Raw genomic sequence first — 461373 nt, 5'->3', positions numbered from 1 at the left:
ATGTATCGACTGATACGACGCCTTCGCGAGCAGGCTCGCTCCCACAAGGGTTGTGTGGTGAATGGTCGGGTTGGGCTTGCCCGATCCGGCGATTTGTTTGAAACTCCGCACCTCGTCCAACGCGGCGACCCTGGATCAGCAGACAGGGCAACACTGAGCTGGCAACCCTGAACCCAACTTTCAGAGGAGCCGGCCACAATGCCTGCGACCCGTACCTGGTTAAAAAATCCCCTCGCCATTTTCACGGCCAACGCGCTTGATGCCCGTGGCGGTCTGGTGCTGCAAGACGGCGTGATCGTCGAAGTGCTGGCGGCCGGTCAGCAACCGTCCGCACCGTGCAACGAAGTGTTCGATGCCCGCGAGCATGTGATCCTGCCGGGCCTGATCAACACCCATCACCACTTCTATCAAACCCTGACTCGCGCCTGGGCGCCGGTGGTCAATCAGCCGCTGTTCCCGTGGCTGAAAACCCTGTACCCGGTGTGGGCACGGCTGACCCCGGAAAAACTCGCCCTCGCGACAAAAGTGGCTTTGGCTGAACTGCTGCTGTCGGGGTGCACCACCGCCGCCGACCACCACTACCTGTTCCCGGACGGTCTGGAAAACGCCATCGACGTGCAGGTCGACACCGTGCGTGAACTGGGCATGCGCGCCATGCTCACACGCGGTTCGATGAGCCTCGGCGAGAAGGACGGCGGCCTGCCGCCGCAGCAGACTGTGCAGGAAGGTCAGGTGATTCTCGACGACAGTCAGCGCCTGATTCACGAGTACCACGAGCGCGGCGACGGTGCGCAAATTCAGATCGCTCTGGCACCGTGCTCGCCGTTCTCGGTGACCCCGGAAATCATGTCGGCCAGCGCCGAACTGGCGAACAAACTCGATGTGCGCCTGCACACGCACTTGGCGGAAACCCTCGACGAAGAGGATTTCTGCCTGCAGCGTTTCGGCCTGCGCACCGTGGATTATCTGGACAGCGTCGGCTGGCTCGGCCCGCGCACCTGGCTGGCCCATGGCATCCACTTCAACCCGGATGAAATCGCTCGCCTCGGCCAGGCCGGCACCGGTATCTGCCATTGCCCGAGTTCGAACATGCGTCTGGCCTCCGGCATCTGCCCGAGCATCGATCTGACCGATGCCGGTGCGTTGTTCGGTCTGGGCGTGGATGGTTCGGCCTCGAACGACGCGTCGAACATGATCCTCGAAGCGCGGCAGGCGTTGTACATCCAGCGTCTGCGTTATGGTGCGGAAAAAATCACCCCGGAACGCGTGCTCGGCTGGGCAACCAAAGGCTCGGCGAGCCTGTTGGGGCGTACCGACATTGGCGAGCTGGCGGTGGGCAAGCAGGCGGATCTGGCGTTGTTCAAGCTCGATGAGCTGCGTTTCTCGGGCAGCCATGATCCGATTTCGGCGCTGCTGTTGTGCGGTGCCGATCGTGCGGATCGGGTGATGATTGGCGGCAAGTGGCGCGTGGTGGACGGTCAGGTTGAGGGGCTTGATCTCAAAGGCCTGATCGCCGATCACAGCCAGGCGGCTCGGCAGTTGATCGCCGGCACCTGATCCACGGCCGTTCAAAACTGTGGGAGCGAGCCAGCTCGCGAAGAGGGAGTGTCAGACAACATGTTTGTTGAATGACACACCGCTTTCGCGAGCAGGCTCGCTCCCACATTGGTCTCTGTCAGCCTCAAAGGCCGAGCAGGGACAGCATGATAAACGTCGCAAACAGCACAAAGTGAGTCATGCCTTCGATGGCATTGGTCTCGCCGTCATTCAGGTTGATCGCACTGACAATCAGCGTGATGAAGATCATCACCGTCTGCACCGGGGTCATCGCCATCTGAAACGGCTGACCGGTGTACAGCGCCATCGCTTCCATCACCGGCACGGTGAGGATCACCGTCGACAGTGACGCGCCCATCGCAATGTTCACCACCGATTGCATGCGGTTGGCCAACGCGGCACGCAACGCCGTCAGAATCTCCGGCGCTGCGGAAATCGCCGCCACCAGAATCGCCGTGATCACCGGCGGTGCGCCCGTACCTTCCAGGCCCAGATCGAGGGTCTTGGACATCACTTCGGCCAGAGCGCCGATCACCACCACGCCGAACACCAGAATGCCGATCGACCAGGTCAGGCTCAGCGGTTTCGGTTCATCTTCCACCGGTTCTTTCTTGCGGCGTTTATCCGGGTAGCTGTAGCTGAAAAAATAACTGTGCGGCCCAACCTGCATGCGCAGGAACAACGCATAAAGCACCACCATCGCACCGATGGTGAACGCTGAATAAATCTTCCAGTTGGCCGCCGGAATAAACTCCGGCACCACCATCGATACGCCCATGGCGGTGAGGATCATCACGCTGTAGCTGCGTGCCGAATCATCGTTGTACGACTGCTCGCCGTGCTTGAGCCCGCCCATCAACGCGGCGAGGCCGAGGATGCCGTTGATGTCGAGCATCACCGCCGAATAGATCGTGTCCCGCACCAGCGTGGCGGACGCCTCGTTGCTCATCATGATCGCCAGGATCACCACTTCCACCAGCACCGCAGCGAGGGTCAGGATCATCGTGCCGTAGGGGTCGCCAACTTTTTCTGCGAGCAGTTCGGCATGATGGGCGACGCGCATCGAGGCGGCGACGATGAAGGCGATCAGCACCAGACCGCAGATCAGCGCGACGATCTGGCCGCTGTGGAGCATCCAGTGTTCCAGCGGATAAGCGATGCACGCGGCAATCACCGCCAGCAGCAGAAAGCTTTCTTGCTTGAGGATCGTGAGCATGGCGGGCCTTTTTGCCGAGAGATTCGAATGAGCTACTGACTGCGGCGTGGCGCTAACGTTTCGTTACACCTTAGCGCACCAGTGGATGGCAGCTGGTTCAGGCATGCACTTTTATCGGCCTTGCCGGCCTCTTCGCGAGCAGGCTCACTCCCACATTTGATCGCGTTGCCCTGTGGGAGCGAGCCTGCTCGCGAAGGCCGCACCTCGGTTTTGGATTGTTTGTTGTCCTGTTGGTCAGCAATTTGCATTGCCCCTGACCACACACAACAAAATGGAGCTCCAATTCATGCAAATACGTCCGCTGCACAAACTGCTGTGCGCCGCCATCGGTCTGGGGATCAGTCTGAGCGCCAGCGCTGCCGATCCGCTGAAGGTCGGTTTTGTCTACATCGGCCCGATTGGCGACCACGGCTGGACGTATCAGCATGAACAGGGGCGCAAGGCACTGGCGGAGAAATTCGGCGCGCAGATCAGCACCAATTACGTCGAGAACGTGGCCGAGGGCGCCGACGCCGAGCGGGTGATCCGCAACATGGCCAAGGACAATTACGACCTGATTTTCACCACCTCCTTCGGCTACATGAACCCGACGCTGAAAGTCGCCAAACAGTTTCCCAAGGTCACCTTCGAACACGCCACCGGCTACAAGCAGGACAAGAACCTCGGCACCTATCTCGCGCGCACCTACGAGGGTCGTTATGTCGGCGGTTTCCTTGCAGCGAAGATGACCAAGACCAAGAAGGTCGGTTACGTCGCCTCGTTCCCGATTCCGGAAGTGATCCGCGATATCAACGCCATCCAGCTGGCGCTGAACAAGTACAACCCCGGCACCGAGATCAAAGTGGTGTGGGTCAACTCGTGGTTTGACCCGGGCAAGGAAGCCGACGCCGCCAACGCCCTGATCGATCAGGGTGTGGACGTAGTGTTCCAGCACACCGACAGCCCGGCGCCGATTCAGGCCGCCGAACGGCGTGGCGTGTACGCCGTGGGTTACGCCTCGGACATGGCGCACTTCGGCCCGAAAGCGGTGCTGACTTCGATCGTCAACGACTGGGCGCCACACTACATTCAGGCGACCCAGAGCGTGATCGACCACAACTGGAAGTCCCAGGATTACTGGGGCGGGCTGAAGGAAGGCACGGTTGAACTGCCGATCAGCGATCTGGTTCCGGCACCAGTGAAAGCCGAGGCTGAGCAGATCATTGCCGACATCAAGAGCGGTAAGTTGCAACCGTTCACCGGGCCGATCAAGGATCAGGCCGGCGTGGAGAAAATCCCTGCTGGGGTGAGCGCAACCAATGCCGAATTGGCGTCGATGAACTATTACGTGGAAGGGATGAAGGCCGAGATGCCGAAGTAATCCTCCGATTCACCACACAAAACCCTGTGGGAGCGAGCCTGCTCGCGAAAGCGGTGTGTCATTAAACAAAAATGTTGTCTGACACTCCCTCTTCGCGAGCAGGCTCGCTCCCACATTGGAACCCAGCGTATTCAAGGATTGTGTATGAACAGTCTTCCGATCATCGACATCTCACCGCTCTACACCAACGACCAAAACGCCTGGCCCGCCGTCGCCGCACAGATCGACCAGGCCTGCCGCGAATGGGGCTTTTTCTACATCAAGGGCCACCCGATTTCCGCACAGCGCATCGACTCGCTGCTCGACCACGCCCAGCGTTTTTTTGCGCAACCGACCGAAGAAAAACTCAGGATCGACATCACCCAGACCCGCCACCATCGCGGCTACGGCGCCATCGCCACCGAACAGCTCGACCCGGACAAACCCAGCGACCTCAAGGAAACCTTCGACATGGGCCTGCACTTGCCGGCGGATCATCCCGAGGTGCTCGCGGAAAAACCGCTGCGCGGGCCGAATCGTCATCCGGCACAAGCAGGTTGGGAAGCGCTGATGGAGCAGCACTACCTCGACATGCAGGCCCTCGCGCAAACCCTGCTGCGGGCGATGACGATTGCGCTGGGGATCGAACGCGACTTCTTCGATTCGCGCTTCGTTGAGCCGGTCAGCGTACTGCGGATGATCCACTACCCACCACGTCACACCGCCAGCAGCGCCGAACAGCAAGGCGCCGGAGCGCACACCGATTACGGCTGCATCACCCTGCTCTACCAGGACAGCGCCGGCGGCCTGCAAGTGAAGAACATCAACGGTGAATGGATCGACGCGCCACCGATTGACGGCACCTTCGTGGTCAACCTCGGCGACATGATGGCGCGCTGGAGCAACGACCGCTATCGCTCGACCCCGCACCGGGTGATCAGCCCGCTGGGGGTGGATCGCTATTCGATGCCGTTCTTCGCCGAGCCGCACCCGGACACCCGCATCGAATGCCTTCCCGGTTGCCAGGACGCACAGCATCCGGCGAAATATCCGACCACTACCTGCGCCGAATTCCTGCTGTCGCGCTTCGCCGATACCTACGCCTATCGGCGCGAGCCGCAAGCGGTGTGATGGATCGCTTGGTCAGGTTTTGCCAATTGTTTCGGCGCGCATCTGTAGAATGGCCGCCATCTGCACCTGATGAGAAAAGAATATGTACGATTGGCTCAACGCCCTGCCCAAGGCCGAACTGCACCTGCATCTGGAAGGCTCGCTGGAGCCTGAGTTGCTGTTCGCCCTGGCCGAACGCAACAAGATCGCCCTGCCGTGGAGCGATGTCGAAACCCTGCGCAAGGCCTACGCCTTCAACAACCTGCAGGAATTCCTCGACCTGTATTATCAGGGCGCCGACGTGCTGCGCACCTCCCAGGATTTCTACGACCTGACCTGGGCCTACCTGCTGCGCTGCAAAGCGCAGAACGTGATTCACACCGAACCGTTCTTCGATCCGCAGACCCACACCGACCGTGGCATCCCGTTCGAAGTGGTACTCAACGGCATCGCCGCGGCACTCAAGGATGGCGAACAGCAACTGGGCATCACCAGCGGTTTGATCCTGAGCTTCCTGCGTCATCTGAGCGAAGACGAAGCACAGAAAACCCTCGATCAGGCGCTGCCGTTCCGTGATGCGTTTGTCGCCGTCGGCCTCGACAGCTCGGAGATGGGTCACCCGCCAAGCAAGTTCCAGCGTGTGTTCGACCGCGCCCGCCACGAGGGTTTCCTGACCGTCGCCCACGCCGGTGAAGAAGGCCCGCCGGAGTACATCTGGGAAGCCATCGACCTGCTGAAGATCCAGCGTATCGACCATGGCGTACGCGCCATCGAAGACGAGCGCCTGATGCAGCGGATCATCGACGAGCAGATCCCGTTGACTGTGTGCCCGCTGTCGAACACCAAGCTCTGCGTGTTCGATCACATGTCGCAGCACAACATCCTCGACATGCTCGAGCGTGGGGTGAAGGTCACCGTCAACTCCGATGACCCGGCGTACTTCGGCGGCTACGTCACCGAGAACTTCCATGCGCTGCATGAACACCTGGGCATGACCCAGGATCAGGCCAAGCGCCTGGCGCAGAACAGCCTGGATGCGCGTCTGGTAAAACCATAAGTACAAAGCAAATCCTCTGTGGGAGCGGGCTTGCTCGCGAAAGCGGTGTGTCAGTCGACATATTGGTTGAATGACACACCGCTTTCGCGAGCAAGCCCGCTCCCACAGGGTGCTGTGTTCAGCCAGCGATCTCTGCTTCAGTCAGCTCCTCCAGGGTTTTACCGCGCGTCTCCATCCCGAACAGCCACACCACCCCCGCCGCAATCGCAAAGCACAGCGCGCCCAGCGCAAACACTCCGCCTTGCCCGGTAATCGGGAACACCAGCCCGGTCACCAGCGGTCCGAGCAACGAGCCGACACGGCCAATCGCCGAGGCAAAGCCCGAGCCTGTGGCGCGCGCCGAAGTCGGGTACAACTCAGGCGTGTAGGTGTAGAGCACCGCCCACATGCCGAACAGGAAAAACTGCATCAGCAGCCCCGAGCTGATCAGCAACGCGACGTTGCCGCCGAACACCGCACTCTGCCCGTAGAGAAACGCCATCACTCCGCCGCCGAGCAACGTCACGATGCACACCGGTTTGCGCCCCCAGCGTTCCACCAGCCACGCGGCCATCAGGAACCCGGGAATCCCGCCCAGAGAAATCAGTACGGTGTAATACACCGACTGGGTCACGGCGAAACCCGACTGTTGCAACAACGCACTGAGCCACGATGTCAGCCCGTAGAAACCGAGCAAGGCGAAAAACCACAGGCTCCAGATCATCGTGGTGCGCTGGCGATATTGCGGCGACCAGATCTGCTTGAGCGCCGAGAAGAAGTTGCCCGGCGGCGTCACTGTTCTTGGCAGGCGCACCGGCTCAGGCAGCGTTTCGACACCGAGCGAGGTGCGCACGCGCGCCTCGATGGCGCCCAGGACCTTGTCCGCGGCTTCGTGGCGTCCGGCCTGCTCCAGCCAGCGCGGTGATTCGGGGATAAAGAAACGGATCGCCAGCACAAACACCGCCGGCACCGCCAACACCAGGAAGATATCGCGCCAGCCAATCAGCGGCAGCAGAAAGTACGACAGCACCCCGGCGGCGACGAAACCCAGCGGCCAGAAACCGTCCATCAATGCAATGTAGCGCCCGCGCCGCTGCGCCGGGATCAACTCCGAAAGCATCGACTGTGCAATCGGAAACTCCATGCCCATGCCGATCCCCAGCAGGATCCGGAACAGCGTCAGGCTCTCGACCGTTTGCGCGGTCGAACACAGATAACTGGCCACGCCCCACAACACGATGCTCCACTGAAACACCGGTTTACGCCCGAAACGATCGGCGAGCATCCCCGATAACGACGCCCCCAGCACCATGCCGAAAAAACTCGAACTGGCGAGCAGGCCAGCCTGTGCACTGCTCAAGCCGAACTCGGTTTTGATCGAGCCGAGCAGGAACGTCATCATGGCCAGGTCCATGGAGTCGAAAAAGAACGCCAGGGCAATGATGATGAAAATAACCCGGTGATAACCGCTGAGTGGCAGCCGTTCCAGGCGTTCTGCCGCGCTGAAGTTTCGCGTATCCATGCCCATCCCCTCCGCAATGTGTGCGGATCGAGTGTGCGCGATAACGCCTCAGCGCTTTTTCTGGATACGACCTGTTCGCAGTCACAGGCGACGCCAGCGTCGAAGTGTCGGCCGGCGAACGCTCTATCACGCCAATTCCAGCTCGGTTTCCTTGGCGAACCGCTGGATTTCCCGCTGCCCGGCCGGGGTCACTTGCAAGGCTCGGGAGTCCTTGGGCAGCACCAGCCAGCCGGACTGCATGAACAGTTGCAGCACCGCCGCGCCGAGTGAACCGCCCAGGTGCGGGCGACGTTCACTCCAGTCCGGACAGGCGCACGCCACCTGAGCCTTGCGATGAGCGAGGGCCTGGATGAACACACCGCGGTTGGCCAGTTGCGTCGAGCCTTTGAGGGTCACCACGACCCGCTGCTCGATCTGTTCGAGCCAGCCGGCATCGAGCAGACGCTGATACAGATCGGCGGCCAGCGTGCCACCCAAATGATCATCGCAAAAGCGCGCACGCAGCAGTGAAGACGGCGCAGTCCGGGGATTGGCGCTCGGTGCCGAGCGTTTGAATACGTGAGGAATTTCCCGCGGTGCGCTGGCGATCGTGGCACTGGCCAGCGCTTCGATGGCCGCCGCGATCTCCGGGGCTGCCAGACGGAAAAAGCGCTTGCGCCCACGGACCTCGACTTTCAACAGGCCCCCGGCGGACAAACGCCCCAGATGCGCACTGGCCGAAGATGGCGACAACCCTGCCAGCAGCGCCAGCTCTTCGGTCTGGCGTGCCGAGCCATCCATCAACGCCCACATCATCGCACTGCGCTTGGGGTCGGCCAGCAGCGTGGCGATCTGGCTGATGCAAGGTGCATGTTCCATGTATTCACTCCCTGTTGAATCGTATCGTCTACTGCTCGAAGACATCTTGACCAGTAATGGGTCATCGGCCAAGACGGGTAAAACGCCATGAACCGGAGCAAGCCAGGCCGGTGCTGCGGCACCCGTCAATGGAGTGTCCGCGGCGTTTGTGCAGCGCTCGCCCGGCTCTGAAAAACCGGCCGGATTCAGTCCTGACCGGTTATCGGTGCAGGTTTGAGGCGGTCGCTAGTATAAGCGGGATGCACGCTGCTTCCTGCGCCGTGGCTGACACGAATGGTGATAGTTCCTGAGTGAAATTTCGCTAATTGCCTGCGACTAATGATCAACTTTCGGGAAATGGGGAAATTGACTACTCAATTCGGCGCATCGGCTGGCGAGCATTTCCCTCAAAAGGTTCACCGGCTTACTCAATTGTGCGCGATGGGCGCACAACAAATTCAGCGGAGCACGCTCACAGAGCAGCTCCGGCAGCAACACTTTGAGGCGCCCGGCGAGCACATCCGCGCCGACATCGAGCCACGATTTGTAGGCGATGCCCGCCCCCGCCACCGCCCACAACCGGACGACGTCGGCGTCATCACTGAAGCGATCGCCACTGACCGTCAGGCCGACTTCACGTTTGCCGTCATGAAAACTCCAATGGTCGTGCACGCGACTGCCGAGCATGTACAGCAGGCAATTGTGCTGCGCCAGTTGTTCGAGCTGACGCGGTTCGCCGTGGCGCGCCAGGTACGCCGGCGATGCGCAGAGCACGCGGCGATTGTCCGGAGCGATGGGCAGAGCCACCAGGCTCGAATCCTCGGGTTCGCCATAACGCAGGGCGATGTCCACCGGCTGGCGGAACAGGTCGGCGATGCGATCACCGAGCAACAGGCGCACGGTCAGTTTCGGATGCTCGCGCTGAAACTCGTCGAGCCACGGCAACAGCAAGTTGCGCCCGAAATCCGAAGGCGCCGACAACTGCAGGATGCCGCTGACCTGATCCTGCGCGCTGGAGAGAAATCGCCGGCCTTCGTCCAGCGAACTCAACGCGGCCCGCGCGTATTCGAGGAAGCCTTCGCCCTCGGCGGTCAGACGCAGGCTGCGGGTCGAGCGCGCCAGCAAACGCACGCCCAGTTGCTGTTCGATGCGTTTGAGCGCGGCGCTGGCCACTGCCGCGGACATGTCCATCACCCGCGCCGCTGCCGACAGGCTGCCCAGATCCGCCGCGCGAACGAACAACTGTAAATCGTCGAAACGCAGCATTCTCAGCCTCGATTATCAAAAAAATATTGAAAGAGACTGCTCTTTTAGCCGGTTTTATCGCGCCGAGAAATAGCCAATGATGGGTTCAAGCAAATTTATCCCGCGACTGGAGCCGCACATGTCCCAAGCATTCACCGCCATCGCCACCCTGATCGCCAAACCCGGCCAGCAGGACACCCTCGAAAACGCCCTGCGCGCACTGGTTGAGCCGAGTCGCGCCGAGGAAGGCTGCAGCCAGTACGACCTGCACCGCGACCTCGCCGACCCGCTGACCTTCTATGTGATCGAACACTGGGCCAGCGAGGAAATCCTTTCGGCGCACAACGCCAGCGCGCATTTTCAGAACTTCCAGGCCGCCGCCGGCCACTGCATCGAACACTTCCAATTGAAACGTCTGGGCGCCATCGCCTGAGCCCTTCTTCTATTACCGTTACGGAGCAAGTCATGAAAGCCTTCGCCTATTACGCCTCCCTGCCGATCAGCGACGAAAAATCCCTGCAAGACATCGAACTGCCGGAGCCGGTCGCCGGCCCGCGCGACCTGCTGGTGGAAGTCAAAGCCATCTCGGTCAACCCGGTCGACACCAAGGTGCGGCAGAACGTGGCGCCGGAAAACGGCGCAGCAAAAGTACTGGGCTGGGACGTCGCCGGTGTGGTCAAAGCCGTCGGCAGTGAAGTGACGCTGTTCAAGGCCGGCGACAAAGTGTTTTACGCCGGCTCCATCGCCCGTGCCGGTGGCAACAGCGAGCTGCACGTGGTCGATGAGCGCATTGTTGGCCACATGCCCAAATCCCTCGGTTTTGCCGAAGCCGCCGCGCTGCCGCTGACCGCGATCACCGCGTGGGAACTGCTGTTCGAACGCCTGCAGATCCGTGAGGGCAAGACCGATGAAGGTCAAAGCCTGCTGATCGTCGGCGCCGCTGGCGGCGTCGGTTCGATCCTCACCCAACTGGCCAGCCAGTTGACCGGCCTGAAGGTCATCGGCACCGCGTCCCGTGCACAGACTCGCGACTGGGTGAACGAGCTGGGTGCCGACCTGGTGATCGACCACAGCCAGCCGTTGAGCGAGGAACTGAAACGCGCCTGCATCGATCACGTGACCCACGTCGCCAGCCTGACCCAGACCGATCTGCACCTGGAGCAACTGGTCGAGGCGTTGGCCCCGCAAGGCAAACTCGCGCTGATCGACGATCCGAAGTCGCTGGACGTGAGCCAGCTCAAGCGCAAGAGCCTGTCGCTGCACTGGGAGTTCATGTACACCCGCTCGCTGTTCGAAACACCGGACATGATCGAGCAGCACAAGCTGCTCAACCGAGTGGCCGAGCTGATTGATGCGGGGACGTTGAAGACCACCGTCGGCGAGCATTTCGGCACGATCAACGCGGCGAACCTGCGCCGGGCGCATGAGCTGCTGGAAAGCGGCAAGGCCAAGGGCAAAATTGTTTTAGAAAGTTTCTGAAAACCCGGACGTCATAATCAGCGCCAGTCCTTTCAAGGGCTGGCGCTGTTTTTTGCCGTCAGTCAGATGCTTGATCGTTGTCACAAATCCGATCGTATTCAGGTCTACACTCGAAGCCTCTGCGATGCATCTTTTACACAAGGGAGGTCAGTAATGAAGATCCTGATAAAAGAAGTGGCAAAGTCCCAATGGCAGGTTCGTCTGGACCAGCACGCCGTGACCTTCCGCAGTGAAGCCGAGGCGCTCGCCTTCACCCGCACCCTCGAAGCGCGCCTGCACGCGCCCCATCGGATTCCCGACCCCGGACAGCAACGCGCCGTCGGCTGAGGCAGTCAGGCTTCGGCCTGTGCTTGCGCCAACGCCCGGGCATTCTGCAAATGCCGGGTGTACATCGCGACGCTCACCACCAGCAACCCGCACAGGCTGATGACCATGGCCATCGGCATGGCGCTGCCATCGTGCAGAACGCCCACCAGCGAAGCCGCGCCGGAAGCCACGCTGAACTGCAGGCAGCCCATCAGTGCCGACGCACTACCGGCACGCGCACCCTGGCCGTTCATTGCACACGCCGCTGCGTTGGGCAGGATGCAGCCGAGGCTGGCGATACACACGAACAACGGGATCAACAGCGGCCACAACGCTTCGGTGTGCAGCGAGCTGACCGCGAGCAAAGAAACCCCGGCCAACAGATACACCCACACCGCCCGTGCCAGCAGGAATGCCGGACCGCGCTTGGCCAACAGCCGCGCATTGACCTGGGCCACCAGAATGAACCCCGCCGCATTGGTGCCGAACAGCCAGCCGAAATGCTCGGCGGGTACGCCGTACAGTTTGATGAAGACGAACGGCGAACCGGCGATATAGGAAAACATCCCGGCGACCGCGATACCGCCGGTCAGGGCGTGGCCGAGAAACACCCGGTCGCCAAACAACCGGCCGTATTGGCGCAACGCACCGGACAACGGCTGGCGCGGCACGTAATCCGGCAGACTTTCCGGCAGACCCAGCGCCACAGCGAGGGCGGCCAGTGCGCTGAAGCCGGTCAGTGCGAGGAAGATCGACTGCCAGCCCGTGGTATTGACCAGCAGACCGCCGAGCAACGGCGCGAGAATCGGCGCCAACCCCATCACCAGCATCAGTTGTGAAAAGACTTTCGCCGAACCGACCGCATCGCACTTGTCGCTGACCACCGCCCGGGAAATCACCATCCCCGCGCAGCCGCCCAGCGCCTGAACGAAACGCGCGCCGATCAGCCATTCCAGATTCGGTGCATAAGCACAGGCCAGCGAGGCCAGGGTGAACAGGCCGACACCGACCAACAGCGGCAGGCGCCGACCAAACCGGTCGGCCACCGGCCCATACAGCAACTGCCCGATCGACAGACCGGCGAAATAGGCTGCCAGGGTCAGCTGGACGTGCTTTTCATCAGTGCCAAAGGCCAGCGCCATCGACGGGAACGCCGGCAAATAGAAGTCGATCGCCAGCGGACCGAAGGCGCTCAGGGCACCGAGAATCAGAATGGTACGGAAGTTCATCAGGCATCCAGGTGGGATAGAAGTCGGCAGCCCGACAGTCTAGCCGCGCTGAGACACCTTGAACATTCCGATAGCTCGCTAACTATTAGAAATCAGATGACCTACACCTGAAACCTGTGGCGAGGGCGCTTGCTCCCGCTGGACTGCGCAGCACGCCGAGTGTTTTTCAATTGAAAAAAAGGCCGCTTCGCGACCCGGCGGGAGCAAGCTCCCTCGCCACAGGGATTTATCGTTATCCGGCGAGTTTTACCGGGTAGCCCTCTTCGCTGATCACCTCGATCACCTGCTCGGCACTCAGCGAACTCTCGACGCCGACTTCTTTGGCCGCCAGATCGACCCGCACGCTGGCCGCCGGATCCTTCGCCTGCACGGCGTTGGTGATGGCTTTGACACAGTGGCCGCAGGACATGCCTTGAACGTTGAACACTTGCATGGATGGACTCCTTTGAGTGAGGTTGCCGGCAGTGTCGAGCTTGCCACCATGGCAAGGTCAAGTTCTGCAGAAAACTGCCGGGCTGGCAATCGGCGTCGCGCTCAGCCAAGCTGCGTGCATCAATGACTCAAATTCAGGAGATTCAGCCATGCGCTGGTCAGCTTTCAGCCTGTTTGGCTTGCTCAGCCTCTTTGCCGCCCTGCCCCAGGCCAACGCGACCGCTGAGGACTACGCCGTTCTGATCATCTCGCGCGAGCGTCTGGAAGTGCCGACTCCCTGCGAGATTGGCGTGTACGTCAATGATGAACTGGCAGCGCGCCTGCTTCAGGAACAGACCACTTCGTTCAACCTGCCCCACGGGACGATTTCCATCCGTCTGAAACAATTGCCTGGCCAAGTGCCGGGTTGCCAGGCAGGCATGCTCGCGCCGCCGGCGCAGGAGATCTCGCTCAAGGCCGGCGATGTGCTCAAGTACCGGATCGCGGCAAATGCCAAAGGCTTGTACCTGCGACCTGCCGCCCTCGAATACTAAGCAAAACTCCAAATGTGGGAGCGGGCTTGCTCGCGAATGCGCTGTGTCATTCAGCGATGATGTTGACTGACACACCGCATTCGCGAGCAAGCCCGCTCCCACACTGTTTTTGTAGTGAGTCAAATATTGGCGCTTGACCTTGCCCGCGTGGCAAGGTTGATCCTTGTAGGCATCTTCTACAGGGAGTAAGACCGATGTCCGATTCCATCACTTTCGATCTGCCGATTGCCGGCATGACCTGCGCCAGTTGCGCCGGGCGTGTCGAGCGGGCGTTGCGCAAAGTCAGCGGCGCCAGTGCCGTCAGCGTCAATCTCGCCACCGAACAGGCCCGCGTCCAGGCGCCTGGTGACAGCTTGCCGGCGTTGATGGAGGCGGTTGAACGCGCCGGCTACAGCGTGCCGCAGCAGACGGTGGAATTGAACATCGACGGCATGACCTGCGCCTCGTGCGTCGGTCGCGTCGAGCGCGCCCTGAACAAAGTCCCCGGGGTGAAGAGCGTCAGCGTCAACCTCGCCAACGAACGCGCACACCTCGAATGGCTCGGTCAGGTCGACATTCAGTCGCTGCTCGATGCTGTAAGCAAGGCCGGTTACTCGGCCAGCGTCTGGCAAGCCGAACATCCCACTACCGATAATCAGCAACAGCGCCTGCAACATGAGCGCTGGGCGCTGATCTGCGTGATCGTCCTGGCGTTGCCGCTGGTGTTGCCGATGCTGCTGCAACCGTTCGGCATTCACTGGATGCTTCCGGCCTGGGCGCAATTCGCCCTCGCCACCCCGGTGCAATTCATTTTCGGTGCACGTTTCTACGTGGCCGCGTGGAAAGCCGTGCGCGCCGGGGCCGGTAACATGGACTTGCTGGTGGCCCTCGGCACCAGCGCCGGTTATGGCTTGAGCCTGTACGAGTGGGCCACCGCCGCCGGGCGCATGCCGCATCTGTATTTCGAAGCCTCGGCGGTGGTGATCGCCCTGGTGCTCCTCGGCAAATACCTGGAAAGCCGCGCCAAACGCCAGACCGCCAGCGCCATCCGCGCTCTGGAAGCCTTGCGTCCGGAACGCGCGATTCAGGTCATCGACGGTCGCGAGCAGGACGTCGCGATCAGCGCCCTGCGTCTGAACGATCAGGTCTTGGTCAAACCCGGTGAACGTTTCCCGGTAGACGGCGAAGTACTTGAAGGCCAAAGCCACGCCAACGAAGCGCTGATCAGCGGCGAAAGCCTGCCAGTGCCAAAACAGTCGGGCGACAAAGTCACCGGCGGCGCGATCAACGGTGAAGGTCGCTTGCTGGTGCGCACCACCGCCCTCGGCGCGGAAAGCGTGCTGGCGCGGATCATCCGTCTGGTAGAAGACGCTCAGGCGGCGAAAGCGCCGATCCAGAAACTGGTGGATAAAGTCAGCCAGGTGTTCGTGCCCAGCGTGTTGCTGATCGCCCTCGCCACCCTGATCGGCTGGTGGCTATACGGCGCGCCCATGGAAACCGCGTTGATCAACGCTGTTGCCGTGCTGGTGATTGCCTGTCCGTGTGCCCTCGGCCTCGCCACGCCGACGGCGATCATGGCCGGCACGGGTGTGGCTGCGCGCCATGGGATTCTGATCAAAGATGCCGAAGCGCTGGAACGTGCCCATGCAGTCGACAACGTGGTCTTCGACAAGACCGGCACGCTGACTTCCGGCACCCCGCGTATCGCCCATTTCAGTGCGCTGGATGGCGATGAAAATACTCTGCTGACACTGGCCGGCGCCCTGCAACGCGGCAGCGAACATCCGCTGGCCAAAGCCGTGCTGGACGCGGCCGCCGAACGTGGCCTGAACGTGCCGGATGTCAGCGACAGCCAGTCCCTGACCGGGCGTGGCATCGCCGGCAATCTTGGCGGTCGGCGTCTGGCGCTGGGCAATCGGCGTTTGCTGGAAGAAAGCGGCCTGGGCGCCGGCAATCTCGCCGAATCCGCCGAGGCCTGGGAAAGCGAAGGCCGGACCTTGTCGTGGCTGATCGAGCAAAGTCCTGAACCGCGCGTAATCGGCCTGTTCGCCTTCGGTGACACGCTCAAGCCCGGCGCATTACAAGCAGTGCAACAACTGACCGCCCGCGATATCCACAGCCATCTGCTGACGGGCGACAACCGTGGCAGTGCGAAAGTGGTTGCCGAGGCTTTGGGCATCGAGAACGTGCTCGCCGAAGTGCTGCCCGCCGACAAAGCCGCCACCGTCGCCGAACTGAAGAAAACCGGCGTGGTGGCGATGGTCGGCGATGGCATCAACGATGCCCCGGCACTGGCCGCAGCGGACATCGGTATCGCCATGGGTGGCGGCACCGACGTGGCGATGCACGCCGCCGGTATCACCCTGATGCGCGGCGATCCACGGCTGGTACCGGCGGCACTGGAGATCAGCCGCAAGACCTACGCGAAGATCCGCCAGAACCTGTTCTGGGCCTTCGTCTACAACCTGATCGGCATTCCGCTGGCGGCGCTCGGCTTCCTCAACCCGGTGCTGGCCGGCGCGGCGATGGCGCTGTCGAGCGTCAGCGTGGTGAGCAATGCGCTACTGTTGAAAACCTGGAAACCGAAGGATCTGGAGGAACACCGATGAACATCGGCCAAGCGGCCCGGCACAGTGGCCTGAGCGCAAAGATGATCCGCTATTACGAGTCGATCGGCCTGCTCAAGGCGGCCCATCGCACCGACAGCGGCTACCGGGTCTACAGCGATGATGACCTGCACACCCTGGCGTTCATCAAGCGTTCGCGGGACTTGGGGTTTTCTCTGGAGGAGGTCGGCAAGCTGCTGACCCTGTGGCAGGATCGCCAACGTGCCAGTGCCGATGTGAAAGCGCTAGCGCGTCAGCACATCGACGAACTGAATCAGAAGATCCGCGAACTCGGCGAGTTGCGCGACACCCTGCAGGATCTGGTCGAGCACTGTAATGGCGACCATCGTCCCGACTGTCCGATCCTCAAGGAGCTGGCGTCGGGCTGCTGCGCGCAACCCGCCCGCGCCTGAGCGCCAGCAGCTTCACGGTCAACAGCGTACCGAGCGGGATGCCGTGGAACAGCATGACCACGGCACCCGGCGTCCACCAGCCGTAAAACGGCGCGGCAATCAGCATGCCGACGCCGAACCCGGTCATTTGCAGCAAGGTCAGGAAACTGAAAATCGGCAGACGCAAATGCTCCGGTTCACGTTGCAGGCGCGACATCAGGCTGACTTCGGAAACGCCATCACCCAGCCCCGCCGGCAGGGAAAACAGCAGCAGACCAAGAAGGCTGTGCTGCTGGAACATCAGGATAAAACCGCAAGACATCAACGCCACGCCGAAGAAATACCGTCGCTCCAGATCACGGTTATCCGTGCCTTTGAGGCGACTGGCAATCCGTGCGCCGAGCAGTTTGCCGCTGGCCCACACCGCCAGCATCAGGCCCAGCGTGGTGCTGGCCGAATCAGGTGTGAGCAATTTGGAGATGATCGGGAAGCCGACGTTGTGCGCGGCACTGCCCAAGGTGTCGGCCATGGTCACGGCGAGCATCGCCGCAATCACCGGAGCGCTGCGCAGGCCTTGTTTCAGGGCTGACCATTCGCCGCGTTCGCTGATCGATTGTTCGCTGACTTCTGCAGCGGCGAAGCGCAACGGAGCAATCAACAACGCCGCCAGCACATAGGTCAGCGCGTTGAGCGCGAAGACCGTTTCGAAACCAAAGGCCGCCACCAGCAAGCCGGACACCAGGCTGCCGCCGACCATCGCTGCGGATGACGCCGAGGTGATCCAGGCATTGGTTTTCAGTAGCTGCGCCGGGTCGATCAGCCTCGGCAACTGGCTGTTGAGGCCGATGGCGAACATCGAATTGCCAAAACCCAGGCCGAAAGCGATCACCGGCAACAGCAACGCCTGCTGGCTCAGCGGCAGGATCAACAGCAGGCCAAGCAACGCCGCGCGCAGCAGATCGAAAGCGATCAGCGGCACCCGGCCATTCCAGCGCCGGTAGAAGCGTGTACCCATCAGGCTGGCAAAAATCCCCCCGCCAACCCGACTGGCGAGGAACACCCCGACGCTCATGGCGCTGTTGCTCAGCAGGTAAACGTAAGTCGCCAGCGCGACCATGTTGAGGAAGGCGCCGAAGTCGGAGATCAGCCGGGCGGTGATGATGAGGCGGGCGTTCACATTCAATCCTTGAGTGTGCGAGGGCGGACAAGATTCCCACACACATTCCAGGAACACCACAAATCCCTTGTAGGAGTGAGCCTGCTCGCGATGGCTGTGTATCAGGCAACACTTTTGCTGAATGACACACCGCCATCGCGAGCAGGCTCACTCCTACAAGGGATCTTCGGTGTTTTGGGCAGGCACAAAAAACCCGGCCGAAGCCGGGTTTCTGTTCAAGCGCTTACTGCATCCAAGGTGGCGGAGGCGGTTCGTCGGACTTGCCTTTGGGCTCGTCATCCGCCGCACGGATCGCCTGCTTGCGCTCTTCGTCGAGCCGCGCCGCTTCGATCTCGCGCAACACTCCGCCAACGTCGGCCAGGTCTTCAGGATCGTCGAACTCGCCGGTGAGCACGCTGTTGGGGTGCAAGGTGCCGGCTTCGTACAGCGCCCACATTTCTTTCGCGTAGCGGGTCTGCTTCAGCTCCGGGGCAAAGCGCCCGAAGTACGAAGCCATGTTGCCCACATCGCGCTCGAGCATGCTGAACGCGTGGTTGTTGCCAGCGGCATCCACCGCCTGCGGCAGGTCGATGATCACCGGGCCGGTCGGGGTCAGGAGCACGTTGAACTCCGAGAGGTCACCGTGCACCAGACCGGTACACAACATCAGCACGATCTGCGAGATCAGGAACGCGTGATACTCGCGGGCCTGATCCGGCTCCAGCACCACGTCGTTCAGACGCGGCGCGGCATCGCCGTACTCATCGGCCACCAGTTCCATCAGCAGCACGCCATCCAGAAAGTCGTATGGCTTGGGCACTCGCACGCCGGCACCGGCCAGACGGAACAGCGCCGCGACTTCGGCGTTCTGCCAGGCGTCTTCGGTCTCTTTGCGACCGAATTTCGAACCCTTGGCCATCGCTCGGGCCTGCCGGCTGTTACGCACCTTGCGACCTTCCTGATACTCGGCTGCCTGGCGGAAACTGCGTTTGTTCGCCTCCTTGTAAACCTTCGCGCAACGTAACTGGTTACCGCAGCGCACCACATAAACAGCTGCTTCTTTACCACTCATGAGTGGGCGCAGCACTTCGTCGACCAGACCGTCTTCGATCAGGGGTTCAATGCGTTTTGGAGTCTTCATCAGCTTTTATTGTGGGTCCTTTATTACCAAACACGCGAATGTCACTCGTTATACGGCAATCCTCGCGCTACGGGGAGGGGTTGCCGACCTGTGAACCCTGTGGATGCACACACTGTGCCGAAATAATCGAGCTTTGCCGATCATAGCTGAGCCGGTTTGAAATGTTGGCAATCAGCGTCGAGGGCATTTGCGACAGAATCTGACATTGGCATTCATTTCCCCTGTGGGAGCGGGCTTGCTCGCGAAAGCGGTCTGTCAGACACAATGACGGCGCCTGACACGGCCCCTTCGCGAGCAAGCCCGCTCCCACAGGGGATTGCGCTCATCGTTCGATAATCGCGGTGACACCCTGGCCGCCCGCCGCGCAGATCGAGATCAGCCCCCTGCCCTTGCCGGCCGCATCCAGCAGTTTTGCCAGGTTGGCGACAATCCGCCCGCCGGTCGCGGCAAACGGATGCCCCGCCGCCAACGAGCTGCCTTTCACATTCAGCCGGCTGCGGTCGATCGAACCCAGCGGTGCCTCCAGCCCCAAACGCGTCTTGCAGTATTCGGGGTCTTCCCAGGCCTTGAGCGTGCACAGCACCTGCGCGGCAAACGCTTCGTGAATTTCGTAGTAATCGAAGTCTTGCAGGGTCAACCCATTACGCGCCAGCAAGCGCGGCACGGCATACACCGGCGCCATCAACAGGCCTTCGGCGCCGTTGACGAAATCCACCGCCGCCGCTTCGCCATCGCGCAGGTAGGCGAGGATCGGCAAACCACGCTCCTTCGCCCATTCCTCGCTGCCCAGCAGCACCACCGAGGCGCCGTCGGTGAGTGGCGTGGAGTTGCCCGCCGTCAGCGTGCCTTTGGCGCTTTTTTCGAAAGCGGGTTTGAGCGTGGCGAGTTTTTCCAGGGTCAGGTCCGGGCGCAGGTTGTTGTCGCGGGTCAGGCCGAGGAACGGCGTCATCAGGTCGTTGTGCCAGCCTTCACTGTAGGACGCGGCGAGTTTGTGATGGCTTTCGAGGGCCAGTTGATCCTGCTCCTCACGGGGGATGTTCCAGGTCTGCGCCATCAGTTCGCAGTGCTGGCCCATCGACAGACCGGTACGCGGTTCGCCGTTACGCGGGAATTCCGGGATCAGGTGCCGCGGACGCAGTTGCAGAAAGGTTTTCAGCTTGTCGCCGGTGGTCTTGGCGCGGTTGGCCTGCAGAAGGATTTTGCGCAAGCCTTCGCTGACGCTGATCGGCGCGTCCGAGGTGGTGTCGACGCCACCGGCAATGCCGCAGTCAATCTGGCCGAGGGCGATTTTGTTGGCCACCAGCAGCGCCGCCTCCAGCCCGGTGCCGCAGGCTTGCTGGATGTCATAGGCCGGGGTGGCCGGCGACAGCCGCGAGCCGAGCACGCACTCGCGGGTCAGGTTCAGATCCCGTGACAATTTAAGCACCGCACCCGCCACCACTTCGCCGATGCGCAGGCCGTGCAGGTTGTAGCGTTCGATCAGGCCTTCCAGGGCAGCAGTGAGCATCACCTGATTGCTGGCAGTGGCGTACGGCCCGTTGGAACGGGCGAAAGGAATACGGTTACCACCGATGATGGCGACGCGGCGCAGCTGACTCATGAAAAGCTCCTTGTTGATCCGAATTCATGGAAATCCCTGTGGGAGCTGGCTTGCCAGCGATAGGGCCGGCACCTCCAGCATTTCCAGTGGCTGACACTCCGCCATCGCTGGCAAGCCAGCTCCCACAGGGACGGTGGTCTACTCTGCTGTTCTAGCGTAGGCCTTATTGCGTGGATCGAACGATTGATTGCCGTTGGTAGTCCACACTTTGAACCCCAACTTTTGGAGAGCGTTCCATGTCTGACCGCTATATCGACTTCGCCAACTCATCCATCGGCCACCGTCTGGTCGGGGCTTTGGGCCTGCCGTCGCCGGTGCGGCTGGAACGCTGGCAGGCCGGACGCCTGCGGCCGGTGGACGGTGCGCTGCTGATCGGCGGCGGGCCGCTGGCCGAGCGGGTCAATGCGTTCGCCAACCGCCTGACCGATGCGATCTACAGCTACGGCACTGAACCGTCGCTGGCCACCGCGTGGATTCCCGGGCACGGGCCGAAACTCAAGGCCGTGGTGTTCGATGCCAGCGACCTGCAACACACCGACCAGCTCAAACAGCTGCGCGAATTCTTCCAGCCGTTGATGAAAAACCTCGACAGCAGCGCGCACCTGGTGATTCTCGGCCGCGCCCCGGAAACCCTGCGCGAGCCCTTTGCATCCAGTGCGCAACGGGCGCTCGAAGGCTTTTCACGTTCGCTGGCCAAGGAGCTGCGCAGCGGCGGCACGCTGCAACTGATCTATGTCGGTGACGGCGCTGAAGATCAGCTTGAGGGGCCGTTGCGGTTTTTCCTGTCACCGAAAAGTGCCTTTGTTTCCGGGCAGGTGATTCGCCTGAGCCCGTGCGCCACGCCGGTCACCGATTGGACCCGGCCATTGGCCGGACGCAAGGCGCTGGTCACCGGCGCGGCACGCGGGATCGGCGCCTCGATTGCCGAGACCCTCGCCCGCGATGGCGCCGAGGTGATTCTGCTCGACGTCCCCCCGGCCAAGACTGATCTGGAAGCCCTCGCCGCACGTCTTGGCGGCCGGGCGATCCCCCTTGATATCTGCGCCGAAGATGCCGCCGCGCACCTGATCGAACAACTGCCGGACGGCCTCGACATTCTGGTGCACAACGCCGGGATCACCCGCGACAAGACCCTGGCCAACATGACCCCGGAATTCTGGGACGCGGTGCTGGCGGTCAACCTCAATGCCCCGCAAGTGCTGACCAAGGCGCTGCTCGACAGCGGCACCCTGCACGACAATGCGCGGGTGATTCTGCTGGCCTCGATCAGCGGCATCGCCGGCAATCGTGGACAGACCAACTACGCCGCGAGCAAGGCCGGGCTGATCGGCCTGGCTCAGGCCTGGGCGCCAACGCTGCACGAACGCGGCATCAGCATCAACGCTGTGGCCCCGGGCTTCATCGAAACCCAGATGACCGCGCACATCCCGTTCGGCCTGCGTGAGGCCGGACGGCGCATGAGTTCGCTGGGCCAGGGCGGCTTGCCGCAAGACGTCGCCGAAGCCGTCGCGTGGCTGGCGCAACCGGGCACCGGCGCATTTACCGGCCAGGCGCTGCGGGTCTGTGGACAAAGTGTTCTGGGGGCATAGGCATGAGCATTGAATGGCACACCCTCGACCGTGAACCGAGCCTGCCCGGCCTGTACGCGCGGGCCGCGACACGGCGCAAGATCACCGGCTCCCGACTGCCCGACAGCGGTTTGCGCTGCTGGGTCGATGTCGACCCGCAAAAACTGGCGGCCTATCGCAAGGTCTGCGGCTTTGCCGATGACGGCCTGCTGCCGCCAACTTATCCACATATCCTCGCGTTCGCCCTGCAGATGCAATTGCTCACGGCGAAGGATTTTCCGTTCCCGCTGCTGGGGCTGATTCACCTGAGCAACCGCATTCGCGTGTTGCGGCCGATGGGCGGGATCAGTCGCGCGCAAGTCAGCGTCCGCGTGCATAACCTGCAGCCGCATCCCAAAGGTGCGACCTTCGAGGTGTTGACCAGCCTCGATGATCAACTCGGGCCGCTGTGGGAAGCCGAAAGCCAGATGCTCTGTCGCGGCGTGAAACTCGACGGCGAACCCGTCGAGCAACACTGGGAACCGTCCCAGGTGTTGACGCAAGTCGCGCAATGGAAAGCCCCGGCCGATATCGGTCGGCAATACGCCAAAGTCTCGGGGGACTACAACCCGATTCACCTGAGCGCGGCCAGTGCCAAGCTGTTCGGTTTTCCCACGGCGATTGCTCACGGTCTGTGGAACAAGGCACGAACCCTCGCCGCGCTGGCTGATCATCTACCCAAGGCCAACCTTGAAATCGCCGTGCACTTTCGCAAACCGGTGCGCTTGCCCAGCGAGGTCTCATTGCTGGCGAGCGCGCCGGGATCCAGCGGCGAGTTGCGCCTGATCGGCAACGGCGATCTGGAACATATGGTCGGTCAGTGGCAACCGGTTGCCTGAGTATCCGCCCGGGCAAGCCTGTAAATTGTGTATATATCACTTAAGTTTTTCCGCGTTTGGCAGCGCACTCTGAAAAACTCCAGGCCTTGATTTTCAAGGCCTTTTTTTGTGCGTCTATATCCTGGGTATTAGTCCTTAGGCACGGCGCGGCGCCTTATATATAAAGGCGTTAATACCAACTTGAGAATGGTGGAAAAGCACCGCGCGATCGAGATTGGCACCACGGACGAGGCATCACCGGCGACAGATCGGTGAGCCATCGAAAACGACGAATGTTGTTACAGGTGCAAGGAATCTCAATCATGAAAACTCAAGTGTGGTGCAAATCGGCAACAGCTCTGGCATTGATCCTCTCCCTTGGCCTCGCTGGCTGCAGCAGCGGCGGTGGCGGCCATCACAGCAGCTCCGGCAGCTCTTCGCCAGACAGCGCGACGTCGGGCACTGGCGGCACTGGTGGCACAGGCGGTAGCAGTGGCACTGGCGGTACTGGCGGCACCGATACCGCTGGCACAGGTGGTACCGGTGGCACTGGCGGTACCGGCACGACGAACCCGACCAATCCGACGAACCCGACCAATCCTACCAATCCGACAGACCCTACGGATCCAACCAATCCGACCAACCCGACCACGACACCACTGGTGACCACCACCCTGGTGCAGGATGTCGGCAACACCGTCGCGGGCGTCGGCAGTGGTGTCGGTCAGGTCGGCGACTCCTTGAGCACCGTTCCAGTAGTGGGCGGCGTGGTGCAAAGCGCAGTAAAAACCACAGGCAATGTGGTCACTACCCTGGGTGATGGCGTGGCCAACGGCATCGGCAAACTGGGCACGGTCGACAATGGCCTGGGCGTCACGGCGTCCTCGGTCGGCGGCGTGGTTTCAGATGTCGGTACCGGCGTCTCGGACCTGAGCGGCAAACTGGCGACCGCCACCGGCAGCGTCCCGGTTGTCGGCGGCGTGGTCACTAAAGTGGCACCGGTGCTCGATGGCGTCGGTGAAAAAGTCACCATGCTCGGCGACACCCTGAGCCTGGCTACCACCACCGGCCCACTCGGTTCAGTGACCAAGAGTGTCGGCAACGGTCTGGTGCCAGTGATTGCGATGGTGGAAAGCACCACCGACAAAGTAGGCGATGCGACCGGCCTCGGCGCTCCGCTCAATGGCGTGATCGGCCAGGTCGGCGGTGCCGTCAAAGGCCTGGGTGGTCAAGTGACCGGTGCCGGTAGTGGCAACGCCTTGACCAACACCGTCGGCGGCGCCTTGACCAATGTCGGCACTGCCGTCGGCAAAGCCGGCGGGCTGGTGGATAACGGCACCAGCAGCGGTGGCGGATTGGGCGGTGGTCTCGGCGGCGGTCTGGGCGGTACCGGCTTGCTGCAAACGGTTGGCGGCGCCGTGGTCAACATCGGTGCCGGTCTGAACGCCGGCAGCACCAACGGCGTGGTCAGCGCCGGCGGCGTCACGGCTGGCGGACTGGGCAACACCATCGCTTCGCTCAACACAGTACTCGGCGGCTCGGGCACGCCGATCACCGCCACCACCTCGCCACTGGCCACCGTCGGCGCTACCGTCGGCGCAGGGCTGAACCCAGTCACCAGCGCCGTCACCGGTCTCACTCAACAGGTCGGTGCCACTACAGGTCTCGGTGCACCGGTCGCCGGTCTCACCGGCCAGGTCGGCGGAGCGGTCAGCACGATTGGCAACACCATTGCCGCCACCAACAACCCGGTCACCACCGCCGTGGGTGGTGTGGTCAGCAACGTCGGCGCCACCGTCGGTGCGGTCGGCGGACTGGTCAGCGGCGGCACCGCCACTGGAGGCACCGCAACCGGAGGCCTGGGCGGTGTACTCGGTGGTCTGACCGGCGCTCTTGGAGGCAACAAACGCTAAATTGCACCTGGCCGATTCGACGGCCTCACCTACAGCGCCTACGCTTGGTTGAGGGCGGAAGATTCCCACGAGTCTTCCGCTTTTTTCTTAGGAAAAATTCAGCCCAGCGCTGTGATCTGACCATGGAGTGTCCTATGCGCGTAATGGCATCCCTGCTGTTCCTCAGTCTCAGTTCCGCCGCCCTCGCCGACACCCTGCCCAGCTTTCTCAACAGCAACGAAACCACCCGCAACCTGCCCGTGCCGAACCTGCCGGCAGATGCTTATCGCCCCGCCGCCACGCCCCTGCAAGTACCCGACCCCGGCGCGGCCACGGCGCAGCCGCTGTTGATGGAGACCAAAATCAACCTGAAAACCGTGCAGATCGAAGGCGGCACGATCTACCCGCTCAATGAGCTGGCCGAAGTCTACAAACCGCTGATCGGCCATCAGACCAGTCTCGCCGACCTGATCGAAGCCACACGCGACATCACCCGGCGCTACCAGAAGGACGGCTATCTGCTGTCCTATGCCTTCCTGCCGCAACAGCGTTTCGACGACGGCGTAGCCCGAGTGGTGCTGGTCGAAGGTTATGTGCGCGATGTGCAGGTGCAGGGCGATGTCGGCCGGGTCAAAGGCCTGCTCGACGAACTGGCAGCCAAAATCCAGGCCGAACGCCCGCTGACCCGCAAGACCTTCGAACGCTACACCACCCTGATGACCCGCATCCCCGGCGTGACCATCCAGGCGCAAGTGCCGCCGCCCGGCACCACCGACGGCGCAACAACACTGGTGGCCCAGGCCAGCCGCAAACCGTTCACCAGCACCATGAGCACCACCGAAGATAACCGCAACGGCACGCAGGCATTGCTGGGGGTCAGCAGTAACTCGCAGACCGCCATGGGCGAGCAATTGACCCTCAGCGGGCTGTTTCCGCCGGGCGACGATCACGAACATTACTACCGCCTGGACTACAACCAGTTCCTCAATAGCGAAGGTACGCAACTGAGCCTGTTTGCCTCGCGCTACCGGGCCGATCCGGGCACCAATGTGCTCACCAGCGATGGCTTCGAACTCAAACCGCACAAGGAAGACAATCGTTACTCCATCGGTGTCAGCCACCCGTTCATTGCCGCCTCCAACGAACTGCTTAACGCGGGAGCGCGGCTCTATGCAGTGGATGACAAAAACCGCTACGACGTGGTCGGCTATCCGCTCAGCATCGAAGAGCGCACCAACGTGCGTGCCCTCGCATTCGAAGGCGACTGGCGCAAGAGCGATGCCCGGCAACTGCGGATTCTCAGTGGTGGCGTGTATCAGGGTCTGGACAGCATGGGCGCGCATTCCAACAACCCGGCGCTGGACCTGAACTTCCTGCGCCTGCGCCTCTCCGGGGTGCAAAGCGACAAGTTCTTCGACAACTGGCAAGGCGTGCTGTCGGCCGCGCTGTACTGGAGTGATGACACCCTGCCTGACAGCGAACGCGCGGTGTTCGGCGGGCAGAATTTCGGCCGTGGCTACCCGGACGATCAGGCATCGGGCGACAAGGGCTGGGGTGCGGCTTACGAGGTCAACTACAGTTTCAATCGCGACGGCAACTGGGTGCGCATCCTGCAGCCGTACGTGGTGCTGGACCGTTCGAAAACCTGGTTCAACAAGCTGGCGGTGCAGAGCAATGACCTGTCATCGGCAGCAGTAGGTCTGCGTTTTGGCGATGCCAAGTACTACAACATTGCGTTGGAGGCCGCCAAGCCGATGTCCGATGAAGCGCTGGATACGTTCAATCGTCGGGCGCGTTACAGCATCAGTTTCAGCTATCAACTGTAGGGTGTCAGATCAATCAACTGAGCAGGCAGACCGCTTGCTCTCACATTGCAGCGCACATCACTGTGGGAGCGGGCTTGCTCGCGAAAGCGGTGGATCAGCCAGCATTTTTGCCGACTGACACTACGCCTTCGCGAGCAGGCTCGCTCCCACAGGTTTTACCCGATGTGGATCAGAACGCGTAACGCACCTTCGCGGTGAAACTGTCGGAGTCGAAACCGCTGGAGGTCAGATAGTTGTAAGAGCCGCCGACGCTCCACGCGCCCATGCGGTAGTTGGCGCCCAGGCCCAGTTCATAGCTGTCACGCACCGGAGTGGTACCGCGGCTGACGGACGACTCGCCCCCCAGCACGAAGGCCGATGTGGTGCTGACCTTGTCACCGATGAAATCATGCCAGGCCATCAGCTTCGCTTCCGGTTCCAGGCTGCCGCTGCCGACATCGAATGCCGCCGCCAGACGTGCACCGACGCCCATCTCACCGACTTCATAACGCTGACTGCCGACATTCAGCGACGCCGAACTGCCCTTCTCGCGATACGCATCCATGCCGACATTGGCATAGCGCGCGCCGACCTGAGGCTCCAGCACCACATCAGGCATCAGCCGCAGGCTGTACCCGGCCAGTGCGCTCACGCCGAATACATCACTGTCGTAATCAGCCTTGGCCTGAGTGCCAGCGATATAGCGTTTGGATTCGTTATCGTTCCAGCCGTACATCAGCGACGAGTCGACGAACCAGTTGTCATGCACCCAGTTGCTGTACAGCGTCAGCGCATGCCCAGTGACCTTGGTCTTGTTGCCGAGGTCGGATTTCACATCGGTATCGAGGTAGCTGTAGGCCAGACCCAATGTGGTATCGGCATTCAACTGACCATCGGCACCGACCGCGATCCCGTGGCTGTCGGCGTCATAACCGGCGACACCGCGACGCTCGTCCTGATTGGCATCGCTGCTCAAGGCTTGCAGCCATACGCCTTTTTCCGGGGCGCCGGTGGCTGAGCGTGCGCGACTGGAGCGATCATTGATCACGCCCGAGACCAGCGTCTGACTGTTGGTCGCCGCGTGCAGTACACCACGGCTGACATCCGGGCTGAGGGTTTCACTCAGGCGCGCCAGTTCGGCATCGGTGCCAGCGTTGGCGAATGCCTGGAACACCGGATCCTGTTCATCGAGGCGTGCCAGCAGTCCTGGCACATGCCCGACCGCCGTCGCCGCGTTATCACTACCGCCGACTGCCAGGGTGTTCTCGGCCAGCACCTCGCTCGACTTGGTCGTCACCACGCTGGTGATGTCGTTACCGACCACACCGAAACTCTTCACATCCAGCAGCGCGGAGGTCGAGGTCACGGTCAGGTTGTTGCCACCGACCAGATTCCCCGAGCTGATCAGGGTGTAACGCGTTCCACCGGGGCTCACGCGAAAATCACTGGAGCGCGCCAGCAGACGCAGTTGCGCGCCCGGAGCGATATCGGTGGTGCCGGTGACTTTCAGCACAGGCAGCGCCGGGTTGGTGTCATTGCCCAGGTACATCTCCAGCACCGAGTTCGACTCTTCCATATCGAAGTCGCCGATGAAGGTGGTGTGCGGCTTCATCAGGGTCAGCGTGCCCTCTTCGATAGTGACGTAGCCGGAGCGGATGGTCGAACCGTCGAAAGTCGCATCACCGTCGACCAGTACTCCAGACAGGCCGAGCAAGTCACCCTTCACCGCGCCGCCATAGAAATAAAAGTAGCTCGTGCCGTCATCGACCTGGATCGCCGCCTTGCCGCCCTCGATCAACCCGTTCATTTGATAGATGCCGAAAGGCAGGGCGCCACTGGCCTGGCCGCTGACATGCACACCGATGTCCTCGCCGGAGATGGTTCCGCCGTTCCACAGCCTGGTGGAGCCGGAACCCGCTGCGCCGCTGAACTTGACGCCCTCGAACACTACCGCCTCGGCATTGGCACCGGTCGCACGGATAGTCCCGGTGTTGTTGACCGACTGGCTCAGCGTCGCGCCATCGAGCAATACGCCCAATGCGTCGGTGCCGCTTGCGGTGATGGTGCCTCGGTTGCTGAGCCCGGTCATGCTGGTATGCACCAGCAGCAGGCCACTGGCGGTCTGGCCGCTGACGTCGATGCTGCCACTGTTGACCAACGAATCGCCCAGCGTGCTGCCGAGATCGGAAATACCGCTGGAGGTGCCAGCGTCGGCCAGACCGTGAACTGAAATAGAGCCTTCGTTGAGCAGCGCGCCGGCGATTTTGGTCGGCACCACTCCAGCGGTCCCCAGACTGATCCCGGTGCCGAACCTGGCGCCGTCAATCCGGATATTGCCGGTGTTGCGCAGTTGATCCGCCGTGACTCCCGAGAGCTGTGCGCCGTAGGTCGTACTCACCTGGGAAACAGGAGCGATATTGCCGTTACCGCTCAGAGTGATCAGCCCCCAGTTCTGCAGGTTACTGGTCAGCGGGCCGCCACTCAGATCGTGGTTCAGGCTCGCGCCGGCGGCGATAGCCATAGAGGTGTGCAAAGCGGCGGCGGAGATGGAGAGCGCCAAGGCAGAGCGGCGCAGGCAAACGATAGTCACGCGAGATTCCCTTCCAAAACATGAGAAACAGTTTCAGCAGGGTTCATTACATGATTCAGGCATCCCTACCGTCCCACCAAGTCGTCCTGGTTCGGGCGCGGGGAATGTACACGAGCCATCATTTTGATACCACACAAAAGTCAAAGTGATGGCGTCAATTTTTCTGTTGATCGCGTCACGATCGAGACTCCGCCGGCCGGAATCGATGCTGCAGATTCCGCGCGGCCGACGATAAACGACGATGCAGGTTGATCTTAAGGCGTTCCCCCCCCCGATCCACTGTCGACCTTGCCGCCCTGGTCCTGGTCGAAAAACACTGGAATATCGTGCTGGTAACTTTTCAACCAGCGTTGCATGGCCAGCTCACGCTCGGCTGGGGTGACGGTTTGCAGTGTCGGCGAGGGCACCTTGTTCCGGGCCTGCAACTGCAACCAGCCTTCGGTTTCCTGTTGCTGGGCCGAGGCCGGCCCCGCGTCGATGGCGTGACTGGCCAGTGGCAAGGCCAACAGGCTGAAGCAGACAATCGCGGCTTTCATCGCAGCTCTCCTTACTTGAGCATTGCCGTGACGGCGGCCGAAGCCGGGGCCTTCGCCGGCACCCTGAGTTTTTCCGCGCGGCTCTGGGCTTCGCTGAATTGCGCAGGACTGAGGCCCAGACGACTGACCAGTTCACCGGCACGGGTCCAGTCATCCTGGTACAGCAACAGCGTCACCAGATTCAGCGCGGCCAGTTGATCGCTTTGCTTGAGTTCCATAGCCGTCAGGAATTCGAAGCGCGCGTCTTCGATACGTAGTTGATTGAGGTAGACCACGCCCAGGTCATTGCGGATTTTTTCGTCGGTTGGCGCCAACCGTGCGGCACGTTGCAGATGAGCCTGGGCCTGGCCGTAATCGGCCTTGGCCGCGGCCAGTTGCCCCAGACCGTGCTCGGCCTCGGCCGCCAGACAGGTGCCGAGCAAACCACGATAAAGCGGCTCGGCCTCGCTGCGCCCAAGCAAACGGTAAACCCGGGCTTTGCGCAAGCGCACATCGGCGAGGTTGTCCGGCAGGCTCTGCAGGTTGGCAAGGCTGGCGTGCAGCTTGCCGTCATTGGCCATGTCGTCGGCGAGGTTCAGGGACAATTGCTGCTCCGAATTCAATTTGCCGCAACTGGCGTTGCTGCTCAGCGCCTCCCAAGGGGTCTGTCCGGTATTGGCACAGCCACCGAGTAACACAAGGCATGCACCTGCAATCATTGCTTTCATCACGATCCCTCTAAGCACCCAAGGCCTTGGCCAGGGCGGTGAAGCCCGGGCCAGCCAGGACAATCAACAACGCCGGGAAGAGAAACAGCATCATCACGACGGACATTTTGGCGGACATTTTCGATATGTATTCCTGCAGCCGGGTGAGGCGCCGGTCGTCAAGCAATTGCTTGAGCGACAGCAACGATTTCATCGCGCCGCCGCCCTGATAGAGCAATTGCTGAAGGATCACGCAAGTGTCGGTGAACTCGTCCACCGCCAGCAGCTGGGTGGCCTTGTTCAGTTCTTCACCCAGTTCGAGACCCGAGTCGACCCGCACCAGGACCAGACGCAGCTCTTGCGTCAGCACGGGCAACAGCGCCTGGGCCTCGTGGCTCAACACCCGTAACGCCTGCTCCACCGCCATGCCCGACTCAAAGAGAATGCGCAGCAGCGGCAGGAACGTGATGATCTCGCTCGCCAGTCGTTTCTGCCGACGTGCCACCGCCATCACCAGCAGGCGTTTGGGCAGCAGGTAGCCGACGCCGAGGGCAAACAATGGCGCAATCCACTGTTTTTCCACGTGGGGGAAGAACACCCCTTGCAGCAACAGCACCAAGGCGAGCATTAACAGCGGAGAGCCGATCTGGCAGGCGGCGAACAGCGAACGTTGCTGCGCACTGCGCCAGCCGAGGCGGTTGAGCAGCGTCTGGGTTTCATTGTCAATCTTTACGCTGTGCTGGCCGACCTTGCTTTCGCCGAGCACTTGCAGGAGGTTGCCAAAACGATTCTCGCGAATCATCTCGCCATCGAGCCGACGACTGATCTGCCGGCTGCGCCGACGCTGCTCCAACAGATTGGCGATCAGCAGCACCGCGGCACCGAGCAAGAATAAAGCGCTGATCATCAGAGGCGTGGTCATAGGCTGCGCAACATCCGCCAAAGCAACAGGCTGCCGAGCACCTGCATGCCGAACGCCGCAGCGAGCATGTGCTGCCCGGACGGGTCGTGCCACATGGCGACCAGATACACTGGATTGGACAGCAGGAAATAACCCGCCATGGTGATCGGCAACAGTCCCAGTACCCACGCGGTTAGCCGGGTTTCGCCGGTCATGGCACGCAACTGGCGTGAGGCCTGGTCACGTTCGCGGATCATCTTGATCAGGTTTTCCAGCAGCTCGCTGGCGTTGCCGCCGTAGCGATGATTAACCTTGAGGCCAAGGGCGAACAGGCGAAACTCGTCCCGCTCGTAAAGCTCGGCCAGATCCGCCACCGCGTCAGGCAAACTGACCCCCAACTGCACGTTGCGCTGCACCCGACCCATGGCGTCTTTCAGAGGCGCTTCACTGGCCTCGATGCCACCGAGTACGGCATCTGCCAGGGTGCGTCCAGACTTGAGGCTGCGCACCGTGTGGTCGAGCAGTTGCGGCAATTGTTCGATCATGCGCCGCAATCGCCGTTGGTAACGCCAACTGACATACAGCCGCATGACTACCGGCGGCAACGCCATCAGTACCAGCAAACCCACCCACCCGGCGACGGCGAAGCCGATCAATGTTGCAAACGCCCACAACAGCAGCCACACGCCGAGTCGATCAGTCGGGCGCCCCAGACCGGCGCGCAAGAACGCACGCTCCAGACCCGCCCAACGCGGTTCTTCGCCTGCCAGTTGCGGCTGCCCCTGACTCAGCCGCTCGAGCACGCGCTCCGAGCCACTCTGCCGCCAGCCGTTGTAAAACAGGCGCAACGACAGGCCGAGCAAAGCCAGGCAAATCACGATCAGCAATAGCGGCTTGAGCATGCCGTGCCCCTCAATGCGGATGCGCCGGGTCGCGGCGCAATTTGTCACCGGCCGGGTTCACCGCTTCACGCAGAAAACCGAATCCGGTGCGACGGTCGAGGCGAAACAGCGTGTTGGTGACATAGACGTCGTCGCGCACACCGACCACTTCCACTACTTCGCTGACGCAGCGGCGGCCGTCGGGCATGCGAGTCAGCTGAATAATCACGTCGAGGGCGGCGCAGATCATCTGGCGCAGGGTACGCTCGGCGATCGTGCGGCCGGTAAGGCCCACCAGTGTCTCCAGGCGCAGCAGCGCATCCTGCGCATTGTTGGCGTGCACGGTGCTCATCGAGCCGTCGTGACCGGTGTTCATCGCGGTCAGCACATCGACCACTTCCACCCCACGAATCTCGCCAAGGATGATCCGGTCGGGACGCATGCGCAGGGCGTTGCGGATCAGGTCGCTGGCCTTGACTTCGCCGTGGCCCTCGGCATTCGGCGGGCGGGTTTCCAGCCGTACGACATGCGGGTGGCCAAGTTGCAACTCAGCGACATCTTCGATGGTCACCAGACGTTCGTGGGGATTGATCAACTGACTGAGAATGTTCAGCAAGGTGGTTTTACCGGTGCCGGTACCGCCGCTGATGAGGATGTTGCAGCGCTTGCCTACCGCCTCTTCGATAAAGTCGAAAATCGCCTGGTCGATGGTTTGCATCGCCATCAGGTCGCTGCTCTTGAGCATGTCCTTGCGAAACTTTCGAATCGACAGGCACGGGCCGTCGAGGGCAATCGGTGGAATGATCGCGTTGACGCGGCTGCCATCGGGCAGCCGCGCATCGACCATCGGCGAGGACTCGTCGAGACGTCGCCCGAGCGGGGCGAGGATGCGTTGCATGACGCGCTCGACGTGATGTGCATCGATAAAACGCAGATCACTCATGTGCAACACACCGTCGCGCTCGATGAACACCCGGTACGGGCCGTTGACCAGAATTTCGGTCACCGCACTGTCGCGCAGCAGTACTTCGAGCGGGCCGAAACCGGTCAGCTCGTCGACGATTTCTTCAGCCAGCCGCTCCATTTCATATCGCGAAATCGCCAGGTGCAGGCGTGCGATATATTCGGCCACCTTGTCGATGACAAACTGCGAAAGCACCTGCCGCGAACCTTCCAGCAGGTTTTTTCCGGACTCCTCGATGGCGTCGATGATGTAGCGGTGCAGCACCAGTTTGAGACCGTCGTGATCGGTATTACCGGTAGAGTGGCGTTGCTGCCCGCCAAACAGTTGCTCCCCGTTCATGAGGTGCCCCGCAGGCGGTTGAACCAGTTGATTTTGGGTTTCGCCAAGCCTTCGGAGCGTTTGGCCAGACGCTCGCCGAGAGTGCGCAGGCTTTGACTGAGGGCTTCGCGCGGGGCGAGTTCAAACAGCGTGACGCCCTGGTTTTTCGCGTTCAGGCGCAGCTCCGGATTACACGCCAGCACGGCGATCACCTCCAGGCCAAACGTCTTGCCGAGCGTGTCGGAGTCTGGCGCGACGTTGCGCAGATAACGGTCGACCAACAAGCGCCCGTGGTCGAGTTTCATGCCTTTTTCCCGCCACAGATTGAGCACCGTAAGGTTGCGCCGGCAATCGAGGACGTTCTGGTCGGTGTACCACAACAGCTTGTCGCAATGGCTGACGAAGGTGCGCAAGGCTTCGCTGTCCGGCTGACCGGTGAGGTTGACCACAATGTGCTGGAAGTGTTGACGCAACGCACTGAGCAGCATGTACAACTCAGCGGCACTGGTGCGCTCGAGCGGCTCGTCGCCACTGGCATACGCCAGAATGCGCAGGCCCGCCTCGGCGCTGGTGAATGCGCTGTCGATCAGGGTCGCGTCAAGGCGCCGCAAGTGACGCAAGGCATCGCCGAAATGGAACGAACTCTCCAGCCCCAGCAACGCCAGACTATCACCGCGCGGCAAGCCAAGATCGAGCAACAGGGTTTGCTGACCGCTCTTCTGCACGACCAGCGCCATGTGGTTGGCGAGCAACGCACCGTCGGCGTTGCTTTGCACGCCGTAAAGCACGGTCAGGCCACCAAGCTGGGCATTCGGCGTCACCGCCGGCAGGCGTTTGCTCAGGCGTCGAACCAGCCCCGCAACCTCGCTGGAACGTGAACCATAGGCAACGAAATCCCGCGCACCGGCGCGCATCGCATTGAGCACCAGTTGATTATCCATGCCATCGCCCAGGGCCACGATGGCGAGCATCGGCTTGGCTTCCAGTACGCCTTCGATCAAGGCACTTTGCGCCACCAGATGATCGCGATCGAGACCGACGAACACCAGGCTGGCGAAGGTCACATCGACCAACGCGAGCAATTCGTCAAGACTGCCGCCGCCGGCGCTGACCACTTGGCCCAGCGGCGCCAGTGCGCCCTGCAACCATTCAAGATCGGTGTCGTTGCGGGTGATGGCCAGGAAGGTCTGGCTGAGGCTCTGACTCATTGCGATAGCCCACTGCGTTTATCGAAGTTGCCATTTTCCAGGAAGTACAGGCGGTACCAGTTCGGGTCGTAATTACGCAGTTTTTCCCCCGGCAGCGACGGCAACGGTGCATTCGCGGCCAGCGGCTGTACCAGGTGCGGGGTGACGATCATCAGCAGCTCGCGCTCCTGGCGGTTGACCGAGGAGTTGCGGAAAAACGCACCGAGCACCGGGATATCGCCCAACCCGGGAAACTTGTTCACTTCGGAGGCGTTGTTGGTGCTGATCAGGCCGCTGATGACAAAACTCTCGCCATCGGCCAGTGAAATGCTGGTATCGGTGCGGCGAATGGTGAACGCCGGCACCCTGGTGCCACCGATGGTAACGCCGTTGTTGTAGTCCAGCTCACTGACCTCCGGTGCGACCTTGAGGGCTATGCGATCGCGGCCAACGACGGTCGGGGTCAGTGTCAGGCGAATGCCGAATTCCTTGTATTCGATGGAATAGCTGTTGCTGTTGGCGCTGGGGACCGGGATCGGGATTTCACCGCCGGCCAGAAAGCTGGCGCTCTGTCCGCTCAGCGCCACCAGGCTCGGGCGGGCCAGAGTGTAGGCAAAACCGCTGCCCTCAAGCGCATTGACGATGCCGAGGAATTTACTGCTGCCGCCGCCCCAGACAATGTTGAACATGTCGTTGGCCAGCGGGATGCTCGGCACCGCGATGCGCGGGTCTAGATTACGCAACGGCACCACGCCTGGCGTGACGCCGGTGTTAGGCACCGTGCCCGGTGCGCCGAACAGGAAATTGTTCGAGCCCTTGCCGAAAATCTGCGTACCAGCCTCTTTCAATTTGGTACGGCTGACCTCGACGAAGCGGATGTCGGTCTGCACTTGTGACGGCAGTGTCGGATCTTCGCTGGCCGGCAATGCCACGGCTGTCATCGCCGCACTGGCCTTGCCCTGGACGAACACCATGCTTTGACGCGGTGCACTGGCGCAGGCACTCCAGATCATCAGGGTGGTTGCGCCGGGAGCGACACCGGTCACCAACACCCCTTGATCGCCGGTCACGCGCACGTCGGCGATTTTCGGGTCGCCCACCGCGACTCGGGTGATCGCCACCGGCGATTGCAGCGCCTGCTGCAAGCCCTCGCCGACTTCCAGCGTGGCCGGCAACTGGCCGAGTGCTGCGCAATTGCCAGTCGCGGCGACGGCACTGCCGCTGGCGGCAATACCCAGCAGCGGGGCCAGAAGCAAGCCGTTGAACAGGGGCGTAAAGCGTCTGCGCATGTAAAGGCGTCCTTGCTCTATTCAGGGAGTGGGTGGGGTGGTTTCGGCGCCGCGGATCACTTCGACGGTCGCTTTGCGCGGGGCCGGTGCACCGGCTACGGCCATGGGTCTGGGTGGCGTCGCCAGTGACAGCTGACTGAACTCCAGGAGTTCGCGACGCGGTGTATCAAGGCGCGTCGCAACATCGTTTTGGCCTGCCCAATACTTCGCCAATTGCTGCTCATCGGCACTGCGCACGGCCAGGCGCAACACACCAGCACCGGACGCCAGCATCAAGCGGCTGAGCATTGGCTCCGGCACCGCCAGCACCACACTGCGTGCGGCCATGCGTTGCTGTTCCTGCTTGAGGCGTTCGTCGTCGCTGCGGGCCGCGCCAGTTGGCTGGCCGTCGTTGGTCAGTCCTGTCTGGCTGCCGACCACCAGCACCCGGACCGCCGGGATTACCAGTTGCGCAGAAGGTTGTGGATTCACTTCGTCCTTGCGCAGAAACAGCAGCACGTCGACGTAATCGCCCGGCGCCAGTTGCCCGCCGACATTGATCACTTCATCAACGGCCACAGCCAGTGCACGCTCGCCGGGACGAATCATCCTCGACAGTTGACTGCCAGGTTCGAAGCTCTCGTCACTGAGCCAGGTGCCGGCACTCAACGGCCGCCACGGCGTGCGTCCGATGACCTGATCGACATTGCCGAGGCTACCGGCCGGTGCTGTTCGTACTTTCTCCACGGCGACATCGGCGGCGGTGATTTTCACGAAAGGGGCGATATCGCGTAGCAGCACGACGACTGGCTGGCGGCTCGGATCCTCCACCGCGGCGGGAGCGGCTGGCGCTGGTTCCACAGGAACGGCTACGGGGGTCGCGACCGGTTCAGCGGCGACAGGTTGCCGACCCAAAGTGAGTCCCCAATACCCGGCGATGATGGCCCCCACCAGAAACAATCCGGCCAGGCCCAAAGTGACGCGACTGTTCATGACGGCTCTCCCTTTCCCGCTGCGTGCTCTTCTTATGCAATGACCCGTACTTCCAACGAGATAACTTCGCAATCAGGCAGCTATGAACAAGTAACTATTTCGCTATTTGACGGTAGCGCAGGAAGAACAAAACGCCATTACGAATGGTTGAAATATCCAGCGAAAGTAGAAGGCTGATGCGCCAAAAGCGGTTTTGAATCGCGAAACAGTGCCTCACTACTTTGGTATTAATTCGTTCTTACAGTTGTTGGTCCTGAAAATGCCGACAATGCTGATGCTGGCACAGGGAAATCATGTTGCGAACGCGCAACACCTGGTGTGCTCAAGGAGAACTCTCATGTCGTATTCCCGGGTAGCCCGCAAAATCAAAGCTCAAGTTGCGTTCGTCAAAGGCCTGGCCAAAGACACCGAAGGAGCATCAGCCATCGAATACGCGCTGGTCGTGGGTCTGGTGGCGCTGGTGATAGCCGCCTTCGGTAACGGCATTGGTACCCGGGTTACCGCAATCCTGACGTCGATCCAGACTGCGTTGGGCGGATAACTTGTCAATGTGCCCATTGGGTTCTACCGTCAGAACTCAGTCCATTGCAGGTGTTGCCCATGAACTCTTCCGTACCTCCTCGCCAGCAGTTGCTTCTCGTCGACGATGAAGAGGATGCACTGCTGGAGTTGGCGGAGTTGCTGGAAGGCGAGGGCTTCACTTGCCACACCGCGACATCGGTAAAGCTTGCGCTGCACCATCTGACCCGCCATCCCGATATCGCCCTGGTGATCACCGATCTGCGCATGCCGGAAGAAAGCGGCATGTCGCTGATCAAGCGCCTGCGTGAACACACTTCGCGCCAGCACCTGCCGGTGATCGTCACCTCCGGGCATGCGGACATGGAGGACGTCAGCGATATGCTGCGCCTGCAGGTTCTCGATCTGTTTCGCAAGCCGATCTATCACGTGCGCCTGCTGGAAACCCTGGACAACCTGTTTCCCAAGGCCAAGACCAATATTGGTTGAAATCGAAAGGTTTGACCCGGGCGGATGTCCGGGACAAACAGAGGTCAGTGCGCGGTCACTCGCTGGCGTAATCCTGAAGTGCCTGGTGACAATGCGAGGGCCAACTGAGTGCGGTTATGCATGTGTGTCAAACGCAACACCTGCGAGACATACAGCTTGACCGTGTTCTCGGTGATTCCCAGTTCACAGGCGATCTGGTAGTTGGTCTGGCCTTTGCCGACCAGCCGCGCGACATCGAGCTGACGCGGTGACAGCTGATTGAAGATCGCCGGGATTTCCAGCCCGTCGCCTTCAGCCGATAGCTCATCGCTTCTCGGTGCCGGCGCGCGCCGCACCTTGTCGAGATCTTGGTACAGGTCGTCGATCGACTCGGAGAGATACTGGAGCTTCTCGTTCAAGTGTCCCAGTTGCAGGGTTTTCTGCCGTTCTTGCAAGGCAGCTTCCTGACGTTGCAAACCCTCCAGCAGCTCGTCCATGTTGATCGGCTTCTGGTAGTAATCGGCGATTCCGGCACGCAATGCCTTGATCACATCCTGCTTGTCGGCGCGACCGGTGAGCATGATGGCCTCGAACACCCGGTGCTTGCCCGAAAGACGCTGCAGTTCCTGTACCAACTGGATACCGTCCATGTCCGGCATGTGCAGATCGCACAGCACCAGGCCGATGGCGGGGTTTTCGACAAATTGCTCGATGGCCTGCTTGCTGGATTCGCAAGGCACGCAACGGTAGCCGCTGCTTTCGAGAAATTCGCACAGTTCCTCGACAATCAGTGGCTGATCGTCGACCACGAGAACCTTCATAACGGACGTAAGCTTGTTCACTTGCAACTCCATGCTCAGGCCAAAAGGCTGACCGTTCCTGTACTCAGCGCAGGTGGCTGTATAACCGCTGATTTGAAAGTAGACCCACTTTCCTACTATGTACATAGCAGTAGTGGCAGCTGGCGACTAATGGATCCAAAGCAAAGCCAGCAGCGTTCCACTCAACACGAACGGTGCAAATGGCAGCTTTTTTGACTTTGATGGCTCCAGATATCGTAGACGTTGCCTAACCCCTTGACTCATATGCAGCCAGAGTTTTGGCGCAAGCAATAACCACATCAAACTGGCGAGTGCGGCGCCGATAAACGTGTAAAGCAACAGCTGACCGTCCGTCGCAAGACCAAAGGCTGTCATTAGTTTCACATCGCCGGCGCCCAATCGGCGCCATCGATAACCGGGCAATGTCAGCACCAGAGCGAGTAATGCGGCCCAACCGCCCTGAACCGCTTCAGCTCCAAGCCAGGTGTTGCCGGTGCCCAACAGATAGACCATTGCCAAGGCGCCGCCCCCCAGCGTGAGCACATTGGAGATATGCCGCTGTCGGGCATCCTGCGCCGCGCAAAGCGTCAGCCAGATCAGTAGGACAATGCTGTGCATGCGCTAAAAAACGTCCGTTTTGGCCGATTGATTCTATGCTGACATTACGTAGTGATTGTCAGGGTAGACGCACTCATGAAAACCAACCTCCCCCGCAAGCAAAAAGGCGCCGTGGCCATTGAGTTCGCCCTGGTGTTCGTGGTGTTTTTCGCGGTGTTTTACGGCTTGGTGAGCTACAGCCTGCCGCTGTTGTTGATGCAGTCATTCAACGAGTCCACCGCCGAGGCAGTGCGCCGCAGCGTGGCGCTGGATCCGGCCACCGCCAACTACTCGACTGCACTGACCAACCTCGCCCGCACCGAACTGACCCGGCAACTGGGATGGCTGCCTGGGGCACTGAACTTCAACGCCGCCACCGACAGCAGCATCACCTATGTCGGAGGGTTGCTGACGGTGAGCATCAATTACCCCACGTCCAAACTGAATCAGGCACTGCCGTTTCTGGTGCTGCCGGGAATCGGTCCGGTGCCGCGTCTGCCGGCGACATTGCGCGCCTCCTCGAGCCTGCAGTTTTGAGTGCGGGCCACACCTTGCTCGGCCGCCTGCTCAATCGACCGCCGGGCTTGCCTGACGCCCCGGGTTCTCCTCTGGTGCAGAGCGTCGGCCTGCAGGTGTATCTGGACAATGACGGTCACGTCGAGCACCTGAGCGGCCCGGTACGCCATGCGCTGGTGCAGTTGACGGCCCGTCCGCTCACACACCTGACCGACTACCTTTTGCCTCAGAGCAGCCTTGTGGTTGAAGGTCGGCCGCAGGACTGGCAGGGGCAAATACTCGATCTGGACTTCTTCAGCCAGGCCGGCCCCCCGCTGCATTTACGCGGTTGGATCGAGCCCCGGAGTGAAGGCTGGCTGATGCACTTGCTCGACATCGGTGACCTGTTGAGCGAGCGGCGTCAGGCACACAGTCGTGAGCAGTGCCAATGGCTCGCGGGACAGATCCGCGATCAGTTGTGTCAGTGCAGCCTCGTGCGCCTGGCCGATGTGCTCGGCGAACAATTGCAACGCGTCAGCCAGCACTTGCATATCCCGTGTCTGGCGGTGGCGTTGCTCGACGATCAGGAACAGGGCTGGCAGATCCATCAACACTACACCGCGCTCGACGCGCCGCAGTTGTGGCACCCGGGACAACGTCTGGGTACTGCGCTGGATAGCCTGAACAGCGCGGCGCCCCAACAACTGAATGCCAGCGAGCAGCCACGACTGAGCAGCGTATCTGGCCCCCATCCGGGTTTTGCCGTGCCCTACTGCGACGCTCGGGGTGTGGCGGCGTGGTTGCTCTGTGCCTGTTATGACGCCCGGCAACAGGCGCCAGACCTCAGCGATCGTGACTGGCAGTCATTGGCCACCGCCATCGCCGCACCACTGCTGGAGCGCTTGCGTGAGCACCATCATCAGCAACAACTGGAACGCCTGGAGATCCTCCAGGCGCTGCTGGGCACCGGGTGGTGGGAAGTGTTTGACAGCGCCGAGGTGCAACTGGCCAAGGCACTGGCCGACAACCTCGGCCTGCCGGCAACACGCCTGTCGCTTCAGGACTGGTTTGCCCGTGTACACCCCGCCGACCGGGATGAACTGCGCAGCAACCTGCAATCCTTGCAAGATGAAGGCTCGCCGCTGGAGCTTTGCGTGCGCCTGCAACGCACCGAAGAGGCACCACTGATGTGGTATCGCGTACAGGGCCAGGCGCTGGGCATCGGTGCCGAACGCCGACTCGTGGGATTCATGCTGGACATCAGCGACATCAAGAATCAGCAGCAACAGGCCGCCGCCGCACACGCGCGGCTGGATAACCTGATCGCCAGTTCACCGGCGGTGATCTATGTGCAGCGCTACGTCGAAGGTGCGCTGCAACCGACCTTTTTCAGCGCCAGCCTGCAACCGCTGCTGGGCTGGAGTCTGGCCGACTGCGCCGACGGCGCACTGGTAGAGCATGTGCACCCCGACGACCGCTCCGTCTATTTCCAGCGCACCCGCCAATTGCTGCGCGAGGGCACGGTGAGCACGCGCTACCGGATTCTCGACCAGCAAGGCCAGGCACATTGGTTGCTCGATGAAGCCAAACTGCTGCGCGACGATCTCGGTTTGCCGGTGGAAGCGGTGGGCCTGTGGCTGGATGTCACCGAGGCGACGCTCGCCGCTGAACAGGTCCGGGCCAGCGAAGAACGCTACCGGATTCTGGTGGAAGATTCGCCGGCGATGATCTGCCGCTATCGCCCGGACCTGACGCTGATCTTCGGCAACCGGCCCCTGGCGAAGTATCTGGAATGTGCACCGGAGGAGCTGACCGGGGTTAACCTCGGCAGCTGGATGTCCGACGAACAACGCGAAGCGTTCAACCAGCGCTTGGCGCAACTGACCCCGCAACTACCGGTGAGTACTGCCGAAATCAATCTGCGCCTGCCCGGCCGCGAACATGCGTGGTGGGTCTGGTCGGATCGCGGAGTGTTCGACGAGCATGGGCGACTGCTCGAAGTACAAGCAGTGGGACGCGACAACACGGAGGTGCGCCGCTCGCAGCAGCAGCTCACACAGAGCGCGAAAATGGCCACCCTCGGCGAAATGGCTACCGGTCTTGCGCACGAAATCAATCAACCTCTGAATGTGATGCGCATGGCCATCGTCAACGTGCTCAAGCGCCTGAGCAACGGCGATGTGCAGGTCGATTACCTGACCGACAAGCTCAATCGAATCGACGCTCAGGTCCAGCGCGCCGCACGGGTGGTTGATCACATGCGAGTGTTCGGACGCCGCTCGGAAATCGAACAGCAACCGTTCAATCCCCTCGATGCCATCGAAGGCACATTGTCGTTGCTTTCGGAGGGTCTGCGCGGCAAAGGCGTGGAGTTGCGGGTCAAGGAGTCAGGCTTGCAGGTGCAGGTGCGCGGTTATGTCGACCAACTGGAGCAGGTACTGATCAATCTGATGGTCAACGCCCGCGATGCGCTGCTGAGCAAGCGCGAAGCCAATCGTGATTTCCAGCCATGGATCGCCGTGTCTGCCGAGAGCGACGAGCACGTGGTGCGGTTGTGGGTAGAGGACAACGGCGGCGGTATCGATCAACGCCTGCTGGAGCGGATTTTCGAGCCGTTTTTCACCACCAAACCGGTGGGTGTCGGCACCGGTCTGGGCCTGTCGGTGAGCTATGGCATCGTCGAAAACATGGGCGGACGCCTGAGTGCGCGCAACGGCGATGAAGGCGCACGATTCTGCATTGAGCTGCCGGTTGCAGTGATCGACTAGATCGCCAGCATCGGCTGTCCGGGCGGCTTGCAACTGAGGTTGGCGCCAACATCAACCTTGTTCAGAGTGATGCCAAGGTTGGCGAGCAAACCATCAAGGATCGGATCGAGCACCGGACTGAGCAGATTATCGATCACGACGCCCAGCGTGCTGTTCACCCCTGCCAGCACATCCGCGGTGGTGGTCAGCAAACCACCCAAAAGGCTGGAGCCCGTCGGCTTGTATGCCTGCACCTGAACGCCGGCCAATGTTCCCTTGAGGCTGTCGACCAGCCCTTGAGTGCCGAAGCTGTAGTACTGCGGCGGTGTCCTGACTTCCGGCGGCTGATTGTAGATGTGCGTGTTTTGTGTGGCGGCCACCGAGGTATCGACCTTGATCCCCAGGCCACCGCCGTAGAACGGTATGCGGCTGTTCGGATCACAGGTCGCCGAGCCAAGTCCCAACAGCGGAATGGTGCAGGTGATGACCCCGACATCGATCAGCGCCAGCGGCTGCACAGTAATGTCCGCCGAGGACGAAAAGGCATTGGCAGCATCGATCCTGCCGACTTTGAGCTTGACCAGCGATGAGTTGGTCTGGGTGGTCAAGGTCTTGGTCGCATCGCTGACGCAACTGTAATCAGTGACATGACTATCGGCGGCGGCCACATCCAGGGCGATGTCGATGGTCGAGGTTGGCAGTATTTTCAGGTCGGTGCGCTGGCAGGTTCCGCCCAATGTGCAGAACAACGAGTTCAAGGTACCGGCAATGTTCAAGTGCAACAGGTTGTTCAGGGTGTCGGTCAACCCGCCCACCAATGGCGTGCTGACAATCGCGTTGGCCAGGCCGGCGACACCGCTGAGCAACGGCAGATTCAGCGAGATCACCGTGCGCACTTGGGCGGTTCGCACATAGATCCGGTTGGCGCCCATGGGGTCGGCCTTTGCCAGTGCCGGGTTACCGAACGCCGACAATTGCGGCGGCTCGATGACCTTGACCTTGACCGAGCCATTGACCAGCCCCGGAATGTTCAGCGGCACGCTCGCCACCAACGCATTCTGACTGTTGGCCAGTTGCACGAAGGCTTCCACCAACTGGAAAACTTGAAGATTGGCGTTGAGCGCCGAAGACGCAGCGCCGGTTTGCAGTTGCAGCAATTGCCCGAGCACCACCGAAGTACTGCCCACCACCGCCCGCAGCCCGACAAGGCCGTCGACCGCCACACTGGCGGTCTTGCCGCCCTGGGTCAGCACATTGATGGCGGTGTCGATCAGTTGTGTCAGCCGTATGTTCTGGCTGAGCAGTTGGGTGTAATTCCCGGCTTGAACGTTGACATCCAGCGCCAGCTGATTGAGGTAGCTCAGCACATTGATATTGGTGTTCACCAACCCCTGCCAGCCCGCCACACTGAGGTTGAGATTGCCGCCAAGCATCTGGCCTATCAACGCATTGAGGGCAGCCGACTTGCTGGCGTCGATGGTCAGCACGGTGGTGCCAATGGTCAGTTGGGCGATCGGCGGCAGTACCGCGTAAGTCCCGACTGCCGTGGCCGTAAGACGAGTGGTCGTGGACACGGCGCCCGGAGTGAACAGGCCGTAGAGGGCGGCGGCGACGCTGGTCGGTACCACGCGAGTGGCAACGACACTGATGGCTTGCTTTTGCGCAGCGTTCGCGCTGAACGAACGCAAATTGTTCGCCCCGGTCTGCACGGTGCCGCAGGTCACGTTCAACGTTGTACCCTGCCCCACCGTGAAGCCGTTGCGTGCAGCGCTCGCTGTAGCATAAGTGGCAGCCGTTGTGCCCGTGAGGCAATCGCCCTGGCGCGACACCGCTTCCAGTGCCGCCACATCCACCACCCGCTGCAGGCGGCGCTGCTCCATGTACAAACGGCCGCTATCGACCACCAGCACCATGCACACCAGAGCCAGGCCCAGTGTCAGCGCCGCCATCAACCCGATCGCCCCGCGTTGCCGGGCCGGGCCGTTGAACTGCGTACGAGGCGACATGGCGCACTCCTTTGCCGGCGCGTTGCCGAGCGCTACCTCCGATGGTGGATTTGAGTGTAGACGGCGCTAATGGCAACGCGCCATTTGGTGCTGCACAAAACCCTGCAGACCTCGTCTTCTCGCGAATGCGCTGTGTCATTCAACATGGATGTGGCTGACACGCCGTCTTCGCGAGCAAGCCCGCTCCCACAGGGAGATTTGTGGTGGGGCAAAAAATGGGAGCCTCTTGGGCTCCCTTTTTTTTACAGCGAACTAGCGCGGTGGATAGTTGGCCAATATCCGGCTGACGGTTTCGCGCACTGCGTTGCTGCGATCCTGCGGGTTCGGCGTGCTGCTGAGCATCTGCTCATCGCTGCCACGCCACACCAGTTTGCCGTCCTTGCCATCGAGCAGATCGATCTGGATCGTTGCCACCTTGTAGGTGATGTTGCGGGTTTCGTTGTACATCGGCGCGCCCCAGTAACCGTTCCACGGGCCACCCCAACCGCCGCCGTAGTTGGTGGTCACTTGCTGCTGGCGATCCTCGACAATCAGGTAGGTCTGCACGCTCAGGTCGCCCTTGGCTCCCGCAGCGGCGGGGCGCAAACCGCGCTGATCAAGCTGATCGCTGACGGCCTGGCGGATGCGTTGCTCGGTCAGGTCGCTCTTGATCCGTGGATCATCCGGGCGATATTGCAGCGCCGGTTCTTTCCAGCTCCAGCTGCGATAAGCGGCGAAGTCGCGGCTGGCGTCAAAGTCGTGATTGACCTGGTTGGCAGCGCAGGCACTGAGCAGCGCGGCCATGGCCAGTAAAGCGAGACGACGGAACATGGTTGTTCTCCGGTTGAAGGCCTGAACCTGCGAAGCGTTCTCACATGAAGTCTAGCTCGGCGGATAGGCCGACAGGGCTTTTTCCAGAGCCTCGCGAATGGCGTCGGTGCGCACCAGTTGGCTACCCTGGTTGGCGGTCTCGGCGCTGGCGCTCCACACCGGTTGACCGGTGCCGGCATCGAACAGATTGACCTGCACCACCACGACCTGCTCCTGATAGGTGCGAACAATCGGCACAGTGTTGTACATGCCGTAACCGCGCCCGTAGCGATCATAGCCACTGTATCCGCCGTAACCGTAATCGTCCTGCACCTGACGCAAGCGGGTTTCCAGACGCAGATTAGCGCTGACCAGCAAATCGGCCGGACGATTGTCGTGCAACGGCCGCAGACCACGCTGATCCAGCGCATTGCTCACCGCTTCGGCCACTTGCGCCGAGTCGGCCCAGGCCGTGCCCGGCGGTAACTGCCCGTTGAGCCAGGCCCAACTGCGATAGCGCCCGTAATCGCGTGTCGGCGCCGGGTAGGCGCTGCGATCAAAGGTGTTGGCCGCTTGCGGCGGCGCTGGCGGCAACGGCCGCGACTGCGCGACGTACGGGTTGCTGCCTTGGCAGGCGGCCAACCCCAGACAGATCAGCAATAAACCGGATTGAGCTTTCATGTGGTGCTCCGATCAGATCGGCCGGCAGATCCAGTGCAAGTAACGCCCAAGCCCGGCGAAGCTTGGGTGACGACGGTGTGCGAGTTCCATCTCCAGCAAGTCCGCCAGTTCGGCGCGGGCCTGAAATTCCACCGGCATGTAGTCGTGGAAAACTCGGATCCCGCTCTGGGTTTCGACCTGCCACAAGTCTTCGAGTTGCGTTGCCAGTTCCCGCGGATCGAGCGGTTGCTGCGGGGTCAGGCTCTGCTTTTCACCGGCCATAGTGTTCTTGCGCATCTTCTTGAAATGGCCTTTGAGCAGGTTGCGATAAATCAGCGCATCACGGTTGTAGAACGCCAGCGACAGCCAGCCACCGGGTTGGGTCAGTTGATGCAGCACCGGCAGGATCGCATGGGGTTCGGCCAGCCATTCGAGCACCGCGTGGCAGATCACCAGATCGTAGGGCTCGGTGAGCTGACCGAGCAGCTCCTGCCACGGTGCCTGAATGAACGTTGCACTCTGCCCGGCTTCGGCGAAGCGCTGGCGAGCACCTTCGAGCATCGGTTCGGCCGGCTCGGTGAAGGTCACCTGATGGCCGCGCTCGGCCAGCCACAGCGACATGTGGCCCAGACCGCCGCCGATGTCCAGCACGCGCAACGGCCGGTCCGGCAACGCTTCGGCCAGGTCGGCCTGCAACACCGCGAGGCGAATCGCGCCTTTGGCGCCGCCGTAGATTTTTTCGGCGAAACGGGTCGCCAACTGATCGAAATGTCGGTCGCTCATCAGCTGAACCGCCGTTCGCTGTCGGCGAGCTTGCTGCGCACCACTTCATTCATGTCCAGCCCCAACTCGCTGCACAGCAGCAACAGATACAGGACGATATCGCCGACTTCCTGCCCGGCATGCGCCAGTTTGTCTGCCGGCAACTGGCGCGACTGGTCTTCCGTCAGCCACTGGAAGATCTCCACCAGCTCGGACATTTCCACGCTGGCAGCCATGGCGAGGTTTTTCGGGCTGTGAAATTGCCGCCAGTCATTGCGGTCACGAATGGCGTGCAGGCGTTCGGTCAGTTCAACAAGGTTCATCGGGCTCTCCTGAAGGCGTATAGCTTCGGGGGGTTGTCGGCTGAACGCAAGCGGCCATGGCTCGCTCCCACACAGGATTGAGGCAAACCCTCTATAGTTGCAGGGAACTCGGCCACCCGCGTTGTGGCCCAAGGCTCAGCTCTTTCATCAGGATGCACACATGCAGGTAGAAAGCTTTTTCGAATGGCTCGGCCAGGCACTCGGTTCGATCATCCGTTTCATCGTCGACGGCCTCAGCGGCCTGTTCAACATTCTGAGCAACGCCGGCGGCAATTTTGTCGATGGCCTGGCGAAGACGCTGGGCATGGACACTTCGATCATCAGCATTCTCGCGCTGATCGTCGGCCTGATGCTGCTGTGGTCGGCGATTCGCGCGTTCATGAATGCGTCGATCATTGCCGGGATCATCTGGCTGCTGTTGGGGTTGTGGTTGTTGAGCTGGATTATTCATTAGCCCTTGTGGGAGCGAGCCTGCTCGCGAAGGCGTCAGATCAGTCAAAACTGTTCTGAATGACACACAGCTTTCGCGAGCAGGCTCGCTCCCACATTGGTTGCATCGCAGGCCGTACGAATCGCTACAATCCCCGCTCCCCCAAGGAGCCCGCATGTCCAACCTGATTGCCGACTGGCGCGACCGCCCGACTCACCGCAAGGTCTGGGCGCTCGCCGCGCCGATGATTCTTTCCAATATTTCCGTGCCGCTGGTGGCGCTGGTTGACAGCACCGTCATCGGCCACCTGCCCCACGCCCATCAGTTGGGCGCAGTGGCGGTCGGCGCCAGCCTCTACACGTTTCTCGCCTGGGCCATGGGCTTTCTGCGCATGGGCACTACGGGGTTTGCCGCTCAGGCCGCCGGGCGCAGCGACGGCGCGGCGTTACGGCAGATTCTGTTGCAGGGTTTGCTGCTGGCGCTGGGACTGGCGATCGTGCTCGGCACTCTCGGCGTGCCGTTGAGCGGCGTGGCCCTGCACTTCATGCAGCCGTCGGCCGAACTCGATCAACTGACCCGCGAGTTCTTCCACACCCGGTTATTCGGGCTGCCGGCAGCGCTGGCCAGTTACGCCCTGGTCGGCTGGTTCCTCGGTACCCAGAACGCCCGGGCGCCGCTGGCGATTCTGCTGAGCACCAACCTGATCAACATCGCTCTCAACCTGTGGTTCGTGATTGGTCTGGAATGGGGTGTGGTCGGCTCGGCCCGGGCCTCGGTGATTGCCGAGTGGAGCGGCGCCCTGCTCGGCCTGTGGCTGACCCGCGGCGCATTGCGCGCCTATCCCGGGCACATCGTCTGGGCAGCGTTGAAGGTGTGGCAGAGCTGGCGCCCTTTGCTGGCGGTCAACCGCGACATTTTCATCCGCAGCCTGGCGCTGCAATCGGTATTTTTCCTGATCACCGTGCAAGGCGCGCGGCTCGGCGATGCCACGGTGGCGGCCAATGCTCTGCTGCTCAACGGTTTGCTGCTGACCGCGCATGCGCTGGACGGTCTGGCGCATGCGGTCGAAGCGTTGTGCGGACACGCCATCGGCGCCCGCGACCGGCTCGCCCTGCGCCGTTCGCTGGTGGTGGCCGGCGGCTGGTCATTGCTGGCCAGCCTCGGTTTTGCCGCGCTGTTTCTGTTGGGCGGACACTTGTTCATCGAGATGCAGACCGACATCCAGAGCGTCCGCGACACCGCGTTCATCTACCTGCCGTATCTGGCGGTACTGCCGCTGATTGCGGTCTGGAGCTACTTGCTCGACGGCCTGTTCATCGGCGCCACTCGAGCCCGGGAGATGCGCAACGGCATGCTGCTGACCGTCGCCCTGCTGCTGCCGTTCGCCTGGGCATTACAGGGACTGGGCAATCACGGGCTGTGGATAACGTTCCTGCTGTTTATGGTCTTGCGCAGCCTGACCCTCGGCGCACTGGCCCTGTGGCTGCGGCGCAACGACGGCTGGTTCTGCGGTGCCGCTCACTGAGCCGGTGTGTGTTTGACGAACGCGACGACCTGATCGAGTACCGGCGCCAAGCGCCGCAGCGGACGCGACAGGGTCGCCACCAGCGTCACATGACTGGGGCGCGAGTAGTACAGATCCTGCACCGGTACACCCGCCTCGCGCAGTTTGCGCGCCAGGCCTGCGGTGTTGCGCGTCGGGTTGACCAGATTGTCCTTGGTCGCGGCGATCAGCAGTGCCGGAGGCTCGCCCGCCCTGACGTGGTTGATCGGCTGCGATTGCGGCGGTGAGTCCGGCCAGAAGAATACTGGACGCACCTGCGGATTCTTGATGGGCAGAAAATCATATGGCCCGGCCAAGCCGATCCAGCCGCTGAGGTCTTTGGGCGTCATGCCCACCGCACCGAGCAGACCAGAATCCAGCGCCAGCATCGCCGCGTTATAAGCGCCGGAACTGTGGCCCATCAGGTACAGGCGTTGCGGGTTGCCGGAGAACTCGCGGATATGCGCCCGGGTCCAGGCCACCGCCCGCGCCGAGTCTTCAAGAAACAACGGATAGCGCACCTGCGGGTAGAGCCGATAATCCGCCAGCACCGCGACAATCCCCCGCGACGCCAGCGCCTCGCCGACAAACGCGTAATCGCCACGATCACCGCTATTCCAGCTGCCGCCGTAGAAGAACACCACCACCGGCGCGCCCTCCAGCGGCTGGCGCGGCACGTAGACGTCGAGCTTCTGTCGAGGATCATCGCCATAGGCAATCCCGGCGGTTCTGTGAAACGTGTCGGCGGGGGTCAGCGCATTGAGCACCTTGACCGGGGAACATCCCGTCAGCACCAGCAGCAGAAACCCGCCGAGGACTGCGCCGAACCGCTGCCACAGAGGATTTGTCATGGATGTCGCACCTCAAGATTGATCGTTCTGCCACTGTCGCCGCACATGCTCGAGCCGTTCCTGCTGGCTCAGCCCGTCCGGCACGCCCGGCAGTTGCGCCCGCGGATGCTGCAAGCGTAGCCACAACCAGCCATCCATCACCGTACGGTCGCTGAAACCCAGGCTCAGCCCCTCCTGCACATGGGAGGCCATGCGCGCATAGTCGGTTCCCATTGATTGGCACCAGCGCCAGATGTGTTGTTCCAGCAAGCAGCTTTGCAAACGTTCGCGCTGACGATGGGTGAGGCTTTCGTCGATCCCCAGCGGCTCGACCACCCACTGCGGGTTGCGCAGTTGCTGCCAGCCTTGACTGCCGATGGCGAGGTCGGCCCAAGTGCCACCGAACCAGCGCACCAGGCGGATCGGCCCGAGCCAGCGGCTCAAGTCGGCGGCATCACAGGCGTCGAAAAAATAACTCGCTGTCTGTCGATTGTAGTAACCGAGCAAGGCGCGGTGATTGAGCCCGAACGAGACCGTCAGCATCCGTCGCAGGTGGCTCAGCATTACTGCCTGCGAGGCATCACTGGCGAACAACAACCCGCGCCAGGTCTGCGGATCATGCTGACACAGCGCCGCCAGTGCCGGGCAGTCATGCAGGTCGACCAGCAGCGGACCGTGCTCGCTTACCGCTTGAAACTCGGTGCCCTCGAACAGCCGCGTGCAACGTACGCTGGCGAACCCCAGGCGCAATGTCGCCATCGCCTGCTGCGCATCGGCACCATCGAGCAACAGCCACTGTACCTGCGGGGCAAAGCCGACGCCGCTCAAGCGGCGCCGTCCTGATCCAGCGACGCCACCAATCGGCAACTGCAGATCGACGCCGTGCAGTGGTTGTAACTGCCGCCGCCGGGCATCAGGCACATCAGCAACAGCGGTTCGGCAGACTTGAGCCATTGCGCCAGGCCCGCGCTCGGCAGCACGTCCGGCAGCGCCAATGGCGCTTCGCAGTCTTCGATCACCGCCGGCTCCTGCAGCACACCACTGATCACCGGCTGATCCGGATCGCCTTCATGAAAACTCACCACCACTTCAACGCCTTCGCGCAACGATGTCAGTGAGGCGTCGCTCAACGCTGCTGCGAGCGGCAGCCAACAGTGGCTGGCGGCAGCGCCTTCACCCTGATAAAGCCAGTCGAACTGCACCGCCACCGGCCGTTGATCGTCGGGCTGCGGTTCATCGACCGTCACTACCCATGCACGTTGCAGACTGTGCATGCGCGGCCTGGCACAAGTGCTCGTCAATGTCGGCAGTTGCGCCTGGGCGGCGGCGACGATCCGGTTGCTGTAAGCCGGCTCGCTGGCGGGATCAGCACGATGCTCGATCCGGCTCAGCAACCAGCGGCGGTTGCATTCGGCAAACGGATGCGCGGTCAACGCCAGCCACTGCGCGGCGCGCAAGGTCGGCAGATCGCTGTGGCCATAAGCTTTGCCGGCCTGCGCCGAACCCGCGTCCACATCGCTGGCGTCCACTTGCATCTGCCAGCGTCTTACCGCCGGGGTGCTCGCGCCATCGTCCACAGACGCCGCGCCGGCCACGGGAAAACGCCCTGGATCATCGACAAAGACCAGACAGTGTCCGTCCGGCCGGTGCTCGAAGTAGTAGTGGATCCGCGCCTGCGCGCACAGCCGCTGCACGAACTGCAGGTCCGACTCCCGGTACTGGGTGCAGAAAGTGTGCACCGGGTATTCGCACTGCAAATCAAAACGCCGTTGCGCACCAACGATCCCATGCTCCTTGAGCACCTGCGCGAGGATCTTCGGCACGCACTGGCTGCTGAAGATCCGCTGACTGAAACGCAGCGCCAGACAACTCAGCTTCGGTCCCAGTGTCACTCGACACAATCGGGCGCCCTGATCGTGCTCATGCTGAACGACAGTCTGCAATTGCCCGCTCAGGCCATTGTGTCCGGGACCGAACTGCAGGAACGCCGAGCGGAAAAGCAGGCCGGCAAGGTCCAGTTGCGGATCATTGATCAACAGATCGATATCAAAGGCGAAGGGTTCGCTGATGCCCTCACTTCCGGTAAAGGCCAGCACCTCGAAGGGCTCGGGCAGCCCCGTTACATCGAGACGAAACGACGGCTCGTTGACTGATTCGAACATGGGCGGATCTCTACAGGAGGGGCGGCCGGGGATTCTCGCCGAGAGCCATGGCCGAGTAGAGAGCTGAAGTACAACTTAGGAAATGACCTACGCGAAAAGCAGACCGGATCACTTCTCCGGCTGTGGCAGGCAATTATTTCGCAGGGGATTTGGGAAATGTCCCACCGGGTCATCCGAATTTTCCACAGCTTGAGGGAAAATTTCAGACAACCCGGTGCAACAGACCTGACTCAGGAAGACAGGTAGGAGGAACGGGTCAGGCCCAGACGCAAGGCATCGAGGAACTGCGTACGCTCGCTGGCACTGATGCGGGCACTGGCGCACTTGTCGCGGTAGTGGGTCATCAGTTCTTCCGGCGACAAGTGCACGTAACGCAGCATGTCTTCGATGGTGTCGTGGGTCTCGATACCGGCGTGGTACACGCTGCCATCGGCGTTCTGGTAGATGTTCACCGAGTCGGTGTCACCGAACAGGTTGTGCATGTCGCCGAGGATTTCCTGATAGGCGCCGACCAGGAACACGCCCAGCAGATAGTCCTCACCTTCGTTCAGACCGTGCACCGGCAGGCTGGTCTCGATGCTCTGCTCGTCGACGTACTGGTTGATCTTGCCGTCGGAGTCGCAGGTCAGGTCTTGCAGCACCGCGCGACGCAGCGGCTCTTCGTCCAGACGATGCAGCGGGATGATCGGCAGCACCTGATCGATCGCCCAGGTGTCCGGCAGGCTCTGGAACACCGAGAAGTTGCAGATGTACTTGTCGGCCAGCTTGTCGTTGAGTTCGTCGAGCACCTGGCGGTGCGAACGCTGACGTGCCTTCAGCGAGTTGTGCAGGCGACGGCACACGGCAAAGTAGCACTGCTCGGCCAGGGCCTTTTCCGCCAGGGTCAGTTTGCCGTCGGCGTACTGCGAAGCCACGTCGCTCATGTAGTGCGTGGCGCGCCAGTAAGTCTCGGTGACCATCTCGATATCGGTCGGGCCGAGCAGGTCCACCAGCCACTGCACGGTTTCCGGCAGGTTTTCCTTGTTTTCGATCAGCGGAATTTCGTCGTTGTGTTTCTCGACGTCGGTCACCTGCACCACCAGCATCGCGTGGTGCGCGGTCAGCGAGCGGCCGCTTTCGGAGAAGATGTGCGGATGCGGCAGGCTCTGCGCGTCGCAGAACTCCTTGAGCATGCCGACCACGACACCGGCGTAGTCGTCCATGTCGTAGTTGATCGAACTGGCATTGCGCGAGTGGGTACCGTCGTAGTCGACACCCAGACCGCCGCCGACGTCGATGTGATCGACCGGCAGGCCAAGGTTGCGCAGCTCGCCGTAGTAACGGATCGCTTCCTTGAAACCATGCTGGTAGTCAGCCAGGTTGGCGATCTGCGAACCCATGTGGAAGTGCAGCAGGCGAATGCCCTGATCGAGGCCGGCCGCGCGGAAGCGCTCGACCACCGACAGCAGTTGCGCCGCCGAAAGACCGAACTTGGATTTCTCGCCACCAGTGTCCGCCCACTTCGACGACGCCAGCGACGACAGGCGCACGCGCAGGCCGACCTGTGGCTTGACCTTGAGCGAGGCGGCTTCTTCGATCACCAGGCCGACTTCGGATTCTTTCTCGATGACGATGAACACATTGTGGCCGAGTTTCTGCCCCATCAGCGCCAGACGGATGAACTCGCGGTCCTTGTAACCGTTGCAGACGATGGTGCCGCCCTTCGGCGCCAGTGCCAGCACTGCCAGCAACTCAGGCTTGGAGCCGGCTTCCAGACCGATGGAAACGTTCTGGGTGGCGATGATGTTCTCGATCACCGCTTCTTGCTGGTTGACCTTGATCGGGTACAGCGCGGTGTACTTGCTCTGGTATTCCAGGCGCTCGATGTTCGAGTCGAAAGCACCGGTCAGTTGACGGACACGGTCTTGCAGGATGTCGGGGAAACGTACCAGCAACGGCAGGGACAAGCCGCTCTTGCGCAGTTGGTCGACTTGTTCGAACAGGTCGATAGGCGAGCTGCTCGGGCCGTTCGGACGAACTTCGACGCGACCGGCGTCATTGATCGCGAAATACCCGGCCCCCCAATGGCGAATCCCGTAAACACTGCGGCTGTCCGCAACTGTCCATTGGCTGCCATCGTCTTTACGTGTGCGTCGTACGGACATCGAAGTCCCCTATAAAGAAGTCATAGTGCGTCGCCTGATCGCAGGCCGGCGCAGTCTAAAGAATGAAAATGACGGTTCGTCAGTGCGGCGGTAGACCGCACTGACTGCGTGTAGTTTAGAAACCGGTCATGAACAGGCTCTGTGAAAACCATGGAGACGACGCCGGATCTGAACTGCTTCAGTGCCGGATCAAGCCGCAGATGGATTTCACAGAGGCTGCTAGCCGCCGGACTTCTTCGCTTTGAAACCGTGTTTGATCAGCTCTGCCAAGAGTAGCTCGACATGATCGCCCTGGATTTCGATGATCCCGTCCTTCAACGCCCCACCGGTGCCGCAACGTTTCTTCAACGTTGTCGCCAGCTCCTTGAGGGCGTCTTCGGCCAGTGGCACGCCGGTGATGGTGGTCACCGTTTTGCCGCCACGGCCCTTGCTCTCGCGACGCACGCGGGCAATGCCGTCCCCGGCCGGGATCACGGTTTGTTTGCAGATACAGGCGTCCACCGGTTTACTGCATTCCGGGCAATGACGACCTGCGTCGGTGGAAAATACCAGGCCACCAAGGGCGGCGAAGGATGCGGCTTTTTTGGCCACCGGCAATCCTCTTGGGAGGACAAAGACTGATCGCGACCTTGGGCAAGGTCATCGACCGCGAAGCCCCACTCAGGCAGGGGCAGCGCTACTGCACCGTGCGCTTGAACAAAAGCAGGTCGGTGCAGCTTGAAAAGGTCGCGCAGTGTAACGGCAAAAAGCGCAATTGCTAAGAGCCAATCGGCGCCAATTTATGTGTTCTTTGCGACGCCGCTTTGTTGAGCCTTCAGATAGCGCTTCAACGCGGCCAGAGAGTCCGGGCAGTAAGGCTTTTGCTGGATTTCCAGCATTACCTGATCGACCGGAATAAAGCGTGCTTCCAGCACTTCTTCCGGCTGCAGTTTCAGCGGGCCGTCCCACACCGCGGAAAATGCCGAGCACCACAGGCGGTTGCCGGTGTCTTCGAAGAAGAAATGATCGTGGGCGGTCAGCTTCACCCCGCTCACGCCCAATTCCTCTTCCAGTTCGCGGGCCGCCGATTCGGCGTAGGTCTCATCGGCCTGCACCATCCCGCCGGCCGCCACATCCCAGTAACCGGGATAGATCGCCTTGCTCAAGGTGCGTCGATGCACGCAGAGCTCACCAGCGGAATTGAACAACATGATGTAGGTGCCGCGCCCGATCAGCCCGCGCTCACGCAGATCGGCCCGCACCAGGGCGCCGAGCAAGTTGTCCTGCTCGTCGACCCAGGCGATCTGTTCGGCATCGGAGGCGGCGCGGTGCGCCGCCTCTTTGGCGCTATCGACCATGACTCAGCCCTGATTGAGCAGTTGACGCAGATCGATCACTGCGGCGTTGGCCCGGGAAATGTAGTTGGCCATGACCAGCGAGTGGTTGGCCAGCACGCCGAAGCCGCTGCCATTGAGGATCATCGGGCTCCAGACCGGCTCCTGCGATGCTTCCAGTTCACGGATGATCTGACGCACGCTGACCGTGGCGTTCTTTTTCGCCAGCACATCGGCAAAGTCCACTTCGATGGCGCGCAACAGGTGCGACAGCGCCCAGGCCTGACCGCGTGCTTCGTAGAACACGTTGTCGATCTGCATCCACGGAGTCTCTACGACTTCCTCGTCAACTTGCGGGACTTCGCCAACCGCCGGCACTTCGGTTTTCAGCGCGGTGTTGAGTTTCACCCGGCCGACACTGGCGGACAGGCGTTGCGACAGCGAACCCAGACGGGTGCCGACATCGCCCAGCCAGTTGTTGAGGTTATCGGCGCGGGCGTAGAACAAGGCGTTTTTCTGCGTTGGATCAGACAGACGCGCCTGGTAACGGCTCAGGGAGTTGATGCCTTCCTGATATTCCGATTCGCTCGACGGCAGGATCCAGCTCTTGTTGTCAAAGTTGAAACGCGGTTCGGCCTTGGCCAGGTCGGCATCTTCGGCCGACTGCGACTGCGAACGGGCGAAGTCTTTACGCAGGGCACGAGTCAGGTCACGCACCTGCACCAGCACGCCGTATTCCCAGCTCGGGGTGTTGTCCATCCACAGGCCAGGCGGAAAACGGTCGTTGGAAATGTAGCCGCCCGGTTTGTTCAGCAACGTACCGGCAACGGTCTTGAGGGTTTCGACCGTGGTGTAGCCGACGACCATCTGCTTGCCTTCTTTCTCGGCAGCCGCCTGGGCGTTTTGTGCCACCGGAAACAGCGCCGGCTCCTGGCTCCAGTACCAGCCCAGGCCGATGGTCACCAGCAGATAAATGCCGATCAGCGTGGCCAGCGCGCGGCTGAACAACAGCCCGCCCACATAGCTGCGGGTGGCCGACTTCGGCTCAGCGGCACGTTCAGGCGCGCTGCCCGCGCGGTTCTTCCAGTCCAGCATGGCGATATCCTTTCAATCACTTGGGTTCAACGGTTCGACCACAACCATACAACAACGTGCCAAGGCCGGCACCCGCCATTGAAGAGAAGCAGAAAATCCACGGAACGCGCGACATCGCCCCGCGAACTCTCTAGGGGTTTCCCTGATGCACTATCACCAAAGACGCCCCGGAACAGGCAATTGCAGATCAGCGCCTGTCTACAGCGCAGCGTTGTGCACACAGGCGCTTTGACCCGTCGATCAGCGCCATACTCCCGGTTTTCGGGAGGTTCATCGACGAACAGGTCTCATCCAAAACCACCCGGTCAGAAACTGAATTGTGCAGCACCGCAGATTATTGATGCACGACACTCATATAAGGGAAAAGAGGTGCTAGCATAGAGCCACCAGTCGATCTCAGCATGCGCCCTAACTAGTAGTCAGGATATGACCGAGCCAGAAGACCCCAGCCGTGAGCGCCTCAAGCACCACTTTGCCCAGCGGGTAATTCATCAGGCACGTCAGATTCTTGAGATATGGCAGCGCCTGCAACGCAGTGAGTGGTCCACCGCCGACCTCGCCGAACTGAGCGAGGCCAATCTGCGCCTGCTGCGTTTTGCCGAGCGCTTCGAGCAGCCCGAGCATACGCAACTCGCGCGTCATATCGGCCAGTCGCTGGAAGCGGTGGACGCCAATCGCGGACGCCTGAGCAGCGGTCTGATCACTGACCTCAATCGTTTGATGCAGCGTCTGTCGCGTACCGGTCTGCGGCATGGCGATCAACTCGACCAGACCTTCCTGCCGCCGCTGCGCAAACCGATCTACGTCATGTTGCAGGATCACGACCGCGCCGAGCGGCTGGCCAAGCAGTTGGAGTTTTTCGGCCTGACCGCGCAGGCGCTGGACAGTGTCGCGGCGTTTCGCTCCTCGATGGTCGAGCGCTTGCCCGCCGCGATCGTCATGGACGTGGACTTCAGCGGCGCAGGCGTCGGCCTGCAACTGGCTGCCGAAGCTCAGGTTGGCCTGGAAGAACCGCTGCCGCTGCTGTTTTTCAGCCTGCACGAAACCGACACCCCGACGCGCCTCGCCGCCGTGCGCGCCGGCGGCCAGGAATTTCTCACCGGCACCCTCGAAGCGTCGAGCCTGCTGGAGAAGATCGAAGTGCTGACGTGCGTCGCCCAGTATGAACCTTATAAAGTGCTGATCATCGACGACTCTCGCGCCCAGGCCTTGCACACCGAGCGCCTGCTCAACAGCGCCGGAATCGTCACACGCACCCTGATCGAACCGATCCAGGCGATGGCAGAACTGGCGGACTTCCAGCCGGATCTGATCATCCTCGACATGTACATGCCGGCCTGCACCGGCACCGAACTGGCCAAGGTCATCCGCCACAACGACCGCTACGTCAGTGTGCCGATCATTTATCTTTCGGCCGAGGACGATCTGGACAAGCAGCTCGACGCCATGAGCGAGGGCGGCGACGATTTCCTTACCAAACCGATCAAGCCTCGGCATCTGATTACGACTGTGCGCAACCGCGCCGCCCGCGCGCGCAATCTCAAGGCACGCATGGTCCGCGACAGCCTCACCGGCCTGTACAACCACACGCACATCCTGCAATTGCTCGAAGACTGCTCGTTCCGCGCCCGTCGCGAGAACAAGCCGCTGAGCTTTGCCATGCTCGACATCGACCACTTCAAGCGAGTCAATGACAGTCACGGCCATCCGATGGGCGACCGAGTGATCAAGAGCCTGGCGCTGTTCCTCAAGCAACGCCTGCGCAAGACCGACTTCATCGGCCGGTACGGTGGCGAAGAATTCGCCATCGTCATGCCCGACACGGATATAGAAGCGGCGCACAAAGTGCTCGACGAGATCCGCCAGCGCTTCGCCGAAATCCACTACCCGGCGCAACCGCACGATTTGTGGTGCACCTTCAGCGCCGGCGTGGTGGAAATGCACGAGGATTCCGACAGCCTGATGATGGCCAGCCAGGCCGACGAAGCGCTGTACCGCGCCAAAGGTGCCGGACGCAATCGAGTGCAGACCGCGCGCGACTCAAAGCAAAGTGCCACCTTTTCATCGGAATCCACTGATTCGGTCATAACCCTGTAACAGAACCGCAATAAATTCAGGCGCTTACCATTTCTGCCGTTGGTAGCCGTCATGCGCCTGAAGTTGCTCACCAATCTCAACACTCTGCTGCTGGTCGCCGTTTGCGTGGCCCTCGGCGCGACGCTGTGGTGGTCGCAAAAAGCCCTGGAGCGTCCGTATCTGTTGATGGAGCGCTACCTCGGCCTGTCGCAGCAATTTCAGAATGACGTGGCGCGCAATGTCGAGGACTACCTCGCCAGCGGCGACGCCCTGCGCCTGAGCAGCGCCAGCCAGACCATCGACGGCCTGCAGAAGGAGCTCGGCGAACTGCCGCCGGCACTGGCCGAGACCCTGCGCCCGAGTCTGTCGAGCCTCGAAGAGTTCAGCAAAACCGACCTGCTCGCCGCCGGCAAACTGGCCGGTGATCCGCAAGCACTGCTGCTGCAAGCCGAACGCGAACTGAGCGCCAGCCTCGATCAACTCAGCACCTACGCCAATGGCAACGCGACGTATCTGACGCCGCTGCTCGTCGCTTCGCAGCACTTGGGCAAGCTGTCGCTGGCCCGCGACAAACTGGTCAGCAGCGGCCGCAGTGAACTGGCCGCCGACGTCGAGCGCGAAGTCGACAACATCCTCACCCAGGCTCAGGCCATCGACGCCCTGCCCCTGCTCGGCGTAGTCGCCAAGCATGAATCCGGCAGTGATGATTTCGCCGCGATGATGGGCATCGAAAGCACAGAAAAAGCCGCCGCCGAAGACGCCGGGGTCGGCCTCAAGCGCGAACTCAACAGCCTGCTCGGTCGCTACCCGGCGGAGCTGGCACGCACCCGCGAGCAGATTCAGAAACGCACCGACCTGAGCACCGCGACCCACCTGAAGATCGCCGCCGTGCAACAGGCGATCGCCGGGCTTGAGCCGGTGGTACGCGCCCAGCACGGGCAGATTCAGGGCGAAGTGCGCCTGATGCAGGGCGTGATGATCGGCCTGATTCTGTTGATCGCCCTGCTGATCGACACCTTGCAGCGGCGCCTGTCGCGCACTCTGACCAACCTCGCGCCGGCGCTGTCGACCTGGGCCGAAGGCGATTTCAGCAACGACATTCAGTTGGGCAAGACCAACCGCGAACTGCATGACATCGAGGCTTCGCTCAACCGCTTGCGCGCGTATCTGGTGGATCTGGTCGGGACGATTCGCGGCAACGCCGAACAGGTCGCAGGCAGCAGCCGCACCCTGGCCGAGCTGAGCAATGACCTGCACACCGGCGCCGAGCATCAGGCGGGCGACACCGCGCTGATCCGCGATTCGCTGGGTGAGTTGGAAGCGACGATTCAGCAGGTCGCTGGCGATGCACGACAGGCCGCCGATGCCAGTCGCCATGCCGGACTGGCCGTCGAGCACGGACAAACCGTGATCGGCCAGAGCCTCACCGGCCTGCACGCGCTGGTCGGCGAGGTGCAAGGCAACGCGCAGATGATCGAGCATTTGGCCGAAGAGTCGGCGACCATTGGCGGCGTACTGACGGTGATCCGCTCGATCGCCGACCAGACCAACCTGCTGGCGCTGAATGCGGCGATCGAAGCGGCGCGGGCCGGGGAAATGGGCCGTGGTTTTGCGGTGGTGGCCGAAGAAGTGCGCTCACTGGCGCAACGCACGGCGGGCGCCACGGCGGAGATTCAGACGCTGATCGCCGGCCTGCAAACTGCTGCCCGACAATCGGTCGAAGGCATGCGCGCACAGGTCGAACACGCCGAAGCCACAGCCAATCAGGCACAAGCGGCGGACGGCGCGCTGGATAAAATCGTCGGCGCGATCCAGACCATTTCCGACACGGCGATCCGCATCGCCGATATTACCGCTCAGCAAAGCGGCGCGGTCAGCGAGATCCGCGACCATAGCGAGCGGATCCATCAATTGGGCGGGGATAACCTGCTGCGTATCGGCGAAGGTCGCGAACAGGGCGAGAACCTGCTGGTATTGGGCGGGCAACTGCACACCGCCGTGCAGGCATTCCGCGTCTGAAAAATCGCCTTCGCGAGCAAGCCCGCTCCCACATTGGAATGCGTACCCCTGTGGGAGCGGGCTTGCTCGCGAAGGCGGTATTCCTGCCCCCACAAATGACCGGATCAAATCACTCAGTCACAAATTTCGCGCAAACATCGGTCATCGTGCTGGCTATTGCAGAGAACTGGACAGTCACAAAGCCTTTGCGGCATAGTCGCCGGGTTCTGACGACTGCTCATTCATAACAAGGAACACGCAGATGGCGACGCTACTGGTGCTGCACGGCCCCAACCTGAACCTGCTCGGCACCCGCGAACCGGGCACCTATGGGTCAACGACCCTGGCGCAGATCAATCAGGATCTGGAGCGCCGCGCCCGTGAAGCCGGCCATCATCTGCTGCACCTGCAAAGCAATGCCGAGTACGAATTGATCGACCGCATCCACGCCGCTCGCGGTGAGGGTGTCGATTTCATTCTGATCAATCCAGCAGCTTTTACGCACACAAGCGTCGCATTACGTGACGCGCTGCTGGGAGTGAGCATCCCATTCATCGAAGTGCATTTGTCCAACGTGCACAAGCGCGAACCTTTCCGCCATCACTCTTACTTCTCCGATGTAGCGGTGGGAGTGATCTGCGGCCTTGGCGCCAGCGGTTACCGACTGGCCCTGGAGGCCGCACTAGAACAGCTTGAAACACAGGCAACGACTTGAACCACAAGCGTTAAACGCCCCTGACCGACCCTTGGGAGTTGATGATTCATGGATATCCGTAAAGTTAAGAAACTGATCGAATTGCTGGAAGAGTCCGGCATCGACGAGCTCGAGATCAAGGAAGGCGAAGAGTCCGTACGCATCAGCCGTCACAGCAAGACCCCGGCTCAGCAGTACTACGCTCCGGCGCCGATGCAGGCTCCGGCCGCTGCGCCTGCCGCCGCTGCTCCAGTGGCTGCTGCCGCTCCGGCTGCCGCTGCTGCTCCTGCACTGAACGGCACCGTGGCCCGCTCGCCAATGGTAGGCACCTTCTACCGTAAATCTTCGCCAACCTCGCCAGCCTTCGTTGAAGTCGGCCAGACCGTGAAGAAAGGCGACACCCTGTGCATCGTCGAAGCCATGAAGATGATGAACCACATCGAAGCTGAAACCAGCGGTGTGATCGAATCCATCCTCGTCGAAGACGGCCAGCCGGTTGAGTACGACCAACCGCTGTTCACCATCGTTTGAACTGCGGAGAGCCTTTGATGACTGCGAAGTTGGAAAAAGTTCTGATCGCTAACCGCGGTGAGATCGCCCTGCGGATTCTGCGTGCCTGCAAAGAGATGGGCATCAAGACCGTCGCCGTTTACTCCAAGGCCGACAAAGAGCTGATGCACCTGGGTCTGGCAGACGAGTCCGTCTGCATCGGCCCGGCTTCTGCCGCTCAGTCCTACCTGCACATCCCGGCCATCATCGCTGCCGCTGAAGTGACTGGCGCTACCGCCATTCACCCAGGCTACGGTTTCCTCGCGGAAAACGCCGATTTTGCCGAGCAGGTCGAGAATTCCGGCTTCGCCTTCATCGGCCCGAAAGCCGAAACCATTCGCCTGATGGGCGACAAGGTATCGGCCAAGCACGCGATGATCGAAGCAGGCGTGCCTACCGTTCCAGGTTCCGACGGCCCGCTGCCGGAAGACGAAGAAACGGCGCTGCGCATCGGTCGTGAAGTCGGCTACCCGGTGATCATCAAAGCCGCTGGCGGCGGCGGTGGTCGCGGCATGCGCGTGGTGCACAAGGAAGAAGACCTGATCGCCTCGGCGAAACTGACCCGCTCCGAAGCTGGCGCGGCGTTCGGCAACCCGATGGTCTATCTGGAAAAATTCCTGACCAACCCGCGTCACGTCGAAGTTCAGGTACTGTCCGACGGCCAGGGTCACGCCATCCATCTGGGCGACCGCGATTGCTCGCTGCAACGCCGTCACCAGAAGGTTCTCGAAGAAGCGCCGGCACCGGGCATCGACGAGCAGGCGCGCCAGGAAGTTCTGGCTCGCTGCGTCAAGGCGTGCATCGACATCGGCTACCGTGGCGCCGGCACGTTCGAGTTCCTGTACGAGAACGGTCGTTTCTACTTCATCGAAATGAACACCCGTGTTCAGGTGGAGCACCCGGTTTCGGAAATGGTCACCGGTATCGACATCGTCAAGGAGATGCTCAGCATCGCCGCTGGCAACAAGCTGTCGTTCACTCAGGATGACGTGGTGATCCGCGGTCACTCGCTGGAGTGCCGGATCAACGCTGAAGACCCGAAAACCTTCATGCCGAGCCCGGGCACGGTCAAGCATTTCCACGCCCCAGGCGGCAACGGCGTTCGCGTCGATTCGCACCTGTACAGCGGTTATGCAGTTCCGCCGAACTACGACTCGCTGATCGGCAAGCTGATCACTTACGGCGCCACCCGCGACGAAGCCATGGCGCGCATGCGTAATGCCCTGGACGAGATCGTGGTTGACGGGATCAAGACCAACATCCCGCTGCACCGTGATCTGACCCGCGACGAAGGCTTCTGCAAAGGGGGCGTGAACATTCACTACCTCGAGCACAAGCTGGCAGGCGAGAAGCACTAAGCTTCAAGCCCGCACAGACAAGGCCGCCTTCGGGCGGCTTTGTTGTTTCTACAGTTTTCAAATCCCCCGTGGGTGCAATGCAGCTCCCACAAACCCTGCGCGCTCGCGTAAACTTGCGCGCTTCTCGCTGGCCGCTAGGCTGCAATCATATTTTTTCAAAGGTGCCCGCCATGCCTTGGCTGCAAGTACGTCTCGCCATCAGCCCGGAACAAGCCGAAACCTACGAAGACGCTTTCCTTGAAGTCGGCGCCGTTTCGGTGACCTTCATGGACGCCGAAGATCAGCCGATCTTCGAGCCGGAACTCAACACCACCCCACTGTGGGCGCACACGCACCTGCTGGCCCTGTTTGAGGGCGGCACCGAGCCTGCGCCGGTGCTCGCGCATCTGGAACTGCTGACCGGCAGTCCGCTGCCCGAGCATCACAGCGAAGTCATCGAAGACCAGGACTGGGAACGCAGCTGGATGGACGGCTTCCAGCCAATGCGTTTCGGTCAGCGCCTGTGGATCGTGCCGAGCTGGCACGCCGCGCCCGAGCCTGACGCGGTCAATCTGTTGCTGGATCCGGGCCTGGCGTTCGGCACCGGCACCCACCCGACCACCGCCCTGTGCCTGGAATGGCTCGACGGTCAGGACCTGAAAGACTGCAACGTCCTGGACTTCGGCTGCGGCTCGGGAATTCTGGCGATCGCCGCCCTGCTGCTCGGCGCGAAAGAAGCCGTCGGCACCGACATCGACGTGCAGGCGCTGGAAGCCTCGCGCGACAACGCCGGGCGCAACAATATTGCCGACGAGCTGTTCCCGCTGTACCTGCCGGAAGATTTGCCGCAGGTCAAAGCCGACGTGCTGGTGGCCAACATTCTGGCCGGCCCGCTGGTTTCCCTGGCGCCGCAGCTGTCCGGCCTGGTGAAAACCGGCGGTCGTCTGGCACTGTCAGGCATCCTCGCCGAACAAGGTGAAGAAGTCGCTGCCGCCTATGCGCAGGACTTTGATCTGGACCCGATCGCCAATCGCGATGGCTGGGTGCGTATCACCGGCCGTCGGCGCTAGAATGACCGCCTGCATAAACCGGATCGCCGCATGACCGACAGCTTCGTCACCCAGTGCCCGCATTGCCAAACCAGCTTCCGCGTCAGCCATGCTCAGTTGAGCGTGGCCCGCGGGGTGGTTCGCTGTGGCTCCTGCCTGCAAGTGTTCAACGCCGCCAAACAGCTGCTGGAACAACACGCCGGCAAGGAAGCGGTCACTCCGGTGGCGCCGTCCATTGTCCAGCCAGCACCGTCTCAGGCAGTGGTCAGCGAGCCGCCGCCAGTGGTCGAAGCCCCCGTCAATGACGAACCGCCCGCGCCGCGCGCCCTCAGCCAAAAGCAATGGAGCGCCAGCGAGCTGGACCTGGACAGCCTCGATCTGGACGAAGAACTCGCCCGCCTCGAACAACGGGAAATCCAGCCGACCACCGAATTCGGTCGTCAGCGCGAAGAGTCCCTGAGCGCCCGGCGCGACAGTCCTGAAGCCGATGAAACGGAGTGGCGCGACAGCCTGTTCAGCGCACGCGACGATGAACGTCTGCCCGAGCCCGAAGATGACGTCGAGCCAGATGCCGTCGAACCGGAACCGGTAAACACCGCGCGCACCGAGCCTTCCCTGTCGCTGGAGCCGGTGGATCTGGACGATGAACCGCCGATCCCGCAACTGCGCCTGCACGACCCGATCGATCCGAATGCCCGTCGTGAACGCCTGTCGGCCAACGTCGAGCCGGACGATGACGACTTGCCATCGGTCGAACCGCTGCGCAAAAAACGTCAACGCGCCGAAGTGTTGCAGGACCTGACCGACGACCCGCTGCAACTGGACTGGCAGAAACGCCGTTCGCCCTGGGGCCGGCGTCTGCTCTGGGCTTTGCTGGTGCTGCTAGCTGCCGCCGGTCTGGCCGGCCAGTACATTGCCTATCACTTCGATGAACTGGCGCGGCAGGATCAGTACCGCCCATGGTTTCAGCAGTTCTGCCCGCAGATCGGCTGCACGGTGCCGTCCAAGGTCGACATCGGCAAAATCAAAAGCAGCAATCTGGTGGTGCGCAGCCATCCGGAATTCAGCGGGGCGCTGGTGGTGGATGCGATCATCTACAACCGCGCGACGTTCTCCCAGCCATTTCCGTTGCTGGAGCTGCGCTTCGCTGACCTCAACGGTCATCTGATCGCCAGTCGTCGCTTCAAACCCGGCGAATACCTCAACGGCGACCTTGAGGGCATGGCGGAAATGCCGCCGCAAACCCCAATCCACATCGCGCTGGATATCCTTGATCCAGGCCCCAAAGCGGTGAATTACAGCCTGAGTTTCCACTCGCCCGAGTGAATCGCTTCATCGCTTCAGGTTTGACGGCAGTTTTCTGACTTCGCCCGCGCTTACCAAACCGCTGGTAATAACAGAATAACTGTTCAGATTTTGTTCAATTCAGCCTTTATCCAGTCATCGAGAGCGGGTATCATGCCAACCCTTTTTCGAACTCTCATGATCCGGCCCCACTTCAGGGAAGTCCTATGTCGGCGGTACGCATCGGCCCATATACATTGCAGAACGGTTTGATTCTCGCCCCGATGGCGGGCGTCACCGACCAGCCCTTTCGTCAGCTGTGCAAGCGTTTGGGCGCAGGGCTTGTAGTCTCGGAAATGGTCACCAGTGACATGAGCCTGTGGAATACCCGCAAGTCGCGCATGCGCATGATCCACGAAGGCGATCCCGAGCCACGCTCGGTGCAGATTGCCGGTGGCGATGCGCAGATGCTGGCGGACGCGGCACGGGCCAACGTCGAACTGGGCGCACAGATTATTGATATCAACATGGGTTGCCCGGCAAAGAAGGTCTGCAACAAGGCCGCCGGTTCCGCGTTATTGAAAGACGAAGCACTGGTGACCGAGATCCTGCAGGCCGTCGTCGCTGCAGTGGATGTGCCGGTGACCCTGAAGATCCGCACCGGATGGGATCGCGACAACAAGAACGGCCTGACTGTGGCGAAGATCGCCGAGCAGGCCGGGATCACCGCGCTGGCCGTGCATGGCCGCACGCGCGCCGATCTGTACACCGGCGAAGCCGAGTACGACACGATTGCCGCGATCAAGCAGGCGGTGTCGATCCCGGTGTTTGCCAATGGCGATATCGATTCGCCGGAAAAGGCCCGTTACGTGCTTGACGCGACCGGTGCCGATGGCCTGCTGATAGGCCGGGCTGCCCAGGGGCGGCCATGGATTTTTCGCGAGATCGAACACTTCCTGCGTACCGGCGAGAAATTGCCGGCGCCGGAGCTGAGCGAAGTGGAACGCATCCTGCTGGAGCATCTGGCCGCACTTCACGCCTTCTATGGGGATGTGATGGGCGTCCGTATTGCCCGCAAGCATGTGGGCTGGTATCTCGCAACCTTGCCGGGCGCCAGGGAGTTTCGCGCCCACTTCAATCGTTTGGATGGTACGGAAACACAATGCGCCAACGTTCGGGAGTTCTTCGCCGAGCGTTACAAGAGCCTGACAGGGGACGAAGAAGGGGTGGCCGCATGACGATGATGACCGAGACTTTAGTGAGTGGAACAGCACCCGTGAGCGACAACGTGAATTTGAAACAGCACCTCAATACCCCGAGCGAAGAAGGTCAGACCCTTCGCGGGAGTGTCGAGAAGGCGCTGCACAATTATTTCGCCCACCTTGAGGGCGCGTCCGTCACGGATGTGTACAACCTGGTGCTCTCCGAAGTCGAGGCTCCCCTGCTCGAAAGCGTGATGAACTACGTCAAGGGCAATCAGACCAAGGCCAGCGAGCTGCTCGGACTCAACCGCGGCACGCTGCGCAAGAAACTCAAGCAGTACGATCTGCTGTAAGCATTCAATCAAACCAGAAAGGCGCCCGCGTAAAACCGGTCGCCTTTTTTGCTGACTTCCTTTGCTTTTGATGGAAATTGAGATGACCGACCAGACTACCCGCCTGCCGATCCGCCGCGCCTTGATCAGCGTTTCCGACAAGACCGGGATCCTCGAATTCGCCAAGGAGCTTGAAGCCCTCGGCGTCGAGATCCTCTCCACCGGCGGGACGTTCAAGCTGCTGCGCGACAACGGTGTTGCCGCAGTGGAAGTCGCGGATTACACCGGTTTCGCGGAAATGATGGACGGTCGGGTGAAAACCCTGCACCCGAAAATCCACGGCGGGATCCTCGGTCGTCGCGGTATCGACGATGCAATCATGAACGAGCACGGCATCAAGCCGATCGACCTGGTTGCGGTCAACCTGTACCCGTTCGAAGCCACCATCAACAAGCCCGGCTGCGACCTGCCGACTGCGATCGAGAACATCGACATCGGTGGCCCGACCATGGTTCGTTCGGCAGCGAAAAACCATAAAGACGTGGCGATCGTGGTGAATGCCAGCGATTACGCCAACGTTCTGCAAAACCTCAAGGCCGGCGGCCTGACCTACGCTCAGCGTTTCGACCTGATGCTCAAGGCGTTCGAACACACCGCCGCCTACGACGGCATGATCGCCAACTACATGGGCACCGTGAATCAGGCTGCCGACGTACTGAGCACCGAAGGTCGCAGCGAATTCCCGCGCACCTTCAACAGCCAGTTCATCAAGGCCCAGGAAATGCGCTACGGCGAGAACCCGCACCAGAGCGCGGCGTTCTACGTGGAAGCCAAGCCTGCTGAAGTCGGCATCGCCACCGCGACCCAACTGCAAGGCAAAGAGCTGTCGTACAACAACGTGGCCGACACCGACGCCGCGCTGGAATGCGTGAAGAGCTTCGTCAAGCCGGCCTGCGTGATCGTCAAGCATGCCAACCCGTGCGGCGTGGCCGTGAGCCCGGACGCCGAGGGCGGCATCCGTCAGGCCTACGAACTGGCCTACGCCACCGACACCGAGTCGGCCTTCGGCGGCATCATCGCCTTCAACCGTGAACTGGATGCCGAGACCGCCAAGGCGATCGTCGAGCGTCAGTTCGTGGAAGTGATCATTGCTCCAAGCGTCAGCGCAGAAGCCCGTGCTGTTGTGGCGGCCAAAGCCAACGTGCGCCTGCTGGCCTGCGGCGAGTGGTCGGCGGATCGCGTTCCGGCCTGGGACTACAAGCGCGTCAACGGTGGCCTGCTGGTGCAGAGCCGCGACATCGGTATGATCGGCACCGACGACCTGAAAGTGGTGACCCAGCGCGCACCGACCGAACAGGAAATCCACGACCTGATCTTCGCCTGGAAAGTCGCCAAGTACGTCAAGTCCAACGCCATCGTCTACGCCAAGAACCGTCAGACCATCGGTGTCGGCGCCGGCCAGATGAGCCGCGTAAACTCCGCGCGTATCGCCGCGATCAAGGCTGAGCACGCCGGTCTGCAAGTGGCCGGTTCGGTGATGGCCTCGGACGCGTTCTTCCCGTTCCGCGACGGTCTGGACAACGCGGCCAAGGTTGGCATCACTGCAGTGATCCAGCCAGGCGGCTCGATGCGTGACGCTGAAGTGATCGCTGCAGCTGACGAAGCCGGTATCGCCATGGTATTCACCGGCATGCGCCACTTCCGTCACTGATACAACCCGATCCAAATGTGGGAGCGGGCTTGCTCGCGAATGCAATCTGTCAGCAACAGCCGTTTTGCCTGACACACCGCTTTCGCGAGCAAGCCCGCTCCCACATAAAGCGCTCCAGCAGCGCCTGACAGATTTTTGAGGTTTTTGAAATGAATGTTTTGATCATTGGCAGCGGTGGCCGTGAACACGCCCTGGCCTGGAAAGTGGCTCAGGATCCGCGCGTGCAGAAGGTTTTCGTCGCGCCGGGCAACGCCGGTACCGCGATTGAAGCCAAGTGCGAGAACGTCGCCATCGACGTGCTGGCCCTTGAGCAACTGGCCGACTTCGCCGAGAAAAACGTTTCCCTGACCATCGTCGGCCCGGAAGTGCCGCTGGTGGCCGGCGTGGTCGATCTGTTCCGCTCCCGTGGCCTGGACTGCTTCGGCCCGACCGCCGGCGCTGCACAGCTGGAAGGCTCTAAAGCCTTCACCAAGGATTTCCTCGCGCGCCACAAGATTCCGACCGCCGACTACCAGAACTTCACCGAGATCGAGCCGGCCCTGGCTTACCTGCGTGAAAAAGGCGCACCGATCGTGATCAAGGCCGATGGCCTGGCCGCCGGTAAAGGCGTGATCGTTGCCATGACCCTGGCCGAAGCCGAAGACGCCGTGCGCGACATGCTCGCCGGCAACGCCTTCGGCGACGCCGGTTCGCGCGTGGTGATCGAAGAATTCCTCGACGGCGAAGAAGCCTCGTTCATCGTCATGGTCGACGGCAAGAACGTGCTGCCGATGGCCACCAGCCAGGACCACAAACGTGTTGGCGACGGCGACAGCGGCCCGAACACCGGCGGCATGGGTGCCTACTCCCCTGCCCCGGTGGTCACCGCCGACGTGCACCAGCGTGTGATGGACCAGGTGATCTGGCCGACCGTGCGCGGCATGGCCGAAGAAGGCAACGTCTACACTGGTTTCCTGTACGCCGGTCTGATGATCGACAAGGCCGGCAACCCGAAAGTCATCGAATTCAACTGCCGCTTCGGCGACCCGGAAACCCAACCGGTGATGCTGCGTCTGCAGTCGAGCCTGGTGCTGCTGGTCGAAGCCGCTCTGGCGCAAGCGCTGGACAAGGTTGAAGCACAGTGGGATCCGCGTCCGAGCGTCGGCATCGTACTGGCCGCTGGCGGCTACCCGGGCGACTACGCCAAGGGTGCGGCGATCAACGGCCTGGACGCAGCCGCAGGCCTGGAAGGCAAAGTCTTCCACGCCGGTACGGCGCTGAAGGATGGCAACGTGGTAACGGCCGGTGGTCGCGTACTCTGCGCCACCGCCATGGGCGCCAGCGTGAGCGAAGCGCAGCAGCAAGCCTACAAGCTGGCCGCCGCCATCGACTGGGAAGGTTGCTTCTACCGCAAGGACATTGGCTACCGCGCCATTGCCCGTGAACGTGGCGAAACGCAGGAATAAGCTGTCCTTCACGTCCGGCGCGGGATGCAGTCCCTCGCCGGGCTGTTCCGCCGCCGCGCATCGTTATATTCTGGCATCAACCTACGAAGGGATTTCGCCGTGCGCTGGCTCAGGATTGCCATAAGTTTCACCGTCACGTTGCTGACCTTGCTCTGCATGCTCCCGGCCCAGGCCGCGCAAGGCAGTGGCTGGTCGGTATTGCTTGACGATCAGGGCAATCTGCAACTGAGCGACATCCGCTCGGCTCGCTACACCAATCAATTCAGCCCCATCGAACTTGATCGCCTCACGGCGGCTGAGCCCGATGGCGCACTGTGGCTGCGCTTCAAACTGGCGCCGGGCAAGCACGAACAAGTGCTGCGGATCTTTGCCCCCGACCTGTCCAACCTCAGTCTCTACGTGCTCGACGGCGACAAGCTGATCGAACAACGCACCTCCGGCACCCAGCAGCCACAAGTCGAACGGCCGCTGCCGAGCAGCGATTTTCTGCTGCCCTTGCCGCAGAGCGACAAATCCCTCGATGTTTATCTGCGGATGGTTTCCGACCATCAGCTGCGCCCGCACATCACCCTGCAATCGGCGGTGATGAGTGCCGCCAACCAGAACCAGACGCTGATCTTCGGTCTGCTGTTCGGCTGCCTCGGCATGTTGCTGCTGCACAATCTTGTGCGCTACGCCTACTCCCGCTCGCGCAGCAGCCTGTGGCTGGCGGTCTGCGAAGGACTGCTGGGCCTGAGTCTGTTGCTGTTGCTCAACCTCGCCGGCCCGTGGTTGCCGAACTGGCACGCGATCCAGACCCCGGGCGCCTATCTGGCGTTGCTGCTGACCGCCCCGGCCGGGCTGATGTTCGCCCTGCGCTTCTTCGCCCCACTCGGCCCGCACCCGCTGAACAAACTGTTGCTGGGCGACATTCTGTTCATCGTGATCTGCAGCCTGCTGCTGTTATTCGTCAACACCCTGCCGCTGAACATCATCACCTACGCGCTGGTGGCGCTGGCCGGTCTGAGCATGTTGCTGGTCGGCTTCTATCACTGGCAAAAAGGTTATCGCCCGGCGCGGCTGTTCGTTGCCGGGATGGTGGTGTTCAACATCGGTACGCTGATTATTTTGCCGGCCCTGCTGGGGCTGACCCTGGTGGCGCCGCAAGGCCTGATCATGACCCTGATGGGTTTCATCTGCATCAGTGGCTTGCTGATGAGCATCGCCTTGGGTGAACGCCAGCGGAGCATCACCGAAAGCCGGTTCAGCATCAGCCGCGATCTTGCCGCGAGCAATGCCGAGATCAACGCCAAAGCCGAATTCCTCGCCAAGATCAGCCACGAAATCCGCACCCCGATGAACGGCGTGCTGGGCATGACCGAGCTGCTGCTGGGCACGCCACTGTCGGTCAAGCAACGCGATTACGTGCAAACCATCCACAGTGCCGGCAACGAACTGCTGACGTTGATCAACGAGATTCTCGACATTTCCAAGCTCGAATCCGGACAGATTGAACTGGACGATGTGCAGTTCGACCTCAACGCGCTGATCGACGACTGCCTGAGCATCTACCGGGCCAAGGCCGAACAGCAGAACGTCGAGCTGATCAGCTTCATCCAGCCGCAAGTGCCGCGCGTGATCAGCGGCGACCCGACCCGCTTGCGCCAGACCCTGCTGAGCCTGCTGGAAAACGCCCTGAAGAAAACCGACGAAGGCGAAGTGCTGATCGTCGTCGCCCTCGACGAGCGCAGCGTCAAACCGCGCCTGCGCATCGCCGTGCAGGACAGTGGTCAGCCGATGGAACCGGAGGAGCGCGATGCGCTGATGCACGCCGAACTGCACAGCAAACACTTCCTCTCGGCCAACCGTCTGGGTGGCAACCTCGGGCTGGTGATTGCGCGGCAACTGATCCGCCTGATGCACGGCGAGTTCGGGATCAAGAGCGGCGCCAATCAGGGCAGCACCTTGTGGCTGACCCTGCCACTGGACCCGGATCGTCTGGAACACCCGACCTCCGACCTCGACGGCCCGTTGCAAGGTGCGCGCGTGCTGGTGGTGGACGACAACGATACCTGCCGCAAAGTGCTGGTGCAGCAATGCAGCGCCTGGGGTCTGAACGTCAGCGCCGTGCCATCGGGCAAGGAAGCGCTGGCGCTGCTGCGCACCAAGGCGCACCTGCGCGACTACTTCGATGTGGTGCTGCTGGACCAGAACATGCCCGGCATGACCGGCATGCAACTGGCGGCCAAGATCAAGGAAGACCCGAGCCTCAATCACGACATCCTGTTGATCATGCTCACCGGCATCAGTAACGCGCCGAGCAAGATCATCGCGCGCAACTCCGGGATCAAACGCATCCTCGCCAAACCGGTGGCCGGCTATACGCTCAAGACCACGCTGGCCGACGAGTTGAACCAGCGCAATAAAGGTCAGGTAGTGTTCCAGCCGCAAGTGGTCACTCCCGCGACGGCGGCCAAGGTGCCGAGCGATTTCCGCATTCTCGTCGCCGAAGACAACACGATTTCGACCAAAGTGATTCGCGGCATGCTCGGCAAACTCAACCTGCAACCAGACACCGCCAGCAATGGCGAAGAGGCCCTGCAGGCGATGAAGGCCCAGCGTTACGATCTGGTGCTGATGGACTGCGAAATGCCGATCCTCGATGGCTTCTCGGCGACCCAGCAGCTACGGGCGTGGGAGGTCAGCAATCAGCGTATACGCACGCCGATTGTCGCGCTGACCGCGCACATCCTCGCCGAACACAAGGAACGCGCGCGTCAGGCCGGGATGGATGGCCACATGGCCAAACCGGTGGAGCTGTCGCAACTGCGCGAGCTGATCGAACACTGGGTAGCCCAGCGCGATCAGCAGAACCGTACGGCCTCGACCTTTTAAGCAGGGGTACCACGCCAGTTCGAGCGTGACTCAATCGGCTGCGCCGTTCTCTTCGGCTGGAACGTCTTCATTCAGCCTCAACAACGCCACGTTAGCTTCAAGCCTGTCCTGGACTTTCAGGGCGATGGCTGCGCGAACCGGCCCATAGAGCGTTTCGGACAAATTGGCACTGGCAGAGCGTCTGCAAACACTGCCGCGAATATCCTCAGCCTGGAATAGCTCGGCCAAAGGGTTGTCAGCGAGAATCCGTCCAGTCGCAAATTCGATGTAGACGCTGCTCATCGACATCGGCGAGTGCGCCACGACCACCAACAGCCGTATGATTCTGGAAACATCTGACTGATCCGTCGATGCATCGCTGGCGCCTTTCTGCATGTAACCACGCAGCAGCTCTAGTGCCGGCTCGCTTGCGGAAAGTGCTGCCAGTCGACGCATGACTGCGTTTGCAACGCCACATTGCTCCACAGCACCCCCGAACTCAGGAGCGACCACCCAGTCAACGACAGACACGCTGTTACCCTGTGCGACGGACAGATCCAACCGTGCTCTGAAATGTCGCAGCCAATATTTGTCCAGAAATTCCATGTAGACGTCATACCAGGCAATACCCGGATCTTTCTCAAGTTTCTTGTTAGCCGCCAGTTGCGCCAACAACAGAGAGTTTATTAAATCCTGATAGCGTTCCGGTTTGTCTGCCGGCGGAATCATTACAACGGCACCCGCAACGATCAAAACGGAATATTTGCAATTCATATAATCGCCCCCAAAAAAAAGCAGTCGACCTTCGACTGCTTTTTTCGATTTATCAGATATCAATATCTTCAATCTGATCGATACCCACCAGCTTTTTCTTGATCGTCTCACGCACTGCGTTGGCGACGTCGGTGTTTTTGGCAAAGAAAGTTTGAGCTCGATACAAACTTACATTACGAACATCGACATCCACGAACATCACTTTGGTAGAGGTGTTCTTGCGCAGAAAACGCACCGTTCCCAGCGCCATGATTGCCTCACCGTCGAGTTCGACACACGCTCCGGTCGAGATGCCGCCCACGCCGTGGTCCAGCAAATTTCGCTCATAAGCGGTCAACGCAGCAGTGTCCCGTTTTTGCAGGGCCGAGATTGCATCACCCGCGACCTTCAGCATCAGAACGCTGGTTGGCCCTGGCAGTGCAACATTAGCCAGCACGGAACCCAGAATCTCCAGTACCAGCTTGTCCATCCGCACACTCGTGCCTTCGATACTGAGGTCATTGTAGTACTGATCGACAGGCGTCCAGCCAGCGAGGGTCATCACCTCACGGAACCGCTTATACCACTCTCGGCCCTGATGCTCTTCGGGGTATAGCTTGTTCGCTGCACGTGTAGCGAACAGAAGAGCGTTCTGGGCATCCGACTTGTTCTGATCCGAAAGTTTGCCAGAAAAACCCATTGTGACTTCGCCGACAACAGAGCCTTTCGACGGTGCCTCGATTTCGTCCCCTACAGCCAACAGGCCACGAGAGCGAATAACCGGCGCACCCACATCACAGGCTTCAATCGCGTTAATACAGGAAGAGATATAAAGCTCATTAACGATTTGACCATGCACAATAAAAGTCCTTATTAATTAGTAGGCAAGCCCCTCTTGAACTTGCAAGAAAACAATAAACAAACAAGCCCAGCACTACAAACTCAAATCTGTAACATCTTATCCAGCAATCAAGATGCAACTAACAACATCACACAAAACAACTATCAAACAAAAAACGAAAAACCGACTGCCTCGCGCAGAATCTTCTGCACACACAAGCAACTAACCGACTGATAGACTCGCCGTCATCACTCTCCGGATGCGAGTCGCCCTCATGCTCCACGTGTTATTCAGCGTTTACCTGAAGATGCTGGTGCTCTACAGCCCGTTCTTCGTGTTGTCCTGCTTCATCAGCCTGACTCGTGGCTACTCGCGCAAGGAACAGCGGCGCCTGGCCTGGAAAGTGGCGATCGCCACTCTGATCTCCAGCGTCCTGCTTTATCTGTTCGGGCGGGTGATTTTCGATGTATTCGGGATCACTGCGGACGCATTCCGCATCGGTGCCGGCAGCGTGCTGTTCATCTCGGCATTGGGCATGGCCCAAGGCAAGCCTGTGGTGCAGAGTGACAACGTGCAACAGGACGTGACGATCGTCCCGCTGACCATTCCGCTGACCGTCGGCCCGGGCACCATCGGTGCGCTGCTGGTGATGGGCGTCAGCCAACCACACTGGGACGACAAACTGACCGCGATCATGAGCATCACTCTGGCCAGTTTCACCGTAGGGGTGGTGCTGTATCTGTCCAATCACATCGAACGGGTGCTCGGTGATCAGGGCCTGCAGATCGTCAGCCGGCTGATGGGCCTTTTCGTCTGCGCACTGGCGGCGCAGATCATCTTTACCGGGATCAAGGGCTATCTGGTGTCCTGAACGAAAAAGGGCTGCGGAGGAAAATCTCCGCAGCCCGGTCTGATCTGCCAGCTCGCAATGGCTTACTGGTCGATGGACAGCCCGATCAGCGCGCCGAGTTCCAGCAGGGGTTCCGTGGCCATCGCACTCATCAGCTCCTCCAGGCTAACGGTCACCGAGATTTCGTCAGGTAACGCAATCCCGAATGTCACCTGCTGTTGCCGTGCCGCATCAAGGCTCGTGGCATTGCGCAAGATGATGCTGCTTCCCGAATCGGGATCCGTCAGCAGCAAATGGCCGTCGGACCTCGAGACCAGCCATCGCTGCATCGGCTCTAGTGTCAACGCCAGATGAATGCCTGCTTCCTCGGCGTCGACAATCAGGCAATCAAGCCGATCCCAAGTCTGTCGGGCCAGTGAAAGGTAATCTGCAGATTTCGCAAACTTGAGTACCAGTGTATCGACGCCATCCGGAATCGCTACAATCCTGCCCGATGAGCCAATACCGTCGATAACCAGCGTATCTGCAATCCGGCTGACCGCTTCCACAGTCATCCATATATCGATGGGTTCAATGTCTTCACTGGTATTGCTGAACAGTCGGCCCGTTACAGGGTCATGCAGCACCAGGGTCTGATCGTTCGCCACGCCCAGATATTGTGGCCATTCACGTCCTGACACCGCGACACTGAGCAGACGGCCGGCTGCGACGTCATACCAGCTGCAAAGATTATCGCTCCTGCCCGCAAAGAGGTAAGGACCGCTACGCTGACCGGCAAGCAGTCGCGCCAACTTTTGCTCCCGCGCCTGACGAGACGCCAGGCCATTGAAGAATTCGACTTCCACACCGACGATACGCGGTGGCTCGCCGTCAACCAGGTTGAACAGCACGTGGTCATGCCGGCGGACGTGCAGGCCGGCTCCATGGGGCACGGCCCAGGCAAAAGTGTCCCGCGGCATGACTCGCTGCATCGGGGCCAGCAAGTGCGCCTGCAGCAGACGCGTCCCCGAACCGAATGCCGCCGCCAGGCTTTCAGGCGCCATGAAGGGCTGACGATAGATTCGACCGGTTGCCCAGTCCATCATCCACGCCGCTTTTTTATCTGGCGTCAGCCTCAACACGCGCATGGCTTTGCCCGCCGTGTCGGCAATCAGAAATTGCTGATCCAGATAGATGACATACAGCGATGTCTTGCCCGTTGCATCGCTGATACCCCCGACTTCCACGCCATCGGCGGACCCGTTCTGAATGTTGGTCCTGACCGTATCCCACCACTTGAACCCTTGCCCAGTGCGCTGCTGGCGGGCCGACAGCCATGCGTGATTGAGTCCCACCAGCCGGGTCTGGCCGTCGTCATTCATCTGGAACAGCATGCCTTCGTCAGTGAGGATGACGTATTGTCCGCCCTGGCGGTGCACATGCTGCACCTCAAGGTGCAAGACACTTTGTGCAAACATCTCGGGCATCTGATCCGCTGCGCCGATGTGCTGTCGATAAACAAGGCGATGGCCAAGATGATGAAACAACACTGTATCGCCGCTTGATTGAAGCGGATCAAGCAGCACCCAATCGAGAAAGTCAGGTGTACCTTCCGTATTGCGCAGCACAGGCCGAATGACGCGCTCATCTTCACTGCGCACCCAGGCTCGGGTGGCTTTGCGCAAATTCTCGTCGAAGGTGTCGATCGTAATCATTGCGCCCAGTGTGAATTCCACTCTCTGGTCATCAAGTACCTCATGGTATGGGTAGTCGTGCCGTCGGAGGAAATCCGAAACATTGTCGCGTCCTTCGCGAATGATCCACGGATGGTCTGAATTCATATCGGAGATCGCAGTAAGGGCGAGGTAGTCTTCGCCGAGCAGGTAAGTCAGCTTGTAGAAGCTTTTCCACATGTCTTCAAAGCGCTGGACCACCTGCAGCAAACCCTCTGGCGTCGCCTGAATCGAAACAATGCAGGGGTTTTTTGATGAATGTATTTTCATCACCCGGTAAGTGCGTTTGATCTGCCCGGTGACCAGATCCGTACGCCAGATGATTCCCTGCGCCGGGCAGTAATAAAACATCTCCTCGCCGATCTTCGGGCCGATGCAGATCTGCGCCGCATACTGTGGGTCCAGTCCGCGCACCAAGTGCATGGCATCTTCGGTGTGGTCGTACCAGGCCGTGGTACGAACACCAGTCAGGGCATCGTGATAGTTGCGGATGACCGTCGGGCCATCGGCCAGACGATGAGCGCGGGCGAGTTCGCGCAAATGCTTGCGCGTGGCCGGGCCGTCGGCATCGTTGAGCGCGTCGAGTTCAGCAAAGAGCAGCGCTCCCGTTGCCCAGCCAACCTGATAGAAGCCCTCCGCAAGTTGCAGGTACACGACACTCCTGGCGGGCACCTGCACCCGCATCGAGCCCAACTGAAAAGTATCCTGTTCCAGCTTCACCGCCGCCGCACTCACCCATGGGGCACGCAATGACCACGTCATTGGATCATCGGAGGAAACCTGCAGCCGCAACGACTTGACGCCCTCGGTCAGGGTGATCGAGCAGTGCCCGCCAGTGGCATCGATGTCATAGCAAAGGTAACCGTGCACCTCCTGCGGCAATGGGGGGACGTGCAGAAAACGCTGATCAGGGCCAATCGCAACACTGACGCGGGTTTCCTCGTAGTTGGGCACCATTTTTTCCATGATGTACTCGGTCGGTGCCTGGTAAAAGCTGAACCAGAATTGCCGCTTGCCTGCCAGCTTGTATTTTTCCAGTGCCAAAGCCGTTTCCATGTTTTCTGTGAGCGTTGTCGCAAATGGCAGACCTTCATGGACGAAGCCCAGAAAGCACTCCGGCACACTCGGCAGCACGACGCTTTCAATACCCGGCGCCATATCGAAGGAAATCGAGTCGCGAAGGTCGAGGGCCTCTCGAATGCTGAATGCCTTGCTGCGATCCCCGACGATCCTCGGCTTATGCAGAAAGGAGTAATCTTCCGCGGCGAAAATTTTGTGGCCGCCGAAGGTAATGAGCCCTTTGCGCAAATCAAGCCCGGTATAGACCGCACAAGGATTGGCAATGTAGGTATCGCCTTGCACCGAATGGCTTTGCGGTCGATAGGCCGAATGCACATCATTCAGATACCGGCCGATCCGTCTTCCACGTTCTGCCCTGGCGCTGAACCCCTCGACCAGGGCGCCGATGCCCACCGCCAGCCCGCCCAGAATCACCCCGGCGCCGCCGAGGAAGGCCGCCGCCGTGCCCGCACCGGCAACACCGGCGCCCAAAGCGCCAACACCCAGCGCCAGCCCAGCTGAATCGAAGGCCAGCTGCGTGGCATAGACCGCACGCTGGATATCGTTTTGGGCATTGACCAACAGATAAATGTCGAAGCCGATGCTGGCCAGCTGCAAAACGGTGCCGACACCTTCGTTCAAGACGCTGCCCAGCGCATTACTGACAATCGACGAGGTGGTTTTGGCCACCCGCAAACCGTCGGTAAAGGCATGACGCACCAGATTCAGCAGTTGTACTGCGTCGACCACCAGCCCGTGAGCCATCTGCGCGTAGGCCAGGTAACCGTGGATGCGCACTGCTGACGTCAACGCGGTCGACCCCATCCCGGACTCCGCGTTCTGCAACCCGAGCAGCAGGGCTTGAATGGCAAATCCGGCATTGAGCGTGTGCACCGCACCGACATCCGTCGGATCGATCACTGGCGCCCCCGCGCGTCTGCCGGACAACGCTTCAAACGTATCGCTCAGGTAAGACTTGATCCCTTGCAGGCGCGTGTCATCAGTCTGCACTGTGCGTGTGCGCTGCGGATCACTGGCACTGACCATGGTGATTTCGCTGCGCCCTTGCGCAGTGCTCTTCAGGGAGTCGAACACCGGAACGAAGTCACGAGACAGTTGATGCTGGTCCTGTAACCGCAGGGTCGCGCTTTCGATCGTCCGCGCCCACTTGTGGCTGTCCACACTGCTCAGCGCCTGTCCCAGACGCGCGTTCTCTGACAAGGAACGCGCGCGCAAGGCGGCATGCTGACTCCAGGGTTCGACGGCACGCCCACCACCCAGCGGATCACTGCTGAGCAAATGCTCAACGCTAATTTCCGAAGGCAACGATTTACCGGCAATGCTTGCGCCGTCGAGTTCGATGACCTCGAAAACGCTGGCAGCCCCCCGTTCCAGACCATAAAGCCTGGCAATCACTTCCTCCTGCATGAAGCGCTGGACGCCTTGTTGCAGATCCTCGATCCGGGCGAACGCATACAGCCCGAAGTTGGGATCGTAGAAGCGATAGGATGTCTCGCCTTGCACCACAACCTTGCTCACCAGCATCGAATGATTGTCTGTGTTGAGCAGCAGGCTGCCGGCAGCGGTTTTCGCTTCCAGCGTCTGCATCACAGTGGCCAGGTTCGCCGCCGGTCTCTTCTCGCCGAATCGCGCCATGGGTACGCCACGCAACTCGTCCAGAACCTTGAGCAGGGCATGGGCTTGCGGTGCGTCGGGAGTGAGATTGGCAATCGCCAGTTTGCCGATCAACGCGCGCTCGGCCGAGGCGCCTTTCTCCAGCGCGGCGGCCGTCACCAGCGCCAGTGGATAGCAGCGTCGGCCCGGATCCCCCGCACCGCGCAACAACAAATCCTGCGGCAATTGTCTGGCCGTATGCGCACCCGCCTCGAAGAACGTCTCGCGCACTGCCGCACCCCGCGCAAGGATCGACGCCCGGCGCTCATTCACGGCGGCGACCTCGACCCGACTCACGTACTCGCGCCATTGCCGCACGCTGATCGGTTCGGCAAATGCCTGCGCCTTCAGCACCCTGGAGTTCTGCCCGAGCGATTCGCGCTCCGATGCATTGACTCGTGCCTCCACCGGTGCAGGATCGCGATTGAGCAGTGTCTGTTCGATCACCTCGTAGCGCGCGACCAGGCCACGGTCGCGCGTATCTTCGGCAAAGGCGACGGTGGTTGCCCAGGCGTCTGCGAACCCGACCTGATCCAGTGTTGCGGCACCGAACAGGCCGCCGAACATCACCCGATGCAACGGGCTCAACTGATCCAGCGGCAACTTGCCCGCCGCGATGCGCGCCAAGGCCTCGTTGAGGTTACCCAGTGACTCGGCCCCCATGGACGTTGGAGCTTTGTCGACTGTCTGGTTCAGCACCTGCTGTCGAGTATCAAAGTCGAGGTGGATGGGAACGTTGAACGTCACATCACCGGTCAAGCGGTCATTCATGGCCCGTACAAACGGCTCACCCAGATCATCAAGCAGTTGCTGCAGGACCGAAGTCAGCAACACTGATTTTCCTTCTATGACAGGCCAGCCAAGTTTGAACGTGAGGGTCCGCTCTTTCAGCAAGTCGGCCAGATTACCGGCGTAGCGCGACTTGACCTTGCCCGAATTCCACTTCTCATGTTCTTTTGCCAGCCAGTCTTCGGGGGTATCCTTGACTGCCCAGCCGGAGATCATTTCTTCTTCGGTAAAGACGTTGAAGCCGTCGACCTGCTTCATATGATGGCGAATGTTGTTCAGCTGTTCACTCTGCAGTTCTCTTTCGACATAGCCGATTACACCGCCTTCAAGTGCGCCCGGACCGGTCATGTAGATGGTGCCCAAGGCGTCGAAACGAATCCCGTCCTGATAATACTGAGCTATGGCGCGTATGAGCTTCTCTGATGAATATTCACGCGATGTATTGGGCAAGCGCCCATCAGCCTGTGCTTCAGAGACGACCTTGATTGCAATATCATCGACTGACGACACATCTGCTGGCGTCACGCCTGCGAGTATCATGCGGCGCTCAACCTCATACAGGCAGTCATAAGCCACCCGGATGAAGTGCATGCTCGCATTGACCATCTTGCTGCCAGGATGAGCCAGAACATAGGCATTCATTTCCTTCGACGACGGATTGCCCCAGGCCGCGCCGCGCCCGATGGCATCCTGGGATAAAGACGTCGGCTGCGGCGAAGCGAAAATCTGCTCCACACCCGGCCTGCTCCGGGCAAATGCGCTCAGTGCCTCGAGATGCTCGGCGGGAATATGCCCGGTTCTGTCGACATAACGTTGCCGATCGCGCCCCGGCATCAAGGTATCGTCATGGTTGAGCAATAACTGCAGGACACCGATCTTCGCGTCTGTGCTGAAACCACTGATGTCCACGCCGCCCGGTCTCTCGATCAGCGGCGGCAAATAATCCATGTCGCTGTAACGCCCGCCCTCGAGAAACTCGGCCTGCAGTCGCACCACGTCACTGGCAGCAGCAAAGTTGCCGCGCATGGCGACTTCGCGCTGGTAGACGTCAGCCAGAAAATGACTGGCAAACTCCTGGCGAACATCGCGCAGGCGCAAGTCCTCACCCACCATGGCCTGATGCGAATCCAGACATTTCTGGCGGAAGGCTTCGAGCGTCGCACGATCCTTGCCATAACCCCGCACCATCAGGTCGATCCGCGCCTCGTCTGCGCGTCCGGCCCAGCGTGGCTGATTCAGGTAGTCGAACATCTGCTGTTTGAGTACCCGTGCGCGGTCTTCGATCATTCTCGACAGTCCCGTCGGGGTTACCTTTTCGTCCTTTAATACCTTCATCGTGTCCGCACGGGCACTGTCGAGAATCACCCGATTCATTTCAAAGGCCAGCAGCGCATCACTGTCATACCAGAGATTGAATGCATATCCCTGCGACGCCAGTACCTTGCGCCAGATGTTCATGTAATCGCGCTGATTCGGCCCGACCTCACTGCCACCGACCCAGACAAAATGCATGATGCGCGGTATCGGTTTGCCAGCGGAGAGCATCTTCACAGTCGCACTCAAGCGGCGGTCGTAGTCGCCCAGTTTCAGGCGCAGTTTATTGACCTGAGCATCCGCGGCGTCCAGCTGTGGTGATTCAATCGCGTCCTTGAGCAATCTGATCGCTATCAATTGTTCTGCAAGACTGGTAGCCGCCGTAGCTCCGTCGTAGTAGCGCAAAGGAGCCTCCCCCAGGCTACCGCTGACGGACTCAAGTTCTGTGCGCGCAATAAGATCGGCGAACACTCTGCCCATCGTGACTTCATCCATAGTGCTCAATGCAATTTCCTTTTTTTTGGCCAAACGAACCCATCGCGACGACATGAACCGTCGCGACACAGAGAGAAAACAAACTTCAAAAAACCCAACGAAGACTTTCGTCAGGCCGGCACCGCTCCCAGCAACTGCGCCAGCGTTGCACTGCCGTCGGCATCATCGACTTCGACGATTTCCCGCAGCCTCTGCACCAGGCTCGATACCGGATAGGAACGCCCGCCCTCGAACCCGAGGAAGACGTCGCCACGCATCGCCGGATCCACCGAGCACACATCCCGCAGGATCAGGCTGTGCTGGCGATCCGGGTCGACAATCAGCAAGTGCTCGTCGACAAACGACAGTTGCAGTGTTTGCGGTGCGTCCAGCGCCCAGACCAGCTTGCCGGGAATCGCCGGAACCTCGCCCAGCGGGTGACGGCAATCGACAATCACCGAGTCCAGCCGCAACCAGCAGGCCCTCGACAGGTGATACGTGACGCCGCCCTGCCCCAGGCGCAACACCAGACAGCTCACGTCATCAGCGATCAGTGGCAACAGGTCTTCAACCTTGTTCTGGCCCTCGACCACCAACACCTCGGCCTCGCGCCGCATGTATTCGAACGGGCCGATGCTCTGCTGACCGGGGTAGACGTGTACGCGGTGTGCCTGAAGTTCGTGCAGCAGCACATGCCGATGGCGGGTGCCGAGCAATTCGCAATCGTGTGGCAGATCCTGGCCTGCTACACGAATCAGTTGTGCATTCGCCACGTCGTACCATTGCAGGTTGCCCGCGCCAGACTCCACGGCGATGTAGGGCCCATGCTCGGCGGTCTCCAGCAATGCCTGCAGAGACTCCGGCAAATGTTCCGCGTGCTCGCTGGCCCAGTGATGATCGACGCCGATGATCCTTTCAGCTTCCTGATATCGCAGCTTGAGTGACACGCCGTTGACCGATGTCCCGTACAGACCGGAGCCGTCATTGCGCACGGCGCTGAACCGCCAGTCGTCCCACTCGGCCTGCGGTGCCGGCAGCATGTCGCTCGCCAGTAACTGGGCGCCGCTGCCGAATGCTGGCTCGAGTTGCCGGCTGTCGAAGAACCGCTGACTGCAGATCTCACCGCTGGCGACATCGAACAGCCAGACCGCCTGGTTGTCCGGTGTGACCCCGAGCAGGCGCATTTCCCGTTCGTGCCCCGGATCGCACAGCAGCAAGCGGTTATCCACGTACCAGGCACACAGGCTGCGATCACCGGCGGCGTTGCGCAGACCCAGAATGGCGAAACTGTTGACCGGGTACTTCGCCGCCAGCGTTTCGAGTGCCTGCCACCACTGTGCGCGCCCCCTGAGCCAGCGCTCACTCAAGCCACCCAGATGCACTTCACCCTCTGCGGTGAGGTTGAAAAACAGACCGTCATCGGTCAGGGCCAGATACCCGTTCTGGACCGGCACCACGTCACTGAGCCCATCAGGCTGCAGCCATTGATGCGTCCATTGCGCTGGCCAGCGCTCGCTGCCAGCGGACGCGCTGCGTTGCACCTTGCACAGCTTTTGCGCCAGCCGGTCGTAGATGAAAAACAGCTCGTGCTCATCGTTGACCGGCAGAAGCAGCAGATCACCAAGCTGTTTGATCGAATCGACCCAGCCGCGGTCATGCCCGAAGGCAAACGGATGAATGCACAACAGGTCACGGCTGCGAATCCAGACCAGGTCACGTTTGCCCGGATCGAACGCCCAGCAGACCGACACGTAAGCGGCCGGTTGCCAGTCGACGGTACTGACGCCTGCGCGTTCGGGTACCGGCGATAACGTGAAATAGTGACCAAGCACCGCCGTCCAATCCGTCAAGGTCGGGTTGGCGAACACTCGCTGGCCCAGCTCACGGTCAATCTCTCGGGTAACTGCCACCAGTTGCAGTTGGCCTTCATGGATCAGGTAGTTGAATTGCGTGACTTGCCGATCGGTACCCAGCCATTGCTGTTCGATATGAATCACGCCCTGCGCATCGACTTCAATACGCCGAATGCTGCACTGCCCCTCCATGACAAGCAGACGATAGCGGCACTTGAGCAAACCGCTGACGGCATCGACCTGCCAGATGTCGTAGTTGCGCACCTCATAGAAAAACGCAGAATCGTCGACCACCGCCGCCAGCAGCATTTCATCGGCCGCCAGTACCTCTTCACTGCGGATGTACAGAAAACGATCCTCGGCAGCGTCGTACCAGGCCGTGGTGTGACGCGGCTGGCTTTCGGGCTCGAAAGGAATCGGAAAGTGATGAACTGGCGTGTAAGGCAGCACCAGCCGATGCTCCCGGGCCAGTGTCTGGTAATGCGTGAGCAGCGACTGCTCATTCTCCCCGGCTGGCGCGCTCTGCTCGATAATGTCCAGTCGTCCGTCACTGCGGTTGACCTTGAACGATTGCCGCCCGGTCAGCTGAAGCATGACCTCATGCCGACCTCTGCCGCCGAACGTCACCTTCACCCCACCCACCGAAAGAACCCCGCCGACGTCGATCCGCACATCCCTCTCGGTGGCCCAGGCGGCTACCAGATTCCAGCGGCACTGCTGCAGGCTGGGGGACTGCAACTGGAGATTGACCCCGCGATTGAGGATCAATGAGCAGGCGCCGCCCGCACCTTCGATGCGGTACGACACCTTGTCGTGCCAGACCTGCGGCATCATTGGCACCGCCAGCGCACGCTCGTGGGCATCCAGCCGCACCTCGATCACGGTTGGCCGATACGACGGTGCGAGACGGTTGATGATGTAGTGCACGGGAAAGGAGTAGAACGAAAACAGAAACCGCCGCTGGCCAGCCGCATCCTTCTTCTCCAGCTTGCGGGCGGTATCGAAGCCGGTGTCGTGACGCAGCGTCGAGAAAGGCAGCGCCTTGTATTCGTAACCGTAGTACGTGGTCGGCGTGCACGGCAGGACGACCAGTTGCGTGCTCGGCGGATCGAAGTGGATGTAGCCGGGAAGACCCAGTTCACGCCGCAGATCGAGCGCTTGTTGATCATCCGGATTGAAATCCGGCACCCCGAAATGGTCGCGCAGCCGATACACCTTCGGACTGTCGAGCACCAGCATCGTGCGATTGAAGTCCAGGCTCTGGACGACCAGCGAAGGGTGAGCGACCCACGCCCCGAGTCCGTCGTCATACCGATAACCGACACCCCGACAGGCCCGCTCCAGATCATCGAAGAACAGCCCGACCTCCTGCGCCTGCTCAGCGATCCTGGCAAACCCCTGGGCCAGGGCCGCCACACCCACGGCCAGTCCGCCCAGGATCACCCCGGCTCCACCGAGTACGGCGGCCGCTGTTGCCGCGCCCGCCGTGGCAGCCCCCAGACCACCGGCGGTCAACGCCAGACTGGCGGAGTCGAAGGCCAGTTGGGTGCCGAATTGCGCGCGCTCGATCTCGTTGTCTGCCGTCGCCAATTGATAGATGTCGAAACCGACATTGGCCAGCCCCAGCACCGCGCCCACGCCTTCGTTGGCGACATGCCCCAGCGCCTCGCCAACCACCGGCGCACAGGTGCGGGCGATGATCTTCTCTTCATTGAGCGCGGTTTTTACCAGACTGATCAGGCCAGCGACATCCGTCACATTGCCATGCACCAGCTGCGCGTAATTGACGTAAGCGTGCAAACGCACGGCGGTGGTCAGGGTGCGGTCATCCCCCTCTCGTCCACGCAGGACGTTCATCAGTGCCTGGATGGTGAAGCCGGTATTGAGCGTGTGTACGGCACCCGCCTCTGCCATCTGTGGCGAGGCTCGGGTGCCCAGTGCCGAAAACTGCTCCGACAGATAATTTCTGATGCGCAGCAGACGGTGATCGGAGCTCACCACCTGCACCACATGCTCGGCCTGCGAGGGATCGATCAGGTTGATCCGGTACTCGCCGGCAGGCGTCATCTCCAGGGTTTCGAACAACGGCACCAGCGGTTTTGCCGCAGCATGCAAGTGCTGTAGAGCGTCAGTCGCCTGGGCAATCTGCTGTCCCCACCAATGACTGTCCAGATCGCGCAGGCTGCGCCCCAGGTGCGGATTACTGACCAGCGAATGGCCGCGAGCACTGTTCAGGCGCCGACGGATCGGTCGCTGTGTATGCTCCGGCAGCACATTGTCGGATTCCAGCAATTGCCCGACGCGCAAACCGCCGGACAGATCCAGCGCCGCTATCTTTTGCCCCTGCAGCTCGATCAGATCAAATGTCGGGCGCGCGTCGTCGCCATAGGCCGCATAGTATTTCGCCATGCCCTGTTTCTGGAAAAGGTCGGTCAGTGCCAGTTGGAGCTGGTCTGGCTGGCCGAACTCGAACACGCCGAAATTGGGATCATAAAAGTGATAGGTGGCGCGCCCACCATTGAAGGTTTTCGCCACCAGCATGGCGTGGTTATCCGAGTTGAGCATCAGCGTGCGCGAGCTGGCGAACGCCTCCAGCGTGGTGCCGAGCTGCTGCAGATCGACCCGCCCCAGCGGCTTGCCGATATCGTGCAACTGCACGCCGCGCAACTCCTCGAGCGCCTCCAGAAATACAATTGAATCGCGCTGCTGCGGCTCGACGGTGGCCAGGAAGAATCGCTCGCGCAAGCGTCGCGACGCCGCCACGCCGTGCTCCAGAGCAGCGCTCATGATCAGCGCCAGCGGGTAACAACGGCCACCGGGATCCCCTGGCCCCTGGAGCAACAGATCCTGCGGCACCAGTTTGACGTCACTGGCCTCGATTTGCCCCAACACCTGACCCAGCCGCAGGATCACCTGCTCACGATGTTCGCGGGTGGCGATGGTCTGGATATGGGCAACATGACGGCCCCATTGAAACAGCGTGTGCGCCTGCGACAGCGCAGCTCGTTTCAACGTTAGCGCGCTGTCCGACGAGACCATCGGCTGGTCGACATGGCTGGCGAGACCGGCCATGAATTGCGGCGCCCGATGCTGATACAGATGGCGTTCAATGGCCGCATAACGCACCGATGCTCCTACCTCGGCAACGCTGTTGGCGAGGTTGTCGAGCTCGGGGGCAAGTTGCGTGAAGCTTGAGTTATCCAGTGAGCGTACGCCGAGCATCTGTCCCAACACTACCCTTTGCAAGGGACTGATCTGGAAGAACTGCAGCGAACCCTCGGCAATGCCGCTTAGCAACTCATCCAGCGCCAGCCCCTGAATCCGCGCATCACTGAGCGACGCCGGAGCTTGCAGAGTGACGGGTTGGGCCTTGATGGCCTGACGATCGTCGAACCCCAGACCCGGCCCTTCGGGAAAAACCAGCGGACCGTTATGACCTTGCCTCATCGCCGCCACAAACGGTGCACCGAGTCGGTCGATCATCCCTTGCAAGACCTCCGTCAATAACACCGGGCGTCCCTCGATGAGCGGCCAACCCTCTTCGAACAACACAGTCTGTTGTTTGAGCAGGGCAGCAACATCACCGCTGTAGCGGGCACTGAACTGTCCTTGCCGCCAACGCTGCTGTTCGTCGACAACCCATTGTTCATCATCGCTGGCGTTGTCTTTCCACGAGTGATCCTGCTCCTCCTCGGTCTTGTCGTTGATCATCCAGAGCGGCTCGATGGCAGTCTCGACGCGCACTGTTTCATCTTCGCGCGGGACGAAGTTGTGCCGTTCGTAATCGCGCATGCCAGCGCGCATCGCGGCCGGGCCAGTCAGAAAAATTGTCCATTCGCTCTGCGGGCGGATACCGTCTTCGAAATATCCGGCGACCGCCAGAATCAGTTCGTTCACCGTTGCGTGTTCGATCGAGGACAGAGCGGCAATAGAGCCGCAGTTTTGCTCGAATACCTCGCGCGCAAGCGTCGACATGCCGTAAAAATCGCTCAGCGCAACACCGCGCTTGGACGCCAGTCGAGCCGTCAGGTCGATGAAGTCATAATTGAAGCGAAACCGGTCGATCACGCTTTTGAGCATCGGCGATCGGGCATGGGCCATCAGGAAGGAATTGCTCAGCGAGCTCTGCACAGCAACTGCCCGCAAGTCCTGTGGGCGGACGAGCAACTCGGCCGGCGCCTGGAACACTTCATTCAGCGCCGGTTTTTGTCGGGCAAACGTCTCAAGCGCGGCGCGGTGTTGCTCGGGAATGCTTGCCAGATAATCAGTGTACTGGTGGCGCAGCGCCTCGCGTGCAGGCATCCAGTGCCGATTGTGATCGAGCAGCAGTTGCAGAACGCCAACGCGTGACCGGGGATCAAACCCGCTGATGTCAACGCCTCCCAGGGTCTTGACCAGTGGCGGCAGATTATCGACATCGGCATATCCGCCGCCCTCTTCGTAAACGACCTCGGCGCGCACCACATCGGAAGCAGCTGCCAGATTGCCGCGCAACCGGATTTCGCGCTCGTAGATATCCTGTAATTGCAGCGGAGTATCCAGGGCGTTCAAGTCGCGCAACTGCAGGTCGTCTCCTGCGAGGTCCAGCAGACTGCGGCGGTTTTGCTCGATCAGCGCCTCCAGTTGCGCGGCGTCCTGCCCATAGGCACGGGCCAACAGATCGACGCGTGCTTCATCAGCTGAAAGTCCCCGCGCCAGTGCGGCATCGATATGCATGGACATCTGTTGTTTAAGGACGATGGCCCGTTCTTCGTACAGCGTGCCCAACTGGTCTTTGGAAATACTGTCGCTGCCATCTTGTTGCAGGGCGTCAGCCTTGGCCGCCTCGACGATCAGCCTGTTGGTTTGCCAGGCCAACAATGCGTCGCTGTCGTACCAGAGATGGAGGCTGTAACCTTGCCCGTTCAGCACCTGTTTCCAGAGGTTGAGATAGTCACGCTGTATCGCGCCCAGTCCTCCACCGAGCCAGACAAAGTGCAGATTCTTCGGCACCGCAGTCGGGGTGCTCTTCGCGTACGCCAGGCTGTTTTGCACACGGGTCTCGAAAGCCTGGATGCTGTTATAGATGCGCGACAACTGTGCAGGCTGGCTATCGGATTGCGAGTATTTATGTGGCGAACCGATCAACTGGCCGATCGACTGCTTGAGCAGTGCCAAAGGCTCGATCAGTCGTGGAGAATCGAGCAAGCCGATACAGGCAAAATAATAACGCCACACTGACTGATAGGATTCACTGCCCCTGTACGCCGACATGGCCTGTTCCAGATCCGCCTGCTTGAACAGTTTGATGAATTTGACAAACCCGCTGGCGTCTTGAGTTCTTCGGTCCTGCATGAAAGTTGCTCCTTTGCCCTGACCAATAACGAAAGTGCCCGCTGGCACTTGCATAGCGGCCAAACTAACTTCTGGCGAATCGGAGCTCAAACTTCAAAACTTTCAATACATGTCAAAATCAACAACTAAAAAACAACTGATAACGCATGTAACGGCAACAAGTTATTTCTACAATCAATATATAAATCAAACGCACCCGAGCAGAACGCGTAATTATCAAGGCTGCAATTTCAGCTCTGTCTATCAGTATTCAAGATAAGTCGAACAGAATGTAAGCAAAGAGAAAGCTCTCACACAGAAGCGGAGCAGATCGTACAGGTCGCGTTGAACAATATGACGCGGTCAGATCCGGAAACAATCTGTGCGGGAGATCGCGGTTGGCGAGGCAGCAAGCTCCCTCGCCAACGGCTCAGGACTGGGGCTTTTCGCCGTACCAGCGCGGCGTGTAGACCCACTCGCCACCTTCAGCCTTGGGGAAGGTGCATGTCGTTGAAGAGCCAACCAGCACCATGGTGCGCATGTCCACCTGATCCGGGGTCAGTTGCCCCAGTGTCGTCACGCGCAGGGTTTGCCCCGGGCGACCGATGTCGCGCCCCAGCACCACCGGCGTTACCGCGCTGCGATGCTGCGCGACGATTTCCAATGCGCGCCCCAATTGCCAGGGACGCGCACGGGAGATCGGGTTGTAGAAGGCCAGCGCCAGATCGGCCTCGGCCGCCAGATCCAGACGTTTTTCAATGATCAACCACGGCTTGAGGTTGTCCGACAGCGACATCACGCAGAAATCATGCCCCAGCGGCGCACCCGCTTGCGCAGCCGTGGCAAGCGAGGCGGACACCCCCGGCAGGATTTCCAGCTCGACGCTGTGCCATTTCGGGTCGGTCGACTCGTGCAACGCTTCGAGCACCGCCGCGGCCATGGCGAACACGCCGGGGTCGCCGGATGAGACCACGATGACCGAACGCCCCTCGGCCGCCAGCCGGAAGGCGTGGCGGGCGCGCTGCATTTCTTCGCGATTGTCGGTGCAGTGCTGCACCTGATCATCGCGAAACGGGCCGGCCATGCGCACATAGGTTTCGTAGCCGAGCACATCGGTGGCCCGCGCCAGTTCCGCCTTGACCGCAGGCACCATCAACTCGGCAGCGCCGGGGCCAAGGCCGATCACCGCCAGGCGCCCACGTTGACGACCGATCTGCGCGACGTCCAGCGGCTGTTCGGCCCGCGCAATCGCCAGACCGTTGGTATTGCTGATCGCGGCCTGCGGCAGTGCCTGACGAGCCAACTCGCCGAGGTCTTTCTGCGCCGCGACAAAGCGCAGCGGCACCCCCAGTTCGAGGGCGGCTTCACGCAGTCTGGCCGACGCCATTTCAGTGTCAGCCGCCAGCAGACAGGCCAGCGACTGCTGCGCAACCCCGGCCTGCTGCAACGCGGCGCGCACGGCATGCGGCAGATCGTCCAACTGCGCACTCACCGCCACCGCCACACTGCGGGGATAGATCAGCAACTCGTTGGCGCTCGCGACACGCTCGGCACTGCCGACATGAATCGAGCGCTGCGCCTGCGGGTCTTGCGGCAACTGCGCCTGATCCAGCCACGGCGCCGCCCCTTCAATGCGCACGCTGTGCCCCGCCAGCAGATCGGAAACGAAACGCTTGCCCAGTTCCAGATCAGCCAGCGCATAACCGCTGGGTGGATTGAGCAGGCAGGTGCCAAAACGCAATTCGCCACTGGTGGTGATCGCCGCGGCGACCTGCAATGCGGCGGCGATTTCCCGGGCCATGACATTCACTCCGCCGAGGCCACCGAGCAGCGGCACCACGGCGCTGCCGTCTTCAGCAACGGCGAGCACCGCCGGTTCAGCACCTTTTTCCAGCAACAACGGCGCCAGGGTGCGAATGACAATGCCGGCCGCGCACAGGGCAATGATCGGCGTGTCTTGCTGATACAACTCACGCAGGGTCGCGCCGAATTCCTGATAGCTGCAGTCGGCGCCTTCGACGCGTCCGGCGAGGCCGTGGATCTGCGCTGTCGGATACAACTGCTGGATCCGCCGTGCGGTAGCGAGCGCGCCTTGTCCGAGGATGACAATGGCCGGTGTGGATGGCGTCATCAACCTTGCCACCGTTCGCCCGGGACGATGATCAGCGAGAAGTACGGCGAGGACATCGGCTCGACCTGATCCAGCGGCACGATCTTCTGATTGGCCATGGTCGCGCGTTCGACGTACAGCGCCCGCTCGGCCAGACCGAGTTCTTCGAGTACCGCACGGACCTTGGGAAAGTTGCGCCCCAGTTTCATGATCACCGCCGCATCGGCGTCGGCAAGACGGCGCTTGAGATCCTCATGCGGCAGCACGCCGGAGAGCACCGACAGGCTCTGGTTGCGATACACCAGCGGCGCGCCGAGCACCGAGGCGCCGCCGAGCATCGAGCACACGCCCGGTACCACTTCGGCTTCATAGCGCGTGGACAACCGATCGTGCAGATACATGTAGGAACCGTAAAAGAACGGGTCGCCTTCGCAGATCACCGCCACATCACGGCCGGCGTCCAGATGCGCAGCCACGGTCTCGGCGGCTTCATCGTAGAAATCGCTGATCACTTGCTCGTAGGACAGCGGCGCCGGCAGCACTTCGGTGGTCACCGGGTACACCAGCGGCAGCAGATTCTGCGCGTCCTGCAGGTGCGCTTCGATGATGCCGAACGCGTTGCCTTTCTTGCCCTTGGCAACGAAGTACGCCACCACTGGCGACTCACGCAGCAGGCGCAGGGCTTTCACGGTAATCAGTTCCGGATCACCCGGGCCGACACCCAGGCCGATCAAACGTCCTTTGGCCTGCATCATTCGATCTCCGTGGCGAGGGCATTGACTGCCGCAGCGGCCATGGCGCTGCCGCCGAGCCGGCCTTGCATGATCACGAACGGTACGCCGCGACTGTCAGCCGCCAGCGCCGCTTTCGATTCGGCAGCGCCGACGAAGCCCACCGGGAAGCCGAGGATCAGCGCCGGTTTCGGTGCGCCGGCGTCGAGCATTTCCAGCAGATAGAACAGCGCGGTCGGCGCGTTGCCGATCACCACCACGCTGCCTTCCAGATGCGGACGCCACAGTTCCAGCGCGGCCGCCGAGCGGGTGTTGCCCAGCTCACGGGCCAGCTGCGGCACGCTGTCGTCACGCAAAGTGCAGATCACCTCGTTGTTGGCTGGCAGACGGGCACGGGTCACGCCTTCGGAAACCATCCGCGCATCACACAGGATCGGCGCGCCGGCTGCCAGTGCATCGCGCCCGGCCTTGCCGGCACCTTCGGAGAATTGCAGACCGTCAATGGCCTCGACCATGCCGCAGGCGTGGATCACCCGCACCGCGAGTTTTTCCAGATCGGCCGGGATGCGCGCCAGATTGGCCTCGCTGCGAATGATCGCGAAGGAGTTGCGATAGATCTCCTGACCGTCGCGGATGTAATCAAGCATCAAGGGGGCTCCGTGAGCGGGCGTCGAGCAGGGTCGCGGCCGCTTCAATAGTAAGGTTGCGTGCGTGCAGCGCGCCGAAACCCGGCAGCGCTGCATCGCGAAAATAGAGGTCGTAATGACCGGGGCTGACCGCCAGCAATGTCGCCGGGGTGCGATGGGCTGCAGCGCAAGAGCGCGGGCAACCGGACAGGTGCACGTTCTGCGCCTGTGGCAACAGCGTCGCCAGCCGCCGGGCGTCGTGTTTGGTATCGGCCAGGCCTTTGCCGCAGCCACTGGAGCCGGTGCAGGCGATCAGCCGGGACAGCGGCTCGCTGGCGTCGGTCAGCCAGTGCAATTGCGTCAGATTTTCCAGGACTTGCGCCGCGTCGGTGGGCTTCACGTTCGGCAACAGCAGACTTTGCCAAGGGGTGAAACGCAGGGTGCCGTCACCGTACTCGCGGGCCAGTCGGGCCGCGCCACGCAGCATGGCCGGATCGAGACGGCCGAGCGCCGGAACCGCGCCGACATACACCCTGTCGTCAGCATTTTGCCGGTGAACACCGATGTGCAGCGCATCCGCCAGCGGCGTGCGCTGTCGGGCAATGGCGGCGTTGATCGCTACGCGTTCGCGTAACTGTTCGAGAAAGGCCAGCATCGGCCATTCATCGAGCAGATGGCGCATGCGCGTCTGCTCCGGTCGAGCCCGCTCAAGGAACAACTCCAGCACCGCGACCACCAGCGCATGGCCGTGTTCCACGGTCACGGCACCGGCCGCACGATCGGTCGGGCAGCCGGCCAGACCGAACGCCAACAACACTTCACCGTCACGCTCGAACGCCGAGAGCCACAGATCGTGCGGATGCTCGAGCATCGCCAACGCCTCCCCGCCGTCTAGTTGCACGGCGAACTTTGCGCTCAACTCGTGAAAGCGCGGATGCGTCTGCAGGGTCGCCAGAATCTGTTCAGCCAAAGGCCGGGTATCGAATAGCAACTGCCGATCGATCCCGGCACTCGGGCTGAGCATCAGGTTGCGCACATCGTCGCCCGCTGCGGTTTGCGGCCCCAACCCGGCGGCCAGCAAACTGTCGACCAATGCCGCGGACTGCTCGCCGATGCCGCGAATCTGCAGATTGGCGCGGTTGGTCGCCTCGATCGCGCCACTGGCAAAACGCTCGGCTGCATCGGCCACCGCGTCGGCCTGATTGGCAGTGATCGAGCCGCCATTGAGCTTGATCCGACAAATGCCGCCGTCCAGCGCCTGGACAATACGCAGCAACCCCGGACAAGCCGAGGGGCGCAGAGCGGTGGACATTGAGCGTTCGTTCAAGGGATGACCGGCTGACGGGCAGCGCTGTGGTGGGCGAAAGGTCGCCATTATGCCTGCTTTGCCCGAGCGCATGAAAATGCCTGCCGGTCGGAAACTGCGGCTTTTCAGAGTTCGACCTCCTCGAGGTCGGGCACGCTCTCGCGAATCGCCTGATCTACAACGTCCCGGTTTTTGTCGATGTCCCGTCGATTGATCACCATTCTCCTGGCGCGGATGTCCAGTTGCGACATCGGTTGATGGACCTGCCAGAACAGGTAGTTGGTACTCAACACCAACTTGAAAAAGCGGATATGGCTGAGCAACACAACCAACTCGCCGTTGGCGTTCTGACTGACCGGCACAATGTGCGAGGTGAAGGTCTTGCCACTCAGGGCGGTAAACTTTTGCAGTAGCGCTACATCTTTTTCAAGCGCTGCCAGCCCGGCTTCAACCTGCGCTAATTGAACGCGCGCGAGCAAGGGTGCTGTCGACCGCCGCCACGCCTCCTGCACACTTCCGGAAAACGCCTCCTGGACCAGCACCACCGGTTTCTCCTCCTGTTCCCAGCCACATGACCACAAGCCTCCGACAAAGTAATCGAACCACTCTGCAGGCTGAAGACTGCTGTCACAACGGCTGTCCGCCGCGATCTGGGCGAGATAAATGCAGTTCCTCACAAATCTGTTATCGGCCTCTGCCCGCCCCTCCAGTCCGGTAAACAACATATTATTAACGGCAACTGCATTACTCTGACTTAAACGTGTAGCTGAATTGATATCCATATCGCCCCCTGCCAACTTGGCACGTATTAATTTTATAGCTTCATTGCGCCAGACTTATTAAAAAGAACTGACTTGGAATCAAACTAACAAAAACGGAAGTTGAAAAAATCACTATTACTCGACATTAAGTTTCCGCGTTGTTCTCGACACGCCGCGACGACAGACCTGCGTCAGGTGCCGGCAGTCGCGTTATCATGCCGTCCGTGAGGATCTACTCAGGATTAAGGAACGGCATGACACCCTGGCTGACGGTTGTGGGAATCGGTGAAGACGGCTTCAAGGGCCTGGGCAAAAACGCCCGGCGCGCCCTGCTGGCTGCTTCGCGGATCATCGGCGGCCAGCGGCAACTGGACTTGCTGCCGGTGTGCATTCGTGGCGAACGCGAATTGTGGCCGAGTCCGTTTTCCCTCGCGCCGGTATTGGAGCAGCGCGGCCGAGCGGTGTGCGTGTTGGCCAGTGGTGATCCGATGTTCTACGGCGTCGGCGCCAGCCTCGCGCGTCACGTGCCGAGTGTCGAGATGCTGATCCTGCCCGCGCCCTCTTCCTGTTCGCTGGCCGCCGCCCGGCTCGGCTGGCCGTTACAGGAGGTGGTCACCCTCTCGCTGGTGGCGCGACCACTGGCGGCACTCAATGCGCAGCTGTTCAGCGGGGTGCGCCTGTTGCTGTTGAGCAATGACCGGCACAGTCCGGCGGCAGTCGCGGCGATGCTGCGCGAGCGCGGTTTTGGCGGCAGCCGCCTGACTGTGCTTGAGCATTTGGGCGGCGATGCCGAACGGCGCCTCGAAAGTACTGCCAATGACTGGAATGACCCGGCGATTGCCGATCTGAATGTGATCGCCATCGAATGCCTGGCCGATGCGCAGACACCGCGCCTGTCACGTCTTGCCGGACTGCCCGATTCGGCATTCCAGCACGACGGCCAACTGACCAAACGCGATGTCCGCGCCATCACCCTCGCCCGCCTCGCGCCGATCCCCGGCGAATTGCTGTGGGACGTCGGCGGTGGTTGCGGCTCGATCGGCATCGAATGGATGCGCGCGCACCCGGGCTGCCGCGCGATTGCCATCGAGGCGGACGAAGGCCGACAGGCCTTGATCGAACACAACCGCGACGCGTTGGGCGTACCCGGTCTGCACCTGGTGCGTGGCCGCGCACCGCAGGCCCTTGCCGGGCTGGAGCGACCCGACGCGGTCTTCATCGGCGGCGGCGTGACCCGCGAAGGCGTGTTTGAAACCTGCTGGGAACAACTCAAGCCCGGTGGCAGGCTGGTCGCCAACGCCGTGACCCTGCAAAGTGAAGTCAGCCTGATGCACTGGCGCGAACGCCACGGCGGCGAGCTGACCCGCATCCACGTGGCCCAGGCGCAACCGCTGGGCGAGTTCGACACCTGGCGTCAGGCGTTGCCGATTACCCTGCTGGATCTGGTCAAACCCCTCGATGCGTGACGAAACCGCCGAACAACCCGCGCCCCTGCGTAGCGGCCTGACCACCGGCAGCTGCGCCACCGCCACCAGCCTCGCCGCCGCCCGCCTGCTGCTCGGCGGTACCTCGGCGGATGCGGTGCAGATCGTTCTGCCCAAAGGCAAACAAGTGCAGATGCGCCTTGAGTTCTGCCGCCTGACCGAGGGCGGCGCCGAGGCCGGGACGATCAAGGACGCCGGCGACGACCCGGACGTAACGCACGGTGCGCTGCTCTATTCGCACGTGCGGCTGCTGGCCGAGCCGGGGATTCGCTTTGTCGCGGGCGCAGGTGTCGGCACCGTGACCCGGCCGGGGCTGGTGCTCGGCGTCGGTGAACCGGCGATCAACCCGGTGCCACGCAAGATGATCAGCGACCACCTGACGCTGCTCGCCACCGAAAGCGCTTATGCCGGCGGCTTCGAGGTCACCGTCAATGTCGAGGGCGGCGAGGCGCTGGCACTGAAAACCATGAACCCGCGGCTGGGCATTCTCGGTGGTTTGTCGATCCTCGGCACCAGCGGTATCGTCCGGCCGTTTTCCTGCGCGGCGTACATCGCCTCGATCCATCAGGGCATCGACGTCGCCAAAACCAATGGCTATCTGCACATTGCCGCGTGCACCGGCAACGCCAGCGAAGACACCATGCGCCGGGTCTACGACCTGCCGGAAATCGCCTTGATCGAAATGGGCGACTTTGTCGGTGCGGTGCTCAAGCATCTGCGCAAAGTGCCTGTGGATAAACTCAGCCTGTGTGGCGGCTTCGGCAAGATCAGCAAACTGGCGGCCGGGCACATGGATCTGCACTCGAGGCATTCCAGTATCGACCTGCCGCAACTGGCTGAATGGGCGGCGGCGATCGGTGCCGATCAGGCGTTGCAGCAGAGCATTCGTGAAGCGAACACCAGTCAGCAGGCCTTGGCGATGGCCAGCGCGGCGGGCATTGCCCTCGGCAATGAGGTCTGCCGCCACGCGCTGAATTTCGCCTGCAGCGTGGTGCCGGCGCAGGTGCAGGTCGAGGTGTTTGCGATTGATCGCCAGGGCGGCATTGTCGGCCACGCCGGAGGTTTTGCATGAAACGCATTCTGCTGCTTGGCGGCGTCACCGAGGCGTTGACCATCGCCCGTACGCTGGGGCCAGAACACATTTACAGTCTGGCCGGCGTGGGCCGGGTGCCGACCGACCTGACCTGCCAGGTGCGCGTCGGCGGCTACGGCGGGGCCGAAGGTCTGGCGCAATTCATTCGCGACGAAGGCATCACACTTTTGCTCGATGCGACCCATCCCTACGCCGCGCAAATCAGCCACAACGCCGCCATCGCCGCACAACTCGCCGGCATCCCCTGCTGGGCCTTGCGCCGCCCCGCGTGGCAGCCGCAACCGGGCGACGACTGGCGAGAAGTCAGCGACTGGGCCGAACTGATCGAAGCCCTCAAACCGTTCCGCCGCCCGCTGTTCACCCTCGGCCGCGAACCGCTGCAACACCTCGACGAAATCCCTGCCAACCAGTATTGGACCCTGCGCGCCCTCGACGCTTATCCCGGTAACGAACGCTGCGAAGTCATCGGCGCCCGTGGGCCGTTTCTGCTGGAGGATGAACGCGCACTGTTCGAACGCCGGCAGATCGATGTGCTGATCAGCAAGAACAGCGGCAGCACCGCGACCGAGCCGAAACTGGAAGTGGCGCGGGAGTTGGGGGTACCGGTGCATGTGTTGAAGCGGCCAGTCTTGCCGGGGGTTGATCGGGAGTTTGGGTCTACGTCTGAAGTCCTTAATGCACTGCTGACGTCAGACTTTTCCTGATTTCGATTTAATCTGCGAATTAGCCGGCCTGTTTTGAGGAAGCAGCCGACTGTTCTTCGCTATTCCCTCACCTAATACTTCGGTTCCTTTAATCCATACAGGCAGACAACCGTCAAAAAGCGGCTTGCCAGCCTGTATCCCAAGGAATACGATCCTGACATGATCGAACTCGAACGATCCCGTATATTTTCCGAATGGCTCGACTCGTTGAAAGACATCATCGGCAAAGGCCGAATCATCTCCAGACTTCGAGCAGCCGAACATGGCAACTTTGGCGATTGCGGATTTGTCGGTGACACCGTTTACGAAATGCGTGTTCACTACGGCCCTGGTTACAGGATGTACTTCACTCGTCGAGACGAAGTGATTTATCTGCTGTTGATCGGCGGCGACAAATCGACACAACGGCGTGATATCAAGCGCGCCGTACAAATGGCACATAGCATCGGTAATGAGGAGTAAGTCATGACCGAAAAATTCACCCGTTTCGACGCCGCCGAGTACCTTAAAACCCCCGAGGACATGGCGGCTTATCTGGACGCTTGCTTTGATGATGATGAAGGCGATGGCGTACTCATCCGTGCAGCACTGAATGACATAGCCCGAGCCCAGGGCATGACACAGGTGGCACGTGATGCTGGCCTGGGTCGTGAAAGTCTCTATAAAGCGCTGAGCAGCACTGGTAACCCCGAATTCGCAACTATCATGAAGGTCATGAAGGCTTTGGGTTTGAGATTGCACGCCGTCGCGGTGTGATTGATCTGCGACACCATACCGCACGACGCCTTTTTACTTATCGGCCCTGATCAGGCTAAATAGCCCGCGCCTGATCGCCCACCCAACGGATCTGTCCCATGAACCGACACCGGCTTGCATTTGCCTGGATCGCCTGCTTCGCAGTGCTGTTCAACATGCTCGCCATGCCGATGACCGGGGCGATGGCGCAGGCGGCCAGTTCACCGGCCGAACAGTTGCTGTGGAGCAGTTTCTGCACCGGCAGCGGGACGAAGATGGTGGCGATCAACATCGGCGCCCCAGAGCAGAAAGCCCCGTCCAACGACAGCCATTCCAACATGCAGCATTGCTGGTGCTGCTCGGGTTCAGCGCCGCTGGTGGCGTTGCCGGGCCATGCACCGCAGCTGTATTTCGCCCGCTACGAAAGCAATCGCAGCGTGGCGCCACCCTCGTTGCAACCACCGACACCGCGCCAGCAATGGCCGAGCCTTAATCCCCGCGCCTCGCCTCTGGTTTGATTTGTTCTCGCAATTGACCTGCGTATCAAATCGTTCTGGAGAACTGCCATGTTGAACAAACTCTTCGTCATCGCTGCGCTGTTGCTGCCGGCGTGCTTCGCCCATGCCCACGAATACAAGGCCGGCGAGCTGGAAATCGCTCACCCGTGGTCGCAGGAGCTGCCGCCCAACGCGCCGACCGTCGCGGCTTATTTCGTGATCAGCAATCCCGGCAAGACCGACGACCGCCTGCTCAGCGTCGACTCGCCAATCACCGCCGAAGCGCAACTCCATGAGCACGTGATGCAGGGCGATCTGATGAAGATGCAGCAGGTGCCCAACGTGGTGATTCCTGCCGGCGGCAAGGTCACATTCGCGCCGATGGCCTATCACGTGATGCTGCTCAACCCGAAAGACCGCAGCCTGCTCAGCGACGGCAAACGCTTCCCGCTGACCCTGCATTTCGAGAAGGCCGGTAACGTCACCGTCGAAGTCGCGGTGCAGAAGAAACCTCCGCAAGATACCCAGGCACACGATCACGCCCAGTAACCGATCCGGCTGACCACGCCCGTGCGCCTGCAACGCGCCGGGGCATCCCGCCTGCATCGCCAGAGCCAGACTCTGACCCGCGGTAGCTGGATCGCCCTGTTCGCCATGTTGATGATCTTCATCGGCCCGCTGATTTCTCAGTCGATGCCGATGGATCAGCACGCCTCGACTTCCATGCCGATGAGCATGGACATGGCGATGGACATGCCGGGCATGGATCACGCCGCGCACGGCGCACAACCGGCTGCCGAACACTGCCTGCCACAATCCTCGCACCACGCCCTATGGGAAAAGTGCGGTTATTGCAGCCTGCTGTTCAATTGCCCGGCGCTGACCGGTGGCGGCACGTTCGCCACGTTCAGCATTGCCCACGTCAACACCTTCACCCCGCCCTCCCCGCGTCTGGGCCATGCCCGGCAGACCTTCTTCCCCGGCGCCCGCACCCGCGCCCCGCCCATCACGGCGTAAACACCGCACCTTTGATTGCACACGGTTGAGAAGACAGCTTCAGGCTGCCGGCCGTGTCGTTTACGACTGTTTGATGGAAATTGTCATGTCCAGGTTTTCTGCTGTTCCACGCTCGGGTTCTGCCCAGGCGTCTTTCGCGCTGAACGCATCGCGCATTGGTTTCTCGCACGCCACCGCCGTCCTTTGCGGCGTCCTGCTGTCGCCGTTGGTGCTGGCCGATGACCACGCCGGTCACGTTGATGAACTCAGCCCGACGGTGATCACCGCGATCGCTCCCAGCTCGCCGTTGACCATCGTCACCAACCCCAAGGATCCGCGTCAGCCGGTGCCGGCCAGTGACGGCGGCGATTACCTGAAGACCATTCCCGGCTTCGCCCTGGTGCGCAATGGCGGCACCAACGGTGATCCGGTGCTGCGCGGGATGTTCGGTTCGCGCCTGAACATTCTCACCAACGGCAGCATGCTGCTCGGCGCCTGCCCCGGGCGGATGGACGCGCCGACCTCGTACATCTCGCCGGAAACCTACGACAAACTCACGGTGATCAAGGGCCCGCAAACCGTACTCTGGGGGCCGGGCGCATCGGCCGGCACGATCCTCTTCGACCGTGAGCCGGAAAGCTTCGGCGAACTCGGCACGCGGGTGAATGCCAGCGTGCTGGCCGGCTCCAACGGACGCTTCGACAAAGTTGTCGACGCCGCTGCCGGCGGGCCATTGGGCTACGTAAGGGTAATCGGCAATACCGCGCACTCCGACGACTATCGCGACGGCAACAACGACAGCGTGCCGTCGCGCTACGACAAGTGGAACGGTGACATCGCGCTCGGCTGGACCCCGGACGCCGACACCCTGATCGAACTCACCGCCGGCAAGGGCGACGGCGAAGCGCGCTACGCCGGGCGCGGCATGGACGGTTCGCAGTTCCTGCGCGAAAGCCTCGGCCTGCGCTTCGAAAAATCCAACATCACCGACGTACTGGAGAAACTCGAAGCGCAGGTCTACTACAACTACGCCGACCACGTGATGGACAACTACAGCCTGCGCACCCCATCCGGCACCGGGATGATGGCGGGGCCCATGGCCTCCAACGTCGACCGGCGCACCCTCGGCGCGCGGATCAAGGCAACCTGGCGCTGGGCCGACATCCAGCTGATCACCGGTCTCGATGCGCAGACCAACGAGCATCGCCAGCGCAGTGGCATGGGCATCGACACCTACAAGGATCAGCCGTACACCAAGGACGCCGATTTCCATAACTACGGCGTGTTCAGCGAAATGACCTGGTACGCCGCCGACCGTGATCGGCTGATTACCGGCGCCCGGGTCGACCGTGCTTCGGCCAAGGATTACCGGCAGCGCATTGGTTCGGGAATGATGAGCCGGCCAAATCCGACCGCCGACGAGACCCGCGCCGACACCCTGCCAAGCGGCTTCGTGCGTTACGAGCATGACCTCGCTGACAGCCCGGCCACGCTGTACGCCGGCCTCGGTCACGCGCAGCGCTTCCCGGATTACTGGGAGCTGTTTTCACCGAAGTCCGGCCCGGCCGGCTCGCTGAATGCGTTCGACTCGATCAAACCGGAGAAGACCACCCAGTTCGACTTCGGCGTGAACTACAAGACTGCCGAACTCGAAGCCTGGGCCTCGGGCTACATCGGTGTGGTGCGCGACTACATCCTGTTCGACTACACACCGACGATGATGGGCATGAGCACTTCGCGCGCGGAAAACATCGACGCGCGGATCATGGGTGGCGAGCTCGGTGCCGCCTACAAACTCACCGATAACTGGAAAGCCGACGCGACCCTGGCTTACGCCTGGGGCAAGAACAGCAGCGACGGCAAAGCCCTGCCGCAAATGCCGCCGCTGGATGCGCGCTTCGGCCTGACCTACAGCGAAGACAACTGGAGCGCCGGGGCGCTGTGGCGCGTGGTCGCGGCGCAAAACCGCATCGACCAGAACAAGGGCAACGTGGTCGGCAAGGACTACGACAAGAGCGGCGGCTTTGGCGTGTTCTCGCTCAACGGCGCCTACCGGATCAACAAAAACTGGAAGGTCAGCACCGGCGTCGACAACCTGTTCGGCAAGGCTTACGCCGAGCACCTGAACCTGGCGGGTAACGCCGGTTTCGGCTACCCGGCCAACGACCCGCAAGCGATCAATGAACCGGGGCGCACGCTCTGGACCAAGGTCGATATGAGTTTCTAACCGAGCGGCACGCCCTGCCCCTGTGGGAGCGGGCTTGCTCGCGAAGACGGCGGTACATCCAGCATGGGTGGCGCCTGACACGACGCTTTCGCGAGCAAGCCCACTCCCACAGGAGTGCAGTGGTGAAACTCCCCATACAGAACAAAGAAAAGATCCAAGCCAAGCGGAGCAAACGTGATGCAAAAGCCCAAACCGAATTTCTACAACCTGGCCTGGCGCTGGCATTTCTATGCCGGATTATTCGTCGCGCCGTTCATGGTAATGCTGGCCCTGACCGGCATCATCTACCTGTTCAAACCGCAACTCGATTCACTGATGTACAGCAGCCTGCTCAACGTCCCGGCCGGGCATCACACGGTGCCGGCCGATGATCTGCTGCAACGGGTCAAGAGCGCTTATCCACAGGGTCAGATCACCCAATACCTGCCGCCGGCCAACGCCGAACGCAGCGCGCAATTTGTCGTGAAGAATGAAGGTCACGAACTCAATGTGTTCATCGATCCGTACCACGGCGACATCCTCGGCGAGCAGGATGCGAAGAAAAATCTGCAAGCCGTCGCCCGCGCTATCCACGGCGAGTTGATGATCGGCACGCTCGGTGACCGCCTGATCGAACTCGCCGCCGGTTGGGGTGTGGTGCTGGTGGTATCGGGGGTGTTTCTGTGGTGGCCGCGCGGTCAGGCGGCGGGGATTCTGTGGCCTCGCCTGAACAGTCGCGGTCGGGTGTTGTGGCGTGATCTGCACGCGGTCACCGGGTTCTGGGGCGCAGCATTGCTGCTGGTGATGCTGCTCAGCGGCATGACCTGGACCGGCTTCTGGGGCAAGCAGTACGCCCAAGTGTGGAACGTGTTCCCGGCCGCGATGTGGAACAACGTGCCGACCTCCGACGTCGAGGCCGGCAGCCTCAATAACGCCGCGCGCCAGACCGTGCCATGGGCAATGGAAAACACGCCGATGCCGATGTCCGGCGACCACGCCGAACACATGGCCCACGGCGACATGCAACACGGTCCCGCCGCACCCGCGATCAGCCTGCAAGAGGTGCAGAACATCGCCATTGAACGCAAGGTCGAACCCGGCTACAGCATCACCCTGCCAACCACCGCGACCGGCGTGTTCACCATCGCCATGTTCGCCGACGACCCGCGCAACGACGCGACCCTGCATGTCGATCAGTACACTGGCAAGGTCCTCGCCGATGTGCGTTTCGAGCAGTACGGCGTGGTGGCGCGGGCCACGGAAATCGGTGTGATGCTGCATGAAGGCAAGATGTTCGGCACCTTCAACCAGATCATCGTGCTGCTGATCTGCCTGATGATTCTGCTCAGCGCCGTCAGCGGTGTGGTGATCTGGTGGAAGCGGCGTCCGCAGGGCAAGTTCGGCGTGCCGCCGCTGCGCCATGACCTGCCGAAATGGAAAACCGGCGTGGCGATCATGCTCGCTCTGGCCGTGATCTTTCCGCTGGTGGGCGCTTCGCTGGTGCTGGTCTGGCTGCTGGATCGGCTGCTGTTGTCGCGTCTGGGCCGCCAAGCTGAATCTGCCTCAACTTCAACGTGAAGCAGGCGAGATGCGCGTTTCAGACAGATCTTTAAACTGCCGGGACTTAAACTCCGGCTTTTTTTAGTGTTACTGTATAACGCAAATAGGCCGCCCTGCCCGCAACCAAAAGTTGCGGGCTTTCTTTTGAAGAAGTGATTCACCGTCCCGATGAACAAGTACCTCTTGTCCAGCCTCTGCCTGTTCGCCCTGAACAACGCCAACGCCGACGGCCAGCCGCTGACGCTGCCCACCGGCACCATCTCCGCACCTGCGGTTGACGAAGAAAGTGTCAGCCTGACCACGCCGACCACCGCCGGCTCGCGCCTGAACCTGACGGCCATGGAAACTCCGGCCAGCGTCGAAAGCCTTAGCGGCGAGCAGGTTCGCGCCCGTGGTGATCGCAGCGTGCAGGACGCCGTGTCGCGCAGCACCGGCATCAGCCGCACCGGCACCCCGGGCGATGGCGGCACCTCGTTGCAGGCACGCGGTTTTACCGGGCAGAGTTCGGTGATGCAGTTGTATGACGGCAATCGGATGTACACCGGCATGGGCACCGTGACCTTTCCGGTCGACACCTGGTCGGTGCAGCGCGTAGACGTACTGCGCGGCCCGGCCTCGGTGCTGTACGGCGAAGGCGCGACCGGTGCGGTGGTCAACGTGATTCCGAAGAAACCGTTCGAGGGTGAAATCGAAAATCACCTGCGCGTCGGCTACGGTTCCTACGACAGCCAGCAGCAGGCGTTCGACAGCGGCGGCTCGCTGAGCGACACCCTGAGCTATCGCCTCAATCTCAATCGTCTGCGCAGCAACGGCTGGATCGATCGCGGTGACTCCTCCAGCGACTTCATCAGCGCCGCCCTGCGCTGGCAGGCCACCGAAGACCTGGCCTTCACCCTCGCCCACGATTACGGCGATCAGCGCCCGCAGAACTACTTCGGCACTCCACTGATCAACGGCCGATTGCAGGACAGCCTGCGCAACAAGAACTACAACGTGCGCGACGACCAGCAGCACTACAACGATCAGTGGACGCGCCTGACCAGCGATTGGCAGATCAACGACGCCGTCAGTGCCAGCAACGAGCTGTACTACCTCAAAGCCCAGCGCCGCTGGCAGAACGCCGAAAACTACAACTTCGACACCGCCACGCAACAGCTCAGCCGCAGCGGCTACTTCGGCATCGGCCATCAGCAGGAGCAGGTCGGCGACCGCCAGACCTTCACCTTCAAGCACTCGCTGTTCGGCCTCGACAGCCAGACCGTGACCGGCGTCGATTACAACCGCATCCGCTTCCAGCTCAATAGCAACTCGCCGTTCAACGATGTGCTGCCGAACGGTCAGGCGCTGGATCTGTATCACCCGCAACCGGGCTATTTCGAAAGCGCCAACCCGTACCGCGACCAGTTCGACAGCACCACCAAACAGATGTCAGTGTTCGCTGAAAACCGCACGCAACTGAGCGAGCGCTGGTCGCTGGTGACCGGCGTGCGCCGTGATTACGTGCACGTTGATCGCAACAATCTGATCGACGACAGCCAGAGCGACAAGACCCTGACCGGCAACAACTGGAAGGCCGGACTAGTGTTTGCCCTGACGCCCGAGACTTCGTTCTACGGTCAGGTCGCGACCAGCACCGACGGCATCGGCGGCCTGATATCCCTCAGTCCGAGCCAGCAGCAATACGACCTGTCGACCGCGCGCCAGACAGAAATCGGCATGAAACAGTTGTTCTGGGATCAGCGCGGCGAGTTCACCCTGGCGGCCTATCGCATCGTCAAAAAGAAACTGCTGACCGACGATCCGGGTAATCCGACGCTCAAGCAGCAAGTCGGCCAGCAATCGTCCAACGGCCTGGAAGCCAGCCTCGATCTGCAACTGCCGCACGCCTGGCAACTGCAGGCCAACGCGGCGATTGTCAAGGCCAGGTACGATGATTTCTCCGAAGTGGTCAACGGGCAAACCCTGTCGTACAACGGCAATCGCCCGGTGGATGTGCCACGGCGCACCGCCAATCTGTGGCTGAACAAAAACCTCAGTGATGATCTGAAGGCCGGGGCCGGCATGCGTTATGTCGATGCGCGTTACGCCGACATGGCCAACCGCAACGAGCTGCCGAGTTACACCGTGGTCGATGCGACGCTGTCGTGGCAAGCCCTGCGCAACACCACGCTCGGTCTACAGCTGAACAATCTGTTTGACCGCCAGTACGCACAAAGCCAATACAATGCGGGCCAGCAGTGGATTCTCGGCGAGCCGAGATCGTTCTTCGTCACGGCCGATTACACCTTTTGATTCACCGGCCCCTTCGCGAGCAAGCCCGCTCCCACATTGAAATGCGATCCACTGTGGGAGCGGGCTTGCTCGCGAAGGCGTCATCAGCAACACCCGATATTTCAGAGTAGAAGATGACCTCACTGACCCTCGCCAACCTCGCCTGGACACCCCTGGGCCACGGCCACTGCCATCACCAGTTCCAGCTGCGTGACGCCTCGTTGCAGGTGGCCGCCGGTGAGTTTGTCGGTTTGATCGGCCCCAACGGCAGCGGCAAGACCAGCCTGCTGCGCTGCGCCTATCGCTTCAGCCAGCCGGAAAGCGGAGAGGTCAGACTCGATCACCACAACGTGTGGAAGCAATCCTCGCGCTGGTGCGCGAAACGCATCGCCGTGGTCCTGCAGGAATTCCCCGATGCCTTTGGCCTGACCGTCGAAGAAGTGGTCGCCATGGGTCGCACGCCGCACAAAGGCCTGTTCGATGGCGACACGCTGGAAGATCGCAATCTGGCGACGCAAGCGCTCAAATCCGTCGGCCTCGACGGCTTCGAAGACCATGCGTTCGCCACCCTGTCCGGCGGTGAAAAACAGCGGGTGATCCTCGCCCGCGCCCTGACCCAGCAACCGCAATTGCTGATCCTCGACGAGCCGACCAACCACCTCGACCCGCGTTATCAGCTCGAACTGCTGCAACTGGTCAAACGTCTGCAGATCGGCACCCTCGCCAGCATTCACGACCTGAACCTGGCCGCCGCGTTCTGTGACCGACTGTACGTGATCAATCACGGGCGGATCGTCGCCAGCGGCACGCCGCAACAGGTACTCACCACCGAGCTGCTGCGCGACGTGTTCGGCGTCGAGGCGTTGATCGATTCCCACCCTCTTCACGGCTACCCGCGAATCACCTGGATAACCCGACCATGACTGTGCGTTCCCTGCTTTGTGTCGCTCTTTTGTTGTGCAGTGCCCAGGCCTTCGCCGAAGCTACGAAATACCCGTTGACCATCCATAGCTGCAACCGCGAAGTGACCTTCAACGAAGCGCCGAAACACGCGGTCAGCCACGACATCAACATGACCCAGATGATGCTCGCCCTCGGCCTCAAATCGCGCATGGCCGGTTACAGCGGCGTCAGCGGCTGGAAGTCGGTGACGCCCGAAATGCAGTCGTTGCTCGACGGTTTGCCGGAGCTGGCTGCGAAATATCCATCGGTGGAAACCCTGCTCAACGCCAACGTTGATTTTTTCTTCGCCGGCTGGGATTACGGCATGCGCGTCGGTGGCGACCTCACGCCGCAGACCCTGCAACCGCTGGGCATCAACGTGTATGAGCTGACCGAATCCTGCGCCTTCGTGATGAAGCGTCCGGCGGCGACGCTGGACGACACCTACAACGACCTGCGCAACCTCGGGAAAATTTTCGACGTGCAGGATCGCGCCAACGCACTGATCGCCGACATGCAGAATCAGGTCGCCGAGATCCGCAAAGACCTGCCCGCCGACAAGCCGCGCGTGTTTCTCTACGACAGCGGCGAAGACCGCGCCATGACTTCCGGGCGTCTCGGCATGCCGCAGGCGCTGATTGATGCTGCAGGCGGGCGCAACATTCTCGACGACGTCGACGCGAGCTGGACGAGGGTCAACTGGGAGACCGTGGTCGAACGCAATCCGCAGGTGATCGTGATCGTCGACTACAGCGAAATCACCGCTGAACAGAAGATCGAATTTCTGCTGAAGAACCCGGCGCTGCAATCGGTCGATGCGATCAAGAACCAGCGCTTCATCGTCATCCCTTACGTGCAGGCCACGCCGGGGATCGATAACGTGCTGGCGGTGGAAACCCTGGCCAAAGGATTCCACGGCGAATGATCGACCGTCGCTACGCCTTGTTGCTGATCGCCCTCGGCGCCGTGTTGCTGGTGTCGTGCGTGGTCTCGCTCGGTTTTGGTCCGGCGCGGGTGCCAGTGGACGTGGTGTGGCGGATTCTGCTGCACAAGGCTTTCGGTCTCGGCGAGGTGAGCTGGAGCGCCGGGCAGGAGCACATTGTCTGGCTGATCCGTGTGCCGCGCATGTTGCTCGGGGCGTTGGTCGGTGCCGGGTTGGCGTTGATTGGCGCGGTGCTGCAAGCGGTGACGCGCAATCCTCTTGCCGATCCGCACCTGCTCGGCGTCACCTCCGGCGCGACACTCGGCGCAGTGATCGTGGTGCTGCACATCGGTGAAATCGTCGGCCTGCTGACCCTGCCGATTGCCGCGTTCATCGGTGCATTGCTGAGCATGTTTCTGGTGCTGGGCATTGCCAACCGTCAGGGTCGGCTCGACAGCGACCGGTTGCTGCTGTGCGGCGTGGCGGTGTCGTTCGTGATGATGGCGATCGCCAACCTGCTGCTGTTCATGGGCGACCATCGCGCCAGTTCGGCGGTGATGTTCTGGATGCTTGGCGGTCTTGGCCTGGCGCGCTGGGAGTTGCTGACGATACCCGCGCTGAGCGTGTTGCTCGGCCTCGGTCTGCTGCTGGGCATGGCCCGGCCATTGAACGCCTTGATGGCCGGCGAACAGACCGCCGTCACCCTCGGCCTGAATGCCCGCGCGGTGCGCCTGCGGGTGTTTGTGATCGCCTCGCTGATGACCGGGGTGCTGGTGTCGATCAGCGGCTCGATCGGTTTTGTCGGGCTGATGGTGCCGCACATTGCCCGGCGTCTGGTCGGTGCCGAACACCGCCGACTGCTGCCGGCCTGCGTACTGCTCGGCAGCCTGTTTCTGGTGTGGGTCGATGTTGCCGCGCGAACTCTGATCGCGCCGGAAGACCTGCCCATCGGCGTTGCCACCGCGGCTATCGGCGGTCTGTTCTTCATCGGCCTGATGCGCCGCCGCTGACACAACAAACATAAAAAACTGTGGGAGCGAGCCTGCTCGCGAAGAGGCCGTGCCAGCCAACTTCATTTTTGAATGACCCACCGCATTCGCGAGCAAGCCCGCTCCCACAGTGAATGGCACTGTTTGCGAAATCGGCGCCCTAATCTGGCGCACACGAATGCACCGTCACACGCGACCGGTCCCTTCATGGTGCATCCCACCAACACGCAACCGCTCTAAACCGACATTTCCCTGCCCGATCCCGACCGGGCACAGCCCTTGCAAAACACACCTTCAGTCGTCCGCATCTGCCAACCATAAAAAACTTTAACGTTCATGGAGATCGCACAATGAAGCGTCGCAGTTTGATCAAGGCTTTCACACTCACGGCATCCATTGCCGCGATGGGCATGACCTGGACTGTCCAGGCGGCCGAGACCATCAAGGTCGGGATTCTGCATTCGTTGTCCGGGACCATGGCGATCTCTGAAACGTCGCTCAAAGACATGGCGCTGATGACCATCGACGAGATCAACGCCAAGGGCGGGGTGAACGGCAAGATGCTCGAACCGGTGGTAGTCGACCCGGCATCCAACTGGCCACTGTTTGCCGAAAAAGGCCGGCAGTTGCTGACTCAGGACAAAGTCGCCGTGGTGTTCGGTTGCTGGACATCGGTGTCGCGTAAATCGGTGCTGCCGGTGTTCGAAGAACTCAACGGCCTGCTGTTCTACCCGGTGCAGTACGAAGGCGAAGAGATGTCGCCGAACGTGTTCTACACCGGCGCCGCGCCGAACCAGCAAGCGATCCCCGCCGTTGAATACCTGATGAGCGAAGAAGGCGGCAGCGCCAAGCGCTTCTTCCTGCTCGGCACCGACTACGTCTACCCGCGCACCACCAACAAGATCCTGCGCTCGTTCCTGCATTCCAAAGGCGTGGCTGACAAGGACATCGAAGAGGTCTACACCCCGTTCGGTCACAGCGACTATCAAACCATCGTCGCCAACATCAAGAAGTTCTCCGCCGGCGGCAAGACCGCCGTGATCTCGACGGTCAACGGTGACTCCAACGTGCCGTTCTACAAAGAGCTGGCCAACCAGGGGCTGAAGGCGACCGACGTACCGGTGGTGGCGTTCTCGGTGGGTGAAGAAGAGCTGCGCGGCATCGACACCAAACCGCTGGTGGGCAACCTTGCGGCGTGGAACTACTTCGAGTCCGTGGAGAACCCGGTGAACAAGAAGTTCGTCGCTGACTGGAAGGCTTACGCGAAGAAACACAACCTGCCGGGCGCCGACAAAGCGGTGACCAACGACCCGATGGAAGCCACTTACGTCGGCATCCACATGTGGGCGCAGGCAGCGGAAAAAGCCAAGTCCACCGACGTCGACAAAGTTCGCGAAGCGCTGGCCGGCCAGACCTTCGCCGCGCCGTCCGGTTACACCCTGACCATGGACAAGACCAACCACCACCTGCACAAACCGGTGATGATCGGCGAGATCCAGAACGACGGTCAGTTCAACGTCGTGTGGCAGACCGAAGGCCCGATCCGCGCGCAGCCGTGGAGTCCGTTTATCGATGGCAACGACAAGAAGCCGGATTATGCGGTGAAGAGCAACTGAGCCATTGGGTGTCGGGCTGGTAAGACTTTCAGTCCGACATACTCCCCCTGTGGGAGCGGGCTTGCTCGCGAAAGCAGTTCGTCATTCAACTTATATGCAAGCTGACACACCGCTTTCGCGAGCAAGCCCGCTCCCACCATTAGTCCGCGCAAGGCGACTCTTTATGCCGACTACCCTTTACCGCTTCATCCTCGCCATCGCATTGCTGTTGCCGATGACTGCCTTTGCCGGTGACGCCGAAGACTTCGTCGCCGCCAATCCCGTGCAGCAAGCCAGACTGCTGGAAGCCTGGGCCGCGCAGCCCGAGCCGGCGCGTGTCGAGCTGATCAACGCCCTGCAACAAGGCGAATTGACCCTCGACGGCCAGCCGAAAACCCTGCGCCTGAACAACCGCCTGCGGGGTCTGATCGACACCGCGTTGGCCAGCCACCAATTGCTCGCCGCCGACGCCAAAACCCGTCTGACTGCCGCGCAGCAATTGCAGAAAAGCGCGAAACCCGCGCAGCTGAAATTCCTCGACCAGCAACTGGCTGGCGAAAAAGACGAGAACGTCCACGCCGCCCTGAGCCTGGCGCTGGCCAATCTGCAGCTGGTCGACAGCGATCCGGCGGTGCGTCTGGCCGCCGTGCGCCTGCTCGGCGAAACCGGCGATCCGCTGGCCCGCACCCGCCTCGAAGGCCTGCTCGAACCCGGCGTGGAAAGCGATGCCGGGGTGCGCACCGCCGCCGAAACCAGTCTGGCTCAGGTCAAGCGCAAACTGCTGATCGGCGAAGTGTTGGGTCAGGCGTTCAGCGGCATGTCCCTCGGCTCGATCCTGCTGCTCGCGGCCCTCGGGCTGGCGATCACCTTCGGCCTGCTCGGGGTGATCAACATGGCCCATGGCGAGATGCTGATGCTTGGCGCCTACTCGACCTACGTGGTGCAGCTGATGTTCCAGCGCTACGCCCCGCAAGCCATCGAGTTCTACCCGCTGATCGCACTGCCGGTGGCGTTCTTTGTCACGGCGGCGATCGGCATGGCGCTGGAACGCACGGTGATTCGTCATCTCTACGGCCGCCCGCTGGAAACCCTGCTCGCCACCTGGGGCATCAGCCTGATGCTGATCCAGTTGGTGCGCCTGCTGTTCGGCGCGCAGAACGTTGAAGTAGCGAACCCGGCGTGGCTGTCCGGCGGGATTCAGGTGCTGCCGAATCTGGTGCTGCCGTACAACCGCATCGTGATCATCGCTTTCGCCTTGTTCGTGGTGGTGCTGACCTGGCTACTGCTGAACAAGACCCGCCTCGGCCTCAATGTCCGCGCGGTCACGCAGAACCGCAACATGGCTGCCTGCTGCGGCGTGCCCACCGGCCGCGTCGACATGCTCGCCTTCGGCCTCGGCTCGGGCATTGCCGGGCTCGGCGGTGTGGCGCTGAGTCAGATCGGCAACGTCGGCCCGGACCTCGGCCAGAGTTACATCATCGACTCGTTCCTGGTGGTGGTGCTCGGCGGAGTCGGCCAACTCGCCGGCAGCGTGCTCGCCGCCTTCGGGCTGGGCATCGCCAACAAGATTCTCGAACCGCAGATCGGTGCGGTACTCGGCAAGATCCTGATCCTCGCGCTGATCATTCTGTTCATCCAGAAACGTCCGCAAGGCCTCTTCGCACTGAAAGGACGGGTGATCGACTGATGAACCAGCCTCTACTTGTCACGGCCACGCAAAAGGCCGGCCCGAAAGTCACCCTCGCCATCGGCGCGGTGATCCTCGCGCTGCTGATCGCTCTACCGTTGCTCTCGCTATTGGCACCGGACAGCACGCTGCATGTGTCGGCGTATACGCTGACGCTGGTCGGCAAAATCCTCTGCTACGCCATTGTCGCCCTGGCGCTGGATCTGGTCTGGGGCTACGCCGGGCTGCTGTCGCTGGGCCATGGCCTGTTCTTCGCCCTCGGTGGTTATGCGATGGGCATGTACCTGATGCGTCAGGCCGCCGGTGATGGTTTGCCGGCGTTCATGACCTTTCTGTCGTGGACCGAACTGCCGTGGTACTGGAGCGGCACCAGCAGTTTTATCTGGTCGATGTGCCTGGTGGTGCTGGCGCCGGGTCTGCTGGCGTTGGTGTTCGGCTTCTTCGCCTTCCGCTCGCGGATCAAGGGTGTGTATTTCTCGATCATGACCCAGGCCCTGACGTTCGCCGGGATGCTCCTGTTTTTCCGCAACGAGACCGGCTTCGGCGGCAACAACGGCTTCACCAACTTCCGCACGATTCTCGGTTTCGGCATCACTGAGCCGGGCACTCGCGCGGTGCTGTTTCTGGCTACCGTGTTGTTGCTGGTGGCGAGTCTGTTCATCGGCTGGCGTCTGGCGCAGAGCAAGTTCGGCCGGGTACTGACGGCGCTGCGCGATGCGGAAAACCGCCTGATGTTCTGCGGCTACGACCCGCGCGGTTTCAAACTGTTCGTCTGGGTCTTGAGCGCGGTGCTGTGCGGTCTGGCCGGGGCCTTGTATGTGCCGCAAGTGGGGATCATCAACCCCAGCGAAATGTCGCCGACCAACTCGATCGAAGCGGCGGTGTGGGTCGCCCTCGGCGGTCGCGGCACGCTGATCGGGCCGTTGCTCGGTGCCGGTGTGGTCAACGGCATGAAGAGCTGGTTCACCGTGGCCTTCCCTGAATACTGGCTGTTCTTCCTCGGCGCGCTGTTCATCGTCGTGACGTTGTATCTGCCCAAAGGCGTGATCGGCCTGCTGAAGAAACGAGGTGAACAATGAGAGTCACTGCGAGTGCTGAATTCATGCTCGAACCGGCGTTTTTCCCCGTGGAACCGAACAAGGACGAAGGCACCAGCCGTGACTCGATCGGCCTCGGCCAACGCGTCGGCCCGGGCCTCGACACCCGCCACGGCACGATCCTGACCCTGGAAGACATCAGCGTCAGCTTCGACGGCTTTCGCGCGCTGAACAATCTGAACCTGTACATCGGCGTCGGCGAACTGCGCTGCATCATCGGCCCCAACGGCGCGGGCAAGACCACGCTGATGGATGTGATCACCGGCAAGACCCGCCCCAGCCACGGCAAGGCCTGGTTCGGCGAAACCCTGGATCTGACGCAGATGAGCGAAGTACAGATTGCCCAGGCCGGCATCGGTCGCAAGTTCCAGAAACCCACAGTGTTCGAAGCGCTGAGCGTGTTCGAGAACCTGGAACTGGCGCAGAAAACCGACAAGTCGGTGTGGGCCAGTTTGCGCGCACGCTTGAGCGGCGAGCAGAAAGACCGGATCAGCGAAGTGCTCGACACCATTCGCCTGACCACCTCGGTCAATCGCCCGGCGGGCTTGCTGTCCCACGGGCAGAAACAGTTTCTGGAAATCGGCATGTTGCTGATGCAGGACCCGCAACTGCTGCTGCTCGACGAGCCGGTGGCGGGCATGACCGATGCCGAAACCGAATTCACCGCCGAGCTGTTCAAGTCGCTGGCCGGCAAGCATTCGCTGATGGTGGTGGAGCACGACATGGGCTTCGTCGGCTCGATTGCCGACCATGTGACGGTGCTGCATCAGGGCAGCGTGCTGGCCGAAGGGTCGCTGGAGCAGGTGCAGGAAAACGAGCGGGTGATCGAGGTTTACCTCGGCCGCTGAGCTGCAAACACCTTTCCAATGTGGGAGCGGGCTTGCTCGCGAATGCGGTGTGCCATTCAAGTTGATGGCGACTGATCCACCGCATTCGCGAGCAAGCCCGCTCCCACAGGGGGATTTGAGGAGATTTTGAGAATGCTGCAAGTCGACAAGCTGCACCAGTACTACGGCGGTAGCCACATCCTCCGTGGCCTCTCATTCGACGTAAAAGTCGGCGAAGTCACCTGTCTGCTCGGGCGCAACGGCGTGGGCAAGACCACCCTGCTCAAATGCCTGATGGGCCTGTTGCCGGCCAAGGAAGGCGTGGTGAATTGGGAGGGCAAAGCGATCACCACGCTCAAGCCGCACCAGCGTGTACACGCCGGGATCGCCTATGTGCCACAGGGCCGGGAAATCTTCGGCCGGCTCACCGTGGAGGAGAATCTGCTGATGGGCCTGTCACGGTTTCCCGGCAGCGAAGCGAAAGAAGTACCAGGTTTCATCTACGAATTGTTCCCGGTGCTGCTACAAATGAAGCAGCGCCGCGGCGGCGATCTGTCCGGCGGTCAGCAACAGCAGCTGGCTATCGGTCGCGCCCTGGCCAGTCGTCCGCGATTGCTGATCCTCGACGAGCCCACCGAAGGCATCCAGCCCTCGGTGATCAAGGAGATCGGCGCGGTGATCAAAAAGCTCGCGGCGCGTGGCGACATGGCGATTTTGCTGGTGGAGCAGTTCTACGATTTCGCTGCTGAGCTGGCCGATCAATACCTGGTGATGTCCCGGGGTGAGATCGTGCAGCAGGGTCGCGGCGAAAATATGGAGGCCGAGGGTGTACGAGGTCTGGTAACAATTTAATCTGTAGCTTCCTAACGATAATTACAAACCATGAACTTACCGCTTCCCACTGCCCTGTTTACCCCGAGCTGGCACGCCGAGCTGGAGCTGGCCTACGCCCGCTTCGGCGACTGCACGCGTCCGGTTCAGCGCCGACACCTCGGCCCGCTGCGCGTGCAAAAGCACCTGTATGCCGAAGGCCCCGAGGTCTGCCAGCACATCATCGTCCACCCGCCGGGCGGGATCGCCGGGGGTGATCGACTGAATATCAGCGCCCGCGTCGAAGCAGACGCCTGGGCGCAGATCACCAGCCCCGGCGCGGCCAAGTGGTATCGCGCGGCGGGACCGGCCTATCAGCAACTCGATTTGAAAGTGGCCGCAGGTGCGACGCTGGAATGGCTGCCGCAGGAAACCATCGTCTACAGCGCCGCCCAGGCCGAACTCACCACCTCGATCGAACTTGAAGGCGATGCGCGGCTGTTCTATTGGGACGTGGTGGCGCTGGGCCGACCGGCCAGTGGCGAGCGCTTCGACCTCGGACACTTTCAGGCGCATCTGGATATCCGCCGTGACGGGCGATTGCTCTGGCACGAACGTCAGAGGATTACTGGCGGTGACGGGTTGCTGGATTCGCCGATCGGGCTGGATGGCCATCCGGTGTTTGCGACGCTGCTGGTGAGCGGTGAAATCGATGCCGAGCTGCTGGAGCGTTGTCGCTCGCTGGGCCATGAGGTGCGCGGTGATCTGACCCAGTTGCCCGGCCTGTTGGTGGCTCGGTGTCTGGCGTCAGAAGCATTGCTCGCCCGTGCCTGGCTCATCGATCTATGGCGTTTGTTACGCCCGGCTCTGCTAGGCCGCGAAGCCCAGCCCCCGCGAATCTGGAACACCTGAAATGCAATCCAATTGTGGGAGCGGGCTTGCTCGCGAAGGCGGTGTGTCATTCACACAGATGCGGGCTGACCTGCCGCTTTCGCGAGCAAGCCCACTCCCACAGGAAATTTGTGCACATTTTTCAATCTGCCCTGATGGATACCCGCAATGGACCTGACCCCACGCGAAAAAGACAAGCTGTTGATCTTCACCGCCGGCCTCGTCGCCGAACGCCGACTGGCCCGTGGCGTGAAGCTCAACTACCCGGAAGCCATGGCCTATATCTCCGCCGCCCTGCTCGAAGGCGCCCGTGATGGCCAGACCGTGGCCGAGCTGATGCACTTCGGCACCACCCTGCTCAGCCGCGAGCAGGTGATGGAAGGCATCCCGGAAATGATCCCGGAGATCCAGGTCGAAGCGACGTTTCCCGACGGCACCAAACTGGTCACCGTCCACCAACCGATCGTCTGAGGCCGCGCCATGACCTACACCATTCGCGATGCCCTGCACGCCGACCTCCCTGCAATCCGCGACATCTACAACGACGCGGTGCTCAACACCACGGCGATCTGGAACGAATCGGCGGTCGACCTCGGCAACCGCCAGGCGTGGTTCAGCGCCCGTCAGGCCCAGGCCTACCCGATTCTGGTGATCGTCGACGCCGACAACGTTGTGCTCGGCTACGCTTCCTTTGGCGACTGGAGGCCGTTCGACGGTTTCCGCCATACCGTCGAACACTCGGTCTACGTCCGTAGCGACCAGCGCGGCAATGGCCTTGGCCCGCAATTGATGAGTGTGCTGATCGAGCGGGCCAAAGCCTGCGACAAGCACGTGATGGTCGCCGCCATCGAAAGTGGCAATTCCGCTTCCATTCGTCTGCATGAGCGCGCCGGTTTCAGCATCACCGGACAAATGCCACAAGTCGGCACCAAGTTCGGTCGCTGGCTCGATCTGACCTTCATGCAACTGACCCTCAATCCTGGCGCCCAGCCGCCGGTCGCCAACAAGGAGTGACACGCGATGAACCCCGCCCAACTGCGACGCGTCAATGCGGAAAGTTTTGCGCACTATCGTCAGGGCCTGATTGATCTGCTGCTCGACGCCGTAGGTTATGGCGCCAGCGTCGGTTTCATGGCCGACCTCGATGCCGCGCAAGCCCGCGCCTATTTCGATGAAGTGCAGCAACAAGTGAACAAGGGCAGTGTGTTGCTCTGGGTGGTGGTCAAGGATGAAGAGGTGCAGGCCAGCGTGCAGTTGGGCCTGTGCCAGAAGGCCAACGGCCTCAATCGCGCCGAAGTGCAGAAGCTGCTGGTGCGCGAACAGGCGCGTCGACGCGGCCTCGGTCAGCAATTGATGAATGCGCTGGAGCTCGAAGCGGCCAAGCACAAGCGCGGCATGCTCTACCTCGACACCGAGGCCGGCTCCCCCGCCGAAGATTTCTACAAGGCCCTGGGTTACACCCGCGCCGGCGAAATTCCCGACTACGCCTGCGACCCGCACGGTACCTATCGCCCGACCGCCCTCTACTACAAGATTCTGCAAGGAGCCCGGCCATGATTCCCGGCCAGTACCAGATCCAGCCCGGCGACATCGAATTGAATGTCGGCCGCCGCACCCTCAGCCTGAAAGTCGCCAACAGCGGCGACCGACCGATCCAGGTCGGTTCGCACTATCACTTTTTCGAAACCAACGACGCGCTGACCTTTGATCGCGCGGCCAGCCGTGGCATGCGCCTGAACATCCCCGCCGGCACCGCCGTGCGCTTCGAGCCGGGGCAAAGTCGCGAGGTCGAGCTGGTGGAGTACGCCGGGCATCGGCGGGTGTTCGGCTTTGCCGGGCGGGTCATGGGTGATCTCTGAATTTTGCGGTGCCTCCATCGCGAGCAGGCTCGCTCCCACATTAAACCGAGTTCCTCCAGCTGGAATCCAATCCCCTGTGGGAGCGAGCCTGCTCGCGAAAGTGAGCGCAGCGAACGATCTCAAAACCAATTGAATTCCAAGGCAAACACATGAAGATCTCGCGTCAAGCCTACGCCGACATGTTCGGCCCCACCGTCGGCGACAAGGTGCGCCTGGCGGACACCGAGTTGTGGATCGAGGTCGAAAAAGACTTCACCACCTACGGCGAAGAAGTCAAATTCGGCGGCGGCAAAGTGATCCGCGACGGTCAGGGCCAGAGCCAACTGCTCGCCGCCGAGGTGGTCGACACCCTGATCACCAACGCGTTGATCATCGACCACTGGGGCATCGTCAAAGCCGACGTCGGCCTCAAGGACGGGCGCATCGCCGCGATCGGCAAGGCCGGTAACCCGGACGTACAGCCCAACGTGACCATCGCCATCGGCGCCAGCACCGAGGTGATCGCCGGTGAAGGCATGATCCTCACTGCCGGCGGCATCGACACGCACATCCACTTCATCTGCCCGCAGCAGATCGAAGAAGCGCTGATGAGCGGCGTCACCACCATGATCGGCGGCGGCACCGGGCCGGCGACCGGCACCAACGCCACCACCTGCACCTCCGGCCCGTGGCACCTGGCGCGGATGCTGCAGGCCGCCGACGCGTTCCCGATGAACATCGGCCTCACCGGCAAGGGCAACGCCAGCCTGCCGGAGCCGCTGATCGAGCAGGTCAAGGCCGGCGCCATCGGCCTCAAACTGCACGAAGACTGGGGTACCACCCCGGCGAGCATCGACAACTGCCTGAGCGTCGCCGACCAGTACGACGTGCAGGTGGCGATCCACACCGACACCCTCAACGAATCCGGTTTCGTCGAAACCACACTCGGCGCGTTCAAGGGCCGCACCATTCACACCTATCACACCGAAGGTGCCGGCGGCGGCCACGCGCCGGACATCATCAAGGCCTGCGGCTTCCCTAACGTATTGCCGAGCTCGACCAACCCGACCCGGCCGTTCACCCGCAACACCATCGACGAACACCTCGACATGCTGATGGTCTGCCACCACCTCGACCCGAGCATCGCCGAAGACGTGGCGTTCGCCGAAAGCCGTATCCGCCGCGAAACCATCGCCGCCGAAGACATCCTCCACGACCTCGGCGCGTTCTCGATGATCAGCTCCGACAGCCAGGCCATGGGCCGCGTCGGCGAAGTCATCACACGCACCTGGCAGACTGCCGACAAGATGAAAAAGCAGCGCGGCCCGCTGCCGCAGGACGGCGCAGGCAACGACAACTTCCGCGCCAAGCGCTACATCGCCAAGTACACGATCAACCCGGCGATCACCCATGGCATCAGCCATGAAGTGGGGTCGATCGAAGTCGGCAAATGGGCCGACCTGGTGCTCTGGCGTCCGGCGTTTTTCGGTGTGAAACCGACGCTGATCCTCAAGGGCGGCGCCATCGCCGCCAGTCTGATGGGCGACGCCAACGCGTCGATTCCAACCCCGCAACCGGTGCACTACCGCCCGATGTTCGCCAGTTACGGCGGCTCGCTGCACGCCACCAGTCTGACCTTCATCAGTCAGGCCGCGCAGGAGGCCGGGCTGCCCGAGGCACTGGGATTGAAGAAGAAAATCGGCGTGGTCAAAGGCTGCCGCGAGGTGCAGAAAACCGACCTGATCCACAACGATTACCTGCCGAACATCGACGTTGACCCGCAGACCTATCAGGTCAAGGCCGACGGCGTGCTGCTGTGGTGTGAACCGGCCGAGACCCTGCCGATGGCCCAGCGTTACTTCCTGTTCTGACGCACGGCAAAAGGCCCCGGTTTCGTGTCTTGCGCACGATCCCGGGGCCTTTTTCATGTCGCTGGAAAAGCACTGTGCAAACGGTCGTGTATTTCCCGCCAAAGGGGCTAATATTCGATTCGCTCCGCCTTTTTTCAGGAACTGCCCATGCGTCTTTCCGAGTTCATCGTGGCCAATATCGACCCTATCGTCGATGAGTGGGAACAGTTCGCCGCGACCATCACGCCGGCCGCCGACTATCTGGATTCCACTGCGCTGCGCGATCACGCCAGCGAGATTCTGCGGGCCGCCGCCCGCGACATGAACAAGCCGCAAAGCCCCGCCGAACAGGCTGCCAAAGCCAAGGGCGAAGGCCCGGAAAAGACCCCGAGCCTGGACGAGGCCGGCGCCAGCCATGGCGAACTGCGCCACACCGTCGGTTTTGACCTGGTGCAGATGACCAGTGAATTCCGCCATTTGCGTGCCTGCGTGATCCGCCTGTGGGTCAACAGCCTTGAATCGCCGGACATGACCTATTTTCAGGACATGATCCGTTTCAACGAAGCCATCGACGAGGCACTGGCCGAATCCACCGCGGCCTACGCCGAGCAGGTCAATCGCTCGCGGGATATTTTCCTCGCCATCCTCGGCCATGACCTGCGTGCGCCGCTGCAGGCGGTGAGCATGTCCACCGAACTGCTGCTGCGCAAATCCAGCCTTGAAGGCGATGCCCTGGCCTGCGCCCAGCATATCAAGCGTGGCGCGCGGCACATGGCGACGATGGTCAGCGATCTGCTGGAACTGGTGCGCAGTCGTCTGGGCCGTAGCCTGCCGATCGAGCCTGCACCGATGGATCTGGCCGTTGCGGCGCGAGCGGCGATCGCCGAAGCTTGCGCCGGTCAACCGCAATCCGATCCCAGGCTCACCGTGCACGGTGACACCAGCGGCGTGTGGGACGCCGGACGGATCGACCAGTTACTGCAAAACCTGATCGGCAATGCCTTGCAGCACGGTGCCAACCAGCGCGACGTGACCCTCGATCTGCGTGGCGAGGGCGACCACGTGTGCCTGTCGGTGCACAACTACGGCACACCGATTTCCGAAGAGGCGATCGGTACGATTTTCGACCCGCTGGTGCGCAGCGCCGACGAAGAACTCGGACAGCCGTCAACCAGCCTCGGGTTGGGCTTGTTTATCGTCAAGGAAGTGGTGACCGCCCATGGCGGGACGATCGATGTCAGCTCGAGTGAGGCTGACGGGACGTTGTTCAGTGTGGTGTTGCCGAGAAAGGTTTAAGCAGGCCAACCGCGTAATCGTTCTTCGCGAGCAGGCTCGCTCCCACAGGAGACCGCAGTCAACCTGTGGGAGCGGGCTTGCTCGCGAAGGGGCCTGCAAAGACACTCCAGAACCAACGGTAAAACTATTCGACCACCAAACGCCCCAACCGCTGGCGCAGCATGCGATTCTCGGCTCGCAGTTCCTTCACTTCATCCAGCAGATCAAGTGCCAGCGCGACGCCCTCCCACTCCAGCTCCAGCTCGCGCCGCAACTTCGCGGCGCGCTTGGCCAGGCTCAGCTCGTAGTCGGTGAACCGCCATTCCCGGGGCTGCGCGCCCTGAGGTTCGAGGATGCCGTGTTCGACGATTTCGATCACGTAGACGTCCGACAGATCGGCCGCCTCACAGAATTCTGCCATGTCCAGTTGAACGATCAGGGGGCTGCTCATGATGGGCTACTCCGTCGTCGGATTCAGAAGTTCTCGCGTGGGTTGAACGCGGCTTTTTTCGCCAGTTCCTGCCACAGCGCCTTGACCTCGTCGTCGGAGGTTTTCGGCATCACGGCCTTGAGCTGCACGAACAGATAACCGCGCTCACCGGCCTTGTTTTTCAAGCCGTGACCCTTGGCGCGCATACGCTGGCCGTTCTGGCTGCCGGCCGGAACCTTGAGGTTGATCTTGCCGGTCAGAGTCGGCACGGCCACTTCAGCCCCCAGCGCCAGCTCCCACGGTGCCAATGGCAGGGTGATGATCAGGTTTTCGCCTTCGACATCGAATTTCGGATGCGGCGCAAAGCGAATGGTCAGGTACAGATCGCCATTGGCCCCGCCACCGATGCCCGGTGCGCCCTGCCCTTTGAGGCGGATGCGCTCGCCGTCAGTCACGCCCGCCGGGATCTTCACGTTCAGGCTCTTGCTGGTATTGCTCACGTGCTGACCGTTGGCGTTGTATTGCGGGACCTGAAAGCTGACCTTCTTCGACTCGTCCGACAAGGTCTCCTCAAGGAAGACCGGCAGTTCCATTTCCACGTCTTGCCCTCGGCGCCCTGCACTGCGTTGTTGCCGACCGTCGCCACCGAAACCGGCGCCGCGATTGCCGAAGATCGAACTGAAGAAGTCCGAGAAGTCGCCGGTGTCGCCACCGCCGCCGCCAAAACCGCCACGGCTCTGCCAGCCCGGCGGGCCCTGGAACGGCTGACCGTGCTGGCCATAACGGCGCAGCTCGTCATATTCGGCGCGTTTGTCGGCGCTTTTCAGCGCTTCATAGGCTTCCGAGGCGTCCTTGAACTTAGCCTCGGCGTCTTTTTCCTTGCTGACATCGGGGTGATATTTGCGCGCCAGCTTGCGATAGGCGGCCTTGATCGCCTTGTCGTCCGCTGTCGGCTCCACGCCGAGTATCTTGTAATAGTCTTTGAAGTCCATCGAAGGAATCACCATCCGTTATCGATTTCGCGCCGAGACCAGCATGCGCTCATTCGCGCGTGCCGGGTTGACCGATCTCAACTTTGTGACCGGGTGGCGCAGCAGAAGTTTATCGGCAGTGGACGACGGTTCTTGCGACCGCCGGTATGTCTGCCGGCCCATGCCAGCAAGTTTGGGGCAAAGCTGCGACTTTCAAGAAGCTTAGTCGTGAAATAGCAGATGACCGGCCTTCGAATCTGCCGCGCACTGACATACACTGCGCGGCCGTTTTTTGACCGGAACCCGAAAGACATGAACAACGCCTCTCCAGCCCGTGCCTGCGGCATCGACTTCGGCACCTCCAACTCCACCGTCGGCTGGCTGCGCCCCGGCATGGAAACGATGATCGCGCTGGAAGACGACAAGATCACCCTGCCGTCGGTGGTGTTCTTCAACATCGAAGAGCGCCGTCCGGTTTACGGTCGTCTGGCCCTGCACGAATACCTGGAAGGCTACGAAGGCCGGCTGATGCGCTCGCTCAAGAGCCTGCTCGGTTCCAAGCTGATCAAGCACGACACCAGCGTTCTCGGCACGGCGATGCCGTTCAAGGATCTGTTGGGGCTGTTCATCGGCCAGCTCAAGAGCCGTGCCGAAACGGCCGCCGGTCGCGAGTTCGAACAAGTGGTGCTGGGGCGTCCGGTGTTTTTCGTCGATGACGACCCGCTGGCTGACCAGGAAGCCGAAGACACCCTGGTCGAAGTGGCGCGCAAGCTCGGCTTCAAGGACGTGTCGTTCCAGTACGAACCGATCGCCGCGGCATTCGACTACGAGTCGACCATCGAAAAAGAAGAGCTGGTGCTGATCGTCGACATCGGCGGTGGTACTTCGGACTTCTCGCTGGTACGTCTGTCGCCCGAACGTCGCGGCATGGACAACCGCCACGATGACATCCTCGCCACCGGCGGCGTGCACATCGGCGGGACCGACTTCGACAAACAGCTGAGCCTGCAAGGCCTGATGCCGCTGTTCGGCTACGGCAGCCGGATGAAGAGCGGCGCCTACATGCCGACCAGTCACCACATGAACCTGGCGACCTGGCACACCATCAACTCGGTGTACTCGCAGAAATCCACCCTGGCGCTGGGCAGCATGCGCTACGACATTGAAGACACCGGCGGTATCGACCGTCTGTTCAAGCTGATCGAACAGCGCGCCGGGCACTGGCTGGCGATGGAAGTCGAAGAAACCAAGATCCAGCTGACCCACGCCGACAGCCGCCACGTACCGCTGGACCGTATTGAGCCGGGCCTGAGCGTGGAACTGAGCCGCGCGCTGTTCGAATCGTCGATCGACGCCTTGCTTGAACGCGTGCGCGGCAGCGTTACGCAGTTGTTGAACGATGCCAACGTGTCGGTGGCGCAGGTCGATACGGTGTTCTTCACCGGCGGTTCAAGCGGCATTCCGGCGCTGCGCAACAGCGTTTCGGCGATGCTGCCGAATGCGCGACATGTGGAAGGGAATATCTTTGGCAGCATCGGCAGCGGTCTGGCGATTGAGGCGATGAAGCGCTACGGCGCGACGGCCTGATCCGGAATCGGCAGTGCGCCGTTCGCGAGCAGACTCGCTCCCACAGTGGATCGCATTGGAATGCGCTCAAAATGTGGGAGCGAGCCTGCTCGCGAAGAGGCCAGCTCAAACACTACAAATTCTGAATCAAACCATCCCGCCCAGCTTCAGCTCACTCTTCAGGTACGCGTAATAAATCGGCCCCGCCACCACCCCCGGCAGGCCGAACGCAGCTTCGAACACCAGCATCGCCAGCAGCAACTCCCACGACTTGGCACTGATCTGCCCGCCGACGATGCGCGCGTTGAGGAAGTATTCGAGCTTGTGGATAAAGATCAGATAGCCCAGCGCCGCCACCGCCACCCAGATCGACAGCGACAGACCGACGATGGTGATCAGCGTGTTCGACATCAGGTTGCCGATCACCGGCAGCAGGCCGAGCAGGAACGTCAGGACGATCAGGGTCTTGGTCAGCGGCAGCTTGATGCCGAACAGCGGCAAGACCACCACCAGGAAAATCGCGGTAAAGAACGTGTTCAGCAGGGAAATCTTGATCTGCGCGAAGACGATGTTGCGAAAGGCTTGAACCACCAGGTGCAGACGGTCGAACAGGGCGGCGGCCAGCGGTTTGCGCTTGGTCAGATCCGGTACTCGCTGCAGGGCAATGATCGCGCCGAGGACCATGCCGATCAGCAGGGTGACGAACATGTGCGCCGCGTCCTTGCCCACCAGTTGCAGCTCGGACAGGTGCTTGCTCGCCCATTCGCCGATGGCCACGCGAAATTCCGCAGCGCTGGCCGGCAGGTAGGCATCGAGAAACGGCGGCAGTTGCCCGCGCGCGCGATCGACCACGCCCATGAATTTGTCGAGCGAGGCGCCCGGGTTTTCCGCTTCGTGCAGCAGGAAACTGATGGCACCGGCAAAGATCAGCGCCAGCACGCTGACCACCAGGGTGCCCAGCAGTGCCACCGCCAGCCAGCGCGCACGCCGACCTTCGATCAACCGTTGCAGTTGCGGGGTGAGCATGTTGACCAGCTCGAACACCAGCAAACCAGCCAGCAGGCTGGGCAACAAGCGCAGCGGCAATGCCAGCAGCAAGCCGCCGCAGATGATGATGCAACTGACCCAAAACACAACATGACGCTCAGAAAACGTTGGCATACAGCCTCAAAACGAACGGCGTAAAAGGATTGGCAGTCTGCCAGCGATCCGGGGAGAGCACTAGGGATATGCAGGGGCTATTGTCGTGCTCAATGGCCCCTTCGCGAGCAGGCTCGCTCCCACAGGGGGGTACGCATTTGAATGTGGGAGCGAGCCTGCTCGCGAAGAGGCCGGCCCGTTCACCGCAAATCCTTGCTGATTATTTTTTCTTCAGACAATCACTCATGAAGGTCTTGCGCGCATCGCCGGTCAGCGCCTTGGTTTTCGCATCGGCGTTGCAGGTTTTCATTTTTTCCTGCTGCGGGGTCAGCACTTTGCCGTCATTGGCGGCCGGTGCAGCCTTGAGGCAAGTGCTCATGAAAGTCTTGCGCTCGTCGCCCTTGAGGCTTTTGGCGGTAGCGTCAGCATTGCAGGTGGTCATTTTGTTCTGTTGCGCCGTGGCGGCGAAACCCTGGGAACACAGGAGCAGACCGATCATCAACAAAGGGACACGCAACATCTTCATGGAGTTTTCTCCTTGTCGCCGCATCGATGGATGCGGCCTCCGCTGAAGTGTAGCCAAATCTTGTTACACCTTCCTGCCTTCCAGGTGGCTACGCCGATACTGTTCCGGCGTACACCCGGCCTGCCGGGCAAACATGGCAATGAAGGCCGAGCCGCTGCTGTAGCCGAGATCGAAGGCGATTTCCTGCACGCTGCGGGTACCTTCCAGCGCCTCGATGGCCGCGAGATAACGCAGGCGCTGACGCCATTCGCCGAAACTCAGTCCCAGTTCGCGCACGAACTGCCGGGCTAGCGTGCGTTCACTGATGTGCACTTGCGCCGCCCAGTGCGCCAGCGGGAGGTTATTGCCCGGATCAGCCTGCAAGGCGTCGAGGATCGCCAGCAACCCGGGATTGCTTGCGTACGGCAGATAACATTCATGCACCGGCGCCTGTTGCAATTGATCGACCAACACCTGGGCCAGACGCTGGTCGGCATCCAGTTCGGGGATTTTCACGTCGCGGGCGGCGAAGTCCTTGAGAATCGCCTTGAGAATGTCGCTGATTGCCAGCGTGCAGGCGCGCGGCGGCAGATCGGCGCAAACCTTCGGATCGAGGCACACCGCGCGGTAGTTGACCGGTTGATGGCTGTAGAAACTGTGCTCGACCTGCGGCGGCACCCACACCGCGTAGTGCGGCGGCGACATGAAGCGGCTGCCGCCGACGTCCATGTGCAGCACACCGTGGGCCGCGTACTCCAGCGTGCCCCACGGATGACGGTGCGGCGCCGCGTATTCATGGGCGTTGAAGTCGGCATAGCGGAAGTACACCGCCGACGGCAGTTCGCTGAAATCCAGCAGATCGATGTGCTTGCTGTTCATGCTGTCCGGTTGCAGAGGCAGGTTGTCCGGTTCGCAGTATAGGGCTGCATCCAGACAGGCGATAATCACCGTTCATCAACGTTCTGGTTTTAACCCATGCAATACGCGTTTCCCCTGCTGGCGATTTTCATCTGGGCCGGCAATACCGTGATCAACAAACTGGCGGTCGGGGCGATCTTCCCCGCCGAGATCGGTTTCTACCGCTGGCTGCTCGCCGGGCTGCTGTTCACCCCGTTCATGCTCAAAGCGGTGATCGCGCACTGGCCGCAGATCCGCCCGAACCTGGGCAAGATCTTTATCCTCGGCGTGCTCGGGATGGCGGTCTATCAAAGCCTCGCCTACTTCGCCGCGACGCTGACCACGGCGACCAACATGGGCATCATCCTGTCGCTGATGCCGCTGATGTCGCTGGCTATGGCAATCATCAGCCTCGGCCAGCGCCTGACCGCTGGGGCATTGTTCGGCGCGGTGCTGTCGTTCGCCGGCGTGCTGGTGGTGGTGTCGTCCGGCAGCCTCGGCGCGCTGCTGCAACATGGAGTGAACCTGGGTGACGCGATGATGCTGATCGCCACCCTGGCCTACGCGATCTACAGCACCCTGCTGAAAAAATGGCAGCTGCGCCTGCCGCCGCTGGTGTTGCTGTACCTGCAGGTGCTGGTGGCGATTGTGGTGCTGTTTCCGCTGTACGCCGCCTCGCCGAAAACCGGCTTCACCGCGCAGAACATTCCGCTGGTGCTGTATGCGTGCCTGCTGGCCTCGATGCTCGCGCCGCTGGCGTGGATGCAGGCGGTACAGCGCCTGGGACCGAGCCGCACGACGTTGTTCTTTAACCTGCTGCCGCTGATTACCGCGCTGATTGCGGCGGTGGTGTTGAAGGAAGAGCTGGCGATGTATCACCTGGTGGGTGGGGTGTTGACGTTGGGTGGGGTGATTCTGTCGGAGCGCTGGACCACCGTTCTAGGCCGAAAACTCAGCGTTGCCTGATCTGGCCCTGTGGTGAGGGGATTTATCCCCGATGGGGCGCGAAGCGACCCCGCTATTTATCTCAAAACAAGGGCTGCTGCGCAGCCCATCGGGGATGAATCCCCTCGCCACAAAAGCGAGTCACAATCCGGCAGCCTTTAGCCGCGCCGCATGCTCGACAAACAACCGCACCGGATCCGCGCCCTTCCCCACCAGCCCCAGCGACTGATTGACGATGTCGAAGTGATCCAGCGGATAGTCGTCGCCAATTACCGTGCCGAGGTGCGAGCTATAGCGCCCGACCATCCCGTCACACTGCCCCGGCTCACGCACAAAGGTTTTCGCGAACAACCGACAGCTGCGATTGGTACCGTCAAACAGGTTGCCACCGCGATCCGTTTTGCCCGGTTGCAACGTCCCCGACCACGAGTAATAACGCACGCCGTTGACCTCTTCCGGCCCGGGACCGCCCCAGGTCTCGGGCAGGCCCTGTGGATAACGCTGATTGAACAGCGCCACGCCCTCGCTGGTCAGCGATTGATGCGAAGCGTGGATGTCCACCGGCAGTTTCGGCCCGTGGTAACCGGTTTCCAGCAACGCCATCAGCCAGCCGACAAAACGCAACAGCACCTCAAGCACGCGGCCCTTGGCGCTGTTCGCCGGGTAGTGTTTCTGCAGATAGTCGGCCAGTTCCGAACCGTGATTGGGCCCGGCCACGGACGTTACCGACGCGACCAGATCCGGTCGTTTGGCGGCGGCATAACGCGCGGTCAACGAGCCCTGGCTGTGGCCGAACAGATTGACCCTGGCGGCGCCGGTCTCGCGCAGAATTTCGTCGATGCGCGCCAGCAACTGCTCGCCACGCACCTCGGTGGAATTGAGCGGCGATACCTGCACCGCAATCACCGTCGCCCCGCCACGGCGCAACGCCTTGATGATCCCGTACCAGTACGGATACAGCACCAGCCGGATAAACCCGAGCATGCCCGGCACCAGCACCAGTGGATAACGTGTCGCCGAACCTTGTGACATGGGCAAACATCCTTGTGGTCGCTGAGTGGATGCCAGACGTGCAAAACGCCCGCCAAGCCTCCTCCCTGATGATGACAACTGCACCATCAGCCTACTTCAGGCCCACCACCCCCGCCACAATCAGCCCCACCGACAGCAGTTTGACCAGGGTCAGGCTCTCGCCGAGCAGGGCAAAACCGAGAAACACCGTGCCCAGCGAGCCGATCGCCGTCCAGATCGGATATGCGATACTCACCGGCAACTCGCGCATCGCCAACGTCAGGAAGTAAATCCCGCCAATCGCCGCCGCCACCGTGATCAGCGACGGCCACAAGCGGGTGAAGCCTTCGGCGTACTTCATGCCCATGGCGAAAGTCACCTCGAAGCCGGCGGCGATCAGCAGGCACAGCCAGGCCACTTAGAACGTCCGGGCGAGGTCGAGCAAACGCTGCTCGGCCTCGGCCACTGATACCGCGAAGGTGCGCTCGGCCGATTCCTCGCCCTCGGCCGCGACCACGCTGACGTCGTTGATGCCGATAAAGCCCAGCGCGGTGCGCAACCACGGATCGGCATGGTTCAACGCTTCCAGTTCGCCACCGGGGCCGAAGCCGAAACCGCCACGGCTGGTGACAATCAGCGCTTTCTTGCCTTGCAGCAACGGCGTGTACTGGGCCACGCCGTTGTCCAGGGTGTGGTCGAACGTCAGGCCCAGGCGCACTATCTGATCGACCCAGGCCTTGAGGCCGCTGGGCACGCTGAAGTTGTACATCGGCGTGGAAATCAGCAGCAGATCGTGTTCGAACAACTCGCCGACCAGTTGATCGCTGAGCGCCAGATCGGCCTGCATCGATAGCGGACGCGCTTCGGGTTCAGGGTAAAACGCCGCCGCCACAAACGCTTCGTTGACCGCTGGAATCGGCGCCCGTCCGACTTCACGGCGGGTGACCTGCGCCTGCGGATGACGTAATTGCCAGGCACTGAGAAAGCTTTCCGCCAAACGCCGTGAATGCGAACGGTCACCCCGTGGGCTGGCATGGATCGCAAGAATCTTGCTCATCTGAATCTCCTTGGGACTAGACTTGAGTGGCTGTGTGGCGCCAGATTGGCGTCGACCCGCCGCTGTCTCAAATGAGCAAAAATCAGTCGGGATGAATTTGTTTCATCCATGGAGTATTGAATGTTCGCCTCGTTGCCGCTGACCGCCCTGCGCGCCTTCGAATCCGCTTCGCGGCTGTTGAGCTTCAAGGCCGCTGCTGAAGAGCTGTCAGTCACACCGACGGCGATTTCCCATCAGATCCGAGCGCTGGAAGACTGGCTCGGCGTGGCGCTGTTCGAGCGTTTGCCGCGTCAGGTGCGCCTGACCGAAGGGGGCGAGCGACTGTTTCGCAGCCTGCACGGCGCGCTGCTGGAAGTCGCGCAAAGCGTCGACACCCTGCGTCCGCAACGCAGCGGCAGCAACCTGACACTGTCGACCACCGCCGCGTTTGCCGCGCTGTGGCTGGTGCCGCGCCTCGGAAGGTTTTATGCGCAACACCCGAACATCAACGTGCGCCTCGATACCCACTGCGAAGTCATCGACCTGCATCAGGACGCCAGCGTCGATCTGGTGCTGCGCTATAGCCTCGACGATTACCCCAACCTTTACGGCTTGTGCCTGTTCGATGAGACCTTCGGCGTGTATGGCTCGCCGGAACAGGTGGCGCTGGCCGCCCGGCGCACGCCGGCGCTGATCAGCGTGCGCTGGCACAACTCGAAGCTGTATGCCCATGGCTGGGAAGCGTGGTGCGCTGGCTCCGGCGAGTCGTGGCTGAACCAGCATCCGGCGATCCGTGAATACGATGAGGAGCATTACGCTCTGCAAGCGGCGATTGCCGGGCAAGGTCTGGTGCTGGCGAGCAATATTCTGGTCTCGCAGAGCGTCGCCAGTGGGTTGCTGGTGCCGTACAAGGGGCAGGTGCAAGTCGATGGTGCCGGGTACAGCGCGCTGTGTGTGCCGGGACGGGAGCGGCATCCGCCGGTGCGGGCGTTTTTTGCCTGGTTGCGCGAAGAAGCGCAGTTGTCCGGGCTGGTACCAAGGTCGCCGGAAATCTCATAAAACTTTTTGCGTCGCTCAGGACTCACAACTTGGGTAACCGATCACGCCTGTAGAGCGTGGCGCCATTGGATTAGCCTCCTGGAGATCAACATGAGCGACGACCTGCACTTGTCAGATGTCAAAACCCTGCGCGAACGTGCGCGACAACACGTCGAGAACGGCGCGGTAACCGAGAGCTACAGCGCCGACCGTGACGAGGTGCTGCGCTTGCTCAACGAGTCGCTGGCCACCGAGCTGGTCTGCGTGCTGCGTTACAAGCGTCATTACTTCATGGCCAACGGCGTCAAAGCCCACGTGGCCGCGGAAGAATTCCTCGAACACGCGACCCAGGAAGCGCAACACGCCGACCGTCTGGCCGAGCGCATCGTGCAACTGGGCGGCGAGCCGGAGTTCAATCCGGACCTGCTGTCGAAAATGTCCCACGCCCAATACGTGGCCGGGAACACCTTGAAGGAAATGGTCTACGAAGACCTGGTGGCCGAACGGATCGCCATCGACAGCTACCGCGAGATCATCCAGTACATCGGCGAAAAAGACCCGACCACCCGGCGCATCTTCGAAGACATCCTGGCGCAGGAAGAAGAGCATGCCGATGACATGGCCGACATTCTGAAAGACCTCTGAACCTTCTATATCGCTATCGCGAGCAGGCTCACTCCTACAAGATTTGCGCTGTACCTGTAGGAGTGAGCCTGCTCGCGATGACGCTTTTACAGACGCTGAAGATTTACTTGGTTGGCTTGACGGTGACCGGCGCCTTGCCCGCCTTCATCTGTTCAAGCAGAGGCGCACACTGGTTCGGCTCCCCACCGCTCGGCGCCACCAGCGCCAACAACCCCGCCGCCGGTGCAGCAATCACACCCAGCGCCACCATCCCCGCGCCGCGCAGCATCAATGGCACAGCCTTGACCCCGGCGTCCGGCTTGATGAACTTGCCGCGCACGTACAACGGTGAACGCAGCGAAATCAGACGCCAGCCCTTGGACTCCGGTGTCACCGTCAGGTCCAATTGCTCGGTGGCCATGTTCGCGGTGCCGTCGATGTAGATGATCGCGTTCTCGGTATCGAACACAAACAGCCGTGTGGTCGCCAGGCCAGTCTTGATGTCGAAGTCCGCCGCCGCGCAGTTGATCTTCACTTCCTTGTCGCCAAAAATCTTGCCGACCACGTAGTTACCGACGTTGAGACCGGCCAGCTCCATCAGTTCACGGCTGATCGCGCCGTCGTTGATCAGCATCTTCAACTGGCCATTGGCGCCGCCGAGCAGCTTGGCCACCGAGTTGCCGCGACCGCTGATATCAGCATCACCGTTGAGCTCACCGAAGCTGGTTTTCATGGGTTCGAAGGTCGGGAACAACTGCTTGAGCTTGAAGCCGCGCGCAGTCAGTTTGGCCCGGCCTTCAAGCGGTTCGGTGCGACCATTGAGGCGGATCTGCGCGTCCAGATTGCCGCCGGCCACGCCGAAGCGCAGCGGTTCGAGGCTGAGTTCGCCGTCGTTGAGTTTCAGGTGGGTATAGAGGTCGGTGAACGGCAGCTTTTCACTGTGGACGATGCGCTTGCCGGTGAACTCGACGTCGGCATCCATCGCGCGCCAGCGGTCGGTCTTGAATTCTTCCACCGGCAGCACTTTGTCGGTCGGCTGCTTGCTCTCGCCGCCGCGGGCCTTTTGCTTGTCATTGGAGTCGGCGCCGATCAGCGGCGCGAGGTCGGCGAACAGCAATTGATTGGACAGCAACGCGCCGCTGAGCTTGGGCCGTGGCTGGCTGGCGACGTAGGTCAGATCGCCGTGAATGTCACTGCCGCCGATCTTGCCGTTGAACTGTTCATAAGTGAATTTCGCACCGGCGGCATCATGCAGCTTGGCAATCAGATGGCCGTCGGTGGAGTACGGCGGCGTGTCCGGCAGGGTCACGCCGGTCAGTGGATAGAGGTTGCCGAGGCTGGCGCCGGCCAGTTTCAGACGCAGATCAAGAGCGCCAAGGTTCAGCGGGTCGGTCAAGGTGCCAGCGAGTTCGATGCTAGTGGCGCCGATCTTCGCCTGAGCCTGCAGCGGGAACGGTTTGTTCGCGTCCTGCAACGCCAGCAGCCCGCCGATCTTGCCCTGACCGGTGAGGTTCTGGCCGTGGTATTGGCCTTTGACCTTCAGCGCGAACGCATAGTCCTGCGGCGCGGCGCCCTTGTCCTGCGCGGTCTTCGCGGCTTTGGCGCCGACGATATCGCTGAACGGAATCGGTTTGCCCAGCGGATCGATCAACACGTCGAGATTAGTCTTGAGTGTCTGGTCATCCAGAGTGACGTGGCCCTTGTCGAAGCCAATGGCTCCGATGTCCACCACCCAGTTCGACGGTTCGGCATTCGGGTCTTTCGGGTCGAACTTGAAGGTCCAGTTGGCGCGGCCATCGGCCAGGCGTTGCAGTTGCGCGTTGGGTTCGGTCAGGTCGATTCGCGGGATCGTCACCCGTTGCGCCAGCAGTGCCAGCGGCGAGATGCGCAGTTCCACGCGTTTGAGCGTGACCATCTGCGGCTGCTTCGACCAATCCGGGTTGCCCAGCGTCAGGTCCTCAGCCACCACGTGCGGCCACGGCACCCAGGCCCGCCAGCCGCCTTCGTCCGGCTCACGCTGCCAGATCACCGCGAGGTTGCCATTGATGGCGAACGGACGATGCAATTCTTCCGAGACTTTGGCGTTGAGCGGCGGTTTGATCCGGTTCCAGTCGAAGAACACGATGATCAGAACCAGTACCGCCAGCAGCAGTACGAGAGTGGCGAAGGTCCAACTGAAGATTTTTCCGGTGCGCGTCATGCACAAAACTCCTGATGACGACCGCACGCCGATTTCGCGACGCACAGCTGAAACGGCGGGCCAAAGCGGCCCTCATGAATTCTACGACTGGCAAACAGTGCGCAGGTTTAATCGGAATATAGATTCCGCGGCAAAAAATCGCCCGAATGCTGACCGATTGGTCGAACAGCGTTACCGCTGCCCGCACATTTGCGAGGCGCGAGTGAGTCGAAAATACCCACTGCGGTGCAAAACCACCGCCCGCAAATGCCCGAGCTAGAGCGCTTCCGCAGAACAATCAATTCTGTTGATTATTACCATTGCGTTTATGAACTTTTATATCGACTTATCGAGAGTAGCATTGGCTTCGTACCCACTTTATCGCCCTCCCAAGGAGCAACCCCATCATGAAACGCCAATTACTGCTCAGCCTTACCCTGTCGATGCTAGCCAGCACTGCTTTCGCCCTGCCCGCTGCCGATCAGGCTACCCCACAAGTGAAATCCAGCCACTCGGTGTTCAGCCAGACTGTGGCGGCTGACGGCAGCGACCGTACCCCACAAGGTCAGACCCTGGCTGAAAACGGTCGTAATCGTCTGGAAGAAAAAGGTCTGGTTGAAGATGGCTACGACAAGACCCCACAAGGTCAAGCTGTAGCAGAAGGCGGCCGTGATCGCCTGGAACAGAAAGGTCTGGTTGAAGACGGCTATGATAAAACTCCACAAGGTCAGACCCTGGCTTCCGATGGCAGCGACCGTACTCCACAAGGCCAGACCCTGGCTGAAGACGGTTTCGATAAAACCCCACTGGGCCAAGCCGTTGCCGAAGGCGGTGGTGACCGTGTGATCGAACGCAACAGCGCTTTGAGCTAAGCCCATGGCGGCCTGGAAAAAAAGCCCAATCACCGGATTGGGCTTTTGACTTTTTCAGTACCGACAATCTGCGAAACCTTTTTTCCTGCTGACTTTTCCCCCTGCCGTTCGACGCCAGCAAAGCCGATTTGCTAGAGTGCGGCGCTTGTCCCGCTCAAGAAAACGCCTTTGCGATGCTGCCCCGCGCCGAACAGAAACAACAGACCCGCAACGCCCTGATGGACGCTGCCCGCCATTTGATGGAAAGCGGCCGAGGTTTCGGCAGCCTGAGCCTGCGCGAAGTGACCAAGACCGCCGGCATTGTGCCCACCGGTTTCTATCGGCATTTTGCCGACATGGACGAGTTGGGTCTGGTGCTGGTCAGTGAAGTCGGCCAGACCTTCCGCGAAACCATCCGCCTGGTGCGCCACAACGAATTCGTCATGGGCGGCATCATCGATGCGTCGGTGCGGATCTTCCTCGACGTGGTCAGCGCCAACCGTTCGCAGTTCCTGTTTCTCGCTCGTGAGCAATACGGCGGCTCGCAGCCGGTGCGTCAGGCGATTGGCCGTCTGCGCGAAAACATCAGCGCCGACCTTGCGGCCGATCTGACGCTGATGCCCAAGCTGCAACATCTGGATGCAGCCGGCCTGAGCGTGATCGCTGACCTGATCGTCAAATCGGTGTTCGCCACTCTGCCGGACATCATTGACCCGCCCGCCGAGGCCCTGCCGGAGCATCTGACGCCGCAGGCGAAGATCACCCAGCAACTGCGCTTCATCTTTATCGGCCTCAAGCACTGGCAAGGGCTGGGCAGTACCGAGTAATCCCCCCTCCTATTACTGACACACCCTACTCCCCTGTGGGAGCGAGCCTGCTCGCGAAGGCGTCGTGTCAGCCAACTTCCAATTTGCTGACCCGACGCCTTCGCGAGCAGGCTCGCTCCCACATTTGGACCGGAGCCGGCGCCGATTTGGTGCATGTAAAAATCTTCACGCACCAAAACCTTCCAAAATTCTGCAACATCTTGAAACATCCTCTACGCTCCGACAGGGATTTCCTACATCTCGTCCGGTTGGCAAGCCCCTTGCTCTAGCCCTCCTACAAGTCCACTGCTGGAAGCTTTCCGATGCTGGTGATTCATCGCAGAATCGACCCTCAACCTGTCTGGTCCGCCGAGTTGCACCTGACCTTCGAAGCGCGGAGCAAAAGCCGTCTGCGCTGTTTCAGTGCCGATGGCGAAGACGTCGGGCTGTTTCTGGAGCGCGGTCAGGCACCGTTATATGACGGCGAATGCCTGCAGGCCGAGGACGGCCGCATCGTTCGCGTCTGCGCACGCCCCGAGCAACTGCTGCACGTCACCTGCACCAATGCCTTCGAACTGACCCGCGCCGCCTATCATCTGGGCAACCGCCACGTCGCCTTGCAAGTCGGCGATGGCTGGCTGCGTCTGCTCGACGATTACGTGCTCAAGGCCATGCTCGAACAGCTCGGCGCCCAGGTCGAGGCGATTGAAGCGCCGTTCCAACCGGAACACGGTGCCTACGGCGGCGGCCATCACCATTCGCGGCATGGCGACGAAGATTTCAACTACGCGCCCAAACTCCATCAGTTCGGCGTACGTCTGTGAACCCGGCCTGGGCGCTGCTGCGCCTGGCCAGTCCGCAACTGCCGATTGGCGGCTACAGCTATTCGCAAGGCCTGGAAATGGCGGTGGATAACGGCCGCGTGAACAACCCGGACAGCGCCCGGCGCTGGATCAGCGATCAACTGTTGCTCAACCTCGCCCGTTTCGAGGCGCCGCTGCTGCTGGCTCATTGTCAGGCCGCGGCCGAGGAAAACTGGCCCGAGTTGCTGCATCTCTGCGAAACCCACCGTGCCAGTCGCGAGACCCGTGAGTTGCATCTGGAGAGCCGGCAGATGGGTTACTCGCTGCAGCAATTGCTCAACGGTTTGCCGGAACTCGACGCGCCAGCCCGCAGCTTTCTTGAGCAATGCGCCGAACCGCACCTCGCTCTTGGCTGGGCACTGGCTGCCCGCGCCTGGCAAATCAGTCCGCAGGATGCGCTCGCCGCGTGGCTGTGGAGCTGGCTGGAAAACCAGCTCGCGGTACTGATGAAAACCCTGCCGTTGGGCCAGCAAGCCGCCCAGCGCCTGACCAGCGAACTGTTGCCGCTGCTGCAACAGGCGCAGCAGGACGCCACCCGCATCAATCCCGAACACATCGGCAGCGCCGCATTCGGCCTGTCCCTGGCGTGCATGGCGCATGAGCGCCAGTACAGCCGTCTGTTTCGCTCTTAGGGCCTGTCATCTTGGAGAAGCACATGAACACACAACCCCTGCGCGTCGGTATCGGCGGCCCGGTCGGTTCCGGCAAGACCGCATTGACCCTGGCCCTGTGCCTGGCATTGCGCGATCGCTACAACCTGGCCGTCGTCACCAACGACATCTACACCCGCGAAGACGCCGACTTTCTGGTGCGCAACGAAGCACTGGCGCCGGAGCGGATCATCGGCGTGGAAACCGGTGGCTGCCCGCACACGGCGATCCGCGAAGACGCTTCGATCAACCTCGAAGCCGTCGATCAACTGAACCGGCGCTTTCCGGGGCTGGACCTGATTCTGGTGGAATCCGGTGGCGACAACCTGTCGGCAACCTTCAGCCCGGAGCTGTCAGACCTGACCATCTACGTGATCGACGTCTCCGCCGGCGACAAGCTGCCGCGCAAGGGCGGCCCGGGGATCTGCAAGTCCGATCTGCTGGTGATCAACAAGATCGACCTGGCGCCGCTGGTCGGTGCTTCGCTGGAAATGATGGATAGCGACACCCAGCGCATGCGCAACGGCAAGCCATTCGTCTTCAGCAACCAGAAAACCGGCCAGGGCCTTGAAGAGATCATCGCCTTCATCGAGCGCCAAGGCCTGCTGAACGCCGCCTGACTTATTGACCAACAAGGAAGCTTATCCATGACACTCAAACGCATTCTCGGCGCCGTGGCGCTGCTGCTGACCCCAGCCCTGGCCTTCGCCCACCCGGGCCACGGCGACAGCGGTCTGGTCGCCGGCATCAGCCACCCGATCGGTGGCCTCGACCATTTGCTGGCGATGGTCGCGGTCGGCCTGTGGGCCGCGCAGCAACAAGGCGCGGCGCGCTGGGCGCTACCGTGCACGTTTGTCGGCACCATGCTGATCGGCGGCATGCTCGGTTTTGAAGGGCTGGAGTTGCCGGCGCTGGAAAGCGGGATCGCCGCTTCGGTGCTGGCGCTGGGTCTGGCAGTGGCACTGGCGGTGCGTCCACCGCTGGTGATGGCGGTGGCGGCAACGGCGTTGTTTGCGTTGTTCCATGGCGTGGCGCATGGCCTGGAGCTGCCGGACATGAGCAGCCCTTGGGCGTATGCCGCCGGCTTCGTGGCGGCGACTGCTGCCCTGCATGCGGCGGGTTATGCGGTGGTTCGTTTTCTGCCTCAGGCTGCTGCGCCTCTGGTGCGCGTGGCGGGTGCCGCTTCGGCTGTGACTGGCGCGTGGTTGCTGGCCGGTTGATTCTCTAGCGCCTGCCACTGGCCTCTTCGCGAGCAGGCTCGCTCCCACAGGTTTTGTGTACGCTGCAAATCCACTGTGGGAGCGAGCCTGCTCGCGAAGGCGGACTGACAGACTCCGCGTCTCTAAGGCCCGCCGCTCTGCTACCATGTCGCGCAATCGCCCCAGCCGTGACGACGTCCGCCAATGCCCCATGCTTGCCGCTCCACCTCCCTGCCCGAATTGACCGCCCTGTTCAGCAACGTGCAACAGCACTTTCTGAACGTGATCGTGCCGCTTTGGCAAGGCCCGGGCTGGAACGCCGACATGGCGCTGCCCTACGAGGCACTCGACGCGGCGCATCAACCTTTGCCACCGCAACGCTATCGGGCGATGGCCTGCGCACGGCAGCTGTACCTGTTTTCCAGCCTGATCGGGGTTGTGGATAACGCCGAGGTGCGCGCCGCGGCGCTGTTCCGCTCGCTGCAACGGCATTTCCACGATGCCGAGCACGGCGGCTGGTTCTACAGCATCGATGCGCAAGGCAAGCCGCTGGATCAGCGCAAAGACCTCTACACCCACGCCTTCATCCTGTTCGCCTGCGCCCATTACTGGGCCAAGTCCCGCGAGCCGCTGGTGGAATCCACGCTCAACGCCGCACTGGAAGTCATCGGCCGACGCTTCGCCACCGGCGATGGCTTGTACGAAGCGTGCCTGGACCGCGACTGGATCACCCTGCAAACCGGGCCACTGCAGAACCCGCTGATGCACCTGGCCGAAGCATTTCTCGCCACCCTCGCCGTGCGCGAAGACGCGCCGACGCAGCAAGCGCTGCTCGAGTTATGCACAGCCATGCACAAGCAGTTCGTCGACCCGCAACATGGCGTGTTGATGGAAAAACCACTGGGGGCTGTGGATAACTGGTACGAGCCAGGGCATCAGTTCGAATGGTATTTCCTGCTTGAATCTTCAGCCCTGCTGCGCGGTTCGAAACTGCACGCGGCGCTGGAGCGGGCATTCGCTTTTACCGAGCAATTCGGTGTTGAACAGCCTTCAGGGGCGGTGCGGGCGATGCTCGATCTGGAACTGGATGGACGACCGAAGGATTCGACTCAGCGGATCTGGGCGCAGGCGGAATACCTGCGCGCCCTGACCTTGCGCCCGGACAGCGAAGCTACAGTGCTGCGCCAGTTGCAGGCGCTGCAACAGCGTTTTCTGCATGCGGGCGGTTGGCATGAGTGCCGAGATGAGCTGGGAGAGGTCAGCCGCAAGGACATGCCTTCAACGACGCCTTATCACTTGGCGACGTGCTACAGCGGGCTGGCTGAATACCTGCGTTGATTGAAAAATAGCTTTCGCGAGCAAGCCCGCTCCCACAGGGGAATTTCGCCGAACACATAATCTGTGAACAGCCTGGATCCCTGTGGGAGCGGGCTTGCTCGCGAATAGCCGTTACACGGTCTCTAGGCAATCCACTTCTTGTCACCGGTAAAGCTGATCGTCAACCAGCGTGCCGCATCCGGCTCGCCGAGCTGCGCCGAAATTTCCTCACGTAACGCATCCAGTTGCCCCACGCTTTGCAGCCGGTAATCCGCCGGCAACACCACATGAATCTCGATAAACCGCGCCCGCCCGTGCTTCTGCACATAGGTCACGTAATCATCGAAACCATGCTCGACCTTCGCCGCTTCCATGACCTGACGCACCTGATCATCCAGGGTGTCCGGTGCAATACCCAGTACATCACGCAGTGCCGGGCCGAGGATCTTGAACGCCGGTGGCAACATGGTCAGCGCCAGCACGATCAGGATCAGCGGGTCGACAAACTTCGCCCACTCGTCAAAGCCCTGGGCCTTGAGCAGCAACGCGGCGAGAAAACTGATCAACAGGCCGACCGAGAGCATCGCGTCCACCAGCCAGCTGATGTTGTCGAACTGGATCAGGCTGGACTTGAGCTTGCGATTGCGCCGACGCACGTAGAAGAAATAGGCGAATTCGACGACGGTGAACACCGCCGCATAAATGATCACCAGCCCCAGCTCGATCTCGCGGCCGCCGTTGATGATGCCGAATACACCGTTGAGAAACGCATAGATGGCGATCAACAGCAGGAAGCTGCCTTCGATCAGCAGCACCATCGGCTCCAGATGCCAGAAACCGAACTGGAAGCGGTGATTGCTTTCTTTGGCGATCAGCCTGGCTGTGATCAGCATCAGCACTTTGATGAACGTTGCGATCAGCGAGAAAAAACCATCGAAAAGGATGGATTGCGAACCTGAAACAAAACCGGTGACGATCCCGGCAATCGACACCGCGAACATCAGGATGGTCGATTGTTTGAGCAGTGATTGCTCACCTCGGTTACTCACGTAGCCTCCTCTAAAAACCTTTGAACCGCGGGGTGCGGTGGGGTTATTAGGGGGAGAGTTTACCTTACCGTCCTGTTTTGGCCGATTTGACCTATTCGCGAGCAGGCTCGCTCCCACTTTGAAATGCATTCCAATGTGGGAGCGAGCCTGCTCGCGAACAACGGTGACGCGGTATCAGGCTTTGTTACGCTCGATCGCAAACCCCGCCCAGGTCTGACTCACCGGCATCAGTTCCAGGCTGTTGATGTTGATGTGCGCCGGGGCGTTGAGCACCCAGAAGATGGTCTCGGCGATGTCCTGCGGCTGGATCGGCTCAGCACCGGCGTAAGTGGCGTTGTAGCGTTCCTGGTCACCGGCAAAGCGCACCAGCGAGAACTCGCTTTCGCACAGACCCGGCTCGATGTTGCTGACACGCACGCCAGTGCCCTGCAGGTCGCAACGCAGGTTCAGCGAGAATTGTTTAACGAACGCCTTGGTGGCGCCATACACATGGCTGCCCGGGTACGGGTAGTTGCCAGCGATCGAACCGAGGTTGACGATGCCGGCGCCACGGCCGTGAGCGATCAACCGCGGCAGCAGCAGACGAGTGCTGTACATCAGGCCTTTGACGTTGGTATCGACCATGGTGTCCCAGTCGTCGAGGTCGCATTTGGGTGCCGGATCGACGCCCAGCGCCAGCCCGGCGTTGTTGATCAGGCCACGCAGCTTGGCGAACGACGGCGGCAGATTGGCAATTGCCTCTTCCATCGCCTTGCGGTCACGCACGTCGAGCACCAGGCCATGCACTTCAGTCTGCTTCGACAACTCGGCGCACAGCGCGTCGAGACGTTCTGCACGACGGCCGGTCAACACCAGTTTCCAGCCAGCCTCGGCGAAACGACGGGCACAGGCTTCACCAAAACCGGAGGTTGCGCCGGTAATAAACAGGGTGTTGGACATCGTGTTCTCCTTGCGTCGGCCGCCAGCGCAGCCATTGGAATAGAAAATCAGCAGCCAGCATGCCCGGCCCGGCATTTACGAGCAACACCCGCACCGGGACATCTTCCGATCAAAATTTGATCAATCGTCGCTACACCTTATGTGGCTTGGCCTGTAGCCATGTGCACGCACGTTATCCACAGTCCCTTCCACAGTTTCCGGGGGCAAGTGAAAACGCGCAAAGCCGCGCCATACAAGGCTTTGCGCGGGAAACAGAAAGTTTTTTGCTTGACCCTGAAGCCGCTGTTGTGCCGGAGATGGCATTTTGCACGACCGACCGGTCAGCGCAGTGATTGCGCGAGGCCAGTAATTACGGCCCTCAGCGGAGTCTTTCCAGAGTTTAGTCACAGACTTATCCACAGGCTTGCTCACACGTAATTGTCTCCACAGCACACCCTAGAAAAAGGTTGACAACAGCGTCTTCAGCTCCAGCAAAAACGCCTGATCAAAAAGCGATCACCAGCCTGCAAGCCACGGAAAACAAGGGCTTCAGCCAGCTACTCCCACGTTATTCACAGCCAGCTCCACAGTAAACGGGGACAAGTCAAAACTGTGGAAAAACAGCCATTTGCAGCGTCTATATGTCGCGCTTTGGCAGCTATGGGAATTTGTTTTCCACAGCGACTGCCGCCGGGCGCATCCACCAGTCGCCTGAATACCTTGAATCAGAATATTCGGCTACATTTAGGCCAAATGCTCTCTCATTTATTCAGCTTACCGATAGCTCTATCTGAACAGTTTGGGTATAATTTTTTTATTTTATTTGACTAATACTACAATTGTGATAGGTGCTTGAAAGTCGCAATTGAACGCTAAACTATAGGAAATGACCATGTCACTTCTCATCCAGCTAGAAGAACTTCAGTGGAAACAGTTGCAGCACGATGAAAAGTACCATAAGGAAATTTGGATACTTAATGTGCAGCAACGTATTACCCATATGGTTTTACATCTGTCAAAATATAGCGCAAAGTTAACTCTTTCCGCGCTTGAGCACAACATTGAAGAACTAAGAAAAGCAACGATTGATTCACTAATAATCGTCACATCATCAACGAATATATTTAACAAACTATTAAGCGACATTTCCATTGAAGAGTCAGAAAAAACACTACCGTGCATTAATACGCTTGCAGCTAAGCTATTGAAAGAGGAGAAATTTGACGGCTACGAGCCAAACATATCTATGGCAATAAAAATCAATAGCTTGACCGGGAAAATGTGCAAAGCAGTCGAATCTTTAGACCATCTCGAAGCCTATCCATTTAAAGAGGTCATCCTCTCTTCTTTAGCATCTATCTTCAGGATATTGCTTGCGCTAGCCTGCCATTTAAAGGTCGAAGACATTGAGACTCCAATTGGAGACCGGCTCTACTCCGTAGAAAAAAACAATATATTTTTCAATAGGTTAGGTAATTACAAATCAGGATATTAAAATGTTTTGGAGCGGTGACAAACTCAAGGAAAATCTTGCTGATCTAATAGAAAACGCTGAAGGCAACACGGTGGGAATCGAAGTTGACTGTGCAGCCATATCCCTCACTGTTGGAAATGAAGTCTATATTACACCAAGCAATGAAAAAGACCCGAATGTCAAACAGATACTAGATGATAAAAAGCCTCAGTTCGTAATTCCCAAAGGCCAGTTTGCTCTTCTTCTGACATCAGAAGTACTGTATGTCCCTACCACTGCGCTGGCCTTCATCTCCTTCAAGGCAAAGTATAAATTCAAAGGTCTTATCAACGTATCAGGCTTCCATGTAGACCCAGGATGGAAAGGGCAGCTAACTTTCTCCGTATACAATGCCGGACCAACTGACATTGTATTGGAGCGGGGAAAGCCATTTGCACTGATTTGGTATGCTGACCTTGATCCCTCAGCAACAGACGAAAACGCAAAAAAATATAAATCCCCAATAAAAAAGTTAAACAGCGATAAAATCTCTGATATGACTGGTGAGGTTTTCTCCCCTTTCAAGTTGAAGCAGGAAATAGACGACCTTAAAAAAGAGCTTCTTACATTAGAAAGTAAAATAATCGCGAGATACTCAACGGTAATTTTTGCAGTTTTTACTGCCATTCTGGGTTTCGCAATAAAGGATCATGTGATCAAATTTTTTAACAATCTAATCGGCTAACTTAAACATTCCGAGTCGCGCGCCTTTGAGCAACTTAAATTTCAAGCCTAATTACGCCTATGACGACTACTGGGTATTTGCTCATGCGCGACAAGAGGCCTTCCTTTCAAGGCTCTCCCCGACAAAACCTCAAGACTCTATCATTTCAAAATACAAATTCACCAACTGCTACAGAGTTCTTGACCGCACATCTCAATATCTAATAAAAAACGTAATCTACGATACAGACCATAGTGCAGAAGACACTTTTTTCAGAATAATACTTTTCAAGCTATTCAATAGAATTGAAACATGGGAGCAGCTAGAAAAACAATTAGGAACAATATCAGTTGAAGATTTCTCGATCAAAAACTATTGCGATGCCATAGCCAAAATAAAGCTGCAAGACGTGAAAATCTACTCTGCCGCATACATCATGCCTTCTGGAAAAGCTGAATACGGACATGCTTCCAAACACATGAACAATCTGGAAATGATACAGCTCATGTTAAATCAGGAAATGCATAAATCCATCTGGGACAGAAAAAATCTATCTAACATATATCAGTCTCTTCTTACTCTCCCATCAGTGGGTAAGTTCCTAGCGTACCAATATGCAATTGACCTTGCATACAGCAACCATTGCAACGCTGACGAAAGCCAATTCGTAGTCGCCGGACCTGGCGCAGAGCGCGGAATTAAAAAGATTTTCCCAAACGCAAAAAAAACCGAATACGAACACATAATAAAACACATGACCGAGATTCAGGAGCAAGAATTTAGTAGGCTCAATTTACCATTCAGCTACCTCCCCAATAGAAATCTTCAGCTTATAGACTGCCAAAATTTATTCTGTGAGCTAGACAAATTTTTGAGAGTAAAACGCCCGGAGTTAGGAAAACCCGGATCACGAATTAAGCAAAAGTACTCACAAAACAAGACTCCTATAGACTACGTTTTCCCTCCAAAATGGAACGTACCTGAATTCAGAGAAAAATTCTAAACATGAAAATTTACTTCGAAAGAAGCTTTACAAAAAAAGAAAAGCGCAGAATTGCTTGGTCCGCACTATTCTTCCTCCTATCTTCAATAATAATTTTCTGCACACTTCCACAAAAAAACAAAGCAAAGGACTGTTTTCTTATTCCCAACTCTCAGAACACAGCAGATCTAAGCTACACCTTAAACAAGGAGTGCGTGGAGTACATTATAAATTCAATCACTCTATTCGATCAATTTATGCACATTGTCAAACTCACCACTATATTCATCCCCATATTTCTCGCTGCATGGCTAACGATTCACTTCATAGGCTGGATCAATGAAAACCCATAACTTAAATTTACCTTAAGACGAACGGGTTGTAGTTGCAGCCGCTACTTATGTAGCGGCCGTGACATTTCAATGACCGCCGAGGTAAGCGTTACGCACCTCCTCATTCACCAACAACTCCTTGCCGGTACCGGTCAGACGAATCTCGCCGTTGACCATCACATACGCCCGGTCCGACAGCTTCAACGCATGGTTGGCGTTCTGCTCGACGAGGAAAATGGTCATGCCGGTTTTCGCCAGTTCCCGCAGGGTGGCGAAGATCTGTTTCACCACGATCGGCGCCAACCCCAGGCTTGGCTCATCGAGCAGCAGCAATTTCGGCCGGCTCATCAATGCGCGGGCAATGGCGAGCATCTGCTGCTCGCCGCCGGACATGGTCATCGCCCGCTGGGTACGGCGCTCTTCGAGCCGCGGGAACAGCTCGAACATGCGCTGCATATCCTCCTTGGCATATTTGTCGCCGATCGGGATGGTGCCCATCAGCAGGTTCTCCTCGACGGTCATGTCGGGGAACACCCGCCGCCCTTCCGGCGACTGTGCGATGCCGTTGGAGGCGATGTAGTGCGAGGACTTGTGGGTGATGTCGACGCCTTGATAGAGGATCTGCCCACCCGCCGCGCGCGGCTGGCCGAAGATCGACATCAGCAGCGTCGATTTACCCGCGCCGTTGGAGCCGATCAGGCTGACGGTCTCGCCTTCGTTGATCTGCAGCGACACGCCCTTGAGGGCCTGGATCGGGCCGTAGAACACGTCCAGGTCTTTGAGTTCGAGGATCGGTTTGCTCATACCAGCTCCTCTTCGTCGGCGCCCAGGTAGGCGGCAATCACTTTCGGATCGTTGCGGATCGCCTCGGGACCGCCTTCGGCGATGACCACGCCGTGATCCAGTACCACGATGTGGTCGGAAATGCTCATTACCATGCCCATGTCGTGTTCGATCAGCACCACGGTCAGATCGTGCTCGTCGCGCAGCAGCCGGATCATCGCGCTCAGCGCTTCGGTTTCCTGAGGGTTGAGGCCGGCGGCCGGTTCGTCGAGGCAGATGATCTGCGGCCGCGTGCACATGGCCCGGGCGATCTCCAGACGGCGTTGCTGGCCGTAGGACAGTTCACCGGCCAGACGGTTGGCGCAGTCCACCAGATCCACCACTTCCAGCCAGTAGAACGCGCAGTCCAGCGCATCACTTTCGGCCTTGCGGTAGCCCTTGGTGTTGAGGATGCCGGCGAGCATGTTGCGGTTGACCCACATGTGCTGGGCCACCAGCAGGTTCTCCAGCACCGACATTTCCTTGAACAGGCGAATGTTCTGGAATGTCCGGGCCAGGCCGGCGCGGTTCACCAAATGGGTGCCGCCGAACATCTTGTAGTACAGGCGACTGAGGAAGCTTTTCGGCGAGACGAAGTCGGTCGGTTTGAAAGACTCGCCCAGCAGCTGGATGACGTTGGTCTGCTTGCCGCGCACGTTGAGTTCGATCTTGCCGCCGGAGGCCTTGTAGAACCCGGTCAGGCAGTTGAACACCGTGGTCTTGCCGGCGCCGTTCGGCCCGATCAGGGCGAAGATCGAGTTGCGTTTGACCTTGAGGCTGACATCGCTCAGGGCCTTGATGCCACCGAAGTGCATCATCAGTTTTTCCACAGAGAGTACGACTTCACTCATGGCGCAGTCCTCTCATAGTGAATGGCACCTTTACGTGGAGTGACCCCGGTACGGCTGATGCGAATCAGCCCGCGAGGTCGCCAGATCATCATCAACACCATCAGGATGCCGAACAGCAGCACGCGGTATTCAGCGAAGCCGCGCAGCAGTTCCGGAGCAACCGTCAACACGAATGCCGCAATCACCACGCCGATGGTCGAGCCCATGCCGCCGAGCACGACGATGGCGAGGATCAGCGCCGATTCGAAGAAGGTGAACGAGGTCGGGTTGACGAAGCCCTGGTAGGTGGCGAAAAACACCCCGGCCAGGCCCGCGGTCGATGCACCGATGGTGAACGCCGAAAGCTTGACCAGTACGTGGTTGAGGCCCATCGAGCGGCAGGCGATTTCATCTTCGCGTAGCGCTTCCCAGGCGCGACCCACCGGCATCTTCACCAGACGATGCTTGATGTACAGCACGGCCAGTACCACCAGGAACAACACCGTGTAGATGAAGTAATACTTCACGTCCGGGTTGTAGGCGATGCCGAAGAACTCGTGGAACGGCACCCCGCCATCCTTGGCCCGCTTGCCGAATTCCAGACCGAAGAAGGTCGGCAGTGGCGCCGGCATGCCGTTCGGCCCGCCGGTCAGCGACAGCCAGTTGTTGAGGATCAGGCGGATGATTTCACCGAAGCCCAGAGTCACGATCGCCAGATAGTCGCCGTGCAGACGCAGCACCGGAAAACCGAGGATGCAGCCGGCCAAACCGGCAGTGATTGCCGCCAGTGGCAGCACGGTCCAGAAGCCCAGCCCGAGGTATTGATAACCGAGCGCCAGACCGTAGGCGCCGATGGCGTAGAACGCCACGTAACCGAGGTCGAGCAGGCCGGCCAGACCGACCACAATGTTCAGCCCCAGGCCCAGCAGCACGTAGATCAGCCCGAGGATGACCACGCCCAGCAGGTACGAGTTGGAGACAAACGGCACGATGACCGCGAGCACGATCAGCAGTGGAATGATCCAGCGCAGACGTGATTTGTGATCGGCAGGCAGCACATGCACACCGGAGCCGGTGCTCTCGAATCCGTCGAGAATCTTCAGGCCCTTGGGCGTCTGCAGAAACAGACTCAAGGCAAAGCGGCCGATCATCACGATGCCGATAAGCCACGCCACGCGGGTTGGTTCGAGGTTGAAGCTGTAGCCTTCGAGCACGACGCCGACAATCGGGCCGAACACGATCAGGGCAATCAGGCCGGCCAGAATCGCCTCAACCAGGCTTTTTTTGATATCGATATTTTTTTGAGTGGTTGAAGACATCGCTTACACCTTCGACACAAGAGGACGGCCCAACAGGCCCTGAGGCCGGAAGACCAGAACAAGTACGAGCAGCGAGAAGCTGAACACGTCTTTGTAGTCGGAGTTGACCAGGCCCGAGAACAGCGACTCGGAGATCCCGAGAATGATCCCGCCGAGCATCGCGCCGGGCAGTGAGCCGATCCCGCCAAGCACGGCGGCGGTGAACGCCTTGATGCCGATGACGAAGCCTGCGTAGAAGTCGAACGTGCCGTAGTTCATGGTGATCAGCACGCCGGCCAGCGCCGCCATTGCTGCACCGATGATGAACACGTAGGAAATCACCCGGTCGGTGTTGATCCCGAGGATCGAGGCCATCTTGCGGTCTTGCTGGGTGGCGCGGCACATGCGGCCGAGCTTGGTGTACTTGATCACGTAGGTCAGCAGGCCCATGCCGACAAATGCGGCGACCAGAATGAAGATCTTGGTGTAGGTCAGTTGGACGAAACCGCTGCCGACGTCGATGCGCCAGGCACCGGTGAGCAGCGTCGGAACACCCTGTTGACGGGCGCCCTGGCTGATCTGGGCGTAGTTCTGCAGGATCAGCGAGATACCAATGGCACTGATCAGCGGTGCCAGTCGAGTGGAGTTGCGCAGAGGTTTGTAAGCGACGCGTTCGATTACCCAGCCATAGACGCCGGTGACGACGATAGTGAAAACCAGCGTGCCAAGCATCAACAGCGGGAAGGATTCGATACCGAAGTAAGCCAGCAGAGCCAGACTGATTGCCGCGAGGTACGCGGAAATCATGTAAACCTCGCCGTGGGCGAAGTTGATCATGCCGATGATGCCGTAGACCATTGTGTAGCCGATGGCGATCAGGCCATAGACCGACCCGAGGGTCAGGCCGTTGACCAGTTGCTGCAGGAAAATACCATCCATAACGCAATCTCACGCAATGAGAACCTGCCCACCGGAGCGGGCGGCTCTTCTAGGAAAAATACAGATTTACGTCGGAGCAATGCAGATACGATCAGCCCATCCGACCGACACCGTCCCTGTGGGAGCGAGCCTGCTCGCGAAAGCGGTCGATCATTCAACACATGTGTTGGCAGTCATTCCGTCTTCGCGAGCAGGCTCGCTCCCACATTGGATGAGTGGGGATCAACCGATCGCGTCAGCCCTTACTTCTGTTTTTCCAGCTGATGGTATTTGCCGTCCTTGTCCCACTGGTAAACCACGTAGTCAGAGACTTTCAGGTCGCCCTTCTTGTCCCAGGCTTTCTCGCCCATGACGGTTTTCACCGGGTTGGCCTTGAGCCACTCGGCGGCTTTTTCGCCACTGTTGGACTTGGCGCCGTTGAAGGCGGCCGCCAGGGTCTGAACCGACGCGTAGGCGTACAGGGTGTAGCCTTCAGGTTCGGTGCCGGCCTTGCGGAACGCATCGACCACGGTCTTGCTGTCTGGCAGCAGACGTGGGTCGGCGCCGAAGGTCATCAGCACGCCGTCAACGTATTGCGGGCCACCGGCGGTGGTCACCAGTTCGTCGGTGACGATGCCGTCGTCAGACATGAACTTGACGTCTTTCAGGCCTTCGGTACGCAGTTGCTTGACCAGCGGGCCGGCTTCCGGGTGCAGGCCGCCGAAGTAGACAACGTCGGCACCGGCTGCACGAATCTTGGTGACCACGGCGCTGAAGTCTTTCTCGCCACGGGTCAGGCCTTCATACAGCACCGGCTTCACGCCACGTTTTTCCAGTTGAGCCTTGGTCGCATCGGCCAGGCCCTGACCGTAGGTGTCCTTGTCGTGCAGCACGGCGACTTTCTTGCCCTTGAGCACGTCGACGATGTAGTCGCCCGCGACGATGCCTTGCTGGTCGTCACGCCCGCACATACGGAACATGGCGCTCAGGCCGCGCTCGGTCACTTGCGGGTTGGTGGAACCCGGAGTGATCGCGATAACGCCGGCTTCGTCGTAGATTTCCGAGGCGGGGATGGTGGAAGAGGAGCAGAAGTGACCGACCACGCCGGCTACCTTCTGGTTGACCAGATCCTTGGCGACTGTCACTGCCTGTTTCGGTTCGCAGGCGTCATCGCCCTTGACCAGTACGATTTTCTCGCCGTTGACGCCGCCCGCCGCATTGACCGCGTCCGCCGCTGCCTGTGCACCCTTCATGTACTGCTCGCCAAATGCCGCGTTGGCGCCAGTCATTGGACCCGCTACACCGATTTTCACATCAGCTTGAGCAAACGCAGAAACACCCAGCGCAGTAGCTACTGCGAGGGCCAGAAAGCCTTTCTTGTAAAACGTCTGGGACATGAGGTGGTGCTCCAAGGTTTTTTTTAGTTGGCACTGCGACTTCACTTCACTGAATGCTCTGAGCAAGCGCCGTGCCATCGGTTTTTTATTCTTCAAAAAGTCGCTGCTTTCTTGTTATTTCGACTGTTTCGTTCCCATTTTCATTGGGCGTGCAACCGTCTAAACCGCGGAAGGTGAAACCTTTTTAAATCTGAGGCGCAACCCGCTTGCGCCATCATTGCAACCGCGGCACCAAACGACGTGCAACCAGCCTGTAACAGCTCGCGTCACCGAACTGCACACTGCTGGTGCGGGACTGCTACAACCCGCACCATTAGAGGCTAGTCGCTACGCCGAAAAGCGCCGCTTCCGGCAACATATTTCAACACTCAAATGACGATGCGCAGGCACTGGCCCGCGTGATACAGCGAGAAGCCGGCCTCGTACAGGCAACTGCGCAGGCCAACGCCGGCCAGGGGCTGCATCGGTGCGAAGGGGATCGGCAGGGCTTGAGGATTTCCGTTACACAGATAGTCGGCGAAGGCTTTGCCGACCACAGTGCCAGTGGTCACGCCGCGACCGTTGTAACCGGTGACGGCCACCAGTCCCGGCGTCGGTTCGAACAGCCGCATCAGGTGATCGGGGGTGAAGGCGATGCGCCCGGTCCAGGTGCATTCCCATTCCACCGGTTTCAGGTTGGGGAAGTAGTGTTGCTGCACCCGGTCGGCCCAGGCCTTGAGGAACCAGGTGGGTTTCTGATTGCCGTTGCCCAGACTGCCGAGCAACAACCGGCCGTCCTTGTCGCGACGGATGCTGCTCAACACTTGCCGCGTGTCCCACGAGCCCTGACCGCCGGGGAGGATGTCATGGGCGGCGTCTTCGGTCAGCGGCACCGAAGCGACCTGATAGTAGTAACCGGGGAAGAAGTTGCGCTTGAGTTCGGTCCAGTCGCCCTCGGTGTAGGCGTTGGAGGCGATCACCACTTGCTCGGCGAGTACCGAACCTAGCTCGGTCTGCACCGACCATAGCTGGCCCACGCGTTCGAGACGGGTCACTGGCGAGTGATCGAACATCTGCCCGCCCAAGCCCTTCACCGCGTTGGCCAGGCCGGTGACATAGGCCATAGGGTTGAGCGTACCGGCGCGGCGGTCGAGCAGCGCGGCGGCAATCTTCTGCGTGCCGGTGGCTTGCTCGCAGGCCTTGCCGGTGAGCAACTCAACCGGCGCCCCGCGGCGCTTCCATTGTTGCTCGCGACTGCGCAGATCCGCTTCGCCCTTGGCGTTGTGCGCCATGTGCAGGGTGCCTTCGCGGCGCAACTGGCAATCGATGTTGTATTTATCCACAAGGCTGAACACCAGCGCCGGCGCCGCCCCGAGCATGCGGTTGAGCTGACTGCCGACCGCTTCGCCGAACCCGGCTTCGATCTCGTCCGGCGGGATCCACATGCCGGCGTTGACCAGCCCGACATTGCGTCCGGAGCCGCCATGCCCGGCACGATGCGCTTCGAGCACGCAGACGCGTTTGCCTTTTTCCAACAGATGCAGCGCCGCCGACAACCCGGTAAACCCGGCGCCGATCACGCAGACATCGACTTTGACCTCGCCGCGCAGCGCGGTGTTATCCGGGCGCTGCGGCGTGAGTTTTTCCCACAGACATTCTTCGCGTAACGGCATTGCCAGACTCCAACAGAAACCTAACAAACACTGCATACCCTGTGGGAGCGAGCCTGCTCGCGAAAGCGGTATACCAGCCAACATCCATACCGACTGACACACCGCATTCGCGAGCAGGCTCGCTCCCACAGGGAAGATTTCCAACACTCAGTCGAAGGTGATGCCCTGCGCCAGCGGCAACTCCAGCGAGTAGTTCACGGTGTTGGTCTGGCGGCGCATGTACGCGCGCCAGGCGTCGGAGCCCGACTCACGACCGCCGCCGGTCTCCTTCTCGCCACCAAACGCGCCGCCGATTTCCGCGCCGCTCGGGCCGATGTTGACGTTGGCGATGCCACAGTCGCTGCCGACCGCCGACATGAATTGCTCGGCCTCGCGCACGTCGGTGGTGAAGATGCACGACGACAGGCCTTGCGGCACCGCATTGTTCAAGCGCAGCGCTTCCTGGAAGTCGCTGTAGCCGACCACGTAGAGGATCGGCGCAAAGGTTTCGCTGCAGACCACGTCGCTCTGCTCTGGCATTTCGACAATGGCCGGCGACACGTAGTAGGCGTTGGGGAACTGCTCTTCGAGCTGACGCTTGCCGCCGAACACCCGGCCGCCCTCGCTCAGCGCCTGCTCCAGCGCGTCCTGCATGTTTTCGAAGCTGTGTTTGTCGATCAGCGGGCCGACCAGATTGCCTTCCAGCGGATGACCGATGCGCACTTTGGCGTACGCGGCTTTGAGGCGAGTGACGATTTCTTCCTTCACCGATTCATGAGCAATCAGCCGCCGCAGGGTGGTGCAACGCTGCCCGGCGGTGCCGACCGCACTGAACAGAATGGCGCGCACGGCCATGTCCAGATCGGCGCTTGGGCCGAGGATCATCGCATTGTTGCCGCCCAGTTCGAGAATGCTGCGGGCGAAACGTGCGGCGACTTTTGGCGCCACTTCGCGGCCCATGCGGGTGCTGCCAGTGGCGCTGATCAGCGCAACACGCGGGTCATCCACCAGCGCTTCGCCAGCGTCACGGCCACCGATGATCACTTGGCACAGGTGCGCCGGCGCATCGCTGAAATTCTTCACCACACGGTCGAACAGCGCCTGACAGGCCAGTGCGGTCAGCGGGGTTTTCTCCGACGGCTTCCACACCACCGGGTTACCGCAGACCAGCGCCAACGTGGTGTTCCACGCCCACACCGCGACGGGGAAGTTGAACGCGCTGATCACGCCGACCACGCCCAGTGGATGCCAGGTTTCACGCATGTGGTGGCCCGGGCGCTCAGAGGCGATGGTCAAACCGTACAGTTGACGCGACAGGCCTACGGCGAAGTCGCAGATGTCGATCATCTCCTGCACTTCACCGAGGCCTTCCTGAGTGATCTTGCCCGCCTCCCACGACACCAGTTCGCCGAGGTCAGCCTTGTACTCACGCAGCACTTCGCCGAACTGACGCACCAGCTCGCCGCGACGCGGGGCCGGCACCTTGCGCCACAGCTCGAAAGCATGATCTGCGCGACTGATGTGCTGCTCGACTTCGGCCGGGCCTTCCCAGTTCACGGCGGCGATGCGGCTGCCGTCGATGGGCGAATGCACCGGCACTTTGCCGTTCTGGTACAGGGCCGGGTTCACACCAAGACGATCAAGCAATGCGGCAACCATGGGTCACTCCTCAAGCGAAAAACAGAATGTGTGCGGCCGAATGCTAACGACCGGGCAGGCCTTTAGTTGTAGCTTCCCGAAGGCAAGGCAACAAACGACCTTTACGCGAGATATCATTCCGTTTATTCATGCTGCGCACAGAAAGACAAGAAAAAGGGATCACCCATGCTGAACAAACGCCACTTGCCGTCGATCACCGCGTTGCAGTGCTTCGAAGCCGTGACCCGGCACCTGAGCTTCACCCGGGCCGCCGAAGAGCTGAACCTGACCCAGAGTGCCGTCAGCAAACAGGTCGCGCAGCTTGAGGAATTGTTGCAGCACTTGTTGTTCCGTCGGGTGCGTCGTCGCTTGCAGATGACCCCGGCCGGGGATTTGTACCTGGTGGAAGTCCGAAAAATCCTCACTCAGGTGGAAATGTCCACGCATTACCTGCGCTCCTACGGCGGCGAGACCGAAGTCCTGCGCGTTTCTACCCCTTCGACCTTCGGCGCGCGCTGGCTGGTACCGCGTCTGAAGGGCTGGCGTCTGCGCCATCCGTCGATCCATCTCGACTTGTGCAACGAGCAGGAGGCCGACGATTTGCTACAGGGGCGCAGCGATCTGGCGTTCTATTTCGGTCAGGGCTCACGCCCCGGCACCGAATGCCTGAAGCTGTTCGGCGAAGAGCTGGTGCCGGTCTGTGCGCCCGGCAGCCTGCCGGATCAGCCCTTCACCGACCCGACGCAACTGACCGATCTGGTGCTGCTGCAAAATGCCTCGCGCCCACAGGCCTGGCATGACTGGTTCGACAGTCAGGGTTACCACACCGAACACAGCTACCACGGCCCGCGTTTCGAAACCTTTTACATGTGCATCCGCGCCGCCCAGGTCGGCTGCGGTGTGGCGCTGCTGCCACGGTTTCTGGTGGAAGAGGAATTGGCCGACGGCAAACTGGTCATTCCCTGGCAGCATGCAATGCCCAGTTCCGACGCCTATTACCTGGCCTACCCGGAGCATGCGGCGGAAGTGCCGAAGGTGCGGGATTTTGTGAAGTGGATGCTGGAGCAGATCGACAGCCCGAATGCCTGACCCGATTGAAAACTGTGGGAGCGAGCCTGCTCGCGAAGAGGCCGGCACATTCAATGTCAATGTCGACTGAAATGACGCCTTCGCGAGCAGGCTCGCTCCCACAAGGGTTCTGCGGTGATCTAAAAAATTGCTGGCAATCCCCACCGCTGATATGCGCCACTAGCGTCATTGATTGATCCCGCGCAACCGCGCGGTGCACCTGGAGACCCCGTTTATGAGCGAGAGTGTGTTTGCCGATCGCATCGTGCAGAACCTGCTCGACACCGACTTCTACAAACTGACGATGATGCAGGCGGTGCTGCACAACTACCCCAACGTCGAAGTCGAATGGGAGTTTCGTTGCCGTAACAGCGAGGATCTGCGGCCGTATCTGGCCGAGATTCGCTACCAGATCGAGCGTCTGGCCGAGCTGAGCCTGAGTGCCGACCAGTTGAGTTTTCTCGAGCGCATCACCTTCCTCAAACCGGATTTCCTGCGCTTTCTCGGCCTGTTCCGCTTCAACCTGCGCTACCTGCACACCGGCATCGAGAACGGCGAACTGTTCATCCGTCTGCGTGGCCCGTGGCTGCATGTGATCCTCTACGAAGTGCCGCTGCTGGCGATCGTCAGCGAAGTGCGCAACCGCTATCGCTACCGGGAAATCGAACTGGTGCAGGCGCGGGAACAGCTGTATCGCAAGTTCGACTGGCTCAGCGCCAACGCCTCGGCTGACGAACTGGCGCAATTGCAGGTCGCCGACTTCGGCACCCGCCGGCGCTTTTCGTACCGCGTGCAGGAAGAAGTGGTCAACGTGCTCAAGCACGATTTCCCCGGGCGCTTTGTCGGCACCAGCAACGTGCACTTGTCCCGCGAGCTGGACATGAAACCGCTGGGTACCATGGCCCATGAATGGATCATGGCCCACCAGCAACTCGGCCCACGCTTGATCGACAGCCAGATCGCCGCGCTCGACTGCTGGGTGCGCGAATACCGTGGCCTGCTGGGGATTGCTCTCACCGATTGCATCACCACCGACGCGTTTCTCGGCGACTTCGACCTGTTCTTCGCCAAGCTCTTCGATGGTCTGCGCCACGATTCAGGGGATCCGGTGCAGTGGGGCGAAAAATGCATCGCCCACTACCACAAGCTCGGCATCGACCCGATGAGCAAGACCCTGGTGTTCTCCGACAGCCTGACCCTGCCCAAGTCGCTGGAGATCTTCCGCGCGCTGCACGGGCGGATCAACGTCAGCTTTGGCATCGGCACCAACCTGACCTGTGACATTCCGGGTGTCGAACCGATGAGCATCGTGCTTAAAATGACCGCCTGCAACGGCCAGCCGGTGGCGAAGATCTCCGACGAGCCAGGCAAGACCCACTGCAAAGACCCGAATTTCGTCGCCTATTTGCGACATGTGTTTCAGGTTCCTGCCGATTCCAGTCTATCTAGCAAGGAGTGAATTCATGCAAGCCGTACAGCGTGAGATTGCTGAACAGCTCAAGGTACAACCGCCATTCGCCGGGCATCAGGCCCTCGAAGCGGAAGTCGCCCGGCGCATCACCTTTATCCAGGATTGCCTGGTCAATTCCGGCCTCAAGACCCTGGTGCTGGGCATCAGCGGCGGCGTCGACTCGCTGACCGCCGGCCTCCTGGCCCAGCGCGCCATGCGTGAACTGCGCGAGCGCACCGGCGACAACGCCTACAAGTTCATCGCCGTGCGCCTGCCGTACGAAACCCAGTTCGATGAGCACGACGCCCAGGCGTCGGTGGACTTCATCGCCCCGGACGAACGCCACACGGTGAACATCGGCCCGGCGGTCAAATCCCTGGCCAAGGAAGTCGCGGCGTTCGAAGGCAAACATGCGGTGTCGGTGGATTTCGTGCTCGGCAACACCAAGGCGCGGATGCGCATGGTCGCCCAGTACACCATCGCCGGCGCGGCGCACGGCCTGGTGATCGGCACCGACCACGCGGCGGAAGCGGTGATGGGCTTCTTCACCAAGTTCGGCGACGGCGCCTGCGACCTGGCCCCGCTCAGCGGTCTGGTGAAAAACCAGGTCCGGGCGATCGCCCGCAGCTTCGGCGCGCCGGAATCGCTGGTGGAAAAAGTGCCGACCGCGGATCTGGAAGACCTGTCGCCGGGCAAACCGGACGAAGCCTCCCACGGCGTGACCTACGCCGAGATCGACGCCTTCCTGCACGGCGAGCCGGTGCGTCAGGAAGCGTTCGACATCATCGTCGCGACTTACAACAAGACCCACCACAAGCGCGTGATGCCATTCGCCCCGTAAGTTGAAAGCCCCTGTAAGAGCTGTCGAGTGAAACGAGGCTGCGATCTTTTGATCTTCAAAAACAACATCAAAAGATCGTCCGATCGCGGCCCGAGCCTGCGGCAGCTCCTACAGAAACGAAAAAAGCGTCCCGAGGGACGCTTTTTTATGCCTGCAGCCATTACTTCACGGCAATGGTGCCTTTCATCATCGAGATGTGGCCCGGGAACGAGCAGAAGAAGCCGTAGTCAGTGCCAGCGGTCAGCTTCGATACGTCGATGGTCAGCGTATCTTTCTCGCCGGCGCCGATGATCTTGGTGTGAGCGATAACGCGCTCGTCACCGTCCTTCAGGTAGTTCTTGTCGATCCCGGCAGCCAGGCCGTCGGTGGCGATCGCCTGCATGTCAGCGGTTTTGCTGATCACCAGGTTATGACCCATGACGTTCTTCGGCAGACTGCCGGAGTGGGTCAGCTCGACGGTGAAGGTCTTGCAGCTCTTGTCGATTTCGATGGCTTTGGTGTTGAAGGACATCTGGTCGGTGGAATCAACGGTGGTTTTGCACTCGGCAGCCATCAATTGGCTGCTGGCCAGCGCCAGCAGGGATACCGCAACAACTTTGGAAAACATGGTGAATCTCCAAGGCAGGGTTAACAAAAACACTAATGGTGGAAAGACTGCCTGAAATCTTCGCAAGTTCCTATGACTTGAGTCAAAAATTGTATACAACTTTCAGGCTATGACACTCATCGAAACAATCTACCGGCCAGAATCCAAGGCCGGGCCTATGATCGGCGCATCTACTGAAACGGAGTGCCTGTCATGTTCTTTAACGGTCTGTTGTGCAGTTTGCTCGCCGCCTACGCCTGTGGCGCCAGCGGTACCTTTGAATCGCCAGAACGCGAAGCTTAGTCCTTGGATCAAGGCGTGCCAGCCATTACCCTGTGACGGATTGACCCAGGAGGAAGGCATGTCTCTCAAATCCGTTTGTGTATTTTGCGGTGCCAACGCCGGCACTGATCCGGCTTACACCGAAGCCGCCCGAGCCCTTGGCCGGGCACTCGCCGAGCGCCAACTGACGCTGGTTTACGGTGGTGGTGCCGTGGGCCTGATGGGCCTGGTGGCGGACGCCGCGCTGGCCGCCGGCGGCGAAGTGATCGGGATCATTCCGCAAAGCCTGATGGACAAGGAGATCGGTCACAAAAGCCTGACGCGCCTCGAAGTCGTCGATGGCATGCACGCGCGCAAAGCCCGCATGGCCGAGCTGAGCGATGCGTTCATCGCGTTGCCCGGCGGTCTCGGCACGCTGGAAGAGCTGTTCGAAGTCTGGACCTGGGGCCAGCTCGGCTACCACGGCAAACCGCTGGGGCTGCTTGAGGTGAACGGTTTTTACAGCAAACTCACGGCTTTTCTTGACCATATCGTCGGCGAAGGCTTCGTTCGCGCCCCACACCGTGACATGCTGCAAGTGAGCGAATCAGCACAAACGCTGCTCGACGCCCTGGATAACTGGAAGCCGACCGTCACGCCCAAGTGGGTCGACCAAAAACCCGGCTAACCGCCGGGCACCGATACAGGGCAGAATACGCGCCGCTCAACCTCACCTTCGACCCCAGAGGATCGCCCATGGCCAAACCCAATTACTCCTTCGCCAAACGTCAACGAGACCTGGAAAAGGAAAAGAAGAAAGAGGAAAAGCTTCAGCGCAAGAAACAGCAGGCTGAAGAAGCGGCACTGAACCCTGACGGTGAAGTGGCGACTGACAACGATGATGAAGTTGTTGATGCACCGAAAGACCAGGCGCCTGACGCCTGAGCCCCACCGGGTTTGATGATCGAGTCAGACCCTGCGGATTTGTGACGGGGCTGGCGGCTCAGCCGCTGGCCCCCACACCCTCCCCGTTTTCCGAACACGATACGGCTTCCTGTGGGAGCGGGCTTGCTCGCGAAGGCGTCTTAACCTTCAACATTGATGTAACTGACACACCGCCTTCGCGAGCAAGCCCGCTCCCACATGGGTTGCTGTGTTATTCCAATGGCATCACCGTGACGCGGACCTCCGGGTCGTGACTGCCGCCCCCCAGAATCACCCCCCGCAACGGCGACACATCGGAAAAATCCCGACCCCACGCCAGGGTGATGTGCTCCAGCGCCGGCTGTACGTTGTTGGTCGGATCGAAATCCACCCAGCCCAATACCGGACAGAACACCGAGACCCAGGCATGCGACGCATCGGCGCCGATCAGCCGTGGCTGCCCCGGCGGCGGTTGGGTCAGCAGATAGCCACTGATGTAGCGCGCTGCCAGCCCTCGCGAGCGCACGCAAGCGAGCATCAGGTGGGCGAAGTCCTGACACACGCCGCGTCGGCGCTCCAGCACCTCGACCAGCGGCGTCGCCACTTGCGTGGCCTCGGCGTCGAAAGTGAATTCGCTGAAAATCTTCTGCATCAAGGCCTGCACGCCCAGCAACAAGGGCCTGCCCGGTGGAAAACAGCTTTCGGAAAATTCGACGAAGCTGCGTTTCAAGTGCACATAAGGTGACTGAAACCGATAGCGACAAGCCTCCAGCATTTCGGCGGACAATGGCTGGCTGCTGTAGGTCAGCGCATCACGCGTCTGCTCCCACGCCGGGGACAGACTGAAATCCGCCGGTGGCCGCGCCAGCACCTCAACCGTGAGCCGGGCGTTGACCTGCAACTCGTCATGCGGGCGCTCGAAGGCCAGTCGGGTCAGCGGATTGCCGAACACATCCAGTTCATCCCGCCGCGTGGTCGGGTCCGGGCTGATCAGCAATTGCTGCTCGGTGCAGCGTTGCCACGTGCACTCACGCGGCCACAGGTGCGCGAGTTGCTGCGCCAGCGACACCGGGCTGTCGTAGTGGTAACAGGTGTCGTGGAAGATCTGGTAGTGCGCGCTCATCAGACGGACACCGTGCGCTGGCTGACATCATCGACATGGGCAAAGTGGCGCAGCGCCAGTCGATCGGACACCTGACCGCTGGCTTCGGCAATCTCTTGCAGCAGATCCGCCAGACCATCGAGCGCGGCACGCACGCTGTTTTCCCCGAACAGCGGGTTCTCCAGACAGCCCAGATCGAACCGCGCCAGACGCTCGACCAATTGCGGCAGCCCGGCCTCGCGAGGTACGCCGAAATCATCGTTCAAGCGTTTCAAAGTGCGGGTCACCAGTTTCAACTGGAACAACACCGCGTGCGGGTTCTGCTCATCCAGCAGCAACAGGTCGAGCACCGGAATCAACTGCGCCACCGCCAGATACCGCGAACGGTAGGTGATGCTGCTGTTGCCCAACTCCAGCAGCCATTCCAGCCCCGCTTGATCGAACGCCCCGGCGCCGCGCAGAAACGCCGCCAGACTGCTGCTGAGAAACTGCAACCGCTCGATGCGCCGGCCGATCATCAGAAAGCGCCAGCCTTCGTCGCGCGTCATGTCGTCGAGCGCGAACCCCGAGAGCGCCGCCAGCGACATCACCAGCCGGTTGAGGAAATCCAGCAACTCGCCGAAGTCCGGCTCTTCGGTGTCCAGTTCCAGCGCCTCGCGCTGCAACTCGACCAACGCCTGCCAGTTTTCCCGTGAAAGCTTGCCGCGCACCTGCGAGGCCGCCCACTGCAAGCGCTGCAGGTTGGAGCGCAGGCTGAACGACCAGTCCTCGCCGAGCAGCGCCGCCAGCAGCCGCTCCGGTAGCTCACCCTCCTCAGGCAGCAACATCAGCCGCTCGCCCAGCTCCACGGCCGCCTGCAAGGCTTGCGGATCATCGCCATCGACATACCGCGCGAGCATGATCCGCAGCAGTCGCGCACTGTCGTCACAACGCTCGCAGTAACGACCGAACCAGAACAGGTTTTCCACTACCCGCGAGGGCAGATAAGGATCGCGGCGCACCAGATCGTGTACGCCGACGTTGCGCTGGGTTTTCCATTGTTCGCCACTCGGCGCACGCTCGCCCAACACCCAGGTGTCCTTGCTCGCCCCGCCACGCTGCATCGACACCACTTCGGCATCGGCCTCGGCGGCGACCCGGGTCAGTCCACCGGGCAATACGCGATAACCGTCACCACTGGCCACCGCATACACGCGCATGCCGATCGCTCGCGGTTGCAGTTGGCCGTCTTCGGCCTGCCAGATCGGCGCCTGGGACAGCTGCGCCAGTTCTTGCGCGACGTATGCGTATGGCCGCGCCTGCATCCGCTCGGCGAGTGCCTGGCGCTGTTGTTCACTCAGATCGCGGCCGAATACCGGGGCGAAGCTTTGCGAGGGGAAAGCCGGTTTGATCAGCAGCTCGGGAAGCTTTTCCAACGCCTGCGCCAGCACCGGCGCCTCGCCGCACCACCAGGTGGCGATGGACGGCAGCAGCAGTTCTTCGCCGAACAGGTACTGATTGATCTTCGGCAGAAATCCGAGCAACCCCGGCGACTCTAGCACGCCGCTGCCCAAGGCATTGGCCACCAGCACCCGGCCCTGACGCACCGCTTCCAGCAGGCCAGGCACACCAAGTGCAGAATCGGTGCGCAGCTCCAGCGGATCGCAGAAGTCATCGTCGAGCCGGCGCATGATCGCGTGCACCCGGCGCAGACCACTGAGGGTTTTCAGGTACACCGTGGCATCGCGCACGGTGAGGTCGCCGCCCTCCACCAGCGGATAACCGAGCTGGCGTGCCAGGTAAAGGTGTTCGAAATAGCTTTCGTTGAAGCGCCCGGGCGTCAGCAGCACCACCAGCGGCGCATCGTCAGCACACGGTGCCTGACGCGCGAGGGTTTCCTGCAGGGTGCGGAAGAAGCCGGCCAGGTGCTGCACTTTCAGATCGCGGTACAACTCGGGAAACGCCCGCGAAACGATGGTGCGGTTTTCCAGCGCATAGCCCGCGCCCGACGGTGCCTGAGTACGATCCGCCGTGACCCACCAGCGCCCGTCCGGCGTGCGCGCCAGATCCACGGCGTACAGATGCAGAAAGGCATCTTCCGGTGGTGCGATGCCCTGACAGGGCCAGAGAAAATTGTTGTGGCCGAACACCAGCTCCGCCGGTAACAACCCTTCGCTGATCAATCGCTGTGGCCCATACAGATCAGCCAGTACCGCATTGAGCAGGCGTGCTCGCTGGGCAATCCCCGTCGACAGTTGCTGCCACTCGTCAGCAGCGATCACGTGCGGCAGCAGGTCCAGCTCCCACGGGCGGTCAGCGCCCTTGGGATCGGCATAGACGTTGTAGGTCACGCCGTTTTCCTGAATCTGCCGGGCCAGCAACGCCTGCCGCTGCACCAGTTGCGCCGGGGTGCTGCGCTGCAATTGATCGAACAGCCGCCGCCAGTGCGGGCGCACTTCCCCGCTGTCATTCAGCAGTTCGTGATAAGTGCCCGCGGTCAGCGGGTAGCGGTCTAGCAGGTCAGGCATGGAAAGCTCGGCAGACAGCAGGGAACGGTCAGACTAACGCAGGCACATGACGTGCGGATATACGAAAAATCCGCATGTCGTGCAGGACTTAGAAACGTCGCAAATCGAGCGTCATCGGCAGCTCGTCGGAGATTGTCAGGTTCGGTATAGGAAGTTTCCCCGGCGTGTGTCCGATGCGGAAAAACCGCGCCATGCGCCGGCTCTCCGCTTCGTTGGCATTGACCGGCAACGTCTCGTAATTGCGCCCGCCCGGGTGCGCCACGTGGTACTGGCAACCGCCCAGCGAACGCTGCATCCAGGTGTCGAGCAGGTCGAACACCAGTGGCGCATGCACCGGGATGGTCGGTTGCAGGCAGTTGGCCGGTTGCCAGGCCCGAAAACGCACACCGGCAACGAACTCGCCGATGCGCCCGGTCGGTTGCAGCGGCACCGGGACGCCATTGCAGGTCAGCAGATAGCGCTGCGGCGGCAAGCCGCTGAGCTTGATCTGCAAACGCTCCAGCGACGAATCGACATAACGCACCGTGCCGCCCGCCGTACCCTCCTCGCCCAGCACATGCCAAGGTTCCAGCGCCTGGCGCAGCTCCATCTCGATGCCGCTGACCGCGTAATCGCCGACCTTGGGAAAACGGAACTCCAGATGCGCAGCGAACCACTCGGCGCGCAATGGATAACCGGCGTTGTTCAGTTCGACGATGACGTCGGCGAAATCCTGCTCGATAAAGTGCGGCAGCATGAAGCGGTCGTGCAGCTCGGTGCCCCAGCGCGCCAGTTTCGGCGGCGCATAGGGCTCGCGCCAGAATCGCGCAACCAGCGCACGCAGCAACAACTGCTGAGCCAGGCTCATCCGCGCATGCGGCGGCATTTCGAAGGCGCGCAGCTCCAGCAGGCCGAGACGCCCGGTAGCGCCATCCGGCGAATACAGTTTGTCGATGCAGAACTCGGCGCGGTGGGTGTTGCCGGTGACGTCGATCAGCAAATTGCGCAGCAGTCGATCCACCAGCCACGGCGCGCACGCTTCGCCCGGTTCAGGCATCTGCGCGAAGGCGACTTCCAGTTCGTACAGGGCGTCGTTGCGCGCTTCATCGACCCGCGGCGCCTGCGAGGTCGGGCCGATGAACAGACCGGAAAACAGGTAGGACAGTGACGGATGGTTGTGCCAGTAGCTGATCAGACTCCGCAGCAGGTCCGGGCGGCGCAGGAACGGTGAGTCCGCCGGGGTAGCGCCACCGAGGACGAAATGGTTGCCGCCGCCGGTGCCGGTGTGGCGCCCGTCGATCATGAATTTTTCGGTGGTCAGGCGGGTTTGCCGCGCCTGCTCATAGAGAAACTCGGTGCGTTCGACCAGTTCGTCCCAAGTCGCGGACGGCTGCACGTTGACCTCGATCACGCCCGGATCCGGGGTGATGCGAAAGTTGCTCAGGCGCGGATCACTCGGCGGCTCGTAACCTTCCAGCAGCACCGGGCAATGCAGCTCTTCGGCGGTGGCTTCGATGGCCGACACCAGTTCCAGATAGTCCTCGACCCGCTCCAGCGGCGGCATGAACAGATACAGACGCCCTTCGCGGGCCTCGGCGCAGAAGGCGGTGCGGGTCAGCCAGTCGGCGGACTCGTCGATTTTCGGCGCGCGTTCGGCGGCCGTTGCGGGTTCGGCATGACTGTTGAGCTGCGCGGTGTCCGGCAGCTCGGGAAAGTCCTGATTCGGATCGTTGGGATGAATGAACGGATACTCGGCGGCCTTCACCCACGGCTGTGAACCGAGTGGCAAGCGATAACCCAACGGCGAATCCCCCGGCACCAGTCGGCAATGCTCGTCGCGCAGATACCAGCGCCCGCTCTGCCATTGATCACCCTTGGCGGTGCGGGCCAGCGGTAGCACCTGGCCGATTACTTTATCCAGCCCCTGAGCGAAAACCTTGCGCAGACGCGCACGCTCCAGCGGTTCTTCAAGACGCGAGTCTTCAGCGCTGACGTTGCTCGGCAATGCGCCCTCACGCCAGAGGTAATAAAAATTGTCTTCGTAGGCTGGAAACACGAAACGAGCAGGCAGTTTCAGGCGTTCAGCAACACTCGCGAGAAAGCGTCCCGCCAGTTCGCCATCGGCGCCGTAGTCCTGCTGCTCATCGGCGATCAGCGCGCTGTTGTGCCAGATCGGCACGCCATCGCGGCGCCAATAGCAGTTGAGCGACCAGCGCGGCAATTGCTCGCCGGGGTACCACTTGCCCTGACCGAAATGCACCAGACCTTTCGGCGCATAGTGCTGGCGCATGCGCTGGAACAGTTCGGCGGACAGTAGGCGCTTGTCCGGGCCTAGCGCGGCGGTGTTCCACTCGGCGCCGTCCGGGTCGTCGATGGAGACGAAGGTCGGCTCGCCGCCCATGGTCAGGCGCACATCGTCTTTGAGCAGGTCGGCATCGATCTGCCGGCCCAGCGCCTGAATCGCCAGCCACTGCTCATCGGTATAGGGCTTGGTCACCCGTGGCGCTTCCCAGATCCGCTCCACCGACATTTCGTGGCTGAACTGGCATTCGCACGGCTCGACCAGACCACTGATCGGCGCGGCTGAGGATGGATCGGGGCTGCAGGCCAGCGGGATATGTCCTTCACCGGCGAACAACCCGGACGTGGCATCCAGACCGATCCAGCCAGCGCCCGGCAAGTACACCTCGCACCACGCGTGCAGATCAGTGAAGTCCACTTCGGTACCGGACGGACCGTCGAGGCTCTTCACGTCGGCGGTCAGTTGAATCAGATAACCGGAGACGAACCGCGCGGCCAGCCCGAGGTTGCGCAGCAGTTGCACCAGCAGCCACGCCGAGTCGCGGCAGGAGCCGGAGGCATGTTCGAGGGTGTGTTCCGGGGTTTGCACGCCCGGTTCCATGCGGATCAGGTAGCGGATGTCTTCGCTGAGGCGCTGGTTGAGCATTACCAGGAAATCCACAGCGGGCAGCGGCGTGCGGTCGATCCCGTCCAGATAGGCTTTGAATGCCGGGGTCAGCGGCAGGGTTTCGAGGTACGGCGCCAGCTCCTTGCGCTCATCGGCCGCGTAAGTGAAGGGGATTTTCTCGGCGTAGGGTTCGAGAAAGAAGTCGAACGGATTGAACACCGCCATCTCGGCCAGCAGGTCGACCTCGATGCGCAACTCGTCGGTTTTCTCGGGGAACACCAGACGCGCGAGGTAGTTGCCCTGCGGGTCTTGCTGCCAGTTGATGAAATGCTGCTCGGGCGAGACCTTCAGCGCATACGAAAGAATCCGCGTGCGGCTGTGGGCGGCCGGACGCAGGCGTACGATCTGCGGGCCGAGTTCGACAGCGCGGTCGTAGCGGTAATGCGTGACGTGATGCAATGCGACATGAATCGACACGGCGTGCCTCCTGCGAGCCTAAGCGTATTCGAAAGCGCGCAAGACTTATGCCATGCAGAGGCTTGGGCGCTTTCCCGGAATGCTCAGGGCAGTACAGCACCAAAATCGGGCGATGCGGGGAAATGGTTCGAGGAAGTTGCGCCTAAATGTGGCGGCAGTGGTAGATGCGGCGCCTGAGATGACGCCTTCGCGAGCAAGCTCGCTCCCACAGGAGACCGCATTCCAACTGTGGGAGCGGGCTTGCTCGCGAAAGGGCCAGTCGTTTCAGCACACTTCTTGAACCCTGAAATGCAAAACGCCAACCCGAAGGTTGGCGTTCTGTTGAAACAAAAAGCGACTTAGCGCGGAACGACTGGCTTGCGAGCCGGTTTCGGCCCCTTGCCCTTGGCTGCTTCCTTGCGCTCCTTGGCCGCCTGCTGGTTGCGGGCGAATGCCGCAGCCTTGGCCTGTTCACGCTTGTCCCAAGGATTGCCACCGTCGCTGGCACGCGGCGGCAGGCCGTTGTGCTGGGTGAGAATCTTGGTGGTCTTCTCTTTCGCGACCTTGTGGCTGCCGGCCGGCGTCGAGTTCTTGCGACGGGCGCTCTGGTAGCTGTCGGTGGCAGGTTGGTGCAGCGGAATCAACTGATCCTTGCCCGGACCGATCAGGTCACCACGTCCCATGCGAATCAACGCTTCGCGCAGCATCGGCCAGCCTTTCGGGTCGTGATAACGCAAGAACGCCTTGTGCAGACGACGCTGCTCTTCGCTCTTGACGATGGTCACGCCGTCGCTCTTGTAGGTGACCTTGCGCAGCGGGTTCTTGCCCGAGTGGTACATCGCGGTGGCGGTGGCCATAGGCGACGGATAGAACGCCTGCACCTGGTCGGCACGGAAGCCGTTGCCCTTGAGCCACAGCGCCAGGTTCATCATGTCTTCGTCGGTGGTGCCCGGGTGCGCGGCGATGAAGTACGGGATCAGGTACTGCTCTTTGCCTGCTTCCTTGGTGTACTTCTCGAACATGCGCTTGAACTTGTCATAGCTGCCAATGCCCGGCTTCATCATCTGGTTGAGCGGACCTTCCTCGGTGTGTTCCGGGGCGATCTTCAGGTAACCGCCGACGTGGTGGGTCACCAGCTCTTTGACGTACTCCGGCGACTCGACCGCGAGGTCGTAACGCAGGCCGGAGGCGATCAGGATCTTCTTCACACCCGGCAAGGCGCGGGCACTGCGGTATAGCTGAATCAACGACGAGTGGTCGGTGTTCAGGTTCGGGCAGATGCCCGGGAATACGCAGGACGGCTTGCGGCACGCGGATTCGATCTCCGGGCTCTTGCAGGCGATGCGATACATGTTCGCGGTCGGGCCGCCGAGGTCGGAGATGACGCCGGTGAAGCCTGGAACCTTGTCGCGGATCTCTTCGATTTCGCGAATGATCGACTCTTCGGAACGGTTCTGGATGATCCGGCCTTCGTGCTCGGTGATCGAGCAGAAGGTACAACCGCCGAAGCAGCCACGCATGATGTTCACCGAGAAACGGATCATGTCGTAAGCAGGGATTTTCTCCTTGCCGTACGCCGGGTGCGGAACCCGTGCGTAAGGCATGCCGAACAAGTAGTCCATTTCTTCAGTGGTCATCGGAATCGGCGGCGGGTTGAACCAGACGTCGACCTCGCCATGTTTCTGCACCAGCGCGCGGGCGTTGCCCGGGTTGGTTTCCAGGTGCAGCACGCGGTTGGCGTGGGCGTACAGAACCGGGTCGTTACGCACCTTTTCCATCGACGGCAGGCGGATCACGGTCTTGTCGCGAGTCATGCGCGGGCTGGCCAGGATCTGTACGACCTTGGCTTCCTCGGGATCATCCACCGGCCCCTTCTCTTGCTCGATGGCGCAAGCCTGGGTGTCCTGGGTGTTGACGTACGGGTTGATGATCTTGTCGACCTTGCCCGGACGGTCAATGCGTGTGGAATCGACTTCGTACCAGCCCTGCGGCGTGTCACGACGGATGAATGCGGTGCCGCGCACGTCGGTGATGTCTTCGATCTTGTGCCCGTAGGACAGACGCTGGGCCACTTCGACGATGGCGCGCTCGGCGTTGCCGTACAGCAGAATGTCGGCGCTGGCGTCGATCAGGATCGAGTTGCGTACACGATCCTGCCAGTAGTCATAGTGGGCGATGCGGCGCAGCGAAGCTTCGATGCCGCCGAGGACGATCGGCACGTGTTTGTAGGCTTCCTTGCAGCGCTGGCTGTAGACCAGGCTCGCGCGATCCGGACGCTTTCCCGCCATGCCACCCGGGGTGTAGGCGTCGTCGGAACGGATTTTCTTGTCCGCGGTGTAGCGGTTGATCATCGAGTCCATGTTGCCGGCCGCGACGCCGAAGAACAGGTTCGGCTCGCCGAGCTTCATGAAGTCGTCTTTGGATTGCCAGTTCGGCTGGGCAATGATCCCGACGCGGAAGCCCTGGGACTCCAGCAACCGGCCGATGATCGCCATGCCGAACGACGGGTGATCGACGTAGGCATCACCGGTGACGATGATGATGTCGCAGGAATCCCAGCCGAGCTGATCCATCTCCTCCCTGCTCATCGGCAGGAATGGCGCTGGCCCGAAACATTCGGCCCAGTACTTTGGATAGTCAAATAACGGCTTGGCTGCTTGCATGTCGATAACCGGTGTTGGCTTTCATTGAATTTCGCGGGCGCGGAATATAGCACAAATTTTGACCAATTCCGACGGCTGTGGTCGGAAATTGCGCCACGCCCATTCGCGAGCAAGCCCGCTCCCACATTTGAATGCATTCCAGGTGTGGGAGCGGGCTTGCTCGCGAAGGCGTCAGCTCAAACGATGAAGAATTTACTCGTCGTCGTCGAAGTTGTAACTGCCCGGCGCGAGGTTTTCGAAGCGGGTGTACTTACCGATAAAGGCCAGGCGGATAAAGCCGATCGGGCCGTTCCGCTGCTTGCCGATGATGATTTCGGCGATGCCCTTGTGCTCGGTTTCCGGGTGATACACCTCGTCCCGGTACACGAACATGATGACGTCGGCGTCCTGCTCGATCGCTCCGGATTCCCGCAAGTCGGAGTTCACCGGACGCTTGTTGGGACGTTGTTCCAGGGAGCGGTTGAGCTGCGACAGCGCCACCACCGGGCAGTTGAATTCCTTGGCCAGGGCTTTCAGGGATCGGGAGATCTCGGAAATCTCGTTGGTCCGGTTGTCACCGCTGGAACCCGGAATCTGCATCAACTGCAGGTAGTCGATCATGATCAGGCCGATGTCGCCGTGCTCGCGCACCAGACGCCGGGTCCGCGCACGCATTTCCGACGGGCTGATGCCGGCGGTATCGTCGATGAACAGCTTGCGATCGTTGAGCAGGTTGACCGCCGAGGTCAGGCGTGGCCAATCGTCGTCTTCCAGTTGGCCGGAACGCACCTTGGTCTGATCGATACGACCGAGGGACGAGAGCATACGCATGATCAGCGATTCGCCTGGCATCTCGAGGGAGTACACCAGCACCGCCTTGTCGCTGCGCAGTACGGCGTTTTCCACCAGGTTCATCGCGAAGGTGGTTTTACCCATCGACGGACGGCCGGCGACGATGATCAGGTCGGACGGCTGCAGACCGCTGGTCTTCTCGTCGAGGTCGGTATAACCGGTGGACAGACCGGTGATCGCGTCGGCGGTGTTGAACAGGGTGTCGATGCGGTCGATGGCCTTGGTCAACAGTTCGTTGACCCCCACCGGGCCGCCGGTCTTGGGCCGAGCCTCGGCGATCTGGAAGATCTGTCGTTCGGCCTCGTCGAGGATCTCTTCAGCGGTACGGCCTTCGGGGTTGAAGGCGGCGTCGGCAATTTCGGTGCTGATACCGATCAACTGGCGCAACGTCGCGCGCTGGCGAACGATCTGCGCATAGGCCTTGATGTTGGCGACGGACGGCGTGTTTTTCGCCAGCTCGCCGAGGTAACCGAGGCCGCCGACCTGCGACGTCTGACCTTCCTTGTCCAGTTGCTCGGCCAGGGTCACGACGTCGATCGGCATGTTCTGATCGGCCAGTTTGGCGATCGCACGGAAGATCAGACGGTGGTCATGTCGGTAGAAATCGCCGTCGGAGACTTGATCGAGCACGCGTTCCCAGGCGTTGTTGTCCAGCATCAGACCACCGAGTACGGCCTGTTCGGCCTCGATGGAGTGCGGCGGCACCTTCAGGGCAGCGGTTTGCAGATCGTATTGCTCGGGAGCGGTGATTTCGTTCATGGCCACTTGGAGTCAGGTTTGAAAACGGGAGTACCAGAAAGACAAAGGGCACGACCTGTAAACAGGATCGTGCCCGATGTTACCGGCAAGCACCCGAGGGTGCCAGCCGACAAGTATTGCTTAAGCTGCTACCACGACAACGCGTACGGTGGCTTCAACTTCGGCGTGCAGGTGCACAGCCACGTCGAATTCACCCACGTTGCGGATGGTGCCGTTCGGCAGACGAACTTCGCTCTTCTGCACTTCAACGCCGGAAGCGGTCAGTGCGTCAGCGATGTCGTGAGTACCGATCGAACCGAACAGCTTGCCTTCGTCGCCAGCGGTGGCAGTGATGGTCACTTCCAGCTCGGCCAGTTGGGCAGCACGGCTTTCAGCCGATGCTTTACGGTCTGCGGCAGCTTTTTCCAGCTCGGCACGACGCTCTTCGAACGCAGCCAGGTTGGCAGCGGTCGCAGCGGTAGCCTTGCCGAAAGGCAGCAGGTAGTTACGGCCGTAACCGGCCTTAACGTTTACTTTGTCGCCCAGGTTGCCCAGGTTGGCGATTTTTTCCAGAAGGATCAGTTGCATGTGGAAATCCTCTTAACTTTTAACCTTCACCGTTCGCGTTATCGGTGTCTTTCGACACGTGACGACCGCGAAAATCAATCAGGCTGTCGACAATGGCCAGAACCACGAGCAACGGATAGAGCAGCTGCATGAACAACAGCAGCGTGACGTACAACCCCACCAGCCAGAAACCGGCCAGTCGCTTCTGCCCGACCAGCCCGTGAATCAGGGCGAGTCCGGCGAACACCAGCGGTACGCTGCACAACGGCGTCAACATGGCCATCTGTGCACCGAGATTCGGGCCCAGAAGCATCAACGCCAGCAGCAACATCGCCGGCCCCAGCGGGATCCGGATGGCGCGAAACTCGCGACCAAAACCACCCGGGTTGTACAACAACGCCTGCCAATGCCGCCCGACAATCAGGCTCAGCACGCTGACGATCTGCAACAACGCCGCAATCAGTCCGGTCAGGACTGGTGCAATCAGGGACGCGAAGCGCGCTTGCTCATCGACCGACAATTGCTTGTAGGTTTCACCAAGAAGCGCCGGCATGACCTTTATCAAGGCCTGCGCGAGCATCTCGATCTGGGCCGCAAACGCTGCCCCGAGCACCACTGAAAACACCACTCCAATCACTACGCTGACCAGCAGCGTGCGAACCCAGGACTCACTTGCGCGCAACACCAACGCAAGCCCCGAAGACCCCAGCAGCACCAGAAGTGCCCGTGGATCATCGGCATACAGCCACCAGACCAAAGCCGGCAGCAGCCCCAGAGACAGAACACCCAGGGCGTCCGTCAGTCCGCGCCGCAGAAGCACAAGGCTCCCGGCGGCAGCACCCAACCAATACAACAACGGCAATGTTGCACATCCGGCCACCACGAGAGTGGCCTGCATACGGCCTCGCATGATGAACTCAGCTAAGGCACGCATGCATTCAATCCTTTGCTACTTGTCGACTGCCCGGTCTCAGCGGCCGTGGCTGTCGGTGTAGGCCAGCAGGGCCAGGAAGCGGGCGCGCTTGATAGCGGTGGCCAGCTGACGCTGATAACGAGCTTTGGTACCGGTGATGCGGCTTGGAACGATTTTGCCGGTCTCGGATACGTAGGCTTTCAGAGTGTTGAGATCTTTGTAATCGATCTCTTTCACGTCTTCAGCGGTGAAGCGGCAGAATTTACGACGACGGAAGAAACGTGCCATTTGATAGGCTCCTTAAAAGGTCCGTGGATTACTCGTCAGCGTTATCGCTGTTGTCGCTGTCATCACCCTCAACGCCATCAGCGTCGGAGTGCTCAGGACGGTCGCGACGCTCACGGCGCTCACTGCGGTTTTCTTCAGCCTTGAGCATCTCGGACTGGCCGGTAACGGCTTCGTCGCGACGGATGACCAGGTTACGGATCACAGCATCGTTGTAGCGGAAGTTGTCTTCCAGCTCGGCCAGGGCCTTGCCAGTGCACTCAACGTTCAGCATCACGTAGTGAGCCTTGTGAACATTGTTGATTGCGTAGGCCAGTTGACGACGGCCCCAGTCTTCCAGACGGTGGATTTTGCCGCCGTCTTCTTCGATCAGCTTGGTGTAACGCTCAACCATGCCGCCGACTTGCTCGCTCTGGTCAGGGTGGACCAGAAAGATGATTTCGTAATGACGCATGAATGCTCCTTACGGGTTGTAGCCTGCCGCTCAAAAACGGTCAGACAAGGAGTGAATGACACTTATGGACTTGCTGGCGCGGGGCACATGCGTGCCTGCCGTCACAGCAAGGGGCGCAATTGTAGAGAAGGGACTGCGCAGGTGCAAGGCAATTGGTGATTATTTGAACAACCACCGATCTTCGACCTGACACAAAACACTGTGGGAGCGAGCCTGCTCGCGAATGCGATATATCAGGCAACATTATTGTCAGCTGACACACCCCTTTCGCGAGCAGGCTCGCTCCCACATTTGAACCGATTTCAGCTCAAGACTACTTCTTCGCGGCAGCTTTGGCCTTGGCGCCGCGTTGACGCTGCGCTTCGAACAGGCACACACCGGTGGCCACGGACACGTTGAGACTGCTGACGCTGCCGGCCATCGGCAGGTTCACCAGATAGTCGCAGTGCTCGCGAGTCAGGCGACGCATGCCTTTGCCTTCGGCGCCCATGATCAGGATGGTCGGGCCGGTCAGGTCCTGGTCATAAATGCTGACCTCGGCCTCACCCGCCGTGCCGACCACCCACAGACCGCGCTGCTGAAGCTTTTCCAGAGTGCGCGCCAGATTGGTCACCGCCACCAGCGGAATCACTTCCGCCGCGCCGCAGGCCACTTTACGCACCACCGGCGTCAGGGTTGCCGATTTGTCCTTGGGCACGATCACCGCCAGCGCGCCGGCAGCATCCGCCGACCGCAGGCAGGCGCCGAGGTTGTGCGGGTCGGTCACGCCGTCGAGCACCAGCAACAGCGGTGCGCCTTCGGTGCGGTCGAGCAGCTCGTCGAGCATCGCCTCGCCCCAGACCTGGCTCGGACTGACGTCCGCGACCACGCCCTGGTGCACGCCTTCAACCCAGGCGTCCATTTCGCGGCGCTCTGCCTGACCGATCTGCACACGATTTTCGTTGGCCAGCTCGATCAGGGTCTGCACGCGCGGATCGTTGCGGCTTTCGGCCAGCCAGATCTGCTTGACGCGTTTCGGGTGGTGACGCAGCAACGCTTCTACCGCGTGAACGCCGTAGATTTTTTCCAACTGACTCATGACTTCGCCTTCGGTTTACGCGACCCGCCACTTTTGGCTGGAGCCGAACCCGCTTTCGGCGGGCCTTTACGGTGTTTGCTCGGTTTGGCTGGCTTGCCGCCGACGGCCTTCTCCGGCGCCGACCGTCCGGTCTTTCCCCCAGACGCCGCTTTACCACCGCTTTTGGCTTCGGCCAGCAAGGCCTTCTTCAATTCACGGCTTTTGCGCAGCTCGGCGTTTTTCGCCACGGCATCGCTCGGGCGATAGGCCTCGACGGCTTTTTCCTTGGCCGGACGACGGCTGGCGGTTTTCGCCGGAGCCTTGTCTTCCACAGCCTTGCTCGCAGGTGCTGCGGTATCGGCGCCACGTTTCTTGCGACCGATCGGCGCGCTGATGGTTTTTTCTGCCATCTCGAAGTCGATCTTGCGCTCGTCGAGGTCGACGCGCATCACGCGCACTTCAACGGTATCGCCGAGACGGAAGCTGCGACCGGTGCGCTCGCCCGCCAAGCGGTGATGCACAGGGTCGAAGTGGTAGTAGTCGCCCGGCAGCGCGGTGACATGCACCAGGCCTTCGACGTAGATATCAGTCAGCTCGACGAACAGGCCAAAACCGGTCACGGCGGTGATAACGCCCGGGAACGATTCGCCCACACGATCTTTCATGAACTCGCACTTGAGCCAGTTCACCACGTCGCGGGTGGCTTCGTCGGCACGGCGCTCGCTCATCGAGCACTGCTCGCCGAGTTGCTCCAGCGCCGCTTCGTCGTAGGGATAGATGCGCGCCTTCGGAATGGTCATCGCCCCGGCACGACGAACGTGCGGAGTGTCCTGTTTCGAATGGATCACGCTGCGGATGGCGCGGTGCGTGAGCAGGTCCGGGTAACGACGGATCGGCGAGGTAAAGTGGGTATAGGCCTCGTAATTCAGGCCGAAGTGGCCTTCGTTCTGGGCGCTGTACACCGCCTGACTCAGGGAGCGCAGCATCACGGTCTGGATCAGATGGAAATCCGGACGGTCCTTGATGCTCGCCAACAGGGCCTGATAGTCCTTCGGCGACGGGCCGTCCTTGCCTTTGTGCAGGGACAGGCCGAGCTCGCCGAGGAACGCGCGCAGCTTTTCCAGACGCTCCGGTGGCGGACCGTCGTGGACACGGTACAGCGCGGGGATTTCGTGCTTCTTGAGGAATTCGGCGGTGGCCACGTTGGCCGCCAGCATGCATTCCTCGATCAGCTTGTGCGCATCGTTGCGGGTGGTCGGACGGATTTCGGCAATTTTGCGCTCGGAACCGAAGATGATCCGGGTTTCCTGGGTTTCGAAATCGATCGCGCCACGCACGTGACGGGCAGCCAGCAACACTTTGTACAGCGCATAGAGCTGCTTGAGGTGCGGCACCACGTCGGTGTATTCGCCGCGAAGCTTGCGCGCTTCGGTGGCTTTCGGGGTTTCCAGCATCGCGCTGACCTTGTTGTAGGTCAGGCGGGCGTGGGAATGGATCACCGCTTCATAGAAGCAGTAGTCGGTCATTTCGCCGGACTTGGAGATGGTCATCTCGCAAACCATGGCCAGACGATCGACGTGCGGGTTCAGCGAGCACAGGCCGTTGGACAGCTGTTCAGGCAACATCGGCACCACGCGCTCGGGGAAATACACCGAGTTGCCGCGTACCTGGGCTTCGTTGTCCAGCGCCGAACCGATCTTCACGTAGCTGGAGACGTCGGCAATCGCCACGTACAACTTCCAGCCGCCGGAGAACAGGCGCAACTTGCCCGGCTTGGCTTCGCAGTAGACCGCGTCGTCGAAGTCGCGGGCATCTTCGCCGTCGATGGTGACGAACGGCAGATGGCGCAGGTCGACACGCTTCTCTTTGTCTTTCTCTTCGACTTCCGGCTTGAGCTTGGCGGCTTCTTTGAGCACCGCTTCAGGCCAGACGTGCGGAATGTCGTAGGTACGCAGCGCGACATCGATTTCCATGCCCGGCGCCATGTAGTTGCCGACCACTTCGACCACATCGCCTTGCGGCTGGAAGCGCGGCGTCGGCCAGTGGGTGATTTTCACCTCGACGAACTGACCGATCTGCGCGTTGGCGTTGCGGCCTGGCGTAACCAGCACTTCCTGCTGGATCTTCGGGTTGTCGGCAACGACGAAACCGATACCGCCCTCTTCGAAGTAGCGACCAACGATGGTTTCGTGGGCACGGGACACCACTTCGACGATCACGCCTTCACGGCGACCACGACGGTCGAGACCCGAAACGCGGGCCAGCGCACGATCGCCATCGAATACCAGACGCATCTGCGCCGGGCTCATGAACAGGTCATCGCTGCCGTCGTCCGGCACCAGGAAGCCGAAACCGTCACGGTGACCGCTAATGCGGCCGAGGATCAGGTCGAGCTTGTCCACCGGCGCATAGGTGCCACGGCGGGTGTAGATCAATTGAGCGTCGCGCTCCATGGCGCGCAGGCGGCGGCGCAGGGCTTCGATCTGGTCTTCTGTGGTCAGACCAAACTCTTCGACCAGTTGCTCGCGGGCAGCAGGCGAACCCCGATCGGCGAGATGCGCCAGGATCAGTTCGCGGCTGGGAATAGGGTTTTCATATTTTTCCGCTTCACGAGCGGCCTCGGGATCGAGGGACTGCCAATCGGCCATTAGAGAGTTTTCACCTTGTCTATATGCGGGTTAGTTTGGCATAGGCGCCATCAAACGGGAAATTTCCGACTATATAAGGCCCTTCTGGAGCCTTGTATCGACGCCTGAAAGCCCTTTTGAACACCGCTGGTAAAAAAATTCATTTTTTTTGCTGACAGGGGTTTACAGTTAAAAAGGCGCTCCGTATAGTGCGCGCCATCGACGACGTACGCACGTTGACGAGATGCCCAGGTGGTGAAATTGGTAGACACGCCAGCTTCAGGTGCTGGTGACCTTACGGTCGTGGAAGTTCGAGTCTTCTCCTGGGCACCAATTTCGAGTTTGAGACTAGATCAGTTTCAAGGCTCACACAAAACCCGCGAAAGCGGGTTTTTTGCATTCTAAGGAACGGGTTTGTTAAAACTGATTAATTAAAATTAAATCAGGGGTTTACAGATCAAAAAGCGCTCCGTATAGTGCGCCACATCAACAGCGGCAACGCTCGCGATGAATGCCCAGATGGTGAAATTGGTAGACACGCCAGCTTCAGGTGCTGGTGACCTTACGGTCGTGGAAGTTCGAGTCTTCTTCTGGGCACCAATTCAAACTCAAGGTTACGACGTTGAGTTTCCCAAAAACCCGCGAAAGCGGGTTTTTGCGTTTCTGGCTTCCAGAAATCCTGAACGCCTTACTCGACATTCGATTGCACCCATGTAGGAGCTGCCGAAGGCTGCGATCTTTTGATCTTGCTTTAAAAGACAGAATCAAAAGATCGCAGCCTTCGGCAGCTCCTACCTTTCAGCGAGTGTGCCGTACCAGACCTGGCGGCGTCCCGCAAGGCGCACTTGAGAAACAATATCGTTTATCATTGTTGCAAGTTTTTGCAATGCGACAGTGAGGAACCCTGCGAATGATGTTTCGAAATACCCTGCGCCGCGGCTTGACCTTCACCCTGCTCGGCCTGGCACTCGCCACTCCCCTCACCCAGGCAGCCGATGCGGTTTCCCTGACGCTCTACAACGGTCAACACAAAGAAGTCGGCGATGCGATCGCCAAGGCTTTCGAGGCCAAGACCGGCATTCACGTCAACGTACGCAAGGGCAGCAGCAACCAGCTCGCCAGCCAGGTCATCGAAGAAGGCGACCGCTCCCCCGCCGACGTGATCTACACCGAAGAATCTCCCCCACTGAACAACCTCGGCGAACAAGGTCTGCTGGCCAAGACTGACGACGCCACGCTGGCCGTACTGCCCAAGCAATACGTCGCTGGCAACGGCACCTGGATCGGTGTCACCGCGCGGGTTCGCGTAGTTGCCTACAACCCGAAACTGGTCGATGAGAAAGACCTGCCGAAGTCGGTGATGGAATTCTCCGATCCGAAGTGGCAGGGCAAAGTCGGTTTCGTCCCGACCAGCGGCGCCTTCCAGGAACAGGCCGTGGCGATCATCAAGATGCACGGTCGCGACGCCGCCGAAGAATGGCTGACCGGCCTGCGCGCTTTCGGCAAGACCTACAGCAACAACATGGTCGCCCTCAAAGCCGTGGAAAACGGCGAAGTCGCCACGGTGCTGGTGAACAACTACTACTGGTTCGCCCTGCAGCGTGAGAAAGGCAAACTCGACTCGAAACTGCATTACTTCACCGGCGGCGACGTCGGCGGACTGATCACCGTATCCAGTGCTGCCGTGCTGAAATCCAGCAAACATCCAAAAGAAGCCCAGCAATTCCTTGCCTACATGGCCAGTGAGGAAGGCCAGCGCGTGATCACTCAGACCACCGCCGAATACCCGCTGCACAAAGGTATGGAATCGGATCGCGGGCTCAAGCCGTTCAGCGAACTGCAAGCGCCAAACGTGACCCCGGCCGATCTGGGCAACGCCGAAGAAGCCTTGGACCTGGAACGTGAAGTTGGCCTGAACTGATGGCCACATCGTTATCCGCCCCCGCCGCGCGCGGGGGTTTCGTACCACGACGCAAGCGGCCGTCAATCTGGCTGGTGCTGCCGGTCTTATTGCTGGTGGTCATGAGCCTGTTGCCTCTGGCCTATGTCGGCCTGAAAGCCTGGCAGGCCGGTTGGGCCGAAGCGCTGCACTTGTTGTGGCGCCCGTACGTTTTCGGTCTGCTGCGCAACACCCTGGCGTTGATGGTCGGCGTAACGCTGACTTGCGGCGTGATCGGCCTGTCACTGGCGTGGCTGCTGGAGCGCAGCAATCTGCCGGGACGACGCCTGTGGGGGGTGATTCTTTGCCTGCCATTTGCGGTGCCGGCGTTTGTCAGCAGCTTCACTTGGGTGTCGTTGAGCGCGCAGTTCGAAGGCCTCGGCGGGGCGATTCTGGTGATGAGCCTGTCGAAGTATCCGCTGATCTTTCTGCCGGTCGCGGCGACCCTGCGCAACCTCGATCCGTCCCTTGAAGAATCCGCCCGCACCTTGGGACAGAATCGCTGGGGCGTGTTCTTCCGCGTCACCCTGCCGCTGCTCTGGCCATCGCTGCTGGCCGGCTCGCTGCTGATTGCCCTGCACATGCTGGTCGAGTTCGGCGCGCTGTCGATCATCGGCCTGCAAACCTTCACCACCGCCATCTACCAGCAATTCGAACTGGAATTCAGCAACGCCAATGCAGCGATGCTTTCGGCGGTGCTGCTCGCGCTATGTCTGATGCTGTTGTGGCTGGAGCTGCGTGTACGCGGCAAGGGTCGCCATGTGCGCACCGGCCAGGGCGCAGCGCGGCAGGCTGAACAAGTACGCCTGGGGCGGTGGGCGGTTGTCGGTCAGCTGTATTGCCTGCTGCTGGCGATCGTCGGCAGCGGGATTCCGCTGGGCATGCTCGCGTACTGGCTGGCGGTCGGCTCTTCGGCAGCCTTCCCGGTCGCGGCGATCACCGAAGCCCTGCTGTCTTCGCTGGCCTTGTCGTTGGGTGGCGCAGCGCTGTGCCTGCTGCTGGCGGTGCCGGTCGGGCTGCTGGTGGTGCGTTACAAGGGCCAATTGGCGATCTGGGCGGAGCGCTTGCCGTATCTGCTGCATGCGTTGCCAGGCCTGGTGATCGCGCTGACGCTGGTGTATTTCGCCCTGCACTACGTGCCGGCGCTGTACCAGACCTCGGCGTTGCTGCTGATCGCTTATGCGCTGCTGTTTCTGCCATTGGCACAGGCGCCGATTCGCACGGCACTGAACAAGGCTGCGCCGCAGCTGGAGGAAGCGGCACGCACATTGGGGGCATCGTCATTCACCGCGTTTTGCCGGGTGACCCTGCCGATCATTTTCCCGGCACTGGGTGCGGCGTTTGCGCTGGTGTTTCTGGATGCGATGAAGGAATTGACGGCGACGCTGCTGCTCAGTCCGACCGGGCTTAATACGCTGGCGACCGAGGTCTGGGCGCATACGGCAAATGTCGAGTTCGCGGCGGCAGCGCCTTATGCGGCGTTGTTGATTGTGGTGTCGGGGTTGCCGGTGTATCTGCTGACGACGCGGATGTATCTGAGCCGCTGAAATCGCCTTCGCGAGCAAGCCCGCTCCCACAGTTTGACCGAGTCCCACCAGAGGAATGCGATCGAATGCGGGAGCGAGCCTGCTCGCGAAGGGGGAAACATCAGGCCCTGAACTGTCCCAGACTGGCCTTCAGCTGCGCCGCCAGCCCATCCAGTACCTTGCCACTGGCCGTGGTTTCCACCACCGCCTGCGCCGCTTTCTCGGCTTGGGCATGAATCGTTTCGACCCGCCCACGCACTGCCTGCGCGCCCTGCGCCTGATGCGCCGCTGCCTGGGTTGCCAGACCGATCGCCGCATGCACCTGCTCGACCGAGGCCTGCACCGACTGCTGCAACCGTGCGCTGTCGCGCAACACCAGCAAACCTTCGCTGGCCTGACGCCCCGCCTGGCCGATCGCTTCTACCGCCTCACGCGCACCCTGCTGCAAAGCGACGATGTGCGCCTGAATGTCACCGGTCGAGCTTTGCGTCTTGCTCGCCAGCGCGCGCACCTCGTCCGCGACCACGGCAAAACCGCGGCCGGTCTCACCGGCCCGCGCCGCTTCGATCGCCGCATTCAGGGCCAGCAGGTTAGTCTGCTCGGCGATGCCATGAATCACCGTCAGCACCACTTCGATCTGTTCGCTCTGCTGCGCCAGTCGCTCGATGACTTTCGCCCCGGTATCAACCTGCCCTGCCAGCGCCTCGATCAGGCTGCCGACTTTCGCCGAGGTACGAGTGTTTTCATCGGTGGCCTGACGAATATCCACCACCTGCTTCAACGCAGCCTGCATGGCATGGCTTTCCGACTGCGCCTCATCAGCCATTTGCGACAGCGCGCGCAGGCTTTCCGCCACTTCGTCACGCTGCATCCCGGCCGCTGCGTCGGCACCGGCATTGCGCAGGGTCATGGCGCCGATTTCCACACCGGTCCGCTGGGCCACGTCGCCCGCCTCACGCACGATCGGCTGCAACTTATCCACAAAGCGATTGACCGCCGAGGCCATGTCGCCGATCTCGTCCTTGCTGTTGATCTGCACGCGCTTGGTCAGGTCGCCCTCGCCTGCCGCCAGATCGTCCATCGCCGCATTGAGCATCTTCAAACGATTGACCACCCGGTGCCCCAGCACCACCGCCAGCAACAGCAGCACGCCGCAACCGACGAGTGCCAGGCCCATACCGATGCGCCAGCGCAAGGTCGCGGCGGCTTCCTGCACGGTGCTGCGGGTATTGGCTTTCATCTCGGTCGCGGTGGATTGCGCCGACTGCAGGCGCGCCTGCATTGCCGTCGCGCTATCGGCAGCGGCACCCTTGAGACTGTCGCCGACCAGTTGATCGCTGCTGGCGATCAGCGCCGAGAAGCGCTGGTCGAGCGCCGCCAGATCGGTGTCCACCGAAGCCGTCGATACGCCCATCAGCACCTTGCCGATTTCCACGCCGTTGGGATTGATCGAGGCCTCGAGGTAGTAGACCGACGGATCGTTTTTCGCCGCGTCCAGCACTTTATCCAGCGCGCGTTCGCCCTGGCCCTTTTCCAGCAAGGCCTTGTTGATCGGGTTTTCGCGGTTGAGATAACGCGTCAGGTGCTGTCCGGTGGCATCGTCGTAAACCACGAACAACACGTTGGGATTGCGCTGGGCGCGACGAGCAAATTCGGACAGGGTCGGCACGTCGCTGTCCCACATGGCGCGCGGCGCCACCGAGGCGAGCAACTGAGCCATGTCATTGGCCGAGTCCTTGAGATCTTTTTCCAGTGTCGTACGCAGTTGCGCCTGCTCTTCCTTCAGACGGGAAGACAGGCCGGCGGTCAGGCGCTGCCGGGTACTTGAGGAAAGGTTATCGAGGCTTGAGGTGACCTCGCGCCCGGCCTGCTCCAGTTCGCCGGAGAGCTTTTGGCTGTCAGCGCCCAGACGAGCGCCGAGATCGGCTTCCAGCGCCGTGACCGTGCTTCGTGTCAGGGCGACTGCCACCAGCACTTGCACCAAAAGGGCGATACCAAGGGTAACGAACACGGGCCGCAACAAACGGCTTTGTAACAGTGAGAGAACGGCCGACACTGTGAATCCCTCTACTTCTGACGCCATTAATTTGATGGCACTCTTGTAGGAAGATTTACAGCAAAGGTCATGCCGTCCAACAGGCATAAACGACAAAGGCCCCGATTAAGGGACCTTTGTTTTTTACATCAACGACTTATCAAGCGAACGGATGACGCAGAACGATGGTTTCGTTGCGATCCGGGCCCGTCGAAATAATGTCGATCGGCGCGCCGATCAACTCTTCAACGCGTTTGATGTAGGCACGAGCGTTAGCTGGCAGCTCTTCCAGGGTTTTGGCACCCACGGTCGATTCGGTCCAGCCCGGCACTTCTTCGTACACAGGCTGCAGGCCCACGTAGCTGTCAGCGTCGGTCGGCGCCACGGCATTGCCTTGCGCGTCCTTGTAGCCGGTGCAGATGTTGATGGTTTCCAGACCATCGAGTACGTCCAGCTTGGTCAGGCAGATGCCCGAGATGCTGTTCACATCGATAGCGCGACGCAGGATGACGGCGTCGAACCAGCCGCAACGACGGGCACGGCCGGTAGTCGCGCCGAACTCGTGACCTTGCTTGGCCAGATGCGCACCCACGTCGTCGAACAGCTCAGTCGGGAATGGACCCGAACCGACGCGAGTGGTGTAAGCCTTGGTGATGCCCAGGATGTAGTCGAGGAACATCGGGCCAACGCCCGAACCGGTCGCCACGCCACCGGCGGTGGTGTTGGAGCTGGTCACGTACGGGTAGGTACCGTGGTCGATGTCGAGCAACGAACCTTGGGCGCCTTCGAACATGATGTCTTTGCCGGCGCGACGCAGGTCGTGCAGCTCGGCAGTCACGTCGAGCATCAGCGGCTTGAGCAGCTCGGCGTATTCCTTGCACTCGGCCAGGGTCTTTTCGAACTCGATGGCCGGCTCTTTGTAGTAACCGACCAGCATGAAGTTGTGGTAATCCACCAGTTCACGCAGCTTGTCTTCGAAGCGCGGCATGTTCAGCAGGTCGCCCACGCGCAGGCCACGACGGGCAACCTTGTCTTCGTAAGCCGGGCCGATGCCGCGACCGGTGGTACCGATCTTCAGCTCGCCACGGGCTTTTTCACGGGCCTGGTCCAGCGCCACGTGGAAGGACAGGATCAGCGGGCAGGACGGGCTGATACGCAAGCGCTCGCGCACCGGTACGCCTTTCTCTTCCAGCTTGGTGATCTCACGCAGCAGGGCGTCAGGTGCAACCACCACGCCGTTGCCGATCAGGCACTGCACGCCTTCGCGCAGCACGCCCGACGGGATCAGGTGCAAGACGGTTTTTTCGCCGTCGATCACCAGGGTGTGGCCAGCGTTGTGGCCACCTTGGTAGCGCACTACGGCGGCAGCATGTTCGGTCAGCAGATCAACGATCTTGCCTTTGCCCTCATCACCCCATTGGGTGCCCAGGACTACGACATTCTTACCCATAACACTTGTCCTCATTCGCGCAAACTTGGTGCCGGCGATGGCCGGCAGGAAAACTCAAGAAGCCAGTGGCGATACTTGCCAAAGCCCGTTCTGCTGAATCAATTGCCGGTCGCAGTCCGCATCACGGGCGGCGGCCAAAGGTTGTCCAGGCAATGCCTGAACGACACGCTGACCCTCACTGCGCAACTGGCAAACCTGCTGCCAGAGTGCCGCATCCGTACTGTCAGGCATCCAGATACCGCCAGACGGTAGCTCGATCTCAGCACGCCCCAGGGTCACCAGGGTTTTCAAATCGGTAGAGAAACCGGTCGCCGGACGGGCACGACCGAAGTCGGCGCCGATGTCGTCGTAACGACCGCCCTGAGCGATGGACTGGCCCACGCCCGGGACAAACACCGCGAACACCACACCGGTGTGGTAGTGGTAGCCGCGCAGCTCGCCCAGGTCGAAGTACAGCGGCAACTCCGGGAAACGCGTCGCCAGACGATCGGCGATCTCCAGCAAATCTTCCAGCGCCGCCAGCACCGGCGCCGGTGCATTGGCCAGACGCTCACGGGCCGCACTCAGTACCTCACGGCCGCCACACAGGTCGACCAATGCCCGCAGCATGCCGGACAGATCGGCCGGCAGGCCTTCGGTCAAGGTAATGACCTCGTCGATGGCCTTGCGTTGCAACGCATCAAACAACTGCTGCTCGACTTCACCGGACAGACCGGCGGCACGCGCCAGACCACGGTAGATGCCGACATGGCCAAGGTCCATGTGCACATCCGGCACATCGGCCAGTTGCAGCATGGCCAGCATCAGGCTGATCACTTCAACGTCGCTGCTCGGGCTGGCATCGCCGTACAGCTCGGCACCCAGTTGAATCGGACTGCGCGAGGACGACAGTGCACGCGGCTGGGCATGCAGCACGCTGCCGGCGTAGCACAAGCGGCTAGGGCCTTCGCGACGCAGGGTATGCGCATCGATGCGCGCCACTTGCGGCGTGATGTCGGCACGGAACCCCATCTGCCGACCCGACTGCGGGTCGATGACCTTGAAGGTACGCAGATCCAGGTCCTGGCCCGCACCGGTCAGCAGGGATTCCAGGTACTCGATATGGGGAGTCACGACAAACTCGTAACCCCAGCTCTGGAACAGATCCAACACCTGACGACGCGCGACTTCAATGCGCGCCGCTTCCGGTGGCAGTACTTCTTCGATGCCATCTGGCAGCAGCCAGCGGTCTACCGTTGCCATTACGCCATTCCCCTTTGATCCGGGCGGCCAGCCTGCGGGCGAGCCTTGAGTGAAGCAGAAAATGACCGATCCGTTCAAAACGCACGCGCATGAACGACGCGGCGAAAGGCCTGTTACCGGCTTCGCCCATCACTTTCCTCGAAAAACGCTCGGGCCATTCAACCCGATGCCTGCAACAAAAAACAGCAATCAAACGTGCAGACGCAAAAAAGCCGGGAATTTCCCGGCTGCCGCATCATACACACGTTTTCCCAAAGGATCACCCCGCCCGAAGTTTTAGCCGCCGGGCGGAATGATTCAGGTCAACGTCGTATCAAGGCTTGGACTTTTCCAGGTAACGGAAGAAGTCGCTGCTTGGGTCGAGAACCATGACGTCGGATTTGTTCGCGAAGCTTTCACGGTAGGCACGCAGGCTACGGTAGAAACCGTAGAACTCCTGATCCTGGCCGTAGGCCTTGGAGTAGATCGCAGCGGCCTGGGCATCGCCATCACCGCGAATCTCTTCGGACTCACGATAGGCTTCAGCCAGCAGCACGCGGCGTTGACGATCGGCGTCGGCACGGATGCCTTCGGCCAGCTCGTTACCCTTGGCGCGGTGCTCGCGAGCTTCACGCTCACGCTCGGTGCTCATACGTTCGAACACGCTGCGGTTCACTTCTTTCGGCAGATCGATGGCCTTGACCCGGACATCGACGACTTCGATACCCAGCTCTTTTTCCGCCATCTTGTTCAGCGACGCGGTGATGTCAGCCATCAGCGCATCACGCTCACCCGACACCACTTCGTGCAGGGTGCGCTTGCCGAACTGGTCACGCAGACCGGATTCCAGACGTCGGGACAGACGCTCGTCGGCGATCTGCTTGAGGCCGGAAGTCGCGGTGTAGAAGCGCTCGGCATCTTTCACCCGCCACTTGGCGTAGGCATCGACCATTACGGCTTTCTTTTCCAGGGTCAGGAAGCGCTGTGTCGGTGCATCCAGCGTCATCAGACGTGCGTCGAATTTACGCACCTGGTTAACGTAAGGCACTTTCACATGCAGGCCCGGCTGGACATCGGCCTGAACCACACGACCGAATTGCAGCAGCACCGCGCGCTCGGTCTGAGCCACGATATAGAAGCAGTTCCAGCCCACCAGCACCACGACAACGCCAACGATCAGGGCGATCAGCGATTTATTGCTCATCAGCGGGTCTCCCTTGTACGTGTCTGCGGCAGGTCAGTGACATGCGGCGCGACGTCCGTGTTGTTGCTGGCGGCGGCAGAACCGGTTACCGGTGCATTGCTGCCCGAACTGTTCTGGATCATTTTGTCCAACGGCAGGTAAAGCAGGTTGCTCTGGCCGTTTTTGTTGCCGGTCACGAGTACCTTGCTGGTATTGCTGAAGACTTCCTGCATGGTGTCCAGGTACAGACGCTGACGGGTGACTTCAGGGGCCTTGCGATACTCGGCGACCAGTTTGGTAAAGCGATCCGCCTCACCCTTGGCGCGCGAAACCGTTTCGTCGCGGTAACCGTTGGCATCCTCGAGGATACGCTGGGCCTGACCACGGGCTTCCGGCACGACACCGTTGGCGTAGGTTTCCGCCTGGTTGCGCGAACGCTGCTCGTCTTCACGGGCGCGGATCACGTCGTCGAAGGCTTCCTGCACTTCACGCGGTGCCGCTGCGCTCTGTACGTTGACCTGAGTGACGGTGATACCGGTGCGATAGGTATCGAGGAAACGTTGCAGACGCTCCTTGATTTCGCTGGCCATCAATTCACGACCTTCGGTCAGCACCTGGTCCATGGCGGTTGAACCCACCACGTGGCGCAGGGCGCTGTCGGTCGCATGCTGCAGGCTGATTTCCGGCTGATCGACGTTCAGCACGAAGTCCTGCAGGTTGCTGATCTTGTACTGCACGGTCAGCGGCACTTCGACGATGTTCTCGTCTTCGGTCAGCATCTGGCCCTGCTTGGTGTAGGCACGCTCACGCGTGACGTTTTCCATGTACTTCTTGTCGATCGGCGGGAAGTAGATGTTCAGGCCGGGGCCGACAGTCTCGTAGTACTTGCCGAAGCGCAGCACCACGGCTTGCTCCTGCTCGTCGACCACATAGACCGCGCTGTACAGCCAGACAGCCGCCAGCACGACGAGGCCGATGCCGAGCAGACCGCCGAAGCCGCCACCACTCCTGCCCGAACCACCGCCGTCATCACCACCGCGTTTCTTACCACCACCGAACAACCCGTTCAGGCTTTCCTGCAGCTTTCGGAAGGCCTCGTCGAGATCCGGTGGCCCCTTGCGGTCGCCGTTATTGCGGCGCTTGCCACCCCAAGGATCCTGATTATTCGAGTTGCCACCCGGCTCATTCCAAGCCATAGCGCTCTCCATCTGATAAAGCAAAGACGCACCCACGGCGCGCCGACCAATGCTACAGAATGCCTGCCGTTGCGGCACAACCGCTTTGCCAGGCTTTTATTGCAAAGTGTGTTGCTCGATGAATTCCATCGGCTGCAATCCTTCGCGGCTTACCAGTCGATTCAACTCGACACGGGGCAAACGAACGGCCAGCAGGCAGATGCCTTCTTCGTCATGCTCTTCTTTCTGTACCGCACCGAGTTCGAAGAACTGCGCACGCAGTCGAGCGAATCGTTGCGGCAAGCGCAATGTCCCCACAAACAAATCACTGCCCAGCAACTCGGCAATGGCTTGTTCAAGCAATTCCAGACCCGTGCCATCGCGCGCCGACAGCCAGACCCGCTGCGGTTTGCCATCGGCATCGCGCTGGATCTGTGGCTCAACGCCTTCAAGCAAATCGAGTTTGTTGTATACCTCGAGGATCGGCAAGTCCTGGGCTCCGATCTCGCCCAGTACCACCATCACCTGCTCGATCTGCAACATGCGATCCGGTTCGGCCGCATCGATCACGTGCAACAGCAGGTCGGAATTGCTCGACTCTTCGAGCGTAGACCGAAATGCCTCGACCAGCTTGTGCGGCAAGTGCCGAATGAACCCTACCGTGTCCGCCAGAACGATCGGCCCCAGGTCGTCCAGTTCCAGACGGCGCAGGGTCGGGTCGAGCGTGGCGAACAACTGGTCGGCCGCGTATACCTCGGACTTGGTCACGTTATTGAACAGCGTGGATTTGCCGGCGTTGGTATAGCCCACCAGAGACACGGTAGGGATATCCGCGCGGGAACGGCCGCGTCGCGATTGCTCGCGCTGGCTGCGCACTTTTTCCAGACGACCCTTGATCTGACGCAGACGAACCCGCAGCAGACGCCGGTCGGTTTCGAGCTGGGTTTCACCCGGGCCACGCATGCCGATACCGCCACCCTGACGCTCAAGGTGAGTCCAGCCGCGAACCAGGCGGGTGCTCATGTGATCAAGCTGGGCCAGTTCTACCTGGAGCTTGCCTTCATGGGTACGGGCGCGCTGAGCGAAGATATCGAGAATCAGGCCGGTACGGTCGATCACGCGACACTCGAAAACACGTTCGAGGTTACGTTCCTGACTGGGCGTGAGAATGTGATTGAAAATCACCAGATCAGCCTTTTCGGCATGGACCAGGTCGCGTAATTCCTCGACCTTGCCGCTGCCAATCAGGAATTTGGCGGTTGGCCGATGACGCGGTACGTTAAAAAACGCAACGGTCTCGGCGCCCGCCGAATTAGCCAATTCCTGAAACTCCTGCGGATCTTCGCGCGCCTCAGGGTCCTGACCTTCCAAGTGAACGAGGATGACTCGCTCACCACCACCGTGGCGCTCAAAGAACAAAGGAGACTCCTATCAGGCGTTACCTGGCTCAGCGTCACCTGCATCGGATTCGGTTGCGCTAGGCAGACGAATTGGACGTACTGGCACGACTGTCGAGATAGCGTGTTTGTAAACCATCTGGCTGACGGTGTTTTTCAGCAGGATAACGAACTGGTCGAACGACTCGATCGTGCCTTGCAGTTTGATACCGTTGACCAGGTAGATGGAAACCCCAACTTTCTCTTTACGTAAAGTATTCAAGTAAGGGTCTTGTAGCGAATGCCCTTTTGACATGTGCCGCACTCCTTTAAGGATTCAATAATAAAAATAGGTAATTCAGATGGCTTTGGCCGCCACACCCCCAAGGATAGACGGCAATTGCAAGGACTCAGCTCAATATGGAGATGGTCCCAAGGTATTTCAAGGCGCGTGGCAGATTGTCGCAATCAAGACTGTCCAGCCAGTGCAGTTCTTCCCAGCTGCGCAGCCAGGTGAACTGGCGCTTGGCCAATTGACGCGTGGCAATGATGCCGCGTTCCTGCATTTCAGCTAACGACAGCTTGCCATCCAGGTAGTCCCAGACTTGGCGGTAGCCTACCGCACGTATAGACGGCAACCCGGAATGCAGGTCACTTCTTTTACGCAGGGCTACGACCTCGTCGATGAACCCCTGTTCCAGCATATTTGTGAATCTTTGTTTAATGCGCTCATGCAGTACCTGGCGATTTGCCGGAGCAATGGCCAAGTTCGCGACAGTATAGGGCAATTGTTGCCGTCCCGAAGCGGCTGCTTCAGTACTTTGCGCAGATTGTTGCTGACGCAGGGCAGTCATGCTCTGACCGCTGACCCGATAAACCTCCAGCGCCCGACTCAGGCGCTGCGGATCGTTCGGATGAATGCGTGCCGCCGACACCGGATCGATGCTCGCCAGCTGATCGTGCAGGGCTTGCCAGCCAAGGCGTGCAGCCTCTTCTTCGATCTGCGCACGGACCTCGGGATCCGCCGCCGGCATGTCCGCCAGGCCATCAACCAACGCCTTGTAATAGAGCATGGTGCCGCCAACCAGCAGCGGAATTTTCCCGCGTGCGGTGATTTCAGCCATGGCTTGCAGGGCATCGCGGCGGAAATCCGCAGCCGAATAGGCCTCGGCCGGATCGAGAATGTCGATCAGCCGGTGCGGAAACTCGGCCAGTAGTTCTTTCGATGGCTTGGCGGTGCCGATGTCCATGCCGCGATAGACCAGCGCCGAGTCGACGCTGATCAGCTCGCACGGCAGCACCTTGGTCAGCTCGATGGCCAGGTCGGTCTTGCCCGCAGCGGTCGGGCCCATCAGGAAAATCGCTGGAGGAAGCTGGCTCATCAACGACCGCGCAGGAACAGTTTGTCCAGATCGTCCAGGCCCAGTTGGGTCCAGGTCGGTCGGCCATGGTTGCATTGACCGCTGCGTTCGGTGTTTTCCATGTCGCGCAGCAGGCCGTTCATTTCCGGCAGGGCCAGGCGCCGGTTGGCACGGATCGCGCCGTGGCAGGCCATGGTGCCGAGCAGTTCGTTCAGGTGCGCCTGAATCCGGTCGCTGGTGCCGTATTCCATCAGGTCCGACAGCACGTCACCCACCAGACGATTGGCCTCGGCCTGCTTGAGCAGCGCCGGAATCTGGCGGATCGCCAATGTTTCCGGGCCCAGGCGCTGTAGCTCGAAGCCCAGACGCTGGAACCATGCGGCATGTTCTTCAGCGCAATCGGCCTCTCGCTGACTGACCGCCAGCGACTCCGGCACCAACAGCGGCTGACCGCTGAGACCTTCGCTGGCCATGGCGATTTTCAGGCGTTCGTACATGATCCGCTCGTGCGCGGCATGCATGTCCACCAGCACCAAACCCTGAGCATTCTCGGAGAGAATGTAGATGCCCTTGAGCTGCGCCAGCGCGTAACCGAGCGGCGGAATGTCTTCCTGGCCGGCTGGCAGCGCGTTGGCATTCGCTTCCGGCAACGGTGCGAAGAACTCGCGGTAAGCAGCTTGTGCCTCGGCGGCCGGCACAGCCGACTGCGGACGCGGCGTGTACTGATACTGATAAGCGCCACCAGCGCTGGCGCCCGACGAAGTATTGAACGCCGGTTGCGCCTGCGGCTGTTCCAGCAGCGCGTTGGCCGCCAGACGCATTTCGCCCTGCGGGCCGAATTCACCGGCCTCGATACCGGTTGGACGCACCACGGCTGTGGTGACAGAGCCGGCCAGTTGATCTTCCGGACGCACATCGCCCAACGCGCGGTGCAATGTGCCGTAAAGGAAGTCATGCACCATGCGTCCGTCACGGAAGCGCACTTCGTGCTTGGTCGGGTGCACGTTGACGTCCACCGCCGCCGGATCGACTTCGAAAAACAGCGCGAAGGTCGGATGACGACCGTTGAACAGCACATCGCGATAAGCCTGACGCACCGCGTGGGCCACCAGTTTGTCGCGTACCGCACGGCCGTTTACGAAGAAATACTGCAAGTCCGCCTGGCTGCGGTTGAAGGTCGGCAACCCGACCCAGCCCCACAAGTGCAGGCCATTGCGCTCGATCTCGATCGGCAGCGCCTGTTCGAGGAAGCCCGAACCACAGATCGCCGCCACACGCCGAGCGCGGGCTGCATCATCGTGGGCCTCGTGCAGGCTGAGGATGGTCTTGCCGTTGTGGCGCAGATGGAAGGCCACGTCGAAACGCGCCAGCGCCAGACGCTTGATCACTTCTTGCAGGTGATCGAATTCGGTTTTTTCGGTCTTGAGAAACTTGCGCCGCGCCGGCGTATTGAAAAACAGGTCGCGCACTTCCACCGAGGTACCGACCGGATGCGCCGCCGGCTGCACCCGAGGCGCCATGTCGCGACCTTCGGTTTCAACCTGCCAGGCCTGATCAGCATCGCGGGTGCGCGAGGTCAGGGTCAGGCGCGCCACGGAGCTGATCGACGCCAGTGCCTCACCACGGAAGCCCAGACTCATCACCTGCTCCAGATCTTCGAGGTTGCGAATCTTGCTGGTGGCGTGACGGGCCAAAGCCAGCGGCAGGTCATCGGCGGAAATGCCGCTGCCATCGTCACGCACCCGCAGCAGCTTGACGCCACCCTGCTCGACATCGACATCGATGCGCTTGGCACCGGAGTCGAGACTGTTTTCCAGCAACTCCTTGATCACCGAAGCCGGGCGCTCGACCACCTCGCCGGCGGCGATCTGGTTCGCCAGCCGCGGGCTGAGCAGTTCGATGCGTGCGGCGTTCAACACCTGATTCATTCTTTGGACGCCAGTTCGGTGCCGGGAATGGTCAGGTGCTGGCCGATCTTCAGCTCATCGCTACTGAGGTTGTTGGCACTGCGCAGCGTCGCGGGGGACACCTGATAACGCACGGCGATCATCGCCAGCGTCTCGCCCGGGCTCACGCGGTGATCGCGCGGGCCTTGGGCGATCTTGCCGGAGTCGCGCAGCCAGGCGATGTAGGTGCCCGGTGGCGGATTCTGCTGGAAGAACTGGCGCACGCCGCTGCTGATCGAACGCGCCAGCGCCTGCTGGTGGCTTGAAGCCGAGAGCTTGTTCGCTTCGTTGGCGTTGGAGATGAATCCGGTTTCGACGAGGATCGACGGGATGTCCGGCGACTTCAACACCATGAACCCGGCCTGCTCCACGCGCTGCTTGTGCAACGGAGTCACGCGACCGATGTTGGTCAGGACTTTCTGGCCGACGTTGAGGCTGGAGGTCAGCGAAGCGGTCATCGACAGGTCAAGCAGCACGCCGGCGAGCATGCGGTCCTTGTCGTCGAGGCTGACGTTGCCGGCACCACCAATCAGGTCAGAACGGTTTTCGCTGTCGGCCAGCCAACGGGCAGTTTCCGACGTCGCGCCGCGATCAGACAGGGCAAACACCGAGGCACCGAAGGCTGCCGCAGACGGCGCAGCGTCGGCGTGGATCGAAACGAACAGGTCGGCGCCCTTCTTGCGGGCAATTTCGGTACGGCCGCGCAACGGGATGAAGTAGTCGCCGGTACGGGTCAGTTCGGCGCGGAAACCTTTCATGCCGTTGACCTGACGCTGCAGCTCGCGGGCGATCTGCAGCACCACGTCTTTCTCACGCTGGCCGCGCGAGCCGGACGCACCCGGGTCTTCGCCGCCGTGACCGGCGTCGATCACCACAATGATGTCGCGCTTGCCAGCCGGGGCCGGTGGCAACTTGATCGCCGGTTCAGACGGTGTCACCGGCACTGCCGGCACGGTGGCGACCGATGGCGTCGGGGCTGGCGGCGGCGCGGCATCGGCCGGGTTGTCGAACAGGTCGACCACCAGACGGTTGCCATATTGCGCGTTCGGCGCCAGCGAGAAACTTTTCGGGGTGACGGCTTTTTTCAGGTCGATGACCACTCGCAGATCGGTCGGCGTGCGCTGGGCCGAGCGCATCGCGGTGATCGGCGTGTTAGCAGTCGAGACCTTTAACGGCGCCCCCAGGGTGGCGCCATTGATGTCGATCACCAGCCGATCCGGTGCGGTCAGGGTGAAGACGCTGTGCTGCACCGGGCCACTCAGGTCGAAGACCAGTCGCGTGTTGTCCGGCGCCCGCCACAGGCGCACGCTGTTGACCTTTGTCTCGGCCACAGCGTTGACGGTTACTGCCATCAACATCAGTCCAACGGCAGCCACCAACGCGCGAAAGCGCATACCTAACCCCATCATTTAATTGGATTCCAATGCCAAAGCGGCACACCAGGCCTCGCCACGCGAGCCCTGGGATAAAATTTTCAGCGAACGCCCGCTGTCTTGCGGGCTAATGGTAATGGTCAGGTCAGGCTTTGGCAAAAAGCCTGCACCTTTATCGGGCCACTCGATCAGGCACAGGGCATCGTCTTCGAAATAGTCGCGGATGCCGAGAAACTCCAGCTCCTCCGGATCGACCAGGCGATACAGGTCGAAGTGGAAGGCACGCACGTCGCCGATCTCGTAGGGTTCGACCAGGGTGAAGGTCGGACTTTTTACCGCGCCGACATGCCCCAACCCACGAATGATGCCCCGCGACAGGGTGGTTTTGCCCATGCCCAGATTGCCTTCCAGGAAAATCAGGCCGTGGCCCTGGGTAATGCGGGCGATCCGTGCGCCAAAGTCGCTCATGGCCTGTTCATCGGCCAGGTACAGGGTTACTTCAGACACGGTGCATGCTCCTCCAACAACTGACGAATGACTGGAATCAGATCACTGGCCGCCAGTCCACGGCCGAATTTACCTTGTTGCGCGCCGGCATTGGCGTGCAGCCAGACTGCCAGGCACGCGGCATCGAAGCCGTTCATACCCTGCGCCAACAGCGCCCCGGTCAAGCCGGCGAGCACATCACCCAAGCCAGCAGTGGCCATTGCCGGATGGCCTTGATGACACAGCGCCAGACGCCCATCGGGGTGGGCGATCAGGCTGCCGGCGCCTTTGAGCACGACGACGGCCGAGTATTTTTTGCTCAACGCCCGCGCGGCGGCCGGACGATCTGCCTGCACCTCGGCAGTGCTGATCCCTAACAGGCGCGCCGCCTCGCCCGGATGCGGGGTGATCACGCATTCCTTGGGCAGACTGACAAATCCGCTCGCCAGCAGATTCAATGCGTCGGCGTCCCACACCTGTGGCAGCGGCGCATTGGCGGCAGCGGACAACAGTGCCCGCCCCCAACTCGCCTGTCCGAGTCCCGGACCAACCACCAGCACCGAAACCTTTTCCAGCAGCCCCATCAACTGATTGGCCGACGACGTGCCGAGCACCATGACTTCCGGCATCCGCGTCAGCGCTGCCGTGACATGTTCCGCACGGGTTGCCAGCGACACCATGCCCGCGCCGCTGCGCAAGGCCGTTTCGCTACTGAGCAGAATCGCCCCGCCAAAACCCTGATCGCCACCGATCAGCAGCAAATGCCCGAAGCGCCCTTTGTGTGCCGCGGGCGCACGCGGGGCCAATCGTGGAAGATTAGCCGCCGAGAGACGCAGAGCGCTGACAGGAATGTCACGGTAGATGTCGGCGGCGGCTTGCAGATCGTTAAACACCAACGCCCCGACCTGATCCGCCGCATCCCCGGTGAACAGGCCGAGCTTCAAGCCGATGAAAGTCACGGTAAGGTCAGCGTGAACCGCAATGCCGAGGACATGTCCAGTATCGGCAGACAGCCCGGAAGGAATATCCACCGCCACCACCGGCAGGCCACTGGCATTGATCGCCTTGATCGCAGCGGCATACGGCTCACGGACATCGCCGGCCAGCCCGGTGCCGAGCAAGGCATCGACAATCACCCCGCGCAGCTCGCTTTGCGCAGCCCAGCTCTGCACGGCGACGCCATCGCTGATGGCCTGCGCATAAGCCTGCGCCGCGTCGCCCTGCAAGCGTTGCGGATCACCGACTGCGAGCACCCGCACCGCCCACCCGGCCCGGTGCGCCAGCGCGGCGATCAGAAAACCATCGCCGGCGTTGTTGCCATGCCCGGCAAGCACAGTCATTTCGCTCGCCGACGGCCATTGCCGCACCAATGCGCGCCAGGTCGCGTGCGCGGCGCGCTGCATCAATTCGAAGCCCGGCGTACCCGCAGCGATCAGCCGCGCATCGAGTGCTCGCACCTGTGCGGCGCCATACAGCGCGTCGGGTAATTGATCTTTCGTGTGCGGCATGCGTCTTCGGGCTCCGATGTCTGGCAGAATTATACGCACCTCAGCTCCGGTTTCTCTCGCCTCATGTCCGCCATCACCACAGATCTGCCCGCCCTCGCCCAATCGATCAAGGATTGGGGCCGCGAGCTGGGCTTCCAGCAAGTCGGCATCAGCGGTCTGGACCTGGCCGAGCATGAGCAGCACCTGGAGCGCTGGCTCGCCGCCGGCTACCACGGCGAAATGGATTACATGGGCGCCCACGGCAGTAAACGCTCGCATCCGGAGCAACTGGTTCCGGGTACGTTACGCGTGGTTTCGCTGCGCATGGACTACCTGCCCGGCGACACGCAAATGGCGCAAATGCTCGCGCAACCGGAGAAAGCCTACGTTTCGCGTTATGCCTTGGGCCGCGATTACCACAAATTGATCCGTAAACGTGTGCAGCAATTGGCTGACAGGATTCAATCCGAGATCGGCCCGTTCGGTTTTCGCGCCTTCGTCGACAGCGCCCCGGTGCTGGAAAAAGCCATCGCCGAGCAGGCCGGGCTGGGCTGGATCGGCAAAAATACCCTGGTGCTGAACCGCAAGGCCGGCAGCTATTTCTTCTTGAGCGAACTGTTTGTCGATCTGCCGCTGCCGGTGGACGAACCGCACAGCAGCGAACATTGCGGGCGCTGCACGGCGTGCCTGGACATCTGCCCGACCAACGCCTTCGTCGGCCCCTATGTGCTGGACGCCCGGCGCTGCATCTCGTACCTGACCATCGAGCTGAAAAACGCCATCCCCGAAGACCTGCGCCCACTGATCGGCAACCGCGTGTTCGGCTGCGACGACTGCCAGATCGTCTGCCCGTGGAACCGCTTCGCCCGCCCCTCCGGGGAAAGCGATTTCAAGCCCCGGCACAACCTGGACAACGCCGAACTGGCGGAGCTGTTCATGTGGGACGAGGACAAATTTCTCAGCAGCACCGAAGGCTCACCGCTGCGCCGCGCCGGTTACGAGCGCTGGCTACGCAATCTGGCGGTCGGGCTGGGCAACGCGCCGTCGAGCATTCCGGTGCTGGAGGCCTTGAAGGCGCGCCGTGATTACCCATCAGAGCTGGTGCGTGAACATGTTGAGTGGGCGCTGAAACAGCACGCTGAACGCCGTAATTGAGGCTATGCCGGCTTTCTCCACTTGGCTGTGCGCCCCTTACCTGTCGGCTCAATCAGCCCTTCTGCTTTCAGTGATCGTAAAACCAGGCGCACTGTATCGCGACTGACTCCCGGACAGGACTCTTCAATTTCCGAGATGGAAAAAGGGAGGACTCGCTTCAAGGCTTCGTCTCTGATTCGGTCGCTTTTACCCCCTCGGCGCTTCTCAATCGTACCCACTCGCTCTTCGAACTCTTTGTACGCTCTAAGCAATGCCCCCCAAAAATAATCCATCCATGGCCGAACATCATGCGTGCCCTCGTGCCATCCCTGAGAACTCAGTTCGAGTGTTGCGTAATAGCCCTCCTTTGACTCCTCGAATATCCGTTCAAGACTGATAAATCGCCCGACTCGGTAATCAAATTGATAGAGCAGCAGCAATGTCAGCAGACGAGCGACGCGACCATTTCCGTCAGAGAAGGGGTGTATGCAAAGGAAGTCGAGGACCGTAAGCGGCACTAAAACCAAAGGGTCAGCCAGATTCAATGCCAGCGCCCGGTGGTAATGCCCCAGGGTTTCAGTCACCGCAATAGGGGTCATATGAGCAGGAACAGGTTGGAAGCGAATCCGCGATGAACCATCGGCATGACGCTCGATGATGTCGTTGTTCATCGCCTTCCATTCACCACCATCCTGAGGTAGATAGCGGTAAAGAAGACTGTGTAATTGTCTAAGTACACCTTCGGAAAATGGCATCCCATCGGCAGATTCATGGATGAGTGACAGTGCGTCCCGATAGCCAGCAATTTCCTGTTCGGATCGGCTCTTGGGATCAGTGTTTTTGCTCATCAGTGACTTCAGCCGCGCTGGCGCGACAGTTACACCCTCCAGTCGGTTAGATGACTCCGTGGATTCGATTACGGCTATCTGCGTAAGCCCTTGGAGGACCTGCGGCGATTGAGCAACGAACAGTTGTTGCTTACCCCGAAACTCTCCCAATGCACGAAGCGTCGCAATCTGAAGACCGTCGAAGCGCAAGGCGTCAAGAAATTCCGGGGTGAGTGAGTGCATGATTCAGGCAGCCGTCTAAATGAGGTAAAAAGACTTAAATAGGGTATTTCATGACAAAATACCCCTTTTAGGCTTTATTTTTTACCCTTTTTAAAGGCGCAGCATCTATTCAACATTCCCGACAGAATATTTCCACGCGCCCGCCAGCGTGACGTCAAGGTGCGTCGTTATAAACGAACTTGGGCATTTCCCAGTGGAAACGAATGGCCAGCAACCGCAACAGAAAACCGCCGAACAAGGTAATCAGAATCGCCTGTTCGCTCGGCACATTCAGGTACAGGCAGAGCATGTAGCACCACGCGGCGGCGAACGAGACGCTGGCGTACAGTTCGCGGCGGAAGATCAGCGGGATGTCGTTGCAGAAGATGTCGCGCAGGATGCCGCCGAAGACGCCGGTGATCACACCGCTGACCGAAGCCACCAGCATGCCGTGGCCCATTTCCAGCGCGGTCATGCAGCCGATCAGGGTAAACGCCACCAGACCGACCGCATCGAGCACCAGAAACAATGAGCGCAGGTGACGCATCCAGCGTGCGGTGAATACAGTGAGCATCGCGGCGGCCGAGGTCAGCACCAGGTATTCCGGGTGCTTGACCCACGTCAGCGGATAGTGCCCGAGTAACACATCGCGCACCGAACCGCCGCCCAATGCCGTGACGCAGGCGATCAACACCACCCCGAACCAGTCCATGCCGCGCCGCCCGGCAGACAGCGCGCCGGTCATGGCTTCAGCGGTAATGGCGATCAGATAGAGCATCAGCAACATGGCGGCGGTCCTGGCAGGAAGGCGCGCAGTCTAGCCATTTCAGCGCCGCACCAGAAGGGGGCGCGCTCCGGGATGCATTTCTGACTTGAATCTTACGGGACTCTGACGCCCTCTTCGCGAGCAAGCCCGCTCCCACAGGGGGAACGCATTCCAAATGGTGGGAGCGGGCTTGCTTGCGAAGACGTCAGGGCAGACACCCCTCAATCAGAACTTGATGAAATGCTTGCGGTAGTGCTGCAGCTCGGCGATCGACTCGCGGATGTCGTCCAGCGCCAGGTGGGTGCTGCCCTTCTTGAAGCTGTCGCGCACGTCCGGAGCCCAGCGTGCGGCCAGCTCTTTGAGTGTCGACACGTCGAGGTTGCGGTAGTGAAAGTAGCTTTCCAGTGCCTTCATGTGGGTATAAAGGAAGCGACGATCCTGGCAGATGCTGTTGCCGCAGATCGGCGACTTGCCTTTCGGTACCCATTTTTCCAGGAAAGCGATGGTTTCGGCCTCCGCCTCGGCCATGCTGATACGGCTGTCACGCACGCGCTGGGTCAGGCCCGAGTTGCCGTGGGTGCGGGTGTTCCACTCGTCCATGCGGGCGAGCACTTCGTCACTGTGGTGAATGGCGATCACCGGGCCTTCGGCCAGGGTGTTCAGGTCACTGTCGGTGACGATGGTGGCCATTTCGATGATGACGTCGTTTTCCGGATCCAGACCGGTCATTTCCAGGTCGATCCAGATCAGGTTCTGCGGGTTTTGCATATTCGGGCTCCTAGGCAATGCTGCGCAGTTTAGCCTAGGCCGGTGCCCGGGCGTGCTAAACTCGCGGCCGTTTTACCTAATCGCTGCATTCTTCAGACGGAACACCCATGGCCAAACGCCAACTCAATCGTCGTCAAAACTGGCGCATCGAAAAGATTCAGGGCGAGCGCGCCGCCCGCGCCGCCAAACGCGAGTCCTCGGCGGTCGAAGCCCTCGAGGGCGGCGACCTCGGCCCTGAGCAACACGGCCTGGTGATCGCCCACTTCGGTGTGCAGGTCGAAGTCGAGGCCGTGGACGGCGAACTGGCCGGCCAGGTTTTCCGTTGCCACCTGCGCGCCAACCTGCCGGCGCTGGTGACCGGTGATCGGGTGGTCTGGCGCGCCGGCAACCAGGGCATCGGGGTGATCGTCGCGCAACTGCCGCGCACCACCGAACTCTGCCGCCCGGACAGCCGTGGCCAGCTCAAGCCGGTCGCCGCCAACGTAGACATGATCGTCATCGTCTTCGCACCGCTGCCCGAGCCGCATGCCAACCTGATCGACCGCTACCTGGTCGCTGCCGAACACGCCGGCATCCGCCCGTTGCTGTTGCTGAACAAGTTCGACCTGATCGACGAGCAGAACGCCCCGGCGCTCAATGCCCTGCTGGCGGTGTACCGCACGCTGGGTTATCCGGTGCTGGAAGTCTCGGCGCATCACGGCAATGGCATGGAACAGTTGCAGAAGCAGCTCGACGGGCGCATCAGCGTGTTCGTCGGCCAGTCCGGCGTCGGCAAGTCGTCGCTGGTCAACAGCCTGCTGCCGGAAGTCGAAACCCGTGTCGGCCCGTTGTCGGAGCTGTCCGGTCAGGGCACGCACACCACGACCACCGCACGCCTGTTCCACTTCCCGGGCGGCGGCGAGTTGATCGACTCCCCGGGTATCCGTGAGTTCGGTCTGGGCCACGTCAGCCGCGCCGACGTCGAAGCCGGTTTCATCGAGTTCAACGACCTGCTCGGCACCTGCCGCTTCCGCGACTGCAAGCACGATCGCGAACCCGGTTGCGCACTGCTCAAGGCCCTGGAAGACGGCCGCGTGCAGCAGCAGCGGATGAACAGCTACCGCTCGATCATCGCCAGCCTGCCGGAAAACGGCTACTAAACATCTGCACCGGCAGCCTCTCGCCCGAGGGCTGCCGGATGTCGGACCGCGCCTGACAAATCCTCGATTCCGTTAAACGTCAGACTCTTCTGACAGACTCGTTCGCACCTGTTTGCAGGACATTTCTCTTTCACCGCCCAGCCCTTGTAGGCTCGCGTCAGATGCCTAGATTGGGGTCCTCCTTCGCACCTTCGCGACCTTCGAGGAACCCCATGCAGACCTACCATTTGTTCATCAGCCATTCGTGGAACTACGCCCACGCTCACGACAATCTGGTACGCCTGCTCGGCGCCAGACCGGATTTCAGTTTCAAGAATTTTTCCGTGCCGCCGCACAACCCGATCATGGGCGCGCAGACCGACAAGCAACTCGAAGAAGCCATCGAGAACAAGATTCGCCCGTGCTCGGCGGTGCTGATCATGGCCGGGATGTATTCGACTTACAGCAAGTGGATCAACAAGGAAATCGAGATCGCCAAGCGCATGGGCAAAGTGATCATCGCGATCAAGCCGTTCGGCGCCGAGCGTATTTCCAGCGTCGTGCGTGAGGCGGCGCACGCCGAGTGCGCGTGGAACACCAACAGCATCATTGGTGCGATCCGTCAGCACACGGCGGTGTAACCATGCGCAAGGGATTGTTTATCGGCATCAACCACTACGACCACGTCTCGCCCTTGAGCGGCTGTAACAACGACGCCATGGCCATGGCGTCGGTGCTGGAGCGTCATGCCAACGGGCGACCGAACTTCAGCAGCAAAGTGCTGACTTCAGCCGAAGAAAAACTCACGCTCAGCCACATGAAACAGCAGATCCAGAGCCTGTTCTCAGGCGATTGTGACGTGGCACTGCTGTACTTCGCCGGCCATGGTCAGTTTGACACCAGCATCGACGAAGGACTCCTGATTCCCCAGGACTATCAGCCTGGCGGAGACGGGATCCGCATCAGCGACATTCTGGAGTGGGCAGACAAGGCCCCGCACATCAAGAACAAAATCATCATTCTCGATTGCTGCCAGGCCGGCGCAGCAGGCGCCATGCGCAATCTGCGTGGCGGCAGCAGTGTGATCGGCGAAGGCGTGACCATTCTCACGGCCTGTAAAAAAGAACAGTACGCCCTGGAAAGTCGCGGTCATGGCGTCTTCACGGATCTGTTGCTGCAAGCGCTGCACGGTGGCGCTGCCAACGTACTCGGCAAGGTCACCCCCGGTAGCGTTTACTCATTTGTCGACAATGCGCTGGGCGCCTGGGAACAGCGTCCAGTATTCAAGACCAATGTCTCGCAGTTCGTGCCGCTGCGCGAGGTCGCGCCGCTGATTGCCGAGGAAACACTGCGCAAACTCAAGGACTGGTTCCCGGAGCCGAGCTTCGTTTTCAGACTCGATCCCAGCTACGAGCCCACCGAAGCGCTGTTCGACCCCGAGCACGGCGACATTTTCAAGCAACTGCAAATGTGCAATCGCCACAGCCTGATCGAACCGGTGGATGCCGAGCACATGTACTACGCCGCCATTCACTCCACGGGCTGCCGCCTCACGGCGCTCGGCGCCTATTACCGTGAACTCGCCATAAAAGGACACTTCTGATGCCCGTATTCATCAGCTACCGCCACATTGATCGCCCGCAGGCCATGGCGATCAATGCGCAATTGATGCAGGCCAACATCAAGACTTATCTCGACGTGCTGGACCCGGAGTCGCAGACCACCGACGACATCACCGGGGTGATCACCCGCAACATCACCGAATGCACGCACCTGCTGGCGGTGGTGTCGGAGAAAACCGCGCTGTCGTGGTGGGTGCCGTTCGAAATCGGCGAAGCGACGATCAGCAACCGCCGGATCTGCTCGTTCCGCACCGGGCCGGCAAAGCTGCCGGAGTATCTGGACAAGTGGCCGAAGCTGAGCACGGCCAGTGATCTGAATTTCTTCATCGATGCCTATCGTGAAGAAGTATCGAGCAAGCGCTCGATGACGCTGGATTCGAGCAACGAATCCTTCAGCGGCACCTATAAGCGCAACGCCGATCTTTTCCATGAACAACTGAAGAACCGGATTCGGCGCGGTTTCTGAGGCCAATCGACAGCCACAAAAAAGCCGACATCACTGTCGGCTTTTTTGTCGGTCACTGCTTCGGCGCAGGGGCCGGTGCAGCGGCTGGCGGAGCTGTTGGCGGAGCTGTTGGCGCTGGCGCCGCAGTCCCCGGCACTGCCGGTTTTGGTGCAGCGTCGTCGAACAGGTTCAAGCGTTCGCGCAACTCATGGGCCGGCACAGGTTGCTGATCCGCCGGCAGCGCGTTTGGATCGACCGGCGTCGCCGGAGCGGCGCCGTTCTGACCTTCGGCGGCTGGCTTGGCCGCGTCGGCACCTTGCGAACCTTCGATGGCGGCCTGGGCCTTTTTGGTCAGGACCACAATGTCGATGCGGCGGTTGACCGGGTTGAACGGGTTTTCCTTGTCGAACAGCGCCGACGAGGCGTAACCGACGACCCGCGCCACCTGCGAATCCGGATAGCTGCCTGCCACCAGCGCACGCCGCGCGGCGTTGGCACGGTTGGCCGAGAGCTCCCAGTTGCCGAAATCGCCGGTGCCGGTGTACGGCTTGGCGTCGGTGTGGCCGCTGATGCTGATCTTGTTCGGCACCGCTTTGATGGTGTCGGCCATGGCCAGCAGGATGTCTTCGAAGTAAGGCTTCAGACGCGCGGAGCCCGAGTCGAACATCGGCCGGTTTTCCGCGTCCATGATCTGGATGCGCAAGCCGTTCGGGGTGATCTCGAACAGGATCTGATCCTTGAACTTCTGCAGCTGCGGGTTCTCGTCGACCTTGTTCTGCAGTTCTTGCAGCAACAGCTCCAGGCGCTCTTTCTCGACCTGCTCGGCCATGCCTTCGACCTGCTCGGTGTCGACCGTGACCTTGTCCGGTTGCGGCTGCGACTTCACCTCAGGGTTGAGGGTGTTTTCCGGCGCCAGGGTCGGCGTGCCGCCCAGATCAATGATGTACGGCGTGCCACTTTCGGAGAAGCCGACCGGGTCCTTGAAGTAACCGGCGATGGCGATCTTCTGCTCAGGCGTTGCGGTGGACAGCAGCCACAACACCAGGAAGAACGCCATCATCGCCGTGGCGAAGTCGGCGAAGGCGATTTTCCACGCCCCGCCGTGGTGCCCACCGGCTATGCGCTTGACGCGCTTGATGATTATCGGCTGATTATTTTCCATGGCTTAGCGACCGCGAACGGCTTGTTCCAGCTCGGCAAAGCTTGGACGGTGCGCCGGGTACAGAACCTTGCGCCCGAACTCCACGGCCAGCGATGGCGGCATGCCGGAAGCCGACGCTACCAGCGAGGCCTTGATGGCTTCGTAGACGTTCAGTTCTTCCTTGGCATCGTGCGCCAGGGAATGCGCCAACGGCCCGAAGAAGCCGTAGGCCGCGAGAATACCGAAGAAGGTACCGACCAGTGCCGCACCCACGTGCAGACCGATGGACTTCTGATCGCCTTCACCCAGCGACGCCATGGTCACCACGATACCCAGTACCGCCGCAACGATACCGAAACCGGGCATGGCGTCGGCGATGCCGTTCACCGCATGGGACGGGTGCTCGAGGTCTTCCTTGAGGCTGTAGAGTTCCATGTCGAACAGGCCTTCCAGCTCATGCGGAGCCATGTTGCCGGAGGACATGATGCGCAGGTAATCGCAGATGAACGCGGTCATGCGTTCGTCTTTGAGCACGGCCGGGTACTTGGCGAAGATCGGGCTCGCGGCAGCGTCTTCGATGTCGCCTTCGATGGCCATCATGCCTTCGCGGCGGCTCTTGTTGAGGATCTCGTAGATCAGGCCGAGCACTTCCAGATAGAACGTGTGGCTGAAGCGCGAACTGAACATGCTCAGGGATTTCTTGAGCACGTGCATCGTCATGTAACCGGGGTTGGCCTGGAGGAATGCACCGAGGGCCGCACCACCGATGATCATCACCTCGAAGGGCTGGATCAGGGCGGCAATTTTGCCGTGGGAGAGCACGTATCCGCCGAGCACGCTCGCGAATACGACGATGATGCCGATAATTTTAGCCATAGGTAGAAAGTACTTATTTAAGTCGGGTTCAAGGTCATATTCGGAAGTTAAAAAATCTCTTCTTCTACTTATCGGCAAAACTGCGCCAGACTATAGCCAGTTCAGGCGAAAAGCCAATTTAGCCCATGCCGGGCGCGTCTACAGTCAGTGAAGATCTCGTCCAGACATGGCTAATGAAACGAACGTCCCACACGCAAAACCGACCACGCTCGAGGGCTGGGTCAAACTGCTCGATGGCGTGCGCCTGCCCGTGCCGCAAGAGGCGCACGACAAGGTTTGCCGGGCGATCCGTGACAACCGCAGCTCGCTGCGCGATATCGCCGACCTGATGCAGGACAGCCCGGCGCTGGCCTTGAGCATCATCCGTGAGGCAAATCGTCACACCCATGGCACCATGGCCGCTCCAGCGGAAAATCTCGAGGTGGCGATCAACCGTCTGGGCCTGGCGCGTACCGAAGAATTGCTCGTACGTCTGCCCGTCGATTCGCAGATGCAGATCCCCAAGGCCTTGCGCCAACTGCAGATGATCAGCCAGCACGCGACACAACAGGCCAACGGTTTTTTTGCCAGTCGCCTGGCGCGCCTGTGGCAGGACATTCACTGGGGCAGCCTGTTGTTTCTGTCGCCGTTATGGCCGCTGGCGCTGACGTTTCCCGAATTGCTCGAAGAGTGGGAGCTGCGGGTTATCCACAAGGGCGAATCGGCGCGCACGGTCGAGAAGCAACTGTTTGGCGTGCGCCTGCTGAAGATCGCCGAAGCGCTGGTACAAGTCTGGCACCTGCCGATCTGGGTGCAGCAGGGTTATAAACTGCTGCTCAGCGAACAGCGCGAACTGGTGAAAGTTCTGCGCATCGCCCGCGACAGCGAACATCCGTTGCGCCAGCAGAATCGCCTCGACGACGATCCGACCCTGCGCCGCTGGCTCAACCAGCCGGCCAACACCGTGTTGCTGGCCAACGGCCTGGCGCTGTCGGCACAACAGGCCTGGGACAGTCCGCACAGCGAGCGCTGGCAGTACCTGACCAGCCTTTATCTGCAAATCTCGATGGACGAAGTGCAGCAGCAGTTGCACCAGCAAGCCGCCAACAGTGCGCGCCAGCATGCCATGCCCGATCTGTGGCACCCGGCCGTTTCATTATTATGGCCATGGGGCACCCATCGCTTGCCGGCCGGGATGCTGCCGGCGGCGGCGCCGAATGCCGAGGATCTGACTCAATGGCGCCGGCAATGCGCCGAACTGCTGGCCGAGCCGAGCCGCTTCACCAATGCCATGAGCCTGACCGTCGCCGCCCGTGATGCGCTGGTCGCCAGCGGCATGCGCCGGGTGATGATTCTGATGGCCGACCGCACGCAATCGAATCTGCGGGTCAACCAGACCTTCGGTTTGCCGAAGGAAGCCGCCGCGCTGAATTTTGTCGTCAGTCAGAGCAAAGTCTTGAAGCGCCTGCTCGCACAACAGGCACAGGTGCGGATCAACCCCGAGAACAACGCACAATTTTCCGCATTGTTGCCGCCGGGCCTGCGTGCGCTGTTCCGTGGCGAGCATCTGTTCCTGCGTTCGCTGGTCAATAACGGCCGGGTGATCATGATCGTCGTCGCCGACCAGGGCGGTGGGCCGTTCGCCGACATCAGCGTGCAGGCTTTCGGCAAAACCGCGCAGTGCATCGAAAAGGCCCTGCACAGCTTTAGCAGCCGTGGCCGATGAGGCTGCGCTACAATCCCCCCCTTTGTGCTCTGGAGACCTCACATGTCTGACTTCTCTGGCTTGCCGCTCGTCATCGAACCGAGCGACCTGCTCCCTCGGCTGGATGCCAGCGAACTGATTCTGGTGGACCTGACCAGTGCCGCCCGCTATACCGAGGGCCATCTGCCCGGCGCACGTTTTGTCGACCCCAAGCGCACCCAGCTCGGCCAGCCGCCGGCGCCGGGGCTGCTGCCGGCCAAAGCCGATTTGGAGGCGTTGTTCGGTGAGTTGGGCCATCGTCCAGACGCGGTCTACGTGGTCTATGACGACGAGGGCGGTGGCTGGGCCGGGCGTTTCATCTGGCTGCTCGACGTGATCGGTCACGACAAATACCACTACCTCGACGGCGGTCTGCCGGCGTGGCTGGAAGCCGGCATGCCGATGTCGATCCAGGTGCCGCCTGCGGTCGGCGGCCCGGTGGCGCTGACCCTGCACGACGAGCCGACGGCAACCCGCGAATACCTGCAAAGCCGTCTCGGCGCCGCCGATCTGGCGATCTGGGACGCACGCGGGCCGCTGGAATATTCCGGTGAGAAAGTGCTGGCCGCCAAGGGTGGACACATCCCCGGCGCGGTGAACTTCGAATGGACCGCCGGCATGGACAAGGCGCGTCAATTGCGGATTCGCACGGACATGCCGCAGATCCTCGAAGACCTCGGGATCACCAAGGACAAAGAAATCATTACCCACTGCCAGACCCATCACCGGTCGGGCTTCACTTATCTGGTGGCCAAGTCCCTCGGTTATCCGCGGGTCAAGGGCTACGCCGGTTCCTGGGGCGAATGGGGCAACCACCCTGACACGCCTGTCGAGATTCAAGGTTCTAAGGACAACTAATGAAAGAGCGTCTGTTTATCCTCAGCCAGTACTTGCTGCCTCATCACCTGCTGTCGCGCCTGGCCGGCTGCGTCGCCGAGTGCCGCGTGCGCTGGTTCAAGAATGCCTTCACCCAGTGGTTCGCCAAGCGTTATCAGGTGGACATGTCGCAAGCGCTGGTCGAAGACCTGACCGCCTATGAGCACTTCAACGCGTTCTTCACCCGAGCCCTGAAAGACGGCGCGCGGCCACTGGATCAGACCCCGGGCGCGATCCTCAGCCCGGCCGACGGTGCGGTCAGCCAGCTCGGCCCGATCGAACACGGTCGGGTGTTCCAGGCCAAGGGCCACAGCTTCAGCGTGCTGGAACTGCTGGGCGGTGACACGGCGAATGCCGCGCCGTTCATGGGCGGCGACTTCGCCACCATTTACCTGTCGCCGAAGGATTACCACCGCGTGCACATGCCGCTGGCCGGCACCCTGCGCGAAATGGTCTACATCCCGGGCCGGATCTTCTCGGTCAACCAGACCACTGCGGAAAACGTTCCGGAGCTGTTCGCCCGCAACGAGCGTGTAGCATGCATTTTCGACACCGAACGCGGGCCGATGGCCGTGGTGCTGGTCGGCGCGATGATCGTCGCTTCGATCGAAACCGTGTGGGCCGGTCTGGTCACCCCACCGAAGCGCGAACTGAAAACCTTCCGCTACGACGAAGCCGCCCGTGCGCCGATTCATCTGGAAAAAGGCGCGGAACTGGGGCGCTTCAAGCTGGGTTCGACGGCGATCGTGCTGTTTGGCCCGGATCAAGTGAAATGGGCTGAAGAACTGGTGGCGGGTTCGCCAGTGCAAATGGGCCAGGCCCTGGCCCTGCCGACGGCCTGAGCCGGCTGATCCGCCCTTTCACACATCTGTGAAGGGGCGGACACGACCTGGGAGGCGCCGTTACTCTATCTGCCCACGGAAGCCGATCGGCCCTTCGTTGGCGTAGGTATTGGTGCCACTGAGGTTTTTCCCTCCATCGCTGGAAGTGACGCTCAACGCAACAACGTTCTGATTGTCCCGGCCACCGATCACCCACTTGCCGCCCGGATGCCATGGGGCATCATTGCCACCCCACTGGTTCTCGACGTTGTATTGATTCTGACCGGTGCGCTGCGCCTTGAAGCCAATCGGGCCTTCGCCGGCGTAAGTCATGGTGCCGGTGAAGCTTTTGCCGCCATCGCCCGACTTGATCTCGATGGCGACGACTTGCTGGTTGTCCCGCCCGCCCAGCACCCAGGTTCCACCCGGATGCCACGGTGCCGAACTACCGCCCCATTGATTTGCCACTGCATATTTAGACATGAACCTCATCTCCTTGAAGTTTCGGGAGACCTGCCCGAGGTTGACGGCAGGCCGTGCAACCGTGCGTTTCCGATCGCACGTCTGAGAGACTAGTAGGGCTTGTTGAATGGCATCCGGCCAGTAGACCAGCGGTCAAAAAGCCTGACGCCATCCGGCGAAACAGACCACAGCTGCTAGAGTTCTTGGTGTTGCCAATTTCGCCGCTGGAGCCAGTCACGGCATGAGTGAGTCACGCCCCCAACCCTCCCTGCGCGCCCCGATCCCGACGCAAACGCGCCTGTCGTTCTGCGAAGCCACCCCGCGCGATCTCAAGCGCTGGATCGCCGGCCTGCCCAAGGCCAACATCGGCGAAACTGCCCGCCAGTTGTATCAAGGCCTGGGCGAACTCAACCAATTGCTCACCCCCAGTGACAATCGCCTGCAACTCCTGGAGTTACTGCGCCCCGAGGTTTACTTCGTCTGCCAGCATCTGGAGCGGCACTTCCTGCATCAGGCAATCATGCTCGATGACCGCTCGCGCAAGATCAGCAACCTGTGTCAGGCGCTGCAAAGTCATCTGGCCATTGGCTACAAGCAGATTGTTCTGCGCATTGTCCCCAAGTATCACAAGGATCGTGCGGCGCTGGTCAGTCAGGCCCTGCAACGGGCCGCGCATGCGCTCAAGGGGCAACTGCTGCGGGCGACGCAGCTGTACAGCCCGCCGCCGGAACATCTGTGGTTCGAGCTGCATCAGTTGTATCGCTGCGCTTGCGCCTTGCAGTTGCAACAGCGCCGGGTACATGACGATCTGGCGAGCCTGAGCAGCGAACTGAGCCTGGAACAGACCTACATTGCCGCCCTGCTGCTGGGCAGCGCCCGTTGCAATCAACTGCGCCAGAACCAGATCGCCCGGCTGGCCGAAGTGCTGGAGCCGTGGAGTGCCCTGCTCAAGCTGCATCCCGGCAGCCCGCAGGATGGACTGTTCGCCATCAGCGCTGAACTGGACGCCGGCCCGCGCTACCGCAGCATGTTTCGCAAAGAACAACAGGGCGCATTGCTGGGCTTCGATCCGCAACCGCTGGTGAACGTGATCGAAGCGCATTTACTGCAGCAGGAGACGTCGACGCCGTTGCCGATCCCGGCAGGACTGAGCCTCGATACCCTGCAACATTTGCACGCCAGTTGGGGCCAGGCCGCCGAGCGCAGTTTTCAGCGCACCGCCGGTCAAGGCAGCCTGACTGTTTGTGTCGGCATGAGCGCCCTGCACTTTTACCTGGGCGGCGAACGCAGCTTCAGCGAACTGCTGAAACATCCCGGCACCCGCGCGGCGAACTTCAGCCGCGTGGTAGTCCAGGGCGAAAAGGACAGCTGGAGCCAGGCCTTCGACGCCGCACCGCAGGGCGCGACTGAGGAGTTGCTGCCCTACGAAGAAATCCAGTACGACCATCTGGGCGAAGACGAGAGCAACGCGGACAGCCCTCCACACTATCCGACCTACAGTTTGCCGGTGATCAACCACAGTCCCGGCGGCTATTGTCTGGCGTGGCCGAGTGAAGTACCCGCCGAATTGCAGGCCGGGGAAATGCTCGGGATTCAGGACAGTGCGAATCAGGGCTGGAGCATTGCGGTGGTGCGCTGGATTCGTCAGGTGCGCGGCAGCGGGCCGCAAATGGGCATAGAACTGGTCGCACCACACGCCGAACCCTGCGGTTTGCAACTGGTGCGCTCGCGAGATGATCACAGTCAGTATTTGCGCGGTCTGCTGCTACCGGAGATCAGCGCCATCGACTTGCCCGCGACCTTGCTCGCCCCGCGCCTGCCGTTTCAGGAAGGCAATAAAGTGCTGATCAACACCCACGGCGAAGAACACCGCGCCGGGCTGGATCGACGGGTGGCGAGTACGCACAGTTTCAATCAGTTTGCCTATCGCTCGCTGGAGGCCGCGCAGAATGGCGGGGGCGAGGAGGATTTCGATTCGTTGTGGAAGTCGCTTTAGATCGGGTTGAGCCCTTCGCGAGCAAGCCCGCTCCCACAGGAGACCGAGTCCAATGTGGGAGCGGGCTTGCTCGCGAAAGGGCCCGCTCAGACAACCGAGATTTCAGAGCTGCCCATCGCGATCGCGAAAGCCCAGCAGATACAGCACGCCATCCAGCCCAAGGGTGGAAATCGCCTGCTTCGCCGACTGTTTGACCAGCGGCTTGGCGCGGAACGCCACACCCAGCCCGGCAATCGCCAGCATTGGCAGGTCATTTGCGCCGTCGCCCACGGCGATGGTCTGCTCCAGACGCAAGCCTTCCTTGTGCGCCAGTTCCTTCAGCAGATCCGCTTTACGCTGCGCATCGACGATCGGCTCGATGGCCACGCCGGTGCACTTGCCGTCGACCACTTCCAGTTCGTTGGCGAACACGTAGTCGATGCCGAGTTTGGCCTGCAACTGCTTGGCGAAGTAAGTGAAGCCGCCGGACAGGATCGCGGTCTTGTAGCCCAGGCGCTTGAGTTCGGCGAACAAGGTTTCGGCGCCTTCGGTCAGGCGCAGCGAAGCGCCGATCGAGTCCAGCACGCTGACATCCAGACCTTTGAGCAACGCCAGGCGCTCTTTGAAGCTGGCGCGGAAGTCCAGTTCGCCGGCCATCGCGCGCTCGGTGATGGCCGAGACTTGCTCGCCGACACCGGCGGCCTTGGCCAGTTCGTCGATGACTTCGGCTTCGATCAGCGTGGAGTCCATGTCGAACACCGCCAGACGCCGGTTGCGGCGGAACAGCGAATCTTCCTGGAAGGCGATGTCGACGTTCAGCTCCTGCGCAACGCTGAGGAATTCGGCACGCAGCGCCTGCGGATCAGCCGCTTCACCACGCACGGAGAACTCGATGCAGCCCTTGCCCTTGTCCGCCGGAGTGTCCAGCGGCATGCGACCCGACAGACGGTCGATATGGTCGATGTTCAGGCCATATTTGGCGGTGATCGAGCTGACCGCCTGCAATTGGCCGGCGGTCACTTTGCGGGTCAACAGGGTGACGATGTGGCGTTTCTTGCCCTGATTGCCCACCCACTGCTGGTAATCCTCTTCGGACACCGGGGTGAAGCGCACCTGCTGGTCGAGCTCGTAACCCTTGAACAGGATGTCCTTGAGCACGGCTTTGCCTTGCTCGGAGTCGGGAATCTCGACCAGGATGCCGAACGACAGGGTGTCGTGGATCACCGCCTGACCAATGTCGAGAATGTTCACACCACCTTGTGCCAGAACGCCGGTAATGGCCGCAGTCAGACCCGGACGGTCGACTCCCGTGATGTTAATCAGGACGATTTCGCGCAACGCGCACCCCCGCAACTGGAAAAAAACCGCATTCTACCCACTTTCAGTGACCATCGGGCACCGCGAGCGCTTTGCCGGTCTAGGGCCTGTCGCTATACTGCGCGTCAACTTCACGGACAAAAGAGCCGAGCTCAGTGAACCGGCCCACGCCAGTTAAAACCGATAACTTCTTCCTGCTGATCTTCCGTGCACTGCGCCACCGCCGTGTGCCGATTGCATTGCGCATTGCCAGCCATAACGTGATCCTGGTCGCTCTGGCCCTGGTGATCTATGCCGGGGTGATGGGCTTGCAGTTCAAGCAGGCCATGCACGAGCAGGCCGATGCGCTGGGCGAAAGCCTGACCACGCAGACCGCCACCTCTGCCACTGAACTGTTGGTGTCCAACGACATCCTCAGCCTCAACGTGCTGCTCAACAACCTGACCAAGAACAAGCTGGTGGCACACGCCGCGATCTATAGCGTGGACAACCGCATCCTCGCCGAATCCGGTCAGCGCCCCAAGCACAGCCTGCTGGGCGAAGCCGAGGGCATGTACGAGAGCAAGATCACCTTCCAGGACGTGACTGCCGGGCAACTGCGCATCAGCCTGGACATGGATCAGTTCCAGCAGCCGATGACCATCAGCCTGCAGAGCATGGGCATTCTCAGTGCGATCCTGCTGGCCTTGTCGCTGGCCCTGAGCCTGCGCATGGGGCGCTATCTATCGACGCCGTTGCTGCAATTGCGCGTCTGGCTGCGGCGCATCGACGAACACACGCCGGGCATAGATCGTCAGGACGAAATCGGCGATCTGGCGCGTCAGCTGCACGCCAACTACGCTCCGGAGCCTGCGCCTGAACCTGAGCCAGAGCCGGAACCCGAGTTCGAGGAAGAGGATGAGCCAGAGTTCGAAGTGCGCAACCTGCGTGACCCGAGCTTTGACGAAACCCGCCCGATGGCCGCGCAAAAACCGGCGCCGCGCCACGTGGTCAGCACCGTTGAAGACGATGATGACGACGAAGACCCGTTTGCCGATCTGCGCGACGAGTCGCTGACCGAAGCTGTTCCGGCGCCGCGTAAAGCGACACCAAGCGTGCCGCAGCACAGCGCGGTGCTGGCGATCCAGCTGGGTTCGCAAGAGCAACTGCGGCGCCTGCCGCGTGCCCGTCTGGAAGAGTTGCTGGAGCGCTATCGCGATTGTCTCGATCAGGCCGCTTCGCTGTATCAGGGCGAAATCGAAACCCTGAACGATGGCAGCACACTGATGCTGTTCCACACCGAAGACAGCGGTGACGACTACCTGACCAACGCCATCTGCTGCGGCGAGTTGCTGCGGGCGCTGGGCCATCAGTTGCAGATCGAAGTCGCCGACAGCGGCATCACCCTGCAATTGCAACTGGGCCTGACCCTGGGCGACGAGTTGTTCGGCCTGAGCCAGATCGACCTGCTGCTGACCGATTCGGCTCAGGATGCCCTGGCCCTGTCGCAACACAGTCGCAACCTGCTGCTGGTCGAGCGCAAGATCGGAGACGATGCGCTGATTCGTCAGCGTGCGCGGATCCGCCCGATCGCCAGCCCTGAGGGGGCCTGCTGTGTCGAGCGGTTGATGGAGCCTTATCCGTCGATGCTTGAGCGACAACTGGCGCGGATGCATGAACGTCGGGCGTAAGCCTTAGGCCAGATGCACAGAAGCCCGCAGACAAGTGATTGTCTGCGGGCTTTTTTGTTGCCTGCGATCTTTTATGGCGCCTGTTCCGGCCCCTTCGCGAGCAAGCCCGCTTGTGTCTGAGTAAGGGGATAAACTCTGGGGTGAGAGGGGTGGATGGCAAGCTGTGAGTCCGCGGTGCTTGAAGCACGAGTGGGAGCAAAGCTGCCATCCACCTTTCTACTCTGGCCCCTAAGCCCGAACAGTTGGACGAGCGCCACTCGAATCACAAGCGTGGGCAAAGCCAGAGCACTCTCACTTCTGAGTGTAAGAGGGTTTTGCCATGATTTCCTGGGTCGGCATCGATATCTCCAAATCCAATCTGGTCGTCTGGGTTCAACCACAGAAAGACGGCTTTGAAGTTCCCAATACCGTTGAAGGCTTTGATGTGCTGGTCGCGCGTTTAGGTCAGTACACGGTTGGCCGCGTGTTGCTGGAAGCCACAGGCGGCTATGAACGCAAGGTCATGGCGGCATTGCAGCAGGCAAGTTTCAGCGTGTTGAGGATCAATCCTCGCCGGGCCAGAGCCTTTGCCGTAGCAATGGGCAAGAACGCCAAAACCGATCCCATCGACGCGGCGGTTCTCGCCGATTTTGCCGAAGCGCTGCATGCGTCTCGCGAAAAGCCCATCTCGCCTGAGCGTGAAGCCCTGCGCGAGTTGATTCAATTACGCGAGCACTTCGTCCAGCAGCGCGACGACAACAAGCGTCGACTCCAGCAGGCCCAGTTGCCTGCGGTTGTAGAGGCGATCAAGGACCATATTCGCTACCTGCAAACCCAGATCAAGCAGCTCGGCAAAGCCATCGATCAAAGCATGCGTGAGCTGGATGCGGAAAAAGCCGATCGGCTTATCTCTGTCAAAGGCATCGGCACTGTGGCGACCGCCAGCTTGCTGGTTTATCTACCCGAACTCGGCGAGCTGGATCGCAGGGAGATCGCCGCACTGGCGGGAATCGCCCCCTACAACGACGACAGTGGAAATCACAGCGGGAAACGTCAGATTTACGGAGGGAGAGCGCGCGTCAGACGTGCGCTTTACATGTCGTGCTGGGTCGTTATCCGTTGCCAGGCCGACTTCAAGGCCCGTTATGAATCCTTAAGAGAACGGGGCAAGAGCGCGAAAGTCGCGCTCATCGCCTGTATGCGAATACTGCTGATCAGACTGAATGCCATGCTGCGAGACGGCACAGAGTGGCGGTGACGAACGGTGGTAGTAAGACAGTTGCTCCCACAGGGTACGTGCCCGCCGCTGATCAAATGTGGGAGCGGGCTTGCTCGCGAAGGCGTCAGCACTGACGACAACTGTCCTCCAGCCCCCAGACACAACAAAGCCCGCACAAGGCGGGCTTTGTTTTGACTCAAACCACACTCAGAAGCGGAACACTTCCATATCCGTGCGAATCGGCGAAGCCATCGGAATCTTCGGCTGCTTCTCTGCATCCGCCGCCGGCGCTGCCGGTTTAGGCGCTGCCTTACGCGGTGCTTCGGCCACCGGAGGCTGGTTGGCCAATGGCTTGAGCGCCACCGACAACTGCTCGGCCAGACGCTGCAGCAGAATCCCCTGCGCCTGCACCTGCGAAGCCGTGGTACCGGCATGCAGCTCCTGCAGATGAACGATGCGGTTATCGCGCACCTGACCACGACGGTCGATCAGACGCCATTGTGCATCGAGGATCGCCGGTTGCTTCTCACCGGAGTCCAGACGCGTGATGGTCAGCAATACCTGCACATCCGGGGCAAATCCCAGAGTGGCGGGTGCCAATACCACACGCTGGCTGTCCAGATGACCGGCCACCTGACGCATCAGCAATTGATCGATATCCGACGAAAGGCTGCCCGCCCAGCGACCGTCGGTCGAGGCCTGCAGGCTGCCGTCTGGTTGACGTTGCAGCAAAGTTTCACGTTGCAGGTAATCAGCAATGACTACCGGACCCAACAAAACCGCCATGCCTGTGCTTTGCGCAGGCTGAGCCGGACTTCCGCTGTCCAGCTGATACAGCGACACCGGCTGGTGAACGCTGCAACCCGCCAGGCCCAAAACGCCGGCGAGCAGGAAAATAAGGGGGCGCAGAGCAGTCATCATCCCGTCCAGGTGGCCGCCACAAGGCTGACCACAGTGAAAATACTCAATAAATATGAAGAACGCTCGGCCACGCCGGCGCTTGGAAAGGCCATATCATCCGTGAATATGCGTTCCGACTCCAGCGCCAAAGCGTCGATCTACGCGTTAAATCGTAGATCGACGCCTCTAGATGGGCGTTTTCGCCTAATTGAGGTTTTCGACGAGCAGTGCATCGACCCGCTGGAAGCCACGTGGAAGCTTGTTGCCACGCCGTCCACGCTCACCTTTGTAGTGTTCGAGGTCTTCAGCTTTCAGTTTATACGGACGTTTGCCTGCTTGCAGGATCAACGTTGCACCCGCGGGAATCACAGCAATGTCCGTGACAAACTCTTCACGGCTGGCGACACGGTCACCCGGTACACCGATGATCTTGTTGCCCTTGCCCTTCGCCAACTGCGGCAAATCGCTGATATTGAAGACCAGCATCCGCCCCTCGCTTGTCACGGCGGCAAGCAAGTCATTCTCGCGATCAGTCACCGGACGCGGCGCGATCACCTTGGCGTTGTTCGGCAAGCTCAACAGGGCTTTACCGGCCTTGTTCTTGGCTTGCAGGTCTTCGCCCTTGACCACGAAACCGTAACCGGCGTCGGAGGCGATCACGTACAGCGCATCGTCTTCCGGCATCAGCACGCATTCGAAGGTCGCGCCGGGTGGCGGGGTCAGACGGCCGGTCAACGGTTCGCCCTGGCCACGCGCCGACGGCAAGGTGTGGGCGGCGACCGAATAGCTGCGGCCAGTGGAATCAATCACCACGGCAGACTGGTTGGAACGTCCCGCCGCCGAGGTCTTGAAGCCGTCACCCGCCTTGTACGACAGGCCGGTGGCGTCGATGTCATGGCCCTTGGCCGAACGGATCCAGCCTTTTTCCGACAGCACGACGGTAACTTTCTCGTTCGGCAGCAGATCGTGTTCGGTCAGCGCTTTCGCTTCAGCACGTTCGACGATCGGCGAACGACGGTCATCGCCATAGGTTTCAGCGTCTTTGAGCAGCTCGGTGCGCACCAGCTTCTTCAGCTTGGCTTCGCTGCCCAGCAGGGCTTGCAGCTTGGCTTGTTCCTTGAGCAGTTCGTCCTGCTCGTCGCGCAGCTTCATCTCTTCCAGACGCGCCAACTGCCGCAGGCGGGTGTCGAGGATGTAGTCGGCCTGGATCTCGCTGAGGGCAAATCGCTCGATCAGCTTGGCTTTCGGGTGCTCCTCGGTGCGGATGATGTGGATCACTTCATCCAGGTTGAGGTAGGCGATCAGCAAACCGTCCAACAGGTGCAGGCGACGCTCGACCTTGTCGAGGCGGAATTGCAGGCGGCGACGCACGGTCAGCACGCGGAATTCCAGCCATTCGACCAGCAATGCACGCAGGTTCTTCAACTGCGGCTTGCCATCCAGACCGATGATGTTGACGTTGACCCGGTAGGTCGACTCCAGCTCGGTGCTGGCGAACAGGTGCTGCATCAGCGCTTCGTGATCGACGCGACTGTTGACCGGAATGATCACGATGCGGCACGGGTTTTCGTGGTCGGATTCATCACGAAGGTCAGCGATCTGCGGTGCTTTCGACGGCTTGGCCTGCATCAGCGCGGCGATCTGCTCCAGCACTTTGGCCCCGGAGACCTGGTGCGGCAGCGCGGTGACGATGATGTCGCCGTCCTCGACGTGGTACACGGCGCGCATGCGCACCGAGCCCTTGCCGGTTTCGTACATTTTCAGCAGGTCGGCACGCGGCGTGATGATTTCCGCTTCGGTCGGATAGTCCGGGCCTTGAATGTGTTCGCAGAGCTGTTCGACCGTGGCTTTCGGCTCATCAAGCAAGCGCACGCAGGCAGTGGCGACTTCGCGCAGATTGTGCGGCGGCACGTCGGTGGCCATACCGACAGCGATGCCGGTGGTGCCGTTGAGGAGGATGTTCGGCAAACGTGCCGGCAACACCAGTGGTTCCTGCAAGGTACCGTCGAAATTCGGGCCCCAATCAGCGGTGCCCTGGCCCAGCTCGCTGAGCAGCACTTCGGAATAGCGCGACAGGCGTGCTTCGGTGTAACGCATGGCGGCGAAGGACTTCGGATCGTCCGGCGCACCCCAGTTGCCCTGGCCGTCGACCAGCGTGTAGCGATAGCTGAACGGCTGGGCCATCAGCACCATCGCTTCGTAACACGCCGAATCGCCGTGCGGATGGAACTTGCCGAGCACGTCACCGACGGTACGCGCCGATTTCTTGTGCTTGGAATCGGCGTCCAGCCCCAGCTCGCTCATCGCATAAATGATGCGCCGCTGTACCGGTTTCAGGCCGTCGCCGATATGCGGCAGGGCACGGTCCATGATCACGTACATGGAGTAGTTGAGGTAGGCATTTTCGGTGAAGTCAGCCAGCGATCGGCGTTCTACACCGTCCAGGCTGAGATCAAGGGAGTCGCTCATGCGGGCCTCATCGGTTCGTTGTCTGGCGCAGCAGCATGGTGCCACCGCGCTGGGTAAATTCAAGTTTGTTCAGGGCGCTCATGCCGAGCAGCACCTGATCGCCATGCAGCCCCGGCGCCACCAGCGCGCGGACGTCCCGCAGCACGATGTCGCCCAGTTGCAGGCGGTCGATCTTTGTCCGGTAGCCCTGGCTCAGGCCGTTGGCCGTGCTCAGGGTCACACCGAAACCCTCTTCCAGTTTCAAGCGCTTGGCCAGATCCGCCGGGATCGCCACATCGGTCGCGCCGGTGTCGAGCATGAACTCCACCGGCTCACCGTTGATCTGACCGCTGGCGACAAAATGCCCTTGGGCGTTGCCGGCCAGCTTCACTTCGATCACGCCGCCATGCTGCTCGGACGTGACCACCACATTCGGATTCTGCTGACGTTCTTCCCACTGGCCGAAAAACCGCGTGGCCAGAAACAGCCCCGCGCACCAGGCCAGAATCATCAACACCCGGCCGGCGCGCTTGCCCGGCGGTTGCTGACTCACGGTTTGGCGCTCCAGCCACCTTCAGGCGCGGCGAAGCGCCAGACGATCGGCCTTACCTCACCGTCGGCGCGGGGGCCGAAATTATTGTCGACGCCGATCCACGCACCCTCAGCGTCAACGATCAATGCTTCTTCCAACCCGAAGTTCTGCGCGTAACGGCGGTTGGCCTGCAACAGTTCAGCGGCGTACGACCAGCAGCGCTCGACCTTGGCAGTCTGCGCATCGCGCCGACAAATCTGGAAGGCGTTGCGTTCAAGGGTAAACAATTTGCCGTTGAACAACGAAAGGTCGGAAAAGTCGCGGTCGACCGCTTTGGCGTGCGGAAACTGCGGCGGCTGCATCTCCTTGCCGCCCTCGCTGAGCAGCACGCAACGACCGTCGCAATCCCACACCGTCTGCTGACGCTTGATCAGCAGCAGGCCGCGGTTTTGCCGTTCGCCGGCCAGCCACATCTGATCGCCCGCCGGGTTGATCGCCAAACCTTCGAAGATCGCATTGAAATGCAGGAGCATGCCACTGGCCCGCGCTTCGCGAACCATCATCGGCGAAATCTTCAGCCAGTTGACCGGGCCGCTGACGGGCACCTGCAAGACCGCCGCGTGGCCCTCGCTGACAATGTAGCGATTGCCGGCGCTGTCGCAACTGATGCCTTCGAAATCGAGGTCGCCACCGCGCACGAACGACGCGGCCCAATTGCGCGAGCGCAATCCCCACGGCAAACCGGTCTCCGGCACCAGCGGCACGTCGATGTGCAAGGCCTCGGCCTGCCAGACCTGATCGGCGGTATTCAGCCGATAGATCTGATCGTCATCGCGGTCCGACACCGTCCACAACTCGCTGCCACACATGGCCAGTCCCGACAGGTTACCGCCACGCATGCCTTCGACCGGGTGTTCGGAGAGCACGCGCAATTCCTGCAGCGGCTCCGCCGACACGCTCATCGCACTCAGCAGCAACGCACCCGCCAAGGCCCAGCCAAACCGCATCAGGCCAGCACCTCGGCCAGGTTGCCCTTGGATTCGAGCCAGGTCTTGCGGTCACCGGCGCGTTTCTTCGCCAGCAACATGTCCATCATTTCCGAGGTTTCGGCAAAATCATCGCCCAGCGTCAACTGCACCAGGCGCCGGGTGTTCGGGTCCATGGTGGTTTCACGCAGTTGCGGCGGGTTCATTTCACCCAGACCTTTGAATCGGGTGACCTGCGGTTTGCCGCGTTTCTTCTCGGCAACCAGACGATCGAGAATCCCGTCGCGCTCGGCTTCGTCGAGGGCGTAGTAGATCTCTTTGCCGAGGTCGATGCGGTACAGCGGCGGCATCGCTACGTAGACGTGACCGGCATCCACCAGCGGGCGGAAATGCTGGACGAACAACGCGCACAGCAGCGTGGCGATGTGCAGACCGTCGGAGTCGGCGTCGGCGAGGATGCAGATCTTGCCGTAGCGCAGCTGACTCATGTCTGCCGCACCCGGATCGACCCCGATGGCCACGGCGATGTTGTGCACTTCCTGGCTGGCCAGCACTTCGCTGCCATCGACTTCCCAGGTGTTGAGGATCTTGCCGCGCAACGGCAGGATCGCCTGGAATTCCTTGTCCCGCGCTTGCTTGGCGGAACCGCCGGCGGAATCACCTTCGACCAGGAACAGCTCGGAACGCATCGGATCCTGTCCGGCGCAGTCAGCCAGTTTGCCCGGCAACGCAGGGCCTTGGGTGACGCGCTTGCGCTCGACCTTTTTGCTTGCCTTGAGGCGGCGACCGGCGTTGTTGATCGCCAGTTCGGCCAGCGCCAGACCGGTTTCCGGGTTGGCGTTGAGCCACAGGCTGAATGCATCTTTCACGACGCCGGAAACGAATGCCGCCGCTTCACGGGACGACAGACGCTCTTTGGTCTGGCCGGAGAATTGCGGTTCCTGCATCTTCATCGACAGCACGAAAGCGATGCGTTCCCAGACGTCTTCCGGCGCCAGCTTCACGCCGCGTGGCAGCAGGCTGCGGAATTCGCAGAACTCGCGCATCGCATCGAGCAGGCCCTGACGCAAACCGTTGACGTGGGTCCCGCCCTGCGCCGTCGGGATCAGGTTGACGTAGCTTTCCTGCACCGCGTCGCCACCTTCCGGCAACCACAGCAGCGCCCAGTCGACCGCTTCTTTATTACCGGCGAGGCTGCCGCAGAACGGCTCGTCCGGCAGGCGTTCGAATTCGCTGACCGCGTCCACCAGATAGGAGCGCAGGCCGTCCTCGTAATGCCACTCGACTTTTTCGCCGGTGCCCTTGTCTTCGAAGCTGACCAGCAGCCCCGGGCACAGCACAGCCTTGGCCTTGAGCACGTGCTTGAGGCGGCTGATGGAGAATTTCGGTGAATCGAAGTATTTCGGATCCGGCGCGAAGTACACGCTGGTGCCGGTGTTGCGCTTGCCGACGGTGCCGACGATTTCCAGCTCGGTGGCCTTGAAGCCATCCTTGAAGGTCATCTGGTATTCATTGCCGTCACGCTTCACGCGCACCCGGACTTCGGTCGACAGGGCGTTGACCACGGAAATACCCACCCCGTGCAGACCGCCGGAGAACTGGTAGTTCTTGTTGGAAAACTTGCCGCCCGCATGCAGCTTGGTGAGGATCAGCTCGACACCCGACACACCCTCTTCCGGGTGGATGTCGACCGGCATGCCGCGACCGTCGTCGCTGACTTCCAGCGAGTGGTCGGCGTGCAGAATGACCTGCACCGATTTGGCATGGCCGGCCAAGGCTTCGTCGACACTGTTGTCGATGACTTCCTGGGCGAGGTGGTTCGGCCGACTGGTGTCGGTGTACATGCCGGGGCGTTTGCGCACCGGGTCGAGGCCCGAGAGGACTTCGATGGCGTCGGCGTTATAAGAGCTAGCGCTGGGAGTGGCCATAGGGTCTCGTCGTCAGTGATTCAATGAAAAAGGGGCAAGACTTCACAGTGCGGTGAAATCGATTGCCTGATACAAATCGGCGCCAATGCCGGCAAAACTCAACAACGCCGGTAATTGTTCGGCAAAACCCTGGTAACCATGGTCGCCGCCGGCCTGAATGCGCAAGGCGCAGGCCCGGTAATACTGCTGGGCGAGGCGATAATCCAGTGTTTCATCGCCGGTCTGCAACCACACCTGATAACGCTGTGCATCCACGGGTGCCGGCACTTCCAGCTCGGCCAGGGCCGTCACATGGTCGTGGGTCAATTCCCAGGTTTCATCGGTATACAGGTTTTTCTGTGTGCCCAGGTAGCCGTCGAACATCCGGTGCGGGCTGACCGCCGGGTTGACCAGCAGGGCTTTCAAGCCGTGGCGCTCAGCCAGGTGAGTCGCATAGTAGCCGCCGAGTGAGCTTCCCACCAGCAACGGCCGGCCCAGCTCGGCAATCGCCTGCTGCAACTGACCGATGGCTTCACGCGGGTGGTGATGCAGCGCCGGGACACGCAATTGGTCGCTCAAACCCAGCCGTTCCATCACCTCGACCAGCTGACAGGCCTTTTTCGAGGCCGGCGCGCTGTTGAAACCGTGGATATAGAGGATCGAACCGGACATTTGAGCTCCCTGGGTGTCGGCGAAAGATAGCGGAGTTTACAGGGAGAAAGCCCCTCACCCTAGCCCTCTCCCGGAGGGAGAGGGGACTGAATGGGGGATATTCAAGAGCTACACCGACTTGAGCGAGTTTCAGCGAATCCATAATCGACACATTCTTTCAGGTCGATGGATAATGCCAGACACCTCGGTCAGCTCCCTCTCCCTCCGGGAGAGGGCTGGGGTGAGGGGCTCTTGATCGAAATCAGTAGCCTTCGGAGCCGTAATCGACGGTGAATTGGAAGTCGGTAACGCGCTCGACACCGGTTTCCAGCCGCCCGTCTGGCAGCAGCCGCAACCAGCGATAGCCCGGCGCCTGTTCGCCGACCTTGAAGTCGTGACTGCCGGGCTCGAACTGAATGCAGGTCGATGGCGAGGCCATCAGCCGTACGCCGTTGCGTTCGCGGTCGATCTCCTGATGCACATGCCCCCACAGCACCGCGCGAGCCTGAGGAAAACGATCGAGCACGTCGAAGAATGCTTCGGGATTGCGCAAACCTATCGGCTCCGCCCAGGCACAACCCACCGGCACTGGATGATGGTGGAAACACACCAGATGATGGCGCTCCGGCGCTTCGCTCAGCGAGCGCGCCAGCAGTTGCAACTGATCATCCTGCAGATACCCCGGCACAGAGCCCGGCACCGCCGAGTCGAGCAAGGTCACGCGCCAGTTGCCGACATCGACCACTGACTCCAGCAATGCACTTTGCACCGCGGCCTGAGCCATGATTTGCGGTTCATCGTGATTGCCGGGAATCCAGCGCGCCGGCGCATCGATCTGCGCCGTCATCTCACGAAACTGTTGATACGACTCCAGAGTGCCATCCTGGGAAAGGTCCCCCGTGGCCAGAATCAAGTCGATCCGAGGTTGCTGCCTGAGCACCAGTTCGATGACCTTTTGCAGGCTCTCGCGGGTGTTCATGCCCAGCAGTGTGCCGTCCGCCTCGGCGAACAGATGACTGTCGGATAACTGCACCAGCAGCGCCGGATCGGCGGTGGTCAATGTGGATACGCTCGGCAAGGCGTTCTCCCAGGGCAAAAGCACGGAATCGGTTGAGTGCCGCAATTATGCTGGGGGATGACGCAAAGGGGAAACCGGCGAACCGGACGCAGTTCACAACTAGCGTACGACTTCGTACTCGTGCCCCAGGGCCAGACAATGGCTCAGCCATTCCCCCAGGAACAGATTGAGCTGGGCCTTTTCATCCGGCTGATGCATCGCGGCGTTCGGGTAAGGATAGATGCCGCGAAAGCGTCGTGCATGTTCGGCGCTGATCACCTCGGCCATGCGCGCGTCGTGATAGACCTGCACTTCCAGTTGCGGCACCGGCAGCCACGGCAAACTGTGTTCCTGACGCACCTGCAAAGTGGTGGTGTACGGGCAAGTCTGCAGCACTTCGAGGGCCAGCACGCCGAGCATCTGCTCGCCCTGGGTCACGGCGATCCGCCGCGCCTCGGGGTCGTTGCGCATGTCCGGCACCAGTCGCATCAGGCGCGCGTAGTTGGCCTCGCAGGCGGCTTGCAGCCCGGCGAGGTCGACTCGATAGCGATCGCGCAGCTTGTTTACGACCATAACCCCCTCACTTCGGCGCGGTTCAGCGCCAGCCATTGCAAGGCGATGATGCTCGCCGCGTTGGCAATGCGTCCGTCACGGACGGCCTGCAAGGCATCTTCAAAGGCCCAGACCGTGACGCGGATGTCTTCTGCTTCTTCCTCCAGCCCATGCAGGCCGCCTACGCCTTCGGTGCTGCAGTGCCCCAGGTACAAATGCACGAATTCGTTGCTGCCGCCCGGCGACGGAAAATATTTGGTCATCGGCCACAGGGCCTTGATGTCCAGCCCAGCTTCCTCCTGCGCCTCGCGGTGAGCAACTTCTTCCGGCACTTCGGCCTTGTCGATCAGACCGGCGACCAGCTCAACCAGCCACGGGTTGTCGGTCTTGCCCATGGCACCGACGCGAAACTGCTCGAGCAGCACCACTTCATCGCGCTTTGGGTCGTAAGGCAGCAGGCACACGGCATCGTGACGCACGAAGACTTCGCGGTTGATCTCGCGGCTCATGCCCCCGGCGAACAGCTCATGGCGCAGGTGCAAACGGTCGAGCTTGTAGAAGCCCTCGTAGCAGCGCTCGCGCTTTACGACATCGACGGTGGCCGGAGTGGCGTTGGCAAAATCTGTCATGAGCATCCTCTCTTGCTGCAAATCCAATACGAGGCTGCTTTTGGTTACTGGCGGCCTCGACTTCGCGCCATCCTAACGCGCCCGCGATGATTGATGCAGCCCCTTTACCGTCAGCGGGATGGACGGTGGAGGCGAAACCCACTCTAATTAGCTTAGTGGCGAACTGACTGCTTCGGCGAGAGTCGAAGCGGATAACTTTTTGCCTTCCCCTGTTTCAGAAAGGACGCCCATGTCGCTTTTCAAAATTGCCTCCGTGGCCGCCATCGCCCTGACCCTGGGCGCCTGCGCCAACCTGTTCCAGCCCAACTACCGCACGCCGCTGGAAACCACCCGCGATGCGTCGGAAACCCTGAAACCCGGCTGTTCCAACCCGGACTGCCCGCTGGTGAATATCGATACCGTGCACTTCGCGGCCGAGCCTGCGCTGGACGGCATTATCGAAAAACGCCTGCTGCAAATGACCCGCACCGAGCAAAACGCAGCGGTAGCGCCAACCCTGGCCGCCTATCGTGATCAATTCCTGCGCAACGCCGGCCCGCGCAACAGCAGCTATTTGCAGGCCAAGGTACGCGAGCAGCATGACGGCTTGGTGATCATCGAACTGTCGAGCTACCTCGACACCGGCGGCGCCCATGGCACGCCGGGTCGCGGCTTCATCAACTACTCGCGCCAGCAGCATAAAGTGCTGAACCTGTCGGACATGTTGCTGCCGGGTCAGGAAGAGGCGTTCTGGAAAGCGGCGCAAGTGGCGCACAACAGCTGGCTGATCAGCACCAAGCTCGATCAGGAAGCGGATTTCGTGAAGAGCTGGCCGTTCGTCAAAACCCCGAACGTGGCGCTGACCTACGGTGGCGTGATCCTCAAGTACGACGTGAGCACCATCGCGCCTTACGCGCTGGGCCACGTCGAACTGAAGATCCCTTACCCGCGTCTGAACGGCATTCTCAAACCCGAGCTGTTTCCGGGCCGTAACTGAACGCCCGACCGAGCACCAGTTGCAACAGCCCTGCCAGCACCAGTGCCGGCAGGGTCGCGCCGACATCCGGATACAGATTCGCCAGCAAGTGGTAGGTGCTGATCCCGCCCAGCCACGCCAACAGCGCCGGCCAGCGCAATGCGGCTGACGCCACCTGAGCACTGCGCTTGCGCAGGATGAAGTGATCCACCAGCACCACGCCGAACAGCGGCGCGAACACCGAACCGATCAACAGCAGGAAGTTCTGGTACTGCGCCAATGGCGCCAGCAGTGCAATCAGGGTGCAGATCACGCCGATGGCCAAGGCCAGATGCTCGACTTTCAAGCGCAACAGAATCCCGCTCGACACCGCTGCCGAATGAATGTCGGCGAAAGCGTTTTCCGACTCATCCAGCAGAATCAGCAACAGCGGAATGCCCAGACCGGCCCCGGCCAGTGCCAGCAGTAACGCATTGACTTCACCGCTCGGCGCAAAGGCCAGGGTGTAAGCCACGCCGAGGCTCATCAGCCAGCAATTGCCGATGAAGAAACCGATGGCGGTGCCGCCGAAGACGTTCTTCGCACGCTTGCCGAAGCGCGAGTAATCAGCGATCAGCGGCAGCCACGACAACGGCATCGCGATGGCAATGTCGAAGCCCACGGCAAACGGCATTGAGCCGTCTCCGGTACGCGCCCAGAGTGCCGCCAGATCAGCCTTGGCGAACAGATTCCAGGTCAGCCAGATGCACGCGGCGAGGATCAGCCAGATACCCCATTTACGCAGGATCTTGCGCACGAACGTCAGCGGCCCGCTGACCGCGAGCAAAGTCGCCAGTGCGCCGAAGCACAAGGTCCAGAGCATCGGGCTGGCCCACAGCGAACCTTCGCTGAACGCACGGCTGCCGAGCAGACTGGCGGCGTCGCGCATGACGATGATTTCGAACGAACCCCAACCGATCAGTTGCAGCAGGTTGAGCAGCGCCGGCAGGCTCGCGCCTTTGCTGCCGAGGCTCAGTTTCAGTGCGGCCATCGACGACAGACCGGTATCGCTGCCGATCACGCCGACCGCTGCCAGCAGCAGCACGCCAACCAGCGTGCCGAGGAAAATCGCCAGCAGCGAACCGGAAAGGCCCAGACCCGGCGCGAGCAAGGCACCGGTTTGTAATACCATCAGGCCGATGCCGAGGGAAAACCACAGGGAAAACAGATCGCGACCGCCGAATACTCGCTTGTCGGCGGGTACGGCGAGGTCGGGGGAATAAGTGCCGGGTTGAATGCTCAAGGTGTTATCTCAGAGGAGTATTTTTGTCATTGAGATCCCTGGCGCCTGTTCTGACGTCTTCGCGAGCAAGCCCGCTCCCACACTGGATCGCCTGTGAACACAAGTTTCGTGAACAGCTGGATTCAAATGTGGGAGCGGGCTTGCTCGCGAAGGGGCCAGCACAGACACCGCAGACTTCAGGTCAGATCAAACCTTCTTGTACAGCTGACTGCCTTCCTTCTTGAACCGCTCGGCCTGCTCCGCAAGACCCTGGGCGACGTCCACGTCGACCGCGTCGATCCGCTGGTTGGCCGCGTATTCACGGACTTCCTGAGTGATCTTCATCGAGCAGAATTTCGGCCCGCACATCGAGCAGAAGTGCGCGACCTTGGCCGAGTCCTTCGGTAAGGTTTCGTCGTGATACGAACGCGCGGTGTCCGGATCGAGACCGAGGTTGAACTGGTCTTCCCAACGGAATTCGAAACGCGCCTTGCTCAAGGCGTTGTCGCGAATCTGCGCGCCCGGATGCCCTTTGGCCAAGTCCGCTGCGTGGGCGGCGATCTTGTAGGTGATGATCCCGGTTTTCACGTCATCCTTGTTCGGCAAGCCGAGGTGCTCCTTCGGCGTTACGTAGCAGAGCATGGCGCAACCGAACCAGCCGATCATCGCCGCACCGATACCCGAGGTGATGTGGTCGTAACCCGGCGCAATATCGGTGGTCAGCGGGCCGAGGGTATAGAACGGCGCCTCGTCGCAGCACTCCAGCTGCTTGTCCATGTTCTCTTTGATCAACTGCATCGGCACGTGGCCCGGGCCTTCGATCATGCACTGCACGTCGTGTTTCCAGGCAATCTTGGTCAGCTCGCCGAGGGTTTCCAGTTCGCCGAATTGCGCTTCGTCGTTGGCGTCGGCAATCGAGCCCGGACGCAGGCCGTCGCCCAGCGAGAAGCTGACGTCGTAGGCCTTCATGATTTCGCAGATTTCGTCGAAGTGGGTGTAGAGGAAGTTCTCTTTGTGGTGCGCCAGGCACCACTTGGCCATGATCGAACCGCCACGGGAAACGATGCCGGTCACGCGCTTGGCGGTCAGCGGCACGTAGCGCAACAGCACGCCGGCGTGGATGGTGAAGTAGTCGACGCCCTGCTCTGCCTGTTCGATCAGCGTGTCGCGGAACAGCTCCCAGGTCAGGTCTTCAGCGACGCCGTTGACCTTCTCCAGCGCCTGATAGATCGGCACGGTACCGATCGGCACCGGCGAGTTGCGGATGATCCACTCGCGGGTTTCGTGAATGTGTTTGCCGGTGGACAGGTCCATCACCGTGTCCGAACCCCAGCGAATGCCCCACGTCAGTTTCGCCACTTCTTCTTCGATGGACGAACCCAGGGCGCTGTTGCCGATGTTGCCGTTGATCTTCACCAGGAAGTTACGGCCGATGATCATCGGTTCCAGTTCGACGTGGTTGATGTTGGCCGGAATGATCGCGCGACCACGGGCGATTTCTTCGCGGACGAATTCAGCGGTGATTTCTTTCGGGATGCTCGCGCCGAAGCTGTGGCCGGCGTGTTGCTGAGTCAACAGGCCAGCGGCGCGGGCTTCTTGCAGCTTCATGTTTTCGCGGATGGCGACGTATTCCATCTCGGCGGTGATGATGCCTTTGCGCGCGTAGTGCATCTGGCTGACGTTGGCCCCGGCCTTGGCCCGGCGCGGGTTGTTGACGTGAGCGAAACGCAGTTTGGTCAGTTCAGGGTCGGCGAGGCGCTCCTGGCCGAAATTGGAACTCAGGCCAGGCAAACGTTCGGTGTCGCCACGGTCGTCGATCCACGCCGAACGCACGTCGCCCAGACCTTTGCGCACGTCGATCACCACGTTCGGATCGGTGTACGGGCCGGAGGTGTCATAGACGGTGACCGGCGCGTTGATTTCGCCACCGAAATCGGTCGGCGTCACATCGAGGGTGATTTCGCGCATCGGCACGCGGATGTCCGGGCGCGAGCCCTGAACGTAGACTTTTTGCGAACGGGTGAACGGCTGAACCGACTGCTCATCGACCTTGGCCGAGTCACTCAGGTTGATCGCGTTTTTTGCTTTTGTAGTCATCACGGGCTCTCCAGACAGCATCCAGGCAATGGATTGTCGGAGCAGAACCTGAAAGGCACGGACGCGCACCAGGACTGGTGCTGTGCATCGTCGTCGAGCGTTCGATTGTCGAACAATATCCCGGACGAAGCACAAGAGGACTCGCCGGGTGACGAGAAATCTTGTTCCCTACGCAGGCGCTAACCTGATCAGGTTCAACGGGATCCGAAATTATTCGATCTCAGCCTCATAGCAAGGCACCCCGACAAGAACCCGGCCAGTCTAGACACAACCGGCAAAGAACGCCAACACCGCGGCAAACACCATGATGAATGGCGCAATTACCGGGACTTGCAGGATTGTTGCCGCACGATTGCGCAACTACACTCGCTGTGCCCTGCGCGCCTTGACGCTGCCGGGGCCGCGCCGTAGCCTTGGCGCGCACATTATTTTCGTAATATTTTTGCTAGGGATCGCCTCATGCTGCGCAAACTTTCACTGGCTCTTGCCGTGTCTTGTGCGTCCAACGCAATGGCCTGGGCAGCAGAAGCGCCCTTGTCGACCAAGACCGATCTGGTCAGCGTCTATCAGGAAGCCGTCGACAACAACGCCGATCTGGCCGCCGCCCGCGCCCAGTACGGCGCCCAGAAAGAAGTGGTGCCGCAGGCACGCGCGGGGTTGCTGCCTAACCTGTCCGGCGGCGCCGAAGTGGCGGATGTGCGCACCTCGATCGACCAGCCTTCAGCCACTGCCAATCGCAGCGCGCATTCCTATCAGGCGACCCTGGCACAACCCTTGTTCCGCGCCGATCGCTGGTTCCAGTACCAAGCGGCGAAAGACGTCAACGAACAAGCCGCGCTGCAACTGTCAGCCACCGAACAGAACCTGATCCTGCAATCGGCCGAAAGCTACTTCAACGTGCTGCGCAGTCAGGACAACCTGGCCTCGACCAAGGCTGAAGAAGCCGCGTTCAAGCGTCAGCTCGACCAGTCCAACGAGCGTTTCGATGTCGGCCTGTCGGACAAGACCGATGTCCTGCAATCGCAGGCCAGTTACGACACCGCGCGCGCCAACCGTATCGTTGCGCAGCGTCAGGTTGACGATGCGTTCGAAGCGCTGATCACCCTGACCAACCGTCAGTACAACTCGATTCAGGGCATCGTCCACACGCTGCCGATCCTGCCGCCGGCGCCAAACGACGCCAAGGCCTGGGTCGACACGGCGGGCAAGCAGAACCTCAATCTGCTGGCGAGCAACTTTGCGGTCAGCTCCGCCGAACAGACCCTCAAACAGCGCAAGGCCGGTCACCTGCCGACCCTCGATGCCGTGGCCAAATACGAAAAGGGTGACAACGACGCCCTCGGTTTCGCCAACCCGAACGCCTTCGGTACGCCGTACAGTGGCAACGTCGAGCAAAGCACCCTGGGCCTGCAACTGAACATTCCGATCTACAGTGGCGGGCTGACCAGTTCGCAAGTGCGCCAGTCCTATGCGCAACTGGATCAGAGCGAGCAACAGCGCGAATCCCTGCGCCGGCAAGTGGTGGAAAACACCCGCAACCTGCACCGCGCGGTGAACACCGATGTCGAGCAGGTGCAGGCGCGTCGCCAGTCGATCATCTCCAACCAGAGCGCAGTGGAAGCCACGGAAATCGGTTATCAGGTGGGTACGCGCAACATCGTCGATGTGCTCGACGCCCAGCGTCAGCTGTACACCTCGGTGCGCAACTACAACAACACCCGCTACGACTACATCCTCGACAACCTGCGCTTGAAGCAGGCGGCAGGAACGTTGAATCCGGGTGACTTGCAAGACCTGGCGCGCTATCTGAAGGCCGACTACAACCCGGACAAGGACTTCTTGCCACCGGATCTGGCCAAGGCAGCCGAAGCACAGCTCAAGGCCCGGCCCTAAACAATCTGGAAAATCCCCTGTGGCGAGGGGATTTATCCCCGATGGGGTGCGTAGCAGCCCCAAAACCATTCACCGCGGTGATTCAGTCAGATATGGCAAGCAGGGTTAACGACTGCTGCGCAGCCGATCGGGGATGAATCCCCTCACCACAATAAATGTTCCGGGCGACTATTTGATCAACCGGCCCAGCCCATCCAGCAACCGCTGCAACGCACCCTGATTACGCCGCATCACCGCCAGCCCCGCCTCGGCCATGCGCTGGGCATCGCGCGGCAATTCGAACAAGCGCTGCACTTCCACCGCCAGCCCTTCGGCATCATCCACTTCGGCCAGCGCGCCGGCTTCACGCAATTGCGCGGCGATGTCGAGGAAGTTGAACAGGTGCGGGCCGCTGAGCACCGGTTTGGCCAAGGCCGCCGGCTCCAGCAGATTGTGCCCGCCGTTGGGCACCAGGCTGCCGCCGACGAAAGCACTGTCAGCCAACGCATAGAGAAACAGCAGCTCGCCCATGGTGTCGCCGAGCAGCACTGAAGTGTCCGCCTCGACGTTGGCATCGGTGGAACGGCGCACCGTGGCAAAGCCTTCACGCTGGCACAACTCGAACACCGAGTTGAAGCGCTCGGGATGGCGCGGCACCAGGATCAGCAATGCATTCGGGTAGTTCGCCAACAGTCGGCGATGGGCGTCGAGCACCACTTCGTCTTCGCCTTCGTGGGTACTCGCAGCGATCCACACCGGGCGCTCCAGCGCCTGCCATTGGCCGCGCAACTCATGGGCGCGCTGCAGCAGTTGCGGGTCGATGGTCAGGTCGAACTTGATCGAGCCAGTGACCTCGACCGTCTGCGGACGCGCGCCGAGATCGCGGAAGCGCTGGGCTTCAGCCTCGGTCTGCACCGCGAAAAAACTCATTTCAGCGAGCATCGGCGCGGTCAGCTTAGTGAAACGGCCATATCCCCGGGCCGATCGTTCGGACAACCGGCCGTTGGCCAGCGCCACCGGAATCCCGCGCTTGGCGCACTGATGGATGTGGTTGGGCCACAGTTCGGTTTCCATGATCACCGCCAGTTTCGGTTTGGCGTGATCAAGAAAACGCGCCGCTGCGCACGGCAAGTCGTAGGGCAGATAACAATGCTGGATGCGCGGTTCGCCGGCGAACAACGCCTGAATCCGTTCCGATCCGGTCGGCGTCATGCAGGTCACGGTGATCGGCAGCTGTGGATAACGCTGCAGCAAGGCGCGAATCATCGGCGCGGCGGCAATGCTTTCGCCCACAGACACCGCGTGCACCCAGATCCCGCCGGGTTGCAGTCGCGGCATCCCGTAGGAGAAGCGCTCGCCAATCCGTTTGGCATACGCCGGGGCTTTGCGCGAGCGCAGCCACAGCCGAATCGCCACCAATGGCAGCCCCAGGTAAAACAGCGCGGTGTAGAGAGTTCTATTCATGGCGGCGGAGTTTATCGACTTTTGTCGCCAATCGCCCGCAAGTGCACGGCAAAACGTTCAGCCAGCCAGCGCGCAGCCGGGCCGAGGGGTTCATCCCGGCGCCAGACCAGCTCCACCACCAACGCCGGCGGGGTCCATTCGCTGTCCAGTTCGACCATCAGGCCGTGATAGGCCGAATACTGCACCACATGCCGGGGCAGCCAGGCCCAGCCCAGATCCCGCACCAGCCATTCGGCCATCACATAGAAACTGTCAGCGCGCCACACCTGCGGACTGGCCGGTTCGTTGCCGGGGTAGACGCTGGTTTGCGTCGACATCAGCAATTGCCGATGCTGTGCCAGTTGCTGGCAGGTGACGTAGGACTGCGTCGCCAGCGGATGATTGATGCCGCAGACGGTGACCATTTCTACCCGGCCCAGTACCCGTCGTTCCAACGCTTCGGGAATTTCGTCGTGATAGAACAGCAGGCCCAGATCGGCGCGACGCTCGACCAGTTTGCGTGCGACTTCACCTTGAGCGGCGCTGGTCAGTTGCACTTCGAGGCTGGGAAATTGCTCGGCCAGCGCATCGAAGCTTTCCACCAGTGCCTGATACGGCATGGCTTCATCCTGAGCCACCCGAAGCTGCGCTTCCTGACCGCGCATCATCGCCATCGCCCGACCATTGAGGCGCTCGCATTGGCGCAGCACTTCCCGGGCTTCTTCGAGCAAGGCTTCGCCCGCTTCGGTGAGCCTGGGTGAGCGACCACTGCTACGCTCGAACAGGCTGACGCCCAAATCGTCCTCCAGCATGGCAATCGCACTGCTGATCGCCGACTGCGCCTTGCGTTGCTGGCGCGCCACGGCAGAAAACGAGCGCTGTTCGGCGACGCTGACGAAGGCGCGCAATTGTTCCAGATTCCACAGGGTATTCATGCTGCAGCCCATCTTAAAAACAGATAGGTAATGACTTTACCCCATCTGGCGAGCGACTAGAATGCCGCCTCAGCAAGCAACGTTTTACATGAGGATCTACACATGAACGCCTACGCCTTTCTGGCCATCGCCATTTGCGCCGAAGTGATCGCCACCGTTTCGATGAAAGCGGTCAAAGGCTTGAGCACCCCGCTGCCGCTGATTCTGGTGATCGTCGGCTACGGGATCGCCTTCTGGATGCTGACGCTGGTGGTGCGCACTGTGCCGGTGGGAGTCGCCTACGCCGTGTGGGCGGGCATGGGCATCGTCATGGTCAGCGTCGCAGCGCTGTTCATTTATGGGCAGAAGCTGGACGTGCCGGCGATGCTCGGAATGGCGCTGATCGTGCTCGGCGTGGTGGTCATCCAGCTGTTCTCCAAGACTGCCGGGCACTGATTTGCAGTAACGCAAATCCCCTGTGGGAGCGGGCTTGCTCGCGAAGGCGGTGTGGCAACAACATTTCTGTTAACTGACACACCGCATTCGCGAGCAAGCCCGCTCCCACATTTGGTTTTGCATCTGCCCTGTTGATCATCGACAAATCCCGCTCTTTCCCGAGTCTGTATACTGCGCCCTCGTCTTGAACACTGAGGTCGTTGCATGCCATCCGTTATTTCCACCGACGTTCTGATTGTCGGCGCTGGTGTCGCCGGCCTCTGGCTGAACGCGCGTCTGCGCCGTCAGGGTTTTTCGACCGTGCTGGTGGAAAGTGCCAGCCTCGGTGGCGGGCAGAGTGTGAAGTCCCAGGGCATCATTCACGGCGGCGCCAAATATGCGTTGCACGGTGCGCTGACCGGCGCCTCGGAAGCCATCGCCGACATGCCGCGCCGCTGGCGTGAAGCGCTGGCCGGCAACGGCGAGCTGGACCTGTCCGGCGTGCGCCTGTTGTCCGAAGCGCATTACCTGTGGTCGCCCGGCACCCTCGCCGGCAACCTCACCAGTTTCTTCGCCAGCAAAGCCGTGCGTGGCCGGGTCGATCAGGTCAAGGGCGATCAACTGCCGCCGGCCCTGCAAGACAAGCGCTTCAAGGGCAAGGTCTATCGCCTCGCCGAACTGGTGGTTGACGTGCCGAGCCTGATCCAGCGCCTGGCCGATCTGGCCGGTGACGGCCTGCTCGCCGGGCAAACCATCGAGCCGCTGCTGGAAGCCGGTGTGCTGGTCGGCCTGAAGGTCGACGGTCGCGAAATCCACGCCCAACGCATCGTCCTCAGTGCCGGCGCCGGCACTGCCCGATTGCTGGAAGACCTAGGCCTGACCCATCCGCAGATGCAACGCCGACCGCTGCACATGATCATCGCCAAAGGCCCAAGCCTGAAGCCGCTGTACGCTCACTGCCTGGGCGGCGGCACCAAGCCGCGCATCACCGTCACCACCCACCCGGCCGCTGACGGCAACTGGGTCTGGTACCTGGGCGGCGACATTGCCGAAAGCGATGGCGTGGCCCGCGAACCTGCCGAGCAGATCGCCACCGCGCAGAAAGAGCTCGGCCAGTTGCTGCCATGGATCGATCTGAGCCAGGTGCAATGGGCGACCTTGCGCGTGGATCGTGCCGAGCCGCTGCAAACCGGCCTGAGCCGTCCGGACAACGCCTTCCTCGCCGAGGAGGGTCGCCTGCTGGTGGGCTGGCCGACCAAACTCGCACTGGCGCCGGACTTCGCCGACCGGGTCATCGCTGCGCTGGAGCGCGACGGCATCCAGCCGCAACCGGCCGAGCCATTACCGGCACTGCCAAAACCACCGATGGGCGTACCAGCCTGGGAGCAACTGTTGCCATGAGCGTAGCGACCCTGCACGAACTGCATCGCCCCTTGGGCAGCACCGGCCTGATGGTTTCACCGCTGGGCCTGGGCACGGTCAAACTTGGCCGCGACCAAGGCGTGAAATACCCCAACGGTTTCCAGATTCCCGACGATGACGCGGCACGCATGCTGCTCAAGCAGGCCAAAGGGTTGGGCATCAACCTGATCGACACCGCCCCGGCCTACGGTCGCAGCGAAGAACGCCTCGGCCCGTTGTTGCGCGGCCAGCGGCAGGACTGGGTAATCGTCAGCAAGGTCGGTGAAGAGTTTGCCGACGGCCTGTCGCGCCATGACTTCAGTGCGGCGCATACGCGGATGTCGGTCGAGCGTAGCCTGCAACGTCTTGAAACCGATTTTATCGACCTGGTGCTGGTGCACTCCGACGGCAACGATCTGGCCATCCTCGAACACGAAGAGGTCTACGCCACCCTCGCCGCACTCAAGGCCGAGGGCAAGATTCGCGGTTTCGGCTTCTCCGGCAAAACGGTCGAGGGCGGACTCAAGGCGCTGGAGCAAGGGGACTGCGCGATGGTCACCTACAATCTGAACGAACAGAACGAGAAGGCAGTCATTGACTATGCTGCTGCCCACGGCAAAGCCATTCTGGTGAAAAAAGCCCTGGCCAGCGGCCATGTATGCCTGAGTCCGGGCGTGGATCCGGTGCGCGCCAGCTTCGAGTTGTTGTTCCAGCAGCCCGGCGTGGCCAGTGCTATTGTCGGGACGATCAATCCGCTGCACCTCGCCCATAACGTTGCGACCGTTGCCCAGGTCCTCCGTGGTCACTGACGCCGCCCCGCGGCCTTAAGCAGGAGCCGACATGCCGCGCACGCTCATCAGAAAGAACCCGAGCAACTTCAAGACGCTGCCGCTGTTCGTCGAGGCCACGCCCGAAGGCCTGACTTATCAGAGCGTCGGCATGCCGCTGAATTTCGCCCAGACCCTGCAGCGGCGCAAACCGGTGAGCGTGGCGGATGCCGAGCGCTTTGCGGTGGAACTGGCCAACCTCGGGGTCTCTGTGCGCCTGACCCTGCACTGGCAGAATCGCGATTACTGGGTGCTGGTGCGCCAGCGTCGGCAGGATCGCGGGGACGTCGTGCTCAAGCTGATTTCCGGTTACGTGCCTGCTCAAGAACTGAACATCCCGCTGCACACGGCGATTCAGGAAATTGCCGAAGAGTGCCTGCTGGAAACCCCGGAAGGCTGGCTCGGCGGACGCTTCAACGACACCTGGCTACCGGCGCCCTACTCCTCCGCGCTGCACTATCGCGAGGCCCTGCCGTTTCGCCTGACGCCGCTGTCCGGCTCGGCACGACCGGTGCGCTGCGCCAATCTGCAATTGCTCGAACGACCACGGGCCTACGTGCATCTGCCGACAGCATCGCTGCAACTTATCTATGACTTGCGCCTGGACGTGCCAAAGGAAGCCAAATCCCTGAGTCTGTTTCACGTCGATGAACGCCTGGAAGGTGATCAACTGGTGGCGCGACTGGACCGCAAGCGCCCGGATTTGTATCTGATGCCGTTGCAGGACGGCGAACCGCTGGCCGAGCTGTATACCTTGAAGAAAGGTCAGCTGTCTCCGGCGGGCACGCGCGGTCTGTATCTGGCCGAAAGCTTTGCCAGACAGGATGGCTGGCTGGTGCGTGACGAGCGGATTCGCTGGAAGGACTGGTTACGCCAACAAGGCCTGACCCCGCCGGAGAAACCCACGGGACTGGCGCGGTTGCGCGGCAAGGCCAGGCAATTGCTGAAGAAGATCGTACCGCGCAAGAAAGTCAGTTCCTGAAAAGCAAAAGATCGCCGCCTGCGGCAGCTCCTACAGGGAAACGCATTCCAATGTAGGCGCTGTCGCAGGCGGCGATCTTTTTAGCTTGAATCAGTTACCGCGGATTTTCTCCACGATCGCAGTGGTCGAGCTGTTTTCCACCAGACCCAGCACTTTCACCGTGCCGCCGTAAGCCTTGACGATATCGGCACCAACAACCTGGTCGATACCGTAATCACCGCCCTTGACCAGCACATCCGGCTTGACCTCGCGCAGCAGGTTTTCCGGGGTGCCTTCCGGGAAACTGATCACCCAGTCCACCGCACCGAGGCCGGCGAGTACCGCCATGCGTCGGTCGACACTGTTGATCGGACGTCCCGGCCCCTTCAGGCGGCTGACGGAGGCGTCATCATTGATCGCCACGATCAGACGGTCGCCCTGGGCGCGCGCCTGCTCGAGGTAGGTCACGTGCCCGGCATGCAGAATGTCGAAGCAGCCGTTGGTGAAGACGATGCGCTCGTTATGCGCACGGGCATCGGCCACTGCCAGCACCAGCTGTTCCAGACCTAGCACCCCACGCTCCGAACCTTCTTCACGCTGAATCGCGCGGCGCAGTTCCGGGGCGCTGATCGCCGCAGTACCGAGTTTGCCGACCACGATGCCCGCCGCCAGATTGGCCAGCGCCACCGCGTGCGGCAGTTCTTCACCGGCAGCGATCGCCGCCGCCAGGGTGGAAATCACCGTGTCGCCAGCACCGGTCACGTCGAACACTTCACGGGCACGGGCCGGCAAATGCAGCGCCGGATGCTCCGGACGCAGCAGGGTCATGCCGTGTTCACCACGGGTGACCAGCAGCGCGCCGAGTTCGAGATCGTGCATCAGGGCCGCGCCCTTGCTCACCAGTTCGTGCTCATCGGCGCAACCGCCGACGATGGCTTCGAATTCACTGAGGTTCGGCGTGATCAGGCTCGCACCACGGTAGATCGAAAAATCCTTGCCTTTGGGATCGGCCAGCACCGGAATGCCTTTGGCACGGGCCGCCTGAATCAGGGCCTGATGGTTTTTCAGCGCGCCTTTGCCGTAGTCCGACAGCACCAGCACCTTGATGCCTTCGAGCAGATCATCGACCTGCGAGGCCAGGGCCAGCGCATCGGTGGCAAACGGTTCTTCAAAGTCGATACGCAGCAACTGCTGGTGCCGGCTCATGACCCGCAGTTTGACGATGGTCGGCTGATGCGCAATGCGCTGGAACAGGGCACGCACGCCCGCGCCCTTGAGACTGTTGCTCAGGCTGTCGGCGGCTTCGTCGTCGCCGGTCACACCGACCAGTGACGCCGGCGCGCCCAGCGCGGCAATGTTCAAGGCAACGTTGGCAGCACCGCCCGGGCGGTCTTCGATTTGCTCGACTTTTACGACCGGTACCGGTGCCTCAGGGGAAATCCGTGAGGTTCCACCATGCCAGTAACGGTCGAGCATGACATCGCCGACCACCAAGACTGGGGCTTGATCGAATCGCGGCATGGACAACTTCATGGAGCAACCCACATACAAAATGAACAGGGGCGCGATATTAACACAGGGTTGGCGCAGGCTTGCGTGCAGCCTGCAACAGGATGAAACAGTCCGTTACTTTGCTCATTTTTTGAGCACCAGTGCCGCCAGTTGTCCACAGGCTTCGGACAATTCCAGCGCCTCGGTGTCGATTTGCCACTCGGCTGCCAATGGCGCTTCGTAAGGACTGTCCACGCCCGTAAAGTGCGTGATCCGGCCTTCCCGCACGGCCTGATACAACCCTTTCGGATCGCGACGGGCGCAGACTTCCAACGAAGTGCTGACGTGCACTTCAATGAATTCATCCTGGGCAAACAGCCTGCGCGCGGCGTCGCGTTCGGCGCGGAACGGCGAAATGGCCGCAACGATCACAATCAGCCCGGCGTCGACCATCAACCGCGCCACCTCGGCCATACGCCGGATGTTTTCCCGGCGGCAGAGATCGCTCATGCCCAGGTCGCGGCACAGGCCATTGCGCACATTGTCGCCATCGAGCAAAAAGGTGTGCAGACCCGACGCATGCAGGTGCAGTTCGAGGGCATTGGCCAGGGTTGACTTGCCGGCGCCGGAAAATCCGGTCAACCACAGGCAGCGTGGGTGTTGTGCCTTGAGCGCTGCCCGGGCCAGGTGCGAGAGCGCCAGACCGTAAGGCCGAATGGCGAGCTTCTGTAGCGGAAGTGACAGGGACTCATTCATACCCGAGCAACTCGTAATCACGCTGATAAACCCGACGTACCAGACGCCGGGTGCGCACCGAACAGAACTCGCGCGCCGGCATCGATTGCCGTTCCCGCGAGCCGTTGACGTGAGGCAACTCGCCAGTCAGCCCCAACTGTTCGCAAACCAGACTAAAATCCCGCGTCAGGTGTTCCTGATAACCGATGAAGTCCAGCGCCAGATGCCCCAGCGAGTCCGTCAGAAAGTCGGTCTGCGCGGCAAAGTGCAATTGCCGGGCAATCGTTTCCGGATGCAGCCAGCGCGCGACAAAAGCGTCGAAATCCCGGTACTGCCGCACCAGCCGTTGCGCCATATGGTCACGCGCGCTCAACTCGTTGCCACGCAAAAAGGCGTAGGCCGAATAGGCACGTTCCAGCGGGTCGCGGACAAAAGCGAACTTGAAGGCGTTGGCGAACTGCTCGGGAAACTGCTCTTCATACCAATACAGCGGCAAGTGCCCGGGTCGCCAGCCGTCGAACAGCGCCGTGCAAACGCTGCTGCCGGCGCATTTCGGAACATGAATAAACAGGCAGGCACGCTGCTGGAAGGGCTGGGGAAACGTCAGGTTGGCCGACATCGACTTGTTCACCACCTGCCGATCGACCACCGACAGGCGCCCGAGCAGAAAGGCCCGCTGCGGCTTGGGCAGCAGTTTCCAGAGATAGCGTTGCAGCATGAAAGCACCCGCGCGACGGGGATGGCCCCCTCGATGGAAGTCAGAGTTCGTTGAGGAACCTTAACAAGCGCGGTGCCCGGTTTTATTCCGGTTTGGTCAAGAAGGGTAAAGGTCTGGATACAAACGACTGTGGGAGCGAGCAGGCTCGCTCCCACAGGGCAGGGCCTGGAGTCAGGCGATATCTTCGGCCGGAGCATCGAGGCCCATGGCGTTGAGGCGCGCGTAGTAACCATTTTGCGCCAACAACTGGTCGTGGGTGCCGCGCTCGACGATGCGCCCCTGATCCATGACCAGAATCAGGTCGGCCTTCTCGATGGTCGACAGACGGTGAGCGATTACCAGCGTGGTACGCCCCTTCATCACCTGATCCAGTGCCGCCTGAATGTGCCGTTCGGACTCGGTGTCGAGTGCCGAGGTGGCCTCGTCGAGAATCAGCAGCGGTGCATTCTTCAGCAACGCACGGGCAATCGCCAGACGCTGGCGCTGGCCACCGGAAAGCAAGACGCCGTTCTCGCCGACCTGAGTGTCCAGGCCTTGCGGCAACTGCGAAATGAAGTCCATCGCGTAGGCATCACGCGCGGCTTTTTCAATGTCTTCTCGCGGCGCACCGGCCAGATCGCCATAAGCGATGTTGTTGGCCACGGTGTCGCTGAACAGAGTGACGTGCTGAGTCACCTGAGCGATGTGACGACGCAGGTTGAGCAGTTTGTACTGTTCGACTTCCACATCGTCGATGAGGATTTCGCCCTTGTCGTGGTGATAGAAACGCGGAATCAGGTTGGCCAGCGTCGACTTGCCGCTGCCCGAACGCCCGACCAGTGCGACCATCTGCCCTGGCTGGACCGAGAAACTGATGTCGTCCAGCACCTGGCGTTCGGTGCCAGGGTAGGTGAAGCTGAGGTTGCGCACGTCCAGACGGCCACTCACCGCATCGCGCTCGACGGTGCCGGTATCGACTTCCGGCTCGACGTCCAGTTGCTCGAAAATGCTCTCGGCACCGGCCACGCCTTTCTGAATGGTCGAGCTGACTTCGGACAATTGACGGATCGGCTTGGGCAACAGGCCCGCCAGCGTGATGTAGGCGACCATGTCACCGGCCGAGGCGTCACCGCGCAGGTACAGCACCAGGAACATCAGCACGGCCATGGCGGTGTAGATCACCAGTTGCAGCATCGGCGTGTAGATCGCGCCGGTACGGGTCATGCGCAGTTGCTTGTCGGTGTTGCCCTGGCTGGCATCGAGGAAGCGCTTTTCTTCATAGGCCTCGCCGCCGAAGCTGCGAACCACGCGATAACCCTGGATGGTTTCCGAGGCCACATGCGTGACATCGCCCATCGCCAGCTGGATCTTCTTGCTCTGCTTGCGGAATTTTTTGCTGGCGGTGCGCACCATTACGGCGATCAGCGGCAGGATCGCCACCATCACCAGCGTCAGCTTCCAGTTCATGAACAACAGCGAGGCAAACAGGAAGATCACCGTCATGCCTTCACGGATTACGACCTTGATCGCATCTGTTGCCGCCCCCGTGACCATCGTCACGTTGAAGGTGATACGCGAAATCAGATGACCGGAGTTATGCTTGTCGAAATAGCGGTTAGGCAGCACCAACAGGTTGTTGAACAACTGCACACGCAAGTCATGCACCAGCCCGAGAGAAACCTTGGCCAGGAAATAGTTGCCCAGATAGGAGCCCAGCCCCTGCCACGCGGCGATCAGGATGATCAACAGCGGCACGGCCTGCAGCAGCTGCAGGTCACGCAGATAGGGCACGGAAGGAAACAGCACCGCTTCAGGGTTGGACAGGCCATCGACAAAGTACTTGAGGATGTAGCCAAGCATCGGTTGCGTCGAGGCGAAAATCAGAAAGCCGACGATGCTGATCAGGAACAGACTGATGTACGGCCGGACATAGCCGAGCAGGCGGAAGTAGATTTTCAAGCTCGATGGGCTTGCGGCGGGACTGGAATCGGTCATATCACGCGAAAGTCGATAAAAAGGACGCTGACTTTAGCACAGCTTCTTCAGGGTTCTGGCAATCGGCGAAAGGCTGTTATTGTTATGCACCTCTTCTGCATCAAATAGCCATCACTCGAATGGTCGATCAACCTCAGGAATGAATCTCACAGCATGCAACTTCGCGGCTTCAGCAGTACGTCCAATCGGATTTTCGATTTCATTAGCCTGTGGATTCTTCCCACCGGTTATTTCCTGCTCCTGTGCGCGCTGTTCTTCTTGCCGGGTCGAAGTCTGCATCACAAGTTGTTCTATGGCCTGTTCAGTATTCCGACACTGATCGCGCTGTGCCTGCGCCCGCGCGAACTCAAGGAGCTGCTGCGCGAGCCGATTTTCATCGCGGCCCTGCTGTTCGCCGCCTGGGCGTTGCTCAGCCTCGCCTGGGGGCCGGGCGGGGAGCCGCTCGGCGGAATGTTCAAGCCGCCACTGCATACCTTGCTGCTGTTTGCCGGCTGCTACCTGCTGGTGCGCTACCGTAGCGACATCCTGCAACCCTTGCTGTTCGGCGCGGCGCTGGTCGCGCTGATTGCCACGACCATTTTCCTGTTCATGTTCGCCCGGGTTTATGAGCCGGGCATGCGCCTGATCGGCGGTGGTGCCTTCGATAACCCGTTGCTCAGCTCGCACCTGTTCGGCTTCTTCAGCGCCTACTGGCTGAGCGTGACCATGACCTGCAAACGTCGCCAGATGATGTGGCTCAGCTTGCCGGCGATGGCAATCATGTTCATGGCCGTGATCGGCACCGGTTCCCGGACGCCGTTGGTGGCACTGACCATGGCGGCGCTGTGGCTGTGTTTCATCTGCTGGAACAAGCGCTCGGTGGGGTTACTGATCGCGCTGGTCCTGAGCGGCGTAGCAGTCATTACGCAGTTTTCGCAGATGATCACCGAACGTGGCGACTCCTATCGTCTGGAAATCTGGCAGAAGGTACTGCACATGATTGCCGATCATCCATGGATCGGTCATGGCTACAGCGCCAGCCTTGCCGTAGACCCCGGTAACGGCATCAGCTTTCAGGAGCCGCACAGCTTTATCCTGGGTGTGCTGTATTACGTCGGCATCATCGGCTTGCTGCCCTGGTTGTTCTTCCTGCTGTGGGGCCTGCTGAGCAGTTGGCGCCAGCGTGTGCAGCCACTGCTGATCATTGCCTCGACCTGGCTGGTATTCGGTATCGGCGCCGGACTGACCGAAGGCGGCGGGATCATTTCGCGGCCCAAGGAACACTGGTTCCTGTTGTGGATCCCGCTGGCACTGATCGCAGCGTTGAGCATCAATCAACGCGCGCGGCGCCTGTTGACCCAGCCGGTGCAAAAGCTTGCGACCGCTGACCTGGAGCACATGAGCAGCACAGCCCAGATCATTGAAGAAGATGGCCTCGGCCCGAAAGTCCTGCGCCTGACCGACGGCAGTTTCCTCAAGCTGTTCCGCCGTCGCCGCTGGTACACCTCCGGCAGCTTCAATCCCTACTCCGAACGTTTCGCGGTCAACAGCGAACAACTGCGTCAGATGGGCATCCCGACCCCGCAAATATTGAACCTGTACCGTCTCGACGATGGCAGCAGCGCTGTGCATTACGCGCCGTTGCCGGGGCACACGCTGCGTCAGGTGCTGCAGAGCATTACCGCTCCGGCGGTGCGCCAGGCGCTGGTAGAGCGCTTTGGCAAATTCATGGCGCAACTGCACGAGAAAGGCGTTTATTTCCGCTCGCTGCACCTGGGCAACGTACTGGTACTGGAAGACGGCGAGTTCGGCTTGATCGATCTGGCCGACCTGCGCATCTACCCTACCCCGCTCAGTCTTTCCCTGCGCCAACGCAATTTGCGTCATATGCAACGTTACACTGTCGACAAACGCTGGCTGTTCGAGGATCACCTCGATGCGTTGCTCCAGGGGTACGCCATGACGGCGTCTAAATCCGCGGTTGAAAATCTGCACAGGCAAGTGCTGGCCGGCAACACCCCGGCTCGGGTTCATTGATGATCGAAACCAATCCGCTTATCGCGCTGGCAGCCTATCTGCTGGCCATCGTCACTTCCGCCCTGCTGTTGCGCGCGGTGCCGAAAATCGCTCGGCACCTGCAGCATTCCGGCGAAAGTCGATATGCCAGCATCGACGGCCTGCGTGGCTATCTGGCGTTTGGTGTGTTCGTGCACCACTCGATCATCACTTGGATTTTCCTGCGCACCGGGGTGATCGATTTTCCGCCGAGCAACTTCTATTCGATGCTGGGTCAAGGCAGCGTCGCGCTGTTCTTCATGATCACCGGTTTTCTGTTCTGGAGCCGCCTGCTCGCGCAGGGACGCAACCACGACTGGCTGGCGTTCGGCGTGTCACGGGTATTTCGCCTGTATCCGCTTTATCTGCCACTGATGCTGCTGGTGTTCGTCTCGATCTTCCACTTGCAGGGCTGGCAAATGAAGGAGCCTGGCCTGGAGCTGTTCAAACAGATCCTCGCCTGGCTGACGTTCGACCGCCCGGACATCAACCAGTACCGCCACTCCGGCATGCTGATATCCAACGTCACCTGGACGCTGGCCTATGAGGTTTTTTTCTACATGGCGCTGCCATTGGCCGGGCTGGTGTTCATCTACCGCGGCAGCTGGTTGCAGGTGGTACTGTGCCTGATCGGCATCTACACGCTGTACCAGGTCATCGGCTGGGAACATTCGCTGAAGAAACACTTTCTGGCGAGCTTCCTCGGTGGCATCGCCGCCGCCTACTGGATTCGCCGACCGGCGCTCGTGGCATGGAGCCAGTCACGCCTGGCAAGCATCATCGCCGTGCTCGCGCTGGTTATTGCGTTCACCGCGTTCAGTCGTGCATTCAAGACTGCACCGCTGTTTTTGCTGGGGTTGTTTTTCGTGATCGTGGCGTCCGGCAATAATCTGTTCGGCGCGCTGAAACCACGCAGCATTCGCTGGCTCGGCGAAATCAGCTACAGCACCTATCTGCTGCACGGGTTCGTACTATGGCTGATGGTGCAACGGCTGCCGCTGCTGCTGAATATCGATGCGCGGGAAACGGCGGTGTACCTGCCCCTGGTGGCCGTCTGCACCTGCTTGCTGATTCTGATCAGCAGCGTGACGTTCCTCTATATCGAGCAGCCGGGCATGGCTGCCGGCAAGAAGGTTGTGCATTGGCTGCGCCAGCGTCAGAAGGGCGAAAAGCGCCTGCCGGAGAAGGTCGCCCGCTGAGCGCGAGCGACCGCTGCCTCAGTCCTTTTCCAGCGGGGAAAAGAGTAAACGCCCCAGTCCGCGCCAGGTCTTCTTGTTCCAGGCCTTGAACGGGATCTGCGCCAGCAACTCCCTTGCCAGTTTGCGATTACGGTTGGCGGTCTTGAGGAACATCGAGTTCAGCGCCTTGAAGCGCACTTCGTCGTACAGCGGATGATCGCTGAACAGCGCATAGGTGCGCAGGATGTTCTCGATCATGAAGCGATGATTCTTGTACGAGTTGGTGGCGTGCTTGCGGTAGCGCGCCATCACCACGTTCAAACCGTCGATGAAGTAGCCAGCCCGGGTCACCTTGAGCTCAATGTACAGGTCTTCAAGACGAATCGTCGGATCGAACCCTCCCACCTTTTCCAGCGCCTCACGACGGATCATCAACGTCGGTGCCGGTGGATACGGCTTGCGTTCAAGAAACATGTCGTCGAAATCGAGGCGACGAAACGGCACGTCGCGGCGCTGACGTTTCTCTGGATACAGGCTGCCGTCGGCGTGCATCAGCTCGATATTGCCGGCACAGATCCCGACTTCAGGCTTGCCGTCCATGTACGCCACCTGGGTGGCAATACGTTCGGGGTACATGATGTCGTCGGAGCCGAATGGCACAATCAGGCTGCCCTTCGAACGGGCGATAGCGCCGTTGAGGGTATTGGTCAGGCCCTGATTCTGCTGCACACGGAAATCGAAACCGTACTGCGCCTGCAACGCGCTGATGCGCTCGACGCTGTCGTCCTTCGAACCGTCGTCGACCACCAGCAACTCGATGTTCTTGTAGCTCTGGTTGAGGACACTGAGGATGCTTTCCTCAATGTACGGGCCGTGGTTGTACGAGGCGATGATCACGGTGACGAGGGCGTTGGCTTCGCTCATGACTTGTTCTTCGCTCACGGCTGCTCCTTGCGGGCCTGCTCCAGGCCGGAATCGATCAGGTCCAGATATTCCTGACGGAACACCTCGATGTCGTGTTGTTCCTGCAGATAACGGTAGGCCTGTTCGCCCTTGGCCTTGAGCTCGTCGTCCGACAGCGCCAGATAGTTATCCAGCGCGGCGACCAGACTCGGCACGTCCTTGGGCGTGATCGCCAGACCACCGGCACCTTCGATCAGCGGCAACATTGCCGGCACGTTCGAAGCGATCACCGGCAAATGGCCGCTCATGCCTTCGAGCAAGGCCAGGCCCAGGCCTTCGGCCAGCGACGGCATGGTCCAGATGTCGAACGCACGCACGTATTGCAGAGCGTTTTCCTTGAAGCCCAGCAGGTGCGCGCGACCGCTCAGGCCCAGTTGCTCGATCTCGGCCGCCAGCGGTGCCTGCAGGCGCCCGGCACCGATGATCGCCAACTGGGTGTTCGGGTATTTGTCCTTCAATGCGGCAAAGGCTTGCAGCAGATAGGTGTGGCCCTTGACCGACACCAGCCGCCCCAGTGCGCCGATCAAACGCACATTCGGATCGAGGCCCAACAACTCGCGAGCTTTTTCGCGGCTGTGCTGCAAGCCCTCGGCCTGCTCGATGTCGATGGCATTGGTGATGGCGTAGGTGTTCTGGTCGGTGAAGCCGCAATCGCAATCGAGCAGGTACTGTTTGACCGCTGGCGACACACCGACGAAGCGCCAGTGCCGATCAATCAGACGCTGGGTCTGACGACGCCGGTAAAAGCGATCGTACTCGCCGAAACCGTGGGAGATACCAATGCACAGCGGCACCTTCAACCAGCGGTTGAGCGCCAGCATCATGTTCACCGGTTTGAAGCGGTTGCAGATCACCACGTCGAACTTTTCCCGGCGGCAGAACTTGTACAACTGCCACATCGCCCGCAGGCGCATGCCCTTGAGCGACTTGTCGGAAAACTCGAAGTACACCGAATGGTCGGCCCGGCTTACCGGCTCGCCCGGCCCCGGTTTGCCGCGCAGGAAAGCCGCGGTGATCTCATAGCGATCGCTCGGCAGCGCCTTGACGATCTGCTCGGCGAGGTCGGCAAAGTCATGGGCTTTGACGTTGTAGTCGGGTTGCAGCTGCAACACCTTGAACCGTTGACTCATGACTCTCCCCGCTGGACGCCTGTCTCACCGTGCTTCAGTAGCCAGAACAACTCCTGGCGCCTGACTGCTTTTCGAAAAAATTCGTTTTCGCCGTACACCGACCCAGCCCGCCCGGCGAGCACACGCTGGATAACCCGGCGCAGGCGACGCTTGATCGGTGCCGGCGGCTGCAGGTCATGCATCATGCCCAGCGCCATGGCCTTGTCCCGTTGCAACTCGATGGACAGCGGCAGGCACAAAGGCTGCATCGGCACCGCCGAATCGAAGGCCGGCGGCAAGGCAATGCCCTGCCCGGTGTTGCCCATCGGCCAGCGGTCGTTGTCGTGCAAGTGGTTGGCGTAACCGAGCAGCGTCGGCTGCCAGTCGAGACCCTGGAGCGCCTGCAAAACAGCTTGCTGGGCGCAGATATGGTCAGGGTGCGGATCGAGAGTCGGGTGCGGCAGCACGATCACGTCAGGACGGGCGCGCAACAGCACTTCACGCAGGTCGGCCAGCAGGTTGTTCCAGCTCGGCGCACCATCGACATCGCCCGGCAGAGTGAACGGATTCAACTGGCGAAACAGGCGCGTGTCGTTCAGGTCGGCTTCACGCGAGCCCACCGCCTGATTCGGCGCGGCCTGCATCGCCGCCAGTTGCAGGCAAAAGTAACCGAGTTGCACGCAGTGTTCCTGCGGCACACCGGCCCAACGCGGCACGGCGAGGCTGTCCCAGGCACGCAGACGGCCCTTGAGCCGCGCGGCCTCGACCTTGCTCATGCCCATCTGCTGATAATGTTCGGCTTCGATCTCGCCAGCGGTCAGGGTGACGATCCAGGCTTCGTCGGCCTGACTGTACAAGCCATAGGCAGCCAACTCGGCATCGTCGGCGTGCGGGGCGATCACCATCACCCGCTGACGGCGATAGTCCGGTTGCTCCAGTGCCCACAGCACCGGCTCGCCGGAGACCCGGCAGAAGCGCCCGCGCAAGCGCAACTGGCCTTGCGCCAGAGCTTGCGCCTGACCGCTGAGGTTCAGGTAACGCAGGCCATTGACCCCGCGCTCGAAGGCTTGTGCATCAGGATGCGTCCCGCCGAGCAGTTCGACGCGTGGATCAAAGAACCGTCCCAGCCAGGTGCTTTTAACCTTTACCGCGAGGATCAACGTCGCTTCGTCGACCAGCATCACACCCTCGTCCAGGCGCAATTGCTCGCCGCTCAAATGCACCTTCGGCTGCGGTGTAAACGGCGGAAAGCTGTACTGGTAATCGTCTTTCGGCGAATAGAACAGGTGATCGGCAAACCACGCTTCATGGGCGACCCAGCCAACCACCGCGAGCACCAGCGGCAACCACCACGCGACCAGCACACCGAGCGCGATCAACACGCTCAGGGCGATCAGCAAGGTAATGCGTTTATTGCGACGATGACGCTTGAGCAGTTGCTGTTTGCGGCTCATGGGCTGACTCATACGGTGAACACCGGCACAGGATTGCACCAGCGATCCTTGTATTCACGGTCGGCGCGACCGAAGGAAAACCGCAGCGGCTTGTTCAGTGCTCGCGCGTGTTCCCAGGCGCTTTGAGTATTGAGGAAGCTCAACACGCTGCCGGGGCTGAATTCGCGGGTTTCGGGATCGACGCCGCCGTTGATGTACTCGACGCTGATCCACTCCGGCGCTTCGACGCGGTACACCAGTTGAATGGCGATCGGCGCATCATTGAGGAAGATCACCGAGCCGATCAGCAGTTCGCGCAGCAGCTCGATGACTTCGGCCATGCGCGCCGCGCCGGTGGCCGGGAAGCCCCAGCGGCGCTGGAACAGATCACAGTAGATCGCCGCCAGTTCGGCACTGGAGAACTCGGCAACCGGACGCACCACGCCACCCGCCTCCTCCAGCAGGCGCAGTTCGCGGCGCTGGTTGTAGCGGAACTTCTTCGACAGTTCTTCGGGGGTGCGGGCCATGGCCAATTGTTCGGTCTGCAACTTGAGGCCGCTGAAGCGGTTTTCGTTGAGCGCCGACAGATAGCGTGCGCGATGGCGCAGGGGTGCCTGGGCATCGGCAGCGGCCGGCAGGATCAGCTCGGCATTGCCGAGGTCGAACAGGCCTTTCTTGCCGTTGCGCTTGAGCACGTCCTTGGACAGGGCCAGGTCGCGGCCCCAGGTCGGGATCGCCGCTTTGACTTCACCGTCCTGCTCCCACGCCAGATAGCGCACCGGGATGCCGGCCAGATCCGCCAGACGCTCGACGACCAGTGGATGGGTCGCGACACTGCCGCCAAAACGCTGCCAGGCGGTGGCATAGGTGGAGGCGTCAACGGGCGACCAGCCACGTTCGCGCCAGCCTTGAAATCGGTTGAGCATCAGCCCCTCGGTGCCAGATCGGTAACTTGCGGCAGACGCCAGAAGGTGTCGCGCACCGCACGGTCGGAGAAACGCTCACGCAGGCGATCGAGCATCAGCTCGGCGCACTGCCGGCGCTGCTGATCATCCATACCGGCCAAATGTTGCAGGCCTTGTGCAAGATGTTCGGCATCGCCCAGCGGGAACAGAATCCCTACACCTTCGACCACTTCCTTGGCCCCGCCACAGGCAGTGGCGAGCAAAGGCACGCCGGCCGCCATGGCCTCCAGCAGCACCATGCCGAACGGTTCGTGATCGGAGCTCAGGGCAAACACATCGAAGGCGCGGAAGTAATTGCGCGCGTCCGGCACCTGACCGAGAAACAACACCCGATCACCGATGCCCAGTTCGCGCGCCAGCTCCTTGAGATCCTGTTCCAGACGGCCCTTGCCGAGAATCACCAGCTGACTGTTGCCCGGCAGACCGGGTAACGCCGCGGCAAAACCGTGCAGCAAGGTGGCCTGATCCTTGTCCGGGTGCAGCCGTCCGACGTTGCCGACAATGAACGCATCCGCCGCCAGACCGAGGGTCTCGCGGGCCTCGCGGGCCGACACCTGACTGGCCTGCAAGGCCGGCACATCGATGCGGTTGTACAAGGTCTGGATGCGGGTCGACGGCCATTTCGGCAGGCAGCGCCGCATGTCGTCGCGCACGGCATCGGAGACGCCGAGCAGACTCAGACGCTTGCGGAAAATGTGCGCGAACAGCTTGCGCGTGCCGCGTTTGTAATCGTCAAACGCGTGGTGCACGCCAATCACCGGCAGCGACGTGCCGAGCAAGGCGATGTAGATCGGCTTGAAGCGATGGGCGATGCAAAAACTGAAATTGCGTGAAGCGGCGATCTTGCGCAGATCACCGATGGCGCCCAGCTTCAGGCCACGAATGGCCTTGGAGCTGTATTCCATGAACAACACTTCATCGGAAGCACACGCTGCGGCCACCTCGCTATCGGCGGCCCCGGTCAGAAAGACCGTGGTCACCCGATAACCGGTGCCCGCGAACAGGCTGGCGTACTGCCGTGCGCAGTCGAGGAACGGCCCGTCATAGCCGTGACAGAACTGCAGCACATGGCGTTCAGCCGAGCGAGTCATAAGCGTTTGCGCCCTCTTTGACCACCAGAATGTCTTCCATGATCAGGTACTGCAGATCGGAGCCGAAGAACATGTTCAGGGCGTCGGTCGGCGAGCAGATCATCGGCTCACCACGACGGTTCAGCGAAGTGTTCAGCGACACGCCGTTACCGGTGAGGTTTTCCAGCGCCTTCATCATGTCGTAGTAGCGCGGGTTGTATTCGCGCTTGAGGACCTGGGCACGGGAAGTGCCGTCTTCGTGGACGACTTCCGGCACGCGGGTCTTCCACTCTTCCGCCACTTCGAAAGTGAAGGTCATGAACGGCGCCGGGTGATCGATCTTGATCATCTGCGGTGCAACGGTGTCGAGCATCGACGGGCAGAAAGGCCTCCAGCGCTCGCGGAACTTGATCTGGTGGTTGATCCGGTCAGCCACACCGGCCACGCTCGGGCAACCGATGATCGAACGACCACCGAGCGCACGCGGACCGAATTCCATGCGGCCCTGGAACCAGGCCACCGGGTTGCCATCGACCATGATTTTGGCGATCTGCTCCGGCATGTTGTCGAGCTTGCGCCAGGTCGGCTTGTTCTCGTGACGGGCGCACGCGGCGATCACGTCTTCGTTGCTGTACGACGGGCCGAGGTAGACGTGTTCCATCTTCTCGACCGGCACGCCACGGGCGTGGGACACATAGGCTGCTGCGCCGACCGCGGTGCCGGCATCGCCGGACGCAGGCTGGACGAACAGTTCCTTGATGTCATCGCGGGCGATGATTTTCTGGTTCAGCTTGACGTTCAGCGCGCAGCCACCGGCGAAGGCCAGCTTGCCGGTTTCCTTGAGCACATCGCCCAGGTAGTAATCGATCATCTGCAACGCCAGTTTCTCGAACAGCGCTTGCATGCTGGCGGCGTAGTGGATGTACGGTTCGTCGGCGATATCGCCTTCACGCTTCGGACCCAGCCACTCGATCAGCTTCGGCGAGAAGTAGAAGCCTTTGCCCTTCTCTTTGTAGCGACGCAGGCCGATCACGTTGGCGTAGTCGGTGTTGATCACCAGTTCGCCGTTCTCGAACGAGGCCAGACGCGAGAAGTCATATTTGCTGGCGTCGCCGTACGGCGCCATGCCCATGACCTTGAACTCGCCGTCGAGCATCTCGAAACCGAGGAACTCGGTGATCGCGCCGTACAGGCCGCCGAGGGAGTCCGGATCGAAGAATTCCTTGATCTTGTGGATCTTGCCGTTTTCGCCATAACCGAAGAAGGTCGTGGCGTACTCGCCCTTGCCGTCGATGCCGAGGATCGCAGTTTTCTCTTTGAAACCCGAGCAGTGGTAGGCGCTGGAGGCGTGAGCGAGGTGGTGCTCGACCGGCTCGATCTTGATCTTCTTCGGATCAAAACCCAGTTGCTCCAGGCACCAGACGATCTTGTTGCGATAGCGCTTGTAGCGACGGTTGCCCATCAGGATCGCATCGAGGGCGCGATCCGGCGCGTACCAGTAGCGCTTGGCGTAGTGCCAGCGGGCCTTGCCGAACAGGCTGATCGGGGCGAACGGAATCGCCACCACGTCAACGTCGGACGGCTTGATACCGGCCTGTTCCAGGCAGAACTTCGCCGATTCGTAGGGCATGCGGTTCTTTGCATGCTTATCGCGGACGAAGCGCTCTTCTTCAGCCGCCGCCACCAGCTTGCCGTCGATGTACAAGGCGGCTGAAGGGTCATGGCTAAGGGCGCCGGACAGGCCAAGAATCGTCAATGCCACAGGGTCTAGCCTCTTTAGTCTGCATTCAGGCGCGATGCGCCTTGAAAATTGATGTGCCCTCGCACCGGGCGAGAGACAGCTAAAGGGCGGGATTATAGCGTAAAAGCGCCGACAAGCCTCTAGCGGAACTGGCCGGCCTTTGCGTTGACACTCCCGAGCCTCTCAACATAGACTTCCGTGCAAATGGGCTGGGGGATCCCGGTCGGCGCTAATGCCTCGGTGAGATCACCGGGGCTTTTCGCTTTCTGGGGGAGGGAAAACCTTCAACCCCCAATTCTCGAAACCTTTCCCAACTTTATTCCGCCCACCGCTGCAATAGAACTTGCGCCTGAGCACATCAAACGCGCGATTTTCCTGACCCGCCCTCAAAACACTCATGCCGATCGGCCTTGCAACAAGATCAGCCAGCTGCAATCCGGTGGAATTGACTTGTTTTGTGGCGAAGACGATGTCAAACGGCAGTTGAACCCCCAATCGGTTAGACCCGCCACAAACCCTGCGAAACTCCAGCTCAAGCTCGTTATCCTCCCGCTTGCCTCGCCGCTCGAAAATCACATGCGTTAACACTTTATGTTGATGCTTTTCCTGCAAAAACTCATGCAGCGTTTCCAGACAGAAGCCGAGAGCCAAGTGGTAGGGGTTGTCCGCAGATGCCTGCTTTTCGCGCAGCAAGGCCTTGTCGATAACGCAACTGATCAGGACAAAATTGATGGCCTCGATAATGCCGGTCAATTCGTCGAGAAAGGCATGCTTGTGCACTCTCGAAGTGAACAGGCTGGAGAACGCTCCTTTTTCTTTTCGAATCTCCAGCTCATGCAGCACGATCAGATCGTGCCCCATATGGTTGAACTTGAATTTCTGGACAGCCGGAATGACCTTTTCGCAGTAATGCCTTTTTTGAAAGACGCAAAAAGCAAGCACGAATATAGGGTAATAGGGATCCAGCTTCTGCATCCCTTGATCACCGCTTTCATCAACATAGACGATGTAGTCGCTGTATCTCCCGGACGGATACAAGAGCGCTGCCGCTTCAACAATCGCTTGCGACTCGCTCTGGTTTTCAAACAGAGAAAATTGCAAAAAAAGTTACCCGCGATCTGTTCGCCAATAGATGCCGATATTGCCATCCACGACCTGTTGATAAATCGTATACGGCAACACCACCGTATCCAGCACCCCGGACAATGGCAGGTCCAGCAACACGAATGGCACCAGGACGCCGGAGGGGTCAGGGGGCGCGTGGAGCACACAGAAGTCGAACGCCAGACCGCTGTAGATCCGTGGAATCGATTGGCAGTAGGTTTTCTGTTTGCGCATGTCGCGGGCGACGTCAGCGTCCATTTGCAGGACCGAGGCGGCGGTGCCGCAGCCGGATAAAAGCCATGCGCAGGTGCTGAGTGTTAAAGCGTTTTTGATGGTCAAGTCTTGCCCTCCGAAGTGGTCAGGGCAAGCTAGCATCGGGGCTGGAGCGGGCACAGTTCATGGCTTCTGGAGAAGCTGTAGGACAAGTCAGTGCAGTTTGTCCGCTATTGCTCAACGGGAGTTTTTTGGGGCTTTAAAGCCCTGTTGCGAGCAGGCTCGCTCCTACAGGGGAATGCTATCCCATGTGGGAGCCAGCCTGCTGGCGAAGGCGGTTCAGGCCGCGCTGGAGATGTCCTTGGGCAACCGCTGATCGATCACCTGATACAGCGCGCTGCTCTCGGGCCAGTTGCGCATGAACCGTGCCCGATCCCGCGCATAGGCCGCTGCGAAACTTCCGACAGAGCTGTGCTGACACATCGAATCCAGGTCGATCAGTGCCCAGCGATCTTCCTGCCAGAACAGATTATGCCCCTTGAAGTCGCCATGACTGATGCGCTCGGCAATCAACCGTGCGAACAGTTGATCCAGCGCCTGCAACTCGGACTCCGGCGCCGCACCGCTTTCCACATATGGCGCAAAGCGCTCGATGATGTCCGGCCCTGGCAGGAACTCGGTCACCAGATAGGCGCGGCTGCGCAGCCACAAAAAGCGCTTTTCCAGCACTGCCAGCGGTTTCGGCGTAGCGATGCCAAGGAATGCCAGACGATTACCTTCACGCCAAGAGTGCCACGCGCGGCTCGGACGCCAGAAACGCTTGAGCCAGTGCGCGAAGCCTTTGATGTTGTAGCGCTTGATCACCAGTGTACGCCCGGCCACTTCGACCTTGCCGACGCTCGCCGCGCCGCCGGTCTTGTACAGATGGCCCTGATCGAGCAGTGCATCGGCCTGATCCAGCACCGGGAGCATCGCCGCTTCTTCCTCGCGACGGATCGCCCGCAGACCGAACGCACCGCGCTGCACACTGAACAACGTGCACTCGCGGCCCACCTTGATCAGGTAATCCTTCAGGCGCCAGGCGCGCACCTTGGCGATCTGCTTCTGCAAGGCTTCCAGCGGCAACGCGTGTTCGCTGTTGCTCAGCAGGTAATACACCAGCAATTCTTCGGTGAACGGCTCAAGAGACTTGGGCAACTGGGCGAAAAACACCCCGAGGTTTTCCAGCACTTTCTGCCGTGACAACGGCTGGCCAGCGGTCTCGGCACAAATCCCGGCACCGTCGATCAGGTACAGCTGACCGCCCTGGCGCAGCAGGTTGTCCAGGTGCAGATCTTCCTGCCACAGGCCTTTGCCATGCAGTTGACCGATCGCGCCCAGCGCCTCGGCGAGTACCGCCGATTGCTCGTCCGCCAGCACTGGCAGCGATTCGACTTTCTGCCAGGCCTCACCGAGGCTTTCAGCACCTTCGAGGAACTCGAACAGCAGCCAGCCGCCCTCGCCATCCGTCAGGCCATCAGCCAACAACAGCGGCGTGGTCAGACCTTGTTCGGCGAGCAACTTGACGCCCGCCAGTTCACGCTGAAAATGCCGCGCAGCTTTGCTGCCCACCAGTAATTTGGCCAGCACCGGCCGGCCGCGCCACACCCCTGCACCGACATAGCGCTGCCCCGGCAACACCCGCAGCAGACTCAGCAGTTGCAGATCCGCTGGGCCTGCCGCATCGGCAAGCGAAATCGTCAGCGGCAGACTCGGCGCACGTCCGGCGTTTTTCAGTTCTGACAAGCGCATCAACGGGTCTCCTTGCGACTGCGCCGTGCAGTCAGGCGCGTCACCCAGGTGTCGACCAGCGAACTGTTGACTGGCTGATCGAGATAGGCCGCGAGCAACTCGCGCAATTGCGCTTCGCTCCATTCCGGCGCACGACGCAGCAGCGGCTCCAGATCCTTGACCCGGTCGCGCATGCCGAACAGCAGGGGTCGGGTCTTTTCCAGGTCGATCAACTGCGCCTTATACGCGTCGCCATCAGCCTGCAAAAAGATGTGTTTCGGATAAAAGCAGCCGTGTACCTGACGCACGCCGTGCAGCTGGCGCGCCAGTTGTCCACAGGCCTGGAGAATGGCCGATTGCTGCGCGGCGGTCAGGTCGGACCAGCGTTGCAACAGCGAATCAAGATCGTCCCAGCCGTCGAGGGCACGGGTCAGCAGGATCGCCTGGACATCGCCCTTGACCTTGCGCTCACCGAAGAACGCCGCTTGCAGCGCCGGGATCCCTAACTTGTTGTAGCGGCTGATATTGCGAAACTCGCGGGCGAAACTCGGCTCGCCGAACGGCGCATGCAGGGTGCGGGTCAGGTAGTTGCTCTGGCGCTTGAGGTAGTAGGCCTGCCCTTCCAGCTCCAGGCGAAACACGCTGCTCCAGCCACCGCCATCGGTGTTCGGTTCGTCCACGGCTTCGAGCTGTTTGGCCCAGAGCGCGTCGAAAGTGCCGAGGCCATGACGCTCAAGCAGCGCCCGGTCTTCAGCGGCCAGGAAATCAGTCATTCGCGCCCCTCGAAAAATCTCACCACGTGGCGAATCCGTTTCTTGTCGGCGGCATTCAGCCGATCACGTCCGCGGTATTGCAGGTAGAAGCGCAGGCGCTGGGTGTTCGACAGGTGATACTTGGCCACCTTGTCGAGACAGGCCAGATCCTTGGTGATCCGGTACTTGAGCCAAAAGCCGCGCCAGAAGTCGCCATTCGGGCAGTCGATCAGAAACAGCTGCGCCTGATCGTCGATCAGCAAATTGCGCCACTTCAGATCGTTATGGGTAAAGCGGTGATCGTGCATGGTTCGGGTGTAGCCGGCCAGTTGGCGGCTGATGCCATCAACCCACAGGCGATCCTTGAGTTTCGGATCGTTGCGTTCGGCCAGCGCCGAGAGGTCTTCGGTGCGCGGCAGCTCGCGGGTGATCATGGCGCCACGGGCATAGGCCGCGCCACGTCGCTCCAGGCCCCAGGCCACCACTTCGGCGGTGGGAATGCCCCACTTGGCGAAGCGCTTGAGGTTCTGCCACTCCATCTTCACCCGGGGCTTGCCCAGGTAACGGCGCAAGCCTTTACCGGCGCCGACGTAGCGTTTGACGTAGTAATTCACGCCGTTGCGCTGCACGCGGATGACTTCGGACAGAGGGTCACGGGTCAGGCGCTCGCCCTGCAGGGCAAACACCGCTTCGAGGCTGCCGAAATCTTCGGCCAGTTCGCTGTATTGCGGTTCAAGCGTCCAACCCGCCATCAGAGCGCATCCCCGTAACGCTGTTTGCGCGCATAAAGCTTGTTGGCCTTGCCTTCGAGCCAGCTCAGCAACGGCGCTTCTTGCGCCAGGATCTGCCGTAGCGGTTGCTGGAAGTAGCCCTTGAGGAAACGCAGCTTGTCGCGACGGGTCAGACCGATGTCCAGCGCCGAGAAATACAGCGCGGCCAGGTCCTTGTTGCGCCAGCGTTGAGTAATTCTTGGGCGAGTCTGGGCGCGGTGCAGGTCGATCACCGAGAGCTTGAAATCGTCCGGGGTGATCGGCTTGTCGGTGTGCAGCAGAAAGTGGCAGATGTAGCAGTCGCGGTGGTTGACCCCGGCGCGGTGCATCATGCCGGTCATGCGCGCCACTTCAGCGATCAGCGCGTGCTTGAGTTTCGGCTGCGGCGGGTTCTTGACCCAATCGATGCTGAAGTCTTCGAGGCTGATGGTCGGCGCCAGCTCTTCGGTGACGATGAACGAATGCTGATCCGCCGGGTTGCTGCCCTTCTCGCCGTAAGCCACGGCGGTCATGGTCGGCACCCCGACTTCCTGCAAACGCTGGATTGCCTTCCACTCCTGACCCGCGCCGAGCACCGGCAGCTTGGCGGTCAGCAGGTTCTTGAAGATCTCGCCCCAGCCGATGCCCCGGTGGATCTTGACGAAAAATCCGTTGCCGTCGACTTCCGTGCGCAGAGTCCGTCGAGCTTCCAGCTCGCGGTAGACTTCGCCCTGCAAGCCTTCGACTTCGGCGAACGGGTCGCGCCCGGCCCAAAGGCTCTTGAACGGTTCAGCCAGCATCAACTTCATTTAAGCGTGCTCCGCCAGAATCACATCGGCCGCGTGCTGCGGCATGCTGTAGAGGTCGGCCGTCTCGGCGAAAGCCAGACCATTGCGGCTCCAGGCCGCGCGTGCAGCGTCGTCATTCAACATGTCAGTCAGGTACTGCGTCAGTTGCGCCTGATCGAACGGCTCGTCCAGCACTCGCCCGGCGTCCGCCTCGGCAATGTAATGGGCGTAACCGCAGACCGCGCTGACCAGCACCGGCAACCCGGCGACTAGCGCTTCGAGCAATACTGTGCCGGTGTTTTCGTTGTACGCCGGGTGGATCAACAGGTCGGCGCCAAGCAGGAAGCGCGGGATATCGCTGCGACCCTTGAGGAAGGTCACGTTGTCGCCCAGGCCCAAAGTCGTACTCTGCATCTGGAACAATTTGGGGTCATCCTGGCCGATTACAAACAGCCGGGTGCGCTTCTTCAGCTCGGCGGGCAGTGCAGCCAGCGCCTTGAGGCTGCGATCGACGCCCTTGGTCTTGAACCCGGAGCCGATCTGCACCAGCAGCAATTCATCGTCCTTGAGGCTGAATTCGGCGCGGAAACCGGCGCGAATCTGGTCGGCATCCGCCGGCCGGCGACGATCCTGGGCGATACCCGGCGGCAGCAGGTGGAAGCGCTCCAATGGCGTGTCGTAGTGCTTGATGAACAGCGGCTGCTGCACTTCGGAAATCATCAGCACTTCGGTTTTCGCGTCTTTGGCGAACACCGCGCGCTCGTACTCGGCGAAGTGGCGGTAGCGGCCCCAGCGGCGGTACAGCGAATGGCGCAGGTTCTGCGCCTTGTCTTCGAAGCAGCCGTCGGCGGCGTAGTAGACGTCCAGCCCCGGCATCTTGTTGAAACCGATCAAGCGGTCCACCGGACGCTTGGCCAGATCCGCTTCCATCCACGCCGTGAGTTTCTCGTTGCGCCGATGATTGAAGAACGCCTTGACCGGCGCCACCAGCACTTCGAAACCGGGCGGCACGTCGCCTTCCCAGATCAGCGTATAGACACGGATCTGATGGCCGCGCTTCTGGCATTCGAGGGCGATGCGCATGAAGTCGCGCTGCAAGCCACCGAACGGGAAATATTTGTACAGAACAAAAGCCAATTGCATCAGCGCAGCTCCTCAGCCATTAACAACGTGCTCAGTCGGCTGGCGACACGCTCGGGATTCACACGCGTGAAGCACAGCGGCTGCTCGCGTTTCAGGTCAAACTGACGGGCATCCTGCGCGGTCGGTTGGTAAGTGCATTTCTTTTGCAGGCAAGGGGCGCAGGGGAAATCACTGGCCATGTGAATCTGCACCTTGCCGTAGGCGCCAGTCAGGCCCGGGTTGGTCGGGCCGAACAGGGAAATCGTCGGCACGTCCAGCGCGGCCGCCAGATGGCCGAGGCCGGTGTCCACCGCGACGCAAGCCTGGGCGCCGGCCAGCACTTTGCCGACCCCGGCCAGATTCAGCTTCGGCAACACTTCGGCGTGCTTGAAGCCAGCGGCAATCCGTTCGGCACGGGCCTTCTCCAGCGGGTTGCCCCACGGCAGTTTGACCCCGACGCCCAGATAGCCGACGCGTTCGGTCAGCTCGCGCCAGTAGGCTTCCGGCCAGTGCTTGGTGTCCCACGTGGTGCCGTGCAGGAACACCACGAACGCGCTCTTGCGCGGCAATTCCACCAGACGCTCGACGTTGAGGCCGTAGTCGCCCAACCCTTTGGGCAGGTCATAACCAAGGGCGATGGCGAACAACTGACGCACCCGTTCGACGGCGTGTTGCCCACGGGCCACCGCCAGTTTGCGATCGTAGAAACGTGCGGCAATCGGCTCACGCGCCGAGCCTTTGTCGAGACCAGCTACCGGGGCTTTGACGTAGCGCGTCAGCCAGGCGCTTTTCAGCAGGCCCTGAGCGTCGATCACCAGATCGTATTGGCTGGCGCGCACGCTTTGCTTGAAGCGCTTCCACTCGCCACTCTTGATGGTCTGCCAGAGGTTCTTGCGCCAGCGACGGATCGCCACGGGAATCACCTTGCCGACGGCCGGGTGCCAGGTCGGGATCTCGGCGAAGCCTTCTTCCACCACCCAGTCGAACTTGATCCCGGGGATGGCCCGGGCCGCGTCGGTCAGCGCCGGCAACGCGTGAATCACGTCGCCCAGCGATGAAGTCTTGATCAGCAATACCCGCAACTTAATGAACCTCGACCACGGAGCCCTGCAGTTTCTGCAAGGCATCGTTGACCGCGTCCGGCATCAGCTGGCGCAGGCAGTTGTAATGGCCGAACCGGCAGGTACGGTCGAAGCACGGGCTGCAATCGAGTCCCAAACGAACGATTTCGACGTGCTCGGCCAGCGGCGGGGTGAACCCCGGTGACGTAGAGCCGTAGACCGCCACCAGCGGACGGTTCAGCGCCGCCGCAACGTGCATCAGGCCGGAGTCGTTGGACACCACCGAGTCTGCGCAGGACAGCAGGTCGATGGCCTCGGCCAGCGAGGTACCGCCGCTGAGGTTGACTGATTCCTCACGCAGGCCGGGAATCAGCCGCGCGCGAATGTCTTCGCCTACCGCGTGGTCGTTTTTCGAGCCGAACAGCCACACCTGCCAGCCTTCGCGAATCCGCGCTTCGGCAACCTTGGCGTAGTGCTCGGACGGCCAGCGCTTGGATTCGCCGAACTCGGCGCCGGGGCACAGGGCCAACACCGGACGGTCCAGAGTCAGGCCGAACTTGGCCAGCGCCGCTTCGCGGGTCACCGGATCGATTTGCAGGCTCGGACGCGGATAAGGCTTCGGCAGCTCGGCGTTCGGCTCGTAAGCCAGCGCCATGAAGCGCTCGATCATCAGCGGATAACGTTCTTTATCCAGCGTGCGCACGTCATTGAGCAGGCCGTAGCGGAATTCGCCACGCCAGCCGGTACGCTGCTTGATGCCGGCGAAAAACGGCACCAGCGCCGATTTCAGCGAGTTCGGCAGCAGGATCGCCTGATCGTACTGGCCGGCCAGGGACTTGCCGATTCGCCGTCGAGTGGCCAATTCCAGTGCGCCATGGCCGAGCGGGAAGCTCAAGGCCTTGCGCACTTCAGGCATGCGCTCAAGGATCGGCCGGCTCCACTCGGGGGCCAGCACGTCGATTTCGCATTGCGGGTGGCGCTGCTTGAGACACTGAAACAGTGTCTGCGCCATCACCATGTCACCGACCCAACTGGGCCCAACGATCAGAATATTCATGTGGTTTCCATAAACGAACCGGGGAGGCATTTACGCCTCCCCGCCTCGAGAATCACTGAGGGAGCGGCGCTGCTTGCGATGGGTCATTACCTTCAACATGACTGTCGACTGTCACTCCGCTATCGCGAGCAGGCTCGCTCCCACATGGTTTTGCCTCTGTTCACACATCTGCGACTCACCGCAGATCACTGTGGGAGCGAGCCTGCTCGCGAAGGGGCCAGCACATTCAACATCCATGCTGGCCGACCGACCGCCTTCGCGAGCAGGCTCGCTCCCACCTTTTGAATCTCATTGCCTTCACCGGCGCGCTTCAGCTTAGCCCCAACTCTTTCCAGATCCGCAATACCTGCCGGCGCTCCTCGACAAACTGGTCGCCTGCAATCACCCCGGCGTCCTTCTGCAAGGCTTGTCGGTGGGCGGCGGAGCGGTAGGCTTTATAGGCCTCGCGCAACAGGCTGGCATCTTCGGCAGGCATCAGCCCTTCGTGTTCCAGCTCTTCCAGAATGCGGATGTTATCGGTCCAGCGCAGCAATGGCGGGTGGCTTTGCGACCACGCCAGGGCCGCGTATTGCACCATAAATTCAATATCGACGATACCTCCGGCGTCCTGCTTGAGGTCGAACGGCGCCGTGGCCTCGAAGGCATTTGCCGCGGTACCGGCCGCCGTGCTCTTGCTGCCGAGGTTATCGCGCATCTTGGCACGCATCTCGCTGACTTCCTGCTGCAGCTTGGCCAGATCCCGCGCCTTGCCCAAAACCTGCGCACGGACTTTCTCGAACGCCTGGCCGACATCCTGACTGCCGACCAGCACCCGCGCCCGCACCAGAGCCTGATGTTCCCAGGTCCAGGCTTCATTTTCCTGATAGCGCTCGAAAGCACCGAGCGAGCTGACCAACAGCCCCGACGCGCCGGACGGGCGCAAACGCATGTCCACTTCATACAGCTGGCCGGAGTTGGTCTGCGCCGTCAGCAAGTGAATGATCCGCTGCCCCAGCCGGGTGAAGAACTGCGCGCCATCGATCGGCTTCGGCCCGTCGGTTTCCGCCTGCGGATCGCCGTCATGGATGAACACCAGATCCAGATCCGAACCATGCCCCAGTTCCAGCCCGCCGACTTTGCCATAACCGACAATGATGAAGCCGGGATCGCACAAACTGCCATCGGTGCGCAGCGGCGTGCCGTACTTGGCCACCGTCTGGCGCCAGGCCAGCGCCAGCACTTGCTCGAGAATCGCTTCGGCGAGCCAGGTCAGGTAATCACTGACTTTCATCAACGGCAGACTGCCAGCGATTTCCGAGGCGGCGACGCGTAAGCGGTGCGCCAGTTTGAAGTGGCGCAGGGCTTCCATCTGCTGTTCGAGGTCGTCCTCGGGGATCCGCGTCAGCCGCTCGCGCAGCTCGGCGGCGAGTTCCGGCGCCAGTGGCGGCTTGAACAGCCGGCCTTCATTGAGCAACTCGTCGAGCAGCAGCGGGAAACGGGTGATCTGTTCGGCAATCCACGGACTGGCCGCACACAGCGTCAGCAAGCGCCGCAGGGCGCCGGGGTTTTCCGTCAGCAGGACCAAATAAGCCGAACGTCGGGCGACCGCTTCGACCAGCGGCAGCACCCGCTCCAGCACCAGATCCGGGTTGTCATGCTCCACCGCCTGGGCCAGCAGGCGCGGGATAAACGCATCAAGACGCTCGCGACCCAGCCGCTGCATCGCGCGCAATTGCGGACTGCCACGCAGGCTCGCCAGCGCTTTCAGGGCCTTGGTCGCATCGGCGAAACCGCCCTCTTCGAGCTGCCGGCAAGCGGCCTCTTCATCCTGCGCCTCTTCCCACAGCGGCAACCACTCACCGCCGACCACCACTTCGCAGTCGGCGCCCTCTTCTTCATCGGGATCGGCGATCACCTGCGCGAAGTGCCAAGCCACCCGGCCACGCCAGAACATCAGCTTTTCATGGAAGGCGTGCCAATCGGCGAAGCCGAGCATGAACGCGATGCGCGCCTGATCCTGAGCGCCGTCCGGCAACATCTGGGTCTGGCGGTCCGCAATCGCCTGGATCGCGTGTTCGGTGTAACGCAGGAATTCGTAACCTTCGCGCAGCTCGCTGATCACCGCCGGTGGCAGGTAGCCCTGTCCTTCCAGCGTGCTCAGCACCTTTAATAAAGGACGCTGTTGCAGGCTCAAATCGCGCCCGCCGTGGATCAACTGAAAGGCCTGAGCGATGAACTCGACTTCGCGAATCCCGCCGGAGCCGAGCTTGATGTTGTCGGCCATGCCCTTGCGCCGCACTTCCTGCTGGATCAGTTGCTTCATGGTGCGCAGCGCTTCGATCGCCGAGAAGTCCAGATAACGCCTGTACACGAACGGGCGCAGCATATCGAGCAACTGCGCGCCAGCCGCTTGATCACCGGCCACCACCCGCGCCTTGATCATCGCGTAGCGTTCCCAGTCGCGGCCCTGATCCTGGTAATACTGTTCCAGCGCATTGAAGCTCAGCACCAGCGCGCCGGACGAACCGTACGGGCGCAGGCGCATGTCAACGCGGAACACGAAGCCGTCGACGGTCATCGGGTCGAGGGCCTTGATCAGGCGCTGACCGAGACGAATGAAGAATTCCTGATTATCCAGCGCGCGTTTCACGCCGACGGTTTCGCCGCCCTCGGGGTAGGCGAAAATCAGGTCGATGTCCGACGACAGGTTCAGCTCGACCGCGCCGAGCTTGCCCATACCAAGAATGACCATCTGCTGCGGCAGACCGCTGCGCCGACCGGTCGGCGTACCGAACTGCTGGCAATGGCGGCTGTACAGCCATTGGTAGGCCTGATCGATGGTGGCGTCGGCCATGTCCGACAGATCGCGACAGGTCTGCACCAGATCGGCCTGGCGGTTGAGGTCACGCCAGATGATCCGCACTTGATGGCGTGCGCGCTGGCGGCGCAGGACGCGCCCGAGTTCGTCTTCGCTTTGCGCGGTGTTCACGGCGGCGGCAATCTGCGCGCACAATTCACCCGGTGCGAACGGCCGGTCGAGTTCGCCGGACTGCACCAGTGACAACAACATCAAAGGGTCACGAACGCTCTGTTCAATAACGAAATCGCTGGCGGCACTGACGCGGGCGAATTGCGCCCAGCGTTCCGGGGTCCAGTTGGAGAAGCCGTGATCGTCTTCCAGCGCGGCGACGGCCGCACGGAACGACTGCTCGGATCGAGTGACCAACGGCAGGAGAATGGCGGGGAGTTCAGCGAGCACGGGCAGGGTCATGGTCTATCCTTGATCGGCGTGTAAATGGCCGCTTGTAGTGTTTGATGAAAACCCGCTACGCGAAGGACTGTCGAACAAAAGTTAGAAATAGCTGAAATTTCTTCTTCTTTGGCATCCAGCATCAAACTTTCACCTTTTTCGGATGGTAATCGACCAACCTTAACGATTATTCTCACAACGCAGTCGGAGGCCACAAGCCTTTCCTCTGTAGTTTTACTACTCGTCTATACAGGCGAAAGGCTGAAATGCTCAAAGATTTGTAGTAAAACTACACGCCGCCGGAACAACCTGTCGGCAATCCAAGAATTTTAAATCGTCTGCCCACAAGGCCAGTCGCAAACTCAGGCAACCGATTCTGGAAGCCTTTCCGCCCTGGAGCAAGCCATGCAAGACCTCGATCCCGTCGAAACCCAGGAATGGCTGGACGCCCTGGAATCGGTTCTCGACAAAGAAGGCGAAGACCGTGCTCACTATCTGATGACCCGTATGGGTGAACTGGCGACCCGCAGCGGTTCGCAGCTCCCTTACGCCATCACCACGCCTTACCGCAACACCATCCCGGTAACCCACGAAGCACGCATGCCTGGCGACCTGTTCATGGAACGCCGCATTCGCTCGCTGGTGCGCTGGAACGCAATGGCCATGGTAATGCGTACGAACCTGAAAGATTCTGACCTGGGTGGTCACATCTCCAGCTTCGCTTCCAGTGCGACCCTGTATGACATCGGCTTCAACTATTTCTTCCAGGCCCCGACCGACGAACACGGCGGCGACCTGATCTACTTCCAGGGCCACACCTCGCCAGGCGTTTACGCCCGTGCGTTCATGGAAGGCCGCATCACCGAAGACCAGATGAACAACTTCCGCCAGGAAGTCGACGGTCAGGGCCTGTCGTCCTACCCGCACCCTTGGCTGATGCCTGACTTCTGGCAGTTCCCGACCGTATCCATGGGTCTGGGTCCGATCCAGGCGATCTACCAGGCTCGCTTCATGAAGTACCTGGAACACCGCGGTTTCATCCAGCCGGGCAAACAGAAAGTCTGGTGCTTCCTGGGCGACGGCGAGTGCGACGAGCCGGAATCCCTGGGCGCGATCTCCCTGGCTGGCCGCGAGAAGCTGGACAACCTGATCTTCGTCATCAACTGCAACCTGCAGCGCCTCGACGGCCCGGTTCGCGGCAACGGCAAGATCATCCAGGAACTCGAAGGCGTGTTCCGCGGTGCACAGTGGAACGTGACCAAAGTCATCTGGGGCCGTTTCTGGGACCCACTGCTGGCCAAAGACGTCGACGGCATCCTGCAACGTCGCATGGACGAAGTCATCGACGGCGAGTACCAGAACTACAAAGCCAAAGACGGTGCGTTCGTTCGCGAGCACTTCTTCAACACGCCTGAACTCAAGGCGATGGTTGCCGACCTGTCCGACGACGAGATCTGGAAACTCAACCGTGGCGGCCACGACCCGTACAAGGTCTATGCGGCGTACCACGAAGCGGTCAACCACAAAGAACAACCAACCGTCATCCTCGCCAAGACCATCAAGGGTTATGGCACCGGTGCCGGCGAAGCGAAAAACACTGCGCACAACACCAAGAAAGTCGACGTCGACAGCCTGAAGTTGTTCCGCGATCGCTTCGACATCCCGGTCAAGGACGAAGAGCTGGAGAACCTGCCGTTCTTCAAGCCAGAGCCAAACAGCGCCGAAGCCCGCTACCTGAGCGAGCGCCGTGCCGCACTGGGCGGTTTCGTACCGCAGCGCCGCGCGCAGAGCTTCAGCGTACCGACGCCGGACCTGGACACCCTGAAAGCCATCCTCGATGGTTCGGGCGACCGTGAAATTTCCACCACCATGGCCTTCGTGCGGATCCTCGCGCAACTGGTCAAGGACAAGGAAATCGGCCCGCGAATCGTGCCGATCATCCCGGACGAAGCCCGTACCTTCGGTATGGAAGGCATGTTCCGTCAGCTGGGCATCTACTCCTCCGTCGGCCAGCTCTACGAGCCAGTCGATAAAGACCAGGTGATGTTCTACAAGGAAGACCAGAAAGGTCAGATCCTTGAAGAAGGCATCAACGAAGCAGGCGCCATGAGCTCCTTCATCGCTGCCGGTACTTCGTACTCCAGCCACAACCAGCCGATGCTGCCGTTCTACATCTTCTACTCGATGTTCGGCTTCCAGCGTATCGGTGACCTGGCCTGGGCCGCTGGCGACAGCCGTACCCGTGGCTTCCTGATCGGCGGCACCGCCGGCCGTACCACCCTGAACGGTGAAGGTCTGCAGCACGAAGACGGTCACAGCCACCTGCTGGCCGCGACCATCCCGAACTGCCGCACCTACGATCCGACCTACGGCTACGAGCTGGCGGTGATCATTCAGGACGGCATGAAGAAGATGACCGAAGAGCAACAGGACATCTTCTACTACATCACCGTGATGAACGAGTCGTACCAGCAGCCAGCCATGCCGGCCGGTGCCGAAGAAGGCATCAAGAAAGGCATGTACCTGCTCGAAGAAGACACCCGCGATGCAGCGCATCACGTACAGCTGATGGGCTCCGGCACCATCCTGCGTGAAGTGCGTGAAGCGGCGAAGATCCTGCGTGAAGAGTTCAACATCGGCGCCGACGTATGGAGCGTCACCAGCTTCAACGAACTGCGTCGCGACGGCCTGGCCGTAGAGCGCAGCAACCGTCTGAAGCCTGGCCAGAAGCCTAAGCAGAGCTACGTTGAAGAGTGCCTGAGCGGCCGTAAGGGTCCGGTCATCGCTTCTACCGACTACATGAAGCTGTTCGCCGAGCAGATCCGTCAGTGGGTACCGTCCAAGGAATTCAAAGTCCTGGGCACCGACGGTTTCGGCCGCAGCGACAGCCGCAAGAAACTGCGTCATTTCTTCGAAGTCGACCGTCATTTCGTGGTGTTGGCAGCCCTGGAAGCACTGGCTGACCGTGGTGATATCGAACCTAAAGTCGTGGCCGAGGCCATCGTCAAGTTCGGCATCGACCCGGAAAAACGCAACCCACTGGACTGCTGAGGAGACATTTTGTGAGCGAACTCATTCGCGTACCTGACATCGGCAGCGGTGAAGGTGAAGTAATTGAACTGTTTGTGAAGGTCGGCGACCGTATCGAAGCCGACCAGAGCATCCTGACTCTGGAATCGGACAAGGCCAGCATGGAAGTGCCGGCCCCGAAAGCCGGCGTCATCAAGAGCCTGAAAGTGAAGCTGGGCGACCGCCTGAAAGAAGGCGACGAACTGCTTGAGCTGGAAGTCGAGGGCGCCGCTGAAGCGGCCCCTGCACCTGCTGCTGCACCGGCTGCAAAAGCTGAAGCCAAACCGGCTGCCGCCCCTGCTGCTGCGCCAGCCGCTGCCCCTGCTGCCGCTTCGGTGCAGCAAGTGCACGTGCCGGACATCGGTTCGTCGGGCAAGGCGCAGATCATCGAGATCCAGGTCAAGGTCGGCGACACCGTCGAGGCTGATCAATCTTTGATCACCCTGGAATCCGACAAGGCCAGCATGGAAATCCCGTCGCCTGCCGCGGGCGTGGTCAAGGCCATCAGCGTCAAGCTCAACGACGAAGTCGGCACTGGCGACCTGATTCTGGATCTGGAAGTGGCGGGTGCTGCGGCGCCTGCTGCTGCCGCTCCGGCTCAGGCTGCTGCTGCGCCGACCGCTGCCGCTGCGCCTGCTTCTGCGGCAGCCCCGGCTGCTCCAGTGGCTGACAGCGTTCAGGACATCCACGTTCCGGACATCGGTTCGGCCGGCAAGGCCAAGATCATCGAAGTGTTGGTCAAGGCTGGCGACAGCGTTGAAGCCGACCAGTCGCTGATCACTCTGGAATCCGACAAGGCGAGCATGGAAATTCCATCGCCTGCCGCTGGCGTGGTGGAAAGCATTTCCATCAAGCTGGACGATGAAGTCGGTACCGGCGACCTGATCCTCAAGCTGAAAGTCAAAGGCGCAGCCCCTGCTGCCCCGGCTCCAGCTGCCGCCGTGCCAAGTGCTCCGGCACCGGCCGCTGCGGCTCCGGCAGCCGCAGCACCTGCTGCTGCCGCTCCGGTTGCTGCGCCGGCCAAGCCTGGCGCCAAAGTTCACGCTGGCCCTGCCGTACGTCAACTGGCCCGTGAGTTCGGCGTCGAGCTGAGCGCCGTTGGCGCCAGCGGTCCGCACGGTCGCATCCTCAAGGAAGACGTGCAGGTTTACGTCAAGGCGATGATGCAGAAGGCCAAGGAAGCACCGGCCGCTGGCGGCGCAACCGGTGGCGCGGGCATCCCGCCGATCCCGGTCGTGGATTTCAGCCGCTTCGGTGAAATCGAAGAAGTGCCGATGACCCGTCTGATGCAGGTCGGCGCCGCCAACCTGCACCGCAGCTGGCTGAACGTGCCGCACGTGACGCAATTCGACTCGGCGGATATCACCGAGCTGGAAGCCTTCCGTGTTGCGCAAAAAGCCGTCGCGGAGAAGGCCGGCGTCAAGCTGACCATCCTGCCGCTGCTGCTCAAGACCTGTGCGCACCTGCTCAAAGAGCTGCCGGACTTCAACAGTTCGCTGGCGCCAAGCGGCAAGGCGATCATTCGCAAGAAGTACGTCAACATCGGTTTCGCGGTCGACACCCCGGATGGCCTGCTGGTACCGGTCATCAAGAACGTCGACCAGAAGAGCCTGCTGCAACTGGCCGCAGAAGCTGCTTCGCTGGCTGAAAAAGCCCGCACCAAGAAGCTCTCTTCGGACGAGATGCAAGGCGCCTGCTTCACCATTTCCAGCCTCGGCCACATTGGCGGCACCGGCTTCACGCCGATCGTCAACGCGCCGGAAGTGGCGATCCTCGGTGTTTCCAAGGCAACCATCCAGCCAGTCTGGGACGGCAAAGCCTTCCAGCCGAAACTGATGCTGCCACTGTCGCTGTCCTACGATCACCGTGTGATCAACGGCGCTGCTGCTGCACGCTTCACCCAGCGTCTGGGCAGCCTGTTGGGCGACATCCGCACCATCCTGCTGTAAAGCGTTCGGCCCTCCGGCAACGGAGGGCCGATTGCGTTCCACGTTTTCGGGCGCCACACGCTCGTACCTCAACCCCGTCAGTTTGACGGGGCTTTTTTTGCCCGAAGAAAAGTTACAACGCTTTTATTCCTACAACTTCGGTCTACTTAAGCCACGAGTCCAGTCCACTTCGCGCCGATATTTTTTATCCGCCGACAACTAACCTTGGCGGCACAAGTTAAACGAATAACTTGCTAAACACTGACCGTTATTCAAGTATCAATTCGAACGGATTCGAACATGTTAAAAGCAACTGTCGGCCCGATTATTGGCCATACAACAACTAATCACGCACGCATCTTCATGCGCGGCGACTCGCAAAACAACGCCACCACATTTGCCGGCCTGCGTTATCGAAAGCGCGACAGCAATCAATGGTCAAATAGCCTTTTTTCCCGTTTAAGTGCTTTGCGCGATTTTTGCCAGGTCTTTTCATTGAATGACCTGGAGAGCCATTGCGAATATGAATACCAAGTGGGCTGGTTCAGCCCCATGAGCCCGGTGCATACCGTCGAGAGCATCGCCGAATTGCCTTTGCAATGGCCGCGCGAGATCTACTGCTTTCGCACCCGTGCCAGCGACGCCGCGCAGCCACGCGCTTATATCATCGGCTCCTGTCGCTACTTGCGCATGACCGCCGGCATTGCTTCCATGCCCCAAATTGGCGACCGTATATTCGCCTCGATCAATCAGTTGATCGAAGGCGCCGAGCCGCCGATCAGCGCCACCCTGATGACCGGAGACCAGATCTATGTCGACGACCTCAACCTGATTGCCCCGGATCGCGAGTACAAGGACATCCTCGATAAATACCGCGCGGCCTTCTCGCAACCGAATATTCAGCGGCTGATGTCCGGCACTTCGACTTACATGATCCTCGACGATCACGAAATTGAAGACAACTGGCCGGCGAACGCCAGCAAGTCCGATCATGAGTTATATCGCAATGCAATGGCGGCGTATGAGTTGTATCAAGCCAGTCATAGTCCAACACATGAACTAACAGTTGATGGCGAGATCGATCACTCGAAACTGGCGCATTACTGGTATCAGTTCAGCGATGGCGATATTGAATGGTTTGTCACTGATAGCCGCACTCGGCGCAACCTGGCTGCTGATGATCGACGCATCCTGGACAGCGAGCAGGAACAGGCCTTGGTCGCCTGGCTGAGCAACAGCAAGGCACGGGTCAAATTCGTGGTCACCAGCGTGATGTTCTATCCGGATCGCAAACTGCACGGCGACGATGCCTGGAAAGCCTTCCCGGAGCAGCGCCTGCGTGTGCTGGAAACCATCCGCACCCGACAGATCAGGAATGTCGTATTCGTCTCGGGCGACGTGCACGGCTCGCTGACCTCGCGCCTGACCCATAGCGAAGACCCGGACTTCGAAGTCCACACCATCGTCTCCTCGCCGTTGTGTAACAGCAAACTTTTGCCCTATGCCACGGCGTCGACGTTCATCCTTGATCAGCCACTGGTACGCACTGCGGCGGGTGACTATCAACATGAGTTGACCAGCACTGTGGTCAGCGAAGACAACTTCGCCCATGTAGTGGTCGAGGCTGATCAGATTTTGATCAATTACCATGATCGAGATGGCAAGAAGCTGCAATCGCTCAGCCTGAAATTACGTTGAATCTAAAAGATCGCAGCCTTCGGCAGCTCCTGAAGGACATCGTATATCCCTGCAGGCGCTGCCGCAGGCTGCGATCTTTTGCTCTTTTCAACCACCCACTGGAGAAATGCCCCGAGCGGCCGACACATTCTTATAGCACTTGGCCTTCATCTCTCTTGTCAGTCGGTGCCGCAATGATGCAACCTTGCCGCAGGCAACAGTAAAGAGGGCGAGAGCCCGGCGCGTTCAGCATATTTCCAAGCGAGTTCCTTCATGAAGAGCCAACCCGATGCCGCCAGCCGTATGGCGGCCGAGGTAGTGACGCAGTTGCCTGTGCCCTCGCGGCTCGGCATGCTGCGTTTCGAGCGCTTGAATGAAGCCAGTTGGGCGATGCTGTTTCTCGATCCCAACTGCGAACGCCAGTTCGGCCAGCCGGCCGTTGAGCTCTGTGCACTGGTCGGTTCACCGTATGCCAGCCTGATGGAGCCTGAAGCGCGCTATCAGTTGCACGACGCGATCCAGCAGCAACTGCGCGACAGCCCGCATTATCTGGTGCGCTACACACTGCACACCGCTGCGGGCGTGCTGAGCATCCTCGAACTGGGCGAAGCCTATAAACAGCACAACCGGCATCTGTTGCGTGGCTACCTGCTGGCAGTCGATGACGTGTTCGACGAAGCGCCGACGCTGCCGTCCGTTGACCTCGAAACCCAGAACTCGCGCCTGCAGATCGCCCTCGAACTCAACCAGCGTGCCCAGCAGGAACAGCTGCAGCACCTTGATCGGGTGCGCGCCCAGCAGGATCTGATTCTGCTGCTCGCCCGCCAGCGCTACAGCAGCCACAACTCGCTGCAGGAAGCCGCCGAACTGATCACCCGCTGCGCCTGCGACATCTATGAAATCGACTGCGCCAGCCTGTGGAACCTCGAAGGCAATCTGCTGGTGCCGATTTCCGCGTATCACCGCGCGACGCAGGAATACATCCTGCCGGAGGTGATCGACATCAGCGGTTTCCCCGACTACATGGAAGCGCTGCACGGCAGCCGCGCCATCGACGCGCATAATGCGATGCGCGACCCCCGAACCCGCGAGATGGCCGAAGCCCTGCGCCCGCGTGACGTCAACGCCATGCTCGACGCCAGCATCCGCGTCGACGGCCAGGTGGTCGGCGTGCTCTGTCTGGAGCAGACCGGCGTCACCCGCGCCTGGCAGTCCGACGAAATCGCCTTTGCCGGTGAGCTGGCCGACCAGTTCGCCCAGGTCATCAACAACCACAACCGCCGCACCGCCACCAGCGCCCTGCACCTGTTCCAGCGTGCGGTCGAGCAAAGTGCCAACGCCTTTCTGCTGGTCAATTGCGACGGCGTGGTCGAGTACGTCAACCCGAGCTTCACCGCGATCACCCAGTACTCCACCGAGGAAGTCCACGGCCAGCGCCTGTCGGAGCTGCCGGCGCTGGAAAACCTCAGCGAGCTGCTGTTCGACGCACCCTCGGCGCTGGCCAAGAGCAACAGCTGGCAGGGCGAATTCAAGAGCCGGCGCAAAAACCTCGAACCGTACTGGGGCCAGTTGTCGATCTCCAAGGTGTATGGCGACAACCGTGAGCTGACGCACTACATCGGCATCTACGAAGACATCACCCAGACCAAACTGGCGCAGCAGCGCATCGAACGTCTGGCCTACACCGACAACCTGACCAACCTCGGCAACCGCCCGGCGTTTATCCGCAATCTGGACGAACGCTTCGCCCGCGACAGCGATACGCCGATCAGCCTGCTGCTGGTGGACATCGACAACTTCAAGCGGATCAACGACAGCCTCGGTCACCAGACCGGTGACAAGTTGTTGATCAGCCTCGCCCGACGCCTGCGCAACAGCCTCAGCCCGAGTGGCAGCCTCGCGCGCTTCGCCAGTAACGAATTTGCGGTGCTGCTCGACGACACCGACCTCGCCACCGGCCAACAGATCGCCAACCAATTACTGGCGACCCTCGACAAACCGATGTTCGTCGACAACCAGTTGATCAGCGTCACCGGCTCCGTGGGCCTGGCCTGCGCCCCGTTGCACGGCCGCGATCCACAGACCCTGATGCGCAACGCCGGCCTGGCCCTGCACAAGGCCAAGGCCAACGGCAAACACCAGGTCCAGGTGTTCACCGAAGCACTCAACGCCGAGGCCAGTTACAAGCTGTTCGTCGAGAACAACCTGCGCCGCGCCCTGACCCAGAACGAGCTGGACGTGTTCTACCAGCCCAAGCTGTGCCTGCGCAGCGGTCGCCTGCTGGGCATGGAAGCGCTGCTGCGCTGGAACCACCCGGAGCGCGGGATGATCCGCCCCGACCAGTTCATCAGCGTCGCCGAAGAAACCGGTCTGATCATTCCGATCGGCAAGTGGATCGCGCGTCAGGCCTGCCGCATGAGCAAGGCCCTGACCGCCGCTGGCCTGGGCAATCTGCAGGTGGCGATCAACCTTTCGCCGAAGCAGTTCTCCGACCCGGATCTGGTCGCGTCCATCGCCAACATCCTCAAGGAAGAAGCGCTGCCGGCTAATCTGCTCGAACTGGAGCTGACCGAAGGTCTGCTGCTGGAAGCCACTGAAGACACTCACTTGCAGCTCGATCAACTCAAGCGTCTGGGCCTGACCCTGGCCATGGACGACTTCGGCACCGGTTACTCGTCGCTCAGCTACCTGAAGAAATTCCCGATCGACATCATCAAGATCGATCGCAGCTTCATCCACGAAATCCCCGACAACCAGGACGACATGGAAATCACCTCCGCGGTGATCGCCATGGCCCACAACCTGAAACTCAAAGTCGTGGCCGAAGGCATCGAGACCGCCGAGCAACTGGCGTTTTTGCGTCGCCACCGCTGCGACGTCGGCCAGGGCTACCTGTTCGACCGGCCGATCCCCGGCGCTGAGCTGATTCAGGCGCTCAAGCGCTACCCGCGCGGCCCGCTCTGCCTCTAGACCCAAAGATACCCTGTCGATGAACTCCCCTTGTGGGAGCGGGCTTGCTCGCGAATGCGGTGGGTCAGCAGAGAAAATGTTGAATGACACACCGCATTCGCGAGCAAGCCCGCTCCCACATTTGAATAGTGCGAAATCCGGCATCATTCGGCACACTGGCGGTCTGACTTTTTACATCCCATCCTGACTGAGAGGAACGATCATGGTTCTGCGCTCGGAAATTCTGGTGAACAAAAACGTGCTACCGACCAAAGATCAAGCTCTGCCCGGCCGCGAAACCGCGATGACCCTGCCTGAAAAGCATTTCGTCTTCGAAGAAACTCCGCTGCTCGGCCCGTTTTTCCAGGACGTCGACTTTGCGATCTTCGGTCTGGGTTGCTTCTGGGGGGCGGAGCGCCGCTTCTGGCAGCGCGAAGGCGTGGTCAGCACCGTGGTCGGCTACGCCGGCGGCTACACGCCGAACCCGACCTACGAAGAAGTCTGCTCGGGCCTGACCGGCCACGCCGAAGTAGTGCTGGTGGTGTATGACAAGGACAAAGTCAGCTACGAAGAGCTGCTGGCGATGTTCTGGGAACTGCACAACCCGACGCAGGGCATGCGTCAGGGCAACGACATCGGCACCCAGTACCGTTCGGTGATCTACGCCACCTCGCCAGAGCAACTGGACGCTGCGCTGAAGAGCAAAGCGGTGTATCAGGCTGAACTGTCGAAGGCGGGTCTGGGCGAAATCAGCACCGAGATCGAGCAGGCGCCTACCGTGTACTTCGCCGAGGCGTATCACCAGCAGTATCTGGCGAAGAACCCTGAAGGTTATTGCGGGATTGGCGGCACCGGCGTGTGCATGCCTCCGAGCCTGGCGGGTAACTAAACCCCAAAGCATCGCGGGCAAGCCCGCTCCCACAGGTTTAGCGCCGACTTCAAAATGGCGCAGTACTTTGTGGGAGCGGGCTTGCCCGCGAAGGCGTCCGTTCAGACACCGCTAAAACAGTTGATCAGCTTTCAGCAATCAACCAATCCATCTGCCACCCACCCTGGGTCTGCCCAAGCTTCTTCGACAACCACGGCAGCAGCTCACGCAATTCTTCCTCCAGCCCCCACGGCGGATTGGCAATCGCCATCCCCGAGCCGTTGAGGCTGTTCGGCGTATCCAGCGGATGCACCAGCAGTTCCACGCGCAGCAACTTCGGCGCACCGGTACCAGCCAGATCCTGATAGAAACGTCGCAGCGCACGCTGGTCCTTTACCGGGTACCAGATCGCCGCCACGGTTTGGCGCATCCGGCCAATCGCTTCTTTCAGCGACGCCGCACACTTTTGCATCTCGTCGAGCTGCTCGAACGGCGGATCGATCAACATCACCGCACGCTTCTCCTGCACCGGCAGCATCGCCCGCGCCACATGCCAGCCCTCGCCCAGATGCACCTTGACCCGACGATCACCGGCCATGTTCTCTTTGAGCTGCACGCCGTCTTCCGGGTGTTTCTCGTTGAGCATCACCCGGTCCTGCGGCCGGGTCAGACGCCGCGCCAACTCCGGCGAACCCGGGTAATAGCGCAACTGGCCATCCGGGTTCATCTCGTGCAGCACCTTCATGTAGTCGGCGGTCAGCGCCGGAAGATCCGGCTGATCCCACAAACGCGCAATGCCTTCCAGGTACTCGCCGGTACGGTTGGCCTGATCACCCTGCAAGTCATACAAACCGATACCGGCGTGCGTATCGAGATAGGCAAACGGCTGCTCCTTGCGCGACATCAGGGCGATGAGGCGGGTCAAGGTCAGGTGTTTGAACACATCGGCGTGATTGCCGGCATGGAAGGCGTGACGATAATTCATGGCTGCTCCTGCGAGGGCCGTGAAGTTTACCTTTTACCGGGCGGCAAGTCAGGGGTTGGCGGCCGAGCGGGCCTCAACAGCAAAGATCGCAGCCTTCGGCAGCTCCTACACGGGATTGGCGTTCCCCCCTGTAGGAGCTGCCGAAGGCTGCGATCTTTTGCCCTTGCCTTTGTGGCGAGGGGATTCATCCCCGATGGGCTGCGCAGCGGCCCCAAGACCTCAATCCCTCATTCCGTCTGACGCCGCGACAACCTGGTTGCGGCCGCTATGCAGCCGAGCGGGAGCAAGCTCCCTCGCCACAAAAACGCTCTCAAACTTACAGGGATAGGTTGCCGAGGCGTTTGCCGATGACATCCAGCACATCGCAGCCGTCACGCAGCGGAATGGCGCAGAGCATGGCGAAGTCGCTGAGGATGATCGAGTCGCATTCGACCGAGCCGCGCATGCACATGTTTTCCAGCACTTGAATCACGGCGCGGATGCGGTGGTTGGCGGCGTCCATGAGGATGTCGAGGGGGACTTGGGTGTCGATGAACAGAGTGGGCATGTCGCTGCAGTTGCCGGTCAGGGCCATGAAGCGGTTGTCGGGATGGGGGATGATTTTTTCGTAGGGTGGGTCGGGTTTAAGCATCGTCATATTTTCTACCATGGATGTGAAAATGAACTGCCTCGCTCCTTCCTACGGGATCGGGTGGCAGCTGTGCACGGGAGTAGGAACCGACCCATGGAATTCGGCCACGCCAAAGCGTGCCCCGCACACAGCCGCCGCTAAAGATATTGCTGGCACAAGTTACATGTCGCAATTAAATCAACAGCGCTGATGCACCATAGGTAACGGGTTCCTACACCCTGTCACCACTCTCGCGGTGACAACGAAAAGACTATCCCCGCAACCCACCGCCCACCAGTTCATGAAATCCGCCGCAACTCGCGGGAAATTTCCGAAGCCTTCGCCCGGAAATTTCACTCCGTTTCGTCCTGCAAATATGCCAATAACGCCGATTGCGACGATTCTTCCGACGCCGAAACCTGAAAAAACTGCTGAACCTTGCAGCGCAACACAGCCTGCGGAAACGCCTCGTACAGCGCCGGATGCTCCTCGCTCAGCCACTGCAGCGCATTCCCGATCCGGACTGAATTCCCTGCTGAAGCCAGCACTGACTCAGGCACTTTCCACCAGGGAAACACCCGCCCTGAAACCTGCGCCCTGCCCCCGATATCCACGGCCTGTCCATTGATCAAGCCGCGCGAGATCACCGGCATCAACTGCGCAGATTGCACTTCATCGGACTGCAGGATCGGCAACAAAAACCGCCCATCCCAGAAGCGAAAAAACACCGCTGCGCCGTCCGGCATCAGCACTTGAGTCAGGCTGCGAAAATGCTCAACTACCACCTCAAGGCTCGCGGAAGACACCGCCAACCACCCCCAGTCGCGAGACTCGGTAGAGGCCACCCAATCGAGAAACTCACTGTCCGCAGCGACAATTCCCACGAAGGGCATCACCGCATCCCACTCGGCGTAGATCGTCTCTGCCCAGATCGGGCTCGGTGCAACCAGTGGAGGCCTGGCGTCGCTAGCGTTACTGAAAATCGCGAACAGTTGCTCCGAAGGTTTCAGCGGCTCACGCGCCAACCACTCTGCAGGTGTGAGGCACTCAGGCAGCACAGACACCGTCCTTGCAGCGCTCGCATTCTTCGCAGAATGGTGCATCACCTTTAAAGCTCATGATTTGCGCAGCAGTGAGCATGGCCGCTGGTGCTGCTGCGAGTTTTGCCGGCAATCCCGGCACTCCCGGCGCTGCACTCATCGCCGCCATTGGCGCCCCACCCACGACAATCGGCACGCTACTGAAAATCCCGCCGGGACCGATGTTGATCCATTGCCCGCCGGCCTGAATCGTCGCGCTCGCGCCACCGTCGATCACCACTTGTTGCCCGGCACTGACGTGAATTTGTGCGCTCGCACTGGTTGCCTGACTACTCACCCGAATATGCCGATCACCAATAACCGTTAGGTGATCGTCCTGTTTCACTTCGGTCTGGCGCTGGCCGTGGGTGATGCGCTGCTCGTCGGCCTTGAGTTCATGGCTGGCAAGGCCAGTGACGACAATGCTGCGCTGGTTGTCGACCTGCACCTGCTGGTCGTGCAGGACATGCTGCGTCCAGTTGCGCTGGGCGCGCAGGTAGATTTCTTCGGCGCCCTTTTTGTCCTCGATGCGCAGCTCGTTGTAACCGCCACCACCGGGGCTGCTCTGGCTGCGGAAGATGCTGCGGGTCTGGTCGGTGGGCAGGTCCAGCGGCAGCGGAGTTGCGGCGTTTGGCAGGCAACCCATCACCAACGGTTTGTCGGCATCGGCATCGATGAAACCGACCAGCACTTCCATGCCGACCCGCGGGATCAGCACGCTGCCGTAATGATCATGCGCCCAGCCCGTGGCAACGCGCAGCCAGCAACTGGAATGCTCGTTGAGCTCGCCGTCACGATCCCAGGCCAGTTGCACCTTGACCCGGCCGTACTCGTCGCAATGGATTTCCGTGTCTTGCGGCCCGGTGACCACGGCCGGTTGATAACCGGGCATGCGCGGTTTTTCCGGCCCCAACGCCGGGCGAAAGAACACCTCCCACGGCGTGGCAAGAAAGGTATTACGGTAACCCTGGAATGTTTCCCCATCGCTGGTCACCGATTCCTCCAGCACTTGCGGCTGTCGGCCATGATGCTCGATGACGGTGAGCAGCCACAGGTCATTCCAGTCCTGGCGCGGATGCTCGCTCAGTTGCAGGAAATGTCCGCAAACCAGTGCGGATACGTCGCTGATGCCCTCAGCCTGACGGTAGTCGGCGACATGCCTTTCCAGCGTACGTTGCGCCAGTTGCCTGCCGGTTTCTCGATCGTTGAATTGGCCGGGAAAGTGATAGTCCTCGAGCACCGGGCGCTGCTCACTGTCGCTGCGGCTTTGCAGTTGCAGTCGCGGCTTTTCGAAGTTGTAGTCGCGCCGGGTGACCACGCTGGTGCGAGTCTCCACCCGGACGTTGAAGCGCTTGATGGCCGGCGCCGTCGACGCCATGCCGCTGCCCGGCAGATACAGCGTCGGCTCGGCCAGGCGCGGAAACACCGTTTGATCGTCGCCGAACACCAACAGATGGCCTTCGGGACTGTGCTGAAAGTGGTAATGAATGCCGACCTCGGCACACAGGCGCTGGATGAACGCCAGATCGCTCTCGGCGTATTGCACGCAATATTCCCGCACCGGGTAATCGCTGCCGAGGCGGAACTCGAAGGCATCGCGCAGGATTGCGTGATCCTTGAGGATCTGCGCGACGATCTGTGGAACCGTCTGATGCTGAAAAATCCGCTGGTTGATGCGGTGACCGAGGTAGGTCAGACGCGACACCAGGCTCAGGTGGTAGCGCGTCAGACGTTTCCCGGAATCGCCCTGCCCGACCTGATAAATCTGACCATGGACACCGGAACCTTCCGCATCGAAGCTCAGAAACGCCTGACGGTGCAGCAGGCTTTCGAGGTCCAGATCCGGACGCTCACTGACCAGTTCCAGCTCGAAACGAAAGGGTTGGCTGATGGCTTCCTTGCCCGTGAACTCAAGGACTTTGAGATCAACTTGGGCGCCTTCGAGGGTCAACGTGAAACGCGGTTGATTGGCAGGCGCGAACATCCGATGTCTCTCTGCAGATTGAGGGCGGGCGATTCTGCATGAGGGGCAAGAGGTGTTGGGTGGGTGACGGGAAAATCAGATTTGCCCTACTTTTCCTGTCGAAAAAGCCTTCGGATATTGGCGCAATCGACTACAGACATATCCCCCAAAACCACCACTGGACCTGTGGGAGCTGGCTTGCCAGCGATGAGGCCGGCACATCCAACTTATGCGCTCACTGACACACCGCCATCGCTGGCAAGCCAGCTCCCACAGGGTTCTCCAAGTTCTTGAGAAATCAAAGGCATAAAAAAACAGCCCGCCTCCTGTAGGAAACGGGCCGTTTTTCCGTGAGCCGAAGCTCAGTGCATCACTTGTTCAGGTGGAAATCTTTTTCCGCCGCTTCAAAGCGCTGCACCATGCCTTTGGTTGGCTCGCCCATTTTGCTGACGATGTAAATCGCCAGACTGGCGAAGATGAAGCCCGGGATGATTTCGTACAGACCCAGCAGTTCGAAATGCTTCCAGACCACTACGGTGATCGCGCCGACCAGGATGCCGGCCAGTGCGCCGTTGCGGGTCATGTCCTTCCAGATCACCGAGATCAGCACCACCGGACCGAACGCGGCACCGAAACCGGCCCAGGCGTAGGACACCAGGCCCAGTACGCGGTTTTCCGGGTTGGCGGCCATGGCGATAGCGATCAGCGCTACCAGCAACACCATCGCGCGACCGACCCACACCAGTTCCACCTGGGAAGCGGATTTGCGCAGGAAGGTTTTGTAGAAGTCCTCAGTCAGAGCGCTCGAGCAAACCAGCAGCTGGCAGCTCAGGGTGCTCATCACAGCGGCGAGAATCGCCGACAGCAGGACACCGGCCACCCACGGGTTGAAGAGGATTTTCGCCAGTTCGATGAACACCCGCTCGTGGTTCTCGGTGACTGGGCCGGCGACTTCCGGGTGCGCCGAGAAGTAGGCGATACCGAAGAAACCCACGGCGACGGTGCCGCCCAGGCACAGGATCATCCAGGTCATGGAGATACGACGGGCGTTGGCAATCGACTTCACCGAATCAGCGGCCATGAAACGCGCGAGGATGTGCGGTTGACCGAAGTAACCCAGACCCCAGCCCATCAGCGAGATGATGCCGATGAAGGTAGTGCCCTTAAGCATGTCGAAGTTGCTTGGGTCCTGGGCTTCGATGGCGAGGAACGTGGTATCGACACCACCGGTGGCCAGCAGCACGATGATCGGCGTCAGCAGCAGGGCGAAGATCATCAGCGTGGCTTGTACGGTGTCAGTCCAGCTCACCGCGAGGAAACCGCCGACGAAGGTGTAGGCAATCGTCGCCGCAGCACCGGCCCACAGCGCCGTCTCGTAGGACATGCCGAAGGTGCTTTCGAACAGACGGGCGCCAGCCACGATGCCGGAAGCGCAGTAAATGGTGAAGAACACCAGAATCACCACCGCCGAGATGATACGCAGCAGGCCGCTTTTGTCTTCGAAACGGCTGGAGAAGTAGTCCGGCAGAGTCAGGGCATCGCCGTTGTGCTCGGTCTGCACGCGCAGACGGCCGGCGACGAACAGCCAGTTCAGGTAGGCGCCGACGATCAGGCCGATGGCGATCCAGCTTTCGGACAGACCGGACATGTAGATGGCACCCGGCAGGCCCATCAGCAACCAGCCGCTCATGTCGGAAGCACCGGCGGACAGAGCCGTCACGACGCTGCCCAGGCTGCGGCCGCCAAGAATGTAGTCTGAAAGGTTGTTGGTGGAGCGATAGGCCATGAAGCCGATCAGCACCATTGCTGCGATGTAGATCACGAACGTGATCAGTGTTGGATTGCTTACGCTCATTAAGTTACGCCCTGGCTTTGTTTTTATGTTGCAGCGGTGATTGATCGCCCACAAACGACGACGTTTGGCAGACGAAACGGGATCCCGCGCATTTAGGACTGATGTTTCCCCAGGAAAGCCACCAGCCGATGCACCGGGTATTCCCGGTTGCACCTTGGGCGCGAATGCTATGCAACAAAGTAAAAAAGGTGCAACCAGTTTCTGGCGATTAAGTTGCACCCAGTCGGATATACCGATAAATATGCCGTTTTTGCTCCTTTTTAGCGCAGTCACGGCGCTCCGCTAGAAGTAAAAGCACCAAGCAGGAGCGGCACTTCAGTACCAGAAAATAATTCCTGACGAAGCGTTTATTTTTCCGACAAAAAAAGGGTTGCACCCGGTTGCACCTCTTCCGGCGCACGGCTAATCTTGCCGCCAGCTGATGCCACGCAACTGTGGCAACCATGAGGATAAAAATATGGCTACCACCACCCTTGGGGTCAAACTCGATGACCCGACCCGCGAGCGCCTGAAGGCTGCCGCGACCTCGATTGATCGCACACCGCACTGGCTGATCAAGCAGGCAATTTTCAATTACCTGGAAAAACTCGAGGGTGGTGCAACCCTGACCGAGCTGAACGGTTTGACCGCCAAAGACACCGACGATGCCGGTGAAGTCCATACCGATCACGCCCACCAGTGCTTCCTCGAATTCGCTGAAAGCATCCTGCCGCAATCGGTGCTGCGCGCTTCGATCACTGCTGCTTACCGCCGCCCTGAGCCGGAAGTGGTGCCGATGCTGATCGAGCAGGCACGCCTGCCGGCACCGATGGCCGAAGCCACCAACAAACTCGCTGCGACCATCGCGGAAAAACTGCGTAACCAGAAAAGTGCCGGCGGTCGTGCAGGCATTGTTCAGGGTCTGCTGCAGGAATTTTCCCTGTCGTCTCAGGAAGGCGTGGCCCTGATGTGCCTGGCCGAAGCACTGCTGCGTATCCCGGACAAAGGCACTCGCGATGCGCTGATCCGCGACAAGATCAGCACCGGCAACTGGCAGCCGCACCTGGGCAACAGCCCGTCGCTGTTCGTCAACGCCGCCACCTGGGGTCTGCTGCTGACCGGCAAACTGGTGTCGACCCACAATGAAGCTGGTCTGACCTCGTCGCTGAGCCGAATCATCGGCAAGAGCGGCGAGCCGATGATCCGCAAGGGCGTCGACATGGCCATGCGTCTGATGGGCGAGCAGTTCGTCACCGGCGAAACCATCGCCGAAGCGCTGGCCAACGCGAGCAAGTTCGAAGCCAAGGGCTTCCGCTATTCCTACGACATGCTCGGTGAAGCGGCCCTCACCGAACACGATGCGCAGAAGTACCTGGCGTCGTACGAACAAGCCATTCACTCGATCGGCAAAGCCTCCCACGGCCGTGGGATTTATGAAGGCCCGGGCATTTCCATCAAGCTCTCGGCGCTGCACCCGCGTTATAGCCGTGCGCAGTACGAGCGTGTGATGGACGAGCTGTACCCGCGCCTGCTGTCGCTGACCCTGTTGGCCAAACAATACGACATCGGCCTGAACATCGACGCCGAAGAAGCCGACCGCCTGGAGCTGTCGCTGGATCTGCTCGAGCGCCTGTGCTTCGAACCGCAACTGACCGGCTGGAACGGCATCGGTTTCGTTATCCAGGCTTATCAGAAGCGTTGCCCGTACGTGATCGACTACGTGATCGATCTGGCCCGCCGCAGCCGTCATCGCCTGATGATCCGCCTGGTGAAAGGCGCGTACTGGGACAGCGAAATCAAGCGCGCCCAGGTCGAAGGCCTGGAAGGCTACCCGGTCTACACCCGCAAGGTGTACACCGACGTGTCCTACATTGCCTGCGCGCGCAAACTGCTGTCGGTGCCGGAAGTCATCTACCCACAGTTCGCCACGCACAACGCCCACACCCTGTCGGCGATTTATCACATTGCCGGTCAGAACTATTACCCGGGCCAGTACGAATTCCAGTGCCTGCACGGCATGGGCGAACCGCTCTACGAGCAGGTTGTCGGCAAAGTTTCCGAAGGCAAGCTGAACCGTCCGTGCCGCGTGTACGCACCGGTCGGCACCCACGAAACCCTGCTGGCGTACCTCGTGCGTCGTCTGCTGGAAAACGGCGCAAACACCTCGTTCGTCAACCGCATCGCCGACCAGTCGATTTCGATTCAGGAACTGGTGGCCGATCCGGTGGCGCAGATCGAGCAGATGGCGACCGTGGAAGGTGGTTTCGGCCTGCCGCACCCACGCATTCCGCTGCCGCGTGACCTCTACGGCGCCGATCGCGCCAACTCCGCCGGCATCGACATGGCCAACGAACATCGTCTGGCCTCGCTGTCCTGCGCCCTGCTCGCCACTGCGCACAACAACTGGAAAGCCGCGCCGATGCTCGGTTGCGCGTCCAGCAACGAAGCCCCGGCACCGGTGCTGAACCCGGCGGATCACCGCGATGTGGTCGGTCACGTGCAGGAAGCTACCGTCGAAGACGTCGACAACGCGATCCAGTGCGCCCTGAATGCTGCGCCAATCTGGCAGGCCACCCCGCCCGCCGAGCGCGCGGCGATTCTGGAGCGTGCCGCCGACCTGATGGAAGGCGAGATCCAGCCACTGATGGGCCTGCTGGCCCGTGAAGCCGGCAAGACCTTCGCCAACGCCATTGCTGAGGTGCGTGAAGCGGTCGACTTCCTGCGTTACTACGCGGTGCAGGCGCGCAACGATTTCAGCAACGACGCCCACCGCCCACTGGGCCCGGTGGTGTGCATCAGCCCGTGGAACTTCCCGCTGGCCATCTTCAGTGGTCAGGTCGCTGCCGCACTGGCCGCCGGTAACCCGGTACTGGCCAAACCTGCGGAACAGACGCCGCTGGTTGCCGCGCAAGCCGTACGTTTGCTGCTGGAAGCCGGGATTCCCGAAGGCGTGCTGCAACTGCTGCCGGGTCGCGGTGAAACCGTCGGTGCCGGTCTGGTCGGTGATGAGCGCGTCAAAGGCGTGATGTTCACCGGTTCCACCGAAGTCGCGCGCCTGCTGCAACGCAACATCGCTGGCCGTCTCGACAGCCAGGGCCGTCCGATTCCGCTGATCGCCGAAACCGGCGGGCAGAACGCGATGATCGTCGACTCTTCGGCGCTGACCGAACAAGTGGTGATCGACGTGGTGTCCTCGGCCTTCGACAGTGCCGGCCAGCGTTGCTCGGCCCTGCGCGTGCTGTGCCTGCAGGAAGATTCCGCCGACCGTGTCATCGAAATGCTCAAAGGCGCGATGGCTGAAAGCCGCCTCGGCAACCCTGAGCGTCTGTCCGTGGACATTGGCCCGGTGATCGACGCCGAAGCCAAGGCCGGCATCGACAAGCACATCCAGGGCATGCGCGATAAAGGTCGCAGCGTGTACCAAGTGGCTATCGCCGACAGCGAAGAAGTCAAACGCGGCACCTTCGTCATGCCGACCCTGATCGAGCTGGAAAGCTTCGACGAGCTGCAACGCGAGATCTTCGGCCCGGTGCTGCACGTGGTGCGCTACAAGCGCAAGGACATCGACCAGTTGATCGGCCAGATCAATGCCTCCGGTTATGGCCTGACCCTCGGCGTACACACCCGCATCGACGAGACCATCGCCAAGGTGATCGACAACGTCAACGCCGGTAACGTCTACGTCAACCGCAACATCGTCGGTGCCGTGGTCGGCGTGCAGCCGTTCGGCGGCGAAGGCCTGTCGGGTACTGGCCCGAAAGCCGGTGGTCCGCTGTACCTGTACCGTCTGCTGTCGACCCGTCCTACTGACGCGATCGAGCAATCCTTCGCTCGCGGTGATGCAGTCGTCGCCCCGGACGTGCGTCTGCGTGATGCCATGAGCAAACCGCTGAACGCCTTCAAGGCCTGGGCCGAGAGCAACCAGTACGCCGAACTGAGCACCCTGTGCGTGCAGTACGCCGCGCAATCGCAAAGCGGCATCACCCGCGTGCTGGCCGGCCCGACCGGCGAGAAGAACAGCTACGCGATCCTGCCGCGTGAACACGTGCTGTGCCTGGCCGACGTCGAAGGCGATCTGCTGACTCAACTGGCGGCGGTATTGGCTGTCGGCGGTTCGGCGGTATGGCCGGAGTCCGACATCAGCAAGGCCTTGTTCGCACGCCTGCCGAAGGAAGTTCAGGCGCGGATCAAACGGGTTGCCGACTGGCACAAGGATGAAGTGGTGTTTGATGCGGTTCTGCATCACGGCCATTCCGACCAGTTGCGTGGCGTCTGCCAGCAGATTGCCAAGCGTGCCGGTGCGATCGTTGGCGTTCAGGGCCTGTCCCAGGGCGAGACCAACATTGCGCTGGAGCGTCTGGTGATCGAGCGTGCATTGAGCGTCAACACCGCGGCGGCGGGGGGTAATGCCAGCCTGATGACTATCGGTTAAACCCGAGAAGTCAGGCAACCGCGATGGTTGCCTGACAATCAAATCCCAATGTGGGAGCGGGCTTGCTCGCGAAGGCGTTGTGTCAGTCGACATCTCCAGTGACTGATCCACCGCATTCGCGAGCAAGCCCGCTCCCACAGTTGTTTTGGGGTGTTTGTTAAGTCGGTGCTCGGCCCTGACATCACCGTTATCAATCATCGTATTCAGTCTTTATCAGCAAGCCTAGACTCGGCCCAACCCCCATTTTCAGGTAGGCCGCCATGTCCGAGACGCTGCTCAGTTCCCGTAATCTGGCTTTCGAGCTGTACGAAGTCCTCGATGCCGAGGGCCTGACCCGGCGTGAGCGCTTTGCCGAGCACAACCGCGAGACCTTCGATGCGGCCATCGGCACCGCGCGCAGCATCGCCGAGAAATACTTCGCGCCGCACAACCGCAAGGGCGACGAGAACGAGCCGCGCTACGAGAACGGCCAGGCGATGCTGATTCCCGAAGTGAAACCGGCGGTGGACGCGTTCCTTGAAGCGGGTTTCCTCAATGCCGCGCGCAGCTTCGAAGCCGGCGGCATGCAACTGCCGACGCTGCTGTCGCAAGCGTGCTTCGCGCACTTTCAAGCGGCGAACGCGGCGACCACTTCCTACCCGTTCCTGACCATGGGCGCGGCCAATCTGATCGAAAGCTTTGGCACCGACGAGCAGAAACAGCGATTCCTGCAACCGATGATCGACGGCCGTTTCTTCGGCACCATGGCCCTGACCGAACCGCACGCCGGTTCGTCGCTGTCGGATATTCGTACCCGCGCCGAGCCGGCGTCCGACGGCACTTATCGACTCAAGGGCAACAAGATCTTCATTTCCGGCGGCGATCATCCGCTGTCGGAAAACATCGTGCACATGGTGCTGGCCAAACTGCCCGACGCGCCGCCAGGCGTGAAAGGTATTTCGCTGTTCATTGTGCCGAAGTTTCTGGTCAACGATGACGGCAGCCTCGGCCAGCGCAATGATGTGCTGCTGGCCGGGCTGTTCCACAAGATGGGCTGGCGCGGCACCACTTCCACCGCGCTGAACTTCGGCGATAACGGCGAGTGCGTCGGCTATCTGGTGGGCAAGCCGCACCATGGTTTGAGCTACATGTTCCAGATGATGAACGAGGCGCGGATTGGCGTCGGCATGGGCGCGGCGATGCTCGGCTACGCCGGTTACCTGTACTCGCTGGAATACGCCCGCGAACGCCCGCAAGGCCGAGTGCCGGACAGCAAGGATCCGAGCACCGCGCCGGTAGCGATCATTCAGCACGCGGACGTCAGACGCATGCTGTTGACGCAAAAGTCCTACGTCGAAGGGGCGTTTGACCTCGGCCTGTACGCGGCGCGGCTGTTCGATGACACCACCACGCTGGAAACCGAAGCCGAGCGCAAACAGGCCCACGAGCTGCTGGATTTGCTGACGCCGATCGTCAAATCCTGGCCGTCGGAGTTCTGCCTGAAGGCCAACGAACTGGCGATCCAGATTCTCGGCGGTCACGGTTACACCCGCGAATACCCGGTGGAACAGTACTACCGCGACAACCGCCTGAACCCGATCCACGAAGGCACCCACGGCATTCAGTCACTGGACTTGCTCGGGCGCAAACTGGCGCAGAACGGCGGCGCGGGGCTCAAACAACTGATCCGTCTGATCGCCAACACCGCCGAGCGCGCGACTGCGTATGAATCGTTGACCGCACTGCGTGAGCCATTGGAGAAACTGGTGGCGCGCCTGCAAGCGGTGACCATCGGCCTGCTCACCGATCTGGCGCAGGGCAAGGTCAACAGCAGCCTGGCGAATTCGGCGCTGTACCTGAGGGTGTTCGGGCACACGGTGATTGGCTGGCGCTGGCTGGAGCAGGCGATTCGGGCTGAGGAAGGTTTGGCCAAAGGCAATGCGGCGGATGCTGACTTCTATATGGGCAAGCTACAGGCGGCGCGGTATTTCCTGACGTGGGAAGTGCCGGGCTGTCACCAGGAGCTGGCGTTGCTGGAGGCGCGGGATGATACGTGCCTGGCGATGCAGGATGGGTGGTTCTGATCCGAGTTGTGTGCCGCGGCTGAAATCCAATCGCGAGCAGGCTCACTCCTACAGTTGGAATGCGTTCCTCTGTAGGAGTGAGCCTGCTCGCGATAGCGTCAGTTCAAACAACACATCTCTCAGGACAGCTTGAACCCACCCATCTGCCTTGCCAGATCATCCGCCAACCGCTGCAACATCTGACAATCCTCGCGACACGCCCGCACCTCGCCCGCCGTCGCCCGGGCCAGATCGGAAATCCCCTGCACGTTGCGATTGATCTCCTCGGTCACCGCCGATTGTTCTTCCGTCGCGGTCGCCACCTGATGGTTCATGTCGCTGATGCGCTCGACCTGCCCGGTAATCGCAGTCAACGACGCGCCGGTACGCTGGCTCGACTCAACCCCGGTGCCGGTCGCAGCCTGCCCGGTGCGCATCGATGACACGGCATTCTCTGCGCCTTGCTTGAGGCTGCCGATCATCTGCTGAATCTCGTCGGTGGACGCCTGCGTCCTGCGCGCCAAGGTGCGCACTTCATCCGCCACCACCGCAAACCCGCGCCCCATATCTCCGGCGCGCGCCGCTTCAATCGCCGCGTTGAGCGCCAGCAAGTTGGTCTGCTCGGACACGCCGCGAATCACCGCCAGTACCGAATCGATCGACGCCACCTGATGCGCCAGCTCACCCACCGCGCCCGCCGCCACGCCAATCTCATCGGACATGCTTTCGATATGACGGATCGAGCCGCCGACCACCTCCCGCGCCTGCAGCGCTTCATCGCGAGCAGTTTGTGAAGCCAGCGCGGCGTTGCCGGCGTTCTGGGCGATTTCCTGCACGGTCAGGCCCATCTCATGCACCGCCGTGGCGACCATGTCGGTCATTTCCTGCTGGCGCCCGGAGCGTTCGGCGGTGTTTTCCACCACCTTCGCCACTTGGTCGACCGCCGTGCGCAAACGCTCGCTGGTGGTCAGCACTTCGCCGATCAGCCCGCGCTGGCTGTCGAGAAAACGGTTGAAGCCGCGCGCGAGATCGCCCAGCTCATCGGCGCGGCTGGAATCTAACCGATGGGTCAAATCTCCACCGCCGCTACCGATCGCTACCAGCGCGGCTGTTACCTGACGAATCGGTCGCACCAGCCCTTGGGCCAGCCACACCACCAGCGCCAGGCACACCAGTGCCACCGCCAGACCGATGCCGCCGCTCATCCACATCGCCTTGCGGGCTTCGGCGTAGATCTGCGATTGCGGCACTTCGGCCACCAGCGTCCAGCCCAGATCGCGCAGCGGCAGGCTGAAGGCGAGGAAGTCTTCGCCATCGCGCTGGAAGGAACTGCTGGTGGCAACTTTTTGACCCATGACCGCTTGCGCCGCCGACGCACCGATCTGCTCCGTGAGGGTGCGCTTGCCACTGAACTGCGCCTCGGGGTGAACCTGGATCAAACCGTCGGAACGCACGAGATAGACCTTACCGCGCTCGCCAAAGCTGAAGTTGTGGATCAACTCCGACAGCTCTTTCATGCTTAGGCCGAGTCCCGCGACGCCGACCACTTTGCCGGCCTGCTCGACCTTCAAGTCGATGAACAGTGCCAATTCTCCGGTGGCGCCATCGTTGTCGATGTTCAGGGTGCGCGGCTGATGGCTGTCGAGGAAGGAATAAAACCAGGCATCGGCCGGTTTGGCCCGACTGAGGGTGCGGTCGAGGCCTTTTTCGGTGATGTAGTGATTGGAATCGGTGCCGATGATCAGTGCTGTGAAGGCTTTATGTTCGGCGCGGATGCCCTCCAGATACTGCGCGAAGGCCGCTGTTTTGCTGCTGTCTTCACCCGACGCCAACCAGTCGCGCACCATGGAATTGCTGGCGATGTCTTTGGCGGCGGTCAGCGGCTGGACGAGGATGCGTTCGATGTCGTTGCGCGTCGCTTCGATGCTCGACGGCAGCGCTTGTTCGACCAGATAGCTCTGGGCGAGGCGGTTGACCACCAGGGTATAAATGCCAACCACGATAAGGATGCTGACCAGCAGGGCGGTGCCCATGCTGAGAATCAGCTGCCATTGAATACTGCGTCGCCACAACTGCATGGAGCACCCCCAAAGAATAAGTGGCCGAAACAATGCAACAGCCGTGCCGATTGTATACAACCTGATCGACAATTTATTCTTTGGTTGTGCGCAACCCCATCAGCCCTGATTGATGGTCTTGGCGATGGTGTCGACCGTGGCGCTGACTTGCTCTTGGTAACGGTCGAGTTCTGCCTGATGCTGCTTCTTCATTTCGATCTGCTGCGAGCACAGGTTCATCGCTGCCAGCACCAGCAAGCGGTCACCGATCAGCGTCGGGTATTTGCGTTTGGTGTCGGCCAGTGCGGCCTTGAGCATCAGTGCGGCGTCCAGCAGGGTCTGTTCTTCCCCGGCCGGTGCCTTGATCGAATAGTCCTCCCCGAGAATGGAGATGACTTTTACCCCTGCGGTGCCGTGGTTCATGCGCTGACAGGGCCTGCGTTGACGCGATCAACCAGAGCCTGGATGCGCGCTGCGGTGGCGCCGTGCTTCTCTTCCTGTTCCATCAGGCTCAGTTGCAGGCTTTCGTTTTCATCCTTGGCCTGGGCCAGTTCCGTGGACAGGGTCTGGTTGGTTTGCGTGAGGGTCTGGTTCTGTTGCACCAGGTCGCTGACGAGCTGTTCCAATTGGCTGAGGGATGCTTCCAACATTTTGATCTTCCAGGCGTTTTTCAAAGGGCGCGTACGATAAAGAAAAGTCACTGCGGATGCCAGGGTTATACCGGCGCAAGGCCTTGATTTTCCTGGCGGCCGACCGTTCTCGCGAGTTTAAAAGACTGTGATCTGCCGATCTGGTTCCTGCACTTCGTCGCTCAGGCCCATATGCGACAAATACGCACAGTGCCTCAAGACTTTAGTCGTATGACCGATAAGTCATCCATACAGCAGTCTCAGCCCGCATGGATGCGGCCCTTTTTGGTATCCGCGCCATGTCCCTTCGCAATATGAATATCGCCCCCCGGGCGTTCACCGGCTTCGCCCTGATCGGCGGCCTGATGCTGATTCTCGGCGTGTTCGCCCTGAACCAGATGAGCAAAATCCGCGGCGCTGCCGAGGACATCACCAACAGCAGCGTGCCGAGCATCAAGAACCTCGACGAGTTCACCCAACTGACCTTGCGCCTGCGGGTGCTGTCCTACCGCTTGCTGGTCAACCGCGAGCCGGACGTACAGCAGAAGACCATGGAACTGCTGGACACCCGCAACCAGCAGATCCGCGCCGCCCAAACGGCCTATGAGCCGTTGATCAGCGGCCCGCAGGAACGCGCGGCCTACGATCAATATGTGCAGTTGCTCGGCCAGTACCGCCAGATCGAAGACCGGATGAAGAGCCTGTCGCGCAACAATCAGGTGGACGAGTTGCGCAACCTGCTCAACACCGAGTTGCTGAACAACTCCGAAGCGATGAACACCGTGCTCAACCGCCTGATGCAGATCAACGGCGAGCAGATCAGCCAGACCAATCAAGAGGCGGTCGACCAGTATTCCTCGGCGTTCAATCTGGTGGTCACCCTGCTGGTCGTGGCGACCGGCCTGACCTTCCTGTTCGCCTGGCTGCTGACCATCAGCATCACCAAGCCGATTTCCAAAGCGCTGGACGCGGCGGAAACTATCGCCGAAGGCAACCTGACCCAGCCGATCCACGTCGACGGCACCGACGAAGCCGGGCGTCTGCTGGCGGCCATGGCCAAGATGCAATCGAAGCTGCGCGACACCTTGCAGCGCATCTCCGGCTCGGCCACCCAGCTGGCTTCCGCTGCCGAAGAGCTGAACAGCGTCACCGACGAAAGCGCCCGTGGCCTGACCCAGCAGAACAACGAAATCGAGCAGGCCGCCACCGCCGTCAACGAGATGACCAGCGCCGTGGAAGAAGTCGCGCGCAATGCGGTGAGCACTTCGGAAGCCTCGAAGAACGCCACCACTTCGGCGGGCGACGGCCGTGACCTGGTACAGGAAACCGTCAGCGCCATCGAACGCATGAGCGCCGACGTACAGAGCACCGCGACCCTGATCGGTGATCTGGCGAATGAATCCCGTGACATCGGCAAGGTGCTGGACGTGATTCGTGGTCTGGCGGATCAGACCAACCTGTTGGCCCTGAACGCGGCGATCGAAGCGGCGCGTGCCGGTGAAGCCGGTCGCGGTTTTGCCGTGGTGGCGGACGAAGTCCGTGCGCTGGCGCATCGCACCCAGCAGTCGACCAGCGAAATCGAACGCATGATCGGCAGCATCCAGAGTGGCACCGAACACGCCGTGGATTCGATGCGCAACAGCACCGAGCGCGCCGAATCGACGCTGAACATCGCGCGGGGTGCCGGGATGTCGCTGGACACCATCAATACCGCCATCGTCGAAATCAACGAGCGCAATCTGGTGATCGCCAGCGCCGCTGAAGAACAGGCACAAGTGGCCCGCGAAGTGGATCGCAACCTGGTGAACATCCGCGACCTGTCGGTGCAATCGGCTACCGGCGCGAATCAGACCAGTGCGGCGAGCAACGAGCTGTCGCGCCTGGCGCTGGATCTGAACAATATGGTTGGGCGGTTCAGCCTGTAAGGCCCACTTCGCCATATCGGGAGCAATCCATTGTGGCGAGGGGATTCATCCCCGATCGGCTGCGAAGCAGTCGTAAAACCATCGTGCGAGGTGTATCTGATGCACCTCGCATTCAGCGTTTAGGGCGGCTTCGCCACCCATCGGGGATAAATCCCCTCACCACAGTTTTCATTCGGTGCCCATTCAATGTGATGCCCACGTAAAAAGCTTTTTGACAGCATCACATTTCAACAGGTTAGAATCGCTGGCACGCAGACTGCATGGTCAGTTTGTGCCCGTCTTTACGCTTCTGGAGTACTGCCTTTGAATGCGACGACCATCAACAGCCTGTTCTTGATCGGCGCGTTGCTGGTAGGTGCGAGCATTCTTGTCAGCTCACTTTCCTCCCGTCTCGGCATCCCGATTCTGGTCATTATTCTTGCGGTCGGCATGGCCGCCGGGGTCGATGGCGGCGGGATCATTTTCGATAACTACCCGACGGCCTATCTGGTCGGCAACCTCGCACTGGCGGTGATCCTCCTCGACGGCGGCTTGCGCACACGGGTCTCGAGTTTCCGCGTGGCCCTGTGGCCGGCGTTGTCGCTGGCGACGGTCGGGGTGTTGATCACCACCGGGCTGACCGGTATGGCCGCGGCATGGCTGTTCGACCTGAATCTGATCCAGGGCCTGCTGATCGGCGCCATCGTCGGCTCCACGGACGCCGCCGCAGTGTTCTCGCTGCTCGGCGGCAAGGGCCTCAACGAACGGGTGACCGCCAGCCTGGAAATCGAATCCGGCAGCAACGACCCGATGGCGGTGTTTCTCACCGTGACCCTGATCGACATGCTCGCCAGCGGCCAGACCGGCCTGCACTGGAGCCTGTTGACCCACCTGATTCGCGAGTTCGGCATCGGCGGCGTGATCGGCCTGGGCGGTGGCTGGCTGATGCTGCAACTGGTCAACCGGATCAACCTCGCCACCGGCCTCTATCCGATCCTGGTGATCGCCGGCGGTCTGGTGGTGTTCGCCCTGACCAACGCCCTGCACGGCAGCGGTTTCCTCGCGGTGTACCTGTGCGGTCTGGTGATCGGCAACCGCCCGGTGCGCAGCCGTCACGGCATTCTGCACATGCTCGACGGCATGGCGTGGCTGGCACAGATCGGCATGTTCCTCGTGCTGGGGTTGCTGGTTACCCCGCACGATTTGCTGCCGATCGCCCTGCCGGCGCTGGGTCTGGCGCTATGGATGATTCTGTTCGCCCGGCCGCTGTCGGTACTGGTCGGCCTGCTGCCGTTCAAGGCGTTCCACGGCCGCGAGAAAGCGTTTATTTCCTGGGTCGGGTTGCGCGGCGCGGTACCGATCATTCTCGCGGTGTTCCCGCTGATGGCCGGGTTGCCGAATGCGCAGCTGTATTTCAACCTCGCGTTCTTCATCGTGCTGGTGTCGCTGCTGGTGCAAGGCACAAGCCTGCCATGGGTGGCCAAACTGTTGAAGGTGACGGTCCCGCCGGAGCCGGCGCCTATCTCCCGTTCGGCACTGGAAGTGCACATCACCAGCGAGTGGGAGCTGTTCGTTTACAAGCTCGGTGCCGAGAAATGGTGCATCGGTTCGCCCCTGCGTGAGCTGAAAATGCCCGAAGGCACCCGCATCGCCGCCCTGTTTCGTGGCCAACAACTGCTCCATCCGTCGGGTAGTACGGTGCTGGAAGTCGATGACTTACTGTGTGTTATCGGCCATGAACACAACTTGCCAGCGCTCGGAAAACTGTTCAGCCAGGCACCGCAACGCGGCCTCGATCTGCGCTTCTTCGGTGACTTCGTGCTCGAAGGAGACGCCCAGCTTAAAGCGGTTGCCGCGCTGTATGGCCTACCGGCCGAAGGCATCGATCCGGACATGACCCTGGGTGCGTTCATTGCCCACAAGGTCGGGGGGGCACCGATCGTTGGCGACCAGGTGGAGTGGAACAACACTCACTGGACGGTCGCGGTCATGGACGGGAACAAGATCGGCAAAGTGGGCGTCAGATTCCCCGAAGGAAGTCGCCCGGGCCCCGGTCTCTTCCTCTAAACTGCGTCCACTCTCACTTGCTTGACCGGTCTCTATGCCTACCCTGCGCTCTTTCTTTTTCGCGGCCCTGCTGGGCCTGAGTCTTTCCGTCGGCCCGCTCTACGCCGCCGAACCGCCGTCCAGCGAAGCCGTGCAGGCCAGCCTGGACAAGCTGGCCGACAGCAAACTGCCGGATGCCGACAAAAAGAGCCTGCAGACGGTCCTGCAAACCACGCTCAATCAACTCAACAGCCGGCGTGATTACGACCAGAAGCTGATCGACCTCAAGCAGCAACTGGCCTCCGCCCCTCGGCAGACCATCGAGAACACCCGCGAACTGACGCGCCTCAAGGCCACGCCAGTGGTGCCGGTGGCGCAGCGCTTCACCAAAGAGTCGATCCAGCAGTTGGAGCAGATCCTCACCGATCGCTCGACCCAGCAGAGCGATCTGCAAAAGGCCCTGGCCGATGCCAACAGCCTGATCATCACCGCCCAGACTCGCCCCGAGCGTGCACAGGCAGAAATCTCTGCCAGCCAGACGCGCATCCAGCAGATCAACAACATCCTCAAGTCCGGTAAGGACGCGGGCAAGACCGTCAGCGCCGAGCAGCGCGACCAGTTGAACGCCGAGCTCGCCGCGTTGAACTCACTGATTCCGCTGCGCCGTCAGGAACTGGCGGGCAACAGCCAGTTGCAGGATCTGGGCAACAGTCAGCACGACCTGCTCTCGGAGAAGTCCGACCGTCTCGATCGCGAGATCCAGGAACTGCAGACTCTGATCAACCAGAAGCGTCTGGCGCAATCTCAGGAAACTGTCACTCAGCAGTCGATCGAGGCGCAGAAGGCCGGCGGCAGCAGCCTGCTCGCCACCGAAAGTGCGGCCAACCTCAAGCTCTCCGATTACCTGCTCAAAAGCACCGACCGCCTCAACGAAGTCACTCAACAGAACCTGCAGACCAAACAGCAACTCGACAGCCTGACCCAAAGCGATTCGGCCCTCGACGAGCAGATCAACGTGCTCAAGGGCAGTCTGCTGCTGTCGAAGATTCTCTATAAGCAGAAACAGGCGCTGCCCCGGCTCAAGGTCGACCGCGATCTGGCGGACCAGATTGCCGACATTCGCCTGTATCAGTTCGAAGTCAGCCAGCAGCGCGAACTGCTGAGCAATCCGGCGACCTACGTCGACAATCTGCTCTCCACCCAGCCGCCGGAACAAGTCACCCCGCAGTTGCGCAAGAGCCTGATGGAACTGGCCAACACCCGCGCCGACCTGCTGGAGCGCCTGAACCGCGAACTGAGCGCGGTGCTCAACGAATCGATCACCCTGCAACTCAACCAGAAACAACTGCTGAGCACTGCTCAAAGCCTGCGCGCGACCCTTGACGAGCAGATGTTCTGGATCCCCAGCAACAAGCCGCTGGACGCGGAATGGATTCGCGGCGTGCCAGAGCGGCTCAAGCGCCAGATCGACACCCTGCCGCTGGCCTCAAGCCTGAGCGAGCTGACCGACGGCCTGACCCAGCGCCCGTTGCTATTCCTGCCGCTGGCCTTGCTGATCGGCGCTCTACTGTGGCGGCGCAAGGCGCTTTATGCGCGCCTGAACAAGGTTCACCAGGACATCGGGCACTTCAAGCGTGACAGCCAGTGGCATACGCCCCAGGCGATTCTGATCAATATTCTGCTGGCGATGCCGGTAGCGCTGGGCCTGGGCCTGTGCGGCCTGGCCTTGCAGATCGACGCCCGCGGGCAAAACGCCAACATGGGCGCGGCGTTGCTGCAGATGGGCCAGGCGTGGCTGGTGTTCTACACCGCTTACCGGATTCTCTCGCCGGGCGGCGTGGCGGAGTTGCACTTCCGCTGGGACAAGCCGCAGGTCGAGTTCCTTCAGGGCTGGATCCGTCGCCTCGGACTGGTGGTGATGGCCCTGGTGACCGTGGTGGCCGTCGCCGAGCTGCAACCGGCAGCGCTGGCTGACGACGTGCTCGGCATGCCGGTGGTATTGACCTGCTACGCCCTGATGGCGTGGCTGCTCAGCCGTCTGCTGATCAGCAGTCCGGCCCACGAAAACACCTCATTGTTCCGCAGGGCCGTGGGCGTGATGTTCACCCTGCTGCCAATCGCCCTGTTCGTCGCGGTGTGCTTCGGCTACTACTACACCGCGCTGAAACTCAGCGACCGGTTGATCAACACCCTGTACCTGCTGATGTTCTGGCTGGTGATCGAGGCTACCTTCGTGCGTGGTCTGGCGGTCGCCGCACGCCGCCTGGCCTACCAGCGCGCCCTGGCCAAACGTCAAGCGGCGAAAGAGGCTGGCGACGGCGAAGCAGTCATCGAAGAGCCGACCCTGGACATCGAAAAGGTCAACGAACAGTCGCTGCGCCTGATCCGTCTGGCACTGCTCGGCGGTTTCATCGCCGCGCTGTACTGGGTCTGGGCCGACCTGATTTCGGTGTTCTCGTACCTCGACAACATCACCCTCTACGAATACACCAGCGGCACTGGCGCCAACATGAGCATGGTGCCGATCAGCATCGGCGACATGCTCGGCGCGCTGATCATCATCGGCATCACCTTCGCTCTGGCGCGTAACTTGCCGGGTCTGCTCGAAGTGTTCGTGTTGTCGAAACTCAATCTGGCGCAGGGCAGTGCCTATGCGACCACGACGTTGTTGTCGTATGTGATCGCCGGTGTCGGTTTTGTCTCGACCCTGTCGACCCTCGGCGTCAGCTGGGACAAGTTGCAATGGCTGGTGGCGGCGCTGTCGGTCGGCCTCGGTTTCGGTATGCAGGAGATCTTCGCCAACTTCATCTCCGGCATCATGATCCTGTTCGAGCGTCCGGTGCGGATCGGCGACACCATCACCATCGGCAACCTGTCGGGCACGGTGAGCAAGATCCGCATCCGCGCCACGACCATCACCGATTTCGACCGCAAGGACATCATTGTCCCGAACAAGACGTTCATCACCGGGCAACTGATCAACTGGTCGCTGACCGACACCATCACCCGCGTCACCTTGAAGCTGGGCGTGGACTACGGCTCCGACCTGGATCTGGTCAAGGAGCTGCTGCTCAAGGCCGCCCGGGAAAACCCGCGCGTGCTCAAGGAACCCGAGCCGCACGTGTACTTCCTCAACTTCGGCGAAAGCACCCTCGACCACGAATTGCGCATGCACGTACGTGACCTCGGTGACCGCAACCCGGTACTCGATGAGGTCAACCGCTTCATCAACCGCGAGTTCAAGAAGCAGCACATCAACATTTCGTTCCGCCAGATGGAGGTGTACCTGAAGAACCTCCACGGTCAGGAATACAAGATGGTGCCGATCGAGCCGGAGACCAAAACCATCGTACCGATCCCCGACGATCAGAAACCGCTGCAAGAGCCGCCGCCGGCCAAACTCGACTAACCGGTCTGATCCCAGCAGAATGCTCGGACATTCTGCTGGAGCCGGCCCTTGAAAGCCCTCGACGAACTGACCTTCGACAATCGCTTCGCCCGCCTGGGCGACGCGTTCTCCGCCCATGTGCTGCCCGAGCCGATCGACAACCCGCGTCTGGTCGTCGCCAGCCCGGCGGCCCTGGCCTTGCTCGATCTTGATCCGGCAACCGCTGAGACTCAGGAATTTGCTGAACTGTTCGGCGGCCACAAGTTGTGGGCCGATGCCGAACCACGAGCGATGGTCTATTCCGGGCATCAGTTCGGCGGCTACACGCCACAACTGGGTGATGGTCGCGGACTGTTGCTGGGCGAGGTCTACAACAACGCTGGCGAACACTGGGACTTGCATCTGAAGGGCGCCGGACAGACGCCGTTTTCGCGCATGGGCGATGGCCGCGCGGTGTTGCGTTCGTCGATCCGCGAATTCCTTGCCTCCGAAGCGCTGCACGCGCTGAACATCCCGTCTTCACGTGCCGCCTGCGTGATTGGCTCCGACACTCCGGTGTGGCGCGAAAAGCAGGAACGCGCGGCGATGGTACTGCGTCTGGCGCCAAGCCATATCCGTTTCGGCCATTTCGAATATTTCTACTACACCAAGCGTCCCGAGCAGCAGAAGCAACTCGGCGAGCACGTGCTGGCGATGCATTATCCCGAATGCCTGGAGCAACCGGAACCGTATCTGGCGATGTTCCGCGAGATCGTCGAGCGCAATGCCGAACTGATCGCCAAGTGGCAGGCCTACGGCTTCTGTCACGGGGTGATGAACACCGACAACATGTCGATCCTCGGCATCACCTTCGACTTCGGCCCGTTCGCTTTCCTCGACGACTTTGACGCCAACTTCATCTGCAACCACTCGGATGATCAGGGCCGCTACTCGTTCAGCAACCAGGTGCCGATCGGCCAGTGGAACCTCAGCGCTCTGGCCCAGGCCCTGACGCCGTTCATCAGCGTCGAAGCCCTGCGCGAAACCCTCGGCCTGTACCTGCCGCTGTTCCAGGCGCACTACCTCGACCTGATGCGCCGCCGCCTCGGTTTCACCAGCGCCGAGGATGACGACCAGAAACTGCTCGAAGACCTGTTGCAACTGATGCAGAACAGCGGCGTCGATTACACGCTGTTCTTCCGCCATCTCGGCGAAGAGTCCGCAGAGCAGGCTGTAGCCCGCTTGCGCGATGACTTCGTCGACATCAAAGGCTTCGATGCCTGGGGCGAACGCTACGTGGCGCGGGTTGCCCGTGATGGTGACAGCGATCAGGCACAGCGCCGGGCACGGATGCACGCGGTCAATCCGCTGTACATCCTGCGCAACTATCTGGCGCAAAAAGCCATCGACGCCGCCGAACAAGGCGACTACTCCGAAGTACGCCGCCTGCATGCGGTGCTGAGCAAACCGTTCGACGAGCAGCCGGGGATGGAAGGTTATGCCGAGCGGCCGCCGGAGTGGGGCAAGCATCTGGAAATCAGTTGTTCGTCTTGAGGCTCCGGATTCAACCTTGATAAACGCCTCGTACGACTCCAGATCAGTCGTACGAGATATCACCTTAAACCGAGCCCGTCATGACCACTCCACTCCTCATCCCCTGCCCCGCCTGCAACGGCCTCAACCGCATCCCCGCCGAACGCTTGGGCGATCAACCGAAATGCGGGCGCTGCAAGTCCGCGGTGCTGTTGAGCAAACCGTTCGAACTCAAGCAAGGCGATTACGCCAGCCAGATCAAAGGGGATCTGCCGTTGTTGGTGGATGTGTGGGCGGACTGGTGTGGGCCGTGCAAGTCCTTTGCGCCGGTGTTCGAGCAGGCGGCCGCGCAGTTGGCGGGCAAGTGCCGCTTGGCCAAGCTCGACAGCGAGGCCAATCAGCAGTTGTCGGCGCAGTTGGGGATCCGTTCGATTCCGAGCCTGATTCTGTTCAAGAACGGGCGGGAGGTGGCGCGCCAGAGCGGGGCGTTTCCGTTGCCACAGTTGATGGCGTGGCTGCGTAGCCAGGGCATCTGACCCTCCGGAGGACCCAATGTGGGAGCGAGCCTGCTCGCGAACGCGCCCGTTCAGTCAACAGAGATTTTGAACGTGCTGGCCTCTTCGCGAGCAGGCTCGCTCCCACAGGAGAGTGGAGTGAAATCCGGAAATCAGTGGTCTTCGAGCAGGTTGTGCAGTTCGACAAATTGCTGCGTCAGTTTATGCCTCGGGTCGAGGTGGATCAGCGGGGTGCTGGCCTGGTGCGACTCACGCATGCGCACCGAGCTGCTCAAGTACACCGGCAGCACCGGCAAACCTTCAGCGATCAACTCATCAAGCATCTGCTGCGGCAGGCTGGCCCGGGCCTGGAACTGGTTGACCACGATACCTTCGACCTCCAGGCCTTCGTTGTGGTCTTCCTTCAGCTCTTCGATCTCCGCCAGCAGCCCGTACAGCGCCTGGCGCGAGAAGCTGTCGCAATCGAAGGGAATCAGCACACGATCGGCGGCGATCAACGCCGACACTGCATAGAAATTCAGTGCGGGCGGGGTATCGAGATAAATCCGGTCGTATTCGTCATCCAGCTCATCGAGCAATTTGCGCAGCTTGTTGATCTTGTGCTTGGCCTCAAGCTTGGGCTGCAGGTCGGCCAGCTCAGCGGTAGCGGTGATGATGTGCAGGTTGTCGAACGGGGTTTCGTAGATGTCGGCCTGGTTTTTCTTCGAGAACGGCCCGGAAGACAGGGTCTGCTTGAAGAAGTCGGCAATGCCCATCGGTATGTCATCGCCGGTGAGCCCCGTCAGGTACTGAGTGGAGTTGGCCTGGGCATCGAGGTCGACCAACAGCGTGCGATAGCCCTCGCTGGCACTCACCGCTGCCAGATTGCAGGCAATGCTGGATTTGCCCACGCCACCTTTCTGATTGAACACCACGCGCCGCATGACAAAACCTCCGTGTATCAAAGAATGACCGAGTGTAGTTGCCTGTGCGTGCGCTTCGCTACCTTCAACGAAGCGGACTACAGAGTCAGGCGCAAAAATCAGCGGGCACGGCGGGTAAAAACCTCCCGAGTGCGCCGATATGCCCGACAGACAAATCCCGCACGATCCGGATAATGGCCAAATGACATTTTTTCCACGAACCACTCGGTACATTTCGTTGCGTAAAACGTAACCAACATTTGCTACACACTCGTCGCACCGGGATAATGCGCGCCACCCGGCGCCATGCGCCACCTCAGGTCAGCCGCGGCCCTGGCGACTCAAAGCGTCATAAAAGCCCGCAGGGGCGGGATGAACATCCGTGATCAACTTCAACATCGCCCAATGGCGCGCGTGGGCCCCGGGACTCGACAGCGTGGTCGCGTGGCAGGCCTGGAGCCGACAACCGGTCGTACTCCCGAGCAGCGATGCCGCGCCCGATGTGTCGTTTCTGCCAGCCATGCAGCGCCGACGCCTCAGCCGTCTGGCGCGGATGGCGTTCAGTGTCGGCTGGCCGCTGGCCGACGGACGGGAAAACCTGCCGCTGGTGTTTGTTTCACGACACGGCGAAACCCCGCGCACCTTCGAGATCCTCAGTGACCTGGCCAAGGAAGAGCCGTTGTCGCCGACCCAGTTCAGCCTGTCGGTGCACAACGCGATCATTGGTCTGTGGTCGATCATGCGCGGTGAAACCAGCGAAATGACTGCACTGGCGGCCGCAGGCGATGGCCTGGAACACGGCATCATCGAAGCCTCCGCCCTGCTCGCTGAAGGCGCTCCCGCGGTGCTGCTGATCATCACCGAAGAACAGCCGCCCGAGGCCTATTCGCAGTGGGTCGACGACGTGCCGTTCCCTTATGCGCTGGGTCTGCTGCTCACCCCCGGTACCGACTGGCGGCTGACCCTGAACAGCGGCCAGGAAACAGTGTCCAAAGCGCACTGGCCCCACGCGCTGAATCTGTTGCGCGCCCTGCTCGGTCAGCAAACCCATTGCCAACATGCCTGGAAAAATCGTGTATGGACCTGGCAACGCAACCCGTGACCGAGAAGAACCGCGACGCCTATTACTGGCGTTTGCTGGCCACCGCCGCCAGTTTCACCCTGTTCGGGCTCGGCGGGTTGTGCCTGCGCTTGCTGGTATTTCCGCTGCTCGGCTGTCTGCCGGGTGACGCGCTCAGGCATCGTCAACGCGCGCGGCAAACCGTCAGTCGGCTGTTCTGGTTTTTCGTGCGGTTCATGGCCCGCACCGGTGTGCTGACTTATGACATTCAAGGGGCCGAACGCCTCGGGCGTCCAGGGCAGATGATCATCGCCAACCACCCGTCGCTGATCGACGTGGTGTTCCTGATCGGCCTGGTGCGCCAGGCCAATTGCGTGGTGAAGAAAAGCCTGTGGGAAAACCCCTTCACCCGCGGCCCGCTGCGCAGTACCGAATACATCAGCAACGACGGCAGCATGGACATGCTCGACGCTGCCGCCGAGTCCCTGCAAAACGGCCAGACCCTGATCATTTTCCCCGAGGGCACGCGCACTCAACCTGGTCAGGCGCCAGCCTTTCATCGGGGGGCTGCAGCGATTGCCCTGCGCGGTGCGAAAATCCTTACGCCAGTGGTCATCAAGGTCAATCCGACCACCCTGACCAAGGCCGAACCCTGGTATCGCATCCCCCGCCGCCGCGTGCACTTCAGTTTTCGTGTCGGGGCCGATATAGACCCACAGACTTTCGCCACGCAAGGCCCGGCACCGCAGGCCTCGCGCAAGCTCAATGATTATTTGCACTCTTACTACATTAAGGAGCTCGCCGAAGATGAGCGATCTGCACCGTGAAATAAAACTGCTGATCATCGACGCCCTGGGCCTCGAAGACATCAGCGTCGACGACATCGGCGACGAGCAGACGCTGTTCGGCGAAGGCCTGGGCCTGGATTCGGTCGACGCACTGGAACTGGGTCTGGCGATCCAGAAAAAGTACGGTATCAAGATCGACGCCGACGCCAAAGACACCCGTAACCACTTCACCAATGTGGCGAGCCTTGCGGCGTTCGTCACGGCAAAACAGGCAGCTTGAGACCGGACCATGCAAACTCGTGACGACATTTTCAACACCCTGCGCGATGCCTTGGTCGAGCTGTTCGAACTGGATCCGGCGCGGATCAGCCTGGAGTCCAACCTGTATCAGGATCTGGAGATCGACAGCATCGACGCGGTCGACCTGATCGATCACATCAAACGCCAGACCGGCAAGAAAATCGCCGCCGAAGAATTCAAATCGGTGCGCACCGTCGGTGACGTGGTCGAGGCGGTCTACCGTCTGGTTCAACCGGCCGCATGAGCCGATTGATCGGCCTCGGCCTGCTGCTGGCGGGGCTGCTGTACCCCTTTGCGGTGTATTTCGGCATGGAGCACTTCGCCCCGTGGCAGTTCGGACTGCTGCTGGGCGGGCTGTGGCTGGCGCGCGCGCTGACCGGCGAGCGCAAACCCGGCAGCCGCTGGATGGCCTGCGTAGCGATCGTGTTCTGCCTGCTGCTGGCGCTGTTCGACAGTCCGCTGTTGCTGCGCTGGTATCCGGTGCTGATCAGCGGCTTCATGCTGGTGCTGTTCAGCCTGAGCCTGAAATACGGGCCGCCGATGGTCGAGCGTCTGGCGCGATTGCGCGAGCCGCAATTACCGCCCGAGGCGATCCGCTACACCCGTCAGGTCACGGTGGCCTGGAGCGTGTTTTTCTTCTGCAACGGTTTGTGCGCCGCGCTCCTGACCCTGTGGGCGCCGCTGCATTGGTGGATGTTGTACACCGGCCTGATCTCCTACGGATTGATCGGCCTGATGTTTGCCATTGAATGGCTGATACGACAACGGGTAAGAGGCCGTAAATGAACTGGATAAAACTTGAGCAACTGTTGCTCAAGGCCCTGCCGGAGCGCGCGATCAGCGCCGCCCCGGCCCTCGATCACATACAACTGCGCGAGCAGGCGCTGAGCGTTGCCGCCGGCCTGCAGGCACGCGGCGTGCAGCGCATGGCGGTGCATCTGGAAGATGCCGCCGACCTCGCCATCGCCCTGCTCGGGGCCTGGCGTGCGGGTGTCAGTGTATTGCTGCCCGCTGACCTGCAAGCGCAGACCCGCCAGCGCTGGTCGAATGAAGTCGATCTATGGCTGACCGATCACAGCGCGGATGTTCACTTGAGCGATCTGCTGCAGCCGGCCCTGCCCGGTGCTGAACTCGACCTCGAGCAGTGCCGCCTGAGCCTGTGCACCTCCGGCTCCAGCGGCGAGCCCAAGCGTATCGACAAGACCCTGCGCCAACTGGCCAACGAGGTCGAAGCACTGGAGCAACTGTGGGGCGCGGATCTGGGAGAAGCCTGGATCATCGGCAGCGTCGCCACCCAGCACATCTACGGTTTGTTGTTCCGGGTGCTGTGGCCGCTGTGCGCCGGACGCCCGTTCGTGCGCAGGCAACTGGCGTTTCCGGAAGACCTGCAGCGCGCCAGCCGCGAACACCCGGCCTTCGCCTGGGTCGGCAGCCCGGCATTGCTCAAGCGCATGGGCGATAACCTCGACTGGCCGGCCCTGAGCTCCGTGCGCCAAGTGTTTTCCTCCGGCGGCGCTTTACCCGCAGACGCGGCACAGAGCCTGCAGCAACGCCTGCAACAGTGGCCGACCGAAATCCTCGGCAGCTCGGAAACCGGCGGCATCGCCTGGCGTCAGGGCACCAGTCTTTGGCAACCCTTCGCCGGGGTTGAGCTAAGCCAGGACCGCGACGGCGCCCTGCTGGTCGCCTCACCCTACCTGCCGGCCGGGCATGTCGAGCACACCGCCGACGCCGCGCGCATTGCCGCCGATGGGCGTTTCGAACTGCTCGGGCGGCTGGACCGCATCGTCAAACTCGAAGAGAAGCGCATCTCCCTGCCGATGCTCGAACAAGCACTGGTCGCCCACGAGTGGGTCGCCGAGGCACGGCTGGGCGTGGTTCAAGAAAACCGCGCGGTACTTGGCGCCTTGCTGGTGCTCAGCGACGCGGGCCTGTTTGCCTTGCGTGAACAAGGCCGCCGCAGCCTGACCGAAGCCCTGCGCAAACACCTGAGCCAGCATTGCGAAGCCCTGGCCTTGCCCCGGCGCTGGCGTCTGGTGCGGCAACTGCCGCTGAACAGCCAGGGCAAGCTGCCGCAGGCCGACATCGAAGCGCTGCTGCTGGCGCCACGGCCGAAAGCCCCGGAAGTGCTGGAGCAGGTCGAAACCGACGGCGAGTGGAGCCTGCAATTGAGTGTTCCGCCGGACCTGGCCTATTTCAGCGGTCACTTCCCCAAGGCCCCGGTGCTGCCCGGTGTGGTGCAGGTCGAATGGGCGCTGAACCTCGGCCGACAACTGCTGAACCTGCCCGGCAAATTTGCCGGCATGGAAGTGCTGAAATTTCAGCAACTGGTGCGCCCGGGCGATGAGGTTCAACTGCACCTGCGTTTCGATCCCGAGCGCGGCAAACTGTATTTCGCCTACCGTAACGACACCGCGACCTGCTCCAGCGGACGAATCCTCCTGGGAGCTGCCGATGCATAACCTGTGGCGAGGGAGCTTGCTCCCGCTCGAGTGCGAAGCGCTCGCCAGCAATTTTATGTCGACTGGATTTGGGGCCGCTTCTCAGCCCAGCGGGAGCAAGCTCCCTCGCCACAATGGGTGCGTGAATCATGCATAACCCTTGCGCGGTGATTCCGGTCTACAACCATGAAACCGCGATCGGCACCGTGGTCGACGCGCTGCTCGCCCAAGGCCTGCCGTGCATTCTGGTGGACGATGCCAGCACCCCGTCCTGCGCGCGCGTGCTGGATGCGCTGGCCGAACGCGACAACGTGCATCTGGTGCGCCTGACCCTCAATCAGGGCAAGGGCGGCGCGGTGATGACCGGCCTGCGCGAAGCGGCGCGTCTGGGCTTCACCCATGCCTTGCAGGTTGACGCCGATGGCCAGCACGACCTGCATGACGTCGCGCGTTTCGTCGAGGAATCCCGCGCCCACCCGGCCGCGATGATCTGCGGTTATCCGCTGTTCGACGAGAGCGTGCCCAAGGGCCGCTTGTACGCACGTTATCTGACTCATGTGATGGTCTGGATCAACACACTGTCGCTGCAGATCCGCGATTCGATGTGCGGCTTTCGCGTCTATCCGCTGGCCCCGACGCTGTCGGTGATCGACTCGGCGCGGGTCGGCAAGCGCATGGATTTCGACTCGGACATCCTCGTGCGCCTGTCGTGGCGCAACCAGCCGATGCGTTGGCTGCAGACCAGCGTGCATTACCCGCTGGACGGCGTCTCGCACTTCCGTCTGCTGCACGACAACGCGCTGATTTCCAGCATGCACACCCGGTTGTTCTTCGGCATGCTGCTGCGCCTGCCCGTCATCCTCTGGCGCCGGTGGCGCACATGAGCGTCGAGACCGACAAGAAGCACTGGGCCGACCGCGAAGAGCGCGGCAGCTTCCTGCTGATGAAATTCACCGCGTTCGCCGCCAAGGTGCTTGGCCGGCGTCTGCTCAGTCCGCTGCTGTACGGCATCGTCCTGTACTTCTTCCTGTTCGGCCGTACCGCACGCAACAGTGCCTGGCAATACCAGCAACGGCTGGCCGACTGGAGCCAGCGCGCCGAATTGCGCCCGAGTTACTGGCGGGTGTTTCGCCAGTTCATGGCGTTCGCCGATTCGCTGCTCGACAAGCTCGACGTGTGGAACGGCAAGATCCGCATCGAGCAGATCGAAATCATCGACCCGGCATTGCTGCGCAATCAGTTGCGCGGCAGTCGCGGGCAACTGCTGGTCGGCGCGCACTTGGGCAACCTCGAAGTCTGCCGCGCGCTGGCCGAGATCGGCGAAAAGGTCACCATGAATGTGCTGGTGCACACCAAGCACGCCGAGCAGTTCAACCGCTTGCTGGGTGAGGCCGGGGCGACCAATCTGCGCCTGATTCAGGTCAGCGAACTGGACCCGGTGATCATGCTGCAACTGCACGAACGCCTGGAGCGCGGCGAATGGCTGGCGATTGCCGGCGACCGCGTACCGTTGCATGGCGGGCGCAGCGTCACCGTAGATTTTCTCGGCCACCCGGCAGCGTTTCCGCAAGGCCCGTGGCTGCTGGCCGGCCTGCTGAAGTGTCCGGTCAATCTGCTGATGTGCCTGAAACAACCGGACGGCCATTATCGCTTGACCCTCGAGCCGTTCGCCGACAGCGTGACGTGGACGCGCCGCGAGCGCGAGCACGTCATTCATCAGTGGGCCACCCGCTACGCGCAGCGCCTGAGTCACTATTGCCTCGAAGCCCCGCACCAATGGTTCAACTTTTACCCTTTCTGGAAGACCGATGACGACGCCAACCCATGAGCCGGTAACCTTCGGCGAACGCCCTTTGCGCATCGAAGACGTGCTGGCCCTGGCCAACCGTCAGGCGCCCGTGCAGTTGCAGAGCGACGCCGCCTACCGCGAACGCATCGCCAAAGGCGCACGGTTCCTCGATTCGCTGCTGGACAAGGAAGGCGTGATCTACGGCGTGACCACCGGTTACGGCGATTCCTGCGTGGTCGCGGTGCCGCTGCAGCACGTCGAGGCACTGCCGCGTCATCTCTACACCTTCCACGGTTGCGGCCTCGGCAAACTGCTCGACGCCCAAGCCACCCGTGCCGTGCTGGCGGCGCGCTTGCAGTCGCTGTGCCACGGCGTCTCCGGGGTGCGAATCGAACTGCTGGAGCGCCTGCACGCCTTCCTCGAACACGACATCCTGCCGCTGATCCCCGAAGAAGGTTCGGTCGGCGCCAGCGGTGATCTGACGCCGCTGTCCTACGTTGCCGCAACCCTGTCCGGCGAGCGCGAAGTGCTGTTCCGTGGCGAGCGTCGCCAGGCTGCCGACGTGCATCACGAACTGGGCTGGACGCCTTTGGTGCTGCGCCCGAAAGAAGCGCTGGCCTTGATGAACGGTACGGCGGTGATGACCGGCCTCGCCTGCCTCGCGTTCGCCCGCGCCGACTATCTGCTGCAACTGGCCACGCGCATCACCGCGCTCAACGTGGTCGCGCTGCAAGGCAATCCGGAACACTTCGACGAGCGTCTGTTCGCCGCCAAGCCGCATCCGGGGCAGATGCAAGTCGCCGCGTGGCTGCGCAAGGATCTGGCGATCGACGCGCCGACCGCGCCGCTGCATCGCCTGCAGGATCGCTACTCGCTGCGCTGCGCCCCGCACGTGCTCGGGGTGCTGGCCGACAGCCTGAACTGGCTGCGTGCGTTCATCGAGACCGAACTCAACAGCGCCAACGACAACCCGATCATCGACGCCGAAGCCGAGCGCGTGCTGCACGGCGGGCACTTCTACGGCGGGCATATCGCGTTCGCCATGGACAGCCTGAAAAATCTGGTGGCCAACGTCGCCGACCTGCTCGATCGGCAACTCGCGCTGCTGGTCGACGAGCGCTACAACCATGGCTTGCCGAGCAACCTGTCCGGCGCCCCGGCGGATCGCGCCATGATCAACCACGGCTTCAAGGCCGTGCAGATCGGCACCAGTGCCTGGACTGCCGAAGCGCTGAAAAACACCATGCCGGCCAGCGTGTTCTCACGCTCCACCGAGTGCCACAACCAGGACAAGGTGAGCATGGGCACCATCGCCGCCCGTGACGCGATCCGCGTACTGGAGCTGACCGAACAGGTCGCCGCCGCCACGTTGCTCGCGGCCAATCAGGGCGTCTGGTTGCGCGGGCGCGATGAAGATGCGCGAGCGCTGCCACCTTCACTGGCCGCCATGCACGAAGAGCTGGCCAAGGACTTCCCGCCGGTCATCGAAGACCGTGCACTCGAAGGCGAACTGCGCCTGTGCCTGCAACGCATCGCCGAGCAACACTGGAGGCTGCATGCGTAGCGCCGGAGTGCTGCACGCCGACACGGAAATCCTCGTGCCGTTTTTTGACGTCGACACCCTGCACGTAGTCTGGCACGGGCATTACGTCAAATACCTGGAAGTCGCGCGCTGCGCGCTGCTCGACAAGATCGGCCACAACTACACGCAGATGTCCGAGTCCGGTTACGCGTGGCCGATCATCGACCTGCAACTGCGCTATGTGCGGGGCGCGGTGTTCGGCCAGCGCTTGAACGTACGCGCCAGTCTGGTGGAGTGGGAGAACCGCTTGAAGATCAATTATCTGATCACCGACCTGCAGACCGGCGAGCGCCTGACCCGTGCCAGCTCGGTGCAGGTAGCGGTCGAGATCAGCAGCCGCGAGATGCAACTGGCCTCACCCAAAGTGTTCACCGATGCGGTGGAAAGGATGCTGCGATGAACCTGTTCTGCAAATGCCTTGGCGCGATGGCGCTGCTCGCCGTGTCGACGCTGGCCAACGCCTTCGACCTGCAACAGCTCAGCGAGCAACTGGCGAAACCGGACGTGATCCACGGCCAGTTCGTCCAGGAAAAACACCTGCGCGCCCTGCCCCAGCCGTTGATCAGCAAGGGCAGCTTCGTGCTGGCGAAACATCACGGCCTGCTCTGGCTGCTCAAGAGCCCGCTGCAACAGGATTACCGCATCACCGCCAACGGCATCGCCCGTCGCGACGGCAACGCTTGGCAGTTGCTGCCGAACAAGAGCGCCGGTGCCGAACAGAACCGTTTGTTCCTCGCTGTGCTGCAAGGTGACAGCAGCGGTCTGCAACGGGATTTCGAACTGGCCCTGAGCGGCGACGCACAGCAGTGGAAGCTCACCCTGACCCCGCGCTCGGTGCTGCTCAAGCAAGTGTTCAATCAGATCAATATCGACGGCGGTGAGCTGGTACAGACCATCGAACTGCTGGAAACCCAGGGCGACAGCACCGTGCTGCGCATGCAGGACAGCACCTCCGGTCAACCGTTGAGCGAAGCGGAGCAACATGACTTTGCCGAGTGAGCGCAGGCTGCCGTGGCTGTTTCTGATCCTGCTGCTGGCGGTCGTCGCGCTGGCCGGGTGGCAGTGGCGCGACGGTGCGCCACTGTCGGCCAACCTCATGGAGCTGGTGCCCGGAACCAACCCTGACGCCCTCGAACTGCGCGCCGAACAGCGCATGCAGGAGCCGCTCAATCGGGAAATGCTGGTGCTGGTCGGCCACGCCGATCGCCAGCAAGCGGTGGCCATGGCGCAGACCCTCGGCGAGCAATGGCAGGCCAGCGGTCTGTTCGAAAAGGTTCAGTGGAACCTGCAGGCGGATCTGCCAGCGCTGCGCACGCAACTGCTGCAAGGGCGACTGGCGATGCTCTCAGCGGATGACCGGCAACTGCTGACCGAGCATCCCGATGCGTTCATTCAGCAACGGGTGCAGGCACTGTTCGACCCGTTCAACGGTTTCACCCTGGTGCCGAGCCAGGACGACTGGCTGGGCCTGACCGGAAGCATTCAGAACAGCCAGCCGAAACACGGCGCGGTGCAACTGGACATCGGCAGCGGCGCACTGGTCGCCGATGCCGACGGCAAGCGCTGGGTGCTGCTGCGCGCGCGCACCACCGGCAATGCCTTCGACATGAACCTGCCGCTGAAAGTCGCTGATCTGCTGCAGCACAGTCGCGAGCAGGCGGCGAGAGCCGACGTGCAACTGTTGGCCGCCAGCGGTCTGCTGTACGCCGCCAACGGCCAGCAACAAGCCACCCGCGAAATGACCTGGGTCGGCGGCGGCGCCACTCTCGGGATTCTGTTGTTGCTGCTGTTGGCGTTTCGCCGCTGGCGGGTGCTGCTGGCGTTCGTGCCGGTGCTGGTGGGCATGCTGTTCGGCGCGGTGGCCTGCGTGGCGCTGTTCGGCCACATGCACGTGATGACCCTGGTACTCGGCTCCAGCCTGATCGGCGTGGCGGTGGATTACCCGCTGCACTATCTGTCGAAAAGCTGGAGCCTCAAGCCGTGGCGCAGCTGGCCGGCGCTGCGCCTGACACTCTCCGGACTGACGCTGAGCCTGATCACCAGCGCCATCGGTTATCTGGCGCTGGCCTGGACGCCCTTCCCGGCGCTGACACAAATCGCGGTGTTCTCTGCCGCAGGATTGCTCGGTGCCTATCTGTCGGCGGTGTGCCTGCTGCCGGCCCTGCTGAACAACGTTGAGCTGCAACCGGCGCAATGGCCACTGCGCCTGGCCGAGCGCTTGGTGCAGCTGCGCGAAACCCTGCTCGAACACGTGCGCACCCCGGTGCTGCTGGCGCTGCTGATCGCGTTCTGCGCTGGCGGTCTGGTGCAGCTGCAAAGCAAGAACGACATTCGCCAGTGGGTCGGTGCGCCACAACGCCTGACCGATGAAGCGCAGACCATCGCGCGCATCACTGGCTATCAGCCGACCAGCCAGTTCTTCCTCGTGCGCGGCGCCAATCAGCAGCAACTGCTGGAGCGTCAGGCCGCGTTAAGCGAACGCCTGCAGCAACTGGTCAACCTCGACAAACTGCAAGGTTATCTGGCCCTCGATCAACTGCTCAGCCCGCCGAGCCAGCAACAGCAAGTGCGCGAGGCACTGAGCAAACTGCCGCAATACTGGCAGCCATTGCTCGACCTCGGCGTACCGCTCGCGGCGTTGCAAACCGAGTTGCAGCAGTTGCAGAACCTGCCTGCCGAAGACATCGACGCCGCACTGGCCGGGCCGTTAGGCGAGCCTTACCGTACGCTGTGGCTCGGCCCGACCGCTGACGGCGTGGCGGCGATGACCAGCCTGCAAGGCCTGAACAATCCGTCACTGCTGCGGGTGCAAGCCCTGGACTTGCCGGGGGTGATGCTGGTGGATCGTCTCGGCGAATTGAACAACGTGTTCGCCGCGACCCAGATCAGCGCCGCCGAACTGAAACTCGCCTCCTGCGTGTTGATCGTGCTGGTGCTGATCGTGCCGTTCGGCTTCGGCGGCGCCTTGCGCATCGTCGCTCTGCCGTTACTCGCGGCGCTGTGCAGCCTCGCCAGTCTCGGTTGGCTCGGTCAGCCGCTGACCCTGTTCAGCCTGTTCGGCCTGCTGCTGGTAACGGCGATCAGCGTCGATTACGCAATCCTCATGCGTGAGCAGGTCGGCGGTGCGGCTGTCAGCTTGCTGGGCACCTTGCTGGCGGCGCTGACGACCTGGTTGTCGTTCGGTCTGCTGGCGGTGTCGAGCACGCCGGCGGTGAGCAACTTCGGCCTGGCGGTAAGCCTGGGGCTGGCGTTCAGTTTCATTCTGGCACCGTGGGCCGGACGTCACGTCCACCGCGCCGCCGTCGTGGAGCCGGCAGCGTGATGGTCGTCAGCTTCTGGCTGATGGCCCTGGCGCTGTTTGCTGTGGCGACCCGTATCGGCCGGCATTTCGGTCTGATCCCGATCGTCAGCCAGTTGCTGCTGGCCAGCTTCGGGTTGCCGCTGCTGATGTATTTCTGGATCGAACCGGGCTGGCAGCTCAGCGGTGCTCAACTGATTGCGCCGGTGTGGCTGAAAGACCTCTACAGCCTGAGTTTCGCGCTGTTGCTCGGGCACATTCTCAGTGATGTGATCGACCTGCGGCTGGACCGCCAGAGCGTGAAAATCGCCGTGCCGAGTTTTGCCGTGCCATTTGCCTCCGGTCTGGCGGCCGCCGCTTGGTTGCTGCCAGCGCAACCGTGGCTGAACTCGCTGGCCATTGGGCTGGTGTTCGCGATCACGGCGATCCCGGTGCTGTATCTGTACCTGCGCCACATCGACTACCCGCCCGGCGCCACCCGGCGTCTGGTGCAGACCGCCATCCTCATCGACCTGACCTGCTGGACGCTGTTCGGTCTCGCTCAGGGCAGTCTACATCTGAGCAGTCTGTTGCTGCCGCTGGGACTGGCCTGCGTGCCGCTGCTGTTGCATCTGCTGCGCGTGCGTCGACCGCTGACCTACAGCCTTGGTTTCTTTGCGCTGCTGGTGCTGGCCGAGCACTACAAACTCAACGCGCTGATTTTCGGCATCGGTTATCTGCTGTGCATGGCCTTGCTGAAAGTGCCGCTGGTGCTGCCATTGCCGGCGCGGTGGATGAGCCGTTTGCAGACATGGATCGCGATCCCGCTGATCCTCACCTTCGGTATCGTGCAGATCGACGTGCACAGCGCCCTCGCCAGCCTCGGCGCGGTGCAATGGGCGGCGCTGCTGCTGTTGCCGATTGCCAGTAAACTGCTCGGCAACTGGCTGGGCCTGGGCTGGGCCGGTGCGTCGTTCGAAGGCGCCAGCCGCTGGCGGGAAAGCGTGCTGCTGAACATTCGCGGGCTGAGCGAAATCGTCTTTCTCAACCTGTTGCTGCAACAACAGCTGATCAGCCCGGCGCTGTACTTCGCGCTGATGCTGATGGGCCTGATCGCGACGCTGTTGCCGGCCCTGATCGGCCTGCACCGCGCGCCCCTGAAAACCACCGCCACTGCGCCCGGGAGTTCACGTGCCAACCGTTGAAATGCAACGTCGTCAGGTAGTGATCATCGGTGCCGGCCCGTCCGGCGCCATCGCCGCCGCCCTGCTCAAGCGCAAGGGCCACGATGTGCTGGTGCTCGAGCGCCAGCACTTCCCGAGGTTTTCCATTGGTGAAAGCTTGCTCAGCCATTGCCTGGACTTCGTCGAAGAAGCCGGCATGCTCGACGCCGTCAACGCCGCCGGATTCCAGCGCAAGACCGGTGCTGCGTTCGCTTGGGGCGAGCGCTACAGCGCCTTCGATTTCAGCGACACCTTCACCGCAGGTAAACCCACCACGTTCCAGGTGCAGCGCGCCGATTTCGACAAGCTGCTGGCCGATCAGGCTGCACTGCAAGGTGCCGAGATCCGTTACGGCGATGCCATCGTCCGCGTTGATTTCGACCGGGCCAAACCGCAGCTCGACGTGCTACGCGAAGACGGCAGCGAGTACCGCGTCGAAGCGGATTTCGTACTCGACGCCAGCGGCTACGGGCGCGTGCTGTCGCGTTTGCTCGATCTGGAAGCGCCATCGAATTTCCCGGTGCGCCAGGCGGTGTTCGCCCACGTTGAAGATCACATCGACAACCCGGCCTTCGACCGCGAGAAGATCCTCGTCACCACCCACCCCGAGCACCGCGACATCTGGTTCTGGACGATCCCGTTCAGCAACGGGCGCTGCTCGGTGGGCGTGGTCGCTGCCGCCGAACACTTCAAGGGTCGCGACAGCGATCTGGACACCTGCCTGCGCGGCTTCATCGCCGAAACCCCAAGCCTCGCCGGCGTGCTGAACAACGCGGTGTGGGACACTCCGGCGCGCGCCCTCGGTGGTTATGCGGCGAATGTGAAAACCCTGCATGGCCCCGGCTTCGCCCTGCTCGGCAACGCCGCGGAATTTCTCGACCCGGTGTTCTCCTCCGGCGTGACCATCGCCATGCGTTCGGCGAGCATGGCCGCCGCCGTCCTGCACCGGCAGTTGCAGGGCGAAACCGTCGATTGGCAGCGCGAGTTCGCCGAACCGCTCAAACGTGGGGTCGACACCTTCCGCTGCTACGTCGAAGGCTGGTATGCCGGCACCTTTCAGGACGTGATTTTTTATCAAGACAGTCAGGCGGAGATTCGCCGAATGATCTGCTCGATCCTCGCCGGTTATGCCTGGGATGAACGCAACCCGTTCGTCAGCGAAGCGCGCCGCCGGTTGAAGATGATTTCCGAACTCTGTGCAAAGGACGCCCCATGAATTACTTGAGCGACAGCTACGTCGAGGAAACCCGCTTCGGTTTCTGGTTCCTGCGCAGCCACACCTGGCAGCACCACGTGTTGCGCGTGGCGATCAACGATTTGCGCGGGCTGTTCAGCGAGTCGCTGCCGGCCAATCCGGTGCTGCTGGATGCCGGTTGTGGTCAGGGCAAGTCGTTCCGCCATCTGCGCCAGACCTTCGCCCCGCAGCGCTTGATCGGTGTCGATGCCGATCCGCATAGCCTTGAATTGAGCGCCGAAGAAGCGGCGCGTCAGGGTTTCGATGTCGAGCTGATCGGCAGTGACTGCGCGACGCTCAACGTGGCGGACGCTAGTGTCGACCTGCTGTTCTGCCATCAGACCTTTCATCATCTGGTCGAACAGGAAAAAGCCCTCGCCGAGTTCTACCGCGTACTGAAGCCGGGTGGTTATCTGCTGTTCGCCGAGTCCACCGAGGCTTACATTGATACCTGGGTGATTCGCTGGCTGTTCCGCCATCCGATGCATGTGCAGAAGAGCGCGGCGCAGTACCTGGAAATGATTCGCCAGCAGGGTTTCGAGTTTGGCGAACGCAATGTCTCGTACCCGTATTTGTGGTGGAGCCGGTCGCAGGATTTCGGACTGCTGGAGCGGTTTGGATTGCGCCGGCCGAAGCCGTTTGGCGAGCGTGAGGAAACGTTGGTCAACGTTGTTGCCCGAAAACCACTCGCAGAGGCTTCCTGATGCAACACTTAACCTGTGGGAGCGAGCCTGCTCGCGAAAGCGGTGGGTCAGCCAGCCTCTTTGTTGAATGTGCCGGCGTCTTCGCGAGCAGGCTCGCTCCCACAGTGTCCGAGTTGTGGCGACTTTTTGTGGTCAGCATGATGCTTCTGTTGAGTGGTTGTGCCAGCCAGGCCCCGCTGCCCGCGAGCAACCCGACGCTGCCGTTACCGCTGCAACTGCACATCGAGCGCCAACAGGCCGATCAGCGTCAGGACTGGCTGTTGGTGATCCAGCGCGAAGGCCCCGGCATCCGCTGGTCGATGATGGACCCGCTGGGCATCCCCCAGGCGCGTCAACAACTGATCGACGGTCGCTGGCAGGCCGACGGGCTATTGCCGCCCAACCCGGAAGCCCGGGAGCTTTTCGCCGCGTTGCTGTTCGCCCTGACCCCCTCCGGCGAACTGGCGCGCAATTACCCCGCCGCGCAGCAGCAGGGCGAGCAACGCACGCTGGCGCCGCGCTGGGCGGTCCGTTATGCACAACCGTTGAGCTTCGAATTGAATCTGCCCCAAGGCCCGCACTATCGGGTTTCTCCCCTCGGTGAACCGACGCCATGACTGCCTACCTCAATGCCCTCGGCGTGATCTGCGCGCTGGGTCGCGACAAGCACCAGGTCGCGCACAACCTGTTTGCCGGTGACTGCTCGGGCATGCGCCGCGAGTCCGGCTGGGTGGCCGGGCGTGAGTTGCCGGTGGCGGCGGTGCACGGTGAACTGGCGGCGATTCCGGCCGAACTGGCCGACCAGAGCAGCCGCAACAATCAACTGCTGCTGGAAGCCGCACTGCAGATTCGCGAGGACATCGATCGGGCGATCCAGACCTATGGTCGCGCGCGCATCGGCGTGGTGCTCGGCACCAGCACCTCGGGGATCGACGAAGCCAGTCGCGGGTTGGCGCACTACCTTCGTGAGCAGCAGTTCCCGGCCGAGTACGACTATCGGCAACAGGAACTCGGCGCCCCGGCGAATTTTCTCGCCGACTGGCTGCAACTCAGCGGCCCGGCCTACGTGATTTCCACCGCCTGCACGTCCAGTGCGCGGGCGTTGATGAGCGCGCAGCGCTTGCTCGATCTGGGCCTGTGCGACGCGGTGCTGTGCGGCGGGGTCGACAGCCTGTGCAAACTCACGCTCAACGGTTTCAGCGCGCTGGAAGCGGTGTCCGACGAGCGCTGCAATCCGTTCTCGGCCAACCGCAACGGCATCAACATCGGCGAAGCGGCGGTGCTGTTCCTGATGAGCAAGCAACGCGGCGACGGCCCGGCCATTGCCCTGCTCGCCAGCGGTGCCAGCTCCGACGCGCACCATATTTCCGCGCCGGAACCGAGCGGCCGCGGCGCCCTGCAAGCAATGCAGAAAGCCTTGAGCCGCGCACAGCTGCAAGCGGCGCAAATCAGCTACCTGAACCTGCACGGCACCGCGACCCAGCACAACGATGCGATGGAAAGTCTGGCGGTCGCCACGCTGTTCCCGGGCGGCGTGGCCTGCTCGTCGACCAAGCCGATGACCGGCCACACCCTCGGTGCTGCCGGTGCGCTGGAAGCAGCGTTCTGCTGGCTGAGCCTGAGCGCCGACAACCCGCAGCAAGCCTTGCCGCCGCACGTCTGGGACGCTCAGCCCGACCCCGAGTTGCCGGCGCTGAAGTGGGTGACCACGAGCGAGCGCCTGTCGTCCATTGCACCCCGCTACCTGATGAGCAACTCGTTTGCTTTCGGCGGCAACAACGTCAGCCTGATTATCGGAGACGCCCCATGAACGACTGGCCGCTCGCCGAACTGCTGCCCCACGCTGGCGACATGATTCTGCTCGACCGCATCCTCAGCTTCGACGAGGAACAGATCCACACCCGCCTCACCGTCAAGCCCGACGGCTTGTTCAATCTGCCTGACGGCAGCCTGCCGGCGTGGGTCGGCATCGAGTTGATGGCGCAGAGCGTCGCCGCCTTCGCCGGTTGCCACGCGCGGCAGAAGGGCAATCCGGTGGAGCTGGGTTTCCTCCTCGGCACGCGTAAATTCGAGTGCAACGTCGAGGCGTTTCCGGCCGGCAGCGAACTGACCATCCATGGCATCCGCTCGCTGGAAGACGACAACGGCATGGGGGTTTTCGAATGCCACATCAATGCCCCCGGCATCGAGGCCAGCGCCCGCCTGAACGTGTTCCGCCCGCCGCAGCCCAGCCAATACCTTGAACAAAACAGAGAGGCGAACGATGACTGAATCCGTACTGGTCACCGGCTCCAGCCGTGGCATCGGCCGCGCCATTGCCTTGCGTCTGGCGCAGGCCGGGCATGACATCGTCCTGCATTGCCGCAGCGGCGTGGCTGAAGCCAAGGCCGTGAAAGTCGAAGTCGAAGCGCTGGGCCGTCACGCGCGCATCCTGCAATTCGACGTCGCCGACCGCGAAGCCTGCAAAACCATTCTCGAAGCCGACGTCGAAACCCACGGTGCCTATTACGGCGTGGTGCTCAACGCCGGCCTGACCCGCGATGGCGCTTTTCCGGCGCTGAGCGATGACGATTGGGACGTGGTGCTGCGCACCAATCTCGACGGTTTCTACAACGTCCTGCACCCGGTGATGATGCCGATGATCCGCCGCCGCGCCGCCGGTCGGATCGTCTGCATCACTTCGGTGTCGGGTTTGATCGGCAACCGTGGCCAGGTCAACTACAGCGCCTCCAAGGCCGGGGTGATCGGTGCGGCGAAAGCGTTGGCGATTGAACTGGGCAAGCGCAAAATCACGGTTAATTGCGTCGCGCCGGGCCTGATCGACACGGCGATGCTCGACGAAAACGTGCCGGTGGAAGAGCTGATGAAAATGATCCCCGCACAACGCATGGGCACCCCGGAAGAGGTCGCTGCTGCGGTGAATTTCCTGATGTCGGCGGAAGCCTCGTACATCACCCGCCAGGTCCTGGCGGTCAACGGAGGCCTGTGCTGATGAAGCGCGTTGTCGTCACCGGCATGGCCGGCATCACCTCGCTGGGCAGCGACTGGCAGACCATCGCCGGCAACTTCGCGGCCAACCGCAGCGGCATCCGCCGCATGGACGAGTGGGACCGCTTCAGCGAACTCAACACCCGCCTGGCCGGGCCGATCGATGATTTTGTCGTACCGCCGCACTGGACCCGCAAGCAACTGCGCAGCATGGGCCGGGTGTCACGGCTGGCGGTGGGTGCGGCGGAACAGGCGCTCGCTGACGCCGGCCTGCTCGGTGACGAATCGATCAAGGACGGACGCATGGGTGTGGCGTGTGGTTCGTCCACCGGCAGCACCGACGAGATCAAGGCCTTCGGCAACATGCTGCTGAACTCGGTGGCCGAGGGGCTCAACGCCAACTCCTACGTGCGGATGATGCCGCACACCACCGCGGCCAACATCAGCATTTTTTTCGGCCTCACCGGACGCCTGATCCCGACGTCCAGCGCCTGCACCAGCGGCAGTCAGGGCATCGGCTACGCGTATGAAGCGATCAAGTTCGGACGGCTGCCGCTGATGCTCGCCGGCGGTGCCGAAGAACTGTGCCCGACCGAAGCCATGGTCTTCGACGCGCTATACGCCACCAGCCTGAAAAACGACGCGCCACAGACCAGCCCACGTCCGTACGACAAGGGCCGCGATGGTCTGGTGATCGGCGAAGGCGGCGGCATGCTGGTGCTCGAAGAGCTGGAGCATGCGCTGGCTCGCGGTGCGCGGATCCACGCCGAGATCGTCGGTTTCGGCAGCAACGCCGACGGCCAGCACACCACTCGCCCCGAGCAGATCACCATGCGCCGCGCCATGGAACTGGCGCTGGACGACGCCGGGCTGACGCCGGATGCCATCGGTTACGTCAATGGTCACGGCACGGCTACAGAACAGGGCGACATTGCCGAAACACTGGCGACCAGCAGTCTGTTCGGCGAACACATGCCGATCAGCTCCCAGAAGAGTTTCCTCGGCCACACGCTGGGGGCCTGCGGCGCGCTGGAGTCGTGGTTCAGCATCGAAATGCTCAATCGCGACCTGTACACGCACACGCTCAACCTCGACGAGGTCGACCCGCACTGCGGCAAGCTCGATTACCTGCGCGGCGAATTCCGCCAGATGCATCACGAGTACGTGATGAACAACAATTTCGCTTTTGGTGGCGTCAACACCTCGTTGATTTTCCGCCGCTGGCACTGACCGCAACACGTTTGGAGTGAAGGGAATGACTCAGTTTCACCGCATCGCCGCCCTGCTGGCCCTGGCCTTTGTGCTCGGCGGTTGCACCAGCAAACCGGTTTACAACGCCAAGGAAGAGTTCTCGCCCAACCTCGGCTTCACCCAGCAACAGATGAGCCGCGCCATCGTCACCGCGCTCAATGATCGCCAGTGGGTGGTGCAGTCGGTGCGTCCGGGCATGATCAAAGCGGCGATTACCGTACGCGGCCGTCACCACGCCGAAGTCGACATCCCGTTCAGCCCGACCTCGTTTGAAATCGACTACCGCAGCAGCTACGGCCTCGACGCCAAGGACGGCAAGATCCACGGCAACTACAATCGCTGGGTCAACCGCCTGCGCGACAACGTGCTCAAGGAACTGTCGATCAACCCGGACATCGAGTTCGTCAACGACTTGGGCATCGTCAAGCAAGGCGCCGACGAACCGACCTACCTGAGCTTTCGCGAGGGCGTCAAACGCGCCACCGACGCCGGCCTGCTCGACGGCAGCGTGAAGTTCTACCTGGCCGGCGAAACCCTGCCCAAGCAAGTGCGCAAACTCGACACCGTCAGCAGCAGCCGCAAGACCAATGGCTCGAACAAATCCGACGCCGACGCCTGCTTCTGGGCCCTGCAGTCGGCTCTCGCCACCCTGCAGAACGCCGCGAAAAAAGCCGACGCCAACGCCGTGATCAACATCGCCAGCGTCGACCAGCGCGACCTGTACAAAGACACCGAGAAATTCCAGTGCCGCGCCGGCCTTGTGGTGTCGAGCGTGGCGTTGCGTGGGGATTTGGCGCACGTTGATTGATTGAACTGTAGAAACGACAAAGGGCGCCTTGCGGCGCCCTTTGCTATTCAGTTCAGCTCAAGTGCTGGCATGTAACTTCAAGCCCAACGCCTTCACCACTTTCAGAATCGTTCCAAACTCAGGATTTCCTTCACCTGACAGTGCACGGTAGAGACTTTCTCGAGACAGCCCGGCGTCACGTGCGACTTGGGTCATGCCTCGCGCTCTCGCAATGGTGCCCAGTGCCTTGGCGATAAAGGCAGGATCATCTCCAGCCTCCTCCATGCAGGCATCCAGATAATTGGCCATGTCCTCTTCTGTCTTGAGGTACTCGGCTGAGTCCCAACGAGTGAATTGTTCGGTCATGGGTTTTGCTCCTGCCAAGACTCCGCGATGAGCCTGGCTTGCTTGATATCTCGGGGTTGGCTGCTCTTGTCTCCACCACAAAGGAGGATGACCACTTGCCGACCTTGTTGCATGAAATAGACTCGATATCCGGGGCCATAGTCAATTCTGACTTCGCTGAGCCCCTCACCGACGGCTTTGACATCACCAAAATTCCCATCGGCCATACGATCAATGCGCACCTGAATACGCATCCTGGCGCGGCTGTCAGCCAGCTTCAAAAGCCAGCTGGAGAATGTTGAACTTCGAATGATCTCGGGCATGACCGAGAGTGTAGCCCTTGAGCTACACATGTACCAGACGGTTTTTTCTGCACCGACGTACGGTGTCTACACTCCATAAATCGTTGAATGCTGACTCGCAAAGTCAAGGAGATGACCATGCAAGTGAAAGCCCTGATCGCCGCCGCGCTCCTCGGGCTATTGCCCAACGCCAGCCACGCCACCAATCTGATGTACATGCCGTTCGAGACCGTGCTCTCGGATGCGATTCGCGCCGGGCGGCTGGATGGCAGTGTGAAGTTCTATCTGATCGGCAACGGGCCGCAGGGCACGCAGCGCTTGTTGCGCCGGGATGTGGTCAGTGATCTGAAGACCAACGGCTTCAACAAGAGTGATCACGATTCCTGCGAGTGGGTGCTGCAGTCGAACCTGATCAAGTTGCAGGCCGACGCCAAGCGGGTCGGGGCGAATGCGGTGGTCAATATCGTCAGTTATTACGACCAGCATGTGCGCAAGGATTTGAATACTTATGAGTGCCGGGCCGGGGTGTTTGTGACGCGGGTGGCGTTGAAGGGGGATCTGGTGCGGTTGCCCTGAGGGGCGTTGGTGTTTGAGTTGACGCCTTCGCGAGCAGGCTCGCTCCCACTTTGGAATGCGTTCCCCTGTGGGAGCGAGCCTGCTCGCGATTTGATTGCGCAGCAATCAAGCTTTTGAAGGCTCAACCTTGCGCGTCAGCAGCTCGACGAACGCCTTGGCCATCGGCGATTTCTGATCCTTGCGCTGCACCAGCCACACCGCCGACACCGCCTCCGGATCGAGCAGTGGTCGATAGACCACACCGTCAATGCGCATCCGCTGATACGACGCCGGCAACACCGAAACCCCCAGCCCCGCTGCGACCAGTCCGATGATGGTCATCGCCTCACCGGCCTCCTGGGCGAAGTGCGGACTGAATCCGGCATCGCGGGCCAGACTGAGCAGTTGCGCATACAACCCGCTGCCATAGCTGCGTGGAAAGAACACGAACGGCTCCAGCGCCAGCGCCGAGAGGAACAGCCCTTCCTCGCTGCCCTGCGCCAACGGATGTTTGGAGCCGAGCACCGCCACCAGCGGCTCACGCATCAGCTCTACCACACTGAGCGAATCCGGCAGGCCCAGCGGGCGCATGATGCCGACTTCGATCGACTCATCCACCAGCGCATCCGCGACCATGGTGCTGCTCATCTCCCGCAGGTTCAGGTGCACTGCCGGGAAACGCTGACGAAAAGAAAAAATCGCCTGGGGAATGGTCGAGTTGAACGGCGCCGACGAAGTGAAGCCAATCTTCAATTCGCCGAGTTCGCCGAGTTGCGCACGCCGGGCGACGTCCGCCGCTTTGTCGACCTGCGCCAGCACCAGCCGCGCCTCCTCCAGAAACAATCGGCCGGCCTCGCTCAGCTCGACCCGACGATTGGTGCGTTCGAACAACCGCGCGCCGACCTCTTGCTCCAGCGCCTGAATCTGCTGGCTCAGCGGTGGCTGGGAGATCCCCAGCACCTGTGCCGCGCGGCCGAAATGCAGTTCTTCGGCGACGGCGATGAAGTAGCGCAGATGACGCAATTCCATGGAAACCCAATTAGGTCGTTAAAGCTATCAAACAGGTCGAACAATATATTGGATAGAAACATTAGCCAGCTATATGATTTTTTCATTGCCTGCCTGGCCGTGCCCTCCGAGGTCTGATGTGAAAACCGCCGCCGCCCCTCTTGCCCATGAAGTTCCGCCTGCCGCGACGGACGATGTCATCGCCGAGCTGCAGGAGATCTACATCGAAAAAGGCACGCCGATGTTCATGCGCACGGTGCTCGCGCTGTTCAGCGGTGGCTTCGCGACCTTCGCTTTGCTGTATTGCGTGCAGCCAATGATGCCGCTGCTGTCTCACGAGTATTCGATCAACGCCGCGCAGAGCAGCCTGATTCTGTCGGTGGCGACCGGCATGCTGGCCGTCGGGCTGTTGATCACCGGGCCGATCTCCGACCGGGTCGGACGCAAACCGGTGATGGTCGCGGCACTGTTCGCCGCCGCGTTGTGCACCATCGCCAGCTCGATGATGCCGAGCTGGCACGGTGTGCTGATCATGCGCGCGCTGATCGGGCTGTCGTTGAGTGGTCTGGCGGCGGTGGCGATGACGTATCTGAGCGAGGAAATCCATCCGCAGCACATCGGTCTGGCGATGGGCCTGTACATCGGCGGCAACGCAATTGGCGGGATGAGCGGGCGGTTGATCACCGGGGTGCTGATCGACTTTGTCAGCTGGCACACGGCGATGCTGGTGATCGGCGGTTTGGCATTGGTCGCAGCGGCGGTGTTCTGGAAGATCCTTCCCGAATCGCGCAACTTCCGCTCGCGCTCGCTGCATCCACGCAGCCTGCTTGATGGCTTCACCATGCACTTTCGCGACGCCGGCCTGCCGCTGCTGTTTCTTGAAGCGTTCGTGCTGATGGGCGCTTTCGTCACCCTGTTCAACTACATCGGCTATCGCCTGCTGGCCGCGCCGTACAACCTCGATCAGGTGTTCGTCGGTTTGCTGTCGCTGGTGTACCTGTCGGGCATCTACAGCTCGGCGAAGATCGGTTCACTGGCGGACAAACTGGGGCGGCGCAAAGTGCTGTGGGCAACCATCGCACTGATGTTCGCCGGCCTTGCACTGACTATGTTCACACCGCTGTTGCTGGTGATCGTCGGCATGCTGATCTTCACCTTCGGCTTCTTCGGCGCGCACTCGGTGGCGAGCAGCTGGATCGGCCGGCGTGCGACCAAGGCCAAGGGCCAGGCGTCGTCGTTGTATTTGTTCAGCTATTACGCCGGGTCGAGTATTGCCGGCACGGCTGGCGGGGTGTTCTGGCATCTCGGCGGGTGGAATGGCATCGGCCTGTTTATTGGCGCCCTGCTGATGATCGCGCTGTTGGTGGCGTTGAAACTGGCGAAGTTGCCGCCCCTCGGTGGCAGCGCTCCCGCTTGAGTCAGAACACCATTTTTTTCAGGATTCGGCGCCCACACATTTCGTGTTTGATAACGGCTGCGATGTGTAGCGCTACTTGAACCAGTAACATCACGCACGCCCAAACATGGATGACGAAGAACCGATCAATCCACTGTAGATCGTTCAGCGGCGCCGGAATAAGAACCAGATCAAATATATTGATCGGTCGATCCATCATTAATATTCCTGTGAGCAAGACAACCGCCGTCATCAGATAAATAGACTTATGCATCCAACTCGCCAGACGCTCCACAAAGGTCCTGTCCACCTCGCAAGTGGTGTGAGAGCCTCTGACAGAAACATACAATCTCAGTATAAATATCGGAATAAATAAAGCCGTCACCGAAACATTTATAAATCCGACTATCGATTTTGTTTCCGCTGCAACTTTAATGACTGACACATAGAAGCCAGACAACAGAGCCCATAAAATTACTGCCGCAGATATCCAGTGCAAAGCAATCTGGAGACGCGAATATCCAACCCTTTTCATTGCAACCATCCTGATAAACAAGTGGCGCCATTACAAAGCTCTGAATTATCAACGTCAACGAGAAAACCATTAACAGAAACTGCACAAAGTAAACAATCTTTACGAACAAGGTTTATTGAACTTTCAACTTAAACATACAAAAATCAATTACCGCCCGAACATTGCATTCGGGCGGTCGTGTCAAAATCTTACTCGTGATACTGCGCCGACAGTTCATGCACCGCGCGCAGGAACGCACCGGCGTGCTCTGGGTCGACTTCCGGAGTGATGCCGTGACCCAGGTTGAACACGTGGCCACTGCCTTTGCCATAGCTGGCCAGAATACGACCGACTTCAGTGCGGATCGCTTCAGGTTTGGCGTAGAGCACGGTCGGGTCCATGTTGCCTTGCAGCGCGACCTTGTCGCCGACGCGGGCGCGAGCGTTGCCGATGTCGCAGGTCCAGTCCAGGCCCAGTGCGTCGGCGCCAGCGTCGGCGATACTTTCCAGCCACAGGCCGCCGTTCTTGGTGAAGAGGATCACCGGCACTTTGCGACCGTCGTGCTCGCGGATCAGGCCGCTGACGATTTTCTTCATGTACGCCAGGGAGAACTCCTGGTACGCCGCCGCCGACAGGTTGCCGCCCCAGGTATCGAAGATCTGCACCGCTTGCGCGCCGGCCTGGATCTGGCCGTTGAGGTACGAGGTCACCGACTGCGCCAGTTTGTCCAGCAGCAGGTGCATGGCTTGCGGGTTGTCGTAGAGCATCGCCTTGGTTTTGCGGAAGTCTTTCGACGAGCCGCCTTCAACCATGTAAGTGGCGAGGGTCCACGGGCTGCCGGAGAAGCCGATCAGCGGCACACGGCCGTTCAGCTCGCGGCGGATGGTGCTGACCGCGTCCATCACGTAGCCGAGGTCTTTGTGTGGATCAGGGATCGGCAACGCTTCGATGTCGGCCAGGGTGCTGACGACTTTCTTGAAGCGCGGGCCTTCACCGGTCTCGAAGTACAGGCCCTGGCCCATGGCATCGGGGATGGTGAGGATGTCGGAAAACAGGATCGCCGCGTCCAGTTGCGGATAGCGGTCGAGCGGCTGCAGGGTGACTTCGCAGGCGAATTCCGGATTCATGCACAGGCTCATGAAATCACCGGCCTGGGCACGGCTGGCGCGGTATTCCGGCAGGTAGCGGCCGGCCTGGCGCATCATCCACACCGGGGTGACGTCAACGGGTTGCTTGAGCAGGGCGCGGAGGAAACGGTCGTTCTTCAGGGCAGTCATGTCGGCATCCGGAAAAAAAGTGCGGGCATTTTCTCAGAGCGCGACGCAAAAGGCACGGATGCAGGTCAGCCTTTTGTCTATCGGGTCAATTTGTTGCGCTGTATTGAGCGCACAGAAACCAATGTGGGAGCCGGCTTGCTCGCGAAAGCGGTGTGTCAGTCAATACATCGGGTGACTGATACAAAGCCTTCGCGAGCAAGCCCGCTCCCACATTTCTGATCGCATTTCAGGCTGAAATGTAATCAGACACCCAGGTAATCGAGGATCCCCTCGGCGGCATTGCGGCCTTCGAAGATCGCCGTTACCACCAGGTCGGAACCGCGCACCATGTCGCCACCGGCGAAGATTTTCGGGTTGCTGGTCTGGTGCTTGTACTGACCCTGCTCAGGCGCGACGACGCGGCCCTGGCTGTCGGTCTGGATTTCGAACTGTTCGAACCACGGTGCCGGGCTTGGACGGAAACCGAACGCGATGACCACGGCATCGGCCGGGATGATCTCTTCGGAGCCCGGGATCGGCTCGGGGCTGCGACGGCCACGGGCATCCGGTTCGCCGAGACGGGTCTCGACCACCTTCACGCCTTCGACCTTGTCTTCACCGACGATCGCGATCGGCTGGCGGTTGTAGAGGAATTTCACGCCTTCTTCCTTGGCGTTCTTCACCTCTTTGCGCGAGCCGGGCATGTTCGCTTCGTCACGACGATAGGCGCAGGTCACCGACTTGGCGCCCTGACGGATCGAGGTGCGGTTGCAGTCCATCGCCGTGTCGCCACCGCCGAGCACCACGACCTTCTTGCCTTTCATGTCGACGAAATCTTCCGGCGACTTTTCAAAGCCCAGGTTGCGGTTGACGTTGGCAATCAGGAAGTCCAGCGCGTCATAAACGCCCGGCAGATCCTCACCGGCAAAACCGCCCTTCATGTAGGTGTAGGTGCCCATACCCATGAATACCGCATCGTATTCGGCGAGCAGTTGCTCCATGGTCACGTCCTTGCCGACCTCGGTGTTGAGGCGGAACTCGATGCCCATGCCGGTGAAGACTTCGCGACGATTGCTCAGCACGGTCTTCTCAAGCTTGAACTCGGGAATGCCGAAGGTCAGCAGACCGCCGATTTCCGGGTTCTTGTCGAACACCACCGGGGTCACACCGCCACGCACCAGCACGTCGGCACAGCCCAGACCCGCCGGGCCCGCACCGATGATCGCGACACGCTTGCCGGTCGGCTTGACCTTGGACATGTCCGGGCGCCAGCCCATGGCGAATGCGGTGTCGGTGATGTACTTCTCGACGGAACCGATGGTCACCGCGCCGAAACCGTCGTTGAGGGTGCAGGCGCCCTCGCACAGCCGATCCTGCGGGCACACCCGGCCGCAGACTTCCGGCAGGGTGTTGGTCTGGTGCGACAGCTCGGCGGCCTGGAGAATGTTGCCCTCGGCCACCAGCTTCAGCCAGTTGGGAATGAAGTTGTGCACCGGGCACTTCCATTCGCAATACGGGTTGCCGCAACCCAGGCAGCGGTGGGCCTGATCGGCCGACTGCTGGGGTTTGAACGGTTCGTAGATCTCGACGAACTCTTTCTTGCGTTGACGCAACAGTTTCTTCTTCGGATCCTTGCGCCCGACATCGATGAACTGGAAGTCGTTATTCAGACGTTCAGCCATTGTTAAAACCTCATCAAACTCTTCAGGCGCATATCACTGCGGGTTGGCACGAGTGCTGGAAAGCAACGACTTCAGGTTGGCAGCCTTAGGCTTGACCAGCCAGAAACGACGCAGGTAGTCATCAAGGTTCTCGGCGAGTTCACGACCCCACTCGCTCTCGGTTTCCTTGACGTACTCGTTCAGCACGTTCTGCAGGTGGCTGCGGTAGGCTTCCATCGCCTCGCCGCTGATCCGCTGGATTTCCACCAGTTCGTGGTTGACCCGGTCAACGAAGGTGTTGTCCTGATCGAGCACGTAGGCGAAACCACCGGTCATGCCAGAGCCGAAGTTGTAACCGGTCTTGCCCAAGACGCAGACGAAACCACCGGTCATGTACTCGCAGCAGTGATCGCCAGTGCCTTCCACGACGGTGTGGGCACCGGAGTTGCGCACGGCAAAACGCTCGCCTGCGGTGCCGGCGGCGAACAGCTTGCCGCCGGTGGCGCCGTACAGGCAGGTGTTGCCGATGATGGCGCTGTTCTGAGTCTGATAGACGCTGCCCTTCGGCGGTACGATGACCAGTTTGCCGCCGGTCATGCCTTTGCCGACGTAGTCGTTGGCGTCGCCCTCCAGGTACATGTTCAGACCGCCGGCGTTCCACACGCCGAAGCTCTGACCGGCCGTGCCTTTGAAGCGGAAGGTGATCGGCGCGTTGGCCATGCCCTGATTGCCGTGCTTGCGTGCGATTTCGCCGGAGATCCGCGCACCGATCGAACGGTCGCAGTTGCAGATGTCCAGTTCGAACTCGGCGCCGCTGAGGTCGTTGATCGCCGACGTCGCCATGTCGACCATTTTCTCGGCCAGCAGGCCTTGGTCAAACGGCGGGTTGCGCTCAACGCCGCAGAATTGCGGTTTGTCCGCCGGGATGTGATCGCTGCCCAGCAGCGGGGTCAGATCCAGATGGTGCTGCTTGGCGGTCTGGCCCTCGAGGATTTCCAGCAGATCGGTACGACCGATCAGCTCTTCGAGGGAACGCACGCCGAGCTTGGCCAGCCACTCACGGGTTTCTTCGGCGACGTAGGTGAAGAAATTCACCACCATGTCAACGGTACCGATGTAGTGATCCTTGCGCAGCTTCTCGTTCTGCGTCGCAACGCCGGTGGCGCAGTTGTTCAGGTGGCAGATGCGCAGGTATTTGCAGCCCAGCGCGATCATCGGCGCGGTACCGAAGCCGAAGCTTTCTGCGCCGAGGATGGCCGCCTTGATCACGTCGAGGCCGGTTTTCAGGCCGCCGTCGGTCTGCACCCGGACTTTGCCGCGCAGGTCGTTGCCGCGCAGGGTCTGGTGAGTTTCAGCGAGGCCGAGTTCCCACGGTGCGCCGGCGTATTTGATCGAGGTCAGCGGCGAAGCACCAGTGCCACCGTCGTAGCCGGAGATGGTGATCAAGTCCGCATAGGCCTTGGCTACACCGGCGGCGATGGTGCCGACGCCCGCTTCCGCTACCAGCTTCACCGAAACCAGCGCCTTCGGGTTGACCTGTTTCAGGTCGAAGATCAGTTGCGACAAGTCTTCGATCGAGTAGATGTCGTGGTGCGGCGGTGGCGAAATCAGGGTCACGCCCGGCACTGCGTATCGCAGCTTGGCGATCAGCCCGTTGACCTTGCCGCCCGGCAGTTGCCCGCCCTCGCCCGGCTTGGCGCCCTGCGCGACCTTGATCTGCAGCACTTCGGCGTTGACCAGGTATTCCGGGGTTACGCCGAAACGGCCGGTCGCGACCTGCTTGATTTTCGAGCTCTTGATGGTGCCGTAGCGCGCCGGGTCTTCGCCGCCTTCGCCGGAGTTGGAACGCGCACCGAGGCGGTTCATGGCTTCGGCCAGGGCTTCGTGCGCTTCCGGCGACAGTGCGCCCAGCGAGATACCGGCGGAGTCGAAGCGCTTGAGCACTGATTCCAGCGGTTCGACTTCGCTGATGTCCAGCGGCTTGTCGAGGGTCTTGACCTTGAACAGGTCGCGGATCATCGACACCGGGCGGTTATCCACCAGCGAGGTGTATTCCTTGAACTTGGCATAGTCGCCCTGCTGCACGGCGGCTTGCAGGGTGTTGACCACGTCCGGGTTGTAAGCGTGATATTCGCCGCCGTGGACGAACTTCAGCAGACCGCCCTGCTGGATCGGCTTGCGCGGACTCCAGGCTTCGGTAGCGAGGGCTTTCTGCTCGGCTTCGATGTCGACGAAACGCGCACCCTTGATGCGGCTCGGCACGCCACGGAAGCTCAGCTCGCACACTTCTTCGGACAGGCCGATGGCTTCGAACAGTTGCGCACCACGGTACGAGGCGATGGTCGAGATGCCCATCTTCGACAGGATCTTCAGCAGACCTTTGGTGATGCCTTTGCGGTAGTTCTTGAACACCTCATAGAGGTCGCCCAGCACTTCACCGGTACGGATCAGGTCACCCAGCACTTCGTAGGCCAGGAACGGATAGACCGCCGAGGCGCCGAAACCGATCAGCACCGCAAAGTGATGCGGATCGCGTGCGGTGGCGGTTTCCACGAGGATGTTGGAATCGCAGCGCAGGCCTTTTTCGGTCAGACGATGGTGCACCGCGCCGGTCGCCATGGAGGCGTGGATCGGCAGTTTGCCCGGGGCGATATGACGGTCGCTCAGAACGATCTGGGTACGCCCGGCGCGCACGGCTTCTTCAGCCTGATCGGCGACGTTGCGGATCGCCGCTTCGAGGCCGACGCTTTCGTCGTAGTTGAGGTCGATGATCTGCCGCTCAAAACCCGGGCGGTCGAGATTCATCAGCGAGCGCCACTTGGCCGGCGAGATCACTGGCGAGCTGAGGATCACGCGCGAGGCGTGTTCCGGCGATTCCTGAAAGATGTTGCGCTCGGCACCGAGGCAGATTTCCAGCGACATCACGATCGCTTCACGCAGCGGGTCGATCGGCGGGTTGGTGACCTGCGCAAACTGCTGGCGGAAATAGTCGTACGGCGTGCGCACGCGCTGCGACAGCACGGCCATCGGCGTGTCGTCGCCCATCGAGCCAACGGCTTCGTAGCCCTGTTCGCCGAGCGGACGCAGCACCTGATCGCGCTCTTCGAACGTGACCTGATACATCTTCATGTATTGCTTGAGCTGATCGACATCGTAGAACGCCGAACCGTGGTCGTTGTCTTCCATGGTCGCCTGGATGCGCAGGGCATTCTTGCGCAGCCATTGCTTGTACGGATGACGGGATTTCAGACGGTTGTCGATCGCGTCGGTGTCGAGGATCTGCCCGGTCTCGGTGTCCACGGCGAGGATCTGCCCCGGGCCGACACGGCCCTTGGCGATCACGTCTTGCGGCTGGTAGTTCCAGACGCCGATTTCCGACGCAACGGTGATGAAACCGTTGGTGGTGGTGACCCAGCGCGCCGGGCGCAGACCGTTACGGTCGAGCAGGCACACCGCGTAACGACCATCGGTCATTACCACGCCGGCCGGGCCGTCCCACGGTTCCATGTGCATCGAGTTGTACTCGTAGAACGCACGCAGATCCGGGTCCATGGTTTCAACGTTCTGCCACGCTGGCGGAATGATCATCCGCACGCCACGGAACAGGTCGATGCCACCGGTGACCATCAGTTCGAGCATGTTGTCCATGCTCGAGGAGTCGGAACCGACACGGTTGACCAGCGGGCCGAGCTCTTCCAGATCCATCAGATCGTTGGTGAACTTGGTCCGACGGGCCTGTGCCCAGTTACGGTTACCAGTGATGGTGTTGATCTCACCGTTGTGGGCGAGGAAGCGGAATGGCTGGGCCAGCGGCCATTTCGGCAAGGTGTTGGTGGAGAAGCGCTGGTGGAACACGCAGATCGCGGTTTGCAGGCGCTGGTCACCCAGGTCCGGATAGAACGCAGCCAGGTCGGCCGGCATCATCAGGCCTTTATAGATGATGGTCTTGTGCGAAAAGCTGCAGATGTAGTGGTCGGTGTCGGCGGCGTTGGCCACCGACGAGCGACGACGGGCGCTGAACAGCTTGACCGCCATGTCCTGATCGCTCAGGCCTTCACCGCCGATGTACACCTGCTCGATCTGCGGCAGGCGCTCGAGGGCCAGTCGGCCGAGGACGCTGGTGTCGATCGGCACTTTGCGCCAGCCGATCAGTTGCAGGCCTTCAGCGAGGATCTCGCGGTTCATGTTCTCGCGAGCGGCTTCGGCCTTGGCCGGATCCTGGTTGAAGAAGACCATGCCCACGGCATATTGCTTGGGCAGCTCGACGCTGAAGTTTTCCTGGGCCATCGCCCGCAGGAACGCGTCAGGCTTTTGAATCAGCAGACCGCAACCGTCACCGGTCTTGCCGTCGGCATTAATCCCACCGCGGTGGGTCATGCAGGTCAGGGCCTCGATGGCCGTTTGCAAAAGGGTATGACTGGGCTCGCCCTGCATATGAGCTATCAGGCCGAAACCGCAGTTATCCTTGAATTCATCTGGTTGGTACAGACCTGCTTTCATAGACACTTTCTCACCAGGCTGCCTCTTTACGAGGCAAATTTCTTTTCAATTCAACCACTTGCTTGCCGCGCCGAACGTACGCCGGCTTTGCGGGGGCAAAAGGGTGGTCATTGTACACAGCGACACAGAGGCTCACAAATTTGACGACGAAATGTCGCAAATTCATGTCGCATTTGTGAAAGGTTTAAAGCGATCTGCTGTGCTAGTCAAAACTTTTTTAATTTTGACTGCAACGACTCAAAGACTACTGTGACGCAGACACCACAAGGCACGCGGTCTGTAGAGACGGCGCGCACTCGTAGAAATTTTGAGGTGCTTGGAGAGGCGGCCTGGGTAAGGCCGCCGAATCTTCAGCGAGTTGTTGCCAGTTCCTGTTGGACGCTGGCGACAGTGCGAGGCCAAGGTTTACCAGCCTGAACCTTCGCTGGCAAGGCCTTGATGGCAGAAACGGCTGCATCACGATTGGCGAAGTTGCCGTAGGTGATCACGTAGAGAGGCTTGCCGTTGAGGACTTTCTTGAAATAACGGTACTCGCCGCCCTGCTCCTTGACGAAGTTCTGCGCGGTCGCTTCGGAGCTGGTGCCGAGGATCTGCACCACGTAATTGCTGGTCGGCTGACCGGCGTACCAGCTGCCACCGGCAGCCTTGGCCACGGTAACCGGCTTCTCGGCCGGTTTGGCAGCCGCAACAGGCTTGGCCGGAGCCGGAGCCGGTTTGGCCGCTGGCGCTGCCGGAGCAGGCTTGGCGGTGGCGACCTGAGTCGGTGCCGGGGTCGGCTTGGCCGCCGGAACAGGTACTGGCGTCGGAGCCGGGCCGGCCGGAACACCTGCCGGTGGTGCGGAAGTCGTGACGGTCGGCGGCGTTGCGCTGGAGCCTTCGACCGGCACGCCGTCGTCACCTTCAGTGATGCCGCCTGCGGCTTCAGCCAACGGGCCGCGCATCACCGGTTGCGAGTTGCCGACCAGCGGCAGCGGCATCGGCTGGGTATTGCCGGCGAACTCGACGTTCGGTGCGCCGCCATTGGCGCCTTGGCCCAATGGCAGTTGTGCCTGTTCGTTGGCAGGTGCGCCGGTGGTTGGCGCCTTGTTGCGACCCGGCATCAGCCAGGCGGCGGCGACCGCGACCACAACGACGGCGGAAATCGCCAATACGTGTTTCTTCGGCATGTTGAACCCCATACTTGGACGCTTGACCGCAGAGCGGCTGGCAATCATGACTTCGATCAGTGCATCGCGAGCGACCTGGTTGATGTTGCCAGGCCAACCCTCGGCGCTTTCGTGAATCTCAGAGATCTGATCCGCGGTGAAAAGTTCGACACCCCGGCCCGCACCTTCGAGCCGTTGGTCGAGATATTCGCGGGTCTCTTCTTCGGTATACGGCTGCAGTTCGATGACGTGGAAGCGCTCTTCCTCGAGGTGCAAGGCCTCCAGTTGCGCGATCAGCGACGACTCACCGAACAGGAACACATGCGGGCGACCTTCCGGTGCACCGGCCCCTAGCGCCATCAGCGCTTCGAGGGCGGATTCGTCGAGCTGCTCGGCGTCATCCACCAGCAGATAGACCTCCTGGCCGGTAAGCGCGAGCTGCACCACCTGATCCAGAATCGCGCCAACTTCGGCCTGAGCCACGTTCAGTGCCTGAGCCACCTGACGCAGCACGCCGGCGGCATCGCCAGCTCCACGGGCCGACACGACAACGCTTTGTACCGATTGCTTGTTGGTGCTGGCCACCAGCGCCTGACGCAGCAAGGTCTTGCCGCTGCCCTGCGGGCCGGTGACCACCAGCAGCAACTGGCTGTAACGCGCCAGGTGGTGCAATTGCCCCAGCACCGGTTTGCGCTGGGCCGGGAAGAATTTGAAGCCCGGCACCCGCGGCGCGAAAGGGTCGTGACTTAACTGGAAATGGCCGAGGAACGCCTCGTCGGCATGCAAACTAGTCATCGGAATCTTATTAACCTTTAAGCTGAGCCAGAGCGCGGTAATCCGCTCCCAGCGTGGCCTGTAGAACCTCTTTCGGATAATCGGCGGTCACCACCGCTTCGCCCATCCGGCGCAGCAGCACCAGGCGCAGACGACCGTCGATCACTTTTTTATCAATTGCCATATGTTCGAGAAAATCGGCTTCGGTCATTTCTTCCGGCGGAATCACCGGCAGACCGGCACGCTGGAACAGACGAATGCCGCGATCACGTTCCTGCTCGCTGATCCAGCCCAGACGCGCGGACATTTCCAGCGCCATCACGGTGCCAGCGGCCACCGCCTCACCATGCAACCAGACACCATAGCCCATGTGGGTCTCGATGGCGTGGCCGAAGGTGTGGCCGAGATTGAGCGTGGCGCGCACGCCGGTTTCCTTCTCATCGGCACCGACCACTGCCGCCTTGGCCGCGCAGGAACGCTCGATGGCGTAGGTCAGGGCCTTCTGGTCCAGCGCGCGCAGAGCGTCGACGTTGTCTTCGAGCCAGGTCAGGAACGGCTCGTCGCAGATCAGACCGTACTTGATGACTTCGGCCAGACCGGCGGACAGTTCACGCTCCGGCAGGGTTTTCAGCGATGCAGTATCGATCAGCACCACGTTCGGCTGATAGAACGCGCCGACCATGTTCTTGCCCAGCGGATGGTTGATACCGGTCTTGCCGCCCACCGACGAATCGACCTGGGACAGCAGCGTGGTAGGAATCTGGATGAAATCGACACCGCGCTGGTAGCAGGCGGCGGCAAAACCGGCCATGTCACCAATGACACCGCCGCCGAGGGCGATGATCGTGGTGCGGCGGTCGTGACGGGCAGTCAGCAGGCCGTCGAAGATCAGTTGCAGGGTTTCCCAGTTCTTGAAGGCTTCGCCGTCCGGCAGCACCACCGAGATCACCGAGAACTGCGCAAGGCTGCGGGTCAGACGTTCGAGATAGAGCGGCGCAACGGTCTCGTTGGAGATGATCGCCACTTGCCGCCCATGGATATGCGGCGCCAGCAACTCGGGCTGATCCAACAAACCTTCGCCAATATGAATCGGGTAGCTGCGCTCGCCTAGATCGACCTTGAGTGTCTGCATGTGTCCCCACAGTGAAGATGGAAGCAGGCGTCCTGCCCTGAATTATTGGTTGTCTGCGGCCTGTAGCGAATCTGACGCCGCTCGCACGCCATCCGCCACAACCTCGGCGGCTGTGACAGGACGCCGAGGATAGCGCATTTCCGGCGGCGCTTTAACGGGGTGGCAGCTGTGCCAGACGGTCGAGAATGTCGAGCACCACCATGCGCGGTGGCCGTTCGTCGGTTTCCACCACCAGATCGGCGATCTCCCGATAAAGCGGATCGCGGATCTCGAGCAGGTCTCGCAGGGTTTTCGCCGGATCGGCGGTGCGTAGCAAAGGACGATTGCGATCGCGCGACGTACGCCCGACCTGCTGCTCGACGGAGGCGTGCAGATACACCACCCGTCCGCCCGCGTGCAGGGCCTTGCGGTTGGCATCACGCATCACCGCGCCGCCACCGGTCGCCAGCACCACGCCGTCGAACGCGCACAGCTCGGCGATCATCGCCTGCTCACGGTCACGAAAGCCGGGCTCGCCTTCCTTGTCGAAGATCCACGGGATATTGGCGCCCGTGCGCAGTTCAATTTCCTTGTCGGAATCTTTGAACGGCAGGCGCAGCTCTTTGGCCAGCAACCGGCCGATGGTGCTTTTTCCAGCGCCCATCGGTCCTACAAGAATCAAATTTCGCACAGAATCAACGACTCACAGCAATCGCCTGGTTATTCATGATACGCGGAGTGAGAAATACCAGCAGCTCGGATTTTTTCTCCGAAACCACATCACGCCGGAAAAGGCGGCCAAGATACGGCACATCGCCAAGAAATGGCACCTTATCTACGACCTTGCTTTGAGTATTTGAGAAAACGCCCCCAATCACGATGGTCTCGCCGTCGTTCACCAGCACCTTGGCGTTGACCTCGTTCTTCTTGATCGGCGGTACATCCTGCACTTTGTTCAGGTAGTCCGGTTCGTCCTTGGTGACCTTGACCTCCATGATGATGCGGTTGTCGGGGGTGATCTGCGGCGTCACTTCCAGCGACAGCGAAGCCTCCTTGAACGACACCGACGTCGCACCGCTGGAGCTGGCTTCCTGATACGGAATCTCGGTGCCCTTGAGGATCTTCGCCGTCTCTTTGTCGGAGGTGACCACTTTGGGCTGCGAGACGATCTCACCGTTGCCGGTTTTCTCCATGGCGGTCAGCTCAAGATCGAGCAGCACATTGTCGGTAATGAAGGCGATGCCGATCCCCGAGGTATTACCCACCGTGCCCATGTCGACGAACGGCGAGTTGGTACTGGTGCTGCCCGGTGTGCCAATGGTGGTCGAGGTACCGTTACTGACCCCCGAGGTGTTCCAGTTGCCCTTGTTCTGGATCGAACCGCCCCAGCGCACGCCCAGACTCTTGTCGTAATCGACGTTGGCCTCGACGATCCGCGCCTCGATCATCACTTGACGCACCGGAATATCCAGTTGCGCCACGATCCGCCGCAGTTCGTCGAGGCGATCCTGGGTCTGGTAGGCAATGATGTTGTTGGTGCGCTCATCGACAGTGATCGAGCCACGCTCGTCGATTTTCGCCTCGGCGCTGGTCACTGACTGGAACAGCTTGGCAATGTCGGCGGCTTTGGCGTAGTTCACTTGCAGCAGCTCGCGACGCAGCGGCGCCAGTTCGGCGATCTGTTTCTGCGACTCCAGCTCCTGGCGTTCACGGGCTGCGATTTCGTCGGCCGGCGCCACCAGCAACACGTTGCCGATCTTGCGCTTGTCCAGGCCTTTGGTTTTCAGCACCAGGTCCAGCGCCTGATCCCACGGCACGTTTTGCAGACGCAGGGTGATCCCGCCCTGCACCGTATCGCTGGCCACCAGATTGAGATTGGTGAAGTCGGCGATCAGTTGCAGCACCGAACGCACGTCGATGTCCTGGAAATTCAGCGAAAGCTTTTCACCGCTGTAGCTGTTGCGATCGGCGTTACGTTTTTGCAGATCATCGACCGTCATCGGGCGAATGCTGACGGTCAGTTTGTTGTCGGTCTGGTAGGTGGAATAGTCGAACGTGCCGCTGGGTTCGACGGTGATGACCGCACGATCACCGGTGGCGGCAGCGTTGACGAACTGCACCGGCGTGGCAAAGTCCTTGACGTCGAGGCGCACCCGCAGCCTGTCGGGCAACTGCGTGCGAGCAAAGCTCAGGATGATCTTGCCGTCATGCTCCTGGATGTCCGGGGCGATGGTCGGATCCGATAGGTCGATGACGACGTTGCCCTCCCCCGCGGTGCCGCGCTGGAAGTCGACGCCACGAATGGTTTTGGCGACGGAGGTATAAGCCTTCGCCGGCGCTGGAGCCGCGACCGGTCGTGGCGCAACAGCGGCTGGCCGTGGTGCAGCAGGCTTGGCGCCCTGCCCGACCACCACGAACAGATTGTTGCCCTCGACCCGTGAGGTGTAGGGCGTCAGTTGCGTCAGATTGATGATCAGGCGCGTGCGGTCGTTGGCTTCCACCACTGTGGCGGTTCGCGCGTTACCGCTGCCCAGATCGCGGGTCTTGCTCGTCAGTTGGCTGGCGACACCCGGCAGATCCAGGGCGATTCGCGCCGGCGATTCGGTGGTGTAGCCCTTGGGTTGCGGTGGCGGGCTGTCGAACGACAGCTTCAACTCGATGCGATCACCCGGTAACGCCGCGACATCCAGCGTCTTGAGGCTGGCCGCCTGAACCATCGGTGAAAGCAGCGCTATCCATAGCGAAAAACCGAGGGTGGAGAAAATCCTGTTCATTGTTCGACTTCCACTATGAGTGCTCTTTCAAAGGAATGGTGCGCGGACGTTCCAGCCAGGCGCCTTCGCCGTCGGGCACGATCTCGACCACATCGACCTGAGTGGCGCTGATGGCGACAATGCGCCCGTCGTTGCGCCCCAGGTAGTCGCCGACTTTCAACCGATGCACTGCACCCGCCCCGCGCAGCAAGGCGAAGGAGCCGCTGGCATTGGAGATCGTGCCGACCATTTCAAACTGCTCGATGTTGAAACCTTCGAGGTATTGCTTGACCCGGTTGGGGTCGGGTTTGACGTTGCGCGAGCCACGCTGCTGCCCGGCCAGATCGACGCGCACCTGGCGCGAGAACGGGCTACGCAGGTTGGCCGCGCTGTAGGTAAAAGTAGGATAGGAATGAAACGTCGGCGTCGGCTCGATCCGGCCGGCCGGGCGCAGACGCACTTCGTTCATGTAGGCATCGAGGTCGCTGAAGTCATCTCCACCAAAGCATCCGCCAAGACCCAGCAACAGCACTGACAGGGCGAAATAACGGATCGGGGTCATTTGTCCAACCCCTTGTCGTTATAGCGGTAGGTCTTGGCGAGAATGCTCATGCGCAGCTTCGTCCCGCCATCGGGATTGGCCGGTGCCAGTTCGAAATCGTGCAAGGTGACGATCCGTGGCAACCCGGCGACGCCACTGACGAAGGTCGCGAGGTCGTGGTAAGCCCCGGTGACAGTGATCTGGATCGGCAGCTCGATGTAGAACGGCTGGGTCACCTCCGGCAGCAGCTTGATCTCTTCGAATTCAAGACCGCTGCCCAGCCCGGTACGGGTAATGTCCTCGAGCAATCCCGGGACCTCGGTGTCGCTGGGCAATTGGCGCAGGAGCACGCCGAAGGTGTTCTCCATCTCCTTCATCTGCTGGGTGTAGAGCTCCAGGTTGGCGGCCAGGCGCGCCTTGCTGGCAAATTGCTCCTTCAAGGTGTCCTCTTCCTGACGCTTGGCTTCCAGCTGGTTTTCCATGTCGCTGATGAAAAAGTTATAGCCAAGCGCCAACACCAGCACCGCCAGCAATGCTCCCGCGATAGTTTTCACCGCGGCCGGCCAGGAGCCGATATTGCTGGTGTCCAGATCGTTGAAGTCAATATTGCGCAGACTTTGCAGCCATTCGGACGGCTTCATTTGTCGCCCTCCGTCGCGGCTGGCTGGGTCTGACGCACGGTCAGCTGAAAGACGTTGGCCTGATCCACCTGACCGGCAGTCGTCGCTTTCACTTCATTAAGACTCGGCGCATCGAACCAGTCGGAAGCATCCAGATTGCGCATCAGCTCCGAAACGCGGTTGTTCGACTCCGCCGCGCCGCTGATCGACAGCGTCTTGCCGAGCAATTTCACGCTGGTGAAATACACCCCGTCCGGCAGCGTGCGCGCCAGCTGATCGAAAATCCGCCCGCTGATCTGCCGGTTGCCCTGCAGGTCCTGGATGATGCGCATGCGCTCGACCAGTTGCTGGCGCCGCGCCTTGAGCTCGCTGATCTGCTTGATCCGCTCGTCCACCACGGCGATTTGTTTGCCGATGTAGGCATTGCGTGCTGCCTGCCGCTCGATGGCGGTACTGAAGATCTGATCGGCGATGAACACTGCGCCCACCGAACCGACGAACACCCCGATCAGGATCAGCAGAAAGCGTTTGCGCCGCTCTTCGCGGCGTTCCTCACGCCAGGGGAGAAGGTTGATCCGCGCCATCAGTCGAAACTCCTGAGCGCGAGCCCGCAGGCAATCATCAGGGCCGGCGCGTCACTGGCCAGCGCCCCGGCGTTGACCTTGCTGCTCAAGGCCATGTCGGAAAACGGGTTGGCGACCTGGGTCGGGGTGCCCAGACGCTGTTCGATCAGCCGATCCAGCCCCGGCACCGAGGCGGTGCCGCCGGCCAACAGGATGTGATCGACGGCGTTGTACTGCCCGGAGGCAAAGAAGAACTGCAACGAGCGCGAGACCTGCTGCACCAGAGCATCACGGAACGGTTGCAATACCTCGCTGACATAGTCGTCCGGCAGACCGCCCTGCTTTTTCGCCAGCCCGGCCTGCTCGACAGTCAGGCCGTAGCGGCGCTGGATTTCCTCGGTCAGTTGCCGGCCACCGAACAGTTGCTCGCGGGTATAGATGATGCGGCCGTTATGCAGGACGCTGAGGGTAGTCATGGTCGCGCCGATGTCCACCACCGCCACGGTCAGGCGCTCCTGCGAGGCTGCCAGTTGAGTGGCGAGCAGGCCGAACGAGCGCTCCAGCGCATAGGCCTCGACATCGACCACGCGCGCGGTCAGCCCGGCCAGCGCCAGCGCCGCTTCGCGGACTTCGACGTTTTCCTTGCGACAGGCGGCCAGCAGCACGCTGACCCGCTCCGGGTTGCGCGGCGACACGCCCTGGACTTCGAAATCGATGGCGACTTCGTCCAGTGGATAGGGAATGTATTGGTCGGCTTCGATCTTCAGCTGGTTTTCCAGCTCGTCATCGGTCAGCCCGGCGTCCATCTCGATGATCTTGGTAATCACCGCAGAACCGGCCACCGCCACCGCCACACTCTTGAGCCCGGTGCGCGCCTTGACCAGCACCCGGGACAAGGCATGACCCACGCCTTCGAGCTCGGCGATGTTCTTTTCGACAACGGCATTGGGCGGCAGCGGCTCGACCGCGTAGGCTTCGACCCGGTAGCGGTCGCCCTGACGGCTCAACTCCAGCAGCTTCACCGAAGTGGAGCTGATGTCGATCCCCAGTAACGTATTGGTCTTTTTCTTGAAGAGTCCCAGCACTACCAATTCCCTATGACTTTCCGTGAGTTACGGACTCTGTAATACGCATTGCGTTCCTTCACCCCGTCTTGACAGAAGCGCAAATGACGCCCCCAGCAGAAAAGTGCTTATAATGCCCAGCGTTTTTTTCCGCTTTTTACTGCCGGCCCAGGTTGTTCTGTGTGTTACCGGAACCCTGTCGCCCAATTCATTCTTTGCCCTGGATGTTCAAAAGCCTTGATTCGTCTGCTGAAATTTTTCGGTTGGTCCATCGTCGCCGTTTTCTGCGGACTGCTTTTAGGTCTCAGCGGCGCGTTTCTTTACCTTAGTCCGGGTTTGCCGTCTGTGGAGGCGCTGAGAAGCATTCAGTTGCAGATTCCGCTCCGGGTCTACAGCAGCGACAACAAGTTGATCGCAGAATTTGGCGAAATGCGCCGTACTCCGATCCGTTTCGCCGACATTCCACCCAATTTCATTAATGCGTTACTAAGTGCTGAAGACGACAATTTCGCCAACCACTATGGCGTCGATCCGAGCAGCCTGATGCGCGCCGCGACCCAACTGGTCAAAAGCGGGCACATTCAGTCCGGCGGCAGCACCATCACCATGCAGGTGGCGAAGAACTTCTTCCTGACCAGCGAACGCAGCTTCTCGCGCAAAACCACCGAGATTCTTCTGGCCCTGCAGATCGAGCGGCAGCTGACCAAGGACGAGATCCTCGAGCTGTACGTGAACAAGATTTATCTGGGTAACCGCGCCTACGGCATCGAGGCGGCGGCCCAGGTTTATTACGGCAAGTCGATCCGCGACGTCAGCCTGGCGCAGATGGCGATGATCGCCGGCCTGCCGAAAGCCCCGTCGCGCTTCAACCCGCTGGCCAACCCGGCGCGCAGCAAGGAGCGTCGCGACTGGATCCTTGGGCGCATGTACAAGCTCGGGAAGATTTCCGAGGCGGACTACACCGCCGCGATCAACGAGCCGCTGAACGCCAGTTATCACGTGCCGACCCCGGAAGTGAACGCACCGTACATCGCCGAAATGGCCCGAGCCGAAATGGTCGGTCGCTATGGCAGCGACGCTTACACCGAAGGTTTCCGCGTCACCACCACGGTGCCGAGCAACCTGCAGGAAATGGCCAACACCGCGCTGCACGAAGGCCTGATGACCTACGATCAGCGTCACGGCTACCGTGGCCCTGAATCGCGTCTGCCGGGCAAGACCCACGAAGCGTGGGCGACCGAGCTGACCAAGCAGCGCACCATCAGCAGCCTGGAGCCGGCCATCGTTACCCAGGTCGACAAGAATGGCTTGCAGGTGCTGACCCGTACCGGCGAAGAACACGTCGCCTGGGACACCATGAAATGGGCGCGGCCGTTCCTCAACACCAACAGCATGGGCGCCGCACCGCGCCAGCCGTCGGATGTGGCGCAGGTCGGCGATCTGATTCGCGTGCAGCGTCAGCCGAACAATTCGCTGAAATTCAGCCAGATCCCGCAGGCGCAAGGCGCGCTGGTGTCGCTGGATCCGCAGAACGGCGCGATTCGCTCGCTGGTCGGCGGCTTTGCGTTCGAGCAGAGCAACTACAACCGCGCCCTGCAGGCCAAGCGTCAGCCGGGGTCGAGCTTCAAGCCGTTCGTCTACAGTGCTGCACTGGACAGCGGTTATACCGCCGCGACGCTGGTCAACGATGCGCCGATCGTGTTCGTCGACGAGTACCTGGACAAGGTCTGGCGGCCGAAGAACGACACCAACACCTTCCTCGGCCCGATCCGTCTGCGCGAAGCGCTGTACAAGTCGCGTAACCTGGTGTCGATCCGCCTGTTGCAGGCGATGGGTGTGGGCAAGACCATCGACTACATCACCCGTTTCGGCTTCAACAAGCAGGATCTGCCGCCGAACCTGTCGCTGGCACTGGGCACCGCGACCCTGACCCCGATGGAAATCGCTACCGGCTGGAGTACCTTCGCCAACGGCGGTTACAAGATCACCCCGTACATCATCGACAAGATCGAAAGCCGCAACGGCGACACGCTGTTCGTCGCCAACCCGCCGACCGTGCCACAGGGTGGCTCGGCGACCGATGGCCTTGCCGCGCCGGAGTCCCAGCCGATCACCGTCAACGCCGCGCCGGTTCCGGGTGAAGCACCGGGCGCTGCCACTGCGCCACAAGCGCCGGCCGTGGCCGAGCGGATCGTCGATGGACGTACCACGTACATCCTCAACAGCATGCTGCAGGACGTGATCAAGCTCGGCACCGGTCGTCGCGCACTGGCCATGGGTCGCAGCGACATCGCCGGCAAGACCGGTACCACCAACGAATCGAAGGATGCGTGGTTCTCCGGTTACAACGCCGATTACGTGACCACCGTGTGGACCGGCTTTGACCAGCCGGAAAGCCTTGGTCGCCGCGAGTTTGGTGGCACCGTGGCGTTGCCGATCTGGATGAACTACATGTCTGCCGCGCTCAAGGACAAGCCGCCGCACGTACAGCCTGAGCCGGAAGGCATTCTCAGCCTGCGGGTGGATCCGGTCAGCGGTCGTGCCGCCACCCCGAGCACGCCGGGCGCGTACTTCGAGCTGTTCAAGTCCGAAGACACGCCGCCCTCGGTGAATGAACTGGGCAACGGCGCCGTACCGGGCAGCCCGCTGCCGGCGGATGAGCAGGCGCCGATCGATCTGTTCTGATCAATGCGCCCCAAAAAGCCCCGCCTTCGAAAGAAGTGCGGGGCTTTTTATGCCTGTGATTTTATGTTGTCTGGGCCGGCCTCTTCGCGAGCAAGCCCGCTCCCACAGTGAGCGAGTTGTAGCCACAAAACCTGTGGGAGCGGGCTTGCTCGCGAAGAGGCACTGAAGAACACCACAAATCACACAGGCACAAAAAAGCCCCGACTCTCACAAGCCGGGGCTTTCGTTGAAGCGCTACAACGGCTTAGCCGTTGAACACGTCATCCACGCTTTTCAGCGGGTAGTTCTTCGGATACGGCAGGGTCGCCACACCGGTCTCGATCGCAGCCTTGGCCACAGCGTCGGAGATCAGGGTGATCAGGCGCTTGTCCATTGGCTTCGGAATGATGTACTCACGACCGAATTCCAGCGGCGCACCACCGTAGGCGTCACACACGTCCTGTGGCACTGGCAGTTTGGCCAGCTCACGCAGGGCGTTGGCCGCAGCCACTTTCATTTCCTCGTTGATGCGCTTGGCGCGAACGTCCAGGGCACCACGGAAGATGAACGGGAAGCCCAGTACGTTGTTGACCTGGTTCGGGTAGTCGGAACGACCGGTAGCCATGATCACGTCGCTGCGGGTGGCGTGCGCCAGTTCCGGGGAGATTTCCGGATCCGGGTTCGAGCAGGCGAAGACGATCGGGTTGGCCGCCATCGACAGCAGGCCTTCAGCGCTTAGCAGATTCGGGCCGGACAGACCGACGAACACGTCAGCGCCTTGCAGAGCGTCAGCCAGGCTGCGCTTGTCAGTGGCGTGAGCGAACACGGCTTTGTACTGGTTCAGGTCATCACGGCCGGAGTGGATCACGCCGGTACGGTCAACCATGAAGATGTTTTCGATTTTGGCGCCCATGCTCACCAGCAACTTCATGCAGGAGATGGCCGCAGCGCCGGCGCCGAGGCAGACGATCTTGGCTTCCGGCAGGGTTTTGCCGGCGATTTCCAGGGCGTTGATCATGCCCGCAGCGGTCACGATCGCGGTGCCGTGCTGGTCATCGTGGAATACCGGAATGTCGCACTGCTCGATCAGAGCACGCTCGATCTCAAAGCACTCAGGCGCCTTGATGTCTTCCAGGTTGATGCCACCGAAGGTGATGGAGATGCGTTTTACGGTGTCGATGAAGGCTTGCGGGCTTTCGGAATCGACTTCGATGTCGAACACGTCGATGCCGGCGAAGCGCTTGAACAGTACGCCTTTACCTTCCATCACTGGCTTGGAGGCCAGTGGGCCGAGGTTACCCAGGCCCAAAATCGCGGTGCCATCGGAAATGACTGCAACCAGGTTGCCCTTGCCGGTGTATTTGTAGGCCAGTTCAGGATCGCGGGCGATCTCACGCACTGGTTCAGCTACGCCGGGGCTGTAGGCCAGCGACAGGTCGCGGGCGGTAGCAGTGGCCTTGGTGAGCTCGACACTCAGCTTCCCTGGACGAGGATTGGCATGATATTCGAGAGCGGCAGTTTTCAGATCAGACATTTTGGCATTCCGCTTTTTACTGTTGGACAGACTGGTCAGCGAGGATACGCGCCTCGCAAAGTCCCCACAAGACTGAGCGGTCACCCCTGTCAAGCGCCCTGTCCTACGACTTTGGGCCAAGAGCCACGGCGCACAAGGGCTTGACTGTTCACAATCGATAGAAAAAATGTCTACAATTTTTCTTCAGCGAGCGCTTTGCAGCATCGACGGATCGGTCAATGGCAGCAGCCAACGCGGCTGACCCGGTTTCAGCCCGCCACGCCGCGAACGATCGACAACCCACCCGCGAGCCTCGATCTGTCTGCCCTTCAGCGTTTGCAACCGAGCGCTGTCGAATTGTCCGACCAGATTGGGTGCAACGCGCAGTACAACCGAGTCCTGTAACTCGATCCAGATTCCGCCGCGATTGCGCTGAACCTTGCTCACACGCCCACTGACCACGGCGAAACCCGAAGTGCGGATCTGCTCCGCTTTCAGTACAGGCGACTGGCGCCAGAGGCCTCGACCGGCCTGACGGGCGCTGCGTTCGGCCGCCTGCTGACAGGCAACAAGATCGACATTCGGCGCCACCGCCACCTGAAACCCAAGGCCGTCGGCGAGCATTTGCGCTTCAAGATTGGTGCCGTTGGTGCTGTAGACATGCGCGAGGGTGCGACCGAAATGGTCTTTGGCCTGCTTGCCGGGGAGCAGACCGACCCGACCCTGGCTGTCCGCCACCAGTGCTTCAAGACGTTTGCGCGCCGCCACGGCGAAGGGTTCGTCACTGCGGCCCTGCTTGCCCAGCTCCGGCGTGTTGAGACCGATCATCCGCACACTGCGCCCATCGCTCAGGCGTAGCGTGTCGCCATCGACCACGCGCTGGACGCTGACGCTGCTCAGGCCGGCAGGCGTGGGGCAAAATGCCTGGGCAGCGGACAGCCAAATCGCGGACACAAAAAAGGCGCCCACAAGGGACGCCTTTTTCATCAGCCTGGAGAAACCGTCGAAGTTTTCCAGAATGACCAATCTTACTTCTTGGCGCCGAAGGCACCGAAACGGTCGGCGAACTTCTGAACGCGGCCACCGGTGTCCAGAGTCTTCTGCTTACCGGTGTAGAACGGGTGGCACTCGTTGCAAACGTCGATCGCCAGGGCTTTGCCGAAGGTCGAACGGGTTTCGAACTTGTTGCCGCAGCTGCAGGTTACTGCAACTTCTGGGTAATTCGGGTGGATATCAGCTTTCATGATGTCTTCCTCAGCTAGCGTGCCGCCACCCAACACTATTGTTGAATACCGCACGTAATTAGGCCGCGGATTCTACCAGACAATGTCAATCGCGCAAGCTGTCCCTGAGACCGACCGTCTGCTAGGCTCCCGGCCCATTGCGCTGTCCCTGTGGGAGCGAGCCTGCTCGCGAAGACGATCTATCAGCCAGCATATCAGCCGCCTGATACACCGCTTTCGCGAGCAGGCTCGCTCCCACAGGTTATATACGCAGTCCTTTTAATCGCCTGCTGATCGAGATCCCCCCGCGTGCCCGACGCCATTCTGCGCCTCGCCCTGCCTTCGCCCCTGCGCCGCCTGTTCGATTATCGGGCGCCGGCCGGGGTGCTGCGCGCCCAGTTGCAGCCGGGCATGCGCCTGCGGGTGCCGTTCGGGCGGCGGGAGATGATCGGGATTCTGGTCGAGATCGCCGATACCAGCGACGTGCCGCTGGAGAAACTCAAGCCGGCGTTGGCCCTGCTCGATACCGAGCCGCCGCTGCCGCCCGCGCTGTTCAAGCTGTGCCTGTGGACATCGCAGTATTACCAGCACAGCCTCGGCGACACCTTGAGCTGGGCACTGCCGGTATTGCTGCGTCAGGGCGAACCGGCCGAAGCCCGTCAGGAGCGTTTCTGGTCGGTCGCGCCGGGCGCCAGCCTTGATGATCCGCGCATCGCCCGCGCGCCACGGCAACGGGAAGCGCTGGCGACGCTGGCGCAGCACCCGCACGGCGTCGCCCATCAGTTGTTGAGCAAACTGATGTTGAGCAAGGACAGCCTCGACCTGCTGCTGGCCAAGGGCCTGGTGCAGGTGGAGATCCGCCGGCACGCCCCCGGCGTGCGCCATGAACACTGGCTGGCGCAACCGGAACTGCCGCTCAATACCGAACAACGCGCCGCTTACGAAGCGATCCGCGCCGGGTTCGACAGTTATCACGCGTATCTGCTGGCGGGCGTCACCGGCAGCGGCAAGACCGAAGTCTATTTGCAACTGATCCGCGAAACCCTCGAAGCCGGCAAGCAGGCACTGGTGCTGATCCCGGAGATCAACCTCGGCCCGCAGACCCTGGCGCGTTTCGAGCAGCGCTTCAATGCGCGCATCGCCCTGCTGCATTCGGCGGTCAACGACCGTGAGCGTCTCGATGCGTGGCTCGCCGCCCGTGACGGCGAGGCCGACATTATTATCGGCACTCGCTCGGCGCTGTTCACCCCGATGAAGAACCCGGGTCTGATCATCATCGACGAAGAGCACGACGGCTCCTATAAACAGCAGGAAGGCCTGCGCTACCACGCCCGGGATCTGGCACTGGTGCGCGCGCGACAGGAAAACATCCCGATCGTCCTCGGGTCCGCCACGCCTTCACTGGAAAGCCTGCACAACGCCTACACCGGTCGTTATGGCCTGCTGCGTCTCAACGAGCGAGCCGGCGGTGCCAGGCAACCGCGCTTCCTGCGGCTGGACGTGAAAAGCCGTCCGCTGGACAGCGGCATTTCCGGGCCGATGCAACAAGCCATCGGCCAGACCCTCGCGGCCGGCCAGCAGGTGCTGGTGTTTCTCAACCGGCGCGGCTTTGCGCCGACGTTGCTGTGCCACGATTGCGGCTGGATGTCCGAGTGCTCGCGCTGCGATGCGCGAATGACCGTGCACCAGCGCTACGGCGAACTGCGCTGCCACCACTGTGGCAACGTCGAACGCACGCCGCGCCAATGCCCCAAGTGCAACAAGGTCGATCTGCGGCCGGTGGGCGCCGGCACCGAACGCGCCGAGGAGCGCCTGGCGATTCTGTTCCCGGACTACCCGGTGCTGCGCGTCGACCGCGACAGCACTTCGCGCAAAGACGCGATGAATCAACTGTTCGCGACGATTCAGAAAGGCCAGCCGTGCATTCTGGTCGGCACGCAAATGCTGGCCAAGGGGCACCACTTCCCCCGGGTTACGCTGGTGTCGATTCTGGATGCTGACGGCGGACTGTTCTCCGGCGACTTCCGTGCCAGCGAGCGCATGGCGCAATTGATCGTGCAGGTCGCCGGGCGCGCCGGGCGGGCGGAGGAGCCGGGCAAGGTGATCATCCAGACGCACCTGGCAGACCATCCTTTGTTGGTGCAACTGACCGAGCAGGGTTACTTCGCTTTCGCCGAGCAGGCCTTGAGCGAGCGCCGGGCTGCCGGACTGCCACCGTTTTCACACTTGGCCCTGTTGCGTGCCGAAGCGCACAAACCGGGGCAGGCCGAAGGTTTTCTCGATGAGGCATGCAGCGCGGCCGAACGCTTGCTGGTCGAGCAGAATCTGAGCGGCATCGAATTGCTCGGGCCGGTGCCGGCGCCGATGGAGCGCCGAGCCGGTCGCTATCGTGCACAGTTGTTGGTGCAGGCGGCAGCCCGGGCCCCGCTGCATCGGTTGCTCGCCAACTGGTTGCTGGAACTGGAGCAGATGCCGAGCGGGCGGGCGGTGCGCTGGTCGCTGGATGTCGATCCCGTGGATCTGTATTGATCTGAAAATCGCCTTCGCGAGCAAGCCCGCTCCCACAGGGTATGAGCCAGACAAATGAACGCCGCTGATCCATTGTGGGAGCGGGCTTGCTCGCGAAGAGGCCCGAATTGTCACCACATATCCATAAGCTGCCTGCTAAGGTTGGCAAGCCCGTCTTCGCAACGGATAATGCCCAGTTTTTCCACCCGCGCATCGATGCGCCGCCGCGCTTGCGGTCGAAAGAGAAGACCATGAAAGACACCATTCGCCAGCTGATCCAACAAGCCCTCACCCAACTCGTCAACGAAGGTGTGTTGCCTGAAGGCCTGTCGCCGGCGATTCAGGTGGAGAACGCCCGCGACAAAACCCACGGCGACTTCGCCAGCAACATCGCCATGATGCTGGCCAAGCCTGCGGGCATGAAGCCGCGCGATCTGGCGGAGAAAATCATCGCTGCGCTGCCGGCCGACGAGAACGTCACCAAGGCCGAAATCGCCGGTCCAGGCTTCATCAATTTCTTCCAGAACACTCAGGCGCTGGCCAATCGCCTCGAAGCCGCTTTGGCTGACGAGCGCATTGGCGTGCGCAAGGCTGGTCCTGTACAGCGCACCGTGGTCGATTTGTCGGCACCGAACTTGGCTAAAGAGATGCATGTCGGTCATTTGCGCTCGACCATCATCGGCGACGGCGTGGCGCGCGTACTTGAGTTCCTCGGCGACGAAGTGATCCGCCAGAACCACGTGGGCGACTGGGGCACCCAGTTCGGCATGCTGATGGCAATGCTGGAAGATCATCCAGACATGCTCAAAAGCGCACTGTCGGATCTGGAAGAATTCTACCGCGCCGCGAAAAAACGTTTCGACGAAGATCCAGTGTTTGCCGATCGCGCCAGGAAGCTGGTAGTCGATCTACAAGCAGGAGATGAAGAGTGCATCAAGGCATGGAAGGGCTTTACCCACATTTCCCTTTCTCACTGCCAGGACATCTACGAAAAGCTCAACGTCAAACTGACCATGGCCGACGTGATGGGCGAAAGCGCCTACAACGACGACCTGATCAACGTGGTCAACGACCTGAGAGCGGCGGGCATGCTGGTCGAAAGTAACGGCGCCCAGTGCGTGTTCCTCGACGAGTTCAAGAACGCCGACGGCGACCCGCTGCCGGTGATCATCGTCAAGGCTGACGGCGGCTACCTCTATGCCACCACTGACCTGGCAGCCGTACGCTACCGCAGCGGCAAGCTGAAAGCCGATCGCGCGCTGTACTTCGTCGACCAGCGTCAGGCCCTGCACTTCCAGCAAGTGTTCGCCGTGGCGCGCAAGGCCGGCTTCGTCACCCATCCGATGGAAATGGAGCACATGGGCTTCGGCACCATGAACGGCGCCGACGGCCGTCCCTTCAAAACCCGTGATGGCGGCACCGTGAAACTCGTTGACCTGCTGATCGAAGCAGAGGATCGGGCGTTCAAACTCGTACAAGAAAAGAACCCGGAATTACCGGTCAAAACTCTGCACGAAATCGCGAAAGTCGTCGGTATCGACTCCGTGAAATACGCCGACTTGTCCAAGCATCGCACCAGCGACTACAGCTTCAACTTCGACCTGATGCTGAATTTCGAAGGCAACACCGCGCCATACCTGCTGTACGCCTACACCCGCGCTGCCGGCGTATTCCGCAAACTGGACAAAGACTTCAGCGAGGTCCAGGGCCAAATTGTCCTCGAAGCCGAGCTGGAACAGGAGCTGGGCACCAAACTGGCACAATTCGGTGAAGTGCTGAACGGCGTCGCGGAAAAAGGCACTCCGCATATTCTGTGCACTTACCTCTACGATCTGGCCAGCCTGTTCTCCAGCTTTTATGAGAACTGCCCGATCCTGAAAGCTGAAACACCAGAACAGATGCAAAGCCGTCTGCGCCTGACCGAGTTGACGCGTCGAACCCTTAAACAAGGCCTGGAGCTGCTGGGCCTGAAAGTCCTGGAGCAAATGTAAGTTGGCTGCCAAGAAAAAACCTGCACCCAAGCGTGGCGCCAGCCGTTACCAAGCTCCTGCAAAGCAACCGATCCCGGGCTGGCTGTGGATGGCCATCGGCCTGACGGTCGGTGCGTTCATCGTGTTCCTGATGAAACTGGAGCCTGGCAAGGGCAGCGACACGGTCAAGCGCGAGAAAGTCGAGCAGGCGCAACAGCAGAAAGCGTCGAAGATCGCCGAGGCAAACAAGACCCCGCCGAGCCCGACGCAACCGGTGAAGCCGAAGTACGACTTCTACACCTTGCTGCCGGAATCGGAAGTGATCGTGCCGCCGGATGCCGTGCCGGAGAAAACCCTGCCGACGCCACAAGTGCCGACCACGCCGGTCACCCCGGCGGAAGCGGCGAAGATCGATACCGCGCGGGCGCAGGCTGCGCTGTCAGGTATTACCCCGCCGCCAGCGCCACCGGTGGAGAAAGCGGCGCCGGTGACCAAGTTCTTCCTCCAGGCCGGCTCGTTCCGCAAAGAGGCGGACGCGGACAAGGTGCGGGCGCAGATCATTCTGCTCGGCCAGGCTGTTTCGGTTGAGTCGGGCACGGTGAAGGATGAAACCTGGTACCGCGTATTGGTCGGCCCGTTCAGCAATCGCGAGCAACTGACCACCGCACAGAAACAACTGGCCGGCAGCGGCTTCAGCAACCTGTTGTTACAACAACGCCAGAGCCGCTGATTCCGTCAGTCGCATCGCGTCATCGTTCATTCGCGAGCAGGCTCGCTCCCACAGGAATCACGCAGTCCCTGTGGGAGCGAGCCTGCTCGCGAAGGCGTCATAACCGGCACAACATATTCCCGGTCTGTCCTCCGCCGTTCGTCCCCCTGCGCCCTCCCCGGTTGAAATCCTATCCAGCACCCCCATATGAATGGGCATAAGGCATTTTCGCCCCGCTGCGTGGAGACTCTTCCCTTGACCACCATCGTTTCAGTCCGCCGCCACGGCAAAGTCGTCATGGGCGGCGACGGCCAGGTTTCTCTCGGCAACACCGTGATGAAAGGCAACGCGAAAAAAGTTCGCCGCCTGTACCACGGCCAGGTCATCGCCGGTTTCGCCGGTGCCACCGCCGACGCCTTCACCCTGTTCGAACGTTTCGAAGGCCAGCTCGAGAAACATCAGGGCCACCTGATCCGCGCCGCTGTCGAACTCGCCAAAGAATGGCGCACCGACCGCTCCCTGAGCCGCCTCGAAGCCATGCTCGCGGTCGCCAACAAGGACGCCTCGCTGATCATCACCGGCAACGGTGACGTGGTCGAACCCGAAGACGGCCTGATCGCCATGGGGTCCGGCGGCGCCTACGCGCAAGCCGCAGCCAGCGCGCTGTTGAAAAAGACCGACCTGTCGGCCCGTGAGATCGTCGAAACTGCCCTCGGTATCGCCGGCGACATCTGTGTATTCACCAACCACACCCAGACCATTGAGGAGCAGGATCTCGCTGAATAAGCCTGACGCGGCCAAAGTGCCACGGCTTGTTTCTGCTTGAGGACCGTCAATTACTATGTCCATGACTCCCCGCGAAATCGTCCACGAACTCAACCGCCATATCATCGGCCAGGACGATGCCAAGCGCGCCGTCGCGATTGCCCTGCGCAACCGCTGGCGCCGCATGCAGCTGCCTGAAGAGCTGCGCGTTGAAGTGACCCCGAAAAACATCCTGATGATCGGCCCGACCGGTGTCGGTAAAACCGAGATCGCCCGTCGCCTGGCGAAACTGGCCAACGCGCCGTTCATCAAGGTCGAAGCGACCAAATTCACCGAAGTCGGCTACGTTGGCCGTGACGTCGAATCGATCATCCGTGATCTGGCCGACGCCGCGATCAAGATGCTCCGCGAGCAGGAAATGACCCGCGTGCGTCACCGTGCCGAAGACGCTGCCGAGGACCGTATCCTCGACGCACTGCTGCCACCGGCGCGCATGGGCTTTAGCAATGAAGAAGCACCGAGCAGCGATTCCAACACCCGTCAGCTGTTCCGCAAGCGCCTGCGCGAAGGGCAGTTGGACGACAAGGAAATCGAGATCGAAGTCGCCGAAGTGGCCGGCATCGAAATCGCCACGCCGCCTGGCATGGAAGAAATGACCAGCCAGCTGCAGAACCTGTTCGCCAACATGGGCAAGGGCAAGAAGAAAGCTCGCAAGCTCAAGGTCAAAGAAGCGCTGAAACTGGTGCGCGACGAAGAGGCCGGGCGTCTGGTCAACGAAGAAGAGTTGAAGGCCAAGGCGCTGGAAGCGGTCGAGCAACACGGCATCGTGTTCATCGACGAAATCGACAAGGTCGCCAAGCGCGGCAATGTCGGCGGCGCCGACGTGTCCCGTGAAGGCGTACAGCGCGACCTGCTGCCGCTGATCGAGGGCTGCACCGTCAACACCAAGCTGGGCATGGTCAAGACCGACCACATCCTGTTCATCGCCTCCGGTGCGTTCCACCTGAGCAAGCCGAGCGATCTGGTGCCGGAGCTGCAGGGCCGTCTGCCGATCCGTGTCGAGCTCAAGGCGCTGAGCCCGGAAGACTTCGAGCGCATCCTCAGCGAGCCGCACGCTTCGCTCACCGAGCAATATTGCGCGCTGCTGAAAACCGAAGGCCTGAACATTCAGTTCCAGCCGGAAGGCATCAAGCGTCTGGCGGAGATCGCCTGGCAGGTCAACGAGAAGACCGAGAACATCGGTGCCCGTCGTCTGCACACACTGCTTGAGCGCCTGCTGGAAGAGGTGTCGTTCAGTGCCGGCGACCTGGCCAGTGCGCATGACGACAAGCCGATCCTGATCGACGCTGCGTACGTCAACAGCCATCTGGGCGAATTGGCGCAGAACGAAGATCTGTCCCGTTATATCCTGTAGGTCACTCTTACAGATGTAATGGAACTGTGGGAGCGAGCCTGCTCGCGAAGACGGCAGTACATTCAACCGTTGCGTTGACTGAACCACCGCATTCGCGAGCAGGCTCGCTCCCACAAGGTTCCGCACAAGACGGAAACCTGCTCATGATCCCCACCGACATCAAACTGCACAAAGCCTCGAAAACCCTGACGCTCAAATACGCGTCCGGCGAGGAGTACACCCTGCCCGCCGAATTCCTGCGCGTGCATTCCCCTTCCGCCGAGGTCCAGGGCCACGGCAAACCGATCCTGCAATTCGGCAAGCTCAATGTCGGCCTCAGCGGCCTGGAACCGGCCGGTCAGTACGCACTGAAACTGACCTTCGACGACGGTCACGACAGCGGCCTGTTCACCTGGGATTATCTCTACGAGCTGGGGCGACGTCATGACGCACTCTGGGCCGATTATCTGGCCGAGCTCAAAGCGGCCGGGAAAACCCGCGATCCGGACGAGTCAATCGTCAAGCTGATGCTCTAGTCCGAGACTCTTGCTCTTTAGAGGGCATTTTCTAAATTCATCTGTTTGAATGCTCTGCTGTGTGGCCGAGGATCGGCCTGCTTGCGAAAAAAATTAAACTCGGGTAACCAATGGAGCTGGCAAGTTCCCTGCAGTGCTCTACGACTGTAAAGCAGCTATGCAGAATTAACGGTCACCCGAGCAGTAGTACCTGGCATTCGCTGTGGAACTGCACAGCAGAAAACGGGTACTCGTCTCAGGACAATGGAGCGTCGTAGATGAGTAACAAGAATAACGATGACCTGAAGTACCAAGCCTCGGAAAACACCCTGGGGCTTAATCCCGTCGTTGGGCTGCGCGGAAAGGATCTGCTGGCCTCTGCTCGAATGGTGCTGACCCAGGCCATCAAACAACCGATCCATAGCGTCAAGCACGTGACCCATTTCGGTCTTGAACTGAAGAATGTGCTGTTCGGCGAATCCGAACTGCAACCGGCCAGCGATGACCGTCGCTTCGCTGATCCGGCGTGGAGTCAGAACCCGCTCTACAAACGTTATCTGCAAACTTATCTGGCGTGGCGCAAGGAGCTCCACTCCTGGATCGACGACAGCAGCCTGTCACCCAAAGACATCGCGCGCGGCCACTTCGTGATCAACCTGATGACCGAAGCCATGGCCCCGACCAACACCGCCGCCAACCCGGCGGCGGTCAAACGCTTCTTCGAGACCGGCGGCAAAAGCCTGCTCGATGGCCTCTCGCATCTGGCCAAGGATCTGGTGCACAACGGCGGCATGCCGAGCCAGGTCAACATGGGCGCGTTCGAGGTCGGCAAGAGCCTTGGTGTGACCGAAGGCGCGGTGGTGTTTCGCAACGACGTGCTGGAGCTGATCCAGTACAAGCCGATCACCGAGCAAGTCCACGAGCGTCCACTGCTCGTGGTGCCGCCACAGATCAACAAGTTCTATGTTTTCGACCTGAGCCCGGACAAGAGTCTCGCGCGCTTCTGCCTGCGTAATAACGTGCAGACTTTCATCGTCAGCTGGCGCAACCCGACCAAGGCCCAGCGCGAGTGGGGCCTGTCGACCTACATCGATGCGCTGAAAGAAGCAGTCGACGTGGTCACCGCCATCACCGGCAGCAAAGACGTGAACATGCTCGGTGCCTGCTCCGGCGGCATCACCTGCACCGCTCTGCTCGGCCACTATGCCGCCCTCGGCGAAAAGAAGGTCAACGCCCTGACCCTGCTGGTCAGCGTCCTCGACACCACCCTGGACAGCGACGTCGCCCTGTTCGTCGACGAGCAGACCCTCGAGACCGCCAAGCGTCACTCATATCAGGCCGGCGTGCTCGAAGGCAAAGACATGGCCAAGGTCTTCGCGTGGATGCGCCCCAACGACCTGATCTGGAACTACTGGGTCAACAACTACCTGCTCGGTAACGAGCCGCCGGTGTTCGACATCCTGTTCTGGAACAACGACACCACCCGGTTGCCGGCCGCGTTTCACGGCGACCTGATCGAGATGTTCAAAAACAACCCACTGATCCGCCCCAATGCACTGGAAGTGTGCGGCACGCCGATCGACCTCAAGCAGGTCACCGCCGACATCTTCTCGCTGGCCGGTACCAACGACCACATCACCCCGTGGAAGTCCTGCTACAAGTCGGCGCAGCTGTTTGGCGGCAAGGTCGAGTTCGTGCTGTCGAGCAGCGGGCACATCCAGAGCATCCTGAACCCGCCGGGCAACCCGAAATCGCGCTACATGACCAGCGAAGGCATGGCCGCCAATGCCGACGAATGGCAAGAGAACTCGACCAAGCACACCGATTCCTGGTGGCTGTACTGGCAGGCGTGGCAGGCCGAGCGCTCGGGTAATCTGAAAAAAGCACCAACCAAACTCGGCAACAAGGCGTACGCGCCAGGTGAAGCATCGCCGGGCACATATGTTCACGAGCGGTAACTGACACCACCCTGTCATTGTGGGAGCGAGCCTGCTCGCGAAAGCGGTCATGCAATCAACATTGATGCTGGCTGACACGACGCCTTCGCGAGCAAGCCCGCTCCCACAAGGGATTGGAGGTGATATTGAGATTGACCCACAGGGCCTGAAGCATGCCGCAACCGTTCATTTTCCGTACCGTCGATCTGGATGGGCAGACCCTCCGCACCGCGGTACGCCCCGGCAAGCCTCATTTGACGCCCTTGCTGATTTTCAACGGCATCGGCGCCAACCTGGAGCTGGTGTTTCCGTTTGTCGCGGCGCTGGACCCGGATCTGGAAGTGATCGCCTTCGACGTGCCCGGCGTCGGCGGCTCGTCGACGCCCAACCGGCCTTATCGCTTTCCCGGGCTGGCGAAGCTGACGGCGCGGATGCTCGACTACCTCGACTACGGTCAGGTCAATGTGATCGGCGTGTCGTGGGGCGGCGCGCTGGCGCAGCAGTTTGCTCACGACTACCCCGAGCGCTGCAAGAAACTGGTGCTGGCGGCGACTGCGGCCGGCGCCTTCATGGTGCCGGGCAAGCCGAAAGTGCTGTGGATGATGGCCAGCCCCCGGCGCTACATCCAGCCGTCTCACGTGATCCGCATTGCGCCGTTGATCTACGGCGGCTCGTTCCGCCGCGACCCGACCCTGGCTGCCAGCCATGCGGCGAAAGTGCGTTCGGCGGGCAAGCTCGGTTACTACTGGCAGCTGTTCGCCGGCCTCGGCTGGACCAGCATTCACTGGCTGCACAAGATCCATCAGCCGACCCTGGTGCTGGCCGGCGACGACGATCCGCTGATCCCGCTGATCAACATGCGCATGCTCGCCTGGCGTATCCCCAACGCCCAGTTGCACATCATCGACGACGGTCATTTGTTCCTGATCACCCGCGCCGAAGCCGTGGCGCCGATCATCATGAAATTCCTTGAGGAGGAACGGCAGCGCGCCGTGATGCACCCGCACCCGACCCCGCTGGGCGGATAAATCACGGCGGCAGGCTTTATGCAGGGTTTTGAACAAAGTGCGCGGCAGGACGCCGCGCAGGCAGCAACCCGTAACAGCGACTATGGTGTTCTGGTTCGGTGAGTTTGTTTTTGACCTGAAGACGAAGGAGTGTTGAGTCATGCGCGACAAACCTGCGACGGGCGTAGTGCCCAGTCCCGCCGTGTTCATCAATGCACAAAGTGCAATGACCGGCCTGCGTGGGCGGGACTTGCTCTCGACCTTGCGCAGCGTCGCCGCCCACGGTCTGCGCAACCCGCTCCACAGTGCGAAACACGCCTTGAAACTCGGTGGCCAGCTCGGTCGCGTGCTGCTCGGTGAAACCCTGCACCCGACCAACCCGCAGGACGCGCGGTTCGCCGATCCGGCGTGGAGCCTCAATCCGTTCTACCGGCGCAGTCTGCAGGCGTATCTGGCCTGGCAGAAACAGGTCAAGAGCTGGATCGATGAAAGCAGCATGAGCGAGGACGATCGCGCTCGCGCGCACTTCGCGTTCACCCTGCTCAACGATGCCGTCGCGCCCTCCAATACCTTGCTCAATCCGTTGGCGGTCAAGGAGCTGTTCAATTCCGGCGGCCAGAGTCTGGTGCGCGGCCTGAGCCATCTGTTTGATGATCTGCTGCACAACGATGGCCTGCCACGCCAGGTTACCAAGCAGGCGTTCGAGGTCGGCAAGACCGTCGCCACCACCACCGGTGCGGTGGTGTTTCGCAACGAGCTGCTGGAGCTGATCCAGTACAAGCCGATGAGCGAAAAACAGTACGCCAAGCCGTTGCTGGTGGTGCCACCGCAAATCAACAAGTACTACATTTTCGACCTCAGCCCGCAGAACAGCTTTGTCCAGTACGCGCTGAAAAACGGCCTGCAGACCTTCATGATCAGTTGGCGCAACCCGGACGTACGCCACCGGGAATGGGGCCTCTCGACCTACGTCGAAGCCGTGGAAGAAGCGATGAACATCTGCCGGGCGATCACCGGCGCGCGCGAGGTGAATCTGATGGGTGCCTGCGCCGGTGGCCTGACCATCGCCGCGCTGCAGGGTCATCTGCAGGCGAAACGGCAACTGCGACGGATCTCCAGTGCGACCTATCTGGTCAGCCTGCTCGACAGTGAGATCGAAACCCCGACCACGCTGTTCGCCGACGAACAGACCATCGAAGCGGCCAAACGCCGCTCCTACCAGCGAGGCGTGCTCGACGGTCGCGACATGGCCAAGGTGTTCGCCTGGATGCGGCCCAACGATTTGATCTGGAGCTACTTCGTCAATAACTACCTGCTCGGCAAAGAGCCGCCGGCCTTCGACATTCTCTACTGGAACAACGATAACACTCGCCTGCCCGCCGCGTTCCACGGCGACCTGCTGGACTTCTTCAAACACAACCCGCTGACCCACCCGGGTGGCCTGGAAGTCTGCGGTACGCCGATCGATCTGCAGAAAGTCACCGTCGACAGCTTCAGCGTGGCCGGCATGAACGACCACATCACGCCGTGGGACGCGGTGTACCGCTCGACCCTGCTGCTCGGTGGCGAGCGGCGTTTCGTACTGTCCAACAGTGGGCACGTGCAGAGCATCCTCAACCCGCCGAGCAACCCGAAAGCCAATTACGTCGAGAACGGCAAGCTGAGCAGCGATCCGCGCGCCTGGTACTACGACGCCAAGCGCGTCGACGGCAGTTGGTGGCCGCAGTGGCTGGAGTGGATACAGCAGCGCTCCGGCACGCAGCACGAAACCACGTTTACCCTCGGCAACCCGAATTATCCACCGATGGAGGCAGCACCCGGCACCTACGTGCATGTGCGCTGACGCTTAACCGAACTTTTCTAAGAAGACTGGATGAAAACCCGCGACCGGATTCTCGAATGTGCTCTGCAACTGTTCAACGAAAAGGGTGAGCCCAACGTCTCCACCATGGAAGTTGCCAATGAAATGGGGATCAGCCCCGGCAACCTCTACTACCACTTCCACGGCAAGGAGCCGTTGATTCTCGGCCTGTTCGAACGCTTCCAGAACGAACTGGCGCCGCTGCTCGATCCACCATCGGATGCCGAGTTGGCGCCGGAGGATTACTGGCTGTTTCTGCACCTGATCGTCGAGCGTCTGGCGCAATACCGGTTTCTGTTCCAGGACCTGTCGAACCTCGCCGGGCGCCTGCCGAAACTGGCCAAGGGCATTCGCAACCTGCTCAACGCCCTCAAGCGCACGCTGGCGTCCTTGCTGGCGCGGTTGAAGGCTTCCGGGCAACTGGTCAGTGATACCCAGGCGTTGGGGCAACTGGTGGAGCAGATCACCCTGACCCTGCTGTTCTCGCTGGACTATCAGCGGATTCTCGATCGCGAAGGCGAGGTCAAACTGGTGGTGTACCAGATCATGATGCTGGTGGCGCCGCATCTGCTGCCGCCGGTGAAAGTGGCGACGGAGCGGATGGCCCTGCAATACCTCGAAGATCACGAATGAAATCAAGAGCCCCTCACCCTAACCCTCTCCCAGAGGGAGAGGGGACTGACCTTATTGTCTTACGCAATACGGCGACCTGAAAAATCCAGTCGATTATGGATTCAATACGACACTTTCAGGTCGGTGTAAGGCTGAAGCATCCCCGAATCGGCCCCTCTCCCTCGGGGAGAGGGCTGGGGTGAGGGTAAGCTTTTAAAAAGCACAAACAAAAACGCCCGACCTTCACAGGCCGGGCGTTTTGTTTTGCCCTGAAAAATCAGGACTGACTGGTTGGCGTCGACGGGGTCGATGCAGCAGTCGGGGTGGCTACCGGAGTCGGTGCAGCGGCGGAGTTCGACGCGCTGGCCGGGGTTGCCGGGGTGGCTGGCTTGGCTGCTGCGGGTGCAGCTGGCTTCGGCGCAGCGGCCTTCGGCGCGGCCGGTTTTTTCACTGCCGGTTTTTTCGCCGCAGCCGGTTTGGCCGAAGGTTTGGCAGCCGGTTTCGCGGCAGCGGTTTTCGCTGCTGGCTTAGCGGCTGGCTTGGCGGCTGGTTTGGCCGCGGACTTGGCCGCAGGTTTCGCAGCCGCTTTGGCAGCAACCGGTTTCGCGGCAGCCTTGGCGGCTGGTTTGGCAGCGGCCGTTTTAGCAGCAGGCTTGGCGGCAGCGGTTTTTGCCGCTGGCTTGGCCGCAGCTTTGGCAGCTGGTTTCGCAGCCGCTTTAGCCAGTGGCTTGGCGGCGGTTTTGGCTGCCGGTTTGGCCGCTGCGGTTTTCGCCGCGACCGGTTGGGTTTTCAGACCGGTGAGTTTCTCGATCTGCTTGGTCAAGGTCTCGACCTTGCTGTGCAGCGCTTTGACTTCATTGCGGCTAGGCACACCCAGGCGCGAAATCGCACTGTTCAGGCGCTTGTCGAAAGCCCCTTCCAGCTCGTCCCACTTGCCCAGTGCGCGATCTTTCACGCCGCTGATGCGCGATTTGGCCGAGGAAGCGGAATCCTTGGCGGCATCGACTTTCTTGCCGACTGCCGACTTGGTGAGCTTCTCGGCTTTCTCGCCGTCTTTGACCAGTGACTCGAAGAGCTTGCTGCCGTCAGTGTCGATCTTCGAGTACACGCCTAAACCAGCCAGCCAGATTTTGCGGGAGTAGTCTTCGACTTTCCCAATCCACGAGCTGCCTTCTTTATCGGTGTTCTTTTTACCAGCCATCCCGTTCTCCTTAAGATTTACGCGCGACGCGTTCGAGCAATGCCGTCAGCTCATCGAGCTTAGCAGAGAGTGCCTCAACGTCATGTTTAGACGGAATGCCGATACGATTCAAGGCGCTTGCTACACGGGAGTCGAACGCCTTCTCGACCTTGTCGAGCTGAACTTCGACGCGACCTTTGAACGAGCTGACTTCATCCTTGGCTTCATCGATCTCGGCATTGGCGGCTTCGAGTTTTTCGGTGACGACTCTTTTGCCTTTCTTTTCAACAGTTTGACCAGCCTTGATCAGCTCTTGAAAGTAGTCGCTGCCCTCTTGGCCGACCTTGGTGTAGGCACCCAGGCCTGCCAGCCAGATCTTGCGGGCATAGGATTTGACGTCGCTCAGAGCAGAAGTCGAAGCGTCGATTTTTTTCTTCAGAATGACTTTGGCCATGGTGCACCTCACGCGCAGAAGGTTTGAGGAACTGCCCGCAAAAGTGTCGGGCTCAGGCACAAAGTAGGGAGAAAAATTAGAAACGGCACCCTAACAACTAACATAAACAGCGGGAGCGCCACAGAACAAATGTAGGAGTGAGCCTGCTCGCGATAGCGGCCTGTCAATCAACATTCCAGTGACTGACAGACCGCTATCGCGAGCAGGCTCACTCCTACAGGGGATCGTGTTTCAGACCAGGGCTTTGTCGAGGGCCTTCTCGATCTCGGCTTTGATCATGCCGCTCATGGCCGACATCATGATGCCCAGTTCCACGTCGACACGGATCGAGTCGTCGGCCACATGCACCGCGCCTTTCACGCCCGAGCGCTTGAGGTTCAGGGTGTCGCCCGACCACTGCGGCTCCAGGCCATATTGATCGGAGAGTTTCTGCGCCAGCTTGTCGGCCTTCTCGCGGGCGGCTTCCTTGCCCAGGCTGTGGGCACGCTCAACACTGATTTTGGCCATCGAATGACTCCTGCTTGATGAATAGGTGACGGTAAATCTTGACCGCGTCTGCGGCAAATCGTCCCGAAGGTCGCCCATCTTACCTTTAGCCATTCCAAGACAAAGCATGGCTTGGGGATTAGAATGTCGCGCATTCTCTTTTGGTGACAGCGATATGACTGATCAGCGCAAAGGCAGCGATGCCGAACCCACCACTCACTTCGGCTTCAAAAACGTTCCGGAAAGCCAGAAAGCGGAAAAAGTCGCTGAGGTGTTCCACTCCGTAGCCGCGAAGTACGACCTGATGAACGACCTTCTGTCGGGCGGCATGCACCGTCTGTGGAAGCGTTTTGCGATCGAACTGTCTGGCGTGCGTGCAGGCAACCGCGTGCTCGACATCGCCGGCGGCACCGGTGACCTGACCAAAAAATTCTCGCACCTGGTTGGCCCGACCGGTCAGGTGGTATTGGCCGACATCAACGAATCGATGCTCAAGGTCGGCCGTGACCGCCTGCTGGATCTGGGTGTGTCGGGCAACGTCGAATTCGTTCAGGCGGACGCGGAAAAACTGCCGTTCCCGGACAACCATTTCGACTGCGTGACCATCGCCTTCGGCCTGCGCAACGTGACGCATAAAGAAGACGCCCTGCGCTCGATGCTGCGCGTGCTCAAGCCCGGCGGCCGCCTGCTGGTGCTGGAATTCTCCAAGCCGACCAACGCGCTGATGTCGAAAGCCTACGACGCTTACTCGTTCGCCTTCATGCCGCTGATGGGCAAGCTGATCACCAACGATTCGGAAAGCTATCGCTACCTGGCCGAATCGATCCGCATGCACCCGAATCAGGAAACCCTGAAGTCGATGATGGTCGACGCCGGTTTCGACCGCGTGACCTATCACAACATGACCGCAGGCATCGTCGCCCTGCACCGCGGCATCAAGCCCTGATGTTGCTCACCGGGCTGCTCGCCAGCGTCGAACTCGGTCTGAACCGGGTGCTGCGTCTCGACAGCACGGCGCTGCCGCGGCTGGCGCATCTGACTGGCAAAGTGATTGCCGTCGATTGCCGCAGCCCGGCGCTGCAACTGTTCATCCTGCCCAGCGATGAGGGCCTGATGCTCGCCTCGCACTGGGAAACCGGTGTCGACTGCACGCTGCGCGCCCCGGCATCGAGCCTGGTGAAACTGGCCGTGAGCAAAGACAAGACCGCGGTGCTGCATGCCCCGGAAGTCGAGCTCGACGGTGACAGCGGCGTGCTGCTGGAACTGGCCGGCGTGCTGCAGGACCTCGAGCTGGACTGGGAGTACGAACTCTCGCGCTGGCTCGGCCCGGTCGCCACGCAACTGATTGGCGGTCACCTGCGCAGCCGCGCACGCTGGTATCAACAAGGATTTGCCAGCCTCAACCAGAACCTCGCCGAATACCTCGCCGAAGAATCGCGCACCCTCGTCGGGCAGCGCGAAGCCGAAGCGCGATTCAGCGAACTGGACCGGATCAAACTTGATCTGGAACGTCTCGAGGCGCGTTTCGAGCGCCTTTCCCGATCCCTCGACCCAAGCGATAACGCATGAAGCTGCTTGCCGTCCGCCGTCTGTTGCGCATCCAGCGCGTCGTGATCCGCTACCGCCTCGATGACCTGCTGTTCGAGCTGCCGCTGCCCTGGTTTCTCCTGGCGCTGCGTTACGTGCTGCCGTGGCGCTGGTTGCCGCGCAAGCCGCTGGAGCTGAGCCGTGGTGCGCGTCTGCGCCTGGCGCTGCAGGATCTGGGGCCGATTTTCATCAAGTTCGGGCAGATTCTTTCGACCCGCCGCGACCTGCTGCCGGAAGACATCGCCGATGAGTTGATGCTGCTGCAGGACCGCGTGCCGCCGTTCGATTCGCAGCTGTCGATCAAGCTGATCGAAGAACAGCTGGGCAAGAAGATCAGCGAAGTGTTCAGCCGTTTCGACGTCGAGCCGCTGGCCTCGGCCTCGGTGGCGCAGGTGCACGCCGCGCAACTGAAGACCGGCGAAGAAGTGGTGGTCAAGGTGATCCGCCCGGGCCTGAAACAGGTGATCGCCCAGGATCTGGCATGGCTGTTCATCCTCGCCCGCGCCGCCGAAAAGGTCTCCGCCGACGCCCGCCTGCTGCACCCGGTGGACGTGGTGCAGGACTACGAAAAAACCATCTACGACGAACTCGACCTGCTGCGCGAGGCGGCCAACGCCAGCCAGCTCAAGCGCAACTTCGAAGGCTCGCCGCTGCTCTATGTGCCGCAAGTCTATTGGGACTGGTGCCGGCCGAAAGTGCTGGTGATGGAGCGCATCTACGGGATTCAGGTGACGGATCTGGCGACCCTCGCCGACCAGCGCACCGACATGAAAATGCTCGCCGAGCGCGGCGTGGAGATCTTTTTCACCCAGGTGTTCCGCGACAGTTTCTTCCACGCCGACATGCACCCGGGCAACATCTTCGTCAGCACCGTCAACCCGTGGAGCCCGCAGTACATCGCGATCGACTGCGGCATCGTCGGCAGCCTGACCCCGGAAGACCAGGACTATCTGGCGCGCAACCTGTTCGCCTTCTTCAAGCGTGACTACCGCCGCGTGGCGCAGTTGCACATCGATTCGGGCTGGGTGCCGGCGGAAACCAAACTCAACGAATTCGAAGCGGCGATCCGCACCGTATGCGAACCGATCTTCGAAAAACCGTTAAAAGATATTTCATTTGGCCAGGTGCTGATGCGCCTGTTCCAGACCGCACGGCGCTTCAACATGGAAGTCCAGCCGCAGCTGGTGTTGCTGCAGAAGACTCTATTGAACATCGAGGGCCTCGGTCGTCAGCTGTACCCGGATCTGGATCTGTGGAACACCGCGCAGCCCTTCCTCGAGCGCTGGATGCGCGAGCGCGTCAGCCCGAAAGCCTTGCTCGGCAACGTGCAGAGCCAGTTCGAGCAGCTGCCGCACCTGGCCAACATGGCTCGCGATCTGCTCGAACGCATGTCGCAACCGCACGCCTACGACCCGCCGCCACCGTGGCACAAACGCAAGGACGACTGGTTCCTGCGCCTGCTCGGTTGCGCGCATCTGGCGGGCGGGACGATCCTCGCCGCCGGCGGCCCGTTGCACGAACTGGGGCATTGGCCGGCGGGCATCATGGTGGCAGTCGGCTTGTATCTGGTCGTTCGCCGATAGCCAGTTTGCTGATCGGCTGGCACACTGTTTCAACGCCTGAACCTGACAATTGAAGTACGGGTTCGCTGTCGGAGTCGAAGATGAAAAACTGGCTGGACGAGATCAAGTGGGACGCAGATGGCCTGGTGCCGGCGATTGCCCAGGATCACAAGACCGGGCGCGTGCTGATGATGGCCTGGATGAACCGCGAAGCGCTGGAACTGACCGCTGCGGAAAACCGTGCAATCTACTGGTCACGTTCCCGTGGCAAGCTGTGGCGCAAGGGCGAAGAGTCCGGCCACGTACAGACCCTGCATGAAATGCGCCTGGACTGTGATGCCGACGTGATCATCCTGATGGTCGAACAGATCGGCGACATCGCTTGCCATACCGGCCGTCAAAGCTGCTTTTACCGCGTCTTCGAAAACGGCGACTGGAAAACGGTCGACCCTGTCTTGAAAGACCCGCACGCAATCTATTCCGCAGGACAATAGGATGTGTCATCAGTCATTTACTGAGCTGCGTTGCCGGCTGAAAGCGCGCCAGGCAAGGCGCAGGCCGCAGGGAATGTCTTTTCCTTGCCAAGGCCTGCAACGCAGCATGGCGCGCTTTCAGCCGGCAACCCGAAGGGCCGGGCCTGATTTTGTGCAGGGCTGCGTTACTCGTCGTTTATTTGAAATGCCAAACTACACTCCTCGCGCCTTGCCCTGCACAAAATCAGGCTCCGGCGCAGCTCAGGAAATGACTGATGACACATCCTCCCATGAGTGACACCCTGACCCGCCTCGCTCAGGTACTTGAAGAGCGCAAAGGCGCAGCGGCCGACAGCTCATATGTAGCTAGTCTGTATCACAAGGGCCTGAACAAGATTCTGGAGAAAGTCGGCGAAGAGTCGGTCGAAACCATTATTGCCGCCAAGGACGCCGCCATCAGCGGTGACTGCAGCGATGTGATCTACGAGACCGCCGACCTGTGGTTCCACAGCATGGTCATGCTTGCCCAGTTGGGGCAGCATCCGCAGGCCGTGCTGGATGAACTGGATCGTCGCTTCGGTCTGTCCGGACACGTCGAGAAAGCCTCGCGTCCGTCCGCCTGAACAATTTTTAGAGAGGAACAGCAACATGGGCATTTTTGACTGGAAACACTGGATCGTCATTCTGGTAGTCGTGGTGCTGGTGTTCGGCACCAAGAAACTGAAAAACCTCGGCACCGACGTCGGCGAGTCGATCAAGGGCTTTCGCAAAGCCATGAACGATGACGAAAAGCCGGCCGCCGATCCGACCGTGACGCCTGCGCAGCCAGTACCACCGGTGCAGCCGCAAGCCACCGCTCAGGCCAACCCGCCGCACACCATCGACGTGCAGGCGCAGAAAGTCGAAGAGCCGATCCGCAAAGACGTGTGAGCACTGACTAATGTTTGGTATCAGCTTCTCTGAACTGCTGCTCGTCGGCCTCGTCGCCCTGCTGGTGCTGGGCCCCGAGCGTCTGCCGGGCGCTGCGCGCACCGCCGGCCTGTGGGTCGGCCGGCTGAAGCGCAGCTTCAACGCGATCAAACAGGAAGTTGAACGTGAAATCGGTGCCGACGAGATCCGTCGGCAACTGCACAACGAGCACATCCTGTCGCTGGAGCAGGAGGCGCGGAAGATTTTCACGCCGGTTCAGCAGGAGCCGAACCCGGTTGAGCATGTCGGCGAGCAGACGATTCATGCGCCAGCCGCGCCAACTGCACCTGCCGTAGCGACAACCGAACCTGTGCCCGTCGCGGCGCCAACGCCGGTTGAACACGTAGCTCCAAACGCCGCGCCGATCACACCAGCGCCTCACGACTCCACACTGCCGCCGCGAGCCCCATGAGCGATCTCCCTGAAAACGACCAGCACATGCCGCTGGTATCGCACCTCACCGAGTTGCGCACCCGCCTGCTGCGTTGTGTGGCGGCGGTGTTCATCATCTTCGCCGGGTTGTTCGCGTTCACCCAGCAGATCTACACCTTCGTCTCGACGCCGCTGCGCCAGTACCTGCCGGTCGGCGCGACGATGATCGCCACGGATGTGTCGTCGCCGTTCCTGACGCCACTGAAGCTGACGATGATGGTCTCGCTGTTCCTCGCGATTCCGGTGATCCTGCATCAGATCTGGGGCTTCATCGCGCCGGGCCTGTACAAGCATGAGAAGCGCATCGCCGTGCCGCTGCTGGTGTCCAGCATCCTGCTGTTCTACACCGGCATGGCGTTCGCCTATTACTTCGTGTTCCCGCTGATCTTCAAGTTCTTCGCCGCCGCCACCCCGGCCGGCGTGGAAATGATGACCGACATCACCAGTTACCTCGACTTCGTGATGACGCTGTTCTTCGCCTTTGGCGTCGCGTTCGAAATTCCGGTGGCCGTGGTGCTGCTGGTGTGGATCGGCGTGGTCGACGTCAAATACCTGAAGAAGATCCGCCCGTACGTGATCATCGGCTGCTTCGTGGTCGGCATGATCCTCACCCCGCCGGACATCTTCTCGCAGACCCTGCTGGCGGTACCGATGTGGATGCTGTTTGAAATCGGCATTCTGTTCGGCGGCCTGATCAGCAAGCGCGAACGCCCGGACGAAACACCGGCCGACGATCACAACGACCAGCCGCCAGCGACCCAGGCATGAACCTGCTGTTGCTCGAAGAGGCCGACTTCATCGCGGCCGACCGCGTCGTGCTGCGTGACCGGCGCCTGACCCACATGCAGGAAGTTCACCGCTCGGAAGTCGGTGACAGCCTGCGCGTGGGACGGATCAATGGCTTGATGGGCTCGGCTGAGCTGCTGCGCCTTGAGGCCGGTGAAGCCGAGTTGCGTGTCACCCTCGATCAATCACCACCGGCCAAGCTGCCATTGACGCTGGTATTGGCCCTGCCCCGCCCGAAGATGCTGCGACGGGTGTTCCAGACCGTGGCGACCATGGGCGTGTCGAAGGTGATTCTGGTCAACAGCTACCGGGTCGAGAAGAGTTTCTGGCAGACGCCGTTTCTCGAGCCGGAAGCGATTCGCGAGAACCTGATTCTCGGCCTCGAACAGGCCCGCGATACCGTGCTGCCGGAAGTCATCATCGAGAAGCGCTTCAAACCGTTCGTCGAAGATCGTCTGCCAGCGATCAGCGAAGGCACCCTCGGCCTGGTCGGCCATCCCGGCAATTACCCGCCGTGCCCACGTGCGTTGAGCGAACCGGTGACCCTGGCGATCGGCCCCGAAGGTGGCTGGATTCCCTACGAAATCGACCTGCTGGGCAAATCCGGCCTGCAACCGGTGCAACTGGGCGAGCGCATCCTGCGCGTCGAAACCGCCGTCACCGCCCTGCTCGCCCGCCTGTTCTGACACACCGCTCCCCCTGTAGGAGCTGCCGCAGGCTGCGATCTTTTGATTTTGTTTTTTAACAGCAAGATCAAAAGATCGCAGCCTCGTTGCACTCGTCAGCTCCTACAGGAATCCGGGGTTGGCATTCAAATCGGGTTACAGATTGCCTTCACCCAGCCGATACAGTCCCCATAAGTCCAATTAGTGGTCCGAGGGGAGTCGTCGCATGTACCGTTGGTTAGCCGAGAATCTTGGGAACGTCAGCGTCAAACGCAAACTGGGCATCGGTTTCGGCCTGGTGCTGTTGCTCACCCTGCTGATTACCTTTACCGGCTGGACCGGCATGGGCGGCATCATCAGCCGTGGCGACAAGCTCGGCTTCATCTCCAGCCTCAACGAGCTGACCAAGGACCTGCGCCTGGCGCGTCTGGACTATGAAGCGCGTCGTGGCGAACAAGGCCCGGGCGCGGTCAACGAGTTGCTGGCCAAACTCGCCAGCGGCTTGCAAACCGCGCGTGACCTGATCGAGCAGCCCTCAGATGCGGCCATGGTCGATCAGCAACTGGCCGCTGTCGCCGAGTACAAACGTGCCTTCGCCGACATGACACAGGCCACCGTGCAGCGTGAGGATGCGCGCAGCAAGCTCGGCGCCAGTGCCGACAATGCCGTGGCCAAAGTCTCGGAAGTCGAGAAATCCATGCTGCAGGGTGACAGCGTCGCGCAATTCAACAGCGTGATCGAACTGAGCAAACTGTTGCAGCAAGCGCGCTATCAGGTGCGCGGCTATACCTACAGCGGCAAGGCCGAGGCGGAGCAGCCCGCGCTGGACGCCATCGACAATGCACTGAAAAACCTCGACAGCCTGCCGGCGAAACTGCCCGAACAGCACATCGCCAACCTGCAACAGGCCACCGACTCGATCAAGGCTTATCGCGCGGCGGTCGCTCAGTTCCGCGACTCGCAGGTGAACAATGCCAAGGCCGGGGCAACCATGACGGCGCAGGGCGACATCCTCCTCGACCTCAGCAAGAAGCTCACCGAATCACAAACCGTGGTGCGCGATACCGATGCCGCGCACGCCAAGAACATGCTGATCATCGCCACCCTGCTGGCCGTGGCCTTCGGTTTGCTGGCCGCGTGGGCGATCACCCGGCAGATCATCATTCCACTGAATCAGACCCTGAAGGTCGCCGAGCGCGTGGCTGCCGGCGACTTGACCCACAACCTGGTGTCACAGCGTCGCGACGAACTCGGCCAGTTGCAGCGCTCGATGCAGAGCATGACCCAAGGCCTGCGCGAGTTGATCGGTGGCATCAGCGACGGCGTCACGCAGATTGCCAGCGCCGCCGAGGAACTGTCGGCGGTCACCGAGCAGACCAGCGCCGGGGTCAACAATCAGAAAGTCGAGACCGATCAGGTCGCCACCGCCATGAACGAAATGGCCGCCACTGTGCAGGAAGTCGCGCGCAACGCCGAGGAAGCTTCCGAAGCCGCTGTGGCCGCCGACCAGCAGGCCCGCGAAGGCGACAAAGTGGTGGGTGAAGCCATCGCGCAGATCGAGCGTCTGGCCGTCGAAGTCGGCCACTCCACCGAAGCCATGGGCGAACTCAAGCGCGAGAGCGACAAGATCGGCAGCGTGCTCGACGTGATCAAGTCCGTGGCCCAGCAAACCAACCTGCTGGCGCTCAACGCCGCGATCGAAGCAGCGCGTGCCGGTGAGGCCGGGCGTGGTTTTGCGGTGGTTGCCGATGAAGTGCGCAGCCTCGCCCAGCGCACGCAGAAGTCGACCGAGGAGATCGAAGAGCTGATCGTCGGCCTGCAGAACGGCACCCAGCAAGTGGCAACGATCATGGACAACAGCCGCAGCCTGACCGACAGCAGCGTCGAACTGACCCGCCGTGCCGGTGGCTCACTGGAAAGCATCACCCGCACCGTCTCGGCGATTCAGGCGATGAACCAGCAGATTGCAGCGGCAGCCGAGCAGCAGAGTGCCGTGGCCGAGGAGATCAACCGTAGCGTGCTGAATGTGCGGGATGTGTCGGATCAGACCTCGGCGGCGAGTGAAGAGACGGCGGCGTCGAGTGTTGAGCTGGCGCGGCTGGGGACGCATCTGCAGATGCTGGTGGGGCGGTTCAAGGTTTGAGGTGACCCGAAAACCTCGGTTCGCTCTGAACCGAGGTGATGCTTTCGCGAGCAGGCTCGCTCCCACATTGGACCGCGTCCGCCTGGACAACTCGGTCAACTGTGGGAGCGAGCCTGCTCGCGAAGGCGTCCTGAGAGACGCTGAAATTACAAGACCTGCCGCAGGAAAGCCTGAGCCCGCGGATCCTTCGGCGCATCAAAAAACTCCGCCGGGGAAGCATCTTCCAGCAGTTTGCCGTGATCGAAGAACAGCACCCGATCCGCCACTTCCCGGGCGAAACCCATTTCGTGGGTGACGCAGACCATGGTCATGCCTTCCACGGCCAGGTTCTTCATCACATCCAGCACTTCGCCGACCATTTCCGGGTCGAGGGCCGAAGTCGGTTCGTCGAACAGCATCACTTTCGGGTCCATCGCCAGCGCCCGGGCAATCGCCACGCGCTGTTGCTGGCCGCCGGACAGGCGTGATGGATATTCCCGAGCCTTCTGCGCAATACCGACCTTTTCCAGCAACGCCAAGGCCTTGGCCTCACTTTCCTTCTGCCCACGCTTGCGCACGACTTTCTGCGCCAGACAGAGGTTTTCCAGCACGGTCATGTGCGGGAACAGGTTGAAATGCTGAAAGACCATGCCGACTTCGCGGCGGTAAGCGTTGACGTCGGTTTTCGGGTCGGCCAGTTGCAGGCCGTCGATGCTCACCGAGCCCGAGTCGAACTCTTCCAGGCCGTTGAGGCAGCGCAGGAAGGTCGATTTGCCCGAGCCCGACGGGCCGATCACCACCAGCACTTCGCCCTTGGCGACAGATGTGGTGACGTTATCCACCGCCCGGACTACCTGGCCACGGGTGTCGAAGACTTTTACCAGATCGCGGACTTCAATCACTTTGCGCGAGCCTCCGCTCAAGCCGGCTGGCGATTTTCGACAACGGCAGGTTGATCAACAGGTACAGGCCGGCGACACAGAACAGGATTTCGAACGGCGAGAACGAGGTGGTGATGACTTCACGACCACTTTTCAGCAGCTCGGTAATCGCAATCACCGACACCAGCGAGGTGTCCTTGACCAGGCTGATGAACTGCCCGGCCAGCGGTGGCAGTACGCGTTTAAATGCTTGCGGCAGTACCACGTGGCGCATCGACTGGCCGGCGCTCAGACCGAGCGAACGCGCCGCTTCGTTCTGGCCACGGGCAATCGACTGCACCCCGGAACGGATGATCTCGGCCACGTAGGCGCCGGTAAACAGCGACAGCGCGGCGATCCCGGCGAACTCGCGGGACAGGTTCATCACCGTGCCGATGAAGAAGTAGAAAATGAAGATTTGCACCAGCAGCGGCGTGCCGCGTACCAGTTCGACGTAGATGCTCGACAGGTCGCGCAGGGTCGGGTTGCTCGACAGGCGGCACAACCCGGTGACGAGACCGATCAGCAGACCGAGTACGCCCGACACCACCGACAGCCACAGCGTGGTCCAAAGGCCCCACAGCAGCGGCCCTGCCGCCCAGTGCCGGGTCACGCCCACGACGTCACCTTCAGCCACATCGTCGCCCTGAGCGAATTGCAGGCTGTTTTCGTCGACGGTCAGGTGCTGCTCGTCACCGGCGTCGTTGCGCAGGGTGACCTGCGCGCTACCGCCCTTGCGTACCAGCTCGGTAACGGTGGAGATATCGGTGGCACGCTGGGATTCTTCGGCCTGATAGGCGAAATACTGCGGCACGCGATTCCAGCGCCATTCGTAGGACATCAGCGACGTGGCGTAATACAACGCGCCCGCCAGGCCGACCAGCACCAGCACGGTCAGGACGTGCCAGGGCCATTGGGCTTTTTTCTGTTTCATTGCAGGTTCCGGATTTTTGTTGCTATGGAGGGCCTCTTCGCGAGCAGGCTCGCTCCCACAGGGAAATGCATTCCAATGTGGGAGCGAGCCTGCTCGCGAATGGGGCGACTCGGTCTGACTGACCCAGTGTTATTCCATGTCCTTGAGCCACTCGGTGCTCTTGAACCACTTGTCATGGATGCGATCGTAGGTGCCGTCTTCGTGGATCTGGTGCAGGAAGTTGTTGATGAAGTTGATGCTGTCGTAATCACCCTTCTTCAGACCGAAGGCCAGCGGCTCGTAGGTGAACGGCTTGTCGAGGAACACCAGTTTGCCGGCGCCGACCTTGTTCACCGCGACCACGTTGTACGGCGCGTCGTAGATGAAGGCGTCGGCCTTGCCGTTGACCACGTCGAGCACGGCTTCCTGCTCGTTGTCGTAGCCGTGGTACTTGGCCTTGGCGATCAGCTTCTTGGCAACCATTTCACCGGTGGTGCCGAGCTTGGAGGTGATGCGATAGTCGGCGGTGTTCAGGTCTTTATAGGACTTGATGGTGCCTTCCAGCTCCTTGCGGATCAGCAGGGTCTGGCCGACCACGATGAACGGTTCGCTGAAGTTCAGGCGCAGGTTGCGCTCCTGAGTCAGGGTCATGCCGCTGCCGATCATGTCGAACTTGTCGGTCATCAGGGCCGGGATGATCCCGTCGTAACCGGTGGACACCAGCTCCAGCTTGACGCCCATGGCCTTGGACATGGCTTTGAGGATGTCGACTTCGAAGCCGATGATCTCGCCGCGCTTGTTGGTCATTTCGAACGGCATGTAGGTCGGATCCATACCGACTTTCAACGTGCCGCGCTTGACCGCGTCATCGATTGCACCGGCGTGCGCCGCATTGACTGCAACCAGTGCCGTGACGCCGACCAGCAGCATCGACAGATACTTCTTCATCTTCAAGTCCCCAAAACCAATGCGTTTGTGGCGCGAAAACCGACAGAAATGGACAAGATTGTCCGGGTGCGCCAATTCGGGGACGGATGCTAACGCACTCGATTTTTTGCACAAGGTTTTATGGACGATTTGTTTAACATTCAAAGGCCACCCCTCACCCCAGCCCTCTCCCCAGAGGGGAGAGGGGGAAAGGGAGCCGATCGGGGAAATATTCGAAAGCTAAGTTCGACTCGATTTCTCAGGTCGATGCAACTCGAATATCCAATCCGGTCAGTCCCCTCTCCCTCCGGGAGAGGGTTAGGGTGAGGGGGCTTTTCAGCGCCATAAAAAAACCCCGCTAGTTAGCGGGGTTTCTTCATCAGGCCGGTTGCGCCTGCAAGCTCACAGGCTTGAGTGGCAGCAGCGGCGCATGCGGATCGGCTTTCACCGAAGCGCGCCAGGCATCCAGCCATTCCTTGTGATCTTCGGACCAGACCAGCTCGTGCAGACGCGCCAGGGCCACCGGATCGCTCAGCAGTTGCAGGCGATCGTGGTTGCTCAGTGCCGCCGGGCCAGCCTTCAGGGCGTGACGTACACGCTCCTGACGCAGCCACTCGATCGGCTCGGCCTGACCGTGACGCGAGGTCGCCAGCGAGCACGCCAGGGCGTTCTGCTGCGGATCGACCACGGCGCGGATGAAGCCGTCGTTCAGCGCGTGCCAGCGGTTCTCGTGGGTGTACTGATCGGTCGCCAGCAGCGCCTGTGGCGGATTGTATTCCTCTGGGATGAGGAACAGGCTCTCGTCACGGGATTTGAGGCCCAGACCGACACGGCTGGAAATCACCGACACCGGGATCGACAGCATCAGCGAACCGACGATCGGCACCAGCCACCACAGGAAGCTCGGGTTCAGCCAGATCACCAGCAGCGCCCAGCAGAAGCCCAGCAGGGTCTGCGGACCGTGGCGCTTGACCGCCTCGCTCCATGGCGTGGAGTCGTCGTCACGTTGCGGCGAGTTCCAGGTCGCGGCCCAGCCGAGGAACGCGGCGAGCACGAAACGGGTGTGGAAAATCATCCGTACCGGCGCCAGCAGCATGGAGAACAGCATCTCCAGCAGCATCGACAGGGTCACCTTGAACTTGCCGCCGAACTCTTTCGCGCCCTTGGCCCAGATGAGGATGATGCTCAAAAGCTTCGGCAGGAACAGCAGCACGATAGTGGTCGAGAACAGCGCGATCGCCTTGTCCGGGTGCCATTGTGGCCACAGCGGATAAAGCTGACGCGGTTCCAGGAAGTACTGCGGCTCCATCAGTGTGTTCACCGCCAGCAGCGCGGTCGACAGCACCAGGAAGAAGAACCACAACGGCGCCGACAGGTACGACATCACGCCGGTGAGGAACACTGCGCGGTGCACCGGGTGCATACCTTTGACCAGGAACAGGCGGAAGTTCATCAGGTTGCCGTGGCACCAGCGACGGTCACGCTTGAGCTCGTCGAGCAGGTTCGGCGGCAGTTCTTCGTAGCTGCCCGGCAGATCGTAGGCAATCCACACGCCCCAGCCGGCACGGCGCATCAGCGCAGCTTCAACGAAGTCGTGAGACAGGATTGCACCGGAGAACGCACCTTTACCCGGCAACGGCGCCAGGGCGCAGTGGTCGATGAACGGCTTCATGCGGATGATCGCGTTGTGACCCCAGTAGTGGGATTCACCCAACTGCCAGAAGTGCAGACCGGCGGTGAACAGCGGACCGTACACGCGGGTAGCGAACTGCTGCATGCGCGCATACAGGGTGTCCATGCCCGACGCTCGCGGCGCGGTCTGGATGATCCCGGCGTCCGGCGTGGCTTCCATCAGGCGCACCAGACTGGTCAGGCACTCGCCGCTCATCACCGAGTCGGCGTCGAGCACGACCATGTACTTGTAGTCACCACCCCAGCGACGGCAGAAGTCGTCGAGGTTGCCGCTCTTGCGTTTCACACGGCGGCGACGGCGGCGATAGAAGATCTTGCCGAAGCCCTTGGCTTCACGGCAGACGTCCAGCCAGGCTTGCTGCTCGGCGACGCAGATATCGGTGTCGTTACTGTCGCTGAGGACGAAGAAGTCGAAGCGATCCAGATCACCGGTAGCGGCGACCGACTCGAAGGTGGCGCGCAGACCGGCGAATACCCGGGGCACGTCTTCGTTACAGATCGGCATCACCAGCGCGGTACGAGCGTCTTTCGGAATCGGCTCGTTGCCGGCACTTTTGCCGGAGATACGGTATTTATCGTGACCGGTGAGCAACTCGAGGAAGCCCATCAGTGCCGTCCAGAAACCGGCCGAGACCCAGCAGAACAGAATCCCGAACAGGATCAGGATGCTGGTCTGCAGCGCATACGGCAGCACTTGCGTGGCGGTTTGCAGCAGCGGCTGGTGCAGCACTTCGTCCAGATCGACGAACGACCAGCCCTGGTACGGCATGATGCCTTTCATGTACCAGCCGGCAACGATGGTCTGACCGAGCATCAGCAGCAACAGAATGTAACGTCGAATCGAACCAACCGTGCGCCAGCGCGCTGCCGGCAAGACGTTTTCGTCCTTCGGCGGCTGCGGCGGGTTGGTGCGCCCGGTCAGGCGGCGCCAGCCACGCACCAGAATATTGGTGCGCCAAGGCTCCGGCACGACTTTGGTCCGACGGATCGGCGGAGTCGCCTTCATGCTGACCCGACCGCTGGCGTCGAGCACCAGCATTTCCGCCTCTTCCAGCTCCTCGGCGGTGCTCAGGGTCAGGCGCTTGCCCACCGAAGCCTGGGCGGCTTCGGCAGGCGCGTCGAACGTCGGCGACGACAGACGCTGGTGCAGTTCGCTGAAGGACTGGCAGCCCGCGAGTTCCGCGCGCTGCTCGTCGGTCATCGGCAGATGCGCCAGATACTCGGACAGAGTCTCTGGCTGTACTTGAGAGTTACTCATCGGCAGGCAACTGATAGCTCCAGGTCTCGGTCAGGACTTCTTCAGTCGGTGCCGATTCCGGTGTGGCTGGGGCCGCGTTCGCAGCCGCTGGCTGCTTGGCGTCTTTGTTGGCCTTGTCCTTGGCATCTGCGGCTGGCTTGGCGTCGGCCTGTTTGGCCTCGGCTGCCTTGGCTTCCTTCTCGTCTTTCTCTTGTTGCTTGGCCGCGACCTTGTCCGCCTTGGCCACCGACGAGTTCGACGCCGGTACCGAAGACTTGGCCAGATCAGCGGTGACCACTGGCTGTACCAGGGCGGCCCGCATCTCGGTGGACTTGCTCGCGTCCTTGATCTTCATGCGCAGGGTCAGGCGCCAGCCCTTGGTTTCCGGGTTGTAACGCACGCTGTTCTCGACCAGTTCGGCGTTATCGCCAACGCTGACCTGACTGCGCACGTCGGCATCCGGGGCCAGAGCCGCCAACGATGGACCTTCGAAGTCGACCAGGTAGGCGACGCTGCCATCCGGTTGACGGATCAGGTTCGACTGCTTAACGTCACCGGTCGAGCGCAGGGTCTGCTTGACCCAGGCGCTGTCGGGGGCGTGAATCGCCGCTTCGTCCATGGTCCAGTGCAGGCGGTAGGCGAAGTCCAGCGGCTTGCCTGGCTCCGGCATGGTTTCCGGGCTCCAGAACGCAACGATGTTGTCGTTGGTTTCATCGGCGGTCGGAATCTCTACCAGATCAACGGTACCCTTGCCCCACTCGCCCTTCGGCTCGATCCAGGCGCTTGGGCGCTTGTCGTAGCGATCGTCGAGGTCTTCGTAGTGGCTGAAGTCGCGGCCACGCTGCAGCAGACCGAAACCACGCGGGTTCTCGACGCTGAAGTTGCTCACGGCCAGGTGTTTCGGGTTGTTCAGCGGACGCCAGATCCACTCGCCGTTGCCGGCATGGATCGACAGACCGCTGGAGTCGTGCAGTTCACGACGGTAGTTGAGGACTTTCGACGGCTGGTTGGCGCCGAACAGGAACATGCTGGTCAACGGTGCGATGCCCAGTTTGCCGACCTTGTCACGCAGGAACATCTGCGCCTTGACGTCGACAATGGTGTCGCTGCCCGGACGCAGGATCAGGCGATAGGCACCGGTGGCGCGCGGCGAATCAAGCAGGGCGAAGATCACCAGATGCTTGTCACCCGGCTTCGGCTGCTGAATCCAGAACTCGCGGAAACGCGGGAATTCTTCGCCCGACGGCAGTGCGGTGTCGATCGCCAGACCACGGGCCGACAGACCGTAAGTGTGACCCTTGCCGACGACGCGGAAGTAGCTCGCGCCGAGCATGGTCATGATTTCGTCTTGTTTGTCGGCCTTGTTGATCGGGTACAGCACACGGAAACCGGCGTAGCCCAGTTGTTCAGTGGCCTTCGGATCGAACTTGAGGTCGCCGAAATCGAAGCGGGTCGGATCGTATTTGATCTCTTCGACGGTGTTCGCCGTGATTTCGTTGATTTTCACCGGCGTGTCGAAGTGCATGCCCTGGTGATAGAAGGACAGCTTGAACGGTGTCTTCTGATCAGCCCACTCAGCCTTTTCGGTGAGGAAGCGGATTTTCTGATAATCCGCGAACTTCATGTCGCGGAATTCGTTCGGCAGGTTGCTGCGCGGGGCTTCGAACTTCTGCCCGGCCAGCTCTTTAGCCTTGGCTGATACATCGTCAAGATTGAACGCCCAAAGCTGGCCGGCGCTGAGCAGGCACAGGAGCGCCGAGCCGGCTACCAGGGCACTTCGCATGCGTTTGGCAGACATTTTTGCTGCATTACAGGGACTAACAATCACGAGCAACCCTCGCCGAAAACAGATCAAAAAACCAACGGCCAGCTATCTATATGCCAGGTTGGCGAGCATTGTTCCGACTCCGCTGGGGCAAAATGATTCCCCAATCGGATCCAGACAAGTCTCTACCTAAGTCAAAAATGGAACAGCGAACGCTGATCCCCATAGCGCGCGATTATCTAGTAGCCCGCGTGACAACGCATCAGGGGTAACAAAGTATTTATCGCGAAAAACGCCTGTTTTCAGTCGAAAAGCCCTTGAAAAGGTGTTTCAAGGGCTTTCATGTCTGTAACAGGAAGGTTACCGGGCCATCGTTGACCAGGTGCACCTGCATATCCGCGCCGAATCTACCTGATGCCACAGTGCCATGCATCTGTTTCGCTTTGTTGAATAGATAGTCGAACAATTCCTCGCCCAATGCCGGAGGGGCCGCGGTCGAGAAACTCGGGCGCAACCCACTCTTGGTGTCAGCGGCCAGGGTGAACTGAGAGACCAGCAGCAACCCGCCACCTACATCCGCCAGGGACAGATTCATCTTGCCCTCGGCGTCACTGAATACCCGATAGTTAAGCAGCTTATGCAAAAGTTTGTCGGCGCTGGTACGGGTATCGTCGGGTTCGATCGCCACCAGCACCAGCAAACCCTGATCCACCGCGCCGACTGTCTCTCCCGCGACTTCGACCCGTGCACCGCGCACGCGCTGTAACAGCCCCTTCATGCTTCTTCGGGCGGCAGGTCGAGCAAGCGACGGGCCATGTTGCTCGCGGCACGCACCAGCGCATCGGTGATGCCCGGTTCGGAGGCGGCGTGACCGGCGTCACGAATCACCTGCAGCTCGCTGTTCGGCCAGGCCTGATGCAGCTCCCAGGCGTTGTCCAGCGGGCAGATCACGTCGTAGCGACCGTGAATGATCACCCCCGGCAGATGAGCGATCTTGCCCATGTCGCGGATCAGCTGATTTGGCTCGAGGAATGCGTTGTTGGTGAAGTAGTGACATTCGATCCGCGCGATCGACAGGGCGCGCTGCGGTTCGGAGAAACGGTCGACCACCAGCGGATTCGGGCGCAGGGTCGCGGTGCGTCCTTCCCACGTAGACCAGGCCTTGGCCGCGTGCATCTGGGCAATCTGATCGTTACCGACCAGACGCTTGTGGAAGGCGCTGAGCAGATCGTCGCGCTCGTCCAGCGGGATTGGCGCGATGTAGTCCTGCCAGTAATCGGGAAACAGACGGCTGGCACCGGCCTGATAGAACCACTCGATTTCCTGCGGACGGCAGAGAAAGATCCCACGCAGGATCAGACCGTGTACGCGCTCCGGGTGGGTTTGCGCGTAGGCCAGCGCCAGAGTCGAACCCCACGAACCGCCGAACAGCACCCATTTATCAATGCCCAAGTGCTTGCGGATACGCTCAAGGTCAGCGACCAGATCCCAGGTGGTGTTGTTTTCCAGGCTGGCGTGCGGGGTGGAGCGTCCGCAGCCGCGCTGGTCGAAGGTGACAATGCGATACAGGTTCGGATCGAAATAGCGACGGCTCTGCGCGTCGCAACCGGCACCCGGGCCGCCGTGGATGAACACCACCGGCAAGCCTTCCGGCGAGCCGCTTTCGTCGACATACAGCGTGTGGGTGTCATCGACAGCCAGATCGTGCCGGGCGTGGGGTTTGATCTGCGGAAACAATGTCTGCATTGCGTGCTCCGTAAGGGGTCGAGGTCATCCCTGGGGGGACTTCTATTATTCTGCCGTTCGGCATCATAAACCCGATTTACGTCAATGAGCATGCCCGTACGCAGTCACAATTTTTCTGCTGCATAGAAAACCTGTGGGAGCGGGCTTGCTCGCGAAAGCGCTATGTCATTCAACGCATATGTTGCCTGACGCGCCGCCTTCGCGAGCAAGCCCGCTCCCACAGTGGGTTACGCGGTGTAGTGCGACTTTGCCCAGGCCAGATAGCCCTGCAGCAACTCCTTGAGCACCACCCGCGTCGGCTCTGCCAGATCGGCGCGGTAGCGGAACGGTTCGAACTCTTCCATGTAGGTGCTCTGGCACAACTCCAGTTGCACGGCGTGGATGTTCTCGGCGGGGTTGCCGTAATGGCGGGTGATGTGGCCGCCCTTGAAGCGTCCGTTGAGCACGTGGCTGAAGTTGCCGTGGCGTGCGCAAATGGCTTCGAGCTGTCCAGCAAGCTGTGGATCGCAACTGGCGCCGTTGAAGGTGCCAAGGTTGAAATCCGGCAGTTTGCCGTCGAACAGGTGCGGGATGATCGAACGGATCGAATGCGCGTCGAACAGCAGCGCATAGCCGAACTCGGCCTTCAGCCGCGCCAGCTCTTGTTGCAGGGTGCGGTGATACGGCGTCCAGACCTGTTCCAGATAGGTCGCGCGCTCTGCTTTCGAGGGCTCGTGCCCTTCGCGGAACAGCGGAATGCCATCGAACAGCGTCGCCGGGTACAGCCCGGTGGTGGCGCCGGCATACAACGGTTTGTCATCGGACGGACGGTTAAGGTCGATGACGAACCGCGAGTATTCGGCGGCCAACGTGCTGGCGCCCAGTTCCTCGGCAAAGTCATAGAGCTGCGGAATGTGCCAGTCGGTGTCCGGCAGGCTTTTCGCGTCGGCGATCAGCCCGGCTTCGACCGCTGGCGTCAGGCGCACGCCGGCATGCGGCATGCTGATCAGCAGCGGTACGCGACCTTGTTTGAAACTCAGAACCTTATCCACAACCGCTCTCCTACAGACTTGATTCGACGCCGTGACGCACGACGCGTTTGTCCAGATCACCACCGAGCCAATAGGCCAGATCCGCCGGACGATCGATGTGCCAGGCGACGAAATCCGCGACCTTGCCGACTTCCAGCGAACCGTGGGTATCAGCCATGCCCAGCGCTTGCGCGGCGTGAATGGTCGCGCCGGCCAGGGCTTCTTCCGGGGTCATGCGGAAGCAGGTGCAGGCCATGTTCAGCATCAGGCGCAACGACAGCGCCGGCGAGGTGCCGGGGTTGAGGTCACTGGCGATGGCGATCTTGACCTTGTGTTTGCGCAGGGCGTCCATCGGCGGCAACTGGGTTTCGCGCAGGAAGTAGAACGCACCCGGCAGCAGCACCGCGACGGTGTCGGATTTGGCCATGGCGATGGCGTCGTCTTCGTCCATGAACTCCAGATGGTCGGCAGACAACGCGTGATACCGTGCGGCCAGACTGGAGCCATGCAGCGACGACAATTGCTCGGCATGCAGCTTCACCGGCAGGCCGAGTTTTTGTGCGGTGATGAACACCCGCTCGACCTGCTCCGGCGAGAACGCCAGGTACTCGCAAAACGCATCCACCGCATCGACCAGCCCTTCGGCGGCCAATGCCGGGAGCATCTCGGCGCAGATGTGCTCGATGTAGTCGTCAGCGCGATCCTTGTACTCCGGCGGCAGCGCGTGGGCGGCCAGACAGGTACTGCGCACGCTGATCGGCAGCTCCTTGGCCAGGCGACGAATGACCCGCAGGATCTTGCGTTCGCTGGCCAGATCGAGACCGTAGCCGGACTTCATCTCGACCGTGGTCACGCCGTCGCGCATCAGGCTTTTCAGACGCTTGGCGGCGCTGGCGAACAGCTCGTCTTCGCTCGCTTCACGGGTGGCGCGCACGGTGCTGGCAATGCCGCCGCCCTGCGCCGCGATCTCGGCATAGCTGACGCCTTGCAGACGCTTCTCGAATTCGCCGCTTCGGTTGCCGCCGAACACCGTGTGGGTGTGGCAGTCGATCAGGCCCGGGGTCACCCACGCGCCTTGCAGATCGTTGACCGCCGGGTATTCACCGGACGGCAGCAGATTGCGCGGACCGATCCACTCGATGTGCGCACCGGACGTCACAATGGCCGCATCCTCGATGATCGAGTAGACGCCCTGCGCCATGGTTGCGACGTGGCAGTGTTGCCAGAGGGTTTTCATCCCTTAGTCTCCACAGTATTCAAAATCGATTTCGCGAGCAGGCTCGCTCCCACAGTTGAAATGCATTCTCCTGTGGGAGCGAGCCTGCTCGCGAAGAGGCCATTACAGGCTAGGCAGCAATTTCGCCGGAACCAATTCGCTCAAGCAGCGCGACGCCAGCAACTCGGTCGCCGCATTGATGTCCGGTGCAAAGAAGCGGTCCTTCTCATAGAACGGCACTTCGCGGCGCAGAATCGCCCGGGCCTGCTCCAGCTTGGCCGAAGTCTTCAGACCGTTGCGCAGGTCCAGCCCCTGCACCGCCGCCAGCCATTCCACCGCGAGAATCCCGCGGGTGTTCTCGGCCATTTCCCACAGGCGCTTGCCGGCGGCCGGAGCCATCGACACGTGGTCTTCCTGGTTGGCCGAGGTCGGCAGGCTGTCGACCGAATGCGGATGGGACAGCGCCTTGTTCTCGCTGGCCAGTGCTGCGGCGGTCACCTGAGCGATCATGAAGCCGGAGTTGACCCCGCCATTGGCCACCAGGAACGGCGGCAGTTGCGACATGTGCTTGTCCATCATCAGCGAGATACGGCGTTCGCTCAGCGAGCCGATTTCAGCGATGGCCAAGGCCATGTTGTCGGCGGCCATGGCCACCGGCTCGGCGTGGAAGTTGCCACCGGAAATCACATCGCCTTCAGCGGCGAACACCAACGGGTTGTCGGACACCGCGTTGGCTTCGACCACCAGCACATCGGCGGCCTGACGGAACTGGGTCAGGCAGGCGCCCATGACTTGTGGCTGGCAACGCAAGGAGTACGGGTCCTGAACCTTCTCGCAGTTCTGGTGCGAATCGGACACTTCGCTGCGCTCGCCGAGCAGATCGCGATATGCGACTGCAGCATCGATCTGGCCTTTCTGGCCACGAGCGGCGTGAATACGTGCGTCGAACGGCGAGCGCGAACCGAGCACCGCCTCAACCGTCAGACCGCCAATAGCCAGCGCACCGGCAAACAGGTCTTCACCTTCAAACAGACCGCGCAGCGCAAACGCCGTGGACACCTGAGTGCCGTTGAGCAGCGCCAGACCCTCTTTCGCCGCCAGGGTCAGCGGGGTCAGACCGGCGACGTTCAGCGCTTCGGTGGCTTCCATCCATTCGCCCTTGTAGCGCGCCTTGCCTTCGCCCAGCAGCACCAGCGACATGTGCGCCAATGGCGCGAGGTCACCGGATGCACCCACCGAACCCTTGAGCGGAATATGCGGATAAACCTCGGCGTTGATCAGCGCGATCAGCGCGTCGATCACCACGCGGCGGATGCCGGAAAAACCACGACTGAGGCTGTTGACCTTGAGCACCATTATCAGCCGCACCAGCTCATCGCTGATCGGCTGGCCGACGCCGGCGGCGTGGGACAGCACCAGAGAACGCTGCAGGTTTTCCAGGTCTTCGCTGGCGATGCGGGTCGAAGCCAGCAGGCCGAAACCGGTGTTGATGCCGTAGGCAGTGCGGTTCTCGGCAAGGATCTGCTCGACGCAAGCGACGCTGGCCTCGATCTGCGCCGCAGCGCTGTTGTCGAGGGTCAGCTTGACCGGTTGCTGATAGACGTCACGCAGTTGGGCCAGGCTCAGTTGGCCGGGAATCAGGTTCAGCGCAGTCATTAAAATGCTCCTTTTGAACATTGTTATTAACTACCAGTCGCTCCGGAGCATTCCGTTATCCGTCGTTTCTCGTCTTGTGGACGATCCGCGCCTTGGCACGCTGGTATGGGTAGTTGTCAGTGCAGATTCGGTAATACGTTGTGCAGCGAATTCGGGTGTTTCAGAACGCTCGCGGCGGCGGCGATATCCGGCGCCAGCCAGCGATCCTGATCGTAGGCCGGGACGCTTTCGCGCAGCAGGCGCCACGCCCGGTCAGTGCCCGCACCAAAGCGCTGCTCCTTGAGGAATTCAAAGGCCTGCGCCGCCAACAGGTACTCAATGGCGAGGATCTGCGTGCAGTTTTCCAGGGCGCGGTGCAGCTTCAACGCAGCGCTGGTGCCCATGCTCAGGTGGTCTTCCTGCAGGCCCGAGGTGACGTAGTTGTCGAGCACTGCCGGTTGCGCCAGCTGGCGGTTCTCGGCACACAGCGAAGCGGCGACGTATTGCACGATCATCATCCCGGAGTTCACTCCCGGATTGGCCACCAGAAACGCCGGCAGACCGCTGACGTGCGGGTTGACCAGACGATCGAGACGGCGCTCGGCAATCGAGCCGATTTCAGCCATGGCAATCGCCAGCAGATCCGCCGCCATCGCCACTGACTGGCCGTGCGGGTTGGCCTGCGACATCACCCGGAAGTTGTCGGGCGTGCCCAGCAGCAACGGGTTGTCAGTGCAGCCGTTGAGTTCGGCTTCGACCTGTTTGATCGCATGTTCCAGTTGATCGCGCGCAGCGCCGTGCACCTGCGGAATCGAACGGATGCTCAGCGCATCCTGAGTGCGAATGCCTTTGCTGGTCGCGATTACTTCACTGCCATCGAGCAAGGCGCGCAGGTTGCTACCGACCTGTTGCATGCCGGGGTGCGGCTTGAGCGCGATGATCTCGGCATCAAACGCGGCGATCTGCCCGCGCTGCGCTTCGAAACTCATGGCACCGATCACATCGGCCCATTGCACCAAGCGCGTCGCGTCGGCAATCGCCAGACAGCTGAGGCCGGTCATGCACGGCGTGCCGTTGACCAGGCACAAGCCGTCCTTCGCCCCGAGCTGCACCGGTTGCAGGCCTTCTTCGGCCAGCGCCTGTTGCGCGGAAGTGATCTGCCCGCGATAGCTGACATTGCCCACGCCCAGCAGCGCGATGCCGATGTGCGCCATGTGCGTCAGGTAACCCACCGAACCTTGCGACGGAACCTGCGGGGTGATGCCGCGATTGAGCAGCGCCAGCAACGCTTCGACCACCCGCCGGTGAATGCCGGATTTGCCGTGGCTGTAGTTGTGGATTGCGGCGCAGATGATTGCCCGGGTTTGCTCATCAGGCAGCACCGGGCCGACGCCGCAGGCGTGGCTGAGCAGGGTGTTGCGTGAGAGCTGGCTGAGCTGTTCGTCCTTCAGCGAGACGTTGGACAGACCACCCAGACCGGTGTTGACACCATAGGCACGCTCGCCGCTTTCGACGATGCGCTGGACGATGGCCTGAGCGTTTTCGATGCGCGCCCAGGTCTCGCTCGACAGCTCCAGTTGCGCGCCGTGACGGGCGACGGCGACCACGTCCTGCCAACGCAGGGGGCTGCCGGTGATGATGATTTTTTCAGCCTGGGACATCTTTAACCTCATCCGAACATTGATGCAGCTTTCCCGACGCCTTCGCGAGCAGGCTCGCTCCCACATTTGGAATGCGTACCCCTGTGGGAGCGAGCCTGCTCGCGAAGAGGCCAGCCCAGCCAACACAAATCTACCTAAACCACCGCCGCCCGCCGCTGCACGAACCGGTCAACATACTCGTCTGCCGGCGAATGCAGGATCTCTCTTGGCGTGCCGACCTGGATCAGGCGGCCGTCCTTGAGAATCGCGATGCGGTTGCCAATGCGCACGGCCTCGTCGAGGTCGTGAGTGATGAAGACGATGGTCTTGTGCAGGGTCTTTTGCAGCTCCAGCAACTGGTCCTGCATCTCGGCGCGGATCAGCGGATCCAGCGCACTGAACGCTTCGTCCATCAGGATGATGTCGGTGTCGGCCGCCAGTGCCCGGGCCAGGCCCACGCGCTGGCGCATGCCACCAGAAAGTTGGTGCGGATATTTGTTTTCGTAGCCTTTGAGGCCCACGGTGTTGATCCAGTGCAACGCGCGTTCAGCGCACAGTTGTTTGCTCTCGCCGCGCACTTTCAGGCCGTAGGCGACGTTCTCGATCACGGTCTTGTGCGGCAGCAGGCCGAAGCTCTGGAACACCATGCTGATCTTGTGCCGGCGAAATTCGCGCAGCGCTTCCATGTCGTATTGCAGGATGTCCACCCCATCGACCAGGATCGCGCCGCTGGTGGGGTCGATCAGGCGATTGAAGTGGCGCACCAGGGTCGATTTGCCGGAACCGGACAGGCCCATGATCACGAAGATCTCGCCAGTGCCGATGCTCAGCGACAGGTCGTTGACCCCGACCACGCAACCGGTTTCGTTCAGCACCTGATCCTTGGTCTTGCCCTGGCCGACCATCGCCAGTGCGTCCTTGGCGCGGTTGCCGAAAATCTTGAAGACGTTTTTGACTTCGATCTTGCTCACGGTTGCGTTTTTCATTTGCTCACCTCATGCCGTGGCCGACCGTACGCCTGAGTAATGCGGTCGATGACCACTGCGAGAATCACGATCGCCAGACCGGCTTCGAGGCCGCGTCCGACGTTGAGGGTCTGAATCCCCACCAGCACGTCTTCACCCAAACCACGGGCGCCGATCATCGACGCGATCACCACCATCGACAGGGCCATCATGGTGGTCTGGTTGATCCCGGCCATGATGCTCGGCAGGGCCAGCGGCAGTTGCACGCCGAACAGTTGCTGCCAGCGGTTGGCACCGAAAGCGTTGATCGCTTCCATCACTTCACCATCGACCTGGCGGATGCCCAGATCGGTCAGGCGAATCAGCGGCGGCGCGGCGTAGATCACCGTGGCGAAAATCGCCGGGACCTTGCCCAGACCGAACAGCATCAGCACCGGAATCAGGTACACGAAGCTGGGCATGGTCTGCATGATGTCGAGCAGCGGCATCAGCACCGAACGCAGGCGGTTGCTGCGCGCCGAGAGAATCCCCAGCGGAATGCCGATCAGCACCGAAATGATCGTCGCGACCATCATCAGCGCCAGGGTCTGCATGAGTTTGTCCCACAGGCCGACAGCACCGACGAGGAACAGCAGACCGACGATGACAGCGGTGGTCACGACCTTGCGCGTTGCGTGCCAGGCCACGACACCGACGATGGCCAGCATCAACCACCACGGCGCGGCGCGCAGCAGGCCTTCAAGATTGACGATGGCCCACAGCAGGGTGTCGGAGATATGGCGGAACACATCGCCGTAGTTGGTGACCAGCGCATCGACCCAACCGTTGACCCAGTCGGCGATGGAAAAGGTAAAGCTTTCGGGAAACATAAGCGGCTCTCAATCAGAAATCTCAATCAAGCGATTTACGGCATATCTCCCGGCCAGCCTCACGGTTGACCGGGAGGTATCGACCTACAGCGCCGCGTCGATTTTCTTGGCTGCGTCGTCACTGACCCACGCGTGCCAGACCTCAGGATGTTCCTTGAGGAAGATTTTCGCCAGTTTTGGCGACTCGATACGTTCCTTCGCCATGCGGCCCAGGTTCTGGTTCAGCAGGTCGATCGGCAGGTTGACCTTTTCCAGCACGGCCACCAGCTCTGGCGCCTGCTCGTGGAAGGTTTTCGACAGGCCGACCTTGATGCTCACGCTTTTGTCGACGCCCGGCTTTTCTTCCAGCTTGACCGCGTCGATCTGGCCCATCAGCGGGGTTGGCGACCAGTAATAAAACAGGATCGGCTCGCCACGCTTGTAGCTCGACAGCACCGCCGCATCCAGGGCCGGGCCGGTGCCCGGGCGGAAGTTGGTGTAGGTGTTTTCCAGGCCGTAGCTCTTGAGCATTTCGCTGTTGTCCAGCTCGCAGGTCCAGCCCGCCGGGCAGTTGTAGAAACGGCCCTTGGACGGCTCTTCGGCGTCTTTGAAAACAGCCGCGTACTTGCCCAGGTCGGCGATGTTTTTCAGCTCCGGGGCTTTTGCCTCGATCTTGCGTTTGGCGTCGCCTTCGATCACGTAGCGCGGCACGTACCAGCCTTCGATAGCGCCGACGATCGGGGCGCCGACACCGACGACTTTGCCGGCCTTCTCGGCCTTGTTCCAGACTTCGCTGCGGCCGACCCACTCTTCGGCGAACACTTGAATGTCGTTGCTGCTCAGGGCGTTTTCCATGGTGATGGAGTTGCCCGGCAGGCTGTCGGTCTTGCAGTCGTAACCTTTCTCCAGCACCACTTGCAGCACGTCGGTCAGCAGCATGCCGCTTTCCCAGTTCAGACCGGCGAATTTCACCGGTTTACCGGACTCGCACCAACCGGCTGCCTGAGTGGCACCGGCACTGGCCAGCAGGCCCATGGACAACAGTGTGGTGAGCAGGGTCTTGTTCGATTTCATTGTTGCGACGCTCCTAATCATGAATTGGCTTACGGCAGTCAAGAGGCATCCAGCCCTGTCCACGTCCAATCAGGCCTGCGCCGCAGCGCGCCCGGCCCCACTTTTTTCAGGTGGTACAACGCTGTTCTGCTCGACCGGCAGAATCAGTTGATCAGGCACCGAGCCGTGCCATTTTTTTGCGCACACGTAATAGAGGGCAGCAGGCAGCACCAGACCGATGATCCAGGAGATATCCACGTCACCGAGGGCGGCCACCAGCGGGCCGGTGTAGAACTTGGTGGAGATGAACGGCAGTTGCACCAGCACGCCGAACACATAGACACTGATCCCGAGCAGGTTCCAGCGCCCGTAGCGACCGTTCGGATCGGCCAGCGCCGGCACGTCGTAGCGCTCGCGGGTGATGCAGTAGTAGTCGACCAGGTTGATCGCGCTCCATGGCGTGAAGAACGCCAGCAGGAACAGGATGAACGACTTGAACGCACCGAGGAACGAGTGCTGACCGAGCAAGGCGATCAGGGTTGCCGCGCCGACGATCACCAGCACGAACACCAGCCGTTGCAGGCGCGAGACTGTCAGGTGTCCACGGAAGCCGCTGATGATGGTGGCGATGCACATGAAGCTGCCGTAGGAGTTCAGCGTCGAAATGGTCACCTTGCCGAACGCGATGCTGAAGTACAGCAGCGCCGCCGTGGCACCGGTGCCGCCCAGTCCGACGATGTAGGCCACTTCGTGACCTGCAAACTGACCGTTGGCCGAAGCTGCCGCGAACACGCCGAGGACCATCGCCACCTGCGCGCCGATGACCGAACCTGCGCCAGCGGCAAAGAAGGTTTTCACCGAGGAAACCTTGCTCGGCAGGTAACGCGAATAGTCAGCCACATAAGGGCCGAACGCGATCTGCCAGGACGCCGCGAGCGACACCGCCAGCAGGAAGCTGCTCCAACTGAAGTGACGGATCTGCAACAGCGCGCCCACGTCCACCTGGCTCAGCAGACGGCTGAACAGATACACGAAGGCAATCACGCCGATGACACTGGCAACCCGGCCGATCCAGTGGATCACCCGATAACCGAGCACCGTGACCACCACGATGACGCTGGCGAACAGCAGGATGCCAACCGTGTCGCTGACGCCAAACAACTGGCCCAGCGCCTGGCCGGAAAGCACCGTACCGGTGGCGGTGAAGCCCAGGTACATCAGGCACACCAGCACGATCGGGATCGCCGCGCCGTAGACGCCGAATTGCACGCGGCTGGAAATCATCTGCGGCAGGCCCAGTTTCGGCCCTTGCGCCGCATGCAGCGCCATCACCCCGCCGCCCAGCAGTTGACCGATCAACAGACCGATCAACGACCAGAACACATCACCGCCCAGCACCACGGCCAGCGCCCCGGTGACAATCGCGGTGATTTGCAGATTCGCACCCATCCACAGGGTGAACTGGCTCAACAGACGACCGTGTCTTTCCGCTTCCGGGATGTAGTCGATCGAACGCCTTTCGATCAACGGTTTGTTGCCTGCACGATCGGGGGTTACAGCCATGATTCAACCTCTGTGGATTGTTATTCGAGTTCACTGAGCGTCTTGCGCGGGCGGCTTTTGGTGGGAGCGGGCTTGCTCGCGAAGGGGCCGGCACATTCGAAACATGTGCTGACTGATCCAACGCGTTCGTGAGCAAGCCCACTCCCACCAAAAGCATTTCCCACAGAATTGCGTTTATTTACCGGTAATCATCGGCAGGTTCAGCCCCTGCTCCTTGGCGCAGTCGATAGCGATCTGGTAACCGGCATCGGCGTGACGCATGACGCCAGTGGCCGGGTCGTTGTGCAGCACGCGCGCAATACGCTCGGCCGCTTCGTCAGTACCGTCGCAGACAATCACCATGCCCGAGTGCTGGGAGAAGCCCATGCCCACGCCGCCGCCGTGGTGCAGGGAAACCCAGGTCGCGCCGCTCGCGGTGTTCAGCAGGGCGTTGAGCAGTGGCCAGTCGGACACGGCGTCGGAACCGTCCTGCATCGATTCGGTTTCGCGGTTCGGGCTAGCAACGGAGCCGGAGTCGAGGTGGTCGCGACCGATCACGATAGGTGCTGACAGCTCACCGCTGCGCACCATTTCGTTGAACGCCAGACCGAGCTTGGCGCGCAGGCCCAGACCGACCCAGCAGATACGTGCCGGCAGACCCTGAAAGCTGATGCGCTCGCGGGCCATGTCCAGCCAGTTGTGCAGGTGCGCGTCGTCCGGGATCAGTTCTTTGACTTTGGCGTCGGTTTTGTAGATGTCCTGCGGATCACCCGACAGCGCCGCCCAGCGGAACGGGCCGATGCCACGGCAGAACAGTGGGCGGATGTAGGCAGGGACGAAGCCCGGGAAGTCGAACGCGTTTTCCACGCCTTCTTCCTGCGCCATCTGACGGATGTTGTTGCCGTAGTCGAAGGTCGGAATGCCTTGCTTCTGGAAGTCCAGCATCGCTTTGACGTGGACAGCCATCGACTGCTTGGCGGCTTTGATCACAGCGGCCGGCTCGGTCTTGGCGCGGGCGCGGTATTCGTCCCAGGTCCAGCCAGCCGGCAGGTAACCGTTGAGTGGGTCGTGGGCGCTGGTCTGGTCGGTGACCATGTCCGGGCGCACGCCGCGCTTGACCAGTTCTGGCAGAATTTCTGCCGCGTTGCCCAGCAGGGCGATGGAGATCGCCTTGCCTTCGGCGGTGTATTTGGCGATGCGCGCCAGGGCGTCATCGAGATCTTTGGCCTGCTCGTCGACGTAGCGGCTTTTCAAGCGGAAATCGATGCTCACCTGCTGGCATTCGATATTCAGCGAGCAGGCACCGGCCAGGGTGGCGGCCAGCGGCTGAGCACCGCCCATGCCGCCCAGACCCGCGGTCAGGACCCACTTGCCTTTGAGGTTGTCGTTGTAGTGCTGACGACCGGCTTCGACGAAGGTTTCGTAGGTGCCCTGAACAATGCCCTGGCTGCCGATGTAGATCCAGCTGCCGGCGGTCATCTGGCCGTACATGGCCAGGCCTTTGGCGTCGAGCTCATTGAAGTGTTCCCAGCTCGCCCAGTGCGGCACCAGGTTGGAGTTGGCGATCAGTACGCGCGGGGCGTTGCTGTGAGTCTTGAACACGCCGACCGGTTTGCCCGACTGCACCAGCAGGGTTTCATCGTCGTTCAGATTGGTCAGGCTCTCGACGATCTTGTCGTAGCACTCCCAGTTACGCGCGGCACGACCGATGCCACCGTAGACCACCAGCTCTTTCGGATTCTCGGCCACTTCTGGATCGAGGTTGTTCATCAGCATCCGCAGCGGCGCTTCGGTCAGCCAGCTCTTGGCGGTCAGCTTGTTGCCGCGCGATGCACGGATTTCGACGTCACGTCTCTTTGTATAAACGGCAGTTGTAGGCTTATTGTCAGTCACGAAAAAGACTCCTCAGCGATCAATTCAAACCAACCCTGGCAATGGGCAAGCAGCCTGCACGCCTCAATGCGCGACAAGCGAATCAGTGGACGCTGCGGACTTATACGCATACGTCTTTACTTGTACATACAAGCATATGCAATCAAGCGGCCAACTTGCTGAAGAGCTGTACAAGAAAAATCGCGGACAGGGCTGCAGAGCGCCTGAGACAAGGGTTACGGCGTGGATGAAAATTTTTGCGGGGAGGAATTGAGGTAGCGGAGGATCGTTACGAACCCGTGGTTTTGCGCCACGCTGGGGCGTTCGGTAACAAGTTGGTGCGCTGAGGGAAACAGGAATTGAAATGCAATTGTGGTGAGGGGATTTATCCCCGATGGAGCGCGTAGCGGTCCCAAAAGGTCTGCTGCGCCGCCATCGGGGATAAATCCCCTCACCACAGGAGTGTTACCAGAGTTGGATCAGCGCGCGGTCAGCTCAATCACGCAGCAGCCCGCATTGACCGCGACTTCAACCAGCCCGGTGTTACCGTCCAGTTGCAGGCAATCATGGCGGCCGAGTTGCGCAGTGTTGTCAGCAACCTGCACTTGCAGCAGCTCACTGACACTGAACACCAGCACCGTCGTCGCCGAGCTGAAAAACCGCTGCTCGCCATCCAGCCACTGCAACCGCGCGCTGTACCTCTGCGGCGCGTAGATCAGGTTGAAGTCGCGGATCGCGCCGCCGAGCAAGGTGCAGGACACCTGGCTTTCGCCGCTGAAGGCAAACGGGTCCAGCGGTAACAGCGGCCGCGTGTCATCACCATCGACGCACAGGGTCATGCCATCGCCCTGCAATACCGTGATCACCCGCTGGTAACCGGCAAAGGTCGAGAAACCACCGGACTCGGCGATGTCGGCAATCGACAGGCGCCAGCCGAAACCATCGAGGCCGGCACCCGCATCACGGGTAATCTCTTCGGTGCTGCCGCCGCCGTTTTTCCACGGCATGCGCGGGTAGCCTTCAGCGCGTAAAACCTTTACCTGACTCATTTATGAAAGCGTCCTTCCAGACGATGACGGGAACCTGGGTGAATCAAACGCGCGGCGGTCACCGGCTGACGCCCCGACCACGTGCGGCGACGGATCAGCAGGCAAGGCTCGCCTTTTTCGATCTGCAGCAACTTGCACTCGGACGGCTCGGCGAGGATCGCCTCGACGACGTGCTCGCCTTCGGTCAGTGGCGCGACCTGATTGAGATAGGCGTAAGGCGTCTGCAAGGTGAAGTCCTGCTTGAGGTATTCCGGGGCGACCAGCGCGTTGACGAAGCGGTCTTCGATTTGCACAGGAATGTCGTTTTCGTAATGCACGATCAGCGAGTGGAACACCTTCTGCCCTTCGCGCATGTCCAGTGCCAGCGCGCGCTCGGAGCCGGCGGCCTCTTCTTCGAGGGTGATCACCTGACAGGTGTGGCGATGGCCACGGGAGGCAATTTCATCAGCGATGTTGTGCACTTCGAACAACGCGGACTGGCTCTTCGGTTCAGCGACAAACGTACCGACACCTTGCATGCGCACCAACAGGCCGTCGGCGGTCATTTCGCGCAGCGCGCGGTTGATGGTCATGCGGCTGAAACCGAGCTGGCTGACCAGTTCGCTTTCCGACGGTACGCGGTAATGCGGTGGCCAGTTACCGCTGTCGATCTGCTGGGTGATCATCTGTTTGACGCGGGCGTACAAGGGCGCCGGACTGTCGCCCATGTTCGCGGCCAACGGGGAGACTGGAGGCGGAGTCGGCACGGTTGATCCCTGTTCATTGGATGAAGGTTGCTAGCTTGCCGGAGTTTACCGGGCAGGCAAACGTCTGTATATGTATATACAAATAACACACGATGGGGTGCTGAACCATGTCCGCTTTCTTTGCCGAACGCGCGCTGCTGCCTAACGGATGGGCCAATAATGTACGTCTTGAGGTCAATGCCGATGGCGTGTTGACCCAAATCCTGGCCGATTCCACCGCAGACGGCGCCGAACGGCTGAGCGGTCCGCTGCTGCCGGGCATGCCCAATCTGCACTCCCACGCCTTCCAGCGCGCGATGGCCGGGCTGGCCGAAGTAGCCGGTAATCCCAACGACAGTTTCTGGACCTGGCGTGACCTGATGTATCGCCTCGTCGGAAAAATCAGCCCGGAGCAGCTCGGCGTGATCGCCCGTCAGCTGTACATCGAAATGCTCAAGGCCGGTTACACCTCAGTTGCTGAATTCCACTATGTGCACCACGACAACAACGGTCAGCCGTATGCCGATCCGGCCGAGTTGGCACTGCGCATCAGTCAGGCAGCGAGCGAAAGCGGTATCGGTCTGACTCTGTTGCCGGTGCTGTACAGCCATTCCGGGTTCGGCGGCCAAACGCCCAATGACGGGCAGCGCCGCTTTATCAACAGCACCGAAAACTATCTGAACCTGCAAGCGCGCCTGCAGCCGCTGCTGGCTCAGCAAAAAGCGCAATCGCTGGGGCTGTGCTTCCACTCATTGCGCGCGGTCACCCCGCAACAGATCAGCGAAGTGCTGGCGGCGAGCGACAAGCAGTGCCCGGTGCACATCCACATCGCCGAACAGCAGAAGGAAGTCGATGACTGTCTGAGCTGGAGCGGTCGCCGTCCGCTGCAATGGCTCTACGAAAACACCGAGGTCGATCAGCGCTGGTGCCTGGTTCACGCGACCCACGCCAACCCGGAAGAAGTCACGCTGATGGCCAAAAGTCGCGCCATCGCCGGGCTGTGCCTGACCACCGAAGCGAATCTGGGCGACGGGATTTTCCCGGCGGTGGATTTCCTCGCTCAGGGCGGGCGCATGGGCATCGGTTCCGACAGCCATGTGTCGCTCAGCGTGGTCGAGGAATTGCGCTGGCTGGAATACGGCCAGCGTCTGCGCGATCAGCGGCGTAACCGGTTGTATGGCGCGGATCAGCCGATGGTTGGGCGCACGCTGTATGACGCGGCGCTGGACGGCGGTGCCCAGGCTTTGGGACAGCCGATTGGTGCGCTGCAAGTCGGCAAACGTGCCGACTGGATCGTGCTCGATGGCAATGATCCGTATCTGGCCACGGCCAGTGGTGACGGGATTTTGAATCGCTGGCTGTTCGCTGGCGGCGATCGCCAGGTGCGCGATGTGCTGGTCAATGGTCAGTGGGTGGTGCGCGATGGACGGCACGCGGGCGAAGAGGAAAGCGCACGCGCCTTCACCCAGGTTCTGCGCGAACTTTTAGGCTGACACAAAACAAAAATGTGGGAGCGAGCCTGCTCGCGAAAGCGGTGTATCAGCAACATTTTTGTTAACTGACACGCCCTCTTCGCGAGCAGGCTCGCTCCCACATTTGATTTGTGGTGACCTTTAGTTCGAAGTCTTGGCCATCTGCCGATCCGACGCCCGCCAGATCAGTCGCGTGGTGTCGTAACCCTGCTGCCGCGCCTTGCTCAGCAACTCCTCGCGCACTACGCCATTGACCGTTGGCGTGCGCGACAGCAACCACATGTACTTGCGACTCGGGTCGCCGACGATGGCGGTCTTGTAGTCGTCGCTGACGTACAACACCCAGTATTCGCCTTTCGCCACACCCGGAATCAAGCGCGAGAACCAGGTATCGAACTCGACCCACAACTTGTCGGTCTTGCCCGGCACCTGTGGATAAGCCTTGCCTTTGGCTTCTTCCCACTGCCAGTCGGAGGTCAGGCAGCGATTGAGCACATCGACATTGCCATCGGGTCTGAGCGAGTAGTGGGCTTCGGACTGCGCGCAGTTGCGCTGGAAGTACATCGGCAGGCGCGCCAGTTCATACCAGGTGCCCTGATAACGCTTGAGATTGACACTGTGAGCCGTCTTGGGCGCCAGCGGATCTTCACCGTGGGTGGCGCAGCCGGCCAGTACCAGGCCGGCAAAAAGGACGAACAATAACCGCTTCATTATTTTTCTCCCGTGGGCGCATAGCCCCGGTTTACTTCAGGCCTTGACCGGAAAACATCAGCACTTTGTCACCGGCGTACTGCACGCTGATAAAGCTGTTTTTATCGCCCCAGGTGCAACTGGACATGCCGAGCGCGCCCGAACAGTCGGTGGGTTTGCCGAGCAGCGTCTCAACCTCGGCCTTGGCCATGCCGGCCGAAAGCTTGGAATAGTTTTCCTGATTGACCTTGCTGCACGCGGCCAACAGCACGCAAAAAGTCAGAAGGGCGATAGATCGCAGCGACATGAAGTAACTCCTGGAGCGGAAGGGGGATGGCATGGTGCCAACCAGAAGCTTAGAAGAGAAAACCCTCATCTGGTTCCCTTCAGAAAGGGCTATTTATCGCTCCGCTCGTCTGGCATTTACCGGTAAATCAGACACTTTGTGCGGCTATTGAGCATTTCGTCGCATTTCATCAAAGACGCCTAATCTTTGGCGCGCGGCGGTCGAAATAAGAGCAGCGCAAAGCCCCCGAGTGTGGCAAATTGCCGCCCTTTCTCGACCAGCCCCTTCGCGGTAGTTCATTCGATGACCAGAAACATGAAATTCAGCCACAAGATCTTGTTGGCTGCCGCCCTCGTGGTGGCCGTTGCGTTCGCCTGTTTCATTTTGTTCAACGACTATCGACAACGCGAAGCCCTGAGCAGCAGCACCGAAGCCTCGATGCAGGAACTGGGCAGCCTGACCACCAGCAACATCCAGACCTGGCTGGAAAGCCGCATCCAGTTGCTGCAATCGCTGTCGCAGCAGGTCGCCGCCGACGGCAGCGCCCCGGCCAGCCTCAAGCGCATCATCGACCTGCCCGCCTACACCGGCAATTTCCAGCTCAGCTACTTCGGCGGCGCTGACGGTGTGATGTTCTCGGTACCCGCCGGCAATCGCGCGCCGGACTACGACCCGCGCGCCCGAGGCTGGTACAAGGCAGCCAACAGCGCCCAACAGACCATCGTCACCGAACCCTACATCGCCGCCTCGTCGGGCAAACTGGTGATCACCGTCGCCACCCCGGTGCAGCGTCAGGGTCAGATGATCGGTGTGGCCGGCGCGGACATCGACCTGACCAGCGTCAGCGCGATCATCAACTCGCTCAACTTTGGTGGCCACGGCCATGCGTTCATCGTCAGCGCCGATGGCAAGATTCTGATTCACCCGGACAGCAAACTGGTTCTGAAAACCCTCGCCGAGGCTTATCCAAACGGCGCACCGAAAGTCAGCCCGGGCCTGAAAGAAGTCGAATTCGACGGCAAGACTCAACTGATCTCGTTCACCCGCGTTAACGGCGTGCCATCGGCCGACTGGTACGTGGCGCTGGTGCTGGACAAAGACACCGCGTTCTCGATGCTCAGCGAATTCCGCACCTCGGCGCTGATCGCCATGGTGATCGCGGTGGTGATCATCATCGCCCTGCTCGGCATGCTGATCCGAGTGCTGATGCAGCCACTGCTGACCATGGGCCGCGCCATGCACGACATCGCCGAAGGTGAAGGCGACCTGACCAAACGCCTGGTGATCCACGGCCACGACGAATTTGGCGCGCTGGGTCTGTCGTTCAACCGCTTCGTCGAACGTATTCACACTTCGATCCGCGAGGTGTCCTCGGCCACCGGCCAGGTTAACGAAGTCGCCCTGCGCGTGGTTGCCGCGTCGAACTCGTCGATGTACAACTCCGACCAGCAGGCCAGTCGCACCAACAGCGTGGCCGCGGCGATCAACCAGCTCGGCGCCGCCGCTCAGGAAATCGCTCAGAACGCCGCCCTCGCCTCGCAACACTCCAGCGATGCGCGCAGCCTGGCGGTCGACGGCCAGCAGGTTGTGGATAAAACCATCCACGCGATGCAGCAGCTGTCGGCAAAAATCAGCGACTCCTGCGGCAACATCGAAACCCTCAACAGCAACACGGTGAACATCGGGCAGATTCTGGAAGTGATCACCAGCATCTCGCAGCAGACCAACCTGCTGGCGCTAAACGCTGCCATCGAAGCGGCCCGCGCCGGTGAGGCTGGCCGTGGTTTCGCCGTGGTCGCTGACGAGGTGCGCAACCTCGCCCACCGCACCCAGGATTCGGCGCAGCAAGTACAGAAGATGATCGAAGAACTGCAAGTCGGCGCGCGTCAGGCAGTGAGCATCATGACCGAGAGCCAGCGCGAGAGCGAAAGCAGCGTCGGCATCGCCAACCAGGCCGGCGAACGCCTGGGCAGCGTGACCCAGCGCATCGGCGAGATCGACGGCATGAACCAGTCGGTGGCTACCGCGACTGAGGAACAGACGGCTGTGGTCGAATCGATCAACGTCGACATCAACGAGATCAACACGCTGAACCAGGAAGGTGTCGAGAACCTGCAGGCAACCTTGCGCGCTTGTTCGGATCTGGAGCAGCAGGCGGCGCGGTTGAAGCAGCTGGTAGGCAGCTTCAGGATCTAAGGCGCGGCCACTGGCGTCTTCGCGAGCAAGCCCGCTCCCACAGGTTTTTGTGAACGACACAGATCCCCTTTGGGAGGCAGCCTGCTGGCGATGACGGCGTTAGCGACGATTGAATTTTGAGTTGAAATACGCTGGTCAGCTCGCAATGACGCTGGACTGAATTAAGACTAAACTCAGTCCTGTTCAATTTGGCGAGACTCAACCATGAAGCTTTCATCGCAAATCAAACCGATCAGCTACCTCAAAAGTCATACAGCGGAAATCGTCAAGACGATCACTGAAAGCCGTGAGCCATTGGTCATCACCCAAAATGGTGAAGCCAAGCTAGTGGTTATGGATGTGAAAAGCTTTGAAGAGCAAGAAGACACGATGGCCTTGCTGAAACTGTTGGCGATGGGTAATCGGGAGATCGAGGAAGGCAAGTTCAGTGCTGCTGAAGATGTCTTTGCCGAACTGGATAAGGCCGATCATCAATGAGTTTGAAGGTCGTTATTCTTCAGTCCGCACAAACAGATCTCAAAGAACTCCGTACCTACCTCGTCAGACAGTTTTCAACCCATATTTGGCAAAGCACTTATGCCGATTTAAAGACTGCGATTCTTGGTCTCGCAGATCTGCCTTACTCAGGACCGGTTCCCGAAGAAATCGATAAGCTCAATCTCGGCCAATATCGCCAGATTGTTTTGGGAATGAACCGGATTATTTATGAGGTGCGGGAAAAAACAGTTTTCATCCATATCATTGTCGATACGCGAAAAAGCCTGCCGACGCTGTTGATGAAACGCCTTCTACGACGCAACCCTTGATTTAGAACCGTGACCCAGGCTGACTGAGAAACGCCAACTCCTCCGCCGTAGACTCCCGCCCCAACACCGCATTGCGATGCGGAAACCGTCCAAACCGTGCAATCACTTTACGATGCCGCTCGGCATAGTCCAGATTGTCGGCAAACACCGTCCGCTCGGCTTCCGGCTGTTCAGCTACCAGATCGATAAAACGCGAAACGGCTTCGTTCTGCACCGCGAGGTTTTCGCAGTGTTCGAACACCAGATAAATGAATACCCGCTGAATCGGCTTCAGTTGCCGGTCGAAGTCCGCTGCAATGCCTTGGGCGACGAGTTTTTGCGCGCGCAGATCACCGGAAAAAGCTTTGGGAGAGTCGCGAAAAATCATTCGCGGCAGTTGATCGAGCAGCAGCACCACGGCCAGCCAACCTTCGGGACGTTGCGTCCATTCGGCCAATTCGCCAGCGAGGGCCTGATCGACAAAGACCCCGAAACGCTCACGCGCTTCGAGGTCTTGGCTGTCTTTCTTGCCGAACCACAACTTGCCCTTGTCAGCCGCAATCTCGTCCGGTGATTCGGCGTGTCCGAACCACCAATCGAGCAACGGCTGCCAGGGCGCGGTCATGGCTTATTCCTTGTGGTAAGCCGTGGCGCGGGCGACTTCTTCTTTCGAGCCGAGGAACACCGCTACGCGCTGGTGCAGGCCTTCCGGCTGAATGTCGAGGATGCGTTGGTGACCGTCGGTGGACGCGCCGCCGGCCTGTTCCACCAGGAACGACATCGGGTTGGCTTCGTACATCAGACGCAGTTTGCCGGGCTTGGATGGCTCACGGCTGTCGCGTGGGTACATGAACAGACCGCCACGGGTCAGGATGCGATGCACGTCGGCTACCATCGCGGCGACCCAGCGCATGTTGTAGTTCTTCTTCAGCGGGCCTTCTTCGCCGGCCAGCAGTTCGCTGACGTAGCGTTGTACCGGGGCTTCCCAGTGGCGCTGGTTGGACATGTTGATCGCGAATTCCTGGGTGGTTTCAGGAATGGTGATGTCTTCGTGGGTCAGTACGAAGCTGCCCATTTCGCGGTCCAGGGTGAAGCCTTTGACGCCGTCGCCCAGAGTCAGCACCAGCATGGTCTGCGGGCCGTAGATCGCGTAACCGGCGGCAACCTGCTGGGTGCCTGGCTGCAGGAAAGCTTTTTCGTTCAGCGGCTCGTTCTGGCTCAGGTATTCGTTCGGGCAACGCAGTACCGAGAAGATGGTGCCGACCGGAGCGTTGATGTCGATGTTCGACGAGCCGTCCAGTGGGTCGAACACCAGCAGGTAGGCGCCTTTCGGATATTTGCCCGGGATCTGGTAGGCATTGTCCATTTCTTCGGACGCCATGCCGGCCAGGTGACCGCCCCATTCGTTGGCTTCGAGCAGGATCTCGTTCGACAGCACGTCGAGCTTCTTCTGCACTTCGCCTTGGACGTTTTCAGTGCCCATGCTGCCCAGAACACCACCCAGGGCGCCTTTGGACACGGCGTGGCTGATCTCTTTGCAGGCACGCGCCACCACTTCGATCAGGAAGCGCAGATCGGCAGGAGTGTTATTGCTGCGGGTCTGCTCAATCAAATAGCGACTCAGGGTAACGCGGGACATGGACGGCTCCGGTGGAATGGGGGGCTAAAAACCCGCGCAGTTTACAGGGAGTCTGAAAACGTAGCGAGCGATGACGCCCGGTAACGTGCATTGGGGCGCAATTGCTTGTATCAGACGTGATCGGGTCGAGAGAGTTCAGGTACCGGATTGAGCGTAGTTCGAAACGGGACGGGTGGTGCGTGCGCAACCGCGGCCGATCTGAAATTCTCGTTGGCCGATCAGCCGCCTTCGCGAGCAAGCCCGCTCCCACATTGATCGCGTCCATCGAGGCTACTCGGTCAACTGTGGGAGCGAGCCTGCTCGCGAATGGCCCGCAGCGCCAGCCATGCTCAGGAATTGGTTGGTGGCTTGCGCAACAGACTCGCCGCCATCGCCCCGAGGAACACCACACTCACCAGCAACACCGCCCACAGGCCGATTTTCTTCCAGTTGGTCTCGGCTACTGCCGCCGTAGTCGCCGGCGCAGCCTGAGTGGCAACCACCTCACCCTGCACCGAGGCCTTGCCCAGCGTCGCGAGTTTTTCCGGTTTGAAATCCGGAATCAGCGTACTCAGCGGCAGGTTCGCGGTTTTCACCGTCGGATTGCCCAGCGCCAGGCTGTAAGGCCCGTCACCCCGTGCGAGGAAAATCACCTGCGTCGCCCGCACCGCGTATTTCAGGCTCGGTGCCTGTTCACCCAGACCGCCGCCACGCTCATCCACGCTCAGTTTCAGCTGCTGCACAGTCTGCCCGTACAACTGCAATTCGTTTTGCACCACGTCCTGACCGTTCTGGGTCAGGCGATACAGCAAACCGTTGCTCAACGTCTGCCACGGCAGGCTGCTTTCGCGGCGGCCCGCGAGCGTCACCGGCGCCAGACTGTTCGGCTGTTTCAGCTCGACCTGCACCCGCTCGACATTCAGCCCCATCGGCAATTGCCATGCGTACTCGCCGGGCTTGGTGCTACTGCCCGCCAGCGCTTGCGACCAGACCAACGGCAGCGGCACGTTACGCGGATCGCTGCTTTTCAGTTGAGCGGACGTGAGGATTGGCGCCGAGGTTGGCGCATCCCACAACAGGCGCAGATAGCGCGCAGATTGCCCCGGCAGCGCCACCTCATGCTGCTCGATGCGCTCGTCGGAAAAGGTCAGCCGCGCCACCTGCCCCTCGCCCCACGCCTGCCAGTGCTGCAGGTCATCACTGGCCTCGATGCTGAAACGCTGGAAACCGTCGCGCTCGCTGGTCCAGTCGAGGATCAGTTGCTGCAGCGGCGCCTTGATCGCACTGGCATCGAGCAGCCAGCCGCGCAGCACTTCTTCACCGGCCTCCAGTTGCGTCGACGGTTGCACTTCCACCAGCGTGCCGGTGGTGGTCGATTGCACGCGCACGTTCGGCGCCCGCTCGCTGGCGTCGGCGGCGTTGTACAGCGGGAACCACTTCACCTCATGCAACTGACCGTCGTCGCGGGTCTGCGCCGATTCCCGGGCCAGGGCATAGGCCTGCGGTTCGCCGGCGGCGTTGAATACGCGCAGGTCGCTGAGATCGGTCTGGCGGGCCTGCAATTGTGCGCTCAGCGGCAGGTCGAGGCGATACCACGGGCCGTTGCCACTCACCGTCAGCGGCACCTGCGTGGCGAAGTCCGCCGGTTTTTCCTGCGCGCCAGCAGCCATCACCACGCCCAACGCCAACCACCCCAGATTCAGCATGCGACTCAAGATGAAACTCCTTCGGTATCCGGCACGGGTTTGTCCGCCACCGGTTCGGCTTCGACACGTTTCGGTGGCAGCGGTGCGAAATAGCCCACCACCAGCAGCAACACGCCGACGCCGATAAACGAGACGATCCGGGCCAGTCCGCCACGGTTGCTCAATTCGACAAAAATCAGTTTGGCCACCACCAGCGCAATCAACGCCGCGCCGATCAGCCACACTTCGCGCCGGTGACGCAGGTGTCCGCCGATCATCAGCCCCAACGCCATCAGGGTCCAGACGATGGACAACCCGGCCTGCACCAGCATCGATTCGAGCAGCAGATCCAGCTCGAACGGAATACCCGCCCAATGGTGCGCAGCGCGGGTCACCAGCGCGGTACAGAAGGCGAACAGCGAAACCCCGGCGACCAGTTGCGTGGCGTACTCGGCGTAATCCTTGCGCAGGGCAAACTGCGTCACCGCATGGCGCGACCACACGTACACCCCGAACAGGGCGAACAGCAGGCCCAATTCCAGCGGGTTGATCAGCGGCACGTACGGCAGCGGTTCGGCATTGCCGTCGCTGAAGCCGTTGGCCAGCCAGAACCACGCCAGCATCAGCACTGCCAGCGGCGCGGCGGCATACAAACGATATTCCCGCGGGAATGCCGCCACCGGCCATGGCCAGCTGCGCGGAGCCGCCGCCAACAGCAGATACAGGCTCGGCAGGATCGCCCAGCCCAGCCAGCGCCAGGCGTTGTATTGCTCGGACAACAGCAGCAGACCGTAGCGCAGCTCCAGCGCCAGTACGCCGATCAGCAGCCAGCAACCCAGCACATGCGCAGTGCTCAAGGCCTGAGCCGGCAGCATCGGCGCCAGACGCCGCAGGCTGAAGAAATGCACGGCGAACACCAATACCCACGCCAGCCAACCGAAATTCGCCGCTGGGTGATAACGCGCATGCCACGCCGCCAGCAGCACCAGCCCCGCCGCCGGGATCAGCAAGGTGCAGAGCAGGCCCAGCGCCGGCCATTTCAGGCGCAGCGCCAACAATGTCCACAGCGCCACACTCAGCGCGGCAATCAGCAGCAACAGCGTCGCCTGCAGATTCAGCGGCGCAAAACGCAGCACCTCACTGACCCACGCCAACGCCCACCAACCGGCGCCCCACACCAGCAGCACTTCGGACAGGCGTTGCAAACTCAGCGCATCGAAGGCCGAGGCGTGATTGCCCAGTTGCAGACGCCAGGCACCGACCAGCGCGGCCAGCCCCAGTATCAGCGGCGTCCAGAAGCCGCCATGGGCCAACGGCCGCAGACCTTCGCTGGACAGCGGCCCGAGCAACTCGGGGCCGGCCAACAAGAACGCCGCGCCACCGATCAACTGCAACAACAGCCCAAAGACAAAACTCACGCGCTGCTTGAGGTACAGGCTCAGCCAGATGATCAACAGACCGCTCGCCGCCCACACCGCACTCGCGGTTTGCCACGGCAGCACGAACAGCACCGCCAGATTGATCAGCACCAACCCCGCCAGCAACACCACCGACAACCCGCGCAGCAGCCGCACATCGCCGCGCACCATCTCGTCGCGCGCCGCCAGCAGCATCCCGCCGATCAACGCCACACCGATCACCGATGCGCTGAGCAAACCGCTCCACCCGGCGCTGAACACGGCCGCCGAATCCTCACCTGCACCTTGCAGGCGCAACAGGAACAACGCACCGCCGAGCAACTGCACGGCGAACGCGGTGAACAGGAACGTGCGCGATTGCAGGCGCAGGCCGACGAACAAGGTCACCAATCCGGCCAAGGCCCAACTGATCGCTGTCAGCTGAACAAAGAAAAACAACGGCGCCAGCAAATACAGGAACGTCAGGCCCAGCGCCGCCAGCACCGGCAAACCCTGGCGCTCCCATGGCGAAGCCTGTTCCGCCGTGGCTTTGCGCAATTGATGGAAACTGAACAGCAGCGCGATGCCGAGCATCAACGCCCCCAGCGGTGCGCCGTCGAGCAGGCTGCTTTCGCCAACCCGCAACTGACTGAGAAAGGCCAGCGCCGACCCCAGTTGCAGCAGCAGGGCAAACGCTCGGGCGAACGGCCGCTGCTGACGCAGGCCGAGCCAGAAAATCCCCGCGCCCTCCACTGCCCACGCCGCCGAAGTCCAGCGCGCATCGAGGCCCAGCGGGATCGCCAGACTGGCGAAAATCACCCCCAGCGCCAGACAGGTTTCACCGAGCAGCAATGCGCGGCCGCCCATCAACATACGGGCCAGGCCCATGTAGATCACGCCCAGTGCGAGTGCGCTGAACGCAGCGGCGAACTCCAGGTGCTGCACCAGCGCAAACTGCAGACCGAAGCCCACGATGGGCGGGCCGAACAGCATCGTGCCGTCGACGTAATCGCCCTTGCGCGCCGACCAGTGCAGCAGCGCCTCGCGATCGCCGTCCGCCGGCGCATCGGGTATGTCGAGCAACTTGCGCCGGGCAAACAACAGGCCGATGCCCAGATACATCAGGAAGAACAGGATCAGGAACGGTTCGGTACTCCACAGCAACTCAGGCGCATACGAACGCAGGCCCCAGGCGAAGCCGATACCGAACGTGCCGACGAACCCGATCAGGTTAAGCAGGCGCCAGGCCTTGAACCACGCAATGGCGAGAATGCCGGCGTTGAGCAAGGCGAAATAGCTGAACAGCGCGACATGGTTTCCCTCCCCGGTCGAGGTCAGGATCGGCGCGGCGAAACCGCCGAGCGCAGCGGCGGCGGCCAGTCCAAGAGCATCCTGGGTGATGGCGAGAATCGCCGAGAACACCGTGACCGCCACCAGCAACCCCAGCGCGGCGGACGGATCGAGCAACGGATGCAGACGCATCGCCGCAAACACCGTCAGGTACAGCACCGCGATCCCGGTGCCCTGCAGAATCAGCGCATAACTGCTGTTGCGCGTACGCAGCCACCAGCCCAGTGCCAGCAGGGCCAACGCCGCCGCCGCGACGCCGGCATAACGCAGTTCGATCGGCACCACCATGCCCTCGGTGGCGTAGCGCAGCAGGAACGCCAGACCGAAAAACAGCAGCACCACACCAACCCGCAGCACGGTGTTGCCACCGAACAGCCAGTCACGCGCAGCGCTGATGCCACGCTCGATCAGGTTCGGGCCACGAGGTTCGGCAGGCTGTGCCGGCGCTGCTGGCTCGTCGGTAACAGCATCCAGACGCCAGACATCCGCCGGCAGCGGCTGGCTGGTTTCGCTGGCAACGGCAGAGATCGGTTCTAGTTCGGGCGGCAGTTCCCAGACCAGATCCGGCGTGGGGGAGGATGATTGTTCGGCGACGATGATCGGCTCAACGATGGCGTCCGGCATCGGCGCCACGCTCGGCGGTGTGGTGCGCACGCTGGCATCTTCAAGCAGAAACAGACGCTGCTCGACGGCTTGCAGGGCGACCTTGGCCTGTTCCAGTTGACGCTGTTGGTCGGTGGCCTGCGAGCCAAGACGGGCGATGCGCAGCGTTTGCCCGATCGCCAGCCCGAGCAGTGCACCAAGCAGCGCAGCACTGAACGACTCATCGAGCAGCCAGCCGAGCAGCAGCCCGATCAACATGAACATCCATTGCATGGTCGATATCCCTAAGCAGCCCCAAGGCGGGGCAATCCCGACAGTTGCTTCAGTCTAGGCACAAACCCTTGTAGGAGTGAGCCTGCTCGCGATAGCGATTTGTCAGTCAACGAAGCTGTTGAATGTGACGGCGCTATCGCGAGCAGGCTCACTCCTACATTGGATCAGTGGTGACTGAACAGCCCGGTAACCGGCGCTCAGTATATCGATCCGGCCCAACAATCGTTGGGCCTTACGCACATTTGTTGCAGAAAATCACTCCAGTGCCTTCCAGATATCCGTGGCGTACTCGCGAATCGTCCGGTCGGACGAGAACCAGCCCATCCGCGCCGTGTTGAGCACTGCCGAACGCCACCAGTTGTTGGCGTCGTGCCAGTGCGCATCGACGCGTTTTTGCGCTTCCCAGTAGGAATCGAAGTCGGCGCAGACCAGGAAGCGGTCGTAGTCCACCAGCGAGTCGATCAGTCCGGTGTAACGCGACGTGTCATCCGGCGAGAACACACCACTGCGGATCGCTTGCAGCACGTCGCTCAAACGATGCGACGCGGCGATGTCCGGCGCGGCGCTGAACTCGTGGTTCTGTTTGCGCGCCTCGACCTGCTGTGCGCTGAGGCCGAAGATGAACATGTGCTCGGCGCCGATGCGCTCGCACATTTCCACGTTGGCGCCGTCGAGGGTGCCGATGGTCAGCGCACCGTTGAGGCCGAACTTCATGTTACTGGTGCCCGAGGCTTCGAACCCGGCCGTGGAAATCTGCTCGGACAAGTCCGCCGCCGGAATGATGCTCTCCGCCAGGCTGACGTTGTAGTTGGGCAGGAACACCACCTTCAGCAAACCGCGTACTGTCGGGTCGTTGTTCACTACCCGGGCGATGTCGTTGGTCAGTTTGATGATCAATTTGGCCTGGTGATAACTGGCCGCCGCTTTACCGGCGAAGATTTTCACCCGGGGTACCCAGTCGACTTCAGGCTCGGCGCGGATTGCCTGATACAGCGCCACGGTGTGCATCAGGTTGAGCAACTGGCGCTTGTATTCGTGGATCCGTTTGACCTGCACGTCGAACATCGCCGCCGGATTGACCGCGATCCCCAGCCGCTCGTGAATCAGATAGGCCAAGGCCTTTTTGCTGTGCAGTCGCTGTTCGGCGAAGGCTTTGCGGAAGGCGGGTTGCTCGGCGAACGGTTCCAGATCGAGCAAGCGCTCTTCCGGGTTATCCAGCACCTCCGGGCCGAGGGAGTCGACCAGCATCGAGGTCAGTTCGGAGTTGGCCTGGAACAGCCAGCGGCGGAAGGTGATGCCGTTGGTTTTGTTGTTGATCCGCTCCGGGTAGAGCTTGTGCAATTCGGCGAACACGGTCTTGCGCATCAACTGCGTGTGCAGCCCGGACACGCCGTTGACGCTGTGCGAACCGAGGAACGCGAGGTTGCCCATGCGCACCCGGCGACCGTTGTCCTCTTCGATCAACGACACCGCGCGCAGCACGTCGAAATCATGAATGCCTTTGGCGCGCAGCGAGTCGATGTGCTGGGCGTTGATCAGATAAATGATCTGCATGTGCCGCGGCAGCATGCGTTCCATCAGGCCGACCGGCCAGGTTTCCAGCGCTTCGGGCAACAGCGTGTGGTTGGTGTACGACAAGGTATCGACCGTGACTTGCCACGCCGCATCCCAGGCCACGTCGTAGACGTCGACCAGTTGCCGCATCAATTCAGCAACGGCAATCGAAGGGTGGGTGTCGTTGAGCTGGATCGCCGCGTGATCGCCCAGGGTCAGCACCGAGGTGTGCATGTTGCGATGACGACGCAGCAAATCCTGCAAGGAAGCGGCGACGAAGAAGTATTCCTGGCGCAGGCGCAGTTCCTGCCCGGCCTCAGTGCTGTCTGCCGGGTAAAGCACGCGGGAGATACTTTCAGCCCGGGCCACTTCGGCGACGGCACCCAGGTGGTCACCGGCGTTGAAACGCTCCAGGTGCAGATCCTCCATGGCGCGCGCACGCCACAGCCGCAAGGTGTTGACGCTCGCCCCGCGCCAGCCGACCACCGGGGTGTCGTAGGCAATCGCCCGTACGGTTTCTGCTGGCGACCAGACCTGTTTGGTTTTGCCGCTGGCATCGGTGACGGTTTCGACACTGCCGCCGAAGCCGATGGTGTACACCACCTCCGGACGTTCAAATTCCCACGGGTTGCCGAAGTCCAGCCAGTGCTCGGTCTGCTCCTGCTGCCAGCCATCGACGATGGCCTGCCGGAACAGCCCGTGCTCGTAGCGAATGCCATAGCCGTGCCCGGCGATGCCGAGGGTCGACATGCTTTCCATGAAGCACGCCGCCAGGCGTCCGAGGCCGCCGTTGCCGAGAGCCGCATCGGGTTCCAGCAGACGGATGCGTTCCAGATCGACACCGAGTTCGGTCAGCGCTTCACGGGCGACATCGAGCAGGCCAAGGTTGCTCAGGCTGTCATAGAGCAAACGGCCGATGAGAAATTCCAGCGAGAGGTAATACACCCGCTTCTGGCCTTTGCGGTAGATCTGCCGGGTGTGGTCCATCCAGTGTTCGACCATGTGGTCGCGCGCAGCCAGGGCAATGGCTTCGAACCAGTCATGGTCGAAGGCGTGATCCGGGTCTTTGCCCACCGCGTAGGTGAGTTTGGTCAGGACGGCATCGCGGAATGCGGCCACCTCTGCTTCGCGAACTAGTGGTTCTTGAGTCATCGATAGGACCTCGAGCGAGCGGGGAATTGTCTGAGCCTAGACGGTCTGACCGACGGTAGAGGCGCAGGTTCGGCAGTTTTTCCGAAGACGTTGAGATAGCCCGGCATTACCTTGGCGAGTGGGCTAATGAATGCAGGGGCCGTGCCGGACTGAATGGCATTTGCGTGGCGTTTGCAAAAATCTGGCGAAAGGTTGTTCAAAAATCCACCAGTCCCGGTATGATCGCGCGCCCTGATGCACACACGCCTGGTAACCCCCGATGATGAAGCCCAACCTGATTGCCGCCGCCGAGATCGACCGTCTCGATACGTGGGCCAAATATTCGGCCCCGATGTGCGGCTCTTGTGTCTCCAGCTGCTGCACCCTGCCGGTCGAGGTCAAGATCAAGGACCTGGTACGCATCGGCGTGGTCGACGAGTTCGAGCTGGGCGATCCGCCGAAGAACATCGCCAAGCGCCTGCAAAAGGAAGGTCTGGTCGAGCGCTTCAATCAGAAGTCGGGGATCTTCACCCTGCAGCGCATGAGCAACAACGATTGCTACTACCTGGATCGTAAGAGCCGCCTGTGCACCATTTATGACAAGCGCCCGGACACCTGCCGCAACCACCCGAAGATCGGCCCGCGCCCAGGGTATTGCGCGTACAAGCCGAAAGAAGTCGAGCGGGTGCAGAATTCGCGGTCGATCGAGAAGTTTTGATCTTTTCCTGAAATTTCCGGCGCCTGTTAGGCCGCCTTCGCGAGCAAGCCCGCTCCCACAGGGAATCGATGGCGTACACAAGAGTTGTGTTCACCAAAAATCTACTGTGGGAGCGGGCTTGCTCGCGAAGAGGCCAGCACCAACACCGCACAACCCTCAGCTGAACCCCAGACAAACAAAAACGCCCCCGGTCTCGCGACCGGGGGCGTTTTTTTCAAGCTCGGGCTAAATTACGCCTTGGCTTTCTTGGCAGCGCGGGTACGCTCGCTTTCGTCCAGGATCTTCTTGCGAAGACGGATGGACTTAGGAGTCACTTCGCACAGCTCGTCTTCCTGGATGTATTCCAGAGCCTGTTCCAGAGTGAAGCGAACAGGTGGTACCAGAGCGATGGTTTCGTCTTTACCCGAAGCACGCATGTTGTCGAGCTTCTTGCCTTTGGTAGGGTTCACACCCAGGTCGTTGTCGCGGCTGTTCTGACCAACGATCTGACCGTTGTAGATCTCCTGGCCGTGTTCTACGAACAGCTTGCCACGAGCCTGCAGGGTTTCCAGCGAGTAGGTCAGTGCCTTGCCGGTTTCAACCGAAACCAGAACGCCGTTCTGACGGCCGGACATGTGGCCCGACTTCACTGGAGCGTAACGGTCGAAGATCGAGGTCAGGATGCCAGCACCGTTGGTCAGGGTCAGGAACTGGTTACGGAAACCGATCAGACCGCGAGCAGGGATGTTGTATTCCAGACGAACACGGCCCTTGCCATCCGGCACCATGTTGCTCAGGTCGCCCTTACGCAGACCCATCTCTTCCATGACCTTGCCCTGCGATTCTTCAGGGATGTCGATGGTGACGTTTTCGAACGGTTCCTGCTTCACGCCGTCAACTTCACGGATGATCACTTCAGGACGGCCCAGGGCCAGCTCGAAGCCTTCGCGACGCATGGTTTCGATCAGTACCGAGAGGTGCAGCTCACCACGGCCGGAAACCTTGAACTTGTCAGCCGAGTCGCCTTCTTCAACGCGCAGTGCAACGTTGTACAGCAGCTCTTTGTCCAGACGATCCTTGATGTTACGGGAGGTCACGAACTTGCCTTCTTTACCGCAGAATGGCGAGTCGTTTACCTGGAAGGTCATGGAAACGGTTGGCTCATCAACGGTCAGCGGCTTCATCGCCTCGACGGTGTTGATGTCGCACAGGGTGTCGGAGATGAACAGCTCGTCGAAGCCGCTGATGCAGACGATGTCGCCAGCCGCTGCTTCTTCAACGTCAATGCGGTGCAGACCGTGGTGACCCATCAGCTTCAGGATACGACCGTTGCGGCGCTTGCCGTCGGCGCTGATCGCGACAACCGGGGTGTTCGGCTTGACGCGACCACGAGCGATACGGCCAACACCGATAACACCCAGGAAGCTGTTGTAGTCCAGAGCGGAGATCTGCATCTGGAACGGACCGTCACGGTCAACGGCCGGAGGCGGAACGTGGTCGACAACTGCCTGGTACAGCGCAGTCATGTCTTCGCCCATGGCGGTGTGATCCAGACCGGCGATACCGTTCAGGGCCGAAGCGTAAACAACCTGGAAGTCCAGTTGTTCTTCGGTAGCACCGAGGTTGTCGAACAGGTCGAAGATCTGGTCCAGAACCCAGTCCGGACGCGCGCCTGGACGGTCAACCTTGTTGATGACCACGATTGGACGCAGGCCGGCTTCGAACGCCTTCTTGGTCACGAAACGGGTTTGCGGCATAGGGCCGTCTTGAGCGTCAACCAGCAGCAGAACGGAGTCAACCATCGACATTACGCGTTCTACTTCGCCGCCGAAGTCGGCGTGGCCCGGGGTGTCCACGATGTTGATGTGGTAGCCGTTCCAGTTGATGGCGGTGTTTTTCGCCAGAATGGTAATACCGCGCTCTTTTTCCTGGTCGTTGGAGTCCATCACGCGCTCGTCGTTGAGCTCGTTGCGCTCCAGAGTGCCGGATTGACGCAGGAGTTTGTCTACCAGGGTGGTCTTACCATGGTCAACGTGGGCAATGATGGCGATGTTACGTAGATTTTCGATCACTTGTGTATCTCGATCAGAGGATTCGGTTTGCTGACAAGTCTTGGCAGCGATTAACAGTAGTGTCCGGCATGGCCGTTACAGCTTGACGGCGGTGTCGGGGGGCCGGTGACGCAGGCCACAGGCAAACAGCCCCGGGCACTTAGCTCGGTCGATAAACGCGCACATTGGCATGCCCCTCACTGAGCAAATGGTGAGCATGCAGGCGACTCATCACGCCTTTGTCGCAATACAGCAGGTACTGGCGAGTCGGATCCAGCTCCTTGAAACGAGCGTTCACTGCGTAGAACGGCATCGTCTGTACTTCTATGCCGGCAAGTTCCAGCGGGTCATCCTCGGCCGCATCCGGGTGACGGATGTCGATGACGATCTGACCGGCCAGCGCTTCGCCGACTTCTTCGATCTGCAAGTCCTGGCCCAATTCGTCGATCACTCGATCGATCGGCACCAGTTTGGCGTTTTCGAGCGCACGCTCGAGAACCGCCATGTCGAATTCTTTCTCTTCGTGCTCAACACGGTGGCGCTTGGCGGCAGTCTTCGGATTGACCGAGATGACCCCGCAGTACTCCGGCATGTGCCGGGCGAAATCGGCGGTGCCGATCTCGTTGGCCGTGTCGATGATGTCCTGCTTGTGCGCAACGATCAGTGGGCGCAGGACCAGTTTGTCGGTCACGCAGTCGATCACCGACAGGTTCGGCAGCGTCTGGCTCGATACCTGGGAGATCGCTTCGCCGGTGACCAGCGCGTCGATGTGCAGCCGGTCGGCGATGGCCGACGATGCGCGCAACATCATACGCTTCAATACGACGCCCATATGACTGTTATCGACTTTGCCGAGAATTTCGCCCAACACTTCTTCGAACGGAACACTGACAAATAGCACGCGTTGTGAGCTGCCGTACTTCTTCCAGATGAAATGCGCGACTTCCATCACGCCCAATTCGTGGGCACGACCGCCCAGATTGAAGAAGCAGAAATGCGCCATCAGGCCGCGGCGCATGATCTGGTACGCGGCAACCGTCGAGTCAAAGCCGCCGGACATCAGTACCAGCGTCTGCTCCAGGGCGCCGAGCGGGTAACCGCCGATGCCGTTGTGCTGGCTGTGGATGACAAACAACCGTTGGTCGCGAACTTCGATGCGAACTTCGATTTCCGGGTCTTTGAGGTCGATTCCGGCCGCACCGCACTCACGACGCAGCTTGCTGCCGACGTATTTTTCGACGTCCATCGAGCTGAACGGGTGCTTGCCTGCACGCTTGCAGCGCACCGAGAAAATCTTCCCGGCCAGTACATCGCCGTAGTGCTGTTTGCACTTCTCGGTGATGTCGTCGAAGTCGCCCAGCGGGTACTCGTCGATCTGCAGAAAATGCGCGACACCCGGGGTGCAGACCAGGCGCTCACCCATCTCTTTCAAGGCTTTGGGGTCGGTAACGCGGGTTTCCAGCTCGAGATTGTCCCACACACCGTTCACCACCACGGCCGGGTCCAGATCGCGGAGCACGGCGCGGATGTTCTTGGCCAGCTGGCGGATGAAACGCATCCGGACAGGGCGGCTTTTGATGGTGATCTCGGGGAAGACTTTTACGATTAGTTTCATGAAAACAGCGCGCGCAGGGCCAGCCGAAAAAGGGGGGCGCGGATTATAGCGGAAATTGCTCAAGGTTTAACCAGTTAATATGCAGAAGGTTTCACTTGCACCAAAACAGGTCATTTCTGATTTGAAGCGCTACATTAAGGGGCGAGATTTTCACTCTTATGGCACTTTGCGGTGCTCAAAGCGTGAAATTGGGGCAAAAAACCCATGCTGGGGCACTGGCATGCAATTTGCTCCCTTGTGAGGCAGGTTGCCTTGGCAGAGTATCTGCGCCGGCATCACCCCTATTAAGGGCATCCACTACCAAGCCCTAAGCCACCCGGAGGACACTATGTCGAAGTCGGTTCAACTCATCAAAGATCATGACGTCAAGTGGATTGATCTGCGCTTCACGGACACCAAAGGCACTCAGCACCACGTGACCATGCCGGCTCGCGATGCGCTGGAAGACGACTTCTTCGAAGTCGGCAAGATGTTCGACGGTTCCTCCATCGCTGGCTGGAAAGGAATCGAAGCCTCCGACATGATTCTGCTGCCGGACGACGACACTGCCGTTCTGGACCCGTTCACCGAAGACGCAACCCTGATCCTGGTTTGCGACATCATCGAACCGTCGACCATGCAAGGTTACGATCGCGACCCGCGCGCCATCGCTCACCGCGCCGAGGAATACCTGAAGACCACCGGTATCGGTGACACAGTCTTCGCTGGCCCAGAACCAGAATTCTTCATCTTCGACGAAGTGAAGTTCAAGTCGGACATCTCCGGCTCGATGTTCAAGATCTACTCCGAACAAGGCTCGTGGATGTCCGACCAGGACATCGAAGGCGGCAACAAAGGCCACCGTCCTGGTATCAAAGGCGGCTACTTCCCGGTTCCGCCGTTCGACCACGACCACGAAATCCGTACTGCCATGTGCAACGCACTGGAAGAGATGGGCCAGACCGTTGAAGTTCACCACCACGAAGTGGCGACTGCCGGTCAGAACGAAATCGGTGTCAAGTTCAACACCCTGGTGAAGAAAGCTGACGAAGTTCAGACTCTGAAATACGTTGTCCACAACGTTGCCGACGCATACGGCCGCACCGCGACCTTCATGCCGAAGCCACTGTACGGCGACAACGGCTCGGGCATGCACGTGCACATGTCCATCGCCAAAGACGGCAAGAACACCTTCGCTGGCGAAGGCTATGCCGGCCTGTCCGAAACCGCCCTGTACTTCATCGGCGGTATCATCAAGCACGGTAAGGCCCTGAACGGCTTCACCAACCCGGCCACCAACTCCTACAAGCGTCTGGTGCCAGGTTTCGAAGCTCCGGTAATGCTGGCCTACTCGGCGCGCAACCGTTCCGCCTCGATCCGCATTCCTTACGTCAACAGCCCACGCGGCCGTCGTATCGAAGCACGCTTCCCGGATCCGGCTGCCAACCCGTACCTGGCTTTCGCAGCACTGCTGATGGCCGGTCTGGACGGTATCCAGAACAAGATCCACCCAGGCGATGCCGCTGACAAAAACCTGTACGACCTGCCGCCTGAAGAGGCGAAAGAGATCCCACAAGTTTGCGGCAGCCTGAAAGAAGCCCTGGAAGAGCTGGACAAGGGCCGTGCGTTCCTGACCAAGGGCGGCGTGTTCTCCGACGACTTCATCGACGCTTACATCGCGCTGAAATCCGAAGAAGAAATCAAGGTCCGTACCTTCGTACACCCACTGGAATATGAGCTGTACTACAGCTGCTGATCCGGTAGCGCCGTGCTACGCGGCGTGACAATAAGAGGCCTCCTTCGGGAGGCCTTTTTATTGCCCACGATTTATGAAACTACGCAAAACCCCTGTGGGAGCGAGCAAGCCCACTCCCACAGGGATTTTTGGCGTCTGAATGATCTCCGGATATGTCCCGGGTTGGGCCAACCGCCGCACCTGGCCTATGCTGCACCCCATCGCTTTCTTTCCCGGTCGATTTCATGGGTCGCACCTTTCTCTACATCCTGCTGCTGATCGCCCTGCCCGCCGCCGCGCAGATCTACAAGTACACCGATGCCAATGGCAACACGGTTTACAGCGATCACTCGCCGGACGGTGTTCAGGCGCAGCCGGTCGAGTTGCCGCCACTCAACCGCGTCGAGCCACAGGCACCGAGCGCGCCAGCGCCTTCAAGCACCGACACACGCCCCGCGGCACGCAGTGCCTACGAGGTGTTGGAGCTGACCGGCCTGCCCAGCGAAGAAGCGCTGCGCGCCAACAACGGCACCTTCACTGTCAATGTGCTGATCAAGCCGCGCCTGCAGGCGCCGCACCAGTTAAGGCTGGTGCTGGACGACACACCTTATGGCCAGCCGAGCAACGTGCCGATCCTGCAATTGGTGAATGTCGATCGCGGCGAGCATCGTCTCGCGGTGCAGGTGATCGACGGCGAAGCGATCATCCAGCAGAGTCCGGCGGTGGTGTTCACCGTACAGCGGGTGCACAAGCCATGAGAATTTTCTGGCTGATCCTGTGCCTGTTCGCCCTGCCCGTTTCGGCAGAGGTCTTCACCTATGTCGACGCGCAGGGCAATCGCGTCTACACCGACCAGCCGCGCGACAACGCCAAGCGCGTGCCTATCGCCACCAGCAATCGCATGTCGGCCAACCCCACGGCTGCAGCACCGATCAGCGCTGCAAAAAAGGTCGCGGAACAACCGCTGTTCCACTACGACATGCTGCGCGTCCTGATCCCCGAGCCGGACGCGACCCTTCGCAGCAGCGCGGGCGAGGTGATCGTCAGCGTCACCAGCGAACCCGGTTTACAGCACGGCCATCGCTATCGCCTGCTGCTGGACGGCCAGGCCACTGGCGAGCCGGGACTGAGTCCGGTATTCCCGCTGAGCAACATCGACCGCGGCAGTCACAACCTGTCGGTGGAAATCCTTGATGAGCAGGGTCGCACCGTCGAGCGTACCGCCAACCAGCCGTTCCACATGCTGCGCATCTCGCTGGCGCAGAAACGCCAGGTCAAACCCTGCGTCAGCGAGGACTACGGCGTGCGCCCGGAATGTCCGCTGAAAGACAAACCTGCCGAAGAAAAAAATCCCTTCCTGCGCTTCTTCTAACGCCATTCAGCTTTACGCACTATATTGGTGCAATAGTCTGCACCGTACCCAGATTCCAACCCATTTTGGGTCGAAACTTCCCGTTCGAGCTGGCACCCTGCCACTCAAACGAGCGTCAAACGCCTGTTTCACGGGTTGAACGCTTCTTTTCGGAGCCTTGGTTTGGTTTTTGCATTTTCCGTTTAACGACGCCTGCTTCTTGCGCACGCTCCGCCCCCAAAAGAGGCTCCGATGACTATTAGCGACGCAATCCACCGTTTGCTGCTCGACAACCTGACCACCGCCACCATCCTGCTCGACGCCGAACTGCGCCTCGAATACATGAACCCGGCGGCCGAGATGCTGCTAGCCATCAGCGGTCAGCGCAGCCATGGGCAGTTCATCAGCGAGTTGTTCACCGAGTCCACCGAGGCGCTCAACTCGCTGCGTCAGGCGGTCGAACAGGCACACCCTTTCACCAAGCGCGAAGCGATGCTCACCGCCCTCACCGGCCAGACTCTGACCGTGGACTACGCAGTGACACCGATCCTCAGCAACGGCGCGACCATGCTTCTGCTTGAGGTGCACCCACGTGATCGCCTGCTGCGGATCACCAAGGAAGAGGCGCAACTGTCCAAGCAGGAAACCAGCAAGATGCTGGTGCGTGGTCTCGCCCACGAGATCAAGAACCCGCTCGGCGGCATCCGGGGCGCCGCGCAGTTGCTGGCCCGCGAACTGCCGGAAGACAGCCTGCGCGATTACACCAACGTGATCATTGAAGAGGCCGACCGCCTGCGCAATCTGGTCGACCGCATGCTCGGCTCGAACAAGCTGCCGTCGCTGGCCATGTGTAACGTCCATGAAGTGCTCGAACGCGTCTGCCAACTGGTCGAAGCGGAAAGCCAGGGTTGCATCACCTTGGTGCGCGACTACGACCCGAGCATTCCCGACGTATTGATCGACCGCGAACAAATGATTCAGGCCGTGCTGAACATCGTGCGCAACGCGATGCAGGCGATCAGCAGCCAGAACGAGCTGCGTCTGGGCCGCATCAGCCTGCGCACCCGGACCATGCGCCAGTTCACCATTGGCCACGTCCGCCATCGCCTGGTGACCAAAATCGAGATCATCGACAACGGCCCGGGGATCCCTGCAGAACTTCAGGAAACCATCTTCTTTCCCATGGTCAGCGGCCGCCCGGACGGTACCGGGTTGGGCCTGGCCATTACCCAGAACATCATCAGCCAGCACCAGGGCCTGATCGAGTGTGACAGCCACCCCGGCCACACCACGTTCTCGATCTTTCTGCCACTGGAACAAGGAGCCACATCGACATGAGCCGTAGTGAAACCGTGTGGATCGTCGATGACGACCGTTCTATCCGTTGGGTTCTGGAAAAAGCCTTGCAGCAGGAAGGCATGACCACGCAGAGCTTCGACAGCGCCGATGGCGTGATGAGTCGTCTGGCCCGTCAGCAGCCTGATGTGATCATTTCCGACATCCGCATGCCGGGCGCCAGTGGCCTCGACCTGCTGGCACGCATCCGCGAACAGCACCCACGGTTGCCAGTGATCATCATGACCGCGCACTCCGACCTCGACAGCGCAGTGGCCTCCTATCAGGGCGGTGCTTTCGAATACTTGCCGAAGCCATTCGACGTTGACGAGGCGGTATCGCTGGTCAAGCGCGCCAATCAGCATGCGCAAGAGCAGCAAGGCCTGGAAGTGGTGCCGGCGCTGACCCGCACCCCGGAAATCATCGGCGAAGCGCCGGCGATGCAGGAGGTGTTTCGCGCCATCGGCCGCTTGAGCCACTCCAACATCACCGTGCTGATCAACGGCGAATCCGGTACCGGTAAAGAACTGGTGGCCCACGCCCTGCACCGCCACAGCCCGCGCGCGGCCTCGCCGTTCATCGCGCTGAACATGGCGGCGATCCCGAAAGACCTGATGGAATCCGAGCTGTTCGGCCACGAGAAAGGTGCGTTCACCGGCGCGGCCAACCTGCGTCGCGGGCGCTTTGAACAGGCGGACGGCGGCACGCTGTTCCTCGACGAAATCGGCGACATGCCGGCCGATACCCAGACCCGTTTGCTGCGGGTGCTGGCCGACGGCGAGTTCTATCGCGTTGGCGGGCATGTGCCGGTCAAGGTCGACGTGCGGATCATTGCCGCGACTCACCAGAATCTGGAAACCCTGGTGCATGCCGGGAAATTCCGTGAGGACTTGTTCCACCGCCTCAACGTGATCCGCATCCACATCCCGCGCCTGTCGGACCGTCGCGAAGACATTCCGACCCTGGCCAAGCACTTCCTCAGCCGCGCTGCGCAAGAACTGGCGGTGGAGCCGAAGCTGCTGAAAAGCGAGACCGAGGAATACCTGAAGAACCTGCCATGGCCGGGCAACGTGCGGCAGCTGGAGAACACCTGCCGCTGGATCACCGTGATGGCCTCCGGGCGCGAAGTGCACATCAGTGACCTGCCGCCGGAACTGCTGAGCCTGCCGCAGGACTCGGCGCCAGTGACCAACTGGGAGCAGGCGCTGCGCCAGTGGGCCGATCAGGCGTTGGCCCGTGGCCAGTCGAGCCTGCTCGACAGCGCGGTGCCGGCGTTCGAGCGGATCATGATCGAGACCGCACTGAAGCACACGGCCGGTCGCCGTCGTGATGCGGCGGTATTGCTCGGTTGGGGACGTAATACCCTGACGCGCAAGATCAAGGAATTGGGGATGAAAGTGGACGGTGGGGATGATGATGAGGGGGATGAGGGCTGATCAACCACACCCTCTGTGAGAGTGGGCTTGCTCACGAAAGCGCTGCTCATGAAACGTATCAGTAACTGACGCGACGTCTTCGCGAGCAAGCCCGCTCCCACAGTGGTCCCGCCGTGCACCAACCTAATGCACTTTGACCCGTGATCGGGCATCGCAACCTGTGCAAAAACCATCCAGGCAAGACTGAAAAACCCAGCCAGTAAAAACACCAAAGCCCCGATTTACGGGGCTTTGGTGCATTTGAGGGATTTTTCTGTTTCCAAATACTAAAACTGGCACGCCGCCTGCAATAACCCTCACAGGTGATTCGATTCACCACCCGTTTCGGGGACCTTGGTACAGGCAGGCCGGGGATTCCCCTCTTTACACCGGGTTCAAACCGCAACGCGGCGAACCCACCCTTTTGGGATCCTTGGTACAGGCAGGCCGGGGGTTCCCTCTTTACACCGGACCGACGCTCTCAGCGAAGTCCACCCCGTTTTGGGAACCCTGGTACAGGCAGGCCGGGGATTCCCGCTTTTATTGCCCCCGGAGATGGATCTCCAGCCGCCAGCGGTCATCGACCTTGCTCCCGGCCCACTCCCCTTGCAGCGGCCGCGCCGCCAGCACCGTCAGCAACAGCCCACCGTCACTCAAGCGCGTTCGCCAGTTCACGTCCTTGCCGTTGAGCTTCAGCTGACCCTTTTGCGCCTTGCCCTCTGCCTGAAACAACAGGGCCACGGTGCCATCGATGATTTCACCGTGCAGCTTCGGTTCGTTGCTGAACCACACCACCAGGCCGTCACCGGTCACGTCGACCTGCTGCAGCACACTGGGGTCCGGCGTGGTCAGGCGACCGATCATCAAGCCGACCATCACGCCGACAATCGCCAGCGAACCGATCACCCGCGGGAATAGTTTCGAACGCGGGTCGGCTTGCGGCGTAGAATGCGCGTCATCTTTACCTTCGGAGCCGTGCATGTTTCACGTCATCCTTTTTCAACCAGAAATTCCGCCGAACACCGGCAACGTTATCAGGCTGTGCGCCAACAGCGGCTGCCACCTGCATTTGATCGAACCGCTGGGTTTCGAGATGGACGACAAGCGCTTGCGCCGGGCCGGTCTCGACTACCACGAATATGCCACGTTGCAGCGCCACGCCGACCTCGCCAGTTGCCTGGAAAGCCTCGGCAACCCACGGCTGTTCGCGTTCACCACCAAGGGCTCGCGGCCGTTTCACGACGCCGCGTTCGTCCCGGGCGATGCGTTCATCTTCGGCCCGGAAAGCCGTGGCCTGCCGGCGGAAGTGCTCGACGCCCTGCCCGCCGAACAGCGCCTGCGCCTGCCGATGCGTGAAGGCTGCCGCAGCCTGAACCTGTCCAACACCGTGGCGGTGGCCGTGTACGAAGCGTGGCGGCAGAACGACTTCAAATAACACCGGATAACAAATGTGGGAGCGGGCTTGCTCGCGAAGGCGTCGGATCAGATGACATTGATGTCGCCTGACACTGCGCTTTCGCGAGCAAGCCCGCTCCCACATTGGACTTGCGTCGTCGCTCAGATACTTACTGAACGGTCGGCGTCTCGCCAGCTTCCTGCATGCGCTGCAGCTCTTGCGCGTACAGGGCGTCGAAATTCACCGGCGCCAGCATCAGGGCCGGGAACGAACCACGAGTCACCAGGCTGTCCAGGGTTTCGCGCGCGTACGGGAACAGGATGTTCGGGCAGAACGCACCCAGAGTGTGGCTCATCGAAGCCGCGTCGAGGTTCTTGATCAGGAAGATACCGGCCTGTTGCACTTCAGCGATGAAAGCCACTTCGTCGCCGTTTTTCACGGTCACGGACAGGGTCAGTACCACTTCGTAGAAATCACCTTCCAGTTCTTTCTGACGGGTGTTCAGGTCCAGGCCGACGGTCGGGTCCCACTGCTGGCGGAAGATCGCCGGGCTTTTCGGGGCTTCGAAGGACAGATCGCGTACGTAGATGCGCTGCAAGGAGAATTGCGGTGCGGTTTCTTCTTCGCTGGCTGCAGTGTTCTGTTGGTCAGTCATCTCAGATCCTTTCTGATCTTGGGTCTTTTAGGGAGTGCTGTACGTGGGTGCAGCCGTTCAGGCCTTGAGCAGCGCGTCGAGCTTGCCCGCGCGCTCCAGGGCATACAAATCATCACAACCGCCGATGTGCTTTTCGCCGATCCAGATCTGCGGCACGGACGTGCGTCCGGCCTTCTGGCTCATGGCAGCACGAATCTGCGGCTTGCCATCGACCTTGATCTCTTCGAAGGCCACACCTTTGTTCGCGAGCAATTGCTTGGCTCGCATGCAATAAGGGCAGTAGTCGCTGGAGTAGACGATGACTTCGCTCATATCACTTCACCAACGGCAGGTTGTCGCCTTTCCAGCTGGAGATCCCGCCGGACAGCTTGGCGGCAGTGAAGCCGGACTTCATCAGCTCGCGAGCGTGGGTGCCAGCGGTCTGGCCCAGGGCGTCGACCAGAATGATGGTCTTGGCCTTGTGCTTTTCCAGCTCGCCGGTACGTGCAGCCAGCTTGTCTTGAGGAATGTTGATCGCGCCAACGATATGACCGGCGGCGTAATCTTTCGCCGGACGGATGTCCACCACCACGCCTGCGTCCTTGTTGACCAGTGCGGTCAGTTCGCCGGTGCTCAGGCTTCTACCGCCGCCCTGCATCGTGTGCGCCAGCAGCAGAGCCAGCAGTACGACGAAGATACCGACAAGAATGTAGTGGTTAGTGGCAAATTCAATCAGGTGAGCAACCATCGAAGGAGGTTCCAGGGCGTTAAAATGTCGGCCAGTATACACAGCCACTATGGTGGGCCAAACCCCGTCCGGCGGTGACGTGGTCGGAACTAAGCATTAAACTCGCCACTCCCTTTTCCATCGCCCTCTTCTTTATTAGCCACGAGTGGATTCCATGACTACCACGCCTAAACCTTTGGTCCTGATGATTCTCGACGGCTTCGGTCACAGTGACAGCCACGAATCCAATGCCGTGTATGCGGCGAAGAAGCCTGTGCTCGATCGTCTGTGGGCCACGGTGCCGAACGGCCTGATCTCGGGCAGCGGCATGGACGTTGGTCTGCCGGACGGCCAAATGGGCAACTCCGAAGTCGGCCACATGAACCTCGGCGCCGGGCGCGTGGTGTATCAGGACTTCACGCGCGTGACCAAAGCGATCCGCGACGGTGAGTTCTTCGACAACCCGACCATCTGCGCCGCCGTGGATAAAGCCGTGGCCGCCGGCAAAGCCGTGCATTTCATGGGTCTGCTGTCCGATGGCGGCGTGCACAGCCACCAGGATCACCTGATCGCCATGGCCGAACTGGCCTTCAAGCGCGGCGCCGAGAAAATCTACCTGCACGCCTTCCTCGACGGTCGCGACACGCCACCGAAAAGCGCCGCGTCGTCAATCGAACTGCTCGACGCGACCTTCCAGGCGCTCGGCAAGGGCCGCATCGCCAGCCTCATCGGTCGCTACTTCGCGATGGACCGTGACAACCGTTGGGACCGCGTATCTCAGGCCTACAACCTGATCGTTGACGGCAACGCCGAATTCAACGCCGCCACCGCTCAGGAAGGCCTCGACGCCGCCTACGCCCGTGGCGAGAGCGACGAATTCGTCAAAGCCACCACCATCGGCGAGCCGGTCAAGGTCGAAGACGGCGACGCCGTGGTGTTCATGAACTTCCGCGCCGACCGTGCCCGCGAACTGAGCCGCGTATTTGTCGAAGACGATTTCAAGGAATTCGAGCGCACGCGCCAGCCAAAAGTGCAGTACGTGGGCTTGACCCAATACGCCGCCAGCATCCCGGCCCCGGCGGCTTTCGCTCCGGGCAGCCTGGAAAACGTGCTTGGCGACTATTTGGCGAAAAACGGCAAGACCCAGCTACGCATCGCCGAAACCGAAAAATATGCGCACGTGACCTTCTTCTTCTCCGGCGGCCGCGAAGAGCCGTTCCCGGGTGAAGAGCGCATCCTCATCCCGTCGCCGAAAGTCGCCACCTACGACCTGCAACCGGAAATGAGCGCACCCGAGGTCACCGACCGCATCGTCGACGCCATCGAGCATCAGCGTTACGACGTGATCGTGGTCAACTACGCCAACGGCGACATGGTCGGCCACAGCGGCGTGTTCGACGCTGCGGTAAAAGCCGTGGAATGCCTGGACACCTGCGTCGGCCGTATCGTCGAAGCTCTGGAAAAGGTGGGTGGCGAAGCGCTGATCACCGCTGACCATGGCAACGTCGAAAAAATGGCCGATGAAGAAACCCACCAGGCGCACACCGCGCACACCACCGAGCCGGTGCCGTTCATTTATGTCGGCAAGCGTGACCTCAAGGTCCGTGAAGGCGGCGTACTGGCGGACGTCGCGCCGACCATGCTGATGCTGCTTGGCCTGGAAAAACCGGCGGAAATGACGGGGACTTCGATTCTGGTGTAATCGCCAGATCAAACACCGCCAAACCCTGTGGGAGCTGGCTTGCCAGCGATAGCAATCTGACAGCCAACAGCTATGTTGAATGTGCAGACGCCATCGCTGGCAAGCCAGCTCCCACAGTGGTTTATGGGGTTTTCGAAATGGAAATGGGCCTCTGCGCCGCTCCAGTTATCACACAAGCCCAATTGGGCGTTTTTTTTGCAGCCCCGGGCGGGCATACTAGGCCGTCCATTACCCTGGTGCCGCCCGCCTCTATGCTCCGCGTCCTGATCGCCCTCGCTCTGACCTGCCTGCTCCAACCGGCCTTCGCTGACGAGCGCGCGCAAACCCAACAGCAGTTGGATGCCACGCGTCAGGACATTGCCGAGCTGAAAAAGCTGCTGGGCAAGCTGCAGGAAGAAAAATCCGGTGTGCAGAAAGAGCTCAAGGGCACTGAAACCGAGATGGGCAAGCTCGAGAAGCAGGTCGATGCCCTGCAGAAAGAGTTGAAAAAAAGCGAATCCGAGCTGCAGCGGCTCGATGCGGAGAAAAAAAAACTCCAGAGCGCGCGCACTGAACAGCAGCGACTGATCGCCATCCAGGCCCGCGCGGCCTACCAGAATGGCCGTCAGGAATACCTCAAGCTGCTGCTCAACCAGCAGAATCCCGAGAAATTCGCCCGCACCCTCACCTATTACGATTACCTGAGCCAGGCCCGCCTGGAGCAGTTGAAGAACTTCAACGAAACCCTGCGCCAACTGGCCAATGTCGAAAAAGACATCGCCATGCAGCAGGCGCAATTGCTGGTGCAGAAAAGCAGCCTCGACACCCAGCGCGACGAGCTGGAAAAAGTCCGCAAGGAACGCCAGCAAGTCCTCGCCAAGCTCAACGATGACGTGAAAGCCCGCGACCAGAAACTGGCCGCCCGCGAGCAGGATCAGGCAGACCTGTCTAAAGTCCTTAAAACCATTGAAGAAACCCTGGCCCGTCAGGCCCGTGAGGCAGAAGAAGCGCGGCAGAAAGCGCTGATCGCCCAGCAGGAAGCGGAAAAAAAGCGTTTGCGTGAGGCGCAGGCTGACAACAGCGACGCCCCACGAAAACCCGTCAAATCAACCCCCGGCGCGCTGGTGTCCAGCAGCGGTGAGACCTTCGGCGGCCCTTTTGCTGCAACCCGGGGAAAACTTCCGTGGCCGGTTGATGGTCGATTGCTGGCACGCTTCGGCGAAAGCCGTGGCGACGATGCCCGCACCAAGTGGGATGGTGTGATGATCAGCGCCGCTGCCGGCAGCCAAGTGCATGCCGTGCATGGCGGGCGCGTGGTGTTCGCCGACTGGTTGCGTGGCGCCGGGCTGCTGGTGATCCTTGATCACGGCAATGGTTATCTGAGTCTTTACGGTCACAACCAGACACTGCTCAAGTCGGCCGGTGACGTGGTAAAAGCCGGTGAGTCGATCTCCACTGTGGGTAACAGTGGCGGTCAGGACACACCAGCGCTGTATTTCGCAATTCGTCAGCAGGGTCACCCGAGTGATCCGGCGCAATGGTGTCACGCGCAAGGATAAGCGCGTCGCCTAATTCAGGAGTTCGTTCGACATGCTGCATTTGTCCCGCCTTACCTCGCTGGCCCTGACGATCGCTCTGGTGATCGGCGCGCCTCTGGCGTTCGCCGCTCAACCGGCCCCGGCCGTCGCTCCGGCAGGCACTGCCGCGACCGCCAAGGCCCCGTTGCCGTTGGAAGAGTTGCGCACCTTTGCCGAGGTCATGGACCGGATCAAGGCGGCGTATGTCGAGCCGGTGGATGACAAGACCCTGCTGGAAAACGCGATCAAGGGCATGCTCAGCAACCTCGATCCGCACTCCGCGTATCTCGGCCCTGAAGACTTCACCGAACTGCAGGAAAGCACCAGCGGCGAATTCGGCGGCCTGGGCATCGAAGTCGGCTCCGAAGACGGCTTCATCAAGGTCGTCTCGCCGATCGACGACACCCCGGCGTCGAAGGCTGGCATCCAGGCCGGTGACTTCATCGTCAAGATCAACGGTGCGCCAACTCGCGGCCAGACCATGACCGAAGCCGTGGACAAGATGCGCGGCAAGATCGGCCAGAAGATCACCCTGACCCTGGTGCGCGACGGTGGCACGCCGTTCGACGTGACCCTGGCCCGCGCCGTGATTCAGGTGAAGAGCGTCAAGGCGCAGCTGCTGGAGTCGGGCTACGGCTACATCCGCATCACCCAGTTCCAGGTCAAGACCGGCGAAGAGGTCTCCAAGGCCCTGGCCAAGCTGCGCAAGGACAACGGCAAAAAGCTCAACGGCATCATCCTCGATCTGCGCAACAACCCGGGCGGCGTGTTGCAGGCGGCAGTGGAAGTGGTCGACCACTTCATCAAGAAAGGCCTGATCGTCTATACCAAAGGCCGGATCGCCAACTCCGAACTGCGCTTCTCCGCCACCGGCAAAGACGAAAGCGAAGCGGTGCCGATGGTCGTGCTGATCAACGGTGGCAGCGCCTCCGCTTCGGAAATCGTCGCCGGCGCCCTGCAGGATCAGAAACGCGCGGTAGTCATGGGCACCACCAGTTTCGGCAAGGGCTCGGTGCAAACCGTGCTGCCGCTGAACAACGACCGCGCGCTGAAGATCACCACGGCACTGTACTTCACGCCGAACGGCCGCTCGATCCAGGCCCAGGGCATCGTCCCGGACATCGAAGTGCGCAAGGCCAAGATCACCAACGAAGCGGACGGCGACTACTTCAAGGAAGCCGACCTGCAAGGTCACTTGGGCAACGGCAACGGCGGCGCAGACAAGCCGACCGGTTCCGGCACCAAGGCCAAGGCCATGCCGCAGGATGACGATTACCAGTTGGCCCAGGCCCTGAGCCTGCTTAAGGGCTTGAGCATCACGTCCGGCCGTTGAGGATGTCTTTGCGTTTGCTCTTCGTCCTGCTGTGCTATCTGGCGGGTGCTGCTCACGCAGAACCCGCCAGGACGCCACCGCCAAAAGCCTACCTGACGCTGATCATCGACGACCTGGGGCAGAACCTGCCCCGGGATCGCCGTGTGCTGGCTCTGCCCGGCCCAGTGACCACGGCGATCATGCCCGACACCCCGCACGCCACCGAATTCGCCCGCGAAGCCCATCGCGCCGGCAAGATCGTGATCCTGCACATGCCGATGGATCCGGCCACCGGTCCGTACGCCTGGCACCCCGAACTGCCGCTCGAAGAGCTGCAAAAGCGCCTCGACGCCGCGTTCAAAATGGTCCCCTACACGGCGGGCATCAACAACCACATGGGCAGTCGCATGACCGCCCAGCCGGTGGCGATGGCGTGGCTGATGGGCGAGTTGCAGCGTCGGCACAAGTTCTTCGTCGACAGCCGCACCAGTGCGCAAACCGTGGCGGCGCGGCAAGCACAGAAGATCGATCTGGCGAGTGTTTCGCGCGATGTGTTTCTCGATGACGAACGCACCGAAGCCGCCATTTTCAACCAGCTGCAGACGGCGATCAGCCTGGCCCGCAAGCAGGGCTCGGCCGTGATGATCGGCCACCCTTACCCGCAGACGCTGGCGGTGCTGGAACGTGAATTGCCGAAGCTCAAGGCGCAAGGCATCGAGTGGATCGATATCAAGCAGATGATCAGCGTGCGGAGTAACAAAGCGACAGCTGCACACGGGAAAAATGGAATTTATCGTTAAGCTATCAACTGATTAAATTCTCATAAGCCTCTACGTCCAAAATAAGCAGCAATAACTTATAGAACCGACTCAAACCTAACTGTCTTATTCTGCGCCAGTCTTGCACCCATATATTAGCCAAGGACTGGCCATGAACTTTAAATATATCCACCCAAGCTTTTTATTACTGACGGCCTTCTCACTTCCTGCCTGTTCCAGCCCTGTCGATTACGGCAAGGGCGCTGAAAACTTCTCACCGTCGCAACACCTGACTAACAAAGATGGCGAAAATAACCACTGGATGGGAATCGGTGAGTACAAAAGCCGCGAGCATGGTTCCTGCACCGCCTTCCTGATCGACACTAACAGCTCTCGACCGTCCGATTCCGCCTATGCACTGACCAGCGCCCACTGCGTGGGCAAGGAAAACGGGGTCATGCGACTAGATGACCCTATCGAAGCCAGCATTACCTTCAACAGCTTCATCGATACGACTGCTGCCTCCAGGACCGTTTCTCTGCAGAAAGTAGCCTGGAGCAGTATTCAGGGTGTCGACCTGGCTCTGTTGGAGCTTGGAGTGTCACAGGGCGAACTTCTGGCTCAGGGCATCACGCCCATGAAACTGGCCCGGCAGGCGCCGGCAGAAGATAGCGACATTCTGATAGTGCACAAACCCGTGGGCTCTCCATTACAAATGTCAGCCTGCACCCACATGCCCTCCCCGGCGATTTTCGAAAAGCCCTGGGTTTGGCGGCATACCGTCAGCAACCAATGCAAAGATATTGCTTCCGGAAGCTCGGGGAGTCCGGTCATCGTTCGAGCGACCAACGAGGTCTATGGCGTCCTTGGGACCTTGGCTCACCATCTGACGCCGCTGCCTGGATACGGTCAGATGCCGAGCGGCAGTTACGGCAGTCCCACCTCGGTTTTCAACAACTGCTTTATCGATGGCAAACTCAATACGGATCCGCAGGTGTGCGAATTATTTCCGGCAGCCTCTATCAGACTGCCTGCCCAACTGCCAACGCATGCAAAGATCAGCGTAACCGCTCAGGGCAACTACGTTTATCCAGAATGGAACTTTGAAATAACCGCCAGCACCCGGTTTATCCGGACCAAACGCACGTCGGACCCGGTCGAATGCGAAGTTCCGCAAGCCTACAGCCAGCCAATCACCACCGGCACTGCGCCGACTCGAATAAATGTTCCGATGGGACCTGAAACCGGGCCTAGCAACCTTTGCATCATCGCCACAAACAGTACTGAGGACATATTACCCGCAGGCACTTATCGCAATGCCGTCACTGTTCCCACTTATCTGGTTGATGCGGGCCCGACGCCTGTTCCGACCATAGAGACTTCGTTTAACAAAGAGATAAACAGGGCACTGATTCTGTGGCCGGAACGCAAGAACGAGGGTCTTGATCGATACGAGGTAAAAGGCGGCCTTGCTGAAAAAGTCAGTTGCGAAGACCCGCAGGGTTATAGGCATGTGACCTCCAATTGGCTACGCCCGCAAAGCAACTTCCCCCTCAAACTCTGCGTTTACGCTGTCGACCCCAACAATCAGCGCTCAGAATTGAAGGAATACATCCTGGAATGGGAAGCGCTCGAAAACAGCGCCCCCTGAGCTGACCAGTAACGTAGGCCTTGTGCTTCTGCATCAATAGGCAAAACAGGAGCGCAAGGCTGCCCATGGCAAGGAACGGTTTTTTGGAAATAACTGGTCACGACGTCATACATAGTTACCGCCAGAGACCGGTTGCGATTACCGATAGTGAGACCTGCAACAGGTCGCGACTCCCTTGAGTCGCCGTTCAACTATCAGGAGTGACCATGACCATTCATGACCAGGCCGCAGCGCCATCCAGACAAATCGAGCCGATCCGCCACGACAATCTGCTGATCCATTTCACCACGGAGTTTCACCGCATCTGGGACAGCACCGGCTCACGGGCTAAACCCGCGGCCTTCTGGCGCCCGACTCCGGCTCCGGATGTATTGCCGGGCTATTTCCCGCTCGGCGACGTGTTCGTCGCCGGGCACGACAACATTAACGGCAGCACCGTGGTAGCTGTGGTTTGCGAAGGCGATGCACCCAGTGCAGATCCGGCCAGGGGCCCGGCATTAAGGCGCCCGGACGATTTCGAGCTGATCTGGAAAGATTCCGGCTCAGGCTCGAAGAAAGACGGGGCCGTATGGCGACCGATCGCCCCGCAAGGTTATGTGGCCATGGGCGCGGTCTGCTCCAATGATCACGAAAAACCTTCACTCAACGCGGTTCGCTGTGTACGCGCCGATCTGGTGGTCGCCTCGGACGTTGGCGAACTGATCTGGAATGACAGGGGCAGCGGCGCCAAGCAGAGCTTCAGTGCATGGAGTGTCATACCACCCAATGCACCGCCGGGAGAGATTCATTTCGCACCGGGAACATTTGTTGCGGCCAGCAGTTTCAACCGGCCAGAGGGCAATGTCGGTGCCTATTCACTAAGCATGCAGATCGCGCCGCTGATCCAGTCACCGCCACAGCTACCAACGCTCTCCGCAGCGCAAGCCCCAGAAACCAAGGGAGCGGCCACCCTCGCCCAAGTCATCGAGCTGCCATGGTTCGTGGTCAAGGATGACTTGTCGCCAATTGAGCAATTACGCACCACGCCGTTTTATCGCCTGGAAAGAACCGACCAGTACTATTTGGTTGGGAGCGGACACAACACAGGCGAGGAGGCACGGGCTTTCAAGTGGACTGCGCAGCGGCTGCAGAATCCGAAGACGTTGCGTCTGTTCACTCAACTTACCGCGATCAGTTTTGTGAGTCCGTGGGCATCGAAGGCAGACGCTCCTCCGTCACTCCCATTCTCGGCAAGACTGGACAGCCAGTTCACTCACAGCGAGACGTCAACCAGTGGTTGGCAGACTCCATTTGTTACCCATGTGATCGCGATGGCCGGCAAAGGCAAATTCGTCGCGGTTTATCAGCTGGAGAGTTTCTACGAGCTGCGTCGTGCTGACGGCTCGCAGGCGGGGATCAATCTGGCTTACACCCAGAACGAAAACCTGAATCTGCTGCAATATCCGCCGCAAGAATGCACCCACGATGCAGCGGACCAGTCGTTGCCGACGGCTACAGATAGCGCCCCATGATTTCGTCGATAACCCCGTCCTTGCGCATTTGATCCAGCGCCGCCTGCAGCCTGGCGACCGTTGCGTCCGACACGTCCTTGTTCAGCGCCAGATATAACTCGGCGCTGTTGAAGCGCAACACGGTCTTGAGCCCGGTGACCCCGTCCTGCCGCGCCAGATAACGCCCGGCAGGATCACCCGTGGCCCACAGGTCGATCTGACCGTTGACCAGTTTTTTTGCGTTGTCCTGATCGCGCAGCACGACCGTGGGTTTCAAGCCCTGCTTGGTCAGCGTCTCGGCAATCGCGTCGCCCTTGTAGGCGCCGATCTTGTATTTGCGTGCATCGTTGAGGGTGTCGAGGGTGATCTTGCTGTCGGCCCTGGCCAACATGATCCAGTCGTCCGGACCGATCGGGCCGACCCATTTGAACAGGTTTTCGCGGTCCGGCAGGCGGGCCATCACGAAGGCGCCGTAACCGGGGTTTTCCAGCGCCAGTTTGTAGACGCGCTCCCATGGGAAGCGCAGCGTCAGGCTATAGGTGAGCCCGGCGCGCTTGAACATTTCGCGCACGATGTCGGCGGCAATGCCGTTGATGTTCTCGCCCTTGGCGAAGTTCTTGCCGTCTTTCGCCATGTTGTAGGGCGGAAAGTTTTCGGTGAGGAGCACCAGATCGGTGTCGGGACTGTTTTCGGCCCGCGCCGTGTTGAGCAACAACACAGAGGCACTGGCGAGAACAAGAAGCAGGCGTTTGATCATGTCGGGCTACCGGAATCCATGGCGTGCCCAAGAGTGCCTTGGGTACGCCATGCTGTCCACTGGCCTGTACGGTTTAGCGCATCACGATGCCGCGTTTGGCCATATACGCTTTCGCTTCCTGCACGGTGTATTCGCCGAAGTGGAAAATACTCGCCGCCAGTACCGCGCTGGCGTGGCCTTCGAGGATGCCGTCGGCCAGATGCTGCAGGTTGCCGACGCCGCCGGAGGCGATCACCGGAATGCCCAGCGCATCGCTGATCGCGCGAGTCACGCCGAGGTCGAAGCCGTTTTTCATGCCGTCCTGATCCATACTGGTCAGCAGGATTTCGCCGGCACCCAGGCCTTCCATCTTCTTCGCCCACTCGACCGCGTCGAGGCCGGTCGGCTTGCGCCCGCCGTGGGTGAAGATTTCCCAGCGCGGGGTTTCGCCCGGGCCGGAGACCTTCTTCGCGTCGATGGCGACGACGATGCACTGCGAGCCGAAATGCTGCGCCGCTTCGCCAACAAACTCCGGATTGAACACCGCTGCGGTGTTGATCGAAACCTTGTCCGCACCAGCGTTGAGCAGGTTGCGAATGTCCTGCACGGTGCGCACGCCACCGCCGACGGTCAACGGGATGAACACCTGGCTGGCCATGCGCTCGACGGTATGCAGCGTGGTGTCGCGGCCATCGACGCTGGCGGTGATGTCGAGAAAGGTAATCTCGTCGGCACCCTGCTCGTCATAACGACGGGCGATTTCCACCGGGTCGCCGGCATCGCGGATGTTCTCGAACTTCACACCTTTGACGACCCGGCCGTTGTCCACGTCCAGGCAAGGGATGATGCGTTTGGCCAGCGCCATGGTCAGTCCTCAGCCTTGGTACGCATCGCAGAAAGCTTGCGCTTCGGCGACGTCGAGGGTGCCTTCGTAGATCGCCCGGCCAGTGATTGCACCGATGATGCCCGGCGCCTTGGCGTCGAGCAGCGACTTGATGTCACCCAGATTGTGGATACCGCCGGACGCGATCACCGGGATCTTCGTCGCTGCAGCCAGCGCAGCGGTGAACGGTACGTTGCAGCCCTGCATCATGCCGTCTTTGGCGATGTCGGTATAAACGATCGAGGACACACCGTCGGCTTCAAACTGCTTGGCCAGATCGATGACTTGCACGGTGCTGATTTCAGCCCAGCCATCAGTAGCGACAAAACCGTCTTTGGCATCCAGACCGACGATGATTTTGCCCGGGAACGCGCGGCAGGCCTCAGCGACGAACGCCGGATCTTTAACGGCTTTGGTGCCGATGATCACGTAGCTGACGCCCGCCTTGACGTAGTGCTCGATGGTTTCCAGCGAGCGGATACCGCCACCGATCTGGATCGGCAGGTTCGGGTAACGCTTGGCGATCGCGGTCACCACTTCGCCGTTGACCGGCTGGCCTTCGAATGCGCCGTTCAGATCGACCAGATGCAGACGGCGGCAACCGCCCTCCACCCACTTGGCAGCCATGCTCACCGGGTCATCGGAGAACACTGTGGAATCTTCCATGCGGCCCTGGCGCAGACGTACGCAGGCACCGTCCTTGAGATCGATAGCGGGAATAATCAGCATCTGGCAAACCTTCAAATTTGAATGTTCAGCTTGGCTCGAAAATCAGTTTTTCTCGAGCGCCCACAGGTCGCTTTCGATGCTTTCAAACCGCTCTTTGAGGTGGGTCTGCACATCGAAAATCGCCCTGTTGTAATAGTGCGGAGCAATTTCGCGGGTAAACAGCTCAAGAATTTCCGCCGCCTCGAACGAACCCAGGTCGAGTTCGAACCGATCCTCCATGAACCGCTGGATCTTGCGGTTGGCCTCGCTCTCCTGTTCGGGAGTGAGGGTCAGGATCGGCGGCTTGGACTTCTTGGCAGCCATTTACCAGCGACCGTCCCACGCGGCGAAGTTCTGCAGCAATTGCAGGCCATGGGTATGGCTCTTCTCCGGGTGGAACTGCACGGCGAAACGCGAACCTTCGGCCAGCGCGGCAGCGAAATCGACCCCGTAATGACCGCTACCCACCACCTGCCGCGCGTTGGCAGCGGCGATGTAATAGCTGTGTACGAAGTAGAAACGCGCCATGTCCGGAATGTCGTGCCACAGCGGGTGACTGACCTTCTGCTTCACCTCGTTCCAGCCCATGTGCGGGACTTTCAGGTGCTCGCCATCTTCATGCAGGTCTTTGCCGAAGAACTTCACCGCGCCCGGGAACAGGCCGATGCAGTCGACGCCGTCGTTCTCTTCGCTGCTGTCGAGCAGGGCTTGCATGCCGACACAGATGCCGAGAAACGGACGATCCTGGCTGACTTCACGCACCAGCGAGTCGAACCCGAGGCGACGGATCTCCGCCATGCAATCGCGAATCGCACCTACGCCGGGGAATACCACACGGTCGGCTTCGCGGATCACGTCGGCATCGCTGGTGATCAGCACCTTGCCGGCGCCAACGTGCTCGAGGGCCTTGGCCACCGAGTGCAGGTTGCCCATGCCGTAGTCGATAACTGCAACCGTCTGCATTACAGAACGCCTTTGGTCGATGGCATTTGCCCGGCCATGCGCTCATCCAGCTCGACGGCCATGCGCAGCGCGCGGCCGAAAGCCTTGAACACGGTTTCAATCTGGTGGTGGGTGTTGGTGCCACGCAGGTTGTCGATGTGCAGGCTGACCAAGGCGTGGTTGACGAAGCCCTGGAAGAATTCCTGGAACAGGTCGACGTCGAAGCCGCCCACGGTGGCGCGGGTGTACGGCACGTGCATCTGCAGGCCTGGACGGCCGGAGAAGTCGATCACCACGCGCGATAGCGCTTCATCGAGCGGCACGTAGGCGTGGCCGTAGCGACGGATGCCTTTCTTGTCGCCGATGGCTTTGGCGAAGGCCTGGCCGAGGGTGATACCGACGTCTTCCACGGTATGGTGGTCGTCGATATGCAGATCGCCCTTGCATTCAATATCCAGGTCGATCAACCCGTGACGGGCGATCTGATCCAGCATGTGCTCAAGAAAAGGAACGCCGATATCGAATCGGGCCTTTCCGGTGCCATCAAGGTTGATCGAGGCTTTGATCTGGGTTTCCAGAGTGTCGCGCTCGACAGACGCCTTACGTTCGGCCATCACCAGCTCCGCAAAATCATTGGGCGAAAAAGGCAGCCATTATAGGCACGCGGGGCCGAAACAGAAACACGCGACGTGAGATGGCTGACGGATAGAACGCCCGGCTGTCGCGGGTAGACATGTCCATACAAGCCATTACAGGCACCCCGAAAACAACTGTAGGAGTGAGCCTGCTCGCGATGAGGGCGTGACAGCCAACATTTCCGTGACTGTCAGACCGCTATCGCGAGCAGGGCTCACTCCTACAGGGGTACTAGGTTTTGTTTAGTGAAACAGTACCGCCGTCTTCTGCAGGGTCACCCACACACCCCACGCCAACGGAATGCCCACCACCAGCCATGCAGCGATTGCCAGCGGCTTGCTGCCCGGTGCGGCTTTCCACTCCAGCACGGTGCTGGCATCAGCACCTTTGTCGTGACCCAGCGCCTGTTCGGCGGCCAGTTCAGCGTCGGTCATGAAGTACTTGTCGGCCACCGGACGCACCATCAGGTTGCACAGGAAACCCAGCACCAGCAGGCCGGCGAGGATGTACAGGGTGATGTCGTAAGCGGCAGCGCGTTCAACGCCGATGCTCAACTGATACTCACGCAGGTAGTTCACCAGCACCGGGCCGAGCACGCCGGCCGCAGCCCAGGCAGTCAGCAGACGACCGTGGATCGCACCGACCATTTGCGTGCCGAACAGGTCGGCCAGATACGCTGGAACGGTCGCAAAACCACCGCCGTACATCGACAGGATGATGCAGAACGCCGCCACGAACAGCGCAACGTTGCCCAGATGGCCCATGTTCGGGATCAGCGCGTACAGGGCAAAACCGAGGGCGAAGAACACGAAGTAAGTGTTTTTGCGACCCAGGTAGTCCGAGAACGAAGCCCAGAAGAAGCGGCCACCGATGTTGAACAGGCTCAGCAGACCGGTGAAGCCGGCAGCGATCGCAGCGATCGAAGCCAGTTGCCCGGCGTCCAGTTGACCGAACGGCACGTCAACGCCCAGCAGCTTGCCGCCGAACACTTCCTGCAGCAGTGGCGAGGCCATGCCGAGGATGCCGATACCGGCCGACACGTTCAGGCACAGCACCAGCCACACCAGACGGAACTGCGGGGTTTTCCACGCCACATTCACGTGCACGTGACGGTGAGTGATCATCGCGTTCGAGGCTTTCTTTGCCGGAGCGGTCCAGCCTTCAGGCTTCCAGCCGGTTGGCGGCACGCGGTAAGCCAGGGCGCCACCGATCATGAACACGAAGTAGATCGCAGCCATGGCCACGAAGCTCTGCCACACGCCGACACCGGCAGGCGAAGCGAAGTGGCTCATCAGCGCAGTCGCCAACGGTGCACCGACCATCGCGCCGCCACCGAAACCCATGATCGCCATGCCGGTCGCCATGCCGCGCTTGTCCGGGAACCACTTGATCAGGGTCGAGACCGGCGAAATGTAGCCCAGGCCCAGACCGATACCACCGATCACGCCAGAGCCGATCCACATCAGCCAGATCTGGTGGGTGTAGATACCCAGCGCCGAGATCAGCAGACCGCCGCACCAGCACAGTGCCGACACCACACCGGCCTTGCGTGGCCCGGCGTGTTCCAGCCAGCCACCCCAGATTGCTGCCGAGCAGCCGAGGAAGATGAAGAACAGGGTGTAGATCCAGCCGAGCATGGAGATCGGCCAGTCGCATTGCGAAGAGAAGACCTGAGCGATGAAGCTCATGTCCGGCGCGCAAGCCACAGGCGCGGTGACGCCCAGCGCCTTGGACAGCGGTAACCAGAACACCGAGAAACCGTAGGCCATGCCGATGCACAGGTGGATGGCCAGAGCGGCCGGTGGAACCAGCCAGCGGTTGAAACCGGGCTTGGCGATGATGCGTTCCTTGGACAGGAACGCAGGCTGGTCGGCGCGAAGGCCGTCCGCCGTGATGCTCGTGCTCATTGTGTATCCCCCAATTATTAGTATGGTTCGCCAGCCACTGCTCACCCTCGGCCTTTATGCACGCAGGCATGACCGTTTTTTCGGGTGAAGCTCCTTGAAGGCGCGACGTTAAGTCGCAGAAGGACGGACGAACCGGCGAAGGTTACCATTTGCACGTGACAGAAAAACCAAACTGATATCACCTTTTTCATGTCATCTGATCTCGTCCCCACAGGAAAAAGCCATGCCGATCGCTGTCCAAGCGCTGAACGATGCCAGTTACCAGGATCAACAGGACCTGCAAAAAATCTATCGTGACGCTCCGCAATGGCTGTTCGCACCGTATTCCGGGGACGCTCAACTGATCGAAAACAGCCTGGCTGACGGCTCTTTGATTGCAGGACGTTTCAACGATCGCCTGCTTGGTGCAGCACGCCTGACAAGGCACGACAGGATTTGGTACTTGTCACATTTGTGTATACGAAAAGTCACCCGGCGCCGTGGGGTAGCCGAGAGACTGGTGAACCAAGCACAGAAAATGGCGTCGCAAGCGGGTGCCCAACTGCGCCTGCTGGCACCGGCCGGACACCTTGAAATCCAGGCGCTGGCCGCCAAATTGCAATTGCCGCTGGACGTCATCGCGACATGACAGCGCCCCGAACCGGGCGGATGCAGCGCTATACTCCCCGGCTAAATTACGAATTCGACTAACTACAAGGACTCGCCCATGAAAGCGTTCGGCAAAATCCTGGGTCTGGTACTTCTCGGGCTGTTGCTGATCATTGTGGCGGCGGGCTTCGCCCTGACCCACCTGTTTGATCCCAACGACTATAAAGACGAGATTCGCCAGATAGCCCGCGACAAGGCCCACATCGAGCTGACGCTCAATGGCGATATCGGCTGGAGCCTGTTCCCGTGGCTCGGCCTGGAACTGCATGAGGCCAGCATCGCCACCCTGATCAACCCGACCGAACCGTATGCCGACCTGCAGATGCTCGGCCTGTCCGTGCGCGTGCTGCCGCTGTTGCGCCGCGAAGTGCAGATGAGCGATGTGCGCGTCGAAGGCCTGAACCTGCGCCTCAAACGCGACAAGAACGGCCACGGCAACTGGGAAGACATCGGCAAGCTGCCACCTCCCGCCACGCCTGCCGGCAGCCCGACGCCTGCCAGCCCGCCTGTTGCAGAGGCCGCCCAGCCGGAAAAACCACCGCAGCCGATCCGCCTCGACATCGACAGCCTGACCGTCAACAACGCCCGTGTTGAATACACCGACGAGCAAACCGGCAAGCAGTACAGTGCCGAAAGCATCCAGCTGAGCACCGGTGCGGTACACGATTCGACCAACATTCCGCTGAAAGCCACGGCGTTCCTCAGCACCAATCAGCCTGTGCTGCGGGTGCGCACCGAGCTCAACGGCGAGCTGCGCATCGAACGCGCCCTGCAACGTTACAAGTTCGAAGACATGAAACTGTCCGGCGAACTGACCGGCGACCCACTACAGGGCAAGGCCATGACCTTCTCCGCCCAAGGCCAGATTTCCCTGGACAAGGCAGCGAACGTCGCCGAATGGACCGGGATCAAGATCTCCGCCAACCAGTTGCGTGCCCTCGGTGAGCTGAAAGCCAACGACCTCGACAAGACCCCGCAGATCACTGGCGGAATCTCGATCGCCCAGTTCGATCTGGCGAAATTTGTCGATAGCATCGGCCAGACGTTGCCAGCCATGGCGCCCGGCAGCCTGAGCAAGGTCGAACTGGTCAGCCGCGTGGCCGCTACGCCAACCAGCGTGGCCTTCGACAACATCAACCTGAAACTCGACGACAGCAGCTTCAGCGGGCGCATTGCCGTGGAAGATTTCGCCAAGCAGTCGCTGCGCGCGATCCTCAAGGCTGACACGTTCGACGTCGACCGCTACCTGCCGCCGAAATCGGAAAAAGCCAAAAACGCCACGCAAGTGCGTCAGGCCGAAGTCGCCAGCACCGAAGCCGATGCCATGGCCGGCGCCGGCAGCACACCGTTGCCGGACAAACCAAGCAAAAGCGCCTGGAGCACCGAGCGTCTGCTGCCGGTCGAGCGTCTGGCCAAACTCGACGTCGATGCCGACCTGACCTTCGGCCAGCTGACCCTCGACAAACTGCCGATTCAGAATGCCGCGCTCAAAGCCACTAGCCAGGGCGGCCTGCTGACGTTGGAAAATCTGCGTGGTGGCCTGTACAACGGCGATTTCGAAGCCAAGGGCACCCTCGACGTACGCCCAAGTGCGCCGGTGCTGAACCTGCAAACCAGGATCAACCGCGTACCGGCCGAGAAAATCCTCGAAAGCCAGGGCAAGAATCCGCCGGTCAAAGGCCTGGTCACACTGACCAGCAGCCTCACCGGCAGCGGCAACAGCCAGCAGGCGCTGATTGAAACCCTCAACGGCAACGCCAGTTTCGTGATCAACAACGGTGTGCTGCTCAACGCCAACCTTGAACAGCAACTGTGCAAAGGCATCGCCACCCTCAACCGCAAAACCCTCAGCGGCGAGCCACGGGGCAAGGACACGCCGTTCCAGGAACTCAAGGGCAACCTGACCTTCCGCAACGGTATCGCCAGCAACCCCGACCTGAAAGTGCGCATCCCCGGCATGACCGTCAACGGCGATGGCGACATCGACCTGCGGGTGCTGGGCATGGATTACCGCGTCGGCATCATCGTCGAAGGCGACACCAGCGCCATGCCGGATCCGGCCTGTCAGGTCGGCGAGAAATTCGTCGGCATCGAGTGGCCGCTGCGCTGCCGCGGCCCATTGGAACTGGGCGCCAAGGCCTGCCGTGTGGACAACGAACGTCTCGGCCAGGTCGCGACCAAAATGGCCGGTGACAAACTCAGCGAGAAGATCGATGAAAAACTTGGCGACAAGGTCAGCCCGGAATTGAAAAACGCATTGAAGGGGCTGTTCAAGCGATGACAGCGGAGCAGTTTTCCACGGCGGTGCTGGAATGGTTCGACCGCCACGGCCGCCACGATTTGCCTTGGCAGCAAGACATCAATCCGTATCGGGTGTGGGTGTCGGAGATCATGTTGCAGCAGACCCAGGTCAGCACCGTGCTCAATTACTTCGACCGCTTCATGGCCGCGCTGCCAACGGTGCAAGCGCTGGCCGAAGCGCCGGAGGACGAAGTGCTGCACCTGTGGACCGGGCTCGGTTACTACACCCGCGCACGCAACCTGCAGAAGACCGCAAAGATCGTCGTCAGCCAGTACGGCGGCGAATTTCCCCGTGACGTCGAAAAGCTGACGGATTTGCCGGGGATCGGCCTGTCCACCGCCGGCGCCATCGCCAGCATCAGCATGGGCCTGCGCGCGCCGATCCTCGACGGCAACGTCAAACGCGTTCTGGCGCGTTTTACCGCGCAGGAGGGTTACCCGGGTGAACCGAAGGTCGCCAAACAGCTGTGGGCCAACGCAGAGCGTTTCACGCCGCACGATCGGGTCAACGCCTACACCCAGGCGATGATGGATCTCGGTGCCACGCTGTGTACGCGCAGCAAACCGAGCTGCCTTCTGTGCCCGCTGGAAAAGGGCTGCGAGGCGCACATGCTCGGCCTGGAGACGCGCTACCCGATCCCCAAGCCGCGCAAGGCCATCCCGCAAAAACGCACGCTGATGCCGCTGCTGGCCAACGGCGAAGGCGCGATTCTGCTTTATCGCCGCCCGTCCACGGGGCTTTGGGGCGGTTTATGGAGCCTGCCGGAACTCGACGATCTCGACGACCTGCAACATCTGGCCGACCAGCACTCGCTGACCATGGGCGAGCAGCAGGCGCTGCCAAGCCTCATCCACACCTTCAGCCATTTCCAGCTGTCCATCGAACCCTGGCTGGTTCAGGTGCAGGAGGCCGGTCAGCACGTGGCCGAGGCCGACTGGCTCTGGTATAACCTCGCCACCCCGCCGCGCCTGGGCCTTGCCGCCCCGGTCAAAACCTTGCTCGAACGCGCGGCCGCCGTATTGAACGCAGGAGAGTCGTCATGACCCGCACCATCATGTGCCGCAAGTACAAAGAAGAACTGCCCGCGCTGGAACGCGCTCCTTTCCCGGGCGCCAAAGGTCAGGATATTTTTGACCACGTCTCGGCCAAAGCCTGGGCTGACTGGCAGAAACACCAGACCCTGCTGATCAACGAAAAGCGTCTGAACATGATGAACGCCGAAGACCGCAAATATCTGCAGGGCGAAATGGACAAGTACTTCTCCGGCGAGGAATACGCCAAGGCCGAAGGCTACGTTCCGCCTGCAGAGTAAACATGCAAAATCGGGGGGCGGATCGTAAGCGACGGAATTAATTTAAGAAATTTTAAAAAAGTCGTTGACGTAAATCCGAAAAACCCTTTTAATGCGCCCCGTTGCCCAGATAGCTCAGTCGGTAGAGCAGGGGATTGAAAATCCCCGTGTCGGCGGTTCGATTCCGTCTCTGGGCACCAAATACCGAAAACCCTGAATCGCAAGATTCAGGGTTTTTTTATGCCTGCGATTTGATGGCGGCTCAATCCAGTCTTTTTTCTGGGCTGCGCAAATGCGCGACGGGTTTCGAACAAAGGCGATCCGCGCTACTTTGGCCGCACCTTAAGGAAGAGGGTCATCCGCTCGATGAACCAGAAAAGAACCCGCGTCCCCCTGCCCCATCCGCCACCCTATCGCCAGAGCCGGGTGGCATTCTGGCTGACGGTGCTGGTCGGCGTACTGATCGCCTTCCTCATCGCCGCGTCGACTTATCTGATCATCCACAGCTTGATCAGCGGCTCCATCACCACCTGGAACCGATCGGGCCCACGCCATACCTACACCCTCGCGCTGCAACCCCGAATGTTCTGGTTCGAGATCGTGTCGCAGTGCGTCGGCACCCTGTTTCTGATAGCCGTCGGCTGGATCGGATTATGGATTCACCGAATGGCGCGCGAGCCCAGTGACAAGCAGCAGGCCAAGCGTACGCGGGGATAAAGGAAGGCGCGGGATACCCGCGCCTCGATTCCTCAATGCACCCGAGGTTATCCAGCGTCATTCCAGTGGAACACTAGATTGCGTGCAGTGCCGCTGCCAACGTCTGTCACGTCACGCCGTGTTTCGCCATTGCGCGTGGCGACCACGGTGTACTTACCGGGTGGCAGTTGCACGTACACCAGCGGCCCCGTTTGGGTGAGAGTCAGCACGGTTTGCCCCGGCGACTTTTGAATCACCACATCGACATCAGCGGTGTACTGGTCTTGCGCGCCCACCGCGAACGTCATGTGCAGGTTGTAGCCGGGGGTTTGCTGAATGGCTTTTGACTCGTCCAGGCCAATCCCGCCGGACAGGTAGTTGATGCCGTTTTGCTGTTGTTGCTGGACTTGCACGCCGGCACTGTCGATCGGGTCGAGGTTGGCCGCCTGCAACATCGCCGGAAGGACCAAGGCAGCCACCGCCGCGATGGGCAGCAGGAATGAAAGAACGCGCTTCATGATGACGACTCCCGGGCTCTTGTAGAGCCCAACCGTTACTCCTTATTTGATCCGGCTAGGGAAGCACGTGTTTTAGAATGATTGGAACTTGGCCTGTGTACGAAATGGACTACGCCTGCAGGACTGCATTGATTTTGTGACGCAGTGCGTCACGAATTCTCGAAAGCGCACTGCCTGCGGATCTGAAACGCAGCGCGTTCCGAATCGTTGCATTTACGCCTTGATGAAGCTCATGCTCAGGAGATCCCGCAAAGACCGAGTCCTTATGAACTCATGCAGCACTGCGCTCACCCACAGCGCCGTTATCGTCAATGAGCTCTTCCATGAGGCCGCGGCCGACGACTTTGTCCTTGGCGGCTTCATCTGGCGTCACGCCCTGCCTGACCCGCAACGCCCGGTGGTCATCATCAACGCTGCCACCTCGGTACGCTGCCGACACTACACGCGCTTCGCCGATTACCTGTTCGCCAACGGCTTCGACGTGATCACCTACGACTACCGAGGCATCGGCGAATCGCGTCCGGCAACCCTGAAAGGCCTCGAGGCTTCATGGACCGATTGGGGCGCGCTGGATTTCGAAGCGATGCTCAAGCGCGCTCAACGGGAATTCACCGGCCAGCCAATCGATGTGGTCGGCCACAGTTTCGGCGGTTGCGCGGCTGGGCTCGGCGAGTCCGGGCAGGTCATTCGTCGACTGGTGACAGTCGGCGCGCAGTTCGCTTACTGGCGCGACTATGCGCCGGCACAGCGCTGGCGCATGTTTGGTAAATGGCATTTGCTGATGCCGCTGCTGACGCGGCTCTGTGGCTATTTCCCGGGCAAACGCCTCGGCTGGCTCGAGGATACGCCAGCAGGCGTCGTACGCGACTGGAGCACGCCTGCCGCGCGCTACGAGCAGCGTCCGAGCGGCCGCCGACTGCTGAAAGCAAGCGGTCGCCTGCCCTTCGCCAATGTCCGCGCAAAGACCTTGGCGATCAGCATCAGCGACGACCCGTACGGCACGATCCCGGCCATCGAACGCCTGCTCGGCTACTTCAGTCATGCGCACAAAACCCACTTGCGCATCGCGCCGCAGGACATCGGCGAACAACAAGTCGGACATTTCGCCTTTTTTCGCAGCGCATACCAAGCCACACTATGGCCCATTGCTCTGACCTGGCTGCAAACCGGCGAGTTGGCCCCCGACACACCCGGGCGGCCAGTGCCACGCAGCTGAGCCCTTTCAACGCACGACGGAACACACCATGGCCTCCGCCAACAAGCAGCAAAAACGCGCCGCCCGGGCCAAGACCAAGGCCAAGCAAAACCGCAGCAAACGCGCCGAGGCGCCGGTCGAACTGGACCCGAACGATGACCGTATCGACTTCGAGTCGGTGGACCTGACCGAGCTGTTCAAGAAAATGATCGACGCCGAGAAGATCAGCCAGCAAGCCATGTGCACCGCGTTCCTCGAAGACCCGCTGCTGGAACTGGTCTACGAGCAGGAAGGCGAAGAAGGCGCGATGGATTTCATCCTCGCCGCGCTGATCGAGTATCGCCAGTGGTCCCAGGAAACCGACGAAGCCGGCGCCCTGGCGTGGATCGAATCCCAGGCCTTCCAGGCCGACTATGTGGCGGCGTCCGACGCGATCGCCGCACAAACCCAACAGAAGAACTGAGTTCCCATGGCATCCCTGAACAAGCAACAGAAACGCGCCAAACGCGCCAAGGCCAAAGCCAAGCACATCCGCATGGTCGGCCGTAAGCCGCTGGACCAGGACGACAACCTCGGGCATCTGGACGAGCCGATCCCGGAATACACCCTCGCAATGTTCAGCAAAATGCGCGACGCCGAAGCCGTCAGTCGCAACGAAATGCTGCTGACCCTGCTGCGCGAACTGGCGTTCATCATCGTTGACCATCCAGAACTGCTGGACATGGAAAACGCCGAGAACGAAGGCATGGCCGCCACTCACCTGGCCGCCGACATGCTGATCGACTACCGCATGTGGGCCGACGGCATGGACATCGAAACCGCCCAGGCCTGGCTGACTGAGCCACAGTTCATCACCGATTTCGGGATTGCGCTGGATACTTACGGCAAGTCGCTGGACACCCAGGAAGACAAGGGCGAATAAACCCCGCGCACAAACAAAAACGGCCGCTCGTCATTACTGACAGCGGCCGTTTTGCATTACGCGTTGCGGATCAGTTCAACACCACCGCACCACGGTTTTCCAGCTTGCGACGGCGTGCCACCAGCAGGCCGGCGGCGACTACCATGAGGCTCAGTAGGCCGGTTGCGAGGATTTCCACGCGGTGGGCTTCCTGGAACAGCATGATGGTCAGGGCGGCGACGATGAAGATGATCACCGCGTAGGTCAGGCCCGGGAACAGCCACATGCTGAAGACGATTTTCTCGCCGCGAGCCATGCGTTGTTTACGCATACGCAGTTGCGAGAACGCGATCACCAGGTACACCAGCAGCGCGATGGCGCCGGAGCTGGCCAGCAGGAATTCGAACACGGCAGCCGGGGCCACATAGTTGGCGAAGGTGCAGAGGAACGCCGCGCCGGTCGACAGCATGACGGCCCAGTAAGGCGTACCGCTTTTGTTGACCCGAGTCGACATCGCCGGTGCGTCACCGCGCTTGCCGAGGGAGAACAGCATGCGCGACGAGGTGTACAGCGCCGAGTTCAGGCAACTGGTGACCGCGACCAGCACTACGATGTCGACGATCATTTTCGCGTTCGGAATGCCCATGCGCTCAAGCACGGTCTGGTAGGAACCGAGGTTGGCCAGCGTAGGATCGTTCCACGGCACCAGGGCCACAACGATGAAGATCGATACGAGGTAGAACAGGCCGATCCGCCAGATCACCGAGTTGGTGGCCTTGGAAATCTGCTTGCCCGGGTTCTTCGATTCCGCAGCCGCGATGGTCACGATTTCGGTACCCATGAACGAGAACATGGTGGTCAGGATTGCACCCAGCACCGCGCCCATGCCGTTTGGCAGGAAGCCGCCGGAATCAAACAGGTGCGAAACACCGCTGACCTGGCTGTTCGGCAGGAAGCCGAAAACGGCCGCAAGACCCAGCGCGATGAAGCCGATGATCGCCAGGACTTTGATCAAGGCAAACCAGAATTCGAATTCACCGTAGTTTTTCACGCTGAACAGGTTGGTGACCGTCAGCAGCATGGTGATGATCAGTGCAAACGCCCAGATCTCGATACCCGGGAACCAGGCATGGAGAATGGTCGCGGCGGCGTTGGCTTCCAGTGGAATCACCAACACCCAGAACCACCAGTACAACCAGCCGATGGTGAAACCGGCCCAGTGCCCGATGGCACGGTCGGCGTATGTCGAGAACGAGCCGGTGTCGGGCGAGGCGACAGCCATCTCACCGAGCATGCGCATCACCAGCACCACCAGGGTACCGGCGGCGGCGTAGGCCAGCAGCACGGCGGGGCCGGCGGCAGCGATCGCGTGGCCGGAGCCAACGAACAGACCGGCGCCGATAACACCGGCGATCGACAACATGGTCACATGACGCGGTTTGAGCCCCTGTTCGAGGCCATTGGAGCTTGGGGTACTGCTCATCGGAACTACCTTTGCGAGGAAAGCGATTGCGTCCGTCCTGTCTGGTTTTCCTTCTCGTAAAAAGAAACCAACAGGGCGTTCCAGATTCTGCACGCAATAAATGCGCCAAAATGTTTCAAACTCTTCTGGGCCGCGGTTTTCAGCGAGACCGGACAGTCATCGCAAGTCATTGGAATGAATGGCAATTCGCCAGAGCGTTACCCTGCGACTCACTTTTCAGACGATTCAGCGCACCAGAAACACACTGAAAAAGTGTGGGATGCACAATAAAAGGGCGATTCAGGAACGTTCGGCCGGATAGCGCTTCCAACACCCCGCCAAAGCTGGCAACATCGCGCCTTTTTTTACGCAACACCCACGGGTTTGCACGATCAAACACCCGTTCGGTTGTTGATGGGGCGACAGTCTGCTGTGCCGATGCGACAACCTGCCACACGCCATCCGCTTACCGCCCGTAGCGCTGTTGGCTGCCATTGAAACGCTATGCTAGCTTGGCCGCCTCGCCAGGAAGGCCCGCCAACAGCAGGAGCGCAACATATATGAGGAACGCACATGGCTGAGGCCACGCCCGCGCTTGAAATCCGCAACTTGCACAAACGCTACGGACAGCTTGAGGTGCTCAAAGGCATCTCGCTGACCGCCCGCGACGGCGATGTGATCTCGATCCTCGGTTCCTCCGGTTCCGGCAAGTCCACGTTCCTGCGTTGCATCAACCTGTTGGAAAACCCGCACCAGGGTCAGATTCTGGTGGCCGGGGAAGAACTCAAGCTCAAGCCCGCCAAGAATGGCGAACTGGTTGCCGCTGATGGCAAACAGATCAACCGCCTGCGTTCCGAGATAGGTTTTGTATTTCAAAACTTTAATCTGTGGCCGCACATGAGTGTGCTCGACAACATCATCGAGGCCCCGCGCCGCGTGCTCGGCCAGAGCAAGGCCGAGGCAATCGAAGTCGCCGAAGCGCTGCTGGCCAAGGTCGGCATCGCCGACAAGCGCCACGCCTACCCGGCGCAACTGTCCGGCGGTCAACAACAACGCGCCGCGATTGCCCGCACGCTGGCGATGCAGCCGAAGGTGATTCTGTTCGACGAGCCCACCTCCGCCCTTGACCCGGAAATGGTTCAGGAAGTACTTAGTGTCATCCGCGCACTGGCCGAAGAAGGCCGCACCATGTTGTTGGTGACCCACGAAATGGGCTTTGCCCGTCAGGTCTCCAGCGAAGTGGTGTTCCTCCACCAGGGGCTGGTGGAAGAGCAAGGATCGCCTCAGCAGGTGTTCGAAAACCCGCTTTCGGCGCGCTGCAAACAATTCATGTCCAGCAACCGCTAACGGAGCAACATGCATGCAGAATTTTAAAAAGGTCTTCCTGGCCGCTGCCGTCACCCTCGCGTTCAGCGCCGGAGCCATGGCCGAGACCCTGAAGATGGGCATCGAAGCGGCGTACCCGCCGTTCAACAACAAAGACGCCAGCGGCAACGTGGTCGGCTTCGACAAAGACATCGGCGACGCCCTGTGCGCCAAGATGAAAGTCGAGTGCAGCGTGGTTACCTCCGACTGGGACGGCATCATTCCTGCGCTGAACGCCAAGAAGTTCGACTTCCTGGTCTCCTCGCTGTCGATCACCGAAGAGCGCAAGGGCGCGGTGGATTTCACTGACCCGTACTACTCGAACAAGCTGCAGTTCATCGCACCAAAAGATAAAGACTTCAAAACTGACAAGGATTCGCTCAAAGGCAAGATCATTGGCACCCAGCGCGCAACGCTCGCCGGTACCTGGCTGGAGGACACCTACGGTAGCGATATCGAAGTCAAACTCTACGACACCCAGGAAAACGCCTACCTGGACCTGACCTCCGGTCGTGTCGACGCCATCCTGGCCGACAAGTACGCCAACTACGACTGGCTGAAAAGCGACGCCGGCAAGAACTATGAGTTCAAGGGCGACGCGGTCGTGGAAAGCGACAAGATCGGCATCGCGGTGCGTAAAGGTGATCCGCTGCGTGAGAAGCTGAACGCCGCGCTGAAGGAAATCGTCGCTGACGGTACCTACAAGAAGATCAACGACAAGTACTTCCCGTTCAGCATCTATTGATCTGACCTGCGGGACCGGCACCGTGATCCGACGGCGCCGGCTCCCGGCCTTGCCTGCCGCGATTTGAAAAGAAATCCATGATTATCGACCTCTACGGATTCGGCCCGGCCCTCGCCGCCGGTGCGCTGATGACCGTCAAACTGGCGCTGACGGCCCTGTGCCTGGGACTGGTGCTCGGTCTGCTCGGCGCCTTGGCCAAGACTTCCCCGTACAAGCCGCTGCAATGGCTTGGCGGCACTTATTCGACGCTGGTGCGTGGCGTCCCGGAATTGCTCTGGGTGCTGTTGATCTACTTCGGTACGGTCAACCTGATGCGCAGCCTCGGTGAGTTTTTCGGCAATCCCGACCTGCAACTCAGCGCCTTCGCCGCCGGCGTGATTGCGCTGGGCCTGTGCTTCGGCGCCTACGCCACGGAAGTGTTCCGCGGCGCGATCCTCGCCATTCCCAAGGGCCACCGTGAGGCCGGCGTGGCGCTGGGCCTGTCGAAATGGCGGATCTTCACCAAGCTGATCATGCCGCAGATGTGGCGCATCGCCCTGCCCGGCCTGGGCAACCTGTTTATGATTCTGATGAAAGACACCGCGCTGGTGTCGGTGATCGGCCTGGAAGAAATCATGCGCCACGCGCAGATCGGCGTGACCGTGTCGAAACAACCGTTCACGTTCTATCTGGTGGCGGCGGTCATGTACCTGGGCCTCACCGTGCTGGCGATGACCGGCATGCACTTCCTGGAAAAACGCGCCGCTCGCGGCTTTGCGAGGAGCGCTTCATGAACTGGGAAGTGATCATCAAATGGCTGCCAAAACTGGCGCAGGGCGCGACCCTGACCTTGGAGCTGGTGGCGATTGCCGTGATTGCCGGCCTGTTGCTGGCCATTCCGCTGGGCATCGCCCGCTCCTCAAAGCTGTGGTATGTGCGCGCCTTGCCCTATGCCTACATCTTCTTTTTCCGTGGCACGCCGTTGCTGGTGCAACTGTTCCTCGTCTATTACGGCCTGGCGCAGTTCGATGCAGTGCGTAACAGCGCGCTGTGGCCTTACCTGCGCGATCCGTTCTGGTGTACTACCGCGACCATGACCCTGCACACGGCGGCGTACATCGCCGAAATTCTGCGCGGCGCGATTCAGGCGATTCCACCCGGCGAGATCGAAGCGGCGCGAGCGCTGGGCATGTCCAAACCCAAGGCGATGTTCTACATCATGCTGCCGCGAGCGGCGCGCATCGGCCTGCCGGCCTACAGCAATGAAGTGATCCTGATGCTCAAGGCCAGCGCGCTGGCGAGCACCGTGACCCTGCTGGAACTGACCGGCATGGCCCGCACGATCATTGCTCGCACCTACCTGCCGGTGGAAATCTTCTTCGCCGCCGGCGTGTTCTATCTGCTGATGTCCTACGTGCTGGTGCGCGGCTTCAAGCTGCTGGAGCGCTGGCTGCGCGTCGATGCCTGCCAAGGGCGTTGAAACTTCACACGTGCTGACGGGCGAGGCCCTACTCGCCCGCTTCACCGCGCTGGATGCTTTTCTGATTGAGCATCAGGCGCTGTGGAAACCTCGTCCGTTCACCCATCTTTCGCTTCCATGGGAAACCGACTACCCCGAATTGTCCAAGTGGCTACGCGGACGATCGCTGGAAGATGCAGAGCGGGCGCATAACCATCCTGCCGATCTCGTCGATGCCCCGGAGCCGTTCGCTTCATTGGCGGCATTGTCGATTGAGCTGAGCGCGGTTGGTGAGCTACCGGAGCATGCGCTGGAAACCCCAGGCCATCGATTGAATGTCGATGTGCCGGGGCGCAAGTGGCAGCAGATCGAGGCGTTCGCCAGTCGCTTGTCTTTTGCCTCGCAGCCGACGCACTGGCTGGACTGGTGTTCCGGCAAGGGACATCTGGGCCGACGCCTGTTGGGTACGGGGCAACAACTGACTTGTATCGAATACGATCCGGCGTTGGTCGCCAGTGGTCAGGCATTAAGTCAGCGCCGTCATTTGCACGCCCTGCATGTCGAGCAGGATGTACTGGCGGCAGACGCAGCGAGCGTTATAAATGCTCAGCACACCCCGGTCGCCCTGCACGCCTGCGGCGATCTGCATGTGCGCTTGATGCAACTGGCGAGCGCGGCCGGATGTCAGCAGATGGCCATTGCCCCGTGCTGTTACAACCGGATCGATCGCAGCGAGTATCAGGCATTGTCCTCAGCGGGCTTGCGATCCGCCCTACAGCTCTCGCTCGAAGATCTGGCACTGCCAATGAGCGAAACCGTCACCGCCGGTGCAAGAGTCCGACGTCAGCGCGACACCTCCATGGCCCGACGCCTGGCTTTCGATTTGCTGCAACGGCAAGTGCGCTGCGTCGATAAATACCTGCCCACCCCGTCCCTGCCCAGCGCCTGGCTGGACAAATCCTTCGCCGATTACTGCCGCGACCTGGCAGCGTTGAAAGAGTTATCCACAATCGGCGCGCCAGATTGGCAGGCACTGGAAGCCGCCGGTTGGCAGCGGTTGGCCGAAGTTCGCAACCTGGAATTACTGCGCGGACTGTTCCGACGACCGCTGGAGCTTTGGCTGAATCTTGATCGAGCCATTTTCCTCGCCGAACAGGGATACGTCGTACGCCTCGGCACCTTCTGCGACGCACCGCTGACTCCGCGTAATTTCCTACTGTTGGCCGAGCGCGCTTGAAATCTTTACAGCCTGTGGATAACTCTGTTGATGGTTTTCCCGTGGATCCAATATTCACGGCTGTTAGACCGCTTAAACAGCATTGGTCATTTTTTGTTCATATTGATAAAAAACCCGTAAAACAGGGATTTGCGCACAAAATGAGAACGTGTCCACAAAATCCCCTGCAATGCAGCCGTAGCGCCCATCCGTTGTGCATAAGCTTCCAATCAAAACGACATAAACGGGTGAAATGGGTGCTTGAACGGTGAAGAAATCCTGCCCTCACGCTCATTCTGGTTTGATCGCGTAGCACCTCGGTTTTGCGGCTAAAAACTCGGCGACACCGCTCACGCCAAGCCTGATCCAGCGCCTGCGTAAAAATAGTCTGAATTCAGGGGTTTACAGAACCAACCCAATCGCTATAATCGTCGCCCACACGCCGGTATAGCTCAGTTGGTAGAGCAACTGACTTGTAATCAGTAGGTCCCGGGTTCGACTCCTGGTGCCGGCACCATATAAAACAAGGCCTCGCAGCGATGCGGGGCTTTTGTTTGTCTGCAAGACGTAATAAACGACGTAACAAGGGAGGACATGCGATGAACTGGAAGTCGCTAGATTGGAAATACCTCGTCATGTTCGTCGTTACGCTGGGCGGCTCCCTGATCCCTATCTACATGGGTCAATCCGATCAAGCCGCACGCTCTATTACAGTCAAGCGCCTCGCATCCACCTCTCTCCAACCCGTTCGCCACGCTGGCAACCAAGAATTGGAAGTGATGCTGGATGGACGAAAAATCGATGATCCCTATTTCTCGGTGTTGAAGGTGATGAATACCGGGTCCAAGCCGATCGTAAGCTCGGATTTCGAAACGCCTTTGGAATTGGCCGTAACGGGCGACGCCACAATCGTTAGTGCCCAAGTAACCAGGTCGAGCCCTCCGGATATCACTACGAAGGTCTCTATTGACGACAAGCGCGTCATGATCGCTCCCTTTCTTTCTAACCCCGAGGACGCTCTTTTCCTCACGGTAATAACGTCGGGAGGCCAACCTGGCTTTGAACCGCGCGCCAGGATCGCGGGCGTGAAGTCTATTCCGTTCGTTGAATCATCCGTTCCTCAACCTAGCAACCTCAGTTTCGCCTTCAAGCTCGTTAGCGCGTTCGCAATGATCAGCCTCTATTTTCTGTACATGGCAAATGCGAGCAATAGTTTGGTCGTGTCGCGACCAATGGCTTACGGAACTGGCATGTCTTTAATACTGGGATGCACGTTCACGCTGCTGAGCATGCCGGAGCAAATTGCGAACGTCCTTACCAGCAACATAGCGACTATCGCAGGGCTTGTCGTGTTCATGATCTGCGGTGCTTTAGTGGCATTTCTGATCCACAGAAAAATGAAATGGCACTAAGCAGTTTCCGCATGTGTTTGAGCGATGCGCACGTCAGAGAGTGCTCACTGACTCATCTATGCAAGAGGTGAACCTAGTCTCCATCTACAGAGCATCCTCTTTTATGTTGACCCATGGGAAACCAGTATTTTTGGTAAGTTTTTCCGTGATTGCTCTGAAAACCTTAATACACAAGGCCTCTAGGTTATTAGATTAGGTAAGTTTTAAGTAATATATAGAAATAACATTACCTTTTACCTAGGTCAGAAATCGAAAATAAAATATCCATATAAATCATATACTTAGCAAAAAATTACTCCCCTCCTTACTCCAAAAAGCCAGTGCAAAGTAAGTGCTCAAAACCGCATCGCACGCGGGCTCCAGCTGATTTCTTACCTGTCCATACCAAAATTACTTGTTTCCCATGGGTCACCTGAAAAAAGGGCCTCAAGATCGAGCTCCTGGCCGCTCAAAAAAGAAGTGGGGTGTGCAGGGTTTTGTAGGTTTTTCTCTTCCCCCTGTTCGCACAGGAGAAGCCCGGCGGGCGCTGCTGATGGATGGCTGCAGGTGTGCAGAAATTGAGACCCATTTAGCCCGCAGGCGTGGCGGGGGGACGACGGCGCGCGCCAGGTGCAGACCAGCCTAGAGCCTCCGGACTGCCCCGCAATGGTGCACGAACAGCCCCCCAGCCACCGACCATCGGTCACCGACGGACCGCCACCTACCATCGGCCACACGCCACCGGCTACCGGCTACCGGCTACCGGCTACCGGCTACCGACCGATGGTGGTGACCACCACAACAGAAGGACGGCCCCCGGCGGCTGCAGCGTACAGTGATATGAAATATTGTCCGGGGACACTTGATCCCCGGACATTGAGAGGCGTACAGTGCGGTCGTCGCTGCAAATTCAGCGACCGGGCTTGGTAACCCGACATGCAAAAGGCGCAACAGCGCCCATCTTCACAACTGCAGGCGCTTTTTTTGTGCCCGCAGTTCCGTGTTATGGCGGCTGTGCGTGGGAGGTCTTCGGGCCTGCCGGGTTCCTTTTGCCCCGGTTTACCAACCTGCGTACAGCTGCCACCCATTCGCTTGGTAACGAACGTGGCAGCTCCTGTCAGCAAAAGGAGCTTCACTATGACCGCCCTCATTCCGTCCAGAATCCGCGCACTTGCCCATCGCCGCATGGCTCTCGCCGCGTTGCACGCTAACTCCTCCCTCGCTACTCGCCTCAAGCGCTACAACCATCACATGCACCAGGTGCGCGTTCTTGAAACGCACGGGGATGCCGTATGAGAAAGCCCTACTGCCTCTCTGACGACGATCTGTTTGATTGGGAACGGGTGCGGGATTCGCTTGCCCTGTGCATGCGCTCGCTCAGCAGGCCGACCACGCCGGCCTGTACACGCCGCAAATGCTGGCTGGCTTCTTGGACCGGATCTGCGCTGACTTGGACAGCGTCATTCGCTCCGCCAACAACAACCATCGCCGGATCTGAATCGTTAAAGGGTATCGGTAGTACCGATACCCTTGGCCCACTCTTTGGCGGCTTGAAGCCGGCAACCGCATAGTGAGAAACGCAATGTCGATGCCATCTATATTTGAGTTTGAAACCCTCCCCGTTCGCATTGATACCGGCGAGGATGGCGAAACCTGGTTCGTAGCAACGGACGTCTGTCGTGTCCTCGAAATTGCGAACCCAAGCGACGCATACAGTCGGCTGGATGACGACGAAAAGGGTACGCGCAATGTGCGCACCCTTGGTGGACCACAGCAGGTGGTGATGATCAATGAGGCAGGCTTATACAGCCTGGTGCTCTCAAGCAGAAAACCTCAAGCGAAACGGTTCAAACGCTGGGTCACTCATGACGTGCTCCCATCGCTGCGAAAAACCGGCAGCTATTCGCTCAGCGAGAAGCTCACGGTCAATCAGCAGATCAGCATGTCGAAGCATCGTCTTGGGCTGGTGAAGGAGTTGATGCGCACCCGCAATCGGACAGTGCGTGATTTGCTCGGTATCGAGATCACGAAGCTGTCCACCGCAATGGGTTTGCCGGTACCGGATCTGGAAACCATCGGCAGCGTTGAGCCTCCCCAGGCCGACATTGTTGCTGATTTCTGGGCCGCGCTGCTGCAGCTGGACAGCAAAGGCATTGTCTACAATCACTCCAAGGACTCGCAACTGATCGCGCTGAACATGCCTCACCTTGCTGAGCTGTTCGCTGCACACGGCATCCAGACCATCCTCGGTACCGACGTCACCAACGCGTTGAAGCGCTGCACCGCGCCACAGTTTTTGGGGCAAAAGGCGGTGGATAGCATCATTCGAAAAACCACCACCAAATGCTGGGTGTTCAAGAAGGTCGCCCAGATCCAAGCCCCGTGAACTGACGGCAGCCCTTACCGTCTTGGTAAGCAGACGGTAAGGGCGATAGCTTCTCTACCTTTATAGGTGGGACACCGAAAATGAACGAGACACAAAGCAACAGCGATCCAATAACCCTGACCATTGCCACCCCAGCGGGTGCTTATGAAAGCGAGTTTTTGTCGGAGGCTGAGACGACTGCGCTCGCTCACTTCGTGAAACGCGTCGGCTGGTTTGAGTTCAACAGCCACGCGGTAAACGAAGATGAGGCCCACCTGGTAAAGCAAGCCGTCGATAAGCTGCAGAACGTCCTTTCACGCTCCGGCTTCGATCCGCTCTGATAGGCTCGGCATAAAGCTTATGAGGCTCCCACCGGAAGAATGGGAGCCTTTTTATTGGGTGGAATCTGCATCGTCGACCTGCGCCGGTAAGCGTCCGCGCTCTTCAGTCATTATCTGTTGCAGCAGATGTAGCGCCGTGAGGTTGCCGCCTAGATTATCCCGCCACGACTGGTGGGTGACCTTGTACAGGCCATCGATCTTCGCAATGACACGGCGGTACCGCTCGACCTCGAGGACCAACCGTCGGCATTCGGGATGGGACACCCAAATGTAGCGCAGCTCGGCCTGTGTCACCGGTTTGAAAGGGGGAAGCTCGCGAGCCATAAGGAAACGACCATACTGTATGCACAAACAGTATTCTCGGAGAGCGGAGGTCAAGCGCGCAACTGCCGTTGAGCAGGGCGTGGCACTCAAATGAAGATAATCCCAATGCTGGCATTGTGTTCATTCGTGTTAAAGGCCAAAATTCAGAGGCAGGGAAGCGGCATCTACACGCGAGCCAGGCGAGGACGCTTTCGGGCGACCGGTCCATCTCTGTAAAACGAAGTCGGCCATACGTTGACGGCCTCTCAGAAGTTTTCCAGATATGGAGTGAGCTAGTGCTTAGCCCTGCTGAACAGAAACAAGCTAAAATCGTGTTTGGGTTGATCAGAGAGGCAAGCAGCCTCGAGGTTGTTCGTGAGTTTTTGCGGGATCGAAAAGTCCCCATCACCGCACCGAACTGGGATGAGCTTTACATCCAAAGAGTTTTGCCGGCGTTAGAGTCGAAGAAGCTGACGATCGAAGACTTGTCTGCACTCCTGCGGCAAGTAGAAGAGTATGGCAAACAGCACATCTTTCTCTTCAAGTGCTCCTCCGCAGATGCACAGAAGATACTGGGCAGGGCTCGAGTGGAGTCGATTGCTGCGGAGTTAGAGGTGTTAGAGCGAATGACCGTTCCTCTCCATCTCGAAATGCCTGAATCTCCCGAGATAGTAGACATAAGACTAGACGAGGCCCCCAACGGCGCGGGGCCAGTCTCGTTGACAGTTAAAATCTGCGAAACTCGCGAGAGCAGCAAGCTGGTAGAAGATAGCTTGGATCCTGCAACGAACCGAAGAACCAAGACCTATCAAATAACAAAAAAGAGAGCAATAAGTATCGCTCACTTAAACCGCGACGGCCTCTTACAAGTAAGAATTGCCTCAAGAGATACATCAACAAAATATCATGAGCAATTATCCGCAATGATTGCCAAGATACTAAAATTCGTACCTATCAACCTGTTTGAACCAGTCTCCTTAAGCAAAGCTAAAGAGACCTTATATAACAAGCAGGAAGATTTTGCTGGGATAATCCGTTATAGCACAACCACTGCTATGAATGATTTCGGTGTATCCATGAACCTTGCTGCATCGAACCTGTCTAAAAATCTTTCAGATGACGGAGGCTCGTCCGCCGCAATGAAAAGCTTCATGGCAGAAAAAGGTTTTGTGACGGGTTCTAATATTTGGTTTATAATGCCAGATGATGCTAGTCGGCAAATACACGTTTATTTGAGCGGCGAGCGGAACGAGTTTGCAATAACCGCAACTTGCACGCCTGGGGAATATTCTTATGTTATCGAAAAGATTCTCTCCCTTAATTGAAGAAAATCCGCAAATTGCAGATGCTCTCGTTAGGGTAGCTGAGCACTTTGAAGATATCGAAAGAGCCAGCGGCGCAAGAGTCTATGATGTGACTATGAACATCAATCGCCTATTTGATATATCTCAAGCAGGAAGCTCCGCTCGCTTCGCGAAAGTGGCGACACTTTTGGTGCAAGCCGGAATCATGGAGCGTCGCTTAGTGATCAGGTCACCACTCGGCCCTGAAATCCTGCAGGTGGAAAGCTGGTACGATTGCCCTTCTTTTGTCTTCGATCCTCTGAGAGGCGTTGAGATGGAGGTCAGTGATGATGATCTAGAAACCATGTACAGCGTGGCGAAAGATGAACTCCACTGAAGTCATACAGTTAGTTGAAAAACTGTGGAACGCGACTGACCCTAAAGAACGAAAAGAAGTATTCGGCTTACTACGATCGACAATCCCAAAAGAACATCAAGTATTGTTCGATGCATTGGTCGATAATAAGCGTAGCGGTATTGTCGACAGCCCCAATTCAAGGATACTCGTTCTTATCCATGGCATCCGAACGGATGGCGCTTGGCAGCGGGATGTTCAACGAGAGTTTCACGGCGTTGAAAACTTGCAAGTGCATGATTTGGGATATGACGTAGTAACCGGTCTGCAATTAGCTGGTCCATTCCGTAAAGGGCCAGTTAATAAAATCGTGCGAGACATCAGAAGACTGAAAAGCGAAGAACCATTGGCTAAGATTTCTGTAATCGCTCACAGCTTCGGAACTTATGTAGTAAGTCGAATTCTGGAAGACCATCCAGATATTAAGTTTGAAAAAATTGTGCTAAGCGGATGTCTTATTAAACGAAGTTATCCGTGGGATCGCAACGCTCAAAATATGCAGAAAAGCTCAATCATCAATGATGTAGGCGTGAGAGATATTTGGCCACTAATAGCCAGCTGCTCTACATGGGGATATGGTAGTACCGGACGCGTAGGATTTAAGAGCGCGACTGTTACAGACAGGTATTTTAATTATTCCCATAGCGAATTCTTTGAAAATGATGGATTGCATATAAGGAAGTATTGGCGCCCGTTATTTGAATTCGACGAAATTGTTCCATCCGAGTGGGAAGCCGATACCAACCGGCCAAAAACCGGTTTTACCACGCTGTTCGCGGCACATCAGAATACTGGTATAGCAGCGATTGTTGTTATATTGATCGTAGCGATGGTGTTGTATTTCTTATTTAATAACGCATGATTGAGCGCTAGCACGCCAAGCGCGTTTGACGTACTAGCGCTAGATACTTCTCACCAGTTGAAATAAACCAGCTCGTTAACCTCAATGCCGCCGCTACCACCTACGGTATGTCGGAACGGCACCTCCTTCAGGCGCAACCCCGCAAATACCTCGCGAATTTTCGGATGGTCACCCACCGATATCACCATCTTCCCCCGGATTGATCGCGCCAGATCCGCCATGGCTTCGAACTGTTCAAAACCAAAATCCCCAGCGTCATATCCAGCGGTTTCCCAATACGGCGGATCCAGATAAAACAGCGTGTGGTTCCGATCGTACCGGCGGATGCACTCCTTCCAATCCAGGTGCTCAACAGTGGTTCGCGCCAGGCGCAGATGGGCGTCGCTGAGCTTCTCTTCGATACGCAGCAAATTCAGCCTCGGCGCCGAAGTGGTCGCGGTCCCGAAAGACCGGCCTTTCGCCTTGCCGCCAAAACACAGGTTCTGCAGATAGAAAAAGCGCGCTGCGCGCTGGATATCGGTCAGCGTGCGCGGCGCCTGCTCTTTCGCCCATGCGAACATCGTGCGGCTCACCAGTGCCCATTTGAACTGGCGCACGAACTCTTCCAGGTGATTCGCAACGACCCGATAGAGATTCACCACCTCGCCGTCGAAGTCGTTGATCACCTCCACGCGGCTGGGCTCCTTCATAAAAAACAAGGCCGCGCCGCCGCAGAACGGCTCAACGTAGCAATCATGATCTGGAAACTCCGGCAGGATGTGTTTCGCCATACGGCGCTTACCGCCCATCCAAGGGAAAATCGGTGCAGACATTGGTGGTCCTTACTTCGGATTGAAAATGGGCGGCAGCTTCAATGAGCAGCCGCCCGGGCTGATCATTTGTCGGAAACAGGCTCCAACGGCCTCCAGCGAATAACCTCCTCGCCCAACCATTCATTGACCTGCTGCAGGCGTGCCTGGATAGGCTCGAGCTCATTCATCGCCCAGATCTGCGCGGCCTCTTTGATCGAGCCGAAGCCACCTGCGTTCTGCGGCACGATGCCCATCAGTTGGGGGGGAATGCGTAACGCCGCGAGCATGTCGTCGCGGCTTATGTTCTTGATCGAGCCGAACTCATCCTTCGCCGCCACCTCGCTGACGGGGATCAACTGAATGCCGTCTTTTTTGCCGCCTGGTGCGTACATGAACAGGTTTCGGAAATTGCCAGGCCCTTTGGCGGATTTGAGCGCAGCGCGCAAGGCGCCTACGTCGGTTTCGTTCTGCGCGGTGTCGGTCATGTACATGATGAAACCGGCATGACTGCCATTGTTGTAGTACTTGCGTCGGAACAAGGTTGCGGACTCGTTGAGCAGTGCGCTCTGCAGAGCCGGCAACCACTCCGGAAGGCCGTAAATCTCCTGATTGATGTCCGCCTCACGCTGGTGATAAACCGTACCGCGCTTGAATTCATGCTCATCGCGCCACCCGCGTACCTGGTAGTACGTTTCGAGATCCTCGCCACGTCGCATGTATTTGCCCAAAGCAGGCTGCAGGCCGAGCGTGCCGCGCAGCATGTTCTCGCGCTTTTCCAGGTAGCCATTGCCACACCAGAGGAAGTCCAGGGCGAACTGCTCGAAAGTCTGCCGCGACAGCAATTCATGGGGGATGAAGGTGCGGGCGAGCATGTTGCGCTTGAAATTCAAACCCGACTGCAAGAACACGCTGGCCCGGGAGGACTTGGCCAGCCCATCTAGCGACATTGGCGGCTCGTACCAACGACCGTTCAGCCAGCACTCCAAGTAGTCCAGAATCCCCCGCTCATCGAGCACCGGCGTAGGGTCTCCGAAGGTGAAGGCCTCCATCTTGCCGCCCGTTGCCGGCAGCAGCTGTCCCTCGGCCGCAGCCGGGGCTGAAGTGGACGATTGCGTGGTTTCGCTGCCGCTGTTGCTCATCAATAAATCTCCATGAAGCCGGTATTCGTTGAGGTTTGGCCCTCAAGCGGTTCGTTCTGCAGTGCGTGGAAAAGAGCCCATGCGAGATCCGCGTGCCCGGTCTCGTCGGTTCGGCCTGCCGTGTAGGTGAATTGCCGGCCGCTGGCCGTGATGGTCTTGCGGATCGCCATGAGCGACTGCGCCATGTCGATCCAGCCGGCGTCGAACTCCAAGCGCCCTCTGTGAATCACGTCGTAGGCCTTGAGCACCAGGCGCGTCTTGACCTCGGGGGAATAGCTGAACGTCGTCACGTTGGGGAAGAATTGGCGCACCAGCTGGGCCACGCCAGAGCCCATGCCCGTGATGTCGATGCCGATGTATGTCACCCAGTAGCGCATCGTGACCAAGCGGATCGCCTCGGCCTGGGCGGCGAAGTCCATCCCACGGAATTGGTGGCGCTCGAGCACCCGGAACTTCCCACCGGGCACGGTTGGCGGGGCCACGACCACCAGGCCGGAGCTATCACCGGTTTCCGCCGGATCGTAACCAATCCAAACCTGCCGATCGGCGAACGGCCGCGCGGCGAAGGGTTTGTAGTCCTCGGACCATTCGACCCAGCTGTCGACCATGCAAGGCTGCAGAACGTTGAGCGGGAATATGCTCGCCCCGTCGTCGACGAACTGGCACATCAACAGGTTGGCAAAGGCGTCCGCGTTGTACTCGAGGCGTAGCTCTTCAAGGTCAAACAGGTCGCAGCCGCGCTGCTCCGCATCCAAGATGGTGACGATCTGGCGCCAGATCCTGTCCTCGCAGAGTCGGCCCTGCTGCAGCGCGTCGTGCGACACGTCTAGTTTCAACCGCTGGGCGACCGGCTTGCCCTTGTTGAAGCGTTCACCGGTCCAGAACGTGTAGGCCTCATGCGCCATGCTCGATGGCGTGGAAAAGTAGGTGCGCCGGTATTGCTTCTGCATCGCCATGCCGCTGGCGACCTTGTTCAGCTCGTTGAATTTGAACGTCCAGAAGAACTCGTCGAAGTAGAAATTACCGTGGTAACCCTGAGCGGTTCGGGCGTTGGTACCGAGGAAATGCAGCTCGGCGCCGTTCGCCAGAATGATCGGATCGCCGGTGAGCTCGACACCGCAAACTTCGCGGGCAAACCCTTGGATGTAGGCCTTGAAGATGTGCGCCTGGTTCTTCGACGCAGACAAGAAAATCTGGTTTCGCCCGGTGACCAGGGCGTCAATGAACGCCTCGCGAGCAAAGTAGTAGGTGGCACCGATCTGCCGGCTTTTTAGGATCGCCCTGGTGCGCTGATTACTCGCCCGGTACCAGTCCAGCTGATAGCCAAAGCAGCCGTCTTTAAATGCCTCAGTGAGCAGCTCGATCTGGTCTTCGCTGAATTCGTTGCGAGCCGCTTTCTTCTTCGGGCCGTCGTTGCGTTTGGCCAGATTGGGGTTGAGGTCGGTGTCGGTGCCACCAGACTTGTAGCGCTCGATCCGCGCCTGCCGTTCAAGTTGACGGTGCAGCAGGTCGATTTCCTTGAAGTCGCCGCCGGTCTTGCCGTCCTTGAGGATCAGTTGCACCAGCCTCGCTTCCAGCGCACCTCCGATGCGCTCCACGTTATCTGCCCGATCCCACTCGTCGCGCGTTTTCCACGCATGAACGGTCTTTTCCTTTTCATCCAGCATTTCTGCGATCGCGCAGATCCGCAGGCCGGTCCAGTAGAGGAACTTGGCCTGACGGCGGTTATCGCGGATGGGAGTGGCTGCGGCTGTAGTCATGGCGGCGATGCTGACGCCTCGCGCGCGTGAAGGCGTAGCGATGTGCCATGTAGCGCACGGGCCTACAACTGGCGTCGATTGCCCGTGATCGCGCGACTGCCGAGGATGTACCTCAACGTAACTGCACCCAGCAGCACAGCTTTGAGGGATACCCGACATGAAGAAATTTCGCAGCAACTGGTTCCGTGTCGCCGTTGAGGGCGCTACCTCGGACAAGCGCACCATCAAACGCAGCTGGCTGGAACAGGCTGCCAAAAACTTCAACCCCACTACCTACGGCGCTCGGATCTGGCTGGAGCATTTCCGCAGCTTGCTGCCAGATGGCCCGTTCAAAGCCTACGGTGACGTGACAGCAGTCAAGGCTGAAGAGGTCGAGATCAACGGCCAGACCAAACTGGCCCTTTTTGCCCAAATCGAACCGACGGCGGATCTGATCGCCCTGAACAAGGCGAAGCAGAAGATTTACACGTCCATCGAAATCGACGACAGCTTTTCCGACACCGGCGAGGCGTACATCGTCGGTCTCGCTGTAACCGATTCGCCGGCCAGTCTCGGCACCGACGTACTTGCGTTCTCAGCTCAAAAACCTGAATCCAGCCCATTCAAAGACCGCCACTACTCCGCGACCTCGATGTTCACCGAGGCGGTGGAAACCGAACTCACTTTCGAAGAAATCGAAGACAAGCCCGGTTTAGGCGCCCAGCTGTTCAGCAAGGTGCAAGCGTTGCTCTCCGGCAAACAGGCCAAGGACGACGGCGAGTTCGCCCAAATCAGCCAGGCCGTCGAAGCTGTCGCCGAGCACGTCAAAGATCTGCCAGACCAACTGGCGGCCGAGAAGAAATTCTCCGCAGACCTGAAGACCAGCGTCGACAAGCTCAGCAATGACCTCAACGAACTGGTCAAGCGCCTGGGCGGTACCCAAGACCACAGCCAAACCCAACGCCCTCCCGCGACCGGCGGCGACGGCGCTGTGCTGACCGCCTACTGATCACCGGCCCCTACAAGCTCCCCAGGAGAACACCATGCGTAACGAAACACGCCTTGCCTTCAACGGCTTCACCAAACAGATCGCGGCGATCAACTCTGTCGGATCCGTGGCGGAGAAATTCACCGTCACCCCGTCGGTGCAGCAGAAGCTGGAAACGGCCATTCAGGAATCCAGCGCTTTCCTGAAAAAGATCAACGTGCTGGGCGTCGACGAAAAAGACGGTGAAGCCATCGTTTTGGGCGTCGGCTCGACCATCGCCGGCCGGACCGACACCAACCAGGCTGCCCGCAATCCTCGCGGCGTCGGATCGCTCAAAAACGACACGTACAGCTGCAAGAAGACTGACTTCGATACCGCGATTCCGTATGCGTTGCTCGATGCCTGGGCGAAATTCCCAGACTTTCAGGCTCGCCTGTCCGGTGCGATCGTCGAGCGCCAAGCCCTCGACCGCATCATGATCGGCTTCAACGGCACCAGTGCGGCGACGACGACCGATCGCGCGACCAATCAGCTGCTACAGGACGTGAACGTCGGTTGGCTGGAGAAGTACCGCACCAAGGCTCCTGAACGCGTGCTCAACAGCGGCAAGGTTGCTGGCAAGGTCACCATCGGCCCGAACGGCGATTACAAGACCCTCGATGGTCTGGTGTACGACGCTATCCAGCTGCTCGACCCATGGCACCGCAAGCGTCCGGATCTGGTAGTCCTGGTCGACCGCAACCTGTTGCACGCGAAGTTCCTGGCCAACATCGAAGGCGCTGCAGACAACGAAAATGAACTGGCAGCTGCGCGGATCCTCGCCAACGGCACGCTGGGCGGCCTGCCGATCGAAGATGCTCCTTTCTTCATCGACGGCGGCATCATGATCACCACGCTGAAAAACCTCTCGATCTACTTCCAGATCAGCAGCCGTCGCCGTATGACCCGGGACGAGCCGGAGCGCGATCGCATCGCTGACTATCAGTCGTCGAACGAGGACTATGTGATCGAGGACTTCGGTCTCGGCGCCCTGGTCGAAAACATCGAAGAGGCCGCATGACTATGGCCCTCTCGCTCGCCCAACGTCACCGGCTGAAAGCGCTTGCCTCGCAAGAGGCTGCCGCTGCGTCGCCCGCTGTTTCGATGGCGGGCGGGACGGCCTATGAAATGCAGCTGGCGCAGCTGCTTCAGCACCGTCTGCGCCTCAAGCAAATCCAGTCGAACGAAGGCAAAGCCGCGCTGAAGTTGCAGCTCCTGCCGGAGTACGTGCCTTACGTCGACGGGGTTCTCGCTGCCGGCAACGGCGCCCAGGACGAAGTACTCACCACCATCATGATCTGGCGCATCGACGCTGGTGATTACACCGGTGCGCTCGATATCGCAGCGTATGTGTTGCAGCACAACCTGCTGATGCCCGATCGCTTCGAGCGGACTACCGGCTGCCTGGTGGCCGAGGAAATCGCCGAAGGCGCGCTGATCTCTCAGAAAGCCAGCGGCGGATTCGACCTGGCTGTTTTGCACCGCACCATGGAGCTGACAGCGGAGCAGGACATGCCAGACGAAGTCCGCGCAAAGCTGTACTTGGCTACGGGACGCGCCACGGTGGCGGGGCTCACCGCTGATAACCCGGGCCAACCCGGTCAGGTAATGGCCGGTATCGAACTGCTGAAACGCGCCATCGAGCTCAACGGCAGCTGCGGCGGCAAAAAGGATCTGGAAGGCGCTGAGCGCCTCCTGAAAAAGATTGCTCCTCCATCAGGGAGCTGAAAGAGCGTACCCCGCAACCCCGGCGGCCCGGGGCTGAACAGCAGGTTTCTCCTTTCCTTGCTGTGACGCCCCGGCCACCGCCGACTTAGGGCTGAACCATGAGCGGATTTATTGCCACCGGCAACAACGACGAGCCATTCGTCATTACCAATGATGGATTCTGGCCTGACATCGATGTCGTCCACTTACGCGAATCCATCCGTCTTGATGGCAGCATCACTGACGCGCGGATTGAAGTCGTCACCGTCAACGCTTTGATTCAGGTGAATGGCGAACTGGCCGAGGTGAGGGCAAATCATCTGGCCAACGGACAAACCACAATCGCGGCGGTGCCAGCTTTCGAAGTCAATGGCGAAAGCCACTTCGTCCACCTGTACCGCCGCTCCATTTATTGCAGCGTCGGCGCTGAACTGGCTGAGCGCTATCGCAGCTACGACACCAGCGTCGAAGGCAACAAGAACGCCGACGAACTTACGCCTTCTGTCGATGAGTACCGGCGTGACGCCCGTTTCGCCATCCGCGACCTGCTGGGCGTCGGGCATTCAACAGTGGAGCTCATCTGATGGCGACCTCCGTGTATGCCGCTCAGGGCGACACCGTCGACGCCATTTGCTGGCGAATCTACGGCCGCACCGCCGGCATCACGGAGGCGGTGCTCGAGGCAAACCCTGGACTTTCGGATCTCGGCACGATCATTCCTCACGGCACCTTGGTGTCGCTACCGGATATCGCGCCCCAAGCCCCGGAACTGCAAATGGTGAACCTATGGGATTGAGCCACCGAACCAACCAAACAGACGTACCCTCACCTTCAACCTTGGACAGCGGAATCACGCGCATGCCTGACAAACCGGATACATGGGCCTGGTTAGCTGCCTGGCTCGAACTGAACTGGCCAGCCATTTACTCAGGCGGACTCGCCTGCGTGATCGCTGCCCTGCGGATCATTTATGGCGGCGGTACCTGGCGCCGAGTTCTGCTTGAAGCACCTCTGTGCGGCACGCTCGCGCTTTCGGCAAGCCACGGTCTTTTTCTGCTGGGCATCCCCGCGACAACCGGGCCGTTCTTCGGCGGCGTGATCGGGTTGCTCGGCGTTGAGGGAACTCGCGCACTCGCCAAGCAGTTTTTTAACCGCAAGGTGGACCAGCTATGAGTACTTTGCGCCACGGCGATCGCGGGCAAGCGGTTCGCACGCTGCAGCAGCGCCTCAACTTACACGGCGCTAGTTTGAATCCAGAC

The 461373-nt window shown here is 60.9% G+C and carries 397 protein-coding genes, 4 tRNA genes, 3 pseudogenes and 1 riboswitch (1 of these 405 only partly in view); of the genes and pseudogenes, 206 read left to right on the top strand and 198 right to left on the bottom strand.

Going from position 1 to position 461373, the window contains the following annotated elements:
- The first annotated feature begins 198 nt into the window (after positions 1-198).
- Entirely contained in the window at positions 199-1557 is a 1359-nt protein-coding gene (locus ACOYXG_RS03045) for an 8-oxoguanine deaminase (RefSeq protein ID WP_027613641.1), read from the top strand.
- A 124-nt stretch (positions 1558-1681) separates the two neighbouring features.
- On the opposite strand, the gene ACOYXG_RS03040 is transcribed toward ACOYXG_RS03045, so the two are convergent.
- A complete protein-coding gene (locus tag ACOYXG_RS03040; protein WP_096794854.1) occupies positions 1682-2773 on the bottom strand; it encodes a calcium:cation antiporter in 1092 nt (363 codons plus the stop codon).
- A 286-nt stretch (positions 2774-3059) separates the two neighbouring features.
- On the opposite strand from ACOYXG_RS03040, the gene ACOYXG_RS03035 reads away from it, so the two are divergent.
- The 3 genes from ACOYXG_RS03035 (at position 3060) to ACOYXG_RS03025 (ending at position 6279) form a co-directional block, all read left to right on the top strand.
- The gene (locus tag ACOYXG_RS03035) at positions 3060-4133 is read left to right on the top strand and encodes a BMP family ABC transporter substrate-binding protein (protein WP_103369677.1); all 1074 of its coding nucleotides are present in this window, start codon (positions 3060-3062) and stop codon (positions 4131-4133) included.
- 144 nt (positions 4134-4277) lie between these two features.
- Positions 4278-5243: a 2-oxoglutarate and iron-dependent oxygenase domain-containing protein gene (locus ACOYXG_RS03030; RefSeq protein ID WP_096794852.1), complete on the top strand. Its 966-nt coding sequence runs from the start codon at positions 4278-4280 to the stop codon at positions 5241-5243.
- A gap of 82 nt (positions 5244-5325) precedes the next feature.
- Positions 5326-6279 (top strand): adenosine deaminase, encoded by a 954-nt coding sequence (locus ACOYXG_RS03025; RefSeq protein WP_003221371.1) that lies wholly within the window; start codon positions 5326-5328, stop codon positions 6277-6279.
- Positions 6280-6397: 118 nt separating this feature from the next.
- Here the strand turns inward: ACOYXG_RS03025 and ACOYXG_RS03020 are convergent, their stop codons facing one another.
- The 3 genes from ACOYXG_RS03020 to ACOYXG_RS03010 form a co-directional block, all read right to left on the bottom strand.
- Entirely contained in the window at positions 6398-7780 is a 1383-nt protein-coding gene (locus ACOYXG_RS03020; RefSeq protein ID WP_460355837.1) for an MFS transporter, read from the bottom strand.
- 126 nt (positions 7781-7906) lie between these two features.
- Entirely contained in the window at positions 7907-8638 is a 732-nt protein-coding gene (locus ACOYXG_RS03015) for an ArsR/SmtB family transcription factor (RefSeq protein ID WP_097089938.1), read from the bottom strand.
- A 315-nt stretch (positions 8639-8953) separates the two neighbouring features.
- Positions 8954-9883 (bottom strand): LysR family transcriptional regulator, encoded by a 930-nt coding sequence (locus ACOYXG_RS03010; protein ID WP_007962958.1) that lies wholly within the window; start codon positions 9881-9883, stop codon positions 8954-8956.
- Between the two features lie 118 nt (positions 9884-10001).
- Between ACOYXG_RS03010 and ACOYXG_RS03005 the strand changes: the two genes are divergently transcribed.
- From ACOYXG_RS03005 to ACOYXG_RS02995, 3 genes are all read left to right on the top strand, one after another.
- A complete protein-coding gene (locus ACOYXG_RS03005; protein WP_096794850.1) occupies positions 10002-10295 on the top strand; it encodes a putative quinol monooxygenase in 294 nt (97 codons plus the stop codon).
- A gap of 32 nt (positions 10296-10327) precedes the next feature.
- Entirely contained in the window at positions 10328-11341 is a 1014-nt protein-coding gene (locus ACOYXG_RS03000; protein ID WP_460355833.1) for a zinc-binding alcohol dehydrogenase family protein, read from the top strand.
- Between the two features lie 153 nt (positions 11342-11494).
- On the top strand, positions 11495-11668 hold the full coding sequence (locus ACOYXG_RS02995; protein ID WP_166496092.1) for a hypothetical protein: 174 nt from the start codon (positions 11495-11497) through the stop codon (positions 11666-11668).
- Between the two features lie 5 nt (positions 11669-11673).
- Here the strand turns inward: ACOYXG_RS02995 and ACOYXG_RS02990 are convergent, their stop codons facing one another.
- Together ACOYXG_RS02990 and ACOYXG_RS02985 are read right to left on the bottom strand one after the other, a co-directional pair.
- Positions 11674-12876, bottom strand: coding sequence for a multidrug effflux MFS transporter (locus tag ACOYXG_RS02990; protein WP_150369575.1), 1203 nt, complete (start codon positions 12874-12876; stop codon positions 11674-11676).
- A gap of 232 nt (positions 12877-13108) precedes the next feature.
- Positions 13109-13309: a heavy-metal-associated domain-containing protein gene (locus ACOYXG_RS02985; RefSeq protein ID WP_096794848.1), complete on the bottom strand. Its 201-nt coding sequence runs from the start codon at positions 13307-13309 to the stop codon at positions 13109-13111.
- A gap of 148 nt (positions 13310-13457) precedes the next feature.
- Here ACOYXG_RS02985 and ACOYXG_RS02980 point away from each other — a divergent pair, with 148 nt between their 5' ends.
- From ACOYXG_RS02980 to cueR, 3 genes are all read left to right on the top strand, one after another.
- The gene (locus ACOYXG_RS02980; protein ID WP_460355827.1) at positions 13458-13841 is read left to right on the top strand and encodes a hypothetical protein; all 384 of its coding nucleotides are present in this window, start codon (positions 13458-13460) and stop codon (positions 13839-13841) included.
- A 194-nt stretch (positions 13842-14035) separates the two neighbouring features.
- Complete coding sequence (locus ACOYXG_RS02975; protein WP_115988275.1) at positions 14036-16429, top strand: heavy metal translocating P-type ATPase; 2394 nt, start codon at positions 14036-14038, stop codon at positions 16427-16429.
- A complete protein-coding gene (cueR, locus tag ACOYXG_RS02970; RefSeq protein ID WP_007962968.1) occupies positions 16426-16839 on the top strand; it encodes a Cu(I)-responsive transcriptional regulator in 414 nt (137 codons plus the stop codon). Before ACOYXG_RS02975 ends, cueR begins: the two co-directional genes overlap by 4 nt.
- On the opposite strand, the gene ACOYXG_RS02965 is transcribed toward cueR, so the two are convergent.
- The 3 genes from ACOYXG_RS02965 to ACOYXG_RS02955 all read right to left on the bottom strand — a co-directional run bounded on the left by ACOYXG_RS02965 (position 16793) and on the right by ACOYXG_RS02955 (position 20715).
- Entirely contained in the window at positions 16793-17995 is a 1203-nt protein-coding gene (locus ACOYXG_RS02965; protein WP_460355823.1) for an MFS transporter, read from the bottom strand. The two genes, cueR and ACOYXG_RS02965, sit on opposite strands and share 47 nt — an antisense overlap.
- A 223-nt stretch (positions 17996-18218) precedes the next feature.
- Entirely contained in the window at positions 18219-19115 is an 897-nt protein-coding gene (locus ACOYXG_RS02960) for a PA4780 family RIO1-like protein kinase (protein WP_003221347.1), read from the bottom strand.
- 322 nt (positions 19116-19437) lie between these two features.
- Positions 19438-20715 (bottom strand): acetyl-CoA C-acetyltransferase, encoded by a 1278-nt coding sequence (locus ACOYXG_RS02955; protein WP_460355819.1) that lies wholly within the window; start codon positions 20713-20715, stop codon positions 19438-19440.
- A gap of 236 nt (positions 20716-20951) precedes the next feature.
- Here ACOYXG_RS02955 and ACOYXG_RS02950 point away from each other — a divergent pair, with 236 nt between their 5' ends.
- From ACOYXG_RS02950 to ACOYXG_RS02935, 4 genes are all read left to right on the top strand, one after another.
- Entirely contained in the window at positions 20952-22304 is a 1353-nt protein-coding gene (locus ACOYXG_RS02950; RefSeq protein WP_096794843.1) for a 3-oxoacyl-ACP reductase, read from the top strand.
- Positions 22305-22306: 2 nt separating this feature from the next.
- The gene (locus tag ACOYXG_RS02945; RefSeq protein ID WP_336840618.1) at positions 22307-23161 is read left to right on the top strand and encodes a MaoC family dehydratase; all 855 of its coding nucleotides are present in this window, start codon (positions 22307-22309) and stop codon (positions 23159-23161) included.
- 302 nt (positions 23162-23463) lie between these two features.
- Positions 23464-25053: a collagen-like triple helix repeat-containing protein gene (locus tag ACOYXG_RS02940; protein ID WP_460355815.1), complete on the top strand. Its 1590-nt coding sequence runs from the start codon at positions 23464-23466 to the stop codon at positions 25051-25053.
- 134 nt (positions 25054-25187) lie between these two features.
- Positions 25188-26858, top strand: a complete 1671-nt coding sequence (locus tag ACOYXG_RS02935; RefSeq protein ID WP_460355812.1) for a ShlB/FhaC/HecB family hemolysin secretion/activation protein — start codon at positions 25188-25190, stop codon at positions 26856-26858.
- Positions 26859-27027: 169 nt separating this feature from the next.
- Here ACOYXG_RS02935 and ACOYXG_RS02930 read toward each other — a convergent pair whose 3' ends face one another.
- The 9 genes from ACOYXG_RS02930 to cpaB all read right to left on the bottom strand — a co-directional run bounded on the left by ACOYXG_RS02930 (position 27028) and on the right by cpaB (position 37161).
- On the bottom strand, positions 27028-29427 hold the full coding sequence (locus tag ACOYXG_RS02930) for an autotransporter family protein (protein WP_103368081.1): 2400 nt from the start codon (positions 29425-29427) through the stop codon (positions 27028-27030).
- 254 nt (positions 29428-29681) lie between these two features.
- Positions 29682-29963 carry a DUF3613 domain-containing protein gene (locus tag ACOYXG_RS02925; protein ID WP_103368080.1) on the bottom strand — a complete coding sequence of 94 codons (282 nt, stop codon included), beginning with the start codon at positions 29961-29963 and terminating at the stop codon, positions 29682-29684.
- An 11-nt stretch (positions 29964-29974) separates the two neighbouring features.
- A complete protein-coding gene (locus tag ACOYXG_RS02920; protein ID WP_103368079.1) occupies positions 29975-30670 on the bottom strand; it encodes a tetratricopeptide repeat protein in 696 nt (231 codons plus the stop codon).
- Positions 30671-30680: 10 nt separating this feature from the next.
- Complete coding sequence (locus tag ACOYXG_RS02915; RefSeq protein ID WP_103368078.1) at positions 30681-31571, bottom strand: type II secretion system F family protein; 891 nt, start codon at positions 31569-31571, stop codon at positions 30681-30683.
- On the bottom strand, positions 31568-32452 hold the full coding sequence (locus ACOYXG_RS02910) for a type II secretion system F family protein (RefSeq protein WP_027613616.1): 885 nt from the start codon (positions 32450-32452) through the stop codon (positions 31568-31570). Before ACOYXG_RS02910 ends, ACOYXG_RS02915 begins: the two co-directional genes overlap by 4 nt.
- Positions 32453-32462: 10 nt before the next feature.
- On the bottom strand, positions 32463-33734 hold the full coding sequence (locus ACOYXG_RS02905) for a CpaF family protein (RefSeq protein ID WP_027613615.1): 1272 nt from the start codon (positions 33732-33734) through the stop codon (positions 32463-32465).
- Positions 33731-34921: a pilus assembly protein gene (locus tag ACOYXG_RS02900; protein ID WP_027613614.1), complete on the bottom strand. Its 1191-nt coding sequence runs from the start codon at positions 34919-34921 to the stop codon at positions 33731-33733. Before ACOYXG_RS02900 ends, ACOYXG_RS02905 begins: the two co-directional genes overlap by 4 nt.
- Positions 34918-36189 carry a type II and III secretion system protein family protein gene (locus ACOYXG_RS02895; RefSeq protein WP_027613613.1) on the bottom strand — a complete coding sequence of 424 codons (1272 nt, stop codon included), beginning with the start codon at positions 36187-36189 and terminating at the stop codon, positions 34918-34920. The genes ACOYXG_RS02900 and ACOYXG_RS02895 overlap by 4 nt, the downstream gene beginning before the upstream one ends.
- 21 nt (positions 36190-36210) lie before the next feature.
- Positions 36211-37161: a Flp pilus assembly protein CpaB gene (gene cpaB / locus ACOYXG_RS02890; RefSeq protein WP_027613612.1), complete on the bottom strand. Its 951-nt coding sequence runs from the start codon at positions 37159-37161 to the stop codon at positions 36211-36213.
- A 337-nt stretch (positions 37162-37498) separates the two neighbouring features.
- Here cpaB and ACOYXG_RS02885 point away from each other — a divergent pair, with 337 nt between their 5' ends.
- Complete coding sequence (locus ACOYXG_RS02885) at positions 37499-37702, top strand: Flp family type IVb pilin (RefSeq protein WP_027613611.1); 204 nt, start codon at positions 37499-37501, stop codon at positions 37700-37702.
- Between the two features lie 59 nt (positions 37703-37761).
- Positions 37762-38169 (top strand): response regulator, encoded by a 408-nt coding sequence (locus ACOYXG_RS02880; RefSeq protein ID WP_027613610.1) that lies wholly within the window; start codon positions 37762-37764, stop codon positions 38167-38169.
- A 44-nt stretch (positions 38170-38213) separates the two neighbouring features.
- Here ACOYXG_RS02880 and ACOYXG_RS02875 read toward each other — a convergent pair whose 3' ends face one another.
- Complete coding sequence (locus ACOYXG_RS02875) at positions 38214-38990, bottom strand: response regulator transcription factor (RefSeq protein WP_027613609.1); 777 nt, start codon at positions 38988-38990, stop codon at positions 38214-38216.
- 126 nt (positions 38991-39116) lie between these two features.
- Entirely contained in the window at positions 39117-39587 is a 471-nt protein-coding gene (locus ACOYXG_RS02870; protein WP_027613608.1) for a prepilin peptidase, read from the bottom strand.
- 75 nt (positions 39588-39662) lie between these two features.
- Between ACOYXG_RS02870 and ACOYXG_RS02865 the strand changes: the two genes are divergently transcribed.
- Positions 39663-40103 carry a TadE/TadG family type IV pilus assembly protein gene (locus ACOYXG_RS02865; protein ID WP_027613607.1) on the top strand — a complete coding sequence of 147 codons (441 nt, stop codon included), beginning with the start codon at positions 39663-39665 and terminating at the stop codon, positions 40101-40103.
- Positions 40100-42829 (top strand): PAS domain-containing sensor histidine kinase, encoded by a 2730-nt coding sequence (locus tag ACOYXG_RS02860; RefSeq protein ID WP_027613606.1) that lies wholly within the window; start codon positions 40100-40102, stop codon positions 42827-42829. Before ACOYXG_RS02865 ends, ACOYXG_RS02860 begins: the two co-directional genes overlap by 4 nt.
- Here ACOYXG_RS02860 and ACOYXG_RS02855 read toward each other — a convergent pair.
- From ACOYXG_RS02855 to ACOYXG_RS02835, 5 genes are all read right to left on the bottom strand, one after another.
- A complete protein-coding gene (locus ACOYXG_RS02855; RefSeq protein WP_103368077.1) occupies positions 42826-44814 on the bottom strand; it encodes a TadG family pilus assembly protein in 1989 nt (662 codons plus the stop codon). The genes ACOYXG_RS02860 and ACOYXG_RS02855 overlap by 4 nt on opposite strands.
- Positions 44815-45066: 252 nt before the next feature.
- Positions 45067-45624: a DUF4136 domain-containing protein gene (locus ACOYXG_RS02850; RefSeq protein WP_007963018.1), complete on the bottom strand. Its 558-nt coding sequence runs from the start codon at positions 45622-45624 to the stop codon at positions 45067-45069.
- A 51-nt stretch (positions 45625-45675) separates the two neighbouring features.
- Complete coding sequence (locus ACOYXG_RS02845) at positions 45676-46284, bottom strand: DUF4136 domain-containing protein (protein WP_098967043.1); 609 nt, start codon at positions 46282-46284, stop codon at positions 45676-45678.
- A 12-nt stretch (positions 46285-46296) separates the two neighbouring features.
- Positions 46297-47046, bottom strand: a complete 750-nt coding sequence (locus ACOYXG_RS02840) for a methyltransferase (RefSeq protein ID WP_202370051.1) — start codon at positions 47044-47046, stop codon at positions 46297-46299.
- Positions 47046-47348, bottom strand: coding sequence for a MazG-like family protein (locus ACOYXG_RS02835; RefSeq protein ID WP_007951009.1), 303 nt, complete (start codon positions 47346-47348; stop codon positions 47046-47048). The genes ACOYXG_RS02840 and ACOYXG_RS02835 overlap by 1 nt, the downstream gene beginning before the upstream one ends.
- Before the next feature lie 160 nt (positions 47349-47508).
- Here ACOYXG_RS02835 and ACOYXG_RS02830 point away from each other — a divergent pair, with 160 nt between their 5' ends.
- Positions 47509-47802 (top strand): hypothetical protein, encoded by a 294-nt coding sequence (locus ACOYXG_RS02830; protein WP_007963021.1) that lies wholly within the window; start codon positions 47509-47511, stop codon positions 47800-47802.
- Positions 47803-47953: 151 nt separating this feature from the next.
- Positions 47954-49303, top strand: coding sequence for an MATE family efflux transporter (locus ACOYXG_RS02825; RefSeq protein ID WP_285375111.1), 1350 nt, complete (start codon positions 47954-47956; stop codon positions 49301-49303).
- Here the strand turns inward: ACOYXG_RS02825 and ACOYXG_RS02820 are convergent.
- The 7 genes from ACOYXG_RS02820 to ACOYXG_RS02790 all read right to left on the bottom strand — a co-directional run bounded on the left by ACOYXG_RS02820 (position 49297) and on the right by ACOYXG_RS02790 (position 56865).
- Positions 49297-50172, bottom strand: a complete 876-nt coding sequence (locus ACOYXG_RS02820; RefSeq protein WP_460355800.1) for an alpha/beta hydrolase — start codon at positions 50170-50172, stop codon at positions 49297-49299. The genes ACOYXG_RS02825 and ACOYXG_RS02820 overlap by 7 nt on opposite strands.
- 12 nt (positions 50173-50184) lie before the next feature.
- On the bottom strand, positions 50185-50979 hold the full coding sequence (locus ACOYXG_RS02815; RefSeq protein ID WP_460355797.1) for a DUF4123 domain-containing protein: 795 nt from the start codon (positions 50977-50979) through the stop codon (positions 50185-50187).
- A complete protein-coding gene (locus ACOYXG_RS02810) occupies positions 50976-52313 on the bottom strand; it encodes a contractile injection system protein, VgrG/Pvc8 family (RefSeq protein WP_460355794.1) in 1338 nt (445 codons plus the stop codon). The genes ACOYXG_RS02815 and ACOYXG_RS02810 overlap by 4 nt, the downstream gene beginning before the upstream one ends.
- Positions 52314-52543: 230 nt before the next feature.
- On the bottom strand, positions 52544-54457 hold the full coding sequence (gene speA, locus ACOYXG_RS02805; protein WP_003221289.1) for an arginine decarboxylase: 1914 nt from the start codon (positions 54455-54457) through the stop codon (positions 52544-52546).
- A 219-nt stretch (positions 54458-54676) separates the two neighbouring features.
- On the bottom strand, positions 54677-55048 hold the full coding sequence (locus tag ACOYXG_RS02800) for a translation initiation factor Sui1 (RefSeq protein WP_007914613.1): 372 nt from the start codon (positions 55046-55048) through the stop codon (positions 54677-54679).
- 188 nt (positions 55049-55236) lie between these two features.
- On the bottom strand, positions 55237-55794 hold the full coding sequence (locus ACOYXG_RS02795; RefSeq protein WP_460355790.1) for an NUDIX hydrolase: 558 nt from the start codon (positions 55792-55794) through the stop codon (positions 55237-55239).
- A 3-nt stretch (positions 55795-55797) separates the two neighbouring features.
- The gene (locus tag ACOYXG_RS02790; RefSeq protein ID WP_007963034.1) at positions 55798-56865 is read right to left on the bottom strand and encodes a DUF2333 family protein; all 1068 of its coding nucleotides are present in this window, start codon (positions 56863-56865) and stop codon (positions 55798-55800) included.
- 426 nt (positions 56866-57291) lie between these two features.
- Between ACOYXG_RS02790 and gcbA the strand changes: the two genes are divergently transcribed.
- The 12 genes from gcbA to ACOYXG_RS02730 all read left to right on the top strand — a co-directional run bounded on the left by gcbA (position 57292) and on the right by ACOYXG_RS02730 (position 73416).
- Positions 57292-58962 carry a diguanylate cyclase GcbA gene (gene gcbA / locus ACOYXG_RS02785; RefSeq protein ID WP_027613596.1) on the top strand — a complete coding sequence of 557 codons (1671 nt, stop codon included), beginning with the start codon at positions 57292-57294 and terminating at the stop codon, positions 58960-58962.
- A 51-nt stretch (positions 58963-59013) separates the two neighbouring features.
- Positions 59014-60960: a methyl-accepting chemotaxis protein gene (locus ACOYXG_RS02780; RefSeq protein WP_460355787.1), complete on the top strand. Its 1947-nt coding sequence runs from the start codon at positions 59014-59016 to the stop codon at positions 60958-60960.
- A gap of 241 nt (positions 60961-61201) precedes the next feature.
- On the top strand, positions 61202-61654 hold the full coding sequence (gene aroQ, locus ACOYXG_RS02775) for a type II 3-dehydroquinate dehydratase (RefSeq protein ID WP_025111759.1): 453 nt from the start codon (positions 61202-61204) through the stop codon (positions 61652-61654).
- Between the two features lie 48 nt (positions 61655-61702).
- Positions 61703-62164 (top strand): acetyl-CoA carboxylase biotin carboxyl carrier protein, encoded by a 462-nt coding sequence (gene accB, locus ACOYXG_RS02770; RefSeq protein ID WP_027613594.1) that lies wholly within the window; start codon positions 61703-61705, stop codon positions 62162-62164.
- Between the two features lie 17 nt (positions 62165-62181).
- The gene (accC, locus tag ACOYXG_RS02765) at positions 62182-63540 is read left to right on the top strand and encodes an acetyl-CoA carboxylase biotin carboxylase subunit (protein ID WP_007961940.1); all 1359 of its coding nucleotides are present in this window, start codon (positions 62182-62184) and stop codon (positions 63538-63540) included.
- 170 nt (positions 63541-63710) lie between these two features.
- Complete coding sequence (prmA, locus tag ACOYXG_RS02760; protein ID WP_027613592.1) at positions 63711-64589, top strand: 50S ribosomal protein L11 methyltransferase; 879 nt, start codon at positions 63711-63713, stop codon at positions 64587-64589.
- 30 nt (positions 64590-64619) lie between these two features.
- The gene (locus ACOYXG_RS02755; protein WP_460355782.1) at positions 64620-65894 is read left to right on the top strand and encodes a DUF3426 domain-containing protein; all 1275 of its coding nucleotides are present in this window, start codon (positions 64620-64622) and stop codon (positions 65892-65894) included.
- Between the two features lie 185 nt (positions 65895-66079).
- Positions 66080-67090, top strand: coding sequence for a tRNA dihydrouridine synthase DusB (gene dusB, locus ACOYXG_RS02750; protein WP_007961945.1), 1011 nt, complete (start codon positions 66080-66082; stop codon positions 67088-67090).
- Complete coding sequence (fis, locus tag ACOYXG_RS02745) at positions 67087-67407, top strand: DNA-binding transcriptional regulator Fis (protein WP_003221275.1); 321 nt, start codon at positions 67087-67089, stop codon at positions 67405-67407. The genes dusB and fis overlap by 4 nt, the downstream gene beginning before the upstream one ends.
- Before the next feature lie 82 nt (positions 67408-67489).
- Positions 67490-69097 (top strand): bifunctional phosphoribosylaminoimidazolecarboxamide formyltransferase/IMP cyclohydrolase, encoded by a 1608-nt coding sequence (purH, locus tag ACOYXG_RS02740; RefSeq protein WP_460355777.1) that lies wholly within the window; start codon positions 67490-67492, stop codon positions 69095-69097.
- A 149-nt stretch (positions 69098-69246) separates the two neighbouring features.
- Entirely contained in the window at positions 69247-70542 is a 1296-nt protein-coding gene (gene purD, locus ACOYXG_RS02735; protein ID WP_003221269.1) for a phosphoribosylamine--glycine ligase, read from the top strand.
- Positions 70543-70641: 99 nt separating this feature from the next.
- Positions 70642-73416, top strand: coding sequence for a hybrid sensor histidine kinase/response regulator (locus ACOYXG_RS02730; RefSeq protein ID WP_460355774.1), 2775 nt, complete (start codon positions 70642-70644; stop codon positions 73414-73416).
- Between the two features lie 30 nt (positions 73417-73446).
- Here the strand turns inward: ACOYXG_RS02730 and ACOYXG_RS02725 are convergent, their stop codons facing one another.
- Together ACOYXG_RS02725 and ACOYXG_RS02720 are read right to left on the bottom strand one after the other, a co-directional pair.
- A complete protein-coding gene (locus ACOYXG_RS02725; RefSeq protein WP_414888938.1) occupies positions 73447-74241 on the bottom strand; it encodes a hypothetical protein in 795 nt (264 codons plus the stop codon).
- Entirely contained in the window at positions 74222-75007 is a 786-nt protein-coding gene (locus tag ACOYXG_RS02720) for a hypothetical protein (RefSeq protein ID WP_027613586.1), read from the bottom strand. The genes ACOYXG_RS02725 and ACOYXG_RS02720 overlap by 20 nt, the downstream gene beginning before the upstream one ends.
- 256 nt (positions 75008-75263) lie before the next feature.
- Between ACOYXG_RS02720 and ACOYXG_RS02715 the strand changes: the two genes are divergently transcribed.
- A complete protein-coding gene (locus ACOYXG_RS02715) occupies positions 75264-75860 on the top strand; it encodes a MarC family protein (protein WP_027613585.1) in 597 nt (198 codons plus the stop codon).
- A gap of 62 nt (positions 75861-75922) precedes the next feature.
- Here ACOYXG_RS02715 and ACOYXG_RS02710 read toward each other — a convergent pair whose 3' ends face one another.
- The 7 genes from ACOYXG_RS02710 to ACOYXG_RS02680 form a co-directional block, all read right to left on the bottom strand.
- Positions 75923-82882, bottom strand: a complete 6960-nt coding sequence (locus ACOYXG_RS02710) for a TcdA/TcdB pore-forming domain-containing protein (RefSeq protein WP_460358385.1) — start codon at positions 82880-82882, stop codon at positions 75923-75925.
- A 110-nt stretch (positions 82883-82992) separates the two neighbouring features.
- Positions 82993-90048: a TcdA/TcdB pore-forming domain-containing protein gene (locus ACOYXG_RS02705; RefSeq protein ID WP_460355769.1), complete on the bottom strand. Its 7056-nt coding sequence runs from the start codon at positions 90046-90048 to the stop codon at positions 82993-82995.
- Positions 90049-90457: 409 nt separating this feature from the next.
- On the bottom strand, positions 90458-92158 hold the full coding sequence (cobJ, locus tag ACOYXG_RS02700) for a precorrin-3B C(17)-methyltransferase (protein WP_460355766.1): 1701 nt from the start codon (positions 92156-92158) through the stop codon (positions 90458-90460).
- On the bottom strand, positions 92158-92892 hold the full coding sequence (locus ACOYXG_RS02695) for a precorrin-2 C(20)-methyltransferase (protein ID WP_007967900.1): 735 nt from the start codon (positions 92890-92892) through the stop codon (positions 92158-92160). The genes cobJ and ACOYXG_RS02695 overlap by 1 nt, the downstream gene beginning before the upstream one ends.
- Positions 92889-93515: a precorrin-8X methylmutase gene (locus tag ACOYXG_RS02690; RefSeq protein ID WP_460355763.1), complete on the bottom strand. Its 627-nt coding sequence runs from the start codon at positions 93513-93515 to the stop codon at positions 92889-92891. Before ACOYXG_RS02690 ends, ACOYXG_RS02695 begins: the two co-directional genes overlap by 4 nt.
- The gene (cobG, locus tag ACOYXG_RS02685; RefSeq protein WP_460355761.1) at positions 93508-94806 is read right to left on the bottom strand and encodes a precorrin-3B synthase; all 1299 of its coding nucleotides are present in this window, start codon (positions 94804-94806) and stop codon (positions 93508-93510) included. The genes ACOYXG_RS02690 and cobG overlap by 8 nt, the downstream gene beginning before the upstream one ends.
- A 119-nt stretch (positions 94807-94925) precedes the next feature.
- Positions 94926-95582 (bottom strand): hypothetical protein, encoded by a 657-nt coding sequence (locus ACOYXG_RS02680; protein WP_027613579.1) that lies wholly within the window; start codon positions 95580-95582, stop codon positions 94926-94928.
- Positions 95583-95815: 233 nt separating this feature from the next.
- On the opposite strand from ACOYXG_RS02680, the gene cbiE reads away from it, so the two are divergent.
- From cbiE to ACOYXG_RS02550, 26 genes are all read left to right on the top strand, one after another.
- Positions 95816-97027, top strand: a complete 1212-nt coding sequence (gene cbiE / locus ACOYXG_RS02675) for a precorrin-6y C5,15-methyltransferase (decarboxylating) subunit CbiE (protein ID WP_460355759.1) — start codon at positions 95816-95818, stop codon at positions 97025-97027.
- Positions 97020-98117: a cobalt-precorrin-5B (C(1))-methyltransferase gene (locus ACOYXG_RS02670; RefSeq protein ID WP_460355756.1), complete on the top strand. Its 1098-nt coding sequence runs from the start codon at positions 97020-97022 to the stop codon at positions 98115-98117. Before cbiE ends, ACOYXG_RS02670 begins: the two co-directional genes overlap by 8 nt.
- Positions 98114-98842 carry a cobalt-precorrin-6A reductase gene (locus tag ACOYXG_RS02665; protein ID WP_460355754.1) on the top strand — a complete coding sequence of 243 codons (729 nt, stop codon included), beginning with the start codon at positions 98114-98116 and terminating at the stop codon, positions 98840-98842. Before ACOYXG_RS02670 ends, ACOYXG_RS02665 begins: the two co-directional genes overlap by 4 nt.
- A gap of 159 nt (positions 98843-99001) precedes the next feature.
- The gene (locus ACOYXG_RS02660) at positions 99002-99304 is read left to right on the top strand and encodes a type II toxin-antitoxin system RelE/ParE family toxin (protein ID WP_003221246.1); all 303 of its coding nucleotides are present in this window, start codon (positions 99002-99004) and stop codon (positions 99302-99304) included.
- Between the two features lie 3 nt (positions 99305-99307).
- Positions 99308-99598 carry an addiction module antidote protein gene (locus ACOYXG_RS02655; RefSeq protein ID WP_003221244.1) on the top strand — a complete coding sequence of 97 codons (291 nt, stop codon included), beginning with the start codon at positions 99308-99310 and terminating at the stop codon, positions 99596-99598.
- A 98-nt stretch (positions 99599-99696) separates the two neighbouring features.
- Complete coding sequence (locus ACOYXG_RS02650) at positions 99697-100095, top strand: DUF2946 domain-containing protein (RefSeq protein ID WP_097089901.1); 399 nt, start codon at positions 99697-99699, stop codon at positions 100093-100095.
- 48 nt (positions 100096-100143) lie between these two features.
- Entirely contained in the window at positions 100144-100623 is a 480-nt protein-coding gene (locus ACOYXG_RS02645; RefSeq protein WP_097089900.1) for a copper chaperone PCu(A)C, read from the top strand.
- Positions 100624-100644: 21 nt separating this feature from the next.
- Entirely contained in the window at positions 100645-101091 is a 447-nt protein-coding gene (locus ACOYXG_RS02640; RefSeq protein WP_097089899.1) for a DUF2946 domain-containing protein, read from the top strand.
- Positions 101092-101176: 85 nt separating this feature from the next.
- Complete coding sequence (locus tag ACOYXG_RS02635) at positions 101177-103297, top strand: TonB-dependent copper receptor (RefSeq protein WP_183783639.1); 2121 nt, start codon at positions 101177-101179, stop codon at positions 103295-103297.
- 177 nt (positions 103298-103474) lie between these two features.
- The gene (locus tag ACOYXG_RS02630) at positions 103475-104854 is read left to right on the top strand and encodes a PepSY-associated TM helix domain-containing protein (protein WP_097089897.1); all 1380 of its coding nucleotides are present in this window, start codon (positions 103475-103477) and stop codon (positions 104852-104854) included.
- A 150-nt stretch (positions 104855-105004) separates the two neighbouring features.
- Positions 105005-107128: a TonB-dependent receptor gene (locus tag ACOYXG_RS02625; RefSeq protein ID WP_460355748.1), complete on the top strand. Its 2124-nt coding sequence runs from the start codon at positions 105005-105007 to the stop codon at positions 107126-107128.
- A 113-nt stretch (positions 107129-107241) separates the two neighbouring features.
- Positions 107242-108030: an ABC transporter ATP-binding protein gene (locus ACOYXG_RS02620; protein WP_027613567.1), complete on the top strand. Its 789-nt coding sequence runs from the start codon at positions 107242-107244 to the stop codon at positions 108028-108030.
- Positions 108027-108974 carry an ABC transporter substrate-binding protein gene (locus ACOYXG_RS02615; RefSeq protein ID WP_115988311.1) on the top strand — a complete coding sequence of 316 codons (948 nt, stop codon included), beginning with the start codon at positions 108027-108029 and terminating at the stop codon, positions 108972-108974. The genes ACOYXG_RS02620 and ACOYXG_RS02615 overlap by 4 nt, the downstream gene beginning before the upstream one ends.
- Positions 108971-109981 (top strand): FecCD family ABC transporter permease, encoded by a 1011-nt coding sequence (locus ACOYXG_RS02610; protein WP_460355745.1) that lies wholly within the window; start codon positions 108971-108973, stop codon positions 109979-109981. Before ACOYXG_RS02615 ends, ACOYXG_RS02610 begins: the two co-directional genes overlap by 4 nt.
- A gap of 329 nt (positions 109982-110310) precedes the next feature.
- Positions 110311-111576: an urea ABC transporter substrate-binding protein gene (gene urtA / locus ACOYXG_RS02605; protein ID WP_027613564.1), complete on the top strand. Its 1266-nt coding sequence runs from the start codon at positions 110311-110313 to the stop codon at positions 111574-111576.
- A gap of 163 nt (positions 111577-111739) precedes the next feature.
- On the top strand, positions 111740-113242 hold the full coding sequence (gene urtB / locus ACOYXG_RS02600; protein ID WP_027613563.1) for an urea ABC transporter permease subunit UrtB: 1503 nt from the start codon (positions 111740-111742) through the stop codon (positions 113240-113242).
- Positions 113242-114321 carry an urea ABC transporter permease subunit UrtC gene (gene urtC / locus ACOYXG_RS02595; protein WP_460355741.1) on the top strand — a complete coding sequence of 360 codons (1080 nt, stop codon included), beginning with the start codon at positions 113242-113244 and terminating at the stop codon, positions 114319-114321. The genes urtB and urtC overlap by 1 nt, the downstream gene beginning before the upstream one ends.
- A complete protein-coding gene (gene urtD, locus ACOYXG_RS02590; RefSeq protein ID WP_414888950.1) occupies positions 114318-115187 on the top strand; it encodes an urea ABC transporter ATP-binding protein UrtD in 870 nt (289 codons plus the stop codon). The genes urtC and urtD overlap by 4 nt, the downstream gene beginning before the upstream one ends.
- A gap of 132 nt (positions 115188-115319) precedes the next feature.
- The gene (gene urtE, locus ACOYXG_RS02585) at positions 115320-116018 is read left to right on the top strand and encodes an urea ABC transporter ATP-binding subunit UrtE (RefSeq protein ID WP_027613561.1); all 699 of its coding nucleotides are present in this window, start codon (positions 115320-115322) and stop codon (positions 116016-116018) included.
- Positions 116019-116048: 30 nt separating this feature from the next.
- Positions 116049-116888, top strand: coding sequence for an urease accessory protein UreD (locus tag ACOYXG_RS02580; RefSeq protein WP_103368046.1), 840 nt, complete (start codon positions 116049-116051; stop codon positions 116886-116888).
- A 147-nt stretch (positions 116889-117035) separates the two neighbouring features.
- Entirely contained in the window at positions 117036-117338 is a 303-nt protein-coding gene (gene ureA / locus ACOYXG_RS02575; RefSeq protein ID WP_007915951.1) for an urease subunit gamma, read from the top strand.
- 9 nt (positions 117339-117347) lie between these two features.
- Positions 117348-117881 (top strand): GNAT family N-acetyltransferase, encoded by a 534-nt coding sequence (locus ACOYXG_RS02570; protein ID WP_027613559.1) that lies wholly within the window; start codon positions 117348-117350, stop codon positions 117879-117881.
- A 6-nt stretch (positions 117882-117887) separates the two neighbouring features.
- Positions 117888-118424, top strand: a complete 537-nt coding sequence (locus ACOYXG_RS02565) for a GNAT family N-acetyltransferase (RefSeq protein WP_027613558.1) — start codon at positions 117888-117890, stop codon at positions 118422-118424.
- Entirely contained in the window at positions 118421-118726 is a 306-nt protein-coding gene (locus tag ACOYXG_RS02560) for an urease subunit beta (protein ID WP_098966985.1), read from the top strand. Before ACOYXG_RS02565 ends, ACOYXG_RS02560 begins: the two co-directional genes overlap by 4 nt.
- Before the next feature lie 149 nt (positions 118727-118875).
- Positions 118876-120576 carry an urease subunit alpha gene (gene ureC / locus ACOYXG_RS02555; protein WP_460355734.1) on the top strand — a complete coding sequence of 567 codons (1701 nt, stop codon included), beginning with the start codon at positions 118876-118878 and terminating at the stop codon, positions 120574-120576.
- A 147-nt stretch (positions 120577-120723) separates the two neighbouring features.
- Positions 120724-121851 (top strand): sensor histidine kinase, encoded by a 1128-nt coding sequence (locus ACOYXG_RS02550; RefSeq protein WP_027613555.1) that lies wholly within the window; start codon positions 120724-120726, stop codon positions 121849-121851.
- 124 nt (positions 121852-121975) lie between these two features.
- On the opposite strand, the gene ACOYXG_RS02545 is transcribed toward ACOYXG_RS02550, so the two are convergent.
- On the bottom strand, positions 121976-122281 hold the full coding sequence (locus ACOYXG_RS02545) for a chaperone modulator CbpM (RefSeq protein WP_027613554.1): 306 nt from the start codon (positions 122279-122281) through the stop codon (positions 121976-121978).
- A 23-nt stretch (positions 122282-122304) separates the two neighbouring features.
- Positions 122305-123252 (bottom strand): DnaJ C-terminal domain-containing protein, encoded by a 948-nt coding sequence (locus ACOYXG_RS02540; protein WP_027613553.1) that lies wholly within the window; start codon positions 123250-123252, stop codon positions 122305-122307.
- 291 nt (positions 123253-123543) lie between these two features.
- Between ACOYXG_RS02540 and ACOYXG_RS02535 the strand changes: the two genes are divergently transcribed.
- Complete coding sequence (locus ACOYXG_RS02535; RefSeq protein ID WP_027613552.1) at positions 123544-124818, top strand: Hsp70 family protein; 1275 nt, start codon at positions 123544-123546, stop codon at positions 124816-124818.
- 126 nt (positions 124819-124944) lie between these two features.
- Here ACOYXG_RS02535 and ACOYXG_RS02530 read toward each other — a convergent pair whose 3' ends face one another.
- From ACOYXG_RS02530 to ACOYXG_RS02520, 3 genes are all read right to left on the bottom strand, one after another.
- Positions 124945-125958 carry an AI-2E family transporter gene (locus ACOYXG_RS02530; protein ID WP_027613551.1) on the bottom strand — a complete coding sequence of 338 codons (1014 nt, stop codon included), beginning with the start codon at positions 125956-125958 and terminating at the stop codon, positions 124945-124947.
- A 199-nt stretch (positions 125959-126157) separates the two neighbouring features.
- Positions 126158-126463, bottom strand: a complete 306-nt coding sequence (locus ACOYXG_RS02525; protein ID WP_007966973.1) for a PsiF family protein — start codon at positions 126461-126463, stop codon at positions 126158-126160.
- A gap of 63 nt (positions 126464-126526) precedes the next feature.
- The gene (locus tag ACOYXG_RS02520; protein ID WP_027613550.1) at positions 126527-127321 is read right to left on the bottom strand and encodes an AraC family transcriptional regulator; all 795 of its coding nucleotides are present in this window, start codon (positions 127319-127321) and stop codon (positions 126527-126529) included.
- A gap of 96 nt (positions 127322-127417) precedes the next feature.
- Between ACOYXG_RS02520 and ACOYXG_RS02515 the strand changes: the two genes are divergently transcribed.
- Positions 127418-128305: a DMT family transporter gene (locus ACOYXG_RS02515; RefSeq protein WP_027613549.1), complete on the top strand. Its 888-nt coding sequence runs from the start codon at positions 127418-127420 to the stop codon at positions 128303-128305.
- Between the two features lie 120 nt (positions 128306-128425).
- On the opposite strand, the gene ACOYXG_RS02510 is transcribed toward ACOYXG_RS02515, so the two are convergent.
- The 3 genes from ACOYXG_RS02510 to ACOYXG_RS02500 form a co-directional block, all read right to left on the bottom strand.
- Entirely contained in the window at positions 128426-129316 is an 891-nt protein-coding gene (locus ACOYXG_RS02510; RefSeq protein ID WP_460355729.1) for an alpha/beta fold hydrolase, read from the bottom strand.
- A 91-nt stretch (positions 129317-129407) separates the two neighbouring features.
- Positions 129408-129713, bottom strand: a complete 306-nt coding sequence (locus tag ACOYXG_RS02505) for a DMT family transporter (RefSeq protein ID WP_027613547.1) — start codon at positions 129711-129713, stop codon at positions 129408-129410.
- Entirely contained in the window at positions 129714-130352 is a 639-nt protein-coding gene (locus ACOYXG_RS02500) for an FMN-dependent NADH-azoreductase (RefSeq protein WP_134785317.1), read from the bottom strand. It lies immediately after the preceding gene.
- Between the two features lie 120 nt (positions 130353-130472).
- Between ACOYXG_RS02500 and ACOYXG_RS02495 the strand changes: the two genes are divergently transcribed.
- Positions 130473-131390 (top strand): LysR substrate-binding domain-containing protein, encoded by a 918-nt coding sequence (locus ACOYXG_RS02495; RefSeq protein ID WP_150369544.1) that lies wholly within the window; start codon positions 130473-130475, stop codon positions 131388-131390.
- A gap of 90 nt (positions 131391-131480) precedes the next feature.
- Positions 131481-132014: a ferritin-like domain-containing protein gene (locus tag ACOYXG_RS02490; RefSeq protein WP_027613544.1), complete on the top strand. Its 534-nt coding sequence runs from the start codon at positions 131481-131483 to the stop codon at positions 132012-132014.
- 103 nt (positions 132015-132117) lie between these two features.
- On the opposite strand, the gene ACOYXG_RS02485 is transcribed toward ACOYXG_RS02490, so the two are convergent.
- A complete protein-coding gene (locus ACOYXG_RS02485; protein WP_097089886.1) occupies positions 132118-134193 on the bottom strand; it encodes an AsmA family protein in 2076 nt (691 codons plus the stop codon).
- A 386-nt stretch (positions 134194-134579) separates the two neighbouring features.
- On the opposite strand from ACOYXG_RS02485, the gene ACOYXG_RS02480 reads away from it, so the two are divergent.
- From ACOYXG_RS02480 to ACOYXG_RS02450, 7 genes are all read left to right on the top strand, one after another.
- Positions 134580-135044, top strand: a complete 465-nt coding sequence (locus ACOYXG_RS02480; protein WP_027613542.1) for a hypothetical protein — start codon at positions 134580-134582, stop codon at positions 135042-135044.
- Between the two features lie 173 nt (positions 135045-135217).
- Positions 135218-135850: a TetR family transcriptional regulator gene (locus ACOYXG_RS02475; RefSeq protein ID WP_027613541.1), complete on the top strand. Its 633-nt coding sequence runs from the start codon at positions 135218-135220 to the stop codon at positions 135848-135850.
- A 302-nt stretch (positions 135851-136152) separates the two neighbouring features.
- On the top strand, positions 136153-136653 hold the full coding sequence (ureE, locus tag ACOYXG_RS02470; RefSeq protein WP_183783676.1) for an urease accessory protein UreE: 501 nt from the start codon (positions 136153-136155) through the stop codon (positions 136651-136653).
- Positions 136650-137324 (top strand): urease accessory protein UreF, encoded by a 675-nt coding sequence (locus tag ACOYXG_RS02465; RefSeq protein WP_027613540.1) that lies wholly within the window; start codon positions 136650-136652, stop codon positions 137322-137324. Before ureE ends, ACOYXG_RS02465 begins: the two co-directional genes overlap by 4 nt.
- Positions 137325-137347: 23 nt before the next feature.
- Entirely contained in the window at positions 137348-137962 is a 615-nt protein-coding gene (gene ureG, locus ACOYXG_RS02460; protein ID WP_007966946.1) for an urease accessory protein UreG, read from the top strand.
- A gap of 27 nt (positions 137963-137989) precedes the next feature.
- A complete protein-coding gene (locus ACOYXG_RS02455) occupies positions 137990-138562 on the top strand; it encodes a HupE/UreJ family protein (protein WP_097089885.1) in 573 nt (190 codons plus the stop codon).
- Positions 138563-138745: 183 nt separating this feature from the next.
- Complete coding sequence (locus tag ACOYXG_RS02450) at positions 138746-139879, top strand: AGE family epimerase/isomerase (protein ID WP_460355722.1); 1134 nt, start codon at positions 138746-138748, stop codon at positions 139877-139879.
- Between the two features lie 122 nt (positions 139880-140001).
- Here the strand turns inward: ACOYXG_RS02450 and ACOYXG_RS02445 are convergent, their stop codons facing one another.
- Both ACOYXG_RS02445 and ACOYXG_RS02440 read right to left on the bottom strand, forming a co-directional pair.
- Complete coding sequence (locus ACOYXG_RS02445; RefSeq protein WP_027613537.1) at positions 140002-140907, bottom strand: cation diffusion facilitator family transporter; 906 nt, start codon at positions 140905-140907, stop codon at positions 140002-140004.
- Between the two features lie 174 nt (positions 140908-141081).
- A complete protein-coding gene (locus ACOYXG_RS02440; protein ID WP_027613536.1) occupies positions 141082-141846 on the bottom strand; it encodes an SDR family oxidoreductase in 765 nt (254 codons plus the stop codon).
- Between the two features lie 871 nt (positions 141847-142717).
- On the opposite strand from ACOYXG_RS02440, the gene ACOYXG_RS02435 reads away from it, so the two are divergent.
- From ACOYXG_RS02435 to ACOYXG_RS02425, 3 genes are read left to right on the top strand one after another with little or no spacing between them, the layout of a single operon-like run.
- Positions 142718-143320, top strand: a complete 603-nt coding sequence (locus ACOYXG_RS02435) for a hypothetical protein (RefSeq protein WP_333989427.1) — start codon at positions 142718-142720, stop codon at positions 143318-143320.
- Between the two features lies 1 nt (position 143321).
- Entirely contained in the window at positions 143322-144023 is a 702-nt protein-coding gene (locus ACOYXG_RS02430; RefSeq protein ID WP_333989426.1) for a dCTP deaminase domain-containing protein, read from the top strand.
- A gap of 25 nt (positions 144024-144048) precedes the next feature.
- Positions 144049-145005 (top strand): nucleotide kinase domain-containing protein, encoded by a 957-nt coding sequence (locus tag ACOYXG_RS02425; protein WP_333989425.1) that lies wholly within the window; start codon positions 144049-144051, stop codon positions 145003-145005.
- Between the two features lie 398 nt (positions 145006-145403).
- Here ACOYXG_RS02425 and ACOYXG_RS02420 read toward each other — a convergent pair whose 3' ends face one another.
- From ACOYXG_RS02420 to amaB, 7 genes are all read right to left on the bottom strand, one after another.
- Positions 145404-146120, bottom strand: a complete 717-nt coding sequence (locus ACOYXG_RS02420; RefSeq protein ID WP_047600666.1) for an ABC transporter ATP-binding protein — start codon at positions 146118-146120, stop codon at positions 145404-145406.
- Positions 146117-146989: an ABC transporter ATP-binding protein gene (locus tag ACOYXG_RS02415; RefSeq protein ID WP_027613534.1), complete on the bottom strand. Its 873-nt coding sequence runs from the start codon at positions 146987-146989 to the stop codon at positions 146117-146119. The genes ACOYXG_RS02420 and ACOYXG_RS02415 overlap by 4 nt, the downstream gene beginning before the upstream one ends.
- The gene (gene livM, locus ACOYXG_RS02410; protein WP_096794779.1) at positions 146986-148287 is read right to left on the bottom strand and encodes a high-affinity branched-chain amino acid ABC transporter permease LivM; all 1302 of its coding nucleotides are present in this window, start codon (positions 148285-148287) and stop codon (positions 146986-146988) included. The genes ACOYXG_RS02415 and livM overlap by 4 nt, the downstream gene beginning before the upstream one ends.
- Positions 148288-148290: 3 nt before the next feature.
- Positions 148291-149205, bottom strand: coding sequence for an ABC transporter permease subunit (locus tag ACOYXG_RS02405; protein WP_027613532.1), 915 nt, complete (start codon positions 149203-149205; stop codon positions 148291-148293).
- A gap of 242 nt (positions 149206-149447) precedes the next feature.
- On the bottom strand, positions 149448-150581 hold the full coding sequence (locus tag ACOYXG_RS02400) for an ABC transporter substrate-binding protein (protein ID WP_027613531.1): 1134 nt from the start codon (positions 150579-150581) through the stop codon (positions 149448-149450).
- Between the two features lie 368 nt (positions 150582-150949).
- Entirely contained in the window at positions 150950-152233 is a 1284-nt protein-coding gene (gene amaA / locus ACOYXG_RS02395) for an L-pipecolate oxidase (RefSeq protein ID WP_460355714.1), read from the bottom strand.
- 147 nt (positions 152234-152380) lie between these two features.
- Complete coding sequence (amaB, locus tag ACOYXG_RS02390; protein ID WP_247268695.1) at positions 152381-153871, bottom strand: L-piperidine-6-carboxylate dehydrogenase; 1491 nt, start codon at positions 153869-153871, stop codon at positions 152381-152383.
- A gap of 165 nt (positions 153872-154036) precedes the next feature.
- On the opposite strand from amaB, the gene ACOYXG_RS02385 reads away from it, so the two are divergent.
- The 3 genes from ACOYXG_RS02385 (at position 154037) to nadE (ending at position 157209) form a co-directional block, all read left to right on the top strand.
- On the top strand, positions 154037-154939 hold the full coding sequence (locus ACOYXG_RS02385) for a LysR family transcriptional regulator (protein ID WP_096794776.1): 903 nt from the start codon (positions 154037-154039) through the stop codon (positions 154937-154939).
- Positions 154940-155153: 214 nt separating this feature from the next.
- Positions 155154-156377, top strand: a complete 1224-nt coding sequence (gene pncB / locus ACOYXG_RS02380; RefSeq protein WP_003221154.1) for a nicotinate phosphoribosyltransferase — start codon at positions 155154-155156, stop codon at positions 156375-156377.
- A 4-nt stretch (positions 156378-156381) separates the two neighbouring features.
- Entirely contained in the window at positions 156382-157209 is an 828-nt protein-coding gene (nadE, locus tag ACOYXG_RS02375) for an ammonia-dependent NAD(+) synthetase (RefSeq protein WP_460355709.1), read from the top strand.
- Positions 157210-157369: 160 nt separating this feature from the next.
- Here the strand turns inward: nadE and azu are convergent, their stop codons facing one another.
- Positions 157370-157816 (bottom strand): azurin, encoded by a 447-nt coding sequence (azu, locus tag ACOYXG_RS02370; RefSeq protein ID WP_460355707.1) that lies wholly within the window; start codon positions 157814-157816, stop codon positions 157370-157372.
- Between the two features lie 340 nt (positions 157817-158156).
- On the opposite strand from azu, the gene ACOYXG_RS02365 reads away from it, so the two are divergent.
- The gene (locus tag ACOYXG_RS02365; protein ID WP_097089878.1) at positions 158157-158744 is read left to right on the top strand and encodes an LOG family protein; all 588 of its coding nucleotides are present in this window, start codon (positions 158157-158159) and stop codon (positions 158742-158744) included.
- A gap of 68 nt (positions 158745-158812) precedes the next feature.
- Positions 158813-159001, top strand: coding sequence for a hypothetical protein (locus ACOYXG_RS02360; protein ID WP_097089877.1), 189 nt, complete (start codon positions 158813-158815; stop codon positions 158999-159001).
- A 211-nt stretch (positions 159002-159212) separates the two neighbouring features.
- Here ACOYXG_RS02360 and ACOYXG_RS02355 read toward each other — a convergent pair whose 3' ends face one another.
- The 11 genes from ACOYXG_RS02355 to rnr form a co-directional block, all read right to left on the bottom strand.
- On the bottom strand, positions 159213-160103 hold the full coding sequence (locus tag ACOYXG_RS02355) for a transglutaminase family protein (protein WP_096794772.1): 891 nt from the start codon (positions 160101-160103) through the stop codon (positions 159213-159215).
- Positions 160103-162589, bottom strand: a complete 2487-nt coding sequence (locus ACOYXG_RS02350) for a circularly permuted type 2 ATP-grasp protein (protein WP_460355703.1) — start codon at positions 162587-162589, stop codon at positions 160103-160105. Before ACOYXG_RS02350 ends, ACOYXG_RS02355 begins: the two co-directional genes overlap by 1 nt.
- A gap of 88 nt (positions 162590-162677) precedes the next feature.
- Positions 162678-165953: a transglutaminase family protein gene (locus tag ACOYXG_RS02345; protein WP_460355701.1), complete on the bottom strand. Its 3276-nt coding sequence runs from the start codon at positions 165951-165953 to the stop codon at positions 162678-162680.
- Positions 165954-166291: 338 nt separating this feature from the next.
- Entirely contained in the window at positions 166292-168595 is a 2304-nt protein-coding gene (locus ACOYXG_RS02340) for a YgiQ family radical SAM protein (protein WP_460355699.1), read from the bottom strand.
- Positions 168596-168787: 192 nt separating this feature from the next.
- The gene (gene dnaB / locus ACOYXG_RS02335) at positions 168788-170185 is read right to left on the bottom strand and encodes a replicative DNA helicase (RefSeq protein ID WP_003221138.1); all 1398 of its coding nucleotides are present in this window, start codon (positions 170183-170185) and stop codon (positions 168788-168790) included.
- Between the two features lie 120 nt (positions 170186-170305).
- A complete protein-coding gene (rplI, locus tag ACOYXG_RS02330) occupies positions 170306-170752 on the bottom strand; it encodes a 50S ribosomal protein L9 (protein WP_003221136.1) in 447 nt (148 codons plus the stop codon).
- 19 nt (positions 170753-170771) lie between these two features.
- Complete coding sequence (locus tag ACOYXG_RS02325) at positions 170772-171665, bottom strand: hypothetical protein (RefSeq protein WP_027611422.1); 894 nt, start codon at positions 171663-171665, stop codon at positions 170772-170774.
- A gap of 36 nt (positions 171666-171701) precedes the next feature.
- The gene (gene rpsR, locus ACOYXG_RS02320; RefSeq protein ID WP_002551829.1) at positions 171702-171932 is read right to left on the bottom strand and encodes a 30S ribosomal protein S18; all 231 of its coding nucleotides are present in this window, start codon (positions 171930-171932) and stop codon (positions 171702-171704) included.
- Between the two features lie 28 nt (positions 171933-171960).
- The gene (gene rpsF, locus ACOYXG_RS02315; RefSeq protein WP_003221133.1) at positions 171961-172383 is read right to left on the bottom strand and encodes a 30S ribosomal protein S6; all 423 of its coding nucleotides are present in this window, start codon (positions 172381-172383) and stop codon (positions 171961-171963) included.
- A gap of 313 nt (positions 172384-172696) precedes the next feature.
- Positions 172697-173461 carry a 23S rRNA (guanosine(2251)-2'-O)-methyltransferase RlmB gene (rlmB, locus tag ACOYXG_RS02310; protein WP_003221131.1) on the bottom strand — a complete coding sequence of 255 codons (765 nt, stop codon included), beginning with the start codon at positions 173459-173461 and terminating at the stop codon, positions 172697-172699.
- Complete coding sequence (gene rnr / locus ACOYXG_RS02305) at positions 173458-176088, bottom strand: ribonuclease R (RefSeq protein WP_027611420.1); 2631 nt, start codon at positions 176086-176088, stop codon at positions 173458-173460. Before rnr ends, rlmB begins: the two co-directional genes overlap by 4 nt.
- Positions 176089-176313: 225 nt before the next feature.
- On the opposite strand from rnr, the gene ACOYXG_RS02300 reads away from it, so the two are divergent.
- The 4 genes from ACOYXG_RS02300 (at position 176314) to ACOYXG_RS02285 (ending at position 179553) form a co-directional block, all read left to right on the top strand.
- Positions 176314-176400, top strand: a tRNA-Leu gene (locus ACOYXG_RS02300).
- Between the two features lie 180 nt (positions 176401-176580).
- Positions 176581-176667 (top strand) — tRNA-Leu (locus tag ACOYXG_RS02295).
- 310 nt (positions 176668-176977) lie between these two features.
- Positions 176978-177988 carry an iron ABC transporter substrate-binding protein gene (locus ACOYXG_RS02290; RefSeq protein WP_003221127.1) on the top strand — a complete coding sequence of 337 codons (1011 nt, stop codon included), beginning with the start codon at positions 176978-176980 and terminating at the stop codon, positions 177986-177988.
- A complete protein-coding gene (locus ACOYXG_RS02285; protein WP_460355693.1) occupies positions 177988-179553 on the top strand; it encodes an ABC transporter permease in 1566 nt (521 codons plus the stop codon). The genes ACOYXG_RS02290 and ACOYXG_RS02285 overlap by 1 nt, the downstream gene beginning before the upstream one ends.
- A 100-nt stretch (positions 179554-179653) precedes the next feature.
- On the opposite strand, the gene ACOYXG_RS02280 is transcribed toward ACOYXG_RS02285, so the two are convergent.
- From ACOYXG_RS02280 to ACOYXG_RS02225, 12 genes are all read right to left on the bottom strand, one after another.
- On the bottom strand, positions 179654-181588 hold the full coding sequence (locus tag ACOYXG_RS02280) for a methyl-accepting chemotaxis protein (RefSeq protein ID WP_183783700.1): 1935 nt from the start codon (positions 181586-181588) through the stop codon (positions 179654-179656).
- Positions 181589-181727: 139 nt separating this feature from the next.
- Positions 181728-183017, bottom strand: coding sequence for an adenylosuccinate synthase (locus tag ACOYXG_RS02275; protein WP_003221122.1), 1290 nt, complete (start codon positions 183015-183017; stop codon positions 181728-181730).
- 54 nt (positions 183018-183071) lie between these two features.
- Entirely contained in the window at positions 183072-184259 is a 1188-nt protein-coding gene (locus tag ACOYXG_RS02270; RefSeq protein WP_047600701.1) for an ATP phosphoribosyltransferase regulatory subunit, read from the bottom strand.
- A 313-nt stretch (positions 184260-184572) separates the two neighbouring features.
- Positions 184573-185442: a protease modulator HflC gene (hflC, locus tag ACOYXG_RS02265; RefSeq protein ID WP_027611416.1), complete on the bottom strand. Its 870-nt coding sequence runs from the start codon at positions 185440-185442 to the stop codon at positions 184573-184575.
- Entirely contained in the window at positions 185442-186617 is a 1176-nt protein-coding gene (gene hflK, locus ACOYXG_RS02260; protein ID WP_007967435.1) for an FtsH protease activity modulator HflK, read from the bottom strand. Before hflK ends, hflC begins: the two co-directional genes overlap by 1 nt.
- A 96-nt stretch (positions 186618-186713) precedes the next feature.
- The gene (hflX, locus tag ACOYXG_RS02255; RefSeq protein WP_003221114.1) at positions 186714-188015 is read right to left on the bottom strand and encodes a ribosome rescue GTPase HflX; all 1302 of its coding nucleotides are present in this window, start codon (positions 188013-188015) and stop codon (positions 186714-186716) included.
- 12 nt (positions 188016-188027) lie between these two features.
- Positions 188028-188288, bottom strand: coding sequence for an RNA chaperone Hfq (hfq, locus tag ACOYXG_RS02250; protein ID WP_003221112.1), 261 nt, complete (start codon positions 188286-188288; stop codon positions 188028-188030).
- Between the two features lie 94 nt (positions 188289-188382).
- Positions 188383-189354: a tRNA (adenosine(37)-N6)-dimethylallyltransferase MiaA gene (miaA, locus tag ACOYXG_RS02245; protein WP_096794765.1), complete on the bottom strand. Its 972-nt coding sequence runs from the start codon at positions 189352-189354 to the stop codon at positions 188383-188385.
- Positions 189354-191252: a DNA mismatch repair endonuclease MutL gene (mutL, locus tag ACOYXG_RS02240; RefSeq protein WP_225138893.1), complete on the bottom strand. Its 1899-nt coding sequence runs from the start codon at positions 191250-191252 to the stop codon at positions 189354-189356. The genes miaA and mutL overlap by 1 nt, the downstream gene beginning before the upstream one ends.
- 5 nt (positions 191253-191257) lie before the next feature.
- Positions 191258-192637 (bottom strand): N-acetylmuramoyl-L-alanine amidase, encoded by a 1380-nt coding sequence (locus tag ACOYXG_RS02235; RefSeq protein ID WP_371260346.1) that lies wholly within the window; start codon positions 192635-192637, stop codon positions 191258-191260.
- Positions 192638-192688: 51 nt separating this feature from the next.
- On the bottom strand, positions 192689-193159 hold the full coding sequence (gene tsaE, locus ACOYXG_RS02230) for a tRNA (adenosine(37)-N6)-threonylcarbamoyltransferase complex ATPase subunit type 1 TsaE (protein ID WP_098966932.1): 471 nt from the start codon (positions 193157-193159) through the stop codon (positions 192689-192691).
- Complete coding sequence (locus ACOYXG_RS02225; protein ID WP_460355685.1) at positions 193147-194646, bottom strand: NAD(P)H-hydrate dehydratase; 1500 nt, start codon at positions 194644-194646, stop codon at positions 193147-193149. The genes tsaE and ACOYXG_RS02225 overlap by 13 nt, the downstream gene beginning before the upstream one ends.
- 63 nt (positions 194647-194709) lie before the next feature.
- Between ACOYXG_RS02225 and queG the strand changes: the two genes are divergently transcribed.
- Positions 194710-195780, top strand: coding sequence for a tRNA epoxyqueuosine(34) reductase QueG (gene queG / locus ACOYXG_RS02220; RefSeq protein WP_096794762.1), 1071 nt, complete (start codon positions 194710-194712; stop codon positions 195778-195780).
- 2 nt (positions 195781-195782) lie between these two features.
- Here queG and ACOYXG_RS02215 read toward each other — a convergent pair whose 3' ends face one another.
- The 3 genes from ACOYXG_RS02215 to orn form a co-directional block, all read right to left on the bottom strand.
- Entirely contained in the window at positions 195783-196829 is a 1047-nt protein-coding gene (locus ACOYXG_RS02215; protein ID WP_027611410.1) for a Fic family protein, read from the bottom strand.
- Positions 196830-196983: 154 nt separating this feature from the next.
- Positions 196984-197595: a trimeric intracellular cation channel family protein gene (locus ACOYXG_RS02210; protein ID WP_003221099.1), complete on the bottom strand. Its 612-nt coding sequence runs from the start codon at positions 197593-197595 to the stop codon at positions 196984-196986.
- A gap of 204 nt (positions 197596-197799) precedes the next feature.
- A complete protein-coding gene (gene orn, locus ACOYXG_RS02205; protein WP_003221098.1) occupies positions 197800-198342 on the bottom strand; it encodes an oligoribonuclease in 543 nt (180 codons plus the stop codon).
- Positions 198343-198449: 107 nt separating this feature from the next.
- Between orn and rsgA the strand changes: the two genes are divergently transcribed.
- The 4 genes from rsgA to ACOYXG_RS02185 all read left to right on the top strand — a co-directional run bounded on the left by rsgA (position 198450) and on the right by ACOYXG_RS02185 (position 201548).
- Positions 198450-199481 (top strand): small ribosomal subunit biogenesis GTPase RsgA, encoded by a 1032-nt coding sequence (rsgA, locus tag ACOYXG_RS02200; RefSeq protein WP_039766628.1) that lies wholly within the window; start codon positions 198450-198452, stop codon positions 199479-199481.
- A gap of 212 nt (positions 199482-199693) precedes the next feature.
- Complete coding sequence (locus tag ACOYXG_RS02195) at positions 199694-200101, top strand: TIR domain-containing protein (protein WP_027611408.1); 408 nt, start codon at positions 199694-199696, stop codon at positions 200099-200101.
- A gap of 2 nt (positions 200102-200103) precedes the next feature.
- The gene (locus tag ACOYXG_RS02190) at positions 200104-201063 is read left to right on the top strand and encodes a caspase family protein (RefSeq protein WP_115988337.1); all 960 of its coding nucleotides are present in this window, start codon (positions 200104-200106) and stop codon (positions 201061-201063) included.
- Entirely contained in the window at positions 201063-201548 is a 486-nt protein-coding gene (locus tag ACOYXG_RS02185) for a toll/interleukin-1 receptor domain-containing protein (protein WP_134785300.1), read from the top strand. Before ACOYXG_RS02190 ends, ACOYXG_RS02185 begins: the two co-directional genes overlap by 1 nt.
- Positions 201549-201600: 52 nt before the next feature.
- Here ACOYXG_RS02185 and motB read toward each other — a convergent pair whose 3' ends face one another.
- Entirely contained in the window at positions 201601-202689 is a 1089-nt protein-coding gene (motB, locus tag ACOYXG_RS02180; RefSeq protein ID WP_460355678.1) for a flagellar motor protein MotB, read from the bottom strand.
- 3 nt (positions 202690-202692) lie between these two features.
- Positions 202693-203544, bottom strand: coding sequence for a flagellar motor stator protein MotA (gene motA / locus ACOYXG_RS02175; RefSeq protein WP_007952169.1), 852 nt, complete (start codon positions 203542-203544; stop codon positions 202693-202695).
- 166 nt (positions 203545-203710) lie between these two features.
- Here motA and ACOYXG_RS02170 point away from each other — a divergent pair, with 166 nt between their 5' ends.
- From ACOYXG_RS02170 to asd, 3 genes are read left to right on the top strand one after another with little or no spacing between them, the layout of a single operon-like run.
- The gene (locus ACOYXG_RS02170; protein WP_460355675.1) at positions 203711-205249 is read left to right on the top strand and encodes an HDOD domain-containing protein; all 1539 of its coding nucleotides are present in this window, start codon (positions 203711-203713) and stop codon (positions 205247-205249) included.
- 42 nt (positions 205250-205291) lie between these two features.
- Complete coding sequence (gene rhdA / locus ACOYXG_RS02165) at positions 205292-206125, top strand: thiosulfate sulfurtransferase (RefSeq protein WP_098966921.1); 834 nt, start codon at positions 205292-205294, stop codon at positions 206123-206125.
- Positions 206125-206985: an archaetidylserine decarboxylase gene (gene asd / locus ACOYXG_RS02160; protein WP_027611402.1), complete on the top strand. Its 861-nt coding sequence runs from the start codon at positions 206125-206127 to the stop codon at positions 206983-206985. The genes rhdA and asd overlap by 1 nt, the downstream gene beginning before the upstream one ends.
- Positions 206986-207045: 60 nt before the next feature.
- Here asd and ACOYXG_RS02155 read toward each other — a convergent pair whose 3' ends face one another.
- Positions 207046-207447, bottom strand: coding sequence for a lectin OAA family protein (locus tag ACOYXG_RS02155; RefSeq protein ID WP_027611401.1), 402 nt, complete (start codon positions 207445-207447; stop codon positions 207046-207048).
- Positions 207448-207667: 220 nt separating this feature from the next.
- Between ACOYXG_RS02155 and ACOYXG_RS02150 the strand changes: the two genes are divergently transcribed.
- Positions 207668-209422 (top strand): molecular chaperone, encoded by a 1755-nt coding sequence (locus tag ACOYXG_RS02150; protein WP_460355670.1) that lies wholly within the window; start codon positions 207668-207670, stop codon positions 209420-209422.
- A 102-nt stretch (positions 209423-209524) separates the two neighbouring features.
- On the opposite strand, the gene serB is transcribed toward ACOYXG_RS02150, so the two are convergent.
- Positions 209525-210739 (bottom strand): phosphoserine phosphatase SerB, encoded by a 1215-nt coding sequence (serB, locus tag ACOYXG_RS02145; protein WP_007967407.1) that lies wholly within the window; start codon positions 210737-210739, stop codon positions 209525-209527.
- A 134-nt stretch (positions 210740-210873) separates the two neighbouring features.
- On the opposite strand from serB, the gene ACOYXG_RS02140 reads away from it, so the two are divergent.
- Complete coding sequence (locus tag ACOYXG_RS02140) at positions 210874-212388, top strand: AhpA/YtjB family protein (protein WP_096794755.1); 1515 nt, start codon at positions 210874-210876, stop codon at positions 212386-212388.
- Positions 212389-212707: 319 nt separating this feature from the next.
- Positions 212708-213625 (top strand): IS110 family RNA-guided transposase, encoded by a 918-nt coding sequence (locus ACOYXG_RS02135; RefSeq protein ID WP_460352749.1) that lies wholly within the window; start codon positions 212708-212710, stop codon positions 213623-213625.
- Positions 213626-213793: 168 nt separating this feature from the next.
- Here ACOYXG_RS02135 and ACOYXG_RS02130 read toward each other — a convergent pair whose 3' ends face one another.
- The 9 genes from ACOYXG_RS02130 to ACOYXG_RS02090 all read right to left on the bottom strand — a co-directional run bounded on the left by ACOYXG_RS02130 (position 213794) and on the right by ACOYXG_RS02090 (position 223248).
- Positions 213794-214504 (bottom strand): PqiC family protein, encoded by a 711-nt coding sequence (locus ACOYXG_RS02130; protein ID WP_095138104.1) that lies wholly within the window; start codon positions 214502-214504, stop codon positions 213794-213796.
- A 186-nt stretch (positions 214505-214690) separates the two neighbouring features.
- The gene (gene parC, locus ACOYXG_RS02125) at positions 214691-216955 is read right to left on the bottom strand and encodes a DNA topoisomerase IV subunit A (protein WP_027611397.1); all 2265 of its coding nucleotides are present in this window, start codon (positions 216953-216955) and stop codon (positions 214691-214693) included.
- 7 nt (positions 216956-216962) lie between these two features.
- Positions 216963-217487 (bottom strand): retropepsin-like aspartic protease family protein, encoded by a 525-nt coding sequence (locus ACOYXG_RS02120; RefSeq protein WP_027611396.1) that lies wholly within the window; start codon positions 217485-217487, stop codon positions 216963-216965.
- Entirely contained in the window at positions 217484-218473 is a 990-nt protein-coding gene (locus ACOYXG_RS02115; RefSeq protein ID WP_460355664.1) for an esterase-like activity of phytase family protein, read from the bottom strand. The genes ACOYXG_RS02120 and ACOYXG_RS02115 overlap by 4 nt, the downstream gene beginning before the upstream one ends.
- Positions 218473-220380 carry a DNA topoisomerase IV subunit B gene (gene parE, locus ACOYXG_RS02110; protein WP_007967400.1) on the bottom strand — a complete coding sequence of 636 codons (1908 nt, stop codon included), beginning with the start codon at positions 220378-220380 and terminating at the stop codon, positions 218473-218475. The genes ACOYXG_RS02115 and parE overlap by 1 nt, the downstream gene beginning before the upstream one ends.
- Positions 220381-220422: 42 nt before the next feature.
- Positions 220423-221031 (bottom strand): YqiA/YcfP family alpha/beta fold hydrolase, encoded by a 609-nt coding sequence (locus ACOYXG_RS02105; protein ID WP_096794752.1) that lies wholly within the window; start codon positions 221029-221031, stop codon positions 220423-220425.
- 241 nt (positions 221032-221272) lie between these two features.
- Entirely contained in the window at positions 221273-222088 is an 816-nt protein-coding gene (gene cpdA / locus ACOYXG_RS02100) for a 3',5'-cyclic-AMP phosphodiesterase (protein WP_098966917.1), read from the bottom strand.
- 99 nt (positions 222089-222187) lie between these two features.
- Positions 222188-222640, bottom strand: a complete 453-nt coding sequence (locus ACOYXG_RS02095; RefSeq protein WP_007967395.1) for a DUF1249 domain-containing protein — start codon at positions 222638-222640, stop codon at positions 222188-222190.
- Complete coding sequence (locus ACOYXG_RS02090; RefSeq protein ID WP_027611392.1) at positions 222631-223248, bottom strand: NUDIX domain-containing protein; 618 nt, start codon at positions 223246-223248, stop codon at positions 222631-222633. Before ACOYXG_RS02090 ends, ACOYXG_RS02095 begins: the two co-directional genes overlap by 10 nt.
- Positions 223249-223477: 229 nt before the next feature.
- On the opposite strand from ACOYXG_RS02090, the gene ACOYXG_RS02085 reads away from it, so the two are divergent.
- The gene (locus tag ACOYXG_RS02085) at positions 223478-224224 is read left to right on the top strand and encodes an RsiV family protein (protein WP_027611391.1); all 747 of its coding nucleotides are present in this window, start codon (positions 223478-223480) and stop codon (positions 224222-224224) included.
- Here the strand turns inward: ACOYXG_RS02085 and cytX are convergent.
- Positions 224193-225485, bottom strand: coding sequence for a putative hydroxymethylpyrimidine transporter CytX (cytX, locus tag ACOYXG_RS02080; protein WP_460355657.1), 1293 nt, complete (start codon positions 225483-225485; stop codon positions 224193-224195). The two genes, ACOYXG_RS02085 and cytX, sit on opposite strands and share 32 nt — an antisense overlap.
- A gap of 186 nt (positions 225486-225671) precedes the next feature.
- On the bottom strand, positions 225672-227561 hold the full coding sequence (gene thiC, locus ACOYXG_RS02075) for a phosphomethylpyrimidine synthase ThiC (protein ID WP_096794747.1): 1890 nt from the start codon (positions 227559-227561) through the stop codon (positions 225672-225674).
- Positions 227562-227709: 148 nt separating this feature from the next.
- A riboswitch (TPP riboswitch) is annotated at positions 227710-227815 on the bottom strand.
- A 205-nt stretch (positions 227816-228020) separates the two neighbouring features.
- Here thiC and ACOYXG_RS02070 point away from each other — a divergent pair.
- On the top strand, positions 228021-229454 hold the full coding sequence (locus ACOYXG_RS02070; protein ID WP_103368227.1) for a TolC family outer membrane protein: 1434 nt from the start codon (positions 228021-228023) through the stop codon (positions 229452-229454).
- 168 nt (positions 229455-229622) lie between these two features.
- Here the strand turns inward: ACOYXG_RS02070 and waaA are convergent, their stop codons facing one another.
- A complete protein-coding gene (gene waaA, locus ACOYXG_RS02065) occupies positions 229623-230897 on the bottom strand; it encodes a lipid IV(A) 3-deoxy-D-manno-octulosonic acid transferase (protein WP_460355653.1) in 1275 nt (424 codons plus the stop codon).
- Positions 230898-230908: 11 nt separating this feature from the next.
- Complete coding sequence (locus ACOYXG_RS02060) at positions 230909-231811, bottom strand: LysR family transcriptional regulator (RefSeq protein WP_027611386.1); 903 nt, start codon at positions 231809-231811, stop codon at positions 230909-230911.
- Positions 231812-231913: 102 nt separating this feature from the next.
- Between ACOYXG_RS02060 and ACOYXG_RS02055 the strand changes: the two genes are divergently transcribed.
- The 4 genes from ACOYXG_RS02055 (at position 231914) to ACOYXG_RS02040 (ending at position 235435) form a co-directional block, all read left to right on the top strand.
- On the top strand, positions 231914-232246 hold the full coding sequence (locus ACOYXG_RS02055; protein WP_003221050.1) for a DMT family transporter: 333 nt from the start codon (positions 231914-231916) through the stop codon (positions 232244-232246).
- A gap of 204 nt (positions 232247-232450) precedes the next feature.
- Positions 232451-233626 carry an NAD(P)/FAD-dependent oxidoreductase gene (locus tag ACOYXG_RS02050; protein WP_096794743.1) on the top strand — a complete coding sequence of 392 codons (1176 nt, stop codon included), beginning with the start codon at positions 232451-232453 and terminating at the stop codon, positions 233624-233626.
- Entirely contained in the window at positions 233623-234435 is an 813-nt protein-coding gene (locus ACOYXG_RS02045; protein WP_096794742.1) for an aldo/keto reductase, read from the top strand. Before ACOYXG_RS02050 ends, ACOYXG_RS02045 begins: the two co-directional genes overlap by 4 nt.
- A 31-nt stretch (positions 234436-234466) precedes the next feature.
- On the top strand, positions 234467-235435 hold the full coding sequence (locus ACOYXG_RS02040) for a metal ABC transporter ATPase (RefSeq protein WP_460355648.1): 969 nt from the start codon (positions 234467-234469) through the stop codon (positions 235433-235435).
- 90 nt (positions 235436-235525) lie between these two features.
- Here the strand turns inward: ACOYXG_RS02040 and hldE are convergent, their stop codons facing one another.
- The 4 genes from hldE to msbA form a co-directional block, all read right to left on the bottom strand.
- Positions 235526-236947, bottom strand: coding sequence for a bifunctional D-glycero-beta-D-manno-heptose-7-phosphate kinase/D-glycero-beta-D-manno-heptose 1-phosphate adenylyltransferase HldE (gene hldE, locus ACOYXG_RS02035; RefSeq protein ID WP_103368225.1), 1422 nt, complete (start codon positions 236945-236947; stop codon positions 235526-235528).
- 102 nt (positions 236948-237049) lie between these two features.
- Positions 237050-237661, bottom strand: a complete 612-nt coding sequence (gene cysC / locus ACOYXG_RS02030; protein ID WP_247269715.1) for an adenylyl-sulfate kinase — start codon at positions 237659-237661, stop codon at positions 237050-237052.
- The gene (locus ACOYXG_RS02025) at positions 237654-238358 is read right to left on the bottom strand and encodes a sulfotransferase family 2 domain-containing protein (protein WP_460355644.1); all 705 of its coding nucleotides are present in this window, start codon (positions 238356-238358) and stop codon (positions 237654-237656) included. Before ACOYXG_RS02025 ends, cysC begins: the two co-directional genes overlap by 8 nt.
- A gap of 171 nt (positions 238359-238529) precedes the next feature.
- Positions 238530-240332 (bottom strand): lipid A export permease/ATP-binding protein MsbA, encoded by a 1803-nt coding sequence (gene msbA, locus ACOYXG_RS02020; protein ID WP_027611379.1) that lies wholly within the window; start codon positions 240330-240332, stop codon positions 238530-238532.
- 153 nt (positions 240333-240485) lie between these two features.
- On the opposite strand from msbA, the gene ACOYXG_RS02015 reads away from it, so the two are divergent.
- Entirely contained in the window at positions 240486-242348 is a 1863-nt protein-coding gene (locus ACOYXG_RS02015) for a bifunctional O-antigen ligase/aminoglycoside phosphotransferase family protein (protein ID WP_097087081.1), read from the top strand.
- Positions 242348-243565 (top strand): acyltransferase family protein, encoded by a 1218-nt coding sequence (locus tag ACOYXG_RS02010; protein ID WP_097087079.1) that lies wholly within the window; start codon positions 242348-242350, stop codon positions 243563-243565. The genes ACOYXG_RS02015 and ACOYXG_RS02010 overlap by 1 nt, the downstream gene beginning before the upstream one ends.
- An 18-nt stretch (positions 243566-243583) precedes the next feature.
- Here ACOYXG_RS02010 and ACOYXG_RS02005 read toward each other — a convergent pair whose 3' ends face one another.
- From ACOYXG_RS02005 to ACOYXG_RS01925, 17 genes are all read right to left on the bottom strand, one after another.
- Positions 243584-244468, bottom strand: coding sequence for a glycosyltransferase (locus ACOYXG_RS02005; protein ID WP_027611376.1), 885 nt, complete (start codon positions 244466-244468; stop codon positions 243584-243586).
- Positions 244469-244482: 14 nt separating this feature from the next.
- Positions 244483-245637 carry a glycosyltransferase family 4 protein gene (locus ACOYXG_RS02000; protein WP_096794737.1) on the bottom strand — a complete coding sequence of 385 codons (1155 nt, stop codon included), beginning with the start codon at positions 245635-245637 and terminating at the stop codon, positions 244483-244485.
- Positions 245634-247070 carry a PIG-L deacetylase family protein gene (locus ACOYXG_RS01995; RefSeq protein WP_460355640.1) on the bottom strand — a complete coding sequence of 479 codons (1437 nt, stop codon included), beginning with the start codon at positions 247068-247070 and terminating at the stop codon, positions 245634-245636. Before ACOYXG_RS01995 ends, ACOYXG_RS02000 begins: the two co-directional genes overlap by 4 nt.
- Positions 247071-247078: 8 nt before the next feature.
- On the bottom strand, positions 247079-247975 hold the full coding sequence (locus ACOYXG_RS01990; protein WP_460355638.1) for an antimicrobial resistance protein Mig-14: 897 nt from the start codon (positions 247973-247975) through the stop codon (positions 247079-247081).
- A complete protein-coding gene (locus ACOYXG_RS01985; RefSeq protein ID WP_027611372.1) occupies positions 247975-249105 on the bottom strand; it encodes a glycosyltransferase in 1131 nt (376 codons plus the stop codon). Before ACOYXG_RS01985 ends, ACOYXG_RS01990 begins: the two co-directional genes overlap by 1 nt.
- A complete protein-coding gene (locus tag ACOYXG_RS01980; protein ID WP_007967355.1) occupies positions 249089-250846 on the bottom strand; it encodes a carbamoyltransferase family protein in 1758 nt (585 codons plus the stop codon). The genes ACOYXG_RS01985 and ACOYXG_RS01980 overlap by 17 nt, the downstream gene beginning before the upstream one ends.
- A gap of 225 nt (positions 250847-251071) precedes the next feature.
- Positions 251072-251926: a DUF3800 domain-containing protein gene (locus ACOYXG_RS01975; RefSeq protein ID WP_150369514.1), complete on the bottom strand. Its 855-nt coding sequence runs from the start codon at positions 251924-251926 to the stop codon at positions 251072-251074.
- A gap of 6 nt (positions 251927-251932) precedes the next feature.
- Positions 251933-252268: a YceK/YidQ family lipoprotein gene (locus ACOYXG_RS01970; protein WP_096794733.1), complete on the bottom strand. Its 336-nt coding sequence runs from the start codon at positions 252266-252268 to the stop codon at positions 251933-251935.
- 213 nt (positions 252269-252481) lie between these two features.
- A complete protein-coding gene (locus ACOYXG_RS01965; protein ID WP_103368216.1) occupies positions 252482-253933 on the bottom strand; it encodes a lipopolysaccharide kinase InaA family protein in 1452 nt (483 codons plus the stop codon).
- Positions 253933-254685 (bottom strand): lipopolysaccharide kinase InaA family protein, encoded by a 753-nt coding sequence (locus ACOYXG_RS01960; protein ID WP_103368215.1) that lies wholly within the window; start codon positions 254683-254685, stop codon positions 253933-253935. The genes ACOYXG_RS01965 and ACOYXG_RS01960 overlap by 1 nt, the downstream gene beginning before the upstream one ends.
- Positions 254682-255416 (bottom strand): lipopolysaccharide kinase InaA family protein, encoded by a 735-nt coding sequence (locus tag ACOYXG_RS01955; protein ID WP_097087069.1) that lies wholly within the window; start codon positions 255414-255416, stop codon positions 254682-254684. Before ACOYXG_RS01955 ends, ACOYXG_RS01960 begins: the two co-directional genes overlap by 4 nt.
- Entirely contained in the window at positions 255416-256222 is an 807-nt protein-coding gene (rfaP, locus tag ACOYXG_RS01950) for a lipopolysaccharide core heptose(I) kinase RfaP (RefSeq protein WP_285376413.1), read from the bottom strand. The genes ACOYXG_RS01955 and rfaP overlap by 1 nt, the downstream gene beginning before the upstream one ends.
- A complete protein-coding gene (locus ACOYXG_RS01945) occupies positions 256223-257344 on the bottom strand; it encodes a glycosyltransferase family 4 protein (protein WP_135294812.1) in 1122 nt (373 codons plus the stop codon).
- A complete protein-coding gene (gene waaC, locus ACOYXG_RS01940) occupies positions 257344-258405 on the bottom strand; it encodes a lipopolysaccharide heptosyltransferase I (protein ID WP_027611365.1) in 1062 nt (353 codons plus the stop codon). Before waaC ends, ACOYXG_RS01945 begins: the two co-directional genes overlap by 1 nt.
- A 1-nt stretch (position 258406) precedes the next feature.
- Positions 258407-259441 (bottom strand): lipopolysaccharide heptosyltransferase II, encoded by a 1035-nt coding sequence (waaF, locus tag ACOYXG_RS01935; protein WP_047290935.1) that lies wholly within the window; start codon positions 259439-259441, stop codon positions 258407-258409.
- Positions 259442-259751: 310 nt separating this feature from the next.
- Positions 259752-262691 carry a bifunctional [glutamate--ammonia ligase]-adenylyl-L-tyrosine phosphorylase/[glutamate--ammonia-ligase] adenylyltransferase gene (gene glnE / locus ACOYXG_RS01930; RefSeq protein ID WP_460355629.1) on the bottom strand — a complete coding sequence of 980 codons (2940 nt, stop codon included), beginning with the start codon at positions 262689-262691 and terminating at the stop codon, positions 259752-259754.
- Positions 262688-262813 carry a hypothetical protein gene (locus ACOYXG_RS01925; protein ID WP_256198919.1) on the bottom strand — a complete coding sequence of 42 codons (126 nt, stop codon included), beginning with the start codon at positions 262811-262813 and terminating at the stop codon, positions 262688-262690. The genes glnE and ACOYXG_RS01925 overlap by 4 nt, the downstream gene beginning before the upstream one ends.
- A gap of 262 nt (positions 262814-263075) precedes the next feature.
- Between ACOYXG_RS01925 and aceE the strand changes: the two genes are divergently transcribed.
- The 5 genes from aceE (at position 263076) to msrA (ending at position 273182) form a co-directional block, all read left to right on the top strand.
- Positions 263076-265721, top strand: coding sequence for a pyruvate dehydrogenase (acetyl-transferring), homodimeric type (gene aceE, locus ACOYXG_RS01920; RefSeq protein WP_003220999.1), 2646 nt, complete (start codon positions 263076-263078; stop codon positions 265719-265721).
- 11 nt (positions 265722-265732) lie between these two features.
- Positions 265733-267688, top strand: coding sequence for a dihydrolipoyllysine-residue acetyltransferase (gene aceF / locus ACOYXG_RS01915; RefSeq protein WP_460355625.1), 1956 nt, complete (start codon positions 265733-265735; stop codon positions 267686-267688).
- 279 nt (positions 267689-267967) lie between these two features.
- The gene (locus ACOYXG_RS01910) at positions 267968-269365 is read left to right on the top strand and encodes an alkaline phosphatase D family protein (RefSeq protein WP_460355622.1); all 1398 of its coding nucleotides are present in this window, start codon (positions 267968-267970) and stop codon (positions 269363-269365) included.
- A gap of 252 nt (positions 269366-269617) precedes the next feature.
- Complete coding sequence (locus ACOYXG_RS01905) at positions 269618-272314, top strand: putative bifunctional diguanylate cyclase/phosphodiesterase (protein WP_097087058.1); 2697 nt, start codon at positions 269618-269620, stop codon at positions 272312-272314.
- 202 nt (positions 272315-272516) lie between these two features.
- Complete coding sequence (msrA, locus tag ACOYXG_RS01900; RefSeq protein WP_097087056.1) at positions 272517-273182, top strand: peptide-methionine (S)-S-oxide reductase MsrA; 666 nt, start codon at positions 272517-272519, stop codon at positions 273180-273182.
- A 124-nt stretch (positions 273183-273306) separates the two neighbouring features.
- Here msrA and ACOYXG_RS01895 read toward each other — a convergent pair whose 3' ends face one another.
- The 5 genes from ACOYXG_RS01895 to putP all read right to left on the bottom strand — a co-directional run bounded on the left by ACOYXG_RS01895 (position 273307) and on the right by putP (position 279653).
- On the bottom strand, positions 273307-274146 hold the full coding sequence (locus tag ACOYXG_RS01895; protein WP_003220988.1) for a 23S rRNA (adenine(2030)-N(6))-methyltransferase RlmJ: 840 nt from the start codon (positions 274144-274146) through the stop codon (positions 273307-273309).
- Positions 274147-274462: 316 nt separating this feature from the next.
- Positions 274463-274783: a hypothetical protein gene (locus ACOYXG_RS01890; RefSeq protein WP_097087106.1), complete on the bottom strand. Its 321-nt coding sequence runs from the start codon at positions 274781-274783 to the stop codon at positions 274463-274465.
- 326 nt (positions 274784-275109) lie between these two features.
- Entirely contained in the window at positions 275110-275814 is a 705-nt protein-coding gene (locus tag ACOYXG_RS01885; protein ID WP_103368699.1) for a DUF4123 domain-containing protein, read from the bottom strand.
- Positions 275804-277819: a type VI secretion system Vgr family protein gene (locus tag ACOYXG_RS01880; protein ID WP_460355616.1), complete on the bottom strand. Its 2016-nt coding sequence runs from the start codon at positions 277817-277819 to the stop codon at positions 275804-275806. The genes ACOYXG_RS01885 and ACOYXG_RS01880 overlap by 11 nt, the downstream gene beginning before the upstream one ends.
- A gap of 349 nt (positions 277820-278168) precedes the next feature.
- A complete protein-coding gene (putP, locus tag ACOYXG_RS01875; protein WP_103368701.1) occupies positions 278169-279653 on the bottom strand; it encodes a sodium/proline symporter PutP in 1485 nt (494 codons plus the stop codon).
- 457 nt (positions 279654-280110) lie between these two features.
- Here putP and putA point away from each other — a divergent pair, with 457 nt between their 5' ends.
- Both putA and ACOYXG_RS01865 read left to right on the top strand, forming a co-directional pair.
- On the top strand, positions 280111-284064 hold the full coding sequence (putA, locus tag ACOYXG_RS01870; protein ID WP_460355614.1) for a trifunctional transcriptional regulator/proline dehydrogenase/L-glutamate gamma-semialdehyde dehydrogenase: 3954 nt from the start codon (positions 280111-280113) through the stop codon (positions 284062-284064).
- A 260-nt stretch (positions 284065-284324) separates the two neighbouring features.
- Positions 284325-286127: an acyl-CoA dehydrogenase gene (locus tag ACOYXG_RS01865; RefSeq protein WP_460355611.1), complete on the top strand. Its 1803-nt coding sequence runs from the start codon at positions 284325-284327 to the stop codon at positions 286125-286127.
- 119 nt (positions 286128-286246) lie between these two features.
- Here the strand turns inward: ACOYXG_RS01865 and ACOYXG_RS01860 are convergent, their stop codons facing one another.
- The 3 genes from ACOYXG_RS01860 to ACOYXG_RS01850 form a co-directional block, all read right to left on the bottom strand.
- Positions 286247-288184, bottom strand: a complete 1938-nt coding sequence (locus tag ACOYXG_RS01860; protein ID WP_460355608.1) for a methyl-accepting chemotaxis protein — start codon at positions 288182-288184, stop codon at positions 286247-286249.
- 99 nt (positions 288185-288283) lie between these two features.
- Positions 288284-288586, bottom strand: a complete 303-nt coding sequence (locus tag ACOYXG_RS01855; protein WP_027611351.1) for a cell division protein ZapA — start codon at positions 288584-288586, stop codon at positions 288284-288286.
- A complete protein-coding gene (locus ACOYXG_RS01850) occupies positions 288583-288813 on the bottom strand; it encodes a hypothetical protein (RefSeq protein WP_003220969.1) in 231 nt (76 codons plus the stop codon). Before ACOYXG_RS01850 ends, ACOYXG_RS01855 begins: the two co-directional genes overlap by 4 nt.
- 248 nt (positions 288814-289061) lie before the next feature.
- Between ACOYXG_RS01850 and ACOYXG_RS01845 the strand changes: the two are divergent.
- From ACOYXG_RS01845 to trxC, 6 genes and pseudogenes are all read left to right on the top strand, one after another.
- Positions 289062-289814 (top strand): annotated as a pseudogene (locus tag ACOYXG_RS01845) (MCP four helix bundle domain-containing protein); the annotation flags it as partial.
- Positions 289815-289844: 30 nt separating this feature from the next.
- The gene (locus tag ACOYXG_RS01840) at positions 289845-290717 is read left to right on the top strand and encodes a methyl-accepting chemotaxis protein (protein ID WP_371917813.1); all 873 of its coding nucleotides are present in this window, start codon (positions 289845-289847) and stop codon (positions 290715-290717) included.
- A gap of 303 nt (positions 290718-291020) precedes the next feature.
- Positions 291021-292763 (top strand): potassium/proton antiporter, encoded by a 1743-nt coding sequence (locus tag ACOYXG_RS01835; protein WP_096794715.1) that lies wholly within the window; start codon positions 291021-291023, stop codon positions 292761-292763.
- Positions 292764-292797: 34 nt separating this feature from the next.
- On the top strand, positions 292798-296151 hold the full coding sequence (mscK, locus tag ACOYXG_RS01830) for a mechanosensitive channel MscK (protein WP_460355604.1): 3354 nt from the start codon (positions 292798-292800) through the stop codon (positions 296149-296151).
- Between the two features lie 48 nt (positions 296152-296199).
- On the top strand, positions 296200-297663 hold the full coding sequence (gene selO, locus ACOYXG_RS01825; protein ID WP_460355601.1) for a protein adenylyltransferase SelO: 1464 nt from the start codon (positions 296200-296202) through the stop codon (positions 297661-297663).
- Between the two features lie 80 nt (positions 297664-297743).
- The gene (gene trxC / locus ACOYXG_RS01820; RefSeq protein WP_027611346.1) at positions 297744-298178 is read left to right on the top strand and encodes a thioredoxin TrxC; all 435 of its coding nucleotides are present in this window, start codon (positions 297744-297746) and stop codon (positions 298176-298178) included.
- A 131-nt stretch (positions 298179-298309) separates the two neighbouring features.
- On the opposite strand, the gene ACOYXG_RS01815 is transcribed toward trxC, so the two are convergent.
- Positions 298310-299080 (bottom strand): ParA family protein, encoded by a 771-nt coding sequence (locus tag ACOYXG_RS01815; RefSeq protein ID WP_115988363.1) that lies wholly within the window; start codon positions 299078-299080, stop codon positions 298310-298312.
- A 361-nt stretch (positions 299081-299441) separates the two neighbouring features.
- Here ACOYXG_RS01815 and ACOYXG_RS01810 point away from each other — a divergent pair, with 361 nt between their 5' ends.
- The 21 genes from ACOYXG_RS01810 to ACOYXG_RS01710 all read left to right on the top strand — a co-directional run bounded on the left by ACOYXG_RS01810 (position 299442) and on the right by ACOYXG_RS01710 (position 318483).
- Positions 299442-300161, top strand: coding sequence for a beta-ketoacyl synthase chain length factor (locus ACOYXG_RS01810; protein WP_115988364.1), 720 nt, complete (start codon positions 299442-299444; stop codon positions 300159-300161).
- Complete coding sequence (locus ACOYXG_RS01805; protein ID WP_460355596.1) at positions 300137-300946, top strand: lysophospholipid acyltransferase family protein; 810 nt, start codon at positions 300137-300139, stop codon at positions 300944-300946. The genes ACOYXG_RS01810 and ACOYXG_RS01805 overlap by 25 nt, the downstream gene beginning before the upstream one ends.
- Positions 300927-301187: a phosphopantetheine-binding protein gene (locus tag ACOYXG_RS01800; protein ID WP_007967290.1), complete on the top strand. Its 261-nt coding sequence runs from the start codon at positions 300927-300929 to the stop codon at positions 301185-301187. Before ACOYXG_RS01805 ends, ACOYXG_RS01800 begins: the two co-directional genes overlap by 20 nt.
- A 9-nt stretch (positions 301188-301196) precedes the next feature.
- The gene (locus tag ACOYXG_RS01795) at positions 301197-301451 is read left to right on the top strand and encodes an acyl carrier protein (RefSeq protein WP_003220947.1); all 255 of its coding nucleotides are present in this window, start codon (positions 301197-301199) and stop codon (positions 301449-301451) included.
- Positions 301448-301993, top strand: coding sequence for a COG4648 family protein (locus tag ACOYXG_RS01790; protein ID WP_027611342.1), 546 nt, complete (start codon positions 301448-301450; stop codon positions 301991-301993). Before ACOYXG_RS01795 ends, ACOYXG_RS01790 begins: the two co-directional genes overlap by 4 nt.
- The gene (locus ACOYXG_RS01785) at positions 301990-303669 is read left to right on the top strand and encodes an AMP-binding protein (RefSeq protein WP_460355591.1); all 1680 of its coding nucleotides are present in this window, start codon (positions 301990-301992) and stop codon (positions 303667-303669) included. Before ACOYXG_RS01790 ends, ACOYXG_RS01785 begins: the two co-directional genes overlap by 4 nt.
- A gap of 128 nt (positions 303670-303797) precedes the next feature.
- Positions 303798-304532 (top strand): glycosyltransferase family 2 protein, encoded by a 735-nt coding sequence (locus ACOYXG_RS01780; protein ID WP_460355589.1) that lies wholly within the window; start codon positions 303798-303800, stop codon positions 304530-304532.
- Complete coding sequence (locus tag ACOYXG_RS01775; protein WP_460355586.1) at positions 304529-305476, top strand: LpxL/LpxP family acyltransferase; 948 nt, start codon at positions 304529-304531, stop codon at positions 305474-305476. The genes ACOYXG_RS01780 and ACOYXG_RS01775 overlap by 4 nt, the downstream gene beginning before the upstream one ends.
- Positions 305457-307001, top strand: a complete 1545-nt coding sequence (locus tag ACOYXG_RS01770) for an HAL/PAL/TAL family ammonia-lyase (protein WP_460355583.1) — start codon at positions 305457-305459, stop codon at positions 306999-307001. Before ACOYXG_RS01775 ends, ACOYXG_RS01770 begins: the two co-directional genes overlap by 20 nt.
- Entirely contained in the window at positions 306994-307419 is a 426-nt protein-coding gene (locus ACOYXG_RS01765) for an acyl-CoA thioesterase (RefSeq protein WP_460355580.1), read from the top strand. The genes ACOYXG_RS01770 and ACOYXG_RS01765 overlap by 8 nt, the downstream gene beginning before the upstream one ends.
- Positions 307416-308018, top strand: a complete 603-nt coding sequence (locus ACOYXG_RS01760; RefSeq protein ID WP_460355577.1) for an outer membrane lipoprotein carrier protein LolA — start codon at positions 307416-307418, stop codon at positions 308016-308018. The genes ACOYXG_RS01765 and ACOYXG_RS01760 overlap by 4 nt, the downstream gene beginning before the upstream one ends.
- Entirely contained in the window at positions 308002-310341 is a 2340-nt protein-coding gene (locus ACOYXG_RS01755) for an MMPL family transporter (RefSeq protein WP_460355574.1), read from the top strand. Before ACOYXG_RS01760 ends, ACOYXG_RS01755 begins: the two co-directional genes overlap by 17 nt.
- Positions 310338-311501 (top strand): sodium:proton antiporter, encoded by a 1164-nt coding sequence (locus tag ACOYXG_RS01750; RefSeq protein ID WP_460355571.1) that lies wholly within the window; start codon positions 310338-310340, stop codon positions 311499-311501. The genes ACOYXG_RS01755 and ACOYXG_RS01750 overlap by 4 nt, the downstream gene beginning before the upstream one ends.
- Complete coding sequence (locus tag ACOYXG_RS01745; protein ID WP_460355569.1) at positions 311488-312735, top strand: NAD(P)/FAD-dependent oxidoreductase; 1248 nt, start codon at positions 311488-311490, stop codon at positions 312733-312735. Before ACOYXG_RS01750 ends, ACOYXG_RS01745 begins: the two co-directional genes overlap by 14 nt.
- Positions 312732-313457 carry a class I SAM-dependent methyltransferase gene (locus tag ACOYXG_RS01740; RefSeq protein ID WP_103368714.1) on the top strand — a complete coding sequence of 242 codons (726 nt, stop codon included), beginning with the start codon at positions 312732-312734 and terminating at the stop codon, positions 313455-313457. The genes ACOYXG_RS01745 and ACOYXG_RS01740 overlap by 4 nt, the downstream gene beginning before the upstream one ends.
- Positions 313457-314053, top strand: a complete 597-nt coding sequence (locus tag ACOYXG_RS01735; RefSeq protein ID WP_223849606.1) for a hypothetical protein — start codon at positions 313457-313459, stop codon at positions 314051-314053. The genes ACOYXG_RS01740 and ACOYXG_RS01735 overlap by 1 nt, the downstream gene beginning before the upstream one ends.
- Positions 314050-315246: a beta-ketoacyl-[acyl-carrier-protein] synthase family protein gene (locus tag ACOYXG_RS01730; RefSeq protein WP_097087032.1), complete on the top strand. Its 1197-nt coding sequence runs from the start codon at positions 314050-314052 to the stop codon at positions 315244-315246. The genes ACOYXG_RS01735 and ACOYXG_RS01730 overlap by 4 nt, the downstream gene beginning before the upstream one ends.
- Positions 315243-315707 (top strand): hotdog family protein, encoded by a 465-nt coding sequence (locus ACOYXG_RS01725; protein WP_414888992.1) that lies wholly within the window; start codon positions 315243-315245, stop codon positions 315705-315707. Before ACOYXG_RS01730 ends, ACOYXG_RS01725 begins: the two co-directional genes overlap by 4 nt.
- Positions 315700-316428 carry a 3-oxoacyl-ACP reductase FabG gene (gene fabG, locus ACOYXG_RS01720; RefSeq protein WP_333989380.1) on the top strand — a complete coding sequence of 243 codons (729 nt, stop codon included), beginning with the start codon at positions 315700-315702 and terminating at the stop codon, positions 316426-316428. The genes ACOYXG_RS01725 and fabG overlap by 8 nt, the downstream gene beginning before the upstream one ends.
- A complete protein-coding gene (locus ACOYXG_RS01715) occupies positions 316428-317654 on the top strand; it encodes a beta-ketoacyl-ACP synthase (RefSeq protein ID WP_103368718.1) in 1227 nt (408 codons plus the stop codon). The genes fabG and ACOYXG_RS01715 overlap by 1 nt, the downstream gene beginning before the upstream one ends.
- 25 nt (positions 317655-317679) lie before the next feature.
- Positions 317680-318483, top strand: a complete 804-nt coding sequence (locus ACOYXG_RS01710; RefSeq protein ID WP_027611326.1) for a hypothetical protein — start codon at positions 317680-317682, stop codon at positions 318481-318483.
- 57 nt (positions 318484-318540) lie between these two features.
- On the opposite strand, the gene ACOYXG_RS01705 is transcribed toward ACOYXG_RS01710, so the two are convergent.
- Complete coding sequence (locus ACOYXG_RS01705; protein WP_007943750.1) at positions 318541-318828, bottom strand: addiction module antidote protein; 288 nt, start codon at positions 318826-318828, stop codon at positions 318541-318543.
- Entirely contained in the window at positions 318825-319130 is a 306-nt protein-coding gene (locus ACOYXG_RS01700; RefSeq protein ID WP_041074898.1) for a type II toxin-antitoxin system RelE/ParE family toxin, read from the bottom strand. The genes ACOYXG_RS01705 and ACOYXG_RS01700 overlap by 4 nt, the downstream gene beginning before the upstream one ends.
- 117 nt (positions 319131-319247) lie before the next feature.
- Between ACOYXG_RS01700 and ACOYXG_RS01695 the strand changes: the two genes are divergently transcribed.
- Positions 319248-319685 carry an excinuclease gene (locus tag ACOYXG_RS01695; RefSeq protein ID WP_285373097.1) on the top strand — a complete coding sequence of 146 codons (438 nt, stop codon included), beginning with the start codon at positions 319248-319250 and terminating at the stop codon, positions 319683-319685.
- 105 nt (positions 319686-319790) lie between these two features.
- On the opposite strand, the gene ACOYXG_RS01690 is transcribed toward ACOYXG_RS01695, so the two are convergent.
- Positions 319791-320693 carry a LysR family transcriptional regulator gene (locus ACOYXG_RS01690; RefSeq protein WP_336838257.1) on the bottom strand — a complete coding sequence of 301 codons (903 nt, stop codon included), beginning with the start codon at positions 320691-320693 and terminating at the stop codon, positions 319791-319793.
- A 118-nt stretch (positions 320694-320811) separates the two neighbouring features.
- On the opposite strand from ACOYXG_RS01690, the gene ACOYXG_RS01685 reads away from it, so the two are divergent.
- Complete coding sequence (locus ACOYXG_RS01685) at positions 320812-322089, top strand: MFS transporter (protein WP_103368720.1); 1278 nt, start codon at positions 320812-320814, stop codon at positions 322087-322089.
- Between the two features lies 1 nt (position 322090).
- On the opposite strand, the gene ACOYXG_RS01680 is transcribed toward ACOYXG_RS01685, so the two are convergent.
- From ACOYXG_RS01680 to ACOYXG_RS01625, 12 genes are all read right to left on the bottom strand, one after another.
- The gene (locus tag ACOYXG_RS01680) at positions 322091-322603 is read right to left on the bottom strand and encodes a cytochrome b (RefSeq protein ID WP_027611321.1); all 513 of its coding nucleotides are present in this window, start codon (positions 322601-322603) and stop codon (positions 322091-322093) included.
- Positions 322604-322791: 188 nt separating this feature from the next.
- On the bottom strand, positions 322792-323859 hold the full coding sequence (gene hemE / locus ACOYXG_RS01675) for a uroporphyrinogen decarboxylase (protein ID WP_007952372.1): 1068 nt from the start codon (positions 323857-323859) through the stop codon (positions 322792-322794).
- A 242-nt stretch (positions 323860-324101) separates the two neighbouring features.
- A complete protein-coding gene (locus tag ACOYXG_RS01670; protein WP_007909438.1) occupies positions 324102-325520 on the bottom strand; it encodes an FAD-dependent oxidoreductase in 1419 nt (472 codons plus the stop codon).
- A gap of 33 nt (positions 325521-325553) precedes the next feature.
- Positions 325554-329999: a glutamate synthase large subunit gene (gene gltB / locus ACOYXG_RS01665; protein WP_460355557.1), complete on the bottom strand. Its 4446-nt coding sequence runs from the start codon at positions 329997-329999 to the stop codon at positions 325554-325556.
- A 350-nt stretch (positions 330000-330349) separates the two neighbouring features.
- Positions 330350-331939 carry an AAA family ATPase gene (locus ACOYXG_RS01660; protein ID WP_027611318.1) on the bottom strand — a complete coding sequence of 530 codons (1590 nt, stop codon included), beginning with the start codon at positions 331937-331939 and terminating at the stop codon, positions 330350-330352.
- A 10-nt stretch (positions 331940-331949) separates the two neighbouring features.
- Positions 331950-333050, bottom strand: coding sequence for a 3-dehydroquinate synthase (gene aroB, locus ACOYXG_RS01655; protein ID WP_027611317.1), 1101 nt, complete (start codon positions 333048-333050; stop codon positions 331950-331952).
- Between the two features lie 151 nt (positions 333051-333201).
- Positions 333202-333720 carry a shikimate kinase AroK gene (aroK, locus tag ACOYXG_RS01650; RefSeq protein ID WP_027611316.1) on the bottom strand — a complete coding sequence of 173 codons (519 nt, stop codon included), beginning with the start codon at positions 333718-333720 and terminating at the stop codon, positions 333202-333204.
- A 4-nt stretch (positions 333721-333724) separates the two neighbouring features.
- Entirely contained in the window at positions 333725-335803 is a 2079-nt protein-coding gene (gene pilQ, locus ACOYXG_RS01645; RefSeq protein ID WP_460355553.1) for a type IV pilus secretin PilQ, read from the bottom strand.
- 13 nt (positions 335804-335816) lie between these two features.
- Complete coding sequence (locus tag ACOYXG_RS01640; RefSeq protein ID WP_027611314.1) at positions 335817-336344, bottom strand: pilus assembly protein PilP; 528 nt, start codon at positions 336342-336344, stop codon at positions 335817-335819.
- Positions 336341-336964 (bottom strand): type 4a pilus biogenesis protein PilO, encoded by a 624-nt coding sequence (pilO, locus tag ACOYXG_RS01635; protein ID WP_097087020.1) that lies wholly within the window; start codon positions 336962-336964, stop codon positions 336341-336343. Before pilO ends, ACOYXG_RS01640 begins: the two co-directional genes overlap by 4 nt.
- Positions 336961-337527: a PilN domain-containing protein gene (locus ACOYXG_RS01630; protein ID WP_097087018.1), complete on the bottom strand. Its 567-nt coding sequence runs from the start codon at positions 337525-337527 to the stop codon at positions 336961-336963. The genes pilO and ACOYXG_RS01630 overlap by 4 nt, the downstream gene beginning before the upstream one ends.
- Positions 337527-338591, bottom strand: a complete 1065-nt coding sequence (locus ACOYXG_RS01625) for a pilus assembly protein PilM (RefSeq protein ID WP_096794691.1) — start codon at positions 338589-338591, stop codon at positions 337527-337529. Before ACOYXG_RS01625 ends, ACOYXG_RS01630 begins: the two co-directional genes overlap by 1 nt.
- A gap of 219 nt (positions 338592-338810) precedes the next feature.
- Between ACOYXG_RS01625 and ACOYXG_RS01620 the strand changes: the two genes are divergently transcribed.
- Positions 338811-341255: a penicillin-binding protein 1A gene (locus tag ACOYXG_RS01620; protein WP_373558105.1), complete on the top strand. Its 2445-nt coding sequence runs from the start codon at positions 338811-338813 to the stop codon at positions 341253-341255.
- 244 nt (positions 341256-341499) lie between these two features.
- Here ACOYXG_RS01620 and ACOYXG_RS01615 read toward each other — a convergent pair whose 3' ends face one another.
- The 3 genes from ACOYXG_RS01615 to rpmE form a co-directional block, all read right to left on the bottom strand.
- Positions 341500-342768: a malic enzyme-like NAD(P)-binding protein gene (locus ACOYXG_RS01615; protein WP_041074924.1), complete on the bottom strand. Its 1269-nt coding sequence runs from the start codon at positions 342766-342768 to the stop codon at positions 341500-341502.
- Between the two features lie 183 nt (positions 342769-342951).
- The gene (locus ACOYXG_RS01610; protein ID WP_115990448.1) at positions 342952-343734 is read right to left on the bottom strand and encodes a thermonuclease family protein; all 783 of its coding nucleotides are present in this window, start codon (positions 343732-343734) and stop codon (positions 342952-342954) included.
- Positions 343735-343775: 41 nt separating this feature from the next.
- Entirely contained in the window at positions 343776-343991 is a 216-nt protein-coding gene (gene rpmE / locus ACOYXG_RS01605) for a 50S ribosomal protein L31 (RefSeq protein WP_007968345.1), read from the bottom strand.
- A 288-nt stretch (positions 343992-344279) separates the two neighbouring features.
- Between rpmE and ACOYXG_RS01600 the strand changes: the two genes are divergently transcribed.
- From ACOYXG_RS01600 to ACOYXG_RS01555, 10 genes are all read left to right on the top strand, one after another.
- Positions 344280-346499, top strand: a complete 2220-nt coding sequence (locus ACOYXG_RS01600; RefSeq protein ID WP_460355546.1) for a primosomal protein N' — start codon at positions 344280-344282, stop codon at positions 346497-346499.
- A gap of 230 nt (positions 346500-346729) precedes the next feature.
- Positions 346730-348469, top strand: a complete 1740-nt coding sequence (argS, locus tag ACOYXG_RS01595; protein ID WP_096794688.1) for an arginine--tRNA ligase — start codon at positions 346730-346732, stop codon at positions 348467-348469.
- Position 348470: 1 nt separating this feature from the next.
- Positions 348471-349178 carry an SPOR domain-containing protein gene (locus tag ACOYXG_RS01590; RefSeq protein WP_460355543.1) on the top strand — a complete coding sequence of 236 codons (708 nt, stop codon included), beginning with the start codon at positions 348471-348473 and terminating at the stop codon, positions 349176-349178.
- 234 nt (positions 349179-349412) lie between these two features.
- Positions 349413-349943 carry an ATP-dependent protease subunit HslV gene (hslV, locus tag ACOYXG_RS01585; protein ID WP_007968352.1) on the top strand — a complete coding sequence of 177 codons (531 nt, stop codon included), beginning with the start codon at positions 349413-349415 and terminating at the stop codon, positions 349941-349943.
- Between the two features lie 55 nt (positions 349944-349998).
- On the top strand, positions 349999-351336 hold the full coding sequence (hslU, locus tag ACOYXG_RS01580) for an ATP-dependent protease ATPase subunit HslU (RefSeq protein ID WP_007968354.1): 1338 nt from the start codon (positions 349999-350001) through the stop codon (positions 351334-351336).
- Positions 351337-351479: 143 nt separating this feature from the next.
- Positions 351480-351851 (top strand): gamma-butyrobetaine hydroxylase family protein, encoded by a 372-nt coding sequence (locus ACOYXG_RS01575; protein ID WP_027611305.1) that lies wholly within the window; start codon positions 351480-351482, stop codon positions 351849-351851.
- Positions 351852-352108: 257 nt separating this feature from the next.
- Positions 352109-353788, top strand: coding sequence for a class II poly(R)-hydroxyalkanoic acid synthase (gene phaC, locus ACOYXG_RS01570; RefSeq protein WP_460355539.1), 1680 nt, complete (start codon positions 352109-352111; stop codon positions 353786-353788).
- A 152-nt stretch (positions 353789-353940) separates the two neighbouring features.
- Positions 353941-354795 carry a poly(3-hydroxyalkanoate) depolymerase gene (gene phaZ, locus ACOYXG_RS01565; RefSeq protein WP_027611303.1) on the top strand — a complete coding sequence of 285 codons (855 nt, stop codon included), beginning with the start codon at positions 353941-353943 and terminating at the stop codon, positions 354793-354795.
- A 139-nt stretch (positions 354796-354934) separates the two neighbouring features.
- A complete protein-coding gene (gene phaC, locus ACOYXG_RS01560) occupies positions 354935-356617 on the top strand; it encodes a class II poly(R)-hydroxyalkanoic acid synthase (RefSeq protein WP_400498841.1) in 1683 nt (560 codons plus the stop codon).
- A gap of 30 nt (positions 356618-356647) precedes the next feature.
- Positions 356648-357268: a TetR/AcrR family transcriptional regulator gene (locus tag ACOYXG_RS01555; RefSeq protein WP_027611301.1), complete on the top strand. Its 621-nt coding sequence runs from the start codon at positions 356648-356650 to the stop codon at positions 357266-357268.
- A 256-nt stretch (positions 357269-357524) separates the two neighbouring features.
- Here ACOYXG_RS01555 and ACOYXG_RS01550 read toward each other — a convergent pair whose 3' ends face one another.
- The 3 genes from ACOYXG_RS01550 to ACOYXG_RS01540 all read right to left on the bottom strand — a co-directional run bounded on the left by ACOYXG_RS01550 (position 357525) and on the right by ACOYXG_RS01540 (position 359388).
- On the bottom strand, positions 357525-358448 hold the full coding sequence (locus tag ACOYXG_RS01550) for a phasin family protein (protein WP_150369481.1): 924 nt from the start codon (positions 358446-358448) through the stop codon (positions 357525-357527).
- Between the two features lie 10 nt (positions 358449-358458).
- Complete coding sequence (locus ACOYXG_RS01545; RefSeq protein WP_346650690.1) at positions 358459-358881, bottom strand: phasin family protein; 423 nt, start codon at positions 358879-358881, stop codon at positions 358459-358461.
- A 231-nt stretch (positions 358882-359112) separates the two neighbouring features.
- Positions 359113-359388 (bottom strand): polyhydroxyalkanoic acid system family protein, encoded by a 276-nt coding sequence (locus tag ACOYXG_RS01540; protein WP_003220859.1) that lies wholly within the window; start codon positions 359386-359388, stop codon positions 359113-359115.
- Positions 359389-359542: 154 nt separating this feature from the next.
- Between ACOYXG_RS01540 and ubiE the strand changes: the two genes are divergently transcribed.
- The 11 genes and pseudogenes from ubiE to ACOYXG_RS01485 all read left to right on the top strand — a co-directional run bounded on the left by ubiE (position 359543) and on the right by ACOYXG_RS01485 (position 367984).
- Positions 359543-360313, top strand: coding sequence for a bifunctional demethylmenaquinone methyltransferase/2-methoxy-6-polyprenyl-1,4-benzoquinol methylase UbiE (ubiE, locus tag ACOYXG_RS01535; RefSeq protein WP_007961779.1), 771 nt, complete (start codon positions 359543-359545; stop codon positions 360311-360313).
- A complete protein-coding gene (locus ACOYXG_RS01530; protein WP_003220855.1) occupies positions 360313-360936 on the top strand; it encodes a ubiquinone biosynthesis accessory factor UbiJ in 624 nt (207 codons plus the stop codon). The genes ubiE and ACOYXG_RS01530 overlap by 1 nt, the downstream gene beginning before the upstream one ends.
- Positions 360933-362537 carry a ubiquinone biosynthesis regulatory protein kinase UbiB gene (gene ubiB, locus ACOYXG_RS01525; protein ID WP_460355533.1) on the top strand — a complete coding sequence of 535 codons (1605 nt, stop codon included), beginning with the start codon at positions 360933-360935 and terminating at the stop codon, positions 362535-362537. The genes ACOYXG_RS01530 and ubiB overlap by 4 nt, the downstream gene beginning before the upstream one ends.
- 80 nt (positions 362538-362617) lie before the next feature.
- Positions 362618-363010 (top strand): phosphoribosyl-AMP cyclohydrolase, encoded by a 393-nt coding sequence (gene hisI / locus ACOYXG_RS01520; RefSeq protein WP_095667753.1) that lies wholly within the window; start codon positions 362618-362620, stop codon positions 363008-363010.
- Positions 363011-363279: 269 nt separating this feature from the next.
- Positions 363280-363612: a phosphoribosyl-ATP diphosphatase gene (locus ACOYXG_RS01515; RefSeq protein WP_003220849.1), complete on the top strand. Its 333-nt coding sequence runs from the start codon at positions 363280-363282 to the stop codon at positions 363610-363612.
- 25 nt (positions 363613-363637) lie between these two features.
- Positions 363638-363919, top strand: coding sequence for a twin-arginine translocase TatA/TatE family subunit (locus tag ACOYXG_RS01510; RefSeq protein ID WP_003220847.1), 282 nt, complete (start codon positions 363638-363640; stop codon positions 363917-363919).
- A 10-nt stretch (positions 363920-363929) separates the two neighbouring features.
- Positions 363930-364370, top strand: coding sequence for a Sec-independent protein translocase protein TatB (gene tatB / locus ACOYXG_RS01505; protein WP_115988386.1), 441 nt, complete (start codon positions 363930-363932; stop codon positions 364368-364370).
- The gene (tatC, locus tag ACOYXG_RS01500) at positions 364367-365158 is read left to right on the top strand and encodes a twin-arginine translocase subunit TatC (RefSeq protein ID WP_027611295.1); all 792 of its coding nucleotides are present in this window, start codon (positions 364367-364369) and stop codon (positions 365156-365158) included. The genes tatB and tatC overlap by 4 nt, the downstream gene beginning before the upstream one ends.
- Positions 365155-365862 (top strand): 16S rRNA (uracil(1498)-N(3))-methyltransferase, encoded by a 708-nt coding sequence (locus tag ACOYXG_RS01495; RefSeq protein ID WP_027611294.1) that lies wholly within the window; start codon positions 365155-365157, stop codon positions 365860-365862. The genes tatC and ACOYXG_RS01495 overlap by 4 nt, the downstream gene beginning before the upstream one ends.
- A gap of 205 nt (positions 365863-366067) precedes the next feature.
- Positions 366068-367129, top strand: a pseudogene (locus ACOYXG_RS01490) (methyl-accepting chemotaxis protein); the annotation flags it as partial.
- Positions 367112-367984, top strand: a complete 873-nt coding sequence (locus tag ACOYXG_RS01485; protein ID WP_371915146.1) for a methyl-accepting chemotaxis protein — start codon at positions 367112-367114, stop codon at positions 367982-367984. The pseudogene ACOYXG_RS01490 and the gene ACOYXG_RS01485, both read left to right, overlap by 18 nt.
- Positions 367985-368130: 146 nt before the next feature.
- Here the strand turns inward: ACOYXG_RS01485 and ACOYXG_RS01480 are convergent, their stop codons facing one another.
- The 18 genes from ACOYXG_RS01480 to hutC form a co-directional block, all read right to left on the bottom strand.
- Complete coding sequence (locus ACOYXG_RS01480) at positions 368131-368865, bottom strand: amino acid ABC transporter ATP-binding protein (RefSeq protein WP_007961769.1); 735 nt, start codon at positions 368863-368865, stop codon at positions 368131-368133.
- Entirely contained in the window at positions 368858-369817 is a 960-nt protein-coding gene (locus tag ACOYXG_RS01475) for an amino acid ABC transporter permease (protein WP_027611292.1), read from the bottom strand. The genes ACOYXG_RS01480 and ACOYXG_RS01475 overlap by 8 nt, the downstream gene beginning before the upstream one ends.
- A gap of 129 nt (positions 369818-369946) precedes the next feature.
- Complete coding sequence (locus ACOYXG_RS01470; protein WP_003220833.1) at positions 369947-370744, bottom strand: transporter substrate-binding domain-containing protein; 798 nt, start codon at positions 370742-370744, stop codon at positions 369947-369949.
- 358 nt (positions 370745-371102) lie between these two features.
- Entirely contained in the window at positions 371103-373673 is a 2571-nt protein-coding gene (gene mdoH, locus ACOYXG_RS01465) for a glucans biosynthesis glucosyltransferase MdoH (protein WP_115988388.1), read from the bottom strand.
- Positions 373666-375450, bottom strand: coding sequence for a glucan biosynthesis protein G (locus tag ACOYXG_RS01460; RefSeq protein WP_167734086.1), 1785 nt, complete (start codon positions 375448-375450; stop codon positions 373666-373668). Before ACOYXG_RS01460 ends, mdoH begins: the two co-directional genes overlap by 8 nt.
- A 307-nt stretch (positions 375451-375757) precedes the next feature.
- Positions 375758-376195 (bottom strand): D-aminoacyl-tRNA deacylase, encoded by a 438-nt coding sequence (dtd, locus tag ACOYXG_RS01455; RefSeq protein ID WP_460355524.1) that lies wholly within the window; start codon positions 376193-376195, stop codon positions 375758-375760.
- Positions 376192-377163 carry a prolyl aminopeptidase gene (pip, locus tag ACOYXG_RS01450; RefSeq protein WP_003220824.1) on the bottom strand — a complete coding sequence of 324 codons (972 nt, stop codon included), beginning with the start codon at positions 377161-377163 and terminating at the stop codon, positions 376192-376194. Before pip ends, dtd begins: the two co-directional genes overlap by 4 nt.
- 227 nt (positions 377164-377390) lie before the next feature.
- Positions 377391-378194, bottom strand: a complete 804-nt coding sequence (gene hutG, locus ACOYXG_RS01445; protein ID WP_460355520.1) for an N-formylglutamate deformylase — start codon at positions 378192-378194, stop codon at positions 377391-377393.
- 10 nt (positions 378195-378204) lie between these two features.
- Positions 378205-379410, bottom strand: coding sequence for an imidazolonepropionase (gene hutI / locus ACOYXG_RS01440; protein ID WP_095137983.1), 1206 nt, complete (start codon positions 379408-379410; stop codon positions 378205-378207).
- Between the two features lie 102 nt (positions 379411-379512).
- The gene (hutH, locus tag ACOYXG_RS01435; protein WP_460355517.1) at positions 379513-381045 is read right to left on the bottom strand and encodes a histidine ammonia-lyase; all 1533 of its coding nucleotides are present in this window, start codon (positions 381043-381045) and stop codon (positions 379513-379515) included.
- Between the two features lie 116 nt (positions 381046-381161).
- The gene (gene hutH / locus ACOYXG_RS01430; RefSeq protein WP_460355514.1) at positions 381162-382685 is read right to left on the bottom strand and encodes a histidine ammonia-lyase; all 1524 of its coding nucleotides are present in this window, start codon (positions 382683-382685) and stop codon (positions 381162-381164) included.
- 134 nt (positions 382686-382819) lie between these two features.
- A complete protein-coding gene (locus tag ACOYXG_RS01425; RefSeq protein ID WP_183783813.1) occupies positions 382820-383650 on the bottom strand; it encodes a quaternary amine ABC transporter ATP-binding protein in 831 nt (276 codons plus the stop codon).
- Positions 383647-384498, bottom strand: coding sequence for an ABC transporter permease (locus ACOYXG_RS01420; protein WP_150750164.1), 852 nt, complete (start codon positions 384496-384498; stop codon positions 383647-383649). Before ACOYXG_RS01420 ends, ACOYXG_RS01425 begins: the two co-directional genes overlap by 4 nt.
- 84 nt (positions 384499-384582) lie before the next feature.
- Positions 384583-385551: an ABC transporter substrate-binding protein gene (locus ACOYXG_RS01415; protein WP_027611283.1), complete on the bottom strand. Its 969-nt coding sequence runs from the start codon at positions 385549-385551 to the stop codon at positions 384583-384585.
- A gap of 69 nt (positions 385552-385620) precedes the next feature.
- The gene (locus ACOYXG_RS01410; protein ID WP_027611282.1) at positions 385621-387093 is read right to left on the bottom strand and encodes a purine-cytosine permease family protein; all 1473 of its coding nucleotides are present in this window, start codon (positions 387091-387093) and stop codon (positions 385621-385623) included.
- Between the two features lie 174 nt (positions 387094-387267).
- Positions 387268-388965 (bottom strand): urocanate hydratase, encoded by a 1698-nt coding sequence (hutU, locus tag ACOYXG_RS01405; RefSeq protein ID WP_027611281.1) that lies wholly within the window; start codon positions 388963-388965, stop codon positions 387268-387270.
- 458 nt (positions 388966-389423) lie between these two features.
- Positions 389424-389993, bottom strand: a complete 570-nt coding sequence (locus tag ACOYXG_RS01400) for a HutD/Ves family protein (RefSeq protein WP_096794674.1) — start codon at positions 389991-389993, stop codon at positions 389424-389426.
- Positions 389990-390700 carry a histidine utilization repressor gene (gene hutC, locus ACOYXG_RS01395; protein ID WP_162803449.1) on the bottom strand — a complete coding sequence of 237 codons (711 nt, stop codon included), beginning with the start codon at positions 390698-390700 and terminating at the stop codon, positions 389990-389992. The genes ACOYXG_RS01400 and hutC overlap by 4 nt, the downstream gene beginning before the upstream one ends.
- A 146-nt stretch (positions 390701-390846) precedes the next feature.
- Here hutC and ACOYXG_RS01390 point away from each other — a divergent pair, with 146 nt between their 5' ends.
- Entirely contained in the window at positions 390847-392211 is a 1365-nt protein-coding gene (locus tag ACOYXG_RS01390) for a formimidoylglutamate deiminase (protein WP_460355508.1), read from the top strand.
- Positions 392212-392331: 120 nt separating this feature from the next.
- On the opposite strand, the gene ACOYXG_RS01385 is transcribed toward ACOYXG_RS01390, so the two are convergent.
- Positions 392332-392901, bottom strand: a complete 570-nt coding sequence (locus tag ACOYXG_RS01385; protein WP_096794672.1) for a lipocalin family protein — start codon at positions 392899-392901, stop codon at positions 392332-392334.
- A 31-nt stretch (positions 392902-392932) separates the two neighbouring features.
- Positions 392933-393187, bottom strand: coding sequence for a hypothetical protein (locus ACOYXG_RS01380; RefSeq protein WP_003220802.1), 255 nt, complete (start codon positions 393185-393187; stop codon positions 392933-392935).
- 282 nt (positions 393188-393469) lie between these two features.
- Here ACOYXG_RS01380 and ACOYXG_RS01375 point away from each other — a divergent pair.
- The 4 genes and pseudogenes from ACOYXG_RS01375 to ACOYXG_RS01360 all read left to right on the top strand — a co-directional run.
- Positions 393470-394504: pseudogene (locus ACOYXG_RS01375) on the top strand (cache domain-containing sensor histidine kinase); the annotation flags it as partial.
- A 93-nt stretch (positions 394505-394597) separates the two neighbouring features.
- Positions 394598-395362 carry a methyl-accepting chemotaxis protein gene (locus ACOYXG_RS01370; RefSeq protein ID WP_371260421.1) on the top strand — a complete coding sequence of 255 codons (765 nt, stop codon included), beginning with the start codon at positions 394598-394600 and terminating at the stop codon, positions 395360-395362.
- A gap of 204 nt (positions 395363-395566) precedes the next feature.
- Complete coding sequence (locus ACOYXG_RS01365; protein WP_027611275.1) at positions 395567-395839, top strand: type II toxin-antitoxin system Phd/YefM family antitoxin; 273 nt, start codon at positions 395567-395569, stop codon at positions 395837-395839.
- Positions 395836-396168: a type II toxin-antitoxin system RelE/ParE family toxin gene (locus ACOYXG_RS01360; RefSeq protein ID WP_460355503.1), complete on the top strand. Its 333-nt coding sequence runs from the start codon at positions 395836-395838 to the stop codon at positions 396166-396168. Before ACOYXG_RS01365 ends, ACOYXG_RS01360 begins: the two co-directional genes overlap by 4 nt.
- A gap of 1 nt (position 396169) precedes the next feature.
- On the opposite strand, the gene ACOYXG_RS01355 is transcribed toward ACOYXG_RS01360, so the two are convergent.
- The 5 genes from ACOYXG_RS01355 to ACOYXG_RS01335 all read right to left on the bottom strand — a co-directional run bounded on the left by ACOYXG_RS01355 (position 396170) and on the right by ACOYXG_RS01335 (position 405779).
- Positions 396170-396772 carry a DUF924 family protein gene (locus tag ACOYXG_RS01355; RefSeq protein ID WP_336838172.1) on the bottom strand — a complete coding sequence of 201 codons (603 nt, stop codon included), beginning with the start codon at positions 396770-396772 and terminating at the stop codon, positions 396170-396172.
- Between the two features lie 3 nt (positions 396773-396775).
- Entirely contained in the window at positions 396776-397786 is a 1011-nt protein-coding gene (locus tag ACOYXG_RS01350) for a class 1 fructose-bisphosphatase (protein ID WP_007961744.1), read from the bottom strand.
- A 329-nt stretch (positions 397787-398115) separates the two neighbouring features.
- Positions 398116-399480, bottom strand: coding sequence for a DUF3999 domain-containing protein (locus tag ACOYXG_RS01345; protein ID WP_460355499.1), 1365 nt, complete (start codon positions 399478-399480; stop codon positions 398116-398118).
- Entirely contained in the window at positions 399477-403073 is a 3597-nt protein-coding gene (locus ACOYXG_RS01340; protein WP_460355497.1) for a DUF2339 domain-containing protein, read from the bottom strand. The genes ACOYXG_RS01345 and ACOYXG_RS01340 overlap by 4 nt, the downstream gene beginning before the upstream one ends.
- Before the next feature lie 255 nt (positions 403074-403328).
- On the bottom strand, positions 403329-405779 hold the full coding sequence (locus tag ACOYXG_RS01335; protein ID WP_460355493.1) for a glycogen/starch/alpha-glucan phosphorylase: 2451 nt from the start codon (positions 405777-405779) through the stop codon (positions 403329-403331).
- 259 nt (positions 405780-406038) lie between these two features.
- On the opposite strand from ACOYXG_RS01335, the gene ACOYXG_RS01330 reads away from it, so the two are divergent.
- Positions 406039-406476: a YkgJ family cysteine cluster protein gene (locus ACOYXG_RS01330; protein WP_007961740.1), complete on the top strand. Its 438-nt coding sequence runs from the start codon at positions 406039-406041 to the stop codon at positions 406474-406476.
- 230 nt (positions 406477-406706) lie between these two features.
- Here ACOYXG_RS01330 and typA read toward each other — a convergent pair whose 3' ends face one another.
- Positions 406707-408527, bottom strand: a complete 1821-nt coding sequence (gene typA / locus ACOYXG_RS01325) for a translational GTPase TypA (RefSeq protein WP_007961739.1) — start codon at positions 408525-408527, stop codon at positions 406707-406709.
- 139 nt (positions 408528-408666) lie between these two features.
- Positions 408667-410121 (bottom strand): tRNA uracil 4-sulfurtransferase ThiI, encoded by a 1455-nt coding sequence (thiI, locus tag ACOYXG_RS01320; protein ID WP_047600876.1) that lies wholly within the window; start codon positions 410119-410121, stop codon positions 408667-408669.
- A gap of 328 nt (positions 410122-410449) precedes the next feature.
- Here thiI and glnA point away from each other — a divergent pair, with 328 nt between their 5' ends.
- The 5 genes from glnA (at position 410450) to ntrC (ending at position 415957) form a co-directional block, all read left to right on the top strand.
- Positions 410450-411856 (top strand): glutamate--ammonia ligase, encoded by a 1407-nt coding sequence (glnA, locus tag ACOYXG_RS01315; RefSeq protein WP_003220788.1) that lies wholly within the window; start codon positions 410450-410452, stop codon positions 411854-411856.
- Positions 411857-412080: 224 nt separating this feature from the next.
- The gene (locus ACOYXG_RS01310; protein WP_096796685.1) at positions 412081-412593 is read left to right on the top strand and encodes a DUF4124 domain-containing protein; all 513 of its coding nucleotides are present in this window, start codon (positions 412081-412083) and stop codon (positions 412591-412593) included.
- Positions 412590-413207, top strand: a complete 618-nt coding sequence (locus tag ACOYXG_RS01305; protein WP_460355488.1) for a DUF4124 domain-containing protein — start codon at positions 412590-412592, stop codon at positions 413205-413207. Before ACOYXG_RS01310 ends, ACOYXG_RS01305 begins: the two co-directional genes overlap by 4 nt.
- A 231-nt stretch (positions 413208-413438) precedes the next feature.
- Positions 413439-414524 (top strand): nitrogen regulation protein NR(II), encoded by a 1086-nt coding sequence (gene glnL, locus ACOYXG_RS01300; protein ID WP_007909240.1) that lies wholly within the window; start codon positions 413439-413441, stop codon positions 414522-414524.
- Positions 414521-415957 carry a nitrogen regulation protein NR(I) gene (gene ntrC, locus ACOYXG_RS01295; RefSeq protein WP_007961729.1) on the top strand — a complete coding sequence of 479 codons (1437 nt, stop codon included), beginning with the start codon at positions 414521-414523 and terminating at the stop codon, positions 415955-415957. Before glnL ends, ntrC begins: the two co-directional genes overlap by 4 nt.
- A 519-nt stretch (positions 415958-416476) precedes the next feature.
- Here the strand turns inward: ntrC and ACOYXG_RS01290 are convergent.
- Positions 416477-416917 carry a hypothetical protein gene (locus tag ACOYXG_RS01290; RefSeq protein WP_460355485.1) on the bottom strand — a complete coding sequence of 147 codons (441 nt, stop codon included), beginning with the start codon at positions 416915-416917 and terminating at the stop codon, positions 416477-416479.
- On the opposite strand from ACOYXG_RS01290, the gene trmL reads away from it, so the two are divergent.
- Complete coding sequence (trmL, locus tag ACOYXG_RS01285; protein WP_027611265.1) at positions 416916-417371, top strand: tRNA (uridine(34)/cytosine(34)/5-carboxymethylaminomethyluridine(34)-2'-O)-methyltransferase TrmL; 456 nt, start codon at positions 416916-416918, stop codon at positions 417369-417371. The two genes, ACOYXG_RS01290 and trmL, sit on opposite strands and share 2 nt — an antisense overlap.
- Positions 417372-417501: 130 nt before the next feature.
- Here trmL and secB read toward each other — a convergent pair whose 3' ends face one another.
- The 3 genes from secB to ACOYXG_RS01270 are packed head-to-tail and all read right to left on the bottom strand — an operon-like array spanning position 417502 to position 418714.
- On the bottom strand, positions 417502-417987 hold the full coding sequence (gene secB / locus ACOYXG_RS01280) for a protein-export chaperone SecB (RefSeq protein WP_027611264.1): 486 nt from the start codon (positions 417985-417987) through the stop codon (positions 417502-417504).
- A gap of 57 nt (positions 417988-418044) precedes the next feature.
- Positions 418045-418299, bottom strand: a complete 255-nt coding sequence (grxC, locus tag ACOYXG_RS01275) for a glutaredoxin 3 (protein ID WP_003220774.1) — start codon at positions 418297-418299, stop codon at positions 418045-418047.
- A gap of 1 nt (position 418300) precedes the next feature.
- Positions 418301-418714, bottom strand: coding sequence for a rhodanese-like domain-containing protein (locus tag ACOYXG_RS01270; protein WP_135294772.1), 414 nt, complete (start codon positions 418712-418714; stop codon positions 418301-418303).
- 154 nt (positions 418715-418868) lie between these two features.
- Here ACOYXG_RS01270 and gpmI point away from each other — a divergent pair, with 154 nt between their 5' ends.
- The 6 genes from gpmI (at position 418869) to ACOYXG_RS01240 (ending at position 427183) form a co-directional block, all read left to right on the top strand.
- A complete protein-coding gene (gene gpmI, locus ACOYXG_RS01265) occupies positions 418869-420395 on the top strand; it encodes a 2,3-bisphosphoglycerate-independent phosphoglycerate mutase (RefSeq protein ID WP_135294771.1) in 1527 nt (508 codons plus the stop codon).
- A 251-nt stretch (positions 420396-420646) separates the two neighbouring features.
- A complete protein-coding gene (locus tag ACOYXG_RS01260; RefSeq protein WP_027611262.1) occupies positions 420647-421933 on the top strand; it encodes a murein hydrolase activator EnvC family protein in 1287 nt (428 codons plus the stop codon).
- Positions 421934-421964: 31 nt separating this feature from the next.
- Complete coding sequence (locus tag ACOYXG_RS01255) at positions 421965-423284, top strand: S41 family peptidase (protein ID WP_027611261.1); 1320 nt, start codon at positions 421965-421967, stop codon at positions 423282-423284.
- Between the two features lie 2 nt (positions 423285-423286).
- Positions 423287-424063 carry a divergent polysaccharide deacetylase family protein gene (locus ACOYXG_RS01250; protein ID WP_097086964.1) on the top strand — a complete coding sequence of 259 codons (777 nt, stop codon included), beginning with the start codon at positions 423287-423289 and terminating at the stop codon, positions 424061-424063.
- A 130-nt stretch (positions 424064-424193) separates the two neighbouring features.
- Complete coding sequence (locus tag ACOYXG_RS01245; protein ID WP_103368312.1) at positions 424194-425672, top strand: S1 family peptidase; 1479 nt, start codon at positions 424194-424196, stop codon at positions 425670-425672.
- Between the two features lie 206 nt (positions 425673-425878).
- The gene (locus ACOYXG_RS01240; RefSeq protein WP_460355479.1) at positions 425879-427183 is read left to right on the top strand and encodes a Vps62-related protein; all 1305 of its coding nucleotides are present in this window, start codon (positions 425879-425881) and stop codon (positions 427181-427183) included.
- Here the strand turns inward: ACOYXG_RS01240 and ACOYXG_RS01235 are convergent.
- The 7 genes from ACOYXG_RS01235 to ACOYXG_RS01205 form a co-directional block, all read right to left on the bottom strand.
- Entirely contained in the window at positions 427164-427919 is a 756-nt protein-coding gene (locus ACOYXG_RS01235; RefSeq protein WP_460355476.1) for a substrate-binding periplasmic protein, read from the bottom strand. The two genes, ACOYXG_RS01240 and ACOYXG_RS01235, sit on opposite strands and share 20 nt — an antisense overlap.
- Positions 427920-427992: 73 nt before the next feature.
- Positions 427993-428763 (bottom strand): imidazole glycerol phosphate synthase subunit HisF, encoded by a 771-nt coding sequence (gene hisF, locus ACOYXG_RS01230; protein WP_007909211.1) that lies wholly within the window; start codon positions 428761-428763, stop codon positions 427993-427995.
- A 9-nt stretch (positions 428764-428772) separates the two neighbouring features.
- Complete coding sequence (hisA, locus tag ACOYXG_RS01225) at positions 428773-429510, bottom strand: 1-(5-phosphoribosyl)-5-[(5-phosphoribosylamino)methylideneamino]imidazole-4-carboxamide isomerase (RefSeq protein ID WP_097086957.1); 738 nt, start codon at positions 429508-429510, stop codon at positions 428773-428775.
- A 42-nt stretch (positions 429511-429552) separates the two neighbouring features.
- Positions 429553-429813 (bottom strand): DUF2164 domain-containing protein, encoded by a 261-nt coding sequence (locus tag ACOYXG_RS01220; protein WP_007952545.1) that lies wholly within the window; start codon positions 429811-429813, stop codon positions 429553-429555.
- The gene (gene hisH / locus ACOYXG_RS01215; RefSeq protein WP_095137960.1) at positions 429814-430452 is read right to left on the bottom strand and encodes an imidazole glycerol phosphate synthase subunit HisH; all 639 of its coding nucleotides are present in this window, start codon (positions 430450-430452) and stop codon (positions 429814-429816) included.
- The gene (gene hisB / locus ACOYXG_RS01210) at positions 430452-431045 is read right to left on the bottom strand and encodes an imidazoleglycerol-phosphate dehydratase HisB (RefSeq protein WP_007909204.1); all 594 of its coding nucleotides are present in this window, start codon (positions 431043-431045) and stop codon (positions 430452-430454) included. Before hisB ends, hisH begins: the two co-directional genes overlap by 1 nt.
- Before the next feature lie 264 nt (positions 431046-431309).
- Positions 431310-432974 (bottom strand): OFA family MFS transporter, encoded by a 1665-nt coding sequence (locus tag ACOYXG_RS01205; protein WP_096796694.1) that lies wholly within the window; start codon positions 432972-432974, stop codon positions 431310-431312.
- A 223-nt stretch (positions 432975-433197) separates the two neighbouring features.
- On the opposite strand from ACOYXG_RS01205, the gene ACOYXG_RS01200 reads away from it, so the two are divergent.
- The 6 genes from ACOYXG_RS01200 (at position 433198) to ACOYXG_RS01175 (ending at position 437932) form a co-directional block, all read left to right on the top strand.
- Entirely contained in the window at positions 433198-433602 is a 405-nt protein-coding gene (locus tag ACOYXG_RS01200; protein WP_097086952.1) for an acetyl-CoA sensor PanZ family protein, read from the top strand.
- 78 nt (positions 433603-433680) lie between these two features.
- Positions 433681-435903, top strand: coding sequence for an AsmA family protein (locus tag ACOYXG_RS01195; RefSeq protein ID WP_460355470.1), 2223 nt, complete (start codon positions 433681-433683; stop codon positions 435901-435903).
- Positions 435900-436967 (top strand): A/G-specific adenine glycosylase, encoded by a 1068-nt coding sequence (gene mutY, locus ACOYXG_RS01190; RefSeq protein WP_027611250.1) that lies wholly within the window; start codon positions 435900-435902, stop codon positions 436965-436967. Before ACOYXG_RS01195 ends, mutY begins: the two co-directional genes overlap by 4 nt.
- Positions 436964-437236: an oxidative damage protection protein gene (locus tag ACOYXG_RS01185; RefSeq protein ID WP_008024947.1), complete on the top strand. Its 273-nt coding sequence runs from the start codon at positions 436964-436966 to the stop codon at positions 437234-437236. Before mutY ends, ACOYXG_RS01185 begins: the two co-directional genes overlap by 4 nt.
- A gap of 103 nt (positions 437237-437339) precedes the next feature.
- Positions 437340-437415 (top strand) — tRNA-Phe (locus ACOYXG_RS01180).
- A 166-nt stretch (positions 437416-437581) separates the two neighbouring features.
- Positions 437582-437932 carry a hypothetical protein gene (locus tag ACOYXG_RS01175; protein ID WP_096796699.1) on the top strand — a complete coding sequence of 117 codons (351 nt, stop codon included), beginning with the start codon at positions 437582-437584 and terminating at the stop codon, positions 437930-437932.
- 47 nt (positions 437933-437979) lie between these two features.
- Here the strand turns inward: ACOYXG_RS01175 and ACOYXG_RS01170 are convergent, their stop codons facing one another.
- Complete coding sequence (locus ACOYXG_RS01170; protein ID WP_460355467.1) at positions 437980-438429, bottom strand: carboxypeptidase regulatory-like domain-containing protein; 450 nt, start codon at positions 438427-438429, stop codon at positions 437980-437982.
- 265 nt (positions 438430-438694) lie between these two features.
- On the opposite strand from ACOYXG_RS01170, the gene ACOYXG_RS01165 reads away from it, so the two are divergent.
- The 3 genes from ACOYXG_RS01165 to ACOYXG_RS01155 are packed head-to-tail and all read left to right on the top strand — an operon-like array spanning position 438695 to position 440546.
- A complete protein-coding gene (locus ACOYXG_RS01165; protein ID WP_460355464.1) occupies positions 438695-439645 on the top strand; it encodes an alpha/beta hydrolase family protein in 951 nt (316 codons plus the stop codon).
- Between the two features lie 28 nt (positions 439646-439673).
- Entirely contained in the window at positions 439674-440087 is a 414-nt protein-coding gene (locus ACOYXG_RS01160) for a hypothetical protein (RefSeq protein ID WP_460355461.1), read from the top strand.
- A gap of 6 nt (positions 440088-440093) precedes the next feature.
- Positions 440094-440546 carry a hypothetical protein gene (locus tag ACOYXG_RS01155; RefSeq protein ID WP_027611244.1) on the top strand — a complete coding sequence of 151 codons (453 nt, stop codon included), beginning with the start codon at positions 440094-440096 and terminating at the stop codon, positions 440544-440546.
- Between the two features lie 70 nt (positions 440547-440616).
- Here the strand turns inward: ACOYXG_RS01155 and gabP are convergent, their stop codons facing one another.
- Positions 440617-442008, bottom strand: coding sequence for a GABA permease (gene gabP / locus ACOYXG_RS01150; RefSeq protein ID WP_027611243.1), 1392 nt, complete (start codon positions 442006-442008; stop codon positions 440617-440619).
- Between the two features lie 552 nt (positions 442009-442560).
- Between gabP and ACOYXG_RS01145 the strand changes: the two genes are divergently transcribed.
- From ACOYXG_RS01145 to ACOYXG_RS01100, 10 genes are all read left to right on the top strand, one after another.
- Positions 442561-443334, top strand: a complete 774-nt coding sequence (locus ACOYXG_RS01145; protein WP_007961695.1) for an ABC transporter ATP-binding protein — start codon at positions 442561-442563, stop codon at positions 443332-443334.
- Between the two features lie 13 nt (positions 443335-443347).
- Positions 443348-444097 (top strand): ABC transporter substrate-binding protein, encoded by a 750-nt coding sequence (locus ACOYXG_RS01140; protein ID WP_027611242.1) that lies wholly within the window; start codon positions 443348-443350, stop codon positions 444095-444097.
- Positions 444098-444174: 77 nt separating this feature from the next.
- The gene (locus ACOYXG_RS01135) at positions 444175-444870 is read left to right on the top strand and encodes an ABC transporter permease (protein ID WP_007961693.1); all 696 of its coding nucleotides are present in this window, start codon (positions 444175-444177) and stop codon (positions 444868-444870) included.
- Positions 444867-445556 (top strand): ABC transporter permease, encoded by a 690-nt coding sequence (locus ACOYXG_RS01130; RefSeq protein WP_007961692.1) that lies wholly within the window; start codon positions 444867-444869, stop codon positions 445554-445556. The genes ACOYXG_RS01135 and ACOYXG_RS01130 overlap by 4 nt, the downstream gene beginning before the upstream one ends.
- Entirely contained in the window at positions 445537-446772 is a 1236-nt protein-coding gene (locus ACOYXG_RS01125) for a methyltransferase (protein WP_097086938.1), read from the top strand. The genes ACOYXG_RS01130 and ACOYXG_RS01125 overlap by 20 nt, the downstream gene beginning before the upstream one ends.
- A gap of 420 nt (positions 446773-447192) precedes the next feature.
- Positions 447193-447268, top strand: a tRNA-Thr gene (locus tag ACOYXG_RS01120).
- Positions 447269-447350: 82 nt separating this feature from the next.
- A complete protein-coding gene (locus ACOYXG_RS01115; protein ID WP_460355455.1) occupies positions 447351-448163 on the top strand; it encodes a hypothetical protein in 813 nt (270 codons plus the stop codon).
- A gap of 1116 nt (positions 448164-449279) precedes the next feature.
- Positions 449280-449438: a hypothetical protein gene (locus ACOYXG_RS01110; protein WP_222017179.1), complete on the top strand. Its 159-nt coding sequence runs from the start codon at positions 449280-449282 to the stop codon at positions 449436-449438.
- Between the two features lie 286 nt (positions 449439-449724).
- On the top strand, positions 449725-450528 hold the full coding sequence (locus ACOYXG_RS01105) for a BRO-N domain-containing protein (protein WP_460355452.1): 804 nt from the start codon (positions 449725-449727) through the stop codon (positions 450526-450528).
- Positions 450529-450608: 80 nt separating this feature from the next.
- On the top strand, positions 450609-450848 hold the full coding sequence (locus ACOYXG_RS01100; RefSeq protein ID WP_460355449.1) for a DUF7706 family protein: 240 nt from the start codon (positions 450609-450611) through the stop codon (positions 450846-450848).
- A gap of 51 nt (positions 450849-450899) precedes the next feature.
- Here ACOYXG_RS01100 and ACOYXG_RS01095 read toward each other — a convergent pair whose 3' ends face one another.
- The gene (locus ACOYXG_RS01095) at positions 450900-451172 is read right to left on the bottom strand and encodes a hypothetical protein (RefSeq protein ID WP_460355446.1); all 273 of its coding nucleotides are present in this window, start codon (positions 451170-451172) and stop codon (positions 450900-450902) included.
- A 275-nt stretch (positions 451173-451447) separates the two neighbouring features.
- On the opposite strand from ACOYXG_RS01095, the gene ACOYXG_RS01090 reads away from it, so the two are divergent.
- The 3 genes from ACOYXG_RS01090 to ACOYXG_RS01080 are packed head-to-tail and all read left to right on the top strand — an operon-like array spanning position 451448 to position 453711.
- The gene (locus ACOYXG_RS01090) at positions 451448-452476 is read left to right on the top strand and encodes a hypothetical protein (RefSeq protein ID WP_460355443.1); all 1029 of its coding nucleotides are present in this window, start codon (positions 451448-451450) and stop codon (positions 452474-452476) included.
- Positions 452445-452831 (top strand): hypothetical protein, encoded by a 387-nt coding sequence (locus ACOYXG_RS01085; protein ID WP_460355440.1) that lies wholly within the window; start codon positions 452445-452447, stop codon positions 452829-452831. Before ACOYXG_RS01090 ends, ACOYXG_RS01085 begins: the two co-directional genes overlap by 32 nt.
- Complete coding sequence (locus ACOYXG_RS01080) at positions 452818-453711, top strand: alpha/beta hydrolase family protein (protein ID WP_460355437.1); 894 nt, start codon at positions 452818-452820, stop codon at positions 453709-453711. Before ACOYXG_RS01085 ends, ACOYXG_RS01080 begins: the two co-directional genes overlap by 14 nt.
- 50 nt (positions 453712-453761) lie before the next feature.
- Here ACOYXG_RS01080 and ACOYXG_RS01075 read toward each other — a convergent pair whose 3' ends face one another.
- From ACOYXG_RS01075 to ACOYXG_RS01065, 3 genes are all read right to left on the bottom strand, one after another.
- Positions 453762-454523, bottom strand: a complete 762-nt coding sequence (locus tag ACOYXG_RS01075) for a DNA adenine methylase (protein WP_222017188.1) — start codon at positions 454521-454523, stop codon at positions 453762-453764.
- A 62-nt stretch (positions 454524-454585) separates the two neighbouring features.
- Positions 454586-455641, bottom strand: a complete 1056-nt coding sequence (locus ACOYXG_RS01070; protein ID WP_460355434.1) for a phage portal protein — start codon at positions 455639-455641, stop codon at positions 454586-454588.
- The gene (locus ACOYXG_RS01065) at positions 455641-457401 is read right to left on the bottom strand and encodes a terminase ATPase subunit family protein (protein ID WP_460355431.1); all 1761 of its coding nucleotides are present in this window, start codon (positions 457399-457401) and stop codon (positions 455641-455643) included. The genes ACOYXG_RS01070 and ACOYXG_RS01065 overlap by 1 nt, the downstream gene beginning before the upstream one ends.
- Positions 457402-457558: 157 nt before the next feature.
- On the opposite strand from ACOYXG_RS01065, the gene ACOYXG_RS01060 reads away from it, so the two are divergent.
- From ACOYXG_RS01060 to ACOYXG_RS01030, 7 genes are all read left to right on the top strand, one after another.
- Complete coding sequence (locus ACOYXG_RS01060) at positions 457559-458389, top strand: GPO family capsid scaffolding protein (RefSeq protein ID WP_222017194.1); 831 nt, start codon at positions 457559-457561, stop codon at positions 458387-458389.
- A gap of 34 nt (positions 458390-458423) precedes the next feature.
- Positions 458424-459428: a phage major capsid protein, P2 family gene (locus ACOYXG_RS01055; protein ID WP_460355427.1), complete on the top strand. Its 1005-nt coding sequence runs from the start codon at positions 458424-458426 to the stop codon at positions 459426-459428.
- Positions 459429-459430: 2 nt separating this feature from the next.
- On the top strand, positions 459431-460135 hold the full coding sequence (locus ACOYXG_RS01050; protein WP_222019457.1) for a phage terminase small subunit: 705 nt from the start codon (positions 459431-459433) through the stop codon (positions 460133-460135).
- Positions 460136-460233: 98 nt separating this feature from the next.
- Positions 460234-460698, top strand: a complete 465-nt coding sequence (locus ACOYXG_RS01045; RefSeq protein ID WP_460355425.1) for a head completion/stabilization protein — start codon at positions 460234-460236, stop codon at positions 460696-460698.
- Positions 460698-460910 (top strand): tail protein X, encoded by a 213-nt coding sequence (locus ACOYXG_RS01040; RefSeq protein WP_243241477.1) that lies wholly within the window; start codon positions 460698-460700, stop codon positions 460908-460910. The genes ACOYXG_RS01045 and ACOYXG_RS01040 overlap by 1 nt, the downstream gene beginning before the upstream one ends.
- A 62-nt stretch (positions 460911-460972) precedes the next feature.
- Positions 460973-461287 (top strand): phage holin, lambda family, encoded by a 315-nt coding sequence (locus ACOYXG_RS01035; RefSeq protein ID WP_222017203.1) that lies wholly within the window; start codon positions 460973-460975, stop codon positions 461285-461287.
- Positions 461284-461373: the beginning of an N-acetylmuramidase domain-containing protein gene (locus ACOYXG_RS01030; RefSeq protein WP_460355422.1), read on the top strand. It continues 750 nt past the right edge of the window; the window shows 90 of its 840 coding nt (coding positions 1-90); its start codon is at positions 461284-461286; its stop codon lies off the right edge, out of view. The genes ACOYXG_RS01035 and ACOYXG_RS01030 overlap by 4 nt, the downstream gene beginning before the upstream one ends.

The sequence above is a fragment of the Pseudomonas sp. G3-39 genome, from assembly GCF_054790485.1.
Note: the sequence above shows the minus strand (reverse complement) of the source record. Positions and strands in the feature narration are given on the sequence as shown.

Bases quoted from the DNA above. Each gene is read 5' to 3' on its own strand.
- ACOYXG_RS03045 (WP_027613641.1), top strand. From the start codon at position 199: ATGCCTGCGACCCGTACCTGGTTAAAAAATCCCCTCGCCATTTTCACG.
- ACOYXG_RS03040 (WP_096794854.1), bottom strand. From the start codon at position 2,773: ATGCTCACGATCCTCAAGCAAGAAAGCTTTCTGCTGCTGGCGGTGATT.
- ACOYXG_RS03035 (WP_103369677.1), top strand. From the start codon at position 3,060: ATGCAAATACGTCCGCTGCACAAACTGCTGTGCGCCGCCATCGGTCTG.
- ACOYXG_RS03030 (WP_096794852.1), top strand. From the start codon at position 4,278: ATGAACAGTCTTCCGATCATCGACATCTCACCGCTCTACACCAACGAC.
- ACOYXG_RS03025 (WP_003221371.1), top strand. From the start codon at position 5,326: ATGTACGATTGGCTCAACGCCCTGCCCAAGGCCGAACTGCACCTGCAT.
- ACOYXG_RS03020 (WP_460355837.1), bottom strand. From the start codon at position 7,780: ATGGATACGCGAAACTTCAGCGCGGCAGAACGCCTGGAACGGCTGCCA.
- ACOYXG_RS03015 (WP_097089938.1), bottom strand. From the start codon at position 8,638: ATGGAACATGCACCTTGCATCAGCCAGATCGCCACGCTGCTGGCCGAC.
- ACOYXG_RS03010 (WP_007962958.1), bottom strand. From the start codon at position 9,883: ATGCTGCGTTTCGACGATTTACAGTTGTTCGTTCGCGCGGCGGATCTG.
- ACOYXG_RS03005 (WP_096794850.1), top strand. From the start codon at position 10,002: ATGTCCCAAGCATTCACCGCCATCGCCACCCTGATCGCCAAACCCGGC.
- ACOYXG_RS03000 (WP_460355833.1), top strand. From the start codon at position 10,328: ATGAAAGCCTTCGCCTATTACGCCTCCCTGCCGATCAGCGACGAAAAA.
- ACOYXG_RS02995 (WP_166496092.1), top strand. From the start codon at position 11,495: ATGAAGATCCTGATAAAAGAAGTGGCAAAGTCCCAATGGCAGGTTCGT.
- ACOYXG_RS02990 (WP_150369575.1), bottom strand. From the start codon at position 12,876: ATGAACTTCCGTACCATTCTGATTCTCGGTGCCCTGAGCGCCTTCGGT.
- ACOYXG_RS02985 (WP_096794848.1), bottom strand. From the start codon at position 13,309: ATGCAAGTGTTCAACGTTCAAGGCATGTCCTGCGGCCACTGTGTCAAA.
- ACOYXG_RS02980 (WP_460355827.1), top strand. From the start codon at position 13,458: ATGCGCTGGTCAGCTTTCAGCCTGTTTGGCTTGCTCAGCCTCTTTGCC.
- ACOYXG_RS02975 (WP_115988275.1), top strand. From the start codon at position 14,036: ATGTCCGATTCCATCACTTTCGATCTGCCGATTGCCGGCATGACCTGC.
- cueR (WP_007962968.1), top strand. From the start codon at position 16,426: ATGAACATCGGCCAAGCGGCCCGGCACAGTGGCCTGAGCGCAAAGATG.
- ACOYXG_RS02960 (WP_003221347.1), bottom strand. From the start codon at position 19,115: ATGAAGACTCCAAAACGCATTGAACCCCTGATCGAAGACGGTCTGGTC.
- ACOYXG_RS02955 (WP_460355819.1), bottom strand. From the start codon at position 20,715: ATGAGTCAGCTGCGCCGCGTCGCCATCATCGGTGGTAACCGTATTCCT.
- ACOYXG_RS02950 (WP_096794843.1), top strand. From the start codon at position 20,952: ATGTCTGACCGCTATATCGACTTCGCCAACTCATCCATCGGCCACCGT.
- ACOYXG_RS02945 (WP_336840618.1), top strand. From the start codon at position 22,307: ATGAGCATTGAATGGCACACCCTCGACCGTGAACCGAGCCTGCCCGGC.
- ACOYXG_RS02940 (WP_460355815.1), top strand. From the start codon at position 23,464: ATGAAAACTCAAGTGTGGTGCAAATCGGCAACAGCTCTGGCATTGATC.
- ACOYXG_RS02935 (WP_460355812.1), top strand. From the start codon at position 25,188: ATGCGCGTAATGGCATCCCTGCTGTTCCTCAGTCTCAGTTCCGCCGCC.
- ACOYXG_RS02925 (WP_103368080.1), bottom strand. From the start codon at position 29,963: ATGAAAGCCGCGATTGTCTGCTTCAGCCTGTTGGCCTTGCCACTGGCC.
- ACOYXG_RS02920 (WP_103368079.1), bottom strand. From the start codon at position 30,670: ATGAAAGCAATGATTGCAGGTGCATGCCTTGTGTTACTCGGTGGCTGT.
- ACOYXG_RS02915 (WP_103368078.1), bottom strand. From the start codon at position 31,571: ATGACCACGCCTCTGATGATCAGCGCTTTATTCTTGCTCGGTGCCGCG.
- ACOYXG_RS02910 (WP_027613616.1), bottom strand. From the start codon at position 32,452: ATGCTCAAGCCGCTATTGCTGATCGTGATTTGCCTGGCTTTGCTCGGC.
- ACOYXG_RS02905 (WP_027613615.1), bottom strand. From the start codon at position 33,734: ATGAACGGGGAGCAACTGTTTGGCGGGCAGCAACGCCACTCTACCGGT.
- ACOYXG_RS02900 (WP_027613614.1), bottom strand. From the start codon at position 34,921: ATGAGTCAGAGCCTCAGCCAGACCTTCCTGGCCATCACCCGCAACGAC.
- ACOYXG_RS02895 (WP_027613613.1), bottom strand. From the start codon at position 36,189: ATGCGCAGACGCTTTACGCCCCTGTTCAACGGCTTGCTTCTGGCCCCG.
- cpaB (WP_027613612.1), bottom strand. From the start codon at position 37,161: ATGAACAGTCGCGTCACTTTGGGCCTGGCCGGATTGTTTCTGGTGGGG.
- ACOYXG_RS02885 (WP_027613611.1), top strand. From the start codon at position 37,499: ATGTCGTATTCCCGGGTAGCCCGCAAAATCAAAGCTCAAGTTGCGTTC.
- ACOYXG_RS02880 (WP_027613610.1), top strand. From the start codon at position 37,762: ATGAACTCTTCCGTACCTCCTCGCCAGCAGTTGCTTCTCGTCGACGAT.
- ACOYXG_RS02870 (WP_027613608.1), bottom strand. From the start codon at position 39,587: ATGCACAGCATTGTCCTACTGATCTGGCTGACGCTTTGCGCGGCGCAG.
- ACOYXG_RS02865 (WP_027613607.1), top strand. From the start codon at position 39,663: ATGAAAACCAACCTCCCCCGCAAGCAAAAAGGCGCCGTGGCCATTGAG.
- ACOYXG_RS02855 (WP_103368077.1), bottom strand. From the start codon at position 44,814: ATGTCGCCTCGTACGCAGTTCAACGGCCCGGCCCGGCAACGCGGGGCG.
- ACOYXG_RS02850 (WP_007963018.1), bottom strand. From the start codon at position 45,624: ATGTTCCGTCGTCTCGCTTTACTGGCCATGGCCGCGCTGCTCAGTGCC.
- ACOYXG_RS02845 (WP_098967043.1), bottom strand. From the start codon at position 46,284: ATGAAAGCTCAATCCGGTTTATTGCTGATCTGTCTGGGGTTGGCCGCC.
- ACOYXG_RS02840 (WP_202370051.1), bottom strand. From the start codon at position 47,046: ATGAGCGACCGACATTTCGATCAGTTGGCGACCCGTTTCGCCGAAAAA.
- ACOYXG_RS02835 (WP_007951009.1), bottom strand. From the start codon at position 47,348: ATGAACCTTGTTGAACTGACCGAACGCCTGCACGCCATTCGTGACCGC.
- ACOYXG_RS02830 (WP_007963021.1), top strand. From the start codon at position 47,509: ATGCAGGTAGAAAGCTTTTTCGAATGGCTCGGCCAGGCACTCGGTTCG.
- ACOYXG_RS02825 (WP_285375111.1), top strand. From the start codon at position 47,954: ATGTCCAACCTGATTGCCGACTGGCGCGACCGCCCGACTCACCGCAAG.
- ACOYXG_RS02820 (WP_460355800.1), bottom strand. From the start codon at position 50,172: ATGACAAATCCTCTGTGGCAGCGGTTCGGCGCAGTCCTCGGCGGGTTT.
- ACOYXG_RS02810 (WP_460355794.1), bottom strand. From the start codon at position 52,313: ATGTTCGAATCAGTCAACGAGCCGTCGTTTCGTCTCGATGTAACGGGG.
- speA (WP_003221289.1), bottom strand. From the start codon at position 54,457: ATGTCCGTACGACGCACACGTAAAGACGATGGCAGCCAATGGACAGTT.
- ACOYXG_RS02795 (WP_460355790.1), bottom strand. From the start codon at position 55,794: ATGGTCGATAGCGCCAAAGAGGCGGCGCACCGCGCCGCCTCCGATGCC.
- ACOYXG_RS02790 (WP_007963034.1), bottom strand. From the start codon at position 56,865: ATGCTGGACTGGAAGAACCGCGCGGGCAGCGCGCCTGAACGTGCCGCT.
- gcbA (WP_027613596.1), top strand. From the start codon at position 57,292: ATGACCGAGCCAGAAGACCCCAGCCGTGAGCGCCTCAAGCACCACTTT.
- ACOYXG_RS02780 (WP_460355787.1), top strand. From the start codon at position 59,014: ATGCGCCTGAAGTTGCTCACCAATCTCAACACTCTGCTGCTGGTCGCC.
- aroQ (WP_025111759.1), top strand. From the start codon at position 61,202: ATGGCGACGCTACTGGTGCTGCACGGCCCCAACCTGAACCTGCTCGGC.
- accB (WP_027613594.1), top strand. From the start codon at position 61,703: ATGGATATCCGTAAAGTTAAGAAACTGATCGAATTGCTGGAAGAGTCC.
- accC (WP_007961940.1), top strand. From the start codon at position 62,182: ATGACTGCGAAGTTGGAAAAAGTTCTGATCGCTAACCGCGGTGAGATC.
- prmA (WP_027613592.1), top strand. From the start codon at position 63,711: ATGCCTTGGCTGCAAGTACGTCTCGCCATCAGCCCGGAACAAGCCGAA.
- ACOYXG_RS02755 (WP_460355782.1), top strand. From the start codon at position 64,620: ATGACCGACAGCTTCGTCACCCAGTGCCCGCATTGCCAAACCAGCTTC.
- dusB (WP_007961945.1), top strand. From the start codon at position 66,080: ATGTCGGCGGTACGCATCGGCCCATATACATTGCAGAACGGTTTGATT.
- fis (WP_003221275.1), top strand. From the start codon at position 67,087: ATGACGATGATGACCGAGACTTTAGTGAGTGGAACAGCACCCGTGAGC.
- purH (WP_460355777.1), top strand. From the start codon at position 67,490: ATGACCGACCAGACTACCCGCCTGCCGATCCGCCGCGCCTTGATCAGC.
- purD (WP_003221269.1), top strand. From the start codon at position 69,247: ATGAATGTTTTGATCATTGGCAGCGGTGGCCGTGAACACGCCCTGGCC.
- ACOYXG_RS02715 (WP_027613585.1), top strand. From the start codon at position 75,264: ATGCTCCACGTGTTATTCAGCGTTTACCTGAAGATGCTGGTGCTCTAC.
- ACOYXG_RS02710 (WP_460358385.1), bottom strand. From the start codon at position 82,882: ATGGATGAAGTCACGATGGGCAGAGTGTTCGCCGATCTTATTGCGCGC.
- ACOYXG_RS02705 (WP_460355769.1), bottom strand. From the start codon at position 90,048: ATGCAGGACCGAAGAACTCAAGACGCCAGCGGGTTTGTCAAATTCATC.
- cobJ (WP_460355766.1), bottom strand. From the start codon at position 92,158: ATGACGCCATCCACACCGGCCATTGTCATCCTCGGACAAGGCGCGCTC.
- ACOYXG_RS02695 (WP_007967900.1), bottom strand. From the start codon at position 92,892: ATGATGCAGGCCAAAGGACGTTTGATCGGCCTGGGTGTCGGCCCGGGT.
- ACOYXG_RS02690 (WP_460355763.1), bottom strand. From the start codon at position 93,515: ATGCTTGATTACATCCGCGACGGTCAGGAGATCTATCGCAACTCCTTC.
- cobG (WP_460355761.1), bottom strand. From the start codon at position 94,806: ATGTCCACCGCTCTGCGCCCCTCGGCTTGTCCGGGGTTGCTGCGTATT.
- ACOYXG_RS02680 (WP_027613579.1), bottom strand. From the start codon at position 95,582: ATGGATATCAATTCAGCTACACGTTTAAGTCAGAGTAATGCAGTTGCC.
- cbiE (WP_460355759.1), top strand. From the start codon at position 95,816: ATGACACCCTGGCTGACGGTTGTGGGAATCGGTGAAGACGGCTTCAAG.
- ACOYXG_RS02670 (WP_460355756.1), top strand. From the start codon at position 97,020: ATGCGTGACGAAACCGCCGAACAACCCGCGCCCCTGCGTAGCGGCCTG.
- ACOYXG_RS02665 (WP_460355754.1), top strand. From the start codon at position 98,114: ATGAAACGCATTCTGCTGCTTGGCGGCGTCACCGAGGCGTTGACCATC.
- ACOYXG_RS02660 (WP_003221246.1), top strand. From the start codon at position 99,002: ATGATCGAACTCGAACGATCCCGTATATTTTCCGAATGGCTCGACTCG.
- ACOYXG_RS02655 (WP_003221244.1), top strand. From the start codon at position 99,308: ATGACCGAAAAATTCACCCGTTTCGACGCCGCCGAGTACCTTAAAACC.
- ACOYXG_RS02650 (WP_097089901.1), top strand. From the start codon at position 99,697: ATGAACCGACACCGGCTTGCATTTGCCTGGATCGCCTGCTTCGCAGTG.
- ACOYXG_RS02645 (WP_097089900.1), top strand. From the start codon at position 100,144: ATGTTGAACAAACTCTTCGTCATCGCTGCGCTGTTGCTGCCGGCGTGC.
- ACOYXG_RS02635 (WP_183783639.1), top strand. From the start codon at position 101,177: ATGTCCAGGTTTTCTGCTGTTCCACGCTCGGGTTCTGCCCAGGCGTCT.
- ACOYXG_RS02630 (WP_097089897.1), top strand. From the start codon at position 103,475: ATGCAAAAGCCCAAACCGAATTTCTACAACCTGGCCTGGCGCTGGCAT.
- ACOYXG_RS02625 (WP_460355748.1), top strand. From the start codon at position 105,005: ATGAACAAGTACCTCTTGTCCAGCCTCTGCCTGTTCGCCCTGAACAAC.
- ACOYXG_RS02620 (WP_027613567.1), top strand. From the start codon at position 107,242: ATGACCTCACTGACCCTCGCCAACCTCGCCTGGACACCCCTGGGCCAC.
- ACOYXG_RS02615 (WP_115988311.1), top strand. From the start codon at position 108,027: ATGACTGTGCGTTCCCTGCTTTGTGTCGCTCTTTTGTTGTGCAGTGCC.
- ACOYXG_RS02610 (WP_460355745.1), top strand. From the start codon at position 108,971: ATGATCGACCGTCGCTACGCCTTGTTGCTGATCGCCCTCGGCGCCGTG.
- urtA (WP_027613564.1), top strand. From the start codon at position 110,311: ATGAAGCGTCGCAGTTTGATCAAGGCTTTCACACTCACGGCATCCATT.
- urtB (WP_027613563.1), top strand. From the start codon at position 111,740: ATGCCGACTACCCTTTACCGCTTCATCCTCGCCATCGCATTGCTGTTG.
- urtC (WP_460355741.1), top strand. From the start codon at position 113,242: ATGAACCAGCCTCTACTTGTCACGGCCACGCAAAAGGCCGGCCCGAAA.
- urtD (WP_414888950.1), top strand. From the start codon at position 114,318: ATGAGAGTCACTGCGAGTGCTGAATTCATGCTCGAACCGGCGTTTTTC.
- urtE (WP_027613561.1), top strand. From the start codon at position 115,320: ATGCTGCAAGTCGACAAGCTGCACCAGTACTACGGCGGTAGCCACATC.
- ACOYXG_RS02580 (WP_103368046.1), top strand. From the start codon at position 116,049: ATGAACTTACCGCTTCCCACTGCCCTGTTTACCCCGAGCTGGCACGCC.
- ureA (WP_007915951.1), top strand. From the start codon at position 117,036: ATGGACCTGACCCCACGCGAAAAAGACAAGCTGTTGATCTTCACCGCC.
- ACOYXG_RS02570 (WP_027613559.1), top strand. From the start codon at position 117,348: ATGACCTACACCATTCGCGATGCCCTGCACGCCGACCTCCCTGCAATC.
- ACOYXG_RS02565 (WP_027613558.1), top strand. From the start codon at position 117,888: ATGAACCCCGCCCAACTGCGACGCGTCAATGCGGAAAGTTTTGCGCAC.
- ACOYXG_RS02560 (WP_098966985.1), top strand. From the start codon at position 118,421: ATGATTCCCGGCCAGTACCAGATCCAGCCCGGCGACATCGAATTGAAT.
- ureC (WP_460355734.1), top strand. From the start codon at position 118,876: ATGAAGATCTCGCGTCAAGCCTACGCCGACATGTTCGGCCCCACCGTC.
- ACOYXG_RS02550 (WP_027613555.1), top strand. From the start codon at position 120,724: ATGCGTCTTTCCGAGTTCATCGTGGCCAATATCGACCCTATCGTCGAT.
- ACOYXG_RS02545 (WP_027613554.1), bottom strand. From the start codon at position 122,281: ATGAGCAGCCCCCTGATCGTTCAACTGGACATGGCAGAATTCTGTGAG.
- ACOYXG_RS02540 (WP_027613553.1), bottom strand. From the start codon at position 123,252: ATGGACTTCAAAGACTATTACAAGATACTCGGCGTGGAGCCGACAGCG.
- ACOYXG_RS02535 (WP_027613552.1), top strand. From the start codon at position 123,544: ATGAACAACGCCTCTCCAGCCCGTGCCTGCGGCATCGACTTCGGCACC.
- ACOYXG_RS02530 (WP_027613551.1), bottom strand. From the start codon at position 125,958: ATGCCAACGTTTTCTGAGCGTCATGTTGTGTTTTGGGTCAGTTGCATC.
- ACOYXG_RS02525 (WP_007966973.1), bottom strand. From the start codon at position 126,463: ATGAAGATGTTGCGTGTCCCTTTGTTGATGATCGGTCTGCTCCTGTGT.
- ACOYXG_RS02520 (WP_027613550.1), bottom strand. From the start codon at position 127,321: ATGAACAGCAAGCACATCGATCTGCTGGATTTCAGCGAACTGCCGTCG.
- ACOYXG_RS02515 (WP_027613549.1), top strand. From the start codon at position 127,418: ATGCAATACGCGTTTCCCCTGCTGGCGATTTTCATCTGGGCCGGCAAT.
- ACOYXG_RS02510 (WP_460355729.1), bottom strand. From the start codon at position 129,316: ATGTCACAAGGTTCGGCGACACGTTATCCACTGGTGCTGGTGCCGGGC.
- ACOYXG_RS02500 (WP_134785317.1), bottom strand. From the start codon at position 130,352: ATGAGCAAGATTCTTGCGATCCATGCCAGCCCACGGGGTGACCGTTCG.
- ACOYXG_RS02495 (WP_150369544.1), top strand. From the start codon at position 130,473: ATGTTCGCCTCGTTGCCGCTGACCGCCCTGCGCGCCTTCGAATCCGCT.
- ACOYXG_RS02490 (WP_027613544.1), top strand. From the start codon at position 131,481: ATGAGCGACGACCTGCACTTGTCAGATGTCAAAACCCTGCGCGAACGT.
- ACOYXG_RS02485 (WP_097089886.1), bottom strand. From the start codon at position 134,193: ATGACGCGCACCGGAAAAATCTTCAGTTGGACCTTCGCCACTCTCGTA.
- ACOYXG_RS02480 (WP_027613542.1), top strand. From the start codon at position 134,580: ATGAAACGCCAATTACTGCTCAGCCTTACCCTGTCGATGCTAGCCAGC.
- ACOYXG_RS02475 (WP_027613541.1), top strand. From the start codon at position 135,218: ATGCTGCCCCGCGCCGAACAGAAACAACAGACCCGCAACGCCCTGATG.
- ureE (WP_183783676.1), top strand. From the start codon at position 136,153: ATGCTGGTGATTCATCGCAGAATCGACCCTCAACCTGTCTGGTCCGCC.
- ureG (WP_007966946.1), top strand. From the start codon at position 137,348: ATGAACACACAACCCCTGCGCGTCGGTATCGGCGGCCCGGTCGGTTCC.
- ACOYXG_RS02455 (WP_097089885.1), top strand. From the start codon at position 137,990: ATGACACTCAAACGCATTCTCGGCGCCGTGGCGCTGCTGCTGACCCCA.
- ACOYXG_RS02450 (WP_460355722.1), top strand. From the start codon at position 138,746: ATGCCCCATGCTTGCCGCTCCACCTCCCTGCCCGAATTGACCGCCCTG.
- ACOYXG_RS02440 (WP_027613536.1), bottom strand. From the start codon at position 141,846: ATGTCCAACACCCTGTTTATTACCGGCGCAACCTCCGGTTTTGGTGAA.
- ACOYXG_RS02435 (WP_333989427.1), top strand. From the start codon at position 142,718: ATGTCACTTCTCATCCAGCTAGAAGAACTTCAGTGGAAACAGTTGCAG.
- ACOYXG_RS02430 (WP_333989426.1), top strand. From the start codon at position 143,322: ATGTTTTGGAGCGGTGACAAACTCAAGGAAAATCTTGCTGATCTAATA.
- ACOYXG_RS02420 (WP_047600666.1), bottom strand. From the start codon at position 146,120: ATGAGCAAACCGATCCTCGAACTCAAAGACCTGGACGTGTTCTACGGC.
- ACOYXG_RS02415 (WP_027613534.1), bottom strand. From the start codon at position 146,989: ATGAGTGAAGTCGTACTCTCTGTGGAAAAACTGATGATGCACTTCGGT.
- livM (WP_096794779.1), bottom strand. From the start codon at position 148,287: ATGTCTTCAACCACTCAAAAAAATATCGATATCAAAAAAAGCCTGGTT.
- ACOYXG_RS02405 (WP_027613532.1), bottom strand. From the start codon at position 149,205: ATGGATGGTATTTTCCTGCAGCAACTGGTCAACGGCCTGACCCTCGGG.
- ACOYXG_RS02400 (WP_027613531.1), bottom strand. From the start codon at position 150,581: ATGTCCCAGACGTTTTACAAGAAAGGCTTTCTGGCCCTCGCAGTAGCT.
- amaA (WP_460355714.1), bottom strand. From the start codon at position 152,233: ATGCCGTTACGCGAAGAATGTCTGTGGGAAAAACTCACGCCGCAGCGC.
- amaB (WP_247268695.1), bottom strand. From the start codon at position 153,871: ATGGTTGCCGCATTGCTTGATCGTCTTGGTGTGAACCCGGCCCTGTAC.
- ACOYXG_RS02385 (WP_096794776.1), top strand. From the start codon at position 154,037: ATGCTGAACAAACGCCACTTGCCGTCGATCACCGCGTTGCAGTGCTTC.
- pncB (WP_003221154.1), top strand. From the start codon at position 155,154: ATGAGCGAGAGTGTGTTTGCCGATCGCATCGTGCAGAACCTGCTCGAC.
- nadE (WP_460355709.1), top strand. From the start codon at position 156,382: ATGCAAGCCGTACAGCGTGAGATTGCTGAACAGCTCAAGGTACAACCG.
- azu (WP_460355707.1), bottom strand. From the start codon at position 157,816: ATGTTTTCCAAAGTTGTTGCGGTATCCCTGCTGGCGCTGGCCAGCAGC.
- ACOYXG_RS02365 (WP_097089878.1), top strand. From the start codon at position 158,157: ATGTCTCTCAAATCCGTTTGTGTATTTTGCGGTGCCAACGCCGGCACT.
- ACOYXG_RS02360 (WP_097089877.1), top strand. From the start codon at position 158,813: ATGGCCAAACCCAATTACTCCTTCGCCAAACGTCAACGAGACCTGGAA.
- ACOYXG_RS02355 (WP_096794772.1), bottom strand. From the start codon at position 160,103: ATGAGCGCGCACTACCAGATCTTCCACGACACCTGTTACCACTACGAC.
- ACOYXG_RS02350 (WP_460355703.1), bottom strand. From the start codon at position 162,589: ATGCCTGACCTGCTAGACCGCTACCCGCTGACCGCGGGCACTTATCAC.
- ACOYXG_RS02340 (WP_460355699.1), bottom strand. From the start codon at position 168,595: ATGCAAGCAGCCAAGCCGTTATTTGACTATCCAAAGTACTGGGCCGAA.
- dnaB (WP_003221138.1), bottom strand. From the start codon at position 170,185: ATGAACGAAATCACCGCTCCCGAGCAATACGATCTGCAAACCGCTGCC.
- rplI (WP_003221136.1), bottom strand. From the start codon at position 170,752: ATGCAACTGATCCTTCTGGAAAAAATCGCCAACCTGGGCAACCTGGGC.
- ACOYXG_RS02325 (WP_027611422.1), bottom strand. From the start codon at position 171,665: ATGCGTGCCTTAGCTGAGTTCATCATGCGAGGCCGTATGCAGGCCACT.
- rpsR (WP_002551829.1), bottom strand. From the start codon at position 171,932: ATGGCACGTTTCTTCCGTCGTCGTAAATTCTGCCGCTTCACCGCTGAA.
- rpsF (WP_003221133.1), bottom strand. From the start codon at position 172,383: ATGCGTCATTACGAAATCATCTTTCTGGTCCACCCTGACCAGAGCGAG.
- rlmB (WP_003221131.1), bottom strand. From the start codon at position 173,461: ATGAGTCAGTTGGAAAAAATCTACGGCGTTCACGCGGTAGAAGCGTTG.
- rnr (WP_027611420.1), bottom strand. From the start codon at position 176,088: ATGGCCGATTGGCAGTCCCTCGATCCCGAGGCCGCTCGTGAAGCGGAA.
- ACOYXG_RS02290 (WP_003221127.1), top strand. From the start codon at position 176,978: ATGATGTTTCGAAATACCCTGCGCCGCGGCTTGACCTTCACCCTGCTC.
- ACOYXG_RS02285 (WP_460355693.1), top strand. From the start codon at position 177,988: ATGGCCACATCGTTATCCGCCCCCGCCGCGCGCGGGGGTTTCGTACCA.
- ACOYXG_RS02275 (WP_003221122.1), bottom strand. From the start codon at position 183,017: ATGGGTAAGAATGTCGTAGTCCTGGGCACCCAATGGGGTGATGAGGGC.
- ACOYXG_RS02270 (WP_047600701.1), bottom strand. From the start codon at position 184,259: ATGGCAACGGTAGACCGCTGGCTGCTGCCAGATGGCATCGAAGAAGTA.
- hflC (WP_027611416.1), bottom strand. From the start codon at position 185,442: ATGAGCAATAAATCGCTGATCGCCCTGATCGTTGGCGTTGTCGTGGTG.
- hflK (WP_007967435.1), bottom strand. From the start codon at position 186,617: ATGGCTTGGAATGAGCCGGGTGGCAACTCGAATAATCAGGATCCTTGG.
- hfq (WP_003221112.1), bottom strand. From the start codon at position 188,288: ATGTCAAAAGGGCATTCGCTACAAGACCCTTACTTGAATACTTTACGT.
- miaA (WP_096794765.1), bottom strand. From the start codon at position 189,354: ATGAGCCAGCTTCCTCCAGCGATTTTCCTGATGGGCCCGACCGCTGCG.
- ACOYXG_RS02235 (WP_371260346.1), bottom strand. From the start codon at position 192,637: ATGTTGATGGCAGTAACCGTCAACGCTGTGGCCGAGACAAAGGTCAAC.
- ACOYXG_RS02225 (WP_460355685.1), bottom strand. From the start codon at position 194,646: ATGCCGCACACGAAAGATCAATTACCCGACGCGCTGTATGGCGCCGCA.
- queG (WP_096794762.1), top strand. From the start codon at position 194,710: ATGTCCGCCATCACCACAGATCTGCCCGCCCTCGCCCAATCGATCAAG.
- ACOYXG_RS02215 (WP_027611410.1), bottom strand. From the start codon at position 196,829: ATGCACTCACTCACCCCGGAATTTCTTGACGCCTTGCGCTTCGACGGT.
- ACOYXG_RS02210 (WP_003221099.1), bottom strand. From the start codon at position 197,595: ATGTTGCTGATGCTCTATCTGATCGCCATTACCGCTGAAGCCATGACC.
- orn (WP_003221098.1), bottom strand. From the start codon at position 198,342: ATGCAAAACCCGCAGAACCTGATCTGGATCGACCTGGAAATGACCGGT.
- rsgA (WP_039766628.1), top strand. From the start codon at position 198,450: ATGGCCAAACGCCAACTCAATCGTCGTCAAAACTGGCGCATCGAAAAG.
- ACOYXG_RS02195 (WP_027611408.1), top strand. From the start codon at position 199,694: ATGCAGACCTACCATTTGTTCATCAGCCATTCGTGGAACTACGCCCAC.
- ACOYXG_RS02190 (WP_115988337.1), top strand. From the start codon at position 200,104: ATGCGCAAGGGATTGTTTATCGGCATCAACCACTACGACCACGTCTCG.
- ACOYXG_RS02185 (WP_134785300.1), top strand. From the start codon at position 201,063: ATGCCCGTATTCATCAGCTACCGCCACATTGATCGCCCGCAGGCCATG.
- motB (WP_460355678.1), bottom strand. From the start codon at position 202,689: ATGGAAAATAATCAGCCGATAATCATCAAGCGCGTCAAGCGCATAGCC.
- motA (WP_007952169.1), bottom strand. From the start codon at position 203,544: ATGGCTAAAATTATCGGCATCATCGTCGTATTCGCGAGCGTGCTCGGC.
- ACOYXG_RS02170 (WP_460355675.1), top strand. From the start codon at position 203,711: ATGGCTAATGAAACGAACGTCCCACACGCAAAACCGACCACGCTCGAG.
- rhdA (WP_098966921.1), top strand. From the start codon at position 205,292: ATGTCTGACTTCTCTGGCTTGCCGCTCGTCATCGAACCGAGCGACCTG.
- asd (WP_027611402.1), top strand. From the start codon at position 206,125: ATGAAAGAGCGTCTGTTTATCCTCAGCCAGTACTTGCTGCCTCATCAC.
- ACOYXG_RS02155 (WP_027611401.1), bottom strand. From the start codon at position 207,447: ATGTCTAAATATGCAGTGGCAAATCAATGGGGCGGTAGTTCGGCACCG.
- ACOYXG_RS02150 (WP_460355670.1), top strand. From the start codon at position 207,668: ATGAGTGAGTCACGCCCCCAACCCTCCCTGCGCGCCCCGATCCCGACG.
- ACOYXG_RS02135 (WP_460352749.1), top strand. From the start codon at position 212,708: ATGATTTCCTGGGTCGGCATCGATATCTCCAAATCCAATCTGGTCGTC.
- ACOYXG_RS02130 (WP_095138104.1), bottom strand. From the start codon at position 214,504: ATGACTGCTCTGCGCCCCCTTATTTTCCTGCTCGCCGGCGTTTTGGGC.
- parC (WP_027611397.1), bottom strand. From the start codon at position 216,955: ATGAGCGACTCCCTTGATCTCAGCCTGGACGGTGTAGAACGCCGATCG.
- ACOYXG_RS02115 (WP_460355664.1), bottom strand. From the start codon at position 218,473: ATGCGGTTTGGCTGGGCCTTGGCGGGTGCGTTGCTGCTGAGTGCGATG.
- parE (WP_007967400.1), bottom strand. From the start codon at position 220,380: ATGGCCACTCCCAGCGCTAGCTCTTATAACGCCGACGCCATCGAAGTC.
- ACOYXG_RS02105 (WP_096794752.1), bottom strand. From the start codon at position 221,031: ATGTCCGGTTCGATCCTCTATATCCACGGTTTCAACAGCGCGCCGGCC.
- ACOYXG_RS02095 (WP_007967395.1), bottom strand. From the start codon at position 222,640: ATGGTCGTAAACAAGCTGCGCGATCGCTATCGAGTCGACCTCGCCGGG.
- ACOYXG_RS02090 (WP_027611392.1), bottom strand. From the start codon at position 223,248: ATGACAGATTTTGCCAACGCCACTCCGGCCACCGTCGATGTCGTAAAG.
- ACOYXG_RS02085 (WP_027611391.1), top strand. From the start codon at position 223,478: ATGTCGCTTTTCAAAATTGCCTCCGTGGCCGCCATCGCCCTGACCCTG.
- thiC (WP_096794747.1), bottom strand. From the start codon at position 227,561: ATGACTACAAAAGCAAAAAACGCGATCAACCTGAGTGACTCGGCCAAG.
- ACOYXG_RS02070 (WP_103368227.1), top strand. From the start codon at position 228,021: ATGCTGCGCAAACTTTCACTGGCTCTTGCCGTGTCTTGTGCGTCCAAC.
- waaA (WP_460355653.1), bottom strand. From the start codon at position 230,897: ATGAATAGAACTCTCTACACCGCGCTGTTTTACCTGGGGCTGCCATTG.
- ACOYXG_RS02060 (WP_027611386.1), bottom strand. From the start codon at position 231,811: ATGAATACCCTGTGGAATCTGGAACAATTGCGCGCCTTCGTCAGCGTC.
- ACOYXG_RS02055 (WP_003221050.1), top strand. From the start codon at position 231,914: ATGAACGCCTACGCCTTTCTGGCCATCGCCATTTGCGCCGAAGTGATC.
- ACOYXG_RS02050 (WP_096794743.1), top strand. From the start codon at position 232,451: ATGCCATCCGTTATTTCCACCGACGTTCTGATTGTCGGCGCTGGTGTC.
- ACOYXG_RS02045 (WP_096794742.1), top strand. From the start codon at position 233,623: ATGAGCGTAGCGACCCTGCACGAACTGCATCGCCCCTTGGGCAGCACC.
- ACOYXG_RS02040 (WP_460355648.1), top strand. From the start codon at position 234,467: ATGCCGCGCACGCTCATCAGAAAGAACCCGAGCAACTTCAAGACGCTG.
- hldE (WP_103368225.1), bottom strand. From the start codon at position 236,947: ATGAAGTTGTCCATGCCGCGATTCGATCAAGCCCCAGTCTTGGTGGTC.
- cysC (WP_247269715.1), bottom strand. From the start codon at position 237,661: ATGAATGAGTCCCTGTCACTTCCGCTACAGAAGCTCGCCATTCGGCCT.
- ACOYXG_RS02025 (WP_460355644.1), bottom strand. From the start codon at position 238,358: ATGCTGCAACGCTATCTCTGGAAACTGCTGCCCAAGCCGCAGCGGGCC.
- msbA (WP_027611379.1), bottom strand. From the start codon at position 240,332: ATGACCGATTCCAGTCCCGCCGCAAGCCCATCGAGCTTGAAAATCTAC.
- ACOYXG_RS02015 (WP_097087081.1), top strand. From the start codon at position 240,486: ATGCAACTTCGCGGCTTCAGCAGTACGTCCAATCGGATTTTCGATTTC.
- ACOYXG_RS02010 (WP_097087079.1), top strand. From the start codon at position 242,348: ATGATCGAAACCAATCCGCTTATCGCGCTGGCAGCCTATCTGCTGGCC.
- ACOYXG_RS02005 (WP_027611376.1), bottom strand. From the start codon at position 244,468: ATGAGCGAAGCCAACGCCCTCGTCACCGTGATCATCGCCTCGTACAAC.
- ACOYXG_RS02000 (WP_096794737.1), bottom strand. From the start codon at position 245,637: ATGAGTCAACGGTTCAAGGTGTTGCAGCTGCAACCCGACTACAACGTC.
- ACOYXG_RS01995 (WP_460355640.1), bottom strand. From the start codon at position 247,070: ATGAGCCGCAAACAGCAACTGCTCAAGCGTCATCGTCGCAATAAACGC.
- ACOYXG_RS01990 (WP_460355638.1), bottom strand. From the start codon at position 247,975: ATGCTCAACCGATTTCAAGGCTGGCGCGAACGTGGCTGGTCGCCCGTT.
- ACOYXG_RS01985 (WP_027611372.1), bottom strand. From the start codon at position 249,105: ATGACTCGCTCGGCTGAACGCCATGTGCTGCAGTTCTGTCACGGCTAT.
- ACOYXG_RS01965 (WP_103368216.1), bottom strand. From the start codon at position 253,933: ATGCGCTTGTCAGAACTGAAAAACGCCGGACGTGCGCCGAGTCTGCCG.
- ACOYXG_RS01960 (WP_103368215.1), bottom strand. From the start codon at position 254,685: ATGACTGATTTCCTGGCCGCTGAAGACCGGGCGCTGCTTGAGCGTCAT.
- ACOYXG_RS01955 (WP_097087069.1), bottom strand. From the start codon at position 255,416: ATGGCGGGTTGGACGCTTGAACCGCAATACAGCGAACTGGCCGAAGAT.
- rfaP (WP_285376413.1), bottom strand. From the start codon at position 256,222: ATGAAGTTGATGCTGGCTGAACCGTTCAAGAGCCTTTGGGCCGGGCGC.
- ACOYXG_RS01945 (WP_135294812.1), bottom strand. From the start codon at position 257,344: ATGCAATTGGCTTTTGTTCTGTACAAATATTTCCCGTTCGGTGGCTTG.
- waaF (WP_047290935.1), bottom strand. From the start codon at position 259,441: ATGAATATTCTGATCGTTGGGCCCAGTTGGGTCGGTGACATGGTGATG.
- glnE (WP_460355629.1), bottom strand. From the start codon at position 262,691: ATGACCCTGCCCGTGCTCGCTGAACTCCCCGCCATTCTCCTGCCGTTG.
- ACOYXG_RS01925 (WP_256198919.1), bottom strand. From the start codon at position 262,813: ATGCTGGATGCCAAAGAAGAAGAAATTTCAGCTATTTCTAACTTTTGT.
- aceE (WP_003220999.1), top strand. From the start codon at position 263,076: ATGCAAGACCTCGATCCCGTCGAAACCCAGGAATGGCTGGACGCCCTG.
- ACOYXG_RS01910 (WP_460355622.1), top strand. From the start codon at position 267,968: ATGTTAAAAGCAACTGTCGGCCCGATTATTGGCCATACAACAACTAAT.
- ACOYXG_RS01905 (WP_097087058.1), top strand. From the start codon at position 269,618: ATGAAGAGCCAACCCGATGCCGCCAGCCGTATGGCGGCCGAGGTAGTG.
- msrA (WP_097087056.1), top strand. From the start codon at position 272,517: ATGGTTCTGCGCTCGGAAATTCTGGTGAACAAAAACGTGCTACCGACC.
- ACOYXG_RS01895 (WP_003220988.1), bottom strand. From the start codon at position 274,146: ATGAATTATCGTCACGCCTTCCATGCCGGCAATCACGCCGATGTGTTC.
- ACOYXG_RS01890 (WP_097087106.1), bottom strand. From the start codon at position 274,783: ATGACGATGCTTAAACCCGACCCACCCTACGAAAAAATCATCCCCCAT.
- ACOYXG_RS01880 (WP_460355616.1), bottom strand. From the start codon at position 277,819: ATGTTCGCGCCTGCCAATCAACCGCGTTTCACGTTGACCCTCGAAGGC.
- putP (WP_103368701.1), bottom strand. From the start codon at position 279,653: ATGAGCGTAAGCAATCCAACACTGATCACGTTCGTGATCTACATCGCA.
- putA (WP_460355614.1), top strand. From the start codon at position 280,111: ATGGCTACCACCACCCTTGGGGTCAAACTCGATGACCCGACCCGCGAG.
- ACOYXG_RS01865 (WP_460355611.1), top strand. From the start codon at position 284,325: ATGTCCGAGACGCTGCTCAGTTCCCGTAATCTGGCTTTCGAGCTGTAC.
- ACOYXG_RS01860 (WP_460355608.1), bottom strand. From the start codon at position 288,184: ATGCAGTTGTGGCGACGCAGTATTCAATGGCAGCTGATTCTCAGCATG.
- ACOYXG_RS01855 (WP_027611351.1), bottom strand. From the start codon at position 288,586: ATGAACCACGGCACCGCAGGGGTAAAAGTCATCTCCATTCTCGGGGAG.
- ACOYXG_RS01850 (WP_003220969.1), bottom strand. From the start codon at position 288,813: ATGTTGGAAGCATCCCTCAGCCAATTGGAACAGCTCGTCAGCGACCTG.
- ACOYXG_RS01840 (WP_371917813.1), top strand. From the start codon at position 289,845: ATGGCCAAGATGCAATCGAAGCTGCGCGACACCTTGCAGCGCATCTCC.
- mscK (WP_460355604.1), top strand. From the start codon at position 292,798: ATGCCTACCCTGCGCTCTTTCTTTTTCGCGGCCCTGCTGGGCCTGAGT.
- trxC (WP_027611346.1), top strand. From the start codon at position 297,744: ATGACCACTCCACTCCTCATCCCCTGCCCCGCCTGCAACGGCCTCAAC.
- ACOYXG_RS01815 (WP_115988363.1), bottom strand. From the start codon at position 299,080: ATGCGGCGCGTGGTGTTCAATCAGAAAGGTGGCGTGGGCAAATCCAGC.
- ACOYXG_RS01805 (WP_460355596.1), top strand. From the start codon at position 300,137: ATGGACCTGGCAACGCAACCCGTGACCGAGAAGAACCGCGACGCCTAT.
- ACOYXG_RS01800 (WP_007967290.1), top strand. From the start codon at position 300,927: ATGAGCGATCTGCACCGTGAAATAAAACTGCTGATCATCGACGCCCTG.
- ACOYXG_RS01795 (WP_003220947.1), top strand. From the start codon at position 301,197: ATGCAAACTCGTGACGACATTTTCAACACCCTGCGCGATGCCTTGGTC.
- ACOYXG_RS01790 (WP_027611342.1), top strand. From the start codon at position 301,448: ATGAGCCGATTGATCGGCCTCGGCCTGCTGCTGGCGGGGCTGCTGTAC.
- ACOYXG_RS01785 (WP_460355591.1), top strand. From the start codon at position 301,990: ATGAACTGGATAAAACTTGAGCAACTGTTGCTCAAGGCCCTGCCGGAG.
- ACOYXG_RS01780 (WP_460355589.1), top strand. From the start codon at position 303,798: ATGCATAACCCTTGCGCGGTGATTCCGGTCTACAACCATGAAACCGCG.
- ACOYXG_RS01775 (WP_460355586.1), top strand. From the start codon at position 304,529: ATGAGCGTCGAGACCGACAAGAAGCACTGGGCCGACCGCGAAGAGCGC.
- ACOYXG_RS01770 (WP_460355583.1), top strand. From the start codon at position 305,457: ATGACGACGCCAACCCATGAGCCGGTAACCTTCGGCGAACGCCCTTTG.
- ACOYXG_RS01765 (WP_460355580.1), top strand. From the start codon at position 306,994: ATGCGTAGCGCCGGAGTGCTGCACGCCGACACGGAAATCCTCGTGCCG.
- ACOYXG_RS01760 (WP_460355577.1), top strand. From the start codon at position 307,416: ATGAACCTGTTCTGCAAATGCCTTGGCGCGATGGCGCTGCTCGCCGTG.
- ACOYXG_RS01755 (WP_460355574.1), top strand. From the start codon at position 308,002: ATGACTTTGCCGAGTGAGCGCAGGCTGCCGTGGCTGTTTCTGATCCTG.
- ACOYXG_RS01740 (WP_103368714.1), top strand. From the start codon at position 312,732: ATGAATTACTTGAGCGACAGCTACGTCGAGGAAACCCGCTTCGGTTTC.
- ACOYXG_RS01735 (WP_223849606.1), top strand. From the start codon at position 313,457: ATGCAACACTTAACCTGTGGGAGCGAGCCTGCTCGCGAAAGCGGTGGG.
- ACOYXG_RS01730 (WP_097087032.1), top strand. From the start codon at position 314,050: ATGACTGCCTACCTCAATGCCCTCGGCGTGATCTGCGCGCTGGGTCGC.
- ACOYXG_RS01725 (WP_414888992.1), top strand. From the start codon at position 315,243: ATGAACGACTGGCCGCTCGCCGAACTGCTGCCCCACGCTGGCGACATG.
- fabG (WP_333989380.1), top strand. From the start codon at position 315,700: ATGACTGAATCCGTACTGGTCACCGGCTCCAGCCGTGGCATCGGCCGC.
- ACOYXG_RS01715 (WP_103368718.1), top strand. From the start codon at position 316,428: ATGAAGCGCGTTGTCGTCACCGGCATGGCCGGCATCACCTCGCTGGGC.
- ACOYXG_RS01710 (WP_027611326.1), top strand. From the start codon at position 317,680: ATGACTCAGTTTCACCGCATCGCCGCCCTGCTGGCCCTGGCCTTTGTG.
- ACOYXG_RS01705 (WP_007943750.1), bottom strand. From the start codon at position 318,828: ATGACCGAACAATTCACTCGTTGGGACTCAGCCGAGTACCTCAAGACA.
- ACOYXG_RS01700 (WP_041074898.1), bottom strand. From the start codon at position 319,130: ATGCCCGAGATCATTCGAAGTTCAACATTCTCCAGCTGGCTTTTGAAG.
- ACOYXG_RS01695 (WP_285373097.1), top strand. From the start codon at position 319,248: ATGCAAGTGAAAGCCCTGATCGCCGCCGCGCTCCTCGGGCTATTGCCC.
- ACOYXG_RS01690 (WP_336838257.1), bottom strand. From the start codon at position 320,693: ATGGAATTGCGTCATCTGCGCTACTTCATCGCCGTCGCCGAAGAACTG.
- ACOYXG_RS01680 (WP_027611321.1), bottom strand. From the start codon at position 322,603: ATGAAAAGGGTTGGATATTCGCGTCTCCAGATTGCTTTGCACTGGATA.
- hemE (WP_007952372.1), bottom strand. From the start codon at position 323,859: ATGACTGCCCTGAAGAACGACCGTTTCCTCCGCGCCCTGCTCAAGCAA.
- ACOYXG_RS01670 (WP_007909438.1), bottom strand. From the start codon at position 325,520: ATGGCTGAACGTCTGAATAACGACTTCCAGTTCATCGATGTCGGGCGC.
- gltB (WP_460355557.1), bottom strand. From the start codon at position 329,999: ATGAAAGCAGGTCTGTACCAACCAGATGAATTCAAGGATAACTGCGGT.
- ACOYXG_RS01660 (WP_027611318.1), bottom strand. From the start codon at position 331,939: ATGACTAGTTTGCATGCCGACGAGGCGTTCCTCGGCCATTTCCAGTTA.
- aroB (WP_027611317.1), bottom strand. From the start codon at position 333,050: ATGCAGACACTCAAGGTCGATCTAGGCGAGCGCAGCTACCCGATTCAT.
- pilQ (WP_460355553.1), bottom strand. From the start codon at position 335,803: ATGAACAGGATTTTCTCCACCCTCGGTTTTTCGCTATGGATAGCGCTG.
- ACOYXG_RS01640 (WP_027611314.1), bottom strand. From the start codon at position 336,344: ATGACCCCGATCCGTTATTTCGCCCTGTCAGTGCTGTTGCTGGGTCTT.
- pilO (WP_097087020.1), bottom strand. From the start codon at position 336,964: ATGAAGCCGTCCGAATGGCTGCAAAGTCTGCGCAATATTGACTTCAAC.
- ACOYXG_RS01630 (WP_097087018.1), bottom strand. From the start codon at position 337,527: ATGGCGCGGATCAACCTTCTCCCCTGGCGTGAGGAACGCCGCGAAGAG.
- ACOYXG_RS01615 (WP_041074924.1), bottom strand. From the start codon at position 342,768: ATGTCTGATCTGAAAACTGCCGCTCTCGAATATCATGCCAATCCTCGT.
- ACOYXG_RS01610 (WP_115990448.1), bottom strand. From the start codon at position 343,734: ATGAAAAAGGCGTCCCTTGTGGGCGCCTTTTTTGTGTCCGCGATTTGG.
- rpmE (WP_007968345.1), bottom strand. From the start codon at position 343,991: ATGAAAGCTGATATCCACCCGAATTACCCAGAAGTTGCAGTAACCTGC.
- argS (WP_096794688.1), top strand. From the start codon at position 346,730: ATGAAAGACACCATTCGCCAGCTGATCCAACAAGCCCTCACCCAACTC.
- hslU (WP_007968354.1), top strand. From the start codon at position 349,999: ATGTCCATGACTCCCCGCGAAATCGTCCACGAACTCAACCGCCATATC.
- ACOYXG_RS01575 (WP_027611305.1), top strand. From the start codon at position 351,480: ATGATCCCCACCGACATCAAACTGCACAAAGCCTCGAAAACCCTGACG.
- phaC (WP_460355539.1), top strand. From the start codon at position 352,109: ATGAGTAACAAGAATAACGATGACCTGAAGTACCAAGCCTCGGAAAAC.
- phaZ (WP_027611303.1), top strand. From the start codon at position 353,941: ATGCCGCAACCGTTCATTTTCCGTACCGTCGATCTGGATGGGCAGACC.
- phaC (WP_400498841.1), top strand. From the start codon at position 354,935: ATGCGCGACAAACCTGCGACGGGCGTAGTGCCCAGTCCCGCCGTGTTC.
- ACOYXG_RS01555 (WP_027611301.1), top strand. From the start codon at position 356,648: ATGAAAACCCGCGACCGGATTCTCGAATGTGCTCTGCAACTGTTCAAC.
- ACOYXG_RS01550 (WP_150369481.1), bottom strand. From the start codon at position 358,448: ATGGCTGGTAAAAAGAACACCGATAAAGAAGGCAGCTCGTGGATTGGG.
- ACOYXG_RS01545 (WP_346650690.1), bottom strand. From the start codon at position 358,881: ATGGCCAAAGTCATTCTGAAGAAAAAAATCGACGCTTCGACTTCTGCT.
- ACOYXG_RS01540 (WP_003220859.1), bottom strand. From the start codon at position 359,388: ATGGCCAAAATCAGTGTTGAGCGTGCCCACAGCCTGGGCAAGGAAGCC.
- ubiE (WP_007961779.1), top strand. From the start codon at position 359,543: ATGACTGATCAGCGCAAAGGCAGCGATGCCGAACCCACCACTCACTTC.
- ACOYXG_RS01530 (WP_003220855.1), top strand. From the start codon at position 360,313: ATGTTGCTCACCGGGCTGCTCGCCAGCGTCGAACTCGGTCTGAACCGG.
- ubiB (WP_460355533.1), top strand. From the start codon at position 360,933: ATGAAGCTGCTTGCCGTCCGCCGTCTGTTGCGCATCCAGCGCGTCGTG.
- hisI (WP_095667753.1), top strand. From the start codon at position 362,618: ATGAAAAACTGGCTGGACGAGATCAAGTGGGACGCAGATGGCCTGGTG.
- ACOYXG_RS01515 (WP_003220849.1), top strand. From the start codon at position 363,280: ATGAGTGACACCCTGACCCGCCTCGCTCAGGTACTTGAAGAGCGCAAA.
- ACOYXG_RS01510 (WP_003220847.1), top strand. From the start codon at position 363,638: ATGGGCATTTTTGACTGGAAACACTGGATCGTCATTCTGGTAGTCGTG.
- tatB (WP_115988386.1), top strand. From the start codon at position 363,930: ATGTTTGGTATCAGCTTCTCTGAACTGCTGCTCGTCGGCCTCGTCGCC.
- tatC (WP_027611295.1), top strand. From the start codon at position 364,367: ATGAGCGATCTCCCTGAAAACGACCAGCACATGCCGCTGGTATCGCAC.
- ACOYXG_RS01495 (WP_027611294.1), top strand. From the start codon at position 365,155: ATGAACCTGCTGTTGCTCGAAGAGGCCGACTTCATCGCGGCCGACCGC.
- ACOYXG_RS01485 (WP_371915146.1), top strand. From the start codon at position 367,112: ATGCAGAGCATGACCCAAGGCCTGCGCGAGTTGATCGGTGGCATCAGC.
- ACOYXG_RS01475 (WP_027611292.1), bottom strand. From the start codon at position 369,817: ATGAAACAGAAAAAAGCCCAATGGCCCTGGCACGTCCTGACCGTGCTG.
- ACOYXG_RS01470 (WP_003220833.1), bottom strand. From the start codon at position 370,744: ATGAAGAAGTATCTGTCGATGCTGCTGGTCGGCGTCACGGCACTGGTT.
- mdoH (WP_115988388.1), bottom strand. From the start codon at position 373,673: ATGAGTAACTCTCAAGTACAGCCAGAGACTCTGTCCGAGTATCTGGCG.
- ACOYXG_RS01460 (WP_167734086.1), bottom strand. From the start codon at position 375,450: ATGTCTGCCAAACGCATGCGAAGTGCCCTGGTAGCCGGCTCGGCGCTC.
- dtd (WP_460355524.1), bottom strand. From the start codon at position 376,195: ATGAAGGGGCTGTTACAGCGCGTGCGCGGTGCACGGGTCGAAGTCGCG.
- pip (WP_003220824.1), bottom strand. From the start codon at position 377,163: ATGCAGACATTGTTTCCGCAGATCAAACCCCACGCCCGGCACGATCTG.
- hutI (WP_095137983.1), bottom strand. From the start codon at position 379,410: ATGAAAACCCTCTGGCAACACTGCCACGTCGCAACCATGGCGCAGGGC.
- hutH (WP_460355517.1), bottom strand. From the start codon at position 381,045: ATGACTGCGCTGAACCTGATTCCCGGCCAACTGAGCCTGGCCCAACTG.
- hutH (WP_460355514.1), bottom strand. From the start codon at position 382,685: ATGTCCCAGGCTGAAAAAATCATCATCACCGGCAGCCCCCTGCGTTGG.
- ACOYXG_RS01425 (WP_183783813.1), bottom strand. From the start codon at position 383,650: ATGAAAAACGCAACCGTGAGCAAGATCGAAGTCAAAAACGTCTTCAAG.
- ACOYXG_RS01420 (WP_150750164.1), bottom strand. From the start codon at position 384,498: ATGTTTCCCGAAAGCTTTACCTTTTCCATCGCCGACTGGGTCAACGGT.
- ACOYXG_RS01415 (WP_027611283.1), bottom strand. From the start codon at position 385,551: ATGAAATCGAACAAGACCCTGCTCACCACACTGTTGTCCATGGGCCTG.
- ACOYXG_RS01410 (WP_027611282.1), bottom strand. From the start codon at position 387,093: ATGGCTGTAACCCCCGATCGTGCAGGCAACAAACCGTTGATCGAAAGG.
- ACOYXG_RS01400 (WP_096794674.1), bottom strand. From the start codon at position 389,993: ATGAGTCAGGTAAAGGTTTTACGCGCTGAAGGCTACCCGCGCATGCCG.
- hutC (WP_162803449.1), bottom strand. From the start codon at position 390,700: ATGGGCGACAGTCCGGCGCCCTTGTACGCCCGCGTCAAACAGATGATC.
- ACOYXG_RS01390 (WP_460355508.1), top strand. From the start codon at position 390,847: ATGTCCGCTTTCTTTGCCGAACGCGCGCTGCTGCCTAACGGATGGGCC.
- ACOYXG_RS01385 (WP_096794672.1), bottom strand. From the start codon at position 392,901: ATGAAGCGGTTATTGTTCGTCCTTTTTGCCGGCCTGGTACTGGCCGGC.
- ACOYXG_RS01380 (WP_003220802.1), bottom strand. From the start codon at position 393,187: ATGTCGCTGCGATCTATCGCCCTTCTGACTTTTTGCGTGCTGTTGGCC.
- ACOYXG_RS01370 (WP_371260421.1), top strand. From the start codon at position 394,598: ATGTACAACTCCGACCAGCAGGCCAGTCGCACCAACAGCGTGGCCGCG.
- ACOYXG_RS01365 (WP_027611275.1), top strand. From the start codon at position 395,567: ATGAAGCTTTCATCGCAAATCAAACCGATCAGCTACCTCAAAAGTCAT.
- ACOYXG_RS01360 (WP_460355503.1), top strand. From the start codon at position 395,836: ATGAGTTTGAAGGTCGTTATTCTTCAGTCCGCACAAACAGATCTCAAA.
- ACOYXG_RS01355 (WP_336838172.1), bottom strand. From the start codon at position 396,772: ATGACCGCGCCCTGGCAGCCGTTGCTCGATTGGTGGTTCGGACACGCC.
- ACOYXG_RS01350 (WP_007961744.1), bottom strand. From the start codon at position 397,786: ATGTCCCGCGTTACCCTGAGTCGCTATTTGATTGAGCAGACCCGCAGC.
- ACOYXG_RS01340 (WP_460355497.1), bottom strand. From the start codon at position 403,073: ATGCAATGGATGTTCATGTTGATCGGGCTGCTGCTCGGCTGGCTGCTC.
- ACOYXG_RS01335 (WP_460355493.1), bottom strand. From the start codon at position 405,779: ATGACTCAAGAACCACTAGTTCGCGAAGCAGAGGTGGCCGCATTCCGC.
- ACOYXG_RS01330 (WP_007961740.1), top strand. From the start codon at position 406,039: ATGATGAAGCCCAACCTGATTGCCGCCGCCGAGATCGACCGTCTCGAT.
- thiI (WP_047600876.1), bottom strand. From the start codon at position 410,121: ATGAAACTAATCGTAAAAGTCTTCCCCGAGATCACCATCAAAAGCCGC.
- glnA (WP_003220788.1), top strand. From the start codon at position 410,450: ATGTCGAAGTCGGTTCAACTCATCAAAGATCATGACGTCAAGTGGATT.
- ACOYXG_RS01310 (WP_096796685.1), top strand. From the start codon at position 412,081: ATGGGTCGCACCTTTCTCTACATCCTGCTGCTGATCGCCCTGCCCGCC.
- ACOYXG_RS01305 (WP_460355488.1), top strand. From the start codon at position 412,590: ATGAGAATTTTCTGGCTGATCCTGTGCCTGTTCGCCCTGCCCGTTTCG.
- glnL (WP_007909240.1), top strand. From the start codon at position 413,439: ATGACTATTAGCGACGCAATCCACCGTTTGCTGCTCGACAACCTGACC.
- ntrC (WP_007961729.1), top strand. From the start codon at position 414,521: ATGAGCCGTAGTGAAACCGTGTGGATCGTCGATGACGACCGTTCTATC.
- trmL (WP_027611265.1), top strand. From the start codon at position 416,916: ATGTTTCACGTCATCCTTTTTCAACCAGAAATTCCGCCGAACACCGGC.
- ACOYXG_RS01290 (WP_460355485.1), bottom strand. From the start codon at position 416,917: ATGCACGGCTCCGAAGGTAAAGATGACGCGCATTCTACGCCGCAAGCC.
- secB (WP_027611264.1), bottom strand. From the start codon at position 417,987: ATGACTGACCAACAGAACACTGCAGCCAGCGAAGAAGAAACCGCACCG.
- grxC (WP_003220774.1), bottom strand. From the start codon at position 418,299: ATGAGCGAAGTCATCGTCTACTCCAGCGACTACTGCCCTTATTGCATG.
- ACOYXG_RS01270 (WP_135294772.1), bottom strand. From the start codon at position 418,714: ATGGTTGCTCACCTGATTGAATTTGCCACTAACCACTACATTCTTGTC.
- gpmI (WP_135294771.1), top strand. From the start codon at position 418,869: ATGACTACCACGCCTAAACCTTTGGTCCTGATGATTCTCGACGGCTTC.
- ACOYXG_RS01260 (WP_027611262.1), top strand. From the start codon at position 420,647: ATGCTCCGCGTCCTGATCGCCCTCGCTCTGACCTGCCTGCTCCAACCG.
- ACOYXG_RS01255 (WP_027611261.1), top strand. From the start codon at position 421,965: ATGCTGCATTTGTCCCGCCTTACCTCGCTGGCCCTGACGATCGCTCTG.
- ACOYXG_RS01250 (WP_097086964.1), top strand. From the start codon at position 423,287: ATGTCTTTGCGTTTGCTCTTCGTCCTGCTGTGCTATCTGGCGGGTGCT.
- ACOYXG_RS01245 (WP_103368312.1), top strand. From the start codon at position 424,194: ATGAACTTTAAATATATCCACCCAAGCTTTTTATTACTGACGGCCTTC.
- ACOYXG_RS01240 (WP_460355479.1), top strand. From the start codon at position 425,879: ATGACCATTCATGACCAGGCCGCAGCGCCATCCAGACAAATCGAGCCG.
- ACOYXG_RS01235 (WP_460355476.1), bottom strand. From the start codon at position 427,919: ATGATCAAACGCCTGCTTCTTGTTCTCGCCAGTGCCTCTGTGTTGTTG.
- hisF (WP_007909211.1), bottom strand. From the start codon at position 428,763: ATGGCGCTGGCCAAACGCATCATCCCTTGCCTGGACGTGGACAACGGC.
- hisA (WP_097086957.1), bottom strand. From the start codon at position 429,510: ATGCTGATTATTCCCGCTATCGATCTCAAGGACGGTGCCTGCGTACGT.
- ACOYXG_RS01220 (WP_007952545.1), bottom strand. From the start codon at position 429,813: ATGGCTGCCAAGAAGTCCAAGCCGCCGATCCTGACCCTCACTCCCGAA.
- hisH (WP_095137960.1), bottom strand. From the start codon at position 430,452: ATGCAGACGGTTGCAGTTATCGACTACGGCATGGGCAACCTGCACTCG.
- hisB (WP_007909204.1), bottom strand. From the start codon at position 431,045: ATGGCCGAACGTAAGGCGTCTGTCGAGCGCGACACTCTGGAAACCCAG.
- ACOYXG_RS01205 (WP_096796694.1), bottom strand. From the start codon at position 432,974: ATGAGCACGAGCATCACGGCGGACGGCCTTCGCGCCGACCAGCCTGCG.
- ACOYXG_RS01200 (WP_097086952.1), top strand. From the start codon at position 433,198: ATGCCGATCGCTGTCCAAGCGCTGAACGATGCCAGTTACCAGGATCAA.
- ACOYXG_RS01195 (WP_460355470.1), top strand. From the start codon at position 433,681: ATGAAAGCGTTCGGCAAAATCCTGGGTCTGGTACTTCTCGGGCTGTTG.
- mutY (WP_027611250.1), top strand. From the start codon at position 435,900: ATGACAGCGGAGCAGTTTTCCACGGCGGTGCTGGAATGGTTCGACCGC.
- ACOYXG_RS01185 (WP_008024947.1), top strand. From the start codon at position 436,964: ATGACCCGCACCATCATGTGCCGCAAGTACAAAGAAGAACTGCCCGCG.
- ACOYXG_RS01175 (WP_096796699.1), top strand. From the start codon at position 437,582: ATGAACCAGAAAAGAACCCGCGTCCCCCTGCCCCATCCGCCACCCTAT.
- ACOYXG_RS01170 (WP_460355467.1), bottom strand. From the start codon at position 438,429: ATGAAGCGCGTTCTTTCATTCCTGCTGCCCATCGCGGCGGTGGCTGCC.
- ACOYXG_RS01165 (WP_460355464.1), top strand. From the start codon at position 438,695: ATGAACTCATGCAGCACTGCGCTCACCCACAGCGCCGTTATCGTCAAT.
- ACOYXG_RS01160 (WP_460355461.1), top strand. From the start codon at position 439,674: ATGGCCTCCGCCAACAAGCAGCAAAAACGCGCCGCCCGGGCCAAGACC.
- ACOYXG_RS01155 (WP_027611244.1), top strand. From the start codon at position 440,094: ATGGCATCCCTGAACAAGCAACAGAAACGCGCCAAACGCGCCAAGGCC.
- gabP (WP_027611243.1), bottom strand. From the start codon at position 442,008: ATGAGCAGTACCCCAAGCTCCAATGGCCTCGAACAGGGGCTCAAACCG.
- ACOYXG_RS01145 (WP_007961695.1), top strand. From the start codon at position 442,561: ATGGCTGAGGCCACGCCCGCGCTTGAAATCCGCAACTTGCACAAACGC.
- ACOYXG_RS01140 (WP_027611242.1), top strand. From the start codon at position 443,348: ATGCAGAATTTTAAAAAGGTCTTCCTGGCCGCTGCCGTCACCCTCGCG.
- ACOYXG_RS01135 (WP_007961693.1), top strand. From the start codon at position 444,175: ATGATTATCGACCTCTACGGATTCGGCCCGGCCCTCGCCGCCGGTGCG.
- ACOYXG_RS01130 (WP_007961692.1), top strand. From the start codon at position 444,867: ATGAACTGGGAAGTGATCATCAAATGGCTGCCAAAACTGGCGCAGGGC.
- ACOYXG_RS01125 (WP_097086938.1), top strand. From the start codon at position 445,537: ATGCCTGCCAAGGGCGTTGAAACTTCACACGTGCTGACGGGCGAGGCC.
- ACOYXG_RS01115 (WP_460355455.1), top strand. From the start codon at position 447,351: ATGAACTGGAAGTCGCTAGATTGGAAATACCTCGTCATGTTCGTCGTT.
- ACOYXG_RS01110 (WP_222017179.1), top strand. From the start codon at position 449,280: ATGACCGCCCTCATTCCGTCCAGAATCCGCGCACTTGCCCATCGCCGC.
- ACOYXG_RS01105 (WP_460355452.1), top strand. From the start codon at position 449,725: ATGTCGATGCCATCTATATTTGAGTTTGAAACCCTCCCCGTTCGCATT.
- ACOYXG_RS01100 (WP_460355449.1), top strand. From the start codon at position 450,609: ATGAACGAGACACAAAGCAACAGCGATCCAATAACCCTGACCATTGCC.
- ACOYXG_RS01095 (WP_460355446.1), bottom strand. From the start codon at position 451,172: ATGGCTCGCGAGCTTCCCCCTTTCAAACCGGTGACACAGGCCGAGCTG.
- ACOYXG_RS01085 (WP_460355440.1), top strand. From the start codon at position 452,445: ATGTTATCGAAAAGATTCTCTCCCTTAATTGAAGAAAATCCGCAAATT.
- ACOYXG_RS01080 (WP_460355437.1), top strand. From the start codon at position 452,818: ATGAACTCCACTGAAGTCATACAGTTAGTTGAAAAACTGTGGAACGCG.
- ACOYXG_RS01075 (WP_222017188.1), bottom strand. From the start codon at position 454,523: ATGTCTGCACCGATTTTCCCTTGGATGGGCGGTAAGCGCCGTATGGCG.
- ACOYXG_RS01070 (WP_460355434.1), bottom strand. From the start codon at position 455,641: ATGAGCAACAGCGGCAGCGAAACCACGCAATCGTCCACTTCAGCCCCG.
- ACOYXG_RS01065 (WP_460355431.1), bottom strand. From the start codon at position 457,401: ATGACTACAGCCGCAGCCACTCCCATCCGCGATAACCGCCGTCAGGCC.
- ACOYXG_RS01060 (WP_222017194.1), top strand. From the start codon at position 457,559: ATGAAGAAATTTCGCAGCAACTGGTTCCGTGTCGCCGTTGAGGGCGCT.
- ACOYXG_RS01055 (WP_460355427.1), top strand. From the start codon at position 458,424: ATGCGTAACGAAACACGCCTTGCCTTCAACGGCTTCACCAAACAGATC.
- ACOYXG_RS01050 (WP_222019457.1), top strand. From the start codon at position 459,431: ATGGCCCTCTCGCTCGCCCAACGTCACCGGCTGAAAGCGCTTGCCTCG.
- ACOYXG_RS01045 (WP_460355425.1), top strand. From the start codon at position 460,234: ATGAGCGGATTTATTGCCACCGGCAACAACGACGAGCCATTCGTCATT.
- ACOYXG_RS01040 (WP_243241477.1), top strand. From the start codon at position 460,698: ATGGCGACCTCCGTGTATGCCGCTCAGGGCGACACCGTCGACGCCATT.
- ACOYXG_RS01035 (WP_222017203.1), top strand. From the start codon at position 460,973: ATGCCTGACAAACCGGATACATGGGCCTGGTTAGCTGCCTGGCTCGAA.